The following is a 456,714-nucleotide window of genomic DNA, read 5'->3' on the forward strand; positions in this document are numbered from 1 at the left end:
GCCGTAAAAGGCGAAACCAGCCACCGGTGCCACTGCAGGGAATGGATATGTTCACGAAGCGAGTGCCAATAGCCACAAACATGCGTCACCCCCTGAGGTACTCGCCGGCGTATTGCCCTACCACTCGAGTTTGTGCACTCTATATGCCCACAGTGAGGACGACCTCACGACGCATCGCGTGATCAATCCGGGGACGGCCCCATCACCTGATGGAGACACTGCATGTCCTGGATCATTCTGTTTTGTGCCGGCCTGTTCGAAGTCGGCTGGGCTGTCGGCCTGAAGTACACCGACGGCTTTACCCGCCCATTGCCAACCCTGCTGACCATTGCAGCCATGCTGGTCAGCCTGGGTTTGCTTGGCCTGGCCATGAAGGAGCTGCCGCTCGGCACGGCCTATGCCATCTGGACCGGCGTCGGCGCAGTGGGCACGGTGATCGCCGGGGTTATCCTGTTCGGCGAATCCATGGCCCTGATGCGCCTGGCCAGCGTTGCCCTGATCGTCACCGGCCTGGTCGGGCTGAAGGTCAGCGCCAGCTGACCTGCCCTACCCGGGTCAGCGCACCGTGCCACGCAACGCGCTGACCCGCTCGCGCAATACGGCCGGCTCTGCCGCCTCAACCGGGACGGCGGTACCGGCCACCAGGGTCACCCGCGACCACAAGCGACGGAAGAAGCCCTTGGCCGGATCCCGGCTGAAGAAACTCCCCCACAAGCCCTGCAAGGCCATCGGGATCACCGGCACGGGTGTCTGCTCGATGATCAGGCGTACACCGCCTTTGAACTCATCGATTTCACCGTCCGAGGTCAGTTTGCCTTCCGGAAAGATGCACACCAACTCACCCTGCCGCAGGCACTCGGCTATTTTCTCGAAAGCCCGTTCATAAATGTGCGGGTCTTCCTTGCGCCCGGCAATCGGGATGGCCCCAGCGGTGCGGAAGATGAAGTTGAGCACCGGCAGGCGGTAGATCTTGTAATACATCACGAAACGGATCGGCCGCCGCACCGCACCACCGATCAACAATGCATCGACGAAGGACACGTGGTTGCACACCAGCAGGGCTGCACCATCATCGGGAATCAACTCAAGGTCGCGGTGTTCGACACGGTACATGGAGTGGCTGAGCAGCCAGATCATGAAACGCATGGTGAATTCGGGGACGATCTTGAAGATGTAGGTGTTGACCGCGATGTTCAGCAGCGAGACCACCAGGAACAGCTGTGGAATGCTCAGCTTGGCCACACTCAACAGCACAATGGTGACGATGGCCGAGACCACCATGAACAGTGCGTTGAGGATGTTGTTCGCAGCAATGACCCGGGCCCGCTCATTCTCGGCGGTACGCGACTGGATCAAGGCATACAGCGGCACGATGTAGAAGCCGCCGAATACGCCCAGCCCGAGGATCGACAGCATGATCCACCAGGCCTGACTCATACCCAGCAGGGTCAGCCAGTCGTGCGGCTGCGCCCCGGCCACGACATCGCCCGAATGCCACCACCAGAGCAGGCCAAACAGGGTCAGGCCAAAGGAGCCGAACGGCACCAGGCCGATCTCGACCTTGCGTCCGCTAAGGCGCTCACACAACAGCGAACCGAGCGCGATACCCACTGAGAACAGGGTCAATACCAAGGTGACCACGGTCTCGTCGCCGTGCAGCCAGTCTTTGGCGTAGGCAGGAATCTGGGTGAGGTAGATCGCCCCGACAAACCAGAACCAGGAGTTGCCGACGATCGAACGCGACACCGCCGGGGTCTGATTCAAGCCCAGGCGCAGGGTCGCCCAGGACTGGGTGAAGATGTTCCAGTCCAGTTTCATCTGCGGCGCAGCAGCAGCGGCACGCGGAATCCATTGACTGGACAGGTAACCGAGCGCAGCCACCGATACCACGGCGGTCGCAACCACAGGGGCATAGTGACCACTGGACATCATCACACCCGCGCCAATGGTGCCCGCCAGGATGGCGAGAAAGGTGCCCATCTCAACCAGGCCGTTACCCCCCACCAACTCTTCCTCATGCAGCGCCTGCGGCAAGATCGAGTACTTGACCGGGCCGAACAACGCCGAATGGGTGCCCATGGCAAACAACGCCAATAGCATCAGCGCCAGGTGATTGGTGAGAAAACCAATGGCACCGACCGCCATGATGCCGATCTCGGCCAGCTTGATCACACGGATCAATGCGTCCTTGGCGAACTTTTCGCCAAACTGCCCGGCCAGTGCAGAGAACAGAAAGAACGGCAGGATAAACAGCAGCGCACACAGGTTGACCCAGATCGACCGGTCACCCTCGATGCTGAGCTTGTAGAGAATGGCGAGAATCAACGACTGCTTGAAGATGTTGTCATTGAAGGCACCCAGCGACTGGGTAATGAAAAACGGCAGAAATCGGCGCTTGCCGAGCAATGTGAATTGCGAGGGGTGACTCATCGTCCGTGTACCTGCATGGGGCTTTGTTATTGGAGGTCAGCTGTGCCGTAAAAGCCACAGTTGTAGCACAAACGCCCTTGCAGGAGCCGGTCTTGCCAGCAACCGAGCCACCTGCAAGACCAGCACCTACAGAGCACTCAGGCCCGAAGATCCGCAATACACGGCGACACGAACAGCTCACCACGCCAGGCGCCACGCAGCGTCCGGCTGGCCACCAGCAGCCAGAGGCCGATCAGCGCCAGCACCAACACACTGCCGATGATCTGAAAGAAGCCCAATTCAAGCCAGGCGGCGAGCTTCAGCGTTGCCAGGGCATACACCCCCAACGGAAAGGTAAAGCCCCACCAACCAAGGTTGAACGGCATGCCGTGGCGCATGTATCGCAGGGTAATCAGCACCGCTGTCAGCAACCACCACAAGCCGCAGCCCCACAGCACGATGCCGGCGATCAGGCCAATACCCCGGGCAATCTCGCCGAGCCCGCCCAGGCCGTTGGCGGCAAACACGGCAGGTGCATCGCTGCCCAGCAACAACATGCCCAAGGCGCCGGTACCAATCGGCCCCAAGGCCAGCCAGCTTGAAGCCGCCATGCTGGCATGGGGCAACTTGTGCAGGGCCATGCGTAACAAGAGGATGGTCAGGATGCTGAACGCCACCGGCAGCGAGACCGCCCACAACACATAGCTGACGATCAACACCTGGAACTGCTGATGCGGATCCGCCAGATGCGGCGCCAACAGGCCACCGCTGGCCGCCGCCACCTCGGCAGCCACCACCGGCAATAACCAGACGGCGGTCATCTGATCGATGCTGTGCTCCTGACGGGTGAACATCAGGTACGGAATGGCCACGCCGCAGAGCACGGCCAGTGCCACGTCGAGCCACCACAGCGCCTCGACCCAGGGCAAGATTCCCTGCCCCCAGCGTTCAAGGCCAAACAGCAAGGCACCATTGAGAATCGTTGCCAGGCCCATCGGTATCGTCCCAAAGAACATGGATACCGTAGAGTGGGCAAAGATCCTGCGTGCCTCATGAAAGTACAACACCCAACGCGCCGCATAGACGCCGCTGAATAGAATGAACAAAGCGATCGTCAGCAGCCACAAGGCCTCGGCCACGCCACTCAGCGCTGGCATCGCCTGCTTGAGCACCAAGGCAAGAACACCGGTCCCCATGGTGACGGCGAACCAGTTAGGCGTGAACTGGCGAATCACTTCGCGTGGATGGGCCAGTTGATGGAACGGACGCAGCGATACGGCGCTGCTGGTCGGGCATGGCATGGTTTGCACTCCTGTCCTCTGGTGAGGTAGAGCCCATGGTAGAGGCACCGTTAATATCTATAAAACGGGTAATTTCTCTAACTGTTATCTATTTTGCCGATACAACCTGATAATTCGTGGTGTGCTTCAGACCCCGGCATTGCGATGGCCTTCAATCTGCTGCCGCTCTCGGTGCAATGGATGGCACGCTGTGATGCCCCTGCGACGCTGCGCCACTGCTACCATGGTCGGCACTGACTAAGCACGAACGGCATGCCAGACTGATAGATCGAGGTATACCGTTAGGCTGGAGGTGTACTCCCCCTTTTCTTCGGAGTTGTCATGTCGCTGTCCAGTGGGCTGATCGCCTTGGTCGCCCTGGCCTATATGGCCATCATGTTCGCCATCGCTTTCTACGGCGACCGCCGCAGCAAGCCGCTGCCCCCGCGCCTGCGTGCCTGGGTGTACAGCCTTTCGCTGGCCGTGTACTGCAGCAGTTGGACATTCTTCGGTTCGGTCGGCCAGGCCGCCGAACAACTCTGGGCATTCCTGCCTATCTACCTCGGCCCGGTGCTGCTGATGCTGTTTGCACCCTGGGTGCTGCAGAAGATGGTGCTGATCAGCAAGCAGGAAAACATCACCTCGATTGCCGACTTCATCGCCGCCCGTTACGGCAAGTCGCAGGCACTGGCCGTGGTGGTCGCACTGATCTGCCTGGTGGGTGTGCTGCCGTACATCGCCTTGCAACTCAAAGGCATCGTATTGGGGGTCAACCTGCTGATAGGCGCAGGCGCCGACGCCACTGGCAGCCGAGTGCAGGACACCGCCCTGGTGGTCTCGCTGGTGCTGGCACTGTTCACCATCGTCTTCGGTACTCGCAGCCTGGATGTCACCGAACACCACCGTGGCATGGTGCTGGCCATTGCCTTTGAGTCGCTGGTCAAACTGCTGGCGTTTCTCGCCGTCGGCGCCTTCGTCACCTTCAACCTGTATGACGGCTTCGACGACCTGTTCAGCCAGGCACGATTGGCGCCCCGCCTGGAAACCTACTGGCAGGAAACCATCAATTGGCCGTCGATGGTGGTCCAGACCGGTGTGGCAATGATGGCGATCATCTGCCTGCCGCGGCAGTTCCATGTCACCGTGGTGGAAAACATCGACCCTCAGGACCTGCGCCTGGCGCGCTGGGTGTTTCCGGCCTACCTGATCCTCGCCGCACTGTTCGTAGTCCCGATAGCCCTGGCCGGGCAGATGATGCTGCCCGACTCGGTCATCCCCGACTCGTTCGTGATCAGCCTGCCGCTGGCCGAAGCCCACCCGGCCCTGGCGTTGCTGGCATTTATCGGTGGCGCATCGGCGGCTACCGGCATGGTGATCGTCGCCAGCGTGGCGCTGTCGACCATGGTCTCCAACGACATGCTGCTGCCGTGGCTGCTACGACGTAACAACGCCGAGCGCCCCTTTGAAGTATTCCGCCACTGGATGCTCTCGGTTCGCCGGGTATCGATCGTTGCGATCCTGCTGCTGGCCTATGTCAGCTACCGCCTGCTCGGTTCCACGGCAAGCCTGGCAACCATCGGCCAGATTGCTTTTGCCGCCATCACCCAACTGACCCCAGCCATGTTTGGTGCGCTGTACTGGAAACAGGCCAACCGCCGTGGTGTTTTTGCCGGCCTTGCAGCCGGTATTTTCATCTGGTTCTACACCTTGGTTCTGCCCATCGCCGCTCACAGCCTCGGCTGGTCGCTCAACCTGCTCCCAGGCTTGGCGTGGCTGCACAGCAACCCACTGAACCTGCCGATAACCCCGCTGACGCAGGGTGTGGTGTTGTCGCTGGCCGGTAACTTCACCCTGTTCGCCTGGGTGTCGATCCTCTCCCGCACACGGGTATCGGAGCACTGGCAGGCAGGCCGCTTCATCGGCCAGGAAACCAACGCCCGCCCGAGCAACCGCTCGCTGCTGGCAGTACAGATCAACGACCTGCTGAACCTGGCAGCCCGGTTTGTCGGCGAAGAGCGTGCGCGCCAAAGTTTCATCCGCTTCGCCTACCGCCAGGGCAAGGGCTTCAACCCTAATCAGAACGCCGACGGTGACTGGATCGAGCATACCGAACGACTGCTCGCAGGCGTGCTCGGAACCTCTTCGACCCGGGCCGTGGTCAAGGCGGCCATCGAAGGCCGCGACATGCAACTCGAAGATGTCGTGCGTATCGCCGACGAGGCTTCCGAGGTGCTGCAGTTCAACCGGGCACTCTTGCAGGGCGCCATCGAAAACATCAGCCAGGGCATCAGTGTGGTCGACCAGTCACTGCGCCTGGTGGCCTGGAACCGCCGTTATCTGGAACTGTTCAATTACCCGGACGGCTTGATCAGTGTCGGCCGGCCAATTGCCGACATCATTCGCTACAACGCCGAACGCGGCCTGTGCGGCCCCGGCGAGGCTCAGGTCCATGTTGCCCGACGCCTGCACTGGATGCGCCAGGGCCGTGCCCACACGTCCGAGCGCTTGTTCCCCAATGGCCGGGTCATCGAACTGATCGGCAACCCGATGCCGGGTGGCGGGTTCGTCATGAGTTTTACCGACATCACGCCGTTCCGCGAAGCCGAACAAGCCCTGAAGGATGCCAACGAGGGCCTCGAGCAGCGGGTTGCTGCGCGAACCCACGAACTGTCGCAACTGAACCTGGCCCTGACCGAAGCGAAAAGCCACGCCGAAGCCGCCAACCAGTCCAAGACCCGTTTCCTCGCGGCGGTCAGCCACGACCTGATGCAGCCACTGAACGCCGCCCGGCTGTTCTCCGCCGCGCTCTCCCACCAAGGCGACGGGCTGTCCACCGAGGCACAGCAACTGGTTCAGCATCTGGACAGTTCGCTGCGCTCCGCCGAAGAATTGATCAGCGACTTGCTGGACATCTCCCGCCTGGAAAACGGCAAGATCACCCCCGACGCCAAGCCGTTCGCCCTGAACGAGTTGTTCGATACCCTGGGCGCCGAGTTCAAGGTACTGGCCCGGGAACAGGGCCTGGACTTCCGCGTGCGCAGTAGTCGTTTACGGGTGCAAAGCGACATGAAACTGCTGCGGCGGATTCTGCAGAATTTCCTGACCAACGCCTTCCGCTACGGCAAGAGCCCGATCCTGCTTGGCGTAAGGCGTAGCCAGGACAACCTGTGGCTGGAAGTCTGGGACCGCGGCCCGGGCATCGCCAACGACAAGCTGCAGGTGATTTTCGAGGAATTCAAACGCCTGGACAGCCACCAGACCCGCGCAGAAAAAGGCCTCGGCCTGGGCTTGGCGATCGCTGACGGTCTCTGCCGCGTATTAGGCCATCCGCTGCAAGTGCACTCATGGCCCGGCAAAGGCAGCGTATTTCGGGTCTGCGTACCACTGGCCACGACGCCAGTCGCACCACCCGCGCCTGTTGCCGAACAAGCCGGACAACCCCTGGCGGGGATGCAGGTGCTGTGTGTCGACAACGAGGACAGCATCCTCATCGGCATGAACAGCCTGCTCAGCCGCTGGGGTTGCCAGGTCTGGACTGCGCGCAACCGCGACGAATGCGAGGCACTGCTGACCAAAGGGCTGCGCCCGCACTTGGCACTGGTGGACTACCACCTGGATGATGGCGAAACCGGTACCGAACTGATGGCCTGGTTACGTACACGCCTCGGCGAACCGGTACCGGGCGTGGTGATCAGTGCCGACGGTCGGAGCGAAATGGTTGCCCAAGTGCATGCCGCCGGCCTCGACTACCTGGCCAAGCCGGTCAAGCCGGCAGCGTTGCGCGCCTTGCTCAATCGACATCTGAGCCTGGTCCAGTAAGCACCTCGGCAGCCAGGCCATCGTTGTCGCTCAGTGCCCGTTCAAGCAGGTCGGCGGGCAGGCTCTTGCTGGCCCGGGCACCGAGCAGCTTGAGCTGCTCGCTGCGACTGATCAGGTTGCCGCGCCCCTCGCACAGCTTGTTGCGCGCCGCCGCATACGCCTTGTCGACCTGCTGCAGACGACTACCGAGCTCGTCCAGGTCCTGGATGAACAGCACAAACTTGTCGTAGAGCCAGCCTGCACGCTCGGCAATTTCCCGTGCGTTCTGGCTTTGCCGCTCCTGCTTCCAGAGGCTGTCGATTACGCGCAGGGTCGCCAGCAAGGTGGTCGGGCTGACGATCACGATCTGCCGATCAAAGGCTTCCTGGAACAAATTGGGTTCAGCCTGCAGCGCCGCCGAAAACGCCGCTTCAATGGGGACGAACAACAGCACAAAGTCGAGACTGTGCAACCCCTCAAGGCGGTTGTAGTCCTTACCGGATAACCCTTTGACGTGGTTGCGCAAGGACAGCACATGCTGCTTGAGCGCCGCTTGAGCGATCTCGTTGTCAGCCGCTGCCACATATTGCTGGTAGGCCGTGAGGCTGACCTTGGAGTCGACGACCACTTGTTTGTCGCCCGGCAACATGATCAACACATCGGGCTGGAAACGCTCGCCGTCAGCACTCTTGAGGCTGACCTGGGTCTGGTACTCACGCCCTTTTTCCAACCCTGCGTGCTCAAGTACCCGTTCAAGAATCAACTCGCCCCAGTTACCCTGGGTTTTCTGCCCCTTGAGCGCCTGCGTCAGGTTGGTAGCTTCGTCACTCAGGCGCAGGTTCAACTGCTGCAAACGCTCCAGCTCTTTTGCCAGGGAAAAGCGCTCGCGGGCCTCCTGTTGGTAGCTGTCTTCAACACGCTTCTCAAAGGCCTGGATTCGCTCCTTGAGCGGGTCGAGCAGTTGCCCCAGGTGCTGCTGGCTGGTCTGTGCGAAACGCTGCTCACGCTCGTCGAAGATCTTCGTGGCCATCTCGGCAAACTGGGCGCGCAGTTCATCACGCGAGCCCTGCAAGTCCTGCAGGCGCTGCTGATGGCTGTCCTGCTGCTCACGCAGCTCGGCAGCCAGCGCGGCACAGTGGGCATCCAGCCGGCGTAGCTCAGCCTCCTTGGCGGCGCGCTCAAGTTGCCAGGCATGAGCGGCATCGCTGGCGTTGTCACGTTCGATCTGCAGCAGTTCGAGCTCGCGTGCCTGTGCGGCCAGAGTCGCCTGCTTGGCGGCATTGGCCTGCCCCAGGTCACTGACCTCATCACGGCAGGCATCCAACTGCGCAACCAAGCCCTCTTGAGCCAGCTGAGCATTGCCCAGCCGCTCCTCAAGCAGCGCACTTTCAGCCTGACGAGCAGCCAAACGACGCTGCAACTGCAGGACCAGGCCCAAACAGGGCAACGCAGCCGCCAATACGCCCAGCAAAATACTGGTCAGATCCACCGCCATAGCTATCTCCCAAGGAAAAACTGCCCCAGCTTAACAGCCCCGGACAGCGCGCTGTATCTAGCGCTCGAGCAATTGCTTGAGCAGGCGTGCGGCCTCCTGCGAGCCCTGGCCTGCGGCCTGCTCCAGCCAGTGACGGGCCTGCTCAGGCGCGTTGAACTGAGGCTGGGCACAGAGTCGGCCATATTCCAACTGAGCACGGCGATCACCGGCACGGGCGGCCTGGCGCAAAAGTTCATGACCGATTCGTCGGTCGCGGGCATTACCACAATCGCGGCAGAGCATTTGCCCCAAGCGACTTTGAGCAACCACTACGCCTTGGCGAGCGGGCTGTTTGAGCAGACGACCCGCAATGTGCTTGATGTTGCGGTTATCACCCAGACGCGGGCTGTCGAGCAACCACAGGGCAACCTTCAGCGACAGGCGCCGTGGTTCGGGAAGCGGCATTTGGACAAGGCTGGACGCGGGGACTTTACTGCGAAACTTCATAAAAACGATGGAGGTAACTCGAGAGGCGCGCCACTCTACTCCTTTTCTTCAGTAATGGCTCAACCGGACTCGACAGTTTTTTTCGTCCGTTCGGCACATTTTTTCTTGACGCTTTCACAGGGACATTTCACACAAACCACCACCACCCCGGATTGTCAGACAGCAAGCAAAAAGCTGGAACGCCCGTCCTAGAGCAAGCGCTCGGGACAATCCACAGAAGCTGTGGATAACTCGGTGGACAACCCCCCTTCACACCCCGCAAAGCCCCATAGAATGTGGGCTTCAGTCAAACTGTCGATTTTTTCACCAGCTAAAAAAAGTGTTTTTTTTCATTGACTTGTCCCTGAGAGCGAGTCATTGGCCGGCCACCGAACACCTGTTGCATCGCTGCGACAGTGCGTGCTCCATGTGTGTACAACCGCCCTAAAGAAAGGCGACCCCCTGCACGGATTTGGCACAACGCCTGGCACAGAGGCTTCACAGGAGGCCCAAAAGCAGAGATACTGGCCGGCTCGCCAGAAACAAACCAATAGCGCTTGCCAAACCGAAGCCGGCACGGTAGTCTTGCCACCGTTAGTACCAAGCTGAAATTCAATTCTGGCCAAAGCGGTCCTTGCAGGCGATGCTCATCTCAAACGATAGCGCGCGCTGCTGAAACCAGGACCGGCCACCTGATGGTTTGCACACAAGTCTCTTTGTTCGCATGAACCAACCTGCAGATTGAGCAGTATTTCTCTCACCCAGCGTCCAAGAACCTTGACTCTGGCGTGTTGCCTGCCCTCTGAGTACCTACCAGTCAGCCCAAGCGCCACATGATAATGCGCTCCAAACTGGCTGCCCTGTTCCAGTCAGGTTCTTCGCACCGGCCTAAAGCCAGGCGTTACTGGAACGTTTAAAGCGTACACGGCTCCGTTGCCGTGTCTTTTGCAGGAACTTCCAATAATGATGAAACATAGCACCCATACTCAGGCTGCGATTCGCACCCTAAGCCAGGCATTTGCCCCCCTGAACTGCTTGATCCTTGCTTCACGCAAGGGCAGCTTCAGCTTCACCCTGGTCAATGAACACGGTATCGCTCAACACACCGAGCGACTGTACCCAGACCAGTACACCGGCGCCAAACCGCTGCAAGCGGTCATCGACCGCGCACGCCAGTCGCTGGTTGCGTAACCCGACGTTACGCAATACCCCCAAGCCCCGCCCTTGCAGCGGGGCTTTTTTTTGCTCGCTGCGCATACACCAACGATCACCCGCTAAGCACCCAAGTGCATATGCGCTATAACCAGGCACCAGAAACGATTTAAAAACAGCCCTTTACACCACGAATATGACACTACACTTCAACTCAAGCGGTACAGACCGCTTCCGGCGGGCCTGACCGATTCACCAGCTGCCAAGCACCAGCGCTCCGCCGGCCACTTTCAAGTGCGAGGGCATTATGGGTATCGCCGCGAGCGAGTTAAGCCAGCACGTGATCCGCCCCACGCTGCTCTATCTGAATCGCCATTGCGCCAGCGCAGAGGCACTGTTACTGGGCATAGCGGCCAGCCAATCCAGGCTTGGCGACGCCCTTCACGATCGTCGCGGCCACGGCCTGTATCGAATTTCCGAGCCGCGCCACCAATCGCTCTGGGACCGCTTCCTCGCCCGCGACCCCGAACTGGCCAGCCTGATCCGCGGCCTTGCCAGCCAGCATGCATTCCTCGCCGGACCTCACCTGGAACTGACAGTCAACTTACGCTATGCCACCGCTATCGCCTGGATGTTGATCGAAGAACAACGCCCACAATTGCCAGACGCCGATGACCTACTGGGCCTGGCACGTATCTGGCGCCAGATCTTCCAGCCCCAGGGCCGCCTGCGCGACTTCACCCAGGCATGGCACCTGTGCATCGACCCGGTACACCTTCAAGCCTGCTGAGAACCCCTTGCCATCGAAACGCAAAAAAAAGGAATTTTGGTCAGATTGTCCTACAAAAGCGCGCTATCTCCCGGGATATGCCCTATAGCGCGACGGACAAAATGTTGGTAGTTTGCGAGCCGGTGATCCCAAGGAGTTCTAATAATGAAAAAAGCAATACTCAAAACGTCGCTAGGTCTCGCTGTCACGCTCGCGTCCACTCAACTGTTCGCCAGCGGCTTTGCTCTTAACGAACAAAGCATCAGCAGCATGGGAACCGGCTTTGCGGGTCGCTCTTCTTCTGCCGATGATGCCAGCACCGTATTCGGTAACCCTGCCGGCATGTCGCGCCTCAAGCGCGAACAAGTGACCGTTGGCGGCGCCGCTGTCATCGCCAAGTCCGATATCGACGGCCGTAGCAACCTGGGCGGCACCAGCGACGGCGATATGGTGCCGGTGGTTGGCGTACCCATGGGGTACTACGTCAAGCCAATCGACGAGCACTGGAGTGTCGGCTTCGGCGTCTACGTACCGTTCGGCCTGGTGACTGACTACGAAAGCACCGCTGCCAGCCGCTACTACGGCAAGAAAAGCTACGTGGAAGTCATCACCTTCCAGCCAACCGTCAGCTATGCGTTCAACGACAAGGTTTCTATCGGTTTCGGCCCGACGATCAACAAGATCAAAGGCGAGCTGAGCTCCAACACGGTCAACCCGTTCACGCCGGGCAGCAACGATGGTGAAGTCAAGGTCAAGGGCGACGACACCGCCGTCGGCTACAACATCGGTGTCCTGGTTCAGGCTACCGACAACACGCGCCTCGGCCTGACCTACCACTCGATGGTCGATTACAAGCTTGAAGGCGACACCAAGATCAACAATGCCTTGATTGGCCCTTTCAGCGGCAACAAATACGACGCCGAACTGAAGATCAAGACACCAGAATCACTCGACTTCTCGCTCACCCATGAGCTGAACGATCAGTGGACCCTCTACGCCGGTAGCACCTGGACTCGCTGGAGCCGCCTTGAATCCATCATCATTAACAGCGATGTTCCTGCGCCGCTGACCGCTCGCTTCGGAACCATCACCGAAGAGCAGAACTGGCACGACACCTGGGCATACGCCATTGGTGCTGCGTACAAGCTGAACAAGGAGTGGACACTGCGAACCGGCTTTACCGTCGACCAGTCGCCAACCAACAACACCGACCGCTCGCCGCGCATCCCGACCGGCGACCGCAAAGTGTTCAGCCTGGGCGCTGGCTGGAGCCCGAACGACGACATGACCATCGACGTGGCTTATTCCTACCTGTGGGAAGAAGACGTCAATATCAACTTGAACAACCCAACCAAAGGCACCTACAACGCCAAGTACGAGAACAGCGCACACGGTGTGGGTGCATCGCTCACCTACCGCTTCTGATGTCATGCGCGCGGCGGGCTTCTGCCGCCCGTGCAAAACAAACGCCCCGACGAGTTCGGGGCGTTTGTGTTTCTAGGCCTGCCCTGCCGGCACCCGGTAGTCTTCCAGGGCCTGCTGCACATAGTCCATGAAGGCACGGACCTTGGGCGTCAAGGCAAAGCGGTCGGCTACGCACAGGTAGACGTCCATCGGCTCGGTCTGCGCGTAGGCCCGGCTCGCTTGAGAATATTTGAACAACGGCACCAACTCGCCACGCGCCAGGTAGGGACGCGCCACAAACTCGGCTAAACGTGTGATGCCGCCTCCTTGCGCCGCCATCTGCGCCAGCACATCAATATCGTCACTGATCAACACGTTGCCGAACTCGGCATCAAAGCGCAGCCCCTCACGCACAAAACCCCAAGGCAGGAAGCGCCCCTCGACCGGATAGCGGAATACCAGGCAACGGTGCTGCTTGAGCTCTTCCGGTGCACTTGGCCACCCGACCTCCGCCAGGTACGCCGGTGACGCACAACAGATGAAGGGCACCCGAGCGATATGCCGCGCGAGCAGGCCGTCTTCCAGTTGTGGGGTGATGCGAACACTGACATCCACCCCTTCCTGGGCATGGTTGACGCGCCTGTCGCTGGTGACAATCTCTATCGAAAGCCTGGGATAACGGGCACTGAACGCGGGAATCAGGCGGGCTAGCACATGGCGGGCAAAGGCTGAGGATGAGGCGATACACAAACGCCCGTGCGGCTCGGCATCCGGCGCAGTAATCGCCACCTGAGCATGCTCAAGGTCACGCTCGATGTGTTTGACCTTCTCGTAATAAACACTTCCGGCTGCGGTCAACGCCATACTGCGTGTGGTGCGCGACAACAGGCGCACCTGCAAGTGCTTCTCCAGCCGCGCAATGTTCTGGCTGACCGCTGCAGCACTGAGCCCCAAGGCACGAGCCCCTGCTGCGATGCTGCCGGCCTCGACCACTTTGATAAAGCTCTTGATGGAGCCCAACAGGTTCATGCTTGCGTCCGCTATTCGTAATTTTTTCTTTATAAAGACCTAAGCAGAAGGCGTCTACCTCACGCTGTTCAGGCTTGTTAGGCTGCCATCCATCCCCCACAAGGAGCCACCATGAACCCAGTCAACACCACCCGCCGCCTGAAGCTCGGCGTGCGCGCCACCCCTTATGTATTTGCGTTCTACATGTCAGGCATCATGGCCCTGCTGATGTGCTTCGTCATTACCGCCGCCAACAGCGGTATTCATGACGACTACCTCGGCCATGTGCTCAAGGCCTACCAACTGGCAATGCCGGTCGCATTCGCCTGCGTACTGGTGGTACGCCCGATCGTGATCAAGTTGGTAGCCCTGACGGTTCATGCTCCGCACTGAGACCCTCAGGGCTGTGAAGCGATGGCCTTGTCGATGGCCGCCTTGAATTGCGGGTCATCCGGCTTGGTCAGGCTGGAGAAACTGGCGACGACCTTACCCTGACGGTCCACAACATATTTATAGAAGTTCCACTTCGGCGCACTGCTCTGGCGTGCCAGCTCCTGGAACAGGTGCGTAGCATCGTCGCCACGTACGGCCTGCGGTTCGGTCATGGTGAAGGTGACGCCGTAGTTGGCATAACAGACCTTGGCCGTCTCGACACTGCTGGCAGCTTCCTGCTTGAAGTCATTGGACGGCACCCCGAGCATTTCCAGGCCTTGCTCGTGATAGGCCTGGTAAATCGCCTCAAGGCCTTCAAACTGTGGCGCAAAGCCGCAGTAGCTGGCGGTATTGACCACCACCAGCGGCTTGCCGGCAAACTGTTCACACAGGTTGATCTGCTCCTTGGCGCGCAACTTGGGCAGCTCACCTCGCAACAGTTCAGGGCATTGGCCGGCAACAGCCGATGCCCCGGAAACAAGCGTTAACAACGGAATCCACAACCAGCGTGTACGCATCATGCCTCTCCTGTGAATGCAGTCCGAGGGTTCAGAATACGCCTAGCAAGCGCCCATGCCCAATTGCATCAACGCCAACCCGCCCTGATGCCAGCCCCACCAGGCAAGCCCAAGCACCAACAGGCCGCCTGCCAGCGCAAGCCAGCGCAACGCCTGGGGGCTCACGCCGCCCCCACTTGCGCTTGCAGCCGCGCAACCGGACGTTCGCGCACAGGCCAGTTGAGCGCCGCAGCCAATAGGCTGAGCAGGATCGAGATCTGCCAGACCAGGTCATAGTTACCCGTACGGTCATACACCACACCGCCCAGCCAGCCCCCCAGAAACGCACCCAACTGGTGGAACAGGAAGACAATCCCACCCAGCATCGACAGGTTACGCACACCGAACAAGGTGGCGACGGTGCCATTGGTCAAGGGCACCGTGGACAGCCAGAGCAAGCCCATGGCGATACCAAACAAATAGGCACTGACGGCCGATACGGGCACCCAGATGAACAGCACAATCACGACGGCACGCAACAGGTAGAGTGCCGTCAGCAGGCGCGGCTTGGACATCCGGCCACCAAGCCAGCCGGCCGTGTAGGTACCGAAAATATTGAACAGGCCAACCAGCGCCAGCACCGTAGTGCCGATGGTGGCAGGCAGGTGCTGGTCAACCAGGTACGCCGGCAAGTGCACCCCGATAAACACCACCTGAAAACCGCAGACAAAAAAGCCCAGCGCCAACAGCCAGAACCCTGAGTGCGAACAGGCCTCGCGCAAGGCTTCGCTCAAGGTCTGCTCATCTGCGTGGCTCGGCAATGGACGGTCGCGCAGCATGCCCACCAGCGGCACGATCAATGCGACCAGCAGCCCCAGTACCAGCAATGCCGCTGACCAACCGAGCCAGCCAATCAGGCTCAGCGTTCCTGGCAGCATCGCAAACTGGCCAAACGAGCCAGCAGCACTGGCAATACCCATGGCCACACTGCGCTTCTCTGCGGGTACCGCACGGCCCACGACCCCAAGGATCACTGAGAACGAGGTGCCTGACAGGCCAATGCCAATCAACAGACCAGCGCTGAGTGATAACGACAGGGGCGAATCGGCCATCCCCATCATGAGCAGGCCGACGGCATACAGAACCCCGCCGATAATCACTACTCGAGCGGCGCCCAGGCGGTCAGCCAGGGCGCCGGCAAAGGGCTGCGCCAGGCCCCAGATGAGGTTCTGCAGGGCGATGGCAAAGGCAAACACCTCGCGCCCCCAGCCGAACTCGGCGCTCATTGGCGCCAGAAACAGGCCAAAACCGTGTCGCACACCGAGCGATAACGCCAAAATCAGGGCTGCGCCCAAGAGTATCCAGCCGCTCGTTCGCCATACCGTGGTCATTATTATTGTCTCCTGACTGCCGCAAGGTTACGCGGGTATATACCCGCGTTTAGGGTCATGTTTCACGCCAATTGCTTCAGCAAGCGCACCAGTTCGTCACGCTGCGCTTCGCCCAACGCCGCCAGCATCTTCAACTGCGCCTGCTCCCAGGCAGGCTCAGCAGCCGACAGCCGCGCCTTGCCCTGCTCGGTGAGCAGTACCAGGCGATTACGCAAGTCATCACCCTCAGCCAGCGCCACCAGGCCATCGGCCTCCAGCACCCGCAGGTTGCGCCCCAAGGTGCTGCGGTCCAGGCCCATGGCTTCGGCCAGGCTGGAGATGCTCGGACGGTCGAGGCGCTGCAAGTGCCGCAACAAGGAAAATTGGGCAACATTGATGCCGAAGCCTTCAAGGGCTTCGTCATAACGGCGGCTCACCCCTCGGGCAGCGCGACGCAAGTGGGTACAGAGGCATTGGCTGGTCAACATGGTACGTGTATATACCCGCATCGGCTTCAACACAAGCATTAACGCAGAACATCGCGCGATCACAGGCCAACGGCAGGCGGCAATCGCTACAACGCCAAGCCGACCAGTACCGCCAACTCAAGCAGCTCCAGCAAGGCGCCAGCCGTGTCACCCGTGGTGCCGCCCAATCGGCGCACCATCAGGCTGCGCAGCCAAAAGAACACAACACAGGCCAGCAACAGTGCCTGCACACCCTGCCAGCCAGCGAGCAGCACACAGGCCACGCCACTGAGCACCAAGACGATGTACCCGCTGCGCCGCGGCAGATGCTCGGCCAAGGCCTGGCCCAGCCCGCCAGCGCGTACATAAGGCGTACAGAGGAACAACCCAAGCATGGCCGCACGCCCGATTAGAGGCGCCAGCAGCAACGCCATGCTCTGCCCGGCCTGAACCAGCGCCAGCAACGCCGTGAACTTCAACAACAACACCAGAACCAGGGTAACCACGGCAATTGGCCCGCTGCGCGGGTCTTTCATGATCGTCAGGGTTCGTTCACGATCACCAAAGCCACCCAGCCAGGCGTCAGCACTGTCAGCCAACCCGTCCAGGTGCAACGCGCCACTGAGCAACACCCAGAGCGTCAGCAGCAGCGCAGCATGCAGCAGCAACGGGCTTGCGGCCAGCAGGCTGTCAAAGGCCCACAGCAGCACGCCGAACAATAGCCCCACCACGGGGTAGAACAGCAATGAACGCCCCATTTGCTCGGCAGCCGGCATGCCCGGCAGACGCACCGGCAGGCTGCTGAGGAACTGCAAGGCAATCCAGAAGGGCAACATCAGCGGGCCTCTTGCCATTGTCCATCGGCATCCAGCACCAGTCGCACCAGCGCCCCGTGCCCGACCTCGACCTGCAACAACTGCTCACGTGGTAACCCTCTGGCACGCGCCAGCAACAGCCGCATCACCCCACCGTGGGTGACCAGCAACAGGTGCTCGCCCAGATATCGCTGCTGCAAGCGCGCCAAGGCACGCAGCACTCGGGCCTCAAACCCTGCAACCGGCTCGCCACCGGGTGGGGTAAACGCATAGGGATCAGCCCAGAACTGACCCAGTTCCTGCGCATGGGTTTCCATCAACGCAGCCGCGCTGCGCCCCTCCCACTCACCAAAGTGCAGCTCCTGCAACTCTGGCTCCAGCTCACATGGCACGCCCAGTTGCCCGGACAGGGCCTCGGCAAAGCGTGCACAACGCTGCAGTGGCGAACTGATCAGCCGTTGCCACGGTGCGCGGCTGGCGGTCGCCGCGCGCATCTGCGCCCATCCCTGATCTGTCAGGGCGTCATCAAGGCTGCCACGCAAGCCGCCCCCCTGTTCGGTTTCGCCATGACGCAGCAGGTCAATGATCATGCCGGACGATCCGCAACGGCGGCCTCGGCAAAGGTCGCCATCTGCCCATGCAGCTCACAGGCAAGACGCAGCAGCGGCACCGCCAACGCAGCACCACTGCCCTCTCCCAACCGCAAACCGAGTTCCAGCACCGGTTCGGCATCCAGCTGCGCCAATACCAGGCGATGACCTGGCTCGGCACCACGGTGCCCGAACAGCAGCCAGCAGTGGGCCTGCGGGTTCAGACGAACCGCCAGCAATGCGGCGACTGTGCAGATGAATCCATCGACCAGCACGGCGATACCTTCCTGAGCGCAGGCCAGGTAAGCACCCACCAACGCGGCGATCTCAAAACCGCCGAAGCAGAGCAGAACCTGCAGAGGGTCATTACCGGAAACGGCATGCTGTTTCAGGGCCCGCTCAATCACTTCGGCCTTGTGCCGCACACCTGCCGCATCCAGACCGGTTCCTGGGCCGCTGAGGTCGCTGGCCGCACACCCGAGCAACGCACATGCCAGGGCACTCGCGGCGGTGGTGTTGCCAATGCCCATTTCACCGCCAATAAACAACTGCGCGCCGTTCGCAGCAGCCCGCAAAACGCTTTCACGCCCAGCCTGCAAGGCCTGCAAGCCCTGCTCAAGCGTCATCGCCGGCGCCTTGGCGAAGTTGGCAGTCCCCGCGCCAATACGCACATGTCGCACGCCCGGCAAGTCGTCTTGCAGGGTGGCTGTACCGAGGTCGACCACCTCCAGACGCGCGTCCAGCTGGCGCGCCAGAACGCTGATCGCCGCACCACCGCTGACGAAGTTCTGCAACATTTGGGCAGTGACGGCCTGCGGATACGCAGAGATGCCTTCCGCGACAACGCCATGATCCCCCGCGAAGATCGTGATCCAGACCTGTGCCAAGTCAGGCTTGAGCCGCCCTTGCAGGCTGGCCAACTGCACCGCAAATCCCTCCAGACGGCCCAGCGAGCCCGCCGGTTTGGTCAATTGTTGCTGTCGCTCCAGTGCTTGCTGGTGGATCGCTTCATCCGGTGCCTGGCAGGGGTTCTGCCACCAGTTCTGACTCATAGTGCAGGTCCTTTCAAAACAAGGGGCAAGCCGGCAACAGTCAGCACCACACGCTGACAGCGCTCGGCAATGGCTTGATGCAGCCAGCCGGCTTCATCGACATAACGGCGGGTCAGTTCGCCCATGGGCACAATCCCCAGGCCAGTCTCATTGCTCACCAGAATGATCTCGCCCGGCAGGTTGGGCAGACAGTCAAGCAACGCGTTGCGCTCATCGTTCAAGCGCTGCGCGTCTTCAAGCATGAGCAGGTTGGTCAGCCAGAGGGTCAGGCAGTCCACCAACAGGCAACGCCCGGGCGCTGCGTTGTCGATCAAGGTTCGGGCCAGCGCCAGAGGCTCTTCAATCAGCCCCCATTCAGCAGGCCGACGCTCGCGGTGCAGTTGCACCCGAGCATTCATTTCGCCATCCAGCGGCTCGCTGGTGGCAATGTAGGTCACCGGCAAGGAGCTGTGCTGCGCCCGTTGTTCAGCCAGGCGGCTCTTGCCAGAGCGGGCACCACCGAGGATCAGGTTGAGCATGTCAGTCAAGCCCACACAATTGTCGTAACCGAGAGGTATCCAGATGCCTGTCGACCAGGTCGGCCAGGCGCTCGATGTCCAGTTCACGCAGGGCGTGATAGTCGACCTGTTCAACGTCGTCCAAGCCTGCCCAGCGCAACAGTGCGCTGCAGGAAGCGGGCGACTCGAACAAGCCGTGCAGGTAGGTACAGAGGATCTGCCCGTCGGCACTGATCGCACCATCATGGCGACCATCGCTCAAGTACACGGCGGGCTGCTCCAGTGCCGGGCCACGGCTGACCCCGGCATGGATTTCGTAGCCGCTGATCGCCGCGGCTTCCAGGGACAACTGACCGGCGACATTGCGCAACTGCTTCTCAGCTTCCAGTTCGGTGACAAAGTCCAGCAAGCCCAGGCCCAGGCTGGAACCGGCGGTACCTTCCAGGCCCAGCGGGTCGTCCACCCGCTGACCGAGCATCTGCAAGCCGCCACAGATGCCCAATACTTTCCCGCCGTAGCGCAAATGACGCGCGATAGCCGCTTCCCAGCCACGCTCACGCAATTGCGCCAGGTCGCCGCGCACGCTCTTGGAGCCCGGCAGGATAATCAGGTCGGCAGGCGGAATCGCCTGGCCGGGGCCGATGAACTGCAGGTCTACCTGCGGGTGCAGGCGCAACGGGTCGAAATCGGTGTGGTTACTGATACGCGGCAACACCGGGACAATCACCTTGAGTACCTGCGCGACCTTGTCGCCCTGACGCTGATCGAGACCGTCCTCGGCCTCCAGGTGCAGGTCCATCACATAGGGCAACACACCCAACACCGGCTTGCCGGTGCGCGCTTCCAGCCAATCGAGGCCAGGCTGAAGCAGGGCGATGTCACCACGAAAACGGTTGATCACAAAGCCTTTGACTCGCGCCTGCTCCGTTGGCGACAGCAGTTCCAGGGTGCCGACCAGGTGCGCAAATACCCCACCCCGGTTGATGTCGGCGATCAGGATCACCGGGCAATCCACCGCCTCGGCAAAGCCCATATTGGCAATATCGCCGGCACGCAGGTTGATTTCCGCCGGCGAGCCCGCCCCCTCGACCATCACCACGGGATACGTCTCGCTGAGCCGCCGATGCGATGCCAACACCGCCTGCATGGCGATGGCCTTGTAGTCGTGATACGCCACGGCGTTCATGTTGGTGACAGCACGCCCATGGACGATGACCTGGGCACCGGTATCACTGTTCGGTTTGAGCAGCACCGGGTTCATGTCGGTGTGCGGCGCCAGGCCTGCAGCCTGGGCCTGTACAGCCTGGGCTCGACCAATCTCGCCACCGTCGGCGGTTACCGCGCTGTTGAGCGCCATGTTCTGCGGCTTGAACGGTACGACGCCAACCCCCTGGCGTACCAGCCAGCGGCATAACGCGGTCACCAGGGTGCTCTTGCCAGCATCCGAGGTGGTGCCTTGCACCATCAGGGTCGTCATGGCTGCTCCTTGCAGTAGTCATTCAACGCGAGGCTCAAGCGCTGCCAATCGTCTTCCGTATCGGGCAAACCAAACCGCAAGCTGGCCGGTTGCTCGAACAAGCGCAGCAAAATACCGCGTCGTGCCATGAACTCATGGATGTGGGCCGCCCGCTCAGTCACCAGGTACTGGAACAGGTCACAACCACCACTGGGCGGCAAGCCGACCGCCTCCAGCAAAAGGGCCAGGCGCCGGCTCGCATCGGCACAACGCTTGATCTGCACTTGATGAGCAGCCCGGTCCTGCAGGCAGGCCTGCCCCAGCACACGGGTTGGCCCACTGACCGCCCACGGCCCGAGCTGCTCAGCCAGCAGTTGCAGCATTTGCCGCTCGGCCACGACAAACCCCAAACGCACCCCGGCAAGCCCGAAGAACTTGCCGAACGAACGCAACACAATCAGGCCGGGGCGATCCGCGTAAGCCGCAATGCTCTGCGCGGGGGTGTTGTCCATAAACGCCTCGTCAACCAGCAACCAGCCACCATGCTGGGCCAGGCGCGCATGCCAGTTCAGCAGCTGCTCTGGCGACACGACGCGCCCGGTCGGGTTGTTGGGGTTGACCACCACCAGTACATCAAGGCTGTCGAGGTAGTGTTCGATCTGCGTCTCGTCCAGCTCACGCACCCGGTGCCCGGCACGCCGCCAGCCCTCGGCATGTTCGGCGTAACACGGCGACAGCACGCCGACCTTGCCAGTACGCCGCAGGCGCGGCAGCGCCTGAATAGCCGCCTGGGAACCCGCGACCGGCAGCAGGCGCTTGACGCCATAGTATTCGGCGGCAGCCTGCTCCAGGCCATCGTCGGTCTCCGGCAGCCGTGCCCAGGCCCGCAACGGAATCGGCGGGACACTGAATGGCCAGGGCGCGATGCCACTGGACAGGTCAAGCCAGCACTCCTGAGCAATACCGTACTGCTGGATCGCCCGCTGCAGGCGCCCTCCGTGTTCAAGCATAGAATTCTGCTCCCAGGCACAACACCAGCAACCACAACCAGACACCACGGCACACCAGTTGCCAGCCACGCTCGATAGCGTCGGCATCGGCTGCAGGGCCCTCGCCCAACTGAGCTCGCTCATGCAGTTCGCCATGGTAGACCGCCGCGCCACCCAACTCGACACCCAGCGCGCCGGCCCCGGATGCCATCACCGGCCCGGCGTTCGGGCTGTCCCATTGCGGCGCCTGGCGACGCCAGCAGCGCAAGGCCAGGCGAGTCTTGCCCAGCACGGCATAGGTCAGGGCCACCAACCGAGCAGGAATATAATTGAGTACATCGTCAATGCGCGCCGCCGCCCAACCGAAGCGCTCAAAACGCTCGTTGCGATAGCCCCACATGGCATCCAGGGTGTTGCTCAGCCGATAGAGCACCACTCCCGGCGCACCGGCGACGACAAACCAGAACAAGGCGGCAAACACGGCATCGCTGCCATTTTCCAACACCGACTCGGTAGCCGCCCGGGCGACGGCCGTCTCGTCCAGTTCACGGGTCTCGCGACTGACCAGAAAACCGACCCGACGCCGTGCCTCGTCAAGGTTGCCTTGGCGCAAGGCATCGGCCACGGGCATGACATGCTCGCCGAGACTGCGCAGCCCCAAGGCACAATAGAGGGCGAGGATCTCCACCCCCCATCCGATGTAGGGCAACCAGGACAACAGCGTAGCCGCCAGGGTCAGTGGTACCACAGCAAGAAACCAGGCCGTGACACCATGGCTGCGCCAGCCACGCCCACCCGCATTGAAACGCTGTTCCAGGCGCGAGGCGAAGCGCCCGAAAGCGACCAGCGGATGGCGGCGCTTTGGCTCACCCAGCAGCGCATCCAGCGCCACACCGGCCACGCTCAGCAAAGCCACACTCATCAACGCTCTCCCCAATGGTTTTCATACAGCATGTCATCGAGCGGACGCGCCTTGGTCCAGCCTTCCAGTTCAAGCATTGGCGCAGGATAAAATGCCGCCACCGGCCCCAGGCAGAGCACGGCCAACGGCTTGGCCCCTTCGGGCATGCCCAGCAAATCCGCCAGTGCCTGTGGCTCGAACAACGATACCCAGCCCATCCCCAGCCCTTCGGCCCGCGCCGCCAACCAGAGGTTCTGGATAGCGCAGGAGAGTGACGCCAGGTCCATTTCCGGCAGCGTACGGCGACCGAAAATATGCCCCTCGCGCTTATCCATCAATGCCGCCACCAACACCTCGGCACAGTCGCTGATGCCTTCGACCTTGAGTTTCATGAAGTCGTCGGCACGCTCGCCAAGCGCTTCGGCCGTGCGCACCCGCTCCTGCTCCACGACCACCTGGATACGCTGACGCAAGCTGCGGTCAGTAATACGGATAAAGCGCCAGGGTTGCATCAAGCCAACGCTGGGGGCCTGGTGCGCAGCCTGAAGCAGGCGCGCCAGAAGCTCAGGTGCCACCTTGCCGCCGATGAAGTGACGCATGTCACGGCGCTCGGCAATCACGCGGTACACCGCTGCCCGTTCGTCCGCGCTGAAATCGTGTTCGCTCATGGTGCCAGTAGCGCCGCCGACGCGTGGGGGTTGGAAGGAAAATAGAAATGCACATAGGAGGCGGTCAGCCGCCCACAGCGATAGACCGCTTCGGCTCCACGCCCACCATTGGGGCTCTGCCCGCGAGCAATCGGGGTCAACTCGGTCTGGGTCAACGAATGGTGGTAGGTGTGCCCGCGCAAGGTGCCTTCCGGCAATGCCACCGCTTGCAACGCCAGCGCCGCCAAGCGCTTTTGCATCACGGCCTCACCGGGCAACAGGCCGAGCAACTCGGCACGCTCACCCGCCACATCAGTGAGGGCATCCAGCAGGTAGAGCATGCCACCGCACTCGGCCAACAGCGGCTTGCCCAATTGATGATGGGTACGAATGGCCGTCAGCATGGGTCTGTTGGCCGCCAGGGCCTGATGGTGCAGTTCAGGGTAGCCGCCCGGCAAATAGAGGCTGTCGGCCTCCGGTAACTGTTCGTCATGCAGCGGCGAGAAAAAGCTCAGTTGCGCGCCCATGTCGCGGAGCACATCGAGGTTGGCGCCATAGGTAAAGGCAAACGCCTCATCACGGGCCACTGCGATGCGGACACCGGCCAACAAAGGCTCAACCGTGTGCGGTTGGGGGGCTGAAAATGCCACGCTTGGTGGCAACGCCGATTCGCAACTTCCCCCCAGCGCCGCGGCGGCCGCATCAAGGCGAAGGTCGAGGTCGTTCAGTTCACTGGCCTGAACCAGCCCCAGGTGACGGCTTGGCAACTCGATGGCGGTTTCCCGTGACAGGCCGCCATACCAGCGCAGCCCCTCGGTGAGGCTACCCTCCAGCAGTTGTGCGTGGCGCAATGAACCGACGCGGTTGGCCAGTACGCCAGCAAATGGCAGGTCTGGCTGATAGCGTGCCAGGCCCAACGCCAGCGCACCGAAGGTTTGCGCCATGGCTGTACCGTCGATCACCGCCAGCACCGGCACACCAAAGTGCCGAGCCAGATCGGCACTGGATGGCGTACCGTCAAACAGGCCCATGACGCCCTCGATAAGAATCACATCGGCTTCAGCCGCTGCTTCCCACAGCAAGCGTCGGCTCTGCTCGGCGCCAATCATCCACAGGTCCAGCTGGTAGACCGGGGCGCCGCTTGCACGCTCAAGGATCATCGGATCGAGAAAGTCCGGGCCACATTTGAACACCCGCACCTTGCGACCCTGGTTGCGGTGCAGCCGCGCCAGCGCCGCAGTGACCGTGGTCTTGCCCTGACCGGACGCCGGCGCCGCAATCAATACTGCCGGGCAATGCCGGGTTTCACTCATAGTTCGACGCCTTTCTGGGCACGAATACCGGCCTGAAACGCATGCTTGATCATGCCCATCTCAGTGACGGTATCGGCCAGTTCGATCAGCTCCGGCTTGGCACCGCGACCGGTAACGATCACATGCTGCATCGGTGGCCGGGCCTGCAGGTCGGTGAGCACCTGTTCCAGGTCGAGGTAGCCATGTTTGAGTGCGATGTTCAGTTCATCGAGCACCACCAGGCTGATGGTCGGATCCTGTAGCAACTCGCGCGTCACCACCCAGGCGGCTTCAGCCGCGGCAATGTCACGCTGCCGGTCCTGGGTTTCCCAGGTAAACCCCTCGCCCATCACGTGATAACGCACCTGCTCGGGAAAACGCCGGAAGAACAGTTCTTCTCCGGTGCTATTGCGGCCCTTGATGAACTGCACCACGCCGCACTGCATGCCGTGGCCCATGGCGCGGGCAAGCATGCCGAACGCCGAACTGCTCTTGCCCTTGCCATTGCCGCTCAATACCAGCAGCAAGCCGCACTCGTTCGGGGAATTGGCAATACGCTCGTCGATCACCGCTTTTTTACGCAGCATGCGCGCCAAGTGGCGTTCGTCACGCTCGGTGGATTCAGTCATCGCTAGTCTCCGCAGGCAACTGTCGGCCGGGCACCACAGGCCATCGTCAGCAACGACGACCGGCACGGGCTGGGGTTTGGAAAGGCCACTGGGCGGCGCGACAGATGAATGGACAAAGCACACGAAAAACGCGCAGGGCTGCGGCCAGAGGCCGGCGTACCGCGCATCACCCTCCGTGATGCCGTTGGCTGTAACAGGCCGGTCTCCGGGCTTGTGAGCGGGGTCATGCACACCCTGGCGACGCGCCTTCCCGGGTCGTAGACCCCGTGGCCCTGCGTAACCTTGACTCACCTACCGTTGCGGGGGCAGCGCCGGAATCGCGCTGCAAGCGCCCACCGGCTTCCCTGTTTCACCCTGCCAACTGCCACGGCTGCAGAGCACCTGAAACAAGTCGCGAAGGTTAGAGGGTTGGGCCGGGAGCGTCAATTAAAGCTGTCAGAACACCTGCTGACGCCGTGCCATGCGCGAGGCGCCACAGACACGTTCAGCGCTTGCGGCATAAGGTCAGCCCATCCCCCAGCGGCAGCAACGACAAATCCACCCGCAGGTCGTCCTTCAATGCCGCGTTCAGCGCCTGGATTGCACGGGTGTCTTCACTGTCCGGTACGACCTGAAGCACGCGCCCACTCCACAGGGTGTTGTCGAACACCACCAGGCCACCCGGACGCAGCACGCGCAAGGCTTCCTCCAGGTAACGCGGGTAATTGGCCTTATCGGCATCAATGAAGATCAAGTCGAAGGATTCTGCATCGAGTGTTGCCAGGGTTTGCAGCGCCGGCCCCAGGCGCAACTCGATACACTCGGCAACACCGGCCTCTTGCCAGTAGCGCTGTGCCGTGGCGTTGTAATCGCCTGGCAGGTCGCAACACAGCAGATGCCCCCCATCCATGGCTTGCGCCATGCACAGGGCGCTGTAGCCAGTGAAGGTACCCACCTCGATGACTCGACGGGCACCGATCAACCGTATCAGCAAGGCGAGTAACTGCCCCTGTTCGGGCGCAACCTGCCAGCGCGCCTCTGGCAACGCCTGGGTTTCAGCACGCAGACGCGCCAACAGCGGCGTCTCACGCAGTGAAACACCTTGCAGGTAGTGATAGAGGGCATCGTCGAGGTAGAGCGTCTGACCGGTCATCGCCCACCTCGATTCAGATCAGGGGTTGCGTGCCAGGTTCGGCTGCGGCGGCTGCAGCACACGCTTGGCGTTCAGGTAAGCCTTTTGCCAATAGCTGTTCGCGAGGTAGTCCAGTCGCACCGTACCACCGGTACGAGGCGCATGGACAAAACGCCCTTCGCCCACATAGATACCGGCATGGCTGACCTCGGAGCCACCATTGGTGGCAAAAAACACCAGATCGCCAGACTGCAGCGCATTACGCTCGATGTTCGGCGCACGAATGCCGATCATCTCGCGGGTAGAACGCGGCAGGGAAATACCTGCGGCATCACGATAAACATAGCCGATCAGGCCGCTGCAATCGAATCCGGAGTCCGGCGTGTTGCCACCCCAACGATACGGCGTACCCACCAGGCCCAAGGCGCGGAACAGTACATCTTCGGCAACCGGGGAGAAATAGACTTGCGGTGCCATGACCGCAGGCTCGACCACTCGCGGGGCCGGAGCCTGGGTTGAGCAGGCGCCCAGCAGGGCTGCCAGGGCAAGTACAGCGAAACGCGCCATCATCGACATAGTCAGAGCATCCTGTCTGAAGCCGGCTGGCACTTGGCCAGAAAATAGTGGTAGTGAAGATTAGACGCTTTCTAAAAACAAGTACGGCGACGCACCCGAGGGCTACGTCGCCGTGTCAAACCTGATCGAGGCTCAGTTACGCGAAATGGTGGTCGGACCCGCCATTGCCAGCGCGCGCTTGGCTTCGATGAAGGTTTTGCTCCAGTAGCGATCGCCAAGGCTGTCGATTCGCACACCACCGCTACGACGGCTGCTGGAGTGAATGAACTGATCGTCGCCCAGGTAGATACCGGCGTGGCTGACACGGCCGCGACCATTGGTGCTGAAGAACAGCAAATCGCCAGGCTTGAGGTTGTTACGCGCAACCTGTGGTGCCTTGACGTTGATCATCTCGCGGGTAGAGCGAGGCAGCTTCATGCCAGCTTCTTCACGAAACAGATAACCGATGAAACCGCTGCAATCGAAGCCCGAGGCCTCGGAAGTACCGCCGAAACGGTAACGGGTACCGATCAGGGACATACCGCGCTCAAGAATGTTATCGGCCAGCGCAGGCAGCTGGTAAGGCTTGCTGCTGCCGAACTCGCTCAGCTCTTCTTCAGTAGCCAGTTCTTCGTCAAACACCGAAGAGGTGCCAGAGGATTTGACCGAACCGTGATGAGCAGCGATGGCTTGCTGCTCCTGCTGCTGCGATACAGGGCTATGCGCCGCGCAGCCAAAAAGCAGGGTTACAAGTGCGAGGGGCACGAGGGGTGCGAAGCGATTTAGCATGGGCACGACCGTGTCTAGAGTTCAATGAGGGGGAAACTATGCCCTCTATCGAGTCGATTTGCAAATTCAATCGAAAAAAATGTGACTTTTATGTGCCGAGGCTCTAGATCGCCGCTACCAGCCCAGGGTTTCCTTTAAAAAGGGGATCGTAAGCTTGCGCTGCGCTTGCAGCGACGCCTGATCGAGGCGTTCGAGCAGATCGAACAGCGCACTCATGCTGCGGGTGCCACGGGTAAGAATGAAGTGCCCAACCTCATCGGTCAGGTGCAGGCCACGGCGCGAAGCACGCAGTTGCAGGGCGCGCAGCTTGTCTTCATCGGACAATGCACGCATCTGGAAGATCAGCGCCATGGTCAGGCGCGACTTGAGGTCAGCCAGCTTGATCGGCAGCTCGCGAGGCGAACTGGACGCAGCAATCAACAACCGTCGACCGCTGTCACGCAGGCGGTTGAACAGGTGAAACATCGCCTCTTCCCACTCTGGCTTGCCGGCAATGGCCTGCAAGTCGTCGAGGCAGACCAGCTCGTACTGTTCGAGGTTATCCAGCAGTTCTATGCCACGGTCGAGCAACTGCGCCAGCGGCAGATAGACCGCCGGCTCGCCCATCTGCTCAAAACGCAGGCAGGCCGCTTGCAACAGGTGAGTGCGACCCACGCCCTGTTTGCCCCACAGATAGATAAGGCTTTCGGTCCAGCCGGCGTCGGCTTCGCAGAGTCGCTCGACGTAGCCCAATGCTGCGGCGTTGGCACCCGGATAGTAGTTGATGAAGGTGGCGTCATCACGTAGACGCACACCCAGGGGCAACTGGATCGGTTTCATGCTGGCTGGGCGGCTTGGGAAGCCGCAAAGGGCCTTTCTTGAAAAGTCTGCAAAGTTTATACCCGTGAGGTCACTCGCACAATCGCAGAAGACCATAAGCAAAATCAAAGGCTTGCATTAGATGCCTGGCGCGAGTGCAAGCCTTCTGATATCAGCCTAAAGATCAGGATCGATCTGGCCCGCATAAATATCGGATTCTTTATAAAGGTCATGGACATGCCGCACCAAAACCATGATCACCGCCGCAACAGGCAAGGCCAGCAACACACCGGTAAAGCCGAACAACTCACCGCCGGCAAGTATGGCGAAAATCACCGCCACCGGGTGCAGGCCAATGCGATCGCCGACCAGCATGGGCGTCAACACCATCCCTTCGAGCATCTGGCCAATCATGAACACGGCGACAATGCCGAGCAGCGGATACAACTCGCCGCCAAACTGGAACAGCCCGGCGACTATTGCCGCGCCAATGCCGATGATAAACCCCATGTACGGCACGATGGCGGCCAGCCCGGCCAGCACACCGATCAACAAGCCGAGCTCAAGCCCGACCAGCATCAACCCGGCCGCATAGATCACGCCCAGCGCCAGCATTACCAGCAACTGGCCACGAACGAACGCCCCCAGCACTTCGTGACACTCGCCAGCCAGCACGACCACTTGGGCCTCACGCTGACGCGGCAACAGGCTGCGCAACCGGGCCATCATCAGGTCCCAATCGCGCAGCAGGTAGAAACCCACCACTGGAATCAAGACCAGGTTGGCCAACCAGCCGAGCAACGCCAGGCCCGATGCCGTCGCCTGAGACAACACCACACCGACGATGTCGCTGGTTTGCCCCATATGCGCACTGATCGCGGCCTTGACCTTGTCGAAACGCCAGAAACCGTCCGCCAGCCCCAGGCGCGCCTGCACCCAGGGCAATGCTACGTGTTGCAACCAATCCAGCATCTGCGGTGTCAGCTCATAGAGCCGCACCAGTTGCTTGGCCAGCATGGGAATCAACACCAGCAACAGGGCCAGCAACACCAGTCCGAACAGGCTGAAGACCACTACCACACCCCAGGTGCGTGACAGCCCTGCACGTTCCAGCCGATCGACCAGCGGGTCGGCCAGGTACGCCAGCATGATCCCGACCAGGAATGGCGAGAGAATCGCGTGCAACCAATACACCAGGGCTGCACAGAGCAACGCCATGCCCAACCACACCCAGCGGCGCGTACCCGTCATCAGTAACTCCCTTTACCAGCGAAAACGCAGGCCATTGAACGGCTGAACAGACGCAGCGCTTGTACCGGCAACCGCCGGATCAGCGCTGACCGGCGCAGTCGCGATCGGCGTGCTTGCAGGCACCTCCTGCAACCTGGCCAGGCCAAGCTGGGCACGCAGTTGCTCACTGCTACCGGTGACCGAGTAGGTCAGTACGTCCTTCTCGGCACTGACCAAGCGTGCACCAAATGGCTCCAGCACACGGCCCAACTCGGCATAACGCTCCAGATTCGCACCTTGCACCTGTAGCTGCATTTCACTGCTGGCTCCCGGGCGCGCAACGAATCGCGACGCCAAACGACTGCTCACTGCCAGCATGACCGCATCGGCCAGGGCTGCTGGGTCCGCGCCCTCAACCTTGCCCTGCTCACGCTGGTCACCCTGCCAGAGGCGCCAGGTACCCTGCCATTTACCGTCGGCCTCGGTGGCATGCACTGCCAACAACGCATCGGCACCATAACGCTCGGAGGCATCGCGCAACGGCGCCGGGTCGGTACCTTCCAGGTTTTTCGCGGTAGCGACCAACTGCTCGCCCAGATCCCCCAGCGGCAAGCGCAGAGGCAGACCACGGTGCTGGGCCGCACGACGCAACGCCACGGCACTGCTTTGCCCGTCGCCGACCAGGTTCGAACCTTCAGCGCTATCGTTCAACCACCAACCGAGAATCGCCGGACGATTATTCCCCCACAGGGCCAAGCCCGCCTGACGCAGCGCCCGATCAGTTGTGCCCGGGTCGAAGTCCACCAACAGGGTTTCGGGCGGGCCGGCTTCATAGCCAAACTGACTGATGATCTGTTGCGGGTCTTTGCGAAGGGCCACGACGGCGGGGTTCTGCAGGGCTTTACTGTCACCGGTCAGGCGCAACACCAGGGTATTGAGCGCCTGTTCGGTAGCCTGGGTGCGTGCCTCGGCGCCTTGGCCGCTGACCGGTTGACGCACCTGGTACAAACCGGAGAGGGTTTCGGCCTGAGCGGTCAGGCCAAACAGCGCGACACAGCCGAGGACCAGATATGAGCACAAACGCATGTGGGACTCCCGTCCATTCATAAATAGAGGCACCGCTTGACCGCGCCCGGGGTTGAGACCACAGGCCCCGGTAAAACATTCAATCGTCACGGCATTTTCATCAGTACACCATGGCTATACCTTATACAGCCCATGGCGCGGCAACCAGTCGCAGGTGGTTAATCATCATTTTTCTGTCGATTGAGGCTCTACCCGTCGGCCTGAGGATGGCCGCTACCCGGTAACCCTGATAAAATCGCGCGCCTTCGCAGACCGGCGACGGTCAGGCAGCAGGAAAACCTCCGCTTTGCCTGGCAGGTCACGGTCGATTCCCCCGAATCCCTCCCCCCTAAAGGCCTGGATCATGAGCAAGCAACCCTCCCTGAGCTACAAGGACGCCGGTGTAGACATCGACGCCGGTGAAGCATTGGTCGAACGCATCAAAGGCGTGGCCAAGCGCACGGCGCGCCCGGAAGTCATGGGCGGCCTGGGCGGTTTTGGCGCCCTCTGCGAAATCCCGGCCGGCTACAAACAGCCGGTTCTGGTCTCGGGTACCGACGGTGTCGGCACCAAGCTGCGTCTGGCGCTGAACCTGAACAAGCACGACAGCATCGGCATCGACCTGGTCGCCATGTGCGTGAACGACCTGGTGGTCTGTGGCGCCGAGCCACTGTTCTTCCTTGACTACTACGCCACTGGCAAGCTCAACGTCGACACCGCAGCCCAGGTGGTCACCGGTATTGGCGCGGGTTGCGAACTGGCTGGCTGCTCGCTGGTCGGTGGTGAAACCGCCGAAATGCCGGGCATGTACGAAGGCGAAGACTACGACCTGGCAGGCTTCTGCGTCGGCGTGGTCGAGAAAGCCGACATCATCGACGGCTCCCGTGTTGCCAACGGCGACGCGCTGATCGCCCTGCCATCGTCCGGCCCGCACTCCAACGGCTACTCGCTGATCCGCAAGATCATCGAAGTCGCCGGCGCGGACATCGAGAACATCCAGCTCGACGGCAAACCGCTGACCGACCTGCTGATGGCCCCGACCCGCATCTACGTCAAGCCACTGCTCAAGCTGATCAAGGAGACTGGCGCGGTCAAGGCCATGGCGCACATCACCGGCGGTGGCCTGCTCGACAACATCCCGCGTGTACTGCCAAAAGGCGCACAGGCGGTTGTCGATGTCGCCAGCTGGGAGCGTCCAGCCGTGTTCAACTGGCTGCAAGAGCAAGGCAACGTCAACGAGACCGAAATGCACCGCGTACTGAACTGCGGCGTCGGCATGGTCATCTGCGTGGCTCAGGACGATGTCCAGCGCGCGCTGGACGTGCTGCGTGAAGCCGGCGAGCAGCCATGGGTGATCGGCCAGATCGCCGCCGCTGCCGAGGGCGCTGCCCAGGTCGAGCTGAAAAACCTCAAGGCGCACTAATGCCGAGCACGCTCTGTGATGTAGTGGTACTGCTGTCGGGTTCCGGCAGCAACCTGCAAGCGCTGATCGACAGCACCCGCACCGAGGGCAACCCGGTGCGGATCCGCGCGGTGATTTCCAACCGCGCCGATGCCTACGGCCTGCAACGCGCCCGCGATGCAGGCATCGACACCGCCGTACTCGACCACAAGGCCTTCGATGGCCGCGAGGCGTTCGATGCGGCGTTGATCGAGCTGATCGACGGCTACTCACCGCAACTGGTCGTACTGGCCGGGTTCATGCGCATTCTCAGTGCCGGATTCGTCCGCCACTATCAGGGCCGGCTGTTGAACATCCACCCCTCCCTACTGCCCAAGTACAAGGGCCTGCACACCCATCAACGCGCGCTGGAAGCTGGCGATCGCGAACATGGCTGCAGTGTCCACTTCGTCACCGAGGAACTCGACGGCGGACCACTGGTCGTACAAGCAGTAATACCGGTAGAGTTGGACGACACGCCAGAAAGCCTGGCACAAAGGGTTCACCGCCAGGAACATCAGATTTACCCGCTGGCTGTTCGCTGGTTCGCTGAAGGTCGTTTACGCTTGGGCGAAACCGGTGCGTTAATGGATGGCCAGCCTCTGGCGGCCAGCGGCCACTTGATTCGACCCTAGGAGATTTTATGCGTCGCGCCCTGCTTTTCGCCCTCGCCGTGCTTGCGTTACCGCTTCAGGCAGCCGAGCTGAAGCCCTACTCGGCCAGCTACACCGCCGACTGGAAACAGCTGCCCATGAGCGGCACCGCCGAGCGCAGCCTGGTCAAGAATGCCAACGGTACCTGGAGCCTCAACTTCAAGGCCGCGATGATGATCGCCAGCCTGACCGAGCAAAGCACCTTGCGCATGGACAAGGACACCCTGCTGCCACAAACCTACCACTTCGAACGTGGCGGCTTGGGCAAGGCGAAAAAAGTTGATCTGGACTTCGACTGGTCAAGCAACATGATCACCGGCACCGACCGTGGAGATGCCGTAAAGCTGCCACTCAACCGTGGCGTGCTGGACAAGTCCTCGTATCAGCTTGCACTGCAACATGACGTTGCCGCTGGCAAGAAAAGCATCAGCTACCAAGTGGTCGATGGCGACGAGATCGACACCTACGACTTCCGCGTCCTGGGCACAGAGAAAGTCTCGACCAAGGCCGGCCAGGTTGACGCCATCAAGGTCGAGCGCGTACGCGACCCAAGCCAGAGCAAGCGCATCACTGAACTGTGGTTCGCCAAGGACTGGGACTACCTGCTGGTACAACTGCGCCAGGTTGAAACCGACGGCAAGGAATACGTGATCATACTGCAGGACGGTACGGTCGACGGAAAACCTGTCAAAGGCAACTGAAGCCCGACAGCACACCTGAAAACCCCGCGCTGTGCGGGGTTTTCAGTATCAGCGCCAATAACGACAAACCCCGCCGAAGCGGGGTTTGTCGCTTTACCACATCAGATCATCAGGGATCTGATAGGCCGCGTACGGATCATCGGCATCCGGCTCCTCAACCTGAGTGTTGAGCAGGACGATACGCTTGGGATCACGCTCCTGGATCTTCAGCGCAGCTTCACGTGGAATCACTTCGTAACCTCCACCGTGATGAACGATAGCCAACGAGCCACTGCTCAGCTTGCTACGCATCAGGGCGTTGACCGACAGGCGCTTGACCTTCTTGTCGTCCACGAAGTTGTAGTAGTCCTCAGTGTTCAGCTTGGGCAAGCGCGACACTTCAATCAGTTGCTTGACCTGAGCAGCACGGGCCTTCTGCTCGGCCTTCTCCTGCTGCTGACGGTTCAGCTCCTGGTCGCGCTTGGCCTTCTCGGCCATGGCTTCCTTGGCCAGACGCTGCTGGGTGTCATCAACTTCTACCTGGCCTTTATGCTCCAGGCGTTTTTGCTTCTTCTGCTCTTTGGTGACCTGCTTGACCTGCTTCTGGTTGACCAGACCGGCCTTGAGCAATTGGTCACGAAGGGAAAGACTCATGGATGCTTACTCACTTATGCAACAGTTCAGCCGCAGCTGGACAGGTTCTTTTCCTGACGTTTGGCCTCGCCCCAGAGCGCGTCCAAGTCTTCGAGGGTGCAATCTTCGATCGGACGGCCCATATCGCGCAATGCCTGTTCGATAAAACGGAAGCGTCTTTCGAACTTGCCATTGGCGCCACGCAGCGCGGTTTCCGGATCGACTTTCACATGCCGCGCCAGATTGACGGCGGCAAACAACAAGTCGCCCACCTCGTCGGCCAATGCCGCCGGGTCATTGTCGGCCATGGCCTGGAGCACTTCATCGAGCTCCTCACGGACCTTGTCCAACACAGGCAAGGCATCAGGCCAGTCAAAGCCGACCTGAGCCGCTCGCTTTTGCAGCTTGGCCGCTCGCGACAAGGCCGGCAAGGCTGCCGGCACGTCATCGAGCAGCGACAACTGCTCAGGCTCGGCCTTCTCGGCGCGCTCCTGAGCCTTGATTTCTTCCCAGCGCTGCTTGACCTGGCCTTCATCGAGGCGCGGCGTATCCAGCGGCGCATACAGCTCCCCCGTTGGAAACACATGGGGATGACGACGAATCAGTTTGCGAGTGATGCTATCGACTACAGCCTCAAACTCGAAGCGCCCCTCCTCCCGCGCCAATTGGCTGTAATACACCACCTGAAACAGCAGATCGCCCAACTCACCTTGCAGGTGCTCGAAATCACTGCGCTCGATGGCATCAGCCACCTCGTAAGCTTCTTCAAGCGTGTAGGGAACAATGCTCGCGTAGGTCTGCTTGAGGTCCCACGGGCAACCGTACTGCGGATCACGCAGGCGCGCCATGAGATGAAGCAAGTCGTCTAGGGTGTACATCTTGGGTTCTCTGTGTCGGAGGGCCTGGCATCATCACCCGCACTGCAGCTCCCGGGGAAACTGGCAGTGCGGGCGAAAGCACCTCAGGAAGTACGATTACGCCGCGTCTCGATGATGTTCGGCAACTGCGAAATACGCCCCAACAAGCGTCCTAGTGCATCAAGCCCCGGAATTTCGATGGTCAGCGACATCAGCGCAGTGTTGTCTTCCTTGTTCGAGCGGGTATTGACCGCCAGCACGTTGATCTTCTCGTTAAGCAGCACTTGAGAGACGTCACGCAGCAAGCCCGGACGGTCGTAGGCACGGATGACGATATCCACCGGATACGTCTGCACCGGTACCGGCCCCCAGCTTACCTGGATGATCCGCTCCGGCTCACGCCCGGCCAACTGCAACGCCGAAGCGCAATCCTGACGGTGGATGGTCACGCCGCGGCCCTGGGTGATATAGCCAACGATGGCATCCCCCGGCAGCGGCTGGCAGCAACCCGCCATCTGCGTCAGCAGGTTACCCACGCCCTGGATCTGGATATCACCGCGCTTGCCCGGTTTGATACCGGTCGCCTTGCGGGTGATGAACTCCAGTTGCTCAACACGCTCCGGTTCCACCAGTTGCTGTGCGGCGTTGACCAAATGGGCCAGGCGCAAGTCGCCGGCGCCCAACGAGGCAAACATATCCTCGGCGGTCTTGACGTTGGCTTTTTCCGCCAGGCGCTCAAAGTCCACCTGGGGCAGACCGAGCCGCGTGAGCTCACGCTCAAGCAAGGTCTTGCCTGCGGCAACGTTCTGATCACGAGCCTGCAGCTTGAACCAGTGTACGATCTTGGCCCGTGCCCGCGAGGTGGTGACATAGCCCAGGTTCGTGTTCAGCCAGTCACGGCTCGGATTACCGTGCTTGCTGGTGATGATTTCGACCTGCTCACCGGTCTGCAGGCTGTAGTTGAGGGGTACGATCCGCCCATTGATCTTGGCGCCGCGGCAGTTGTGGCCGATTTCGGTATGCACGCGGTAGGCGAAGTCGAGCGGGGTCGCGCCCTTGGGCAGGTCAATGGCATGCCCGTCCGGGGTAAAGACATAGACCCGATCCGGCTCGATGTCGACCCGCAACTGTTCAGCCAGGCCACCAATATCGCCCAGCTCTTCATGCCACTCGAGGACCTGACGCAGCCAGGAAATTTTCTCTTCATAGTGGTTGGAGCTGGATTTGACATCCGTGCCCTTGTAGCGCCAATGCGCACAGACGCCGAGCTCGGCCTCTTCATGCATGGCGTGGGTACGGATCTGAACCTCCAGTACCTTGCCCTCCGGGCCGATAACCGCAGTATGCAGGGAGCGGTAACCATTCTCCTTGGGGTTGGCGATGTAGTCGTCGAACTCCTTGGGAATGTGCCGCCAAAGGGTATGCACGATACCCAGCGCGGTGTAACAGTCGCGCATTTCCGGAACCAGCACGCGCACCGCCCGCACGTCGTAGATCTGGCTGAACTCCAGGCCCTTGCGCTGCATTTTGCGCCAGATCGAATAGATATGCTTGGCACGGCCACTGATGTCAGCCTTGACCCCGGTGGCCAGCAGTTCGTTCTGCAACTGGTTCATGACATCAGAAATGAAGCGCTCACGATCCAGCCGGCGCTCATGCAGCAACTTGGCGATCTGCTTGTACTGTTCAGGCTCCAGGTAGCGGAAGGACAGGTCTTCCAGCTCCCACTTGATATGCCCGATACCCAGGCGATGCGCCAACGGCGCGTAGATATCGAACACTTCGCGGGCGACCCGGTGGCGCTTCTCGTCGTCGGCACTCTTCACCGCACGGATCGCACACGTGCGCTCAGCCAGCTTGATCAGGGCCACGCGCACATCGTCAACCATGGCCACGAGCATCCTGCGCAGGTTTTCAACCTGCGCCTGAGAGCCAAGTACCAAGGAATGACGCGGATTGAGGCTATCGGTGATGGCCGCCATACGCAGCACACCATCGATCAGCTTGGACACGACCTGACCAAAGCGCTGGCCCACCTCGGCCAGGGTTACCTTGCCTTCGCGCACAGAGCGATAGATGACCGCGGCCACCAGAGAATCCTGATCAAGCTTCAGATCAGCGAGAATTTCCGCGATCTCAAGCCCGGCCTGAAAACTCGACGTACCGTCGGCCCAGGAATGCTTGGCCGGGTTGCCCTTTTTCTCGACATCCTGGGTGAACTCACAGGCGGCCTTGAGGGCTTCCCGGTCCAGCGCCGTATCGACGCTGACCACATGATCCAGCCATGCCTCGAGATTGATACTACCGTCGGTGTTGACCGGCTGGTGCACTCTCACCTGTACCATCTTTGTTTACCTTTCCCTACCGCGCATACGTAATGCGCTTGAAATCACAGGCGTTGCCCCTGCCGGATCCAAGGGGCAACCGCCGAACGGGCTTGCTACGCTAGCCCGCCTCGAATAACGCCATGGCCTCGACATGGGCCGTCTGAGGAAACATGTCGAGTATCCCGGCACACTTTAACCGGTAACCCTGCCCGAGCAACGCTTGGGTATCGCGCGCCAGAGTGGCCGGGTTACACGAAACATAGACCAGACGCTTGGCACCCAGGTTCGCAATATTTCTGACCACCTCAAGCGCACCGTCCCGTGGTGGATCCAAGAGTACCGCAGAAAAGCCCTCACTGGCCCACTCCATGCCTGCCAGAGGTTGGGACAAATCGGCCTGAAAAAAGCGCACGTTATGCAAATTATTACTGCGGGCGTTTTCCGCGGCACGCTCGACCATGGTCTGCACCCCTTCCACCGCCACGACTTCGCGGGCTTGTCGGGCGAGTGGCAAAGCGAAGTTACCCAGGCCGCAGAACAGGTCAAGCACACGCTCGTCATTCTGCGGTGCCAACCAGGCCAGTGCCTGTTCGATCATCGCGGTATTGACCTGGGCATTGACCTGAACGAAGTCACCTGGGCGGTAGGCCAGCTCCAGGCCCCACGGCTCAAGAACAAAACCCAACGCCTGGCTCGGATCAACCGCGGTCGGCTCACCCTCTCCATGCAACCAGAGTTGCACGCCAGCGTCGTTACAGAACGCCTGCAGTTGCTGTAGATCGCCCTCCGTCAGCGGAGCGGTATGGCGCAGCAACAGCGCCAGCGCCGTACCGCTGAACAATTCGACATGGCCGATCACTTGAGGTTTGCGCAAGCCGCGCAACACGGCAGGCAACTGCTGCATGATCGGCTGCAGGGCGTCGACCAGCACCGGACATTCATCGATCGCAACGATATCCTGACTGGCCTCGGCACGGAAACCAACCTCCAGGTGTTTGGCGCGGGCATCCCAACGCACTGCAACGCGCGCACGCCGCCGGTAGCCGAACTCAGGCCCACTCAGCGGCGGCGCCCAGTGCTCAGGCTCAACGCCCGCTACACGCTGCAACTGTTCCGCGAGCAGGCGCTGCTTGAGCGCCAACTGCTCGGCATGGGGCAGGTGCTGCAGGTTGCAGCCACCGCAACGGGCCGCATGCGCGCAAGGGGCCGTACGCCGCAGCGGGCTGGCGCTGAATACACGCTCCAGACGTGCCTCGACCACCTTGCCATGGGCGCTGAGCACCCGCGCTTCGACCTCTTCACCCGCCAGCGCACCGCTGACAAACCAGGTACGCCCCTCAACAAATGCGATGCCACGGCCGTCGCCGGACAAGCGTTCGAGTGTCAGGCGCTGCTTCTTGCCAACAGGAACCTGTGGGGTACGGCTGCCGCCGGCCGGCTGAAAGCGCAGGCCGCTATTACGTTTATTCTTGGACATCAGTTACCAGCGTCAAAAATGCCGGTCGACAGGTAACGGTCGCCACGGTCGCAAATGATCGCCACCATGACCGCGTTCTCTACCTCGCGAGACAGGCGCAACATGGCCGCCACGGCACCGCCAGAGGACACACCACAGAAAATACCTTCTTCACGGGCCAGACGGCGGGTGGTGTCTTCTGCCTCGGCCTGGGACATATCGACCACACGGTCAACGCGCTCGGCCTCGAAGATTTTCGGCAGGTACTCGTGCGGCCAACGGCGAATGCCAGGAATAGCAGAACCTTCCATCGGCTGCAGGCCGACGATCTGCACCGCCGGGTTCTGCTCCTTCAGGTAGCGCGAGCAGCCCATGATAGTACCGGTGGTACCCATGGAGCTGATGAAATGGGTAATGGTGCCCTGGGTCTGGCGCCAGATTTCCGGGCCAGTGCTGACGTAATGGGCTTCAGGGTTGTCACCATTGCCGAACTGGTCGAGCACCTGGCCACGGCCTTCGGCCTGCAGCCGCCCGGCCAGATCACGGGCACCTTCCATGCCCTCTTCCTTACTGACCAGGATCAGCTCGGCACCGTAGGCGGTCATGGCCGCCTTGCGCTCGGCGCTGGAGTTGTCCGGCATGATCAGAATCATCTTGTAGCCCTTGATCGCCGCTGCCATGGCCAGGGCAATCCCGGTATTACCCGAGGTCGCTTCGATCAGGGTGTCACCCGGCTTGATCTGCCCGCGCAGTTCGGCACGGGTAATCATCGACAACGCTGGCCGGTCCTTGACCGAACCTGCCGGGTTATTGCCTTCAAGCTTGAGCAGGAGGGTGTTGCTCGTATCGCCAGCAATGCGCTGCAGGCGAACCAAGGGCGTGTTGCCGACGCAATCGGCGATCGTAGGGTACTGCAAGGTCATGGCGTATTCGCAATCCAGACTGCGGGGGTATTCATCATACCGGCAAACGGCGTGCGCCCATATCACGCAATGTATGCTCCTTATAGCCTTGAGCTATAAGCTCGGTTGCAGCAGGCAATTGCATCAGCAGCCGCAGGCCTTCATCAGTATTCTGCGCCCATAGCTGCCCGCCTTGGCGCGTCAGCGCATTGCGGGCGATGCTTAATCCCAGGCCAAAGCCGCCATCACCGGGGCGTGAACCATCCAACCGGGCGAAAGGATCGAAAATACGTTCCAGTTCGCCCTTGGCAACGCCGCCCCCCTGATCGTCTATCCAGAGGACCCACAGGCTGCCGCTACGGCGCCCACCCAGACGAATCACACCTTCGGCAGGTGAATGCCGAATGGCATTGCGCAGAATGTTTTCCAATGCCTGGGCCAGACTGTTGAGGTTACCCAGCACCCAGCAGGAGCCGTCCAGCGAGCACTGCAGTTGATCCGCCGACCAGCCACTTTCAAAGCAGGCATCCTCGACCAGCATCTCCCACAGTGCCTGAACCTGGATCGGCTCTCTGGTCAGAGGGCTTTGCTCAGCATCAAGCCATGCCAGTTGCAGCGCATCTTCAACCAGCCGCTGCATGCCGTCGACCTCGCGGCTCAAGCGCTCACGCAAGCCCCGCTCATCAACCTCCGAGTCACAGGCAACACGCAACCGACTGAGGGGCGTACGCAACTCATGAGACAAGTCTCGCAGCAACTGCTGCTGCAGAGTAACGGTGCGTTGTAGCCGTTGGGCCATATCATCGAATGCACGCCCCAGCTCGCCAAGTTCATCACGCCGGCTGGTGGTCGTACTGGCTACCCGCGCTGAAAGCTGATTGGCCCGCCAGGCGTTGGCCTGGTGACGCAGTTGGTTCAACGGCATGATCAACATGCGGTAGAGCCCGACACAGAACAGTAACGTCAACAGACCAGGAATCAGCCCGTTGATAACCACGGCCCAGAGCAACGTGACATGGCGCTGGGGCATCAATCGCTGCGGCAACTCGATGACCAGACTGCCCTGAGTGGCGTCCAGGGGAAAAGGCAGCTTGATCCAGGGGGGCTGCGTGGCGCGGCGACTGATCGGCCAATCAACCCCGCGCAGGGCGGTCAGGCGCTGGCTTTCGGCATCACTCAAAGGCAGGCTGCCAAGGGATTGCAAATCACGGCCAATGACCCCGACCCAGACACCTTCACGGCGACGCACACCTTCCAGCCAAGCATCGACCGCCGCCTCTGAGCCGCGTCGCCAGGCCTGTTCGGCGTCTGCTGCATACGCCTCGAGCGTTGCTCGTGCGGTGCTTGAGAGAAAGGCTGTACGGGTCTCCATTTGACGGCCCCAGGTCCAGCTCAACGCGATCATCAGCAGGCAGAAGCCCACCAGCAGAACGGCCAGCTTCCAGAACAGTGAATAACGACCGGGCACTTAACCGGCCTCGACAGCGCTGAGCCGGTAGCCTTTGCCCCAAACAGTCAGCACTTGCCGCTCCAGGTAACCAATGCGCTTCAGTTTCCGGCGAATCTGGCTCACATGCATATCCAGGCTACGGTCGTGCCGGGAGTAACCGCGCTGCAGTACCTGCTGGTAGAGGAACGGCTTGCTCAGTACCTCTTCGACATTGCGCTGAAGGGTTTCCAGCAGGCGATATTCACTGGGGGTCAGCCCGGCCCAGCGCTGCTCGAAACACACATCAGTGATCCGCTCATCGAACAGCAGCCCGCCTGAAAGCATCGGCTCGGGTTGCTGGTGGCGTCGCTCCAGTGCAACCCGGCGCAGGATCGCTTCGACCCGCACCCGTAACTCAGCAATGCTGAAGGGCTTGGGCAAGTAATCGTCCGCGCCTCGCTGAAAGCCACTGATACGGTCGGCCTCCGCGCCCAGGGCGGACATCAGAATGACCGGTGTCGAACTGCACGCACGCAACTGCGACAAGGCATCCAGGCCATTCAATCCCGGCAGCAGGATATCCATCAACACGACATCGAAAGGCTCACGCGTTGCCAGCGCCAACCCCTCACCGCCATCCCGGCACCAGGTCACCCGAAAGCCACTGCGTTGCATCTGTTCATGCACGTAGCTACCCAGGATCGGATCGTCTTCGATTGCAAGAATGTTGGGGACAGGCGTAATTACGGGACTCATTAGTAGACGCTAGTAATTCTCAATAACATGATTATTCAGATTACATACGCATCAAGCAACCAATTACCGACAAACATCTAGGAAAATTCCCACAAAAAGATAAAAGTAGATACAAATGAGTGCATTGCTTCGATAGTCGCGGTAATTTTCCGACTTGGGCCGCCACTTGGATCTTATGGCGTCTTACAGCAATTGCCTGAGCACAGGAGAGTGGCGTGCTGAATAGATTGGGTATCAGAAGCCGTGTGCTGTTGCTCGCGCTCTTGCCGACCAGCCTGATGGCGCTGGTACTGGGTGGCTATTTCACCTGGCTGCAGCAAAACGAGTTGCAGTCCCAACTGCTGCAACGCGGCAAGATGATTGCGGAGCAACTGGCCCCTCTGGTGGCACCGGCACTGGTCAGCAACAACCCCGCACAACTGGAGCGCATCGCCGCTCAGGCACTGGAACAAGCCGATGTACGTGCGGTAGGTTTTCTTGCGCCCGACCGCAGCAGCCTTGCCCATGCCGGACCGAGCATGCTCAACCAGGCACCCAATGGCGACACAACCCAGTTGTTGCAGCGCAGCGGCAGCGACGCGACGCGCTATCTGCTACCGGTATTTGGCCGCCATCGCGATCTGGCGGGCGAATTGATTCCCGGCGAATCCCACCGCCTGCTCGGCTGGGTGGAAGTCGAACTGTCCCATGACGGCACACTCCTACGGGGCTACCGCAGCCTCTTTGCCAGCATGCTGCTGATTTTCATCGGCCTGGTTGTAACCGCCCTGGTTGCCTTGCGCATAAGCCGGACCATTAACGGCCCTCTAGGGCAGATCAAGCATGCGGTGAACCAGCTCAAGGACGGCAACCTGGAGCAACGCCTACCTACGCTGGGGAGTTACGAACTGGATGAGCTGGCCGACGGCATCAACCGCATGGCCCAAACCCTGCAAAACGCCCATGAAGAACTGCAGCACAGCATCGACCAGGCAACAGAGGATGTTCGCCAGAACCTGGAAACCATCGAGATCCAGAACATCGAACTGGACATGGCGCGCAAGGAAGCCCTGGAAGCCAGCCGGATCAAGTCAGAGTTTCTGGCCAACATGAGCCATGAGATCCGCACCCCGCTCAACGGCATCCTCGGTTTTACTCACCTGCTGCAGAAAAGCGAGCTGAGCCCGCGCCAGCTTGAGTACCTGGGCACCATTGAGAAGTCTGCCGACAACCTGCTGGGCATCATCAACGAGATTCTCGACTTCTCGAAAATCGAGGCTGGGAAACTGGTGCTCGACAGTATTCCGTTCAACCTGCGCGACGTCATTCAGGAAACCCTGACCATTCTCGCCCCTTCGGCCCACGCCAAGCAGCTTGAACTGGTCAGCGTGATTTACCGCGACACCCCATTGTCGCTGGTTGGTGACCCGCTGCGACTGAAGCAGATCATCACTAACCTGGTCAGCAACGCCATCAAGTTCACGCGTGAGGGCACCATCGTCGCACGAGTGATGCTAGAGGATGACGACGATGATCAGGAGGACAGTGTCCACCTGCGCATCAGCGTTCAGGACACAGGCATCGGGCTGTCGCCGCAAGACGTGCGCGCCCTGTTCCAGGCATTCAGCCAAGCCGATAACTCCCTCTCCCGCCAGCCAGGCGGAACGGGGCTGGGGCTGGTGATTTCCAAGCGACTGATTGAACAGATGGGCGGCGAAATTGGTGTCGACAGTACCCCGGGCGAAGGCTCTCAGTTCTGGGTCAGCCTACGCTTGCCTAAAGCCCTGGATGATGCTGAAGACCTGCCGCCATCGTCGCTGCAGGGACGCCGCACCGCCATAATCGACCCACACCCCCTGGCGTGCCAGGCCCTGCAGCACCAACTGCAGGACTGCGGGCTGAGCATTACGGTGTTCAACACGCTCGATCAGTTGCTCAATGGCATGGATGCGGCTCGCCTGGCCGGCCAGCCATTTGAGCTGGCGGTGCTCGGCGTAAGCCTTGCCAACCTGTCCCCTGAGAGACTTGGTCAGCACGTGCAAACCCTCGAAAAACAGGGTTGCCAGACCATGGTGCTGTGCCCGACCACCGAGCAACGCGCGTTTCAAGCCTGCCTGCCGAACCCGCACAGCCAATTGCAGGTCAAACCAACCTGCACCCGCAAACTGCGCCGCGCTCTGCTGGATTTGACCGAACCACGACGAAGTGAGGAAGAGCTGACGCGTCAAGTGCCGGGGCAGCGCCAACCCAAAGTGCTGTGTGTCGACGACAACCCTGCCAACCTGCTCCTGGTACAAACACTGTTGGAAGACCTTGGCGCCTCGGTAGAGGCCGTCGATAGCGGCAGCGCGGCGATCAAGGCGGTACAGGAGGACTGCTTCGACCTCGTTCTGATGGACGTACAGATGCCGGGCATGGACGGGCGCGAATGCACCGAACAAATACGTCTCTGGGAAACCGCAAACGATAGCGCAGCGCTACCGATCGTGGCACTGACCGCCCACGCGATGGCCAACGAAAAACTCGCCTTGCTGCACAGCGGTATGGACGACTACCTGACCAAGCCAGTCAGTGAGCGGCAATTGGCCCAGGTCCTGCTGAAATGGACGGGGCTCTCACTGGCCAAGCCGCCTGTAGAACGTTTCAGCGAGCGCCCGGTCGACAGTGCCGAACTCAAAGTACTCGACCCGGAAGAAGGCCTGCGTCTGGCGGCAGGTAAACCGGACCTGGCGGCTGACATGCTGGCAATGCTGCTGGCCTCACTGGACGCCGACCGCGATGCCATCCGTACCGCACGCCATGCGAGTGACCGCACCGCGCTGATCGAACGGGTTCACCGTCTCAATGGCGCCACCCGCTATTGTGGTGTGCCACAACTGCGCGCCGCCTGCCAGCGCTGCGAGACGTTACTTAAACAAAATGCGCCGCAAGCCCAACAGGCCCTCGACGAACTGGATCGCGCCCTTGCCCGGCTCAGCGCCCAGGCGCGGCTGAGCGTCTGACCTGAGGCAAAGCCAGCGGCGTGGCGGTTGTTTAAACTGGCGGCATTCGATGCCAAGGAGCTTTGCCATGCGCGCACTATTTTTCAGCAGCCAGACATACGACCAGGAGAGTTTCCGTGCCGCGCCCGCCATTGAAGGGCTGACCCTGAACTTCCAGGCTGCGCGCCTGACCGAGGCTACCGCCATGCTGGCGGCAGGCCACGAGATTGTCTGCGCCTTCATCAACGATGATTTATCAGCACCGGTGCTGGAGCATCTGGCGGCCGGTGGCACGCGGCTGATCGCCTTGCGCTCGGCCGGCTATAACCATATTGACCTGAAGGCCGCCAAACGCCTGGGGCTGAGCGTGGTGCGCGTACCGGCCTATTCACCGCACGCCGTCGCCGAACACGCCGTGGCCTTGATTCTGGCCCTCAATCGACGCCTGCACCGGGCCTATAACCGCACCCGCGAAGGCGACTTCAGCCTGCATGGGCTGACAGGCTTCGACCTCTACGGCAAAACCGTCGGGGTGATCGGTACCGGCCAGATAGGCTTGGCCTTTGCACGGATCATGGCCGGCTTCGGCTGCCAGCTACTGGCCTACGACCCCTTCCCCAACCCTCAAATGCAGGACCTTGGCGCACGCTACCTGCCGTTGCCGGAGTTGTTGGCTCAGGCACGCATCGTCAGCCTGCATTGCCCCTTGACCGAGCAAACCCGCCACCTGATCAATCAGCAGAGCCTGGCGTTGATGCAACGCGGGTCGATGTTGATCAACACCGGCCGTGGCGCGCTGGTGGACACCCCAGCTCTGAGTGATGCCCTGAAAAGCGGCCAACTCGGCTACCTGGGCCTGGACGTCTACGAGGAAGAAGCACAGCTGTTCTTTGAAGATCGCTCCGACCAACCTCTACAGGATGATGTGCTGGCGCGGCTGCTGACCTACCCCAACGTGATCATCACCGCCCACCAGGCGTTCCTTACTCATGAAGCCCTGGCCGCCATTGCCCAGACCACCTTGGAGAACATTGCCCGCTGGGCGGTCGGGAATCCGCAGAATCTGGTCGAAGGTTGATGCTAGGATACGCGGCAGATTTGGAGGACCCATGGTCGAACACGATTTCCGCTACAACCTGTTTAATCCGCAACACACCCTGATCGAATGCCGCTCTCTGGCACCAGGTCGCTACCAGGTCACTGGCAATGGTGGCTCAATCCACAATGACGATGTCTTGCTGGTGACCCTCAAGGGCAGCAAGACCCTGTCAATGCGCCTTACCGTGGAAAAAGTACGCCACCTGATCAACCCGCCCGGTCAATGGGTAGCCGTGGCCAGTGGCCCGGTCTTCGGCGAACTGGCGATCCATCAGTGGCAAGTCAACTGCGACAGCTGCCAGGCCAGCCTCGACTTCGAGTTCGCGGTAGACGCCAAGCTGGGCAACAAGGCCCAACAACCCGCCGCCGTGGCGCGTATTGCCGAACTGGGTTGGACCACCCAGGGCGACAAACATACGTGCCCGAAATGCCGGGGGCAGGCGCAGTGAAACAACTTCTGTTATCGGCCCTGGCAGCCGCAGGCCTGGTCGGCTGCGCTGCCGAGCCAATGAAGCTGGAGCAGGAGCAAAGCTACATACTGGAATGGATTGGCGAACGGCCACTGATGGACTACAGCCACCTGACGCTGACCTTGGCAGCCGATGGCCGGGCGTATGGCAATGCAGGCTGCAACCACTGGTTCGCGCCGTACCAGCTGGACGGAAACAAACTGAGCTTCGGTAAAATTGGCAGCACCCGCAAGCGCTGCGCACCGGCACTGATGGAACAGGAGCAACGTTTCCTGCAGGCATTGGGAGAGGTACAACGCTGGGACATCTCGCCAATCGAACAGGTACGGTTCTGGCCAGCACAAGGCAAGCCACTGCGTTTTTGGCCTGAAGAAGGCTAAGTACCCGTCATGTTCTGCAGGGGCCGGCATTGCTGGCCCCTGCAGGGACGCGCAAACCACTGCCTGGCTGCGCGTGATACCGACGGATCAGGCGCCCTTGAGTGCCGTCAGCTTCTCGGTAATGCCCGCTGCGGTCTGCTCACCCAGCAACTGCTCGCGCACCTTGCCCTTGTCATCAATGATGTAGGTGACCGGCAAACCCTCACTGCGCGGCAACTCAAAGCGCTCGGCCGGGTCGTCAGCAAGCACGGTGAACCCGATCCCCAGCGCATCACTGGCCTTTTTCAGCTCATCACCGCGCAGGCCGTCGAAATTCACCCCGAGCACCGTCACGCCCTTGGCCTGCAGGTCTTTGGCCACTGCATTGAGCTCCGGAATCTCCGTACGGCACGGGCCACACCATTCAGCCCAATAGTTGAGCACCAGCCAACGCCCATCCACGTGCTCGGCCGCCACTTTGCGGCCATTTTGATCCAGCCCATAGTCTGCGCCGCAACCGCCGAGCAACAGGCTCGTAGTGATCGCCAGTACTGCTGCCAATCGCCTTGTCATGGGTCAATCCTTATTGAATATTCAAGCAAAATGCGAAGTCGCTGCGGTTAGAATAGCCGCCACTTCATGCTGGATGCGACCCGAACATGACCGACTTGACGCTTTACCATAACCCACGCTGCTCCAAATCCCGTGGTGCGCTGGAACTGCTCGAGGCCCGTGGCCTGGCGCCAACCGTAGTACGCTACCTGGAAACACCACCCGACGCGGCGACGCTGCGCAGCCTGCTCGGCAAACTGGGAATCACAGCCCGTGAACTGCTGCGCAGTGGCGAAGACGAGTACAAGAGCCTCGACCTGGCAAACCCTGCCCTATCCGAAGATGAACTGATTGCCGCCATGGTCAGCCACCCGAAACTGATCGAGCGACCGATTCTGGTCGCGGGCGACAACGCCGTGATTGGCCGGCCACCCGAAAAGGTGCTGGAGATCCTTTCGTGAGCACGCCCTACATCCTCATTCTGTATTACAGCCGCCATGGCTCCACCAGTGAGATGGCCCGGCAGATTGCCCGTGGCGTTGAACTGGGCGGCCTGGAAGCCCGTATTCGCACCGTACCGGCCATTTCCAGCGAGTGCGAAGCCGTTGCCCCGAGCATCCCGGAAAACGGTGCGTTGTATGCCAGCCTTGACGACCTGCGTAATTGTGCCGGCCTGGCACTGGGCAGCCCGACTCGCTTCGGCAACATGGCCGCACCTCTCAAGTACTTCATCGACAGCACCAGCAGCCTCTGGCTGAGCGGCGGCCTGGTCGGCAAACCCGCCGCGGTGTTCACCTCCACTGCCAGCCTGCATGGCGGCCAGGAATCGACGCTGCTGTCCATGCTGCTGCCGCTGATGCACCATGGCATGTTGATCATGGGCCTGCCCTACAGCGAGTCGGCGCTGCTGGAAACCCGTGGAGGTGGCACCCCTTATGGCGCCAGCCACCACGCCGGAGCTGACGGCAAGCGCGCCCTGGACGCCGATGAAATCGCCCTGTGCCGGGCGCTCGGCCAACGCTTGGCGAGCACCGCTACGCTACTGGAGAACGGCCGTGGCTAAGAAGCCGAAAGTACTGCCCCCACTGGAGTGGTTGGCTCCACGTGTGCGTATCAGCCGGGCGCTGAGCCTGGCGACATTCGTCGGCTTGATCGCCCTGTTGAGCGTCAACACCCTGCTGTTCGCCGAGCTGCATGGCGCGCGCTCCTGGGTGATTCTCGGCGTCGAACTGGTACCGTTGCTGATACTGATGCCAGGCATACTGCTGGGCAGTGCCCGGGCTCATGCCTGGATCTGCTTCGTGGTAAACCTGTATTTCATCAGCGGTGTACAGGCCACCTTCGTCCCGGACCGGGCACTGTTCGGCTGGCTGGAAGTGCTGCTGAGCCTGGCGCTGTTCATCAGCGCCTTGCTGTATGTGCGCTGGCGGTTTCAGTATGACCGCAAACTGGCGGGTGAAGGCTCGGCGCAACACTGAGCCCAGCGATCCCCCACCCGCCTTGACCTCAATGGTTAACGGTATGCGCCAGCATCACTGAGAGCTGACACAGTGGCCGCCCGCTTTCGGCGTGCCACTGATTGAACGCCGCCTGCACCCGCGCCAGGTCCCGCAGGCTGGTCGGCGCCTTGTCGATGATGTCCTGAGCCACAAGGGCCGCAACCATGTCGTCGGTAGGGATAAACGTATCCTTGCCGACCATGCGCAGAAAACGAGGTGCCGACAAGCCACCAAGCTGGTTGCCATGCTTGGCCAGGTACTTCCACAAACCGACGATGTCAGTCACTGGCCAGTCGGCGATCAAGGCGCCAAAGCTACCCCTCTCCTTTGCCACATCCAGCACCATCTGCGCATTGCGAGGCACGCTCTTGAGCTTGCCCAGGTGACGGATGATGCGGGTGTCCTGCATCAACCGTTCCAGATGCTCAGCGCCCATCAGCACGACCTTTTCCGGGTCGAAGCCGAAGAATACCTGCTCAAACGCCGGCCACTTGGCATCCACCAGGCTGTGCTTGAGCCCGGCGCGAAACACGCGCAGGGCCAGGGTCGACAGATAACGGTCGTCACTGATCGCACGCAACTGCGCCGGGGTGCGCGGCACCGGCAGATACGCCTCCAGCGCAGCGGCAGAGCCGAATCGGTTCAGGCAGTACTCATGCAGCCATTGATAATCACGCATGGCGGTTCCTTGCCGAGTGGTTCGTCAGATGTTCAGCACGTCGAGGAAGCGCGGCGTCGCGGTGTCGTCGATGCGCAGATTGACGAAATCGAACAGGTTGCGGTCGGCCAGTTGTGACGGCACCACGTTCTGCAGGCCACGGAAGATACTCTCGGTACGCCCCGGCGACTTGCGTTCCCACTCCTGAAGCATGTCCTTGACGACCTGACGCTGCAGGTTTTCCTGTGAACCACAGAGGTTGCACGGGATGATCGGGAATTCTTTCATGTCCGAGTAGGCCTGAATGTCCTTCTCGCTGCAGTAGGCCAACGGCCGGATGACCACGTTGCGGCCATCGTCGGCCAGCAGTTTTGGCGGCATGGCCTTGAGCGTGCCATTGAAGAACATGTTGAGGAAGAATGTCTCGACAATGTCATCACGGTGATGACCCAGGGCCATCTTGGTCGCGCCGATTTCGTCAGCGAAGGTGTACAGGGTGCCACGACGCAGGCGCGAGCACAGCGAGCAGGTGGTCTTGCCTTCCGGGATCAATTCCTTGACCACCGAGTAAGTGTCCTTCTCGACAATGTGGTACTCGATACCCAAAGTCTTGAGGTAGGCCGGCAGTACGTCCTCGGGGAACCCCGGTTGTTTCTGATCCATGTTCACCGCAACGATCTCGAACTTGATCGGTGCCACCTTCTGCAGGTGCAGCAGAACATCGAGCATGGTGTAGCTGTCTTTGCCGCCCGACAGGCAGACCATGACCTTGTCACCGTCTTCGATCATGTTGAAGTCGGTGACAGCCTCACCCGCGAGGCGGCGAAGGCGTTTTTGCAGTTTGTTCTGATTGACCGAAAGGGTGCCCATAGCGCTTGGAATCCGCGAGGTATGACAAAAGCCGACTATTTTACGCATAAACCGACTGGCGGCGTAGGCCAATCCGATAAAGACTGCATCGTGATTAACCCGTCGTCTGACAGCGCAATTTGCTCTAAAAACCCGGTTTTATGCAGCGAACTCCTTCCTATACTGCGACATAGGGCCACCGTGTATGTGACCTGGTCGTATGGCCCGAACCTCGGGCCAGCAAGCGCTCCTCTGGGGGGCGATGGCAACAACGAAAGGAGTGACTGGCATGATCCATCACGTTCTGGGGCTGTTTACCCATCCCGATCAGGAATGGCGAGAGATTCGTGGCGAAGAGGAAAGCATCAGCCACATGTACTTGACCCACACGTTGATACTGGCGGCAATTCCCGCCGTATCGGCATTTATCGGCACTACCCAGGTAGGCTGGGTCATCGGCGAGCGTGCGCCCGTCATGCTGACCATGGAAAGCGCGCTCTGGATGAGCATCATGTCGTACCTGGCCATGCTTGGCGGTGTTGCCGTCATGGGCGCGTTCATCCACTGGATGGCCCGCACCTATGATGCCAACCCCAGCCTGGCGCAATGCATCGCGTTTGCAACCTACACTGCCACCCCACTGTTCGTCGGGGGTCTGGCGGCGCTTTACCCACACCTGTGGCTGGGGATGATTGTCGGTACGGCAGCCATCTGCTACACGGTCTACCTGCTCTATGTAGGCCTGCCGACCTTCATGAACATACCCTCGGACGAAGGCTTCCTGTTTTCGAGTTCAGTGTTGGCGGTGGGACTGGTGGTGCTGGTAGCCATCATGGCCTTCACGGTAATCGTCTGGGGACTGGGCGTGGGCCCCATCTATACCAACTAGAAACACAGCAACATAGGTGCAACAAACCTCAGGCCGCCGCAAGGCGGCCTGATGCCGTGCATGGACCGGCGGTCTCGGCAGTGATGCTCAGGTTGCGGCATAATCGCCGGTCAGGAGTGTTCCCCGATATGCCCGAGCAACTCAAATCCCGCGTCGAAATTTGTTTCCAGCAGGCTGAAGCCTTTTTCAAACGCCCCTTCCAGCGCCCCGAAGTCAGTTTCAAGCTGCGTGGGCAGAAGGCCGGCGTGGCACATCTGCATGAGAACCTGCTGCGCTTCAACCTGCAGCTGTACATGGAAAACCGTGAAGACTTCCTGAAACAGACTGTCGCCCATGAAGTGGCCCACCTGGTTGCCCACCAACTGTTCGGTGGCAGCATTCAGCCCCATGGCGAAGAGTGGCAGTTGATCATGCGCGGGGTTTACGAACTGCCGCCGAATCGCTGTCACAACTACGCGATAAAGCGCCGCAGCATGACCCGCTACATCTACCGCTGCCCCTGTGCAGGTAGCGACTTCCCCTTCTCTGCCCAGCGCCACGGCATGGTACGCCAAGGGCGGCGCTACCTGTGCAGACGCTGTCGGCAGACCTTGGTATTCAGTGGGGAAACACGGGTGGAATAAACGACATCGCCGGCAAGGCTGGCTCCTGCATGAGGAGCCGACCTTGCCGGCGATGAGCACACCCCAGAATGCTTAGCGGGCAGCGCCTTCAGCCACACCCAGGTCATCGACTGGACGAGTGTCGATGATCGACGTGCCACCAGAGGCCAACTCGGCCTGCAGCTTGTCTTCGTCCAGTTCGTTGACCCACTTGGCCACCACCACTGTCGCCACGGCGTTGCCAATCAGGTTGGTCAGGGCACGGGCTTCGGACATGAAGCGGTCAATACCCAGGATCAGCGCCAGACCGGCAACCGGCAGGTGGCCAACGGCCGACAGGGTAGCGGCCAGAACGATGAAGCCGCTACCGGTCACGCCAGCAGCACCTTTAGAGGCAACCAGCAGCACCAGCAACAGGGTGATCTGGTGCGTGATGTCCATGGTGGTGTCGGTGGCCTGAGCAATGAACACGGCAGCCATGGTCAGGTAGATCGAAGTACCGTCAAGGTTGAACGAGTAACCGGTTGGGATCACCAGGCCGACAACCGACTTCTTCGCACCCAGGCGCTCCATCTTGATCAGCATGCGTGGCAGGGCCGACTCGGAAGACGAAGTACCCAGCACGATCATCAGTTCCTCACGGATGTAGCGGATCAGTTTGACCACGCTGAAGCCGTGGGCACGGGCGATACCGCCAAGCACCACCAGAATGAACACCACACAGGTGATGTAGAAGCAGACCATCAACTGGCCCAGTTGAACCAGCGAGCCCACGCCGTACTGGCCGATCGTGAAGGCCATGGCACCGAACGCACCGACCGGTGCCAGCTTCATGATCATGTTGATGATGTTGAACATCACATGGGCGAAGCGGTCGATCAGTTCCAGCAGTGGCTTGCCATAAGCGCCCAGGCGATGCAGGGCGAAACCGAAGATCACCGAGAACATCAGCACTTGCAGGATGTCGCCGTTGGCGAAGGCACCGACGACCGTGTTCGGGATGATGTTGAGCAGGAAGCCAACGGTGGTCTGCTGTGCGCCCGCTGCGGCATAGGCCGCGATGCTGCTGGCGTTCAGGGTCGACACGTCAATGTGCATGCCAACGCCCGGCTTGACCACGTTGACCACAACCAGGCCAATGATCAGTGCGATGGTGGAGACAATCTCGAAGTACAACAGCGCGTAGCCGCCGGTCTTGCCAACCGACTTCATGTTCTGCATACCCGCAATGCCGCTGACCACGGTGCAGAAGATGATGGGGGCGATGACCATCTTGATCAGCTTCACGAACCCGTCACCCAGTGGCTTGAGCGCCACACCGGTCTCAGGATAGAAGTGACCCAGCAGGATACCGATGGTGATCGCTACGATCACCTGGACATACAACGATTTGTACAGCGGCTGACGCGTCGTCATGGCTAATTCCTCAAGCGTACCGACCATCATCCTTCCCAGGATGCGGTGGTACCAAAAGCGCGAACCCTCCTGCACTGGAGGGATTTGTTTTGTCGAGCTGCCTGGCAGGACTCTGAAGGCTATTTAGCAATCACGATGCCAACGTGCGCTTTCTGGGTGCGAACCGCCGTTTCTCGGGGCTTGCATGCACTAGGAGGTGGCATAAAAAACGCTGCGCATTGGCGGATTTCCGCACGCAACCGGCGAAAAAACCTAACCAATGGCGGTAATCCGCCCACGCAGCCAGGGTTCGCCCTCAACCCGTTGCAGGATGGAGTGCGGAAGCTAGAGTAAGCAGGACATCCTGAACCGTCGCTGAGCGCTGTCCAAACAGCGGCTGAACACGATGGATCGACTCAAACGAGGAGTACCCGCCATGCGTTACCTGCTCGCACTTGCCTTGATCGGCGCCACAAGCCTGGCCCAGGCCGCTGTACAGACCCGCGAAATTGCCTATCAGGATGCCGACGGCAAGCGCCTGGTTGGCTATTACGCCTATGACGACAGCGTCGAGGAAAAGCGCCCGGGGGTGGTGGTGGTGCACGAGTGGTGGGGCCTGAATGACTATGCCAAACGCCGTGCGCGCGAGTTGGCGGGGCTAGGCTACAGCGCACTGGCCATCGACATGTACGGCGATGGCAAGCACACCGAGCACCCGGCAGACGCCATGACCTTCATGCAGGCGGCCATGAAAGACCCTGACGCGGCAGCCAAACGCTTCGATGCCGGTGTAGAGCTGTTAAAAATCCAACCGCAAACCGACAACAATCGAATTGCCGCCATCGGCTACTGCTTCGGCGGAAAAGTGGTGCTCGATGCCGCCCGCCGAGGCGAGCCTCTGCTCGGGGTCGTCAGCTTCCATGGCCCGCTGGCAACCAGCAACCCGGCAACACCCGGTAGCGTAAAGAGCAGGATTCTGGTGGAGCACGGTGCAGCAGACAGCATGGTCCCCCAAGAACAGGTGGATAAATTCAAGGACGAGATGAATGCGGCCGGTGCATCCTATGAATTCGTGAGCATCCAGGGCGCCAAGCATGGCTTCACCAACCCGGATGCTGACCGCCTCAGCCACGGCGAGCACGGCGGACCAGACATTGCCTACAACAAAAGCGCCGACGAAAGCGCTTGGGCAGACCTGCAGGTTTTCTTGAAAAAGGTGTTTACGCTGAACTGAAGTGCTGAGGGACGGCGCTTTGGCAGAAACGATGGGCTGGAAGGGGCGCTGGCCTGACGCCATGGATCGCGGCACAATACGGCCATGAAACGACTCCCATCTTGCTGCGCACCACTCCAGTACCACTGGCCTCTGCCTCGCGCAGTACCCGGCGCAGCACTGGTCAGTTGCTCGTTCGACCCCGCTCAACTGGCTGCCGATGACTTCGTCCTGGCGGGTATAGAACACACCAGCAGCCTGCAACGCTCAGTGGCCAAGCGTCAGGCCGAGTACCTCGCTGGCCGGGTCTGCGCCCGTGCAGCACTGCAAGCGCTGGATGGTCGGGAGTACATCCCCGGTACCGGCGAAGACCGTGCGCCGATCTGGCCAAGCGATATCAGCGGATCCATCACCCATAGCCACGGCTGGGCCGCTGCGGTGGTTGCCCCTAGTCACCAGTGCGCGGGCATTGGCCTGGATCAGGAAACCCTGCTCAGCCACGAACGCGCTCAGCGCCTGGCCGCAGAGATCCTCACAGCCGATGAACTTCACCGAATGGACCCGGACCTGGCTGCCTTGGCGGTCACCCTGACCTTTTCCCTGAAGGAAAGCCTGTTCAAGGCCCTCTACCCTATCGTGCAGCAGCGCTTCTACTTTGAACACGCGGAGGTGCTGGAGTGGTCCACCGATGGCCATGCACGCCTGCGCCTGTTGAAAGACCTGTCCACTGACTGGCGCCAGGGCCACGAGCTGGAAGGCCAGTTCAGCATACAGAATGACCAGGTCCTGACCTTGATCAGCGTCTGAGTCAGGGGTTGAGCGGGCAGTGCGTACAGTGCCCCACCCACGCCACCTTGTAACTCAGGCAACAGGTTCGCCGACGCCGCAGGCCGTGCGCATCGTAGCTGACTGCCGCAAACAACGGGCCGCCAGGGCGATCCAGTAGATCACGCGCCTCAACGAGGTCGACCTCCAGGGCCTGCAGGCACTGCTCCAGGCAATCGCCAGCATTCCCCCAGAGCACGGCAACCGGCACCGAGCCCAAGGCTGCCAGTTGCTGGACCAATGGCGTCAGGTGGTGCTCCAACAGGGCCTGCAAGCTATCGCTGCCTGCGGCCAGCGGCTCAAACGCCAACGGCAGACCACGATCGTCCAGGCTCACGCCGACATTGTTCGGCAGCGCCAGCCCTCGCCCAGCACACCGGGCTGACACGGCCTCGCGCCAGAACAGCGCGAAATAGTACTTGGACCACTGCGACACCAGCACAGGCAACTGGGCTGGCATCAACTCAGGCCCATAGAGCGCCAGCAGCAGCCTGTGAAAGTACGCCGGACGTAGCAGCTCACTCAGCGTCACGGTCTGCTTCATGATGCACCAGAGGCCTGGCTACGCGGCCAACTCAGGCTGAAACACGCCCCACCCAGGCGCTCGCTACGGCTGACCGAGGCCCGCCCGGCATGCCAATAGATAATCCTGCGTACGATGGACAAGCCCAGACCGTGCCCACCGGAAGCCCGGGCGCGGCTGTCGTCGAGGCGAGTAAAGGGGGTAAAGATTCGGTCCCAGGCAGGCTCGGGGATGCCAGGACCATCATCTTCCACATCAATCCGGCAGCGCTGGGCACCTAATTGATAGCTCAGACAGACCTGTGACTCAGCATGGCGCATGGCGTTGCTCACCAGGTTCTGCAAAGCCCGGTGCAAGTAGCGTGGCTCCGCCTCCACCCATGCGCCGTCAGCCTCTTCGGCCCTCTGGCAGGGGCCGCGAACCACGCTCACCTCGCGACGCAATGGCGCCAGCTCTGCGATCACCTGGTCGAGCAGCGCATCCAGGTCGATCAACTGAAAATGCAACGCCGGTGAGCCCTGCTCCAGACGGGCATAGGTGAGCATCTCGTCGACCAGTTTATCGAGGTCCTGAATGTCACCATCCATGCCCTCCAGGTACTTTTCCCGAGCCTGATCGTTGCTGGCCCCGGCGATCATCTCCAGGCCGAAACGTAAACGGGCCACTGGCGTGCGCAGCTCATGGGACACGGCACGCACCAGCTCACGCTGAATACTCAACGACCGTTGCAAATGCTCCGCCATGCCATTGAAAGCCGCAGCCAAGCGTCCAACCGAGTCATCATCATCGGCCGTCACACGGGTTTCCAGGCTACCCTGGGCGATGCGTGTGGCAGCAAACTCCAGGGTCGACAGGCGACGCTCCAGCTGACGCACCAGCAAATAGACGATCAAACCAATCAGGCACAAGCCCAGCACGGCAATCACTGCCAGCAACTGGGGTGGGTAGGCATTCATCTGATACAGCGGGCCGAGCTCCAGCACCCAGGGCGTACCGGCAAGGCCGGAAAATACACGAATCGAGTCACCGTCCTTGCCAAGGGCCATCACCGTGTCGCCCTCCTCGACCCGTCGACGCTGGTCGTCATCCAGGTCAGCCTTGGTCATCGAAAGCAAGCGCAGGTCAAAGCCAAACCCCTTGGCTTCCTTCAATTGCGCAAGCCGTCCAGGCTGCTCCGCAACCGGATAACGCACCAACTCATCCGCCAGCAGGTAAATCGTGGCGCGGGCCAACTGCTCACTGATCTGCTTGACCTCACCCACGAGCAGAAACGGCTTGTCGCCAACCTGACGCATCACCTTGGCCGCATGAGGCCCGGTCTTCTCTACCAGTACCTGGCCACGCTGCAACAAGCTGCGCTGACGCCCATCGAGCCCGGTGTGGGCCAAGGACTCCAACGCCAAGGGAATGCCCAGCAAGCGCTCCCAGATCGCCAGCGCCCGCGTACGCTCCACCTCACTGAGCGGCACCAGGTTGTCAGCCATCAGCGTGAAGGTACCGTGGGCAAGCCGCTCACGGTATTGATCCGCGCGTACCTCATTGAGCAGGTGCAGGCTCAAGGCGCCGAGCATCGCCACCAGCACCAGAGCGCTCAGCATACCGCCGTAGATGCGCAGGAAAATCGAGTTCATGCCTCACGACCCATGGCCTGGGCCGCCTCGGCTACAAACAGGTAGCCTTTGCTGCGCAGGGTCTTGATCATCTTCGGATGGATTGGATCGTCACCGATTTTGGGGCGAATGCGTGAAATACGCACATCGATAGAACGGTCCTGGCCGTCATAGCCCACACCTCGCAACGAGGTGAAGATCTCCTCGCGGGACAACACACGCCCGGCATTGCTCACGAGTAGCCAGAGCAGGTCGAACTCGGCGCTGGTCAACTCGATGCTCGCGCCCCGCAGCCAAGCCTCGCGCAGGGTGTTATCGACCCGCAACGGGCCGAACACCAATGCCTGGTGCTCACTACTGGGGGCATCACTGCGACGCAACAGAGCGTTGATCCGGGCCAACAACAAGCGGGGACGCACGGGCTTGACCACATAGTCGTCGGCCCCCAGGTCCAGCCCCTGCACCTGATCAAGATCGTCGCTACGTGCGGTGAGCATCAGAATTACCCCCGCATAGCGCGGGCGTACCTTGCGACAGATGCTCAGGCCATCCTCGCCAGGCAACATCAGGTCAAGGATCACCAGATCAGGCTGCTCATCAATGATGCGCTGGGCCGCCTTTGCCCCGTCACCCTCCACCGCTACCTCAAAGCCGTTGGCCTGCAGGTATTCACCCGTGAGGTCGGCCAATCGCTGGTCATCCTCGACGATCAACACCTGACTGCGCTGCTGCTCCACGGACACCTCTGCTGGGCTTGTTGTTCTTGGAAGACCGCCCGTCAACAAAGGGCAATAATGGCATCGGATACTACGACGCGAACCCACACATTCCAACCGCCACCAACGGCACTGAAAAGCCGTGCCAGGAGCGCTGGACAATGGGGCTTTTTGTGATAGGGTTCGCGCCCGCAAAATTCCGTGTTCGGGGCGTCGCCAACGTAAAAAAAGAGTGACCAACGGCACAATGGCGGTGAGACGCGGCCTACAAGGCGTTGCCCGGAATCACTCACAAAATACGCACAAGTTATCCACAGAGCATCACCTTGCAATACCCCCGATACCGCATTATCTTGTATCCCTATCGAAACAAAACACTATATCTTGGGTTTTCACATAATTCCCAAGCACAAGTCGAGCATTAAACTCAAGCCTTGCAAAATGCTTTTTTTGCTTGAACTTTGAAAGAAATCAGCAGCCAAACCGCTCCTGCGGAGGCGACCGTTGCAAGTTCACCAGAGGGCTTGTTTCGGGTACGGGTGTTGCACACAAAGGCACATCCGACAGCAACAGTTTTGGGCCCCGGCCCGAGACCTTTGACTTCGGCCAGGGAGCGGCGAGCGATTGCCCCTTTTTCCTGATCTGTCCCGAAGTAGGTAAGCCCTGCCCCGCACGCTGCCCTTGCGCATGCCTGCGGGTCGGTTGTCGAGCTTTTGGACGGAACGGTTGGCACCTACCCGGTGCCTAAACAAACATAGAAAACGTGGAGACCCCCATGCAAACCGACACAACTCGCGAGAACCCGCAGGCCAAGGCGCCGCAGGCCGCTGATTCGAACCAGGATCTGGCTGCCACCGCTCCGGGCCAACTGCGTGTGATCAAGCGTAACGGTACTGTCGTCGCCTACACCGATGACAAGATCACCGTTGCCATCACCAAGGCGTTCCTTGCAGTTGAAGGCGGCACTGCTGCTGCCTCGTCGCGTATCCACGACACCGTTGCCCGCCTGACCGAACAAGTGACAGCGACCTTCAAGCGTCGCATGCCATCGGGCGGCACCATCCACATCGAAGAAATCCAGGATCAGGTCGAACTGGCCCTGATGCGTGCTGGCGAACAGAAAGTGGCCCGCGACTACGTGATCTATCGCGACCAACGCGCCAAGGAACGTGCCACCCGCAGCAACAACGACGTAGCGGTAGAGCCACACCCGAGCATCCGTATCACCCTGGCCGATGGCAGCCTGGCGCCTCTGGACATGAACCGCCTGAACACCATCATTTCGGAAGCCTGCGAAGGCCTGGCCGAAGTCGATGGCGAACTGATCCAGCGTGAAACCCTGAAGAACCTGTACGACGGCGTGGCCATCAAGGACGTCAACACCGCTCTGGTGATGACCGCCCGTACCCTGGTCGAGCGTGAGCCGAACTACTCCTTCGTGACCGCTCGCCTGCTGATGGACACCCTGCGCGCCGAAGGCCTGGGCTTCCTGCAGGTTGCCGAAAGCGCGACCCACCACGAAATGGCCGACCTGTACGCCAAGGCCTTGCCGGCCTATGTCGCCAAAGGTGTGGAGTTTGAACTGCTCAACCCAGCCATGGCCGACTACGACCTGGAAAAACTGGGCAAGGCGATCAACCACGAACGCGACCAGCAGTTCACCTACCTGGGCCTGCAGACCCTGTACGACCGTTACTTCATCCACAAGGATGGCGTACGCTTCGAACTGCCACAGGTGTTCTTCATGCGTGTGGCCATGGGCCTGGCGCTGGAAGAGAAAGACAAAGAAGCCCGCGCGATCGAGTTCTACAACCTGTTGTCGTCCTTCGACTACATGGCCTCGACCCCGACCCTGTTCAACGCCGGCACCCTGCGTCCACAGCTGTCGAGCTGCTACCTGACCACCGTCCCGGACGACCTCTCGGGCATTTACCACGCGATCCACGACAACGCCATGCTGTCGAAATTCGCCGGTGGCCTGGGCAACGACTGGACGCCAGTACGTGCGCTGGGTTCCTACATCAAGGGCACCAACGGCAAGTCCCAGGGCGTCGTACCGTTCCTGAAAGTGGTCAACGACACCGCCGTTGCCGTAAACCAGGGTGGCAAGCGCAAAGGCGCTGTCTGTGCCTACCTGGAAACCTGGCACCTGGACATCGAAGAATTCATCGAGCTGCGCAAGAACACCGGTGATGACCGTCGTCGTACCCACGACATGAACACCGCCAACTGGATCCCTGACCTGTTCATGAAGCGCGTCTTCGATGACGGCAAGTGGACCCTGTTCTCGCCTTCGGAAGTGCCAGATCTGCACGACCTGACCGGCAAGGCCTTCGAAGAGCGCTACGAGTACTACGAAGCGCTGACCGAGTACAACAAGATCAAGGTATTCAAGACCGTCCAGGCCAAAGACCTGTGGCGCAAGATGCTCTCGATGCTGTTCGAAACCGGTCACCCATGGTTGACCTTCAAAGACCCGTGCAACCTGCGCAGCCCTCAGCAGCACGTGGGCGTGGTCCACAGCTCGAACCTGTGCACCGAAATCACCTTGAACACCAACAAGGACGAGATCGCGGTATGTAACCTGGGCTCGATCAACCTGCCGAACCACATCGTCGACGGCAAGCTGGACACCGCCAAGCTGCAGCGCACCATCAACACCGCTGTGCGCATGCTCGACAACGTGATCGACATCAACTACTACTCGGTACCGCAGGCGCGCAACTCGAACATGAAGCACCGCCCGGTCGGTCTGGGCATCATGGGCTTCCAGGACGCGCTGTACCTGCAGCACATTCCTTATGGTTCGGACGCAGCAGTCGAGTTCGCCGACCGCTCCATGGAAGCGGTCAGCTACTTCGCCATCCAGGCCTCCTGTGACCTGGCCGACGAACGTGGCGCCTACGAGACCTTCCAGGGCTCGCTGTGGTCCAAAGGCATCCTGCCGCTGGATTCCCAACAGATCCTGATCGAAGCCCGTGGCCAGAAGTACATCGACGTCGACCTGAACGAGACCCTGGACTGGGCACCGGTTCGCGCACGCGTTCAGAAAGGTATTCGTAACTCGAACATCATGGCCATCGCGCCGACCGCGACCATCGCCAACATCACCGGCGTATCGCAGTCCATCGAGCCGACCTACCAGAACCTGTACGTGAAATCGAACCTGTCGGGCGAGTTCACCGTGATCAACCCGTACCTGGTTCACGACCTGAAGGCTCGCGGCCTGTGGGACGCGGTCATGATCAACGACCTGAAGTACTACGACGGTTCGGTTCAGCAGATCGAGCGCATCCCGCAAGAACTCAAGGAGCTCTACGCGACTGCCTTCGAAGTGGAAACCAAGTGGATCGTCGACGCTGCCAGCCGTCGCCAGAAGTGGATCGACCAGGCTCAGTCGCTGAACCTGTACATCGCCGGCGCCTCGGGCAAGAAACTGGACGTCACCTACCGCATGGCCTGGTACCGTGGTCTGAAAACCACCTACTACCTCCGTGCCCTGGCCGCGACCAGCACCGAGAAATCGACCATCAACACCGGCAAGCTCAACGCCGTGTCCAGCGGTGGCGACAGCGCCCCGGTGCAAACCGCCCCGGCGCCTGCACCCGTGCCTAAGGCCTGCGCGATCGACGAACCTGACTGCGAAGCCTGCCAATAAGGTGCGCACGGCCGGCTCCGACAGGAGTCGGCCTTATCGGCGAAAGGGCTGCCAGGCAGCCCCCTTCGCCACCAGATACAAAGGCCTGGAGCACCACCCGCTCCAGCCCACCAGAGGGGCCTCCCCCTCAAGCATTCAAAAGTTTTGCGTGCACTGCTGTACCCGACGCGAGCTACGCAACCCAAGATCCATCAGGCCATACTGAACATGGCCCTCACGCAGGAGACCCACCATGCTGAGCTGGGACGAATTCGACAAAGACGACGGCGAAGTCGCCGCTAAAAACGCTGGTGCTACCCAATCGATTGAAAACGGTATCGACAAACTCGACAGCGCTGGCGGTGCCGCCGCCCTTGAGGCCCGTGCCGTCACCGCAGCTGACTCTGCTGCCGTAATCCGTGCCAAAGCGGCACTGGATGAACTCGACATCGCCGAAGGCCTGGCCGAGCTGGAAGGCTCTGCAGCCCGTGTAGCCGTTGATGAGAAGCGCATGATCAACTGCCGCGCCGACCTCAACCAACTGGTTCCATTCAAATACGACTGGGCCTGGCAGAAGTACCTGGACGGCTGCGCCAACCACTGGATGCCGCAAGAGGTCAACATGACCGCGGACATCGCCCTCTGGAAAAACCCGGAAGGCCTGACCGACGACGAGCGCCGCATCGTCATGCGCAACCTGGGCTTCTTCTCTACCGCCGACTCCCTGGTTGCCAACAACCTGGCACTGGCCGTGTATCGCCTGATCACCAACCCGGAGTGCCGCCAGTACATCCTGCGCCAGGCCTTCGAAGAAGCGATCCACACACACGCCTACCAGTACTGCATCGAATCGCTGGGCATGGATGAAGGTGAAATCTTCAACATGTACCACGAGATCCCATCGGTCGCGAAAAAGGCCGCCTGGGGCCTGCGCTACACCCGCTCGATCTCCGACCCGGAATTCGATACCGGCACCGTCGAGACCGACAAGGAACTGCTGCGCAACCTGATCGCCTACTACTGCGTACTCGAAGGCATCTTCTTCTACTGCGGCTTCACCCAGATCCTGTCCATGGGCCGCCGCAACAAGATGACCGGTGTTGCCGAGCAGTTCCAGTACATCCTGCGTGACGAATCCATGCACCTGAACTTCGGTATCGACGTGATCAACCAGATCAAGATCGAAAACCCGCACCTGTGGGATGCCGAAATGAAGGAAGAAGCCACGCAGATGATTCTGCAGGGCACCCAGCTGGAAATCGAATACGCCCGTGACACCATGCCACGCGGTGTACTGGGCATGAACGCAGCGATGATGGAAGACTATCTGAAGTTCATCGCCAACCGCCGCCTGTCGCAGATCGGCCTGAAGGAAGAGTACCCAGGTACCACCAACCCGTTCCCATGGATGAGTGAAATCATGGACTTGAAGAAAGAGAAGAACTTCTTTGAGACCCGGGTTATTGAGTATCAGACCGGTGGGGCTTTGAGCTGGGATTGATGCTGGCTTGAGTTCACAAGAAGGCTGCCGAAAGGCGGCCTTTTTTGTGCCTGGAAATACTGTTGTATTGCAGGAGATAGAGACACACGCTTTGCAGCAGGCTTACCTGCAGCGGTCAATCCGATTCCGGGCCGTGATCTTGAATCTCATACCAGGCGGCCTTGGTTCCGACATGCAGGTGCTTTTGATGGCCAGGCGTGAAAGAGGTGTCCAGGCAGCCCAGGGCTATTGAGACCCACCCGGAAAATTCACCTTCACTTGTCGACCAAAACAACGACGAGCCACAGTGGCGACAGAACTGCCGCACAACGGTTGCAGAGGACTGGTAGCCCTTGAGGCTCTCGCTACCCTTGGTGATGTGCAGGTCGGCTCGAGGCACACTGCCATAGCTGGCAAATGCCGCGCCATGCCCTTTTCGACACTGGCTGCAATGGCAGTGAGATACCGCTTTGGGGCGAGACGACACTCGATACGCCACCGCGCCGCACAGGCAGCTTCCCGAGAAAATACGCGTCAATGCAATAGCCCTTCTTGAAGAAACAGTACTTTAGCCAGCAAGGCTGCACGCCTACGCTTACTACCAGTTCATCACCAGCGGCAAGCCGGGCCGCAAGTCGCGTGTCTGCCCTTGAACACCGTGGTCGATCTCCAGCTCCATCAGGTGCTCGTTACCCTGGATGATCTCAAATTCGCTCAGCTGATTTGCACAAGAGGCCGTTGCGGAGAACGCTTCGCCGCTGGCTGTTGTGACCCGTACTGCGGTGATTTGGCGAAAGCCATTGGCATGCTCAATAGGCTGAGCTCGCTCGGGCGGCATCTGGTCTGGGCGTTTGGCAAAAGACAGAAAGAACCACATGGGCTCAGAGACAGGGGCTCGACCTACGTCTACTTTAAGGCTGGCTGGCAAGTAAGCAGGGCGATACTCCCAGGCGGGAAAAGGCAGCGCCTCGTTTGCGGTAGTAGGCCTGAAGCACACGCCAAAGGGTGATACCTGGCTATCTGTTGCGCTGAGGCGCTCGAAGAGCTGTGTGGGGGCCGTTAATGGGCTTTGCGCTTCCTGGGCATCCGTGAGGTACAACAACTCAATGAATGTGTTTTGGAAGAAGAACCTGCGGTTCGCGGTCCCTTGCCCAGGGTGAACGTTCGGTGTGCCTTCGATAAGACCCAGGGCGCTTAAGGCGGCAGCGCTTTGGATAGGATTGGTTACGCAGATAAAAAGGTGATCAACTTCCATGTCTCATTCCTTTAAAAGCAACTTGGCTACGGCCAGGCATCCAAAACGCCACAAAGACAAAACCCCTACCTGCGTGTGCAGATAGGGGTTTCGGAATTTAATCTTGACGATGACCTACTCTCACATGGGGAAACCCCACACTACCATCGGCGATGCATCGTTTCACTGCTGAGTTCGGGATGGGATCAGGTGGTTCCAATGCTCTATGGTCGTCAAGAAATTCTGTGTACCAGACCGTCTTTCGACGCTCCAGCAAATCGGGTATGTGATAGTTGTGAGTCGCAAACTTTCGGTTCGTTTCGTCTTCACAACACCGCAATCTGGCCTTTCGACGCAAATTGCTTGGGTGTTATATGGTCAAGCCTCACGGGCAATTAGTATTGGTTAGCTCAATGCCTCACAGCACTTACACACCCAACCTATCAACGTCGTAGTCTTCGACGACCCTTCAGGGAGCTCAAGGCTCCAGTGAGATCTCATCTTGAGGCAAGTTTCCCGCTTAGATGCTTTCAGCGGTTATCTCTTCCGAACATAGCTACCCGGCAATGCCACTGGCGTGACAACCGGAACACCAGAGGTTCGTCCACTCCGGTCCTCTCGTACTAGGAGCAGCCCCTCTCAAATCTCAAACGTCCACGGCAGATAGGGACCGAACTGTCTCACGACGTTCTAAACCCAGCTCGCGTACCACTTTAAATGGCGAACAGCCATACCCTTGGGACCGGCTTCAGCCCCAGGATGTGATGAGCCGACATCGAGGTGCCAAACACCGCCGTCGATATGAACTCTTGGGCGGTATCAGCCTGTTATCCCCGGAGTACCTTTTATCCGTTGAGCGATGGCCCTTCCATACAGAACCACCGGATCACTAAGACCTACTTTCGTACCTGCTCGACGTGTCTGTCTCGCAGTCAAGCGCGCTTTTGCCTTTATACTCTACGACCGATTTCCGACCGGTCTGAGCGCACCTTCGTACTCCTCCGTTACTCTTTAGGAGGAGACCGCCCCAGTCAAACTACCCACCATACACTGTCCTCGATCCGGATGACGGACCTGAGTTAGAACCTCAAAGTTGCCAGGGTGGTATTTCAAGGATGGCTCCACGCGAACTGGCGTCCACGCTTCAAAGCCTCCCACCTATCCTACACAAGCAAATTCAAAGTCCAGTGCAAAGCTATAGTAAAGGTTCACGGGGTCTTTCCGTCTAGCCGCGGATACACTGCATCTTCACAGCGATTTCAATTTCACTGAGTCTCGGGTGGAGACAGCGCCGCCATCGTTACGCCATTCGTGCAGGTCGGAACTTACCCGACAAGGAATTTCGCTACCTTAGGACCGTTATAGTTACGGCCGCCGTTTACCGGGGCTTCGATCAAGAGCTTCGCGTTAGCTAACCCCATCAATTAACCTTCCGGCACCGGGCAGGCGTCACACCCTATACGTCCACTTTCGTGTTTGCAGAGTGCTGTGTTTTTAATAAACAGTCGCAGCGGCCTGGTATCTTCGACCGGCATGGGCTTACGGAGCAAGTCCTTCACCCTCACCGGCGCACCTTCTCCCGAAGTTACGGTGCCATTTTGCCTAGTTCCTTCACCCGAGTTCTCTCAAGCGCCTTGGTATTCTCTACCCAACCACCTGTGTCGGTTTGGGGTACGGTTCCTGGTTATCTGAAGCTTAGAAGCTTTTCTTGGAAGCATGGCATCAACCACTTCGCGCTCTAAAGAGCACTCGTCATCAGCTCTCGGCCTTAAGATCCCGGATTTACCTAAGATCTCAGCCTACCACCTTAAACTTGGACAACCAACGCCAAGCTGGCCTAGCCTTCTCCGTCCCTCCATCGCAATAACCAGAAGTACAGGAATATTAACCTGTTTTCCATCGACTACGCTTTTCAGCCTCGCCTTAGGGACCGACTAACCCTGCGTCGATTAACGTTGCGCAGGAAACCTTGGTCTTTCGGCGTGGGAGTTTTTCACTCCCATTGTCGTTACTCATGTCAGCATTCGCACTTCTGATACCTCCAGCAAGCTTCTCAACTCACCTTCACAGGCTTACAGAACGCTCCTCTACCGCATCACCTAAGTGATACCCGTAGCTTCGGTGCATGGTTTGAGCCCCGTTACATCTTCCGCGCAGGCCGACTCGACTAGTGAGCTATTACGCTTTCTTTAAAGGGTGGCTGCTTCTAAGCCAACCTCCTAGCTGTCTAAGCCTTCCCACATCGTTTCCCACTTAACCATGACTTTGGGACCTTAGCTGACGGTCTGGGTTGTTTCCCTTTTCACGACGGACGTTAGCACCCGCCGTGTGTCTCCCATGCTCGGCACTTGTAGGTATTCGGAGTTTGCATCGGTTTGGTAAGTCGGGATGACCCCCTAGCCGAAACAGTGCTCTACCCCCTACAGTGATACATGAGGCGCTACCTAAATAGCTTTCGAGGAGAACCAGCTATCTCCGAGCTTGATTAGCCTTTCACTCCGATCCACAGGTCATCCGCTAACTTTTCAACGGTAGTCGGTTCGGTCCTCCAGTCAGTGTTACCTAACCTTCAACCTGCCCATGGATAGATCGCCCGGTTTCGGGTCTATACCCAGCGACTAAACGCCCTATTAAGACTCGCTTTCGCTACGCCTCCCCTATTCGGTTAAGCTCGCCACTGAATATAAGTCGCTGACCCATTATACAAAAGGTACGCAGTCACCTAACAAAGTAGGCTCCCACTGCTTGTACGCATACGGTTTCAGGATCTATTTCACTCCCCTCTCCGGGGTTCTTTTCGCCTTTCCCTCACGGTACTAGTTCACTATCGGTCAGTCAGTAGTATTTAGCCTTGGAGGATGGTCCCCCCATATTCAGACAAAGTTTCTCGTGCTCCGTCCTACTCGATTTCATTGATAAGAGATTTTCGCGTACAGGGCTATCACCCACTATGGCCGCACTTTCCAGAGCGTTCCGCTAATCTCAAATCAACTTAAGGGCTAGTCCCCGTTCGCTCGCCACTACTAAGGGAATCTCGGTTGATTTCTTTTCCTCAGGGTACTTAGATGTTTCAGTTCCCCTGGTTCGCCTCTTGCACCTATGTATTCAGTACAAGATACCTAGGTTATCCTAGGTGGGTTCCCCCATTCAGAGATCTCCGGATCAAAGTCTGTTTGCCGACTCCCCGAAGCTTATCGCAGGCTACCACGTCTTTCATCGCCTCTGACTGCCAAGGCATCCACCGTATGCGCTTCTTCACTTGACCATATAACCCCAAGCAATCTGGTTATACTGTGAAGACGACATTCGCCGAAAATTCGCAATACTCTTAAAACTTAAGAGACACTCACAAATTTTACCTTAGCCTGAATAAACACCAGTGAAAGTGCTATTCAGTCTATTTCTATCACATACCCAAATTTTTAAAGAACGATTCTGAAAAAGTTCAGAAATCAACATTCACCATCATCACAATGGAATGCTCATTTCTAAGCTTTGACACGGTTGAGCAAGAGGGGTGGTGGAGCCAAGCGGGATCGAACCGCTGACCTCCTGCGTGCAAGGCAGGCGCTCTCCCAGCTGAGCTATGGCCCCAGCAATTGGTGGGTCTGGGCAGATTCGAACTGCCGACCTCACCCTTATCAGGGGTGCGCTCTAACCAACTGAGCTACAGACCCAATCGAAGGTTGCTAACCTAATCGTCTTCTTCAATGAATCAAGCAATTCGTGTGGGAGCTTATGAAGCAGCTGATGTCGTCGATTAAGGAGGTGATCCAGCCGCAGGTTCCCCTACGGCTACCTTGTTACGACTTCACCCCAGTCATGAATCACACCGTGGTAACCGTCCTCCCGAAGGTTAGACTAGCTACTTCTGGTGCAACCCACTCCCATGGTGTGACGGGCGGTGTGTACAAGGCCCGGGAACGTATTCACCGCGACATTCTGATTCGCGATTACTAGCGATTCCGACTTCACGCAGTCGAGTTGCAGACTGCGATCCGGACTACGATCGGTTTTGTGAGATTAGCTCGACCTCGCGGCTTGGCAACCCTCTGTACCGACCATTGTAGCACGTGTGTAGCCCAGGCCGTAAGGGCCATGATGACTTGACGTCATCCCCACCTTCCTCCGGTTTGTCACCGGCAGTCTCCTTAGAGTGCCCACCATAACGTGCTGGTAACTAAGGACAAGGGTTGCGCTCGTTACGGGACTTAACCCAACATCTCACGACACGAGCTGACGACAGCCATGCAGCACCTGTCTCAATGTTCCCGAAGGCACCAATCCATCTCTGGAAAGTTCATTGGATGTCAAGGCCTGGTAAGGTTCTTCGCGTTGCTTCGAATTAAACCACATGCTCCACCGCTTGTGCGGGCCCCCGTCAATTCATTTGAGTTTTAACCTTGCGGCCGTACTCCCCAGGCGGTCAACTTAATGCGTTAGCTGCGCCACTAAAATCTCAAGGATTCCAACGGCTAGTTGACATCGTTTACGGCGTGGACTACCAGGGTATCTAATCCTGTTTGCTCCCCACGCTTTCGCACCTCAGTGTCAGTATGAGCCCAGGTGGTCGCCTTCGCCACTGGTGTTCCTTCCTATATCTACGCATTTCACCGCTACACAGGAAATTCCACCACCCTCTGCCCTACTCTAGCTCGCCAGTTTTGGATGCAGTTCCCAGGTTGAGCCCGGGGATTTCACATCCAACTTAACGAACCACCTACGCGCGCTTTACGCCCAGTAATTCCGATTAACGCTTGCACCCTCTGTATTACCGCGGCTGCTGGCACAGAGTTAGCCGGTGCTTATTCTGTCGGTAACGTCAAAACAGCAAGGTATTAGCTTACTGCCCTTCCTCCCAACTTAAAGTGCTTTACAATCCGAAGACCTTCTTCACACACGCGGCATGGCTGGATCAGGCTTTCGCCCATTGTCCAATATTCCCCACTGCTGCCTCCCGTAGGAGTCTGGACCGTGTCTCAGTTCCAGTGTGACTGATCATCCTCTCAGACCAGTTACGGATCGTCGCCTTGGTGAGCCATTACCTCACCAACTAGCTAATCCGACCTAGGCTCATCTGATAGCGCAAGGCCCGAAGGTCCCCTGCTTTCTCCCGTAGGACGTATGCGGTATTAGCGTTCCTTTCGAAACGTTGCCCCCCACTACCAGGCAGATTCCTAGGTATTACTCACCCGTCCGCCGCTGAATCAAGGAGCAAGCTCCCGTCATCCGCTCGACTTGCATGTGTTAGGCCTGCCGCCAGCGTTCAATCTGAGCCATGATCAAACTCTTCAGTTCAATACTGCTTGGGTTTTGAGAAAACCCTAAACTTGGCTCAGCAATCTCAAATGACTATTTCGATTTCTCGTGTAGTCACTTGTGATGCTGATAATCTTTTTGACTATCAGTCTGATCTCACAAGCACCCACACGAATTGCTTGATTCGATTGTTAAAGAGCGGTTGGTTAAGAGCTTTTCGTCTCAACCGAGGCGCGCATTCTACGCTTTCCTCTGTCTCTGTCAAGCGTTTATTTTGAAGTTTTTCAGAATTTTCCGTTCAACTTCAACCACTTGACTCGCTTCGATCTCTCGTTAGCGGGAGGCGAATTCTACAGCGTTTCAACTCGCTGTCAACCACCTTTTTTCACCGCTGCCGATCTATTCGACCGAAGCACTTCCAGCACCCTCGTTAAACATCTAACTCATTGATTACCAAGGAGTTTTCCGTTTCGACTGCGCCGGAAGAGGTGCGCATTATAGAGAGATGAAACGGGGCGTCAAGCACTAATACTGGAAACGCCGCAAAAAGAAGAATCGCTACTTATATAGCTATCTGGAAAGCCCGACCTTTCCTATCCGGCAACAGCCGTGACAACAAAGCCGCCCCGCCGTTGAAGGGGTTAATCAGATCGGCTACGAGGCGCCGTCTTCTGGAGCGCGCTGCGCCAGAAAATAGCAATTCAAGGCGCGAGCGGCGACAACAATGGGTTCGATCGACGCGCTATGCTCTTCTTTAGTCAGCGCTTCTACTTTGGAGAGGTTTTCTTCCAGGCCGTGCAGTTCAATAGCGGCCAGGTGGACTGCCTGCTCTATCGGTAGCTCTGGCCATTGCGCAAGCTGAACCCCGCGCATGTAACCGAAACACCAGTCTTCAATCATGTCTGCGACACCTATTCCCTCGCTGCAGCCCAGGAAAGGCGGTTCAAACCGGTCGGTAGCATCCTGCAGGCTTTGCTCGATACTGTTCATATGTCGCAGCAACAGCGCGTAGTAAGCCTCTCCCTCGGCCTCCTTTTTGAACTTCACCTTTCGCCCACCACTGATTTCAGGCAGCCATTGGCTTGGCATCAATGCACTTGGCGAGCTAGCCAACGCAACGAACAGGCCATCCAGTTCGGACAGGGTCTGTATTGCATCGTCGTTGCCGTACTTGAGCAGGAGGTCATCCAGCCTACCCAGTTCACGGTCATTCAAAGGCTGCAGATAGGCGGCATACATAGCGTCATCCCGGAACGTCGAGGTTTGAAACACACTATAGCAATGCAACACGTGCGTCGGTGCCATCAGTGTCGACGCTGATTACAGTCAATCAACTTCGTGCCGATAAGCATTGCGATTTACTTCTGTTTTTCATGCTCAAAAGGATTTGTCATGCGCTACCCGCACGTCGCTCTCGCCGCCTTGCTGCTTTCCAGCAGTGTTCTGGCTCAAGACTTTCAACCCGGCCAAATCTGGTCTTATAAAACCCGGCCCAACGAACAGGCTTCAACCCTGACCATTCTCAAGGTCGAACACTACCCCGACATGGGCGACGTGCTGCATGTTCGCGTCGATGGGTTCCAAATGCCGAACGCCCGCGCTCAGGGTAGCTACAGTGCAATGCCACACATGCCCTTCGCCAGGTCGGCCATTGAGGCGAGCGTTACGTCACTAAAAGGTAAAGGGCCCGTACCGGACTTCACCCAAGGCTACGCGTTCTGGAAAGCCGGCTACATTGCAGGTAACGCGGGCGTGTTCACCACTCCCGTCGACCAGGCATTGAACCAGTTGTGGCGTGCCAATTGGGCTCAGGCCGATGCCAGTGAGAGCAGCGAGTAGCGCGCCCTCCGCATCAAAAGGCCATTACTTTGTGTTGCTACCCGTAGCAACCGTGAAATGGCCTGTAAAGCCACTCCGCAATCGCAACCGAATACTCAACAATATTCATGCAAATTATGCGATAAACGGCGCCCCAAAAAAGATCGACGACTATGACGGAACACCAACACGGGAAAGGGACATCATTTGTCAGGCGAATCTATCTGCCACGCATCATCGGCCTGGGGATCGGCCTGTTCAGTGTCTGGGCAGCACTGGGCAGTGTTTCCGTTGCGCCATGGGTCTGGGTGCTGCTGTTTATCAACGGCCTGGCTTGGCCGCACATTGCTTATCGAATCGCATTGAGATCCAGAACACCCTACGACGCTGAACGCCGAAACCTGTTGGTCGACTCGTTGATGGGTGGATTCTGGGCCGCAACCATGCAATTCAACCCGCTGCCCAGCGTAACCATCCTTTCGATGATGACGATGAACAATGTGGCCGCTGGCGGCAAGCGTCTGTGCCTGTCAGGGCTGCTGGCTCAAGGTACGGGCATGGCCGTGTCTATTGCCCTGTTCGGCCCCGGCCTTCAGTTGCACAGCACCTCACTGCAGATCTATGCCTGCCTGCCGATGCTCACCCTTTACCCGCTGGCAGTGGGAGGCGTCTGCTACCAGTTGGCAATCAAGCTAGCCGAACACAAGCGTGCCTTGAGTACCTTGAGCCGCACCGACAGCCTGACCGGCCTGCTCAACCATGGTTCGTGGAAAGACGCCCTACAGCTCAAGTTTCAGAGATGCCAGCAGGACTGTCGGCAAGCAGTTATTGCCATTATCGACATTGATCACTTCAAGCGTATCAATGACACGTACGGTCATGTCGTCGGTGACTGTGTATTGCGCCAGTTGGGCACCGAGATAAAGAAAAACCTGCGTGAAGACGACCTGGCCGGGCGCTATGGGGGCGATGAGTTCTGCGTGATCCTGCCAAACATCGACATAGAGCAAGCCGTTCAGATCATGGAACGCCTGCGCGAAAAAATCAGTGCCTACCGCAACGAGCAGCTACCCGATCTGCGCATCACCCTGAGCATTGGCCTGGCCCTTTGCCACGAAACATTCGACGACCCAGTGAGCTGGCTCGATGAAGCCGACAAAGCGCTTTACAGCGCCAAGAACAACGGCCGCAATCAAGTCAGCTTCGCCGCTGCACGACATACGCCAGCGTTAGCCTAGCCTGAGGCCCGCGGCATCTCCCCGTGCGTATTGACCTGATCGCTGGCGGTTATAGACGCGTTCATTGTCCTTGGCAGAACACTCAAGCCACTATGCGGCGCCGCGCCGAGATCTCTGGAAGATCGTTACGCCGCAGATAGACCCGTAGAGGCTCACTGATGTTTAGCCGCTCGTCGATGTTCTGCGCCAACAACACCTCGATGAGATCACGACCCAGTGTCATGACCTCATCGCTGCTGCGCCTCCAGACGAACTCACTGCTGGGCGTGATGCTGTCTTCAGCCACGTCCATGCCAAATGAGTCCTCGCTGAATCGCACGATGTGCTTATCGAGCTTACGATTGAAACCGACGAAGCCCTTGAGCTGATCGGCTGCGGCGCAAATGTCCTGGGACGTGATGTGCATGTCCAACCTCACTGATACAGAAAAGGAATGGCACGCCTGGCAACGGAAAAAACACCGAGGTTCCCTCTGCTGGGGAATTGAAGCGACTTAGCCTAATGGAAATAAGCCTGCGTCGGAAAAGGTTTTTGATGCTCTGTATTCCGGGTAAGGGCGTGTCACCCTCCACTCCCCCATAGCACTGAAACTTCAGTTCTCCTGAACCTGAACGCTGGCAGTCATGCCGGCACTCAGGATGACGTCCTTGGGAGCCTGATCGAGCTTGATCCGCACCGGAATGCGCTGGGCCAGACGCACCCAGTTGAAGGTAGGCTCGACTTCGGCCAGTAACTGGCTGTCGGGGGTAGCGTTGCGGTCAGTAATGCCGCGAGTGATGCTCTCGACATGGCCTTGCATTGGCTCACCAGCGCTCATCAGCCAGACTTTCACCGGCGCTCCGACCTTGATGCGCGGCAGTTTGGTTTCTTCGAAGTAGGCCTGGACATAGAAGGTCGAATCATCCACCAGTGCCATTACCGGTTGGCCGGCGTTGACGTAGTTACCTTCAGCCAGCCGCAGGTTGGTGATGTGCCCGCTGCGGGGCGCCCGAACGTCGCTACGCGCCAGGTTCAACGCGGCAGCCTTTACCTCCGCCCGGGCTTCACGCAGTTCACCACGAGCAACAGCAGCAATGATCTGGGCATTTTCGCGCAACTCGGCACTGATCGCTTGCGGCCCCAGTGCCGCACGACGTGAAGCTTCCTGCTCGCGCAAGCGCAGTTGATGCTGGCGGGTTTCGGCGACCGCATTGGCCTTTTCAAGTGCCGCCTCGAAGCGGTCCCGATCAATCGACATCAGCAGATCACCCGCCTTGACCGCCTGGTTGTCATGGGCCTTGAGTTCTCGCACCCACCCGGAAACGTCCGGGGCGATGATGACTACATCGGCACGAATCTTTGCGTCACGGGTCCAGGGTGTCAGCATGTAGTAACGCCACAATTCAAGCCCGGCAAACACCGCGACAACGACCAGACACAAGGTCACGGCAACACGGACATAAGCACGCATGATCAAACTCCTTACAGAGGCCCGAGCACACGCGTGATCAGGGTCAGGATACAAACAAACAACGCACAATCGAACAGCGCCTCATGCCATGCCCAACTGCCCAAAGGGGTCAGCCTTAGCAGCAGACGCAGCACACCCGTCAGCAGCAAGGCCAACAGCACGTACACCAAAAACGGGCTGAGCAGCACGCCGCCCACTGCCCACTCACGCAAACCCATGCAGTTCCTCCTGCCGAAGGCACCATTTGCCCCAGCTCTTTTGCAGTTGCAGTACAGCACCTATCGCCAGGCGCAGAGGGTCACTTGACGGTTGTCGCTGCAACACCGCGATAAAAGTCGCACTGGCTTCATCCAATAGTCCCTCACGACCAGCCCCTGGCCCCAGCGCCAGCACCTGCTCAAGCTGCTGTAGATACGCACGCTGAGCCTGAAGCGAAGGCATTTGGGCAACCTCGAGACACATGCGCAAGTGCAGCAACTCATCACCGATATCCAGCCCATGCAGGCCATCGTCCCAGCGCTCACGTGCTTGCACCGGCAACGCGGCGTAGTGTCGCGCCATCTGTAGCAGACGATCTGCCATACGCCCGCCAAACCAGGTTTCCGCATCCCGTAGATCACGCCGGGTCAAGCGCACCAGGTCGCTCTGCGTCGCAGCCCGCAGACGGCGGCCATGCCAGGCGGGATCACGTAACACCAGCAGTTTGAACGCCAACACTGCAGCGCCGACACCGACCATCATCGCCTGGGCACTGTTGAGGAACACCGCCACATCAAAATGCATGGCGTTGAGTGGCGCGACCAGGACGATGAAATGCAGGCTGTACGAGGTGGCCGTAGCGCCGATTTTCGGATTGGCCATACCTAGCGCGCCGAAAAACAACGGCACCCCCATCGCCATGCACAACATGGGGAAACCACTCCACTGTGGCAGCAGGATTTGCCCCACGAAAAACGCTGTCGGAATAGCGAGCAGCATTCCCCGCAAGAAGCTCAGACCGATCTGCGCACCATTTTCGCGGCTGGCGAACAGGCTGCAGACCACGCAGGTCAGCACCAAGCCACCCGGCGCTGATAGCCAGCCAGTGGCCAGCCAAAAACTGGCCATCGCCAGGAACGCCAGCGCACTGCGCGAACCGAACAACAATGCCAACGGTAGATCGCGGTGCACTGCCAGGCTGTCAGGCAGGTCGGCCGGCGCCTTACCCTCCTCAACCGCATGTAGCGCGACGGTGGCGTTCATGATCTTATCCAGCAACAGCGTCAACCGGGCCAGACAGTAGTGTTCTGCAGAGCTGCGCGCCTGATCACTGGCAGCCTCCCAAACACGTTGGCGCAGCAGCAACAGGCTAGCCAGATCCGGCGCTGCCAGGGCCTCGTAAACCTTGCTGAACCAAGGTGCCACCTGTGCTGCCTCGCGCTCATCCAGCTGTCGCCACTGGCGTCGCACCGAACGCGCTATACGCAGCAGAACTAGCAACGTCTGGCTCAAGCCGCGAATGGCCCGCCCCCGCTCACGCCCCAGATGCCCCTCGAACCAGGCATGTTCACGCTGCGAATCGACCGCAACAATGCGCCCAAGAATATCCAGCAGTTCTCTACGGTCCTGCTCTTCGCCGATCAGGGAAGCTCTCGCGGCCTGCATGCCATTCACCCATGCCTGACGCGCTTGCCCGGCCAGTTGCTGTTCAACCCGCAATGGCCAGAGCAGCGCACTGGTCAGGGTGGCACATACGATGCCCAGGCAAATCTCGGTGCAACGTGCCACGGCCTGATCGAACACCAACAACGGATGATCAACCGCCGGCAGTGCAATAATGGCCACGGTGTAACCGGCCAGCACGAAGGCGTAAGCCCAAGCACTGCGCAACAGAGTCGAGCAGGCCGTACACAGTGCCAACCATAAGGCCAAGGCCAACAGGAACAACCACGGCGTCTGCGCAAAAAGGCCGATGAACAACACCGACATGACCGTGCCAACCAGGGTCCCCAGCAAACGGGCCAACCCCTTCTGCACCAGCATTCCTGATAGCGGCTGGGCAACGATAAAGGCTGTCATCAATGCCCAGGCAGGCTGCTCAAGCCCCCAACGCAACGCTAGCCAAAGCGCCAGCCCACCGCCCAGAAGCGTCTTCAGGGCAAATTGCACAGCGCGCATGTTCGGCGCCAACAGGGCCTGCAGAGTGATCGGCACGAGGCGAACCTTGATGAACAGTAATCTAACGATAGACAGTTAAGCGGCAATGAATCAGAGTCAGATTATTAGCTAGCTAACTATTATTCGTCCAGCAGTTTGTTTCCGCGCCATCATCACCCACTTGCCCGCCGACCTTGCAAGCGAGACCCATGCCTGCAGAAGCGTGCTAGCGCGAGCGCCTGGTTTTTTTCAGGCAAAAAAAATGGGCGACCGAAGTCGCCCTAAATGCCTTGCGTGCTCGTTGTATCGGAAGAATCAACGCGATTTGCGTTTGCTCGAATCCTTCCAGATGAAAATGCCCAGGCCCGCGAAGAAGAGCAGCATCAGCCCGACTGTCACAACGCCAGCGATAACCACATTATCGAAGAACATATCGGCCTCCATTCGCCTGCACCTGTTTGATGGGGCCTAAGTTAGCGAATAAGGCGGGAGGGAAAATTGACCGAGGTCAATAGCGCCCACCAGAGCTGGGGGCGAGGCAGGTGCAGGGTTGACCTGCATCAAGTTTTCAACGCTTCTTGGGTTTGCCCTTGGGCTTTTTCTTGCCCTTGCCCAACGGCATGGCCTGTTCAAATGCCTGACGGACTTCATTCAGGCGCTTCTCGTTGAGGTCGTGAACGCGCTTGGCACGCTCGGCACCGAAGTCGATCAGATTGTCTTGGCTCATGGTTAGCTCGAAACGCTGACGGCAGAAGTGGCAATAATGAAGGCTAAGGCTCGCGCTGACCAGTACGGCGGTGTTTCTTCAGACTTCGATGTCGACCAGCAGCCCCTGACGTGGCTGCTCACCCATCAGCGGCGCCACCGACACCGTATTGTCGGCATTGACTTCGTCGCCCGGTACGGCATCGTACTGCTCGTCGTGATCTCTGCGGCGACGCTGTTGGCGGCGCTGTTGCTCACGCATTAAGTAGGTGTCCTGTTCCGGGTCACGCTGCTTCAGGTTAATGCTGCCATCACCGGAGCTCGGTTGGGCTGGCACCACGGGTGGGATGTCCGGCGTCGGCTTGACCGGATCCAGTTGCGAGGTTATGGGCGCAGCACTGAGCGGGATGATAGGCGGCAGCATGGGTGGGTCTCCTGTCGCCAGTGTGTCGGCCGCAACCCCATTACCTTGAGCCGAGACGAGCACATTCGCGCCTGATGAGATGGGCGTCCTGAACGATCAGTATAGCCTGGGCGACTGGCACCGCTATTGAGCCGCGTTGTCGCCACCACCGTCGATATGGCTCCAGGGGCGCTTGTAGACTTTGCTCCAGACAGCCTCCAGATGATCACGCAGTACTTTGGGGGCATTCGTCAACGACGGGCTGTCTTTGCGCTCACCCCCGTATGAACCGTCACCAGGCACATTTACCAGCGACTGCCCTTCGATGGCGTAATACGCCTGCCCCTCACGCAACTCGACCATGATAGCGTGAGGGTCGATACCTCCGCCGCAGAAGGCGTGGCTAGCGATCGTCAACTCCGCCACCCCATCATTGTTCAGGTCACTGACCTCCGTGACATCCGGGTAGAACCCGACATCAAGGTCCAGGCCAGCGCAGGTGGTTTCGTTGTCGATCTGCCAGCGCGACTTGAACGGTTCATCGGCCGTCGTTCGACCATAGAGTGTCGCGATCAACACCACTTTATCGACATCCTCAGCCGTTTCTTCGTCAGTTGCCTGGCCGTCGGTACGGCTCAATACCAGCAAGCCCTCACCGTCTTTGTCGCGAAAATGCACCGTCTTCAACGGGGCGTCGACACCCAGCGCATCAATCTGCGCTGCGGGCAATGGTGCAAGCACTTCAAAGCCGCCCTGTCCACAGGCTGAAAGCAGTACCAGGCCGCTCACGATGAAAGGACGAAGTAACCACAAGCGCTTTACAGACATGGCAAGACAGTCCTTCTGTTGCGGGTCATGCAGCATCGGCAGATTTCGTCGACGAAGTTGCTAGACTCTTTGGTCTACAGAGACCTATCCGTTAAGATAGTCGGCTTTTCATGGCGGGAGTCAGGCAGTATGGCGCAGCAGTATCAACCGGGGCAACGCTGGATCAGCGACAGCGAAGCCGAGCTAGGTCTGGGGACCGTTCTGGCACAGGACGGCCGCTTGTTGACCGTGCTCTACCCGGCCACTGGCGACACTCGCCAGTACTCCCTGCGCAATGCGCCACTGACACGGGTGCGCTTCTCGCCTGGTGACCAGATCACCCATTTCGAAGGCTGGAAGATGACCGTGCGTGAGGTCGATGATGTCGACGGTCTGCTGGTTTACCACGGACTGGATGGCCAGAATCAGGCCTGCACCCTGCCGGAAACCCAGCTGTCGAACTTCATCCAGTTCCGCTTGGCCAGTGACCGTCTGTTCGCAGGGCAAATCGACCCACTGCCGTGGTTCTCGCTACGTTACAGCACGCTGGAACATACCAGCCGTCAGTTGCAGTCGTCACTGTGGGGGCTGGGTGGTGCGCGCGCCCAACCCATCGCCCACCAGTTGCACATTGCCCGCGAAGTTGCTGACCGCATTGCGCCACGGGTTCTGCTGGCCGACGAAGTGGGCCTGGGCAAAACCATCGAAGCCGGCCTGGTTATCCATCGCCAACTGCTCTCGGGCCGTGCCAGCCGCGTGCTGATACTGGTACCGGAAAACCTCCAGCATCAGTGGCTGGTGGAAATGCGTCGTCGCTTCAACCTGCAGGTTGCCCTGTTCGATGCCGAGCGCTTCATCGAAAGCGATGCCAGCAACCCGTTTGAAGACACCCAACTGGCCCTGGTGGCTCTGGAGTGGCTGAGCGAAGACGAAAAAGCCCAGGATGCGCTGTTTGCCGCGGGCTGGGACCTGCTGGTAGTCGACGAAGCCCACCATCTGGTCTGGCACGAAGATCAGGTGAGCCCTGAGTATGCGCTGGTTGAACAACTGTCCCAGATTATTCCAGGCGTTCTGCTGCTGACAGCAACCCCTGAGCAACTCGGTCAGGACAGCCACTTCGCCCGTCTGCGCCTGCTTGACCCGAACCGCTTCCATGACCTGGCCGCCTTCCGCGCCGAGAGCGAGCACTATCGCCCGGTAGCCGAAGCCGTCCAGGAGTTGCTCGATGAAGGCCGCCTGTCACCCAAGGCCCACGCGACCATCCAGAACTTCCTGGGCGCCGAGGGCGAAGCCCTGTTGGCGGCGGTCAACGACGGCGATACACAGGCCAGCGCCCGCTTGATTCGCGAGCTGCTCGACCGTCACGGTACCGGCCGAGTTCTGTTCCGTAACACCCGTGCCGCAGTCCAGGGCTTCCCTGAGCGCCAACTGCACCCGTATCCGCTGCCCTGCCCCGATCAATATATGGAGCTGTCGCCGGGCGAACATGCCGAGTTGTACCCGGAAGTCTCATTCCAGGCCCAAGGCGACACCGGCGAAGACGAACGCTGGTGGCACTTCGACCCACGGGTTGACTGGCTGATTGATACCCTGAAGATGCTCAAGCGGGTCAAGGTTCTGGTGATTTGTGCTCACGCCGAAACCGCCATGGACCTGGAGGACGCCCTGCGTGTGCGCTCAGGCATTCCAGCTACGGTCTTCCACGAAGGCCTGAGCATCCTGGAGCGCGACCGTGCCGCCGCCTACTTCGCCGACGAAGAATTCGGTGCTCAGGTACTGATCTGCTCAGAGATCGGCAGCGAAGGCCGCAACTTCCAGTTCTCTCACCACCTGGTACTGTTCGACCTGCCCGCTCACCCGGACCTGCTCGAGCAACGTATTGGCCGCCTGGACCGTATCGGCCAGAAGCACACCATTGAACTGCATGTGCCGTACCTGCAAGACAGCCCGCAAGAGCGCCTGTTCCAGTGGTACCACCAGGCCCTGAATGCCTTCCTGGCCACCTGCCCTACCGGCAACGCCCTGCAGCATCAGTTCGGCCCGCGCCTGCTGCCGCTGCTGGAAGACACTGATGTCGAGCAATGGGAAGCGCTGGTCACTGAGGCGCGCGCCGAACGCGAGCGCCTTGAGGCCGAGCTGCACAGCGGTCGCGACCGCCTGCTGGAGCTCAACTCCGGTGGTGCCGGCGAAGGCCAGGCACTGGTCGAGGCGATCCTGGAACAAGATGACCAGTTCGCCCTGCCGATCTACATGGAAACCCTGTTCGACGCCTTTGGCATCGATAGCGAAGACCATTCGGAAAACGCCCTGATCCTCAAGCCAAGCGAGAAGATGCTCGACGCCAGCTTCCCGCTCGGCGACGACGAAGGTGTGACCATCACCTACGACCGCAATCAGGCGCTGTCGCGGGAAGACATGCAGTTCCTCACCTGGGAACACCCTATGGTGCAGGGTGGCATGGACCTCGTCCTGTCCGGTTCGATGGGTAACACCGCTGTAGCGTTGATCAAGAACAAGGCGCTCAAGCCTGGCACCGTGCTGCTGGAACTGCTGTACGTCAGCGAAGTGGTAGCGCCACGCGCCTTGCAGTTGGGCCGCTACCTGCCACCAGCCGCCTTGCGCTGCCTGCTCGACACCAACGGCAACGACTTGGCCGCGCGGGTCTCGTTTGAAACCCTGAACGACCAACTGGAGAGTGTGCCCAAGGCCAGCGCAAACAAGTTCATCCAGGCTCAGCGCGATGTGCTGGCGCCACGGATCAACGCAGGCGAAGCCAAGATCATGCCGCGTCATGCCGAACGTGTAGCCGAAGCGCAGCGTCGTCTGGCTGCCGAGACCGAAGAAGAACTGGCACGCCTGACCGCCCTGCAGGCCGTCAACCCGAGCGTACGCGACAGCGAAATCGAAGCCCTGCGCAAGCAAGGTAGAGATGGCCTGGCCATGCTCGAAAAAGCTGCACTGCGCCTGGAAGCCATCCGGGTACTGGTTGCCGGCTGATCGGTATCGGAACGTCTTGCTGACAAACCCGGCGTCTACAGCACAATGAACAGTGTGCTGTAGACGCCGGCCCTGGTATCAGTCCTTGCGCCGATACAGCTGCACCAGGGTTGCCGGATCTTTTTGCAAGTACCCCTGACTACCATGCAAACGCATCAATTGGGCAGCAAGCCCGCTGATGGGTGTAGCTGAACCCTGCTCACGCGAAAACTTGACGGCAGTATCAAGGTCCTTGAGCAAGGTGCGCACATGCCACTTGACCGGTTCAAAACGGCTTTCGGCCATTTGCGGCGCGAGAATCTGCAAGGGCTTGGAGTCGGCAAAACCGCCAGCAAGGGCTTCGGCAATGAGGCGTGCATCAACCCCAGACTGCTCGGCCAGCGCTACCACTTCAGCGATTACCAAGGCATTACAGGCAACAATCATCTGATTGCACGCCTTGGTCACCTGCCCTGCTCCAACCGGCCCCATATGGGTAACACGCTGGCCCAGGGTCAGTAAAACCTGCTGCACCCGCGCCAGATCCTGCGCAGCACCGCCGACCATGATCGCCAGGGTACCGGCCTCAGCGCCCGGTGTGCCTCCTGACACAGGTGTATCCAGCCAACTCATGCCGTTGAGCGCCGCCAGCTCGGCAGCCATCTCACGTGTGGCACCAGGCTCAATACTGGAAAAATCCACCAACAACTGCCCGGCCCTGGCACCACTGGCCACGCCGTTTTCACCAAACACAACCTCACGGACCACCGCAGTGTCGGCCAAACACAGCATCACGACATCGGCGTACTGGCACAATTCGGCAGGTGTAGTGGCCAGGCGAGCCCCCGCGGCAACCAAGTCTGCACACTTTTCCGGTGAACGATTCCACACCGTCAACGGGTAGCCGGCCGCCAAAAGCCGCTTGCACATGGGTAGCCCCATAAGACCAATACCAGCAAACCCCAACGAAGGTCGTGCAACACTCATGAAACACTCCAGAAAGTTTGATTAAAGAAGTTGCGCAATTGGACGATCAAGATTGCAGGCGTAAACAGAAAATTTACCTACAGAGTTTTAGGGAAAATCCCAGGACTCACACAGACGGCTCGTGACTAAACCCGCACAACCGGTTCCGTGAGTACTCTATGATGTTCCCTTTGAACAGCCATCCCCCCAAGGCACACGGCACACAATGACTTCCAAGAACACTCCTGCCAATGTGGTTTCCGAACTGATGTCGTCTACTGCCACGTACACTGCTACAGGGTCTAGGGAATACTACGGCACTCGCACGCTGAACCCACAGCAGTACCTGTACTACACAGAAACCGACATCCAGCGCATCCTCGACAACCTCGACGGCCTGCGCGACCTGGTCTTTCCGCCAAGCCCACATCAGGAAGATGAAAGCCAACTGCGCCTTGATCAACAGTTCCCATCGGTCTGTCTGATCGGTTTGGGCCGTTGCGGCTCGAACATTGCCTTGGACGTCGCAGAACTGGTCTACAACGCACGCACCTTCTACCTCAATGAGTTCAACAACGAGGAAAGGGTCAGCAACGACATCAGCTACAGCCCGGCGCGATGGATCCGCAACAACCTGCGTCTGGTGCAGAACAAGAGCAGCAAACCGGTCTTTCTGGTTGAACCACTGGTGATGCTGGGCGACCTGGACAAAGACATCGCCGGGCGCATCCGTTTCTCGCGCAAAGGCGAGACCAGCGGTTTTATCCGCGATTACAGCAAAATGAAAATCATGGACCTGTCTGAGGTTCATGCCGGGGGCGCCGGTAACGCACCGATCCTGGGTCAGTACCTGGCGAAGATCATCCTGAACAAGGAAACCCAGCGCTTCTCCAGTACTGACTGGAAGCTGATCCATTCGTACCTGATCGACTCCTGTGGCATCAAAGCCAACCAGTCGCGCCTGTACTTCTACATTTTCAGCGCCGGTGGTGGTACCGGCTCGGGCATGGCCTCGGAGTTCGGCCTGGCCCAGCAGTACTCCTACATGAACAAGACATTCGACACCAAACCGGCTGACGAGAATGACGGCAAGAGCGGACACTCGTTCGTCTTTGAGCCGATCTTCACCAGCGGTATCTGCGTACTGCCGAACATCTCCGACCACCGTAGCGAGATGTCCGAGGCCCTGCACATCAACGCCGGACGCCTGCTATGCAAGTATCTCTCGGAAGAATGGGACTTTTCCTACAACTTCGACAATGAAGACAGCAGCGAAGCCAGTGTCATGGGCCGTATTCGCCCCTGGAACGCGATGATGCTGATCTCCAACGACATCATGCGTTATGCCGAAGAAAGCGATGACGGCACTATCCAGAACATTGATGTCAATGCGATGGAAAAGCACGCTAACCAGTACATCTCGCAGCAGATCTTCAACATCCTTACCGCCCAGGCGGTAACCACCGACTACGATCAGGCCTACTTCCGTCGCGCCGGTATCGATATTGGCGAAACCATCCGCCTGGATGCCAATGACCTGTTCATGAGCCTGGCAGGCCCGGTGGCCATTGCCTACGCCGAATCAGTGGTACCGGAACAGCAGACCCCGAGCTCGGACAAGTTCAAGGTGTTCGAGAAAGAGCAGCCTCGCCTGGATATCGACGACCTGTTTTTCCGCTCCATCGACTTGCCGCACTTCAACAAGCAGACACAGGCCATTGAAGGCATCAGCCTCTTGCCGATTGAGTCCAAGCGCTACCGCGCAGCCCTGGAGCAGTACAAGACCTCCGGTTATGACGCAGCGGCACTGCATGATCTGCATTTCTTCAAGAACTGCTCATCGGTGGTCTCGATCGTCTCGCTGCCCAAGGACTACAAACTCTCCTACATGGACCTGAACCGGCTCAAGACCCACCTCAACAGCCTGTTCCCCAATACGACGCTCAAGCGCTATGCGCTGGTCATCGGCGCCTCTGCCAACCTGTCGCTGACCACCCTGATCGCCAAGAGCCCGTGCCTGTCGGACGACTTCCTGACGCTGATCGTGGCCTTCATCAAGCGTTGCTTTGCGCGTAACCCGTACCGTTTCGACGATACGCTGGACAACGCCATGCTCGACTTCATCACCAGCGATCACTTCGACGAAAACCACATCGATGAGCTGCTCAACGAGTTCGAGAATCCGGCCAAGATCCTCGATACCAACTGGTACGCGATCAAACCGATGTATGAGAAGAAGTACCGTGAGCTGATCAATGACAAGAGCAAGTTTGTCTCGATCAACGACATCCGGCTTTCACGCGAATGCGTGAAGAAAGCGGTGAAATACCTGCGAGAAATTTACCGTCACCGGATTGGCAAGACACGGGTTATCTCCCTCAACACCCATACAGGCAAGGTTGATTACTGAGATACCCGTGATCAGGGCCCGGTTTCGCCGGCGCCAAGATCTGCGCAGCCTCGATGGCTGCGCAGACCTTCCTCACCCGCAAAGCGGCTCTTATCAATCGGTACGGACTGTTACCGACCCCCCTTGAAGTCGCTGGACTGTTACCAAGTGTCACCCCTGCTGAACAGTACCGCGCACCAACCATGAGCCACTGTGCATTTTTGCGCACCAAATCAGGGCGCCGGTTTTTCCTGAATCACGATCCAGGGGGAAACCACCACCGCCCATATCTGCGGATCTCGCGCCTGAAGGTCTAGCGCCTGCTCATCAGAGAGTTTGCCGACAGCACCCTCAGCGTGCCATGCAGCAAAGGCTTCGCCCCGGTTTTCGGCCATCGCCTCGGCGACCTCGATCAGGTCCAGTGTCGGCTTGACCCAAATCAGGTCACCCTTGGCCCAAAAACGCTCCAGTGCTTTCCACTCAATGACCGCGGTCTCGCCGAGCAGTTTGGCATAGAGGGTGCTTACTTCATCAGTCATGGGTTCCTACCAGAAATAATTCGGCTGCTAAAAGCCGGTATTTTTGCAGAAAACCCAGTTTCAAATAAGCAATTGATCGGTGAGTGCAGGAAAAGCCAAGGATTGCCGACATATAGGGCAAAACTGAAGACGCTTTTTTATAACTTTCAGTCAATTAAGCGACGCGCCCAGGTTTTGCCTCTGCGAGCCCGCTTTTCAAGCGATGAAGCGGCGCTCTACACTGTACCGGTACAGTTGCCGGGGGTAAGGCCGGGGAAATTCGGGTCTGCGGTATGAGGCGAGGCCTCGACGGAGAACCTGATCCGGTCCTGTAGCTTTGGCCGCCAGGACTATAAAAAATACAACAGAATGAGTGGAGCACTATGAGTAAGGCTACTAAGCAGATTTCCAAGCTGTTTGCCGCAATGGTTCTGGCCGGGGTTGCCAGCCATTCGTTTGCCGCCGATACCATCAAGATCGGCATCGCAGGTCCCAAGACCGGTCCGGTCACTCAGTACGGCGACATGCAGTTCATCGGTGCCAAAATGGCCATTGAGCAGATCAACGCCAAGGGCGGCGTCGACGGCAAGATGCTCGAAGCCAAGGAATACGACGACGCTTGCGACCCTAAACAAGCCGTGGCCGTAGCGAACAAAGTGGTCAACGATGGCGTCAAGTTTGTCGTCGGCCACCTGTGCTCCAGCTCCACCCAGCCTGCCTCCGACATCTATGAAGATGAAGGCGTGATCATGATCACCCCGGCAGCCACCAGCCCGGATATCACTTCCCGTGGCTACAAGATGATCTTCCGCACCATCGGTCTGGACAGCGCCCAGGGCCCAGCGGCTGGCAACTACATTGCCAACCACGTGAAGCCGAAAGTCGTTGCCGTTCTGCATGACAAGCAGCAGTACGGTGAAGGTATCGCCACCGCCGTGAAGAAAACCCTCGAAGAGAAAGGCACCAAGGTTGCCGTCTTTGAAGGCCTGAACGCTGGCGACAAGGACTTCTCCTCGATCATCCAGAAGCTCAAGCAAGCCAACGTCGACTTCGTCTACTACGGCGGCTACCACCCAGAGCTGGGCCTGATCCTGCGTCAGTCCAAGGAAAAAGGCCTGAACGCCAAGTTCATGGGCCCAGAAGGCGTCGGCAACGACTCCATCTCGCAGATCGCCCAGGACGCCTCCGAGGGCCTGCTGGTTACCCTGCCGAAATCCTTCGATCAGGACCCTGCCAACAAGGCACTGGTACAAGCCTTCGCCGACAAGAAGCAGGACCCGACCGGCCCGTTCGTGTTCCCGGCCTACTCGGCTGTAGAAGTGATTGCTGAAGGCATCAAGGCCGCCAAGAGCGAAGACACTGCCAAGGTAGCTGCTGCTATCCACGCGGGCACCTTCAAGACCCCGACGGGCGACCTGTCCTTCGACGACAAAGGCGACCTGAAAGACTTCAAATTCGTGGTCTACCAATGGCATTTCGGCAAACCTAAAACCGAAGTTTCGCCTCAATAACCCAGTCTGACCATTGACTAAGAAGCCCACTGTGCGAGCAGTGGGCTTTGTTTTACGAGGTTCATGGACCTGATTCCCGCGATCCGGGAGCTGGTTCACCTGAAAATCTTAAAACCGTCACCAGCGGTTCGCTGGCAGGTGCTGGTACCGAAGTGGCCAAAGACCACAAGGCACCACACGGGGCTCCCCCACCAGTGAAATGCGTATCAGGTTTTTAGGAGCGCTGTAATGCCTGAGATCTATCACTTTTTCCAACAGCTGGTTAATGGTCTGACCATTGGCAGCACCTATGCCTTGATAGCCATTGGCTACACAATGGTTTACGGCATCATTGGAATGATCAACTTCGCCCATGGCGAGGTCTACATGATCGGTTCTTACGTGGCCTTCATCGTCCTTGCCGGGCTGGCCATGATGGGGCTTGATTCTCTGCCGCTACTGATGACCGCCGCGTTTCTTGCGACGATCGTCGTGACCAGTGCCTATGGCTACAGTATTGAACGGGTCGCTTACCGTCCCTTGCGTAACAGCAACCGGTTGATCCCGCTGATTTCTGCCATTGGTATGTCGATTTTCCTGCAAAACACGGTACTGCTCTCGCAGGACTCCAAGGACAAGTCCATTCCCAACCTGATTCCGGGGAGTTTCTCCTTCGGCCCAGGTGGTGCTGAGGAAGTCCTGATTTCCTACATGCAGATTCTAGTGTTCGTGGTCACTCTGGTGGCCATGACCGGCCTCACCCTGTTCATCTCCCGTTCGCGCTTGGGCCGTGCCTGCCGTGCCTGTGCCGAAGACATCAAGATGGCCAACCTGCTGGGGATCAACACTAACAACATCATCGCCCTGACCTTCGTCATCGGTGCCGCACTGGCAGCCGTGGCGGCCGTGCTGCTGAGCATGCAGTACGGTGTGATCAACCCTAACGCCGGTTTCCTGGTGGGCCTGAAGGCCTTCACCGCGGCAGTCTTGGGCGGCATTGGCAGTATTCCGGGCGCCATGCTCGGTGGGCTGGTGCTCGGGGTGGCTGAAGCCTTTGGCGCCGATATCTTCGGTGACCAGTACAAGGACGTTGTGGCATTCGGCCTTTTGGTTCTGGTGCTGTTGTTCCGGCCGACCGGCATTCTGGGCCGTCCGGAGGTTGAAAAAGTATGAACAGACATCTCAAATCGGCGTTTTTCAGCGCCTTGCTGGTATGGGCCGTGGCCTTCCCGGTACTGGGGCTCAAACTGAGCATCGTCGGTATCAACCTGGAAGTTCAGGGCACTGGTCCTCTCACCCTCACCGTGATCGCCGTGTGTTCGGTGCTGATGTTCCTGCGTGTGCTGTTCGACAAGCAGTGGAGCGCACTGATGCGGTCCGCGCCGAAAGGCTCGCTGGTATCGCCCAAGGTCAGCAACTTCCTGACCCTGCCGCGTACCCAGCGCTGGATCATCCTCGGCTTGGTCGTCGCGGCGCTGATCTGGCCGTTCTTCGGCTCCCGTGGTGCGGTCGATATCGCCACCCTGATCCTGATCTATGTGTTGCTCGGGCTGGGCCTGAACATCGTGGTCGGTCTGGCCGGTCTGCTCGACCTGGGTTATGTCGGCTTCTACGCCGTCGGCGCCTACAGCTACGCGCTGCTGTCGCACTACTACGGCCTGAGCTTCTGGATCTGCTTGCCGATTGCCGGCCTGATGGCAGCCACCTTTGGCTTCCTGCTCGGTTTCCCGGTACTGCGCCTGCGCGGTGACTACCTGGCAATCGTGACCCTGGGCTTCGGTGAAATCATCCGCCTGTTCCTGCGTAACCTGACCGGGCTGACGGGTGGCCCCAACGGTATCAGCAACATCGAGAAGCCAACCTTCTTCGGCCTGACCTTTGAACGCAAGGCCGCCGAGGGCATGCAGACCTTCCACGATTACTTCGGCCTGCAGTACAACTCGATCAACAAGGTGATTTTCCTGTACCTGGTGGCATTGCTGTTGGCGCTGTTTGCACTGTTCGTGATCAACCGTCTGCTGCGCATGCCGATCGGTCGTGCCTGGGAAGCCCTGCGCGAAGACGAAATCGCCTGCCGTGCCTTGGGCCTGAACCCTACCGTGATCAAGCTTTCGGCCTTCACGCTGGGTGCTTGCTTCGCCGGCTTCGCGGGCAGCTTCTTTGCCGCGCGCCAAGGCCTGGTGACACCGGAGTCGTTCACTTTCATCGAGTCGGCGATCATCCTCGCCATCGTCGTGCTGGGCGGCATGGGCTCGCAATTGGGCGTGATTCTCGCGGCCATTGTGATGATCCTGCTACCCGAACTGATGCGTGACTTCAGCGAGTACCGCATGTTGATGTTCGGTGCCCTGATGGTGTTGATGATGATCTGGCGTCCGCAAGGTCTGCTGCCTATGCAACGTCCTCACATGGAGCTGCGTCGATGAGCCGCGAAATTCTTCAAGTCAGCGGCCTGAGCATGCGCTTCGGCGGCTTGTTGGCGGTCAACGGCGTGGCCCTGACCGTCAAGGAAAAACAAGTGGTTGCCCTGATCGGCCCGAACGGTGCCGGCAAGACCACGGTGTTCAACTGCCTGACCGGTTTCTACAAGCCCAGCGCGGGTACGATTCTGCTCGACGGCCAGCCGATCCAGGGCCTGGCCGGTCACCAGATCGCCCGCAAGGGCGTAGTACGAACCTTCCAGAACGTGCGTCTGTTCAAAGAGATGACCGCACTGGAAAACCTGCTGATTGCTCAGCACCGGCACCTGAACACCAACTTCCTCGCCGGCCTGCTCAAAACCCCAGGCTTTCGCCGCAGTGAGCGCGAAGCGATGGAGTACGCGCACTTCTGGCTGGACAAGGTCAACCTCACCGAGTTCGCCAACCGTACGGCCGGTACCCTGGCCTACGGTCAGCAGCGTCGCCTGGAAATCGCTCGCTGCATGATGACCCGTCCACGGATCCTCATGCTCGACGAACCCGCTGCCGGCCTGAACCCAAGGGAAACCGAAGACCTCAAGGCACTGATCGGTGTGCTGCGCGAAGAGCACAACGTCACGGTCCTGCTGATCGAGCATGACATGAAGCTGGTCATGAGCATCTCCGACCACATCGTTGTGATCAACCAGGGCACCCCGCTGGCCGACGGTACACCGGAACAGATCCGCGATAACCCTGAAGTGATCAAAGCCTACCTGGGGGAAGCGTAAATGCTGCAGTTTGAAAACGTTTCCACTTTCTACGGCAAGATCCAGGCGCTACACAGCGTCAACGTTGAGATCCGCCAGGGCGAAATCGTCACCCTGATCGGCGCCAACGGCGCTGGCAAGTCAACCTTGCTGATGACGCTCTGCGGTTCGCCACAAGCCCACAGCGGCAGCATCCGCTACCTGGGCGAAGAGCTGGTTGGCCAGGACTCTGCCCGCATCATGCGCAAGAGCATTGCGGTGGTTCCGGAAGGTCGCCGCGTGTTCTCTCGTCTGACCGTCGAGGAAAACCTGGCCATGGGCGGTTTCTTTACCGCCAAGGGCGACTACGAAGAGCAGATGGACAAGGTGCTGCACCTGTTCCCACGGCTCAAGGAACGCTTCAGCCAGCGCGGCGGCACCATGTCCGGTGGCGAGCAGCAGATGCTTGCCATCGGCCGTGCGCTGATGAGCAAACCGAAGCTGTTGCTGCTCGACGAGCCATCACTGGGCCTGGCGCCGATCATTATTCAACAGATCTTCGACATCATCGAACAACTTCGCCGTGATGGCGTGACGGTGTTCCTGGTGGAGCAGAACGCCAACCAGGCGTTGAAGATCGCCGACCGTGCCTACGTGCTGGAGAACGGTCGGGTGGTGATGGAAGGGACAGGGGAAACCTTGTTGACCGATCCGAAAGTGCGTGATGCCTACCTGGGCGGTTGATAACCGTTTTTAGCGGTCAATGAAAAAACGATCCTTCGGGATCGTTTTTTTTTGCCCTATTTGTAACGCGACGCGATGGACTTTCTCTAGTGATACGAGCGGGCCATAACAACCGGCATCGCCTTGATCCCTGTCCGTTGGAGAACCATCATGAGCAACAAACTCAACACCCTGTCACTGTCCGCAACTGCCCTCACCCTGGCCCTGACCTCGGCCCTTAGCCTGGTAACCCTGCCCGCCCACGCCGCTGATGACATGGAAAAATGCTTTGGCGTCGCCATGAAAGGCAAGAACGACTGCGCAGCCGGTGCCGGCACTACTTGTGCAGGCACCTCCAAGGTCAACGACCAAGCCAATGCGTTCAAACTGGTCCCCAAAGGCACCTGCGAGAAAACTGCCAGCAGTACTTCGCCAACCGGATACGGTCAACTGATGGCCTTCAAACCAAAAATGTAACACCTCGGCCCGAGCAGCAATCATGTCCCAATACGACAGCAACACCGCACGCATTACTCGGGCCGCAACACAAGGGCTCCCGGCCCGTGCAGGGCTGGGGCTCAAGCCTGACTATTTTCAGCCATTGGCAAACGGCTGCGAGGATCTTGGCTTCATTGAAATCCATGCCGAAAACTACATGGTTGCGGGTGGCCCTTTTCATTATTACCTGGAGCGTCTGTGTGAACACTACGCGCTCTCGATTCACGGCGTCGGTATGTCAATCGGTGCCGAAGGCGAGCTAGACACTGAGCACCTGCAGCGTTTGAACGTGCTATTGGCTCGCTACCAACCCGCGTCCTTCTCCGAACACTTGGCCTGGTCCACCCATGGGCCCTGCTTTCTAAATGACCTGCTGCCGTTGCAATACGACCAACAAACCCTAAACCGCGTGTGCGAGCACATTGATCAGGTTCAAAACACATTGGGCCGACGCATGCTGCTGGAAAACCCAGCCACCTACCTGCAATTCAACGCCTCGACTTTCGATGAACCTACGTTTATCCGCGAAGTGGTACGCCGCACGGGATGTGGAATGTTGCTGGACGTCTGCAACGTATATGTCTCTTGTATCAATCATCAATGGTCAACCCAGGACTACCTGCAAGCACTGCCGTTGCATGAAACGGCAGAGATACACCTGGCAGGTTTCAGCGAAGCATTGGACAGCAACGGCCAACGCCTGCTGATCGATAGCCACAGCGCACCAGTGGCCGCAGCCGTATGGTCACTCTATCAACAGATACTGGAGTACACCGGCCCGGTTGCCACACTGATCGAACGCGACAATGAACTGCCCGGTTTAGCGGTATTACTGGCCGAAGCGCGACGCGCCCAGGCGTGCCTGGACAATGATGGAGCGCAATCATGAGCACTCAGCAGCGTTTTACCCAGGCATTACTCAGCGCAGAACAGACCGTCCCAGCAGGGCTATTCAGCCATCCGGATGCCGAAAGTCGCTTTGCGGTTTACCGCAACAATGTGTTCAGTTCACTGACCAGCGCCTTGGCCGACAGCTACCCCGTGGTGGCGCAACTGGTCGGCGCAGAGTTCTTTGCTTTCATGGCCAGGTTTTTTATCCAGACGTATCCACCTTGTTCACCCGTGCTTGTGAACTACGGCAACACCTTTGCCGACTTCATAGACACCTTTAGCCCAGCAGCATCACTGCCCTACCTGGCGGATATGGCGCGTCTGGAGCGCCTGCGAGTAGAGGCCTATCACGCTGCGGACTTCCCCGGAGTTGGCCTCGAAGCCCTTTCGCGGTTTCTTGAATACCCCGAACAACTCCACCAGCTACACCTGAAACTCCATCCCGGCACAGGTGTTTTGTGTTCATCCAGTGCTGTGTTCTCTCTTTGGGCTGCCCATCAGGGTCAAGGGGAACTGGCAGAGGTCGATCCAGACCACGCAGAACAACTGCTAGTGCTAAGAGATGCGCTAAATGTTGAAGTCCTGCCACTAAGCAAAGCGTGCGCCCTCTTCATCCGCGCGCTGCAAGGCGGTGCTGGTTTCGGTGGCGCTGTTTGTACAGCACTGGAGGAAGACAGCGCCTTCGATGCAGGCCCAGCCTTGGCGCTGTTGATTCAAAAAAACCTGATTATCCACGCAGGTCTATCGGAGGCCTCATGAGCACGCCATCGCACTGCGCCACGGTATCGTGGGCCAGCCGCCTTCTCGCCCATATGGACACAATAATTCCTCATAGCCTGATTGCCTTGCTCGGTCGCTTCGCTATTGCGACAGTGTTCTGGCGGTCCGGCCAGACCAAAGTAGAGGGATTTGCCGTGGACCTTTTTTCAGGCACCTTCCAACTGGGCGTTCCACACCTGGCCGACTCGACACTCTATCTGTTTCGCAGTGAGTACAAGGTACCGCTGCTGCCCACTGAGTGGGCGGCCTACCTGGCAACTACAGCCGAACATCTGTTTCCCCTGTTGCTTTTACTGGGATTGGCGACGCGTCTATCGGCTATGGCCTTGCTCGGTATGACGCTGGTGATTCAGCTCTTCGTCTACCCCGACGCCTACCCCGTGCATGCAACCTGGGCCACGATCCTGTTGTACCTGATGGCCAAAGGGCCCGGACGCTTGTCACTCGACCACAGGATCGCCCGTTACATTCACAACTGCCCCAATACGGTACTGCCACGCTGAAACCAGCGCCTCAGGTAGTCGGCCAGCACCTGAACCTTTTTCGGCATTGCGCTCTGGTAGGGATGTACAAGAAACAGCGGCGTGCTACGGGTCTGAAAGTCCCGGAGCAACCAATGCAGTTGGCCGTTACTCAACTCTGCCGCCAGCATGTAAGACGGCAGGCGAGCAATCCCGACGCCGAGCAAAGCCGCCTTTTTCAGCAAGCTGTAATGGTTACTCGCAAAGGAACCGCTGACCGGCACACGCAGCAATTCGTGTTGTTGGTGATACAACCACTCCTCGCGACCACGGTAGTGACTGTTCAGCAGGCAGCGGTGCTCGCTCAACGCCATTGGGGTCTTCGGCTCACCAAAGCGCTCCAGGTACGCGGGGCTGGCGCACGTCAGTTCCTGCATGGCCAACAATGGCCGGGCAACTAACCGGGCATCGCTCTGGACTTCGGTACGAATCGCCAGATCGAAACCTTCACCCAACAGATCCCGATAGCTATTGCTCAACTCAAGCTCTACCTGCAACTGAGGGTGCGTCTCGGTGAACTCGAGCAACAAGCCTTCAAAGAAGGTCTCACCCAGCGACACGGGCACCGTCAATCGCACGGGGCCAGACAGGTCATCCTTAAGCATGGCCAAGGCCTGCCTTGCCCCATTCATCTGCCGGACTAATGCCTGGGCCTGCGGCAACAGCATGGCGCCGGCGGCCGTGAGGCTCAGGCGACGGGTCGTGCGATGCAGCAACTTCACCCCATGGCTGCTTTCCAACTGACTGATCCGCTTCGACAATTGCCCTTTGCTCCACCCCAACTGCCCTGCGGCCAGGGTGAAACTACCGGCATCCATCAAGACAGCGAAGGCCGCCAAATCGTCCAGCTCACTCATGGATTGTTTCCATAGAAAAACAAAAGGTTGCCTATTAGCACGCTTATCGACGCAAAAATCCACCGTAGACTTGGGCCATTCCCCCAAAGGAGCGTGCGATGAAAATTCTGTTGATCGGTGCCAGCGGCACCATTGGCTCGGCAGTGGCAAACGAGCTGGAGCAGCGCCACGACGTGCTGCGCATTGGCCGCACCCGCGGCGACTACCAGGTGGATATCAGTAGCAGCGCGTCTATTCGGTCACTGTTCGAACAGACCGGCCGTTTCGATGCCCTGGTCTGTGCAGCGGGCAACGTGACCTTCGCCGCACTGGAGGATATGACCGAGGAGCACTTCGCCCTGGGCCTGAACGATAAGCTCATGGGCCAGGTCAACCTGCTGTTGATCGGCCGCGAGTTCATCAATGATGGCGGCTCCTTCACCTTCACCACCGGCATCACCAGCCACGACCCGATCCGCACCGGCAGCTCGGCAAGCCTGGTCAACGGCGCCATCGACGCCTTCGTCAAGGCAGCCGCTATCGAGCTGCCGCGCGGCCTGCGAGTCAACTCGGTCAGCCCGAACGTGCTGGTCGAAGCCATGCCTGCATACGCCCCTTACTTCCGCGGGTTCAAGCCTGTGCCCGCTGCCGATGTAGCACTGGCTTATGCCAAGAGCGTAGAAGGCCTGCAGACCGGCCAAACCTATCACGTTGGCTAAACCCTTGAGATTGAGCGCCAGCCTGAGTAACGTGACGACACTTTTCCGGTAGAGACCTGGAGCTCTTTCGATGCGTGTCGCCCCTTCCCTGTTGTTAGCCGCCCTGCTGCCGTTGTTTGCCGGTTGCCAGATGTTTGCCGAGAAGACCTCGGTCTCTACGGCGGGAATGACCCGTCTGCAGGGTGAGCTCAAGGCCGAGGGAGGCAAGCTGCTGTTCCAACCCTGTGGAGAAAGCCGCCGCTTTGTGGTTCAGGACAGCGGCAACACCAGCCTCTTGCAGGAAGCCGCTACCCTGGCCAGCGAGCCCGGCGCACTGTTTGCCGACGTACGCGGTACGCTCAGTAGCAACAGCGGCAACGATGGCCAGTTCAACGTACACCAGTTGTACCGGGTCGAGCGCTCCAACAGCGCCTGCAGCGACCCCAACTTCAAGCGCCTGACCTTGCGCGCCAGCGGCCATGAACCCGACTGGAGCATGAAGGTCAGTGGCAAGGGCATGGTGCTTGACCGCCCTCAGGAAGCCTCCCTGGCGCTGCCCTATCTGGAAGAGCAACTGCCCGATGGCCGCTTCAACCTGAGTAGCGAAGCCAATGGCCAGCGCGTAGAACTGTGGGTCGCGCCACAACGCTGCGTCGATAGCATGACAGGCGCTGTACAGCACCTGAGTGCAGAGCTGCGTATCAACGGCAAGACCTTGCGTGGCTGCGGTTACTACGGTGGTTCACGCAACGACTGACCGTCGGCGCGTTTATCCTGCCTGAAGCGCTGATGAAAGGCTTATACTTGGCGGTTTGTGCAAAGCTGCCGGCCCTTCCATGGCCGGGATACTGGACCCTGTCATGCTACGAATCACTGAACTGAAGTTGCCGCTGGACCATACTGACGAAGCCCTGCGCGAAGCCATTGTGCAACGCCTGGGCATCAGCGATGACCAGTTGCTGGACTTCACCCTGTTCAAGCGCAGCTACGATGCGCGCAAGAAGAACACCGAACTGCTGTTCATCTACACCATCGATGTGAACGTGCGTGACGAAGCCGCGCTGCTGCAAACGTTCGCCGATGACCGCAACATCGGCCCCGCTCCGGATGTCAGCTACAAGCCGGTGGGCCAAGCCCCTGAAGGCCTGACCGAGCGCCCGATCGTGGTTGGCTTCGGCCCCTGCGGGATCTTTGCAGGCCTGTTGCTGGCCCAGATGGGCTTCAAGCCGATCATCCTTGAACGCGGCAAGGAAGTACGCCAGCGCACCAAGGACACCTGGGGCCTGTGGCGTAAAAGCGTACTGAACCCAGAATCCAACGTGCAGTTTGGCGAAGGCGGTGCCGGGACCTTCTCCGACGGCAAGCTCTACAGCCAGATCAAGGACCCGCATCACCACGGCCGCAAAGTGCTGAACGAGTTCATCAAGGCCGGCGCGCCAGAAGAGATCCTCTACGTCAGCAAACCGCATATTGGTACCTTCCGCCTGACCGGCATGGTCGAAAACATGCGTCATGAGATTCAGGCGCTCGGAGGCGAGGTTCGTTTCGAGCAGAAGGTTACCGACCTGCTGATCGACAACGATCAGTTGCAGGGTGTGGTGTTGGAAAACGGCGAACAGTTGCATTCCCGGCATGTGGTTCTGGCCCTGGGCCACAGTGCCCGTGACACCTTCCGTATGCTGCACGCCCGTGGTGTGTTCATGGAGGCCAAACCGTTCTCGATCGGCTTCCGTATCGAGCACCCGCAATCGCTGATCGACAAGGCGCGCCTGGGCAAATACGCCGGCCACCCCAAGCTCGGCGCAGCCGATTACAAACTGGTTCACCACGCCAAGAACGGTCGCGCGGTCTACAGCTTCTGCATGTGCCCAGGCGGTACCGTGGTCGCTGCGACCAGCGAGCCTGGCCGCGTGGTCACCAATGGCATGAGCCAGTACTCGCGCAATGAACGCAACGCCAACTCCGGTATTGTCGTGGGTATCACCCCCGAACAAGACTACCCGGGTGGCCCGCTGGCAGGCATTGAGCTGCAGGAGCGCCTGGAAGCGCATGCCTATGTACTGGGTGGCAGCAACTATCAGGCCCCGGCACAGCTGGTCGGTGATTTTGTCGCAGGTCGCCCCTCTACCGCACTGGGTAGCGTCGAGCCTTCCTACAAGCCAGGTGTAAGCCTGGGCGACCTGGCGCCAAGCCTGCCGGACTTCGCCATTGAAGCGATCCGCGAAGCCCTTCCGGCCTTCGACCGCCAGATCAAAGGCTACAACCTGCACGATGCCGTGCTCACAGGGATCGAGACGCGCACCTCCTCGCCGCTACGAATCACCCGTGGTGCGGACATGCAAAGCCTGAACATCAAAGGCCTGTACCCGGCCGGTGAAGGTGCCGGTTATGCCGGCGGCATTCTCTCTGCCGGCGTCGATGGCATTCGTATCGCCGAAGCCGTCGCGCGGCAGATGCTGGGCCTCAACGACTGATCCGATCTGTCGGTGCCTGCAAGCGGATTGCAGGTGCCGACAGCTGTACGGGGGCTCTACAGACCAGCGTGCAACACGCTTTCCGGTAGGGGCTCTGCGCGCTCTGCGCAGGCGGCGACGGCTGCAATCAGGCCGTCAAGCTGATACCCCTGCCCATTCAACCAGGCCTGATCGTAATAAGTGGTGGCATAGCGCTCGCCACTGTCACACAGAATGGCAACAATCGACCCCGCCTCCCCCGCAGCCTTCATATGCTGCGCCGCCGCCAACGCGCCGATCAGGTTGGTCCCGCTGGAACCGCCGACATGCCGGCCAAGACGCTGTGCCAGGTAATGCATGGCCGCCAGCGACAAGGCATCGGGCACCTTGACCATCGCATCGATCACCTGCGGTAGAAACGAGGCTTCAACCCTTGGCCGACCTATGCCTTCGATGCGCGAACCACACTCCAGCCGCAACGAGCGGTCACCGCTGCAATAGCTCTCAAAGAACACTGAACGTTCGGCATCGGCACACAACACCCGGGTGGCATGCTGGCGGTAGCGCACATAACGCCCCAACGTCGCGGTAGTGCCGCCGGTTCCTGGGCTGGATATCAGCCAGGCAGGCTCTGCATGGCGCTCAAAGCGCATCTGGGTAAAGATCGACTCGGCAATGTTGTTGTTCGCCCGCCAGTCGGTGGCGCGTTCAGCATAGGTGAACTGGTCCATGAAATGCCCGCCGCTCTCGCGGGCCAAGCGTTCAGACTCTGCATAGATCTGCGTGGGGTCCTGTACCAGATGGCTCTGACCACCGTAAAAAGCGATCTGTGCGATCTTTTCCTGGGACGTGCTGGCCGGCATGACCGCAATGAACGGCAGCCCCAGAAGCCGGGCAAAGTAGGCTTCAGAAATCGCCGTGGAACCGCTGGATGCCTCGATAACCGGCGCACCAGGGCGCAACCAGCCGTTGCACAGCGCATACAGGAACAGCGAGCGGGCCAAACGGTGCTTGAGGCTGCCCGTTGGATGGCTGGATTCGTCCTTGAAGTACAGCTCAACGCTTGGAAATCCAGGCAGTGGCAAAGGAATCAGATGAGTATCAGCACTACGCTGAAAGTCTGCTTCAATGACTCGAATGGCTTCACGCGCCCACTGACGTTGGTTGCTCATACTGGACTCTCATGGATTGTGGTCAATGACCCCAGCGGGTCATAAGGAAAATTCCTACAAGACAGACAGATACGGCTGCACTCAAATTTCCGACTCGACTGCTAGGCTGGCCGTCCTAATGCTGAGCAACAGCTTATAACAAAAAAGAATATAATTTTTGTTTTAATGCCTAAGCTCACAGGTTAGGGTGTATCCCTTTTTTGAATTTCAGGATGGAGAGCGACCTTGCCTCTGCGTAGCACTTTCACTCGTTTCTTTCAGTTGGAAGCTGCCAGCGGTCTGTTGCTGATTGCTGCAGCCGCCCTGGCACTTATCGTCAACAATTCACCCCTGTCCTTTCTCTACAATGGCCTGCTCGAGGTGCCTGTCGTTGCCCAGGTCGGCGCGCTTAAAATCGCCAAGCCTCTGCTATTGTGGATCAACGATGGCCTGATGGCGCTGTTCTTCCTGCTCATTGGCCTTGAGGTCAAGCGCGAGTTGGTTGATGGGCACCTGTCCAAACCCTCGCAAGTGGTTCTGCCCGGCGCAGCTGCGATTGGCGGCATGGTTGTACCGGCGTTGATCTACTGGTTCCTGAACAAGGACAACCCGGCTGCGGTGGCGGGCTGGGCTATCCCTACCGCGACCGACATTGCCTTCGCCCTGGGCGTGCTCGCACTGCTCGGCAAGCGGGTCCCGGTATCGCTCAAGCTGTTCTTGATGACCCTCGCGATCATTGATGACCTGGGCGCGATCGTTGTCATCGCCCTGTTCTACTCCGGTGAGCTGTCGAGCCTGTCGCTGATGTTGGCGGGCGCCTGCCTGCTGACACTGATCGCGATGAACCGACTGGGCGTCATCAAGCTTGGGCCCTACATGATCGTCGGCCTGATCCTCTGGGTCTGTGTACTCAAGAGCGGTGTACATGCCACGCTGGCAGGCGTCACGCTGGCACTGTGTATCCCGCTGCGCACGAAAAACGCCGAGCCGTCTCCGCTGATGAGCCTGGAGCACGCCCTGCACCCGTGGGTCGCCTTCGGTATCCTGCCGCTGTTTGCCTTCGCCAATGCTGGCGTTTCGCTGGCCGGTGTCACGGTAGAAAGCTTCACCCACCACGTGCCCATGGGCATCGCCATTGGCTTGCTGCTGGGCAAGACCGTTGGTGTATTCGGCCTGACCTGGATCGCCGTAAAGACTGGCCTCGCGGCCTTGCCGACCGGCGCCAACTGGGGGCAGATTCTCGGTGTGGCGATTCTGTGCGGCATTGGCTTCACCATGAGCCTGTTCGTCGGCTCACTGGCGTTTGAGCCGGGTAGCAGCGAATTTGCCGGCATGGACCGAATGGGTATCCTGACTGGCTCGATCCTTGCCGCACTGATCGGATATGCAATCACGGCAATGGCCAGCCGCAAGACCGCCAAGGCCTGAAGCACGCAGGCAACAAAAAACCCCGACCGGCCAAGCCGCGTCGGGGTTTTGTTTTTTATGCGCCGGGGTATCAGCGAGTGACGCGACTGGTGCCGTCGACGGTCATGATGCGTACACGGTCACCCACGCGGAAAATCTCGTTTTCCTGGACCTGTTGCACATAGGCGCGCATGCTCCCATCATCTTCGCGCACGGTGATTTCAACACCCTGAGTACGCGTAATGCCCTCTTCTGCCGCAGAGCCGAGCAGGCCGCCGGCAACCGCGCCAATCACAGCGGCCACCACGCTGCCACGGCCACCACCAACGCCACTGCCGGCTACACCACCAACGATGGCACCCGCACCACCACCGATAGGCGTCTTGGTACCTTCGATTTTCACCGGTCGCAGAGACTCAATGGTCCCCATGCGTACGGTCTGCACGCGCCGAGCCTCATCACGGGAGTAGGAGTCACCGGTCAGGCTGGACGCACAACCACCAAGAAGCAGTGACAGGGTGGTCACGGACGCTACCAGCAGAACAGATTTACGCATAGGATCATCTCCAAAAGACAAGTTGCCATTAGACTCCGCGCGTTGACGGCTGTCACGACAGCGGCAGTATAAAATTGCTTCCATACAGCGTCCGTACAGGCGGCCCATCGACCGGTCTGTAAAAACTGTTTTTACTGCGCAAGGATAAACATGGATTACTTCATCATCGCGGCCACTACCGTCGCGGGTTTGTACTTCCACTGGTCGCTCTACGTCCGCATCAAGCGCTGGTCGGACCGTGACCTGGCGCTCTCGTTGGCAGGTAGCGATCCCCTGAAGCGTGAGTACATGCTAAAGCGGTTGGACAGCGCCAAGACCCAGAAGGTCAAACGCCGTGACCTGGCAGCCTGGCTGGAACGCGAAGCTGCCGGGTATCAGGCGAGTTAAGGCGCCAGGCGCTCACGCACCCAGTGCCCATCCACCAAGCGGTAGTTGAGGCGGTCATGCAAACGGCTTGGACGCCCCTGCCAGAATTCGATGCGATCGGGCAGCAAACGGTAACCGCCCCAATGCTCAGGGCAATGCGGCTGGCTGTCGCTGAAGCGCTGCTCAGTGTCCTTGAGCAACGCTTCGAGCTCTGCACGGTCTGCAATCACCTGGCTCTGCGGTGAAGCCCAGGCCCCCAGGCGACTGCCCAAAGGGCGAACCTGGTAGTACGCATCGGACTCCTGTGGCGACACCTTGACCACCTTGCCTTCAATGCGCACCTGCCGCTCCAGGGCTGGCCAGAAGAAGGTCATGGCGCCATAGGGGTTGTACAGCAGTTGCATGCCCTTGGCGCTGTCATAGTTGGTAAAGAACGTGAAACCCTGCTCATCCAGCCCCTTGAGCAACAACACGCGACAATGTGGACGGCCATCTGCATCGACCGTCGCCAGGGTCATGGCGTTGGCCTCTACAGGCGGCTGTTCGGTTTTAACAGCTTCAGCGAACCATTGGTGGAACAGAACGAAAGGCTCGCTCGGTGCCTGGGCTTCAGCCAGTCCATCACGGGTGTAGTCACGGCGCATATCGGCCAGGGTCTGGGTCATAGCAGCGTTCCTTGACGATCAGTTGGTCTTCGCGGTACTGACGGCAGCAACATCCTTCGCCGCTGGCGCTTTCTTGGCCGTTGGCTTGGCAGCTGGCTTGCTGGCTGCTGCCTTCTTCACCGCGGTGTTCTTCTTCGCTACGGTTTTCTTGGCCGCCGCGGCTTTCTTGGTCGGTGCCTTTGCCGATGGTTTGGCTGCGGCCTTGGCCGGTGCTTTGGCATCCTGTACAGCAACCAGTTCAGCCGGGCTTGGCGTTGGTTGACTGTACTTGCTGAGCAACGCCAGCATGGTGTCTTGTGGGGTCAGTACCATCTCCACCCGGCGGTTCAACGCACGGCCTTTCTGGCTGTCATTGGCCGCACGCGGCATCAACGAGCCCATGCCACGCAGCATCAAGCGGTCACGTTGCAGGCCGCTGAGACGGAAAATCGCTGCCACCGACTGTGCCCGCTCCTGGCTGGTCTTCTGGTTAGCCGCTGTCGCACCGTTGCTATCACCATGCCCCACGACCAAAACAGCTGTTTTGGGATCGCTCTCGATGACCTTGGCCACCTGAGTGATCGGCCCTAACGTGACCGGCAGCAACATTGCAGGGCGGTCAGGGTTGAACGAGCTGTCAACCGGCGCGGTGATGACCAGTACATTATCACGGCGCTCCAGTTCGAACTTGCTGCCCTTGATCGCTTCACGCAAGCGCGGTTCATAGTTGTCGAGCCAGGCCTGGGTCACCTTCGGATCAGGCATCTTCAAGGCTTTGGGTGCATCTACCTTCTTGCTCTCGCCAAATGGCCACCACCCGTGGCTCTCACTTTCAGACTTGGCGTCGGCCTTGGCCACTTTCTCATCGATCGCTTTTTTCACATCCTGATCAGCAACCTTTTCGCTACCACCAAATGGCCACCAGCCATGATCGTTTTTCGCCGAAGCGTTCTGCGGGTGCTGGGCGCATCCGGTTACGGCAAGGCACAAAGCAAGCGCGAGCGTTTTATGAGAGTACATCAACGATACACCGTAAAAAGGATTAAGAATCGGCCGATACAGCCGGGCCGTTGGAAAGCAAAATGGGCCATGGGTTCCAGCACCTGGTCGACATGACTGGTCACAGGCACGTCGCTAGCACCCGTACAAGTTTCTGGGCACGCGGGTCCATCAACACATAGGGGCCCAGGGTGTTGGTGACAAAGCCAAAGGCAACATCATATTCAGGGTCGGCAAAGCCAACCGAACCACCCGCTCCCGGGTGCCCGAACGCCCTGCGCCCGAGGCCAAAGGTGGCATTGGGAACGTTTGGTTGATCCAGCATCACGCCCAGGCCGAACCGGGTCTGCGTCAGCAAGGTCAGGTCCTGGCCGATACTGTGCTCGCGGGTCAACTCATCCAGAAGCTCCGCCTCAAGCAGGCTGCCCTCCAGCAAACCGGCATAGAAACCGGCCAGGCTTCTGGCATTGCCATGACCATTGGCCGCTGGCTGCTGCATACGGCGCCACTCTGGCTTGTTGGTGCTGGTGAGCACCGAAGGCGGGTTGGTAAACGCTCGTGTCGATAATGCCTGGGGCTCGCGCATGGTCACTTGCAGCAGGCGCTGGGCCGCTTCATCCCCCATCACACCTTTGCCACGGGCGACGTGAGCAACGCGGTGAAACGCTTCATCGGCCAAGCCGATGTGGAAATCCAGGCCCAATGGCCGTGCGGTACGTGCAACGATTGAGGTACCCGGTTCCCGACCATCAGCGCGGCGAATCAATTCGCCAACCAGCCAACCGAAGGTAATCGCGGCATAGCCATGGGCAGTACCGGGCGTCCACCAGGGGGCTTCGGCGGCAAGGGTATCGACCATTGTCTGCCAGTTGTACAACGCTTCGGCAGGCAGTAATTCACGGATGGCAGGCAGGCCGGCTTGATGGCAAAGCAACTGGCGCAGGGTGATGGCTTCTTTACCTGCCGCTGCGAACTCCGGCCAGTAGCGCGCCACTGGCGCGTCGAGCTGCAACTTGCCCTCACCGACCAGTTGCAGTGCAGTCACGGCAGTAAAGGCCTTGGTGCAGGAGAACACATTGGCGATGGTGTCGCTGTGCCAAGCCTGCTCGCCATCCTTGTCAGCGCTACCGGCCCAAAGATCGACCACCGTCTCTCCGCCAACCTGAATACACAGCGCTGCGCCGCGCTCCTGAGGATCGTCAAACAAGCCGGCAAAGGCTTCGCGTACCGCTTCGAACTGAAGTTCGTAATGACCCTGAATCTGCACCCGCCGACTCCCTGCACAACCCGTGTTCTAAATGGCGTGCATTGTTCCAGCCTGACGCCGATTTGGGAACAGATAGCTGGCGAATGGTTGCGCGGGACAATACCGCCCAGATCGGCTCCTGCAACAACCGCAGGAGCCGAGAGTTGCCCCCTACTTGGCGAGCTGTTCCTGGGCCTGCAGGTTGGCCTTGCGTATGGCACCAATAAAACCCTGGAACGGTACATCGGTAATGCCGACCAGACCAAAGTGACCGTTTTCGCCGTCGAGCAAACGTCCGCTGGCAGGCTGGTCCATGTATTGGAACCAGTGCGCGCCAACAATCATAGGCTCGGCCAAAGCGGCCTTGAGGAAGTTCGCATAGGCAGGCCCTCGGTCTTCTTCCCGGGCAACCTCCATTGGCCCGGGCCAAAACGGCCCACGGTCCCGTGAGCCGAACTGAAACTCAGACACCAGTACCGGCTTGTCCAGTGCCTTGAGCTGAGTGAAGTCATAGCCATCTTGAGGCGTGGGCGTGTAGAAATTGAAACTGATCACATCACAGTACTCGGCACAGGCTGCAACCGCCTCCGGACTGCTCACCGCATAGCGGCCGCCCAGTAACAGGTGGTTGGGCGCATGCCAGTTCAACGCGTCGTCGATGGTCTTGAAGTAGGTTTGCGCAAATACCTTCTGGAAATACTGGTAGTCCGCCTCTATCTCGGGGTGCTCAGGATTAGGCAGTGGCGCCTCGAATCCCGGGTCTTCCATGAGTTCCCAGGCCGTCAGCTGGATGCCCCAGGCCTTGGACAGCCCCTCCTGGTTGCGGTACTTGTCTCGCAGTTGCTTGAGAAATGCGCGCTTGGCGGCCACGTCCGTAGTCTGGCGCAATGTACCGAACGCCAAGGCATAGCGGGCCTTCGGGTCGTCGCCCGGTGCCGCCCAGGCCAATTCGTTATCCGCAAAGTATCCGATCAACCACGGATCATCCCGGTGATCACGCGCAGCGATGGCCACTGCGCGCTCGGTCGCCATCGCAAAACGCGGATCAAACGGGTCGGGCATGGCCCCCCACCAGTCCATCCCGGTACTGATACTGCTGTAGTCGCCCACGATGGCCAGCGGCAGGGTGTAAGGCACGCGACCAAGTTGCCCCAGGGCCGGGTCGCTCCAGTTCCCCAAGGTGTTGAAGCCCCAGGCCTGCAATCGGTCGAGGGCATGAGACTGCCAGCGCTTGGCATCAAGGCTCACCGCAGGACAGTGACTGGCATCGGCACAGGGCTGGCCGTAACTGCGTTCAAGGTTGGCAGCATAGAAATCGAACCAGCGGCCCTGATTGTACGCGCGACCACGGGAGGAACCATTGCCATCGTGATTGTTCCCTTCACCGTAAAGGGACGCCAGCCGCTCCTGGCCTTGCGGCAGGCTCGTAAACATCGCCTCACGGCCCTCGACATAGGTACGGCCACCGTCTGCAGCCACGGTGTTGACCCCTAGCGAGTAGAACGGATGCCCTTCAGGTGTGACCAGGTACCAGCGACCGTCGCGCTTCTCGGTACGAAAGAAGCCCTTGGCCTCAAAGGACAGCCCACCCTTCCAGCCACCGAAAGTGTCTAGCGGCAGCTTGGCACGCTCTGCCAGCCACCCCTTGAGCTGTTGCTGTTCCTTGGCTGCAGCGCTACGCAGTTGCTCATCACTGGTCACCTTCTCAGGCCAGCGACCACGACTGAACTGGCCATAGCCATCGATAATGCCGGTATAAGCGGCCTTTTGCAGTTGATCGTCGTCCTGTGTGCCGAAACGCTCGATGAGCACGCTTTGCGCGACATTGGGCTTGGTCATCGACAAGGTCACCGACACCACCTGCGAGAGGTCCAGTTCGCCCGCACTGCTGGTCAGCAGCACACGCTGGCCTTCATGTACCCAGGGCATCGGTGGCCCGGCACGCATGCCCTGGCTCAGCGGTGAACTGGCCTTGAGCGGCACCCATACGGTCTGCGCAGGCCCGGCGGGCAGGTCGATGCGACTGGTAAGGGTCTTGCCATCGCTGCTCTGGAGCGTGACATCCAGCGTCAGTGCCCAATCCATCGCACTTTGCAGGCGCAAGGTCATGGCGCTTGCATTTGACCAGTCCCAGGCCCCCGTCTGCGGGCTGAGCCGCAGGCTCGGACGCTGCACCGGGTTGAAAACCACACGCCGCAGCACCTCGCCTTCCGCCGTTTGCTCTGCATTGTACTGCGGCAAGCTGGCATCCTCGGTCGCGACCTGCACCACGGCGGTCGGACGAACGAAGCTGAACAGCGTCTGTTGCCCGGCCAGAAGCGGCTGAGCGAACAACAGGGCGAATACGGCAGGCAGGGTGCGGTGAAGCATAAGGCTGGAGCTCTCCTTGATGACCCGGGTGGGGCCTTGATCTCAGTGATAGACAACGCCCAGGTACATTAAGCTCCGGGCGTCAGGAAATTTCCCGGCGAAACGGTGGCAATGCGTTGAGAATAGCCTTGCCATAGCGTTGAGTGACCACGCGACGATCAAGCAGGGTAATGATGCCGCGGTCTTCCTCTGTACGCAGCAGGCGACCACAGGCCTGGATCAGGCGCAAGGACGCATCCGGGACAGCAATCTCCATGAACGGATTACCGCCTCGCGCTTCGATCCATTCGGCCAACGCGGCTTCAACCGGGTCATCGGGTACCGCGAAGGGGATCTTGGCGATGACCACGTGCTCGCAGTAGGCCCCCGGCAGGTCGACACCTTCAGCAAAACTGGCCAAACCAAACAGCACACTGGAATCGCCACCGTCCACCCGCGCTTTGTGCTTGTTCAAGGTTTCCTGCTTGGACAGGTTGCCCTGGATAAACACCTGCTTGCGCCAATCACGGTCCAGGCCATCGAAGACGTCCTGCATCTGTTTACGCGACGAGAACAGCACCAGCGAGCCCCGCGAGCCTTCGACCAACTCAGGCAGGTCGCGGATGATCGCGGCTGTATGTGCAGCCGCATCACGGGGGTCGGCGCGCAAATCAGGCACACGTAGCACGCCTGCGTCGACATGGTGAAACGGGCTCGGCACAACCGCAGTCACAGCGGCCTTGGGTAAACCCGCACGCATGCGGAAACGGTCGAATTTACCGAGGGCTGTCAGGGTAGCGGAAGTAACCAGTGCGCCATGAGCCACGCTCCAGAGGTTGCGCCGGAGCATTTCGGCGGCAAGGATCGGGCTGGCGTTAACCTCAATGTCAAACAATGCGCCGCTTTCAGCCAAGGTCAGCCAACGCGCCATGGGCGGGCTGTCCTCGGGATCTTCGGCGGTAAAGGCAGTCCACAGTTCCCAGTTGCCCTGGGCGCGCATCAACAAACTGCCGAACAGCGGGTACCACTCTTCAGCCTGATGGCTGGCGATGCCGATGTTCACCTCGCCATCCATACCCTCCTTGAGCAACTCGGTCAGGCGGGTGAACAGGTCGTTCAGGCGCGAAAAGCCTTTCTTCAGTTCAATACCCATTTCCCGCATGTGCTCAGGCACCACGCCAGCCACAAAACGGTGACGCGGGCGCTCACGGCCCTCCATGTCTTCACCGGCACGGAAATCCGCCAGTTGCTCGCAGGCCGTGAACATGAACTGTTGCTGCGTCTTGATCTCTCGCGCCAGCTCCGGCACCTGTTCGATCAGCTTGCCGAGGTCGCCCGGCAGTGGATGCTGGGCCAACAGCTTGGTCAGGTTCTTGGCCGTTTGCTCAAGCCAGTCGGCGGTGGAGCGCAAACGCGTGTAGTGCGCGAAATGGCCAATGGCCTTGTCCGGCAGGTGGTGCCCTTCGTCGAAGACATAAATAGTGTCGCGCGGATCGGGCAGCACTGCACCACCGCCCAGGGCCAGGTCGGCCAGGACCATGTCATGGTTGGTCACGATGACATCGACCTTGCCCATGCCTTCACGGGCCTTGTAGAAGGTACATTGCTGGAAATTCGGGCAATGTCGGCCGGTGCATTGGCTGTGATCAGTGGTCAACCGTGCCCAGTCCTGATCCTCCAGAGCCTGAGGCCAGCTGTCGCGGTCACCGTCCCATTTATTGCCGGCAAGTTTCTCGATCATGCTGGTGAAGAGCTTCTGGCTGGCTTCGTCCACCTCGATCTTGAAGCCTTCTTCCTCGAACAACTGGGCCGTCGCCGACTGTGCATGGCCTTCCTGCAACAGCAGGTCGAGCTTGGACAGGCACAGGTAGCGCCCACGCCCCTTGGCCAGGGCGAAGCTGAAGTTCAGGCCACTGTTGCGCATCAGGTCCGGCAGGTCCTTGAATACGATTTGCTCCTGCAGGGCAACCGTGGCGGTGGCAATCACCAGGCGCTTGCCAGCAGCCTTGGCCGCCGGAATCGAAGCGAGGCTGTAGGCCACGGTTTTACCCGTACCGGTACCGGCCTCGACCGCCACCACCGCAGGGTCGCCGCTGCGTCGTCCCTCGTCGTCGCACTCGATATCGCCCAATACTTTGGCGACTTCGGCAATCATCAGGCGCTGGCCATAGCGCGGCTTGAGGCTCTTGGCTTCGAGAAAACGCGAGTAGGCGCCCTGAATTTGGGATTTGAGTTCGTTGCTGATCATGGTGTCGGGGCGCCCGAAGGGCTGGATATATTTTCAGTGTTTCGATTGGGCCGCTATCATAACCCGCTATTGCCCTTTGCGCTGAACGGAGTTCCCGATGACCGCCTTTGCCATCCCTTATAGCCTGCATGTTCTGGCCACCCTGGTCTGGGTCGGCGGCATGTTCTTCGCCTGGCTGGTACTGCGCCCGGCCGCTGTTGCCGCCCTGGACGGCCCTGCTCGCCTGCGCCTCTGGGTAGAAGTGTTTCAGCGTTTTTTCGTATGGGTCTGGGTCGCCGTCGCAGTGCTGGTGATCAGCGGCATGGGCATGCTGCACCTGCGCTTTGCCGGTTTTGAAACGGCCCCACGCTATGTACAGGTGATGATTGGCGGCGCTATCGCCATGTTGGCGCTGTTTATTCGTATCCAGACGTTGCTGCTGCCTGCATTGCGCAAGGCCGTACAGGCTGAAGACTGGTCGGCAGGTGCCGGTGTGCTCGGGCGGATTCGTCGACTGGTCGGCGTAAACCTGCTGCTGGGCCTGGCCGTGGTAGCGGTGGCCTCTTCACGTCTGCTGGTGTGATATCACAAGGCTGATCAGCAGGAGGCGAGCGTGCCAGCGATACAGACGCTGCGTACGTGCCGCCCCCGCCGAGATTGTTACAAACGCTTCAGTGTGAAAGCGCCTGCGGCGCCTGCCAAACCGGGCTGCCCTGGTGCGCCAGGTTTACCGCTCGCGCCGCCTTGGGTACGGTACACAAAGCACCCTTTGCTCGCCCCGCCTTTCCCCGGCTTACCGGCAGCCCCAGCCAGGCCCGGCGCCCCACCATCCACTCGCACCTTGATCTGAGCCTCGGGGTAGCTGGCGGGCAGCGCCAACAGCACACGCCCACCTGCTGCGCCGTCATGGCCATCACCACCGTTCTGGCCGTTCGCCCCGGGTTCAGCCTGCCCCCAGGTACAGCCACCGGCCTTGCCATTGGCCCCATCAAGCCCGACATACCCAGGCGCACCTGCGCCTCCGCGAGCGTCAATCGACAGTTGCACGGCCTGCAAACGATGCAGGCGCAGCTCAAGGTCTCGTCCCGGCATGGCAGCTTTCTCGAATGTCCCGGGGGCACCGTGGGCAAGGATCTGACTGCCATCCGCCAACTCGGCAGCGCCAGCTTCAATACGTAGCGCCTGCGCAGCCGGTACAACCGCGATCCGCGCCTCTCGGCCCAGGCGCAACGAGCCGACATTCAGTTCGGTCAAACTGGCCGGCAACAGCAAGGTCCCGTAGTCCGCCACATCAAGGCGCTCCAGTTGAACCACGCTGCTTTTGTTGGGCAGACGCAGTACCGAATGCGCTCCGACACTCAGGCTCTCGGCCATTGCCAATGGGCTGACCAATGTCAGCAAAACCATGAATTTACGCATGACCTGCCTCCTGGCGCGGTGTCGGTATCGATTGGATGTGGAAAACACCGACAAGCAGGATCTGCAGACGGTCGAACCAACGATGGCTGCGCTCACGCAGAAGACGGTTGAACACCAGCACTTCCAGGACATGCAATGCCAACAATGTCGCCCCAGCGGCGTTGATCAGCAGGTGGAAGGGTTTTTCCGCAGGACTGAGCAGATTCATCAACACCACCCACCAAAACACCACTGTCAAGGCCTTGCCCAGGCCCCAGAACACCTTCATACGCGCCCGCCCCTCTCGACTTGTTCTTTTTATTGGCAATACCAAGACCTCAATCCCTTGGCATCGCCTGCAACAGTAACCCTGCCTCCTGACTTGCGCCAGAGGGTAGCGCCATCGGAAAGGCTTCTGCATCTGCGTTGACACACAGACAACGGCAGGCCCACGGCACGTCTGGGGCCGTGGACCTGATAGAGGCTCAGCGCTCGATCCGGATTTCCACCCGGCGGTTCATGCTGCGGCCATCGTCCGTTTTGTTATCAGCCACTGGCTGACTTTCGCCTGCGCCCCGTACCGATACGAAGCTACTGCGCGGTACGCCGCTTTCAACCAGATAATCGGTCACTGAATAAGCGCGGCGCTCAGACAGTTTCTGGTTGTAGGCATCGCTGCCGACACTGTCGGTATGCCCGGTCACGCTCAGCCTGGCGCCCGGCGCCTCGCTTTTCAGACGACTGGCAACCTTGTCCAGGCGCATTTTATCAGCGGCGGTCAGCTTGGCTGAGTTGAACATGAAGCGGACATCACGAATAACGATCACTTCTTCCTTGACCACTACCGGTTGCTCAACAACCGGTGCAGGTGGGCAACCGTTGGCATCGACCTGAACGCCACGCGGTGTGCCCGGGCACTTGTCGCGGCTGTCCGGCACGCCATCGTGATCTTCGTCACCGTCGCCATGGGCCCAGCAGTAGCCGGCTGCCAGGCCGCCACCGAGCAACGCGCCCCAGCCTGCCCAGCTGGAACTCTCGATCGCACCCAACGCCGCGCCACCGACGCCTCCGACGGCGGCACACTTAGGCCAGTCGGTTTTTTGCAAACCTGCACAACCAGTCAACACGCTGGTTAGCAGAACCAGAGGTAATGCTGTGCGTACTATGCTCATTTGATGCGTCTCCTCGGGGAATCGGTGCATAAGCGATGCTCCGTTGAGTAAAGACCGCACACCCCAACTCCGCCAGCAATAAGCCATGACTCAGTGTAGTCTTGGATTATCTGATTTGAGGACTGCTGATGACCGAGAGTTTTTCCCAACGCACCCCACAGCAGGCATTGGCTGCTCTGCTGGAGCGCCAGGCACCGCAACGCTTGTTGGTCGTAGGCAGCCGTTTCCCGGCTCTGGATGCGTTCGCGCAAGCCCACCCGCAGGCTGAGATTCACGTCACCAATCCCGGCCCCCTCCCCCTTGAACTGGCCTCGCAACGCTTTGATCTGGCACTGTTGGTCGACTGCCTGGAACATTTGCCCAGACGCCAAGGCCTGGAGCTGTTGGGCGGTATCCGAAACCTCAACGCCAGTCGGGTTGCGGTATTGGCCGATCTGCCTGCGTGCGGCTGGAAAGACACCGACTTCTTCGCCCTGGCCCTCCAGGCCAGTGAACGCTTCCAACGCGACGAACAGGTGCTAAGCCTGTTCACCTATGATCTACGAGAATACAAGCAGGTTCCGGACTGGCTGAATGCCAAGTTCTGGGCCAACCCGCAGAATTTTGGAAAGTACTGGTGGTAGAACAATGAGTGTCACGGTTTGTCCCTGTGGCAGCGGCAACCTGCTGGATGCCTGCTGCGGCCACTATCACGCAGGCTCGCCGGCCCCTGACGCACAGACGTTGATGCGTTCGCGCTATAGCGCCTACGTATTGGGGTTGGTCGATTACCTGGTGGCAACCACCCTGCCCATTCAGCAAGCAGGCCTGGACCGCAACGCCATTGCCGAGTGGAGTACGCAGAGCACCTGGCTGGGGCTGGACGTGGAATCTGCGGAAGTCTTTGGCGGACAACCGGAACATGCCTTCGTGACCTTCACCGCACGCTGGCATGACAGCACCGGTGAGCACGCCCATCGCGAGCGTTCGGCATTTGTGCAGAACAAGGGTACCTGGTACTTCATCGACCCAACGGTTGGATTGAAAGCCGGGCGCAATGACCCTTGCCCCTGCGCCAGCGGACAGAAGTTCAAGAAATGTTGCTACAATTGCCTACCATAGATTTCTAGCAGGTCGTGTCGTGGGGAAGGTTTTCAGCTACATCAGATTCAGTAGTGCAAAGCAGTCAGCGGGCGACAGCTACGCAAGACAAGTGAAAGCTGCCAAGGCGTTCTGCGATGAGAACGGCCTAGAGATGGCCGACCCAAGGGAATACCTGTTCTTCGATGCAGGGCGCTCAGCGTTCAAGGGAAAGCACCTCGATGATACTGGCGAGCTAGCCCGATTTCTGAGCTACGTTGAAGACGGCACGGTGCCAGCGGGCAGCTATCTTGTAGTGGAGTCACTGGACCGGCTGTCACGTGAGCGAGTGCGTGATGCCCTTCCAAGGTTCCTTGATCTGCTGGCCAAAGGCATCAACGTCTACACCAGTGTGGACAAGCGCCTATACACAAAGGATTACAACGAACTCGACCTGATTATCTCGATCATTTCGATGTCACGTGCCCATGAGGAATCGGCTACCAAGGGTGGCCGGGTATCTTCTGCATGGCGTGCGAAACAGAAGGAAGCTCGCACCACTGGCAAGCCCTTGGGCAAGCTCCGTCCGCTGTGGCTTGATGTGACACCCGATAGCTACGTGCTGAACCCTGACAAAGCTGCCATTGTTCGTCGCATATTCGACCTGTCCACGAAAGGTCACGGCTCACGCATCATTGCAGCGACGTTGAATCAGGAAGGGATACCCGCTTTCAGTGCAGGAAGAAAGAATTTCTCTGGCCTGTGGGGCTTCTCGACCGTGCGTCACATCCTCGATAGCCGAACAGTGCTGGGCGAGTATCAGCCTCACATCTTCATAGACGGTAAGAGAACTCCCGACGGAGAACCTATTAAGGGCTACTTCCCTGCCGTGGTGACTGAAGATGAATACTACCTAGCCCATGCTGCCAGATCGTCCCGCAAAACCCACACCGTCACCAAGACCACCACCAATTTCAACGTGCTGGCAGGCATCCTCAATTGCTACAAATGCGGTGCCGCAATGCACCTCCAAGGCCAACGTGGCCGTAAGTACTACAAGTGTTCCAAGACGACTAGAGGACTGTGTGCCGCTGGTATCATCAGCGCCCCACGTACTGAGGAAGTATTTAAAGAGATACTGACCAAGGTTGATAGCTTGTCACTGGTACAGGACAGCTCCGGCAGCTTGCACAAGTCTTTGCAGATCGTAGAAGGCCGTATCGCCTCGCTGAAGGCACGTCAGGACGATGCAGAGGCTTCACACGCTGAATTCCCGTCCCGCATCACTGCGAAGCTATTACACGAACTGGAAGCCGATATTGGCGCCCTTGAATCGGAACGTGCAGCCATCAACGAACAGTTGGCATCTGACAATGTGATGAACAAAGATGACTTCTTCGAGAAGCTCGACCTTGTATCGTTTGAAGGCCGTGTAGCTGCCAACAACCTTATCAAGAGACTTGGCCTGTTCATCTTCGCTAGCAAGAACGGCAGGACAGATGAGACATACTGGGTCAGCAAGAACAACGCCATTCCACTCCCATTCAGTGCAGAGTCGCCAAACCTGCTCTTCTATCTGATGCACCGAGGTAAGGAGATTCAATTTGAAGGAATGTATGACGAGTATGTTGACTTGCAAGTGGCCCAAGGCGAGCTAACCGAGGTAGGCGCCATTCTTGCTAAAACTGACTCGTGGGATGAACTCCCCCCGGCAATCCTTGCAGCATTGAAAGCGCGTCACGGTATAGCCAATTGACATGCCTGCATTCGGCATCAGAGTTCCAATAAATGCAATGACCGAGGCATTGACGCACATTCCATAACCTCGAATAACCTATCTGAAACCTTGGTTAAACTGCCCCTTCCCGGCGAAGACATGCTGCCACACTTCACGCCAAACCCAATGTTTACGGGGCGGACGGACGGTCTGGACTAAGCGAAGCGCGTTTTCCGCTCTGGAAAACAGTTTTTTAAAACTGGTCAATCGGAAATGTCAATACCTGACCTTGACCGATCATCGAAATCGTGTATAATTCATCGCCTACCCAGTAGGTAGACAGACAACTTGGAAGCCTCCACTGCAACCACCGAATTGGTGCTCTTGTAAGGAGGCTTCGTCGTGTCTGGGACTCACAAAATCAATCGGCACAACCCGAGAGGAATGCCTATCGAGAATGAACTAGAGGAGATTACGAATGCAGCACCCATCCGTTTTGAATTTGCCTATCAGCTCGGCCAATGACGAGCACGCTCAAGCGCCAGCCCCCACCCCACAAGCACCGACCACCACTGCGTCCACGCCAGAGGAGTTGGCGGTACAGCTGCGTCGAGAGGGAAAGTCTTACGCTGCAATCATGGCAGCCACTGGGCTTCCAGAGCGTAAGGTAAAACTGCTTGTGAAAGATGTACCAAAGGAAATCGCCACTCCACTGAACAAGTCGGTGAGTCGCGTATATGAGCTCGCAATTCGTGCACAAGGAGTCAAAGACTATGAGCTCCGGAGCATTCTGCACGAAGAATACGGCTGTAAGTGGAACACTGTGGAAGGACGCTATGAGAGCTCCTTTGATTCCAGCGTAATCAGGCGTGTCAAAGAGAAAGTGCGTGAACGCTCCACCTCCAATGGCACCCAACCTGTGTTCGTTATGGATTGGGTCGATGACCAAGCACCTACTGCAAGTCGTCTACTCCTTGAACAGTCAGCATTGAGCCTGATGACTCGTGTTGATGAAGCCGTCAACGAATTCATGGAGCTCCACGCCGTTTGTGCCTCAGAGGACAGTGAAGATGCTGACTTGGCTCAACGAAAGCAAGCGTATGCTGCTCGACAGCACATCCTGAAGCTTGTCAGCGGACTCGGTACAGAGCCGACTGCTACGCTCCTTGAACGAACAACCAAGGTCACGAATGCTCTTCAGGGCACTCCAGACTATGAAGCACCATCGGTTCGGGGCATAGAGGAGAAGCGCCAAATCCCAGAACCCACTCGCGCTGATCACTTCCTCGATTTCGTTGAGTCTCAGGGATGGCTGGCAGCAACCAACTGACTCTTGCCACACGCGTGTCCGACCAGCGCCCACCATATGTATAGAGTCGGACATCGGACGGTAAGCACTGTGACCGTGAGGTCAGTGGTTTACACCTCCAAGTGATAGGAGGGGATACGTATTGATGATAATCAATCCCCTCCAAATGAAATGGATCACCTTGTGTCAGCATGACACGGGGCTACCCCTTCAACTCCGTTGATCATCTGCACGGTACAGACAAGAGCGATAAGCTCATGTGGTTGGGTTTCTATTGGTTGTTGTTGATATGGGTATCCACCTGTACTGCCGTACAGCGTGCGTCACTTACACACATCGCCTTGATCTTGATGTGCAAACTATGCGGAGCATGACGAGTATCTGCGTAAGCGGTGCTTACAGGTTGCTTCAACCAGAAAGGAAGGGGATGAATGATATACAATATCATCCCCAGAACCTTAAGGCTGACCGCCTTGGTGTGCAACCAGCCAAGCGAAGCTTGTACAGATACCATCGTTAGCTGTCGCTAACCATCGTGCACCAGCAATCAAGATCAAAGGCAAGAGCTGGGTTTGTGATGATTTGTTATTGGTGCTCTGTTCGACCGTCAGGTCAGTGGAGATCAGTCAGTACGGTGCGATCTACTGAAAGATTGCCGCTTTCGGTGCGAATGGTCCCGCCTGACCGAATCGAAGACGACTCAGGACTTGCCACCTGAAATCACATCCAGCCAGCCCGGAGTCTTTTCCTCAGGTGTATGGCTTGGTGCTTTTTGAGCAGAAGAACCATAACCACTGGCGGCATCTGCAATGACCGTGAGCTTGTCGTGCATCGACACCAGTAGGAACCAGATGCCCGAACCAAAGCAGCTGACCAGAAAGCCCAGTATTGCACCAATCAGCCAATGGCCTATCTCTGAACCCAGAATGGCGCCAATGACGACGCCAGACAGAATACTTAACCATGCGAAAAAGCTGACTACCTTGATAACAAGATGCTTCATTTTGAGTCCCTTCAAGCTACGGTGATGTGAATATGGCACGAACGCCCAAACGCCTCAATGAAGCCAACCATCCGCAGTGAAAGCCGTCTTGCCGCTCGGTAGTTGAATCAGTGCAGAGTCACCAATGAATTTGGCCTCCTCGATGTAGCTGACCTTAGTGGCATTCGAAACCGTCCTGCACTTGCCAGAGCCGATCAAGCGTTCAGCCGCCTCCTCATCCTGATCAAGCGAAGCCTCCACCATATCCCTCCAGTCACCACCCTTGAAGCAAACCATCGAACCAGCAACCAAGGTCTTCTTAGGGTAGGTTTCTGCCATCGCGGCAGATGCAATCAACGGCAACAGGCAAAGCATACGGGCAACAGTCTTCATCGTGCGATCCTAAATGGCTCAGTAGCAAAGAAGCCATAATGCCATTACAAAATCAAAATGTAACGATTGGTGTGTCAACAGCCAGTGTGTTCACGATTGGACTGCATCTCCCCATCATTCATGGATGCAGACAAACCAGCCCCTCAGAACAGCTTTCGGCCAACGAATCCGCAACCTACGCAAAGAACAGGGCATCAGCCAAGAAGCCTTTGCCGACAAATGCGGCGTGATGCGCACATACATGTCTCGCATTGAGACGGGCGCCGCCAACCCCAGTCTTGAAGCGGCCAAAGTGATTGCCGATGGTCTGGGCATCTCCCTCTCCGATCTGCTGCAAGGTCTTTGAACCGTCAGATTAGCGCTACAGTTACGCTACTGATCTGAACGGACCCGCCTCCCATGGATGACCGCACCTCCATCACTGCTGACACCCTGGAACTACTCTTACTCAACCAGCAAGCCCTACGTGCTGGCCTTGAGGAACTGTCGCTTTGGATCAGTCAACGTGGATCAACCAACGTGCATGACAACATGCTGAGCATCCTCACCACCCTCGACACAAACTCCGACGCCATCGTGTCAGGAATCGAATCACTCCGATCCTGATCACCCGAACCGATTTGGCTATAGGTCAACGAGCACAGCCAGAGGGCAACATTAGGGTGTACCGAATAAACCCATAGACAACCCTAACGAGTACACTCATAATCGGCACATCCAAAACGGTACAAGGCATCAGCCATCATGTTCATCCGTGCTTACCTCCGAGCTTCGACCGACTCCCAAGACGCCAGCCGTGCCAAAGGCGCTCTGGTTCAGTTCGCTGCTGACAACGGTCACAAGATCGCCGCCTTCTACACAGAGAACGAATCAGGGACCAAGCTCAATCGCCCAGAACTGTTTCGTTTGCTCGACGACAGCCATGATGGCGACATACTGCTGATTGAACAGGTCGATCGGCTGTCCCGCTTGTCTCCAGATGATTGGGCAAGCCTGAAAACGATCATCGCTAAGAAGAAAGTTACGGTTGTGTCTCTCGACTTGGCCACCAGCCATGCCGCATTGAAGCCCGCCCAAGGTCAAGACGACTTCACTAAAGGTATGATCAACGCCGTTAACGGGATGCTGCTCGATATGCTTGCTGTGGTTGCACGTAAGGACTATGAAGACCGTCGCCGTCGTCAGGCTGAAGGTATCGAGAAAGCCAAGGCCAGAGAGGTGTACAAGGGCCGACAGGTCGATCTGGCACTTCATAACCGCATCAAGGAATGCCTCGATGCTGGCAAGAGTATTCGCAAGACTGCGGAGATTGTCGGCTGTGCAGTATCCACGGTACAGCGAGTAAAGGCCGCGTAACAGCTTTGGCGCCAGCCCTGCCATGCACCTGCCGCTCAACACCGGGGGAATTGTAGCCTTTTGCCCTTAACTTACTTTTGGTTCCGTTTGGAGCTTTCTATCCGACGCTGGAGTTTGTGATTAAGCAACACCAGCTTTCACCCCGAAATTTTAGGGGAAACGTCCCAGCTTATATTTGTGGATGGAGATCCAAGCACCATAAGCATGAGTCCATTTCCCACGGAGCGGGGCTGGAAACCTATACAGTTAAAAGGGTTTTGCTTTGGGGAGCGGTATTGATCATACCTTGCAGCGGTACGCTTGACTGAATGCAAACATCGCGAGAAGTGTTCGATCTTTATGAAGATCCTTTGGGTGTTCCTCAAGGTATTTCACCACAATCCTGATCCCTTGCCCGTTAGTGATATTGTCTGGCCAACAGACGCGTAAGTCTTTCTCAAGGGCTGTGTTGAGGTAGGCCATCGTTTTCATCACTCCCTCAACTAGTCCCACACAAGATCCGACTCCAATTCCATCATCACTCTGCTGAAAGTGGCTTCCGTTCATTAGTCTAATATTCGTCTTGCAATCCTTTAACAGCTGATTTCCGTCCCCGGTATCTTGATTGCTGATGGCCATAGCTTCACCGTTCAACATCAGTCCAATCAGTGCAACCGCTCCAATCCATGCCTTCATGATCATTCTCTTGGTGTGTGGTGGCTCTATGGTATCGTCCCCCTAAACTGCACGCACCATCTATGATTTGATCAAAGCAGCCCAAACGAGGTGGTAGGTAAATGTGGCAGAAATTCAAGAAGTGCTGTGCCAGCTATCTAGGAAGCTAGCCTGATGCCTATTCGAACCAGCCTCATGCTGATAAGCCTTCTACTATTGAGTGGCTGTGCGAGCTGGTTCGGAACTCCCTACCAAGACCCAGAGGTTCATCTGGTCAAGGTCGAAACCGTCAAGGCACGTCTGCTGCAACAAGAGTTCGTACTGCATTTTCGCATCGACAACCCCAACGATTCACGTCTGCTGGTCAGGGCACTGCGCTACAAGGTGCGGCTGAATGAGCTGACGCTGGCCGAGGGCGAGTCCGACCAGTGGGTCAATGTGGCCGCCCACAGTCACAAGACATTCAAGGTGCCAATAAGGACCAACCTCTGGGAACACCTCAAGGACGTCGTCAAGCTGCTCAAGCATCCTGAACGACCGATCCACTACCGACTGGATGGCGACCTGAGCAGCGGATTTTTCTGGCCACGCAGCCTGCACTTATCACGCAGTGGTGAGATAATTCCCGGCGATTTTATTCCGGAGTAACCGCAATGACCCAGCAACCTCATGTTCATGGCCCCGATTGCAACCACGATCATGACCATCACCACGATCACGACCATGGTCATGTCCATGGCCCGCACTGCAACCACGCGCCTCAAGAGCCGGTACGCAATGCCCTGAAGGACGTTGGCCGTAACGACCCATGCCCATGCGGCAGCAACAAGAAATTCAAGAAGTGCCACGGGGCCTGAGGGCAGCCGCGTAGATCAACGCTGCATCGAGGTCGCACCTTGTGATATCCATAAGGCGACCGCTGCGCCCAAGCGCAGCCTGGCGGCAGCGACATTGTCGCTGCCGAACCCTCGACGGAGCGTGCCATGATCGACCTGTATTACTGGACCACCCCCAATGGCCACAAAATTACCCTGTTTCTTGAGGAAACCGGGCTGCCCTACCGCATTCACCCGATCAACATCGGCAAAGGCGAACAGTTCGCTGCCGACTTCCTGAAGATCGCCCCGAACAACCGTATTCCAGCGATCGTCGACCATGATCCGGCCGACCATCAGGCGCCGCTGTCGCTGTTCGAATCGGGCGCCATCCTGCTGTACCTTGCGGAAAAAACCGGACACTTCCTGCCCAAGGATCTGCGTGGCCGCCAGGAAACCCTGCAATGGCTGTTCTGGCAAATGGGCGGTTTGGGCCCGATGGCCGGCCAGAACCACCACTTCAACCGGTTCGCGCCCGAAAAAATCCCTTATGCAATCAAACGCTACGTGGATGAAACCGCGCGCTTGTATGGCGTGCTGAACAAACGCCTGGCCGACCGACCGTTCGTCGCCGGAACCGAGTACAGCATCGCCGACATGGCCATCTACCCGTGGATTGTTTCCCATCAGTGGCAGAGCCAGAACCTCGATGATTTCCCGGCACTCAAGGCCTGGTTCGAGCGTATCAAGGCGCGTCCCGCCACACAGCGGGCCTATGCCCTGGTCGAAAAGATCAACCCGCCACAACCCTGAGTCACAGGCAAGGGGTGCAGCACGTTGAAAATAAAGGCTGTGCCCCCGCTTGCATGGTGTGGTCGCGCTCACTAACGTAGCGCCTTTCCGCCGCCATACCCTGCAGGAGCCTTACCATGGCCTCGCCAGCCTTACCCCCTTTTCTTCCCCGATTCGGCGTTGCCGCAGCGATGCTCGGGCTACTCAGCCTCGGCGGCTGCCAGATGGGCGGCTACCACGACAGCGTACCGCCGACCACGGGTGTACAACCTCTCAAGGGTCTGGCGCAGAACGTTTCGGTGCGGCGCAATGCCATGGGCATGCCGCTGATCGAGAGCAGCACCTTCCATGACGCACTCTTCACCCTGGGCTATGTGCAGGCCGGCGACCGTATTGGTCAGATGGTTGGCATGCGTCTGCTGGCCCAAGGACGCCTGGCAGAAATGGCCGGCCCAGATGCCTTGGAAGTCGACCGCCTGATGCGTGCGGTCAACCTGAAGCAGAGCGCCAACCAGCTCTACGCCGACGCATCACCACGCCTCAAACGCTTCTTTGAAGTCTATGCACGCGGGGTCAACGCCTATCTGTTCCGCTACCGCGACAAGTTGCCAGCCCCGTTGGCCCAGACCGGCTACCGTCCGGAGTACTGGAAGCCGGAAGACTCGGCGCTGATTTTCTGCCTCTACAACTTCAGCCAGTCAGTAAACCTGCAGGAAGAACTCGCGGCCTTGGTGCTGGCGCAGAAAGTCGGCAGCGACAAGCTGGCCTGGCTGCTGCCAAACTATCCGGATGAGCCACTTCCGCATGCTGAAGCCGATAAACTGGGCGGACTGAACCTGAGCAGCCAACTGCCCAACCTGTCTGCACTCAACGCCGTGAGCCAGCAGTTGGCTGCATTCAACCTGCTCGGCGCCCCCGGCTCCAGCAACTGGGCCATAGCCGCGCCGCATAGCCGCAGTGGCAAGAGCCTGCTGGCCAGTGACAGCCAAGGTGCATGGGCCTTGAGCCCGGTACAGATCCGTGCACCGAAATATCAGGCTGCCGGCTTCACCCTTGCAGGCCTTCCACTGGTGCTGTCTGGATTCAACGGCAAACTGGCCTGGAGCACCAGTGCGGTCATGGGCGATAACCAGGACCTGTTCCTGGAAAAAATCCGCCGTGAAGGGAACCGCCTGTTCTATCAGGTAGACGGCAAATGGCAACCGGCCATGGCCCGTAACGAAACATTCTTCATCAAGGGTCAGCGCCCAATCCGCGAAACCCTTTATGACACCCGTCACGGCGCCCTGCTCAACCCAGCGCAGAACGCAAGCCTTGCCCTTGCCCTGCAAACCCCGGCGCTCAAAGGCGACAAGAGCCTCGATGCGTTCTTCGACCTGTCGCGCAAGGCCAACGTCGAAGGCGCCTTTGAGACCAGCCGCGAGATTGGTGCTCCGGCACTGAACCTGGTGTTTGCCGATGCCAGCAATATCGGCTGGCAGGTCACCGGCCACTTCCCCAACCGCCGTGAAGGCCAGGGTCTGTTGCCTTCGCCCGGCTGGGAAGGACGTTACGACTGGGACGGCTATGCCGACCCGATGCTCCATCCCTATGACCAGGACCCGCCTCAGGGCTGGCTGGGCAACGCCAACCAGCGCAGCGTACCGCGCGGTTACGGCATGCAACTGTCCAACACCTGGTACTACCCCGAGCGTGCGGAGCGCCTGGCGCAGATGGCAGCCAACGGCAAACATGACAGCCGTAGCCTGATGACCATGCAGAACGACCAAACCACGCTGTACGCTGCCAAGCTCAAAAGCATGTTCCAGGCACCGGGCATGGCCCAGCCTTTGAAACAGGCTATCGACGCCCTGCCTCAGGATCAACGCGCCAAGGCCCGCGAAGCCTATGACCGCCTGATGGCCTTTGATGGCCGTCTCAGTGCCACCTCGGCTGACGCAGCGCTGTACCAGTTGTTCCTGCAGGAAAGTGCCAAACTGACCTTCCTCGATGAATTGGGCCCGGAGACCGGTGCTGCTTGGCAGGCCTTTATCAGTAACGCCCGGCTTTCCTACTCGGCACAGGCCGATCATTTGCTCGGACGTGACGACAGCCCATTCTGGGATGACCGCAACACCGCGCAGAAAGAGGACAAACCGACGATCCTCGCGCGTAGCCTGGCGGCTGCGATCAACGTCGGTGAGCGCGAAGTGGGTAGCGACCACCGTACCTGGCAATGGGGCAAGCTGCATCTGTACCATTGGCCGGTCGCCAGCTTCCATGGCCTGGGCGATACGCTCAACCGTGGGCCGCTGGCCGCAGGCGGAGACCACACCACGCTGAACAGTTCAGCCTATGCCTGGGGGCAGGACTTCAATGCGCGCCTGATGCCGTCCATGCGCATGGTGGTGGATTTCGGCCTGGCCGAACCCCTGCAAGGCATCAGTAGCAGCGGGCAGTCGGGCAACCCAGCCAGCAGCCACTTTGCCGACGGGCTGGATGCCTGGTTCAAAGGCCGCTACGTCAGCTTCCCGATGCAGACACAAAACTTCGAACGTGCCTATGGCAGCAAACGCCTGACCTTGGTGCCGGGTCGATAGCCTCATAACTGCCTTGCGCCCTTGCCCCGATCAAGGGCGCACCACGGTGCATCCCCCCCACAAAGCCGGGGCCAGCTTGGCCTCGGCTTTGCGCCTGATACTCACATCAAAAAACATCAAAGATTGCCCAAATCCTGGGAAAGCGGTCGACGCACGCTATTGAGGCCTGAAAGTAACAGTCAGGCGCTCTCGGTGCGCCTTGCCTCTTACCCTGTTCCATTCCTGGGCATTAAAGGCACTACAGTTTCCTTGCGACAGGCCTGGTTCAGCGCCTGCTAAGGCCATGCGCAGATATGGTGCGAAATTTGCTATCACATTGATGTCTCACTTCGGTCGGTAACGGCCGGGACACACTTAAAGCACCCCTCGGACGCAAGGACAACACAATGAAAAAAGCATGGCTGACGCTTTCCGCACTTGCATTGTGCCTGGCCGCTAACACTGCTATGGCCAAGGAGTACAAGGAGTTGCGCTTCGGCGTCGACCCTTCCTACGCACCGTTTGAATCCAAGGCCGCTGATGGCAGCCTGGTGGGCTTCGATATTGATCTGGGCAATGCGATCTGTGCGGAGTTGAAGGTCAAATGCAAGTGGGTTGAAAGTGACTTCGACGGCATGATTCCGGGCCTCAAGGCCAACAAGTTCGACGGTGTGATCTCGTCGATGACCGTCACGCCCGCTCGAGAAAAAGCGATCGACTTCTCAGATGAACTGTTCTCCGGCCCAACCTCGCTGGTTTTCAAGAAAGGCGCAGGCCTGAGCGCCGACCCAGCCTCACTGGCCGGCAAGACCGTAGGCTATGAACAAGGCACCATTCAGGAGGCCTACGCCAAGGCCGTTCTGGACAAGGTCGGGGTGAAGACCCAGGCCTATCAAAACCAGGATCAGGTTTACGCCGACCTGATCTCTGGACGCCTCGATGCCTCGATCCAGGACATGCTGCAGGCTGAACTGGGCTTCCTGAAAACCCCACAGGGCAGCGGCTATGAAGTCAGCAAGCCCGTCGACAGCGAACTGCTACCGTCCAAGACAGCCATCGGTATCCGCAAAGGTAACAGCGAGCTGCAAAAACTCCTCAACAAAGGTATCAAAGCGTTACACGATGATGGCACCTACGAAAAACTGCAGAAAAAACACTTTGGTGACCTGAACCTGTACAGCGGCAAGTAAGCCGCAGAAGCCGGCCTTGCCAAGGGAGGCTCCTGCGCACTGGCGGTTCAGTGCATACGCCTGAATCGCCAGTGCCGTCGGCTCCTGCACTGCCGAATACTGTTTTTTCACCACGGCCATAGGGTCATGTCATGTTCGAAGACCTGCTGCAGCATCTGGGGCTCTCGGCATTCAGCTTGAAGGGTTTCGGCCCACTGCTGTTAAAAGGCACCTGGATGACCATCAATCTGTCGCTGATGTCACTGCTGGTCAGCGTCGGCCTGGGCCTGCTCGGCGCCAGCGCCAAACTCTCTTCCGTACGCGTGCTACGGATTACCGCTCAGGTCTACACCACACTGATTCGTGGAATACCCGATCTTGTGCTGATGCTGCTGATTTTCTACAGCCTGCAAACCTGGCTGACCAGCCTGACCGAAGCACTGGAATGGGATTACATCGAGATCGACCCGTTCGCGGCCGGGGTCATCACCTTGGGCTTCATCTATGGCGCCTACTTCACCGAAACCTTTCGCGGTGCGATTCTCGCGGTTCCCCGTGGCCAGGTCGAAGCGGCGACAGCCTATGGCCTCAAACGCTTCCAGCGCTTTCGCTTTGTGGTCTTTCCGCAAATGATGCGTTATGCCTTGCCGGGTATCGGCAACAACTGGATGGTCATGCTCAAGGCCACCGCGCTGGTGTCGATCATCGGCCTGGCCGACCTGGTCAAGGCAGCCCAGGACGCCGGCAAGAGTACCTATCAGCTGTTTTACTTCCTGGTGCTGGCGGCGTTGATCTACCTGATGATCACCAGTGCCTCGAACGTTGCCCTGCGCTGGCTTGAGCGGCGCTACAACGCAGGTACCCGGGAGGCACTACGATGATCGAACTGCTGCAGGAATACTGGCGTGCTTTTCTCTACACAGACGGTACCCATATCACTGGGCTGGCGATGACGATGTGGCTGCTCTCGGCCTCACTGCTGATCGGCTTTCTCGTCTCCATTCCCTTGTCGATCGCACGGGTTTCGCGGTCTTTCTGGATCCGCATGCCGGTACAGTTCTACACCTACCTGTTTCGTGGCACCCCGCTGTATATCCAACTGCTCATCTGCTACACCGGCATCTACAGCATCGCGGCCGTGCGCGCGCAACCGTTGCTCGACAGTTTCTTTCGCGACGCGATGAACTGCACCATCCTGGCGTTTGCCCTGAATACCTGCGCCTACACCACGGAAATTTTCGCCGGAGCAATCCGCAGCATGGCCCATGGCGAGGTAGAGGCAGCCAAAGCCTATGGCCTGCGCGGCTGGAAACTCTATGCTTACATCATCATGCCGTCGGCCCTTAGGCGCTCGCTGCCGTTCTACAGCAATGAGGTGATCCTGATGCTGCACTCGACCACCGTGGCTTTTACCGCCACGATCCCGGACATCCTCAAGGTCGCCCGCGACGCCAACTCGGCTACATTTCTGACATTTCAGTCGTTCGGTATCGCTGCACTGATCTACCTGAGCGTGACCTTCGCCCTTGTGGGCCTGTTCCGCTTGGCCGAACGACGCTGGCTGGCCTTTCTAGGCCCTGCTCACTAGGACTGTTCATGCATCACAAAACCCACGAAATCCTGGCCCCGGTACCAGGTATCGCCCGGCAAATCCACAGCTTCCATTTCGGCCCCAAAGGCGCCGGTAAAATCTATATCCAGGCGTCACTGCATGCCGACGAACTGCCCGGCATGCTGGTGGCCTGGCACTTGAAGCAACGTTTGAGCACACTGGAAACCCAGGGGCGCCTGCGACAAGAAATCGTTCTGGTACCCATTGCCAACCCGGTGGGCCTCGAACAAGTGCTCATGGACGTTCCACTGGGCCGCTACGAGCTGCAAAGCGGGGAAAACTTCAATCGAAACTTCGTCGATCTCAGCGATGTGATCGGCGATCAGATCGAGGCCAGACTGACGCAGGATGCACAACACAACATCGATCTGATTCGTCAAAGCCTGCGCCGGGCCCTGGAAGAGCATTCAGCCCTGACACCCCTGCAGTCGCAGCGCCTGACCCTCCAGCGCCTTGCATGCGATGCCGATATGGTCCTCGATCTGCACTGCGACTTCGAGGCCGTCGAACACCTGTACACCACGCCAGAGGCCTGGCCGAAGGTCGAGCCGCTGTCGCGCTACCTTGGCGCGCAGGCCAGCCTGCTGGCAACCGACTCCGGTGGCCAATCCTTCGACGAGTGTTTCACCCTTGTCTGGTGGCAACTGCAACAGCGCTTCGGCAAGCATTACCCGATCCCCCAAGGCAGCTTCTCCGTCACGGTAGAGCTACGGGGTCAAGGCGACGTCAGCCACCCACTGGCCCAGACCGACTGTGAAGCGATCCTGCGCTACCTGGTACATGCCGGTGCCATCGAAGGCGAAACGGCCCCACTGCCCGCGCTGCGCTACCCCGCCACGCCGCTGGCAGGCGTAGAACCGGTGGCAACACCATTGGGGGGGCTATTGGTGTTCCACGCCAAACCGGGCCAATACCTGCAGGCAGGCGAGCTGATCGCCGAGGTCATCGACCCGCTCAACGATCGCGTAACCCCAGTATGTAACACGCAACCCGGCCTGCTCTATGCGCGCTCGTTACGGCGTATGGCGACTGCCGGCATGGTCATTGCCCACGTGGCAGGTCGTGAGGCCTACCGCAGCGGCTACCTGTTATCGCCTTGAGAGCCGCGCATGTACAAACTGACAATCGAAGACCTGCACAAAAGCTATGGCGAACATCATGTCTTGAAGGGTGTTTCGCTAAAAGCCAACGCGGGTGATGTCATCTGCCTGATCGGCGCCAGTGGCTCGGGCAAGAGCACCTTCCTGCGCTGCATCAACTTTCTGGAACAGCCTGATGATGGTCGTATGACCCTTGATGGCAAACCCGTTGAAATGCGTCATGACCGTCACGGCATGCACGTCGCCGATCCTGATGAGCTGCAACGAATCCGCACACGGCTGGCCATGGTATTCCAGCACTTCAACCTGTGGAGCCACATGACCGTGCTGGAGAACGTCAGCATGGCGCCACGCCGCGTGCTCGGGGTGAGCAAACACGAAGCAGAGGAACGCGCCCGGAAGTACCTGAACAAAGTAGGCCTCGCCCCGCAACTGGCGGAGCAATTCCCGGCCTTTCTCTCCGGCGGTCAACAACAGCGCGTGGCCATCGCCCGTGCGCTGGCCATGGAGCCGGAAGTGATGCTGTTCGACGAACCGACCTCCGCGCTCGACCCGGAACTGGTTGGCGAGGTGCTCAGGGTAATTCAGGGGCTCGCCGAGGAAGGTCGCACCATGATCATGGTCACCCACGAGATGGCCTTCGCACGGCAAGTCTCAAGCCAGGTTCTGTTCCTGCACAAAGGGCTGGTCGAGGAACAAGGGTCGCCGCAGGAGGTACTGGGAGCCCCGAAAAGTGAACGCCTGCGTCAGTTCCTCAGCGGCAACCTGAAGTAAGGTCACGTGAAGGGACGACGGCTCAAGCCACAGGCGCTGGCGGCGGCTCGTCAGGCAACGTCGGCTCGCCCGGCTCCATCGGCTGTGGCGTGCCCGGCTCAGGGGTATTCGGGGTGTCGGGGTCCGGCTGGCCGGGGATCCCGCCTGCACTGACAGGATGTGGGTGCGCAAGCAGCGACCATGCCAGCACACCAACCTGGTTGGGCTGCAGTATCGCCAGCTTGGCGCTGAGGGTCGGGTCGATTTTCATCAGTCACTCCCAATAAGGGCCGGTACACGTAGTGTGCACCGGCGACCTTCATTGGAGTACAGCATACACCCGGAATTCCCTCGCTTCGTCGCCTCAGGCGCGCGGCAAGGTCACGCCACGCTGGCCCTGGTACTTGCCACCACGGTCCTTGTACGACACCTCACACTCTTCATCTGACTCCAGGAACAGCATCTGTGCCACGCCCTCATTGGCGTAGATCTTGGCCGGCAACGTCGTGGTGTTGGAGAACTCCAGGGTGACGTGACCTTCCCACTCCGGCTCCAGCGGCGTTACGTTGACGATGATGCCGCAACGGGCATAGGTGCTCTTGCCCAGGCAAATGGTCAGCACGTTGCGAGGAATACGGAAGTACTCGACCGTACGTGCCAAGGCGAAGGAGTTCGGCGGAATGATGCAAACGTCACTTTTGATGTCGACAAAACTGCCGGCATCGAAGTTTTTCGGATCGACGGTCGCCGAGTTGATGTTGGTGAACACCTTGAACTCGTCGGCACAACGCACGTCGTAGCCGTAGCTGGAGACGCCAAAGGAGATCAGCCGGTCGGCACCCTCACCGCGCATCTGGCGCTCGACGAAAGGCTCGATCATGCCGTGCTCTTGCGCCATGCGGCGAATCCACTTGTCCGATTTGATGCTCATGGCGGTGTCCTGAAAATAGCGAGGTGAAAAAATCTGATGCGCATCTTACCGGGCCGGGCGCCGGGTTCAAAGTTCCGTGCAGCGGTGGCCGTCAGATAGCGGCCGGATGGCACTTGGACAGGCGCGACATGCACCGTCAGTCATGCATTTGTGCGAAAGCTCAACAAGACCATTGGCACGTTCTGGAAAAAGGGTTAAGGTGACGTCACTGTGCTGCACAATGTCACTGAGAATCTCTACCTGATGCAAGATTTCGATCAACACATCTTCATGAATTTTCCTGCTCTTTGCACTCAGTCTCGGCCAGGGCGTTTCCTGAACCGTAGTTAACTTTGTCCAAGGAGACATCCAATGTCCAATCGCCAAACCGGTACCGTTAAGTGGTTCAACGATGAAAAAGGCTTCGGCTTCATCACTCCACAATCCGGTGACGACCTGTTCGTACACTTCAAAGCCATCAAGGCTGACGGCTTCAAGAGCCTGAAAGAAGGCCAGCAGGTTTCTTTCGTCGCTACCCGCGGCCAGAAAGGCATGCAGGCTGAAGAAGTAGAAGTTATCTAACTTCCGCTTTTTAGCTTGAAAAAACCCCGCCCTCAACAGGCGGGGTTTTTTTATGCCCTCAGTTTACCCGGCACTGAAATAACCGGCACTGCCGGCGATAGTATCGCCGGCGCCTACAGGCATTAGTCTTCGCTGATGGTAATGCTCGGCATCGCCGGGGTGGCGGCTTCCTGCAGCACGATCCGTGCACCGACCTGACGTGCCAGCTCCTGGTACACCATGGCGATCTGGCTCTCGGGTTCGGCGATGGCTGTTGGTTTACCGCTATCAGCCTGTTCGCGAATCAGCATCGACAACGGCAATGACGCCAACAACTCGACCCCGTACTGTGCCGCCAGCTTCTCGCCACCGCCTTCACCGAACAGGTGCTCGGCATGGCCACAGTTCGAGCAGATATGTACGGCCATGTTCTCAACCACACCCAGCACCGGAATGTTCACCTTGCGGAACATTTCCACTCCTTTGCGGGCATCCAGCAGGGCCAGATCCTGGGGCGTAGTCACAATAACCGAACCCGCCACCGGCACCTTCTGCGCCAAGGTCAATTGGATATCGCCCGTGCCCGGCGGCATGTCGATCACCAGGTAGTCCAGATTGTCCCATGCGGTCTGTGTCACCAATTGCAGCAAGGCGCCAGAGACCATCGGGCCGCGCCACACCATCGGTGTGTTGTCGTCGGTCAGGAATGCCATGGACATGACCTCAACACCGTGAGCCTGAAGTGGCACGAACCACTTCTGATCCTTGACCTTCGGTCGGGTGCCTTCGGGGATGCCAAACATCACACCTTGGCTCGGACCATAGATGTCCGCATCCAGAATACCCACACGGGCACCCTCGCGGGCCAACGCCAGCGCCAGATTGGCAGCTGTTGTCGACTTGCCGACGCCGCCCTTGCCAGAGGCTACCGCAACGATGTTCTTGACGTTGGCCAACCCCGGAATCTGCGCCTGGGCCTTGTGTGCGGCGATCACGCAGTCGATCTCGACCGAGGCCGCAGCGACACCCTCCATCCCCTCGATGGCGGTCTGCAGCACCTGCGCCCACCCTTTCTTGAACAGCCCGGCGGCATAGCCCAGTTGCAGCTTCACGCTGACGCGCTCGCCCTGGATATCGATGGCCTGGACACAGCCAGCGCTGACCGGATCCTGGTTCAGGTAAGGGTCGGTGTATTGACGAAGGACGGATTCGACGGCTGCGCGAGTGACGGCACTCATGGAGACTCCCGATAAAAGACTGAGCAAAACAGGTCACTATGCTAACCCGTGAAACACGCCCAGATACGTGCACGGGGTGAAATATATTTCCCGGCGTTTTATAGTGACCGATCTCCGTTTCATCTCTTGTAGCCGAAAGTAGCCGAGCCCCCATGTCCGAGCCACGCCAGATTCTAGTCACCAGCGCCCTCCCCTATGCCAACGGTTCCATCCACCTTGGCCACATGCTCGAATACATCCAGACCGACATGTGGGTGCGTTTCCAGAAGCTTCGCGGTAACCAGTGCATCTATGTCTGCGCTGACGATGCCCACGGCTCGGCAATCATGCTGCGCGCCGAAAAAGAAGGCATCACTCCCGAGCAACTGATTGCCGGCGTGCAAGCTGAGCACAGCAGCGACTTTGCTGACTTCCTGGTGGACTTCGACAACTTCCACTCGACCCATGCCGAAGAGAACCGGGCGCTGTCGAGCCATATCTACCTGAAGTTGCGCGAAGCCGGGCACATCGCAACCCGCTCGATCACCCAGTATTTCGACCCGGACAAGAAAATGTTCCTGGCCGACCGCTTCATCAAGGGCACCTGCCCGAAATGCGCGGCAGAAGACCAGTACGGTGACAACTGCGAGAAATGCGGTGCCACCTACGCACCAACCGAACTGAAGAACCCCAAGTCGGCAATCTCCGGCGCCACACCGGTACTGAAAGACTCCCAGCACTTTTTCTTCAAGCTGCCAGACTTCCAGGCCATGCTGCAGAGCTGGACCCGCAGCGGCACCCTTCAGGACGCGGTAGCCAACAAGATCGCCGAATGGCTCGATGCCGGCCTGCAGGAGTGGGACATCTCCCGTGACGCACCGTACTTCGGCTTCGAAATCCCGGACGAGCCAGGCAAATACTTCTACGTCTGGCTGGACGCGCCGATCGGTTACATGGCCAGCTTCAAGAACCTCTGCGAACGCCGCCCGGAGCTCGACTTCGACGCGTTCTGGAACAAGGACTCGAAAGCCGAGCTGTACCACTTCATCGGCAAGGACATCGTCAACTTCCACGCCCTGTTCTGGCCTGCCATGCTCGAAGGTGCCGGCTATCGCAAGCCTACCGGCATCAACGTCCACGGCTACCTGACGGTCAACGGCCAGAAAATGTCCAAGTCGCGCGGCACCTTCATCAAGGCCCGCACCTACCTGGATCACCTGTCGCCGGAATACCTGCGCTACTACTACGCCGCCAAACTCAGCCGCGGCGTGGACGACCTCGACCTGAACCTCGAAGATTTCGTACAGAAGGTCAACTCCGACCTGGTTGGCAAGGTGGTGAACATTGCCAGCCGTTGCGCCGGTTTCATCCACAAGGGCAACGACGGTGTGATGGTCGATGGCGACGCAGCACCGGAACTGACCGAAGCCTTCCTGGCCGCCGCACCCGGCATTGCCGAAGCCTACGAGAACCGCGATTTCGCCCGCGCCATGCGCGAGATCATGGCCCTGGCCGACCGCGCAAACGCCTGGATTGCCGACAAGGCACCTTGGTCACTGGCCAAGCAGGAAGGCAAGCAGGAAGAAGTCCAGGCGATCTGCGCCCAAGGCGTTAACCTGTTCCGCCAACTGGTAATTTTCCTCAAGCCGGTGCTGCCAGTATTGGCCGCCGATGCCGAAGCGTTCCTGAACGTTGCCCCGCTGACCTGGGCCGACCATCAGACCCGCCTCGTCAACCATAAGTTGAACCCGTTCAAGGCCCTGATGAGCCGTATCGACCCGCTCAAGGTCGAGGCCATGACGGCTGCCAGCAAAGAAGACCTGGAAGCGACCCAGACCAGCGTAGCAACTGGCAACGGCGAGTTGGCCAAGGATCCACTGTCGCCGGAGATCGACTTCGACGCCTTTGCGGCGGTCGACCTGCGTGTTGCCTTGATCCTCAAGGCTGAAGCAGTGGAAGGTGCCGACAAACTGCTGCGCCTGACCTTGGACATCGGTGACGAACAGCGCAACGTGTTCTCCGGCATCAAGTCGGCCTACCCGGACCCGGCCAAGCTGGAAGGTCGGCTGACCATGATGATCGCCAACCTGAAACCACGCAAAATGCGCTTCGGCATCTCCGAAGGCATGGTAATGGCTGCCGGCCCTGGCGGTGAAGAGATCTACCTGTTGAGCCCGGACAGCGGTGCAAAACCGGGTCAACGCATCAAATAAGTGACATCCGCCCCGGTCATCTCAGGCCGGGGCGTTCTCTTCCCTTCGTCGTTGCCGGATAATGGCTGACAGCCCTGATTTTTCGGCCCTCCAATGACAGAACTGATCGTTACGCTCATCGGCGCTGCATTGATCAACAACATCGTCCTGCACCAGGGGTTGGCCCTTGATCCCGCCCTGCGTATTGATGGCGCTGCAGACCGACACAAGATCCATGCACTGGGATTGACCACCGGCCTGCTGATGCTGAGCAGCACCCTGATCGGTCAGCTCCTCTATCGCTACCTGCTCCTGCCCTTGCAGCTGGACTATCTGCGCCTGTTCGTGTTCCTGCCATTGTGCATCGTACTGATCACGCCACTGCTTACCCTTGTCAGTCGCTGGCAGCCCCAACTGCCGCAGACGGGTCTGAAGCCTCTGCTGCTTGGCAATGCCGGCGTGCTGGCGCTGAGCCTCACCGCCAGTAGCCCTGAACTCGACGTGCTGCAGGTCATAGCCTTGAGCATAGGCAGCGGCCTGGGCTTTTGGCTGGTACTGATACTGCTCGACGACCTTAGACAGCGTACCCTCGACAACGACGCCATACCCGAGTCCTTTCGCGGCCTGCCACTGGAGCTGATTGGCGCCGGTATCATGGCCATGGCCTTTCTCGGCCTCAACGGATTGTTTACATCATGAGTCTGATTCAACGCATCGACGCCCTGCTGCCACAGACCCAATGCGGCAAATGCGGCCACGGCGGATGCCGCCCATACGCAGAAGGCCTGGCCAAGGGTGAGGCCATCAACAAATGCCCGCCAGGCGGCGACGAAACGATCGCCGCCCTGGCCGAGCTGCTTGACGTACCGATTCTGGCGCTGGACCCCGAGCGCGGCAGTGCACCGGCTCAGGTCGCCTACATCAGGGAAGCGGAATGTATCGGCTGCACCAAATGCATCCAGGCCTGCCCGGTGGATGCGATTGTCGGCGCAGCCAAACTGATGCACACGGTCATCAGCACCGAATGCACCGGCTGCGACCTGTGTGTTGCGCCCTGTCCGGTCGACTGCATCGACTTGCTGCCCTTACCGGCGAACAGCGCAATCATCCCCATCGTTGGCGGGCTGGCAACCGATGCCGAGCAACGGGCTGCACGAACCGCCAAGCGTGACCACTCCAGGCAACGTTACGAACAGCGCAATGCACGCCTGCAGCGTGACGAGGCTCGTAAACAAGCCGAACGCCTTGCCCGCAGCCAACGCCCAGCGGCCAATGCCACGACCGAAACGGCAACCGATGACCCAATCAAGGCAGCTATCGAACGCGTCAAGGCTCAAAAGATCGCCGCAGCCGATGCGGCCCTGAAGCAGGCGAAGATCGCCGCAGCCATGAGTCGCGCCCAGCTGAACAAGGCCCGTACGGCGTTCGGTGAAACCCCGAGCGACGCCCAGCATGCCCAATTACTGGAACTGGAGCGCGAATCTCAGGCTGCGCAAGCGCACCTTGAATCGCTCCAGGCAGTGAGCGAGCATGGCCGCGGCTGATGTCAGCGAGCGTCTGCGCTCCACCATGGGGCTGGTGCTGCTGGCCTGCGCCCCAGGGCTTCTGGCGTTGCTCTGGTTGCACGGCTGGGGCTTGCTGCTCAACCTGCTGCTGACCAGCGTCGGAGCGCTGGCAACCGAGGCTGGCTTGCTCATGCTGATGCAGCGCCCTGTTCGGGTCGCGTTAAGCGACGGCAGCGCCCTGGTCACCGCGACATTGCTGGCCATTGCACTGCCCGCCTATGCGCCCTGGTGGTTGCCGCTGATCGCCGCCAGTAGCGCGATTGCGATAGGCAAACACCTGTACGGCGGTGTGGGCAAGAATCCATTCAATCCCGCCATGCTTGGCTATGCCCTGGTCTTGCTGTCGTTCCCGATTGCGATGACCCAGTGGCCTGCCCCCCAACCGCTGGACCTTGGCAGCAGCCTGCACCAGGTGTTTGGTATTGCCAGCAGCACTCAACCCGACGCCTGGGTACAGGCCACCGTACTGGATGGCTTGCGCAACAACAGAAGCCTGACCATGGATGAGTTGTTCGCCCAGCACCCCGGATTTGGCCATTTCGGCGGTAAAGGCACCGAGTGGGCCAGCCTTGGCTTCTTGCTGGGCGGCGTGTTCCTGCTCCAGCGCAAGGTATTCAGCTGGCATGCGCCCGTAGGGCTGCTGAGCAGTCTGTTTATCATCAGCTTGTTCTGCTGGAACGGTTCGGGCTCCGACTCCCACGGCTCGCCACTGCTGCACCTGTTATCCGGCTCAACCCTGTTCGCGGCGTTCTTCATTGTCACAGAACCGGTGTCCGGCCCCAGGAGCCCCAAGGCCCGCCTGCTGTTTGGCGCAGGAGTCGGGGCATTGATCTACCTGATCAGAACGTGGGGCAGCTACCCCGACGGCATAGCGTTCGCAGTGCTGCTGATGAACCTTGCGGTGCCAGCCCTGGAACGTTGGGCCGACCGCTGGGAACGGGAGGCAACATGAACCGTACAGGTCTGCGCAGCCGCATGCTGCTGGCCGCTCTTGCGTTACTGGCAGTCGCGGTCAGCATGGCCTGGCATCACTACGCTGCCGCGCCGATCAGGGTCGCACAGGAACAACTCAAGGCACAGACATGGCTAAGCGTGCTGCCCGCTGACGCCTATGACAATAGCCCCCTGCAACACCCCATCCGCCTGAGTGATACCCGCCTGGCGCATAGCACACTGCGCGCAGGCTACCGTGCGCTACTTGGCGGACAGCCGAGCGCCGTGGTACTGCATAGTCGTACGCAGGGCTACGGCGGCGCGCTGGACATACTGATTGCCATAGATCCCAGCGGCCGGCTAATGGGCCTGAAAGTCCTGCAACAACAGGAGACCCCGGGTCTTGGCGCACAGCTTGTAGAACCCGGCAACACCTGGCTGCAGCACTTCATCGGCCATGGGCTCACAACTACGCCCGATGCCGCCTGGGCACTGAAACGCGATAATGGCCAGTTCGACCAACTGGCCGGCGCAAGTGTGACCTCTCGCGCCGTGATCCAGGCGCTACATGACGCCCTGCGCTACTTCGACGAGCATGCCAAAGACCTACTCGGAGGGGCAGCCGATGAATAGACACTGGCTTGCCGGCCTAAGCCTGGCACCGCTGCTGGGCGCCACGCAAACACTCCTGCAGGGCGCTTCGATAGCAGCGCTCAGCCTACTGGCAATATTGTTGCATCGCCTCGGTATGACGCCCCTGAGGCGGCTACTGACGGGTATCGGTGCAGAAGTCGCCAGCATGCTTTTGGCTGCGACAATCGTCACCTGCCTGGAACTGAGCCTACGCGCCTACGCCTTGGTGCTTTACCAGAGCCTGGGCCTTTACACCGCACTGATCGCGCTGCAGTGCGTGCTGTTCGAGCATGCGCTGGTACACGCCAAAAGCTGGCGCCCCCCGCTGAGCCTGTTACTAGGGTTCGCTGCACTCTGTATCAGCCTGGGTGTGGCTCGTGAGCTGATAGGCAGCGGTATGCGCCTGGCCCATCTCACCCCTGGGGCCCTGTTCCTTCTTGGCCTGTTGCTCGCCCTGTACAATAGGACCTGGCGCCGACGTGCGCCCTCTAGCTGCCAAGGAATTCGCTGACCCATGAATGCTACAAAACGCCTGGAAATATTTCGCAGGCTGCATGAAGACAATCCGGAACCGAAGACCGAGCTTGCCTACACATCGCCCTTCGAGCTGCTGATTGCGGTCATCCTGTCCGCACAGGCTACCGACGTTGGGGTCAATAAGGCCACTGCACGCCTGTTCCCGGTGGCCAATACTCCAGAGGCAATATACGCACTAGGCGTCGAGGGGCTGTCGGAGTACATCAAGACCATTGGCCTGTACAACAGCAAAGCGAAAAACGTTATCGAAACCTGCCGATTACTGGTGGAAAAGCATGGCAGTCAGGTGCCGGATAACCGTGAAGCCCTTGAGGAACTGCCTGGGGTGGGTCGAAAAACCGCTAACGTGGTGCTCAACACCGCCTTCCGACAACCCGCAATGGCTGTCGACACCCATATTTTCCGTGTCAGCAACCGCACGGGTATAGCCCCCGGCAAGAACGTTCTAGAGGTTGAAAAGGGGCTGCTGAAGTTTGTACCCAAGGCTTACCTGCTGGACGCCCACCACTGGCTGATCCTGCATGGTCGCTATGTGTGCCAGGCGCGCAAGCCACGTTGCGGCAGTTGCCGGATCGAAGACCTGTGTGATTACAAGCACAAGACTTCAGACGATTGAGCAAATAGCGAAAAAGCTGATTAGCCGATTGAAAAAATCTTTTTTACCGGACCTGAGAATCTCGTTATAAGGTGCGCCAATGGCCCTCTTGCCGTGGAGTGACTTATGAGCACCGATAAAGAAGACCTGGATCTGGATGACGACTTTACTGCCAGCGAAGATTCGCCTGTCGCGGATGTTCCGGTAGAGACGGCAAAAACCAATCTGAGTAAACGCCGCACCATTGACAACCTGCTGGAAGAGCGCCGTTTGCAGAAACAGTTGGCGGACTACGACTTCGATCTTTAACGAACAGCCGCCCAATCAACAGGGCGGCGAGTAGTGGGTTATCAAAAAGCCTCCTGGTCGGGAAGCTATTTTGAACGTCATTTCATACCAGATCGTTACGTTGAGCGAGCTCAATCAGATCGACCAGGGAGCGGGCGTTGAGTTTCAGCAGCAAACGCGTCTTGTAGGTACTGACCGTCTTGTTGCTGAGGAACATGCTATCGGCGATTTCCTTGTTGCTTTTGCCGCGCGCCAATTGTTGCAGCACCATCATTTCCCGACCCGAGAGGCGTTCGACCATCTCCGCTTCACTGGCCCCTCCCAGATTGGAACGAACCGAATGCAACGCCTGATTGGGAAAGTAGCTGTAGCCCGACAGCACAGCCTTGATTGCGCTGAGGAGCTCGGTCAAATCCTGTTGCTTGCAAACATAACCGGCAGCCCCCGCCTGCATGCAACGCATTGAAAAATGCCCCGGCGCCTGGGATGTCAGCACCAGCACCTTCAACGCCTCCCCTGTAGAGGCCAAGCGGGTAATGACCTCAAGCCCGTCGAGTTTAGGGATTCCAATATCCAGAATAACAATGTCGGGAAGATATTCCCGGGCAAGTTGCAGTGCATCTACACCATTATCCGTCTCCGCAATGACTTCGTAACCATGCCGTTCCATCAGCATGCGTACAGCCAAACGAATGACTGGATGATCATCCACGATCAGCACTTTATTCATGGGCAAATCCAAATTTTTGCTGTTCGGCTTTTAAGCTCGCACAATATCCCATTCATTCGAAATATTGCATTCTGCTCCCGCCAAGCACTTACACTCAAAGACACGGCCTACAAAATCATAGGACAATTCCTACAAATTTTATTAATGCCAAACTCAGAAAACAGCAGCACCCGCCAAAGAAAACGCAAGTAAAATCCGCTGTAAAACAACACTATCATCATTCAAAGTCACAACCTATGAAGCGACGCCACAATCGTTGAAGGAAATTTCCCATAGTGCCATTAGATTAATAGAAGTTCGTAGTCCTCTTTAAAAATCACCCCATACAGCAGCCTTACGGATTGCTTGAAACAACACATAATTACCCACCTGTACGGACTATTCGAGCGATCCTTCTGAGCATGGCGGCCCGTCATGCATCTCCGCCAAAATGAGCAGAAGGTACTGAATTATGAGCAACGCCGAACCCAAAAGCCCGTTGACCATCATCGCCATCTTCGCCGGAATCATTGAGGCCTCTGCGCTGGCCTCCCTGCCATTTCTCGGTGAAGACAGCCAAGAAATTTACACGTGGTTTCTTGTAGGGTTTCCGCCCTTCCTGACACTGCTTTTCTTTCTTACATTAAATTTCAACACACGATCACTGTATGTCCCTGACAATACTGAATCACCCACAGAGCACGCACAGGAAACAGCGGCATCGAACTGCTTGACCCAAGAAAAAAACAGCAATGAAGAGCCCATAGCCGAGCACTCTTCAAGTGCAGTTGAATATTCAACGACGAGCACGGTAAAACGCGAACAGTGTCAAGATGATCCCAATGACACACTTCATGAGAAACTCAATGAGCTGTGCGAAAAACTCGCACAATTAGAACTCATGATAAACACGCCGAACAGCCCGGTTTTACCCGACAACACCCCCCCATCCAGCATCTTTCTATCCGGCAGCGGCGCGAATCAGTTTATTGAACATCATGTATTAAGCGCGCTGAAGCAATCACGACTTTCACCCAGTAACGGAAGTGGAGAGTCGTTGGTTTTTTACAATATGGATGCTGGTATTCAAACGACGATTACCAATAAACCCATGTCCTCCACACCCCATAAGGCATGGCCATGTACAGACCCACAGTAATAAAAACGATGAATAAAAAAACCCGGCCAAGGCCGGGTTTTTTTCAAACGAGGAGAGCGCTTAAATCAGCGAACGACCCTTGTTTGCGGCAATGCGCATGCGCAAGGCGTTCAGCTTGATGAAGCCCGCTGCATCGGCCTGGTTGTAAGCACCGCCATCTTCCTCGAAGGTAGCAATGTTGGCGTCGAACAGCGAGTCATCAGACTTGCGACCTGTCACGATCACGTTGCCCTTGTACAGCTTCAGACGTACAACACCGTTCACGTTCACCTGCGAAGCGTCGATCATTTGCTGCAGCATCAGACGCTCTGGGCTCCACCAGTAACCGGTGTAGATCAGGCTGGCGTACTTCGGCATCAGCTCATCTTTCAAGTGAGCGACTTCACGGTCGAGGGTGATCGACTCGATGGCGCGGTGTGCACGCAGCATGATGGTGCCGCCCGGGGTTTCGTAGCACCCACGAGACTTCATGCCGACATAGCGGTTTTCGACGATATCCAGACGCCCGATGCCGTTCTCGCCGCCGATGCGGTTGAGGGTTGCCAGCACGGTAGCGGGGGTCATTTCCACGCCGTCGATAGCAACGATGTCACCGTTGCGGTAGGTCAGTTCGATGTAGGTCGGTACGTCCGGCGCGTTTTCCGGCGACTTGGTCCAACGCCACATGTCTTCTTCGTGCTCGGTCCAGGTATCCTCAAGCACACCGCCCTCATAGGAGATATGCAGCAGGTTGGCGTCCATCGAGTACGGCGACTTCTTCTTGCCGTGACGCTCGATTGGAATCGCGTGCTTCTCGGCATAGTCCATCAGCTTTTCACGCGAGAGCAGATCCCACTCGCGCCATGGCGCAATAACCTTCACGCCTGGCTTGAGCGCGTAGGCACCCAGCTCGAAACGTACCTGGTCGTTGCCCTTGCCGGTCGCGCCATGAGAAATGGCATCGGCGCCGGTTTCGTTGGCGATTTCGATCAGACGCTTGGCAATCAGCGGACGAGCGATGGAGGTACCCAGCAGGTACTCACCTTCGTAAACGGTGTTGGCGCGGAACATCGGGAACACGAAGTCACGCACAAACTCTTCGCGCAGGTCGTCGATGTAGATTTCTTTGACACCCATGGCCTGAGCCTTGGCGCGGGCCGGTTCGACCTCCTCGCCCTGCCCCAGGTCGGCGGTGAAGGTCACCACTTCGCAGTTATAGGTATCTTGCAGCCACTTGAGAATTACCGAAGTATCAAGGCCGCCGGAATACGCCAGTACGACCTTTTTTACGTCCGCCATGCCATCACTCCACGGGGTTGTACGGAAAACCGATGATTCTACCGGTCTTACCGCAACATTTACAGTGGGGCGACAGCTTGTGACGACAAAGCGACAGGAACGGTCGAGGGCGCGACGGACGGTCGCCCCTCAACCTCAGGACTTAACGGCCGGCTTGGTAACAGATGTGTTGGCTGCAGGCACTTGGCCTGGTGCTGTCGACGCCGCATCTGGTGCCTTGCCAAGCGGTTTTTCGCTGGCGGCTTCTACCGGCTTTTCAACGGGCGCCACTCGGTCCAACTGAATGTTCACGCGGCGATTGCGCGAGCGGTTGGCCGGGCTGTTGTTCGGTGCAAGTGGATACCGCTCACCATGGAAACGCAGCGTGATCTGCTCTTCTGCAATACCGTGGCTTTTAAAGTAATCCATGACGGCCAGCGCACGCCGACGTGACAGGTCACGGTTGGTCAGGCGATTGCCACTGTTGTCCGAATGGCCATCAAGCTCAATATGATTGACCGTCGGATCAGCCTTGAGGAAGTCGAGGATGATGTCCAGTCGCGCTTGGGCATTGGCATCCAGGTCGATACCGCCACCCGGGAAGTCGACCCGGGTCTGACGCACCTGGTCGTAGTTCATCGGCAACAACTTGGCCGCACAGACCTGGTAGTCACCGTAGGCCTGGCCAAACTTGACTGGCAACACGCGCACTTCCATCGCCCGCCCCGCCTCACCCGCATAATTGCGGACCACGGTACTGCGGCCGTCCAGCAGGCCATTGATCAAACGGCTGGCCTGGCCTTGCGTGCTGTTGAACAGCACACCATTACGGGCCATGCGCACAGTGCCCAGGTTGATATCGCCACGCCCTGGCTGCCAGGGCGCGGCGGCGGCCAGCAAGGTTGCCGAACCTGTCCCCAGTACATTGCTGTTCGAACGCAACTGGAAGGTCGGCTGTTCGCCCGCGCGACGCACGAACTCACCGGAGCCAAAATTGGCAATCGGCTGAATCAATCGGCACTCGAACTGATCACCCTCGACCTTCCACTCGACGCTTTCCAGACGCGTCTGGAAAGTAAGTGCCATGGCAGGCAGGCTGGCAAACATGCTGAGCAGGGCTAGATAATGCTGGCGCACGGGCGGCTCCACAAATTTTTCACGGCATACCTGCAAGGTATCGGTAGGCCCTGGCAAAACTTGATAGCGAGTGCTCGGACCCGGCTTTTCCGGTAGCATTCACCTTGAGTTCGACCCGCCTGGAATCCCCAATGTCCGACCGCCTGACCCTCCTGCGTCCTGACGACTGGCATATCCATCTTCGTGATGGTGCCGTCCTGCCCCACACCGTTGGCGATGTGGCGCGCACCTTTGCCCGCGCGATCATCATGCCAAACCTGGTACCACCAGTGCGCAACGCCGCCGAAGCCGGCGCCTATCGCGAGCGTATCCTCGCGGCCCGTCCGGCTGGTAGCCGCTTCGAGCCGTTGATGGTCCTGTACCTCACCGACCGTACCCAACCCGAGGAAATCCGCGCGGCCAAAGCCAGCGGTTTCGTCCACGCCGCCAAGCTTTATCCAGCGGGTGCGACCACCAACTCGGACTCGGGTGTCACCAGCATCGACAACATCTTCCCGGTGCTCGAGGCCATGGCTGAAGTCGGCATGCCGCTACTGGTCCACGGTGAAGTAACGCGTAGCGAGGTCGACGTCTTCGACCGCGAGAAGCAGTTCATCGACGAACACATGCGCCGCGTAGTCGAGCGTTTCCCGACGCTTAAAGTGGTCTTCGAACACATTACAACGGCCGATGCCGTGCAGTTCGTGACAGAAGCACCGGCCAACGTCGGGGCAACCATTACTGCTCAGCACCTGCTGTACAACCGCAACCACATGCTGGTCGGTGGCATTCGCCCGCACTACTACTGCCTGCCGATCCTCAAGCGCAATACGCACCAGGTCGCCCTGCTCGATGCCGCTACCAGCGGCAACAGCAAGTTCTTCCTGGGCACCGACTCGGCGCCGCATGCCCGTCACGCCAAGGAAGCCGCCTGCGGTTGTGCCGGCTGCTACACCGCCTACGCCGCTATCGAGCTGTATGCCGAAGCATTCGAGCAGCGCAATGCGCTGGACAAACTCGAAGGTTTCGCCAGCCTGCATGGCCCTGCGTTCTACGGCCTGCCGACCAATACCGACACTATTACCCTGGTCCGCGAAAGCTGGACCGCCCCGGATAGCCTGCCATTCGGCGAGCACACCGTGGTACCGCTGCGCGCCGGTGAACAACTGCGCTGGCGCCTGCTGGAGACAAATGCGTGAGTGATGATCACTTCGACCTCGACCAGGAAGGTCATAGCGGCGGCCCGCGTCACCCCATGGCCGAACGCTTTCGTGGTTACCTGCCAGTAGTTGTGGATGTCGAGACGGGCGGTTTCAACTGCGCAACCGACGCCTTGCTGGAAATTGCCGCCGTGACCATCGGCATGGATGAGAAAGGTTTCCTGTTCCCCGAGCACACCTATTTCTTCCGTGTCGAACCGTTTGAAGGTGCCAATATTGAACAGGCCGCACTGGAGTTCACCGGCATCAAGCTGGACCATCCGCTACGCATGGCCGTTAGCGAGGAGGCCGCGCTAACCGACATTTTCCGTGGTGTGCGCAAGGCCTTGAAGGCCAATGGCTGCAAGCGGGCAATTCTGGTCGGCCACAACAGCAGTTTCGACCTGGGCTTCCTCAATGCCGCGGTAGCCCGGAACGATATGAAGCGCAACCCGTTTCATCCGTTCTCCAGTTTCGACACGGCTACCCTGGCGGGCCTGGCCTATGGCCAGACCGTACTGGCCAGGGCCTGTCAAAGTGCCGACATCGACTTTGACGGACGTGAAGCACATTCGGCTCGCTATGACACCGAAAAAACCGCCGAGCTGTTCTGCGGTATCGTCAACCGCTGGAAACAAATGGGCGGCTGGCAAGACTTCGACGACTGAAGTCGACAGCCACGCATAAAAAAACCGGCCACTGGGGCCGGTTTTTTTATGCGTGGTGCTTACAGCTTGCCAGCATTTTCGCTCAGGTAAGCAGCAACGCCTTCTGGCGAAGCGGTCATGCCCTTGTCGCCTTTTTTCCAGTTGGCAGGGCAGACTTCGCCGTGCTCTTCGTGGAATTGCAGGGCGTCGACCAGACGCAGCAGCTCGTCCATGTTACGGCCCAGCGGCAGGTCGTTGACGATTTGCGAACGGACCACACCGTTGGTGTCGATCAGGAACGCGCCACGGAAGGCTACGCCGCCTTCGGACTCAACGTCATAGGCCTTGCAGATCTCGTGGGAGATGTCAGCGGCCAGGGTGTATTTGACCGGGCCGATACCGCCGTTGTTGACGGGGGTATTACGCCAAGCATTGTGGGTGAAATGCGAGTCGATCGAAACACCGATGACTTCGACGTTACGCGCCTGGAAGTCAGGAATACGGTGGTCCAGGGCGATCAGCTCGGACGGGCAGACGAAAGTGAAGTCCAGTGGGTAGAAGAACACCAGGCCGTACTTGCCCTTGATGGCCGAAGCCAGGTTGAAGCTGTCGACGATCTCGCCATTGCCGAGTACGGCTGGAACCGTGAAATCCGGGGCTTTTTTGCCTACGAGCACGCTCATTCGATATCTCCTGATGTAGTGGAATGGTATACACAGCAGGGCACATGGCCCACCTGGCATCGCATGGACTGACCATCATACACCGCCCAACGTGTACCGCCGAATTTAAGGGCGGTCACTGACCAGGCTGCCGTCCGTCGCGGCGAACGGGACCGCTCAACAAAGTGATTTGACAAGCATTATCATTAACATTAAGATCCTCCGCATTGAGCCTTTAGCCACGATGGTCTCCTCTATGTATGTGTGTCTTTGTGTTGGTGTTACCGACGGACAGATCCGCGATGCAATCTACGACGGCTGCTGTAGCTACCGTGACGTACGCGAAGCCACCAATGTGGGCACTCAGTGCGGCAAATGCGCCTGCCTGGCTAAACAAGTCGTACGCGAAACCCTGACCGAGCTGCAAGTGAGCCAGGCTGCACTGCCTTATCCAGTAGAATTTACTGCAGCATAATTCAGACTTTCCAAGAACCGGACCCAGCGTCCGGTTTTTTTATGCCTGCAATTCAAGTGCTTAGGACTAAGACGCGGAACAAAAACATTCTTATTCCTATTAGTTTCTATTTATTATTCAAGAACTTAGGTTTGACAGCAAAAGTTGTCCGGCCCACACTCCAGACCATTGTGCACACCTACAGGGCAGGACCCCATCATGAAAGGCGACGTTAGCGTCATCCAGCATCTCAACAAGATCCTCGGAAACGAGCTGGTCGCAATCAACCAATACTTCCTGCATGCCCGTATGTATGAAGACTGGGGCCTGGATAAGCTCGGCAAGCACGAGTACAAAGAATCCATCGATGAAATGAAACACGCTGACAAACTGATCAAGCGGATTCTGTTCCTCGAAGGCATCCCGAACGTGCAGGACCTTGGCAAACTGTTCATTGGTGAGCACACCAAGGAAATGCTCCAGTGCGACCTGAAAATCGAGCAGACAGGTCTAGCCGATCTCAAGGCCGCGATTGCCCACTGTGAAACGGTTGGCGACTTCGGTAGCCGCGAGCTGCTGGAAGACATCCTCGAAGCCGAGGAAGAGCACATCGACTGGCTGGAAACCCAACTGAGCCTGATCGACAAGGTCGGCCTGGAAAACTACCTGCAGTCGCAGATGGGCGAGTAAGCCCGTCTTTCTTGCAGCCAACAAAAAGCCCCGCAATGCGGGGCTTTTTGTTGGCTGACAAGAATCAGGCTTCGGCAGCCTTGGCCTTGGCAGCCGCTTCCTTGATCAGCGTCTGCAGTTCGCCGTTGGCAAACATCTCGGTCATGATGTCACTGCCGCCGACCAGCTCACCGGCCACCCACAATTGTGGGAAGGTTGGCCAGTTGGCGTACTTCGGCAGGTTGGCGCGAATTTCCGGATTTTGCAGGATGTCCACGTAAGCGAACTTCTCGCCGCAACCCATTACAGCTTGCGCCGCTTTGGCGGAGAAGCCGCACTGCGGGGCATTGGGCGAGCCTTTCATGTAAAGCAGAATGGTGTTGTTGGCAATCTGCTCTTTGATTGTTTCGATGATATCCATGGAGCACCTCGGCTGAACTTTCCGACGCGGTTGTCGGCACGGTGACGCATTGTATCGGAAAGCCGAGCGTGGCGCTCGGCCTTGCCAACATCCCCCTTAGCCCACCGTCCTGGGGCAAATTTAGCGCAACTGGAGCCGTCCGGAGGGCCACGCTTGAGTGAGCAGATACCTTGCGCCGGATATGCGAATGAGCAGCTAGCCGGTGCGGTTATGCACTCAACAGCGTGAGCAGCGTTTGCCAAGCCGCTGGCAGGCAGTGTAAAACCTTGTGGCGTACACAAAAAAGCTGTTCCCCATTGGGTTATCGCAGATTCGGCAGTGCCGATGTTGCAGCCCCTCTTGGTAAGACGCGACATTTAATTATAGTATTGCGTCTCCCCCTAATTTCGTCGCCACGTGCGGCTTTCGCCGCAGGTCTCACCCGTTTTTCCAAAAACCGGCTTTAGATGATCTGCGGTCTGTTGCAAAAAGGTAGTCAATGATGAACGCAAGGCACTTTCTCTCCCTGATGGACTGCACCCCCGACGAACTGCTCGGTGTGCTCCGTCGTGGCATCGAGCTGAAGGACCTGCGTAACCGAGGCGTGTTGTTCGAACCCCTGAAGAACCGCGTACTGGGGATGATCTTCGAGAAGTCTTCGACCCGCACCCGCCTGTCATTCGAGGCTGGCATGATCCAGCTCGGCGGCCAGGCCATCTTCCTCTCGCCACGCGACACCCAGCTGGGTCGCGGTGAGCCGATCAGCGACTGCGCCATCGTCATGTCGCGCATGCTGGATGCGGTGATGATCCGTACCTTCGCCCACAGCACGCTGACCGAGTTCGCCGCCAATTCGCGGGTACCGGTGATCAACGGCCTGTCCGATGACCTGCACCCTTGCCAACTGCTGGCCGACATGCAGACATTCCTCGAACACCGCGGCTCGATCCAGGGCAAAACCGTGGCCTGGATCGGCGACGGCAACAACATGTGCAACAGCTATATAGAAGCCGCCATCCAGTTCGACTTCCAATTGCGCATCGCCTGCCCGGAAGACTACGAGCCGAACCCTCAATTCGTCGCCCAGGCCGGAGACCGCGTCACCATCGTCCGTGATCCGAAGGAGGCTGTGCGGGGCGCCCATCTGGTGAGCACCGATGTCTGGACTTCCATGGGGCAGGAGGAGGAAACTGCACGGCGTCTGAAGACGTTCGCACCTTACCAGGTAACGCGCGAGCTGCTCGACCTCGCTGCCCCCGATGTGTTGTTCATGCATTGCCTGCCCGCTCACCGCGGCGAGGAAATCAGCATGGACCTTCTCGACGACCCACGCTCGGTCGCCTGGGACCAGGCGGAAAACCGTCTGCACGCACAGAAGGCGCTTCTTGAATTCCTTGTTGAACCGGCTTACCACCACGCATGAGTCAACCTTTACTGCTCAACCTTCGCAACCTGGCCTGTGGGTACCAAGGCCAGCGCGTTGTCCAGAACCTCAACCTGCACCTGAACGCTGGCGATATCGGTTGTTTGCTCGGCTCTTCCGGGTGCGGGAAAACCACCACGCTACGCGCCATTGCCGGCTTTGAGCCCGTGCATGAGGGCGAGATACAGCTGGCCGGCGAAGTCATCTCCAAAGCAGGGTTCACCCTCGCGCCAGAAAAACGCCGAATCGGCATGGTGTTCCAGGACTATGCTCTGTTCCCTCACCTCACCGTGGCGCAGAACATCGCATTTGGCATTGGCAAACACCCACAACAGCAACACGTGGTCGAGGAAATGCTCGAACTGGTCAAGCTCGGCGGCCTTGGCCAACGCTACCCTCATGAGCTTTCTGGTGGCCAACAGCAACGGGTTGCCCTGGCCCGCGCCTTGGCGCCCGAGCCACAACTGCTGCTGCTTGACGAGCCGTTCTCGAACCTTGATGTCGAACTGCGCCGACGCCTCAGCCATGAAGTGCGTGACATTCTAAAGAGCCGTGGTACCAGCGCGATCCTGGTTACCCACGATCAGGAAGAAGCCTTTGCGGTCAGCGACCATGTCGGTGTGTTCAAGGAAGGTCGACTGGAACAGTGGGATACGCCCTACAACCTGTACCATGAGCCCCTGACCCCCTTCGTGGCCAGCTTCATTGGCCAGGGCTACTTCATTCGCGGTCAACTGACCAGCCCGGAGTCGGTACAGACTGAACTCGGCGAGCTCTGCGGAAATCGCGCCTACACCATGGCCATTGGCAGCGCAGTGGATGTACTGCTGCGGCCAGACGATATCGTCTATGCACCTGACAGCGAGCTCAAGGCACGCATTGTCGGCAAGAGCTTCCTCGGCGCGTCCACGCTGTATCGCCTGCAACTGGCAACCGGCAGCCAGCTCGAAGCGATATTCCCCAGCCACATCGACCATTTGCCTGGCAGCGAAGTCGGTATCGTGGTTGCGGCAGACCACCTGGTACTGTTTCCGGCACCCGGCAGCGTTGCCGCACAACTCCAGCCAGGCGACAACGGCGTGCGTCGTTACAGCCCGGCCGCTTGATAGCCAGGGGCGGGCTTGCCCGCCCCACACGCCTTATCGATCCACACAGCTGCTATCAGTCGCGGGCGATCTCGGCAAAGCTTGCCTGCGTGTGGGTCGCCAATACGTCAGCCGCCAACTCAACCTCAAGGCCACGCCGCCCGGCACTGACAAAAATCGTCGGCAGCGGCTGTGCAGATTGATCAATGAACGCGCGCAAGCGCTTCTTCTGCCCCAGCGGGCTGATGCCCCCCAACAGATAACCCGTGGCACGCTGAGCGGCCGCGGGGTCGGCCATCTCGCACTTCTTCACCCCGGCAGCATGGGCCAAGGCCTTGAGGTCCAGGGAACCTGCCACCGGCACCACCGCCACCAGCAACTCGCCCTTTTCACTGCAGGCCAATAGCGTCTTGAACACCCGCGCGGGCTCCAGCCCCAACTTCTCCGCAGCCTCCAGCCCATAAGAAGCCGCTTTGGGGTCATGTTCGTAACTGTGTACGCGATGTTCGGCACGAACCTTTTTCAATAGATCGAGAGCGGGGGTCATGCGGACTCCTGGCAGGCCGTAAAGACAAATTTCGTCGGCTACTTTAGGACAAAACCCACAGAGCAGCTACACAGGGGGCTACATCACGTCCAAGCACAGCCCTTGCAGCGTCCAGCACCATCCTGCAAACCAATAGTCAGATTGTGAATGGCCGTTCACTTTCGACCTTTGACATAAGCGTTTCTTGTCTATATTTTTTCGATTTTGAATATAAGCCAACACCCCCAAAGCCCCTTCCAGCAGAAATTGGGGAATTTCTGCCGGAGCATGTCGAGCGCCAAAGCGCCTCACAACAACAAGAACCGAGGTAACGAATGACCATTGCCCAGCAACAACCGACACTTTCCAGCCAGTGCATGGCCGAGTTCCTGGGAACAGCCTTGTTCATATTTTTTGGCACGGGATGCGTTGCAGCGCTCAAGGTCGCCGGCGCCAGCTTCGGATTGTGGGAGATCAGCATCATCTGGGGCGTTGGCGTGAGCATGGCGATCTACCTGACCGCCGGCATCTCCGGCGCTCACCTCAACCCTGCGGTCAGCATTGCCCTGTGCCTGTTCGCAGGTTTTGAAAAACACAAACTGGCGTTCTACATCGTCGCCCAGATCGCCGGTGCTTTCTGCGGCGCTGCGCTGGTGTACACGCTCTACAGCACGCTGTTCTTCGATTACGAACAAACCCATCAGATGCTGCGCGGCACCCAAGGCAGCCTTGAGCTGGCCGCCGTGTTCTCGACCTATCCGCACCCGGCGCTCTCTACCGGCCAGGCTTTCCTGGTTGAGGTGATCATTACCGCCATCCTGATGGCGGTGATCATGGCCCTTACCGACGACAACAACGGCTTGCCACGCGGCGCGCTGGCACCCGTGCTGATCGGCCTGCTGATCGCAGTGATCGGCAGCGCCATGGGCCCGCTGACCGGTTTTGCGATGAACCCCGCACGCGATTTCGGGCCTAAACTGATGACCTACCTTACGGGCTGGGGACCCATCGCCTTCACCGGTGGCCGTGAGGTGCCCTATTTTCTGATCCCGGTAATTGCGCCGATCATAGGGGCAAGCCTTGGTGCCGCCCTGTACCGCGGCGTGTTCGCCCGCAACCTGCCCTCTGCAGCGAACATGACCGTCCAGACCGACGACAACCCTCAGGGCAAGACCCAGGCATCCTGATGCCGGACCAGCGGGCCAACGCCCGCCCTGCCCTGACTCCACCTTATTTAGTGCAAGGCCAACGACATGACAGACACCCATAACAAGAACTACATCATTGCCCTGGACCAGGGCACGACCAGTTCGCGGGCCATCATTTTCGACCGGGACGCCAACGTGGTCGGCACCTCGCAGCGCGAGTTCGCACAGCACTACCCCCAGGCTGGCTGGGTCGAGCACGATCCCATGGAGATCTTCGCCACCCAGAGCGCAACCATGGTCGAAGCGCTGGCCCAGGCAGGCCTGAGCCATGATCAAGTGGCGGCCATCGGCATCACCAACCAGCGCGAAACCACCGTGGTCTGGGACAAGGAAACCGGTCGACCGATCTACAACGCCATCGTCTGGCAGTGCCGACGCAGCACCGAAATTTGCGAACAGCTCAAGCGCGATGGCCTGCAGGACTACATTCGCGAAACCACAGGCCTGGTGACCGACCCCTACTTTTCCGGCACCAAGCTCAAATGGATCCTCGACAATGTCGAGGGTGCCCGCGAGCGCGCCGAAAAAGGCGACCTATTGTTCGGCACAATCGATACCTGGCTGATCTGGAAGTTCTCCGGCGGCAAGGTTCACGTCACCGACTACACCAACGCCTCGCGCACCCTGCTCTTCAACATCCACACCCTGGCGTGGGACGAGAAGATGCTGCAAGTCCTGGGCATTCCTCGCCAAATGCTGCCTGAGGTTCGCGCCTCCTCCGAGGTATACGGGCACACCAAAAGCGGTATCGCCATTGCGGGCATCGCCGGCGACCAGCAAGCCGCACTGTTCGGCCAGATGTGCGTGGACGCCGGGCAGGCAAAAAACACCTATGGCACCGGCTGCTTCCTGCTGATGAACACCGGAACAAAGGCCGTCACGTCGTCTCACGGCCTGCTCACCACCATCGCCTGCGGCCCTCGCGGCGAAGTGGCTTACGCCCTGGAAGGCGCCGTATTCAACGGTGGCTCCACCGTACAGTGGCTGCGTGACGAACTGAAAATCATCAATGACGCCCACGACACCGAGTACTTCGCCAGCAAGGTCAAGGACAGCAACGGGGTCTACCTGGTACCAGCGTTCACCGGCCTTGGCGCACCTTACTGGGACCCCTATGCCCGCGGCGCGCTGTTCGGCCTGACCCGAGGGGTCAAGGTTGACCACATTATCCGAGCGGCCCTGGAGTCGATTGCCTACCAGACCCGGGACGTACTCGACGCCATGCAACAGGATTGCGGCGAACGCCTGAGCGCCCTTCGCGTCGATGGCGGTGCAGTCGCCAACAACTTCCTGATGCAATTCCAGGCCGATATTCTTGGCACCTGCGTTGAACGCCCACAGATGCGCGAAACCACCGCCCTCGGTGCTGCTTACCTCGCCGGCCTGGCATGCGGCTTCTGGAGTAGCCTGGACGAACTGCGCGGCAAAGCGATCATCGAACGCACGTTCACCCCGCAACTGGATGAAGTGCAGAAAGAAAAACTGTATGCCGGCTGGCTGAAAGCCGTAGACCGCACCCGTGACTGGGAACCGCACGACGAGAACTGAAACCACCGCAGTGCCCCTTGAAGGCAGCGCGAAAACGCTGGGCGTCGGCTTTGCCGGCGCCAAGGCCGCAGGTCAATGCAAGGCGTTGTGCAATCCTCCGGGCTGGTCGTAGGAGATTTCCTCCGGCATCATGGAGAAATTTGCCCGGCCGCCCAAAGGACAGCCCATGAACCTGCCTCCTCGTCAGCAGCAAATCCTCGAACTGGTCCGCGAACGCGGCTATGTCAGCATCGAGGAAATGGCCCAACTGTTCGTCGTGACGCCGCAAACCATTCGGCGGGACATCAATCAACTGGCCGAAGTCAACCTGCTGCGCCGTTACCATGGCGGCGCCGCCTACGACTCCAGCATCGAGAACACCGCCTACGCGATGCGCGCCGATCAGATGCGCGACGAAAAACAACGCATCGCCGAAGCTGTCGCAGCGCAAATTCCCGACCATGCGTCGCTGTTCATCAACATTGGTACCACCACCGAGTCCATTGCGCGCGCGCTGCTCAATCACAACCACCTGAAAATCATCACCAACAACCTTCACGTAGCCTCGATCCTGAGTGCAAAAGACGATTTCGAAGTACTGCTGGCCGGTGGCAACGTACGCCGCGACGGCGGTGTGGTCGGCCAAGCCAGTGTCGACTTCATCAACCAGTTCAAGGTCGACTTCGCCCTGGTTGGCATCAGCGGCATCGATGAAGATGGCAGCCTGTTGGACTTCGACTACCAGGAAGTGCGTGTATCCCAGGCCATCATTGCCAATGCACGGCAGGTCATCCTGGCCGCCGACTCCAGCAAGTTCGGGCGCAACGCGATGGTACGCCTGGGATCAATCAGCCTGGTGGACTGCCTGGTCACCGATCAGCAGCCCGTCGCCGCACTGACTCAGTTGCTCAACCAGCAGAAGATCCGCCTGGAAGTCGTCTAGCCCCTCCCCTCACGGCTGCCGCCAGCGACAGCCGCTCATCATGTTCGTTATTTTTCATTTAGACCTATAGATCAGCACTTTCTATCAAATCCGGCTAGCGGCTGCTATGCCATTGCGCTAATATTTTCGAAAATGAACATCAATGTTCACATTCAAATTCAGGAGCCGCCCGTGTCCCTCTCCCGCCAAGCGCCCACTACCCTCAATGAAACCTATGACATCGCCGTGATCGGCGGCGGTATCAATGGTGCAGGGATTGCCGCAGATGCAGCGGGGCGCGGGCTGTCCGTTTTGCTTTGCGAAAAAGACGACCTGGCCAGCCATACCTCGTCTGCCAGCAGCAAGTTGATCCATGGTGGCCTGCGCTATCTGGAGCACTATGAGTTTCGCTTGGTACGTGAAGCATTGGCAGAACGCGAAGTACTGCTGGCCAAGGCCCCGCACATCGTCAAGCCGATGCGTTTCGTACTGCCTCACCGCCCTCACCTGCGCCCGGCCTGGATGATTCGCGCGGGCCTGTTCCTCTACGACCACCTGGGTAAACGCAAACGACTCGGTGCATCGCGCAGCCTGCGCTTCGGCCCGAGTAGCCCGCTGAAGCCGGTGATCACCCGTGGTTTCGAGTATGCCGACTGTGCAGTAGACGACGCCCGCCTGGTGGTACTCAACGCCATGGCGGCCCGGGAAAACGGCGCGCACATCCTGACCCATACCCGCTGTCTCGGCGCTCATCGCGTCAACGGCCTGTGGCGTGTACAAATCGAGCGCGCCGACGGCACCCAACAGACGATCCAGGCCAAGGCACTGGTCAATGCCGCAGGCCCTTGGGTTGCAACGTTCATCAAGGATGACCTGAAGCTCGATACCTCCTACGGGATTCGCCTGATCCAGGGCAGCCACCTGATTGTGCCGAAGCTATACGAAGGCGAGCACGCCTACATCCTGCAGAATGAAGACCAGCGCATTGTGTTTGCCATTCCGTATCTGGAGCGCTTCACCCTGATTGGCACGACAGACCGCGAGTACAATGGCGATCCCGACAAGGTGGTCATCACCGAGGCGGAAACCGACTACATGCTCAAGGTGGTCAATGACCACTTCAAACACCCGTTAAGCCGTGCCGATATCGTCAACAGTTACTCTGGTGTTCGTCCGCTGTGCAATGACGAGTCGGACAATCCATCGGCCATCACACGCGATTACACCCTGTCCCTTTCAGCCGAGGCTGAACAAGCGCCTTTGTTGTCGGTGTTTGGCGGCAAACTGACCACTTACCGCAAGCTCGCCGAGTCGGCCATGCGTGAGCTGGCGCCATTCTTCACGCAAATGAAAGGCAGTTGGACTGCCACCGCCCCACTGCCAGGCGGCGAAGACATGAGCACACCCAAGGCGCTGAGCGAGAGCATCCAGGCCCGATACGACTGGCTGCCAGGTGCCATCGCTCAACGCTGGGCATTGACCTACGGCAGCCGCGTCTGGCGCCTGCTCGAAGGCGTCCAGGGCCCCGAAGACCTGGGCGAAGCCATGGGTGGGGGATTGTTCGCCCGCGAGGTGGATTACCTGTGCAGCGAAGAGTGGGCTACCAGCGCCGAGGATATTCTCTGGCGGCGAACCAAGCTTGGGCTGTTCACCAGCCCAGCCGAGCAAGAGAAACTAAAGCAGTACCTGCTCCGCGTCGCACTGAACCGCAGCAAGTCCGAAGCGGCCTGAGCCGTTTGACTCACAGGTGACAGCGCATAAAAAATCCGACACCAGAATCTGGTATCGGATTTCCGAGAGGCCCGCTCACGCTCATGTGCCGAACCAAACGGCACTAAGCCTGAGCGGAACTTTTCGCCCGGGTGAGACGAACCTAAACGGTTACGTTCGCCCGACTCAGGTCAAGCCTTTCGCCAGCCGTGTCCATGCTCGGCATCTTCGTCGTCATCATCACCGCCGTTGCTGGATTCAACGAAATACTGCTTCATTGCTGTGCTCATGATGCACTCCTTGTAAGTTCTCTGGCTCCGTTGCCAGCAAGGTCATACTGCTTTCTCGGCATTACCGGGAGCAGCAGGCAATGTTTCCGGGCGCCCGCCGTTTGCGGGATCAACCGCTCTCAACAACCCCGCCCTCTGGAAATCAACACCTGCACACGTACGTTTGCCACCCTAAAAGCGTTCGGCCTTCCGAACGCGCCACATGACGATGTTCGGCAAGCCGTACGAATAATCGTCATCAAAAACCGAAAAATCAAATTAATATCCAATAAAATCATAGCGTTACAATAGATTCCGGGGCTTGGCACGACTCATGCTCTACACTCAGTACCCGAATGCGCAAACCGCTTGATTGCAGTGTTCGCTGAACGAATGAGCCCAGCAAAGGCTCCATAAAAAAAACAACGTCGAGGAAATTTTGATGCGTATCGTTCCCCACCTGTTGGGCGCCGCTATCGCGGCCGCTTTGATCAGCACGCCAGTATTTGCCGCCGATCTGACCGGCACGCTGAAGAAAATCAAGGAATCGGGCACCATTACCCTGGGGCACCGCGACGCTTCCATTCCGTTCTCCTACATCGCTGACGCATCGGGCAAACCGGTCGGTTATGCACACGACATCCAGCTGGCAATCGTCGAGGCCCTCAAGAAGGACCTGGACGCACCAAACCTTCAGGTCAAATACAACCTGGTGACCTCGCAAACCCGTATTCCGCTGGTGCAGAACGGCACAGTGGACGTCGAGTGCGGTTCGACCACCAACAACGTCGAACGCCAGCAACAGGTCGACTTCTCGGTCGGCATCTTCGAGATCGGCACCCGCCTGCTGACGAAAAAGGATTCCAAGTACAAGGACTTCCCGGACCTGGCCGGCAAGAACGTGGTCACCACCGCCGGCACCACCTCTGAGCGCATTCTCAAGGCGATGAACGCCGATAAGCAGATGAAGATGAACGTCATCTCGGCCAAGGACCACGGTGAGTCCTTCCAGATGCTCGAGTCCGGTCGTGCCGTTGCCTTCATGATGGATGACGCCCTGCTCGCTGGCGAAATGGCCAAGGCCAAGAAGCCAACCGACTGGGAAGTGACCGGCACCCCGCAGTCCTATGAGATCTACGGTTGCATGGTGCGCAAAGGCGATGCGCCCTTCAAGAAAGCCGTCGATGACGCGATCGTTGCACTCTACAAATCAGGCGAGATCAACAAGATCTACGATAAATGGTTCCAGCAGCCAATTCCGCCAAAAGGCCTGAACCTGATGTTCCCGATGAGCGACGAGCTCAAGGCGCTGATCGCCAACCCCACTGACAAAGCTGCAGACGAAAAGAAGTCCTGATCCCAGGCAGTGACTAACCTTTCATCCGAGGGCGCCCTGTGCGCACTCGGATGCTCGAAGGTGCCCGTGAAACAACTGATCTGAGGGGAGACCCCGATGAATTACAACTGGGACTGGGGCGTTTTTTTCAAGTCCACCGGCGTGGGCAGCGAGATCTATCTCGACTGGTTCATCTCCGGGCTAGGCTGGACCGTCGGCATTGCCGCTGCCGCCTGGATCATCGCGCTGTTGCTGGGTTCGGTACTCGGCGTCATGCGCACCGTCCCGAACCGTCTGGTATCGGGTATTGCCACGGCCTACGTGGAACTTTTTCGTAACGTACCGCTGCTGGTGCAACTGTTCATCTGGTACTTCCTGATACCGGACATGCTGCCCGAAGGCCTGCAAGAGTGGTACAAGCAAGACCTCAATCCGACCACCTCGGCCTTCATCAGCGTGGTGATCTGCCTGGGTCTGTTTACGGCTGCACGGGTCTGCGAGCAAGTCCGTACCGGCATCCAGGCGCTGCCACGAGGCCAGGAGTCCGCCGCGCGCGCCATGGGCTTCAGCCTGCCGCAGATCTACTGGAACGTACTGCTGCCGCAAGCGTATCGGATCATCATTCCGCCGCTCACCTCGGAATTCCTGAACGTGTTCAAGAACTCCTCGGTAGCCTCGCTGATCGGCCTGATGGAATTGCTGGCACAAACCAAGCAGACCGCCGAGTTCTCCGCAAACCTGTTTGAAGCCTTCACCCTGGCCACCCTGATCTACTTCACCCTGAACATGAGCCTGATGCTGCTCATGCGTCTGATCGAGAAGAAAGTCGCCGTGCCTGGCCTGATCTCCGTGGGAGGTAAATGATGGACTTCAGTGGAATCATTCCCGCCCTGCCGGCCCTCTGGAACGGCATGCTGATGACCCTGCAACTCATGGTCCTGGGGGTCATTGGCGGCATTGCCCTGGGTACCGTGCTGGCGCTGATGCGCTTGTCCTCCAACAAGCTGCTGGCCAATCTCGCTGGCGCCTACGTCAACTACTTCCGCTCCATTCCGCTGCTGCTGGTCATCACCTGGTTCTACCTGGCGGTACCGTTCGTGCTGCGCTGGATTACCGGCGAAGACACCCCCGTCGGGGCGTTCACCTCGTGCCTGATCGCGTTCATGATGTTCGAGGCGGCGTACTTCTGTGAGATCGTCCGTGCCGGTGTGCAGTCGATCGCCAAAGGCCAGATGGGCGCGGCTCAGGCACTGGGCATGACCTACGGTCAAACCATGCGCCTGATCATCCTGCCCCAGGCCTTTCGCAAGATGACCCCGCTGCTGCTGCAGCAGAGCATTATCCTGTTTCAAGACACCTCGCTGGTCTACACCGTCGGCCTGGTAGATTTCCTCAACTCCGCACGCGCCAGCGGCGACATCATCGGGCAAGCCAACGAGTTTCTGGTGTTCGCCGGTGCCGTGTACTTCGTTATCAGCTTCTCCGCCTCCTTCCTGGTCAAGCGTCTGCAGAAAAGGTTAACCGTATGATCTCTATCAAGAACGTCAACAAGTGGTACGGCGACTTCCAGGTACTGACCGACTGCAGCACCGAAGTCAAAAAGGGCGAAGTGGTCGTGGTCTGCGGCCCGTCGGGCTCGGGTAAATCGACCCTGATCAAATGCGTCAACGCACTGGAGCCATTCCAGAAAGGCGACATCATTGTCGACGGCACCTCGATTGCCGATCCGAAGACCAACCTGCCGAAATTGCGCTCGCGGGTGGGCATGGTGTTCCAGCATTTCGAGCTGTTTCCCCACTTGACCATCACCGAGAACCTGACCATTGCCCAGCGCAAGGTGCTAGGCCGCAGTGAAGCCGAAGCGACCAAGAAAGGCCTGGCCTTGCTGGACCGCGTTGGCCTCAGTGCCCATGCGAAAAAGCACCCGGGGCAACTCTCCGGCGGTCAACAGCAGCGTGTGGCAATCGCCCGCGCGCTGTCGATGGACCCGATCGTCATGCTGTTCGACGAACCGACCTCGGCACTGGACCCTGAGATGGTCAACGAAGTACTGGACGTCATGGTTGAACTGGCAAACGAAGGCATGACCATGATGTGCGTGACCCACGAAATGGGGTTCGCTCGCAAGGTCGCCAACCGGGTGATTTTCATGGACCAGGGCCGGATCATCGAGGACTGCCAGAAAGAGGAGTTCTTCGGTAATACCGATGCGCGCCATGAGCGCACACAGCACTTCCTCAGCAAGATCCTGCAACACTAATGCACCACTGCCGCCTGTCCGGTGTTCACCGGGCAGGCGGCGCTGGTCGTACCAAGGCCACTGTGATGAAATGCGACACTACGCTCTTTCGCCCAGCCAAGCCTGCACTTGCCGTGAAACCCCGTCTGATCCGTCACCTGTTTCTGCCACCACTGATCCTCCTGCTGATGATCGGCCTGGGTGTGGCCGGCTTTCTGATCAGCGAACACAACGGCATACGCACCTTGAGCGAAACAGGCGAACGCCAGCTTGAGCTGCATGCGCGAGCGGTCGAGAGCGAAATCAGCAAGTACACCTACCTGCCAAGCTTGCTGGAGTTGGAGCAGAGTGTCTCAAGCCTGCTGAACGAAACGGATGGCGAACATCGCCAGGCCGTCAATGAATACCTCGAGGGCCTGAACCGACGTAGCCGCAGCCGGGCGATCTATGTCCTGGATACCAGCGGCCGGGTACAGGCCACGAGCAACTGGCGCGATGTCGACAGCTACCTGGGCGAAGACCTGTCCTTCCGTGCCTACTTCCAGGATGCCGTGCGCGGCCAGCCTGGACGTTTCTATGGCATTGGCAGCACCACGGGCGAACCCGGCTATTACCTGGCACACGGCCTGGAAGAGCATGGCAAGATCATTGGCGTTGCGGTCATCAAGGTGCGCCTTGAAGCCCTCGAAGAACGCTGGCAACGGGCACGTCTGGAAGCCTTCGTCAGCGATGAGAATGGCATCATCATCCTCTCCAGCGACCCTGCGCGGCGTCTGAAGTCAGTACGACCACTGACACCGGAAACCAAGGAGCGCCTGGCACGCAGCCTGCAATACTACTGGTGGCCACTCAACGAACTGCAGCCGCTGTCGCGCGAGAAACTGGGCGACGGCGTGGAGAAGCTGAGTTTCCCGGCCAATGCCGAGCTCGGTGACAGCCACCATGAAGTCGCCTACCTGGCCCAGACTCGCCGCCTGAGTGATACCCCCTGGCACTTTACCCTGCTGACACCACTGCAGGACCTGCGCCGCGAGTCGATCGTTCAGGGGGTACTGGCGGCCGTGGCCTTCGCACTGCTGGCCATCCTCCTGATTGCCTGGAACGAGCGGCGTAAAGTGATCGCCACGCGCTTGGCCGCCAGAGAAGCCCTGGAAGAAGCCAATAGCCAACTGGAGCGCAAGATCGCCGAAAGAACAGCCGATCTGCGCGCCAGTAATGAACGCCTCAAGGGCCAGATCCGTGAACGGCGCCATGCCGAGCAGACACTGCGCCATGCTCAGGACGAACTGGTTCAGGCTGGCAAGTTGGCGGCCATCGGCCAGATGTCTACCAGCATCGCTCATGAACTCAACCAGCCGCTGGCAGCATTACGCACACTGTCCGGCAACACCGTTCGCTTCCTCGAACGCGGCGCGCTGGAAACGGCCAGTACCAACCTGCTGACCATGAACGACCTGATCGATCGCATGGGCCGCATCACCGCCAGCCTGCGCTCATTTGCACGACGTGGTGATGACGGCGGCCAAGCCTCCTTGAGCAACGCGGTGGAGGCCAGCCTGCAGGTACTCGGCAACCGTATCGCGAGCAGCCAGTTGCAGGTGCACAACGCGTTCGACGGTCAGCAACTGGCCATCGACCAGACGCGGCTGGAGCAAATTCTGGTCAACCTGATCGGCAACGCCCTCGATGCCATGGCCGCGCAGCCCCAACCACAGCTATGGCTGGAAGGCGAACTGCTGAACGACAAGTACCGTCTGCGTGTACGCGATAATGGTCATGGCATTGACGATGAAACACGTAAGCACCTGTTTGAACCCTTTTTCACCACCAAACCCGGAGAGCACGGCCTGGGCCTGGGCCTGACCTTGTCCGCCAGCCTTGCCGCCGCTGCCGGCGGCAGCCTGAGTGTCGAACATCCCGCCAGTGGCGGTACCGCGTTCATCCTCAGCCTGCCCCTGGTGTCCGCCGCCTCAGAACCTGCCGAGTCCTTATGAACCAAGCGCCACTTACCGTCCTGATCGTCGAAGATGACCCGCATGTGTTGCTCGGCTGCCAGCAGGCATTGGCACTGGAGGACATCGCCAGTGAGGGTGTCGGCAGCGCTGAAGAAGCGCTGCAGCGGATCGGCGATGACTTCGCTGGAATCGTCGTCAGTGACATTCGCCTGCCTGGCATCGACGGCCTGGAGTTGCTCAGTCGACTCAAAGCCCGCGACCCTAGCCTGCCGGTGGTACTGATCACAGGTCACGGCGACATCAATATGGCGGTGGGCGCCATGCGCAATGGCGCCTATGACTTCATGGAAAAGCCCTTCTCGCCAGAACGTTTGGTCGACGTGGTGCGTCGCGCCCTCGAACAGCGTGGCCTGGCCCGCGAAGTGTTTGCCCTGCGTCGTCAGCTGGCCGAGCAAAGCACCCTGGAAGGCCGGATCATCGGCCGCTCGCCGGCCATGCAGGAGCTACGTGAGCTGATTGCCAACGTCGCCGACACCTCGGCCAACGTGCTGATCGAAGGTGAAACAGGTACCGGCAAGGAATTGGTGGCGCGCTGCCTGCACGACTTCAGCCGACGCCAGGGTCAACCGTTCGTTGCACTCAATTGCGGTGGCCTGCCAGAGAACCTGTTTGAAAGCGAAATCTTCGGCCATGAGGCCAATGCCTTCACCGGGGCCGGCAAACGCCGGATCGGCAAGATCGAACACGCCAATGGTGGAACGCTGTTCCTCGATGAAGTCGAAAGCATGCCGATCAACCTGCAGATCAAACTGCTGCGAGTCCTTCAGGAACGCACCCTGGAGCGCTTGGGCTCGAACCAGAGCATCGCGGTCGACTGCCGGGTAATTGCCGCCACCAAAGCCGACCTCGACGCCCTCGGCCAATCCGGCCAGTTCCGCAGCGACCTGTACTACCGCTTGAACGTGGTGACGCTGGAACTCCCACCGCTGCGCGAGCGCCGTGAAGACATCCTGCAGTTGTTCGAGCACTTCCTGCTGCTGGCATCATTGCGCTTTGATCGCGAAGTACCAGCGCTCGACAGCCAGACCCTGTCACGCCTGATGGCGCACGATTGGCCGGGCAATGTCCGCGAACTGCGCAACGTTGCAGAGCGCTATGCCTTGGGCCTGCCGGCATTCAAAAAAGCCGGTTCCAGCCCTGCGCAGGGCCTGGGTTTTTCCGAAGCCGTCGAAGCCTTTGAACGCAACCTGCTCAGCGACGCCCTGCAACGCACCGGTGGCAACCTCAGCCAGGCCAGCCAGGAATTGGGCATGGCCAAAACCACGCTGTTCGACAAGGTCAAGAAATACGGCCTGGGCTGATGCCCGGGCGTGATGCCACTGGATAGAGAATCAACGTGGACCTGCTACTCAAAGCCTGCCTCGGCGCTGCTGTCGTGGTGATACTCGCGGCCCTGGCCAAAACCCGCAACTACTACATCGCCGGGCTCGTCCCGCTGTTCCCCACCTTCGCCCTGATCGCCCACTACATTGTTGGCAAGGGCCGCTCCGTGGACGACCTGAAGACCACCATCCTGTTTGGCATGTGGTCGATCATCCCCTACTTCGTCTACCTCGCCGCACTCTACCTGCTGGTAGACCGCCTGCGCCTTGAAGCCTCACTGGCCCTGGCCGCTGTCGCCTGGCTGATCGCGGCAACGGTACTGGTAAGCGTCTGGGTACGCTTTCACTAAAGCTGAGCCCAGTGGCTGAGGTCTTCGCGATGCTGGCGCAGGTAAGGCAATACGGCCTCAAGCAAAGGCGCCTTGAACGGCTCCTGAAAGCGGTGCGCCAAGCCGGGAATCAAGCGTAACTGGCTGCCCTGAATATGCGCAGCCAAGTGCACACCATGCATCACCGGCAACAGCGGATCAGCCGTGCCATGCACCACCAGTGCCGGCAGCCGCAAACGGTTGAGCAGTTCGACACGGCTGGGTTCGGCTAGGATTGCCATGATCTGCCGCTTGACCCCATCAGGGTTGAACGCACGGTCGTAGGATGCCGCGGCCTGTTGCAACAACACCTGCCGGTCGTCCATCACCTGCGGGCTGCCCAAGGCGGCAAGCAGGTCAGCTTGCTGCTCAATGGCTGCATCCCGGTTCGGTGCTCCACGCCGAGCCAGTTGCTCCACCAGTGCCGGGTTCGGCGCAGGCAACCCGGAAGCGCCGGAACTGGACATGATCAGCGTCAGGCTTTCTACCCGCTGCGGCGCGAGGTCAGCCAGGTGTTGAGCGATCATCCCGCCCATGCTCACACCCAGAACATGAAAGCGCCTGACCTGCAACGCGTCCATCAACCCCAGGCCATCTTCGGCCATGTCCGTCAGGGTATAAGGCGCCGACACCGGCAGCCCGACTTTGTAGCGCAGTACTTCGTAGGTCAGGTTGGCGCTGACCGGTGGTTGATTCCAGGCCGACAACCCAACGTCGCGGTTGTCGTAGCGAATGACCCGAAAGCCTTGCTCGCACAGCGCAGCCACCACCTCATCCGGCCAATGGATAAGTTGCCCGCCCAGGCCCATGACCAACAACAGCGCAGGGTCGGAGCGACGCCCGATACTTTGATAAGCCAGGCTGACCTGCGCCAGTTCGACCCGCTCAGTTGGCACGTTGACGTCACAGCGTGACGCGGCGAACGCAGGTGCACCGCACAGCAGTGCGACAAAAAAGAAAAATGCCCGCATGACAGAAACACCAGAATGCAAATCCCCAGTAGAGCGCGAGTCTGATGACTTTCATTCGGGCGCGCTGCCACAAAACAGTGACCGTTTCATGACAATCGCCAAATGGTCAGACCTGCGGCGAACGCCGCAGGCCCATTGCCTTATGCAAGCTGGCTGCGCAACTGCCGTGCCGCCGCCACCATGTTCACCAAGGCTGCTTCGGTCTCCGGCCAGGCACGCGTCTTCAGGCCGCAATCCGGGTTCACCCAGAGGCGCTCGGCCGGAATAAGCGTGGCGGCCTTGCTGATGAGCTTGACCATCTCGGCGGTGTCCGGCACTCGTGGTGAGTGAATGTCATAGACACCAGGGCCAATGTCATTGGGGTAGTCGAACGCTTCAAAGGCCTCCAACAGCTCCATGTCCGAGCGCGATGTCTCAATGGTGATGACATCGGCGTCCATTGCCGCAATCGCCTCAATCACATCATTGAACTCGCTGTAGCACATGTGGGTATGAATCTGGGTATCGTCACGCACCCCGCTGGAACACAGCCGGAAGGCCTCCACCGCCCAGTCCAGATAGTCCTGCCATTGAGCCTGGCGCAACGGCAAACCCTCACGGAAAGCCGCCTCGTCGATCTGAACGATCTTGATGCCGGCCTTTTCCAGATCCTGCACTTCATCACGAATCGCCAACGCCAGTTGCTGCGCCTGAACCTTGCGCGAGACATCTTCACGCGGGAAGGACCACATCAACATCGTGACCGGGCCTGTCAGCATGCCTTTCATGACCTTGTCGGTCTGACGCTGAGCGTACGCGATCCAGGCCACCGTCATGGCTTGCGGCCGGCTCAGGTCGCCGTAAATGATCGCCGGTTTGACGCAACGCGAACCATAGCTCTGCACCCAGCCGAAACGGGTGAATACATAGCCATCCAGTTGCTCGGCAAAATACTCGACCATGTCGTTACGTTCGGCTTCACCATGCACCAGCACATCCAGCCCCAGGCGCTCTTGCACCTTTACCGCATGACGAATTTCGCTGTGCATGGCATCGGTGTAGTCGCTGGCCGACAGCTTGCCTTGCTTATAGGCCTGACGTGCCAGACGAATCGCCGACGTCTGCGGGAACGAGCCAATGGTGGTGGTCGGGAAGGCAGGCAACTTCAATCGCTGCCGCTGCGCTTCGATACGCTGGGCGAAAGGTGACTGACGCTGACTGTCGCGAGCACTCACCGCAGCAACCCGCGCCTGAACCTGCGGCTTGTGAATACGTGACGATTGCGCCCGGCTGTGTTTTACCGCGCGGCTGCTGCTCAAGGCGGCCTGCACGTCAGCGGCCTGCAGGTTGTTCAGCGCCTTGGCCAATACAGAAATCTCACTGCATTTCTGTACGGCAAACGCCAACCAGCCTTTCAATTCGGCATCGAGCTTGTCCTCACGCGCCAGGTCCACCGGGCTGTGCAACAGTGAGCAGGAGCCGGCGACCCAGAGGTTGCTGCCAAAGCGCTGACGCGCCTGCTGCAGTTGCTCCAGCGCCTGGTCCAGGTCGCAACGCCATACGTTACGGCCATTGACCACGCCCAACGACAGCACCTTGTAGCTCGGCAGACGATCGAGCACTGCCGGGAGTTGCTCCGGCGCACGTACCAGGTCGACATGCAGGCCATCCACCGGCAGGCTGACGGCCAACCCCAGATTGTCTTCCAGAGCACCGAAGTACGTCGCAACCAGCTTTTTCAGAGGGGAATACTGAAGAATGTGATAAGCCCGCTCAAAGGCACTCTTCCACGCCTGCGGCAGATCCAGGCACAGGATTGGCTCATCGATCTGCACCCACTCCACGCCTTGTCGAGCCAGGCGGCTGAGAATCTCACCGTACACGGGCAGCAGTCGCTCAAGCAGGTCGAGCTTGTCGAAGCCCTCACCCTTGGCCTTGCCCAACCACAAGTAGGTCAGCGGGCCGATCAGCACCGGCTTGACCGCATGGCCCAGCGCTTGCGCTTCAGCGACCTCATCGAACAATTGTTCCCAACTGAGCAGGAAACGCTGATCGGCACTGAACTCCGGCACCAGGTAGTGATAATTGGTATCGAACCACTTGGTCAGTTCCTGAGCGTATTGGGCCTGCCCCTGCGAACTAGTGCAGCAGGTCGCTGCACCACGCGCCATGGCAAACACGGTATCGAGGGTTGGCAGACCGTCATCGCCCCTGGTCGCGGCAAAGCGCTCAGGAATGGCGCCGAAGGCTACCGAGTGCGCCAGTACCTGGTCGTACCAGGCGAAGTCACCGACCGGCAGCAGTTCGATACCCGCCTCTTTCTGAACCTGCCAATGGCGTGCGCGCAACTCACGGCCAACCGCCAACAGCCCTGCCTGATCCAGGTCGCCCTTCCAATAGGCCTCCAGGGCTTTTTTCAATTCACGGTCAGCGCCGATGCGCGGAAAACCAAGGTTGTGGGCCAGTGCCATGACAAAACGTGCTCCCTGTAAAAGATGACGCTATTGTCGACAGCCGAGGCAACTTGAGACAAACTCAATAAATTCGTGTTCATCTCAAAGTTTACTCATGGAGCCTTCCGGTGCTTGAAATTCGTCACCTGAAAACCCTGCACGCCTTGCGCGAGGCCGACAGCCTGGTAGAGGCAGCAGAACGCCTGCACCTGACCCAATCGGCGCTGTCGCATCAATTCAAGGAGCTGGAAGAGCGTCTGGGTATGCAACTGTTCATGCGCAAGACCAAACCCCTGCGCTTCACCAGTGCCGGCCTGCGCCTGCTGCAGTTGGCCGACGCCACCCTGCCCTTGCTGCGCAGCGCCGAGCGCGATATTGCGCGTTTGGCCGGCGGTACTGCAGGGCGCCTGCATATGGCCATCGAATGCCATAGCTGCTTTCAGTGGCTGATGCCGACCATCGACCAGTTCCGCGATGCCTGGCCGGAGGTCGAACTTGACCTGGCCTCGGGTTTCGCCTTTGCACCGCTGCCCGCACTGGCACGTGGCGACCTGGACCTGGTGGTGACCTCCGACCCATTGGAGTTGGCCGGGATTACCTATGTTCCGCTGTTCACTTACGAGGCCATGCTGGCCGTCGCCAATCAGCACCCTCTTGCGGGCAAGAGCTATGTCGTACCCGAAGACCTGTCCAGCGAAACCCTGATTACCTACCCGGTGGAGCGCGACCGCCTGGATATCTTCACCCGCTTTCTGGAGCCGGCCGACATTGAGCCCGCACAGGTGCGTACCGCGGAGCTGACGGTGATGATGATGCAGTTGGTCGCGAGCGGCCGCGGCGTCTGCGGCATGCCACATTGGGCGCTGCACGAGTACAGCTCACGTGGTTATGTGAAGGGCAAGCGTCTGGGCGAGAAAGGCCTGTTCGCCACGCTGTACGCGGCGGTGCGTACCGATATGCTCGACGCCCCGTACATGCGCGACTTCCTGCTGACCGCCAAGGACACCTCCTTCTCCACGCTCGACGGCGTCAGCGCGGTGCGTTGAAGGATCAGGCTGGAGCGTGCGTCAACGTTCTGTAGAGCGGCAGAATCCAGTCTCGGGTCAAGGGGGCCAGTTCAAGGTTCAGGGTCGCGTTTGCATCGACCCAGACGGCCTCCTCGATCTCTGCTGCGGGCTCGACACTGGCGTCGGTATGAACCTGGAACAGTTCTGCCTGCACCTCAAACCCAGGCTCGTTGGCCGCTGGCGCGCTGAATACGCCAAGGTAGCCTGCTTTCAAGGGGTCGATCTGCAAGCCCAGTTCCTCGTGCAGCTCACGGACCAGGGCAGCGACAGGTTGCTCATGGGCTTCAATCTTGCCGCCGGGCTGCATGAAAGCCTGCGTGCCACGCTTGCGCACAAGAAGGGTTTGACCCTGCGGGTCGATCAACAGGGCAGCGGCAATGCGAATGATCTTGGTCATGGTCGGCTCTTCACGGAGAACGCGCAATGATACACGCAAGATCTCTGAACACAGACCTCACCGGGAGACCCTGGGCTGGCGTTTGAATCCTGAACCGGGCTATGGTCCAGGATTGCCCAGGCCCTGAGCCTGACCGAGCCATCGCAAGGACCCCGTATGAGCCTGTCACTTCTCAGTCGCTACGCCTTTTTTGTCTGTTGTGTACTGTTCACCCTCGCCAGCCTGCCGTTTCTTGAAAACGACTGGCTTTGGCCCTTCACCCTGACCACAGGCGTACTTAGCCTGATTGGCCTGGTTGATTTACTGCAGAATCGCCACGCCGTCAGGCGCAATTACCCGATTTTGGGCAACATCCGCTACCTGGTCGAAGGTATTCGACCGGAGATCCGCCAGTACCTGCTGGAAGCTGACAGTGATGCCCTGCCCTTCTCTCGCGCGCAGCGCTCACTGGTTTATGCCCGAGCCAAGAACGAGGCCTCGGACAAGCCCTTTGGCACGCTGATCGATGTCTACCAATCGGGCTTTGAGTTCATTGGCCACTCCATGCGCCCGGCGCCACTGAGCGACCCGAACAGCTTTCGAGTCATGGTCGGCGGCCCGCAATGTACACAGCCGTATTCAGCCTCGGTGTTCAACATCTCGGCCATGAGCTTTGGCGCACTCAGCGCCAATGCCATTCGTGCGCTGAATCAGGGCGCCAAACTCGGCAACTTCGCCCACGATACTGGCGAGGGCAGCATCAGCCCTTACCACCGCGAGCATGGCGGCGACCTGACCTGGGAACTGGGCAGCGGCTACTTCGGTTGCCGCACGGCGGAGGGTCGCTTCGACCCTGAGCGTTTTGCGGAACAGGCGCGCAACCCGCAAATACGGATGATCGAAATCAAGATGAGCCAAGGGGCCAAGCCCGGCCACGGTGGCATTCTGCCCAAGCACAAGGTCACCCGTGAAATCGCCGAAACCCGCGGCGTAGCCATGGGTGAAGACTGCATCTCACCGTCACGACACAGTGCCTTCTCGACCCCGATCGAGCTGATGCAGTTCATCGCTCAATTGCGCGAACTCTCCGGCGGCAAGCCAGTAGGCTTCAAATTCTGCCTGGGCCACCCGTGGGAGTTCATGGGTATTGCCAAGGCCATGCTGGAAACCGGCATTCTCCCGGACTTTATCGTCATCGACGGCAAAGAAGGCGGCACGGGCGCGGCGCCCGTGGAGTTCACCGACCATATCGGCGTGCCGATGCGTGAAGGCCTGCTGTTCGTACACAACACACTGGTCGGGCTGAACCTGCGCGACAAAATCAAACTGGGGGCCAGCGGCAAAATCGTCAGTGCCTTCGACATTGCCAGTGTCCTGGCCATTGGTGCCGACTGGGCCAACTCGGCGCGCGGCTTCATGTTCGCCATCGGCTGCATCCAGTCGCAAAGCTGCCACACCAACAAGTGTCCAACCGGTGTCGCAACCCAGGACCCACTGCGCCAGCGCGCCTTGGTGGTACCCGACAAAGCCCAGCGGGTGTTTCACTTCCACCGCAACACCCTCAAGGCCCTGGCCGAAATGCTCGCGGCAGCTGGCCTGGATCACCCTTCACAGCTGCAGGCCAAACACCTGGTACGGCGCATGTCCGCGACCGAAATCAAACTGTTCTCGCAACTGCACGTGTTCCTCAAGCCTGGTGAACTGCTGACAGGCGCAGTCAGCGGCGAGTTCTACCAGCGTATGTGGCGCATGGCCCGGGCTGACAGTTTTGAGGCGCACACAGACGTAGCCTGATTCAACGGAAAAAACCGGCCCAGCTTGCTGTGGGATGCCGGGGCTTCGGCGGGGTGTCAGAGCCTTCGCGGCGTCTGCATCGCGGGCAAGACCCGCTCCCACAGCTGGCGCGGGCTCTGTTGGAGCAGGCTCGCCTGCGATGGCGTCGGTAGGGTGCCTGCGAGTTCGCGGTGGCTGCATCGCGGGCAAGACCAGTTCCCACAGCTGGCGCGGGCTCTGTTGGAGCAGGCTCGCCTGCGATGGCGTCGGTGGGGTGCCTGCGAGTTCGCGGCGCCTGCATCGCGGGCAAGCCCGGCTCCTACAGGCTGCGCGGGCTCTGTTGGAGCAGGCTCGCCTGCGATGGCGTCGGTAGGGTACCTGCGAGTTCGCGGTGGCTGCATCGCGGGCAAGACCCGTTCCCACAGCTGGCGCGGGCTCTGTTGGAGCTGGCTTGCCTGCGATGGCGTCGGGTGGGGTGCCTGCGAGTCCGCGGTGGCTGCATCGCGGGCAAGACCCGCTCCCACAGCTGGCGCGGGCTCTGTTGGAGCTGGCTTGCCTGCGATGGCGTCGGTGGGGTGCCTGCGAGTCCGCGGTGGCTGCATCGCGGGCAAGACCCGCTCCCACAGCTGGCGCGGGCTCTGTTGGAGCTGGCTTGCCTGCGATGGCATCGTTGGCTTGGAAAAACAAACCCCCGCTAAAAAGCGGGGGTTCGTCAGCAGCCTGATCCGGTCACTGGACCGGGTTTTCGATCAGGACACAGAGCGCGCCACGGCCACACTGTCCTCTTTCGGGGACAGCTTGAACACGTAGTACAGCACCGTCAGCAGCACCAGGAAGGCTGGGCCGACGTACAGTGCGATACGGGTTTCCTCAAAGTACGCCATCAGGCCTACCACCAGGATCAGGAACGCCAGCGCCAGGTAGGAGCTCAACGGCCACAGCCACATGCGGAACTGCAGACGGTCACGTTCGGCCTTGGACAGGCCAGCACGGAACTTCAGTTGCGCCAGCAGGATCATGACCCAGGTCCAGATCGCACCGAAGGTAGCGATAGCGGTGACCCAGACGAACACTTTTTCCGGTACTAGGTAGTTGAGCAGTACACCCAGCAGCAATGCCGCGATCGACAGCAGCAGCGCGTTGCGCGGCACGCCGTTGCTTGAGGTGCGGGCAAAGGAGGCAGGCGCCTGGCCATTCTGCGCAAGGCTGTAGAGCATACGACCGGTACTGAAGATACCGCCGTTGCAGGACGACAGTGCCGCAGTGATCACCACGAAGTTGATGATGCCGGCAGCGGTCTTGATGCCCAGACGTTCAAAGGTCATCACGAACGGGCTGCCCTGGCTGCCAATTTCGTTCCATGGGTAGATGGACAGGATCACAAACAGTGCGCCGACATAGAACAGCAGGATGCGCCAGAATACCGAGCCAATGGCATGCGGAATGGTCTTTTGCGGGTTACGCGCTTCGCCGGCAGTCAGGCCGATCATTTCTACGCCAAGGTAGGCGAACATCACCATTTGCAGCGACATCAGCACGCCGGTCACGCCGTTAGGCATGAAGCCGCCATTGCTCCAGAGGTTGGAGATGCCCAGCGCGACGCCATCGTTACCGAAGCCAAACGCGATCACGCCGATACCGCCCAGTACCATCGCGATGATGGTGACGATCTTGATCAGGGCGAACCAGAACTCGAACTCACCAAACGCCTTGACTGCGATCAGGTTGACCCCACCCATGCTTGCCAGGGCCGCCAGGGCCCAGATCCAGCGAGGTACATCAGGGAACCAGATGCCCATGTAGATGGCCACCGCCGTGATTTCAGCAACACAGGTCACCAACCACAGGAACCAGTAGTTCCAGCCGGTCAGGAAGCCTGCCAATGGGCCGAGGTAGTCTTGCGCGTAACGGCTGAAGGAGCCGGCGACCGGGTTGTGAACGGCCATTTCACCAAGGGCACGCATGATCACCAGGATCGCCAGACCGCCAATGATGTACGACAGCATGATCGCAGGCCCGGCCATTTCAATGGCCTTGGCCGACCCCAGGAACAGGCCGACACCGATACAGGCACCCAGTGCCATCAGGCGGATGTGACGCTCTCCGAGTTCTCGCTTGAGCGGACCGCCTTGGGCGGTCTCGCCGTGAGAAGGGTGGTTGCCGACTGACATAGAAATACAACCTCATTTTGTTATTGGATATAAACCGATCGTGCAGACCTGGCACCGCCGATAGGCAGGTACGAAGCCTTGCCGGGCCAACCTTTTGGGTGAGCCCGTCAACCCGCAAAACACCACGCAGGCTGAGCAAAAGGGGCGAGCAGTATAAAAAGGCCATCGCAGGTCTTTTCACTATAAAAACCAGGATCTTTGGCGAGAAGTCTCGGCAAAATCCGCTTATACGGAGTGGCATTCCCCGCGCTTACCCCTCCCTCAAAAACAGGGCGGGTAAAATAGCACCAAACCAGGGCATTACAACCACAACCAAAGGCGCATGCTCCGATTACGCTCCGAGAAATGCCTTACAAGCTTCTACAAATTTTTCACCTAAGCTGCTCAGCGTCTAAGCTTCAGGCAAGCAAGACGAATACACGTAGCCGGGCTAAAGACTATGGGCGCACTGTGGCAATCGGAACCAACAACGGCTGAAGCCCCTTCTGAACGTCTGGAAGACGTGCCTCCACCCAAAAGCCCTCGCAAGCGTCGCGTCTGGTGGCGGCTGCTGTGGCCCTTGTGGTTATTGCTACTGATCGCCCTCATCGCTGTGGGCTTCGCCATCGCCGAAGAAATGCAGACGTCACGTTTGCAGTCACGTGAATTCAGCCACTTTGCAGCAACCCTCAGTTACTCGATGCAAAAAGGCCCGAGCGACGCGATCATGTATCCGGGCGATGGCCCGTTCGATAAGCGCTTGGGCTACAGCGCACTCGGTGACTTCCTGCCTCGCCTGCTCAAGCGCGACTATCTGGTCAGCGAGCAAACACGCTTTTCCCCCGAGCTGATGAACTATGCCAAGCATGGTTTCTTCGTGCCTTACACCGAAAAAATCCAGGCGGGCTTGTCGATTACTGACTGTAAAGGCGAGGCCCTGTATCAGTATCACTATCCGCAGCACCTCTACTCCGACTTTGCTTCGATCCCGCCGGTGATCGTTCACAGTTTGCTGTTCATCGAAAACCGCGACCTGCTTGACCCCAATGATCCCAATGCAAACCCGGCAGTCGACTGGCCACGCTTCGCCAAGGCGGCCTATACCCAGGTCGCCAAGTACCTGGCCCTTCCGGGCCAATCGGCAGGTGGCAGTACCCTGGCCACTCAACTGGAAAAATACCGGCACTCCCCTGACGGGCTGACCGTGTCTGGCAGCGAAAAAATACGGCAGATGATTTCGGCCAGTGTCCGTGCCTATCAGAACGGCCCACAAACCCTGGAAGCCCGGCAACGTATCGTGCGCGACTACCTCAACAGTGTGCCGCTGTCGGCCGTCCCCGGGCATGGCGAGGTGCATGGTATGGCCGAAGGCTTGAGGGTCTGGTACGGCGCGGACTTCGCCCAGGTCAATCAGTCGTTGTTGTCCACCGACAACGACCCGGCCAGCCTTGCCGCACGAGGGTTGGCACTGCGTCAGGTGCTCTCGCTGATGATCGCGCAGCGTCGGCCATCGTATTTCCTGTCCAAAGGCCGCAATGATCTGGCCGAACTGGCCGACAGTCACGTGCGCCTGCTCGCGGCCAACAACATCATCGATCGATCACTGGCTGACGCCGCGCTGGCCAGCAAAGCGACCTACCGTGACTGGGTTGCCCAGCCGACCATTGTCCCCATCGTTACCAACAAGGGCATCAGCCTGGCCCGTGCGCGGCTCTCGGCGATGCTCAACCGCCCCCTGTACGACCTGGACCGCCTTGATCTTTCAGTCACCAGTACGCTGCAGTCCAGCCTGCAAGACCAGATCAGCGAATACCTCAAAAATCTAGCGGACCCGGCCTTTGCAGAAAAAACCGGGCTGTTCGGTGAACGCCTGCTGACCCCGACCACCACAACCCAGGTACGCTACAGCTTCACCCTCTTTGAGCGCACCCCGGACGGTGCACGGGTACGGGTGCAAACCGACAGCACCGATCAACCCTTCGACATCAACGAAGGCAGCAAGTTGGAACTGGGTTCAACCGCCAAACTGCGGGTACTGACCACCTACCTGGAGATCATCGCCGAACTGCATGATCGCTATGCCGACAAAAGCCCGGCCGAGCTGAAAAAAGTCGAGGTGCCCGAGCTGGACCGCATTACCGGCTGGGCGGTGGATTACCTGATTCAGAACAAGGACCGCAACCTCAGCGCGATGCTTGATGCGGCACTGGAGCGCAAGTACTCGGCCAACCCTGGCGAAGCCTTCTTCACGGGTGGAGGCTTGCACGTCTTCAACAACTTCCGCCGCGAAGACAATGGACGCCTGCCGACACTGAAGGATGCCCTGCGCGAATCGATCAACCTCCCCTTCATTCGCCTGATGCGTGATCTGGTGCGCTACAGCACGTACCAATCACCGAACAACAGCGGCCAACTGCTCAAAGACGATGCAGACCCACGTCGCCAGGAGTATCTGGCACGTTTCGCCGACCGCGAAGGCACCGACTATCTCAAGCGATTCTGGAAAAAGTACCAACGCAAGACATCCCAGGAGCGCCTCGACACCTTTCTCGACAGCCTGAATGTCACACCGATCCGCTTGGCTGCCGTACACCGGTACCTGTTTCCCGAAGCCGACCAGGCAACCTTCAACGCCTTTGTGCAGGCCCACTTGAAAAAGGACACTTCAGCCGATAAGCGCAAGAAAGACGCGTTGACCGAAAAACGGCTCGAGGAGATGTACATAAACTACGGCCCGGGCCGCTACGACCTGCCCGACCAAGGCTATATCGCCCGGGTTCACCCACTGGACTTGTGGCTGCTGGGCTACTTGCTGAAAAACCCCGGAGCACAATTCAAGGATGCGGTTACAGCCAGCCATTTCGAACGCCAGGAAGTCTATAGCTGGCTGTTCAAGAGCCGGCACAAAGGCGCCCGCGACAGCCGTATTCGGACACTGGTGGAAATTGAGGCGTTTCTCGACATCCATCAACGCTGGAAGCGTGTCGGTTATCCCTTCGACCACCTGGTGCCATCGCTGGCCACTGCTATCGGCAGTTCTGGTGACCGCCCCGCCGCCCTGGCCGAACTCATGGGTATCATCTTGAACGACGGCGTACGCATGCCCACCCTGCGCATCGACACCCTGCACTTCGCGGCCGACACCCCTTATGAAACGCGCCTGATCAGTGACCCAGACCGCGGCGAACGGGTATTGCCGGCGGAGGTCGCCAAGGCCCTGCGCGGTGCGCTGTCACAAGTGGTTGATGCCGGTACGGCACGTCGGGTGTCGGGTAGCTTCAAACTGCCTGACGGTACAGCACTGGTCATGGGCGGCAAGACCGGCACCGGCGACAACCGCATCGAAAGCTTCGGGGCAGGCGGACGCATCCTCGGATCACGTTCACTGAACCGTACTGCGACATTCGTGTTCTACATCGGCGACAGCCATTTCGGCACCCTGACCGCCTTCGTTCCAGGGCGAGCAGCCGAATCGTTCAAGTTCACCTCAGCATTGCCGGTACAAGTGCTCAAGGGCATGGCGCCACTTCTGATGCCCTACCTTGTGCCAGGCACCCATACGTTGTGCAACATACCCACGCTCACCGCTCAGCGAGGCGCAACGGTTCAATGACCGTGAAAGCGCTTGGCCGTGGTGAAGCTATTGCGCCAGTAACGATTGCTTAACGAATCGATACGAATCGCCTTGCCGCTACGGGGTGCATGAATGAATTGCCCCTCGCCGATGTACAACCCGACATGGCCAATACGACCTTGGCCGTTGCGGTTAAAGAACACCGCATCACCGCGCTTGAGTTGCGGCGGGCTTATGGTCTTTCCCTGCCCCTTGAGCATGGATGATGTGGTGCGCGGCAAGCTGATACCCACCTCACTACGGTACAGATAGACCAACAAGCCACTGCAATCAAAACCGCTCTTTTCCGACATTCCGCCCCAACGGTAAGGCACGCCGATGAGCTCATGGGCGCGTTCGACCAGCCGGTCGAGGTTTGCCTCGAGTTCCTGGCGGGCCACGTAGTCGTGCCCACCCTTAGGGGTAACCAAATGAACATTCGCCTGGGCAAAAAATGAAAGGCCCCAGAGCAAGCCTACACGCAAGAAAAAACCAACCACGTCATGTACCCCCTGAAGGGTGAAGGAAACGCGGCAGATCTTAGAGTTGACGGGGGCAAGCAGGAATAAAGGGAATCCGAGGGTTATGTAAGAAAAAACCTAGGGCAACGCCCACGACGCCTCTTGCCGTAAACCACACCCGCACACCGAGCGCTTGCTTTAAGATATATCTTGAGTAATATCTAAATAAGTATCTCAAGATATATCTCAGACCAAAAGGCAGCCCTAATGCGCGATCATCCTTCACACCACGAGCACAGCGACCGTCATGACGGCTTTGAACGTCGCGGTGGCCGCGAACGAGGCGAACGAGGCCCGCGAATCTTTGCCCCGGGCGACCTGAAGCTGCTGCTGCTGTCGATGCTCGCCGAACAGCCTTGTCACGGCTATGACCTGATTCGACGCATCGAAGCCCTGTTCGACGGGCGCTACAGCCCAAGCCCAGGCGTCATCTACCCCACCCTGACCTTTCTTGAAGAAAGCGAGTGGATCATCGGCCAGGCCGAAGGCAGCAAGAAGCGTTACAGCGCCACAGCAGCGGGCCTCCAGGCCTTGGCCGAACAGGCCATCGCCCTGGACGGCGTGCGCATGCGCCTTGAGGTCAGCAAGCGCTCTATCGGCGTGCATGACCGCCCGCAGGAAATCCACGAAGCCGTACACAACCTGCGCCATGCGCTGCAAATGCACAGCGGGCGCTGGAACCCCGAAGAAATCGTACGGGTGCGCAACCTGCTCAATGACACCGCCAGAGCCATTGTTGCCGGCCCGGCAACGACCCTTCAGGAGAAAACCGAATGACGGTTAACGACACCACCACGATTCACCGCGTCAACCATGAGATCAAACGCCGTTGCCTGCAGGTACTGCGCGTCACCGATCTGACCCCGCGTATGCGCCGGATCACCTTGGGCGGCCCTGAACTGCAGGGCTTTCTGAGCCTAGGCAGTGATGACCACATCAAACTGCTGTTTGCCTGCTCGCCGCAAGAACAGGCCGCACTGGACAACCCAGGACAGGATCAGGACGGCGTCAAACCGACCCTGCGCGAATACACGCCGCGCCGTATCGACGAAGTGGCAGGCGAGCTGGATATCGACTTCGTGCTGCATGGCGACGGCCCGGCCTCTACCTGGGCGGCTCAGGCAACAGTGGGCCAGACGCTGAACATCGCGGGGCCGCGCAGCTCAATGGTGGTGCCGGACATGTTCGACAGCTACCTGTTGATCGGTGACGAAACCGCCATTCCGGCGATTGCCCGACGCCTTGAAGAACTGCCGGCCACGCGTAACGCACTGGTGGTCATTGAAGTGGAAAATGCGCTGGAACAACAACCACTGGCAAGCCTGGCAAACGTACAGGTCATCTGGGTTCAGCGTCACCAGCAAGAACTGCTTGAGGTACTGAAACAGCTGCCCCTGCCCGCTGGTGAGCTGTACACCTGGGTTGCCCTGGAAAAGACACTGACCCGCCAGGCCAAACGCCTGCTGCTGGAAGACAAGGGCGTGCAGGAGGACCGGCTCAAAGCGGTCGCCTATTGGCGCCTGGGCGAAGACGACAACCACAACGCGTAAACCGTGGCATCAGGGCTGAGCTCTGGCGGCAGCCAGACGCCTGCCCTGCCATTGATCGAGGCTGATCAATAGCAGCCCTAGCGCAACAAAGCCCACCAGGATAGCCAGCGCATTGAGCATCACCTGCGCATACCCCAGTGTGGCAACATCAATGAACGGGTAGGGATAGACGCCAATTTCGTGCCCACGCAGCAGCACATAACCAAAGTAACCCAGCGGGTAAAGCAACCACGGCAAAATCTGTATGGCCCGCAAACTGCCCTTGGGTACACAGCACCACCAATACCCCAGGTACAACAGCGGCATGACATCATGCAGCAGCTCATCGACCAGCCATTGCCAGCCTTGCGGCTGCCACAAGTGGCGTAACAACAGGCTGTATGCCACCCCCACCAGCGAAATGCTGACTGCAACCGCAGAACTCACCGAGGGCCGCAGAAAAAACTGCCGCGCCGGGCCTTCTCGGCCAAACGCCGCCTGACTGAGTACTACAGCAACCAGGGTGTTACTGAGTACGGTGAAGTAGCTGAAGACATTCACCAGCCCGCCTATCAGGCTGGCCTGCGCCTGCCAACGCGCCCACAACACCAGGTACATCTGAATGGCCAGTGCAGCCCACCCCAGGCAGGCCAGCAGCCCTACCCAAGGCACCCGCTGCTCCAGACGCATCAGTTAGCGACCCCGTTGCATCTTGACGTACAACTGCTCGACCCTTTCCCGCGCCCACGGCGTACGTCGCAGGAATGTCAGGCTCGATTTGATACTCGGATCGCTCTTGAAACAGCGCAAATCAATACGCTGCGCCAGCCCTTCCCATTGGTAACGCGCAACAAGGGCATTGAGGATCTGTTCCAGGGTCACGCCATGCAGAGGATTTTGATTACCGGCAGTCATGCCTGTGCTCCAGCCAACGAAAGGTGCGCACCTTAGCCGAGCCTTGGCTCCACGTCTGCTTTTTCAGCAACGCCATGCACTCAGATCTCGACCTGTTTCCGACAGTCTAGTGTGCCCGAGCGTTCTGGCGCACGTCGCAACAGGCTCAGCCAGCGAGATGCAGCATCGAAGTCGGCCTGAACACCACCTTTGCCCCCTGCTGAAGGACTGTTACAGAAGCGGCAACAGTGCCTCACGTTGATTGGACTTTTTTTCTTACACATTCATCTATATCCTGCCCGCCGCACACTGAAACGCTTCACTCTCCCTAATTAGCAGTTTTGTCTCCGGTGATAGAGCACATTCGGAGGCGTTGCCGTTTTTCCAACAATCAAAAGATAGCGCTATCTCATGCCTCAGTTTTCACCCTCCCGTCGTTCTTCCTCCGTACTGCTGACAGGTTTGACACTTGCCGCAATTGCCCCGCACACCTGCGCCGCGATGCTGGACAGTGACTCCCCCTGGATGCTTGGCGACTGGGGCGGCACCCGCGCAGAACTGGCCGAGCGCGGCTACGACTTCACCCTGGGTTACGTCGGCGAGATGGGCAGTAACCTGCACGGCGGCTACGATCACGACAAGACCGCACGCTACAGCGACCAGTTCACGCTCGGTACGCACCTGGATCTGCAGAAGATCCTCGGCTGGCATGCCACCGAGTTTCAACTGACCGTCACCGAACGCCACGGTGACAACATCAGCAACGACCGCATCAATGATCCTCGCGTAGGTGGTTTCACCTCTGCGCAGGAGGTCTGGGGTCGCGGCGAAACCTGGCGACTGACCCAGCTATGGATCAAGCAGCAGTATTTCGATGGCGCACTGGATGTGAAGATCGGCCGTTTCGGTGAAGGCGAAGACTTCAACAGCTTCCCCTGCGACTTCCAGAACCTGGCCTTCTGTGGCTCACAGGTCGGCAACTGGGTGGGCGGCATCTGGTACAACTGGCCCGTCAGCCAGTGGGCGATGCGGGTCAAGTACCGTCTCAGCCCTGAGCTCTATGCGCAGGTCGGCGCTTACGAGCAGAACCCCTCCAACCTTGAAAGTGGCAATGGTTTCAAGCTCAGCGGCAGCGGCACCCAAGGTGCAGTACTGCCGATAGAACTGGTCTGGACCCCCACTTTCAGCGGCCTGAAAGGGGAATATCGCGCCGGTTACTACTACAGTAGTGCCAAGGCAACCGATGTTTATAAAGACAGCAACGATCAACCGGCAGCACTCAGCGGCCAGGCCTATCGCAGCAGTTCGAGCAAGCATGGCTTCTGGCTGGGTGCGCAGCAACAGGTGACGTCGCTGGCCAGCGACCACTCCCGCGGCCTGAGCGTTTTCGCCAACGCCACGCTGCATGACAAGAAGACCAATGCCATCGACAACTATGTTCAGGCAGGTGTGGTGTACAAGGGCCCGTTTGATGCCCGTGCCAAGGACGATATCGGTTTCGCCCTGGCACGCGTGCATGCCAACCCCGCCTACCGCAAGAACGCCCAGGCCAGCAACGCGGCCCAGGGCCTGGATGACTACGACAACCCCGCCTTCCTGCCGGTCCAGGACACCGAGTACAGCGCCGAACTGTACTACGGCATTCACTTGGCCAACTGGCTCACCGTGCGCCCGAACCTGCAGTACATCCGCCACCCAGGCGGTGTCGGGCAGGTCGACGACGCACTGATCGGCGGCCTGAAAATCCAGAGCAGCTTCTAAACATGAACCACCCCGAATTTTATCCGAGCTGCGGCTCGAACTGTTTCAACTGTACGGAGAACACACGATGAGCACTGACGGTGCCTTGAGTAGAACCCGCTGGCTGCCGAGACTGCTCGGCATTCTGCTGTTGCTGATGGGCCTGGCACTGCTGGCCGGTGGCATAAAGCTAAGCCAGCTTGGCGGCTCGCTGTATTACCTGATTGCCGGTATCGGTTTTGCCCTGTCCGGCATCCTGCTGCTGGCATTACGCCGCAATGCCCTCGGCCTGTACGGCCTGGTTCTGCTGGGCAGCACCCTCTGGGCACTGTGGGAAGTGGGCCTGGACTGGTGGCAACTGGTGCCCCGTCTGGCCCTGTGGTTCGCCCTTGGCGTTGTCCTGCTGCTGCCATGGGCACGCCGCCCACTGCGTGGCCAACCGAGCAAAGTGAACACCGGCCTGCTGAGCCTGGCCGTCGTGTTGTCGGGTGCTACAGCCATCGCCAGCCAGTTCACTCACCCAGGTGAAATCAATGGCAAGCTGGGCCGCGACAGCAGTGACATGGCCAGCACCGCGCCGCAAATGCCGGACGGTGAATGGCAGGCCTATGGCCGCACTGAGTATGGTGACCGTTACTCGCCCCTACGCCAGATCACGCCCTACAACATTCACAAGTTGCAGGAAGCCTGGCGTATCCGTACAGGCGATCTGCCAACTGACAACGATCCGGTGGAACTGACCAACCAGAACACCCCGCTGAAGGCCAACGGCATGCTCTATGCCTGCACCGCGCACAGCAAAGTACTGGCATTGGACCCGGACACCGGCGCGGAAATCTGGCGTTTCGATCCGCAGATCAAAAGCCCGGTCGGCTTCAAGGGCTTCGCCCACATGACCTGCCGGGGGGTGTCGTATTACGACGAGAACAACTACGTCAACATGGACGGCAGCCCGGCCCCCAAAATCTCCGAAGCCGGCATGGCGGTGGTCCGCGCTTGCCCTCGCCGCCTCTACCTGCCCACCGCTGATGCACGCCTGATCGCACTGAACGCTGATAACGGCAAAATCTGTGAAGGCTTCGGCAAGCAGGGTGTCATCGACCTGACCACCGGTATCGGCCCATTCACCGCTGGCGGCTACTACTCGACCTCGCCTGCGGCCATTACCCGCCAACTGGTGATCATTGGCGGCCACGTCACCGACAACGAGTCGACCAACGAACCGTCCGGTGTCATCCGCGCTTACGACGTACACGATGGGCACCTGGTCTGGAACTGGGACGCCGGCAACCCTGAGGCCACAGCACCGCTGGCAGCGGGCAAGTTCTACACCCGCAACTCACCCAACATGTGGTCGTTGGCCAGCGTCGATGAAAAGCTCAACATGGTCTACCTGCCACTGGGCAACCAGACCCCAGACCAATGGGGCGCCGACCGTACCCCAGGCGCAGAGAAATTCAGCGCCGGCATCGTGGCGCTGGACCTGACCACCGGCAAGGTGCGCTGGAATTATCAGTTCACCCACCATGACCTGTGGGACATGGACGTCGGCAGCCAGCCGACCCTACTCGACATGGCCACCGCCGATGGCGTGAAACCGGCCCTGATTGCACCGACCAAACAGGGCAGCCTGTATGTCCTCGATCGTCGTGACGGCACGCCGATCATTCCGATCCAGGAAGTCCCGGCACCTCAGGGCGCGGTCGAAGGCGATCACACTTCGCCGACCCAGGCACGCTCGGACCTCAACCTGCTGGGCCCAGACCTGACCGAACAAGCCATGTGGGGCGCCAGCCCGTTTGACCAGATGCTCTGCCGCATCCAGTTCCGCGAACTGCGCTACGAAGGCCAGTACACCCCGCCATCGCTGCAAGGCAGCCTGGTTTACCCAGGCAACGTCGGCGTATTCAACTGGGGCAGCGTCTCGGTTGATCCGGTTCGCCAACTGCTGTTCACCAGCCCGAACTACATGGCCTTCGTCTCCAAGCTGGTGCCGCGCGCCGATGTTGCCGCAGGCAGTAAGCGTGAAAGCGAAACCAGCGGCGTACAACCCAATAGCGGTGCGCCCTATGCCGTGACCATGCATCCGTTCATGTCGCCGCTCGGCATACCGTGCCAGGCCCCCGCCTGGGGTTACGTTGCTGGTATTGACCTGAACAAAGGCAAAGTGGTGTGGAAACACAAGAACGGTACCAGCCGCGACAGCTCACCGCTGCCGATTGGCCTGCCGATCGGTGTGCCGAGCATGGGCGGTTCAATTGTGACGGCCTCCGGCCTGGGCTTCCTCAGCGGCACACTCGACCAGTACCTGCGCGCCTACGACGTAAACACCGGCAAAGAGTTGTGGAAGTCGCGCCTGCCGGCAGGTGGCCAGGCAACCCCGATGACCTACACCGGCAAGGACGGCAAACAGTACGTGCTGGTGACGGCTGGCGGCCATGGCTCGCTGGGCACCAAAATGGGTGACTACGTAATTGCTTACAAATTGGCTGACTGATGCCAACTGAGAGCGCCCCGCGCAAACCGGGCGCTTTCATGTGATTGAACGGCTACCCTTTAGGTGGCCGTTTTTTTTGCATGGCGTGGGCACAACCTTTGCCATTGAAACAGCCTTTCACCCGCCCCATCTAAGCACCATAGTCATTTACGCAGGTGCCCCATGAGCGACCAGCAGGATCTCCCGGAAACGCCAAAGGAACAGGCCGAAGTCGAACATATCGAAGCCAGCCACAGTGGCCGTACCCACCTGGCATTGCCCGGCCAGCAACTGCCGGACAAGGTCTATATCATTCCGATTCACAACCGGCCGTTCTTCCCGGCGCAAGTGTTGCCGGTCATCGTCAATGAAGAACCCTGGGCAGAAACCCTCGATCTGGTGGCCAAGACACCACACCATGCCTTGGCGCTGTTCTTCATGGACACTCCGCCTGACGACCCTCGGCACTTTGATACATCGACGCTGCCAACCTACGGCACCCTGGTCAAGGTCCACCACGCCAGCCGCGAAAACGGCAAACTGCAATTCGTTGCCCAAGGCCTGAGCCGTGTGCGTATCCGCGGCTGGCTCAAGCACCATCGACCGCCCTATCTGGTCGAGGTTGATTATCCGCATCAGCCCAGCGAGCCCACCGACGAGGTGAAGGCCTACGGCATGGCGCTGATCAACGCGATCAAGGAGCTGCTGCCGCTCAACCCGCTGTACAGCGAAGAACTGAAAAACTACTTAAACCGGTTCAGCCCCAACGACCCGTCCCCCCTCACCGACTTCGCCGCCGCACTGACCTCGGCCACCGGTAGCCAACTGCAGGAAGTGCTCGACTGTGTGCCCATGCTCAAGCGCATGGAGAAGGTCCTGCCGATGTTGCGCAAGGAGGTCGAGGTCGCACGCCTGCAGAACGAGATTTCTGCCGAAGTGAACCGGCAGATCGGTGAGCATCAGCGTGAGTTTTTCCTCAAGGAACAACTCAAGGTCATCCAACAGGAACTGGGGCTGACCAAGGACGACCGCAGTGCCGATCTGGAACAGTTCAAGCAGCGCCTGGAAGGCAAAACTCTGCCAAGCGCCACGCAGAAACGTATCGATGAAGAGCTGGGCAAGCTGTCGATTCTTGAGACCGGCTCACCGGAGTATGCCGTCACCCGCAACTACCTGGACTGGGCAACTGCCCTGCCCTGGGGCGTTTACGGCAAAGACAAGCTTGACCTCAAGCATGCGCGCAAGGTGCTGGACCTTCACCATGCCGGCCTCGACGACATCAAGGAGCGAATCCTTGAGTTTCTTGCGGTGGGTGCCTACAAGGGCGAAATAAGCGGTTCGATTGTCCTGCTCGTAGGCCCGCCAGGCGTCGGCAAGACCAGCATCGGCAAATCCATTGCCGAATCCCTGGGACGGCCGTTCTACCGCTTCAGTGTTGGCGGCATGCGCGACGAAGCCGAGATCAAGGGGCACCGGCGCACCTACATCGGTGCCCAGCCAGGCAAACTGGTGCAGGCCTTGAAGGACGTCGGCGTAATGAACCCGGTTATCATGCTCGACGAGATCGACAAGATGGGCCAGAGCTACCAGGGCGACCCCGCCTCGGCGCTGCTGGAGACCCTCGACCCGGAACAGAACGTCGACTTCCTCGACCATTACCTGGACCTGCGCCTGGACTTGTCCAAAGTGTTGTTCGTCTGCACCGCCAACACCCTCGACTCGATTCCCGGGCCATTGCTCGACCGCATGGAAGTGATCCGCCTTTCCGGCTACATCACCGAAGAGAAACTGGCTATCGCCAAGCGCCATTTGTGGCCCAAGCAACTGCAGAAAGCCGGGGTGGCCAAAACCAGCCTGAGTATCACCGACAGCGCCCTGCGCGCGGTCATCGAAGGCTATGCGCGCGAAGCTGGCGTACGTCAGCTTGAGAAGCAGTTGGGCAAGCTGGTGCGCAAAGCCGTGGTGCAGTTACTGGAGCACCCCGACACAACCATCAAGATTGGCACGAAGGACCTTGAAGCCTCCCTGGGCATGCCGGTGTTTCGCAGTGAACAGGTGCTGGCAGGAAAAGGCGTCATCACCGGCCTGGCCTGGACCAGCATGGGCGGCGCGACCTTGCCAATCGAGGCAACCCTGATCCACACCCTGAACCGCGGCTTCAAACTGACCGGTCAGTTGGGCGATGTCATGAAGGAATCTGCCGAGATCGCCTACAGCTATGTCAGCTCGCACCTGAAGCAGTTCGGTGGCGACCCGAGCTTCTTCAACGAGGCCTTTATCCACCTGCATGTGCCGGAAGGCGCAACGCCCAAGGACGGCCCGAGTGCCGGCGTGACCATGGCCAGTGCCTTGCTATCGCTGGCCCGCGACCAGGCGCCGAAGAAAGGCGTGGCCATGACTGGCGAGCTGACACTGACCGGGCATGTGCTGCCGATTGGCGGCGTACGCGAGAAAGTGATTGCCGCACGCCGACAGAAAATCTTCGAGCTGATCCTGCCTGAGGCCAACCGCGGCGATTTTGAAGAGCTGCCGGACTACCTCAAACAGGGCTTGAACGTGCACTTTGCCAAGCGTTTCAGCGACGTTGCCAACGTGTTGTTCTGACTACCGCGGCGTCTGAGAGAGCCAGCCTTGCGGGCGATGCGCGTGATGCCATGGCGCATCGCACGCACTGCCTGCATCGCGGGTGAAGCCGACGCCTACATGTGCGGGCGCTTCGGTTATGCTGCGTCTTCGTTGTTCATTCGGAGCCATCATGACCCTTGCCCGCCTGCTCGTTCCCGTGAGCCTCGCCCTGCTCAGCGCCTGCGCCCAACAACCACGGCAGAACATCAATCTGGAAAAAACGGCAGACTGCCCCGTCCAGTTGCGAAATGATCAAACCCTCACCCTGACGCTGCCCAGCAACCCCACCACGGGCTACCGCTGGTTATTGCAAAACCCTGCCGCCAGTATCCTGCGCAGCCTTGGCCCGGAGGTCTACAGCAACCCCGAAGGTACAGGGCTGGTCGGTAGCGCCGGGCAATCAGTATGGCGCTTCCAGGCGAAGGCCGCTGGCGAGGGTCACTTGATACTGGTCTATCAACAACCCTGGGCACCGGAAATCCCCCCGACACAGACCTTTGATTGTGCAATTACGGTGAAGTAAGCCGCACTTGTCAGCCGGCCATGCATCCCGCTGCCAGTTTGGCTAAAATGCCGACCCTTTACCGCTGAACGCCTGGACTGCCCGTGAGCAAAGAACCCGACCGCCTATTCGCCCAGCCGCTTGGCCAGGTGCCCGACTTCGCCTTCAACGAAGACGTGGTCCGAGTGTTCCCGGACATGATCAAGCGTTCAGTACCCGGCTACCCGACCATTGTCGAGAACCTCGGCGTACTGGCTGCGCAGTTTGCTCAGCCGCACACCGCCCTGTACGACCTGGGCAGCTCGTTGGGTGCTGTCACCCAGGCACTGCGCCGGCATGTACGCCAGGACGGCTGCCGCGTTATCGCTGTGGACAACTCCGCAGCCATGGTCGAGCGTTGCCGCCAGTACCTCACGGCCCAAGACTCAATGTTCCAGGAGCTGCTGCCGGTCGAAGTGATCGAAGGCGACATCCTCGCCCTTGAGTTCCAGCCTGCCTCGGTGGTGGCGATGAACTTCACCCTGCAGTTCATTGCCCCAGAGCAGCGCCTGGCACTGCTGTCGCGTATTCGCCAGGCCCTGCTGCCCGGCGGCGCCCTGATCCTCTCGGAAAAACTGCGCTTCAACGACCCACAGGAACACGCCCTGCTCACCGACCTGCATGTCGCGTTCAAGCGCGCCAATGGCTACAGCGAACTGGAAATTGCCCAGAAACGCAGTGCCATCGAGAACGTGATGAAACCCGACAGCCTGGAAGAACACCGTGAGCGTCTACTCGCAGCGGGCTTCTCCAAGGTCGTGCCGTGGTTCCAGTGCCTTAATTTCGCCTCACTGATTGCCCTGCCATGATTGATCTTTCCCCTCTTGTTCGCCGCCTGGCGGGCACCCCTCTGGCTGAATGGTCCCAGGGCCTGCAGGCACAACTCGATGCCAAGCTGGAAAAAGGCCATGGCGACCTCGAACGTTGGCAAGCGGCGCTCGATGCCCTGCCCGCGCTCACCCCCGAGCACGTCGACCTGCTCAACGGTCTGCGCCTGGACTGCGACTGCGAGCCTGCCACGCGTGAACAGATGCGCACGGCACTGATGGGCTTGTCGCCCTGGCGCAAGGGGCCTTTCGACCTGTTCGGGGTTCACGTCGACACCGAATGGCGTTCGGACTGGAAATGGGAGCGGGTCGCGCCGCACCTGGACTTGCGCGGCAAGCGTGTACTGGACGTCGGCTGCGGCAATGGCTACTACCAGTGGCGCATGCTCGGTGCCGGTGCCGACAGCGTCATTGGCGTAGACCCCAACTGGCTGTTCTTCTGCCAGTTCCAGGCCGTGCAACGTTACCTGCCAGAACTGCCGGCCTGGCACTTGCCGTTCGCCCTGGAAGACCTACCAGCGAACCTCGAAGGCTTCGACACCGTATTCTCCATGGGCGTCTTCTACCATCGGCGCTCGCCAATCGAGCACCTGCTGGCGCTCAAGGACTGCCTGGTCAAGGGTGGCGAGTTGGTGTTGGAAACGTTGGTCATCGACGGTGATGAACAGCAGGTATTGGTACCTGAAGACCGCTACGCACAAATGCGCAACGTCTGGTTCCTGCCCTCGGTACCTGCGCTGGAGCGCTGGCTGCGTCGCGCCGGATTCAGTGACGTGCGCTGCGTCGATGTCAGCGTCACCAGCATCGAGGAACAACGCAGCACCGAGTGGATGCGTTATCAGTCGCTCAGCGACTTCCTCGACCCCAACGATCACAGCCGCACCATCGAAGGTTTGCCAGCACCACGCCGTGCGGTGCTGGTCGCGCGCAAGTAATGCTCAATGCTAAGCCGCCGACCAGGTATCACCTCGTCTGGCGGCATACATGAGTGACCTATTGCTCAGCCGCGGCTGGCCGCCAGAATCAGAGACTTCATCTCGGCCACTGCCGACTTGAAGCCGACGAACAGGGCATGGGCAACCAGTGCATGCCCGATGTTCAGCTCGTTGATGCCCTTGATTGCCGCGACTGCTTCCACGTTGTGATAGTGCAAGCCGTGCCCGGCGTTTACGATCAGGCCCTGAGCGACGCCAAAGGCCACGCCGTCGGCGACGCGCTTGAGCTCTTCAGCCACGTCAGCGGGTGTTTCGGCATCAGCGTAACGACCGGTATGCAGTTCGATAGCCGGAGCCCCAACACGGCGAGACGCCTCGATCTGGCGCTCGTCAGCATCGATGAACAAGGACACTTCCGAGCCGAGGCGCGACAGGCGCTCGACTGCCGCCTTGATCCGCGCTTCCTGGCCAGCCACATCCAGGCCGCCCTCGGTGGTCAGCTCCTGACGTGTTTCCGGTACCAGGCAGATATGTGCCGGGCGAATACGCTCGGCAAACGCCATCATTTCCTCGGTGACGCCCATCTCGAAGTTCATCCGCGTTTGCAGCACATCCTTGAGCAGCAGCACGTCGCGCTCCTGAATATGCCGGCGGTCTTCACGCAGGTGGACGGTGATGCCATCGGCACCGGCCTCCTCGGCATCCAGCGCGGCCTTGACCGGGTCCGGGTAACGCGTGCCACGGGCCTGGCGCAGGGTCGCCACGTGGTCGATGTTCACGCCGAGAAGAATGCGGTTGCTGTGGGTCACGAAGAAGCTCTCCTGAAAATTGAGCCTCACAGCATACGACGAGCTTACGGCTTGCGAAACAGTTCGCGACTGACCAATGGCCTTCCGCCCAAATGAACAGCCAGCGCCTGACGCATCAAACGCTTGGCCGCGCTCAAGGCACCGGGCACACTCCAGTCGGCTTCGGCCATGGCTGTCAGCTCAACGCCATTGAACACACCCGGCTGAAGCAGGTAAACCCGCTCCAGGCCTGCATCCACCTGCAACCGATACAGGCCATCGGCGGCCAGCGGTTCCCCCGCAAGATCCCGATCCAACTCGAAGGCATACCCCAGCTCATCCAGCAGGCGCCACTCGAACGAGCGCAGCAACGGCTCCAGCGCGCGCCCGGCGGCCAATGCCTGCAAGGTTGCGGTGTAATGTTCAAACAACCGGGGGTGCGGGTCCTCGAGGGGCAGCAGTCGGGTCATCAACTCGTTAAGGTAGAGGCCACTGAACAGTGCATCACCGTTCAGCCAGATACCGACACCATTGCTTTCCATGCGCCCGACGTTTTTCAGTTCACCACGGCCACGGAACTCGACTTCCAGCGCAACGAAGGGACGCGCCAGCGTTCCGGCCTTACCCCGTGCACGACGTAACACCGCACGCAGCCGGCCCTGAGGCGTGAGGAAGTCCACCAGTGCACTGGTTTCGCGGTAGGCCCGACTGTGCAAGACGTAAGCCGGTTGGCCGACGGGTAGTTCCATGAGTTGAACTTCAGAAAGGAGTCGGCCCGACACCGGACGGTATCGGGCCTGGAGGCTTACAGGTCGCCGTAACCCAAGGAGCGCAGGGCACGCTCATCATCAGACCAGCCACCTTTGACCTTGACCCAGAGGTTGAGCATGATCTTGGCGTCGAACAGCAACTCCATGTCCTTGCGTGCCTCGGAACCAATGCGTTTGATCCGCTCGCCCTTGTCGCCAATGATGATCTTCTTCTGACCATCACGCTCGACCAGGATCAAGGCATGGATATGCAGGATCTTGCCCTGCTGCTTGAACTCTTCGATCTCCACGGTGATCTGGTACGGCAGCTCGGCACCGAGTTGACGCATGATCTTCTCGCGCACCAGTTCAGCGGCCAGGAAACGGCTGCTGCGGTCGGTGATCTGGTCTTCCGGGAAAAAGTGTTCGTTTTCCGGCAGGTGCTTGGCGATCAGTGCTTCCAGTGCATCGAGGTTATGCCCCTGCTGCGCGGAAATCGGCACGATCTCGGCATTCGGCAGTTGCTCCTGCAACCATTGCAGGTGCGGGATCAACTCGGCCTTCTCTTCGATACGGTCGGTCTTGTTGATGGCCAGGATCACCGGGCCTTGCACGTACTGCACGCGCTCCAGCACCAGTTGGTCCTCATCGGTCCAGCGGGTGCGATCGACAACGAAGATAACCACGTCGACGTCTTTCAAGGCCGCCGAAGCGGTCTTGTTCATGTAGCGGTTGAGCGCCTTCTCGTTGCTCTTGTGCATACCGGGGGTATCGACGTAGATCGCCTGGATATCGCCCTCGGTCTTGATCCCAAGCATGTTGTGACGTGTGGTCTGCGGCTTGCGCGAGGTAATCGCCAGCTTCTGCCCGAGGATGTGGTTAAGCAACGTCGATTTGCCCACGTTGGGGCGGCCGACGATGGCGACATAGCCGCAACGGGTAGTATTCGTATCAGTCATTGCCATTCTCCACGCCCAGGGCGATCAGGGCTGCCGCCGCGGCGACCTGCTCGGCAATACGCCGGCTAACACCCTGCCCTCGGCTTTTTTCAGTCAACAGGGCCACTTCGCATTCGACGAAAAACGTCCGGCAATGCGGTTCACCCTGAATATCCACCACTTCATAGCGGGGCAGTTCGCAGGCCCGTGACTGCAGGAATTCCTGCAAACGGGTTTTCGGGTCCTTGTTGGTATCGACCAGCGTCAGGCTCTCGAACTCACCGGTCAGCCAGTCCAGCACGCGATCACGCGCGGTGTGCATGTCCGAGTCGAGGTAAATCGCACCGATAAGCGCTTCAAGGGCGTCGGCCAGAATCGACTCGCGACGGAAACCGCCGCTTTTCAATTCGCCAGAGCCCAGACGCAGGTACTCGCCGAGGTCGAACCCACGCGCCAGTACGGCCAGGGTCTCGCCCTTGACCAGCCGCGCACGCAGGCGTGACAACTGACCCTCACGGGCTTGCGGAAAACGCTCGAACAGCGCCTCACCGGCAACAAAGTTGAGAATCGCATCGCCCAGAAATTCCAGGCGCTCGTTGTTACGCCCGGCGTAACTGCGATGCGTGAGGGCCAGCAGCATCAGCTCCTGGTTCTTGAAGGTGTAGCCGAGCTTGCGCTCGAGGCGGCTCAAGGAAACGCTCACAGTGTACCCACGCTCGGTTTATGGCCGATTTTTTGCGCCTGGGACTCAGCCCGGCGCCCACACTTATCGGATTGGCTCGTGGCCGTCAGGTTTAACGCGTTGTTCAAATCCGGATCCTGAAAGACTATTTGGCTTCATGCCCTTCCGACCCAGTGATTCGGGGACATCCACAGACACCCTGAACACAGCCTATGCCAGAAAAGCATTCGGCGCTGTCCCAAGACAGCGCCGTTTAGGTGTTACTTGATCAGCCCAACCCGCGAAAGGCTCGGCAGGTGACTCAATTTCGGCTCTGGCCAACTCATCCAGACAGCGAAGGCCTTGCCGACGATGTTCTTGTCCGGAACCATGCCGTGCAGCTCTTTTGGAATGTTGGGGTCATCCCAGTATCGGCTGTCGTTGGAGTTGTCGCGGTTGTCGCCCATCATGAAATAGTGCCCAGCCGGGACTACCCACTGTTGGTCCGGCGGCATCCGGTAGCGGCCCATTTCCTTACGGATCAGGTGTTCCACCTCGCCCAGTTTTTCCTTGTACAGCTCGGCGCTGCCCAGGGTGCCTGGCTCGGTACCCACCAGTTGCTCGGCAATCAGCTGACCGTTGACGAACAACTTCTTGTCGCTGGTGTAACGGATCTGGTCACCTGGCAGGCCAACCACCCGCTTGATGTAGTTCACGTTCGGATCGCTCGGGTAGCGGAACACCATTACATCACCCCGCTTAGGGTCACCAACCTCAATGACCTTCTTGTCGATCACCGGCAAACGAATGCCATAGGAGAACTTGTTCACCAGAATGAAATCGCCCACTTCAAGGGTCGGCTTCATCGACCCCGAAGGGATCTGGAACGGCTCTACCAGGAACGAGCGCAGCACCAGCACGATGAACAGCACCGGAAAGAACGACTTGCCGTATTCAACCAGCAGCGGTTCCTTGTTGAGCTGCTCAAGTACCGACATATCAGGCTGGCTGACGCTGCCCTGATAGTTACTGATCGCTGCCCGCCGGCGTGGCGCCAGAAACAGCAGATCAAGCAAGGCCAGCAGACCGCAAACGGCAACGGCGATGACTAACAACAGCGGGAAATTTAGCGACATAGGACCTAGCTATCCAACCTGAGCACGGCCAGGAAGGCTTCTTGTGGAATTTCCACGTTGCCGACCTGCTTCATGCGTTTCTTACCGGCCTTCTGTTTTTCCAACAGCTTGCGCTTACGGCTCACGTCGCCACCGTAACATTTAGCCAGTACGTTCTTTCTGAGCGCCTTGACAGTGGTTCGCGCGACGATCTGCCCGCCAATGGCGGCCTGGATGGCCACATCGAACATCTGCCGAGGAATCAGTTCCTTCATCTTCTCGGTCAATGCGCGACCTTTATAGTGCGCATTGTCACGGTGCACGATCAGGGCCAGGGCATCGACCTTGTCGCCGTTGATCAGCACGTCGAGTTTTACCAGATTCGCCGACTGATAACGGTCGAAATGGTAGTCCAGCGACGCATAACCACGGCTGGTGGACTTCAAGCGGTCGAAGAAGTCCAGAACCACTTCGTTCATCGGCAGATCGTAGCGCACTTGTACTTGCGAACCGAGGAACTGCATGTCGCGCTGTACGCCGCGCTTCTCGATGCACAGGGTAATGACGTTACCCAGGTGCTCTTGAGGCACGAGGATGGTCGCCTGCACGATCGGCTCACGGAAATCCTCGACTGCAGAGATATCCGGCAGCTTCGATGGGTTATCGACGTAGATCGTTTCGCCCGTCTTGAGTTTGACCTCGAAGATTACGCTTGGCGCGGTGGTGATCAGGTCCAGGTCGTATTCGCGCTCCAGGCGCTCCTGGATGATCTCCATGTGCAGCATGCCGAGGAAGCCGCAACGGAAGCCGAAGCCCAGTGCGTCGGAGCTTTCCGGCGAGTACTGCAACGACGAGTCGTTCAGGGTCAGCTTCTGCAATGCATCACGAAAATCTTCGAAATCATCGGAGCTGACCGGGAAAAGACCGGCATAAACCTGTGGCTGAACCCGTTTGAAACCTGGCAGCACCTCAACCTCAGGGGTTGAGCTCAGAGTCAGGGTGTCGCCCACTGGCGCACCATGAATGTCCTTGATGCTGGCAATGATGAAGCCCACTTCACCGGCCTTGAGGTCGACGGTCTGGGTATGTTTCGGGGTAAATACACCGACGCTGTCCACCAGGTGGACCTTGCCGGTGGACTTGACCAGAATCTTGTCGCCTTTCTTCACGCGACCGTGGCGTACACGCACCAGGGACACAACGCCCAGGTAGTTGTCGAACCAGGAGTCGATGATCAGGGCTTGCAGCGGCGCTTCGATATCACCGGTCGGTGCAGGAATGGTGTGCACCAGGCGCTCAAGCACCTCTTCCACACCCAAGCCGCTCTTGGCGCTGCAGGCAACGGCATCGGTAGCGTCGATACCGATGATCTTCTCGATTTCTTCCTTGACCCGCTCCGGGTCGGCCTGGGGCAGGTCCATCTTGTTCAGGACCGGCATGACCTCAAGGCCTTGCTCGATGGCGGTGTAGCAGTTGGCAACCGACTGAGCCTCGACGCCCTGGCCAGCATCGACCACCAGCAAGGCACCTTCACAGGCGGCCAGCGAGCGGCTGACTTCATAGGTGAAGTCAACGTGACCTGGGGTATCAATGAAGTTCAACTGGTAGGTGACACCGTCCTTTGCCTTGTAGTGCAAGGTGACGCTGTGAGCCTTGATGGTGATCCCGCGCTCGCGCTCCAGGTCCATGGAATCGAGTACCTGGGCTTCCATCTCACGCGCGGACAGGCCGCCGCACATTTGAATGAAGCGGTCGGCCAGCGTCGACTTGCCATGGTCAATGTGGGCGATGATGGAGAAATTGCGGATATGACTCAAATCACTCACGGGTCAACACTCAAAAAGGCTGCGGAACGAGGCCCGCCGAAAAATAGCCGGGAATTGTACCTGATGCTCAGCGTGGGCGTCACGTGAACAACGATTTCGCGCCGTAGGAACATCCCCTGCCAACTGTACGATTCCCCCACAGCAGGCGCTTACAGAGTGCTCTGCGCTCATCAGAAGACACAAAAAAGGGCGGCCGTGGCCGCCCTCTTCAATCAACCCGGCTTATTCAGCCAGCTTGAAGGTGATGAAACTGGCACGGCCCTGACGCAGCACACGCATCGACACCGAACGGTTCTTCGGCAGGTCCTTGGCAATTTCAGTGAAGCTCTTGGCCGAAATGATCGCCTGGTTGTTCAGATGAGTAATCACATCACCTGGACGCAGGCCAATCATTGCAGCAGGGCCGTCCTGAACTTCCTTGATGACCACACCGCCCTTCAGCTCCAGCGCTTTCTTCTGCTCGGCATTCAAGTCCGCCACGGAAACGCCCAGGCGGTTGCTGCTACGCTCGATGCCACCGTTGGCACTGGCTACGATTTCCTGATCGTCATCCGGCAGTGCGCCGATGGTGACATCCAGCGTACGGCGTTTGCCTTCACGGACCACTTCCAGACTGGCTTTGGCGCCTTCTTTCAGGCCACCCACCAAATGAGGCAGATCAGCGGACATGATGATCGGCTGACCATTCATGCTCAGGATAACGTCTCCCACCTGCAGGCCACCCTTGGCCGCCGGGCCACCCTCAAGCACCTGGGCCACCAGCGCACCGGCTGGTTTATCCAGGCCAAACGACTCTGCGAGGTCCTTGTTGACCTCCTGAATGACCACACCCAGCCAGCCACGACTGACCTTGCCGTCTTTCTTCAGTTGGTTGGAGACATCCAGCGCCACATCGATCGGGATAGCGAACGACAGGCCCATGAAGCCACCGGAACGGGTGAAGATCTGCGAGTTGATCCCGACCACCTCACCGTTCATGTTGAACAGCGGGCCACCGGAGTTACCCGGGTTGATGGCCACGTCCGTCTGAATGAACGGCACATAGGTGTCGTTAGGCAGTGTACGGCCCTTGGCACTGACAATACCTTTGGTCACCGAATGATCGAAGCCGAACGGCGAGCCGATAGCCAGCACCCATTCACCGACCTTGAGTTTCTCCGAATCGCCCAGCTTGACGGTTGGCAGGTTCTTGCCATCGATTTTCAAGAGCGCAACATCGGTGCGCGGGTCAGTGCCCACCACTTTGGCCTGGAACTCACTGCGATCCGACAGACGGACCATGATCTCATCGGCATCGGCCACTACGTGATTGTTGGTCAGCACGTAGCCATCACTGGAGATGATAAACCCCGAGCCCAGCGACTGCGCCTCGCGCTGGCGATCGCCACGCGGCGAGCGGGGCGCTGGAGGCATGTTGCGCTCAAAAAATTCACGGAACATCGGCGGCAAGCCTTCCAGGTCTGGCATCTGCCCACCGGCAAGCTGACGATCCGGCATTTTTTGCCGGGTACTGATGTTCACCACTGCCGGCGAAGCTTGCTCGACCAGCGTAGTGAAGTCCGGCAAGGCTTCGGCCTGCGCGGTGACCACCTGACCGAGCATCAGCACGGCGGCGAACAACGTTAGATACGATTTCAAGCGTGGTATTGACATACGGCTCCCGTCACAACAAGCGTGGTTAAGCAGTAGGGACCTGCGAACGCAAGAAGCCCGGCGGCACCCGTGAAGGCGACAAACAGGCTGGATGCATAGGCATTCTTGATGCTGCAACAGCAGAAAAGGCCAGACCCCGAAAGGCCTGACCTATAGAAAATTCCATCAGATTTTGCAAACCGCAAAGCTTACCAATCATGTCTGTCCCTGGTCGGCGTGCCTGTCATCCGTGCACCTCTTAAACGACAATCACTGCTTGGCCTGAGCATCTTGCGCCCGCATCGACAGTGCAACGCGCTCAGCCGTGCCGATCGGAATTTCACCGACAACGGTCACCGCCATATCCCCTTTGGGCGTCGTCAAGCGTCGCGAAACTGCAACGGTCGGCCCAAGCTGGGTACGCGTATCGACAGCGCCACCCTCGCCAGAAGGCTCGACAAACACAGAGAAGCGCGCCAACCCGTCGTCATACATGAGGCTACTGACAGTTCTTTTTCCGTCCTGGCTTTGGCGTATCGAGCTGTTGACCAGCTCAAACCCTGGCGGCAACCAGTCTGAACGCCAGCCTGTCACGCGCTGTGCAGCCTCTTCAGAAGCCTGGGCAACCGCCTTGCAGTTATCGCCAGGCTGCAACTGAGCGTCGCTCGGAACATTGGTCGTGTCCAGGCGCGTGAACTGGAAACGCTCCAGTAACTGCCCCTTGTCATTGATCATCAATGACTTGAGCGGCAAGCCGGTTTCGCGATCCAGATGAAGTTCAAACGCATAACGATGCTGGTCACGCGGGCTGAGGGTAACGATAGTGACGTCGCGACCGGCGACACGCGAACGGCCGGCAATGCCCAGGTCATACCAGTTCATCAGTTTCAGCGGATCAAGTACACGACCAGGAACGGCCGGTACACTGCTCACCTCCGCCAACAAGGCTCCGCTCACGCAGCGGGTAATACCGTCAACACGCACGACCTCCTGAGCCGCCCCATCGAGCTGCACCAAACGCTCGCTGATCTTGCCATCCTGAACGCGATGCCAGACTTCGTGAGTGGAGAAACTGCCGTTACGCTCGTAAACGAAAGTACCCTGATAGCTTTGCTGTTGCTCGGCTTTTGCCAGACGACTGAGCCAGTCAGTAGCTTCAGTGGAGGAATTGGCGGCTAAGGCAGGGCCCGTCAACCATACACCGAGCAAAAGCGGTATGAGAGGTAGCGTGCGCATGATCCTCCTTACTTAGCGATTTTCCAGGCTGGCCGCACGGGCATAAGGCAAAGCGCTTTCAGTGCCTTTCAGGGCTGCTTCCTGAGCATGTTGACGCAAGTATCCTGGCAAACGTTGATCCTGCCAGCCTGCTTGCCCCTGGAGCACACCATTGGCCATCGGCCCTGGCTGATCGGTACTTTCACTATAGCCTGCCAAAACAGCAGGGCCCTGCACTTGTGGCACAGAAAGGCCTTGCTGAGGCTGCTGGGCTGCCAGTTGAGCGCCAGTGATCTCATTTTGGTTGTACAGCCGAACGCCTGCCAATACCGCAACCGTTACCGAGGCAGCAACCGCCAGACGCCCCAGGCTACGCCATGACCGAGGGGCAGCCTTCACCGGAGTCGCTTCATCGGCCAGCGCTGCCGACACGGCAGCAGCGATGTCCAGCTGCGGCACCAACAGCTCTTTGTGCATGGCTGCACGCGCAATCTGATAACGCGACCAGGTTGCACGGGCTTCAGAATCGTCGACGGCATTCAATACCCGACGCAATTCCAATTCGTCCGCTTCGTTATCCATTACCGCGGACAGCGATTCCTGCAAAGCTTCACGACTCATGGCGGTTCCTCTCTTGGCTGTCGCCGCTGTCTCAGGTTTCCTGCAACAAGGGCTGCAGGGCTTTATCTATGGCCTCCCGAGCGCGGAAGATTCGGGAGCGCACGGTACCCACCGGACACTGCATGACGCTTGCAATGTCCTCGTAACTCAGACCTTCGAATTCGCGCAAAGTTAACGCTGTACGCAAATCTTCTGGCAGTTGCTGAATGGTTCGATGAACAGTGTCTTCGATCTCATCACGCAACAACGAGCGTTCTGGGGACTCGAGATCCTTGAGGCCATGATCGCCGTCGTAAAATTCCGCATCCTCGGAACTTACATCGCTGTCTGGTGGCCGCCGACCGCGCGACACCAGATAATTCTTTGCCGTATTGATGGCAATGCGGTAAAGCCAGGTGTAAAACGCACTGTCACCACGAAAATTGCCCAGAGCCCGATAGGCCTTGATGAACGCTTCCTGAGCCACATCCTGGGCTTCATGGGTGTCGTGCACAAAACGCACGATCAACCCGAGAATCTTGTGCTGATACTTCAGCACCAACAGATCGAAGGCTCGCCTGTCGCCGCGCTGTACGCGCTCGACAAGTTGCTGATCCTCTTCCTGGGTTAGCATGAATACTCCTCGGTGAACCTGGAGGAGTGCTGCAACAGCCATCGCTCAGGCTTGCAAACATAGACTCGGGCTTTTCGCAAAAGTTCTCCCCCTCCAAGCAAGTTTCCTGCAGCCTGTCGTCAGCCCGCACGAAAAAACGCAGCACGGTCGTCGCCGGCTGCGTCGATAGTCTGGTCATCGAAGGCATGGGCAGAGCGGCTAACACAAGCCCCGGCTGCCATCGACGCGGCGTCCTGTGATGCAGGCAGCCTTCTATGGATATCCGAAATTCAAGGAAAGTTCCCGCTGCCGACAGGGATACCTCATACGCAAAATCGGCAGATAGCATGGAAATACCGGGTATTGGGCTGTTATAAAGACTACCCATTTCGATTCACGATAGTTTCACAATGCCATAAAAGCCTGACTATTGTGCCGATCCCCCCCTTTATATACTAGGGGGCACCTACGCCCTCTTGGTCGCCCCGCGCGGAAGTTCCAGACATGAGCCAACAGTTTCAACATGACGTCCTAGTGATTGGCAGCGGCGCTGCCGGCCTGAGCCTGGCCCTCACCTTGCCAGAGCACTTGCGCATTGCCGTTCTCAGTAAAGGCGAGCTCGCCAACGGTTCAACGTTCTGGGCTCAAGGTGGTGTAGCAGCCGTACTCGACGACACCGATACCGTGCAGTCTCATGTCGAGGACACGCTCAACGCAGGCGGCGGGCTTTGCCATGAAGATGCCGTGCGCTTCACGGTCGAACACAGCCGAGAAGCCATCCAGTGGTTGATCGACCAGGGCGTACCGTTTACGCGCGATGAACATGCCAGCGTCGACGACGGCAGTTTTGAGTTCCATTTGACCCGTGAGGGTGGCCACAGTCATCGACGCATCATTCATGCTGCCGACGCCACTGGCGCGGCGATCTTTACCACCCTGCTCGCCCAGGCTCGACAGCGTCCCAACATCGAACTGCTTGAGCAACGGGTTGCGGTCGACCTGATCACCGAGCGGCGCCTGGGCCAGGAGGGTGAGCGCTGCCTGGGTGCCTACGTTCTCAACCGCTCGACAGGCGAAGTCGACACCTACGGCGCACGCTTCACCGTACTGGCTACCGGAGGGGCCGCCAAGGTCTACCTCTACACCAGCAACCCCGACGGGGCCTGCGGCGACGGTATCGCCATGGCCTGGCGGGCAGGCTGCCGGGTCGCCAACCTGGAGTTCAACCAGTTTCACCCGACCTGCCTGTATCACCCGCAGGCCAAGAGCTTCCTGATTACCGAAGCACTGCGCGGCGAAGGCGCACTGCTCAAACTGCCGAACGGCGAGCGTTTCATGCCGCGCTTCGATCCGCGCGCAGAACTGGCACCACGGGACATCGTCGCCCGCGCCATCGACCACGAGATGAAGCGCCTCGGGGCAGACTGTGTCTACCTGGACATCAGCCACAAGCCCGCCGAATTCGTCAAAAGCCACTTCCCGACCGTTTACGAACGCTGCCTGACCTTTGGCATCGACATCACCACCCAGGCAATCCCGGTAGTGCCGGCCGCTCATTACACCTGCGGCGGCGTAGTGGTCGACGAACAGGGCCATACTGATGTGCCCGGCCTCTATGCCATTGGCGAGACCAGCTTCACCGGCCTGCACGGTGCCAACCGCATGGCCAGTAACTCGCTGCTTGAGTGCTTCGTGTATGGGCGCTCCGCTGCTGCCGACATCATCAGCAAGCTGGACCAGGTAAGCATGCCCGCAACATTGCCATGCTGGGATGCCAGCCAGGTCACCGACTCGGACGAAGACGTGATCATTGCGCACAACTGGGACGAACTGCGGCGATTCATGTGGGACTATGTCGGCATCGTGCGCACCAACAAGCGCTTGCAGCGTGCCGAACACCGGGTACGCCTGCTGCTCGACGAAATCGACGAGTTCTACAGCAACTACAAGGTCAGCCGCGACCTGATCGAGCTGCGCAACCTGGCCCAGGTCGCGGAACTGATGATACGTTCAGCCATGCAACGCAAGGAAAGTCGCGGGCTGCATTACACGCTGGACTACCCACAGATGCTGAAAGAGGCCCGCGACACTATTCTGCTGCCGCCCACCTACGCCGACTGAACTTCAACCGCACGCGCAGGCGCCGGTGCTGCACCGGCTCCAGCGCGTCGAAGGGAATGCACAGGCTTTCCGTCCAGCGTCGCCCAGCGCGCCTGAAGCGCAGCAGTACCAGGCCAGGCAACGCCAGGCTGTCACGACACAACTGCACCGACTGCCAGCCCTGCGCAGGGCTCCACAGATGCCAGCCCTGGGCGTCTCTACGCAACCGGGTGAACGCACGGGGATGAGTCAATACGATATGCCGCGGCAACACCCAGGCGCCATGCAACAGGCACAGGGCAGCCCCGAGTAAGCGCACGACAACGGGAAGGTCCAGCAGGGTCAGGGCAAGCAGCGCCGACAGCTGGCCGAACAGGTAGGCCGCCAGCAACCCCCGAGAGGCTTGCCAGCGACATTCGAAGCGGTCACTTGGGCTGGACACGGTCCAGGATCATGCGAACCATGCGCTGCAGCTCAGGGTCTTCGGACTCGGTACGTTCCATGAACCAACCGAACATGTCCTGATCTTCGCAAGCCAGCAGGTTGCGGTAGCACTCGCGGTCCGCTTCGCTCAGGGTCGCATAGACTTCCTGGGTAAAAGGTACCAGCAGCACATCCAGCTCGAGCATGCCACGGCGGCTGTGCCAAAAGAGCCGGTTGAGTTCAGATTGTTCGACCATGGAGCCCTCCTCAAATAGGCGGCCAGTATACAAGGGTAGGCAAGGCCAGGCACAAGGCATTGGTCTAGTTCACCTACCTATTTTTCCGACGGCGCTCTATGATGAGCCCCAGTCTTATCACCCTGCGATGACCCATGGCCGATTCCGCTTTTTTCTGCACCTTGTCTCATGAGGGCGTCCTCGCCGTCCGCGGCTCGGACGCCGGCAAGTTCCTGCAAGGTCAACTGACCTGCAACATCAATTACCTCAATGAACACACCTCCAGCCTGGGTGCCCGCTGCATGCAGAAGGGCCGCATGCAGTCGAGCTTCCGCATCCTGCCGCAGGCTGACGGCTATGTGTTGGCCATGGCCAGCGAGCTGATCGAGCCACAACTGGCGGACCTCAAGAAGTACGCCGTGTTCTCCAAAGCCAAGCTCACCGACGAAAGCGCCGCCTGGGTTCGCTTCGGCCTGAGCCATGCTGAACAGGCGCTGCAAGGGCTTGGCATCACGGCGCCAGCCAAGCCCGACGAATTCGTTGTGCATGATGGGCTGATGGCAATTGCCGTCTCGGAAGGCCGCATTGAACTCTGGTGCCCGGCGGCGAATGCCGACCAGGTACGCAGCCACCTGGCTGCCCACCTGGCAGCAGGCGAGCTGAACGACTGGCTGCTTGGCCAGGTGCGCGCCGGTATTGGCCAGGTCATGGCGCAGACCCGCGAGCTGTTCATCCCGCAGATGATCAACCTGCAAGCGGTAGGCGGTGTCAGCTTCAAGAAGGGCTGCTACACCGGCCAGGAAATCGTCGCGCGCATGCAGTACCTGGGCAAGCTCAAGCGCCGACTGTACCGTCTGGCCCTAATCGACGGCCCACTTCCAGAGCCGGGCAGCGCACTGTTTTCTCCGGTACACGCCTCGTCCGTTGGCGAGGTGGTGCTGGCGGCCCGCAGCGAACACGGCTGCGAACTGCTGGCTGTGCTCCAGGCCGACGCAGCAGAAGACGGCAACCTGCACCTGGGTAGCCTGGAAGGCCCGAGCCTGCAATTGCTGTCGTTACCTTATGAGCTGGATCGCGACCGCGAAATCCAGCGTTGAGCCAGCCCCGCCCTGCCGCACAGTACGTCAGGGCCCTCATTGAATGCGGTAGAGAATCACAATGAACACGCTGGCAAAGATGGTCGAAGCACAATTGCTGACCGCCATCGACAACGACGACCTGGTGCTGCCGACCCTGCCGGAGGTGGCCCTGAGTATTCGCGAAGCGGCCGAAGACAGCGAGATCAGCGTCAGCACCCTGAGCAAAGTGATCCGCCGCGACGCCGCCCTTTCGGCGCGCCTGATCAAGGTGGTCAACAGCCCACTACTGCGCGCAGCCTGCGAAGTCACCGACTTGCAAGCAGCCATCACGCGCCTGGGCATCAACTACAGCTGTAACCTTGCTATCGGCCTGGTGATCGAGCAGATCTTCCATGCGCGCTCAGAAGCCGTCGAGCAGAAAATGCGCGAAATCTGGGCAAAAAGCCTGGAGATTGCAGGTATCAGCTATGAAATCTGCCTACGTTTCACCAACCTCAAGCCTGATCAGGGCGCCCTCGCCGGCCTGGTTCACCAAATCGGCGTGCTGCCCATCCTAACCTACGCCGAAGAACACAACGAACTGCTGTCCGATCCGGTATGCCTGAACCACATCATCGAGCAGATTCATCCCTCGCTGGGCGACAAGATCCTCAGTGTCTGGGAGTTCCCTGAGCAACTGGCAAAACTGCCAAGCCTGACCCAGGACCTCGACCGCCGAACCCAGCAGATCGATTACGTCGATATCGTTCAGATTGCTCGCGCCATCAGCGATACCAGCGGACGCGAGCGTCCCCTCGCCTCGCTGCCGGCCTACGCGCACCTGAAGTTGCCGGCCAACACACCCCTGCTGAGCAGCGACCTGCTCAGCGCTCGGCACATGTTCCGCTAGCCCGGGGTGAAGCTGACGCGCACCCTCAAGCCACCACCTTCACCATCGTGCAGGCTGATCTGGGCAAGGTGTGCACGGCAAATTTCACCCACGATGGCCAGCCCCAGGCCGGTACCCTGTGCGCCACGCCGGTAGAACCGCTCGAAGACCCGCTCGCGCTCCGCCGCCGGGATTCCCGGCCCATCATCTTCCACCTCAAGAACACCCGGCGCCATGACCCTCAGGATCACGTTGCCACCGGGCGGGGTATGGGCCAAGGCGTTGTCCAACAGATTGCTCAGCAACTCGCTGAGCAAGGTTGGTTCGCCACGTAACTGCACCGGTTCCGGCGCCTCGAGCGCCAGCGCCACACCACGGGCATGAGCCAATGGCGCCATGGCCATCCCCAACTCACGCGCCAACTGACTGAGGTCGAGTAACTGCGCCCCGCCTTCGGCAATTGCCCGGGCACCATTCTCCACCCGCGCCAGCGACAGCAACTGATTGGCCAGATGGGTCAGTTTGTCAGTACTTTGGGCGGTTGCCTCGAGAGTGTCACGCCACACCTGCGGCTCCTGTGTGCGCAACCCCAACTCGACCCTCGCTTTCAACGCTGCCAGCGGTGTACGCAGTTCATGGGCCGCCTCGGCAATGAACTGTGCCTGACGCTCAAACTGCCCGCGCAGGCGCTCAGTGAAGTGGTTCAAGGCGCGCACCAGAGGCCCAAGCTCTCGTTGCACCTGCACCTGCGGCAGCGGTCGCAGGTCGTCCGGCTGACGCTCCTCTACCGCTCGGCGCAAACGCCCCAGCGGACGCAGCGCGGCACTCACCGCAAACCACACCAGAAACAACGCACCAATCGCCAGCATCCCTAGCCGCAGCAAGGTGTCGGCCATCAGGCTGCGGGCCATGCGTACCCGCGCCTCTTCGGTTTCGGCAACACGAATTTCGGCCATGCCGTTCATGTTCGGCTCGCTCACCGCCTTGAGCAGGCTGACCACGCGTACGTCCTGCCCCAGGTACTGGGCATCGTAGAAACGCGCCAGCGCCGGGTAGTCGTCAGTGCGCGGCGTACCCGGTGGTGGTGGCGGCAGGTTTTCGTAGCCGGAGATCAAACGCTGATTAATATCGTTGACCTGGTAGTAAATACGTCCGGCGCTGTCATAAGCAAAGGTGTCCAACGCTACATAAGGCACATCGGCGCTCAAGGTACCGTCGCGCTGGGACAGCCCAGCCGCAATGGTCCGCGCCGAGGCCAGCAGTGTACGGTCGTAAGCGGTGTCGGCAGCCTCTCGACCGTTCCAATAGGCGCTCAGGCCGCTGGCCACCATCAACACCACCAGCAGCAGCGCCAGGTTCCACAGCAGCCGCCCGCGAAGGCTTCCTGAGTCACGCATCGCGGTGCTCAAGCAGGTAGCCGAGCCCCCGGAAGGTAACGATCGCCACTGGCTGACCATCGAGTTTCTTGCGCAGGCGATGCACGTAGATTTCGATGGCATCAGCGCTGGCTTCCTCATCCAGACCGAACACCTGCGCCGCCAGCTGCTCCTTGCTCATCACCCGCCCAGGGCGAGCGATCAACGCTTCAAGCACTGCCTGCTCGCGGGAGGTCAGTGTCAGCAACTCATCACCCAAAGTGAAGCGCCGGGTATCAAGGTCATAGACCAGTGGCCCGCAGCGCTGCTGGCGCTCCCCTCCCAACACCGTACGGCGCAACAACGCCTTCACCCGCGCTTCAAGCTCACTCAGTTCAAACGGCTTGGCCAGGTAATCGTCGGCGCCCAGGTTCAGGCCGTGCACCCGATCCTTGACGTCACTTCGCGCAGTCAGCATCAGCACCGGCACGTTCTTGCCGCGTGCGCGCAGGCGCGCCAGTACTTCAAAGCCATCCATGCGCGGCAAGCCGACATCAAGCACGGCCACCGCATATTCCTCACTGGCCAGGGCCAGGTCGGCGGACACGCCATCGTGCAGCATATCGACGGTCAAGCCGATGCCCTTGAGTGCCTGAGCCACGCTTTCGGCCAGTTGCAGATGGTCTTCGACGAGCAGAACACGCATCGTTTTTCCCCGGTTACGTCGCGGTCAATGGCGCGGTCAATGGCGCGGAGTGTACAGCCGAGACAACCACTGTGAAGCCATCGTCGCAATGAAAGTGCATTGAAAGGTTAGTGAAAGCTTCACCTCATAGCATCCCTTCACGGCCCTCTCTGGAAGCCGATAAGCGAACCTCAAGGCTCGCGCTAATAAGAACAATAACGGAGTGATCCACCATGCTGTCGAAGCAGCTGCAGGCGTTCGCGCCTACCCGTCATTTGCGTACCCGCCCTACCGCTATTGCCAGCGCACTCGCCCTTGCTGGCGTTGCACCGCTGAGCCAGGCCGCTTTCATCGAAGACAGCAGTGCCAGCTTTGAAACCCGCAACATGTACTTCAACCGTGACTTTCGCGACGGCACCAGCGCCCAGCAATCCAAACGCGACGAATGGGCCCAGGGCTTCATGCTCAACCTGGAGTCAGGTTACACCGAAGGGACCGTTGGCTTCGGCATCGACGCCCTGGGCATGCTGGGCATCAAGCTCGACTCAAGCCCCGACCGTACCGGCACCGGCCTGCTGCCGACCCACGACAATGGCTATGCCGCCGACGAGTACTCCAAGCTGGGCCTGACCGGCAAGGTGAAGATCTCCGCCACCGAACTGAAGCTCGGTACGCTGATCCCCGAGCTGCCGACCCTGCAGCCCAATGACGGGCGCATCCTGCCGCAAACCTTCGAGGGCGGCCTGCTGACCTCCAAGGAAATCAAGAACCTGACCTTTACGGGCGGTCGCCTGGAAAAGGCCAAGGACCGCGACGACACCAACAAGGAAGATATCGCCCTCAACAACAAGAACGGTCGCTTTCTCGGCACCGTCGCCGGCAACCACTTCGACATGGCGGGCCTGGACTACCGGCTCACCGATCGGATCACCGGCAGCTACCACTACGCCCAACTCGACGATGTGTACCGCCAGCACTTCGTCGGCATGCTCGCCAGCCAGCCGATGGGCCCAGGCACCTTCGGCGCCGACCTGCGCATGGCCTTCAGCGATGACCAGGGCCAGGCCCGTGGCGGCAAGATCGACAACACCGCGCTCAATGGCCTGCTCAGCTACGCCCTCAACGGGCACAAGCTCAGCGCCGCCTACCAGCATATGTCCGGTGACAGCGCCTTCCCGTATGTCGACGGCTCCGACCCGTACCTGGTGAACTTCGTCCAGATCAACGACTTCGCCGGTGCCGATGAGCGCTCATGGCAGGTGCGCTACGACTACGACTTCGCCAAGCTGGGGATACCTGGCCTGACCTTCATGAGCCGCTACATAAACGGCGACAATGTCAGCCTGGCCAACGGCGGCGAGGGCAAGGAGTGGGAACGCAACAGCGAGTTCAAGTACGTCGTCCAGAGCGGCACGTTCAAGAACGTCGCCGTACGCCTGCGCAACGCGACCTACCGCTCGTCGTTCGCCCGTGACGCCGACGAAGTGCGGCTGCTGGTGAGCTACAACGTGGCGCTGTGGTAAGCCCAATAACAATAATATCCGAGGAGAATGACCATGACCTTTTCCCTGCGCCGTATTGCCCTTGCCACTAGCTGCCTGTTACTGGCCGGCCATGTCCTGGCTGGCGAACCGAAACGCCCCGAATGCATCGCCCCGGCTTCGCCCGGTGGAGGTTTCGACCTGACCTGCAAGCTGGTACAGAGCGCACTGGTCAACGAAAAAATCCTCACCAAACCGATGCGCGTGACCTACATGCCCGGCGGTGTCGGCGCCGTGGCGTACAACGCCGTGGTTGCCCAGCGCCCCGCCGATGCGGGCACCCTGGTTGCCTGGTCCAGCGGCTCACTGCTGAACCTGGCCCAAGGCAAGTTCGGTCGCTTCGATGAAAACGCCGTACGCTGGCTGGCGGCAGTCGGCACCAGCTATGGCGCCATTGCAGTGAAGAGCGACTCCCCCTACAAGACTCTCGACGATCTGGTCGCGGCACTGAAGAAAGACCCGAGCAAAGTGGTTATTGGCTCGGGCGGTACCGTCGGCAGCCAGGACTGGATGCAGACCGCACTGATCGCCAAGGCTGCCGGGATCAACCCGCGGGACCTGCGTTATGTGGCGCTGGAAGGCGGCGGTGAAATCGCCACGGCACTGCTGGGTGGGCACATTCAAGTGGGCAGTACCGACATTTCCGACTCCATGCCGCACATCCAGAGCGGCAACATGCGCCTGCTGGCGGTGTTTGCCGAGAAACGCCTGGATGAGCCGGAAATGAAAGACATCCCCACCGCCAGGGAACAGGGGTACGACATTGTCTGGCCAGTAGTGCGCGGCTTCTACCTCGGGCCGAAGGTCACAGACGAAGAATATGCCTGGTGGAAAGATGCCTTCGACAAACTGCTGGCCTCTGAAGACTTCGCCAAATTGCGTGATCAGCGCGAACTCTTCCCCTTCGCCCTGACGGGCAATGAACTGGACACCTACGTGAAGAAACAGGTGGCGGACTACAAGGCCCTGGCCAAGGAATTCGGCCTGGTTCAGTAACTCGCTTATCCAGAAGCCTATCGCTGGCAAGGCACCTACACCGCCCCGTAGGCGTCAGCCTCGCCGGCGATCCCCTGCCCCAAAGAGGATTCACCATGATCCTGCAACGACTCTTCGCCTTCGTTTTGTTGGCGGCATGCGCCGCCTTGGCCGTCATGGCCTGGCCCTACCAGGCCGCCTTTTCCTACGAGCCGGTCGGCCCCCGCGCCTATCCCCTGCTGATGCTCGGCCTGATGAGCGCAGCACTGCTGTACCTGCTGTTTCGCCCCACCCCCATCGTGCACAGCGACGATGAACCGGCGCTGGACCGCGCCACGCTGAACAAGATCGGCGTCTGTGTACTGCTGTTACTGGTCTTCGCAGCCACCTTTGAACCGCTGGGCTTCATCCTCAGCAGCATCCTGATCGGAGTACCGATGGCACGCCTGTACGGCGGTCGCTGGCTGCCCAGCGCCGCCATCATCGGCGTGATGAGCATTGCCCTGTACCTGTTGTTCGACCGGGTGATGGATGTGCCGCTGCCCCTTGGCCTGCTCGACATTCTGGAGAATTGACATGGATACCCTCAGCTATCTGGGCCAAGGCTTCGGCGTCGCCCTGAGCCCCTACAACCTGGTCACCGCCCTGGCCGGTACCCTGATCGGCACCGTGGTCGGCTTGCTGCCGGGCCTGGGCCCGATCAACGGCGTCGCCCTGTTGATCCCCATTGCCTTTGCCCTGGGCCTGCCGCCAGAGTCGGCGCTGATCCTGCTGGCAGCGGTGTACCTGGGCTGCGAGTACGGTGGGCGGATCAGTTCGATCCTGCTCAACATCCCGGGCGAAGCCTCCACGGTCATGACCACCCTCGACGGTTACCCGATGGCGCGTCAGGGCTTGGCCGGCGTGGCCTTGTCGCTGTCGGCCTGGAGCTCGTTCATCGGCGCCCTGATCGCCACCTGCGGCATGGTGCTGTTCGCGCCGTTACTGGCCAAATGGGCGATAGCCTTCGGCCCTGCCGAGTACTTCGTGCTCATGGTCTTTGCCATCGTCTGCCTCGGTGGTATGGCCGGGGACAGGCCGTTGAAAACCTTTATCGCCGCCTTGATCGGCCTGTTCCTGTCCAGTGTCGGGATTGATGCCAACAGTGGTGTGTACCGCTTCACCGGCGACAGCGTGCACATGGCCGACGGTATCCAGTTCGTCGTCCTGGTATTGGGCCTGTTCTCCATCAGCGAGATTCTCCTGCTGCTGGAAAAAACCCACCACGGCCACGAAGCCGTAAAAGCCACCGGACGCATGCTGTTCAACCTCAAGGAAGCGGCATCAGTGTTCGTGGTGAACATTCGCTGCGGCTTGCTCGGTTTCATCATGGGCGTGCTGCCGGGTGCAGGCGCAACGCTGGCCAGCGCCGTGGCCTACATGACCGAAAAACGTATCGCGGGCGCCAGCGGCACGTTCGGCAAAGGTGACAAACGCGGCCTGGCTGCGCCAGAAACGGCGATTGGTGCATCCTGCTGCGGCGCTCTGGTACCGATGCTGACCCTCGGCGTGCCGGGCTCGGGCACTACCGCCGTGATGATCGGCGCCCTGACCCTGTACAACATCACCCCGGGGCCACTGCTGTTCGAACAACAACCCGATATCGTCTGGGGCCTGATCGCATCGCTGTTCGTCGCCAACATCATGCTGGTGATTCTGAACATCCCGATGATTCGCCTGTTCACCCGTATTCTCGCCGTGCCGAACTGGGCGCTGGTGCCGGTGATCGCGATCATTACCGCCATTGGTGTCTATGCCGTCCACGCCACCACCTTCGACCTGTTCCTGATGATCGGCATCGGCATCTTCGGCTACATCCTGCGCAAGCTCGACTTCCCGCTGTCGCCAATCCTGCTCGGTTTCATCCTTGGTGGTTTGATGGAACAGAACCTGCGCCGGGCCCTGTCGATTTCCAACGGTGCGCTGGACATCCTCTGGGCCAGCCCGATCAGCCTGTCGGTATGGGTACTGACTGCGTTCATGCTGGTACTGCCACTGCTGCGTATCTGGCGTAAACGCAGCGTGCAGCGACGTGCCCTGGCCGATGCCTGATTCAGCACCACAAGGCTGGTGGGCAACCGCACTGGTCGGCCTGGCAGGCGGCTTTCTCGCCAGCCAGGTCGGCTGGCCATTGCCCTGGATGGTCGGCTCGCTGCTCGCCGTCATCCTGGTGCGCTGCCTGACACCCTGGCAACTGAAGGAAATCCCCGGCGGCCGTAAAGGCGGACAATGGATCATCGGTGTCGGCATCGGCCTGCACTTCACCCCAGCGGTGGTCGAGCAGGTGGCGAGCCACTTTGGCCTGATCTTCTTCGGTGCATTGCTTACCAGCTTGTCCAGCGTGGTCGGGGTCTGGCTGTTGCGTCGAACCGGTGAGGATCGAGCCACGGCATTCTTCTCAAGCATGCCGGGTGGCTCAGGGGAGATGGTCAACCTGGGGGCGCGTAATGGCGCGTTCCTAAGCCACGTCGCAGCGGCGCAAAGCCTGCGGGTGCTGGTGGTCGTGCTGTGCGTACCTGCCGCCTTCAAGTTCCTGCTCGGCGACGGTGCACCGCTGCTGCATGCCGGCAACGTCGATTGGCGCTGGCTGGTCGTGGTGATCCCGTTGGGCGGGCTAACGGCCTGGGCATGGCAACGGCTGCGCCAGCCCAACCCCTGGTTGTTCGGCCCATTGCTGGTCGCCGCCAGTGTCAGCATTGGCTGGAACCTGCAGATCGGCTTGCCAGACGGCGCCAGCCAGATCGGCCAATGGCTGATTGGCAGCGGCCTGGGCTGTCACTTCAACCGAGCGTTCTTCCGCCGCGCGCCGTCCTTTCTTGGGCGAACACTGATTGCCACCTCGTTGAGCATGCTGATCGCGGGGCTAGCCGCCTGGGCCTTGAGCCTCGCCACCCACCTCGATCTGCGCTCACTGACCCTGGGCATGATGCCGGGCGGCATCGCGGAAATGAGCCTGACCGCCGAAACCCTGCAACTGTCAGTGCCGCTGGTAACGGCGTTGCAGGTCATGCGCCTGCTGTTTGTATTGTTTCTGGCCGAGCCCTTGTTTCACCACTGGACCCGGCACAGCGAATAACCTGCCGCTTGCGCAAGCCGAAGAACCAAGCGGTTTGCGCAGCCCACAGAAGGTGCTTCATTTACGCAGGCGGCAGGCGCCAATCGATAGGCGCCAGGCCACGCTGCTCGAGGAAGCGATTGGTCTGGCTGAAATGGCCACATCCGAGAAAACCACGGTAAGCCGACAACGGCGATGGATGCACCGACGTCAGGACCAGATGCTTGGTGGCATCAATCAATTTGCGTTTGCTTTGCGCATGCGCGCCCCACAGCAGGAAAACCAGGTTTGGCTGCTGCTCACTCACCACTTCAATAATCCGGTCGGTGAAGTGCTGCCAGCCCTTGTTGGCATGGGACGCCGCATTGCCTCGCTCGACAGTCATGGTGGTATTGAGCAGCAACACGCCTTGTTCAGCCCAGTGCTGCAGGCAGCCATGGTTGGCAATGTCGATGTTCAGGTCGCGCTGCAGTTCTTTGTAAATGTTCAGCAACGACGGCGGTGTAGGCGTACCTGGTTGCACCGAAAAACACAGACCATGGGCCTGACCGGGGCCGTGGTACGGGTCTTGGCCGAGAATCACCACTTTGACTTTATCCAGCGGCGTGGAATTCAGCGCATTGAAAATCATCGGCCCTGGCGGGTAGATCTCTTTGCCTGCAGCATGTTCCTGGCGCAGAAAGTCTTTCAGCTCCTGCATGTAGGGCTGGTCGAACTCGCTGCGCAAGGCCTGCTTCCAGCTGGGTTCGAGTTTGATACGGTCGTCGTCGGTCATGGTGTCATCCAGAAAACAATGGGGCGGACACTAGGAAACCCGCTCGTGCTTGTCAATCGATCCGACCGACGACCGGCACGATCACCATCAGCGACCATACTTTCGGGATAAACCTGTCGAGGCCTCCCCATGAGCGTGGCGTTTGAAGTATTGACCGGTGTTGACGGTGCAGGCATTGGTATCGCCAGCCTGAACGCACCGCAGTCACTCAATGCGTTGTCACTTCCGATGGTCCAGGCGCTGTACACGCACCTGCAGGCCTGGGCTGAAGACTCGCGCATTGCCTGCGTACTGCTGCGTGGTAACGGCGACAAGGCGTTCTGTGCTGGCGGCGAGGTACGCAGCCTGGCCCAGGCCTGCCTTGATCGGCCCGGTGAAGTACCGCCGATGGCCGCTCATTTCTTTGCCGCCGAATATCGCCTGGACTACTGCCTGCACACCTACCCCAAACCGCTATTGTGCTGGGGCCACGGCCATGTGTTGGGTGGAGGCATGGGCCTGCTGCAAGCGGCCGGCGTGCGCATCGTCACCCCAAACAGCCGCCTGGCCATGCCGGAAATCAGTATTGGCTTGTACCCGGACGTCGGCGGCAGTTGGTTCCTCTCGCGCCTGCCCGGCAGGTTGGGCCTTTTTCTGGGCCTGACCGGCGCACCGATCAACGCCCACGATGCACTGGACCTGGGCTTGGCCGACCGCTTCATGACCCCGGATCAGCAGGAAAGCCTGATAGAAGGCCTGCTGCAACTGAACTGGCAGGAACAGACGGCCCTGCAACTGAATAGCCTGTTAAAAGCCCTGCAACAGGAAGCCCTGCCTGCTCTGCCAGCCGCGCAGTGGTTGCCCCGCCGCCAGCATCTGGACAACCTGCTTGATGTCGGTGATCCGGTCTGCGCCTGGCGCGCCATCGCCCAGCTACGGCATCAACCCGACACCCTGCTCGACCGTGCCGCACAGACGATGCTTGAGGGCTGCCCACTCACCGCGCTGCTGGTCTGGCAACAGATTGCTCGTGCACGGCACCTGTCATTGGCTCAAGTGTTCCAGATGGAATACACCATCAGCCTGAACTGCTGTCGCCACCCGGAATTCGCCGAAGGGGTGCGCGCGCGCCTGATCGACAAAGACCAGAAGCCACACTGGCATTGGCCAGACATCAGCCATGTACCCGCAGCAGTGGTAGAGGCGCATTTCAACAAGGCATGGGAAGGTCGCCATCCGCTGGCAGACCTCACACAGCCACTCACGTAGGTGCTGTAGCAGGCCAGCCCGCGCAAGGCGATGCCTTCCGGGGTGCTAGCAGGTGTCAGCGGTTCCAGTTGCGATCCGATCTGCCATCGCGGTCGTGTCCACGACCGTAATCCTGGCCACGACCGTGCTCCTGACCGCGACCATAAGCCCGACCACGGTCATGCTCATGACCACGGCCATAATTGCGGTCATAACCACGGCCGCCATCACGGTCCCGGCGAGGCGCATCCCGGTAGCCATGGTTGTCATGACGGTAACGGGCGTCATAACCACGCCCCTGATAACGGTTGTTGTAGTAAGACTCGGGGGCGGCTCGGTAGTAACGTGGCGCAGGCGCGTAATAACGCTGCTGAGGCACCACATAGTAGCCTCGCCCATACGAGTAGGAAGGCCGGTCGTAGTCCCGGTAGGAGTAACGATCTACGGTGTACACGTCATTGCGGTAGTAGCCATGGTCTCCATAAGGTACGCACGCAACCATTAATGAACCCAACACTACAATCAGCAAAAGTCGGCGATACATGGCGGCCTCCTGGACCGCTAAGCTGCCATCCAGCGACGCTGGTCGGCGCCGATCGATAGTCATCGGCCGGCACAACATCAGACACGCAAAAGCGCGCCCAGTGCCGTAGATGAAATAATTTGATACAAGGCTTATAACCTTAAAAATCATCCAGTTATTTTTCTTCAAGACCACTAGAATACAGGCCACTGGTACCAGCAACGGAAATGCCATGCCGTCTCGTTCTGCCTTGTTTTCACAACGTTCGCTGATCCTGGCGTTACTCCTCTTGCTGGGCTGTGGCTTTCTCGCGACGTCTCTGCTCAGCTACTTCGCCTCACGCAGTTCGATCCGTGACAACATCATCAACACCGAGCTGCCACTGACTTCCGACACCCTCTACTCGGAAATTCAGAAAGACCTGGTACGCCCCATCCTCATTTCATCGATGATGGCCAACGACACCTTCCTGCGCGACTGGGTGCTGGCCGGGGAACACGATCCTGAGCGCATGACCCGCTACCTCAACGAAGTGATGGCTCGCAATCGCGCGTATACCGCCTTCTTCGTCTCCGACCTTACCCACACCTACTTCCAGGCCCAGGGTGTACTCAAGCAGATCGACCTGCAGGAAGCCCGTGATGCCTGGTACTTCCGCCTGCGCAACCTCGATGCGCCTTACGAAATCAACGTCGACCTGGACATGGCCAACCAGGACAACATGGCCATCTTCATCAACTACAAGGTCCTTGATTACCAGAACAACTTCATCGGTGCCGCCGGTGTCGGGCTAAGCCTCGAATCGGTCATCAAGTGCATCGACGACTACCAAAAGCGCTACATGCGTAGTGTCTACTTCGCCGATCGCCAGGGCCGCATCGTACTGACTGGGTCTGATGGCGGCCCACAGGGCATGCAGGCCGGGCAACACTTGAGCGACGTCAAAGGGCTGGGTGACCTGGCTCAGCAGATGCCCATCCCCGTCAGCGGTAGCCGCGAATACCGCAGTGCCGACGGCCACAACCAGTTCCTCAACGTGCGCTTCATCCCGGAACTGAACTGGTACCTGTTCGTCGAAAAACATGAAGACGGCCGGTTGGACAGCATCCTCCAATCGCTGTACATCAACCTGGCGATCTGCGCGATGATCACCCTGGTCGTACTCTCGCTGCTCAATGCCATGATCAAACGCCACCACGAGCGCATCCAGGCCCTGGCCACCCTCGACAGCCTGACCGGCTTACCGAACCGCCGGGCCTTCGACCTGCTTGCCGCACAAGCCTTGCTCGAAGCCCAGCGCGAGCCCAAGCCACTGGTGGCGCTGCTACTCGACCTGGACCACTTCAAAGCCCTCAACGACACCTACGGCCACCTGGGTGGCGACGAAGTGTTACGCCAGTTTGCCCGCGTACTGGAGAGCTGCCTGCGCGTCTCCGACATCATCTGCCGCTGGGGCGGCGAAGAGTTCGTCGTGCTACTCCAGGGCAGCGAGCATCAGCAGGCGCTCGGCGTTGCAGAAAAGATCCGCCAGAAAACCGAGCAACTGGCATTCAGTTATGCTGACGCCGATATCAAGCTGACCGTCAGCATCGGCTTGAGCAGCCTGCGCCCGGACGATACGCTACACACCCTGATCGGTCGCGCCGACCACGCGCTTTACCGCGCCAAGCAAAGCGGGCGCAACCGCGTCTGCACGGATCACGCATGAACGAGCCCAACCTCTGCCCGGCCTGCGGTGCCAGCAACCACTGCAGCCTCGCCAACCCTCGCAGCGCTACGCACGATTGCTGGTGCTACGGCGTCAGCATCGACCCGCAGGTGCTTGAAGCACTGCCGGCCGAGCTGCGTGACAAAGCCTGCCTGTGCCCGCGCTGCGCCCAGGTAGAAGCCCAACTGCAGGCAGCCAAGGACGCCGCAAAGCGCTAAACTGCGCACCCGATACTGGCCCCTTCTCGCCCCATGCGCCTCGACCGTTTTCTCAGCAACCTGCCCTGCTACAACCGCCAGCAAGTTCGCCTGCTGCTGGCAGAACGCCGCGTACGCGTCGATGGCACACAGGTCGGCGACCCACGCCATGACGTGCGCGAGTTCAGTCGAATCGAAGTCGATGATCAGCTTGTGCAAGCCGGCAGAGCACTGCGCTATTTCATGCTGCACAAACCAACGGGGTGCGTCAGCGCCACGGTCGACCCACAGCACCGCACCGTCCTTGATCTGCTCGACGAGCCGGACAAACACGACCTGCACATCGCCGGTCGCCTGGACTACAACACCACCGGCCTGCTGCTGATCACCAACGACGGCCAATGGTCCAGGCGCCTGACCCAGCCACAGACCAAACTCCCCAAGGTCTACTACGTCGAAACCGAGCACGTCATCGACGAGCACTACATCGAAAAGTTTCGTGAAGGCTTCTACTTCGCCTTTGAAGACCTCACCACGCAACCGGCAGAGCTGACGATACTCAGCCCACACAGCGCTCGCCTGAGCATCGTCGAAGGCCGCTATCACCAGGTCAAACGGATGTTCGGCTTCTTTGACAACAAGGTAATACGCCTGCACCGCGAACACATGGGCCCCCTGCAACTGGACCCGTCGCTGCTGCCCGGCGAGTACCGCGCCTTGCGCCCAGACGAAATCAGCGCGTTCTGACGTCACGACCGCCTGGCAGAAAAATATCGCCAATTACACCAACGGCACTTGCGGGTTCAGCACATGGCTGCTTGAATCCAAACGTCGGTCTGCATGTGACTCGCCAGTCACAACCGCAGTCAAAGACACCTTTTTGCCGGCTACCAGCACCTCGAAGTGATGGGGTCCGGCAGATTGCCCGCCTAGAACAATACCCGTCGACCAGCCTGTAGCGGATCGACAAGGGCCCTCAGTTTCACTTCAAGGCGTATGCCTACCTGTCATAAAGAACGTGCAATCTTGCTTGCGCGATTACCCTTTCTTGCGCCAGGAGTCGACGACATGAGGCCAGAAATTGCTGTGCTGGATATACAAGGTCAGTACCGGGTTTACACGGAGTTCTATCGCGCAGATGCCGCCGAAAAGACGATCATCCTGATCAACGGATCGTTGGCAACCACCGCCTCGTTCGCCCAGACGGTGCGTAACCTGCACCCAAAATTCAATGTTGTGCTGTACGACCAACCCTATTCGGGCAAGTCCAAACCGCACAACCGCAACGACCATCTGCTGACCAAAGAGATCGAAGGCCAGATCCTTCTGGAACTGATCGACCATTTTGCTGCCGATCACATCATGTCCTTCTCCTGGGGCGGCGCCTGCACCCTGCTCGCCTTGGCCCACAAGCCACGGCGCATCGAAAAGGCGGTGATCAGCTCGTTCTCGCCGGTGATCAACGAACCGATGCGCGACTACCTCGAGCGCGGCTCACACTACCTGAGCAAGTGCGATCGCTACGAAGTCGGCGCCTTGGTCAACGACACCATCGGCAAGCACCTGCCGTCACTGTTCAAGCGCTTCAACTACCGGCATGTCAGCAGCCTGGACAACCACGAATACAAGCAGATGCACTTCCACATCAACCAAGTGCTCAAGCACGACCTGGACAACGCCCTGCGCTCGGCCCGTGTCATCGACATCCCGGTACTGTTCATGAACGGTGAATGGGACGAATACACCACCACCGAGGACGCCCAGCAGTTCAGCAAACACGTGCGCAACAGCCACTTCAGCCGCATCCAGAGCGCCGGCCACTTCCTCGACATGGAACACAAGGCCGCTTGCCGCGACTCGCGCGATGCACTGCTGAGTTTCCTCACCCCCTCGCCTCGGGAACACCGCGTACGCACGCCGTTTACCCTGGGAGAACATGCCTTTGCCCTCTGAGCATCGGGGTCGCCGGTAACGCAGCAACCTGCATCACACGCCTTCGGGCACCCGCAAGATGCAGACCTTGCGTTACCGGCCGACCGCACAACGCGCGTGAAGAAAGGCTTCAATTCCCGCCTCACTTCTGGTACAAAGTCGTCCTGCAGAGCGGGTGTCGTATAATGGCATTACTCCAGCTTCCCAAGCTGATAACGAGGGTTCTTATTGGACAGCCCGTTTTGGTGAGTAAAGACTGACGCAAAAAGCGGGTATAGTTTAGTGGTAAAACGAAAGCTTCCCAAGCTTTAGTTGAGGGTTCGATTCCCTCTACCCGCTCCATCTCCTTCCAGTCAAAACCCCGTATTCTTTGCCTTTCAGGGCACTTAAGCCGACGAAAGCGAATTCCTCCCCATGCTGGCTTCACAGCACCCCGTCAAACCGTTTCGGTTATAAATCTGCCTGCAGTCACCGACCAAAGTGGTGAGCAAAGGGCAGCGACACTGGCCCGCAACAAGATCACACCTTTGTACCCACGCCCCCACAAAATCCTTTCCCCATTTTCGATATTTAGCCACATATTGATCGCCTCCCAGCTAGTCTCTTCCCGTGAGGAATTCCAACCTCAAAGACCAGTAACCCACATGAGGCAGCCCCCGCCGCCGCCCTCAGGAATTCCAGTAATGCCCTGACAATCCGGTAGCGAGATCCGAAGAGCCAGAACAGTCGAGGGCAGATCCGCCCCATCCCAATGCGGCGATTCAAAATCTGGAGCTCCACAAGGAAGTGAAAGGATAGCGATGAACACCCGCGCGAGTAGAGAACCCAGACCGCACGCTGCCCCTATAGCGAATAACGACTGTTTTGAGCAGCTCATGCACCTCGTAAGCATGAACGGTTATGCATTCACCAGAACCTTGCTTCCTGAATCATCGACTCAAGAAATCGCAATTCGCCTCGGCTCCATTCTTGATCCACAGAAAATTGCACCAGGCCATGGGATCGCAACCGTTCAGACGTTGAAGCCACGAGAGTCAAGTGACCTCGACCTTCAAACCTACGGCGGAGTTTATGGCCGAAACGAGTTTCCTCTTCATTCCGACTACGCCCACTGGGGATCACCACCCCGTTTCCTGATGCTGCGCTGCCTTGAGGGCATCCCCTCGGTGAGCACCTATCTACTGCCAGCCTCTGACATTCTTGAGCATGCAGATGGACTCGCAGAAAGAGCCGTCGTAGTGCCGCGCAGAGCCCAGCCTTGTTGGCGCTGTTGCGACTTTGACCCAGGCTGCCGGAATTCATTGACCCACCCGAATACTCAGTAAACGATGGCCTTGCGCGAGATTTCAGAGACTGCATATGGGGCAGTCAAAATCAGCAGACTGGGTCAAAGTGGCATCAGCGCCAACAATCTGTAGGTACTAAGGCCGGGCGAGGAGCTCAGAAGGCATGTCGTCAAGCCAAACAAAAAGTTCGGAATAGCGAACTTTGTGACAAACTGCCCCCGCTTAGCGTCTTTGTCAAACGATTTGTTCGGAATCGTGGTACATTTTTCACCACTACTGGAGGAGATAGGACATGGCTACCCATCTCGGCGAGAAGCTCCGCGACCTGCGCAAGCAGCGCGGATTGACCTTGGAAAAGCTCGCGGACATGGCGGGGTTGAGCAAGAGCTACCTATGGGAGCTTGAAAATCGGGAATCTCAACGCCCTTCTGCTGAAAAGCTCACCGCGTTGGCAGATGTTTTGGGAGTAGGAACTGCTTACTTTTTCGAGGATGATCTGAGGGAGCCTGAAGAGAAACATCTCGACGAGGCTTTCTTTCGTGGATACAAGAATCTTGAACCAGATGCCAAGGCGCAGCTGAGAAAGATTCTGGATACATTCAAAAAGGATTTTTGAAAATGCCTGAGCCTGAGGTATGGACACCGCAGAAAGCTGCAATTCGACTGACCAAGATTTGTGATTTTTTCAGTCAGGTTCATGGGGTTCCGCGCTTTCCCGTAGATGTACCAAAACTGGCTCTGGATACAGCAGAGGTCTTTAACTGGCCTGATCCCATTGCCAAGGTGGATGCGGTCGATATCAAGGGATTTGATGGGGCGCTATTTGCCAACGAAGCAAGAAGCCGCTGGATGCTGCTTTACAACAGTGGGTTGGAGTCACCCGGTCGAATCCGCTTTACCCAGGCCCATGAGCTTGGTCATTACATTCTGCACCGCCTCAAGCGCGACGAGTTCAAATGCAGCAGTGATGACATGCTGTCATGGGAGGACAAGAATATTGAAGCCGAAGCTGATCTATTCGCTTCTTTCCTGCTGATGCCGCTTAATGACTTCCGTAACCAGCTCACCACGAGCGTCGACTTCGAGGTGCTGCGTCACTGTGCGATGCGCTATGGCGTTTCACTGACGGCTGCAGCATTGAAATGGATTCAGTGCACCGAAGAGAGCGCAATACTCATCCTTTCTTGCGATGGATTCATGAAGTGGGCATTCCCCAGTGCTACTGCACGCAAGAACGGGGCCTTTTTTCGGACACGCCAAGGAGCTGTGGAAATTCCTGCAGGTTCACTGGCCGCGTCCCCTAACGTTTCGCAGGAGCGCCAAGGAATTGAGCTTCCAGCATCGCTATGGTTTCCACACGCTGATCGAAGCGCCAGCGTGCGCGAGATGAAGATCCAGTCCGAAAAATACGAATATACGATGACTCTGCTGTGCCTGCCGCGTAATGCGTCCGTATGGCCGCCCTTTGCTCAAAGCGACGATGAAAATGGCCGTTGGCGCCGTGATTAATAGGCACGGCATGACAAGCATGAGTGGCATATGAACGCGAATATACATCGGTTAGTAGTATGAGGTGACGCTCTGGCACGCCACCAAAAATATCTTGCCAACCAGCAGTCCATGAACCGCTTTTACGAGCTCGTTGATGTGCATGGTGAGGCTGAATCGAGCGGCAGTCTGGTTTGATCTGCCCCCATGCTACAGCTGTTTTTTTTGGGGGGGGATTTGAATCGGGAGTCGGCGCCAGTACTCACCAGGTGAGTGAAGACCGATGGGGATGCACCATGCCGTAAACGGTTGCCGGGCAATTCGTGGGGGCCTCACATATTTACACACTTACACACTTCACCCGCCCTTTCGTCCAATAAAGGTTCGATTCCCTTCACCCGCTCCACTTTCGCCTCGCTGAAAATCCGTCTGAACCCATACACTGCTGAAAGTAAGGAATTTTTCCTTAGCATCAGTCCAGCCTGATCTGCCACTCCCACGCCACTACGACGTTTTCAAGCCTTTACTACATCACAAGATACGTTGATGAAAAAAGAAAAGGCCGTACTAAAAAGCATCAACCAAGGGTCGAAATGATGGACAAAAATCTCTTCGATCGTCTTGTTAACAGCATGACTGAGATGGATGAGATCGCCCGTGGTGAGCGCAAGCCATCCCGGGAATTCCGGGTCGACGCTATACACGTGAAAGCAATCCGCGAAGCTACAGGTCTTACTCAAGAAAAATTTGCAAAACGAATCGATGTACCTGTTGGGACCCTCAGGAACTGGGAGCAGGGACGTCGTGTTCCAGAAGGGCCAGCACGTGCATTGCTGCGTGCGATTCATAATGACCCTACTCATGTGCTGGCCGCGTTGGCAGAAGCATGAAAGCCCCAGCCACATGGCGGGATCAGGCTACAGACGCCCCCGCTTTTAGCGGGGGTTTGTTTTTCTAAGCCAAATTCAAGCCTGCATCCCATAGAAACCACATAAGCCCGTGACATTGGCATTGCTCTTAAACAAAGAACCAAGGCCTTTCGCTTAGGGACGCTGCCTAGGCCTGCGCATTCGTCTCTCGCCTGACTCAAAACAACGCCAGTCGCTTTACTGTCGAAATTTCTTGCAACGTTTCTGCAATCGGGTACAAACAATTCATCTCGCTGCACCCTGACCAGGCGCCCTGCCCGCCGCAGTGTTTCGGCGCTCGGGAATGAACGCGGCGTTGTTCTGAAACAGTCGAAAGGACCCGTTCATGTTTCTCTCCCGCTGGCTTCCGGGCCTGGCCAATTTGCTGCATTACCGCGCCGAGTGGTTTCGCCACGATCTTCAGGCCGGGCTATCTGTTGCCGCGATTCAGATCCCTATCGCCATTGCCTATGCGCAAATTGTCGGCCTGCCGCCACATGTGGGCTTGTATGCCTGCATCTTGCCAATGATTGTCTATGCCTTGGTCGGTAGTTCGCGGCAGTTGATGGTCGGGCCGGATGCCGCCACCTGTGCGATGGTTGCCGGGGCAATTGCGCCACTGGCAATGGGCGATCCGCAGCGGCTGGCGCAATTGTCGGTGATTGTCACGGTACTGGTGGGGCTGATGCTGATCGCCGCCGGGGCGGCACGGGCCGGGTTTATCGCCAGCTTTTTCTCGCGACCTATTCTGATCGGCTACCTGAACGGGATCGGCCTGAGCCTGCTGGCCGGGCAGTTAGGCAAAGTGCTCGGCTTTCAGATCGAGGGCGATGGCTTCATTCTCAGCCTGATCAACATGCTGCAGCGCCTGAACGAAATCCATTGGCCGACGTTGGCCATTGGGGTTGCCGGGCTGATTGCACTGATCTGGTTACCCCGGCACTTCCAACGCTTGCCGGCGGCACTGGTTACCGTGGCCATCGCCACGCTGGCGGTTGGCGTGCTGCGGCTAGACCGCTTCGGCGTTGCCATTCTGGGCGCGGTGCCCGCCGGGATGCCGGAACTGGCCTGGCCGCAAACCAACCTGGCAGAAATGAAAAGCCTGATGCGTGACGCCTTGGGTATCGCGACCGTGAGCTTCTGTAGTGCGATGCTCACCGCCCGCAGTTTCGCCGCGCGCCACGGTTACGCGATCAATGCCAACCACGAGTTTCTTGCACTGGGTGTGTCGAACCTCGCTGCCGGGGTTTCCCAGGGCTTTGCCATCAGCGGTGCCGACTCGCGTACGGCGGTCAACGATATGGTCGGCGGCAAGAGCCAACTGGTGGGCATTATTGCCGCGCTGGTGATCGCGGCGATCCTGATGTTCTTCACCGCACCACTGGCCTGGATTCCACAAGCCGCCTTGGGCGCGGTGTTGCTGATGGCCGGCTGGGGGCTGATTGATGTGCAGTCACTGCGCAAGATCCGTACACTCAGTCGCTTCGAGTTCTGGCTTTGCGTGTTCACCACCGTCGGCGTGCTCGGGGCGGGCGTGCTGCCGGGCATTATCATTGCCGTAACCCTGGCCATCCTGCGCCTGCTGTACAGCATCTACCAGCCAACCGATGCCGTACTCGGCTGGCTACCCGGCGTCGAAGGCCAGGTGGACATTCGTCACCACGAAGATGCCCGCACCGTACCGGGTTTAGTGGTGTACCGCTTCGATGATGCGATTCTGTTCTTCAACGCCGACTACTTCAAAATGCGCCTGCTCGATGCCGTACAACGTGAACACCAGCCCCGTGCGGTGCTGTTCGACGCTGAAGCGGTGAGCACCATCGACGTCAGCGGTATCGCGGCCTTGCGTGAAGTGCGGGACACCCTCAAAGCACAAGGCATCCTGTTCGGCATTGCCCGTGCCCGCGGCAAGTTCTTGCGCATGCTGGTGCGCTCGGGGATCGCGCGGGAACTGGAGGATCGCTTGCTGTTCGGCTCGGTACGGGCCGGCATTCGCGCCTACCGCGTATGGCGCAATCGGAACAAAGAGCTGTTTGCATCGGAGTAAGCGAAACTTCCTACATAACCTTGGGAAGTGCTGACCTTGTTGCACAACGGCATGCCCACTAGCCTTCGGGGGTCGCTGCATATTCAGCGACCAGATGTGGAAGTCTGGACCCTCTATAGGCGTGTATTCCCTGACAGGTGAATGCTGGCGTACTTTTATGCCTGTATGATTTGTTATGGCGGCTACGCGCAGGGCACCCTTTGGGGTGCGCCGGATTCCTATAGACCGGTCTTCCACCCTGCGTGTGGCTGCCACCCTCATGTGGAAGTGAGTCAGGGCAGCTCCTCTATGTCTATAGGAGCTTTACCATGATGAAAATTGTTCCCGACCCACCACGTTGTGCGCCGTATAAAACGGCCTCGCTGCCTTTTGGCTCCTGCGACGCAGGGCACCCGCCATTGTTTTCCGTTAACGAAGGCATTAGTGCCGAAGACGCGCTGGTGCATGCCTCCTTGCAACTGAAGGCAGGCATTGATGCCGTCAACCAGACCTGCTTCTGCCACGAGCGCACCCCGGAAGGCTTGCGCTGGGCCTCGCTGCACGCGATGGAGGCGGCCAAAGCGTTGATTGACGCCCTGCTCGACGGGTTCGAGGCACAGGCCATGAAGCGCTAATACCTTCACTGACGCCATCGCAGGCAAGCCTGCTCCCACACGGTGGACTGCCTCCAAGGGTTGGATTTTTGCCCAACTTCTTGGAGGCAGTCATTTGATCGGGGCCCGGTGGGAGCAGGTCTTGCCTGCGATACAAGCACCGCTTACTCGCGGATACCCCACCGAAGTCATCAATCAGCCACATGACGCGCGCCAAACTTCCGAAGGCTCCAGAACTTTATAACCTCAGACACAATAACCAAAACAACCATCAACAGCGGGCTATAATCTGGAAAAAACTGAACACCCACCAATAAAACTGAAACCGAAGGCACAATAAAAAACAGCCTCAAAGGCAACTGTGAGTACCCGACCCACCTCGCGGCATCTCGCCGGGCCAAAAATAAAAAACAGCTAACACATATCGACAACTGCAACACCCAGCTCAGCACAACCATTACCACCTGAGCGGGCCCTAGCTCACCCAGCAATGCCACTGTACTTTCCAGATCCGTTAGGTAGGGTATTTTCTCATGACGGAGGCTACCCATTACATACCAGGCAAGATAAAGCGCATCTAGCCCGCCCCATACAAACCACACCACCGACTTGTAGTCACTGCTTTCTACTTTCATTTTTCGTCGCTTCTCCGCTCATACACGGTGTCTGCGGTAGCAGGAACCCAGTGCCAGGACTTACCGGTTTCTCGCCACTCATCCTCGGATTCCTGAAAGCGCTGCTTTATGCGGCGCAAGGCCCCGTAGGCATGCATTGCCGAGCCCGTTTCATAGGAGAGCTCGTCATTGGCGAGCGGAACCCACTCTTGAACCAGAGTACGAGTGGTATTTGTAAAGTCCTTCCCATCAGAGAAAATTAATCGTCCCTCATCAGTTAACGAACCAGATCGATTGACCAGTACAGCGAGTGTGTTGCTGATACCATCGTAGTCAATTTCTTTTTTAACCCATTTTCCCGGCCCGAACTGAGCACTTGCTTTTGTATTAGCTCGCCTCATTATATTAGCCATCGTCAAGGGCTCACCCTGTTTTAACTCATCATTCGTGAGTTTGACTGGTGACCTGGCGGGTGTACCAAGCGAAAATGATTTACCGGTCAGGTGCGAATATATGCCGAAGGTATCCTGACTTAGAGGGCTGAATGGACTATTAGTAACCAGTAGCCAGTCACCTCGACTGACGGCCTCAAGAATGCGAGCTTTATCCTGTTCATACAAACACTGTTCAATGGAAGACCCGGACTCACTGATAAGATCAACCAGCCCGTCTATTTCCATAGGATATAAAAGTGAACGTTCTACATCAGATAAAGCGAAAAAAGGACTTTCAATTCGAGCAAGGCTAAACGCGCTCATGTCGCGCCGGCGAATCAGTCGTTTCATTTCATCACCAAGAGTGAGGAGGTCGTCTTGTTTTGCAGTCGCAACGAGCTTGATACCACTGAAACCCGCACTCCAAACGCCAACCCTTTCCCAATGACGTGTATGAAATTTCCGAAAATTCACTCGTTGAGCCAAAAAGGAGCTCTCGCTTCACTAATGACGCGATGCAGGCACCGCGTACTCGCGGATACCCCACCGAAGCCACCGCAGGCAAGCCTGCGTGGGGCCACGCGATTAACCCGCCAGCAACCCCGGCAAGGCATGCACCAGCGCATTGATCGCGAAACCAATGAACATCAACCCGCAGGCCCGGGTGATCCATAGTTCATAGCGCACATATAACGTACGAACCTGGCGCGCGCCCACCAGCGCCACCAGAATCGCATAGGCCAGCAAACCACCCACAAAGCTGAGCACGATCAACAAGGGCAGCATCGACCAGGTCAGTGCTTCGGCGCGGCTGGATAACAATGCCGTAAAGGTGGCAACGGCCACCGGGTAGGCCTTGGGATTGGTCAGGCCGAACACCACGCCATGCCAGAACGGCTGACGCACCGGCCCCTGCTGCCCGTCTTCAGCAGACGGGCGACTGCGCAAGGCGCGCAGGCCCAGCCAGAACAGGTACACGCCGCTGATTACGCCCAGGCCATCAAACAACAGGCTGCCAACCTGGCGCGCGCCGACGATAGCCACCAACGCAGTACCACACCAGAGCACATCACCCAGCAGGTGCCCACAAAGAAACCCCGCCCCCGCCTTACGCCCACGTGCCGCGCCAATACCGAGCACCGCCAGGACACCGGGGCCTGGGGTAATGCCATAGATAAAGCCGGAGGCGAGCACAGCAAATACAAGCGAAAACGTCATCGGAACACGGGGCCTGAACAGAGCAAGGCTCGGAAGTCTACGCGTGCTTCCAAACGCCAGCCAGCCGCACAGCCGATGGCGCACGCTGATGACAAGCGGGACGTGCGTGATACAGTCGCGCCCATTCCTTTGCATTACCTGTCTGTGAGCCCTGCATGCCCTCTGCCAACTTCGACGCCACCCTTGCCGCTTGGCCTGAACTGGTCTCCCGCCGCCCTTGCAGCGGCTTGCTGCTGGGCAACGGCGCCAGCCGTACGGTGTGGCGCCCGTTTGCCTATTTCTCATTGTTCGAGCTGGCCCAGCGGGTACGCCACAAACCCTTGGGGCTTACCGATCAGGCCTTGTTCAAGTCCATGGGTACGGAGGTGTTCGAGCCGGTGCTCACGGCACTGAACACCACGGTACGGGTCAATGCCGCCCTGGCTATCAGTTCGTCGGCACCGCTGAACCGCTATTACGCAATCAAGGAAGCGCTGATTCATGCCGTGCGCAGCGTGCATATCCCGTGGAAGCTGCTGCCTGCCTCGACCCTGCACACCCTCAACCAGGAGCTGCGCAATTACCGCAGCATCTATTCGAGCAACTACGACCTGCTCACCCATTGGGCGGTGAGCTACGCGCCTGAAGGGTTTCAGGTGCTGTTCGATGAGGAGGGCGTGTTTGACGTACGCCGCAGCCGCGGTGAAGGCCATCGCCTGCTTTACCTGCACGGTGGCTTGCACCTGCTCAAGCAACAGGACGGCAGCACCCGCCAACGCAGTGCCCGCGAAAGCGCACTGCTCGACGGCTTTGCGGTGAACACCCCCGGCGATGTGCCGCTGTTCATCAATGAAAGCAGCAGCGACGACAAACTGCGCGCTATCCGTACCTCGGACTACCTGAGCTGGTGCCACGGCGAACTGGCCAGCCATGAGGGTGGCCTGTGTATTTTCGGGCACCGCCTGGACAGCTCCGACCGACATCTGGTGGAGGCCATCAAACAGGCCAGCCCCGGCCACCTCGCGGTTGCGGTACACCCCTTGAGCGAAGCAGCGATCATCGGCCAGAAGCAGCATTATGCGGCGTTGTTTGCCGAACGCCCGGACATCGAACTGTGTTTCTTCGATGCCAGCAGCCACCCGTTGGGGCAGGCTGAATTGGCGGTGGCCGTTCCCCCTGCCAGCAAACGTCGCCGCTAAACGCTGTCCAGGGACTGTATCCGTCGTTTTGTATGCAACTGTTACAAGACCGCACCCAACGCCTGTGGCTCAATGGACGGACTTATCTGCCCAAGGCGCTCCCGCATGTCTACCCGCGAAAACACCGGCATGGCCCTCGGCCTGCTCGGCGTGGTCATTTTCAGCCTGACCCTGCCCATGACCCGTATCGTCGTGCAGGAACTGCACCCACTGCTCAATGGGCTGGGCCGGGCGCTGGTCGCAGCCATTCCCGCCGCCGCGCTGTTGCTCTGGCGTCGCGAAAAATGGCCGACCTGGCAGCAAATAAAAGGGCTGAGCCTGGTAGCGCTGGGGGTCATTCTGGGGTTCCCGGTGTTTTCCGCGTGGGCTATGCAAACCGTACCAGCGTCCCACGGGGCGCTGGTCAACGGCCTGCAACCGCTGTGCGTAGCGGTGTACGCGGCCTGGTTGTCCCACGAGCGCCCGTCAAAAGCCTTCTGGGCCTGCGCCGCGCTGGGCAGCGTTTTGGTGCTGACCTACGCCATGATCATGGGTGCCGGGCAGATCCAGGCCGGTGACCTGCTGATGCTCGCCGCTATTGCGGTGGGTGGCCTGGGGTATGCCGAAGGCGGGCGACTGGCGCGTGAAATGGGCGGCTGGCAGGTGATCTGCTGGGCGCTGGTATTGGCCAGCCCGTTGCTGCTCGGGCCGGTGGTGTACCTGGCGCTGCAGCACCAGGGCGAGGTCAGCAGCAAAACCTGGTGGGCCTTCGGTTATGTTTCGCTGTTTTCGCAGTTCATCGGTTTCTTTGCCTGGTACGCTGGCCTGGCGCTGGGCGGCATCGCCCGGGTGAGTCAGGTGCAGTTGCTGCAGATCTTTTTCACTATCGCCTTTTCCGCCCTGTTCTTTGGCGAGCAGGTCGAGCCGATTACCTGGGTGTTTGCCACCGGGGTGATTCTGACTGTGGTACTGGGCCGGCGCACACGGGTGCATCCGGCCCAGCGCCCAGCCAAGGTTTAGGCCGCGAGCAAACCGTCAGCCCGCAGCAGAGTTTCCAGGCAGTGCTCCTGAACCCCATAGAACGCTTTGAGCTCCTGGATTCTGGCCATCAACACGCTCGCATCGACCGGATCGCGACGCTTGATCGCCAGGATCATCTTGTTCTTGTTGGTGTGTTCAAGGGAAATGAACTCGAACACCTTGGTCTCATAGCCGCAGGCTTCCAGGTACAGCGCGCGCAAGCTGTCGGTCAGCATTTCAGCCTGCTGGCCCAAATGCAGGCCGTATTGCAGCATCGGCTTGAGCAGGCCCGGGGTGTGCATTTGCGGGCGAATCTGTTTGTGGCAGCACGGCGAGCACATGATGATGGCTGCACCACAGCGGATACCGGTGTGGATGGCATAGTCGGTGGCGATATCGCAGGCATGCAGGGCAATCATCACGTCGATGGCGCTGGGCACGACGGTACGCACGTCGCCATGTTCGAAATGCAGGCCCGGGTGCTCCAACTGAGCCGCAGCCTTGTTGCACAGCTCGACCATATCCTGGCGCAGCTCGACGCCGGTGACCTGGGCCTCACGCTGCAGGGTGTTGCGCAGGTAATCATGGATGGCGAAGGTCAGGTAACCCTTGCCCGAGCCGAAATCCGCGACACGCAGTGGCTGCTCTGCGCCCAGGGTCGAGCTGCCGAGGGCATGGGAAAACACCTCGATGAACTTGTTGATCTGTTTCCACTTGCGCGACATGGCCGGAATCAGCGCATGCTGCTTGTCGGTGACACCCAGGTCGACCAGGAACGGTCGGCTCAGTTCCAGGTAGCGTTTCTTCTCCCGGTCATGCTCGCCCGCCGGCGCCTGACGTGCCTGCTGTGCTGCGCTGTGGTGCAGCATCGGCTTGCCTTTCTTGCTGAACTCCAACTGGGCTTCATCGCTGAGGCTCTGCAGGTGGGCGTTGCGAAAACTGCCTGGCAGCAGTTCAGTCACCAGTGCCAGGGCTTCGTCGACCGGCAAATTGCGGGTGATGTCACGGGTTTGGTAGCGGTAGACAAACGACAGGCAAGCCTGGCCCTTGACGGTCAGCGGCTTGGCGATCACCCGTTGCAGGGCTTCTTCGGTGCCGACATGGCGCGCCAGCACCAGCTTGATCAGGGCATTCTGCTGCAGGCAGGTGGCGAGCAGGGCCAGAAACTGCGCACGCGCATCCGGCGCGGCCTGGGCGGTAGGGGTATCGGACATCAGGAGTGGGTGCCTCGGAGTGCGGGGACGCGCCAGTCGGCGCCAGTGCCGGGCATTTTACGTGGATGACCGGCGCAGGCACAGCTTTTGTCGATGATTGCCCTGCCCTTACGGCAACATCACCAGGCGATTGGGCAATTCATCACGGGCCTGCGTCAGTGGCACATGGGCACTCAACAGTTCGCCACACGCCTGAATACAGTCGAGAAAACCCTGCAAGGTCTGGCCTTGCCCGACCTGCCCGGTGAAGCGCTGCACAATGCGGTCCCAGACCTGATTGTCCAAATGCCGGGAAATGCCTTCGTCGACCAGAATCTCCACATAGCGCTCGGCTTCGCTGACAAAGATCAGCATGCCGGTGCTGCCCGCCGTACGGTGCAGGTTCTGTTCAAGGAACTGCCGCCGGGCCAGGTTCGAGGCCCGCCAATGGCGCACAGCGCGCGGAATCAAGCGGGTGGTCAGGCGCGGCACACGAAACACCAGACTGAACACAATGAAGGTCAGCCATTGCGCGATCAACAGCCCATGCCCACCCGGCCAGCCGCTGAGGTAATAGATGATGCCCGGCAGCACCAGTGCCAGCAGGCTGGCCCAGAGCAGCGGGATATAGGTGTAGTCGTCAGCCCGAGCGGCCAACACCGTGACCAGTTCCGCGTCGGTGTTGCGCTCGACCTGGGCAATCGCCTCGGCGACCTGCCGTTGTTCAAATTCACTGAGCAATGCCATGCACTGTGGCTCTTGTTGATGAGTTATCTACCAGCCGCCCGATGAGCCGCCACCGCCAAAACTGCCGCCACCGCCACTGAAGCCGCCCCCACCCGAACCGCCGCCGAAGCCACCAAGGCCGCCACCAAAACCGCCGCCGCGCCCGCCTCGCCCACCGCTCAAGCCCAAGCCTTGCAAGGTGAAGGCGAGTACCACCAGCAAGATGAACAAGCCGATGGTCCAGCCACGCGAGCCGCCTTCGGCCTCTGCGCCCGTCGCCTGGGCCGGTTCGGCCAAGGGGTTGCCCCCCAATACCTGAATAATCGCCGCCGTGCCCTGAACGATACCTTGGCTGAACTCGCCGCGCCGAAACGCCGGGGTAATGATGCTGTTGATGATGACGGAGGACTGGGCATCGGTCAGGCGCTCTTCCAGCCCGTAGCCGACCTCGATACGCAGCTTGCGCGCCTTCGGCGCGACGATCAGCAATGCGCCATTGTCCTTGCCGCGCTGGCCGATCCCCCAGTGCCGTCCTAGCTGGTAGCCATAGTCTTCAATGCTCATGCCTTGCAGGTCAGGCAAGGTGACCACCACCACCTGCTCACCACCGCTGGCCTGCTCATGGGCCGCCAACATCTGGCTGAGCTGGGCAATACTGGCCGCATCGAGCAAATGAGCCTCGTCCACCACGCGCCCGGTCAGGGCAGGGAAGCTGGGTTCAGCGCGCAGCGTCAAGGCTGCACAGAGCAGTGCCAGCAGCACAGCAGCCTTGAGCAGGCGCATCAGAATTTCACTTCAGGGGCTTTGTCGGCATCAGCACTGGTCGCCTCGAAGGTCTCACGCAGCGGCATGTCGCTGTACATCAAGCTGTGCCAGATACGCCCGGGAAAGGTGCGAATCTCGGTGTTGTAACGCTGTACGGCGGCGATGAAATCCTTGCGCGCCACGGCAATCCGGTTTTCCGTGCCTTCAAGTTGCGACTGCAGGGCCAGAAAGTTCTGGTTCGACTTCAGCTCCGGGTAACGCTCGGAAACCGCCATCAGCCGGCTCAAGGCCCCGCTGAGTTGAGCTTGTGCCGCCTGGAACTGGCGCAATTTTTCCGGGTCGTCCAAGGTACTGGCGTCGACCTGAATCGAGGTAGCCTTGGCCCTGGCCTCGACAACGGCGGTCAGGGTGGTCTGCTCTTGCTTGGCATAGCCTTTTACCGTCTCCACCAGGTTGGGAATCAGGTCGGCACGCCGCTGGTATTGGTTCTGCACTTGCGCCCAGGCCGCCTTGACCTGTTCGTCATACTGAGGAATGTTGTTGATCCCACAACCGGCCAGCAGGCTGGACAGCATCAACACGACCCAGAGCCGTATCGCTTTGGCATGAAGTACCTGCATCGTCATCGTGCTCCTTGATTAACCGTAAAAGTCCGGACTTCAGGCATAATCCCCGGCCATCGCTGGAATGCAATGGCACAATCGGCTAAAAGATCCCAGCCCATTACAACAATAGCTGCTCCCCCAATTTCGGCTGTGCAGTCTCCCTGATGAATACTGCTCTGAGCCTTGAGAACGAATAGTCATGAACAAACTCTGTTTGCTGGGCATGCTTGTCAGCCTGGCCAGCCATACCGCCTTTGCCGATACCACTACCGAGCCGCAGAAGAACAAGCAGGCGTTTATTGCCGACCTGATGCAGCAAATGACGCTCGAGGAAAAAATCGGCCAGTTGCGCCTGATCAGCATCGGCCCGGAAATGCCCCAGCCGCAGATCCTCAAGGAGATCGCCGCAGGCAACATCGGCGGTACGTTCAACTCCATCACCCGTAGCGAGAACCGTCCGCTGCAGGATGCGGCGGTAAAGAACAGCCGGCTGAAGATCCCGATGTTCTTCGCCTATGACGTGATCCACGGCCACCGCACCATTTTCCCGATCAGCCTGGCGCTGGCCTCCAGTTGGGACATGAACGCCATCCACACGGTCGCCCGTACCTCGGCAGTGGAGGCCAGTGCCGACGGTATCGACATGACCTTCGCGCCCATGGTCGATATCGCCCGTGACCCGCGCTGGGGCCGTAGCAGTGAAGGTTTCGGTGAAGACACCTACCTGGTTTCGCGGATCTCCAAGGTAATGGTCGAGGGCTTTCAGGACAACAACCCGGCATCAGCGACCAGCCTGATGGCGAGCGTGAAGCACTTCGCCTTATATGGTGCAGTGGAAGGCGGGCGCGACTACAACACCGTCGATATGAGCCCGACGAAGATGTACAACGACTACCTCCCGCCTTACCGCGCCGCTGTCGATGCGGGTGCAGGCGGGGTGATGGTGGCGCTCAACTCGATCAACGGTGTACCGGCCACGGCCAACACCTGGTTGATGAATGACCTGCTGCGCAAGGAGTGGGGTTTCAAGGGCGTCACGGTCAGCGACCACGGTGCGATCTTTGAACTGATCAAGCACGGCATCGCCCGTGATGGTCGCGAAGCAGCGAAGCTGTCGATCAAGGCCGGCATCGACCTGAGCATGAACGACTCGCTGTACGGCCAGGAACTGCCGGGCCTGCTCAAGTCCGGCGAGATCAATCAGGCGGATATCGACAATGCCGTGCGTGAAGTGCTGGGCGCCAAGTACGACATGGGCCTGTTCGACAACCCGTACCGACGCATCGGTATCGCCAGCGAAGACCCGGCCGACACCTACGCCGAAGGGCGCCTGCACCGAGATGCCGCCCGTGATGTGGCGCGCCGCAGCATGGTCTTGCTGGAAAACCGCAACCAGACTCTGCCCTTGAAGAAGCAGGGTACCATCGCTCTGGTCGGGCCGCTGGCCGATGCCCCTATCGACATGATGGGCAGTTGGGCCGCGGCAGGCCGCCCGCGTCACTCCGTGACCGTGCATGACGGTATGCGCCGTGTGCTGGGCGAACGCGCCCGTGTGATCTACGCCAAGGGTGCAAACATTACCCACGACAAGGCGATCCTCGATTACCTGAACTTCCTCAACTTCGATGCGCCGGAAATCGTCGACGACCCACGCCCTGCGGCGGTGATGATCGATGAAGCGGTCAAGGCTGCGCAGCAAGCAGATGTCGTGGTTGCCGTGGTAGGCGAATCGCGGGGCATGTCCCATGAGTCGTCCAGCCGCACCACGCTGGAAGTCCCCGCCAGCCAACGCGCCCTGATCACCGCCTTGAAAGCCACCGGCAAACCGCTGGTGCTGGTACTGATGAACGGCCGACCATTGTCGCTGACCTGGGAACGTGAACAGGCCGATGCCATGCTCGAAACCTGGTTCAGCGGCACCGAAGGCGGCAACGCCATCGCGGACGTACTGTTCGGCGACTACAACCCGTCCGGCAAACTGCCAATGACCTTCCCGCGTTCGGTCGGACAGGTGCCGATGTACTACAACCACCTGAGCATTGGTCGCCCATACACGCCGGGCAAACCGGGCAACTACACCTCGCAGTACTTTGAGGAACCCAACGGCCCGCTCTACCCGTTCGGCTATGGCCTGAGCTACAGCGAGTTCAGCCTGTCGGAGCTGACGCTGTCCCGCAAGACCCTGAAGCCTGGGCAAACCCTCGATGCCAGCATCCGGGTGAAAAACACCAGCAAGCGTGACGGTGAAACCGTGGTTCAGTTGTACGTTCGCGACGTCGCGGCGTCGATTAGCCGGCCCATCAAGGAGCTGAAGAACTTCCAGAAAATCAGCCTCAAGGCGGGCGAAGAACGCATCGTTCATTTCACCCTCAGCGAAGACGACCTGAAGTTCTACAACGCTCAATTGAAGTACGCTGCAGAGCCTGGCGAGTTCAACGTGCAGGTCGGGCTGGACTCAGAGGCCGTGAAACAGCAGAGTTTCGAGCTGCTGTAAGCGGTCGCCGCGATGTCCAAGGGGAAGTGCCGGAATGCCTTCCCCGTTGCCGGGATTCTGTTTGCCATGCCTATTTCCTTTCGCGCCATGCGCTTGGGCCTGATGCTGTTCCTGATGCTCACAGGCATGCTCTTGAGCACGGCGTGGGCCTGGCAGCATGCCCAGCGCCAGGCCTTGCTGGAGGATGCCTCCAGGGCGAGCCAGCAACTGGGCCTGTACGCCAACTCGCTACACACCCTGATCGAACGCTACCGTGCCTTGCCCGCGGTGCTGGCCCTCGACCCGGAACTGATCGCAGCCCTCAGTGGCCCGGTCACAGCCCAGGTTCAGGAGGCGCTCAACCACAAGCTGGAGCGTATCAACGGCGCGGCCAATTCCTCGACCCTGGAACTGCTGGACCACACGGGCCTGGCCGTCGCCGCCAGCAACTGGCGTTTGCCCAGCACTTACGTTGGGCAGAACTATGCGTTCCGGCCCTACTTCAAACAGACCATGAACCAGGGCAGTGGGCGTTTCTATGCCGTAGGGGTCACCAGCGGCATCCCTGGCTACTTCCTCTCCAGTGCGGTCAAGGACAGTAACGGGCGCTTTCTCGGAGCAATGGTGGTCAAACTGGAGTTTCCGGAGCTGGAGCGGGAATGGCGCCAGGGCAACGATATCCTGCTGGTCAGTGATGCCCGCGGCATTATCTTCATCGCTAACCAGGACGGCTGGCGCTACCGCGAACTGCAACCGCTTGGCGCCGAAGACCGCAAGGAGCTGGAGCAAACCCGGCAATACGACAAACAGCCGCTGGTACCCCTGAAACATCATCCACTGAACCGCTTTGATGACAACAGCCAACTGGTCAGTGTCCAGGGGCCAGCAGGCACCAGGGACTACCTGTGGGAAAGCCTGCCGCTGGGCACCGAAGGCTGGACACTGCACCTGTTGCGCTCGCCCCAGGTGACTGAAGACGGGCGCAACGCAGCCCTGGCGGCTGCCGCGTTATGGCTAAGCCTGTTCTTTGCGCTGCTGTTCATCAGCCAGCGCCTGCGCATGGCACGCCTGCGCCAACGTAGCCGCCAGGAGCTGGAGCGTTTGGTCGAAGCCCGCACACGCGACCTGCGTACCGCTCAGGAAGGCTTGGTGCAGTCCGCCAAACTGGCCGCCCTGGGGCAGATGTCGGCCGCCCTGGCCCACGAGATCAACCAGCCGCTGACCACCCAGCGCATGCAACTGGCCACCTTGCGCCTGCTCCTCGACAATGAACGCCTCGACGAAGCCCGTAAGGCACTGGAACCGCTGGAACAGATGCTGACCCGCATGGCAGCCCTGACCGGGCACTTGAAAACGTTCGCCCGCAACAGCCCCAGCGGCCTGCGCGAACGCCTGGACCTGGCCACGGTGGTGGATCAGGCCATGCAGTTGCTCGATCCGCGTATCCGCGCCGAGGGCGTCAGTACCGCGCTGTACCTGGCCCGACCAGCCTGGGTGCGTGGCGATGCGATCCGCCTTGAACAGGTGCTGATCAACCTGCTGCGCAATGCCCTCGACGCCATGCTCGACAAGCCCTACAAACGCCTGGAAGTGCGCATTGAGGTCGACCAGCACGATTGGAAACTGAGCGTACTGGACAGCGGTGGCGGTATTGCCGATGAACACTTGGCCAACGTTTTCGACCCGTTCTTCACCACCAAACCTGTAGGTGAAGGGCTTGGCCTGGGTCTTGCTATCTCCTACGGTATCGTCCATGAAATCGGTGGTCGCCTGCAGGTCGAAAACCTGCCGGGTGGCGCCCGCTTCACCCTGACCTTGCCCAGCGATACGGAGCCAGCATGTTGAATTCGGTGATCGTCGTTGATGACGAAGCCAGCATCCTTACTGCGGTGGAGCAGTGGCTGACGCTGTCGGGCTTCAGCGTTCAGTTACACAACCGTGCCGAGGCGTGCCTGGCGCAATTACCCGAGCACTTCCCCGGTGTGGTGGTGAGCGATGTGCGCATGCCCGGCATGGATGGCCTGCAACTGCTGGAACAGCTGCAAGCACGCGATGCCGACCTGCCGGTGATCCTGCTGACCGGCCATGGCGATGTGCCGATGGCCGTACAGGCCATGCGCAAGGGGGCCTACGACTTTCTGGAAAAGCCGTTCAGCCCCGAAGACCTGCTCAGCAGCCTGCGCCGCGCCCTGGAAAAACGCCAATTGGTGCTGGAAAACCGCTCGCTACATGAACAGGCCGACCTCAAGGCGCGGCTTGAGTCCACGTTGCTTGGCATGTCCCAAGGCATGCAGCAGTTACGCCGTCAGGTACTGGAGCTCGCCGCGCTACCGGTCAATGTCCTGATACGTGGCGAAACCGGTAGCGGCAAGGAGCAGGTTGCCCGTTGCCTGCACGATTTCGGCCCGCGTGCGAACAAACCTTTTGTCGCGCTTAACTGCGCGGCGATCCCCGAGCAGTTGTTTGAAGCTGAGCTGTTCGGCCACGAAAGCGGTGCCTTCACCGGTGCTCAGGGCAAACGTATTGGCAAGCTGGAATACGCCAACGGCGGCACGGTGTTCCTCGACGAAATCGAGAGCATGCCCTTGGCTCAACAGGCCAAACTGCTGCGCGTCTTGCAGGAACAGAAGCTCGAACGCCTGGGGGCCAACCAAAGCATCGCCATCGACCTGCGGATCATTGCCGCGACCAAACCCGATCTGCTTGAAGAGGCCCGCGCCGGGCGCTTTCGTGAAGACCTTGCCTACCGTTTGAACGTCGCCGAACTGCACTTGGCGCCGTTGCGCGAGCGCCGCGAAGACATCCCGTTGCTGTTCCAGCATTTCGCCCGTACCGCTGCCGAACGACTGGCCCGCACCCCACCCGTTTTAAGCGGCGCACAACTGGGCAACCTGCTCAGCCACGATTGGCCAGGCAACGTACGCGAACTGGCTAACGCTGCTGAGCGCCACGTTCTGGGCCTGACACCCCCTCAAACGCTGGCGGTAGAAAGCGGGCAGTCGCTGACCGCCCAGACAGAGGCCTTTGAGGCCCAATGCCTGCGTGCGGCACTCACCCGCAACAAGGGCGATATCAAGGCGGTGCTCGAAGAGCTGCAACTGCCCCGGCGCACCCTCAACGAAAAGATGCAGCGCCACGGCCTGCAGCGTGAAGACTTTCTCGACCGGCCCTGAGCCAATAAGCGGATTCTTGCCGATCACCCCCTGACCGATAAGCGAATTTCCGCTCACCAGAGAGGCTAAACCCTTCTAGAACGGGCCTCCGGCATCTGGCACAGCTCCTGCTATGGCACAGGCAAGCTGCGTTTCGACGCGCTCCACAAAAACAACGAGAAGGATCCATCATGGATAATTCAAGCACCCTGTCTGTCGGGGCGGCCATCGCGCCTGCCGCAGAAAAAAACACTGCCAGCCGGCTCAAGTCGATCTTCAGTGGCTCCATCGGCAACATGGTCGAATGGTACGACTGGTACGTCTACGCCGCATTCTCGCTGTATTTCGCCAAGGCCTTCTTCCCTGCAGGCGACTCCACCGCACAACTGCTCAACACCGCCGCGATCTTCGCCGTGGGCTTCCTGATGCGCCCTATCGGCGGCTGGCTGATGGGCCTGTACGCCGACCGCAAGGGACGCAAGGCTGCACTGATGGCCTCGGTGCTGTTGATGTGTGCCGGCTCGCTGCTCATCGCCCTGACTCCCGGCTATGAAACCATCGGGGTTGCAGCCCCTGTATTGCTGGTGATCGCCCGCTTGATGCAGGGCCTGTCCGTGGGCGGCGAATACGGTACTTCGGCTACCTACCTCAGCGAGATGGCCAGCAAGGAACGCCGTGGTTTCTTCTCCAGCTTCCAGTACGTGACGCTGATCTCCGGCCAGCTCATCGCCCTGGCTGTGTTGATCGTCCTGCAACAGACACTGACCACCGAAGAGCTCTACGCCTGGGGCTGGCGCGTACCGTTCGTGATCGGCGCGCTGTGTGCAGTGGTTGCGCTGTACCTGCGCCGAGGCATGGAAGAGACCAGCTCGTTCACCAAGAAGGAGAAGTCCAAGGAAAGCCTGATGCGCACACTGATACGTCATCCAAAGGAGCTGATGACGGTAGTTGGCCTGACCATGGGCGGTACCCTGGCCTTCTACACCTACACCACCTACATGCAGAAGTACCTGGTAAACACGGTGGGCATGACCATCAGCGACTCGACCACCATTTCAGCGGCCACAATGTTCCTGTTCATGTGCCTGCAGCCAGTGATCGGCGGCCTGTCCGACAAGATTGGCCGTCGTCCGATCCTGATTGCCTTTGGTGTTTTGGGAACACTGTTCACCGTACCGATCCTCAGCACCCTGCACACCATCCAGACCTGGTGGGGTGCGTTCTTCCTGATCATGGCTGCACTGATCATCGTCAGTGGCTACACCTCGATCAACGCCGTGGTCAAAGCCGAGCTGTTCCCTACCGAGATCCGCGCCCTGGGCGTTGGCCTGCCCTATGCACTGACCGTGTCGATTTTCGGCGGTACCGCCGAATACGTGGCGCTGTGGTTCAAGAGCAATGGCATGGAAGCCGGCTTCTACTGGTACGTCACCGCCTGCATCGCCTGTTCGCTGTTGGTGTATGTATTCATGAAGGACACCCGCCAGCATTCTCGAATCGTCACCGACTGATACAGCAGTCTTTTTGGGATGCAGGCTTGCCTGCGATGGCGTCGGCGCAGGGATCAGCGCCAGAACACAAAAAAGGGGGGCCAGTAATGGCCCCCTTTTTTGTGTTCAGTGCCTCACGAAAGTTCGGCGGAGACTTGGCGTTGCTCACGTCCTTGGTAGTACGAGGCTGCGACAATCAGCACCAACAGCACACCGCCCAGCACCAGCGATGAACCAACGGTGCCAAAATCCAGCCCGCCCTTTTCGTGCGGCTTGGTCAGGAAGTCGCCCAAGGTGGCGCCGAATGGCCGAGTCAGCACAAACGCTACCCAGAACAGCAACACACCCGACAACCGCGTCCAGTACCTCGCCAACACCACCACGCCAATGGCCGAACCGATCAGCAACGCACCACCGGCAAAGCCCAGGCCGGAGTCGTCGGCCAGGTAGTCGCCCAACGCGGTACCCAAGGTGTTGGAGAACAGAATCGCTGCCCAGTAGAACAGCTCGCCGCGCCGCGTTTGAACATGGCTCACATCGAGCGAGTCACCGCTGAAGCGCCAGGCAACAAAAATCGCCGCCAGAATGCCGATCAGGATCATCGAACCACTGGCATAGCCCAAGCCCAGTGTGCGGTCCATGAAGTCGGACATCGTCGTACCGGCGGTACTGGTCGACAGAATCACCAACCAGTACAGCACCGGGCTGTAGGTACGGGAAAACAGCTGGGTAACCAGGGTCGCCAGGAAAATACTGATCAGAATGACCGAACTGAGGGCATAGCCAACGTTCAGGGTCATCGAAAGCAAGTCACCGGCGGTTTCGCCCAAGGTGGTTGCACAGATCTTCATGACCCAGAACGCCAGGGTTATCTGAGGAAGTTTATTCACGCGTTCACCGCTCCAGGAAAAAGTGCGGCAAGGCTGCGTAAAGACGGATGAAAAACCAGTCGAGCAGAGATGAAAAATTCGTTGGTTTTTTTGTTTCGCCATATGTATCGAATTAACTGATTTATACGCGTTATTTTTTGCGCTTTTTTATCAATTTAACGAGCGTAACATTGAACCCATAGCAACACACAACCCCTCACTACCCCGGAGCAACCACCATGAAAAGCAAACTGATCCTGACCCTCGCCTTCTCGGTTCTGGCTGCAAACGCATTCGCTGAAGATGGCTTTGAACGTACCCATGCTCACAGCTTTACCAACGAGCACAGCCAATCAGCCGGCTATGTCGAAGACGGTTTTGATCGGACGGGGGCTGGCAAATTTGCCGAAGACGGTTTCGACCGCACCGGCGCTGCCAAGTTTGCCGAAGATGGTTTCGACCGCACTGGCGCTGCCAAGTTTGCCGCAGATGGTTTCGACCGCACCCAGGCCCACCGCTTCAGCTAATACAACGGCAACGACATGCTCAACGCCCGGCTTCGGCCGGGCTTGGTCGTTTTCAACGACGATGGACCTTGGCACACTAGCAGGCCGTAAAATTGCTAGCAGACCCTCGATGTACTACTACGAACCCGCAAAAGGCCATGGCCTGCCCCACGATCCTTTCAACGCCATCGTCGGCCCACGACCGATTGGCTGGATCTCTAGCCAGGACGCAGAAGGTCGCCTGAACCTCGCGCCGTACAGCTTTTTCAACGCGTTCAATTACATCCCACCGATCATCGGCTTCTGCAGCGTCGGGCGCAAAGACAGCCTGAACAACATCGAGCAGACCGGCGAGTTCGCCTGGAACCTGGCTACCCGTCCCTTGGCCGAAGCCATGAACCAGAGTTGCGCAGCAGTGGCGTCGCACGTCGATGAGTTCGCCTTGAGCGGGCTGACACCCGCCGCCTCGAAGGTGATCGCCGTACCGCGCGTGCAGGAAAGCCCGGTGTCGTTCGAATGCAAGGTGACGCAGATCGTCCAGCTGCAACGTGCCGACCAGGCACTGGTACCGAGCTGGCTGATTCTGGGTGAAGTGGTGGCCGTGCATATCGCCGAGCATCTGCTCAAAGAGGGTATCTACGACACGGCGGCCGCCGAGCCGATCCTTCGTGGTGGCGGCCCGGCGGACTACTTTGAACTGGGCAACCTGTTCAAGATGACCCGTCCGCAGGTGTGAGTTACCAGCGCAGTTCGGCGTCCTCGCTGACCCCGACCAAGCGCTCTAGTTCGCCACACGCGGCGACGTCAGCTTCGTGAGCGGTCTTGAAGGTCTGGCCTGGCAGCACTTTGTGGAAGCGTGGTGCACCACCGGCGCCCAGACCTTTTACCGCGATGGCGGCACTGTAACCGCCCTCTCCCGGAACCACGGCCGAAACGGCCTCGTACTGTGCAAACTCTCTGCGTGCCATGGAGTTGAAACCTGCCTCGGTGACTGTAAAGCCAGCATTCTAACCTGTGTGCGCCTCGCCGAATGTCTGTACGTCGAGGCTGTCGAGTAGCTGCGCCTGAAGCAAGTCACCGAACAGCATCAAGGTTGGTGAGGCGAAATAGTCCGCCATCGCAGCCGAATTGCGCCAGGAGCCGCTGAGCAGCCAAAGCTGCGTATCGCTGGTAGAGCGTTGCAGGCTGAAGCTCAGGCAACCGGGTGCCTGTCGAGAAGGCTCAAGCAACTGCTGCAGGCGTTCGCCCAGCTCTGCCGAACGCCCGGAACTGGCACGAACGAACGCAAGATGGCTGACCGGTTGCGGTGAAGTCATGGGCGGTTCTCCTGAAAGCGGCCAGAGGGGGAAATTGCCAGGTTGCACAGCGTAGAACCGCAGACACGCGTGGCGATAGGCAATTCCTGCCGATGACTTGCCTGATTCTGCACCGGCTCATCGCCAGCGAAAGCCCAACCTGACGCGAGGCCTCGCCCATGCCGATGGGTTTCAGGCAAGCACTCAGCACCATCGTGCCCTCAAGAGAGACTGCTCACGCAGGATCAGGCAAGAACCCGGCAGCATCGGACTAGCGTCACCACTTGCACAAACCTATGCTTTATCCGGTCACCTCTGGAAGCTGTCGCATGTCATCCGAAGCCCCCGCCGCCCTTCAACTGGAACCTGCTTTCGAGCAGCAACGACTGGAACTGGCCGACCTGATCAAGCGACACGCGGCCAGCCAGATTGGCGTTGCATCGGCCATCGACGACCTGTACCTGGTGCGCTATGAAGAGCGGGTGCGTTCGATGCCTACACTGGCGCAACCAGCGCTGTGCATCATGGCCCATGGCAGCAAGGAAGTCCGATTGGGCGATGAGTGCTACACCTACGATCCACTGCACTACATGGTCGTGTCGGTGGCCCTGCCGATCAGTGGTGTACTGCTGGATGCGAGCCCTGAAAACCCGACACTTGGCGTGCGCCTGGATATCGACCCGGCTGAAATACATAGCCTGATTGCCGAAGCCGGCCCAATGAGCGTGCCATCCCCACGCTCAGGGCGCGGTCTGTTTATCGAACGCATCGACAGCGAGCTGCTCGATGCCTTGCTGCGCCTGGTCCGCCTGCTCGACACCCCCAGAGACATTGCCGTACTGGCACCGCTGGTACGCCGCGAGATTCTGTACCGGCTACTGCGCGGGCAGCAGGGTTACCGGCTTTACGAGATCGCCATGGCCAACAGCCAGACACACCGTGTCTGTCAGGCCGTTCAATGGCTGAACGAGCATTTCCACCACCCGTTGCGCATTGACGAACTGGCCCGGGAGGTGAACCTCAGCACGTCGACGCTGCACCACCGCTTCAAGGCCGTGACCTCGATGAGCCCCCTGCAGTACCAAAAACAACTGCGTCTGCAGGAGGCCAGGCGGTTGATGCTCAACGATGGGCTGGAGGCTTCGGTGGCGGCCTATCGCGTCGGCTATGAGAGCCCGTCACAGTTCAGCCGCGAGTACAGCCGCCTGTACGGGGCACCGCCGCTACGAGACCTGGCCCGGCTACGCAGCGCCTTATAGGTCGCCCTTGCCGGCGCCCACGGTGAAACGCTGGCGAGAATGGGCTGGTTTCTCTACCTCGTCGAGCATGGCAATGGCGTAGTCGGCAAAGGTGATCCAGCTCCTGCCGTCAGCACCAATCAGCAAGTGATCCTTGCCCAGGGTGTACACCCCAGTGCGCGCGCCTTCAACAAACTCGGCCGAGGGTGAAAGGAAAGTCCAGTCCAGTTCGTGCTCCTGGCGCAAGGTGTCCAAGTAATGACCGCCTGCTGTAGCCTCAGCCTTATAGGCTTCCGGGAAGTCCGGGCTGTCGATCACTTTGTGCCCGGATGGTAGCAGCAGGCTACCAGCGCCTCCGACGACCAGCAGACGCTTGACCCCGGCCCGCTTCACCGGCTCGATAATCGCCTGCGGTTTGATCCCGGAGAAATGCGCCGCACTGAGCACCACGTCATGGCCGACCAGGGCCTGCTCTAGCGCGGCAGCATCAGTGACATCCAGCTGGCGCGTGGTCACGCCCGAACGCCCAGCCAGGGAGGCCGTATTACGGGCGATGGCCGTGACGCTGTGACCACGGCGCAAGGCTTCTTCCAACAACTGGCTACCAGCACGGCCAGTAGCACCGATAATTGCGATCTTGCTCATGGAAACCTCCGATCTGAGTTGCGCTGAAGTCATCAATGTGGAACAGCTTAGTTGCATGATCCGTCGCAAAAAATGCGATGCTTGGACATAGTTTGTTTCTGAAATCGGGCAAATCATGGACCGTCTGACTGCAATGCGGGTGTTTGTGACCGTGGTTGACCTCGGCAGCCAATCGGCTGCCGCCGACCACCTGGAGCTTTCACGCCCGGTCGTTTCGCGCTACCTGGCAGAACTCGAGGACTGGGTCGGTGCACGGCTGATGCAACGCACTACGCGCAAACTGAGCCTGACCGCAGCCGGCAACGAAACACTGCCGCGCTGCCGACAAATGCTGGAAATGGCCGGCGACCTGCAGGCGGCGGTCCGGCGGCCGGATGATGCGCCACACGGTGAGCTGCGCATCAGTGTCAGTACCTCGTTCGGTCATGCGCAGTTGGTCGAGGCTGTTGCCGACTATGTGAAACGCTACCCAGGCGTGAAGGTCGACCTGCAGATGCTCGACCGTACCGTCAACCTGGTGGATGAACGCATTGATCTGGCCATCCGGACCAGCAATGACCTTGATCCCAACCTGATTGCACGGCGCCTGACGGTCTGTCGCTCAGTGATCTGCGCGTCACCCGCGTACCTGCGCGAGCACCCGGCACCACAACGGGTCGAGGACCTGGCCCGGCACAACTGCCTGACCCACTCCTACTTCGGCCACAGCCTCTGGCATTTCGAGGTTCACGGCGAGGCCGTCTCGGTTCCGGTGCAAGGCTCTATCAGCGCCAATGAGGCACTGACGCTGCAACGGGCTACCTTGGCCGGGGCCGGTATCGCAATGCTGCCAACCTACCTGGCGGCCGAGTCGCTGCGCAGCAAAGCGCTGATCCGGTTGCTGCCGGATGCCAAGCCACGCGAGCTGAATCTGAATGCGGTGTACACCTCACGCAAGCATATGCCCGCGACCTTGCGCAGCATGCTCGACTTTCTCGCGGAGCGCTTCAACGCCGAACCGGCATGGGACATCGGCCTTTAGCTCGTTACGCCTCTGGCGGATTAGAAAAGTCGACGCACGCAGGTAAACTGGCCACTCACTTTTCTCCAAGGTTTGTCCGTGAACGCTCCTTTGCCCCCAACCGCCCTGCGTAGCGTATTGGTCGCCCTGATGCTGGCAATTTTCCTTGGCGCACTGGACCAGACCATCGTCGCCGTGTCGATGCCAGCCATTTCGACCCAGTTCAACAATGTCAGCCTGTTGGCCTGGGTGATATCCGGTTACATGGTGGCGATGACGGTGGCCGTGCCGATCTACGGCAAACTGGGCGATCTGTATGGGCGTCGGCGGATGATTCTGTTCGGAATCGGCCTGTTTACCCTGGCCTCGGTATTCTGTGCCCTGTCGCAGAGTATGGAGCAACTGGTAGTCGCCAGGGTACTGCAGGGCATCGGTGCTGGCGGGATGATCTCGGTCAGCCAGGCAATCATTGGCGACATCATTGCACCGCGCGACCGTGGTCGCTATCAGGGCTATTTCAGCAGTATGTATGCCTTGGCCAGCGTCACTGGGCCCGTGTTTGGTGGTTACCTCACCGAATACCTGTCCTGGCATTGGGTGTTCTGGTTGAACCTGCCTCTGGGTCTGCTCGCCTGGTGGATCGCTCGACGCACCTTGCGCGTGCTGGTCATCCCTCAGCGGGCGGCGGTGATCGATTACCTGGGTAGCGTGCTGCTGGTGGCCGGGCTCGGTACCCTGCTGATGGCCATTACCCTGATCGGCCAAGGTTACGCCTGGAACAGCCAGGAAATGCTCGGTTTACTGAGTACTGCCGTGGTCGGGCTGGTGCTGTTCGTGGCCCACCAGCGGCGAACACCCGAGCCCTTGTTGCCATTGAAGCTGTTCAGCAATCGCACAGCAGTACTGTGCTGGTGCACTATTTTCATGACCAGTTTCCAGGCCATTTCGCTGTCTATGCTGATGCCCCTGCGCTTTCAAAGCATCACGGGTGCGGGTGCCGATAGCGCAGCGCTTTACCTGATGCCGCTGGCCATCGGTCTGCCCATCGGGGCCTACACGGGCGGGCGGCTGACTGCCCGCAGCGGTCGCTTCAAGCCGCAGATCCTGACCGGTGCGCTGTGCATGCCGCTGGCAATCATCGGTATGGCGTTGACCCCGCCAGACGCATGGCTGACCAGTGCGACCTTCATGCTGCTGACCGGCATTGCCTCAGGCCTTCAGTTTCCAACCTCGCTGGTCGCCGCGCAGAGTTCTGTTGAACCACGTGATATTGGCGTCGCCACCAGCACCACCAACCTGTTCCGCGCACTCGGCGGCGCAATTGGTGTGGCCAGCATGTCAGCGCTACTGCTGGCAATGCTGGGGCATACAGGCCCGATTCAGCCTGGCATGAGTGAACACGGCCTTACCAGCAACATCCTGCTCGACAGCCTGAACACCGTGGATGGCCCAGCATTGCAAGCCTTGCGCAGTGCATTGAGCCTGACCTTCCGCGACGTTCTGCTGGGCAGCGCCTTGATCTCGCTGCTTGGCCTGGGTGCCGCTCTCAGGTTGCCCAATCAACAACTGCGTGGGCGCACTTAGGCGCCCCGGCGTTGAACCCAGGCTACCGCCAGCCCGCTGAGGCAGATGATGGTAATGCCAACCACACCGAACAGGTCCGGCGTGTGGTTGAAGACCAGGTAGCCAAACATCCCGGCAAACAGGATCTGCCCATAACTGAACGGCGCCAGCATCGCTGGAGCGGCATGCCGAAATGCCTGGGTCAGCAACATGTGGCCCAGCATGCCGCAGGTCCCAAGGCCAATCATGAACAGGCCGTGGGTCAGGGTAGGCACTGTCCAGAAAAACGGCACCAGTGCGGTCATGATCAGGCTGTTGAGAATACCGGTGAGAAAGTTACTGGTGGTTGGGCTATCAAAGCCGCTGAGCTTGCGCGTCAGCAACTGGTAGCCACCGAAACAGAGCGCCGAACACAACGGCAGGATAATCGCCGGGGTGAACAGCGCGCCCCCCGGGCGAACCACAATCAACACCCCGACAAAACCACCGAGCACCGCCAGCCACTGGCTGCGACTGACCTTCTCGCCCAGCAGCGGCACCGACAGTGCCGTCACCAGCAAGGGGGCCAGGAAGTTGACCGCCGTGGCTTCGGCCAGTGGGATGTAACGCAGGCCAGTGGTGAAGAACAGGCTGGTACCAATCAGACACAAGGCCCGTGCCAGTTGCAACCCCGGGCGCCGGGTACGCACCACCGCCGAAAACCCCGCACGCGGCACAAAAACCGCAAGCATCAGCAGTGTATGCACCACATAACGCGCCCAAACCACCATCACAATGGCATAGAAACCAGACAGGTATTTGGACAAGGCGTCATGGCTGGCAAACAACAGCACCGCCAGGCAGATCAAGGCAATACCTTTGAGCGGCCGTTCGGCACCACCAAGCTTCGGGTTCAGGGCTCTCATGGTAGGACTCGATGAAAAATAATTAATTAGCCTGCTAACTACCAGAGCGCAGACACTCCGTGAGAACGGAACCTGTCGACGTCACCTGAACGAGGCCTTGGGCACAACTGGACCTTGGAAACAAATAGACGCAGTTACTCACAATCCTTCACAAACTCTTATTTGCGCAAGGCTGGGCTCAAGCGCAGCATATCAAGGCCGGTGTCCACCCACAGTTCGGCATCCTTGAACAAGTCGAAGCTCTCGGGTAACAGCAGCCAGCGTTTGATGATGCCGTCTATGTAAGCATGTATTGCAATGGCGGCTCGCTCTGGGTCTACATTGGCGGGGAGTTGACCTCGCCTTATGGCATTGGCCAACGACAACGTGATGTGTGCATGGCAGTCAATGGTCGAGTTCTGGCGCTGCTGGCGAATGTCACACATGTCATCGGTGAACTCACACTTGTGATGCAGGATTTCATTGATGCGCCGCGTCTTAGGGTCGAGTACCAAGTGCTGCATGAGTTGAATGAGCAGTTTGCGCATGCACCCCAACGGGTCGGCTTCCTCCTCGCTCTCACTCGCCCTTGCCAGCTCATCAAGCGGTTCGCGCAAAGTATCGAGCATGGCCTGAACCAGCTCGGCCTTGTTGTTGAAATGCCAGTAAATGGCCCCCCGGGTCACCCCTGCCAGCTCTGCAATATCGGCCAGGGTGGTGCGCGCCACCCCGCGTTTGTAGAAGGCTTTCTCCGCAGCCTCGAGAATCTGGCTACGGGTTTCCTGGGCTTCCTCTTTGGTTCGACGGACCATGGCAGTACAACCTCATCAAGGGGCCGGGCGCGCCGTGGGCGCTCGGGTTCGGTGCCGGGCAAGTGTCTACTGAGCCAGTTCCCGGGGGTTAATTCAGGCCTCGCTGCAGTCGGGTAGACCGAACGAGAGGTGTTTACAAACAGCCGTGAATGTAAGTATATTCGTTAGTAAGCTACTTATCCACTCGACGCCATTTTTTCTCTCATTCAATTTCCACTACTCTTGAGCGTCTTCAGCTCTCAGCGACCCGAGGATCTCCATGCACTTCAAACCAGCTGTTACTGCTCTGGTTTCCGCCGTCGCCCTGGCAACACTGCTCAGCGGCTGTAAGAAGGAAGCGGCGGCGCCTGTCGCACAGGCCCCCCAGGTGGGTGTAGTCACCCTTCAACCTCAAGCCTATACCCTGACCACGGAACTGCCGGGACGTACCACCGCGTACCGGGTCGCAGAAGTTCGCCCCCAGGTTAACGGCATCATTCTCAAGCGTCTTTTCACTGAAGGCAGCGAGGTCAAGCTCGGCCAGCAGCTGTACCAGATTGACCCATCGGTGTATGAGTCGACCCTGGCCAGTGCCCAGGCCAACCTGCAATCAACCCGTGCGCTGGCTGAGCGCTACAAGCAGTTGGTTGCCGAACAGGCTGTGAGCCGTCAGGAATACGACGACGCGCAAGCCAAACGTTTGCAGGCTGAGGCCACCCTAAAAAGCGCCCAGATCGACCTGCGCTACACCAAGGTACTGGCACCGATCTCCGGCCGCATTGGCCGCTCGTCAGTCACCGAAGGTGCGCTGGTGAACAATGGCCAGGCCGATGCCATGGCCGTCATCCAGCAGCTCGATCCGATCTATGTTGACGTCACCCAGTCCTCGGTCGAGCTGCTCACGCTGCGCCGCGAACTGGAAAGCGGTCAGTTGGAAAAGGTCGGCAGCAATGCCGCCAAGGTCCAACTGACCCTTGAAGATGGCAGCAGCTATGCCCATGCCGGGCGCCTGGAGTTCTCCGAAGTCTCGGTCGACCCCACCACCGGCTCGGTGACACTGCGCGCGGTGTTCCCTAATCCTGACCACAACCTGCTGCCAGGCATGTTCGTGCATGCCCAGCTCAAGGCGGGCGTCAAGAACGCAGCGATCCTGGCTCCGCAACAGGGCGTGACCCGCGACCTGAAAGGTGCTCCAACCGCATTGGTCGTCAATCAGGACAACAAGGTCGAACTTCGCCAGCTCAAGGCAAACCGTACCGTCGGCAACCAATGGCTGATCGAGGAAGGCCTGAACCCGGGCGACCGCCTGATCACCGAAGGCCTGCAGTTCGTCAAACCGGGCATCGAGGTCAAGGCACGCGAAGCCACCAACGTCCAGTCGGCCCAGCCAGCCAAGCCAGCCCAGGCCAATGCAGCGACTGCAGAGGCCAAAGGGGAGTAAACCATGTCGAGATTCTTTATCGATCGCCCGATCTTCGCTTGGGTGATCGCCTTGGTGATCATGCTGGTAGGCGCACTGTCGATCCTCAAGTTGCCAATCAACCAGTATCCAAGCATCGCTCCACCGGCCATTGCCATCGCCGTGACCTACCCAGGTGCTTCGGCGCAGACGGTGCAGGACACCGTGGTCCAGGTGATCGAGCAGCAGCTCAACGGGATCGACAACCTGCGTTATGTGTCCTCGGAAAGTAACTCCGATGGCAGCATGACCATCACGGCGACCTTCGAGCAGGGTACCAACCCCGATACCGCGCAGGTCCAGGTGCAGAACAAACTGAACCTGGCCACCCCGCTGCTGCCGCAAGAAGTGCAGCAACAGGGTATCCGCGTTACCAAGGCAGTGAAAAACTTCCTCATGGTAATCGGCCTGGTGTCCGAAGACGGCAGCATGAGCAAGGACGACCTGGCCAACTACATCGTCTCGAACATGCAGGACCCGATCTCGCGTACCGCCGGTGTCGGTGACTTCCAGGTGTTCGGTGCCCAGTACGCGATGCGTATCTGGCTCGACCCGGCCAAGCTGAACAATTTCCAGCTGACCCCGGTGGATGTGAAGACGGCGGTTGCCGCGCAGAACGTCCAGATATCCTCCGGCCAGCTCGGCGGTCTGCCCGCCCTGCCCGGCCAGCAACTGAACGCAACCATCATCGGCAAGACCCGCCTGCAAACCGCCGAGCAGTTCGAGAAGATTCTGTTGAAGGTCAACCGCGACGGTTCGCAGGTACGCCTGGGTGATGTCGCCAAGATCGGTCTGGGCGGCGAAAACTACGCGGTCAGTGCCCAATTCAACGGCAAACCGGCTTCGGGCCTGGCGATCAAGCTGGCAACCGGCGCCAACGCGCTGGATACCGCCAGGGCGCTGCGCAAGACCATCAGCGAACTGGAGCCGTTCTTCCCGCAAGGCATGAAGGCGGTATTCCCGTATGACACCACGCCAGTGGTCACCGAATCGATCAGCGGGGTTATCCACACCCTGATCGAAGCCATCGTGCTGGTGTTCCTGGTGATGTACCTGTTCCTGCAAAACTTCCGCGCCACGGTCATCACCACCATGACCGTACCAGTGGTGTTGCTGGGTACCTTCGGCATCCTCGCGGCCGCCGGTTTCAGCATCAACACGCTGACCATGTTCGGCATGGTGCTGGCCATCGGCTTGCTGGTGGACGATGCCATCGTTGTGGTGGAAAACGTCGAGCGGGTGATGTCCGAAGAGGGCCTGTCACCCAAAGAAGCAACCAAGAAATCCATGGGCCAGATCCAGGGCGCCCTGGTTGGTATCGCCCTGGTGCTGTCGGCAGTACTGTTGCCCATGGCGTTCTTTGGCGGCTCCACCGGGGTGATCTACAAACAGTTCTCCATCACCATCGTCTCGGCCATGGCCTTGTCGGTACTGGTAGCGCTGATCTTCACCCCGGCACTGTGTGCCACCATGCTCAAGGCGGTGCCAAAAGGTGAGCATCACGTTGCCAAACGTGGCTTCTTTGGCTGGTTCAACCGCAACTTCGACCGCAGCGTACGCAGCTACGAGCGCGGCGTGGGCAGCATGCTGCGGCACAAGGCCCCCTACCTGTTGGCCTACCTGATCATCGTCGTCGGTATGGTCTGGCTGTTCACCCGCATTCCAACGGCGTTCCTGCCAGAGGAAGACCAGGGTGTACTCTTCGCCCAGGTGCAGACACCTGCAGGCTCCAGCGCCGAGCGCACACAGGTGGTCATCGACCAGATGCGCAGCTATTTGCTGGAGCAGGAGTCGGATACCGTCAGTTCGGTGTTTACCGTCAACGGCTTCAACTTTGCCGGTCGTGGTCAGAGCTCGGGCCTGGCCTTCATCATGCTCAAGCCATGGGACCAGCGCTCTGCTGAAAACAGCGTATTCAACCTGGCCAAACGTGCTCAACAGCATTTCTTCACCTTCCGAGATGCCATGGTGTTCGCGTTCGCCCCTCCGGCAGTACTGGAACTGGGCAACGCCACCGGCTTCGATGTGTTCCTCCAGGACCGCGCCGGTGTCGGCCACGCCAAGCTGATGGAAGCCCGTAACCAGTTCCTCGGTATGGCCGCGCAAAGCAAGGTACTGACTGCAGTACGACCGAACGGCCTGAACGATGAACCGCAGTACCAACTGACCATCGACGACGAACGCGCCAGTGCCCTGGGTGTGACCATCGCCGAGATCAACAGCACACTGTCGATTGCCTTGGGTGCCAGCTACGTCAACGACTTCATCGACCGCGGTCGGGTCAAGAAGGTCTATATCCAGGGTGAGCCCGGCTCACGGATGAACCCGGAAGACCTGCAGAAGTGGTATGTGCGCAACTCGATCGGTGAAATGGTGCCGTTCTCCTCCTTCGCCAAAGGCCAGTGGATCTATGGCGCACCGAAGCTGTCGCGCTACAACGGTGTTGAAGCCATGGAGATCCTGGGTGCGCCGGCCCCGGGCTACAGTACCGGTGAAGCAATGGCTGAAGTCGAGCGCCTGGCAGCGCAACTGCCCGCCGGTATCGGCTATTCATGGACCGGTCTATCCTACGAGGAGCGGTTGTCCGGCTCGCAAGCCCCAGCCCTGTACGCGCTGTCGCTGCTGATGGTGTTCCTCTGCCTGGCAGCACTGTATGAAAGCTGGTCGATCCCGATTGCCGTCATGCTGGTCGTGCCGCTGGGGATCATCGGTGCGCTGGCTGCCACCAGCCTGCGCGGTCTGTCCAACGACGTGTACTTCCAGGTCGGTCTGCTGACCACCATCGGGCTTGCTGCAAAGAACGCGATCCTGATTGTCGAGTTCGCCAAAGAGCTGCATGAGCAGGGTCGCAGCCTGATCGACGCCGCAGTGGAAGCCTGCCGGATGCGTCTGCGCCCGATCATCATGACGTCGCTGGCGTTCATTCTCGGCGTGGTACCTCTGGCTATCTCAAGCGGTGCGGGCTCGGGCAGCCAGCATGCTATCGGTACCGGCGTTATCGGCGGGATGCTGACCGCCACGGTACTGGCCATTTTCTGGGTACCACTGTTCTTCGTCAGTGTGTCGTCGCTGTTCGCCAGCAAGAAGCCTAAAGCCGACGCCACCCCCGAAACTCCACGCTATGAGGCTGGGCAATGAGTAAGTCCCTGTTGTCCCTGGCGGTCACCGCTTTCATTCTTGGCGGCTGCTCGCTGATTCCCGATTACCAGACGCCCGAGTCGCCAGCGGCGGCTCAGTGGCCGCAAGGCCCGGCCTACTCGCCAACCGAGTCGGCCGAGGTCGCGGCAGCCGAGCAAGGCTGGCGTCAGTTCTTCCATGACCCGGCACTGCAGCAGCTGATTCAGACGGCGCTGGTCAACAACCGCGACCTGCGGGTTGCGGCATTGAACATCGACGCCTACCGGGCGCAGTACCGCATTCAGCGCGCCGACCTGTTCCCGGCCGTTTCGGCCAATGGCAGTGGTAGCCGCCAGCGTGTACCCGGCGATGTCTCCAGTACCGGCGAAGCAACGATCAACAGCCAGTATTCGGCCACACTCGGCGTCAGCGCCTACGAGCTGGACCTGTTTGGCCGCGTCCGCAGCCTCAGCGAACAGGCACTGGAAACCTACCTGTCCAGTGAGCAAGCACGCCGTTCGACCCAGATCAGCCTGGTGGCCAGCGTGGCCAACGCCTACCTGACCTGGCAAGCAGACCAGGCCCTGCTCAAGTTGACCGAGGAAACCCTCAAGACCTACGAGGAAAGCTACCAGCTGACCAAACGTAGCAATGAAGTCGGCGTGTCGTCGGCACTCGACCTGAGCCAGGCGCGCACGTCGGTGGAGGGTGCCAGGGTGAAGTTGGCCCAGTACCAACGCCTGGTTGCACAAGACCTGAACAGCCTGACCGTGCTGCTCGGCACCAGCGTGCCGGCCAACCTCCCGGCCAGCCAGGAACTCAATGCCGACCTGCTTAGCGAAGTACCGGCAGGCCTGCCTTCCGAGCTGCTGCAACGCCGTCCGGACATCCAGGAAGCCGAGCACCTGCTCAAGGCCGCCAACGCCAACATCGGTGCGGCAAGGGCTGCATTCTTCCCAAGCATCAGCCTGACGGCCAACGCCGGCACCCTCAGCCCAGACATGGGCGGCCTGTTCAAGGGTGGCTCTGGCACCTGGCTGTTCCAGCCGCAGATCAACCTGCCGATCTTCAACGCGGGTAGCCTGCGTGCCAGCCTGGATTACTCGAAAATCCAGAAAGACATCAACGTCGCCAAGTACGAGAAAACAATCCAGACCGCGTTCCAGGAAGTCTCCGATGGCCTGGCAGCACGCCAGACCTTCAAAGAGCAGCTGCAAGCCCAGCGTGACCTGGTCGCTGCCAACCAGGACTACTACCGTCTGGCCGAGCGTCGCTACCGTATCGGGATCGACAGCAACCTGACCTTCCTCGATGCCCAGCGCTCGCTGTTCAGCAGCCAGCAGGCGCTGATCGCCGACCGCCTGTTGCAACTGGTCAGCGAGGTCAACCTGTACAAGGCACTCGGTGGCGGCTGGCATGAACAAACCGTTCAGGATCAGCAGGCGTCAGCGCAGGCTTCGAAGAACTGATTGCGTCGGCAGCAATCTGCTGCCTTGCCTGGGCTCATGACCCAGGCAAGCCACTCGTTGAAAACCACCCTCGCGGTGGTTTTTTTTGCCCCCACGAAAAAACGCTACCTGGCCTGCTTACCCTGGCAGCACCGATGCCTGCACGGCCATCGCAGCCACGTGAATGCCGCAAAAAATTATGTACCACCTAGTTAGTGTTCGTTTATCGCACAGTACCGTTTGCAACGAATTGATTCACCCCCACCGCTCGCAGCACCATCCTCTCGCCGCTTTGAAACACTGATCATTCAGCTCAGCACCTCGATCCGTGACGGCTGAACGTTACGGTTGAAGGCCTCGGCCCAATAAAAACAAGAGACACCACAATGAATACCTTCCAACCCGCACGACACGTGTTTTCCGGCTTGTTGATGACCACCTGCGCGCTGCCTGCACTGGCCAGCGAAGGCGGTTTTGTCGAAGATGCCAAAGCCACGCTCAACCTGCGCAACTTCTACATCAATCGCAACTTCGTCGACCCGGCAAACAAACAAGGCAAAGCTGAGGAATGGACCCAAAGTTTCATCCTTGATGCCAAGTCCGGCTTCACCCAGGGGACCGTCGGCTTCGGCGTCGATGTACTGGGCTTGTACTCGGTCAAACTGGACGGCGGTAAAGGCACCGCAGGCACTCAATTGCTACCGGTTCATGATGACGGCCGCCCAGCCGACAACTTCGGTCGCCTGGGCGTGGCATTGAAAGCGAAGGTGTCCAAGACCGAGCTGAAAGTCGGCGAATGGATGCCGGTGCTGCCGATTCTACGTTCGGACGATGGCCGCTCGTTGCCGCAAACCTTCCGCGGTGGCCAGATCACCTCTCAGGAGATTACCGGCCTTACGCTCTATGGTGGCCAGTTCCGTGGCAACAGCCCACGCAATGACGCCAGCATGGAAGACATGTACATGAACGGCAAGCCAGCCTTCACTTCCGACCGCTTCAACTTTGCCGGCGGCGAATACAGCTTCAACGAAAAGCGAACATTGATCGGCCTGTGGAATGCCGAACTCAAGGACATCTACAACCAGCAGTACATCAACCTTGTTCACAGCCAGCCACTGGGCAACTGGACCCTGGGTGCCAACCTTGGTTACTTCATCGGCAAGGAAGACGGCGCTGAACGGGCCGGCAAGCTGGATAACAAGACCGCGTCAGCCCTGTTGTCGGCACGCTACGGCAGCAACACCTTCTATGTCGGTCTGCAGGACGTCAGTGGCGACAGCGCCTGGATGCGGGTCAACGGCACCAGCGGCGGCACCCTGGCCAACGACAGCTACAACTCCAGCTTCGACAACGCCAAGGAACGCTCCTGGCAATTGCGCCATGATTTCAACTTCGCCAGCCTCGGTGTACCCGGGTTGACCTTGATGAACCGCTACATCAGCGGCGACAACGTGCAAACCAGCAGTGTCGACAATGGCAAGGAATGGGCACGAGAATCGGAGCTGGCCTATGTCATCCAATCCGGCGCCTTCAAAGACCTCTCGTTCAAATGGCGCAACTCGACCATGCGCCGGGACTTCAACACCAACTCCTTCGACGAGAACCGCCTGATCGTCAGCTACCCGATCGGTATTCTGTAAGCACCGCAACGTCTAGCCTGTCGAGATTCCGCCCCGGTTCGCCAGCTGTTTGAGGCGAACCGGGGCGAGAACCTTGATCCCGTTAAATCCCCGCACGCCGCTCCCCCTCCCCCTGTAGCACGCTATCCTGCACAGAAATGCGCAACCGCTCACATCTGTGGCCTTGAATCGGCTGCATACGCCAGGTATGACGGTTATTCATTTGACGCTCGACGGGAGGAACAACAATGAAAAACCTCGCCACATACCTCAGTCAATACGCTGCGTATCACCGTGATCCACGCAACATCGCCACGCATTTCATTGGTATCCCGCTGATTGTTGTTGCAGTGACGGTACTGCTGTCGCGCCCGGGCCTGTCGCTGATGGGGATGTGGCTGTCACCTGCACTGCTCGTGGCCTCTGCTTCGGCCTGGTTTTACCTGCGACTGGACACACACTTTGGCCTGGTGATGGGCGCACTGCTCGGTCTGTGCCTATGGGCTGGCGAGCGGCTGGCAGCACAAAGCACTGCCGTCTGGTTTAGCGCAGGATTGGGGCTGTTCGTGGCGGGCTGGGCCATCCAGTTCGTCGGACATTATTACGAAAGGCGCAAACCGGCGTTTGTCGATGACATCAGCGGGCTGATCATCGGACCGCTGTTCATCGTCGCAGAAGCGGCTTTCATGCTTGGGCTGCGGCCCGACCTGAAAGCGGCTGTGGAAGGCAGCGCCGGGCCGGTGACCAGGCGTTAGAAGGACATGGTGCTGTAAAGGCCAGCGCCTGCAACAGACGCGGGAACGTCTATGTGCAGGCGCCGTTTTTTCAGGTCGTCGAGGTCACTCGCGCGACTCAACCCCCAGCTCATCCCACACTGACTCTGCCAGGTGGAAGGTGGCATTGGCCGCTGGAATCCCGCAATAGATAGCGCTCTGCATCAGCACTTCCTTGATTTCGTCGCGGGTGACGCCATTATTGGCCGCCGCCCGCAAATGCAGCTTCAGCTCGTCATTACGGTTCATGCCGATCAACATCGCAATGGTGATCAGGCTACGGGTATGCCGCGGCAAACCCGGACGGGTCCAGATATCGCCCCAGGCATGACGGGTGATCATTTCCTGGAACTCGCTATTGAAGGCCGTCAGGTTGTTCAGGCTGCGATCGACGTGTGCGTCGCCCAGCACGGCACGACGGACCTTCATACCTTCTTCGTAACGCTGTTTCTCGTCCACACCTAACTCCTCAACGGGCCAACAGAAAGTCAATGACGCAACGACTGAACGGTTCGCCCACTTCAACGTTGGACAGGTGCGCAGCATGGAACTCAGCGTATTCGGCACCCTTCACCTTGTCCCGGATAAACAGGCCACCAGACGGTGGAGTCACCGCGTCGGCGCTGCCGGAAATCACCAGCATAGGGACCTTGATCTCGCCCAATTGGTCGCGGAAATCGGCATCGCGCACCGCAGCGCAGTTGGCCGCGTAGCCCTGCGGCGAGGTGGCCGCGAGCATGTCGGTGATGCGTTTGGCCTGATCAGGGTGGGACGCCGCGTAGGCCGGGGTGAACCAACGCTCAATGGACGCGTCACGCAGGCCAACCATGGCGGCCTGACCATCACGCAGCACGGTTTCGATCCGTGGGTTCCAAACCTCTGGCGTAGCAATCTTGGCCGCCGTGTTGCACACGATCAATCGGTTCAGACGATGGCCGGCATTTATACCCAGCCATTGGCCGATCAGGCCGCCCATGGACAGGCCACAGAAATGTGCACGCTCGATCTGCAGGGCATCGAGCAAGGCCAACACGTCCCTCCCCAGTTGTTCAATGCTGTAGGGGCCCTCGCTCACCAACGACTGGCCATGACCACGGGTGTCGTAACGCAATACGCGAAAGTGCGCGGTAAGCGCTGGCAGTTGGGTGTCCCACATGTGCAGGTTGGTGCCCAGCGAGTTGGACAACACCAGTACCGGCGCCCCTTCCGGGCCATCGAGTTGATAGTTCAGTACGCCATCGGCAAGTTGTACGCTAGCCACAAAAGTCTCCTTCAGGCACTCAGTCGGGTATGTTCAGCCACTGCACGCTCAACCCAGGCACGCGCCTGGCCGAGGTAGTGTGCAGGGTCCAGCAGACGATCGAGCTCGTCTGCCGACAGTTCGGCGCTCACCTGCGGATCGTCGCCGAGCACCGCGCGCAGGTGGCGTTGTTCAGCCACTGCACGCTTGCAGCAGCTCTCCAGCAGGTGGTGGGCATGGTCACGCCCCAAGCGTTGCGCCAGCACGATACTCACCGCCTCAGCCAAGACCAGGCCTTGGGTAAGCTCCAGATTGCGACGCATCCGTGCGGCATCGACCTCCAGGCCATCGGCCAGAATCTGCGCCTGACGCAAGGCACCGGACACCAGGCAGCAGATCTCCGGCAGTGTTTCCCATTCGGCATGCCACAGGCCCAGGCTGCGCTCATGCTCCTGAGGCATCGCGCTGAACAAGGTCGATAACAAGCCTGGCACGCGCGTCGCGGCACCGATCAAAACTGCGGCTCCCACCGGATTGCGCTTGTGCGGCATGGTCGAGGAGCCGCCCTTGCCCGGAGCAGAAGGCTCAAACACTTCGGCCGCTTCGGTTTGCATCAACAGGCTGACATCCCGGCCCAACTTGCCCAAGGTGCCGGCGATCAACGCAAGCACGGAAGCAAACTCCACCAGGCGATCCCGTTGAGTGTGCCAGGGCTGCTCGGGCAGGCTCAGGTGCAACTGCTCAGCCAGAGCGTCGGCAACCCGTAAACCCTGTTCCCCCAAGGCAGCCAAGGTGCCAGAAGCCCCACCGAACTGCAGGCAGAAGACTCGAGGCTTGAGTTCCTGCAAGCGTTGACGGTGCCGCGTCAGGGCACCCAAGGTGCCGGCGATTTTCATTCCCAGCGTCACCGGGGTGGCATGTTGCAGCCAGGTGCGTCCGGCCAGTGGCGTATCGGCATGGGCCAGGGCTTGGCGTGCTAGCGCCTCGCACAGCTGTGCGAGGTCTGCTTCGATCAGGCCCAGCGCATCACGCAGTTGCAGCACCAGGCCGGTGTCCATCGCGTCCTGGCTGGTAGCGCCGAGGTGAACGAAACGCTCGGCTTGCGGCACGTCACTGGCGATCACCTTGCCCAATGCCTTTACCAATGGAATTGCCGAGTTACCGGCCACGGCGATGGCTTCAGCCAACGCACCGAAATCGTAATGAGCGGCCTGGCAGGCCGCTTCTATGGGCGCTACCGCCTCCTGCGGGATAACCCCGACAGCGGCTTCGGCACGGGCCAGCGCGGCTTCAAAATCAAGCATGCCCTGCACTCGACCACGGTCGGAAAATACCTCACGCATGGCAGGTGCTGTGAAATAGGCATCGAACAATTGGTTGCCCGGTCGTTGAGTCATGGCAGGTCCTTCAACAAAACGCACCGCCAAGGGTACGCCAGTAGATCAATGATCGTTATGCAAACAGGCCGCCTGATTCGGCAGACGCGGGCTGAGTAGTGAGCAACTGCACAATGTAGCGAACAGAAGTCATGGCTACTTACTCTTGGAGGGTTATGAAAGTCTAGACAGGCTTGGCAACACCCTAGCTCCACATAACAATCACCCCATCACCCAGACCTTGCGTGGAGGCCGGGCGATGAGGTCATTGGTTTACACGCGCTCGATCGCCAGCGCCAAGCCTTGGCCAACCCCAACACACATGGTTGCCAGGCCTTTACGGCCACCGGTTTTTTCAAGTTGGTGCAGCGCGGTCAGAATCAAGCGCGCGCCACTCATGCCCAATGGATGCCCCAAGGCGATGGCGCCGCCGTTGGGGTTGACCTGCGGTGCATCGTCCGCTAGCCCCAACTCACGCAGTACAGCCAAGCCTTGGCTGGCGAAGGCCTCGTTGAGCTCGATGACGTCGAAGTCGGTCACGGCCAGGCCAAGACGCTCGACCAGCTTGCGCACAGCAGGCACCGGACCAATACCCATGACACGTGGTGCAACACCGGCACTGGCCATGCCCAGCACGCGCGCACGCGGCGTCAGGCCGTGTTTTTTCACTGCTTCGGCTGATGCCAGGATCATCGCTGCGGCACCATCGTTGACGCCCGAAGCGTTGCCTGCGGTAACCGTCTTGTCCGGACCATTGACCGGCTTGAGCCTGGTCAGTGCTTCCAGCGTGGTATCGGCACGTGGGTGTTCGTCCTGCTCGACAACCGTCTCGCCCTTCTTGTGCGCAATACGCACCGGCACGATTTCCTCGGCGAAGAAGCCGGCGGCCTGGGCCTGGGCGGTACGCTGCTGACTGCGCAGGGCAAAGGCGTCCTGATCGGCACGCGACACCTGATAGTCATCTGCTACGTTGTCGGCAGTCTGCGGCATGGCATCGACACCGTACTGGGCTTTCATCAACGGGTTGATGAAGCGCCAGCCAATGGTGGTGTCTTCCAGCTTCATGTTGCGCGAGTAGGCGCTATCGGCCTTGCCCATGACGAACGGGGCACGCGACATCGACTCGACGCCACCGGCAATTGCCAGTTCCATCTCGCCGCTGGCAATGGCGCGGAAGGCTGTACCGACCGCATCCATGCCCGAGGCACAGAGGCGGTTAAGGGTTACACCCGGCACACTGTCCGGCAGGCCAGCCAGCAACAGTGCCATACGGGCAACGTTGCGGTTGTCTTCGCCGGCCTGGTTGGCGCAGCCCAGGAACACTTCATCGATCTGGTCCCACTGTACCGACGGGTTGCGTTCGATCAGCGCCTTGAGCGGCACGGCTGCCAGGTCATCGGCACGCACACTGGCCAAACCGCCACCGAAACGACCGATGGGGGTACGAATTGCATCGCAAATAAAGACGTCACGCATTAGGCTTCTCCTGGGGCTTGGCCATGAGCGGCCGCCGTACGCGCTTCCAGATCACGCAGGGCAGTCAGTTCAACTTCGCTAGGCTCGGCAGTCTGCGCTACGTTTTCGGCAAAACGGATCGGCCAGCCAGTCGCGGCGATAATCTGTTCACGGGTAACACCCGGGTGGATCGAGGTCACCACAAACTCGTTGGTACCCGCTTCCGGTTCCATGATGCACAGGTCGGTGATGATGCCTACCGGCCCTTCACCTGGCAGCCCCAGGCGTTTGCGCGAGTCACCGCCTTCGCCATGACCGACTGAGGTGATGAAGTCCAGCTTGTCGACGAACGCACGCGACGACTGCTTGAGGATGATCAGCACTTGTTTGGCGGAGCCGGCAATTTCTGGTGCGCCACCTGCACCTGGCAGGCGAACCTTGGGTTGATGGTAATCACCCACCACCGTGGTGTTGATGTTGCCGAAGCGGTCGACCTGGGCAGCACCGAGGAAGCCCACGTCAATACGCCCGCCCTGCAGCCAGTAGCGGAAAATTTCGCCGGTCGGCACAACGGTATCAGCGGTCTCAGCGAGTTCACCGTCACCGATGGACAGCGGCAGGACAGTCGGCTTGGCACCAATCGGGCCCGACTCATAAATCAGTACCACGTCCGGGGACGAGGTCAGCCGCGCCAGGTTGGCGGCCTTGGATGGCAGGCCAATGCCAACGAAGCATACGGCACCATTGCGCAGACGACGGGCTGCGGCGACGGTCATCATTTCATTGGTGGAGTAGCTCATTATTCAGCCTCCGAAGCGCTGGCCAGTTTTGCCTTGAACGCGTTGAAATCAGCAGTGCCGCGGATGTATTCATCGATCCAGGCGGTGAAGGTCTCACGGCTGCGGGCGATAGGGTCCCAGGCCTGGTAGAAACGGTTGTCACGCTCGTAGTAGCCATGGGCATAGGACGGGTGCGCGCCCCCAGGAACCAGGCAGACAGCAGACAGAGCCCAGGTCGGCAGAACGCAAGCGTTCATCGGCGCATTCAGGTCGTCGACGATCTCTTCGACGGTGACGATGCAGCGCTTGGCAGCCAGGGCGGCCTCTTTCTGTACACCGAGGATGCCCCACAGCAGCACGTTGCCCTTGCGGTCGGCTTTCTGCGCGTGAATCACCGTGACATCGGGGCGTACCGACGGCACCGCAGCCAGCACTTCACCGGTGAACGGGCAGGTGACACTCTTGATCAGCGGGTTGACCTTCGGCAGGTCAGAGCCGGCGTAAGCACGCAACACTGCAAATGGCAGACCGGAAGCACCTGCAACATAGGCGTTGGCCAGGTCGGCGTGGCTGTGCTCTTCGATTTCCATGGCGTGCGGCCATTGTTTTTCCACTGCATCGCGCAGGCGGTGCAAGGAACCTACACCTGGGTTACCGCCCCAGGAGAAGATCAGTTTCTTGGCACAACCGGCACCGATCAATTGATCGTAGATCAAGTCAGGCGTCATACGAACCAGGCTCAGATTCTTCTTGCCCTGACGAATGATTTCATGACCGGCCGCGGTCGGGATCAAATGTGTGAAGCCTTCGAGAGCGACGCTGTCGCCATCGTTGACGAACTGCTTCACGGCGTCGTGGAGCGAGAGGATTTCAGCCATTACAGACTCCTGGTAGTCGCTGAAGTCGAGGGAGGATTGACCTCAGATTAAGGCCGTCCAGAACGCGGTTCAATCCGATAATCGACTAAGCGTTCGATAATCGAACCGATTGTTCCTACTCCGATCACTGCCTGCGCGCTCTCCTGCAGGCAACGCCTGCAGGGCCAGAAATGGAGGGGGTCAATCAGCGGCCGACCCTGTCGAGGATCGGCCGCAATGCGCTATCAGGTCGCGTCAGCGTGGCTAACCAGGCCCTTCATGATCACCGCCACCGTGGCCAGGCCAGCAGGGATCACCAATGCGGTCAGTACCTGCTCGAAGTTCCAGCCAAGCCCTAGCAGCGTTGCACCCATCCAGGCACCGAGGATCGCGCCGAACCGACCGATACCCAGCATCCACGACACGCCTGTGGCACGCCCCTGGGTTGGGTAGAAACGCGCTGCCAACGACGGCATGGCCGATTGCGCACCGTTGACGCACATGCCCGCAATCAATACCAGCGTCGCCAACAGGGTGATATCGCCAAGGCTCTGCCCTACTGCGTAGGCAAAGACGCCTGCCAGCAGGTAGAACACGCCGATGACCTTGTGCGGGTTGAAACGGTCCATCGCCCAACCCACCGCGACGGCGCTCAGCACACCACCAAACTGGAACAGCGCACCAATGAACGCTGCCTGCTCCATGCTGGCGCCACTTTCGCGCATCAGGGTCGGCAACCAACTGGTCAGCAGGTACACGATCACCAGGCCCATGAAGTAAGTGAGCCACAACAGCAGGGTGCCAATGCTGTAGGTTCCGGAGAAAATCACCGCGAACACATTGCGCGCCTTGACCGTTTTCTGCTCAGGAACACTGAAGCTTGCGGCCTGGGCGACCGTAACCGGGTCAATGGGGGAAAGGGTCTTGCGTACTTTGTCGTTACCACGGTTGCGAACTACCAGGTAACGCGCTGACTCCGGTAACCAGGCCAGCAGCACCAACGCCAACAGCAAGGGCAGAACACCCCCAATCAGCAGCAGGCTATGCCAGCCAAACACGGGAATCAGCTTGGCAGAAATAAAACCACCACCGGCCATGCCCAGGTTGAAACCACAGAACATGCTGGTGACCAGCAGCGACTTGTGCCGCTCAGGGGTGTACTCAGACAGCAGCGTTGTGGCATTAGGCATACCGGCACCAAGCCCCAGGCCAGTCAGGAAGCGCAGCACCAGCAACTGATCGACATTGCTGCTGTAAGCCGAAGCAAGGCTGAAGGCACCAAACAGAATCACTGCCCCCACCAGCACTACCTTGCGCCCAAAACGATCAGCCAGCGGGCCAGAACCCAAGGCACCGAAAACCATGCCGATCAACGCGGCACTCATGACCGGCCCCAGGCTGGCACGGTCGATACCCCAATCCTGGGATAACGCGGGCGCGATAAAGCCCATGGCGGCGGTATCCAAACCATCCAGGAAAACGATCAAGAAACACAGAACAACCACACGCCATTGGTAGCGTGAGAGGGGTTGTGCATTGATGAAGGACTGCACATCAAGGCAGTTTCCAACTGAAGCTTGAGGACTGTTCATTATTGTTATCCAGAAAAAATGCGTGAAAGTACGCATGCGCGCGTAAAACGCACAGACGGTTGGAGGACGCAGTCTTTTCGGGGGCTCAGCTTCCGCGCAGGACGCGGTCGGACAGGCGTGCGGGAACAGGAAGGATAGTATTCATGGGGCTTGGCCTCTCGCTAATTATTATGTTCGAGCAGTCGGGCTACTCGATGCGAGGGACATTAATCAGGCACCCGATACCGCGCAATTCGACAAACGCAACTCTGTGCGTTTATCGAACAACATTGAACAGCCCACTCAAGCGAACAGTTGCGCACTCAGATCACGACTGGCCGCCAACATGATGGGCAGGAACCGCTGTTCCAGTTCGCTGCGACTGACACGCCCGGCATGTGTACTGACATTCAAGGCTGCCAGCACCTGGCCCGACGAATCGTAGACCGGTACAGCGATCGAGCGCAGGCCCTGCTCCAACTCCTGATCGACAATACACCAGCCTTGCTGGCGAACCTGCTGCAAGCATTCAAGCAGCGCCTCTGGATCACGAATGGTTCGACTGGTCTTGGCCTGTAAATCCGCGTGTTCCAGGTACTCATGCAAGGTGGCATCGTCAAGTGCCGCCAGCAGGATCCTGCCCATCGAGGTGCAATAAGCCGGTAGCCGCCCGCCCACCGACAGGTCCACTGAAATCAGCCGCTGTACCGTGGCCGAACGCGCGATGTACAGGATATCGTCGCCTTCCAGCGTGGCCATGTTGCAGGCTTCATGCAACTGGTCACTCATACGGTCCAGATAGGGCTGGGCCGACACCGCCAACGGCGTGGACGACAGGTAGGCATGCCCCAGGGTCAGCACTTTGGGAAGCAGCGAATAGGTACGGCCGTCCGTGGTCGCATACCCCAGTTTGATCAAGGTATGCAGGCAGCGGCGCACCGCAGCACGGGGGATCTCGGTACGGTGACTGATCTGGGCAATGGTCAGATGGCGCTTGCGCTCCTGAAAAGCCTGCACGACCGCCAGCCCCCTGGCCAACGAAGTCATAAAGTCCGGGTCGCCAGTGAATGCCTGGATGCGCTTGGCCGGCGAAGCCACGATCGGGGGTGCCAACGAAGCAAAGGAGCTTCGCAGCTGGTCGTTGAGTCCTGGCCCTTTAGGCTGTAGTTCGTCGTTCATGGCTTACCTCGGCAAAACGCTCACGAGTGCGATTATCGAACCATCGACCGATAATCGCAATTGACCGCACCCCACAATTGCTTATACCTTTCTCCAGCCACCATGTGGCTTCTTGGAGAGACTGGTCAGGTACCCACCGTAGAAGTCCCAGGCACGGCCTTGCTCTCGAAGCGAGGCCGTTTTTTATTTTTTGCAGCGACTCAACAACCCGTTCAGCGCATGTATGGACGATCATCATTTACGTTCATGAATGCGCAACAGAACTTTGTTGTTGCAGCCGAGGCAGTACCGAACGATAGAGTTATTCAACTCACTTGCTATAATCCAACTTACGTTTTGATGACACGGTAGTGCACGCCGTCACTCGAGCCTCATGCAAATGTGCTCAACGGCTCGACGACAGCGCCTTGAAAGCTTCAAAATACCCGTGGTCATCCGTTTACCCGGAAATACCCCGGACTGCCCACGGTGTTTCATACACAATTGTCGCGTATGAAGCCTGCCTGCGGGACAGCATCCGCCTTAACACCAGAGTGTCATTTCAACTATCAGGTAACAACTGTGACGAAAGATGAACTGCGCGCGGAACTTGAGCGCCAGGAACAACGTTACAAGGAAGTTTACGGTGGTGAAGTAACCACCTACGCGGCCCAGCCCGACCCGGAACGCAAACCGTGGCGCAAACGCGCCAGCGTTCTTGACCAGGCATTTGCCCAGGAACTGCAGAAAATGGAAAAGGAGCTCAAGGCCGAGGAGCCTTAGCATCGTTTTCAAACCGCCTACCCGCCTTGCCCTGAGGGCTCTTATCGGGTATGCGTGCAGCGCCATAGCTGGAGGAGTCTTGCGCTGGATCAGTTAACGGTTACGTAATCTCACAAATTTCATACAAACGTATGATTTTTTTGAGCTCGTTTAAAATCCTTGATTTCGCGGAATTTAACCGCAATTTCACCGAAATTTATCCGCCTGAACCCGCAAACCCTCTTTTTTCACCGTCGCGATCCATCGCTGGACAGGTACTTACCGACCAGCAGCTAGTGCATCGATTACCGATGATTTCTGGCATAATCGCGCCCCCTTATGACCGGGTCAGAAAACCTTCATGATCGAATTATTCAGCGGACTTGATGCCTGGGTCCTGGTAAGCCTGCTGCTTGCCTTGACCTTCGTGCTCGCATTCGAGTTCATCAATGGCTTTCATGACACCGCCAACGCGGTTGCCACAGTCATCTATACCAAAGCCATGCCACCGCACCTGGCCGTGTTCTTTTCCGGCGTGTTCAACTTTCTCGGTGTTCTGCTCGGCGGCGTCGGGGTGGCCTACGCCATCGTCCACCTGCTGCCGGTAGAACTGCTGATCAATGTGAACACCGGCCACGGCCTGGCCATGGTCTTTTCGCTGCTGGCGGCGGCGATCACCTGGAACCTGGGCACCTGGTATTTCGGGATTCCGGCATCCAGCTCCCATACCCTGATCGGCTCGATCCTGGGCGTGGGCCTGGCCAACGCGATGCTCAACGACATTCCGCTGGGTGATGGCGTCAACTGGCAGAAAGCAATCGATATCGCCATGTCGCTGGTATTGTCGCCAATGGCCGGTTTCCTGGTCGCTGCACTGGTGCTGCTTGCCCTGAAATGGTGGCGCCCGCTGTCGAAGATGCACAAGACCCCGGAAACACGCCGTCAGGTCGACGACAAGAAACACCCTCCGTTCTGGAACCGCCTGGTACTGGTCATTTCAGCCATGGGCGTCAGCTTTGTACATGGCTCCAACGACGGCCAAAAAGGTATCGGCCTGATCATGCTGGTACTGATCGGCATCGTCCCGGCGCAGTTCGTCCTCGACCTGAACAGCACCACCTACCAGATCGAACGCACCCGTGACGCAACCCTGCACCTGAGCCAGTTCTATCAGCGCAACAACGCTACCCTTGGCGAGTTCCTCGCACTGGGCAAGGCAAAGAATGGCGACCTGCCGGAGCAGTTCAGTTGCAACCCGCAGCAGACCGAACCGACCATCAATGCCCTGACACAATCGCTCGCGGGCGTCTCCGACTACCACTCGCTGTCGCCTGAAAAGCGCGTCGAAGTGCGACGCTACCTGCTTTGCCTGGACGACACCGCGAAGAAGGTCGGCAAGCTGCCGAACCTGCAAGCGCGTGAAAAAGCCGACCTGGAGAAGCTGCGTAAAGACCTCACCGCCACCACCGAGTACGCGCCGTTCTGGGTAATCCTGGCTGTCGCCCTGGCACTGGGTGTCGGGACCATGGTTGGCTGGAAACGGGTTGTACTGACCATTGGCGAAAAAATCGGCAAGCAAGGCATGACCTACGCCCAGGGCATGTCGGCACAGATCACCGCAGCCTGCGCCATCGGCATGGCCAACGTGTTCAGCCTGCCCGTGTCGACCACCCATGTACTGTCCTCTGGCGTTGCCGGCACCATGGTCGCGAACAAGAGCGGCCTGCAAGGCGGCACTGTCCGCACCATCCTTCTGGCCTGGGTATTGACCTTGCCAGCATCGATGTCGCTGGCAGCCGGGCTGTTCTGGCTGGCATCCAAAGCCATCGCCTGACCCGTAGCCGCACAGTAAAGAAAGGCGCCTCACGGCGCCTTTCTTATGCTTGAAAGCTCCCCAGCACTAGCGGCGCTTACTCCCCAGCAACGACCCCATCAGCCCCCTTACCAACTGCCGCCCCAACTGACCGGCCGCCTGGCGCACTGCCGACTTGATCGCCTGCCCTGCAGCACTCTGTAAAAACTCACCGGCTTTATCGGCAAAACTGTCCTCACTGGCTGCAGACACCTGCTCCGGCACCGGCGCAGTACCTTTACGTGCCGACAACATTTCATAAGCCGATTCGCGGTCTATCGGCTTATCGTAACGACCAGCCAGCGGCGAAGTTGCAATCAGATGTGCTCGCTGTGCGTCACTCAATGGCCCGATACGTGACTGCGGTGGCGCAATCCGCACACGCTGAACCATCCCGGGCGTTCCCTTCTCCTGCAGGGTTCCCACCAATGCTTCCCCGATCTCAAGCTCCGTGAGCACTGAAAGCGTGTCAAACGCCGGATTAGGCCGAAAGCCATCCGCTACGGCCTTGAGCGATTTCTGCTCTTTGGTGGTAAATGCACGCAAGCCATGCTGGATACGCAACCCCAACTGAGCCAGAACATCGTCAGGCAGATCTCCCGGCGACTGGGTAACAAAGTAGACCCCAACGCCTTTGGAGCGGATCAACCGAACCACCTGCTCCAAGCGTTCTTGCAATGCCTTTGGCGTTCCGCTGAACAACAGGTGCGCCTCATCAAAGAACAACGCCAACAGGGGTTTGTCTGCGTCGCCACGCTCAGGTAACTGCTCAAACAGTTCGGCCAGGAGCCAGAGCAGGAAGGTTGCATACACCTTTGGCGCCTCATGCACCAGACGACTGGCATCCAGCAGGTGGATACGCCCGCGCCCATCGGCAGCCGGCTGAAAAAGGTCTTCCAGTTGCAGCGCAGGCTCACCAAACAGCGCCTCGGCGCCCTGCTGCTCAAGACTGGCCAGACGACGCAAGAGCGCCTGGCTGGAGCCGCTGGTCATCAATGCCGCATCGTCGCCCAATACCTGCGGATTGTCCTTCAAGTGCGCAAGCAGTGCCTTGAGGTCCTTGAGGTCAAGAAGCAGTAACCCTTCTCGATCCGCCACCTTGAACGCGGCATACAGCGCGGCTTGCTGGCTGTCTGTCAGCTCCAGCAAGTTACCCAACAGTAGCGGCCCCATCTCGCTGAGCGTCGTGCGCAAGGGGTGGCCCGACTGGCCGTGAACATCCCACAAGGTAACCGGGTAGGCCTGCGGGCGATGCTCAAGCCACGGCATCGAGGCGATGCGCTCGGCGACTTTCCCCTGCGGATCGCCCTCTGCGCCGAGGCCGCACAAGTCACCTTTGACATCGGCGGCAAACACCGCCACACCCGCGTCGCTAAAAGCCTCGGCCAAGTGCTGTAACGTCACGGTCTTTCCGGTACCCGTGGCACCCGCCACCAGCCCGTGACGGTTGGTCAGACGCAGCGCCTGAACGACGGGCTGACCATCAACATCTGCGCCCAGTACGACGTGTGCGGAGTCAGTCATTATTTTTTCTTCCTCTATTCAAGCTTTGCATGAAAGCGGTCGATAGCTAGGTGTGATGCACCGCACCAAAAGCCAGAAAAAGACCCGACAAGGACATCGGCCCCTGCACTGCTTTGAAGCTGTTCTTTGTGCGACAGACCCGGATTAGAAGACCTTAGCGGACATATACGTTATGAACAAAAGCCTCCGTTTCAGCCATAAGATCCTAATGGCCGCTTCATTGATCGTCATGATCGCCTTCGCCCTCTTTACCTTGTACAACGATTACCTGCAGCGTAATGCGATTCGCGATGATCTGAAAAACTATCTTGAGGAAATGGGCGAATCCACATCGACCAACATCAAGAACCTGTTTGACGGTCGTATTCTGCTGGTACAAAACGCGGCCCAGAACATCGCCGCCTTCCCCAATCAAGAAGCCATCGGCACGATACTCGGCCAACAATCGCTTGTTTCAAGCTTCCTGACGGTTTACCTGGGCGACATCAATGGTGGCTTCACCATTCGTCCGCTGACCAAGATGCCCGACGGTTACGACCCACGTGTTCGCCCTTGGTACAAGGATGGCCTGGCAGCCAATGGCCCGATCCTGACCGAACCTTACATCGACGCCAGCACCGGCAAGATGGTGATTTCCGTGGTGGTCACGGCAGCCCGTAATATCGGCGTGGTCGGCGGTGACCTGGCCCTCGACGGCCTGACAGAGATCATCAATTCGCTGAACTTTGGCGGCATGGGCTATGCCTTCCTGGTGAACGATCAGGGCAAAATCCTGGTGCACCCCGACAAAAACCTGGTGATGAAGTCACTGTCGGACCTGTTCCCGCAGAACACCCCAAGCCTCACCAAGGAAATGAGCGAAGTCGAGCTTAACGGCCGCACCCGCGTACTGAGCTTTGCGCCAGTCAAAGGCCTGCCGTCAGCCAACTGGTACATCGGCCTGTCCATCGACAAGGAGAAAGCCTATGCCATGCTCAGCAAATTCCGCACCTCGGCGATCATCGCCACCCTGGTCGCCATCGTTATCATCATCGCCCTGCTAGGCCTGCTGATTCGCATGCTGTTGCAACCCTTGAACATCATGACCAAGGCAATGGAAGACATTGCTGAAGGTGAAGGTGACCTGACAAAACGCCTGAACATTCACAACCACGATGAGTTCGGCACCCTGGGCAAGGCATTCAACCGTTTCGTCGAGCGCATCCACGGCTCTATTCGCGAAGTGTCTTCGGCGACCCAACAGGTCAATGAAGTGGCATTGCGTGTAATCAGCGCCTCAAACTCGTCGATGGTCAACTCTGACGAACAGTCCAACCGCACCAACAGCGTTGCCGCAGCAATCAATCAGTTGGGTGCCGCCGCCCAGGAAATCGCCCATAACGCTGCGCAGGCCTCACAACAGGCCAGTTCTGCACGGCACCTGGCCGAAGAAGGTCAGCAGGTGGTCGACCGCAATATCCAGGCCATGAATCGCCTGTCTGACCTGATCTGCACGTCCAGCGCCCACATCGAGACGCTCAACAACAAGACGGTCAACATTGGCCAAATCCTTGAAGTCATCACCAGCATCTCGCAGCAAACCAACCTGCTGGCACTCAACGCAGCGATCGAAGCTGCGCGAGCCGGCGAGGCCGGTCGTGGTTTTGCGGTGGTTGCTGATGAAGTCCGCAACCTGGCACACCGCACGCAAGAGTCGGCACAACAGGTGCAGAACATGATTGAGGAGTTGCAGGTTGGCGCCCGTGAGTCGGTTGACACCATGAGTCAGAGCCAGCGCCACAGCCAGGACAGCGTGTCGATCGCCAACCAGGCAGGCGAGCGCCTGAGCAGCGTGACACAGCGCATCGGCGAGATTGACGGCATGAACCAATCGGTCGCTACCGCCACTGAAGAGCAGACGGCGGTTGTCGACTCGATCAACATGGACATCAATGAAATCAACATGCTCAACCAGGAAGGTGTCGAGAACCTGCAATCGACCCTGCGCGCCTGCTCAGACCTGGAACAACAGGCTACCCGCTTGAAACACCTGGTCGGCAGCTTCCGCATTTAACGCCACCTGCAGGCAGCGACGCCCGTCGCTGCCTGCCCTCCCCCCGCACACCCAACCGACCACACCTGCAGTCTCTGGCGCGAAGCGCGGACGGATGGCTCATACCGAAATCGCGCGAAACCGCCGAATCAGTTGAACACCACGGTTTTGTTGCCGTGCACCAGTACGCGATCTTCCAGGTGATAACGCAGGCCACGGGCCAGCACCATCTTCTCGACATCCCGGCCGAAACGAACCATGTCTTCAATGGTGTCGCTATGGCTGACGCGCACCACATCCTGTTCAATGATCGGGCCGGCATCCAGCTCTTCAGTGACATAGTGGCAGGTTGCACCGATCAGCTTCACGCCGCGCACTGCCGCCTGGTGGTAGGGCTTGGCGCCAACGAACGACGGCAGGAAACTGTGGTGAATATTGATCACCTTCTGCGCATATTCCTGGCACAACTGTGGTGGCAGGATTTGCATGTAGCGCGCCAGCACGACCACATCGGCGGCATGCTCTTTGACCAGGCGCGAAACCTCGGCAAATGCAGGCTGCTTGTCTTGAGGGTCGACAGGGACATGGAAGAACGGGATGCCGTGCCACTCAACCATGCTGCGCAGGTCGTTGTGGTTGGAAATCACGCACGGAATCTCGCAATCCAGTTCATTGCTGTGAAAACGGTGAAGCAGGTCGGCCAGGCAATGGGACTCGCGACTGGCCATCAACACCACACGCTTCTTCTGGTCGGTATCGGTGATCCGCCAAACCATGGAGAACTCTTCTGCGATAGGCGCGAAGGCCTCGCGAAAAGCCTCGATACCAAACGGCAGGGTTTCAGCGCGAATTTCGTGACGCATGAAGAACCAGCCGCTCAATTCATCGGAATGGTGGCTCGCTTCGTTGATCCAGCCGTTGTAGGACGCCAGGAAATTACTGACTTTGGCGACGATGCCGACGCGGTCGGGGCACGCAATCACCAGCCGATAGGTGCGCATGAAAATTGACTCCAGAACTTCGCAAAGGTGCTCATTCTAACGATTGCCCAGCAAAACTGCAGTAATGATTGCAACTGCCGGGTCGGCAGATGGACGGTGGCCGCAAGGTCTTCGACCACTGGCGCTACGCCAGCTGCGACAAAAAGTTACTTGTTCCAAGACACTTTAAGTTTGTAAATTTCTACCTGACAGATTCCAGACATTAAAATGCGTTCATGTGATTTTCGAGTTTAATGTTTACTTGACGAAAACCTCTGACTATTATTGCGGCACTGTTTCCCTTTCCACCAAGGATTGCCCCATGTCCCTGATCAACGAATACCGCGCTACAGAAGAAGCCATCAAAGAACTGCAGGCCCGTCTGAAAAACCTGTCGGAAGACGACAAACTACAGAAAGAGCTGGAGTTCGAAGGCAAATTGCGCGAGCTGATGGGCGAGTATCAAAAGTCGCTGCGCGACATCATTGCCCTGCTGGACCCAGAAGCCAAACTGAACAAAGCACCACGTGGCGCGGTGAAAACCACCGGTACCAAGCGCGCGCGCAAGGTCAAACAATACAAGAACCCACATAACGGCGAAGTCATCGAAACCAAAGGTGGCAACCACAAGACACTGAAAGAGTGGAAAGCCAAGTGGGGCGGCGACGTGGTTGAAGGCTGGGCAACGCTGCTCGGTTAATCACGACCGGCATATACTGATGCCTGTAATAAAAACGCCAGCATGCTGGCGTTTTTTATGTTCGCAATATTTTACATCTGTAAACGCACCTTAAGCGCCTGAACATATTCACGCCACGTACCGAGCAATCCACGCTGCTGCTCCGTTGCCTGAGCCCAACAGCCCTCCAGCGCCTGTTCGAAGGCGGGCAGCGTGTTGGGCGCGCCCATGGCCTCGTCCGTCAAACGCTGTCGACAGAACTCGACCCAACGTTGATGCTCTTCAGCACTCAAGGTCTCAGGAAAGTTTCGGGCACGATAACGGAACAACAGCTCCGGTAAGCGTTCGTCATCAAACATCCACTGCCCGCTCACCAATTGTTGTGGATCAACACTGCGCACCTGCTCGCACAAGCGACGATCACGCTCGCCTAAAAAACCCTCGTACAGTTGCTGTTCGGGGTCTTCACAGGACGAAAATTCCTCGGAGGCATAAACCGTTTTCAACTTATCTTGAACAATCGCCTGATGACCTTGCAGCTCAGCAGCCCTGTCGTGATACAGCTGCATATCCAGCGCCAAGCGCTGCTGATCTTCATTGCGCAATACCGACAACGGTGCAATCACCGGGCAACGATTTATGTGAATCAACTTCAAGGGTACCGGTAGCTGCCCCTCGGCTAACGACTCACGGCGCGTGTATAAATGCTGGCGTATTACCTCGGCCTCTTCCTCCAGCAAAGGCTGGGGATCCAGGTGCAGGTCACAGACAATCAGTGCATTGCGATTACGTGGGTGCCACGCTAAAGGCAACACCACACCCAGATAATTACGCGCGGCGGAAAAGCGACCGGAGATATGTACAACGGGCTGCATCAATCGAATATGGTCGAGTACTTTCTGCTTGCTACGCAGTTGAAACAGCCAGTCGTATAGCTTCGGTTGTTTTTGTCTGATCAACCTTGCCATCGCAATAGTGGCACGCACGTCGGACAACGCCTCATGCGCCTGGCCGTGATCGATACCATTGGCGGCAGTCAGCAGTTCGAGCTTCAGGCTGATGCGTCCGTCCTGCTCAGGCCAATTGATGCCATCCGGGCGTAAAGCGCAGGCGGCCCGTACCGTGTCGATCAGGTCCCAACGGCTATTGCCACCTTGCCACTCTCGGGCATAGGGGTCGAAAAAGTTACGGTAAAGGCTGTAACGCGTGACCTCGTCGTCAAAACGCAAGGTGTTGTAACCCGCACCACAGGTACCCGGGCGCGCCAGCTCGGCATGAATGCGCGTCATGAATTCAGCTTCGCCAAGGCCATGATCGGCCAAGTGCTGCGGCGTAATGCCAGTGATCAGGCACGCCGCTGGGTGCGGCAAAATATCGTCACTGGGTCGACAGTAGAGGTTGACCGGCGCCTCGATCTCGTTGAGCTCAAGGTCAGTGCGCACACCGGCAACCTGCAACGGGCGATCGCTACGGGGGTTGATGCCGGTGGTTTCGTAGTCGTGCCAGAAGATGCTGGAGCTCACGGGAATTCCCTGATCAGAAAATCCCCCGAGTCTACCTCAAGCCGAAGCGCTCAATGGGTAGAAGCTGAAGTAGTTGCGCAGGGCAAGCACCAGGTGATCATACTCACGAGGAGGGTGCAGCAGCATGAAGCCAGAGTCGTAGTGGCCTGGCGTCTGGTCCTCATGGCACCAGAGGCAACTGGCCGTCAGATTGATCAGGTGCTGGGCACCGTCAATGCCGGGCAAACGGATCTGCAACTCGAAATCCGGTCCCACCAGCAGAGGCAGCTGGCTGATCAGCATCAGGCCGTCTTCCGACACATTACCCAAGTAACCAATAGGCTGATCGGTAAGGCGGTTGAAGACTTTGAGGAAATAAGGGAGCTGGTGTCGCTCGATATGGCGCTCGGTAAACATGGTTCGAACCACTGTCGGAAACCCTTGAGCAGGGTCGCGCTAGTACTGCCGATGGGGAGGCGCTTGCCTATGACAAGACTAGCGCAACATACCCCATACGTCACAATCGAACCCTAGTACTTTCGCACTAGCGCCAGGAGGTAACCGCTGCCGGGCGGGTAATCGCCTCCTCACCTGCGCGGTAGTGGCCAAGGCGTTCCAGCGTCTGCAAACGTGCCCGGGCACGGAACGCATATTCGTTCTGTGGGTAACGCTGAATGATGTACTGGTAAGTCTGTACCGCGTCCGGGTAGAGCTTCTGGCGCTCCAGGCATTGCCCCCGCAGCATCGCGACTTCCGGCTGTACGAACGGCCGGGCTCGGCTGGTACGGTCGACCTGGGACAGCTCGAGCATCACCCGCTCGCAGTTACCCCGATCATAGGCACGGTAGGCATTATTCAAATGGTGGTCCATCGACCAGCGGGTACAGCCGACGACACTGGTCGCCAAGGCTAAGACTATCAAGGCTCGCATGGGGGATTCTCCTGTGATGTGCAGTGTATCGGCTTTTGGCCGCAAATCTGAAGACGAGCCACCCGACACACGTCCTACGGTTCAAACGACCTGCACTCCGCCTGCAAGGTAGTACACAGGAACAATGACTACAGGCTTTTTCAGGAGTAGCCTTTCGCAGCGCTTCACTAAAGGAGTCTGTGCATGACCATCCGCCGTACCAAAATTGTCGCCACCCTCGGCCCCGCCAGTAATTCACCGGAAGTTATCGAGCAACTGATCCTCGCCGGTCTGGATGTCGCGCGCCTGAACTTCTCTCATGGCAGCCCCGCAGAGCACAAGGCTCGCGCCCAGCTGATCCGTGAAATCGCCGCCCGCCTCGGCCGCCATGTGGCCCTGCTCGGCGACCTGCAAGGCCCTAAAATTCGTATCGCCAAGTTCGCCAACAAGCGGATCGAACTCAAGGTCGGCGATCGTTTCACCTTCTCCACGGCTCACCCACTGACCGAGGGCAACCAGGACATCGTCGGTATCGACTACCCGGACCTGGTCAAGGACTGTGGCGTCGGCGATGAACTGCTGCTCGACGACGGCCGCGTGGTCATGCGTGTCGAAACCGCTACCGAGGATGCGCTGCACTGTTCCGTGCTGATCGGTGGCCCACTGTCTGACCACAAGGGCATCAACCGCAGAGGCGGTGGCCTGACCGCCCCGGCCCTGACCGAGAAAGACAAAGCCGACATCAAGTTGGCTGCCGAGATGGACCTGGACTACCTGGCCGTGTCCTTCCCGCGTGACGCCAGCGATATGCAGTATGCCCGTCGCCTGCGTGACGAAGCCGGCGGCAAGGCCTGGCTGGTGGCAAAAATCGAACGTGCCGAAGCCGTTGCCGACGATGAAACCCTCGACGGCCTGATCGCCGCCAGCGACGCGGTCATGGTGGCACGGGGTGACCTGGGCGTGGAAATCGGCGACGCCGAACTGATCGCGATCCAGAAGAAGATCATTCAGCACGCCCGCCGCAACAACAAGGCCGTGATCGTCGCCACCCAGATGATGGAGTCGATGATCCAGAACCCGATGCCGACCCGTGCCGAAGTGTCCGACGTCGCCAACGCCGTACTGGACAACACTGACGCGGTGATGCTCTCGGCAGAAAGTGCTGCCGGTGCCTATCCGGTCGAAGCCGTCCAGGCCATGGCGCGCATCTGCCTGGGCGCGGAAAAACACCCGACCAGCCAGAAGTCCAGCCACCGCCTGCACACCCGCTTTGAGCGCTGCGACGAAAGCATCGCCCTGGCGGCCATGTACACGGCCAACCACTTCCCGGGTGTCAAGGCGATCATCGCCCTCACCGAAAGTGGCTACACCCCACTGATCATGTCGCGCCTGCGCTCCTCGGTGCCGATCTTTGCCTTCTCGCCACACCGTGCCACCCAGGCTCGTGCCTCGATGTTCCGTGGCGTGTACCCGGTGGCGTTCGACCCAGCAGCCCTGCCAGCGGACAAAGTCAGCCAGGCCGCGGTTGACGAGTTGATCCAGCGTGGCGTGGTTGAGCAAGGCGACTGGGTCATCCTGACCAAGGGTGACAGCTACCACACCATCGGTGGCACCAATGGCATGAAGATCCTGCACGTCGGCGACCCGATCGTCTAAGGTCGAGCCAGCCCCTCAAAAGCCCTGCAGTGCACACTGCGGGGCTTTTTTGTTTTTGCTCTCCACACGCCCTTCTGCACCTGCGCCACGCCGCCCGCACCAAAACTTTCGGAATCGCCCTACATCAATCCCAAAGCATCTTTGCTAGCGTTCGGCGCTTTGCGGTCAGTGCCCCACTGACAAGCACTGCCCCCAACAACAAGGAGCGCATGGAATGAGCGCCGAAAAGAAAGCCTATGTCTGCCAGCTGGCCAATGCTGAGCGTGACGCCAGGGCTCATCCCCATGTCGACATCAACAGCCCGGTCGAGCTTTGCCAAGCCTCGCAGCCCGAGATCTTCGTCGTCCCGGTGCGCTACGCCTTGGCCGAGGAGTGGGCCAGCCACCCATGCTGTGATCCTGGGGTTGTGCCGCAAAGCCATGCCATGGCGGCGCGCCGCCTGCGTTGCGGTTACCTCTACCTGTGGCACCAAGAAGGCCCGCTCAAGCGCTATGCGGTGGCCGACAACGGCCTGTTGCTGGAGCAGGCACTCCACGACGCGCCTGGCCGTGTGGCCAATGGCACCCTAGTCGGCCTGGCGCTGGATAAACACCACGACGCCTGGATGAGCTTTACCGAACACCCCATCGGGCCTGAACAGTGTGCCCGGCTCAGTGAACGCAAGATACGCGACCGGCACATGCGCCACGTGGACTTGCGCCAGGTGGCCGACACCCTGCAGGCGCCGCATTGCCCGCCCTGGGAACACGCCGACCAGGTGCTCGCCGAGCTACTGCCTGAGAGCTACCTGCGGGCACTGGCCATTGAATATCAGCGCACGGAGTACGCGCAGCACGCCGAAATCCTCGGCGATCAGATGATCGCGGACCCCACACCGGCCAGTATCAAGGCCTACACCGATGCCATGTACCACAACCAGGAGCGGGCCAAGGCGGCGGAGCAGTACGCCGAAGTGAGCGCCGACACCCCGCCCACCGGTGAATGGAGCGCCGAGCGCTGGGACGCCCTGCAGGTCAAGGACTGGCTGGCGACCATCCACGCCCAGGCCCGGGCCCTGTACCGCGTGTTCGCCTGCCTGGACGATGAGCTGGGCGTGCTGCGCGACATCAACCATGAGCAGGAGCAGGTGCAAACCCGCCATGAGCAGTGGACCCAGGACAACACCCTGCGCCTGAGTGTGGGGGGCTTTGTTCGCAGCCTGATCACCGAGGATGCCGCGGAAGTGGCGGGCCGGCTGCGTTACGTTTACCACAAGAGCAACGACAGCGGCCCGGGCCGGGAAATCGAGTTCAGCACCGAGCAGGGCGACATCCTGCTCAAGGCTCACCGGCGCCTTGACGAGTTGTTCAAGGAAGAGGCGCGGATCAACCAGCAGCGCGGGATGACCTACAGCCATCGGCAAGCCGATGAAATGCTCTGGGCGGTGCGCGAGCAGATCGCCGAGGCCACCGCCCCGGTGCGCGCCTTCATCCCGATTGACCTGTACAACGAAGTCGAAACCCTGGTTCGCCAGTACCGTGCCGACAAAGTCACCAACCTGGCCAAAAGGGCGGGCGCCCGGGTCGAGGAATACATCGACCTGCCGGCCCTGAACACCTGGCTCGACCACACCGCACCGGCCCACTATGCGCAGGTCAACGAGCGCCATACGCTGCTGTATGCCGACCGCGAGCTGTATTTAAAGCGTCACCACCGTGCGACCTGGTGGGTCGATTATGACGACAGCGGCACCCGTGCCTGGCTCGACCGCCTGGCCACCGCCTGCCTCAGTGCCCAGTGCCTGCACGACAAAGGCGCCGAACAATATGCCGACTATGTGCGCAGCCCCGACCCCGGCGTGCTGCGCCAGCTGTTCTTCGCCTGGAGCCCAAGCCTGGAAGCGGCGCTGAACAGCGCCACGCGCCACAGCGAGATCCTCGGCGCCCTGGCCCAGGAAAACCGCGGCAACGCCTATGAAGCCCTGGCCAAGGCCCTGGCGCCGCTGAGCCGGGCGGTCCTGGATGATATCGGTGCGCGGGCCAGTACCCTCCATGGCGAATGGAACACCCTGGTCAAACGCCTCGGCGCGGCCTTGCTGCGGCTCAGGGGCGAGGAAGCCATGGCCCTGAGCCCGACCTGGAACAGCCTGCTGGTGGCGATCAAACTGGGCACGGGGGCCGGGGCGCGCTGGGGCATCGAAGCTGGCAAACCGGTACTGCGCCTGTTTGGCGACTCGGCCGAGGAACTGTGGCGCTGGGCCCAGTCGACCGGGCGGGCCATTGGCCTGGGGCAACCGGCGGGCATCTTCAACAGCAAGGTGGTGCAAAACAGCGGCGGCTTGATCGCCCTGATGGTGCTCCTGCTCAACAGCTGGAATGCCAATAGCTACCTGAGCCAAGCCAGTGCGCTGGAGGGGATGGACAATCAGCGGATCAACGACACGATTTCCGCGACGCTGTACGCCGGGGCGGCGTTGACGGCGGTGGTGGATATGCAGATTCGGAAGGGGTTGGGGGTTAAGGAGTTTGTCACGGGTAAAGGGCCTATGGCATTTACAACACCTGTTTTGACACTTTTCGGGGGGGTTATTGGTGGGCTGTCACTTCTTGCCGCTGGCGCAGAGTTCGCGTCGTTACAAAAACAACTGGAGAGCGCGCAAAACTCCATTGATCCATGGCTGGAAATGCGCCATGCGGTCGTTGGCGGACAGATTGCCGCTTTTGGCGCGCAGGCTCTACTGGGTATTACTTACACCGCACGGGCCATTTTCGGCATTACCACCGTCGATGCCGCCATTGCGGGCTATCTGCTGTGGATGGGGCCTATCACGATCCTGATCGCCGGGTTGGGCGTGCTGTACCTGATCGCCTGGTTTTTCCAGCAAAAGCCATTGCAGGCCTTCCTCGCCAACTGCTGCTGGTCCAAACAACGGGCGCGCGACCTGGGGCCCGTTTCGCCTGAGGCGCAGCAGCAGGAACTCGCCCAGTTGTACCGCATCCTGTATGCGCCGAAGGTCAGTGTTGAAGTGCTCAACACCACGGTGTATTCCGGCGATGCCAGCGGTATCCGCAATATTTCGGTGATCAAGCGCCTGACCCTCGACCTGCCGGGTGCGGAACCCCACAGCACCTACCTGGCGCTGGCCATGATCGGTGACCCAATCGATCGCGATACCTGGCATGAGCAACTGAAGAGAAACCCATACAGCACCGCCAAACCGCCGCGCTTATGGTCCGAGGTAGGCAAATACTGGCTGGAGAAAAGCCAATGCACTTGGATCCCCCATCGGGAGGGGCAAGGCCTGCGTTTGCAGGGAGACTTCGCCATGTCCAGCAGCCTCAGCTTTCCGCCCGCTAGCGTTTCATTGCGCGTGTACTACCGAACGCCACTGACCGCACTGCTCGGCGACGGCGCCTTTGTTGGCGGCGAGCGGGGTGTGGCCTTCACCATCACGCAAGACGATGGGATCATCACCCTGCGTGACGACCCCACTCCCGGTTTGGACCGCGCCCGGCATTACCTGTTGAGTGACCAGCAGCAATGCTCGAGCTACCTGCAGCCGATGTGGCGAGAATGAGTAGACCGGCAGCCGGTACAACCAAAAAACGCCTGTTCTCACAACGTGACTACCTGGCGCCCCTGCCGATCCCGACCGGTGAAAAACCAGCGGATGTGCTCAACACCATCTGGCGCAAGAATGAGGTGTTTCTCGATATTGGGAGCTACAGCATTGGATCAGGGGTAGGTGTACTGTGGCCTTTGGTCATGATGTTTTTGGGCTTCGCCTATGGCTTTCGAGACATTGCGCCGCAGGTCAGCTCGCTGGCGCTATGGGGCGGTGGCATCATTACGGGTATCCCCGCCCTGATCATGATTCATGGCCTGTTTCGTCCCGTTCCGTTGCCGTTGCGCTTCAACCGCCAACGCCGCGAAGTCTGCGTCCCACGCGAAGACGGCGAGTACTGGATTGTGCCGTGGGAGTCGGTGACTGCAGCAGCCGTCCAGCATTCGACCGTCAGCCAAGGGGGGCGAATGGAAATGGGGCTGTTATTCATCGGCTTTGACAACCCCGATCCTGATGCACAGGAAGGTAATCAGCATTTCAGCCTGGGTTTCAACTGCGGGGGCGGCACCACGGCGATGGCCTTGTGGGAGTGCATACGCAGTTACATGGAGGTCGGACCGCAGGCCGTTCCACGCTGTAACTTCGAGGGGGAAAGCTCAGGTCGCAGTCTGCTTGGCTGGCTGCTGTTCTTGCTGGCGGAGATTGCTCGTGCGTTGCTCAAAGGCGATGTGCTGACGGCACTGAAGGAAAGTGCGTTTCTGTTTCTCTTGGGTTCGCCACTGGCATTTTATCTTCAGGAAAAGAAGCTGATACCTCCCCCCGACCTGCCTTACCCCGAAATCAGCGAATGGTCAAAACCCTTGCCGCCCGAACAGTGGGCCAAGCGCTCTCCTGAACTGGAAACAGCCATTGCTGAGCGCGAGGCGGAGCTGGCGGCATTGGCACACGCGGGTCAGGCGCGCTAGCGGCCAGGTTCGGACGCACCCGAGGCTTCAGGCGTGGTCGGTAAAGGTATCCGCCAATACCTGATTGCGCGGCACGCCGGCCAGGAACAGTCGACGGGCGAACTGCTCCACGCTGGTCGGCGCGCCACAAACCAACGCCAGGGTTTGCCGTGACGGTGGGCGCAATGCCGCCAGCGCAGCGGGTAACTGCTCTGGGGTGATCAATTCCACCTGCAGTAATGGGTGTTCCCGCGCCAGCGCCTGCAACGGCGCCGCCAGGTAGTGCGCGCGCGGGTCGGGCGCCAGGTGCAAGAGCCGAATCGTCCCTCGGTGGCCCTGACGCAAGGCTTCGCGCAAGATGCCCCAGAGCGGCGCCAGGCCCGTGCCGGCGGCCAGCAGCCATAGCGGGCGCTCTTGCCAGTCGGCGTCATAGTGCAGCGCCCCGCCACGCAATTCCCCCAGACGCAGCATTTCACCCACGTGCAGTTGTCGAGCCGCATCGCAAAACAGCCCAGGCCGACGACAGTCGATATGAAACTCCAGAAAGCCCTCTTCGCCCGGCAGGCTCGCCAACGAGTAGGGCCGGGCAACACCTGCGGCCGTCCACAACACCAGGTGCTGGCCGGCTTGGTAACGCAACGGTTTAAGCGGCACAACACGCAGGCGCAACACCTCAGGGGCGAGCCAGTCGAGTGCCACGATTTCAGCGGGCACACCATCCTCAAGAGGATCAAAGCGCGCAATGCGCAGGTCCTGGTCCACCCGACACTGGCAGGCCAACCGCCAGCCGTCCTGACGCTTTTCCTCGGCCAGCGCAGTAGGATTGGTATCGGTCGGCACACCTTCCAGGCAGCGCACCAGGCAGGCATGGCAACTGCCGGCCCGGCAACTGTAGGGGATGGCCATACCGGCGTCATTCAAGGCATCAAGCAAGTTGCTACCGGCCGCCACAGTCCAGCAGTGCTCCCCTACATGCAGTTCAGGCATCGGCATACTCCCAAGCCGGCAGGCAACGATTGCGACCGCCATGCTTGGCACGATAGAGGGCTTGGTCGGCGCGGTGCAAGGCCGCGTCCAGATCATCATCTTTGGTGAGCAAGGTCATGCCCGCCGACAAGCTCAAATGCGAGCCTGGCAACACGACTGCTGCCAGCTCAGCCTCGGCAAAGGCTCGGCGCAGGCGCTCGCAACACACCGACAGTTGCTGGGCACTGCAGTGGGGCAGGAGCAACACAAACTCTTCGCCGCCGTAACGCGCCACAATGTCGGTTTCACGCAAACACGCCCGGGCAATATGGGCAAATGCCTGAAGGACCTGGTCGCCGACCGCATGCCCGTACACATCGTTGATACGCTTGAAATGATCAAGGTCGATCAGCGCCAGACCATGTTGGCCACCCGTCTCCATGCGACCCAGCTCCTGCTCGGCCAGACGCAGAAAATGTCGGCGATTGAACAGACCGGTCAGCTCGTCAGTGGCCACCAACTCCTCCAGTTGACGCATCATGCCGCGCAAGGTGTCCTGATGGGCTTGAAGGGCGAAGCGATGCTTGCGTATGCGTTGCCGCGAGGCTTGTACATAGCGGGCATACAGGCACAACCAGACCAGCACCACGAGCAACGCACTGCCTTGCAGCAACGCAAGCGATGGGTTGGCCATCCGGCCGGTGAAGCCCTCCCAGCCATTAAGGACAAGGAAGCAGCCAAACACCAGCGCGGCGCAGCGGACAAATGCACAACCACGCAAATGGAACAGGCCAAACATCAGGATCAATGGATAGACCACCATAAAGGTTCCGCGCGCCTGCCCCAGGTGGGCCAACAACCAGGTCAACCCGATCAACGCCAGGACGATTTGCAGCTCGGTGAGGCTCGGGTCCTTGAAGCGCAAGTTGATCCCGCTGAGAAAAACCAGGCCCAGTAGCACTTGGGTCAACAACATCAAGCCACTGCCTGCCACCAACAACCCCGGTGGCGCAAGGAAATGACCGCACAGAAATGCCACCCAGGCCAGCACCACAACCAGCGAGTAGGTGCTGACAGCCAGGAGGAAACGCTTGATGAGAAGCTTCTGCAGCGCTGTTTCGGTCACAAATGACTCACCGTGCTGCCATTGATGGCGACAAGTTGAAAGATGGCTAGGTGCCACTTTAGGCGCTGAACACAACAATTGCCATGTTTGCACTGACGTACCACGCAAAATCGATGCCTGTCTGCTGCCGACCTTTGTTGCACGACACAAACGTGTATCGACTGCCGATGCACGCTATACTGCGGCGCCTTTTTTGCGTCGCCAGCTCCAGTCGGCGCGCCTTGAAAGTCGTTTCGACAGCCCGTTTGCGTCGAAACTCCTTATTGAATGTTCCCGTCTTTAAGAGGAGCGCGCTGCATGACCGTGATCAAGCAAGACGACCTGATTCAGAGCGTTGCCGACGCCCTGCAGTTCATTTCCTATTACCACCCCGTGGACTTCATCCAGGCGATGCACGAGGCCTACCTGCGCGAAGAGTCGCCGGCAGCCCGTGACTCCATCGCCCAGATCCTGATCAACTCGCGCATGTGCGCCACAGGCCACCGGCCAATTTGCCAGGACACCGGCATCGTCACCGTATTTGTGCGCGTCGGTATGGACGTGCGCTGGGATGGCGCCACCATGAGCCTGGACGACATGATCAACGAAGGCGTCCGTCGCGCCTACAACCTGCCGGAGAACGTCCTGCGTGCTTCGATCCTGGCCGACCCGGCTGGTGCTCGCAAGAACACCAAGGACAACACCCCGGCAGTGATTCACTACTCCATCGTTCCCGGCAACACCGTGGAAGTGGATGTGGCAGCCAAGGGCGGCGGCTCCGAGAACAAATCGAAGATGGCGATGCTCAACCCGTCCGACTCGATCGTTGACTGGGTGCTGAAGACCGTTCCGACCATGGGTGCTGGCTGGTGCCCACCTGGCATGCTCGGCATTGGCATCGGCGGTACCGCCGAGAAAGCTGCGGTCATGGCCAAGGAAGTACTGATGGAGTCCATCGACATCCATGAGCTCAAAGCCCGCGGCCCGCAGAACCGTATCGAGGAACTGCGCCTGGAACTGTTCGAGAAGGTCAACCAACTGGGCATCGGTGCCCAGGGCCTTGGCGGCCTGACCACTGTACTCGACGTCAAGATCATGGATTACCCGACCCACGCCGCGTCGCTGCCGGTGTGCATGATCCCGAACTGCGCCGCAACCCGTCACGCGCACTTCGTGCTCGACGGCTCGGGCCCGGCAGAGCTGGAAGCGCCGTCGCTGGACGCCTACCCGGAAATCGTCTGGGAAGCCGGCCCATCGGCTCGCCGTGTCGACCTCGACACCCTGACCCCGGAAGACGTTCAAAGCTGGAAGCCGGGCGAAACCATCCTGCTCAACGGCAAGATGCTCACCGGTCGCGACGCTGCGCACAAGCGCATGGTCGAGATGCTGAACAAGGGTGAGGCGCTGCCAGTAGACCTCAAGGGCCGTTTCATCTACTACGTAGGCCCAGTCGACCCGGTTGGTGACGAAGTCGTTGGCCCAGCCGGCCCGACCACCGCGACGCGGATGGACAAGTTCACCCGTCAGATCCTTGAGCAAACCGGCCTGTTGGGCATGATCGGCAAGTCCGAGCGCGGCCCGACTGCAATCGAGGCGATCAAGGACAACAAGGCTGTCTACCTGATGGCGGTCGGTGGCGCGGCTTACCTGGTCGCCCAGGCGATCAAGAAGTCCAAGGTGCTGGCCTTCGCCGAACTGGGCATGGAAGCGATCTACGAGTTCGAGGTCAAAGACATGCCTGTTACCGTTGCGGTCGACAGCAAAGGTGAGTCGGTTCACATCACCGGTCCAGCGATCTGGCAACACAAGATCGCCGAGAGCCTGGCAGTAGAAGTGAAGTAGGCTGCAAGGCGATGAGGCCCAGCCGGGTCTCATCGCCGCAGCGTTTTATCCCACGACGCGCAACGACACCGGCTGCGCTACCTGACGCTGGCTCAGGTAACGAATGCAGCTCACCCGCAGGAACGAGGCGAAATTCACGACCTCGCCGCGGTAGGCCATCACTTCTTCATACAACTTCGTGATCAACTGGTTGACGGTCATTCCATCGACCTCGGCTATCTCCTGCAACACATCCCAACACTGGTTCTCAAGCCGCACCGTGGTCACGACCCCGCGAATGCGCAAAGAGCGGCTGCGCGACTCATACAGGATGGGATCGGCCTTCACGTAGAGCTCGCACATACCGCCTCCTTCAGAGTGTGATCCGGGTGCCGAGCAAGCCCAGGAAACCGGCCAGCCACGCCGGGTGTGCCGGCCACGCAGGCGCCGTGGCCAGGTTGCCCTGAACATGGGCCTGAGTCACTTCGATGTCGACATACTGACCACCCGCCAAGCGCACTTCCGGCGCACACGCCGGGTATGCGCTGCACTCGCGGCCTGCCAGTACGCCCGCAGCGGCGAGCAGTTGGGCGCCGTGGCAGACGGCCGCAATCGGCTTGCCCGCCTGATCGATGGCCTTGACCAGTTGCAACACCTGCTCATTCAGGCGCAGGTACTCCGGTGCCCGCCCACCCGGAATCACCAGTGCGTCGTAGTCTTCGGCACGTACCTTGGCGAAGTCGAAATTCAGGGCAAAATTGTGCCCCGGCTTCTCGCTGTAGGTCTGGTCACCCTCGAAATCATGGATTGCCGTGCGTACCGTCTGCCCCGCGGCCTTGCCCGGGCACACGGCGTGCACGGTATGGCCGACCATCGATAATGCCTGGAACGGCACCATCACTTCATAATCTTCGACGTAATCGCCGACCAGCATCAGGATTTTCTTCGCGGCCATTTCGCTGACTCCTTGGGCACAGGGGAAAAGTTCTCCATCACAATAGCCCTCCCCAGCCAACGGCGGGTAATAGTCTGGTACTACAGCGAGAGTCGTTCAGTCGCGCAGATTCAACAGGTTGACCACCAGACGATCCAGCCAGCTCCACATCCGCTGCTGAACCCGCTTCCACCAGGGCCGGGCGTGCCAACGCTCAAGGTCAATGACCGTGCTCTGGGCGAAGTCTCGCTCGAAGCTGGCGGCCACTGCTGCGGTCAGCGGCGGGTCAAGCGCCTCAAGGTTGGCTTCGAGGTTGAAATGCAGGTTCCAATGGTCAAAGTTGCACGAGCCGATGCTCACCCAATCGTCAATCAGCACCATTTTCAAATGCAGGAAGCAGGGCTGGTACTCAAAGATCTTCACCCCGGCACGCAACAGCCGGGGGTAATAGCGATGGCCGGCATAGCGCACCGACGGATGATCGGTACGCGGCCCCGTCAATAGCAGGCGCACATCGACGCCCCGTGAAGCCGCCCGACGCAATGAACGACGCACTTTCCAGGTCGGCAGAAAGTAAGGTGTCGCCAACCAGACCCGACGCTGCCCACTGTTCAGTGCGCGCACCAGCGATTGCAGAATATCGCGGTGCTGCCGGGCATCGGCATAGGCCACACGCCCCTGCCCTTTGCCCTCTGGCGGTACCCGAGGCACCCGTGGCAAACCAAAATGAGTCGGCGGGCGCCAGGCTGTGCGGCGCAAGTTGGCTCGCCACTGCCGGTCGAACAGCATCTGCCAGTCCGCCAGCAGCGGCCCGCGCATCTCGACCATGACCTCATGCCACTCGCTGACCTCTTCACCTGGGGTCCAGAATTGATCCGTGACACCCGTACCGCCGACGACCGCCCAAGACTGATCCACCAGCAGCAACTTGCGGTGATCGCGGTACAGGTTGCGCACACCACGGCGCCAGCTCAGCCGGTTGTAAAAGCGTAACTCGACACCGGCCGCCAGCAGTCGCTGGCGCAAGCTCAGCGTAAACGCCAACGATCCGTAAGCATCGAACAGGCAGCGTACGTGCACACCGCGCTCTGCTGCCTGAACCAGCGCCGACACCATCGCCTCGGCGCAGGCACCGGCTTCCACCAGGTAGAGCTCCAGGTCTACCTGATACTGGGCACGAACGATGGCGGTGAGCATCCGGGGGAAAAATTCGGGGCCGTCGATCAGTAACTCGAACTGGTTACCCCCGCGCCAGGGAAAGACCGCCCCGGCCATCTCAGCGCGCCGTGAAAATCAGCACCGCACCCACCGGAACCGACAGGCTGATGGACTGCAGCCCGGCGACCTTGCGCAAGGCATCCAGGCCCGGTGCCAGGTCGAACTCTTCAGCCCGCAGCATCAGCGGCTCAAGCGTTACCACCTGAAAGCGCCGCTCATCAAGCCGAGTCGCCAGCAGTTGAGCACTGTAACTATGCTCCTTGCCATGCAGGCTGACCGTCACCGGCAAACGCAACTCCAACTGAGCACCATTGGCCAGGTCATTGATCGGACGCAGGTCAAGCTGGGCACGAATCAGTGCATCGGGGAAACGGGCGACCTCGAACAGGTCTTTGCGCATGCGCTCATCACGCAGTGGTATACCGCTATTGACCGAGTCCATTTCGATCTGCAACTCAGCCGCGCCTTTGCTATCGACCTTGCCATGCAACACCAGAAAACGATGGACTTCGGTGACATCACCATTCTTGTTGGTAATAAACGACAGCCGCGACGACTCGTTGTCCAGGTACCAATTAGCCTGGGCCGGCAAGGCCAACGCTGCGAGCAGAGCGAAGAAAAGGCGGGACGATTTGAACATGTGAAATCCATAGGCACAGTAGCCGCCAACCTTACCTGCACACCCTCATGGCAGCAAGCGACAGCCCTGCCTCGGCCCTTCCCACGCGGCACGATTGCTACGCCCCAACCCTGTAGCGCTGACCAAGTGCAAAGACGGCTCATCGCGCAGCGTACTCAATGGCAGGTACTGCTGAACATATCCACGGCAATACTCGGCAGAAAATGCCATCACGTAACGGCAGGAGCAGTACTCCTTGGCAGAGTAGGCACTCAGCACACCAGGAAACGCCAGCAAGGCCTCCCGCTCCCACCCGGCCCAGGCGCACGCGCTAATCAGCAGCGCCAGCAACACACGTTTCACGGTTGTTCTCCCGCGAAAGCCGCGAGGGCCCGCTTGAGGAGTTCGTTATGTTGATAGCGCACATCGCGATCATCCGCGTAGCGCACGATCACCAGTTTCTGAGCGGGCAACACGTAGAGTGCCTGACCCCAATGCCCCAAGGCGGCAAACGTCTCGGCGGGCGCATCCGGCCAGGGCCTGGTGCTGCCTGCAACAGGCGTATTCAACCACCAGTGACCACCGGGTGTTGCTTCGCCCGGCGCTGCGCTCGCCGCTGTAAACGGCTGGCGGTTGAACGCCACCCATTCAGGCGGCAGCAACGGCTGCCCCTGCCAGCGCCCATCACGCAACATCAGCAAACCAATGCGGGCCAGGTCGCGGGCATTCAGGTACAGGTAAGAGGAGCCGACCAACGTACCGCTGGCATCCCGTTCCCAGGTTGCCTGAGTGATCCCCAACGGCTGGAACAGGGCTTGCCAGGCATAATCCTCACTATCGACCATGCCACGCAGCGCCGCCGCCAACAGGTTACTGTCGCCACTGGAGTAGAGAAAACGCTCACCGGGGCCGGCAGCACGGGCACGGCTGGCGGCGTAGGCGGCCATATCCGCGCGCCCTCGGGTATAGAGCATGGCCACGACCGAAGAGTTGAGCGGCGCGTACTCATAGTCCTCTTGCCACTCAAGACCGCTGGCCCAGTGCAGCAGGTCTTCAATGCGCACCTCCGGGTGAGCCTGCATCGGTGCGTAATAGCGCGCCACCGGATCTTGCAGACTGAAACGCCCCTGGCCGTAGGCAACGCCGAGCGCCGTCGCCAGCACGCTCTTGCTGATCGACCAGGTCAAATGGCGTGTCTGCGCCGACGTCGGCGCCACGTAGCGCTCATACACGATGCGCCCGTCCTGGACGACCAGCAAAGCATCCGTGCGTACGCCCTCACGGCCTTGACTGCTGCGCGGCGCAAACGCGTACGCCTCCAGTGCCTGCAACGCGGGGCCTGCCGGCGGGCTTGTCGAAGCCCAGTCCGAATCGGGCCAGATCTCTGCTGCACGGCCCTCCAGCGCAAACACGCTCAATGCAATGATCAGCAGCACAGCCTTGCCCATGGCCGGACCTCAAGACAGTCGATCCGCCCCAGACTACTCCGGTTCTATGACAATCCCGCAGCGGCGCAGGCCTTGGCCAGGCGCTTGGCCCGTGCAGCACTGGCGATATCAAGAACGCCCTGATCGCGCTGCCAGAGGCTGGCCCACTGCCCATTGCTGGCCAGCAACGCACGGTTGATCTCCTCTCGCAAGCCCGCGAACTGGGCAAACAGCCCGCCCAGCAGCAGGTGACAAGCCACCGTATCCGCACACAGCCGACTGCCCTCGGCACAGCCGGCAAGCAGACTGATCAGGCGTAGCTGCAGGCTCTGCGGCCATCCGCTGACCAGGCCAACGCCATACAGCCAGGCACACAGAGCGCTGAGCACATAGAGGTCTTCGAGGGTACGAAAGGGTTTGACATAGGCATCCCAGCCATCCCCGGCCAGACGTTCGCACAGCGCCTGCTCAAGGTGCAGCCGGGCATGCCCGACTTCCGGCATCAACGGTAACGCTGGCAAAGGCTCCAAACGGACGCCTGGCTCGCCGGGGTAAACCACGGCCAGGCTCAAGCGCGGTGATTGCCCCTCTGCCTCGCTGCGGGCGGCCACCAACAGCCAGTCGGCATCCAGCCCGGCGGTGACAAAATCCTTGCTGCCACTCAGGCGCAGCTCATCAAGCCGGGTTTGCATGTCGGCCGGGCGCACACTGCGTCGCTCGCTGGCACACAAGGCACCAAGGCTCTGCGGTGCACTGGGCCAGAGAACCCGCAACGCGGCCTGATAACCGAGCAAAAAGGCCAAGCCCGGGGTCGGCATCGACCGTCCACCCAGGATTGCCAACTCGAACGGGCTGCAGGTGCCAAGCCGCTCGAGCAACACACTGTAAGTCTCACCCAACGTCGCCAACAGCGGTTGAGACGGCATGTGGTTGAGTCGTTCCAGCCAGACCATTGAGGGACTCCTTAGAAGGCTGTCATAGAAGCATCACCAATCATTCACCGAGGTGACACCACGTCTACCTAGGCTGACTTTGCACAACAAAGTCGACCGGCCGCAACCCCATGGCTGGCTTATGGAGACTCGCAATGACTCAGATCGCTCGCTCTGGCGACAACAGCACTGAACGCCGTCTGCAAGCCGAACGTCTGGTCGGCCCAGAGGCCCTGCAAGAAGCACAGGCCCTGCGCTTCAACGTGTTCAGCAGTGAATTCAAGGCCAAGCTAAACGGTGCAGAACACGGCCTGGACATGGATGACTACGACCCTCACTGTCAGCATATCGGTGTACGCGACCTGACCAGCGGGCGCCTGGTGGCCACCACCCGACTGCTTGACCATCAGGCAGCCAGTACGCTGGGCCGCTTTTACAGTGAAGAAGAATTCAGCCTGCACGGCCTCGGCCATCTGCATGGCCCGATCCTGGAACTGGGTCGAACCTGCGTCGACCCGGCCTACCGCAATGGCGGCACCATCGCCGTACTGTGGAGCGAGTTGGCTGAAGTGCTCAACGAAGGCAACTATAGCTACCTGATGGGTTGCGCCAGTATTCCCATGCAGGATGGTGGCGTTCAGGCCCATGCCATCATGCAGCGCCTGCGCGAGCGCTACCTGTGTAACGAGCACCTGCGCGCAGAGCCGAAAACGCCACTGCCGAACCTGGCCCTGCCAGGCAATGTCATCGCCGAAATGCCGCCGCTACTCAAGGCCTATATGCGCCTGGGGGCTAAGATCTGTGGCGAACCCTGCTGGGACGAGGCGTTTCAGGTCGCCGACGTGTTCATCCTGCTCAAGCGCGACAACCTCTGCCCGCGCTACGCTCGCCACTTCAAGGCGGCCGTCTGATGCGGCGCCTGCGCGTCCAGGGACGCGTTCTGCGCCTGTTGCTGGTGGTTCTGCTCGGGCTGAGCATGGCAAGCCTGTTCAGCCTTTACGAACGCCTTCGCCTGAACCCCTCGCTACAGCGCCGGCAACGCTGGTCGCAGCTGTTCATGCGCCAGTTGAGCAATGCCCTGCCCTTCAAGGTCACGGTGGTGGGCAACCTGCCGCAACAACCCATGCTGTGGGTGAGTAATCATGTGTCTTGGACGGACATTCCGTTGCTCGGCATGATCACGCCACTGGCGTTCCTGTCCAAGGCCGAAGTACGCACCTGGCCTGTAGCCGGTTGGCTGGCGCACAAGGCGGGCACACTGTTCATCCGTCGCGGAGGCGGCGACAGCCAACTGCTGCGCAAGCAGATCAGCCAGCACCTGCAACAACAGTGCGACCTGCTGATATTCCCGGAAGGCACCACCACCGATGGGCGCAGCCTGCGCACGTTTCACGGCCGTTTGTTGGCCAGCGCCATCGATACCGGCGTGCCAGTGCAACCGGTCGCCTTGCGCTACCTGCGCAATGGCGAAGCAGACGCCATCGCCCCCTTTATCGGCGATGATGACCTGCTCTCGCACCTGCTGCGCCTGTTCAGCCATGAACGCGCCGAGGTCGAAATTCACCTGCTTGAGCCCATCGCCAGCCATGATCAGGAGCGCGCCGTACTGGCCCTGAACGCTCAGCAGGCCGTGCATCGCGCGCTGTACGGTCAGCCCCCAGAGGCCATGCCGCAACGGCGGGCCAAAGCGGCTTAACGCAGGGCTTTCTGTGCGAAGGCCTGTAACTGCGGGTAGAACAGCCGAAAGTCTTCCTGCAAAGGCTCGTACAACGCTTGCACTTCCTCCCAGGCACCGTCGAGCCCCTCGGGGCGCGACAGCCGTCGGGAAATGCCCTTGAGCACGCGCTCCAGCACCGCAAACTCACGGTATGAACCCAGCCAGTCGTCAGCCGCCATGTAAGGGGCTATCTGCGCCAGGCGACCCGGCAACACCGGCTGCTCGGCCAGCACCCGATAGACCCGGTGAGTAAACTGCGTCAACGGCTGATCGGCATAATCAAGCCAGTCCCGGGCCAGGCAATGGTCGAAGAACACATCAAGAATGATCCCCGCATAGCGCCGACGCTCGCGTGGAAACCGTCCCAGCGCCTCATGCACCACGGGGTGACTGTCAGTGAATACATCGATCTGTCGGTGGAGACGGATAGCCGCTTCCAGCGACAGCGAAAAGCGACCGTCCAGCGGCCCTTTGACGAAGTCGCCATACAGGCTGCCGAGCAATTGCTCGGGCTGCTGGCCACCAAGATGGAGATGTGCAAGGTAGTTCATGCCCGCAGTTTAGCACCTGGCCTGCACATATCGTTATAACCCGATATATCGATTTACGCAGTGCTAAGAACCTCTTCATATTTGTATATCGCGAAATACCGATTTATATTTCGCTGCATCGCGATATACCGTTACCCCTCATGAGCCACCACCATGCCCCTTGATCTCGACGAAATAATAAAAGCCCTGGCCCATCCAGTACGGCGAGAAATCCTCAACTGGCTGAAAGACCCACACGTACAGTTTCCCGATCAGCAGCACAGCACCGAATACGGTGTCTGCGCAGGGCAGATCGATCAACGCTGCGGGTTGTCGCAGTCAACCGTGTCGGCGCACCTGGCAACCCTGCAACGCGCCGGGCTGATCAGCAGCCAGAAGATCGGGCAGTGGCATTTCTTCAAACGCAACGAGGACACCATTCAGGCATTCCTCAAGCAAATGAGCCAAGAGCTCTGACAAGGACCTTCGCATGCCCCTTCCCTTACTGATACTGGCGCTGAGCGCGTTTGCTATCGGCACCACCGAATTCGTCATCATGGGCCTGCTGCCCGATGTCGCTGCCGACCTGGGCGTCTCGATTCCCGGCGCTGGCTGGCTGGTCACCGGCTACGCCCTGGGCGTGGCAATCGGCGCACCGTTCATGGCTCTGGCCACCGCCAGGTTGCCACGCAAGGCAGCCCTGGTTGCCCTGATGGGTATTTTCATCATCGGTAACCTGCTGTGCGCACTGGCCAGTGATTACAACGTGCTGATGTTCGCCCGTGTGGTCACCGCCCTTTGCCATGGCGCGTTCTTTGGTATCGGCTCGGTAGTGGCGGCGAACCTTGTACCGGCCAATCGTCGCGCGTCGGCTGTGGCCTTGATGTTTACCGGCCTGACACTGGCCAACGTCCTCGGCGTGCCCCTGGGCACAGCGTTGGGCCAGGTAGCGGGCTGGCGCTCGACCTTCTGGGCCGTGACCCTGATCGGTGTCGTCGCCTTGTTTGGTCTGATCCGCTTCTTGCCCAACAAGCATGATGAAGAAAAACTCGACATGCGCTCGGAAATGGCAGCGCTCAAAGGTGCGGGTATCTGGCTGTCGCTGTCGATGACCGTACTGTTCTCCGCGTCGATGTTTGCCCTCTTCACCTACGTCGCACCGCTGCTCGGTGATGTCACCGGCGTCAGCCCGCGAGGCGTGACCTGGACCCTGCTGCTGATCGGCCTGGGCCTGACCGTAGGCAATGTTCTGGGCGGCAAACTGGCTGATCGCCGTTTGGCGGCCACCCTTGTGGGCGTGTTTGCAGCCATGGCGCTGATCAGCACGGCGCTGTCCTGGACCAGCACCGCCTTGATCCCTGCCGAAATCACCCTGTTTCTCTGGGCCACCGCCGCTTTCGCCGCCGTACCGGCCTTGCAGGTCAACGTAGTGAGCTTCGGCAAGGCCGCGCCAAACCTGGTATCGACCCTGAATATCGGCGCCTTCAACCTGGGCAATGCGCTCGGCGCCTGGGTCGGTGGCACGGTCATCGACCAAGGCCTGGGGCTGACCCGTGTGCCTCTGGCTGCTGCCGCACTGGCGGTTATGGCCCTGATCGTCACCCTGATTACTTTCCGCCAGAACGGCGACAACGCCGAACTGGCACCTGCCACCCACTGATTGCAACGAGGTCTACGTAAATGACGACGCTTTTCGACCCCATTACCCTCGGCGATCTGCAATTGCCGAACCGTATCATCATGGCTCCGCTGACCCGCTGCCGGGCGGACGAAGGCCGCGTACCCAATGCGCTGATGGCCGAGTACTACGTGCAGCGGGCCAGCGCCGGGCTGATCCTCAGTGAAGCCACCTCAGTGACGCCCATGGGCGTCGGCTACCCGGACACACCCGGTATCTGGTCCAATGATCAGGTCCGTGGCTGGACCCAAATCACCAAGGCCGTACATGCGGCCGGCGGTCGGATCTTCCTGCAGCTGTGGCATGTAGGACGCATTTCCCACCCCAGCTACCTGAATGGTGAAGCACCGGTGGCACCGAGCGCCATTCAACCCAAAGGCCATGTCAGCCTGGTACGGCCAATCAGCGAGTTCCCGACCCCTCGAGCGCTGGAGACCGCAGAGATTGCCGACATCATCGAGGCCTATCGTACCGGTGCCGAGAATGCCAAGGCGGCGGGCTTCGACGGCGTCGAGATCCATGGTGCGAATGGCTACCTGCTCGACCAGTTCCTGCAGAGCAGCACCAACCAACGTACCGACCAGTACGGCGGCTCACTGGAAAACCGCGCACGGTTGATGCTGGAAGTCACCGATGCAGTGATCGAGGTCTGGGGGGCAGAACGTGTCGGCATGCACCTGGCGCCACGCGCCGATGCCCATGACATGGGCGACGCGAACCGTGCCGAAACCTTCACCTATGTCGCCCGCGAGCTGGGCAAACGGGGTATCGCCTTCATTTGCTCACGGGAAAAAGAGGCTGATGACAGCATCGGCCCGTTGATCAAAGCCGCGTTTGGTGGTCCTTACATCGTCAATGAGCGCTTTGACAAAGCCTCTGCCAGCGCAGCCTTGGCCAGCGGCAAGGCAGATGCAGTGGCCTTTGGCATTCCATTCATTGCCAACCCGGACCTGCCCGCGCGCCTGAAAGCCGATGCACCGTGGAATGAACCGCACCCGGAAACCTTCTATGGCAAGGGCCCGGTCGGGTACATCGACTACCCACGGATGTAGTTAACAATACGGAAGCTGCCTGCGATCAAGGCACCCCGCGCCCCAGCAGCGGCAACCGCCCACACAAGGGCAAGGGGCGCAGGCATATGATCCGTTCAACCGCGGCCTCAAGGCCGCGCGTTGATCTGCTGCTGCAGGTTCTGTATCTGGCTTTGCAGCGTATTGATGTTCCGTGTCACCTGGCCACGGAAAGCATCGAATTCAGCCGTAGACGCCCCCGCGCCTGCACTCGCTGCCGGGCGGTGTTCCTGCTCGCTCTTGAGCACAATCAAGTCTTGCTCCAGACGCTCAATCGCCGCGTTTGGATTACCTTGCTTCTTCAGCGCCGCGACTTCAGCCGACAAGCCCTTGAGCTGAGCATCGAGCTTGTCAGACTCGGCCTGAGCAGCCTTCAAGGCAGACAATTCGGCCGTAACTGCCTTGAGCTGGGCTTGCACCTGAGCATTGGCTGCCTGCTGCTCACTGGCCTGTGCCAGTGCCTGCTCCAGACGTTTGCCCAAATCACCCTGCTGACCGGCGACACCCTGCTGCTGCTTGTGTTGCTCAGCCAGACTGGCCTGCAGTTGCTTGATCTGCAACTTCAGCGCTTCGCTGCCAGTGGTCACGCTGGACTCACTGGCAGCGACCTTGCCACTGATCGCCTGCAGGCGCCCCGCTGCATCTTCGCTGATACGCGCAAAACTCTCCTGGGTGGCAACCAGCTGCTGCTCCATCAATGATATTTGCTGGAAACTCCACCAGCCGAGCCCGGCAAGCGTAATGAAGGACGCCCCCAGCAACGCCCAGAGCGGGCCTGTTGCACCGCCCTTGCGGGCAGGCTGACGCACACCGGCGTGCGGCTGAGCAGCCGGCGTGAAGTCGTCGTGATCACGCGCCTCGGCCCTCAGGCTTGGGACATCATCGAAATCGTCATGGGCATCGTTACGCATGGGTACCTTCAACCGCCGTGATAGCAAATGAGCATTAGTATAAACCGCCCGAGGGCCGCACTGATCGACCACCTGCGAACCGATCGGTTCAGTGGCCGATGTGCTGTGCTTTCCACCAACCACAAAATTCATCCAGCGCCGTCCAAAGGCTGACCGTCGGACGGTAGTCAAGCAAATGCCTGGCTCGGCTGATGTCCAGCGTGAAGTCCTTGTTCATGACCTGCATACCCAGGCGCGACAGGGTCGGCTGTGGGCGACCAGGCCATAGCAGGCAAGCCCCTTCATTCAACGCCGCCAGGCTGTATGCCAGGCCGAACGAGCGGTAGCGTGTCACCTGCGGCACCTGCATCTGCCGCATGACATAATTGATCACGTCCCAGATGGGCAGCGGCTGCCCGTTGCTGATGTTGTACGCCTTGCCCAGCGCCTCATCACCAACATGCAAGGCGCTGAACAACGCCTCGTTGAGGTTCTGCACACTGGTGAAATCGACCTTGTTCAGGCCATTGCCCACAATGGCCAGGCGCCCCTTGCGCTGCATCTGCAGCAGCCGCGGGAAAATGCTGACGTCCCCGGCACCGGTGACAAAGCGCGGACGCAGGGCCAGTACCTCGAGGCCAAACTCTTGCGCCCCGAAGACCTTTTGCTCAGCAAGAAACTTGGTACTCGCATAATGATCATGGAAGCGTCGAGGCACCTGATCTTCGGTGATCCCCATGTGCGACCGACCATCGAAGTAAATCGACGGGGATGACAGGTGCACCAGGCGTCGGACATGCTCCTTCAGACAGGCTTCAACGACGTTCTCGGTGACCACCACATTGCCCTGATGGAAGTCTTGATAGCGCCCCCAGTGCCCCACTGCACCCGCACAATGCACAACGGCATCGACACCTTGGCACAAGCGCCGGGCCAGTTCAGGATCACCCAGATCGCCAGCAATGAACTGCGCACCACGACGTACCAAGTGCTCAACACCCTCAGCGCGTCGGCCGTTGACCCTGACATCCAGGCCTTGCTCAAGCGCATGGCGCGCAAAGCGCCCGCCAATAAAGCCGCTTGCGCCGGTGACCAGAATTCGCATGAACCACTCCGCTTAGAAATATCTCAGATGCTGCAGACGCGAGTCGCGCCTACAACGGCACCAGCCACTGCCGGCTTGTCGTCGCAAGATGCTCAGTCAGTTGCCCAAGCAATTGCCCGCCGTTGCGCCAATGATGCCAGTACAACGGCACATCGATAGGGGTATCAGGAAGTATTTCTACCAGACGACCCGATGCAAGCTGTTCGCGCACCTGCAACTCGGGCACCAGCCCCCAGCCAAGACCGGCCTCGGTCATCCGTAGAAACCCCTCCGAGGACGGGCACAAGTGGTGCATAAACCCCTCCTGGACCCCCAGCGACGCCAGGTAGCGGTGCTGCAGGAAATCGTCCGGGCCGAACACCAATGCAGGTGTGCGTGATAACCGCGTGACCTCAAAGCCATTGGCAAAATGACGCGCCATGAACGCCGGGCTCGCCAACGCCCGGTAACGCATGGCACCCAACAACAAGCTGCGTGCACCGGCCACCGGCCGCTCGCTGCCACATAGGCAGGCGGCTACCTCACCGGCCCGCATGCGCTTGAGCCCGACGTCCTGATCTTCCACCACCATGTCCAGCAACAGGCGTTGCTCAGCACAGAACTCACCCACTGCTGCCGCCCACCAGGTCGCCAGGCTGTCGGCGTTCAAAGCAATACGCAGACGCTCGGGCATGCCCTCCTCGTCCAATGCTGGTACCTGCCGTTGCAGATCGCGCTCCAACAGCCGCACCTGCTGTACGTGGTTGAGTAGACGCCGACCGATCTCGGTCGGGCCCGGCGGTGTGGCCCTGATCAGCACCGGCTGGCCCACCCGGGCCTCAAGCAACTTGATCCGCTGCGAGATGGCCGACTGCGATAAACCCAGCACCTGCGCGGCACGCTCAAAGCCCGCCTGTTCGACCACCGCAGCAAGGGCCGAGAGCAATTTGTAATCGAACATTATTTTTCCTAATGCCAGATCAGCTTTATTTGTTTTTCTTATACAGCTGTTTTGCCCAGAATCACCAGCATCTTCTTTATATCTGCTGCGTGGCCTGACGAGGGGCAACGGCAGTCGTCTGTGGAGTTCTTCCTATGTGGCAAAGTTATCTAAACGGCTTGTTGGTCGCCTTTGGCCTGATCATGGCCATCGGCGCCCAGAACGCCTTCGTTCTCGCCCAAAGCCTGCGCCGTGAACATCATCTGCCGGTGGCCATGCTGTGCGTCGTGTGTGACGCAATCCTGGTGGCCGCAGGCGTCTTCGGCCTGGCGACGGTGCTGGCCCAGAACCCCACCCTGCTGGCAGTCGCCCGTTGGGGCGGCGCGGTCTTCCTGATCTGGTACGCCAGCAAAGCGCTGATACGTGCCTGTTCGCAGCAAAGCCTGCAACACGCCGAAGGCCAAGGACAACGCTCGCGCCAGGCGGTACTGCTCAGCGCCCTGGCAGTCACCCTGCTCAACCCGCATGTGTATCTGGACACCGTGCTGTTGATTGGCTCGCTCGGCGCTCAGCAAACCATGCCCGGCGCCTACGTAGCCGGCGCGGCCAGTGCCTCGGCACTGTGGTTTTTTACCCTCGCACTGGGCGCCGCCTGGCTGGCGCCCTGGTTGGCCCGGCCGAATACCTGGCGGATGCTCGACCTCATGGTGGCGGTCATGATGTTTGCGGTGGCCGCTCAACTGATCCTGGGCTGAGACAACATCGCTTAAAACAGGACGAAGGCTCTGGAACCTCTTTTCCCACACACTTGTTGCGTGGTTAAGCCTGGGGTCCGGTGCTATGATCCGGACCCTGCGTCGCAAAGAGTACAGACTCGCCGATGCACTTCCGGCCGCCCGTGATCGGCCTTGCGCTCACCGCAACAGACCTGATTAGGAGAATCACCATGGCTTTTGAACTGCCGCCGCTGCCTTACGCCCACGACGCCCTGCAGCCGCACATCTCCAAGGAAACCCTGGAGTTCCACCACGACAAGCACCACAACACCTACGTCGTGAACCTGAACAACCTGGTGCCTGGCACCGAGTTCGAAGGCAAGACCCTGGAAGAGATCGTCAAGACCTCTTCGGGCGGTATCTTCAACAACGCCGCTCAGGTCTGGAACCACACCTTCTACTGGAACTGCCTGGCACCAAACGCCGGCGGCCAGCCAACGGGCGCCCTGGCTGACGCCATCAACGCTGCGTTTGGCTCTTTCGACAAGTTCAAGGAAGAGTTCACCAAGACCTCCGTCGGCACCTTCGGTTCGGGCTGGGGCTGGCTGGTGAAGAAAGCTGACGGTTCCCTGGCTCTGGCCAGCACCATCGGCGCCGGCAACCCGCTGACCAACGGCGACACCCCGCTGCTGACCTGCGACGTCTGGGAGCACGCCTACTACATCGACTACCGTAACCTGCGTCCAAAGTACGTCGAGGCGTTCTGGAACCTGGTTAACTGGAAGTTCGTTGCCGAGCAGTTCGAAGGCAAAACCTTCACTGCCTGAATGCAACTGCTTTGAAAAAAACCCGGCCTGGCCGGGTTTTTTTTCGCACACTCTACCGCTCTGCGCGCTTGCCGACGACCGATACCGCGCTAACATCAAGGCGTGGGAAAGTTGTCACCCCACACTAAAGTCGCAAGGCCTTACAACCGATACAGTGACACAAGGATCGCAAACCTCTGACGAAGTAACTCAGAAGATCGAGTAATACGTGTTGAAGGCCGATAGTGGATTGCCAAGATTGATGGCAAAATGATGCCATGCGCATGGATTAAGGAAACCCCATTGAAGCTGGAACTCAAGAACAGCTTATCGGTCAAGTTGCTCAGGGTGGTATTGCTCTCGGCGCTGGTCGTCGGTGTAGTACTTAGCTGCGCGCAGATCGTGTTCGACGCCTACAAGACGCGCCAGGCTGTCGCAACCGATGCCCAGCGTATCCTAGACATGTTCCGAGACCCCTCTACGCAGGCGGTCTATAGCCTCGATCGGGAAATGGGCATGCAGGTCATCGAAGGCCTGTTCCAGGACCAATCGGTGCGGATGGCGTCCATTGGCCATCCCAACGAAACCATGCTTGCAGAAAAGAATCGGCCATTGCAGGAACTGCAAACGCGCTGGTTGACCGACCTGATTCTGGGCCAGCAAAAGACCTTCAAGACACAGCTGATCGGTCGAGGCCCGTACAGTGAGTATTACGGCGACCTGAGCATTACCCTCGATACCGCTACCTACGGCCAGGACTTCATCGTCAGCTCGGTGATCATCTTCATTTCTGGCGTGCTACGCGCTCTGGCAATGGGCCTGGTGCTGTATTTGGTCTACCACTGGTTACTGACCAAACCGCTCTCAAAGATCATCAACCATCTCACCCAGATCAATCCGGACCGCCCAAGCCAACACAAATTGCCGCTGCTCAAGGGGCACGAAAAGAACGAACTGGGTGTATGGGTCAATACTGCCAACCAGTTGCTGGCCTCCATCGAACGCAATACCCACCTGCGTCACGAAGCCGAAAACAGTCTGCAGCGCATGGCTCAGTATGATTTTCTGACCGGGCTGCCAAACCGCCAGCAGTTGCAGCAGCAACTGGACAAGATCCTGGTCGACGCTGGACGCCTGCAGCGTCGCGTAGCCGTACTGTGCGTTGGCCTGGATGACTTCAAGAGCATCAACGAACAGTTCAGCTACCAGGCCGGAGACCAACTGCTACTGGCCCTGGCCGACCGCCTGCGTGCGCACAGTGGCCGTCTGGGAGCCCTTGCCCGGCTCGGTGGTGACCAATTCGCACTGGTTCAGGCCGATATCGAGCAGCCGTACGAAGCCGCCGAGCTGGCGCAAAGCATCCTCGATGATCTGGAAGCCCCTTTTGCACTGGACCACCAGGAAATTCGCCTGCGTGCGACCATCGGCATCACCTTGTTCCCGGAAGATGGCGACAGCACCGAGAAACTGCTGCAAAAGGCCGAGCAGACCATGACCCTGGCCAAAACCCGCTCACGCAACCGCTACCAGTTCTACATTGCCAGTGTCGACAGCGAGATGCGTCGCCGCCGCGAACTGGAAAAAGACCTGCGCGAGGCCCTGCCACGCAACCAGTTGTTCCTGGTCTACCAACCACAGATCAGCTATCGCGACCACCGGGTCGTCGGGGTTGAAGCGCTACTCCGCTGGCAGCACCCCGAACTGGGCATGGTACCGCCCGACCAGTTCATCCCGCTGGCCGAACAGAACGGCAATATCATCAGCATCGGTGAATGGGTGCTCGACCAGGCCTGCCGTCAGTTGCGCGAGTGGCATGACCAGGGCTTCAGCGAACTGCGCATGGCGGTCAACCTGTCCACCGTGCAACTGCACCACAATGAACTGCCACGGGTGGTCAACAACCTGCTGCAGATCTACCGCCTGCCGCCACGCAGCCTGGAGCTGGAAGTTACCGAAACCGGCCTGATGGAAGACATCAGCACCGCAGCGCAGCACCTGCTGAGCTTGCGCCGTTCGGGCGCGATGATCGCCATTGACGACTTCGGCACTGGCTACTCGTCGCTCAGTTACTTGAAGTCGCTGCCACTGGACAAGATCAAGATCGACAAGAGCTTCGTGCAAGACCTGTTCGAGGATGATGATGACGCCACCATCGTTCGGGCCATCATCCAGCTTGGCAAGAGCCTGGGCATGCAGGTCATCGCCGAAGGCGTTGAGACGGCCGAGCAGGAGGCCTACATCGTTGCCCAAGGCTGCCACGAAGGCCAGGGCTACCACTACAGCAAGCCGCTACCCGCTCGAGAGCTGACCACGTTCCTCAAACAGGCAAGCCGAAGTCAGGTTTCAATCCTCTGACGCGCACGCAAAACGCCAGCGACAAGCATTTGAATATTTATGTATTGCCCCTTTACATCAAATGCAAATCTTTCGCATTATGTTGCAGTTTTGCGTGCACCCGCACACCTGTTCAACTTCTCGACGCAGGAAATCGCCATGATTCGTATGCCTCTGGCCACCGCCAGTCTGTTGGCCATTGCCATCTCTCTCGCCGGTTGCGGCGATAGCAAGGACAAAGCCAGCGCGCCGCAAGCACAGACACCCGCCGCCAGTGCTGCCGCCCCTGCCGCAGGTGCACTTGACGAAGCCGCCAGCAAGGCCGTGATCAAGCACTACACCGAGATGGTCTACGCCGTCTTCAGCGATTCCCTGAGCACCGCCAAAACCCTGCAAGGCGCCATCGACGCCTTCCTCGCCACCCCCAACGACGAAACCCTGAAAGCCGCCAAGGCCGCCTGGGTCGCTGCACGTGTTCCGTACCTGCAGAGCGAAACCTTCCGCTTCGGCAACACCATCATCGACGACTGGGAAGGGCAAGTGAACGCCTGGCCGCTGGACGAAGGCCTGATCGATTATGTCGATGCCAACTATGAGCACGCCCTGGGCAACCCGGGCGGCACCGCCAACATCATTGCCAACACTGAAATCCAGGTGGGTGAAGACAAGGTCGACGTCAAGGACATCACTGCCGAGAAACTGGCCAGCCTGAACGAGCTGGGCGGCTCCGAAGCCAACGTCGCCACCGGCTACCATGCCATCGAGTTCTTGCTCTGGGGCCAGGACCTGAACGGCACCGGCCCAGGTGCGGGTGCACGTCCTGCATCGGACTACCTGGAAGGTAAAGGCGCCACCGGTGGCCACAACGAGCGTCGCCGCGCTTACCTCAAGGCCGTCACCCAACTGCTGGTCGATGACCTGGAAACCATGGTCGGCAACTGGAAGCCAGGTGTTGCTGACAACTACCGTGCCACCCTCGAAGCCGAGCCGGTTACCGATGGTTTGCGCAAGATGCTGTTCGGCATGGGTAGCCTGTCGCTGGGCGAGCTGGCCGGCGAGCGCATGAAGGTATCCCTGGAGGCCAACTCCCCTGAAGACGAGCAGGACTGCTTCAGCGACAACACCCACTTCTCGCACTTCTACGATGCCAAAGGTATCCGTAACGTCTACCTGGGCGAGTACACCCGAGCCGACGGTACCAAGCTGACTGGCCCGAGCCTGTCATCGCTGGTAGCCAAGGCCGATCCAGCAGCCGATGCTACGCTCAAGGCCGACCTGGAAGCCACCGAGGCAAAACTGCAGGTCATCGTTGACCATGCCGCCAAAGGCGAACACTACGACCAGCTCATCGCCGCTGACAACGCTACCGGTAACCAGATCATCCGTGATGCCATTGCCGCCCTGGTCAAACAGACCGGCGCCATTGAGCAGGCAGCCACCAAGCTGGGGATCAATGACCTGAAACCAGACACCGCCGATCACGAATTCTGATCAGCCGTTCAGCACTCCGTTGTAAACCACATGCCCGATGCCTTGCATCGGGCATGTTGCGTTATATAACTTGAACTTCACACACCGCCACTAGACCCCGCACGTTTGCCTCGCCAATAACCCGCCTGTCAAACCGCCCTCCTCCTACACGTTACTGTCCAGCGTTCGCATTGTTATCACCGTTTCAGAGTGTTCAACTCTACACATCAACTGCGCACAGAAATGACAATTTATAAAACATGAACACCGGAAGTTCTTCCACCTCCATATATCAATATAGAGACACTCAAGGAGCGTGCCACGATGAAAATACTCGACGTCTGGGGAGAAGGCCGAATCGTTGACAAAATATCTGACACCGTCTTTATCACCGGCTTTACGGATGCAGACAACATCAATAAAGATGGCCAAAAGATATCCAACGGCCCGGATACAGGAAAGGAAATACCCCGTCTTATTCCCGTGAATGATTATGACTACCCCATTTTTCCACTCGCAGAAGACCTGTACCCCTGCGAAACACTGATGGGGGCTCCTATAACCGTGGGCGCCGCTCAGGAAATGTGCAGGGTACTGAGCGCGCCGGCTGGCAAAGTGTACCTCTATGACCCTGCCGAGCCCTTCAGAAAGGCCTTCGAAACAACGGCACGCGGTCACGGACTATTCCTAGAGGGACGCTATTCACCTGAAACACTTCCTTCCCCGCTAAACGAAATAACCATGCACGCCGTCTATGTGTATGGCCAAGCAACAGAGCCCCGCCCGAACCCCAACATTGAACTTTGAGCCTACCCGGAAACTGGAGCAATTTATGGCGAGCGTCAGCATTCTGCGATCCATCGCAAATAATACCCCGTACACCTTGTCCATTCGCAATGGCGAAAGCAAAAGCGATCTGTTTTCCATCGGCGCACAATCTGCATGGAACGGCTGCATGAACGTACCGTGGATCGGAAAGGTCTCAGAAAACTATAAAGCCATTGAACTGGTCATGGGAGCTAAAGCCGAGACAACGCTGTGGCTGTTTCAAGATTACTGGGAACCGGCCCATGAAGATGCGGTTAAATATTTATTCGGCACTGAAATGGATTATACGGGCGGCACCCTGGAAGTGCCGGGAAACAACCGGGGTGGCGGTAACCACAACCTGATCATCAGCCTGGAGGGCAATCGTTTTACCTTGAAAATGATGTAAAACTGCAGCGTATACCGCACTTCGGCATTACAGCCCGCCAAGCACCGCTACCGGCCTTCGGGTCGGCAGCGCCCTCCCCCGCATGAGCCGCCACGCGCAAAATTTCATCAAGCAAACGCAAATCCCTCTTATTCAACAAGCGGATAGCCTGCTAAGCTTGCGAGCCGGTTTTTGCTCGCGCCTCAGGATTTCAGATGTCCTCGTTGCTTCGCTGCCTTTTTCTCCTGCTCTTGGTACTGCCGCTGGCAGCCTGTGACGACGCCCCGCGCTTCACTCAGGCTGAGCCAGGGGAAGCCATGGGTGGCGGCACGTCGACGGTCAACAAGCACGACAAAAATGCCTTTTCGATGGCCTCCGCCAACCTGACAGCGAGCCGACAACTGGACTTCAGTGTCGGCAACAGCTTCTTCCGCAACCCTTGGGTAATTGCACCGTCCACAACCACCGCTCGTGACGGCCTGGGCCCCCTGTTCAACACCAATGCCTGCCAGAACTGTCACATCAGGGACGGTCGCGGCCACCCTCCTGGGCCAGATGCCAAAAGCGCAGCCTCGATGCTGGTGCGCCTGTCGATCCCGAATGCAACAGAATATCTGCCGGTCATCGAACGCCTGGGTGTCGTCCCCGAACCGGCCTATGGCGGACAGTTGCAGGATATGGCTGTGCCTGGGGTTGCACCCGAAGGCAAGGTCCGGGTGGAATACACACCACACAGCGTCACCTTCACAGACGGCACCACGGTCGAGCTGCGCAAGCCAAAGCTGCTTATCAGCCAACTTGGCTACGGGCCAATGCATCCCGACACACGTTTCTCCGCACGTGTCGCACCGCCGATGATTGGCCTCGGTCTGCTGGAAGCCATTCCGGAAGAGGCCATCCTGGCCAACGCCGATCCCTACGACAGCAACGGTGACGGCATCCGAGGCCATGTCAATCAGGTGTGGGACGACGCCCAGGGTAAAACCGTCATGGGCCGCTTTGGCTGGAAAGCCGGGCAACCGAATCTCAACCAGCAAAACGTGCACGCCTTCTCCGGCGACATGGGCCTGACCACCCGCCTACGCCCGATAGACGACTGCACACCGACACAAACCGGCTGCCTGAATGCCCGCCAAGACCGTGGTGAACCGGAGGTCAGCGATAACATTCTGCGTTTGATGTTGTTCTATACCCGCAATCTGGCAGTGCCCGCACGCAAGGATGTCGACTCACCACAGGTGTTGGCCGGCAAGAACCTGTTCTTCAAAGCCGGTTGCCAACGCTGCCATATCCCGACGTTCACCACCTCGGCAAACGCCGCGGAGCCGGAACAGGCCAACCAGGTGATCCGCCCGTATACCGACCTGCTGCTGCACGACATGGGGCCGGATCTGGCGGACGATCGCAGCGAGTTTGCCGCCGGTGGCCGCGACTGGCGTACCGCACCGCTGTGGGGCATCGGCATGACCGAAACAGTCAGTGGCCACACCCAATTCCTGCACGACGGCCGGGCGCGCAACCTGCTCGAAGCGGTGCTTTGGCACGGCGGCGAAGCAAAGGCCGCCCAACAACACGTCTTGACCTTCAATGCAGAGCAACGCGCCGCGCTGCTGGCATTCCTGAACTCACTCTAGCCATAGGAGCCGGGCATGTTCCGTCCCAAACTGTTATTTACCAGCCTCGCCGCCCTAGCGCTGGGCGCCTGCTCGCCGCAGGATCCGCAAGCGGTCACTTCCGCCGCGATTGCCAAGCAAGTGATCCTGCCCACCTACAGCCGCTGGGTCGAAGCCGACCGTCAGCTGGCCGTCAGCGCGCTGGCCTTCTGCGAAGGCAAGAACAGCCTGGAAACCGCACGGGCTGACTTCCTTCACGCCCAAAAGGCCTGGGCAGAGTTGCAACCACTGCTGATCGGGCCGCTGGCCGAGGGCAACCGCGCCTGGCAGGTGCAGTTCTGGCCAGACAAGAAAAACCTGGTAGGACGCCAGGTAGAACAACTGATCAACAGTGACAAGCCGATCGATGCCAGCACCCTCGCCAACTCCAGCGTCGTGGTCCAGGGGCTCTCGGCTTACGAGTACATCCTGTTTGACAGCAAGCCAGACACCGCCAATGCCGAGCAGAAAGCCCGCTACTGCCCGCTGCTGGTTGCCATCGGCGAGCGTCAGAAAGCCCTGGCCGAAGAAATCCTGAAGGGCTGGAACAAGAACGACGGCGTGCTCGCACAGATGACCAAGTTCCCGAACCAGCGCTATGCCGACTCTCACGAAGCGATTGCCGACGTGCTCCGCGCCCAGGTCACTGCGCTGGACACCCTGAAGAAAAAACTCGGCACGCCGATGGGTCGCATGAGCAAGGGCATCCCGCAGCCACTGCAGGCAGAAGCCTGGCGTAGCCAGTCGTCTCTGAAGAGCCTGCATGCCAGCCTCAGTGCTGCACAGACAGTATGGGCCGGGGTCGACAATCAAGGGCTGCGCAGCCTGCTCGGCAGCGACCAGAAGGCCCTTGCCGACAAGATCGACGCTGCCTATGCGGCATCGCTGAAGCTGTTGGCCGACACGCCGAAGCCCCTTGGCGAGCTGCTGGAAGATGAAGCCGGTCGTGAGCAGTTGAACGCGATCTATGACAGCCTGAACGCCGTCCACCGCCTGCACGAGACTGATCTGGCCAAGGCGCTGGGTATTCAATTGGGCTTCAACGCCAACGACGGTGACTGATCATGTTGCGACGTCAGGCTCTGAAAGTCGGTAGCGCGGTGCTTGCTGCCCTCACGCTAGGCGGATGGACCCTGTTCCAGAACAAGCGTCAGCAGCCCCTGCTGCTCTCGGCCCGCGACGATAGCGACGGCAACCACTACGCCGTCGGCTACCGCCTGGACGGTAGCCAGGTATTCGCAACCCAGGTCGGACAGCGTTGCCACGACATCATCAATCACCCTGAACTGCCCATCGCCCTGTTCGTGGCGCGTCGACCCGGTACCGAGAGCTATCTGGTCGACTTGCGCGACGGCCGCCTGCTGCAAACCGTCACCTCACAGCCGAACCGTCATTTCTATGGCCACGCGGTGATTCACAAGGGCGGTGAATGGCTGTATGCCACCGAGAACGACACCACTGATCCGGGGCGGGGTGTACTTGGGGTCTACCGATTCGAGGGCGAACGGCTGCAGCACAGTGGCGAGCTGCCCACCCACGGCCTTGGCCCGCATCAGGTGTCCTGGCTACCCGATGGTGAAACCCTGGTGGTCGCCAACGGCGGTATTCGCACCGAAGCCGAAAGCCGCGTCGAGATGAACCTCGATGCCATGGAACCCAGCCTGGTATTGATGCACCGCGACGGCACCTTGCTGAGCAAGGAAACCCTGAGCCAGCAAATGAACAGCGTTCGTCACCTGGCCGTTGCCAGCGACGGCACGCTGGTCGCTTGTCAGCAGTTCATGGGCGATGCTCACGAAACCGCTGAACTGCTGGCGATCAAACGCCCAGGGCAGCCCTTCCTGCCATTCCCCGTGGCGCAGGCACAGTTGCAGTCAATGGCGAACTACACCGCCAGTGTCGCGGTACACAGTGAGTTGCGACTGGTTGCACTGACCGCACCTCGGGCCAACCGCCTGTTCATCTGGGATCTGGACACGGGTGCAACGCGCCTGGATGCCCCTATGCCCGACTGCGCCGGTGTTGGCGCAGTCGCAGACGGTTTCGTCGTCACCTCGGGCCAGGGCCGCTGCCGGCTCTATGATTGCCGCAAGGCAGAACCGGTCGGCCAACCGTTGCAGTTGCCGCCCGGGCTTTGGGACAACCATCTGCACCTGACGTGAGTAGCATCAAGGGGAAATGGACTTCCCTGCATTAGGCAAAGGCGTAATATTCGACAACACTGCACAACAGTGAGCAGGTGTTCGTCAGTGCTGTGCCTGCCTGTCTAGCCTCCAAGGAAATGGAATATGCTGCGCCGCCGCATGCTGATCATGTTGGGTGTCGTGTTGCTGATTGTGCTGATTCTGGGAGGCTACAAAGCCTTCAGTATCTATCAGCAAATTAAGCAATTCAGCGCGCCAAGACCTCCCGTGAGCGTAGCGGCGACTGCCGCGCGCGAACAGCTCTGGCAGAGTCGACTGCCCGCAGTTGGCAGCCTCAAGGCGTTTCAGGGTGTCAATCTGAGCCTGGAGACCGCCGGTACGGTCAAGACCCTGCTGTTCGAGTCAGGCCAGCGGATCAGAGTAGGCCAGCCCCTCTTGCAGCTCGACAGCGACGTGGAAAGCGCCTTGCTGGGCACCGCGATGGCGGACCTCGGGCTGGCGCAGGTCGAGTATGGACGCGGCAGCCAGCTGATCGACAGTCAGGCAATCTCCAAAGGCGAGTTTGATCGCCTCGCAGCACAACTGCTGCGCAGCAAAGCCGTGGTCGCCCAACTCAAAGGTTCCTTGGCGAAAAAGACGATCCTTGCGCCGTTCAGCGGTACCATTGGTATCCGCCAGGTCGATATCGGCGACTACCTGCCCAGTGGCACAGTGATCGCCACCCTTCAGGACCTGAGCAGCCTGTACGCTGACTTTTACGTGGCCGAACAGGCGTTTCCCAAACTGGGCATCGGCCAGCAGGTACTGGTCAGCGTTGCAGCCTACCCCAACCAGACGTTCCCTGGCGCCATCAGCGCTATCAACCCCAAGGTTGAAGACAGCACCCGTAATGTGCAGGTCCGCGCCACCCTGGCGAACCCCGATGGCAAGCTGTTACCCGGCATGTTCACCAGCCTGCAAATACTGCTGCCCAACCCGCGCACGGAAGTGGTCGTCCCTGAGACTGCGGTCACCTACACCCTGTATGGCACCTCGGTGTACGTCGCAGTGCCCAAGACCGCCGAGGACGGCCAGCCACAAAAGACCCCTGACGGCCAACCGGTGTGGGTGGCAGAGCGCCGTTTCATTGAAGCCGGCGAGCGCCGTGAAGGCCTGGTGGTCATCGCCAAAGGCGTTAAGGCAGGTGAACAGGTGGTGACGGCCGGTCAACTGAAACTCAGCCAAGGCGCCCTGATCACCGTCAGCCCGGACAAGACCCTGACGGGCGAGCCGGCCACCTCGCCACGCGTCGATTGATCAAGGAACCTTCATGGCCTTAACCGATCCGTTCATTCGCCGCCCTGTACTGGCCAGTGTGGTCAGCCTGCTGATCGTCCTGCTCGGCTTCCAGGCCTGGAGCTCGTTGCAGATCCGTCAGTATCCGCAGATGGAAAACGCCCTGATCACGGTGACCACCGCCTACCCCGGCGCCAACGCGGAAACCATTCAAGGCTACATCACCCAGCCCATGCAGCAGAGCCTGGCAAGCGCAGAGGGCATTGACTACATGACCTCGGTGAGCCGGCAGAATTTCTCGGTGATCTCGATCTACGCCCGAATCGGCTCGGACAGTGACCGGATGTTTACCGAACTGCTGGCCAAGGCCAATGAGGTAAAGAACAAACTGCCTCAAGATGCCGAAGACCCGGTCCTGAGCAAGGAGGCCGCTGGCGCCTCGGCGCTGATGTACATCAGCTTCTACAGCAGCGAACTGAGCAACCCGCAGATCACCGATTACCTGTCACGGGTGATCCAGCCCAAGCTGGCAACATTGCCGGGCATGGCTGAAGCAGAGATCCTCGGCAACCAGTTGTTCGCGATGCGCATCTGGATCGACCCGGTCAAACTCGCAGGCTATGGCCTGAGCGCCAGCGATGTGACTGACGCGGTACGGCGCTACAACTTCCTTTCTGCAGCGGGCGAAGTCAAAGGCGAATACGTGGTCACCAGTATCAACGCCAGCACTGAGCTCAAGTCGGCCGAAGCCTTCGCCGCCATCCCGCTGAAAACCATGGGCGATAGCCGGGTGCTGCTGCGCGATGTGGCCCGGGTGCAAATGGGCGCGGAGAACTACGATACGGTCAGTTCTTTCGATGGCACCCCGTCGGTCTACATCGGCATCAAGGCGACGCCAGCGGCCAACCCGCTGGATGTCATCAAGGAAGTGCGCAAACTGATGCCGGAACTGAACAGCCAGTTACCGCCCAACCTGAAAGCCTCCATCGCTTACGACGCCACACTGTTCATCCAGGCCTCGATCAACGAAGTGATCAAAACCCTGGCGGAGGCCGTGCTGATCGTGATCGTCGTGGTCTTTCTGTTCCTCGGGGCGCTGCGCTCGGTGCTGATTCCGGTCATCACCATTCCATTGTCGATGATCGGCGTCCTGTTTTTCATGCAACTGATGGGCTACTCAATCAACCTGCTGACCCTGCTGGCCATGGTGCTGGCGATTGGTCTGGTGGTGGACGATGCCATTGTCGTCGTGGAAAACATCCACCGGCACATCGAAGCTGGCGAGACGCCCTTGGAGGCCTCGTTGGCAGGGGCGCGAGAAATTGCGATACCCGTGGTCTCGATGACCATCACGCTGGCAGCGGTGTACGCGCCGATTGGCTTTTTACAAGGCCTTACCGGCGCACTGTTCAAGGAGTTCGCCTTGACCCTCGCTGGCGCCGTGATCATCTCCGGGATCGTCGCCCTGACCCTGTCGCCCATGATGTGCTCAATGCTCCTGCGCCATGAAGCCAACACCCACGGCCTGGCCTATCGCCTCGACCAGCTATTTGAACGCCTCAAGCAGCGTTACCAGAAAATCCTCCACGGCACACTCAACACGCGCGCCGTAGTGTTGGTGTTTGCCGTGATCGTCCTGTGCCTGATTCCGGTGCTGCTGATGTTCACCAAGAAAGAGCTGGCACCGGACGAAGACCAAGGCATCGTGTTCATGCTGGCCACCGCACCACAGCCAGCCAACCTGAACTACCTGAATGCCTACACCGACGAATTCATAAACATTTTCAAGGCATTCCCGGAGTACTACTCATCCTTCCAGATCAATGGCTTCAACGGGGTGCAGTCAGGCATCGGAGGTTTCCTGCTAAAGCCCTGGAATGAGCGGGAGCGAACCCAAATGGCACTATTGCCAGAGGTTCAGGCAAAGCTCAACCAGATCAGTGGCCTGCAGGTCTTCGGCTTCAATCTGCCATCACTGCCCGGTACGACCCAAGGTTTGCCCTTCGAGTTTGTCATCAACACCCCGAACGATTACGCATCGCTGCTGCAAGTGGCCGAGCAGGTAAAAACACGCGCCGAGGCCACCGGCAAATTTGCCTTTCTCGACATCGATCTGGCCTTCGACAAGCCCGAAGTCGTCATCGATATTGATCGGGCCAAGGCCGCACAAATGGGGGTGACCATGGCCACGCTAGGGAGCACACTCGCGACCTTGCTGGGTGAGGCTGAGATCAACCGGTTCACCCTTGAAGGACGCAGCTACAAGGTCATTGCCCAGGTCGAGCGCGCCTACCGTGACAACCCTGGCTGGCTGAACAACTACTACGTCAAGAATGAACAAGGGCAAATGCTGCCGCTGTCGACGCTGATCACCGTCAGCGACCGCGCACGACCGCGCCAACTGAATCAGTTCCAACAGCTGAACTCGGCCATTATCCAGGGCGTACCGCTGGTCAGTATGGGGGAGGCCATCGAAACCGTACGCAACATCGCCCGCGAAGAAGCCCCCGCCGGGTACGCCTTTGACTACAGTGGCGTTGCACGCCAATTCATCCAGGAGGGCTCGGCACTGTGGGTCACCTTTGGCCTGGCGTTGGCCATCATCTTCTTGGTACTGGCAGCGCAGTTCGAGAGTTTCCGCGACCCTCTGGTCATTCTGGTGACAGTCCCGCTATCAATCTGCGGCGCACTGATTCCGCTGTTCCTTGGCCTGTCGAGCATGAACATCTATACCCAGGTCGGGCTGGTCACCTTGATCGGACTGATCAGCAAACACGGCATTCTGATCGTCGAATTCGCCAATCAGTTACGTCGGCAAAATGGCTTGTCGGTACGAGAAGCCATCGAAGAAGCCGCTGCGATTCGCCTGCGCCCGGTACTGATGACCACTGCCGCGATGGTCTTTGGCATGGTGCCCTTGATTCTGGCCAGCGGCGCCGGGGCGGTCAGTCGCTTCGACATCGGCACCGTGATTGCCACCGGCATGTCGGTGGGAACCCTGTTCACGCTCTTTGTCCTGCCCTGCGTCTACACCCTGCTGGCCAAGGCGGACGCTCCGGCAGGGGTCGGGGACTCACAACCAACCTGAATAGCCCATAATCAAAAGCCCCGTCGTTGACGAGGCTTTTCAGGTTACCCAAAACAGGATCAGCTTTGGGGTCGAAGCCCTTGCCTCAAGCCGAACAACAACAGTAGCAAGTCGTGATCGGGCGTGGCCACGACCCGATCCTTGACAACATGTGGCGTAGGGCAGTGGGCCGTGTCGCTGAGGATACCAGGGCCGGGTTCATCCCACGCGGCTGCCGCAGCGGTGGCTATTGCCAGACCACCCAGGAAGAACAGACCTCGAGCAATTTCTAGTTTCATTACTCTAAACCTTTGACAGCGCTGCCAAACACCCTGAGGTAAAAATAGAGCAGCTTTTGCCAGTCTGCGTTGCGCCACGACGAATGGTGACGCAACTATGTGATCGTTGTAGGCGGCCAAACGGCTGCCGTGGCGGTGACAGGCAGGCGCCTCCTAGCCTTTACGCAGCACGTAAACGCGCCACATGGCGTAGAACGGCAAAAAATCCAACCGTTCCTGAATGCGGAATCCTGCTTCGACGAACTCCTGCTCCACCGTGGCAGCAGGCAGCACAAAGCGATTCTGGCGAGCCTCTTCTGAACCTGTTTTCGCCAAGCGACGTGCTTCCAGCTTTTTACGTCGCCAGGCTTTGAAGTTGCCATCGACCCAGAGCGAGAGGATCACGCTGTCACGGGAGACACGTTGAAACTCGGAGAGAATGACCTTGCGGTGCGCCGCTTCACCAACCTGCTGAAAGAGTCGCATACAGAAAATGCTGTCGACGGCATTGTCGGGCAAGTCGATGTTGAATGCCGAGGTCTGCAGGGTGCGCACACGCTCGACGACACCGGCCGGTTGCGACGTGCGAGCGGTTTCAAGCATCGCCTCCGAGTTGTCGGCGCCGAGGATCACACGATTGTTTTTTTCCGCCAGCAACGGCCAAAAATGCCCGGCACCACACGGCAGATCAAGCACAAGACCCGGCTCCCCCGACAGCGCCAGCGCACGACGCGCCAACTGTTCATCACGCTGGTGGGACAGACGGCGCGCCAACCCATCTTGATGCTTGAGAAAGCAATCCTGAGCCTGTTGCTGATCGTGCTTCTCGGAAAACTCGAGCTTGATGGGACTGCGCATTCTGCCTCTCCTGACTCCATTGGCGCCCACCTTATTCAGGTGGGCGTTGGCGTCAGGTCATGCGGATGTGAAAAAAACGTTAAACACGTTCACACCAACTTCATCCTGTTTCAGGACGGGGTTAGCCGATGATCTCATCCCGATCAGTCAATTGACTTCGACCATGGCTCAGATCGACATGGAAGCGACAGCCATTGGGTGTCATGGCCGTGAGGCTGACAATCCAGCACTGGTCATCACAGATCCGCTGTACCAATGACAACCCCAACCCCAGCCCCTCACCACGCTTTTCTCCACCGCGTACAAACGGCTGGAACATGGCTTCACGCTGCTCTTCAGGAATGCCCACGCCACTGTCTTCAACCATGAACCCGGAGGGCTCCAAGGTTAAGCGAATGAAACCGCGTTCAGTGTAATGCGCCGCATTACGCAGAAGATTGCCCATCACCGCCTGCAGAAAGGTTGCATTGTAGAGAACCGATCCCGCAGCGCCTGCGCTGTAGTACAACTGCAGACCTTTCTGTTCAATGGTGTCGCGCCACACCCCCAGCAGGTCATCAGCGACTTCTTTCAGGGTCGCCTGCGAGGCAACGGCCCCCTCATCACGCTGAGCCCGAGCCAACATCAGGAAGGTTTTGACCAACTCACGCATTTCCTCGCTGGCCCTGGCGATGCGTTCGACCTGCGCCCTTGCGCGGTCATCGAGCTTCGTGTTTTCCAGCAGCAATTCGCAGGACGTGGCCAGCACCATCAAGGGTGTACGCAACTCATGACTGACATCGCTGGTGAACAGCCGCTCACGGGTCAATGCATCGCGTAATCGGCCCAAGGTGGCATCGAATGCCACCGCCAGTTGCCCGACCTCATCCGCGGCATAATCCGGAGCCAGAGGCGGTGCGAGGCCCAACAATTGATCGCGGTGACGAACCTGACGAGCCAAACGGATCACCGGTGCCATTACCTTGCGCGCCAACACCCAGCCCAGGAACACCGCCAGCGCCAGGCTCAGCACAAAGCCGACCACCACGACGGCAAAAAGCACACGCTCGCGCTCTTCGAAATCACTTTGATCCTGCAACAGGACATAGCGACGACCATCTACGATCTCGACCATCGCGTGATACGACAGTTGATCACGAAAGACCTCATGAAACCCCGGGTCCAGGTGCCTGAGATCCTTGGGCAAGGCAAAGTCATCGCGCCCGCCGCTGAAGTAGAACAGTTGATCTGGCCGCGGCCTGTGGCTCCAGTCACTCACGCTGTCCATCAACAACAACCGCTGCAGATCGCCACCCAATACGGCAGAGATCAAACGCTCTTCGACCAGATGTACTGTCGCCACAATACCGAAAGCGAACGCTCCCGCGACAAAGGCGCTCATCAAGGCAAAGGCGATGATGATCCGCTGCGCCAGGCTTTGCTTAAACTCCATCGCGGCCCTCGGCCATGCGGTACCCCACACCATGTACCGTGTGCAGCAATGGCTTGTCGAACGGCTTGTCGATCACCTGGCGTAGTTGATGAACGTGGCTACGCAGGCTATCACTGTCAGGACAGTCATCCCCCCAGAGCGCCTCTTCAAGCACTTCGCGGCGCAACACATGGGGGCTTTTTTGCATGAGAACGGCAAGCAATTTCAGGCCGACCGGGTTCAACTTGAGCAAGCGCCCTTGGCGCGTGACCTCAAGCGTGTCCAGGTCATAACTCAAATCACCGACTTGCAGGCTGCGGCGTCCGCCACCCTGAGCACGACGCAGCACCGCCTCAATACGTGCGGCCAACTCCGACAGGGCAAATGGCTTGAGCAGGTAATCGTCGGCGCCCGAGCGAAAACCCTGCAGACGGTCGTCAAGTTGGTCACGGGCGGTGAGCATGATCACCGGCGTGTCGCGCCGGGCATCCTCGCGCAAGCGCTTGCATAGCGTGTAGCCGTCAATACCGGGTAACATAATGTCGAGCACAATCAGGTCATAGTGTTCGGTCGCCGCCAGGTGCAAACCCGAGAGGCCGTCCTGGGCACAATCGACCGTGTAGCCCTTGAGGCCAAGGTAATCTGCCAGATTGGCCAGAATATCGCGGTTGTCTTCAACCAATAGAATTCGCATGGGTATCCCCCGTTCACTGCATTTGCCTGCTTGGCAGGCGCAGCTTAAGGCCATCGCTCACGTACTGCCAGATCAGAACAGATTTATCACTGGTTAACGTTTTTTTCACCGAGTATTCACAGACTACGCACCCCCCTCCACAGAAAATCGCCGGTCGCTACGTCAAGCCTATACCCGGCTCGGGCTTGCCGACCGGGACTGTCCATTTTGTTTGCCAGGACCTGTCATGCCTGAAGCCCACATCCGCCCACCATCGCGCCCCATCAACGCCTGGCTGTACCTCGGCCTTCCCCTTTTAGTCGCCACCGCCCTGCTCCTTCTGGAACTGACCAGCCTGGACATGAACATTGCCAAGTGGGCCTATGACCCTGTGGCAGGCCAGTTCATCGGACGACACAGCTTCTTTCTTGAAGACATCCTGCATGATCGGGCCAAACAAGTTGTAATCGTCTTGGGATTGGCAGCGATTGTCGGGTTTATCGCCAGCCTGCTGCTGAAGAAACTCAACCCCTGGCGCCGCGAACTGGGTTGCCTGGTAATGGCAATGGCCGTGTCTACCAGCTTTGTAACCCCGCTCAAGGCAGTAACCGCTGTGCAGTGTCCTTGGAGCCTGCAGGAATTCGGCGGCAAAGAGACCTACAGCGAACTGCTCAGCCCACGCCCAGCAACGGACAAACCCGGACGCTGCTGGCCAGGCGGCCATGCGGCCACTGGTTTTACCCTGTTCGCACTGTTCTTCGTGCTCCGTGATCGACGCCCACGCATGGCACGGGCAGCACTGTGGTTTGCCTTTGGGCTGGGTACCGTGTTTTCAGTCGGGCGTATGCTGCAAGGCGCGCACTTCTTCTCGCACAACGTCTGGACTGCCGTGTTCTGCTGGTTGATCAGCCTGGGCTGCTACTACGCCGTGCTGTACCGCAGACCGGCCACCGCTGAAGTGCCTGCACCGGCAACAGTCCAAACCCGATAAGCGGATTACCCTACAGGGGATGTGTTCAAGCAGTGTGATCCAACTGCAGCGAACACACTGACCTACCGCTACCTTCGCAGGTAGGCCCTGTGGCAGCGATATCCCCGTAAAACAAAAAACCCCTGGCCTTTCGGCCAGGGGTTTTATTTTGAAGCGGGTAAGGCTGGCTTACATCATGCCGCCCATACCGCCCATGCCACCCATGCCGCCCATATCAGGCATGCCACCGGCTGGCTTGTCTTCTGGAGCGTCAGCAACCATCGCTTCGGTAGTGATCATCAGACCACCGATGGACGCTGCAGCTTGCAGAGCCGAACGGGTAACCTTGGCTGGGTCCAGGATGCCCATCTCGATCATGTCGCCGTACTCACCGGTAGCAGCGTTGTAACCGAAGTTGCCCGAACCTTGCTTGACCTTGTCAACCACAACGCTTGGCTCGTCGCCGGCGTTAGCAGTGATCTGGCGCAGCGGCGCTTCAACAGCGCGACGCAGCAGAGCAATACCCACATCCTGATCAGCGTTGTCGCCTTTCAGTTCGGAAATGGCTTGCAGAGCGCGGACCAGTGCTACACCACCGCCAGGCACCACGCCTTCTTCAACGGCTGCACGGGTAGCGTGCAGGGCGTCTTCAACGCGGGCTTTCTTCTCTTTCATTTCAACTTCGGTGCCAGCACCGACCTTGATCACGGCAACACCGCCAGCCAGTTTGGCCAGACGCTCTTGCAGTTTTTCACGATCGTAGTCCGAGGAAGTCTCTTCGATCTGGGCACGGATCTGCTTGACGCGTGCTTCGATGTCGGCTTCGGAACCTGCACCGTCGATGATGGTGGTGTTTTCTTTCGACAGGGTGACACGCTTGGCGTTACCCAGGTGCTCCAGGGTAGCGGACTCCAGGCTCAGGCCGATTTCTTCGGAGATCACAGTACCGCCGGTCAGGACAGCGATGTCCTGCAGCATGGCCTTGCGACGGTCGCCGAAACCAGGTGCCTTGACTGCAGCAACCTTGACGATACCGCGCATGTTGTTGACGACCAGGGTCGCCAGCGCTTCGCCTTCAACGTCTTCAGCCACGATCAGCAGCGGACGGCCGGACTTGGCAACGGCTTCCAGAACTGGCAGCAGTTCGCGGATGTTGGAGATCTTTTTGTCAACCAGCAGCAGCAGCGGGCCTTCCAGCTCGGCAACCATGGTGTCTGGCTTGTTGACGAAGTAAGGGGACAGGTAGCCACGGTCGAACTGCATGCCTTCAACAACCGACAGTTCGTTTTCCAGGCCCGAGCCTTCTTCGACAGTGATGACGCCTTCTTTACCGACTTTTTCCATGGCTTCGGCAATGATGTCACCGATGGAGTTGTCGGAGTTGGCCGAGATAGTACCAACCTGAGCAATGGCCTTGGAGTCGGCGCATGGCTTGGACAGGCCTTTCAGCTCTTTGACGATGGCGATGGTCGCCTTGTCGATACCGCGCTTCAGGTCCATCGGGTTCATGCCGGCAGCGACGGCTTTCAGACCTTCGTTGACGATGGCTTGAGCCAGAACGGTAGCGGTGGTGGTGCCGTCACCGGCATCATCGTTAGCCTTGGAAGCGACGTCCTTGAGCAGCTGAGCGCCCATGTTTTCGAACGCGTCTTTCAGCTCGATTTCTTTGGCGACAGAAACGCCGTCCTTGGTGATGGTCGGTGCGCCGAAGCTCTTGGCCAGAACTACGTTACGGCCTTTCGGGCCCAGGGTCGCTTTTACCGCGTCAGCCAGAACGTTGACACCAACCAGCATTTTCTTACGGGCGGAATCGCCGAATTTTACGTCTTTAGCAGCCATGATCGTTTAATCCTTGAATACTTTGAAGTAACGGGAAACCAGCGGTTGATTAACCTTCGATGACCGCGAGAATTTCGTTCTCGCTCATCACCAGCAGGTCTTCGCCGTCGACTTTCACAGTGTTGCTACCGGAGTAAGGGCCGAAAACAACCTTGTCACCCACTTTCACGGCCAGCGCACGTACTTCACCGTTATCCAGGATGCGGCCGGTACCTACAGCGACAATTTCGCCACGGTTAGGTTTTTCAGCAGCCGAACCTGGCAGAACGATACCGCCAGCGGTTTTCGATTCTTCTTCGCTGCGACGGATGACGACGCGGTCATGCAGAGGACGAAGCTTCATTGTCGATCTCTCCTAATTGTGGTTTTCATCGGCCGGTTTAAACCGGCTGGTTGAGGCTATCGGCGTGGCCCAAGTTGGCCCGACCGTTGGTGGCTCGCCAAGCGAACCACGCATGTCTTGTCTGGTGTTTGTAACCAGAAACCTTTCGGTGACCCATACATGAGGTCGCTCAAGGCGATTACAAGGCTGTACATGAAATTTTTTTTGTCGAGCGGGCGAATGAAAAACGGCCCCGTATGGGGCCGTCAGGTTATCGCCAGGGTTCAAGAGTCGCGATGCTCGTACTCGCCTTCGATCACATTCGGCTGCCGCGGCGTACCGCCCTGAGCACCAGGACGGCTTGCAAACGGGTCATCTGAAAACGCCCGCTGGCGCATGGCCTGCGCCTCGGCACGCTCACGCAAACGTCGACCGATCAGGCGTCGGGTGAACGGCAGCAGGCAGATCAGGCCCAGCACGTCAGTAATGAAACCAGGCACCAGGAGCAGACCGCCACCGACGGCCAGCAACAACCCCTGGAACATCTCCTCAGCAGGCAGTTCGCCACGCTGCAGGCTTTCACGGGCGCGCAGCGCGGTAGCCAGACCAGCCACCCGCATGACCAGCACACCCAGTGCAGAAGAGGCAATGATCAGCAGCAACGCCGGAAAAAAACCAATGGCTGTGCTGACCTTGAAAAACACATAGAGCTCGAGCACCGGAAAAAGCAGAAACAGCAGTAGAAAAGCACGCATCAAGGGTTCCTCGACGGAAGACGACCTTCCAATACCCGGTTAATGGTTGCAGTCCATTGCAATTTCAAGCCTCAACCGGCTCGTTACTCGGCCAATCGTCGGCGTGGGCCAGAAAAACCAAGGCTTCGCGTACTTGTGTCGGCGTGTTGCAAGGCTCACCAAACGCCAGCCAGTAGAGGCCATGGCCAATTCGCAAGTGCATGCCTTCGCTGTCGATACCGGCCATCTGCGCAGGCACGGTCTGCGGCAAGCCGCTCAAGGCCACATAGTGAGCAATCGCCTTGGCATGATCGCTATTCATGTGCTCGACCATACTGGCCTCAACCTTCCCGGCAAACGGGTTGGCAAGGGCAACGTGGTCCAGCCAGTGAATTGCGCCAAAGCCGCCGATATAGCGATAACGCACGGGTTTGAGCACCCAGAAATCGAAATCATGCGCGCGGTGGTAATTACGCGACTCCGGAAAATAACGGTAATAACGTTCGGCTGCCGCTTCAATGGCGTCGGCGTCCTCAAGCTGCCGGGCCTCGGCTAGCAGCGTCAGACGGCCCACCGCCTGGACGTCTTCAGCGCCCCGCTCGCCGACCAGCAACGAACATTTCGGATCACGCTGCAGGTTATGAGTGTGCTGAGCGATACGGCTGATGAGGATCAGCGGATGACCTTCGGCATCCAGGCAATAGGGCACCACCGAACCAAACGGAAAGCCCGGCATCGACTTGGAGTGGGTCGACAGGACGCCCCGGTATTCCTTGAGCAGCAGTTCTCGTGCATGCTTCGTCGCTTTAGCGCTCACGTTGTGACCCCCAGACTAGAATTCGTCATAAATAAAATGTGTTCGCCCGCCCCAAACCTGCCCGTGGAGCATCCTTATGCAGTTGACTGACAAAGTAATCATTATCACCGGCGGCTGCCAGGGTTTGGGCCGTTCAATGGCCGAGTACCTGGCGGGTAAAGGGGCACGCCTGGCGCTCGTCGACCTCAACGAAGAAAAACTCCAGCACACCGTCGCGGCGTGCAAGGCGCTGGGTGTCGAAGCACGCCACTACCTGTGCAATGTCGCTGACGAAGACCAGGTCGTCCAGATGGTTGAGCAGGTGGCGGCGGATTTCGGAGCCATTCACGGCCTGATCAACAACGCGGGCATCCTGCGTGACGGTCTGCTGGTGAAGGTCAAGGATGGCCAACTGAGCAAAATGAGCCTGGCCCAATGGCAGTCCGTGATCGACGTCAACCTCACGGGGGTGTTCCTCTGCACCCGTGAAGTGGCAGCAAAAATGATCGAACTGAAGAACCAGGGCGCAATCATCAACATTTCCTCGATTTCCCGCGCGGGGAACCTGGGCCAGACCAACTACTCGGCCGCCAAGGCAGGCGTCGCGGCCGCCACGGTTACCTGGGCAAAAGAGCTGGCCCGCTATGGTATCCGCGTGGCCGGCATTGCCCCCGGGTTCATCGAAACCGAGATGACCGCGAGCATGAAGCCCGAGGCGCTGGAGAAAATGACGGCTGGCATTCCGCTCAAGCGCATGGGCACGCCAGCAGAAATTGCCCATTCGGCCGCCTACATTCTTGAAAACGATTACTTCAGCGGGCGCATTCTGGAACTGGACGGTGGTTTGCGCCTGTAAAAGCGTTATCCAGATACGCCCCGGGCGAGGACGGAGCCAAACCATGCCAATGTGTTCAATTGCTGTTTCCCGGCTCACTGCGACCCGACAGGCTGTCGCGCAGAGTGCACAACAGTGAACGCCGTGCCCGGTGATCCAAGGCAAACGCCTGAAGCCAGACGAACGGCACTCTATGTGGTACTGAACCAGGTACCTGCAGGCAAAGTCGTCAGCTATGGTCAATTGGCCGAAATGGCCGGGCTGGGGCGTGCTGCGCGCTGGGTCGGGCGTACCCTCGGGCAACTGCCTGATTCGACACAGCTTCCCTGGCACCGTGTGATTGCTGCCGGTGGCCGCCTGAGCCTTGCGCAGGGCACACCTTCAGGTGATGAACAACGTGCCAGGCTGCGTGCAGAAGGGGTCACCGTCCAGAATAATCGTGTGGATATGTCGTGCCATGGCTGGCGTCCAATGGAGCACAGCGGTTAGAGTGCGCGCTTTGTTTTCGTAAACTTGAGGCAGATGTTGGCCCATGCCCCGTAAAACCTGGCGCGATGCGCTCGCTGCCTATGCCAGCCCGTCAACGCTGGTGCTGTTGCTGCTCGGCTTTGCCGCCGGCCTGCCGTACATGTTGGTGTTCTCAACCCTGTCCGTGTGGCTGCGCGAGGCCGGTGTGGCCCGCGAGACGATTGGCTATGCCAGCCTGATAGGCTTGGCGTACGCCTTTAAATGGGTGTGGTCGCCACTGCTCGACCAGTGGCGCCTGCCACTGCTGGGCAAGCTCGGTCGACGCCGCTCCTGGCTCGTGTTATCGCAGGTGCTGGTCGTGGTGGGCCTCATCGGGATGGGGTTCTGCGACCCCCAAAAACACTTGTCCTGGCTGATTGCACTGGCCGTACTTGTCGCGTTTGCCTCGGCAACACAGGATATTGCCGTTGATGCCTATCGCCTGGAGATCGCCGACGATCAGCGCCAGGCAGCCCTGGCAGCCAGCTATATGGCTGGCTACCGCGTCGCGGCCCTGCTGGCTACCGCGGGCGCCCTGTTTTTCGCTGAAGGTTTCGGCTCCACCGGTTTCAACTACCTCCACAAAGCCTGGACCGGTACCTATGTGCTGTTCGGTGTAATGATGGTGCCGGCACTGGTTACCAGCCTGTTGATGCGCGAACCGCCTGTACCACTGCGCACTCAGTTGTCGGCGGCGCGCTATGGCTTTGCCCACCAACTGGTATCCGTGTTCGTGCTGATCGTACTGCTCGTGTCGGTACCGGCAACGTTTACCCAGTTGTACTACACCGACTTTGCAAGTGTGCTGTTCGAGGGCGTGAGCCTGCTTGACCTGCTGCTGGAAGACCGCGCGTTCCTTCGCGCGATTCTGTACATCACGCTCACAGCGTTGTGCCTGTCCTCAATGGGCCGGCGTGGCCTGGCCCCGGTGCTGACCCCGGTCAACGACTTCATTACGCGCTACCGCTGGCAGGCCTTGTTGCTGCTTGGGCTGATCGCAACCTACCGGATGTCCGATACAGTGATGGGCGTGATGGCCAACGTGTTCTACATCGATCAAGGCTTCACCAAGGATCAGATCGCCAGCATCAGCAAAATCTTCGGGTTGATCATGACCTTGGTGGGCGCCGGCCTAGGCGGGCTGCTGATCGTCCGTTTCGGCATCCTGCCGATCCTGTTCATCGGTGGCGCAGCCTCGGCCAGCACCAACATCCTGTTCCTGATGCTGGCAGACATGGGCCCCAACCTGAACATGCTGATCGTCACCATCTCGCTGGATAACTTCAGCTCTGGCATGGCGACTTCGGCGTTTGTCGCCTACCTGTCGAGCCTGACCAACCTCAAGTTCTCGGCCACCCAGTATGCCCTGCTCAGTTCCATCATGCTGTTGCTGCCAAGGCTGATCGGTGGATACTCAGGCGTCATGGTGGAAAAGTTCGGCTACCACGACTTCTTCCTGATTACGGCACTGCTGGGTGTACCCACGCTTATCCTGATTGCCCTGCACTGGCATCAAGAAGCCCGCCGTGGAAAGCCTGAACCTCAGGATCAGCCACAGAACTCGGTGGGCGAACGCCCTTAATCCGAGACAACCGGCTCGCCAGCGCTCAGCACCGTACGCAACGGCCAGAGCGCCAGCAGGCCGGCGACACCCGCGACCCAAGCGAACGTCAGCAAGCCCTCACCCGCGCCCAGTATTGCCAGCAAGGAGCCTCCCAGGCCGAGCAAAGCAATGGTGATCATGCCCAGCATCGCCGACACCAGGCCTTTGCTTTGCTCGCTGGCAAACAGCGTGATGCGGTACAACACGGCATTACAGACTCCAAGGCCAAGCGCGTATACCGATAGCCCTGCAACCACACCGATCACCGACGGGTACAACCAGGCAACAACCATCATTGCCAGCAAACCACCCACCAGCGGCCACAGCCCACGGCGCACGAGGGCCAGCAGTGTATAGCGCTCGGCAATCCGGTTAATGATCAGGTTTCCGGCAATCAGGCCGCCAAACACCGGCAGTTGCCACAGTGCGTAGTCCAGCGTACTCAAGCCCTGGCCGTGAATGAGCAGTACCGGTGACAGCCCGATCCAGGCGATCAACGGCAACCCGATCAAACCAAGCGCCATGCTGCCCGCGACGAAGTAACGGTTGAGCAACAACTGCCGATAACCGGCCAACAAGGGCAGCAGATGAATCGGCTGAAACGCCAGCCTGCTGCCGTCACGCCGCTCAACACCGAGTGTTTCAGGCATGAAGCGATACAGCGCCAACCAGGCAAGCATGCCACCGGCGCCGATCAGTACAAAAATCCAACGCCAGGACATCCACTCCAGCAACAGCGTGCCGAGCAAAGGCCCCAGCAAGGGGGATAGCAAGGCGATATTCGCGAGCAGGGCCATCATCCGTACCGCATCCGCCTCGCTGAAGGCTTCGTTCAGAGCGGGATAACTCACCGTCACCACAAAGCCCAGACCAATCCCCTGCAACAATCGCAGCAGGTTGAACAGCTCAATCCCATCCACCCAATGGGTGAGCAGGCACATCAAGCTGAAAAACACGCAGCCACCGAGCAGCAGCGGGCGCCGACCATAACGGTCCGCCAACGGCCCGATCAGCCATTGCAGCAGTACGCCGCCAAGCAGATAGAGGTTCAGGGCATGGGGGATGAAATCTGCGCTCGCCTGCAGGTCATTCACCACCGTAGGCATGGCAGGCATTACCACATCACTGGCGACATAGGTCAGCAGCTCGAAGAACGCCAAGGTCAGTGCGAAGCAGAATGCACGCAGCGGGGTGATTTGCAGCAGCGGGGTCAACATGGGAACGCCAGGCCAAACGACATTTGGCCAGCCTGTATGCCAGAAAAGTCACGCTCGCGATAGGACATTCCAGGCACCCGCCTTGCCGACGATGCTATCGGCAAGGCGGGTGCCTAGGGAGGCAACGTTTTAGGCAGTCGCTTCCTGGACCACGCGAATCACGCGCTGCGGAAAGGGAATGTCGATCCCCTCGGCACGCAGGCGATCACGGGCATGCTCGTTGAGCATGAACAACACATCCCAGTAGTCACCGGTATTGACCCAGGCACGCAGGGAAATGGTGATCGAACTGTCGCCCAGGGTCGACACGACGGCTTGTGGCGCCGGATCCTTGTGAACCCGTGGATCATTGGCCAGCTCAAGCAACACGCGACGCGCAGCCTGCAAGTCGGCATCGTAGTCGACACCAACATCAAACACGACCTTACGGGTCGGCTGACGGTTGTGGTTGGTGATAATGCCGTTGGACAGGCTGCCGTTGGGCATGATCACGGTCTTGTTGTCACCCGTACGCAGCACCGTGTGGAAGATCTGGATGCTATCCACCGTTCCGCTGACCCCTTGCGCTTCGATCACATCACCAATGCGAAACGGACGGAACAGCAAAATCAGCACGCCACCGGCAAAGTTCGCCAGGCTGCCCTGTAATGCCAAGCCAATGGCAAGGCCTGCGGCACCAATGGCGGCAACGAAGGACGTGGTTTCTACGCCGATCATCGAAGCGACGCTGACCATCAACAGCACTTTGAGGGCGATGTTGGCCAGGCTACTGATGAACCCCTGCAGTGCAAGGTCGGCATTACGCAAAGCCAGCAACTTGCCCAGACGGAATGTCACCTTGTTGATCAGCCACCAACCAATGGACAACGTCAGCAGCGCCAACAGAAAACGGCTGCCGTACTCCATGATCAATGGAATCCAGCTTTGTGAGGTCTTGACCAGTTGATCGACTTCAGCGTTCAAATCCATAGTGCTCTCCTGATGCCAAATGGCAAAAGCGTAAATATCCCACCGCAATCGTATCAACGGCCTAGAGAAGCTCGGACGCCAGAACGGCGCCGAGGTTCCTGACGCAGGGTGCTCAGTCGCGGAAATTGTTGAACTGCAATGGCATGCCGAATTCCTTGGCACGCAAGGCGGCGATGGCCTCTTGCAAATCGTCGCGCTTCTTGCCGGTTACCCGTACCTGCTCACCCTGGATGGCGGCCTGAACCTTGAGTTTGGCCTCCTTGATGTGGGCAACGATCTTCTTCGCCAGCTCTTTGTCGATACCTTCCTTGAGGACGGCTTCCTGTTTCATGACCTTACCGGACGGGTAAGCATCCTTGATCTCCAGGCATTGGGCGTCGATCTTGCGTTTGATCAGCGACAACCTGAGGATTTCAATCATCTGCTCAAGCTGGAATTCGGCTTCGGCTGTCAGGTTGACAGTCAGCTCCTTTTCCTTGAACTCGAAGCTGCCTTTGCCTTTCAGGTCGTAGCGCCGGTCCAGTTCCTTGATCGCGTTGTCTACCGCGTTGGTGACTTCGTGTTTGTCCAGTTCCGATACCACGTCGAACGACGGCATATCCTTTCTCCAAAAATAAAAGACACGCTACCTGCCCTGATGAAAGAGCACGATGGAGCGCGCCGGGTTTGACGGTTAAAATGCTCGCTCATTATAACGGTTGCGAAACGCGGATGAGCAGCACCTGGCATATTCTCGGCGCCGGCAGTCTGGGCAGCCTTTGGGCCTGTCGTCTGGCTCGTGCAGGCAAAGCAGTACGCCTGATCTTGCGGGACGATGAGCGTGTGGCTGCCTATGAGGCCGCGGGCGGCCTGACGCTGATCGAACAGGATCAGGCGCACACTCATGCCATTCCCGCACAGACAGCGACGGGCGCAGGGCCTATCCACCGTCTGCTGGTGGCCTGCAAAGCCTACGACGCACACAAGGCGGTTGCCCCCCTGCTGCCCCGCTTGGCCCCCAATGCCGAGCTGATCCTGCTGCAGAACGGCCTGGGCAGCCAGGACGAGGTTGCCGCCCTGGTGCCCCACGCACGTTGTATCTTCGCCTCCAGCACGGAAGGCGCCTTTCGTCAGGCGGACTGGCAGGTGGTGTTTGCCGGCCACGGCTTCAACTGGCTGGGCGATCCCGCCAGGCCCAGCACGCCCGACTGGCTCGATGAACTGGAAGACGCCGGGATACCACACCAGTGGACACCCGACATCCTTACCCGCCTCTGGCGCAAACTGGCCTTGAACTGCGCCATCAACCCACTGACGGTGTTGCATGAGTGCCGCAATGGCGGCCTGAGCGAACACCACTGCGAAGTGGCGACCCTGTGCTTGGAGCTCGCCGAGCTGTTGCGCCGCTGTGGTCAACCACAGGCCGCCGATGGCCTCGCCGAGGAGGTGGAGCGAGTGATTCAGGCCACCGCCGCCAACTACTCATCGATGTACCAGGACGTCCGTCAGGGCCGCCGCACAGAGATCCACTACCTGCTCGGCCATGCCTGCCGCATTGCCGCCCGTCATGGCTGCGAATTGCCGCATCTGGAACGGCTCCACCGGCGCCTGGTCGAGTACCTGAATGCGCATGGATTGCCCAGCGACTGACTCGGGCGGTACTCTGGCCGCCTAAACCCCCACCAGGATCACGCCTCAACCATGCCATTGCGCGAACGCCTGGAAAACCTGCCCGTTGGGCAAAAGCTACTAGCTGCCCTGCTGGTGCTGCTGATTACCGTGATGTTGGTCGCCAACCTGACCTTCATCAGTGCTGCCTATTGGATCTCTCAAGAGAGCATGGCGCCCCAGGCGTTGCAGACCATCGGTCGACTGGTATCCAACCCTCAACTGGCGCAACAGGCTAGCGACTCACCGGAAGCCGCCGACCGGCTGCTCAGGGAGCTGGACAGCTATTCGCCACTGCGCGCTGCCGCCCTGTATGGCAGCGATGGCAAGCGTCTCGCGCAATTGCAGCACGGCGAATTACTCGACCTGCCCAAACGCTATCGCAACATCGAAACCTGGCGGCTCACCGAATTTCGCAACACCCAACTGATCCCGCTGCCACGCCCTGGTTCACCGCCCAGCCACTTGCTGCTGGTGGCCAGTAGCGAACTGCCGATGGCCTTCTACACCGGCACGCTGACCGCCAGCCTGGGGATTCTGGTGTTCAGTGTGCTGCTATGGATGATCATCGCCCGGCAGATCAAGCGCCTGATTACCGAGCCGATCGACCGGCTTGAACAGCTCACGCGCCAGGTGACCCGTGAAGAGAACTATGCCCTGCGCGCCCAGCCGGGTAACCGCGACGAAATCGGCAGCCTCGCAGAAGCCTTCAACACGATGCTTTCGCGCATCGAAGCACGCGAACAGCAGCTCAAGCGCGCTCGCGACGAATTCCAGGATGCCTTCGACCAGGCTCAGGGCCTGGCCGAGGAGACACGCCATACCAACCGCAAGCTTGAACTGGAAGTCCAGGTACGCAGCAAGATCGAGAAAAAACTCACCGGTTTTCAGAACTACCTCAACAGCATTATCGACTCGATGCCCTCGGCCCTGATCGCACTCGACGAGCAGCTCTACGTCACCCAGTGGAACCAGGAAGCCACCGCCCTCTCCGGCACACCGCTGGACGAGGCGCTGAACCAGCCGATTTTCCTCGCCTTCGAGCCATTACGCCCCTTCCTGCCGCAACTCAAGGAAAGCGTCGAGAAGCACCGAGTAGCGAAAATCGAACGCGTCACCTGGACCAAGGACGACGAACCTCGCCACTATGCCCTGACTTTTTACCCACTCATGGGCGGTGGCGGACGTGGCGTGGTGATCCGTATCGACGACATCACCCAGCGCCTGTCGCTGGAGGAAATGATGGTGCAATCGGAAAAAATGCTCTCGGTCGGCGGCCTGGCAGCGGGCATGGCGCATGAAATCAACAACCCACTCGGGGCGATTCTGCACAACGTCCAGAACATCCGGCGGCGGCTGTCGCCTGACTTGCCGAAGAACATCGAGCAAGCCAGTGAAGCAGGCATCGACCTGAGCGTCGTCAACCATTACCTGCAACTGCGCGAAGTGCCGCAACTGCTCGATGGCATCCAGCAGGCCGGCACCCGAGCGGCCAAGATCGTCACCCATATGCTCAGCTTCAGCCGCCGCAGCAATCGCCAGCTGGTGCCTTGCGACCTGCCAGCCTTGATCGACCAGGCGGTAGAAATCGCCAGCAACGACTTCGACCTGACCATCGGTTTCGACTTCAAAGGCCAAGCCATTGTCCGCCAGTTCGACCCTGAACTGGGGCCGGTACCCTGTACGGCGAACGAGCTTGAACAGGTGCTGCTGAACCTGCTTAAAAACGCGGCTCAGGCCATTCACCAGCGCCAGGATGATAGCGAGCCCGGTCGCATCATCCTGCGCACGCGACTGAATCCGCCATGGGCCGAGATCCAGGTCGAAGACAACGGTGTCGGCATGACGGAAGCCGTCCGCAAGCGGACCTTCGAGCCGTTCTTCACCACCAAGGAGATTGGCCAGGGCACCGGGCTGGGGCTGTCCGTCTCCTACTTCATCATCACCAATAACCACAAAGGCCAGATGGAGGTGCAGTCAGCACCCGGTCAAGGCACCTGCTTCACCTTGCGCCTGCCCCTGGCAACCCCCACACCGAACCAAAAGACGGAGTCTTGAACATGGGTTTTCGTTTGTCGAAGATCTACACCCGCACGGGCGACAAGGGTGAAACGGGCTTGGGCGATGGCCGCCGAGTACCGAAGGATCACCCACGCATTGAAGCCATTGGCGAAGTAGATACGCTCAACAGCCAGCTTGGCGTGCTGCTGGCAGGCCTTGCGACGGACCCTGCCCTGACAGAACTGATCGAAGTGCTTTCACCTTGTCAGCATCGACTGTTCGATCTGGGAGGCGAGCTGGCGATGCCCAGTTATCAAGCCTTGAATGACGCGCAAGTGGAATCACTGGAGCAGGTGATCGATCGCTGGAACGATGAACTGGGACCGCTGGAGAATTTCATTCTGCCCGGAGGCTCAGCCCTGGTCGCCCAGGCCCATGTCTGCCGCAGCCTGGCCCGCAGTGCCGAACGACGCTGCCAAGCGCTGAACGCCATTGAGCCATTGACTGGTGTTGGTTTGGCCTACATCAACCGGTTGTCCGACCTACTGTTCGTGGCGGCACGACTGATTGGGCGGCGCCAGGGCGTGGCCGAGGTGCTGTGGCAGCCTGCAGCCAAACCCTGAGGCGCCAGTCAGCGCCCATCAAGCACGATTCGCAGTGGTTACATCTCGGGCCAGAAGGCCCGAATCCCGGCAACACCCTGCGCACCGCTCTGCCAGGCCCGCTCACGCTCTGCATCGCCAACGCCACCGAGCAGGAACACCGGACGATTGAAGCCCTCGATCAACTGCGAGGCCTGCTCCCAGCCTAATGGCGCGGTATCCGGATGGCTCTGCGTCGCCTGCACCGGCGAGAGGGTGACAAAATCAACCCCCATCTGCTCAGCCAACGCCAACTCTTCGGCGTTATGGCAGGACGCTGCCAGCCAACGGTTCTGCGGGAACGGACGCCCCTTGCTGGCGTACTTGCGCAATTGTGTCGCAGTCAGGTGCCAACCGGCCGCCGGGAAGTCGCCCAACCACTCCAACGGCCCCTTGAGCATCAACTGTGCCTTGCCAGCACAGAGGCCGACAGCATCCACGGCGAGGTCGCGGTACTGCGGGTCATACATGTTCGGCGCACGCAATTGCAGCAGCTTCACGCCGCCAGCAATGGCCTTCTGCATACCGCGCAGCAACTGGGACGTTTCCAGGCCGTCCGGGGTAATCAGGTACTCACCGGGCAAACGCGCAGCCGCCACAATCGGCCGGTTGGCTTCAGGGAAGTCGTACTGCGCCAACTCGCGTGGCGCCACCCAGGCCAACGGCTGGCCCTCGGCACCGTGGGGCTCACCGGTAAACGCGGACACCTCCCACACATCCAGCAGCACCTGTTTGTCCGGGTAGTCATGCTTGACCTTGATCAATGGCCGCGCCGCACTGACGGCAATACCCAGCTCTTCCTGAAGCTCACGGGCCAACGCAGCCTGTACGGCTTCGCCCTCCTCGACCTTGCCGCCCGGAAACTCCCAAAGGCCGCCCTGATGCTGACTGTCGGCACGCCGAGCAATCAGCACCCGGCCATCGGTACCGCGAATCACGGCGGCAGCTACATGAATACGTTTCACCGTCCACACTCCGCCAATCCCGCTTTCTGCCAGGCCTGGAAAGCGGGCCACTGGTAAATCGCTTCGATGTAGTTGAGCGCTTCAACCGGCAGTTCAACCCGGTAAGTGCGCAGGCGAACCGCCACTGGCGCAAAAAACGCGTCGGCCAGGCTAGGCGTGCCAAACAGGAACGAGCCGCTGGCGGTTGCGGCAGTACGGCACTCGGCCCACAAGGCAACGATACGGTCGATATCCGCCTGGACGTCCGCCGGGGTTACGTCCAACGCCTGGTCACGGCTCAGGTCGAATGGCATGGTGCCACGCAGGGCAAAGAAACCGCTGTGCATCTGCGCACAGGCAGAGCGGGCCTGAGCACGGGCAGCGACGTCGGTCGGCCACAGATGGGCGTCCGGATGACGCTCGGCCAGGTACTCGGCAATCGCCAGGGAATCGGCGATGGTGCCATGCTCGGACTTGAGCAACGGCACCTTGCCGGTCGGCGAATGCTCGAGCAAGCGGGCGCGGGTATCAGGTTGATTGAGTTTGACGAGTTGCTCGGTGTAGGACGCTCCGGTCAGTTCCAGCGCCAGGGCGGCGCGCAGTGACCAGGAGGAGTAAAGCTTGTCGCCGATGATCAGGTGGTAGCTCATGGTTCGGCTCCAGAAGGTTTGGAGAATGTACCGCCGCTGTCGCCGACCAGGCTGGCTCGCGCTGGAGCCGGCCTGGTCAACGAGTCGATCAGCTCCGGTATTCGGCGTTGATCTTCACATACTCATGGGACAGGTCAGTGGTCCAGATGACCTCGCTGCACTGGCCACGGCCCAACTCGATGCGAATGGTGATTTCTTCCTGCGCCATGACAGCGGCGCCCTGCTCTTCGGTATAGCTGGCACTGCGACCGCCTTTGCTGGCGATGCAGACGCTACCCAGGTAGACGTCGATCAGGCTCACATCCAGGTTCGGCACACCCGCACGGCCTACTGCCGCCAGAATACGGCCCCAGTTCGGGTCGGAGGCGAACAGCGCGGTCTTGATCAGCGGCGAGTGGGCCACTGCGTAAGCAACGTCCAGGCATTCCTGATGATTGCCACCGCCGTTGACTTCAACGGTCACGAACTTGGTCGCACCTTCACCATCGCGAACGATAGCCTGTGCCACCTCCATGCATACCTCGAACACTGCCTGCTTCAACGCCGCGAACAGCGGGCCGCTGGCTTCGGTGACTTCAGGTACTGCGGCCTTGCCGGTCGCAATGAGCATGCAGCAATCGTTGGTCGAGGTATCGCCATCGATAGTAATGCGGTTGAACGACTTGTTCGCGCCGTCCAGCAGCAGGTCCTTGAGCACGTGCGGTGCAACCTTGGCATCGGTGGCGATGTAGCCCAGCATGGTCGCCATGTTCGGGCGAATCATGCCCGCGCCCTTGCTGATGCCGGTCACGGTGACCGTGACGCCATCGTGCTGGAATTGACGGCTCGCGCCCTTGGGCAGGGTGTCGGTGGTCATGATGCCGGTCGCGGCGTTTGCCCAGTTGTTTTCCGACAGGTCGTCCAGCGCGGCTTGCAGAGCGCCTTCAATCTTTTCGACCGGCAGCGGCTCGCCGATGACGCCGGTGGAGAACGGCAACACCGCACTGGCATCAACGCCAGCCAGCTCGGCCAGCTTGGCGCAAGCGCGCTCAGCAGCCGCCAGGCCCTGTGCACCGGTACCAGCGTTGGCATTGCCAGTGTTCGTCAGCAGGTAACGTACGGTGCCCTGTACACGCTGCTTGGCGAGGATTACAGGTGCCGCACAGAAGGCGTTCAGGGTGAACACACCTGCCACGCTGGAGCCTTCGGCACAGCGCATGACCACGACATCCTTGCGCCCTGGGCGCTTGATGCCCGCCGAGGCGATGCCGAGTTCAAAACCTGGGACCGGGTGCAACGTTGGCAAAGGACCAAGACCAACAGCCATGAAAGCGCTCCTAAAAAAAATACGCCGAGCTCGTTGCCGCGGCGCTTGAGATGGAACAACGCCGCGAAGGCAGGAAGCCTGTCGCGGCGCGGTGTTCAAATGTCAGCGTGTTACCTGGGCGGGATCGTCAGTTGATCTGGCCGTGGCAATGCTTGAACTTCTTGCCCGAACCACACCAGCACAGTTCGTTACGCCCCAGCTTCTGTTCGTTGCGCACCGGCGCAGCGGCAACAGCAACTTCAGCGCCTTCTTCCTGCTCGTCATTCTGCTCCAGACCGGGCGCAGCATCATGCTGGAATTGCATGCGCTGGGCCAATTCCTCGGCTTCGCGGCGCAGACGCGCCTCTTCTTCGATCGGGTCTTCGCGGCGAACCTGAACGTGCGAGAGCACGCGGATGGTATCGCGCTTGATCGAGTCAAGCAGCTCCTGGAACAGGTTGAACGACTCGCGCTTGTACTCCTGCTTCGGGTTCTTCTGTGCATAACCACGCAGGTGGATGCCATGACGCAAGTGGTCCATGGTCGACAGGTGGTCTTTCCACAGGTCATCCAGAACGCGCAGCAGAATCTGCTTCTCGAAGGTGCGCAGGGCATCGGCGCTGGCCTGCTCTTCCTTCTCGTTATACGCCGCCAGCAGCTCGTTCAGCAGGCGCTCGCGCAGGGTTTCTTCGTACAGGTGATCGTCTTCGTCGAGCCACTTCTGAATCGGCAGCTTGACCCCGAAATCGCTGGCCAGAGCTGCTTCCAGACCAGCCACGTCCCACTGCTCGGGCAGCGACTGCGGCGGAATGTGCTGGCTGACGGTGGCATCCAGTACTTCCTGACGGAAGTCAGCGATGGTGTCACCAATGTTGTCAGCAGCCAGCAGGCTGTTGCGCATGTGGTAGATCACCTTACGCTGCTCGTTGGCCACGTCGTCGAATTCGAGCAATTGCTTACGAATATCGAAGTTGCGCCCTTCAACCTTGCGTTGTGCTTTTTCGATGGCGTTGGTCACCATGCGGTGCTCGATCGCCTCACCGGACTGCATACCCAGCGCTTTCATGAAATTCTTCACCCGGTCAGAGGCGAAGATGCGCATCAGGCTGTCTTCCAGCGACAGGTAGAAACGGCTGGAACCCGGGTCACCCTGACGACCGGAACGGCCGCGCAACTGGTTGTCGATACGACGCGATTCGTGGCGCTCGGACGCAATCACGTGCAGACCACCAGACTCGATCACCTGCTGGTGACGCTTCTGCCAGTCGGCCTTGATCTGTGCGACCTGCTCAGGGCTCGGGTTCTCCATGGCCGCCACTTCAACTTCCCAGTTACCGCCCAGGAGAATGTCGGTACCACGACCCGCCATGTTGGTAGCGATGGTCAGCGCGCCCGGACGACCGGCCTGCGCAATGATCTCGGCTTCCTTCTCGTGGTACTTGGCGTTGAGGACCTTGTGGTCGATGCCTTCCTTCTTGAGCAGGTTGGACATGTGCTCAGAGGTTTCAATCGTCGCGGTACCTACCAGTACAGGACGGCCCTGGGCCAGGCTTTCCTTGATGTCCGCGATGATGGCAGCGTACTTCTCTTCTGCCGTCAGGTAGACCAGGTCGTTGAAGTCCTTACGGGCCAGCGGCTTGTTCGGCGGAATGACCATAACGTTCAGGTTATAGATCTGCGCGAACTCGAACGCCTCGGTATCAGCAGTACCGGTCATGCCGGACAGCTTGGTGTACAGACGGAAGTAGTTCTGGAAGGTGGTCGACGCCAGGGTCTGGCTCTCGGCCTGAATATTCAGGTTTTCCTTCGCTTCGATCGCCTGGTGCAGGCCTTCGGACAGGCGTCGGCCCGGCATGGTACGACCGGTGTGCTCGTCAATCAGCAGGACCTGGCCGTCTTGGACGATGTACTCGACGTTGCGATGGAACAGCTTGTGCGCGCGCAGGCCGGCATAAACGTGGGTCAGCAGGCCCAGGTTGTGGGCCGAGTAAAGGCTTTCGCCCTCGGCCAGCAGGCCGACCTGGGAGAGCATCTCTTCGATGTACTGGTGACCGGCTTCGTTGAGCTCGACCTGACGGCTCTTCTCGTCGATGCTGAAGTGACCGGCCTGGGTGACCTGGCCTTCGACTTCCTCGATGTGCTGCTTGAGGCGCGGGATCAGCTTGTTGATCTCGATGTACAGCTTGGAGCTGTCTTCCGCCTGACCGGAGATGATCAGTGGGGTACGCGCTTCGTCGATCAGGATGGAGTCGACTTCGTCGATCACGGCGAAATTCAGCTCACGCTGGAATTTCTCTTCCATGCTGAACGCCATGTTGTCGCGCAGGTAGTCGAAACCGAATTCGTTGTTGGTGCCGTAGGTGATATCGGCAGCATAGGCCGCACGCTTCTCTTCCGGCGGCTGAAACGGTGTAACCACACCGACGGTCAGACCGAGGAACTCATACAGCGGGCGCATCCAGTTGGCATCGCGACGGGCCAGGTAGTCGTTGACCGTGACCACGTGCACGCCCTTGCCAGACAATGCGTTGAGGTAGACGCCCAGGGTTGCGACCAAGGTCTTGCCTTCACCGGTACGCATTTCTGCGATCATGCCTTCGTGCAAGGTCATGCCACCGATCAACTGCACGTCGAAGTGACGCATCCCCATGACCCGCTTACCGGCCTCGCGAGCGACCGCGAAGGCTTCAGGCAGCAGATTGTCCAGGGTCTCGCCTTTGGCCAGGCGCTCTTTGAACTCGGCGGTCTTGCCGCGTAGTTGCTCATCCGAAAGGGCCACCATCTGCTCTTCGAAGGCATTGACGATCTGTACCGTCTTGAGCATGCGTTTGACTTCACGCTCATTCTTGCTTCCAAAAAGTTTCTTTAACAAAGGCGCAAACATATCGGCAGGATCTTCCACACGTAGGGATGGAGGGCGGCCCCGTGAGTCGCCCGTGCAGCCCTTATGGCCGCATGCGAACGAGCATTCTACCCGGAAACGATGGAGAGGAAAGTGGCGTTGTTTTCCACAGTGCTGGCACAGCGCTTTGACGGGGCTTTCCTAAAATAAGGGCTTTTTCGTCAGTTTCAACCCATAACTGCGACAAGACTGCATTTACAGCACCTCTGACGCGGTCAGCGCAGGGCGATCTGGTAAGCTATGGGCTCTGTAACCTCAGGTAACCAACCATGGCTTTTCGCCCCCTGACTGCACGCGCGCCAGCCATTTTGCTGCGCGAGGCGCGGCCTCTGAAGGCTCTGCTCAACCAGGCACAACGCCTGGCACACTTGCAGCGCCTGGTGGAAAGCCAGTTGCAACCCGCAGCACGCGAGCATTGCCACGTCGCCTCCTGGCGCGAAGGGACACTGCTGCTGATCGTCACTGACGGTCATTGGGCGACCCGCCTGCGGTATCAACAAAAACGCTTGCAACGCCAGCTACAGAGCCTGGAAGCGTTCTACAACCTGAACCGAATCCTGTTCAAGGTGCAGCCCCCCACCACCGCACCCAAAGCCCACGGGCACCCGCTCGATATCTCCAACCGGGCCGCCGAAAACATTCAGGCGACAGCCGAGGGCATCAGTGATCCAAAACTGCGCGCTGCGCTGGAGCGCCTGGCCAGTCACGCCAAGGACAAAAATCCCGCGCACGACTGAACGACACGCATAAAAAAGGCCACCCGAAGGTGGCCCCAAAAACTAAAGAAGAGAGTGTTCGTACTTACACTGCCGCAACCGGACGCATGTAAGAGATCGGCGCCGTACTGGCATCTTCGAAAGTCACCACTTCCCAAGCATCTTTTTCCTCAATCAGCTTGCGCAGCAGCTGGTTGTTCAGCGCGTGCCCGGACTTAAAGCCACGGAACTCGCCAATCAGGCTGTTGCCCAGCAGGTAGAGATCACCGATGGCGTCGAGGATCTTGTGTTTGACGAACTCGTCTTCGTAGCGAAGACCGTCTTCGTTCAACACGCCTTCCTTGTCGACAACGATGGCGTTTTCCACGCTGCCGCCGAGTGCGAGGTTATGCTTGCGCAGGTACTCGATGTCGCTCATGAACCCGAAGGTACGGGCGCGGCTGACTTCCTTCACGAACGAGGTGCTGGAAAAGTCCACGCTGGCGCTTTGGGTACGGTTGCGGAACACCGGGTGATCGAAATCGATCTCGAAACTCACCTTGAACCCGTCGAATGGCAGGAAAGTAGCGCGCTTGTCGCCGTCTTCCACTGTCACTTCGCGCAGGATGCGGATGAACTTCTTGGCTGCGTCCTGTTCTTCCAGGCCGGCAGATTGAATCAGGAATACAAAGGGCCCAGCGCTACCGTCCATGATCGGCACTTCGGACGCGGAGAGCTCGACGTAGGCGTTATCGATGCCCAGGCCAGCCATGGCCGAGAGCAGATGCTCTACCGTATCTACCTTGGTATCGCCGTTGACCAGCGTCGTCGACATAGTGGTCTCGCCAACATTTTCCGCGCGGGCAGGAATCTGCACCACGGGGTCGAGGTCGGCGCGGCAAAATACGATGCCGGTATCCACAGGGGCGGGTTTGAGGGTCAGGTAAACCTTTTCCCCGGAGTGCAGGCCGACACCTGTGGCACGGATAATATTCTTCAGGGTGCGTTGTCTAATCATGGCATTGGCCGCTTCAGCGCAAATTGCGAACTGGTATCAACAAAGGCTGGGGATAATAGCAGACCCGGCCTTTGCTGAACACCAATCACCCTTATACCCCTGATAAATTTCATTAATCAGCCTGACGACGCAGGAATGCCGGGATGTCCAGGTAATCCAGATCGTCTTGTGGGTTGAGTTTAGCAGCCGCTGCAGCACCGGCATGAGCCTGGTTGCGCATTACAGTCGGGCGCTCCAGATCACGGTAGTTCACCGATGGTTGCTCGGCGCGTACTGGCGCAGGTGCAGGGGTCTGCACGGACGCGGTCTGCATGGTGTTGTCGATAACCTTGACCGGCTTCTCGATTTTCGCACCCAGGCCGGTAGCCACTACGGTAACGTGCAGCTCGTCACGCATGTCCGGATCGATAACGGTACCGACCTTGACCATGGCGTGATCGGACGCGAACGCCTCGATGATGCTACCCACATCGGAGTATTCACCCAGCGACAGGTCAGGACCTGCGGTGATGTTCACCAGGATGCCACGGGCGCCCTGCAGGTTGACGTCTTCGAGCAGCGGGTTGCGGATGGCCGCTTCCGTGGCTTCGCGAGCACGGTTCGGGCCGCTGGCGCAGCCAGTACCCATCATCGCCATACCCATTTCGCTCATCACGGTGCGCACGTCGGCGAAGTCGACGTTGATCATGCCTGGGCGCTTGATGATGTCGGAGATACCGCGAACGGCCCCCGCCAGCACGTCATCGGCCTTGGCGAACGCCGACAGCAGGCTGGCGTCTTTACCCAGGATGGTCAGCAGTTTCTCGTTGGGGATGGTGATCAACGAGTCGACGCTGTCAGCCAACGCGCGAATGCCTTCGTCGGCAATCTGCATGCGCTTGCGGCCTTCGAACGGGAACGGCCGGGTGACCACGGCAACGGTGAGGATGCCCAGTTCCTTGGCCACTTCAGCGATGATCGGCGCCGCACCGGTACCGGTACCACCACCCATGCCCGTGGTAATGAACACCATGTTGGTGCCCTGCAGTACTTCAGCGATGCGCTCACGGTCTTCCAGTGCCGCCTGACGACCGACTTCAGGATTGGCACCAGCACCCAGGCCCTTGGTCACGCCAGTACCCAGTTGCAGGATGGTGCGCGCGCCGATGTTTTTCAGCGCCTGAGCATCGGTGTTGGCGCAGATGAACTCGACGCCTTCGATGTTGCTCTTGACCATATGATTGACGGCGTTGCCACCGCCGCCACCGACGCCGATCACTTTAATGACCGGACTTTGCGGGACGTTGTCTACGAGCTCGAACATTTTCCCTCTCCTTACAGTTCTCTAGTTTTTTGCGCCTACTACTACTGCTTTGAAACTTTAAAAGTTGCCCTGCACCCAACGCTTCAAGCGTTCCAGCACGGGTGCCTTCGGTTCATCGCCATAGCTGTTGCTGTTAATACCGGTCAGGGTCACGCCGTCGGACTGCTTTTGCAGCCCGTAGGTCAGCAGGCCCACACCGGTGGAATAAATCGGGTTGCGGACCACATCACTGAGGCCGCGAACGCTGTGCGGTACACCCAGGCGTACCGGCATGTGGAAAATCTCTTCCGCCAGCTCTACAGCGCCTTCCATCTTCGAGGTACCGCCGGTCAGGACGATGCCCGCGGGCACCAGGTCTTCGTAACCGCTACGACGCAGCTCGGCCTGAATCAGGGTGAACAGTTCGTCGTAACGTGGCTCGACCACTTCAGCCAGCGCCTGACGCGACAGTTCACGCGGAGGACGATCACCCACGCTCGGCACCTTGATGGTTTCCCCAGCACCGGCGAGCTTGGCCAGGGCGCAGGCATAGCGAATCTTGATTTCTTCGGCGTACTGGGTCGGGGTACGCAGGGCCATCGCGATGTCGTTGGTCACCTGGTCGCCCGCAATCGGGATCACTGCGGTATGACGGATAGCACCTTCAGTGAAGATGGCGATATCGGTAGTGCCACCACCGATGTCCACCAGGCACACGCCCAGCTCTTTCTCGTCATCGGTCAGTACCGAATAGGCCGAGGCCAGTTGTTCGAGAATGATGTCGTCGATTTCCAGGCCGCAGCGACGTACACACTTCTCGATGTTCTGGGCGGCATTGACCGCGCAGGTCACCACGTGAACCTTGGCTTCCAGACGCACGCCGGACATACCCAGTGGCTCGCGCACACCTTCCTGGTTATCGATCACGTAGTCTTGCGGCAGGGTGTGCAGGACGCGCTGATCGGCAGGGATGGCCACGGCCTGGGCAGCGTCCAGGACGCGCTCAAGGTCGGCGGCGCTGACTTCACGGTCGCGAATGGCAACGATACCGTGGGAGTTCAGGCTACGGATGTGATTGCCGGCAACGCCAACGAATGCCGAGTGAATGCGGCAACCGGCCATCAGTTGGGCCTCTTCAACCGCGCGCTGAATCGACTGTACGGTCGACTCGATGTTCACGACTACGCCCTTCTTGAGGCCGCGCGATGGATGCGTACCGATCCCGACGATCTCCAGGGTACCGTCAGCCGCGACCTCGCCCACCAGCGCCACCACCTTGGAGGTGCCAATGTCCAGCCCGACGATCATTTTGCCGCTATGCGCATTTGCCATGGTCCTGCCTCTCTCTAATTCTTCGCAACGGCGGGTTGGGCCGTCGTCGGTGCATTCGGTTCCCGCCAGCCGACGGCCAGGCCGTTGGCATATCGCAGATCAATGCGGGCGATGTTGGTGATCTGCTCTTTGAGTGTCTTGTCGTAAATGGCAATGAAACGGCGCATTTTTTCCACCAAGTGGTCGCGCCCCAGCAGCAGCTCGATACCCGGACCGGCACTGCCAGCGCCCGTGGTCAGGAACCAGCTGCCACGTTCACGCAATTCCAGGCGAGCGATCGAGAAACCCATGGGCCGCAACATCTGGTTCAAAATCTGATACTGCTGCATCACTTGTAACTGCGCCCGCTGCGGCCCGATCAGCTGCGGCAGGTGCTCATAGTTGGCCAGCTCGCGCGGGGCAAAGGCCTGGCCCTTGTTGTTGAGCAGGGCATCATCCCCCCAACGCGCAATCGGCAACTGCTCTTCCAGGTGGATCACGACCTCATCCGGCCAGACGCGACGGACTTCGGCGCGAGCGATCCAGGGCATTTGCTCCAGCTCGGCGCGCATGCTCGCCAGGTCTACGGTAAAGAAGCTCGCCGCGACATAAGGCGCGATTCGCTGCTGCACCGCCTGCTGGCTGATATAACTCAGGTCACCCTGTACGGCGATCTTGGTAATCGGCCGATCGGCGTACGGCATCAGGCGTTGCGCGCCCTCGTAGGCACCGAAACCGGCGACCACCAGCAATACCGGCCACAGCAGACGCTTGAAAACACTGAACCTTGCCTTGGGCAGGCGCGCCGACAGTGGCTCCTTGGCCACCATCCGGCTGGCACCACGCGGCACCGGCTTGCGGCCGGTGGCGGGTTGCTGATGACGTAACATCGCGCCTTGCATGGGCTTAACCTCGCGCCTCAACGCTAGCGGCCAGGATTGCCAGCACCAACTGCTGGAAGTCCAGGCCGGCTGCGCGAGCCGCCATCGGGACCAGGCTGTGATCAGTCATGCCTGGTGCGGTATTGACTTCGAGCAGCCAGAACCGGCCCTGCTCGTCCTGCATCACATCAACCCGCCCCCACCCTGCGATGCCGATGGCTTCGCAAGCACGTGCGGTAAGGTCGATCAGTTCCTGTTCCTTGGCGCTGTCCAGGCCGCAGGGAATGCGGTACTGGGTATCGTTGGCCAGGTACTTGGCGTCGTAGTCGTAGAACGAGTGCGGCGTACCCAGGGCAATCGGTGGCAGCACCTTGTCGCGCAACACGGCCACGGTGAATTCCGGCCCCTGAATCCACTGCTCGACCAGCACTTGAGCGTCATAACGGGCAGCGTCCTTCCACGCCACGATGAGCTCGTCACGGCTGTGCACCTTGGCCATGCCGATGCTCGAACCCTCATGGGCAGGCTTGACGATCAGCGGGAAGCCCAGGGCCGACGCCGCGGCAACACAGTCGGCTTCGCTGGCCAGCACGGCATGGCGCGGGGTTGGAATACCCAGGCTCTGCCAGACCTGCTTGGTCCGCAATTTGTCCATGGCCAGGGCCGACGCGAGAATGCCGCTGCCGGTGTAAGGAATGCCCAGGCACTCCAACAGGCCTTGCATGCTGCCATCTTCACCGCCGCGGCCATGGAGAATGATGAACGCGCGGTCGATCTTTTCGTTCTGCAGACGGCTGAGCAGATCGTCACCAACGTCAATGGCAACCACGTCGACGCCAGCAGACTGCAGCGCGTCAATGACCGCGGCACCCGACTTGAGCGAGACCTCACGCTCAGCGCTCTTGCCGCCATAGAGCACGGCAACCCGACCGAAATCCTTCGGTGCGATGTGTGAATGCAGTTTCGAATAGTCGTTAACAGTCATTTCGATTTCCCTTCGCTGGCTGCAGCACTCGCGAACAACGGGCTCTTCAGCAATTGTGGGGCCAGGCCACCGATATCACCTGCCCCTTGGCACAGCAGGATGTCGCCGGCACGCAGCAGAGGTTTGACCAGCGGCGCCAGTTCGATGCCGCGCTCGATGTAGATCGGGTCGAGTTGGCCGCGCTGGCGAATGCTGTGGCAAAGCTGACGGCTGTCGGCGCCGGGGATCGGCTCCTCTCCAGCGGGATAAACCTCCATCAACAGCAGCACGTTGGCATCGGCCAGTACCTGCACGAAGTCGTCGTAGAGGTCGCGGGTGCGGCTATAACGGTGCGGCTGGTACACCATCACCAGACGGCGCTCCGGCCAACCACCGCGCACGGCCTTGATCACGGCAGCCACTTCGGTCGGGTGATGGCCGTAGTCGTCCACCAGCATCACGCTGCCGCCGTCCACTGGCAGCTCGCCATAGACCTGGAAGCGTCGACCAACACCCTGGAAGCCCGAAAGCCCCTGGACGATGGCCTCGTCGGTGATGCCTTCATCGGTCGCGATGGCGATGGTTGCCAAGGCGTTGAGCACGTTATGGTTACCCGGCATGTTCACCGAGACATCCAGCGGCTCGCGGTCACGACGCAGCACGGTGAAGTGCGTCTGCATGCCCGACTGGCGAATATTGATTGCCCGTACGTCAGCTTCTTCGCTGACGCCGTAAGTGAGGGTCGGGCGTTTGATCAGCGGCAGAATCTCACGTACCACCGGGTCGTCCAGGCATACCACTGCCAAGCCATAAAACGGCAGGTTGTGCAGGAACTCGACAAAGGTTTTCTTCAGTTTGTTGAAGTCACCCTCATAGGTCGCCATATGGTCGGCATCAATGTTGGTGACCACAGCCACCAGCGGCTGCAAGTGCAGGAAGCTGGCGTCGCTCTCATCGGCTTCGGCGATCAGGTAGCGGCTGGTGCCCAACTGGGCATTGGTACCGGCTGCATTCAGACGACCACCGATGACAAACGTCGGGTCCAGGCCACCTGCGGCGAACACCGAGGCCAACAGGCTGGTCGTGGTGGTCTTGCCGTGGGTGCCGGCAACGGCAATACCGTGACGGTAGCGCATCAACTCGGCGAGCATCTCGGCACGCGGCACCACGGGAATACGACGTTCCAGGGCCGTAGCGACTTCAGGGTTGGCTGTATTGACCGCGCTGGAGACCACCAGCACATCGGCGCTGGCAGCGTTCTCGGCGCGGTGGCCGATGAAGATCTCGGCGCCGAACGACAGCAGGCGCTCGGTGACCGGCGAAGCCTTGAGATCAGAACCCGAGACCTGATAACCCAGGTTCAACAGCACTTCGGCAATGCCGCACATCCCCACACCGCCAATACCGACGAAATGGATACGACGGATACGGCGCATTTCAGGTTGAGGCATGGCTTTGCGATTCTCAACCATGGGCCACCTCCAGGCAGATATCGACCACGGTGCGGGTGGCAGCGGGCTTGGCCAAGCGCCGTGCGGTGCTGGCCATCGTGTTGAGTTTTTCCGGTTGCATCAGCACCTCGTTCAGGCGTTCAGCGAGCTGCGCTGCGCCAGTTGTCGCTTGTGGCATCAGGAAGGCGGCGCCTTCACGAGCCAGATAATGGGCGTTATGGGTCTGGTGGTCGTCGATTGCGTGGGGCAATGGCACCAGCAACGACGGCAGTCCTGCTGCCGCCAGCTCACTGACCGTCAACGCACCTGCACGGCACACCACCAGATCAGCCCAGCCATAGGCCTGGGCCATGTCCTTGATAAAGGGCTCTACCTGAGCCTCGACCCCCGCTTCGCGATAGCGCTCGGCAGTGATCTGATCATGCTGTTTCCCGGCCTGATGGAACACTTTCGGGCGGATTGGTTCCGCAACCAGCGCCAATGCCTGGGGCAACAATTTGTTCAACGGCTCGGCACCCAGGCTGCCGCCGAGGATCAAGAGGTGCGGACGGCGACCGGCCAGCGGTTCGCGCACAGGCTCCAGGAACAACTCGCTGCGTACCGGATTGCCGGTGGTACGACGTTTTTCCGAAGCGGCGAAGGTGTCCGGGAACGCTTCGCAGACACGCGCAGAAAGCGGTACCAGCAAACGATTGGCCGTCCCCGCACGGGCGTTCTGTTCGTGAATCACCAGTGGCACGCCACAGAGCTTCGCCGCAACGCCGCCCGGGCCGGTGACATAGCCGCCGAAACCCAATACGCATACGGGCTTGAGCCGACGAATCACCTGGCGCGCCTGCAACACAGCCTTGAGCACCGTGAACGGCGCCTTGAGCAGCGACAGCTTGCTCTTGCCACGCAGGCCACTGACATTGATCAGGTGCAGCTGCAGCCCAGCCTGAGGAACCAGTTCGTTTTCAATGCCTCGCGGCGTTCCCAGCCAATGTACGGTGTAACCGCGTGCCTGGAACTCACGGGCACAGGCCAGCGCCGGGAACACGTGGCCCCCGGTGCCGCCTGCCATGATCAAGACGTTCTTGCCATTAGCGGCCATGATTCGGCTCCTCGGCAAAATCGCTTTCATCGAATTCGTGCTCTTCACTGCCCAGGTGGGTTCGACTCTCCCACTCGATTCGCAGCAGCAACCCCACACAGGCACAGCAGATCACCAGGGAACTGCCACCGTAACTGAGGAACGGCAACGTCAGGCCCTTGGTCGGCAGCAGGCCGACGTTCACCCCGATATTGATCAAGAATTGACCGATCCACAGGAAGGCCAGGCCGAACGCCATGTACGCGGCAAAGAACTGCTTGGCCTTCTCGGCCCACAGACCGATGTACAGCGACCGCACCGTAACAAACAGGAACAAGGCAACGGTCGCCAGCGAGCCAACGACGCCCAGTTCTTCAGCCAGCACCGAAAACACGAAGTCGGTGTGCGCTTCAGGCAGGTAGAACTGCTTCTGTACGCTGTTGCCCAAGCCGACACCAAACCACTCGCCACGACCGAACGCAATCAGTGCCTGCGTCAGTTGGTATCCCGAACCGAACTGATCGGACCACGGGTCGGTAAAAGTAATCAAACGCGCCATCCGGTAGGGCTGGGCCTGTACCAGAACAAACACGGCTCCGACCGCCAGCACCACCATCAGACTGAAGCGGAACAACCCAACACCGCCGAGGAACAGCATCGCTGCAGCCGCCCCCATCATCACGACGGTGGCACCGAAGTCAGGCTCCATCAGCAACAGGCCGGCCATCGGCAGCAAAACGATGAATGGCTTGAAAAAGCCCATCCAGCTTTCGCGTACCTCTGTCTGCCGTCGTACCAGATAGCCGGCGAGGTAGATCACCACGAAAACCTTGGCAATTTCCGACGGCTGCACGTTGAAGAAGCTGAAGCCGATCCAGCGCATCGAACCGTTCACTTCCCGGCCAATGCCTGGCACCAGCACCAACACCAACAGGCCAAAGGCACCCACCAGCATCAGGAAGCCCATGCGTTGCCAGGTGGCAATCGGCACCATTATGGTCACTACGCCAGCGCCCAAGCCCAGCAGTACGTAAACCAGGTGACGGAACATGTGGTACAGCGGTGTACCCGATTGCGCCGCCGCCACTTCAGAGGAAGCCGAGGTGATCATCACCAGCCCCAGGCCCAGCAAGGCCAGGCAACCGGCAAGCAACGGGAAGTCGAGGTCGATACCTCGCCCGGTAATCAACGGCGATGGGTAGGGCTTGATGACGCCAAAGATCATGAAAGCCCCTCCACCGCGTGAGCGAACAGACGCCCACGCTCTTCAAAGTTCTTGAACATGTCGAGGCTGGCGCAGGCGGGTGACAGCAACACGGCATCACCCGGACGGGCCAGCGCTGCGCATTGCTGGACGGCTTCGTCCAGGGTCTTCACACGAATCAGCGGCACGCTGTCGCCCAAGGCCTGGGCCAGCAATTCGGCATCGCGACCCAGCAGCACCACAGCGCGACAATGGGCTGCCACCGGAGCACGCAGGGCGCTGAAATCTGCACCCTTGCCATCACCGCCAGCCACCAGCACCAGCTTGCCGTCGATATCGGCGCCCAGGCCTTCGATAGCGGCCAAGGCTGCACCGACGTTGGTCGCCTTGGAGTCGTCGTACCAGTTCACCCCGTCACGCTCACGCAGCCACTGGCAACGGTGTGCAAGGCCGGTAAAACTGCGCAGGCTGCTCAGCATGGCATCGAACGGCAGGCCAACAGCATGGCCCAGCGCCAGCGCGGCAAGGGCATTGGACTGATTGTGAGCGCCGCGAACCTTCAGCTCACGCACCGGCATCAGGTTCTGGAATTCGAAGGCCAGGTACTTCTCGCCATTCTCCTCACGCAAACCGAACGCCTTGAAATCCGGGGCATTCAAACCGAAGGTCCAGCAGGTCTGGCCATCGGTCAGCAGGGGACGGCTCAGGGCATCCTGGCGGTTGACCACAACCTGACGCGCGCCGCGGAAGATCCGGTGCTTGGCCAGGTGATACGCCGGCAGGCCGCTGTAACGGTCCATGTGGTCTTCACTGATGTTCAGCACGGTCGCCACTTCGGCGTTGAGCTGATCCGTGGTTTCCAGCTGAAAGCTGGAAAGCTCCAGGACATACAGTTCAACGTCATCGCTCAACAGGTCCAGGGCGGGGGTACCCAGGTTGCCACCCACCGCAACACGCTTGCCGGCTGACGCAGCCATCTCCCCGACCAGGGTGGTCACCGTGCTTTTGGCATTGGAGCCGCTGATCGCGACAATGGGTGCCTTGGCATTGCGGGCAAACAGTTCGATATCACCCGACAGTTTCACGCCACGGGCAGCCGCCTGTTGCAATGCAGGTGTCGCCAGCGCCAGGCCCGGGCTGACATACAGTTCGTCAGCGCGGCACAGAAAGTCCACATCCAGTTCGCCGCAACGTACTTCCACCTGTGGGTAGTCGCGCCGCAGCGTTGCCAGCTCCGGCGGGTTCTCGCGCGTATCGGCGACCGCAAACGCAACGCCCCGGCTCGCCAGGAAGCGAACCAGGGACATGCCGCTCTTGCCGAGGCCGACAACAATGCGGAAGTGGTCAGAAGCGATCAGGGACACGCGTGTCTACCTCAGTTTCAGGGTGGCAAGGCCAATCAGCACCAGAATCACGGTGATAATCCAGAAACGGACGATCACACGCGGCTCGGGCCAACCCTTGAGTTCAAAGTGGTGGTGGATAGGCGCCATGCGGAACACACGACGACCGGTCAATTTAAAGGACGCCACCTGGATGACCACCGACAGGGTCTCCATGACGAAAATGCCGCCCATGATGAACAACACGATCTCCTGGCGGACGATCACGGCAATGGTGCCCAGTGCAGCACCCAGTGCCAGCGCGCCGACATCACCCATGAAGACCTGAGCCGGATAGGTGTTGAACCAGAGGAAACCCAGGCCCGCACCGATCAAGGCGCCACAGAACACGATCAGCTCGCCAGAGCCCGGTACATAAGGAATCAGCAGGTATTCAGCAAACTTCACGTTACCCGACAGGTAGCAGAAGATACCCAAGGCGCCGCCAACCATCACCGTGGGCAGAATGGCCAGGCCATCGAGGCCATCGGTCAGGTTGACCGCGTTACTCGAACCGACGATCACGAAATAGGTCAGCACCACGAAGCCAATGCCCAACGGAATGGTGACATCCTTGAGCATTGGTACGATCAGCGTGGTCTCGACGCTGGTCGGTGCCGTCATGTACAGGAAGATCGCAGCGCCCAGGCCGAACACCGATTGCCAGAAATACTTCCAGCGGCTCGGCAGGCCACGCGAATTCTTTTCAATCACCTTGCGGTAGTCGTCAACCCAACCAATGGCGCCAAACAGCAGCGTGACGATGAGCACGACCCACACATAACGGTTGCTCAGGTCGGCCCAAAGCAGCGTACTGATGGCAATGGCCGACAGGATCAAGGCACCACCCATGGTCGGGGTACCGGACTTGGACAAGTGCGATTGCGGGCCGTCATTACGCACCGCCTGACCGATCTGGCGAATCTGCAGCGTGCGGATCATCCAGGGCCCCAGGCACAGGGCCAGCGACAACGCCGTCAGCACACCCAGAATCCCGCGCAGGGTCAGGTACTGAAAGACCGCGAAGCCTTTGTAGAACTGTTGCAGATACTCGGCCAACAGCAGCAGCATTAATGTTTCTCCCCGCTGGAACCGCACAAGGCCGCCACGACGTTTTCCATCGCAGCGCTGCGCGAACCCTTGATCAAAATGGTGGTATTGCCAGCCTGCTCGCCACGAACGGCTTCGATCAGGTCGGCTTGAGTAGCGAAGTGGCGGGCATTGATGCCAAACGCCTTAACAGCGTGAGCCATCATTGGCCCTACGGCATAGAGTGCCGAAACCTTGTCTTTGGCGTAGTCGCCCACCTGCCGATGCCCTTCCTCGGCCCACTGGCCCAGTTCGCCAATATCCCCGAGCACCAGAACAGTGCGCCCGGAAAAGCCGGCGAGTATATCAACGGCAGCACACATGGAGGTGGGGTTTGCGTTGTAAGTGTCATCGATCACCCGAACGCCATTTGCAGCCATCTGTACCACGGTGCGGCCCTTGACGGGCTGCACGGCATTCAGACCGGCAACAATACCTTCAAGTGTCAGACCAAAGGCATAGGCGGCAGCGGCGGCAGCCAAGGCATTGCTGACGTTGTGCGTGCCGAGCAGGTTCAACTGCACCCGCGCCGAACCCAGAGGGCTACGCAAGTCGAATGCGGGGCAACCGCGCACATCGCGATCAAGCGCAGTGGCATGGAAATCAGCGGCAGCATTGTTCAGCGCAAAACTGATCACACGGCGATCGCCTGCACGTTGCTTCCAGGTAGCGAACGCCTTGTCATCAAGGTTGAGGATAGCCACGCCATCCTGATCCAGGCCCTCAAGGATTTCACCTTTGGCTTCAACAATCTTTTCCGGACCGCCAAATTCGCCGACATGAGCCGTACCGGCATTGTTGATCAAGGCGACATGCGGTCGGGTCAGGCCAACGGTGTAGGCGATTTCGCCGATGCGCGAAGCACCCAGCTCAATAACCGCCGCAGTGTGCTCCGATGCCAACTCCAGCAGCGTCAATGGCGCGCCAAGGTCGTTGTTCAGATTGCCACGGGTGGCCAACACCGGCCCACGGGTGCGCAGGATACTGGCGAGCATCTCTTTAACCGTGGTTTTACCGCTAGAGCCGGTAATCGCCGCGACAGGCTTGTCGAACCGGGCACGGTTCAGCGCACCCAGTTGGCCCAGTGCCAGACGACTGTCGGCCACGATCAGCTGTGGCAAACCAGTACCTGGCACTTCACGCTCGACCAACGCCGCCACAGCACCCTTGGCTGCAACATCGTTCAGGTAGTCGTGCCCATCGAAACGCGGCCCGGTCAGCGCCACGAACAACTGCCCCGGGGTAATTGCACGGCTGTCGATACTGACGCCATTGAACGTGGCATCACTGCCATGCACACGTGCCTGCAATGCTACGGTCAACTCGCTGAGCGACAGTGGCTTAAGCATGAGTAACCTCCCAGGCGCTCAACGCGCGCTCGGCTTCAACCAGATCGGAGAACGCATGCCGCTGGCCATTGATCTCTTGATAATCTTCGTGCCCTTTGCCGGCCAGGACGACGACATCATCGGCCGCCACACTGGCGATCAGTTGGGCGATGGCTTCACCGCGCCCGGCAACGAATTCGACGGCTGTCACGTCATCGAAGCCTGCACGAATGTCCGCAAAAATCTGCTGCGGATCTTCACTGCGCGGGTTGTCGTCAGTGACCAGCACACGATCAGCCAGACGCTCGGCAACCTGCGCCATCAGCGGTCGTTTGCCGCGATCACGGTCACCACCGCACCCGAACAGGCACAACAACTGCCCCTTGGCGTGCGGGCGCAGAGCTTCAAGTACCTTTTCCAAGGCGTCCGGGGTATGTGCGTAATCGACCACCACCAAAGGCCGCTTGCCGCCACCCAGGCGCTGCATGCGCCCAACCGGCCCATCCAGCTCGGGGGTGACCTTGAGAATTTCATCCAGCGGGTAATCCAGCGCCAGCAATGTGCCGACCGCAGCCAGCATATTGCTCAGATTGAAGCGCCCAAGCAGGCGGCTACGCAGGGTACGTTCGCCCTGAGCCGTCACGATCACGGCGCGCACGCCATCATCATCGAAGTGAGCTTCGCGGCAATAAAGCGAGGCCTCGGCATCGATCAAGCTGTAGCTGATAAGACGCGCATCACTGGATTCGGCAGCGAGGCGGCGACCAAAGTCGTCGTCCAGGTTGACCACCCGGCACCGCAGGTTCGGCCAGGCAAACAGGCGTGCCTTGGCAGCCTCGTAGTCCTGCATGCTGCCGTGGTAATCCAGATGATCACGCGACAAATTGGTCATCACAGCAATATCGAACGCAAGGGCTGCGACCCGGCCTTGATCCAACGCGTGAGAGGACACTTCCATGGCCACCGCACGGGCGCCCTGGTTTTTCAGATCGTTGAGCGTGGCCTGTACCGCAATAGGGTCAGGCGTCGTCAGGCGGCCACTTTGCAAAGCACCATAAAACCCGGTGCCCAAGGTACCGATCAGACCGCAGTGCTGGCCAAGACGGTCCAACGCCTGAGCCACCAACTGAGTCACACTGGTCTTGCCATTGGTTCCAGTGACACCCACCAGGTCCAGCAGACGGCTGGGCTCGCCATAGAAACGCCCGGCGATGTCCGACAACTGGGCAGCCAGGCCCTTGACCGGAATCAACGGCACATCCGTGAGCGGCAACACGCTGGCGCCGTCAGCCTCATAGGCAACAGCCGCGGCACCGCGCGCCAGCGCATCGGCAATGTGCTCGCGCCCGTCCACACGCGTCCCCGGCACCGCCAGGAACAGATCGCCAGGACGCACGTTACGACTGTCGAGCGTCAGCTCGCGAATCAATGGATCGCGCGAGGCTTGGGCGAACAGCTTACTCAATGGCATTGTCATTATCCGCGCCCTCCTTTGGCGGGCGCAGCATTGACCTGCTGCGGTGGAATAGGTGCCGGCAGGTTGTCCGGCGGAACGTTCATCAAACGCAGGGTGCCCGACATGACCTTGCTGAACACCGGCGCAGAAACCAGGCCACCGAAGTAACCACCTTTGCTCGGCTCGTCGATGACCACCACGATGGCGTAACGCGGATCACTCATGGGCCCGAAGCCGGCGAACAGGGATCGGTAGGCGTTCTCGGTATAACCTTTGGAACCAATGGTGGCCTTACGGGCCGTACCGCTCTTGCCGCCGACGTGATAGAACGGCACCTGCGCACGGAACACCCCACGCGGCGCTTCGATCACTTGCTGCAGCATGCCTTGAATGGTTTCTGCGGTTTCCTTCGGCACTACCTGGGTTTCTTCAGGTGCCTTGTCGGTCTTGAGAATGCTCAACGGCACCATCTTGCCGTCGTTGGCCAATGCCGCATACGCGTGCACCAACTGCAACGCGGTAACCGACAAACCATAGCCATAAGACAGCGTGGCGGTCTCGGCCTTGCGCCACTCACGGTGGTTCGGCAAGTTACCGACGCGCTCGCCCGGGAACCCCAGGCCGGTGTACTGGCCCAGGCCCAATTGAGCCATGACGCGATAGATCGCCTCGCCGCCAATATCGAAGGCGATCTTGCTCATGCCGACGTTACTGGAGTTGATCAGGATGCCCGTCAGATCGAGGATCGGGCCTTCGGTCTTGGAAACGTCACGAATGGTGTAACGGCCCAGCTGCAAGGTACCGGGATACACCTCGACCTTGTCGGTCGGCTTCCAGCGTCCGCTTTGCAGCGCCGCACTCATCGACAATGGCTTGACGGTGGAGCCTGGCTCGAACACATCGATGATGGCCCGGTTACGCATCGCAGCGGGGAACATGCTGCGACGGTTGTTCGGGTTGTAGGTTGGCTGGTTGACCATTGCCAGGACTTCGCCAGTCTTCACGTCCATGATCACCAGGCTACCGGCCTTGGCTTCCTGCTCGGCAATCGCATTGCGCAGCTCGCGGGTAGCCAGGTACTGCAGACGCAGGTCAATGGACAACGCCAAGGTCTTCCCTGCCTTGGCGTTCTTGGTTACCTGGATGTCCTTGATAAGTCGGCCACGCCGATCCTTGATCACCTGACGTTTTCCCGGGACCCCGGCCAGCCAGTCATCGTAGGCCAGTTCCACACCTTCCCGACCGTGATCATCAAGGTCGGTGAAACCAACCATGTGCGCAGTTACGTCACCGGCCGGATAGAACCGCCTGAACTCCTCGATGCCGTAGACGCCCGGTATTTTCAGGTCGAGCACAACCTGTCCTTGCTCTGGGGTCAGGCCGCGCACCAGATAAATGAACTCTTTGTTGGCCTGCGCCTCAAGACGCTGGCTCAACTGATTGGGGTCCTGCTTGAGGGCAGCCGCCAACACCGGCCAACGGTCCTTGCCCGCTTGCATCTCCTTCGGGTTGGCCCACAGCGTGGTAACCGGCGTACTGACCGCCAGCGGTTCGCCGTTGCGGTCGGTAATCAACCCACGGTGTGCAGGAATGGGAATATGGCGCAGGCTGCGCGCATCGCCCTGCCCCTTGAGGAAGTCACGGTCGACCACCTGCAAATCGACAATTCGCCAGGCAATGGCACCGACCATCACGGCCAGCAGCGCAAGCACCACGCGAAACCGCCACGGATAAAGCGCGCCCTCAAGCTTCATCATGGCACCACCATCCTTACTTCATCGGCGCCAGGAATACGCATTTTCAACTGCTCGCTAGCCAGGCTCTCGATCCGGCTGTGGGCGGTCCAGGTACTTTGTTCAAGGATCAAACGCCCCCACTCGGCCTGCGCCTTGTCGCGCTCGTTCAATTCGCCATAGAGGGTGTTAAGCAGTTGACGATTCCAGTGCGCGCTGTAGGACACGGCGATCGCCGAAATGAGCACGCCAATGAACAGCAGCAGCATCAGGAAGCTTCCGCCTGGTAGAGGCTTGGCAAAAAGCTTGCTCACCGCAGCTTCTCCGCAACCCGCATGACCGCGCTACGCGAACGCGGGTTAGCCTTGAGCTCAGCGTCGGAGGCGAACTGCGCCTTGCCGTGCACCTTGATCTTCGGCTCGAAAGGCTTGTGCTGTACAGGCAGGTTGCGCGGCAGGTTATCGGCCTCACCCTTGACCAGTTTGCGCATGAACAGTTTGACGATCCGGTCTTCCAGGGAGTGGAAGCTGATCACCACCAGACGACCGCCGATCTCCAGCATCTCGAGCGCAGCCTCCAGGCCAGCCTCAAGATCACCCAGCTCGTTATTGACGTGAATGCGCAGCCCCTGGAATGCACGGGTTGCCGGGTTCTTGCCCTTCTCCCATGCCGGATTGGCTACCTTGAGCACTTCGGCGAGGTCTGCCGTACGGGTAAACGGCTGCACCTGACGACGCTCGACCACGGCACGAGCCATCCGCTTGGCGAAACGCTCCTCGCCGTACTCCTTGAATACCCGGGCAATTTCCTCTTCGGGCGCCGTAGCAATGAATTCTGCCGCACTGATACCCCGCGAAGGGTCCATGCGCATATCCAGAGGGCCATCGTTCAAAAAGCTGAAACCGCGCTCGGGATCATCCAGCTGAGGCGAGGAAACGCCCAGATCAAGCAGCACGCCACTGACCTTGCCGGCCAGGCCGCGCGCGGAAACCTCTGCACCCAGCTCGGCAAAACTGCGCTGCACAATAACAAAGCGGCCGTCTTCGGCCGCCAGCGCTTGCCCGGTTGCAATCGCTTGAGGATCTTTATCGAAGCCGAGCAGTCGCCCTTGCGGCCCCAAATGCCGAAGGATCAAACGGCTGTGACCGCCACGACCGAACGTGCCGTCCAGGTAGCAGCCATCGGCGCGTATGGCGAGAGCCTCGACGGCTTCGTCAAGCAGCACGGTGATGTGGTTAAAGCCGCTATCTATAGTCACAGGATCAAATCACGTAGTTCATCAGGCATGGCGCCCGGTTGTTGAATGGCCGCCAGGTCTGCTGCAGCAACAGCATTCCAGGCATCCTCGTCCCACAATTGGAATTTGTTCAGTTGCCCCACAAGCATTGCGCGCTTGTCGAGCTTGGCGTACTCACGCAAACGCGGAGGCACCAGGAAGCGCCCACTGCCATCAAGCTCCAGATCAACCGCATTGCCGATCAGCAAACGCTGCAGGCGACGGTTCTCTTCACGCAATGACGGCAAGGCACGCAACTTGGCTTCAATAATTTCCCATTCATCAAGCGGGTAGACACACAAACAGGGGTCAACGGCATCAATTGTCACGATCAATTGCCCGGAACTGCGCGAATCAAGCTCGTCACGGTACCGGCTCGGCATTGCGAGACGGCCCTTGGCGTCGAGGTTGATAGCGTTTGCTCCGCGGAACACGGCTGCGCTTCCCTAATTGTTTGTTTTTTGTGCCTGAAAACCCACTTCATGCCACTTTCTGCCACTTGCGCACACTATAGGAATCCGCCCACCACACCGTCAAGGCACCCTTATAGGGAAAACCCTTACAGATCGGAGATTTAGCGCAACATTGGATAATGAAGAGACTTATCGGAGGGATTTTTGACGATAAATTGCGAGCTCACTCAAACGGATGGAGTGCGAACTTAAAGTAGTTTCTCAAGAGTAAGATTTTTTCGGTATTACCAAAGCGAATCTGCTATCGATTCAAGCAGGGGAGGGAAAAAGGTGGAGAGTCGATCTGTAAGCCGGGTTCTGTCGAGGACAGTCATTCCTCTACGACGGCCATCACTGGACGCCTTTAGCAACCTACCCGGTTCCAACGCGGGCCGCGCCATATGGAACCCTATTTGGTCTTGCTCCGAGTGGGGTTTACCTAGCCACGAACTGTTACCAGACGTGCGGTGCGCTCTTACCGCACCTTTTCACCCTTACCGGTACCGAAGTACTTAGGCGGTTATTTTCTGTGGCACTTTCCGTAGGCTCGCGCCCCCCAGGCATTACCTGGCACTCTGCCCTATGGAGCCCGGACTTTCCTCCCCCCTCTTTTGCAGAACAAAAGAAGGCAGCGACTGTCCAATCGACTCTCCGCCGCGAAGGTTAACGGTTGAAAGGCTCAAGAACAAGCTTAAATAGAAAGAATGGCCAGGTGATATCACTCGCCTTTCTGTTTTTCCAAGGCAACTTGATACAAAACATTCTTGCGTACACCGGTAATTTCCGCAGCCAATGCAGCTGCACGCTTGAGCGGCATTTCTGCAAGCAGCAGATCGAGCACACGCATCGCCTCGGCACTGACGGCTTGCTCATCCTCCGGTGCCACCCAACCGGCAACCAGCACCACGCACTCTCCGCGCTGCTGATTACTGTCGGACTCAACGAAGGCGCGCAACTCAGCCAGCGGCAACCCCTTGAGCGTCTCGAACGTTTTGGTCAACTCACGCGCCAGAAGTGCCGGGCGCTCAGCACCAAACACCGACTCCATATCCTGCAGACACTCGAGGATTCGATGCGGCGCTTCGTAGAAGATCAATGTACGCGGCTCCTCCTTGAGCTGGCCCAGGCGCGCCTTGCGCCCGACAGCCTTGGCCGGCAGAAACCCTTCGAAAATGAAACGATCGGACGGCAAGCCCGCGGCGGACAGCGCCGCAATCAAGGCACACGCGCCAGGGACAGGCACCACCGCAATACCCGCTGCGCGCGCCTGCCGGACCAGGTGATAGCCCGGGTCGGAAATCAACGGCGTACCCGCATCGGAAATCAGCGCAACACTGTCGCCGGCCTGCAAACGGGTAATGAAGCGATTACCCTCGTCACGCTCATTGTGCTCATGACACGCCGCCAAGGGTGTGTTGATCCCGAAGTGCTGCAGCAACCGCACCGAGTGCCGCGTGTCCTCGGCCGCGATCAGCGCCACACTGCTCAGAATCTTCAGGGCGCGCGCACTGATGTCATCCAGATTGCCAATCGGCGTGGCCACTACGTACAACGTACCGGCAGTGGAATTGGAAGCACCTGAAACATCGGTCACAGCACACACCCATCATCGAGATCAAAGGCGCCATTGTAGCCCGATCGCCAGCAACAATGCGTAACCAAGACCTGCCTGGCACGAAGCCGAGCGACCTATAGTGAAGGTTTAGCGCCAGCGAGATCGCACCCAAGCAAGCGCTTGGGTACAATTGCAGGTTAATTTGATCGAGTAACAGGACATTTACATGATCGCTAGCCTGCGGCTGCTCTCAGCCCTCTGTCTCGCTGCCCTGCTGGCAGCCTGCGCCAGTTCGCCCTCATCAAGCCTGGGCGAGTTGCCACGCACTCCAGATGCCAGCATCGAGCAACTGCTCGACCAGGCCGCCACCAGCAAGACACCGGAAAAAGCCGCACTGTTGCGCCTGAGCGCGGCAGACTTGGCTCACACGCAAAAAGACAACGCACGTGCCTCGCAGATTCTTGAGCAGGTGCCGCTGGAATCACTCAAGCCTGCACAACAGGTCTTTGCCAGCACCTTGAGCGCCGAATTGGCGATGGGCCGTAATCAGCCCAAAGCTGCACTAAGCGCCTTGAGCCACCCTAGCCTGGCCCGCCTGAGCGAACTGCCGAAGGAGCAACAGGCTCGTACCTACAGCGTGCGCGCCGCTGCCCTTGAGGCCGACGGCCAAACCCTGGCGGCTGCCCAGGAGCGTGTTCAGTTGGCACCATTGCTCGCGGGCAACGCAGCCAACGCCAACCACGAAGCCATCTGGGGCCTGGTTTCCGCCCTGCCGAGCGAGCAACTGCAGAGCGTCAGCATGGGTAGCGACCCCTTGGCCGGCTGGGCCAGCCTGGCGCTGGCCGTGAAAAACGCAGGCACGCTGGAACAGCAACAGGTCGCCATCGAAACCTGGCGCGGCCAACACAGCGAACACCCTGCTGCCCTGCAACTGCCGCTGCCATTGGTAAAACTCAAGCAACTGGCCAGTCAGCCATTGACCAAAATTGCCCTGCTGCTGCCGCAGGAAGGTCAGCTGGCATCGGTAGCCCGCGCCCTGCGTGACGGCTTCATGGCTGCACACCTGCAAGCCCAGCAAGCCGGCCAGCAACCACCTGCAATCCAGGTGTTCGACAGCTCGCGCCTGACATCCCTGGATGATTTCTATCGCCAGGCACAGGCTGCCGGCGTACAACTGGTGATCGGCCCGCTGGAAAAGCCACTGGTCAAACAACTGAGCACCCGCACCCAACTGCCTATCACAACCCTCGCCCTGAACTACAGCGACGTCGGCCAAGGCAACCCACCACAACTGTTCCAGTTCGGCCTGGCCGCCGAAGACGAAGCACGTGAAGTGTCCCGCCGCGCCCATGCCGATGGCATGCGCCGCGCTGCAGCCCTGGTGCCACGTGGCGAATGGGGCGACCGCGTACTCAAGGCCTTCCGTCAGGACTGGGAAGCCAAAGGCGGCACCCTGATCGCAGCCGAGCATATCGACCAGCCTGTGGCCCTCGCCCAGCAAATCGCTGAGCTGTTCCAACTGCGCCAAAGCGAAGGCCGTGCGAAGAGCCTGCAGAGCACGGTAGGCGGTAACGTTTCGGCACAACCGTCACGCCGCCAGGACATCGACTTCATCTTCCTCGCTGCCACCCCGCAGCAGGCCCAGCAAATCAAGCCGACCCTGAACTTCCAGTACGCCGGCGACGTACCCGTGTACGCAACCTCGCACCTGTACAGCGCCTCAGGCGACGTCAACCAGTACAACGACATGAACGGCATTCGCTTCTGCGAAACCCCATGGCTGCTCGATACCGGCAATTCGCTGCGTCAACAGGTCGTTCGCCAATGGCCACAAGCCGGCGGCAGCCTGGGTCGTCTTTATGCCATGGGTATTGATGCGTACAGCCTCGCGCCGCGCCTGAGCCAGCTCAAGGCGCTGCCAGACACCCGTATCGAAGGCTTCTCCGGCAGCCTGAGCATGGGCCAGAGCCAGCGCATCGAACGCCAACTGCCCTGGGCGGAGTTCTCCGCCGGCCAGGTCAAACGCTTGCCCGATACACCACGCTAATGCCCGACAGTTCGCGCCAGAAGGCCGGCCAAGCCGCCGAACAGCAGGCCTTGCAGTACCTTCAGGGACAAGGTCTGCACCTGCTGGCGCAGAACTGGCGATGCAAACGCGGCGAGCTTGATCTGGTCATGCTCGACAGCGATACAGTAGTATTCGTCGAAGTTCGTTACCGGCTGCACGCAAGCTTCGGCGGCGCACTCGGCAGTATCGATGCCCGCAAGCAGGAAAAACTGGCGCTGGCCGCCGAACATTTTCTGCAACAGGAAGCACGATGGGCCAGGCACCCTTGCCGATTCGATGTCATTGCCCTGCAAGGTCGCGGCCATGCAGGGCAAGCACTCGAATGGCTGAAAAATGCCTTCGAATGCTAAGCCAGCGCCTGGCAATGCATCGTTTACCCACCGAACTCAATTTGCTCTTTGCTTCACGGGCTGCACAGTCATGTGCCGGGGTATCCGGCTTCCCGACGCGCCCGGCCAGCCGCCCCACTTAAGGTCACACTGATGGACATGCAATCCCGAATTCGCCAGCTTTTCCAGGCCAGCATCAACACCAAGCAACAGGCGATGGACGTCCTTGCACCTCACATCGAGCAAGCCAGCCAGGTGATGGTCAATGCCCTGCTCAATGAGGGCAAGATGCTCGCATGCGGCAACGGTGGGTCGGCCGGCGACGCCCAGCACTTTTCCTCGGAACTGCTGAACCGCTTCGAACGTGAACGCCCAAGCCTGCCAGCGATCGCCCTGACGACCGACAGCTCGACCATCACCTCGATCGCAAACGATTACAGCTACAACGAGGTGTTCTCCAAGCAGATCCGTGCCCTTGGCCAACCCGGCGATGTGCTGCTGGCAATTTCGACCAGCGGCAACTCGGCAAACATTATTCAAGCGATCCAGGCCGCACATGATCGCGAAATGATTGTCGTAGCTCTGACTGGGCGCGACGGGGGCGGCATGGCTTCGTTGTTGCTGCCAGAGGACGTCGAGATTCGTGTCCCGGCAGACGTCACCGCACGCATCCAGGAAGTCCACCTGCTGGCGATCCACTGTCTCTGCGATCTGATCGACAGCCAATTGTTTGGGAGTGAAGAATGACCGCAAAACGCCTGGGCCTGATGGCCCTGACCTTGTGCCTCGGCCTGAATGCCGGTTGCAGCTCGGTAATTAGCGCAAGCCGCGAAGCCCCGATCGAGGATGATCGCGGCACGCGCACACTCGGCAGCAAGATTGACGACTCACTAATCGAAACCAAGGTGGCGGTGAACGTCGCCAAGGCCAGTCCCGACCTGGACAAGAATTCGCACATTGTCGTAAGCAGCTACAACGGTATCGTGCTGCTCGCGGGCCAGACCCCGCGCGCCGACCTCAAGAGCCTCGCCGAACAGGCCGCAAGCCAGGTTCAACGCGTCAAGAAGGTGCATAACGAACTGCAGGTCATCCAGCCCTCTTCGCTGCTCGCCCGCAACAATGACACCTGGCTGACCACCAAGATCAAAACCCAGATGCTGGCCGATGCCAACATACCCGGTTCGCGTATCAAGGTGATCACCGAGAACGGTATCGTCTACCTCCTCGGCCTCATGACCCAGCAAGAAGCCGCACGCGCAACCAGCCTGGTTCAGGGTGTGTCCGGGGTACAGAAGATCGTCAAGCTGTTCGAGTACATCGACTGATCCACAGCCTGACGCACCATCGACTGCCCGGACTCCGGGCATCGCGCACAAAAAAGGCGATCCACCTGGATCGCCTTTTTTGTTACTTGACCACTTTCAAGCTAGGCCGGCCACTTGGGCGCGGCGGTGGATTGTCGGTGTCATCGCCCGATTCATCCTCCCCCTCAAGCTCGTCGTCGTCCACCAGAGGCGGCTCAAGCTCGAACACCATACCCTGACCATTCTCTCGAGCGTAAATGCCCAGAATCGCACCTGTGGGCACGTAGAGGGTATGCGCAACGCCACCAAAGCGACCCTCGAAGCTCACGGCCTCGTTATCCATGTGCAAATGACGCACGGCACTGGGCGAAATGTTCAAGACGATCTGACCATCACTGGCAAAGCCTTGCGGCACCTGTACCGCCGGGTACTCGGCATTGACCAGCATATGCGGCGTGCAATCGTTGTCCACGATCCACTCATACAACGCACGCACCAAATAAGGGCGACTGGAGTTCATAAACGGCTCCTTAAAACCTAACGCATTTCACGTTCAGCAGCGGACAGGCTCGCCTGGAAAGCTTCACGAGCGAACTGGCGCTCCATGTAGTCCAGCAACGGTTTTGCCGGCCGCGGCAATTCAATACCCAACACCGGCAAACGCCAGAGTATGGGCAGTAGACAACAGTCGACCAGACTTTGCTCCTCGCTCAAGAAACAAGGTTTTTCAGCAAACAGCGGAGAAACGCCGGTAAGGCTCTCTCGCAGCTCTTTGCGCGCCTGAGCGCGCGCGCTGTCCTTGCTGCGCGGATCAAGAATCAGATCAACCAACCCACACCAGTCGCGCTGGATGCGGTGTATCAGCAACCGGCTGTTGGCTCGGGCTACCGGATACACCGGCAGCAAGGGCGGGTGCGGATAACGCTCGTCGAGGTACTCCATCACCACGGTCGACTCAAACAACGCCAGATCGCGATCAACCAGTGTCGGCAGACTGCCGTAAGGGTTCACTTCAATCAGCTTTGCCGGCTGCTGACCAGCAGGCACATCAATGATCTGGACACTGACCCCCTTCTCGGCGAGAACAAGGCGTACCCGATGAGAATAGTGGTCAGCGGGGTCGGAGTAGCAGGCTAACCGGTTGGTCACGCCCATGGTGATCCTCCTCGCGAATGTAATTATGAATGGTACAAATGCAAACGCGCCCTGCGGACACCCCTGCGTTGCAGAGGCGCCCCAGGGCGCGTTCAACTACCAGAAACTACTGCGTGATCAGTGCACGTCCTTCCAGTATTCGCGCTTGAGCAGGTAAGCGAATACGAAGAAGAAGGCCAGGTACAGCAGCACGTAAGTACCGATGCGCTGGCTTTCCAGTTTGACCGGGTTGGCCGAGTACGCCAGGAAGGTCACCAGGTTCTTGACCTTCTCGTCGAACTGCTCTTCGTTCAGGGTACCGGATTTCGGCACGATGGTCAGCTGGTCACACGCCTCATGGGTCAACGGCGTACCGGTCAGCGGGTCGAATTGCTTCTTGCCGTCAGTGACGATCTGGACCTGCTTGCAACCGATGACCTGCCGACCCTGCAACCCTACCAGCACGTTAGGCATGCCCACGTTAGGGAACACGGTGTTGTTCACACCCCAAGGACGCGCCTTGTCCTCATAGAAGCCATGCAGGTAGCTGTAGAGCCAGTCAGTACCACGCACCCGGGCAACCAGGGTCAGGTCAGGCGGCGCGGCGCCAAACCAGGCCTTGGCATCGTTGGGCTGCATGCCGACTTTCATGTGATCGCCGATCTTGGCACCGGTGAACACCAGCTTCTCGAGCATCAGCTCATGCGGGATACCGAGGTCATCGGCAACGCGCTCGTAACGCTGGAACTTGGCGCCGTGGCAACCCATGCAATAGTTTGCAAAGGTGCGCGCACCGTCCTGCAGAGCGGCCTTGTCAGTCAGATCGATATCAACCTTCTGCAGCTCGACGGTTTCACCACCGGCAGCAAAGGTCAACGAAGGCATCACTGCCAGAATCAATACTGCAAATAGCTTTTTCATCAGCCAGTCACCCTTTCCGGAACCGGTTTGGTCTTCTCGAGCCTGGTATAGAACGGCATCAGAATGAAGTAGGCGAAGTACAGGAAGGTACATACCTGCGACAGTAAGGTACGACCCGGAGTCGGCGCCAGAACACCCAGCACGCCCAGGATCACGAACGAAATGCAGAACACCACCAGCCAGATCTTGCTCAGCCAGCCTTTGTAGCGCATCGATTTGACCGGGCTACGGTCAAGCCAAGGCAGCACGAACAGCACGGCAATGGCGGCACCCATGGCTACGACACCAAGCAGCTTGTCAGGGACGGCACGCAGAATCGCGTAGAACGGCGTGAAGTACCATACAGGCGCAATGTGCGCAGGTGTCTTGAAGGCGTTCGCCTGCTCGAAGTTCGGCTTCTCGAGGAAGTAACCGCCCATTTCCGGGAAGAAGAACACGATCAGACAGAAGACGAACAGGAAGACCACGACACCGACGATATCCTTGACGGTGTAGTACGGATGGAAAGGAATGCCGTCGAGCGGAACACCGTTCTCATCTTTCAGCTTCTTGATGTCGACACCATCCGGGTTGTTCGAACCTACTTCGTGCAGCGCCAGAATGTGCAGCACTACCAGACCCAGAATCACGATTGGCAGGGCAATCACGTGCAAGGCGAAGAAGCGGTTCAGGGTAATACCGGAGATCAGGTAGTCACCACGAATCCATTGGGTGAGGTCATCACCGATGACCGGGATCGCACCGAACAGCGAGATGATCACCTGGGCACCCCAGTAGGACATCTGGCCCCACGGCAGCAGGTAACCCATGAAGGCCTCGGCCATCAGCGCCAGGTAGATCAGCATACCGAAGATCCACACCAGCTCACGCGGCTTCTGGTAAGAGCCGTAGAGCAAACCGCGGAACATGTGCAGATAGACAACGACGAAAAACGCCGATGCACCGGTAGAGTGCAGGTAACGCAGCACCCAGCCGTATTCAACGTCACGCATGATGTATTCGACGGAGGCGAAGGCCTCTTCCGCCGACGGCGTGAAGCTCATGGTCAGCCAGACGCCCGTGACGATCTGGTTAACCAGCACCAGCAGCGCCAGGGAGCCAAAGAAATAGAAGAAGTTGAAATTCTTCGGTGCGTAGTACTTGCTGAGATGGTCTTCCCACATCTTGGTCGCGGGGAAGCGCGCATCAACCCAATCCATGAACTTACTCATCACGCTTTCTCCTGATCGACACCGACGACAATGATGTCGTCCGACTCATAAGAGTACGGCGGCACCGGCAGATTGAGCGGCGCTGGCTGAGACTTGTAGACCCGACCCGCCAAATCGTAGTGGGAGCCGTGGCAAGGGCAGAAATAGCCACCCACCCACTTCGGCCCCAGATCGACCGGCGCCACTTCTGGGCGGAACGTCGGGGAGCAACCCAAATGCGTGCAAAGGCCAACCAGCACAAGAATTTCAGGCTTGATCGAACGATTCGACGGATCGACGTAAGCCGGCTGAACCGATGCCTTGGATTCAGGGTCAGAGAGGTCGCCGGCAATCTTTTTCAGGTTGCCCAGAATTTCTTCTGTACGGCGAACGACGAACACGGGCTGGCCGCGCCACTCAGCGATTAGCTGCTGACCTGGCTCGATCTTGGCGATATTGACTTTCACCGGTGCACCTGCGGCTTTCGCCTTGGCACTGGGGAACCATGACCCCACGAACGGGACCGCAGCCCCCACCGCTCCAGCAGCACCTACCACAGACGTGGCTGCTACTAGGAAGCGACGCCGGCCTGCATTGACGCCGTCATTGCTCATTCAGTCCTCTCCCATCAGCTTTGTGGCCTGTTGCAACAGGCATCTACTAAATAATTTCTGAACTGCGTAAAAATTTGCCGAATGGTAATTAAAAGACCCTGCTCTGACAAGGTGATTAGCCCGGCCAAAACCTTGGACCCCTTGCAGTGCTTGACTTGCATCTATGCGGCAAGTTGTCACACCAAAGTCCGACTCATGTATTCAAGACATAAAAAAAGCCCAGTTCCACCTGGAACTGGGCTTTTTTTGAATACTGTAGCGAATTAACGCTTCGAGTATTGCGGACGCTTACGTGCTTTACGCAGACCCACTTTCTTACGCTCGACTTCACGAGCATCGCGGGTGACGTAGCCAGCGCGACGCAGAGCGCTACGCAGGGTTTCGTCGTAGTCCATCAGAGCGCGAGTGATACCGTGACGGATAGCACCGGCTTGACCGCTGACACCACCACCGATAACGGTGACGTAGATGTCGAACTTCTCGGTGGTTTCAGTCAGTTCCAGCGGCTGGCGAACGACCATGCGCGCGGTTTCACGACCGAAGAACGTCTCGAGAGAACGGTTGTTGATGGAGATGTTGCCAGTGCCCGGACGCAGGAAAACGCGAGCGGTTGCGGTCTTGCGACGGCCAGTGCCGTAATTTTGAGTCGCCGACATAATGAACTATTCCGTTAAATCTTCAGTTCTTGGGGCTGCTGAGCAGTATGAGGGTGAGTAGCGCCCGCATAGACTTTCAGCTTACGGTACATGTCGCGACCCAGTGGGTTCTTAGGCAGCATGCCTTTAACCGCGGTCTCGATCACGCGCTCTGGGGCCTTGGCGATCAACTTCTCGAAGTTGATTTCCTTGATACCGCCCGGGAAGCCGGAGTGGGAGTAGTACATTTTGTCCGAAGTTTTGGCGCCAGTCACACGCACCTGCTCGGCATTGATAACGACGATGTAGTCGCCGGTGTCAACGTGAGGGGTGTATTCTGGTTTGTGCTTGCCACGCAGACGGCTAGCGATTTCGGTAGCCAGACGACCCAGGGTCTGACCAGCGGCGTCAACTACGAACCAGTCGCGCTTTACTGTTTCCGGTTTAGCAGTAAAAGTTTTCATTCTTTATAGCCTCAGAGGCCGCCCAGCGAAAATAAGACGGCAGATCTTACTGGATAGTGCGCACCTTGACAAGTCAAGGACACAGCCGCACACGGACGCTATCGGGGGCTCGGGTCAGCGCGTCCAATATTCGGCAGGGTTCTTCGGTACGCGGGGCATCACTTCCGCAGCACAGAGAGGGGCTGAATTATCCAGATTGCGAAAAAAAATTCAACCTGCTTTTATGCTTCTTTTGCCTTGGGAGATGCAAATGGACTACCGCCAACTGGGCCGCAGCGACCTGAACGTAAGCGCCCTGTGCCTGGGCACCATGACCTGGGGCGAGCAGAACAGCCAGGCCGAAGCCTTCGCCCAGATCGAGCGAGCCAAGGCAGCCGGCATCAACTTCATCGACACGGCAGAAATGTACCCCGTGCCCCCACGCCCGGAAACCTATGCCGCCACCGAGCAAATCATCGGCAATTGGTTCAAGCAGCACGGTGACCGCGCCGACTGGGTTCTCGCCAGCAAGGTGGCCGGCCCAGGCAATGGAATCAGCCACATTCGCGACGGCCAGCTGAAACACAATCGCCAACACATCGTTGCCGCACTCGACGACAGCCTCAAGCGCCTGCAGACCGACTGGATCGACCTTTACCAACTGCACTGGCCAGAGCGCAGCACCAACTTTTTCGGCAAGCTGGGCTACCAGCACCTGCCTCATGACCACTTCACGCCGCTGGAAGAAACCCTGGAAGTCCTCGACGAGCAGGTCAAGGCCGGCAAGATCCGCCACATCGGCCTGTCCAACGAAACCCCGTGGGGCACCATGAAGTTCCTGCAACTGGCAGAAAGCCGCGGCTGGTCGAGGGCTGTATCGATACAGAACCCCTACAACCTGCTCAACCGCAGCTTTGAAGTCGGCCTGGCGGAAATTGCCATCCGCGAACAGTGCGGCCTGCTGGCCTATTCGCCACTGGCCTTTGGCATGCTCTCGGGCAAATACGAGAACGGTGCGCGCCCTGCCAAGGGCCGCCTGACGCTGTTCAGCCGCTTCTCTCGCTACTCCAACCCACAGACCGTAGCGGCCTGCAGCCGTTATGTGACGCTGGCCCGCGAGCATGGCCTGGACCCGGCACAGATGGCCTTGGCGTTCGTCACCCAGCAGCCCTTTGTCACCAGCAACATCATTGGCGCCACGTCACTGGAACAACTGGAGAGCAACCTGGGCAGCCTTGAACTCAAGCTGAGTGATGAGCTGCTGGCCAGCATCGAAGCCATCCATCAGGACCAACCCAACCCTGCACCTTGAAGGGCAGTAGCGTACCCGCGGCAAACGCGGGTACGCAGGGTAGACATCACCGGCAAAAAATAAGACGATCCAGCCGGTGATTGACCACTTTCCCCTATAAGAATAACGAAATGATCTTTACCCAACCCTCCGCGTCGCTGCGGCGCGTCAGCATTCTGGCCATCGATAAGGTGTTCGCTTCAACCCTGATGCAGGCCAAGGACTTCTTCCATCTGGCCAGCCTGCGTTATAGCAAGCAACTGGGACTGGGCCTCAAGCCCATGTTTGAAACACGCCTGGTCAGCCCCGACGGCAACCCTGTGAACAGCTTTAGCGATGTGCTGATACCGGTAGACGGCGGCCTGGAACAGGCCGATATCATCATCCTGCCGGCGTTCTGGGATGACTTCGATGCCCTGTGTCAGCGCTACCCGCAGATCCTGCCCTGGCTACGTGAGCAACATGCTGCTGGCGCCGTCCTCTGCGGTGAAGCCAGCGGGGTGTTCTGGCTGGCCGAGGCCGGGCTGCTCGACGGCAAGGAGGCCACCACCTACTGGCGCTTCTTTAATACCTTCGCCGAACGCTTCCCCAAGGTCAGCCTCAACCAGGACAAGCACCTGACGGATGCCGACAACCTGTACTGCGCAGGCGGCCCCACCTCAGCCTGTGATCTCTACATCTACCTGATCGAACGCTTCTGCGGCGCCAACGTGGCCCAGGCAGTGTCCCGCGACATCCTTTACGAGGTACAGCGCAGCTACACGCCTGGACGCATGGGTTTTGGCGGGCAGAAACTGCATCAGGACCTGATCATCCTGCAAATCCAGCAATGGCTCGAAGAACACTTCGCCGACAAGTTTCGCTTTGAGGACGTGGCCCGCAACCACGGCATGAGCATTCGCAATTTCATGCGTCGCTTCCAGGGCGCCACGGGTGACAAGCCCCTGCACTATCTGCAGCGTTTGCGGATCGAAACAGCCAAGGGCTTGCTGTCCGGTACGCGCAAGAGCATCAAGACGATCAGCTATGAGGTGGGGTATGACGATGCGAGCTTCTTCGCACGACTGTTCCGCCAGCACACGGCACTGTCACCAAACCAGTACCGCCAGCAGTTCATGCAAGAAGCTTGAGCGACCGCATCACAGGCAGGCCTGCCTCGCGAAGCACAGGGTGCTCAGCGCGAGGGCAGGCTTTGCCAGACGGGCATAACGCGGCTTAAGGACGATGCGCCCGCGCCAGGAACTCGTGGGACTGCATCTCAAGCAAGCGGCTCAGGGTACGCTGGAACTCGAAACTCAAGCGTCCGCCGGTATACAGGTCCTTCAGTTCGACCTCGGCAGAGATGATCAGCTTCACGTTCCGGTCATAGAACTCATCGACCATGTTGATGAAGCGGCGAGCGATGTCGTCGGTCGCCACGCCCATCTGCTCGACACCACTGAGCAGCACGGCATGGAAGATCTTGCCCAACTCGATGTAATCGTTCTGGCTACGCGGCCCATCACACAGCTCGCGGAAGTCGAACCAGGCCACGTCGTCACAGGTACGCAACGCACGAATTTCCCGGTTCTCGATGACCAGCACGTCATTCTCAACAGCCTGGGTGCATTCCGGCGTCAGGGCGCGGAAACTCTTGCGCAGGCTCTCGTGAGCGGCCTCATCGAGTGGGTAATGGAACAGCTCGGCCTGCTCCAGGTGACGCAGACGGTAGTCGACGCCACTGTCGACGTTGACGATCTCGGTGTTCTGCTTGATCAGGGCAATGGCCGGGAGGAAACGCGCACGCTGCAGACCGTCCTTGTACAGGCCATCGGGGACGATGTTGGACGTTGCCACCAGCGTAACGCCGTTCTTGAACAGTTCTTCCATCAGGGTACCGAGGATCATCGCGTCGGTAATGTCGGAAACGAAGAACTCGTCGAAGCAGATCACCCGCGCCTCTTCAGAGAAACGCTTGGCAATGATCGTCAGCGGGTTTTTCTCGCCCTTGAGGGTTTTCATTTCCTCGTGGACCCGCTTCATGAAGCGGTGGAAGTGCGTACGCACCTTCTGCTTGAACGGTAGCGCCTCGAAGAAGGTATCGACCAGGTAGGTCTTGCCCCGCCCTACCCCACCCCAGAAATACAGGCCTTTGACAGGTACCTGCTCTTTCTTGCCAAACAGTTTGCCAAACACGCCTGGCTTGCTGTTCTGCGCCGCGATCAAATCGTCGTACAGGCGCTGGAGGTGACGCACCGCTGTTTCCTGCGCCGCGTCATGGAAGAATTCGGGACGTTTCAGATCTGCTTGATATCGTTCTAGGGGCGTCATAATTCGTTAGCAAGGCAACAAAAGCGGGCCGTCACTGTAGCGACGGCCCCGGTTATTGGCAATCAGACTTCCGATAGCCTGTTTAGTCCTGTTGTGGCTGCAAGGCCACGCGCAAGCTCTCAATGGCCGCGTCGCGCGCCGCCGCGTCGCTGAACTGCGGGCCATCGGCGACACATTCGCCTTCCAGCCAGAGGCTGAAGCCCAGGCCTTCACTGCGTACATCCAGTGCTTGCCCCTGCTGCAGTTGCTTGGTCACGGCACCGGCAGTCTTGCCGTCGGCAAAGTGACGCGACAGCAGCAGTTGCTCACCATCAGCGGCCAGCAGACGGAAACGGAAGCTGCCGTCATCTTCACGGAAACTGACGAAGCGCGCGGCCTTGGCAGCCTTTTTCTTGACCTCGACAGGCCCCTGCACAATGTTGCGGAACGAGCGCAAGCCAACCGCTTCACGCAGTTGTTCAAGAAACGGCGTAGCAACCTTGCGCGCCTTCTGTGCGCCGGCCAGGAGGATATCTTCCAGGTCAGCAGGTCGCGCGATCAACTGATGGTAGCGCTCACGCGCCTCGCTCAACTGGCCATCGAGCAACTGGAACAGGCGCTGCTTGGCCTCGCCCCAGCCCAAGCCCTGCAGCAGTTCAGTGCGGAACTCTGCCGCCTGGTCCGGCGTAGCGAATGCCTGGAACAGGGTGAACAGGTGGGCGTTGTCCGGATCCTTCGCTTCCCCTGGTGCACGCGAGTCGGTGACGATGCGCGAGATCGCGTCTTTCATCTCCTTGGCACTGCTGAAAAGCGGAATGGTGTTGTCGTAGCTCTTGGACATCTTGCGCCCGTCGAGGCCTGGCAGGGTCGCCACGCTCTCCTCGATCAGGGCTTCGGGCATGACAAAGAACTCCTTGCCCTGACCGAACAGGTGGTTGAAACGCTGACCGATATCACGCGCCATTTCCACGTGTTGAATCTGGTCACGACCCACCGGCACCTTGTGCGCGTTGAACATCAGGATGTCGGCAGCCATCAGCACCGGGTAGCTGTACAGGCCCATGCTGATGCCCGCATCCGGGTCTTCACCGTTTTCCAGGTTCTTGTCCACAGACGCTTTGTAGGCATGGGCGCGGTTGAGCAGGCCCTTGGCAGCGACACAGGTCAGCAGCCAGGTCAGCTCTGGAATTTCAGGGATATCGGACTGACGGTAGAACGTGACCCGCTCAGGATCCAGACCACCGGCCAGCCAGGTCGCCGCGATTTCGAGGCGCGAGCGCTGGATACGCTGCGGGTCATCGCACTTGATCAGGGCGTGGTAGTCGGCCAGAAAGTAGAACGAGTCGACATTGTCCTGGCGGCTGGCCAGGATCGCCGGGCGGATGGCACCGGCGTAGTTGCCCAGGTGGGGCGTGCCCGTGGTGGTGATACCGGTAAGGATACGAGTGGTCATGGGTAATCGCTTATCAGGCTTGTATCAGTTCGAAAGGCGCGGCAGCACCAGATCCTTGAGGTCGGTCAGCTTGCCATGAAAAAAGTGTCCGCATTCTGCCACTTTCAGCAGCTCATGGGGGCGCGACAGTGCAGCAGACCAGTCATAGACCAACTGCGGTGCAACCACTTCGTCGGTATCCGGCTGAATCACGATCAGCGGGCAGCCCTGCGGCAGCACGTCATTGGCGCTCAGGCGCATGACCGCCGGGGCCACCATGAACAGCCGGGCCAGCGGCACGCCAGTAGCCTCCAGACGACCGCCAAGGCTGGCGGCGACAAAGCCACCGAACGAGAAGCCAAACAGCGTCAATGGCAATTCAGGATGTTTTTCACGCACCCAGGCGGCCACCGCCTGAGCGTCATCGACTTCACCGCTGCCCATGTCATGGCTGCCAGCGCTGGCACCGACGCCGCGATAATTGAAGCGTAAAGTGATGTAGCCCGCATCACGTGCCGTACGCTGCAAGGTGGAAACCACCTTGTTGAGCATGGTACCGCCCTGAACGGGGTTAGGGTGGCAGAGCAAGGCCACGCCACGGGCGTCGGCCACATCGAGGTACAAGGCTTCGAGCTGGCCAACCGGGCCATCGATGAATACGGGGGTTTCGCGGATAAGCAAGGAAGAACTCCGTGACCTCGGAAAGGGTCGACTCGTCTAGCTGAATGATTCTGTCTGAGATATTTGCGATAGTTCGCGGTATACAGCGCAGGTCCGAGCCGTTAACGTAAAGCAAAGCCGTTTATAGAGGAAGGACTCGTGGAACTCTCGCTCTTAGTTTGGTTGTTGCCGACCCTGGCCCTGGCAGTAGGTGTCGTTGTTGGTTTCCTGGTCGCCCGCCTGTTGCCCAATGCCGCGCCGAGCAGCACCCAGCGGCAACTGGACGACATCCAGGAACGCTTCGACAGTTATCAGAACGAAGTGGTCACCCACTTCAACAGCACTGCGGCGCTGGTTAAAAAGCTCACGCAAAGCTATCAGGATGTTCAGGACCACCTGGCCGAAGGCGCCAACCGCCTGGCCCTGGACGAACTCACCCGTCAACGCCTGCTGGCCTCGCTGCACGCCGAGACACCACAGTCACCTCGCGAGCGTCTGACGCCTCCTCGCGATCAGGAAGCACCGAAAGACTACGCACCGAAGACGCCAAACGCCCCAGGCATGCTCGACGAGCATTACGGGCTCAAGCGCAACTGACCGACGCCATCGCAGGCAAGCCTGCTCCAACACAGACCCAGCAACCTGTAGGAGCCGGGCTTGCCCGCGATACAAACGCCGCGAACTCAGGGGCACTCCACCAGCGCGATCGCAGGCAAGCCTGCATCCCACATCAGCTATACCACGGCGCCGTCTCGCTACAGACGGAATACCGCGCTACAGCCTGCTCCAGCACACTCGGCGCCAACGCCCCGTTCTGCACCAGGCTATGCAGGCTGGCCAGGACAATGCTGAAGCGGTCGACCTCAAAGAACCGACGTAACTGCTGCCGCGTATCACTGCGACCGAAACCGTCAGTGCCCAAGGTGACATAAGGCGCCGACAGGTACTCGGCAATCAACTGCGGCCAGGCCCGCACATAATCACTGGCAGCGACGATCGGCGCGCTCCCCCCCAAACACTGCTGGACGTAACTGGCCGCTACCCCTGCCTTCGCGCAACGGCCAGCACGTTGTGCATCGCGCGCATCGCGAGCCAGCTCACTGAAGCTGGTGACACTGAACACTTCACTTTCAACCTGCCACTCGTTCGCCAGCAGCTCACTGGCGGCAATCACCTCTCGCAGAATCGCCCCGGAGCCCAGCAGACGTACGCGCCCCACGGCGCGCTCCAGCGAGTGCTCAGTGAACCGGTACATACCTCGCAGCACCCCTGCATGAGCGGCCTCGGGCAGCGAGGGCTGTGGATAGTTTTCGTTCATCACGGCGATGTAGTGGAATTCGTCGCACTGTTCGCCGAGCATCCGCCGCGCAGCATGCTCCAGAATGACCGCCAACTCACCCGCGAAGCATGGCTCCCAGGCCCGGCAATTGGGCACCATGGACGCCATCACCACGCTGGAACCATCCTGATGCTGCAGGCCTTCACCGCCGAGCGTGGTACGCCCGGCGGTAGCCCCCAGCAGGATGCCCCGGGCACGCTGGTCGGCGGCGGCCCAGATCAGGTCGCCCACCCGCTGGAAACCGAACATCGAGTAATAGATATACACAGGCAACATCGGTTCGCCGTGCACCGCATACGACGTGGCAGCCGCGACCCAGGAGGACAGCGCCCCAGCTTCGGTAATGCCCTCTTCCAACAACTGACCGTCTTGCGCTTCCTTGTAGAACAACAGTGAACCGGCATCTTCCGGCTCGTAGCGCTGCCCCTGCGGCGAGTAGATACCGATCTGCCGGAACAGGCTGGCCATGCCGAATGTGCGCGCCTCATCCGCCACGATCGGCACAATGCGCGGCCCCAGCTCCGGCGCTTTCAACCAGGCGCTGAGTACGCGAACCGCCGCCATGGTGGTAGACATTTCCTTGCCATCCGCCTGCAGCGCAAACCCTGCACTGGCATCCAGCGATGGCACCGGTATCGACCGAACCTCACTGCGACGCGCTGGCAAAAAGCCCCCCAGTGCCGCACGACGCGCTTGCAGATAGCGCATTTCCGGGCTGTCCTCCGGTGGACGGTAGAAGCGCAGCTGTTCGACATCGGCATCCGAGAGCGGCAGATGGAAGCGGTCGCGATAGGCCAAGAGGGCCTGCACATCGAGTTTTTTCGCCTGGTGCGCGGTCATCCGCGACTCACCGGCAGCACTCATGCCATAACCCTTCTTGGTCTTGGCCAGGATCACGGTTGGCCGCCCCTTACAGGCCTTGGCCGCAGCGAAGGCGGCATACAGCTTGCGAAAATCGTGGCCACCGCGCTTCAGGGCGTTGATCTCGGCCGAGTTCATGTGCGCCACCAACTGCTGCAACGCCGGGCTCTGATTGAAGAAATGCTCAAGATTATAGGCGCCGTCATTGGCCCCCAAGGTCTGGAACTGCCCGTCGGGGGTCGCCGCAAGCTGACGCAACAACACATGCTCGCTGTCGCGGGCAAACAGCGCGTCCCACTCCGAACCCCACAGCACCTTGATCACCTGCCAGCCAGCACCGCTGAACAGGGCTTCCAGCTCCTGGACAATCTGTCCATTGCCCCGTACGGGCCCGTCCAGGCGCTGCAAGTTGCAGTTGACCACGAACGTCAGGTTATCCAGTTGCTCACGGGCCGCCAGGGTCAGCCCGGCAATGGACTCCGGCTCGTCCATCTCACCGTCCCCGAACACGCCCCAGACATGCCGAGCGGCAGTATCCGCCAGCCCACGGTGCTGCAGGTAACGCATGAAACGCGCCTGGTAAATCGCACTGATCGGGCCGATTCCCATCGAACCGGTGGGGAACTGCCAGAAGTCAGGCATCAACCAGGGATGCGGATAAGAACACAGGCCGCCACCCTCGACCTCCTGCCGATAGCGCGACAGTTGCGCCTCACTCAGTCGCCCTTCAAGGAACGCCCGGGCGTAAACACCAGGGGCTGAATGCGGCTGAAAAAACACCAGATCGGCGTGCTGAGGCTCACCGCCCTTGAAGAAATGCTGAAAACCCACCTCGAAAATTTCGGCGGCCGAAGCGTAGCTGGCGATATGCCCACCCAGATCACCGTAGGCATGGTTGGCTCGAACCACCATTGCCAACGCGTTCCAGCGCAGCAAACGGGTAATCCGCTCTTCAATTTCCAGGTCACCGGGATAGGCGCCCTGCTGCTCTACCGACAACGTATTGCGGTACGCCGAATACGCCTGAGCACCGCGCTCAAGGCCCAACTCACGGGCGTGCGCCTCCAGTTGCTCCAGCAAAAAACGCGCACGCGCCGGGCCACAATGCCGCAAGGTCGAGTCCAGCGCATCAAGCCACTCGGCCGTTTCGCCCGGATCGGGATCGACCTGCGGGTCATGTCCAGGCTGCCCTGCCATACCGTCGCCAGGCACACGGTTCATCATTGCCACCATCGCATTGACCTCATCCATGTCAGCTCAGGCACAGGCCTTCAATGCCTGCGCGATGTCTGCCAGCAGGTCATCGATGTCTTCCAGCCCCACCGACAACCGCACCAACCCCTCGGAGATGCCGTACTGGGCCCTCTCCTGCGGGGTATAGCTGGAATGGGTCATGCTCGCCGGGTGTTGGGCCAGCGATTCAGCATCGCCCAGACTGACGGCACGGCTGAACAACTGCAGGGCATTCATGAAACGCCGACCGGCGGCAATGCCACCCTTGAGTTCAAAGGCAATCATCCCGCCCGGCAAGCGCATTTGCCGCTGTGCCAGTTCGTATTGGGAAAAACCTGGCAAGCCGGGGTAGTTGATCAACTCCACCTGCGCTTGTTCGGCGAGGAGTTCAGCAATGGCCTGCGCATTACTGCAGTGGCGCTCCATACGCAGCGTGAGCGTCTTCAGGCCGCGCATCAGCAGCGAGGCGTCATGCGGCGAGAGGACAGCGCCGGTCATGTCCTTGAGGCCTTCCAGGCGAATACGGTCAACCAGCGCCTTGCTGCCGATGACCAGGCCAGCGGTGATATCACCGTGACCACTGAGGTATTTGGTTGCCGAATGCACCACCAGATCCGCGCCCAGCTCCAGTGGACGCTGCAGATACGGCGTGCAGTAGGTGTTGTCGACCACGACGATGATGCCGTGCTGATGGGCGATTTTCGCCACGGCGGCGATGTCAGTCAGTTGCATGTTCGGGTTGGCCGGTGACTCGAAGTAGATCACCCGCGTGGCCGGAGTGATCGCGTTTTCGAGCGCTTGCAGGTCACTCATATCGACATGCCGCGAGGTGACACCGAACTCGCCAATGCCGTGGTGCAAGAACGCGAAGGTGCAGCCGTAGAGGGTACGCCCCAACAGAATTTCGTCGCCAGGACGCAGCAAGGTCCATAACGTGGAGGTAATCGCGCCCATACCCGACGCCAGCGCCAGCCCGGCCTCGCCGCCTTCCAGCGAAGCCATGCGCGCCTCCAGCAAGGCCAGGGTAGGGTTGGAAATACGGCTGTAGAAGTACCCCGCCTCCTCCCCCGCAAAGCACGCTGCACCGTACTCAACCGTCGGAAATGCGAACGTGGCAGTCTGGTAGATCGGCGGCACCAGTGCGCCGTTGTGCGCCAACGGATCGTAACCATGGTGAATGGCACGCGTAGAAAAACCGGATTTATTGTTGGAGTCGCGCATGGCAACAGCCTCTTATGGTTTGCTATAAGCTTATGCCACTCAAGTGCTGATATTTTTCCAAATAAACCCAGCTTTCTCGGCAATTATTGGCATAAAAACAACAATAAAAGACCGTGGAGGGCAAATCATGCCTAACGCCATCGACCGTACCGACCGTGCCCTGCTGGGGGCCTTGCAAGACAATGCCCGGCTCACCGTCGCCGAGCTGGCCGACAGCGTCTCACTGACCACCTCCCCCTGTTGGCGGCGGGTCAAACTGCTGGAAGAGAGCGGCTACATCACCGGCTACCAGGCCATCCTCTCGCCCAAGGCCCTGGGGTTTGGCGTGACCGCGTTCGTGAGCATCATGATGGACTCGCACACCAAGGAAATGGCGCGCGCCTTTGAGCAACGGCTCATGGAAATTCCAGAGATCGTCGCCTGCCACAACATCTCCGGGCGCTATGACTTTCTGCTGGAAATCCTCGCACGCGATCTGGAATCGTTCGGCGAATTCACCCGCGAGGTGTTGCAGTCACTACCGGGTGTAAAGGAGATCTACTCGAGTTTTTCCTTCAAGGCGGTGAAGGAGCGACGGGTGATACCGGTGTCGGAAAAACATATTTAGTCTATCGCCGGGCTCAATCACTTAACCGAAATTTCCCACAAGACAATCAGAAACCTTGGCAGCAGGCTAATGAATACTCACTCATTAGCCTGCGATGCAAGCCACAAAAAGCACCCCTCAACGAGGTATCGAGGCATGACGACTTTGCTAGTCTTCATATGACGCACATCAGATGAGAGGACGCCATGAAGTATCTATTCGCTATTTTGATAGCTGCACTCACTGCCGCATGCACCAATGGACATTTTATTTTACAAAAATATGACCCAGAGCTAGCGCATCGCTGCAAAATAGACGCTAACAGGCCGGAGTGCTCCATAAACTGATATTTAAAAATTCCATTCATAAATAGGAAAATTGAAAAGTTCCTTGTATGGCTTCAGCTTAGGCAGTCGCCCCGGTACGAAGCCGAAACGAGCCCAACAAGGATGGCCATTACGCCGATCGTAAATAACCAGATTTCCATCGTCACGCAGCACCATACAACTGTTGTACCACTTTGATTTATCTAAGGTGTGCGAACTCTCTGCAATCCAAAGCCTTTTTCGAGAAGGATCATATAAAAACCCACTATTGCTGACGACGAAGTGCGTTGACTCCCTCATTTTCTTTCGAATTAAGGTACGACTGTAGGGCTGAGACGAACCAGCAATCCATACAGTTTTTCCCTCTTCAACAAGCACAAGATTCCCATCCGACCGCAGAACCAAATGAAATCTTCCATTTTCTGAAACAAGCCTCTGACCAGGCCTCATCATATGATTAGGTGGAAGAAGCATGGATCCCGACGCATTAAAAGGTACATATTGAATTGCCATTTCACACCTCACACTTCTGATTGGGTTACTTAGATTCAATCAGCAACATGCAAGAAAAAAACATAATTATTTATCAGCACTAAAAACAAAACGCATACGTAGAGCAAAACTGCCACACTGATATTATCTCGGTTATTCAAATGCAGACCTTATAACCGTGCAAAGGGGCATGGCTAAAATAAAAAACCCCGCGACAAGCGCGGGGTTTTCGGTCAAGCCAGACGCTTAGATCGCGCCGCGCTTACGCAGCACATCCAGCACCTGCTTCACGCCGTCTTCCAGGCTGACACTCTGGGTGTCGATCACCAGATCGGCATCCAGTGGTACATCGTACGGGAAGGACTCACCCGGGATGTTGTCGCCACCGGCAGCGTAGAGCCCTTGCGGGTCACGCTCGCGGCAAACCATTGGCGACGCCTGGACGTAGACCGTGACCAGACGCTCCTTGCCGATCAGCGCCTTGGCCTGTTCACGGCCTTCGGCATCCGGCGCGACGAAGGCCGCCAGGGTCAGCAGGCCGGCTTCGTTGAACTGACGCGCAACGTGCGCGGCACGGCGCCAGTTCTCGGTACGCCCGGCGCGGTCCTGTGGCAGGCCCTTGTTCAGGTCATGACGCAGGTTCTGGCCATCGAGCACGTAGACCGCACGGCCCATGTCGAACAGCTTGCGCTCAACGGCATACGCCAAGGTGCTCTTGCCCGCGCCCGACAGGCCGCTGAACAGCACGGTGGCCGGTTGCTGACCGAAACGCAGTGCACGCTCTTCCGTGGCCACGTGAGCCATCTTGCCGTGATGCCCCACCGAACCATGCGGTACAACCGGTGGCGCGATGATCATGCCGGCACCCACGGTGCCATTGGTCAGACGGTCGATGACAATGAAAGCACCGGTAGTGCGGTTGCTGTCATAGCCGTCGAGGGCAATCGGCGCGTCCAGGCTGACCTTGACCCGACCGATTTCGTTGAGCTGCAACGCACTGGCGGCGCCCTGCTCCAAGGTGTTCACATCAACCTTGTGGGTGATGCTGGCAATCGAGCCCGGCACGTAGCTGGTAGCACGCTTGATGTCGTACTTCTTGCCCGGCAGCATGGGCTCTTCAGCCATCCACACGAGCATGGCATCAAACTGGTCGGTCACCGGTGGAACGTTGTCGGCATGCACCAGCAAGTCACCACGGGAGATGTCGATCTCGTCTTCCATGGTCAGGGTTACGGCCTGGCCTGGGCCTGCCTGTTCCAGCTCACCTTCAAAGGTGACGATGGATTTGACCCGGCTGCTCTTGCCCGACGGCAGAACGACGATCTCGTCGCCCTTGTGTACGACACCGCTGGCCAACGTACCGGCAAAGCCGCGGAAGTTCAGGTTCGGCCGGTTCACGTACTGCACCGGGAAGCGCAGGTCGGTGAAGTTGCGGTCGGCGGAAACTTCCACGGTTTCCAGAATTTCCATCAGCGCAGGGCCGGTGTACCACGGCGAACGCTCGCTGCGGTTGACCACGTTGTCGCCCTTGAGGGCCGACATCGGTACAAAGTGCAGGCTGCTCGGGTTCAGCTTGATGGCATCGGCAAACTTCAGGTAGTCGGCCTTGATCGACTCGAAGACCTGCTCGTCGAAGCCCTTGAGGTCCATCTTGTTGATGGCGACAACGATGTGCTTGATACCCAGCAGCGACGCAATGTAGCTGTGACGGCGGGTCTGGGTCTGCACGCCATAGCGGGCATCGACCAGAATGATCGCCAGGTCGCAGGTAGAAGCACCGGTCGCCATGTTGCGGGTGTACTGCTCGTGGCCCGGGGTGTCGGCAATGATGAACTTGCGCTTGGCGGTGGAGAAATAGCGGTAGGCCACATCAATGGTGATGCCTTGCTCACGCTCGGCCTGCAGGCCGTCGACCAGCAGCGCCAGATCGATGTCTTCACCAGTGGTGCCGACTTTCTTCGAGTCGCGGGTGATCGCTTCCAGATGGTCTTCGTAGATCATCTTGGAGTCGTGCAGCAGGCGCCCGATCAGGGTGCTCTTGCCGTCATCGACGTTACCGCAGGTCAAAAAGCGCAGCAGTTCTTTACGTTCGTGCTGGGCCAGGTAAGCGAGGATGTCCTCGCTGATCAATTCGGATTGGTGCGACATGCTCTGACCCTAACTTAGAAGTAGCCTTGACGTTTCTTGTCTTCCATCGAACCGGCGCCATCGTGGTCGATGACACGGCCCTGGCGTTCGGACGTTCGCGTCAGGAGCATTTCCTGAATGATGTCCGTAAGGGTTTCAGCTTCGGACTCCACCGCGCCCGTCAACGGGTAGCAGCCAAGGGTACGGAAACGCACTTTCTTCTTGACGATGCGAGCCTTCTCCTCGTCGGAGAGGTGCTCGAGGATGCGTTCGTCGTCGATCATGATCAGCGTACCGTTCTTCTCGATCACTTCGCGCTCGGCAGCGAAGTACAGCGGCACGATCGGGATACCTTCCAGGTAGATGTACTGCCAGATGTCCAGCTCGGTCCAGTTCGACAGCGGGAACACACGAATCGACTCGCCCTTGTTCACCTTGCCGTTGTAGACGTTCCACAGCTCAGGACGCTGGTTCTTCGGGTCCCAGCGGTGCTTGCTGTCGCGGAACGAGTACACACGCTCCTTGGCGCGGGATTTCTCTTCATCGCGACGAGCACCACCGAACGCGGCATCGAAACCATACTTGTCCAGCGCCTGCTTCAGGCCCTCGGTCTTCATGATGTCGGTGTGCTTGGCACTACCGTGGGTGAACGGGTTGATACCCTGGGCGACGCCTTCAGGGTTGACGTGGGTGATGAGCTCCAGACCCATTTCCTCGACCATCTTGTCGCGGAAGCTGTACATCTCCTGGAATTTCCACTGTGTGTCGACATGCATCACTGGAAACGGCAGCTTGCCCGGGAAGAAAGCCTTGCGCGCCAGATGCAGCATCACTGCCGAATCCTTGCCAATCGAGTACAGCATCACCGGGTTATCGAACTCGGCGGCCACCTCACGAATGATGTGGATGCTCTCCGCCTCCAACTGTTTCAAATGCGTCAGTTTGTCGACCATGGCTACTCACGGAAAATCGATCTTATGGACGGCCAGCGGGCCGTGTTCGCGTTCGGCACTCTAGCACAGCGTCCAATTCTATTGAGGAAGCAAACTAGAACGAAACGGTATAAGAATATGCCTAGGGGTTTTGAGTTTCAGATGGGGTTCGGGCAATCGATGAACAGATGCTCCAGTGCGAATCGCCGCGCCAGGTAATCGCCCAGTGCCTGCACACCATAACGCTCGGTCGCGTGATGGCCTGCGGCGATAAAGCTGATGCCGTTTTCCCGTGCGCTGTGGAAGGTCTGCTCGGACGCTTCGCCACTGAGGTACAGGTCAACACCGGCTGCAATCGCCTGATCGATATAGCCCTGGCCACCGCCCGTACACCAGCCGACCCTGCGTATAACCCCGTCACCTTCGATCAGCAGGGGTTCACGCCCCATCACATCCTGCACCTTGCGGGCAAAATCACGCGCAGAAAGCGGTTCGGCCAGCGAGCCGACCAATCCCACTACCCGTGGGTTTTCAGGATCCAGAGGGCCTTCAACGGTGATCTCCAGTTGCCGCGCCAGTTGCACGTTGTTGCCGACTTCCGGGTGCAGGTCCAGCGGCAGGTGATAGGCCAGCAGGCTCAGGTCGTGCTTGAGCAAGGTCTTCAGGCGGCGCTGTTTCATGCCGGTGATACAAGGGTTCTCACCCTTCCAGAAATAACCATGATGAACCAGCACCAGGTCAGCGCCGGCCTCGACAGCAGCATCGAGCAACGCCTGGCTGGCAGTGACACCACTGACAATGCGCGTTACCTGTGGGTTGCCCTCGACTTGCAGGCCATTGGGGCAGTAATCCTGAATTTTTGCACTGCCAAGGTAACGGTCGGCTTCCTCGACCAGGGTGCTCAGGGCGACAGCCATGAAAAGACTCCTTAATTCAGCAGTTCAGCGCGGCACAAGGCCTCGTATAATGAACGTCATTATGGGCCGTCGACCGGTTTGGGGAAACCGACGGCATACGCCTGGGGCGCCAGATCAGTTACCGCTATCCGTCATCACGTTGTGCTGTTCCGGCGCAACGCCTGACACAGTATGATCGCGCGCCTTACTACTTCGCGGCCCTCTGCCAACTCCCGAGACTCGTTCAATGCTCAAGGCTTTGCGTTACTTTGGCTGGCCACTGCTGACCGGTGTACTGGTCGCCCTGCTGGTCATCCTGCGCTTCCCACAGTGGGTTGGCTTGCCCAGCCAGGATGTCAATTTGCAGCAGGCGCCGCAAACCACACGCATCATGCAGGGGCCGGTGTCCTACGCCGATGCGGTGAACATTGCCGCTCCTGCCGTGGTCAACCTGTACACCACCAAAATGGTGAACAAGAGCGCTCACCCGCTGTTCGAGGACCCGCAGTTCCGCCGCTTCTTCGGCGATAACCTGCCCAAGCAAAAACGCTGGGAGTCCAGCCTGGGTTCAGCCGTGATCATGAGCCCGGAAGGCTACCTGCTGACCAACAACCACGTGACCGCCGGGGCGGACCAGATTGTGGTGGCGCTCAAGGACGGCCGCGAAACCCTCGCCCGCGTCATTGGCAGCGACCCTGAGACCGACCTCGCGGTCTTGAAGATCGACCTGAAAAACCTGCCCTCAATCACCATTGGTCGCTCCGACGGTATTCATATCGGCGATGTCGCCCTGGCGATTGGCAACCCGTTCGGCGTCGGCCAAACCGTCACCATGGGTATCATCAGTGCCACCGGGCGCAACCAACTCGGCTTGAACACCTATGAAGATTTCATCCAGACGGACGCCGCGATCAACCCGGGCAACTCGGGCGGCGCGCTGGTCGATGCCAACGGCAACCTGACCGGTATCAACACGGCGATTTTCTCCAAGTCCGGCGGCTCGCAAGGCATTGGCTTCGCCATCCCGACCAAGCTGGCCCTGGAAGTCATGAAGTCGATCATCGAGCATGGCCAGGTAATCCGGGGCTGGCTGGGCATCGAAGTACAACCCCTGACTCAGGAACTCGCGGATTCGTTCGGCCTGCAGGGCCGACCAGGCATCGTCGTCGCCGGGATCTTCCGCGATGGCCCAGCGCAAAAGGCCGGCCTGCAATTGGGCGATGTGATCTTGAGCATCAATGGTGAGGAAGCGGGTGATGGCCGTCGTTCGATGAATCAGGTGGCGCGGACCAAGCCCAACGATAAAGTGACGATCGAGGTGATCCGCAACGGCAAGGCGCTCAAGCTGGTCGCTGAAGTCGGCCTGCGTCCGCCACCCGCGCCGGTGCAGACAGAAAACAACTGATCCCTTAATGCAATCGCCGGCAAAGCCGGCGATTGCATTTCAGCCCTTAGTGCAGGATCTGACTCAAGAACAGCTTGGTTCGCTCGTTCTGAGGCCGGTCGAAGAAGTCGTTCGGCGGCGCCTGCTCAACGATCTCACCTTTGTCCATGAAGATCACCCGGTTCGCCACGGTCCGGGCAAAGCCCATTTCATGGGTCACACAGAGCATGGTCATGCCGTCTTCGGCCAGGCCGATCATGGTGTCGAGCACTTCCTTGACCATCTCCGGGTCGAGCGCAGAGGTTGGCTCATCGAACAACATGATCTTTGGCTTCATGCACAACGCCCGGGCAATCGCTACCCGCTGCTGCTGACCACCGGACAACTGCCCCGGATACTTGTTGGCTTGCTCGGGAATCCGCACCCGCTCCAGATAGTGCATGGCGATTTCCTCGGCCTTGCGCTTGGGCATCTTGCGTACCCACATCGGTGCCAGGGTGCAGTTCTGCAAAATGGTCAGGTGCGGAAACAGGTTGAAGTGCTGGAACACCATGCCCACTTCACGGCGAATCGCCTCGATCTGCTTGAGGTCGTTGGTCAACTCGACGCCATCGACCACGATGCGGCCTTGCTGGTGCTCTTCAAGGCGGTTGAGGCAGCGGATGGTCGTCGACTTGCCCGACCCCGAAGGCCCGCACAGGACGATACGCTCCCCCTGGCGCACATTGAGGTTGATGTCCTTGAGCACGTGGAACTGGCCGTACCACTTGTTCACGCCCTGCATCTGAATAATGCCTTCAGGGCTCACAGGCTGTTTGATCGCTTCACTCATGGGAACACTCCTAACGCTTGTGGCCTGTGTCCAGCTTACGCTCCAGATGCATGGAGTAGCGGGACATACCGAAACAGAAAATCCAGAACACCAGGGCGGCGAAGACGTAGCCTTCAGTCGCCATACCCAGCCATTTGGGGTCGGCTGCTGCCTGCTTGACACTGTTGAGCAGGTCGAACAGGCCAATGATGATGACCAGGCTGGTGTCCTTGAACAGGGCAATGAAGGTGTTGACGATGCCGGGAATCACCAGCTTCAGGGCTTGCGGCAGAATCACCAGGCCCATCGCCCGCCAGTAACCCAGGCCCATCGCGGCAGCCGCCTCGTATTGGCCTTTGGGAATGGCCTGCAAGCCACCGCGCACCACCTCGGCGATGTAGGCCGACTGGAACAGGATCACCCCGATCATCGCTCGCAGCAGCTTGTCGAAGCTCATGCCTTCAGGCAGGAACAGCGGCAGCATTACCGACGACATGAACAGCACCGTGATCAACGGCACACCACGCCAGAACTCGATGAACGTGACGCACACCACGCGCACTGCAGGCATTTTCGAGCGCCGCCCCAGTGCCAGCAGAATGCCCAGCGGCAACGCGCCGACGATACCGACCGTGGCAATCACCAGGGTCAGCATCAAGCCACCCCATTGGCTGGTGGCCACCGCAACCAGCCCCAGGTACCCACCGTGCAGCAGGGTGTAGGCCAGGATGGGGTACAGCACCAGGAACGCCAGGCCGTAAACAACCTTGTGCGGGACGCGGGCGATGAACAGGGGCGCTGCGCCGATCACGGCCAGCCACACCGTCAGGTCGACCCGCCAGCGCAGTTCACTGGGGTAGTAGCCGTACATGAACTGCCCGAAGCGCTGCTGGATAAACACCCAACAAGCGCCCTCCTTGGTGCAGTCGGCCTGAGTGGTTCCCACCCAGTTGGCATCGATGAATGCCCACTGCAACAGGGGCGGTACGATCAGCCAGACCAAATACACCGCAAACAACGTCAACAGGGTGTTGAGCCAGTTGGAGAACAGGTTGTTGCGCATCCATGCGAGGGCACCGACGGCTTTCACCGGCGGCGGCATATCAGGTTTGAAAACATGGGTACTCATGCGCGTATCCTCACCGCTCGATCAGCGCAATGCGCTTGTTGTACCAGTTCATCAGCAGGGAAATGCTGATGCTGATGGCCAGGTAGACACTCATGGTGATGGCGATCACTTCGATAGCCTGGCCGGTCTGGTTGAGCACGGTTCCAGCGAACAGCGAAACCATTTCCGGATAGCCGATACCCGCTGCCAGCGAGGAGTTCTTCGCCAGGTTCAGGTATTGGCTGGTCAAGGGTGGAATGATCACTCGCAGCGCCTGGGGAATGATGACCTTGCGCAGGGTTGGCCCTTCACGCAGGCCCAACGAACGCGCCGCCTCGGTCTGGCCATGGCTGACCGAACGAATCCCGGAACGAACGATCTCGGCAATGAACGCTGCCGTATAGATCGTCAATGCCAGGGTCAGCGCCAGCAGTTCGGGAATCAGTACCCAGCCGCCCACAAAGTTGAAGCCCTTGAGCTGCGGCACTTCCCAGTGCAGTGGGGTGCCTATGAGCAACGCACACAGCCCCGGAATGGCCAAAAGCAGCGCCAGGCCGACCCAGAACTTATGGAACGGCTCACCGGTTTCCTCAAAGCGCTTGTTGGCCACACGGACCATGAGCACGATGGCAATCACGGCCACCACGAGACTGCCGACGAACGGCCAGAAGCCCTCCGCCAGCGAAGCACCCGGCATGTTCAAGCCACGGTTGCTGATAAAGAACGTATCGCCAAAATTGATGCTGCCGCGCGGCCCCGGCAGGGTCAAAAATACTGCGAAGTACCAGAAGAGAATCTGCAGCAGCGGCGGAATGTTACGAAAAGTCTCGACATACACCGTGGCCAGCTTGCTGATCATCCAGTTCGGCGATAACCGGGCCACACCGACGATGAAACCCAGCACGGTCGCCAGGATAATGCCGATGAAGGTCACCAGCAGCGTGTTGAGCAAGCCGATGACAAATACCCGGGCATAACTGTCGGACTCGGTGTAAGGAATCAAATGCTGAGCGATCCCGAAACCGGCACTGCGCTCAAGAAAATCGAAACCCGAGGTAATGCCTCGGTGCTGCAGGTTGGTTTGGGTATTGTGAAACAGGTACCAGCCCAGCCCTACCACCGCGACCACGGTGATGATCTGGAACAGCCACGCACGCACACGTGGATCGCTAAGGGAAACCCCTTTGGGTGCGCCGATTTTATTTTGCATGAAATGCCCCGAAGAGAAGGAACGAAACGGCCTGCAGCAGCTCGCTGCCGCAGGCCGTACCCATCAGCGCACTGGTGGCGCGTACTGGATGCCGCCGTTGTTCCAGAGGGCATTCAGACCACGGTCGATCTTCAGATCGGTGCTTGCGCCAAGGTTCTTCTCGAACACTTCGCCGTAGTTACCGACTTGCTTGACGATCTGTACGACCCAGTCCTTGGGCAGCTTGAGGTCTTTGCCATATTCGCCATCAGCACCGAGCAGGCGGGCGACGTCCGGGTTCTTGGTCGATTTCGCTTCAGCCTCGACATTCTTCGAGGTGATACCTGCCTCTTCGGCATTGATCATCGCGAACAGGGTCCACTTGACGATGCTGAACCACTCTTCATCGCCCTTACGCACGACAGGGCCCAGTGGCTCCTTGGAGATGGTTTCCGGCAACACGACATAATCGTTTGGCGACCCCAGTTTGGAGCGTTGTGCGTAGAGCTGCGACTTGTCGGAGGTCAGTACATCGCAACGACCGGACTCCAGCGATTTGGCGCTTTCATCGGAGGTGTCGAAGGTGATCGGGGTGTACTTCAGGCCATTGGCGCGGAAGTAGTCGGAGACGTTGAGTTCAGTGGTGGTACCGGCCTGGATGCAGATGGTTGCGCCATCCAGTTCCTTGGCACTGGAAACGCCAAGCTTCTTGTTCACCAGGAAACCTACGCCGTCGTAGTACGTGACGCCCGCGAACACCAGGCCCATGCCGGCATCGCGCGAACTGGTCCAGGTAGTGTTACGCGATAGCACATCCACTTCACCGGACTGCAACGCCGTGAAACGCTCCTTGGCGTTCAGTTGGCTGAACTTGACCTTGTTTGCATCACCGAAGACGGCGGCAGCCACGGCGCGGCAGACGTCAGCATCGATACCCACGATCTTGCCCTTGGCATCCGGCACCGAGAAGCCCGGCAAGCCGTCACTCACGCCACACTGGACGAAACCCTTTTTCTGAACCGCTTCGAGGGTTGCACCGGCCTGCGCGAAAGCACTGATACCCAGTGCGGCGGCAGCGGTAACGACTGCCAGAGTGGATTTCAACATCTTCATTAAAACCTCCAGATTGCTCTTGTTGTGTTCGAGCCGATTGCACCGCACCCTTATGAGGCGCATCCGACCCGCGCTGGCTTGCTTTTGGGTCAATGGCGCAATAACGCTGTTCTGTGGCAGCCTTTAATAGCGAAATGGTGTTACCGTCGAAACGCCACGCGTCACGTCGCAAGGTTCGTAGCAAAGCGCGTACCACACTGAGCCGCTTAAGCGATTCAGTGTGCGCCAACAGGTAAACTTGTCGCCTTTCGACAAGTTTTTCCCGGACCGAACCGACACGCCTTCTTTTCATGCACTTAATAAGAGCGTGCGCACATTTTCGGAGCAGTCATGACCACCCCGTTGATACTTGAGCCGCAAAAGACCCCCGATGCCTGTGTGATCTGGTTGCACGGTTTGGGGGCAGATCGTTACGACTTCCTGCCGGTCGCCGAAGCCTTGCAGGAACAGTTGTTGAGTACCCGCTTCGTAATGCCCCAGGCACCCACCCGCCCGGTGACCATCAACGGCGGCTATGAAATGCCCAGTTGGTACGACATCACGGCCATGAGCCCGGCCCGTTCGATTGATCGCACGCAGTTGGAAGACTCAGCAGACCAGGTCATTGCATTGATCGAGGCCGAGCGCGCCAAAGGGATCGATCCAACGCGGATTTTTCTTGCCGGCTTTTCACAAGGTGGTGCGGTCGTGCTGCACACGGCGTATGTAAAGTGGCAAGGCACCCTGGGCGGTGTCCTGGCCCTGTCAACCTACGCACCGACCTTCAGCGCCGAACGCGAGCTAAGCGCTAGCCAGCAACGCACCCCGGCCTTGTGCCTGCATGGCCAGTACGACACTGTGGTACAGAACGCCATGGGCCGTACCGCCTACGAACACCTCAAACATTGGGGGGTTAATGCCGGCTGGCAGGAATACCCGATGGAGCACGAAGTACTGCCCGAGGAAATCCGCGATATCGGTACCTGGCTGACCCAGCGTTTGAGCGGAAGCACGACTTCCGTGTAGCCGTCAGCTCAATCCACTACGCCGCGCCCGAATCTTGCATTACACTGGCCGGCGTACATTCCTTAACCAATTGACGAGATGACCGTGCTCAAAGCACTCAAGAAGATGTTCGGCAAAGGCGAGGCTGAGCAACTCGCTGCCGAAACCGCTGCCCCCGTGGTGCAGCCACCTGCACAACCCAAGCCCTCTGCACCAGCAGCCCAGCCACAGGCTCAAGCGCCCGTCGCGGCAAAGGCTGAGAAACCGGCAGAACCCAAGCCGCGCCGTGAGCGCAAGCCAAAACCCGCGGCATCCAGTTGGAAACTGGAAGACTTCATGGTTGAGCCACAGGAAGGCAAGACCCGTTTCCACGACTTCAAGCTTTCGCCAGAGCTGATGCACGCCATCCATGACCTGGGCTTCCCCTACTGCACGCCGATTCAGGCTCAGGTACTGGGCTATACCCTGCGTGGCCAGGACGCTATCGGCCGCGCTCAGACCGGCACAGGCAAGACCGCCGCGTTCCTGATTTCGATCATTACCCAACTGCAGCAGACTCCGGCACCCAAAGAGCGCTACATGGGTGAGCCACGGGCACTGATCATCGCCCCGACCCGCGAACTGGTCGTCCAGATCGCCAAGGACGCCGCAGCACTCACCAAGTACACCGGCCTGAACGTAATGACCTTCGTTGGCGGTATGGACTTCGACAAGCAGCTCAAACAGCTTGAAGCCCGCCACTGCGACATCCTGGTTGCCACACCGGGCCGCTTGCTGGACTTCAACCAGCGCGGCGAAGTGCACCTGGACATGGTCGAGGTGATGGTGCTGGACGAAGCCGACCGCATGCTCGACATGGGCTTTATCCCCCAGGTACGGCAGATCATTCGCCAGACACCACCGAAAAGCGAACGCCAGACCCTGCTGTTCTCGGCCACCTTCACCGAAGACGTGATGAACCTGGCCAAGCAGTGGACCACGACCCCGGCCATCGTCGAGATCGAGCCGGAAAACGTCGCCAGCGAGACCGTCGAGCAGCACGTTTATGCCGTGGCCGGCAGCGACAAATACAAGTTGCTGTACAACCTGATCACCCGCAACAAATGGGAACGGGTCATCGTCTTCGCCAACCGCAAGGACGAAGTGCGCCGTATCGAAGAGCGCCTGGTACGCGACGGTGTCAACGCCGCCCAGCTGTCCGGCGATGTGCCGCAGCACAAGCGTATCCGCACGCTGGAAAACTTCCGTGAAGGCCGTATCACCGTACTGGTGGCCACCGACGTGGCCGGTCGCGGAATTCACATCGACGGCATCAGCCATGTGATCAACTTCACCCTGCCAGAAGACCCGGACGATTACGTTCACCGTATCGGTCGTACCGGTCGTGCTGGCACCAGCGGCGTATCGATCAGCTTCGCCGGTGAAGATGACTCTTACCAGCTACCCGCCATCGAAACACTGCTGGGTCGCAAGATCAGCTGCGAGATGCCGCCGGCCGAGTTGCTCGAGGCCGTGCCCCGCAAGCCTCACTGATCGGCTGTACTGCAACACCGAAAACGCTGCCTGCTGCCAGGCGGCGTTTTTTTATGCCCGCGATATTGCCCACAAGAACAAAAAGTCCATAATAGACAAAATAGTTTATTTGGAGCACTGCATGTCCGCGCCCCTCGTCATTGATCAACAGCACGCACGCCAACTGCTCAGCCAGCTGGATGTCCCGCAGATCCTGCGCAAACTGTTTCGCGATCTGGCCGCCGGGCAAGCTGTGCAGCCGCCGCAGCAGCTCGTCGAGTTCCCAGGTGGTGCCGGCGATTTCATCAACTACGGCGGCGTACTGGCTGAAGACGGTGTCTACGGGGTCAAGACATCGCCCTACATCGTCCGTGACACGGGCCCGCTGGTTACCGCCTGGACACTGCTGATGTCCATGGAAAGCGGCCAGCCACTGCTGCTTTGCGACGCTGGCGAACTGACCACCGCGCGCACCGCCGCGACCACCGCCGTGGCCGTCGATGCACTGGCCGCAAGCGGTGCCCGCCGCCTGACCCTGATCGGCAGCGGCCCCATCGCCCGGGCGCACCTGCGCTACACCCGCGACCTGCGCGACTGGCAGGACATCCGCCTCTACTCGCCGCGCCTGCATCAGCAGAGCGCCGAACAACGTCGTGCACTGAGTGACCTCGATCCACGCCTGACCTTTGCCGATACCCTTGAACAAGCGGTACAAGACGCCGACGTCATCATGCTCTGTACGTCTTCGGCCAGCCCGGTCATCGACCCGCGTCAATTGAGCAAGCCTGCCCTGATCACCTCGATCAGCACCAACGCCGTGCGCGCTCATGAAGTGCCGCCAGAAACCCTCGCGAACATGGACGTCTACTGCGACTACCGCCTGACCACGCCAGGGTCGGCCGGGGAAATGCGCATCGCCAGCGAACAGCATGGCTGGCACGCCGACGCGATCATCGGCGACCTGGCACAACTGCTGAGCGATCAGGCGCCGCGCCCTGACTACCAGCGCCATGCGTTCTTCCGCTCCATCGGCCTGGGCCTTGAAGACATTGCCTTGGCCAATGCGCTCTATCGACTGCAGCGCGCCGACTGACGGCGACCGGAGACGTCCATGCAACCAGCAGATTTCATCATTATTGGCGCCGGCATTGCCGGCGCCTCCACCGGCTACTGGCTCGCCGGCCATGGCAAGGTCGTGCTGCTCGAACGCGAGTCGCAGCCGGGCTATCACTCCACCGGCCGCTCGGCGGCGCTCTACACGGCCGCCTATGGCACGCCACAAGTACGCGCCCTGACGCTTGCCAGCCGGGCATTTTTCGATGCCCCGCCAGCGGGGTTTGCCGAGCATCCGCTATTGACCCCGCGCGGGGAAATGACCGTCGACTTCACCGGTGATGCCGAAGAGCTGCAACGCCAGTACGACAGCGCCAAAGCCTGCGTGCCCGAGGTGCAGTTGCTCAGTGCCGAGCAGGCCTGCGAGCGGCTCCCGGTACTGCGCCGCGACAAGGTGCACGGCGCGCTCTACGACCCAAGCGCCAGCGATATCGACACTGACGCCCTGCACCAGGGCTACCTGCGTGGCATTCGCCGCCAACAGGGCGAAGTGCATAGCGACTGCGAAGTTCAGCGCATAGAACGCAGCGCCGACGGCCTGTGGCAGGTCCACACCGGCCGTGGCAGCTTCAGCGCCCCGGTGTTGATCAACGCGGCAGGCGCCTGGGCGGACCAGATCGGCGAACTGGCGGGCGCACGGCCGCTGGGCCTGCAACCCAAACGCCGCGCCGCCTTCATCTTCGCCGCTCCAGAAGGCGTGGACAGCCATGACTGGCCAATGCTGGTCAGCCTCGACGAATCCTTCTACATGAAGCCCGACGCCGGCATGCTGCTGGGCTCGCCCGCCAATGCCGACCCGGTGGCACCACACGATGTGCAGCCGGAAGAGCTGGACATCGCCATGGGCATTTACCAGATCGAAGAAGCCACCACCCTGAGCATTCGCCGCCCCACCCGCACCTGGGCCGGGCTGCGCAGCTTCGTGGCCGACGGCGACCTGATCGCCGGCTTCGACCCTCAAGTACCCGGCCTGTTCTGGGTCGCGGCACAAGGCGGCTATGGCATACAGACCTCGCCCGCCATGGGCCAAGCCAGTGCCGCACTGGTGCGCGGCGAAGCATTGCCCGAGCCACTCAAGAGCTTTGGCCTGACGGCCGCCATGCTCTCGCCTGAGCGCTTGGTTGCAGCCCAAGGGTGACGCGCCACTGCGTTTGCGGCACACTCCCAGCGCCCTTTAGCCAAGGGCGCTGACAACCGCTGGAGCCCGCCTCAATGTCGACACCTCGCCCCGACCCGGCCCTGGACAACTTCCGGGCGATCGCCGATGCCATCGCCACGCTGTTCTTCCCGCATGCCGAAGTGGTCCTGCACGACCTGCGCAGCCAGAAGATCGACTACATCGCCAACAACCTCTCCAAGCGCGAGATCGGTGACGATGCGGCGCTGGAAGACATGTTCGAAGAAGGCACCGACGAAACCAATATCGGCCCTTACGAGAAACTCAACTGGGACGGGCAGAAGATTCGCTCGCTGAGCACGGTGCTGCGCGACGCCAACGGCAGCCCCTTGGCCGTGCTGTGCATCAACTTGAACATTTCCCTGTTCGAGAGCGTCAAGGCCGCCCTGGACCTGTTTCTCTCGCCCAGCAAGTTGATCCCGCAACCCGACGCATTGTTCCGCGATGACTGGCAGGAGCGCATCAATACCTTCCTGAACGGCTGGCTGCGCCAGCGCCAGCTCAGCCTGAACCTGCTGACCCGTGAGCATAAGCGCGAACTGGTGTTTGCCCTGCACGCCGAAGGCGCGTTTCGTGGCAAGAGTGCGGCCAACTATGTGGCCAATGTACTGAACATGGGGCGGGCGACGGTGTACAAACACCTGAAGGAACTCAAGGCCTGAACAGCATCAGGCCCTGAGTCAGGCGCAGATCAGTCGCCGTAGATATCCGACTTGAAGTACTTGGCCTGGATCTTCTGGTACTCGCCATTGCTGCGGATTTCGTCGATGGCTTTGTTGAGCTCGCTGACCAGCTGCGTATTGCCCTTGCGCACGGCAATACCGGCACCTTCGCCAACGTACTTCGGATCTTTCAGCTCAGGCCCGACAAAGGCATAGCCCTCGCCCTTGGGCGTCAACAGAAAGCCTTGCTCCAGCGGGATGGTGTCCGCGAACACACCGTCCAGACGCCCGGAAACCAGGTCCATGAAAATCTCTTCGTTACTGGTGTAGCGAACAATTTCTACACCTTTTGGCGCCAGCACTTCAGAGACGTAACGGTCGGTGGTGGTCGCACGCTGTACGCCGATACGTTTGCCCTTGAGGCTCTGGTACTGGTCATCGACCTGAGTACCGGCCTTCATCGCCAGGCGCGCCGAGGTGAAGTAGTACTTGTGGGTGAAGTCAACGGAGCGCTTGCGCTCTTCGGTGATGGTGATAGACGACAGCGCGGCGTCGATCTTGTTGACCTTCAGCGAGGGAATCAGCCCGTCGTACTCTTGCTCGGTCCATTGGCATTTGACCTGCATCTGCGCGCACAGGGCATTACCGATGTCGTAGTCGAAACCGCTGATCTTGCCGTCCGGGGTCTTGAAGGCAAACGGCGGGTAGGCGGCTTCGATACCGATACGCAAGGTTTTCTCGGCGGCGAACAGGTTGCTGCTGGCCAACAGGCTCAGGGCCAGACCGGCAATCAGTGTAGTGGTCTTCATGAGGGCTCTCTCGCTCATTATTGGAGGTGTGTTGCAAGACAGAGGAAAGTGACAAGCCTGAAATTATTTTGTACTTATAAATCCATACTGGACTTTTACGTACACAATTTCAACACCTGGATGCGCGCGAGAGACCGAGGCGCAACATCGCCAGCCACACTGGCGACCACAGCGTTTGTGTCGTTTAGCGACCGTCCTCCCAGCGCTGCGCCGCCGACTGGTCACTGACCCGCCCTTCGACCCAACGCGCCCCTTCGGCAGTGTTTTCCTTTTTCCAGAACGGTGCCCGGGTCTTGAGGTAGTCCATCACGAAGTTGCAGGCATCGAATGCCGCCTGACGATGAGCGCTGGCCACCCCGACGAAGACAATCGGCTCACCGGGCTCCAACGCCCCGATGCGATGCAGTACTTCAAGGCGCAACAAGGGCCAGCGTGACTCCGCCTCGGCGATGATCTTGCCGAGCGCCTTTTCGGTCATGCCTGGATAGTGCTCCAGGAACATGCCCGCGACTTCACGCCCCTCATTGAAGTCGCGCACGTACCCGACGAAACCGACCACGGCGCCGATCCCCACATTGGCCGCATGCAGGGCATTGAGCTCGGCCCCCGGGTCAAAAGCGCCCGCCTGCACCCGAATCGCCATGCTCAACCTCCGGTCACGGTTGGAAAAAACGCTACCTCATCGCCATCAGCCAAGGGCTCGCTGAGTGAACAGAGGTCCTGATTACGTGCGCACATGATGTTCTGCTCGGCCAGTACCTCCCAGGCTCCGCCGCGCTGCAGCAGGTGCTGGCGCAGGGCATCGACCGTGGCAAACACGCCCTCGAGCGTTTCGCTCTCCAGCCCCAAGGCTTCCCGGTAACGGGCGAAATACTGCACGTTCAAGCTCATGCGTCACCTGCCTGGTAATCACCACTCTTGCCGCCGCGCTTCTCTAACAGGCGCACACTGTCGATGGTCATGCCACGGTCGACGGCCTTGCACATGTCATAGATCGTCAACGCGGCCACACTGGCCGCCGTCAGAGCTTCCATCTCGACGCCGGTTTGCCCGGCCAACTTGCAGCGGGCCAGGATGTGCACCGTGTCGAGGCCTTCAGCACTGAGTTCGACCTTGACGCTGGTGAGCATCAACGGGTGGCACAGCGGGATCAGGTCACTGGTTTTTTTCGCCGCCTGGATCCCGGCAATGCGGGCCACGGCAAACACATCCCCTTTGGGATGATCACCGTCGACAATCATCTGCAGGGTTTGCGGGAGCATGCGTACGCGCGCCTCAGCAACAGCTTCACGCGAGGTCACGGCCTTTTCGGTAACGTCGACCATATTGGCCCGACCTTGAGAATCGAGATGTGTCAGCACAGCCATACTCCTGATCAGCGGACCTTGATTGTAAACCTGCAGGTCAACTTTTCGCACGGGCCATGCGACAAAGTTCGGGCGGCACATGGCCGCCCGAACGAGACGTCACAGATGCGATTCGGCGTATTCGGCCAGAATCGAACGAGGCACCCCTTGCAGGGTGATATGCACACCGTTGGGGAAGTCCTTGAAGCGCTCGGTCAGGTAGGTCAGGCCCGAGCTGGTCGCGGACAGGTAAGGGGTATCGATCTGCGCCAGGTTGCCCAGGCAGATCACCTTGGAACCGGAACCGGCACGGGTGATGATGGTTTTCATCTGGTGCGGGGTCAGGTTCTGGCATTCGTCGATCAGGATCAGGCTTTGCTGGAAGCTGCGACCGCGAATGTAGTTAAGCGACTTGAACTGCAGCGGAACCCGCTCAAGGATGTATTCGACACTGCCATGGGTGCTCTCATCGTCCATGTGCAGCGCTTCGAGGTTGTCAGTGATGGCGCCCAGCCAAGGCTCCATTTTTTCCGCTTCGGTGCCTGGCAGGAAGCCGATCTCCTGGTCGAGCCCCTGCACACTGCGGGTAGCGATGATGCGACGGTAACGCTTGCTGACCATGGTCTGCTCAATGGCTGCCGCCAAGGCCAGAATGGTCTTGCCGGAACCGGCAGCGCCCGTCAGGTTGACCAGGTGGATGTCCGGGTCAAGCAAGGCGAACAGCGCCAGGCCCTGATGAATGTCACGCGGCTTCAAACCCCAGGCTTCCTGATGCAGCAGCGGCTCCTGGTGCAAGTCGAGCAGCAGCAGTTCGCTGTCCTTGATACCTTTGATCCAGCCGACAAAGCCCTGTTCGTCAATGATGAACTCGTTGATGTGAACAGCCGGCAGGTTGTCGATCAATTGCACACGGTGCCAGGTGCGCCCGCGCTCCTGACGGGTCTCGACCTTGCTGACCCGGTCCCAGAACGACCCCGTCACCGAGTGATAGCCCTTGGACAACAGGGAAACGTCGTCGACCAACTGATCGGTACTGTAGTCCTCGGCGGCGATGCCACAGGCACGGGCCTTGAGGCGCATGTTGATGTCTTTGGTCACCAGCACCACACTCAGTTCCTTGCGCCGGCTCCGCAGCTCAAGCAATTGGTTGATGATGATGTTGTCGTTCAAATGCTCAGGCAGTAGACGGTGCGGCTCAGTGCGCGGCGTCATCAAGATGGACAGGAAGCCTTTCGGGCCACTCTTGCCCCGCTGGATGGGTACGCCCTGCTCAACATCGGCAGGCGAGGCGTCGCCCAGGGTCTGATCGATCAAGCGGATGGCCTGACGACATTCTGCAGCGACGGAGTGCTTGCCGTCCTTGAGCTTGTCGAGCTCCTCAAGCACGGTCATCGGGATGGTGACGTGGTGCTCCTCGAAGTTCAGTAACGCGTTCGGATCGTGAATCAGAACATTGGTATCGAGCACGTAAAGGATTGGCAGGTTGGAAGAAGTGGTACGTCCTTGATCATCCATACTCGGTCACCTTTGTGGGAGCCTGACGACGCAATACCCAGACGGTGCTGCGCCGCGATGTGACCGCTGATGCTCCCCGGGGCCCGCGTCGTTACGGGTGGGCAGCTACAAACAAAGGATGGCGAGTAAGACGCCACCTGTGTTGCAGGGTTCGGCGGTCTGTCTTTGTAATACCGCAAAACCCATGACGGTAAAAAGCGTTTTTACGCATTCTTGAAGTTTATTTTTCAAGAGGGCAAAAACCGCTTGGCGTAGCCCCCATGCACCGTTAAAGTCAAAAATCCAGTCGGCTCAACGGCTGCCTGCAATGTGCGCCCACGCACGCCCCTCAACGGCCTGCCGCGAAGTCCTTGCACCCCTCCCAACCGATCCCGCTCTGCGCCGTGTGTTGCAGCAGCCAGGTCAGTGACGCCTGCGCCTTGGGCTGGGTGTCATGGAACCGTATCAAGCCCTTGCGCCACAACAACATCAGGCTCAGCACCCGCTGTGCTGACTGTTCGGCATCCAGTGCGCTCTGGTCCTGAGCATCGATATCCCACAACACCACCTGCATGTGCTGGCTGCTGAAAAACGCCTGCGCGTCGGCACGACGCTGGCCATAGGGGGGGCGAAACTGCGCAACATACTGCTCGGGCAGATCGCTACTGACCCGTGCCTGACTGCGCAGAATAGAGTCCTGCCAGTCCAGCCAATGGCTGTGAGAACGGTACTGCCAGCCTTGAATGCCCACGCACTGCCCGCGGTAAAGCGCCTGCAACGCGGCGACGGAGGTCTTGTCACGGCGTTTCTGCACACTGTCGCCGAGCACAAAGAACGTCGCTGACAGCTTCTGCCGACGCAAATAATCTGTCAGCGCATCACTGGCACCACCGGCCAGCGTAGGGCCACCCTCGAAGGTCAGCAGGAACATCCGGTCGTTCAGCTCGTCACCGTTACGCTCCAGGCTGGAGAAACGCTCGATCTCGCTGCTGGTCTGCGGAAACAACGCAGCCTTGCGCAGCAGTTCATCCAGGTAGCGCTCATGGAACATCCGGCTTGGCTCAACCCACGGGGCATAGAACGAGTCGGCGGCGACCTTGATCTGCCCGGCCTGAGCACGCAAATCCGCCAGGCTTTCAAGGGCATAACAGAACGAGGCGTCCTGCTCGCAGCTCTGTTGGGCCAGGTCATAGTTGCGCCACAACCGCTGCCACAGCCGCTCACGCAGGGCATTGACTGACAACAGGTTGATCTGCCGCAGGCCAAGACGCGCCGTCAGCTCGGCCTGATCCAGCGCCTCACTGTCATGCAGGGCTTTGGCGAACCCCAGAATCTCGGCACGCGAGGCGACATCGAACAGTGCCGGAGAATTGAGCTGTTCAGGCCAACTGCTGCGATCGTAGGTAGCAACCTCGGCAGCACCGGCCATGGCCGTCGACAGGCTCAACCATCCCGCCAGCAATAAAAGGGCAATGCGCAAGACAACACTCTCCGTTTTGATCGCCGGCACTATAACGCAGGGACTATCGTGCCCATAGCTGGAGATCGACCGCCCTGCCCCGTAGAATCCGCAGCACGATTGAAGGAGCCTATGACATGCTGACGGTGATTTCCCCCGCCAAGACCCTCGACTACGAAACCCCGCCGGTGACCCAGCGTTTCACCCTGCCGCAGTACCTGGACGACTCACAGGTGCTGATTGCTCAGTTGCGGGACTTCACCCCGGCTCAAATCGCAGCGTTGATGCACCTGTCTGACAAACTGGCCGGGCTCAACGCCGCACGCTTCGGCAGCTGGACGCCCGATTTCACGCCGGCCAATGCCAAGCAGGCACTGCTGGCCTTCAAGGGCGATGTCTACACAGGCCTCGACGCCGAAAGCCTTGGCGAAGACGACTTCAGCTACGCCCAGGACCACCTGCGCATGCTCTCGGGCCTGTATGGCCTGCTGCGCCCGCTCGACCTGATGCAGCCGTACCGGCTGGAGATGGGCACCAAGCTGGCCAACGCCCGCGGCAAGGACTTGTATGCCTTCTGGGGTACGCGCATCAGCGAATGGCTGAACCAGGCGCTGGCCGATCAAGGCGATGACCTGCTGCTCAACCTGGCCAGCAACGAGTACTTCAGCGCGGTCAAGCGCAGCGCGCTGAATGCCCGTGTGATCAACACCGAATTTCGCGACCAGAAAAACGGCCAGTACAAGATCATCAGTTTCTATGCCAAAAAAGCCCGAGGCCTGATGAGCCGCTTCGTCATCCAGGAACGCATCGACAATCCTGACCGGCTGAAGCAGTTCGATGTGCAGGGCTACTACTACAGTGCCGAGCAGTCCAAGCCGGACAACCTGGTGTTCCTGCGCGATCATCCGGTCGACTGAAGGCAATCGCCGGTAAGCCGCCCGCCGCTTGGTCGAGTGCCGTTTTATCGCTACGATGGTGATATCACGCACTCAAGGCAGCCCCCTATGCTTATCGGCGTCGTCCTGATCCTGTCCTGGCTGATCCTGCTGCTACGCTACCCAGCCAAGGCCCTGCCCATCTCCATGGCCGCGGTGTTCGGCCTCGGCCTGGTCGGCCTGTGGGTGCTCTGGCAGGACAACCGTGAGGCGGCTCAACTGGCACACCTGGACATGCGCCTGAGCTACGCGCCCGAGCATTGCCCGGCCGACCGGCCGTTGCAGGTCAAACTGACCAACACCAACCCGCAACCCCTGGTGGAGCTGCGCTGGCGGATTGCCGCGTATGCCCCGGGCGATCAGGTCAATCTGGCGGAAAACACCTACTCGGCACCGCGTTATCGCGGCCCGGGTGACCTGCAGGCCGGCGCCAGTTGGGAAGCCTGCTTGCCATTACCGCCGCTGCGCTCTGGCTATCGCCCGCAAACGCTGGAGTTTCGCGCCGAACACCTGCAGGGCCGCTTCGCGGATTGAGCCCTGGGGTACGCCTGCGCCCTGCTTGATGACGTATGATCCGAGGCTCATCTACCGCCAAGGATCGTCCTATGCCCACCGTTCTGATCACCGGATGCTCCAGCGGCATTGGTCTCGCCTTGGCCGAAGCGTTCCAGTCAGCAGGCTTCGATGTCTGGGCCAGTGCGCGCAAACCCGAGGATGTCGCCCGCCTGCAGGCCATCGGGCTTACCGCACGGCAACTGGATGTCAATGATGAAGCCGGCCTTGCAACACTGGCGGCAGAGCTGGAGCAGCGCGGCAACGGCCTCGACGTGTTGATCAACAACGCCGGATACGGTGCCATGGGGCCGCTGCTCGACGGCGGCGTCGAGGCGATACGTCGCCAGTTTGAAACCAACGTATTCGCCGTGGTCGGCGTAACCCGCGCCTTGTTTCCGGCACTGCGACGAGCACGTGGCCTGGTGGTGAACATTGGCAGCGTCTCGGGTGTGCTGGTTACGCCGTTCGCCGGCGCCTACTGCGCCTCCAAAGCGGCCGTGCATGCCTTGAGCGACGCCCTGCGCCTGGAGCTGGCGCCCTTCGGTATACGGGTGATGGAAGTGCAGCCTGGTGCAATTGCTTCCAGCTTTGCCAGCAATGCCGGGCGCGAAGCCGAACAGTTGTTGCACGAAGAATCGCCGTGGTGGCCGCTGCGCGAAGGCATTCGCGCCCGCGCCCGTGCCTCGCAGGACAAACCGACCCCCACCAGTGAGTTTGCCCAAGGCCTGCTGAAGGCAGTGCAGCAAGCAAAGCCCGCACCCCTGGTGCGCCTGGGCAATGGCAGCCGCGCACTCCCCCTGCTACAGGCATTGCTACCCCATGGGCTGCAGCAGTGGGTGCTGAAAAAACGCTTTGGTCTCAACCGCAGCCTCTGAACCCGTCAGGGCATTCGGCGCGCGGCCAACGCAGGTCATTGCGCCTCGGATTTACCCTGTTTGACCACCACCGTGCAGGTGGTACCCGCCGCCAGCAGGAAGCCTTCCGGTACTTCGTCGATGTGGATACGTACCGGTACCCGTTGAGCCAGGCGAACCCAGTTGAACGTCGGGTTGACGTCGGCGATCAACTCGCGGCTTTCCGGGTTGTCACGGTCGTAGATACCCCGCGAAATACTCTCCACATGCCCCTTGAGCACTTCACCACTCATCATCTGCAAGTCGGCCTGGTCACCGACACGCACATGCGGCAACTTGGTTTCCTCGAAGAAGCCGTAGACCCAGAAGGAGTTCTTGTCGACCACGGCCATTTTCGCCTCACCGGTACGCGCATAGTCGCCGCGATGAACGTTGAGGTTGGTGACGTAACCGTCGACAGTGGCCAGGATCCGCGTGCGCTTGAGGTTCAGCTCGGCGGCCGCCAGTTGCGCCTGGGCATGCTGGTAATCAGCCATGGCCGAGTTGGCGATGTTGCTGGCGTCGTCACGGTTTTCCTTGGAGATCACCAGGTTGTCCATGTCAGCCCGGCGGCTGGCATTGACCTTGCGCATCTCCCAGGTGGCCTTGCGCGAAGCGACGAGCGCTTGGGCCTGCTTGACCTCCAACTCGTAGTGCTCAGGGTCGATCTGCATCAACAGATCGCCCTTCTTTACCAGTTGGTTGTCACGCACCGGCACATCGACCACATAACCAGGCACGTCGGCGGCAACGTTGATGATGTCGGCACGCACCCGGCCATCGCGGGTCCAGGGCGTGTTCATGTACTGGACCCAGAGCTGCCGGCCGATCACCACGGCGGCGGCCAGTACAAGCAGGGTGGCGATCAGGCTGAAAAACTTTTTCATCAACAAGGTCTCAACGGTAGACAGTCAGCGCCATGGCGCCAAAAAGGCAGATGAACAGGCACAAGCGCAGCAACGCCGGGTGCCAGAAAAAGCGGTAGCCGTCATAGCCGGCGATAAAGCGATCCAGGCCCCACGCCAGCAGGGCAGCGATCAGGAACATCAAGGTCATGGTGGGCATGTAAATGCCATGGAAGGCAATTTCACGGGGCATCGGGCAGTCCTTTCACCGGAGCCAGTTCGGCCAGCGGCGATTGCGGGTCAAGCAGGGAAGTACGGATGAAGTGCAGGTAACTCTGCACCCGGCGCAAGGCCGACGTGTCGAAGTGCCGGGCAAACGGCTCATCGGTTGCCTGGACGCGGCTGATGGCATGGTCCACCGCCACCAGTGCACGCTCATGGTTGCTCGCCGAAGGCTGCAGGAACAATCGCGCCAGCGCCCGGCCCATCACCCTGATCGCCTGGCGCCAGGGTTGCGACTCGGCATAACACGGATGCACCGGCAGAACGGCCTGCTCCTTGCGCAACTCGATGATCGAATGACCCACCTCCAGCACCACGAACATCCAGCGCAGCAGCGAGCTCTGCACCAGTGGCTTGCCGGCCGCCAGACCGTAGGCCTGGTGCAGCAGGTCACGGGTACGGCTCTCGAACGCCGAGCCCAGGCCGCGCAGGCGCCCGGTAATCGCAAACAGCACCTGGCCACGCAGGTCCTGCTCCAGTCGGCTCCACAACCAGCGGCTGTTCGGCGGCAGGATGATCGCCCCGGCCGCAGCGCAGACCAACATGCCGATCACCATGGCGATGTAGTCGTTGATGAAGTTGTAGGGGTTGTAGACCGTCATGTTGTCCGGTACTGAACCGGTGGAAAAGAAGATCAACAGGCCCACCCCAACCCCGAAATAGGCCGGGCGAGACGAGAGGAACGCACCGAGGATGTACACCGGTGCCAGTACCATGCAGAGCAACGGGAAACCATCAATCCAGGGGTACACGAAGAACATTTCGAAGAAGCCGATCAAGGCTCCCAGCAAGGTGCCGCATGCCATCTGGAACGACATCCGCTTGGGGTTCGGCGTGGCCGCCGACAGGCCCACGGTAGCTGCCGCGATCAGGGTCATCATCGCCCCGCTGGGCCAGGCCGTGATGATCCAGTAGCTGCCCAGCACCAGCAGGATGAACGAAGCACGTACGCCTGCAGCAAGCGAGACCAGCCAGTTGGTCTGGGCCACATACGGCTCATCCCACTGCTCACGTGCATGGCTGTGATCAGCCAAGGACGCGTGGGTCAGGGCATAGCTGTGCATATCGTCGACAAAACGGTAGAGCAGTTCGTAGGCGGTATGGAAGTCGAGCAGGTCGGCGTCGCTTGGCGAGCTCTCGACAAAGGCCGCGCGCAAACTGCGCACCCGCTCCGGCAAACCCTCCTTGTAGATCGCCAGTTGCTGGGCCAGGCGCGCCGCGTCGGCGTCGGTCAGACCGCGCCCGGCGTAACTGTCGAGCAGTTCGGCGAGCGCATTCAGGCCGGGCTCGATGGCCGTGACGATCTGCAATGGCCCGCGCAGACGCAAGCGCTCAAGCAACTGGTGCAGGGCGTTGAAACGCGTGGTGATGGCCATGAACTCACTGTTCAAGCGGCCCAGGCGACCACTGCGCCGGCGCATGTGCGGGTCTTCAAAGGCGGTGACGCTACGCAGGCTTTCCAGGCCCACCGCTTCGGCGATGAAACGCACGTTGCTGCTCTCGAAACGCTCGCGCTGGCTTTCGCCACGCAAACCTTCGGCAACGAACCCGGCAAACACCCCAAAACGCTGGTACAGGGCGTTGCGCATCGAGGCACTGGCCGATTGCGGCAGGATCGCCGCACTGACCAGAGTCGACACCAGAATACCCAAGGAAATTTCCAGCACCCGCCACACCGCCGCCATGAAAGCGCCGTCGGGGTTGGCCAGTGCCGGCAGGCCAACCATCGCAGCGGTGTAACCGGCCAGCACAAAACCATAAGAACGGAAGGTCCGATAACGCATGGCACCCGCCGAGCAGATACCCACCCACACGGCCAGGCTCGGCAGAAACAGCTCGGTGTTCTGCGGGAAGATGGCAATCAACGCCACCATCATCGACGATCCGGCCAACGTGCCCAGGAAGCGATAAAAACTCTTGGCAAACACATGGCCGCTCTGCGGCTGCATGACGATGAACACCGTGATCATCGCCGTACGCGGCTGCGGCAGCTCCAGGCGCATGGCCAGCCACAGGGTGAGGAACGCAGCGCACAGGACCTTGAAGATGTAGACCCAGGTTACCCCGTCGCTACGCGCCCATTCAAAGAACCCACGGCGCCACTCCAGCGACGCCAGCCAGCGAAACGGAAAGGTCACGGCATTCATTCGGCGTGGCTCGGTTTGTCGAAGATCGCCAAGGTTTTAGGGGTCTTCGGTGCGGCCTGGCGGTCTTCGTCCGGTACGTCGTTACCCGCTCCCAGACCACCACCCAGTGCCGTCACCAGCTCGGCATGGGCCATCAGGCGCGCCGCCTGGACCTGCTGCTGGATCTGCTGCTGGCGGAACAGCAGGGTTTGCGCGTTCAGCACATTGAGGTAGTCGGTCAGGCCACGCTGGAACGCCACCATGGCGATGTCATAGGTCTTCTGCGCCGAGGCCACCGACTCTGCGGCAAAATGCTGCTGCTCGTTCATCGACTCGCGGCGAATCAACTGATCAGAGATCCCCTTGAGCGCTTCGACCACGGTCTGGTTGTAACGGGCCACCGCGATGTCGTAACCCGCCGAAGCCACACCCAGTTGCGAACGCAGACGGCCACCATCAAACACCGGCAGGCTGATGGCCGGCCCGATGTTGTAGTTGAATTTCTTCCCGGTGAGGAACTCCATGGCCCCGCCACCGGTAGCCATGTAACCCAGGCTGCCGACCAGGTCGACGTTAGGGAAGAAACCGGCATGGGCGACATCAATGCCACGGGCCTGTGCGGCGACCTGCCAGCGGCTGGCAACCACGTCCGGACGCTGACCAACCAGCTCCGCCGGCAAGGCCGATGGCAGCTTGAGTGCAGCATTGAGCGACAAGGTAGGACGCTGCAGTTGTGCGCCCTCGCCCGGCCCTTTGCCTGCCAGCGCGGCCAACTGGTTACGCGCCAGGGCAATTTCTTCATGCAGCGCGTCCAACTGACGGTGGGTTTCCGGCAGTGGCGTCTGCGCCTGGCTGACTTCGAAGTGAGTGCCGATGCCACCGGCCAAACGTCGTTCGGCCAGGGCCAGGATCTGCTCCTGCTGTTCCAGGGTGGCCTTGACGATGTCGTACTGGGCGAAGTACAGCGACAACTGGATGTACACCCGCACAATGTTGTTCTGCAGCTCAAGCTGGGCCTGGCGGGCCTGCGCAGCACTCATGTGGGCCATGTCCACGGCCTGCTCGCTGGCATTGCGCTCGCGGCCCCAGAGGTCCAGCGCGTAGCTGAAGCCCAACGCCGCGTTGTTGTCCCAGGTGTTGCTGCCCGACAAGGCGCCAGGGCCATAGAACTGGTCTTCCGGCCAGTTATGACGCTTGATCGTCGAGACCCCGTTGACCTGCAGTTTCTCGGCCGACTCGATGATACCCGCCATGGACTTGGCTTCACGGACACGTGCAGCCGCCATGGCCATGGTAGGGCTGTCCTTGACGGCCAGGGCGATCCAGCGGTCGAGCTGCGGGTCACCATAGGCATGCCACCATTGCTGGTCGGGCCAATGGGCATCGCGAGCGGCCTCGCGGATCGCCTCGTCGGTGGTCAGGGTATTGGCTTGCAGCGTCTTGCTTTCCGGGGCAATGCCCCAGGTCCCGATACAGCCGCTCAAGGTCAAGCTAAAGGCACAGACACTGAGCGCATTCAACGCTCTGATGATGCGACGCGGCACAGCTGCGAATTCCCGACATAGAAGGTGGATGACGCTTGGAGAACGCAATTCTAGGGGGCGACAGCACTGGCGATAAGCGTGTATTACTGCGAATCTTTGTTACGAAAACGGTGATAATCCGGCTTTAGTCTGAAGACCAACACTGTAACTTCGTGTCACAATTTGTCGTCTACTTTGAGAGCGACCCATGGACACCCTGCAAAATATGCGTGCATTCAGTTGTGTGGCCCAGGTTGGCAGTTTTACTGCCGCTGCCGTTCAACTGGATACGACCACCGCGAACGTCTCGCGGGCGGTTTCCAACCTAGAAGCGCACCTGCAAACACGTCTTCTCAACCGCACCACCCGGCGAATCGCCCTGACCGAAGCCGGCAAGCGCTACCTGATGCGCTGCGAGCAGATCCTCACGTATGTCGAGGAAGCCGAAGCCGAGGCCAGCGATGCCCACTCTCGACCGGCTGGCCAGTTGAAAGTGCACTCGATGACAGGCGTAGGGCAGCACTTCGTCATTGATGCCATCTCCCGCTACCGCGAGACCCACCCGGACGTCACCTTTGACCTGACGATGGCCAACCGCGTGCCGGACCTGCTGGATGAAGGCTATGACGTGTCCATCGTACTGGCCAGCGAGCTGCCGGACTCAGGCTTTGTCTCGCAGCGTCTGGGGATTACCTACAGCATTTGCTGTGCCTCGCCGGACTACGTGAAACGCAAAGGTGGCGCGCAAAAGCCCTCCGACCTGCTCGGTCACTCTTGCCTGCGCATGGTCAGCCCGGTGATTCCACTGGAAAAGTGGCTGTTCGACGGCCCTGAAGGCCAGGAAGTGGTCAACATCACCCAGGCGCCATTCCAGGTAAACTCGGCCGACGCCATGAAGACCGCCATCCGCAGCGGCATGGGCATTGGTGTACTGCCGATTTACTCGGCAATCGACGGCCTGCGTGATGGCTCGCTGGTACGGGTGATGCCGGACTACCGTCTGCAGGAGCTGAACCTGTACGCGATCTACCCGTCGCGCCAGTACCTGGATGCCAAGATCAAGACCTGGGTCGAGTACCTGCGCAGCTCGCTGCCGGAAATCCTCGCGGCCCACGAAGCCGACCTGAAGACCCACCAGCTGCGCATCGCGACGTAAAACCTGCTGCACGATCGGGGTCGAGAATGATAGCGTGCTACCCAATAGCCGCTTCATTCTTGACCGCCAGCAGAGATTTCACCGATGAAAAAGACTGTCCTTGCCTTCAGCCGCATCACCCCGCCGATGGTCGAGCGCCTGCAGCAGACGTTCAACGTGATTGTGCCGAACCCCAAGCTCGGCGATATCAGCGCACAGTTCAACGAAGCACTGCCCGAGGCCCACGGTCTGATCGGCGCCGGGCGCAAGCTGGGCGAGGCACAACTGGCAACCGCAGCCAAGCTTGAGGTGGTCTCCAGTGTTTCGGTAGGTTATGACAACTATGACCTGGCCTACTTCAACCAACGCGGCATCGCCCTGACCAACACCCCCGATGTGCTGACCGAGAGCACCGCTGACCTGGGCTTTGCCCTGATCATGGGGGCTGCCCGCCGGGTGGCCGAACTGGACGCCTGGACCAAGGCCGGGCAATGGCAGGCCACCGTGGGCCCGGCGCACTTTGGCAGCGATGTCTTCGGCAAAACCCTCGGTATCGTCGGCATGGGCAACATTGGTGCCGCCATCGCCCGCCGTGGCCGCCTGGGCTTCAACATGCCCGTGCTGTACAGCGGCAACAGCCGCAAACCGGCACTGGAGCAGGAGCTCGGCGCACAATACTGCAGCCTGGAACACCTGCTGGCCGACGCCGACTTCGTCTGCCTGGTCGTACCGCTCACAACCCAGACACAGCACCTGATCGGCCAGCGTGAGCTGCAACTGATGAAGCCCAGTGCCTTCCTGATCAACGTCTCCCGTGGCCCCGTGGTAGACGAAGCGGCACTGGTTCAAGCCCTGCAGAACGGCACCATTCGCGGCGCCGGCCTGGACGTTTATGAGAAGGAACCGCTGAGCGAGTCGCCGCTGTTCCAGCTCAAGAATGCCGTTACCCTGCCCCATGTCGGCTCGGCTACTGCCGAAACCCGCGAAGCCATGGCCAACCGCGCCATCGACAACCTGTGCAGCGCCTTGAACGGCGAACGCCCACGTGACCTGGTCAATCCGCAGGTCTGGAAGTAAGCAACTACAGGCGCTGAGCCAGGGTGCCGAAGGGCACCCGAGGCTTGGGCTTGCGGAACACCAGCACGTTACCGAGCATCACCAGCAACAGGCCGAACAACGCAGGCGGCGTCCATTGATAGCCTTCGACGAACGCCGAAACGTTCAGCGCCACCAGCGGGAACAGTACCGTGCAGTACGCAGCACGCTCCGGTCCCATGCGCCCGACCAGGGTCAGGTAAGCGGTAAAGCCAATCACCGAGCCCGGAATCACCAGGTACAGCAGCGAGCCGATGTAACGCGTGTTCCACTCCATGGCGAAGGGAATGCCGCTGATCAGGCAATACACTGCCAGCATCGTGGCCCCGTAGAACATGCCCCACGCGTTGGTCGTCATCGGTTTCAGGCCGGCTTTCTGCTGCAGGCTGGAGAGCATGTTGCCCGCCGAGAAGCACAAGGTGCCGAGCAAGGCGAGCGCCAGGCCGATCAGGGTTTCACGGCTGGCGGCATGCCCCGACAGTTCTGGCCAGAACAACAGCGCCAACCCTAACAACCCCAGCGCACCACCGCCCATGACGTTGGCCGCGATCCGCTGCCCGAAGAACACCCGGGCGTTGAGCGCGTTCCACAGGGTCGCCGTGGAGAACACCACGGCAATCAGGCCGCTGGGAATCCACTGACTGGCCGTCAGGAAGCACATGAAGTTCACGCAGAACAGGCACAGCCCCTGCGCCAGACAAAGGCCATGAGCCCGCCGGTTCATCGGTTGCAAACGGCGGCTGACCAGCAGAATGGCGAACAGCAGCAAGGCGGCCAAGGCAAAGCGGTAGACAATCGATACCGGGATCGCAACCACGCCCAGTTGCAGTTTCAGGGCAATCCAGGTGGTGCCCCAGATCACAACGGTCAACAGGTACAAGAACAGGTTCATGACAAAGCTCCTCTGAACTGAGGTGCAGTGTCTGCCCAGAGCACTGGGCCGGGCTTGCACAAACTTGCGCTTTTCCATCGCCACCTGCTGTGTGCTGTGGTGGACAGCGGTAGGATGGCCACAGAGGTAACCACCATGACACCGCTGGACACACTGCAAGTCTTCAACGCCCTGCATGATTCACCCAACACCCGCCTGGAACACAGCGCGCAACTGGGTGACGGCATGGTAGCGGCCTTGTGGAACAATCAAGACGACGCCCGCGATTATCAGGCGCCCAGCCATCACACCCTGTCGTGCTACATCGACGGCGGCACGGGCACGTTTCGCCGCGAACGGCCCTCTGCCAAGGGAGGCCCGGACAAGCTGTGCATTCTTCCAGCCGGGCATGACTCGAACTGGGTGATCAACGGCAAGATCCGCCTGGTACACCTGTACATCACCCAGGAACAATTCGCCCTGGAGTGCGTGCGCCTGTTGGACCGTGAGCCGCGAGAGCTGCAACTGCAAGAGAACACCTTTCTGGATGATCCCGAGCAGGCCCGACGCTTTCGCCAACTGATCGCCCTGGACTGGGACGAACCTGCCGAGCGCCTGCTGACCAGCAGCCTGGCCCATGAACTGGTCAGCCATGCCCTGCTCAACCAGGTCGGCTTGCGCCAGGGGGTAAGGCTCAAAGGTGGCCTGGCGCCGCACCAACGCCGGCAGTTGGCCGACTTTATCGAGCAGCACCTCGACCAGCCGATCAGCCTGGGTGAACTGGCCACCCTGTGCAACCTGTCCGAGTACCATTTCGCACGCATGTTCCGCACCAGCTTTGGGCTGCCACCGCACCAGTACCTGCTGGCCCGGCGCCTGGCCAAGGCACGCCAACTGCTACGTTTCAGTGACCTGCCCATGCTCCAGGTGGCCCTGCTCTGCGGCTTTGCCAGCGCCAGCCACTTCAGTAACCGCTTCCGTCAGGCCCTCGGCGCAACACCGGGCGAGTACCGTCAGGCACTGCGCAGCTAACCCCGTTTCGTCGCCCTTCGGTCAGAACGACAGGTCCATACCGACGGTGTAGCGACGCCCGTCCAGAACCGTTTGATACTCGGCGTAATCCACTTCCTTGTTGAAAACGTTGTACACACCCGCCAGCAGCTTGAGGTTCTTGGTCACCTTGTAGGTGCCGCCAACATCGACAAAGGTGTAGGACGGCGTGCCGTCAGACATCGTGGTACGCCCCAGATAGTCGGAGGTCTTGCCTCGGTAGTTCAGGCGCGTCCAAGTGCCCAACTGATCGGTGTTCTGCCAGTCCAGAGTGGCGTTGAACATGTGCCGGGGCATCTGGTTCAACGCCTTGCCCTTGAGCGCCCCGCTCTTCTGCTCGGAATCGGTGAAGGTGTAGTTGGTCGCCAATGTCAGGCGCTGGGTAATGGCCCAGTCCAGAGTGGCCTCGACGCCACGCATCTGCGCCTCATCGACGTTCACCCGATCACTGATGAACTTGTACGAAGTACCAGCGATCTGGCACTGCCCAGACGCATTGCCCGTGCTGTCGGTGCAACGACGCTGCTCGGTGATCTTGTCCTTGAAGTCGGTGTTGAACACCGTCAGGCCGGTCGAGAAGCCCTCCAGGTTGTCCCAAATGAAACCGATCTCCTGGCTGACGCTTTCCTCCGGCTTCAGTGCCGAATTGCCGACGATAATCGCCGGATCGCCACCACCGCCGGTAATCTGGCCCCAATCGTCAACAGCTGCACGGATGTCCGGCGAACGGTAGCCGGTGGACACACCACCCTTGATCGTCCACTGCTCGGTCGGGTGATACACCCCATACAGGCGTGGCGACCAATGTGTGCCGTAGTTCTCGTCACGGTCCATGCGCAGGCCGCCGGTCAGGGCGAACTGATCGGTCAGACGCCACTCGTCTTCGGCGAACAACGCCCAGGACCAGCGGGTAAGCTGGTTGAGGGTAGCCGCCGAGGCAAGCTGGTTGCCTTGATCACTCAGGTCTTCGTACTTGTACTGACCGCCGAAGGTCGTGGTGTGCGAGTCGCTGTAGAACGACGCCTGGGAGTTGAGCACCGTGTTCTCCAGCTCCATCTTGCGGCCGGGGTTCTCGATTTTCTCCCGCTGCAGGTAGCTGTCGGTGGTGACGCTCTCCCAGCGGCCCGAGTGGCTCACAGAGAAATGCGTACGGTCGTAATCGTTCTGTGAGGAAGAAGAACGCGCCGAGCGGCCCAGGGTGGCATTGCGTTCCTGTTCGGATTTTCCGGCTTCAACGGTGATGTCGTTGTTCGTGTCCGGGGTGAACGACAGTTTGGCCGTGGCACTGTCGGTACTCTGCTCATTGAAGCCGTTGACGATGTGGTCCTCGTCACGGCGTGAGCGCTGCCCGTACAACTGCAGGCCCACCAGGTTCTCCACCAAAGGCCCGGAAATGAACGCGCTGGTGCTGGAGTAGTCCCCGGAATCGGAGCGGTCCTGGAACGTCGTCTCGGTGCGAACGCCACCGTACCACTGTGGCGTGACCTTGCGCGTGATGATGTTGATCACACCGCCCATGGCGTCGGAACCATACAACGACGACATCGGCCCACGCACCACCTCGATTCGCTCGATAGCTTCCAGCGGTGGCATCCAGCCCTGCTCGATCCCGGCACCATCACTGTTGGGACGCGTAGCGCGCGAGTCCTGGCGTTTGCCATCTACCAGCATCAAGGTGTACTTCGAGGCCATGCCACGAATACTGATGTCACTGGAACTGCCACCACCAGTTACCACCACACCCGGCACATCACGCAGCGCATCGGTGACATCACGGTAGGACTTGTTCTCGATCTGCTCACGGGAAATGACCGAAATCGACGCCGGGGCATCCTTGATCTGCTGGGAAAAACCGGAGGCGGTCACCACCATGTTGTCCAACTCCAGAGGCTGGCTCTGGGCCGAAGCCTGGGCGGTATAAAGCGAACACAAGGCGAGTGCAAGGCAGGACTTGGTGAAGCTGGGGGACATGGTGAACCTCTCCCTGGAAATGTAAATTCTACGTAAATAGAAACTGGGGGCGAATGATATTTATTCTCACCACCTAGTAAAGCGCCTTTACGCTTTTTTACACTTTCAGTAACAATCCACCCAGCACGCCAGCGATGAGGCCTCTTGATCCAGAGCAAGCCCGCAGCCCTTCCAACGGCTGCTTTTTGCGACAAGATATTTTTCTTTCAAAAGGGCTTGAATTGTTTCGCCAACTGCCTGACCTTGTAGTCAAGAGGCGATGACTGCCACGGTCCATACCGGCACCATCGATTCTCTTGCGAGCTAGCTGAATAAGGATTGATCTATGCAAGTCCATGTCAATAGCGACAACCATATTCAAAGCAGCATCCGGCTGGAACAGTGGGTCCGCAGCACCGTCGAACAACAGCTCGACCGCTTCGAAGAGGACCTCACACGCATCGAAGTTCATCTGGGGGACGAAAACGGTACCAAGCCCGGCCCACACGACAAACGTTGCCAGATGGAGGCTCGCCCCAAAGGCCACCAACCGATCTCCGTAACCCACAAGGCCGCTTCGCTTGAGCAGGCGGTGGACGGTGCAGCCGAGAAGCTCAACCACGCGCTAGAACACTTCTACGGCAAACTGCGCAGTAAACGTGCAGTGTCTCAGCAAAGCGCCGAAAGCGAACACACCGATCAGTTGCTACAGGAAGACTTCGAGGAAAATCAGCAAGCCCTCAATAGCTGAAGACGGCTAACCCCAGGTTGCTGACGAACCCCCGCTCTTTAGCGGGGGTTCTTTTTTTAGCCAACGAAATTCTGGCGCTGATCCCTGTGGGAGCGGGTCTTGCCCGCGATGCAAACGCCGCGCACTCACGGTCACCGCGCCGAGGCCATCGCAGGCAAGCCAGCTCCAACAGAAAATGCAACCTGTAGGCGCCGGGCTTGCCCGCGATGCAGTCGCCGCGCACTCACGGTCACCGCGCCGAGGCCATCGCAGGCAAGCCAGCTCCAACAGCGAATGCAACCTGTAGGAGCCGGGCTTGCCCGCGATGCAAACGCCGCATACTCACGAACACCCCGCCGACGCCATCGCAGGCAAGCCAGCTCCAACAGAAAATGCAACCTGTAGGCGCCGGGCTTGCCCGCGATGCAGTCGCCGCGCACTCACAGGCACCACGCCGACCCCATCGCAGGCAAGCCTGCTCCAACAGCGAATGCAACCTGTAGGAGCCGGGCTTGCCCGCGATGCAGTCGCCGCGCACTCACTGGCACAACGCCGACGCCATCGCAGGCAAGACCTGCACCAACACAAACCGAGCAGCCCTATTTGGCCTCTTCGATTTCCTTGCCACTGGCGTCAATCGCCTTGGTCGAGGGGTAGCGGGACGAGGCGAAGCGCACCACCAGAATCGAGAACGACAGCAGCAGGATACCGCCGCACACATACAACAGGCCTGCGTCGGGTGCCTTGTGGTGTGATACATCGCCGATCAGCAGACGGGTCAAGGCGGTGATCGCCACATACAACAGGAAGCGGATTGGCATGTGGTTGGTCTTGAAATAGATACCGACCATCGCCCCCAACTCCAGGTAGATGAACAACAGCAGGATGTCATCGACACTGACACCGCCCTTGCCCAGCATCTCCAGGAAGGTCACTACAGCGGCGTACGCAGTGATCGCACCGATACCGAACAACGCCAGGTAATGGAAGGCCTCAACGCACAAGTTACCCAGTGAGTCGGCAGAGCCATGCAGGCTTTTTCGCAGTTTGTCAGCCCAATTGTTATTCACGGTACAGATTCCTTGATACGGCTTGAAGGAGAATGCGGCAAGTACATGACGCTTTATCTGCATGCAGTAAAAAGGCCAGGCACTGGGTTTGAGAAGGCGGCAGATTGCCGCAAGGCACGTGCGTGTGCACCCGTTCAATGCGACCGGGGGCTAAAGACCGAGGCAGGGGCTGCAAAAATGCCACTATTCAAAGCCGAGGGATTGCCTTATCCTCTCTACTGTACAAAAATACAGTATTCGTATTGTTCAATTATCGAAAGGCATGTGAGGTGATGAATGGCCGTCGAAGTGGTGTACCGCAGCAGCCGAGACCTGGAGCGCTTGTTCATGGATAAAGCCGAAGCAGACCGTCACGACAAGATGCTCGAGCTGGCTGAACTGCTGGCCGAAGTGCTGAAGAAAGCCGTGCCGTCACTGAGTGAACAGCAGGTTGAGGACGCCGGTATCTACATGGCGAAAAACCGCGACGTCTTCGCCAAGGCCTTCAAGAGCCAGCCCGACGCGCTCAGCGAACTGCTGGGTGACGAAAGCCCTGCCGAGTAACCCAACTCAAGGGTATAGCAGCCGCTCGGCCAGGGTTTGCGCAACGCGCGCTGGCGAGCGCTTCTCTGCCTGGGCATGGGCAAAGACCTCTGTCAGCCGCGACGGAATGCGCGCCAGGTGCTCGGTAATGGTCGGCAGCTCTTCACCTTGGTGCTTGAGCGCCACATAAATCAGGCCGCCTGAGTTGATGATGTAATCCGGTGCGTACAGGATGCCGCGGTTTTCCAGCTGATCGGCCACCTGCAGGGTGGTCAGTTGATTGTTCGCCGACCCTGCAACGGCAGCACAACGAAGCTGCATTACACTCTGTCCTGTAAGAATCGAACCCAAACCGCAGGGCGCAAAGATATCGCATGGGGTACTGATCAGCGCCTCAGACGCAATCGGATGGGCATTGAACTGCTCCATCGCCAATTGCACCCGCCCAGGATCATGATCGCTGACCAGCAGTTCGGCGCCCGCCGCATGCAACTGCTCCGCCAAGGCGAAGCCCACATTACCCAACCCTTGCACCGCCACACGCAAACCTTCCAGGTTGTCGCTGCCCAAGCGCGCCATTGAAGTCGCACGGATACCGGCAAACACGCCCATGGCCGAATACGGCGAGGGATCACCTGACGCCGTGGTGCTCGTGACATGCTGTGTTGTTTGCGCAATGCAGTCCATGTCCAGCGTCGACGTACCGCTGTCGATGGCCGTGATGTACCGCCCCTCGAGTGAATCGACAAAACGCCCGAAAGCCTCAAACAGCGCGGCTCGGTTTTCTACATGTGGGTTTCGAATGATCACCGCCTTGCCCCCACCCAGCGGCAAGCCGGCCAACGCAGCCTTGTAACTCATACCCTGAGCCAGACGAATAGCGTCGATCATCGCACTGTCATCGTCGGGGTAGGCCAGGTAGCGACACCCGCCCATGGCCGGGCCACGCTGCTCACTGTGGATAGCAATCACGGCCTTGAGCCCGGTCGGAGGATCGATACACAGGTGCAGCGAGTGGGTGCGCGTGCTTTGCATCAGCGAAAACATCGACAAGCTCCCGAATTGCTGGGTGCTGATGCAAGTATAGGCACGCTCCGGGCAACTGATAGCGCTACTGGACGAAAGCCACGCAGGGGGCTAAAAAATAAGCGTAAGCGGAGACTTTCATGAACCCACGCAAAGCCTGTCTGGCCTGCCTCGAACGTGACCCTGTCGCGCTGTTTGAAGCGGGGTTGTGGATCGCCGCCGAGCATGACCCCGGCGTGCAACCTGCCGACTGCCTGGCGCAGGTGCAAACGCTGCAACGCGAGGTCAGTGTTGGCCTGCCCATGTTGTCGGTGAACGAACTGGCCCAGCCTCTGCTGCGGCAGCTCTGCGCGCTGGGGTTTCAGCAGGATGAGTATTACCCCTTGCGCCCTCAGGCAGCCTTGCTGGACAAGGTGCTGCTGCGCCGTCGCGGCCAGCCGCTGGCCTTGGCACTGTTGAGCCTCGAACTGGCCCGCAGCTTGTCCATTCCACTGGAGGGGGTGAACTTTCCGGGATACTTCCTGCTGCGAGTACCGGGCGCCGACCACCTGCTCGACCCGTGTGGTGGACGTCGCCTGTACCCTGCCGACTGTCGCGAACTGCTCGGCCGGCAGTTCGGCCCGCAAATGACCTTGAGCGCAGAACACCTGCTGACCGCTAGCCCACGCCAGATGCTGCAACGCCTTTCACGCAACCTGCGGCAATTGCACACCACCCATGACGACGACCTGGCAGCACTGAAAGATGCTGAACGGGTCGTCGAACTAGGGTCAGCCAATGCCAGTGACTATCTGGCAAGGGCCACGCTCTACCAGCGACTGGATTGCCCACAGGCCGAACGTTTCGACCTGGAGCATGCCTTGTTGCTCAGCGAAGACCCGATCCAGCGTTTACGCCTGACCGAGCGCCTGAGCCACCTGCCCCCCAAAGCGACATCGATTCATTGAACCTAATCACCTGCCGCGTCATGGGGTATCCGGTTGGTTAGACGGGTGTGCCTGAATGAACGCCGGGTGTTGCGCGGCCAGCGCCGCTACCCGATTGATGCGAGGATAAGCGCCGAGATCGATGCTGAACCGCTGCGCGGCATACAACTGGGGAATCAGGTAGACATCCGCCAAGCCCGGTTGTGCGCCGAAGCAGTAGCCACTGTCACCGATCAACTGCTCAACCGCCGCCAGCCCTTGGCTGATCCAGTGGGCGATCCACTGGTTGACCTGCGTTTCGTCATGCCCTAGCTGACGCAGTTGGTTGAGCACACTGACATTGTGCAACGGGTGGATGTCACAACCAATCAGCGCCGCCACCCCACGCACTTGAGCGCGTTGCTCAAGTGCAGCAGGCAGCAGTGCCGGCTGTGGATAACGTTCTTCCAGATACTCGATGATCGCCGGCGACTGTACCAGCAACGCCCCCGAGTCGACCCTCAGGGCCGGTACACGGCCCTGAGGATTGAGCGCCAGAAACGCAGGCTCACGCTGCTCGCCTTTGAGCAGGTTGACCGGCAGGGACTGGAAATCCAGCCCCTTGAGCGCCAGGGCAATCCGTACCCGGTACGACGACGTCGAACGAAAGTAGGTATAGAGTTCCATGCCCTGCCCTCTTTTTTAGTGTGCTGGCAGGATCTTGCCGCGGCACTCACCAAAACCGATGCTGGCAACACCGTCGCGGATGCAACGGGCGCGCAGGATGATCTCGTCACCGTCTTCAAGGAAGCGGCGCACTTCGCCGGATGCCAGCTCGATCGGCTCCTTGCCACCCTGGGTGATCTCCAGCAGGCTGCCAAACTGGCCGGGTTTAGCGCCCGACAGGGTGCCAGAACCGAACAGGTCGCCCGATTGCAGCTGGCAACCGTTGACACTGTGGTGCGCGACCATCTGCGCCACGGTCCAGTACATGCTCAAGGTGTTGCTCAGGGTCAGGCGATGGGCCGGCAGGTTCTGCTCACGCATGCGCTCGGTCACCAGCAGCACTTCCAACTCGATGTCGAAGGCGCCCAGCGCCTGATCGCGCTTGTCGAGCAGGTAAGGCAGTGGCTGCGGGTCGCCTTCCGGGCGTGCCGGTTGGGCGCAACGGAACGGCTCCAGCGCTTCGGCCGTCACCACCCACGGCGAAACCGTAGAGATGAAGCTCTTGGACAGGAACGGGCCCAGTGGCTGGTATTCCCACGCCTGGATGTCACGCGCCGACCAGTCGTTGAGCAGGCAGAAGCCGGCGATATGCTCAGCCGCTTCGGCCACCGGAATGGCCTCGCCCAACGCGTTGCCCTGGCCGATCCAGATGCCCAGCTCCAGCTCGTAATCAAGCCGTGCGCAAGGGCCGAAGGTCGGCTCGCTCTGCCCGGCAGGCAGGGTTTGGCCCTTCGGCCGACGGACATCCGTACCCGACGGACGAATGGTCGAAGCACGGCCGTGATAACCAATCGGCACATACTTGTAGTTCGGCAGCAAAGGGTTGTCTGGACGGAACAGTTTGCCAACGTTCTTGGCGTGTTCGATGCCTACGTAGAAGTCGGTGTAATCGCCAATCCGGGCAGGCAGGTGCAACTGGCACTCAGCAGCCGGATACAGCAGTGGTCGCAGTGCGGCCTGGTGCTCGCTGTGTTCACCCAACAGCGCCAGCAGACGCTCGCGCAGGGCAACCCGGACACCACGGCCCAATGCGAAGAACGCATTCAGCGCACCGCCACGGGTAGCCTCGACAGCAGCACGGGCTTGGCCCTCGAACAGGCCCGCGGCCAAAGCGCCTTCCAGGTCGAGGATGGCATCGCCAATGGCAACACCACAGCGTGGCGCCTGGTCGTTACGGCTGAAGATACCCAGGGGCAGGTTCTGCAGCGGGAAATCGCTATGCCCGTTGGCGTGATCGACCCAACTACGGGCAATGGCGGACTGATTCATGGGTTATCTCCGATTCGGGGTGAAGGTGCTCGGCAACGATGCCCAGCAACTATCGTAGTCGGCCTGCAATTGCGGGCATTCCAGTGCATGGCGCGTCGGTCTCAGCATCTGGCTGGTCTCGAACATGAAGGCCATGGTGTTATCGATCTTGTTCGGTGCCAGGTCAGCGGCAATCGCCTTGGCACAGGTTTCAGCATCCGGGCCATGGGCGCTCATGCAGCTGTGCAGCGACGCACCGCCAGGCAGGAAACCTTCGGCCTTGGCGTCATAAGCCCCCTGGATCAGGCCCATGAACTCGTTCATCAGGTTGCGGTGGAACCATGGCGGACGGAAGGTGTTCTCGGCCACCATCCAGCGTGGCGGGAAAATCACGAAGTCGATGTTGGCCATGCCCGGCACGCTGGTCGGCGAGGTCAGTACGGTGAAAATCGATGGGTCCGGGTGGTCGAAGCTGACGGTGCCAATGGTGTTGAAACGGCGCAGGTCGTACTTGTACGGCACGTTGTTGCCATGCCACGCCACCACATCCAGCGGCGAATGCTGCAACACACAGCCCCACAGCTCACCCAGGAACTTCTGCACCAACGGCACAGGGCCCTGGTGCTCTTCGTAATGGGCCACCGGCGCCAGGAAATCACGCGGGTTGGCCAGGCCGTTACTGCCAATCGGGCCAAGGTCCGGGATACGCAGCGGCGCACCGTGGTTCTCGGCGATGTAGCCGCGCGCGGTACCGTCGAGCAGTTCGACACGGAACTTCAAGCCACGCGGCAGCACGGCGATTTCCAGTGGTTCGACCTCCAGCACACCCAGCTCGGTGGCGATACGCAGGCGGCCCTGCTCCGGCACCAGCAACAGTTCGCCGTCGGCGTTGAAGAACACGCGCTCCATCGAGCGATTGGCGCAATAGCTGTAGACGCTCACACCCGCTGGCTTGTCAGCAGCCGAGTTGGCCGCCATGGCGACCCAGCCGTCGATGAAATCGGTCGGCTCGGCGGGGATATCCAGCGGGTTCCAGCGCAGCCGGTTTGGCGTCACCGCGCCCAATGGGCCACCGGCCAGCTGACGCTCCAGGCGCTCGAACGCCGGATGCAGGGCCGACGGCCGGATACGGTACATCCAGGTGCGGCGCAGTTCACTGCGGGTCATGGTGAACGCGGTGCCGGAGAACAGTTCGGCGTACAGACCGTACGGGGCCTTTTGCGGAGAGTTTTGCCCGACAGGCAGGGCGCCCGGCAATGCTTCGCTGGCGAATTCGTTACCGAAACCGCTCTGGTAGCTGAGTGAGGACGTGGAATCGAGGTTCATCGAGACTCCTGGCCATGAGGCCGGTTACGGGCAGTTGGCTGCGAACCGACCAGGCGGTGACAGCACGTCTGCATTATTTTTATCGTAATCACATTACGCATAACGTAATTTGATTGCCAAAGTCCGTCAAGCTATAAAGACGCCCTCCTGTCTCTCCCGGATCGAATGCCCCATGGCCAAAGCCAGCTCCACCGCCGATAGCACCGGCAAACAGAAGGTTCGCTCGGCAGAGGTCGGCACCGACATCCTCAAGGCCCTGGCTGAACTGTCGCCCGCCACGTCACTGTCACGCCTGGCCGAACACGTTCAAATGCCCGCAAGCAAGGTTCACCGCTACCTGCAGGCGTTGATCGCCAGCGGTTTTGCCGAACAGAACCCGGCGACCAACCACTACGGGCTGGGCCGTGAAGCGCTGCGCATCGGCCTGGCCGCACTGGCTGGCATCGATGTATTGAAGGTCGGCGCAATGCCGCTGTCGCAATTACGTGATGAGCTTAATGAAAGCTGCTTTTTGGCCGTATGGGGCAATAAGGGCCCAACCGTGGTCAGCATTGAGCCGGCCGTGCGTGCTGTAACCGTGGTCACGCAGATCGGCTCGGTACTGCCGCTGCTCAGCTCATCCACCGGGCTGGTGTTCGGGGCCTACCTGCCGGAGCGCGAAACCCTCGAGCTACGTGATCAGGAACTGGCGGCCCTGAAGCAGACCGCCAGTGAGTACGACGCCTTGTTTGCACAAATCCGTGAACGTGGCCTGCACCATATCCACGGCCTGCTGATGCCGGGCGTCGATGCGCTGTCAGCCCCCGTGTTCAATGCGGTCGGCAAGATCGCGGCGGTTATCACCGTGGTCGGCCCGACCTCGATCTTTCATGCCGATGAACAGGGGCCAGCCGCTCAACGGCTGCTGGCCACTGCAAAAACCATTAGCTGGCGAATGGGGCATGACCTTTAGGGAGCGCCTGCGCGCTGGCTTCCAGGTCACCAAGGAACAGCGTCAGCTCTTCCTTGAACACCTTGTAGGTCGGGGTCGCGGCCTTGGGGGCGACGGGTGCTACGAGCTCCTTGCACAAGTTTTTGAGCAACTCCACCTGGGCAGAGCTCGGCCCACTCGACAACTTGGAAAGGGCAGCAAGCAAGCGCCCCCATCCCCCTACCATCGAGAACACCCCCAACCCTGACAACGCAAAGGAAACCAGCGCTGAAGCCCGGTCACCATCACGGTAGGCCAGCGCCCCCTTCGTGAATGCTCGCAACGTAGTAAAGGCCGATATCGCCATTGACGCCGGTGGAAACGGCATCGAAAGAATGGACGCGGTACTGAGCACCACCTCAAACAACAACCGCGATATCCGCTCGGCAACGCTGGTCGTGTCATGATCGACATCGTCGATGATGCGCAGCGTCATGGCATCGAACTCATCACCAAGATCACTGATCCGGGTGTACTCACCGTAGGCACTGACGATCAGATCGGTGGGGTCACCCGCGCGCGCGATATCGTTAATCAAGGTACCGATGATCCGCTGATCCTTGATCGCCACTCGGCGATAGAAGTAATCACCGAGGCCATACGCCTTCCATTGACTGATCAGGTCTTCCCGACTGCGCAACCAGCGGCCATCAGGGGCATCCGGGGTGTACAGCAGGTCGTCCGCGGCATTGCCCTGCATGTGCCGGAGAATATAGACACCTTCGATACGCTGGCCGCGCAAGGCAAGCTGGTACACACCGTCCTTTTGGTAGGTTCTGTCGCCACCCACCACGGGCGGTTCGAGTTCCAGCAGCGATTCGACCGTCGCCTTCATCCAGCGGCGCTGCGCTGACGAAAGGTTCCCCTGCAACACTTCGCAGAGCGCGGTCCGCGTGATCTGCAGGCGCAGCAAGTGGCCATGCAATGCGCGATACAGGCCGTATTTCGCATCGGTCTTCACCAGTGTCTGCTTGGCCTGCGCGATATAGCGCTCCCCCAACTTTGCCGAACGTATGTAGCTCGCCACACGTCGACGATCAAGCCTCGACAGATCCTGCCCGCGGGTTGAGGCGAACCTGGCGAACTCCTCGAAATTGAAACTGCTGCCGTATCCGCTTATCACCACTTGAGTCAGCGTCATCTCGGCGCCCGCCTCAAGTGTTACCAACACCGTGTCAGGGTCTACCCAGCCACCCGTTGAGTTCGAACCGAGCAACGTGTTGAGCCATTGCCCGACTTCATGGTGGGCAAAGCTTCGGAAATGGGGAAGGCTGTAGTGTTTTTCATATTCCTGGCCAAGTGCCTGCAACATGAAGTCCAGGTTGCTCAGCGCCTGACGGTCGTTGGGGGTAGCATCGCGGTACCATTGCGGCGTGACGGCCTGCAGCTCATCCAGCAGCCCCTCCACTTTCATTGAGGCAATCTTGGACAACGCGTCGCTCCATGTGCTTGCCTCCCAAGGCTTCAGCACCATGCTGTTACGTATCCAATGCGTGGTGGAGCGATGTTGTTGCTCAAGATGGCGCCTGAAGCCGGACCGCTCTGCAAAGGCAACCTGGCCGACCAGATAATCACAGCCTGGCGCTGTAGCTGACCACCCTGCCATGGCGTCGCTCAGATGATGCACAGCGTCAAACACCCTGACATCACCCCCTGGCGCACCCGGCGCGTAAACGATATAGCGCCAGTCATCACCCTGGGGATAACGCACATAGAAAAGATCCTTCAGTACCACCCCTTGCTCATTGAGCAACACACATCCCACCTCGACACCCAGCGACGCCAACGAGCCGTTGTGCTGACCAAGACGTTCAAACACCTCAAATGCCGTTGGGTCCATGCCCTGATAACGCGCACTCAGAAACGACAACGACAAGCGCGCCTGCAGGGCGTCGGCCATCGCAGCTGTTCCCTCCTCTGTCAGGTAAAGGGCTCGCACGGCATCGATGTAACCCATGCGCAGATTCAGCTCGGCAATCATCGCAGCAATGAACTGCGCCGAGAGGTCTGGCCCCTGGACAACCTGCACAACGACCTGAGCCTCTTGCCCTTGATAGCCTCCCGAGAGCACCCATTGGCCAAGGCTCAATTGCCGGCTGCCGGTTTGTACATGCCCATCGAGGTCTATTGAGTACGCGACATTGAGCACAACCTGCTCAGCGTCAATGGTCAGCCCCAGATGCTTTTGCACATATGCCTGGATTTGCAGGCGGGCATAATCCTCATGGCTGGCATGCCCCTCAAGCAACGTATCTACACGCAGTTGGGCATCTTCGAGCGTTTTTTCACGCTGCTCATAAGCGACTTTTTCGTCACCGACCAGAAACCGCAACCAGTCTGGTTGACGGGAAACACGGTACTGCCTGAGGCGATCGGCATGACGCGCCTGAAGCGTTGAAACCAGTACGCGCTGCTGCTCCATCGCAGCCAGCGCTTCCCACACCTGAGGTGCAGGCTGCGAGTGAGCACGTGCGTTCTGCAGGATGTCGAGAAACCACTGTCGCTGAGTACGCTGCAGATCTGCAACGTGTTGTTTGAACACGTCTTCAGCAAAAGGCTGCTCGACAACCGTGAGCGTCTGCCCCTGAAGCAGGGTCTGTTGCGCAGGCGCCAAGTGCTGTAACAGTGGTTGACGCGTTTCAGTTTTTTGCAGGCGCCACGTCACGTCACCCAGCAGCGACTGAAGATCACCATACAGCCCTAGCCCATCCCAGGTGCTGTACAAACACACCACCGTGTCGGCGGGATGCTCGGCAAAATCACCTGATACGAAGGCCTGCGAAAGTGGAATGGCCTGCCCGCTATCGTCAAGCAGCGAAAGTGTCCTGAGCGTCGCATCAGCATTAAAGATGCTCTCCTCCAACTGCTTGCAACGGGCGGCCCTTTCAGGTCGCCCCTTGGCCCATAAATGAATATCGAGAAAGAACAGATAGGCCAGCAGTTGGTGAAGCCTGTTTGGGCCAAACGCTTCATCGGGGCTTAACGCACCCGCCCAAAAATCTTGAAGTTGCTCCAACCATGTATCAGCCCACTGGGGAAGCAGTTCGCCAAGCACCTGATGAATAAGGTTTACATCGGCATCGATGGGCTGAGTTACACCCGCCGCGAAAAGCTGCGGGCCCATTTGCTCAAGCGACAGTGCCTGCTGATCAATCATGGCCTGCAGCGCAAGGTCGATCAGCGGTACGCCCTGTTGAACCCGCAAGGCCTGAAGATCAACATCGCAACCCAACGCAGCCATTCGCACCTGAAACTGTTGACGTATGACCTGCGCTAAAGAAGGGGCCGTGCTTAAAACCGACTGTATCTTCAATACGGTATTGGTCATTTCAAGTAGAAGCTCTTGCACACTGAAGTTCTCCAGTCGTTCAGTGGACAATGTAAACGGTGTAGAGGTATTCATTCGCCATCCTTGTGAATGTGGTTATTAGCGGCCAAGAAACTACCCACAAGAACGTGCAAACCCAAGAGGAGAAAGTGCCTGAAAAGTATCAAAATTAATCAGAACTAATGGATCCAATTAATGCGCCCAGTACTTAAAAGTGTTTTCCTTCAGCGCGCTTTTTTACAACCCACTTACTGCCTGTTTTCTGACATAAAAAACACCCGCAAACAAAACACCAACACGCCGTCTTGCCTGCGGTGAAAGTGCTGCATAACCTAAAACTATTACAGCCTGCGTAAAAGAGAATGTCAGAAACCACTATTTTTCCTGAAAGATCAGCGCCTTATTCTAAGCCCACCTGCCCAGTAGAGCCGCTCAACAAGCAACTCCTGGCAGGCTTGTAGGCTTACTCAATAGCGGAGTACCTACCCAGTTCACCGACGTTGATTTTGAAGCTCCTTGATCTACGTCTTACTTGGCCGCTGCTTTGCAGCGGCCTTTTTTATTCTGTACCGCTGCGGGCTTCAGTCGGCCGCGTCATCGCAGTGAAGCGATGAGCGATCGGTGCCAGAATCAAATCATTTGTGGCAGCGTCACCGGGCCCACACCAACAGGAACATCCTCAACATTCAGGATCAGGCCTGTTTCAGTGGCCGCCCCAGCCGGGAGTAAGCGCGGAACGCCAGGTAGTGATACAGCACCTGGACCGGTGATTCAGTGTGTGGGTAATGGCCAATTCCCGGCAGCAGCACCGTATCGGGCTCCGGCACCAACTGCCGGTAACGCTCAACCACATGGCCTCCGCAAACCGGGTCTACCAGGCCATTGATAAACCGTAGCGGCACACCGCCCACCAGCAACGCCCCGACCCAGCGCTCGCGATAGGTCATGCACTCCAACGGGTAGGTACTGAGCTTGTGCAATACCCGCATGCCACGGTTGGCAACCATCAGGCTCCAGCAGTCATCCAGCGCACTTTCACTGGGACGGGTGCGAGGCCCATAGATCTTGCTGACGCAATTGACCAGATCATCACGCCGGAAAGAGCGTGCCACCAACCAGCCAAGCCGACTGAGCAGCAGCTTATGAATCAGCAGAGGCCGATGGCACTCGGGGAACAGCGCTGCATTGAGGAACACGCAACTGGCGATCTGCGCCCGCCCTTCATGGTGACGCGCCAGCAGCTCCTGAGCGACCGTAGCCCCATAATCATGCCCCAACAGATGCACGGGCTCAGTGACCTGCAGGTGCTCGAGCAACGCCTGCTGGATATCCGCCTGCTCCATCAGGCTGTAGCTGTAGTGCAGGGGCTTTGAGGAATCGCCAAAACCGAGCATGTCACAGGCAATCACCTGATAGCGCTGTGCTAGAGGCTGCCAGAGATAGTGCCAATCCCAACTGGCGGTTGGAAAGCCATGGAGCAACAGCAGTGGTTCGCCATGGCCGGCGGTCCAGTAACGGAGGGTTTGGCCCCGGAACGAAAAATGATGCCCCCGGGTGCGCCAGACACTTAACGGTATCTCGGCAAGAGGCATCTGCGCAGTCCCCGTGGCGTGGTCGAAGTCCTGTTGAGCAAGGTATTGGCGGTATTCATTGCAATCACCTCGGCACGTTCATGTGCGCTGCTGGCAAACAGTCTAGCCAGCTTTGATCAACCCGAGAGTTGCATTGCCAGCCAGCCTATTGACCGTGTGAGTCATTGCGCAAAAATGTCAGGACAAGGCGACCAACAGCACTGCTCAGCCGCGCAGGGCAGCAGCAAACCCGGCCAACCAGGGTTCGGCATCGGTCTCCGGGGTAACGGTCTCACTGGCATCCAGGCGCAGCATCGGCTGCACTTCCTTCAGGCCCATCTCGGCAAACAATTCGCGCAATTGTTCACCGCCAGCACAGAAGGTATCGCCGTAGCTCGAATCGCCCAGACCGATCACGGCACCTGGCAATCCACGCCAAATTGCCGGCAAGGCATCGCGGATTTCACAGAACAGCGGCATCAGGTTGTCTGGCAATTCGCCCATGCCGGTGGTCGACGTCACGGCCAGAAAAGCCTCTGGGGCAAAACCTTGCAGGTCTTGAAGGGTCGCCCGGCCAGCATGCCAAGCCTCAAAACCAGCGGCTTTGAGCAACGACTCGGCGTGGCGAGCAACTTCGTCGGCAGTACCATAGACCGAACCGGAAAGGATGGCGACTTTCATAGTAGATTCCGAAACTGAGTAAAAACGTAGGATACTAACACCGCAGGCTGGCAAATGGCCCCACGCCAAAGGTGTAGGGCTACGCGCAATCTTCTAGAATCAGCCATCCTGTCAGGTCGTTCTTCCCATTTTGCAGGCCCTTGTCCATGATCAACGCCAAACTGCTGCAACGCATGATTGACGCCTCCACAGACGGCATTGTGGTCGCGGAACAGGAAGGCGACGACACCATCCTGATCTACGTAAACGCCGCCTTCGAGCGTATCACCGGCTATAGCGCCAACGACGTGCTCTACCGCGACTGCCGTTTCCTGCAACAGAACGAGCGCGACCAACCGGCACGCGCACGTATCCGCCAAGCCATCAAGGAAGGCCGCCCCTGCCGAGAAATCCTGCACAACTTCCGCAAGGATGGCACCGCCTTCTGGAACGAACTGTCGATCACGCCCGTCTACAATGAAGCCGATCAGCTGAAGTACTTCATTGGCATTCAGAACGATGTCAGCCGCCAGGTGGAAGCCGAACAGCGTGCGGCACAGCTGGAGCAGCAACTGGCCGAGGCCTTGGCCCGCATCAAGGTACTGGAAAGCGACCAACGGTCGTAAACAAAGCGGGCAGATTGTTGTCCATCAATTTACCGCCTCGTAGACCGATCAAGATTTCCGGGTTTGACCATGCAAACAGACGCCCTACTCACCCAGGATGAGCTGGACTTCATTCAGAACATGCAACATTCGCCGCAGTTCGATGTGGCGGATGCGACCGCCAGCCTGCTGCTCAACAGCGACAGCCAACTCAAGAACCTGCTGACCCGCCTGATCGCCCACGAACAGGTCACCCTGCAAGCGCAGTTCGAAAACCACCAGATGAGTTTTCCCCTGCAACTGGTCGAAGACGAGTTCCACGCCACGCACCTGCAAGTGGGCGCGCCGAGCATCTACGAAGACGGGCCGATGGTACGCCCCTGGCGCCTGACCCTGGACACGCCGGTTGCGCTGGAAGACGACATGGGCCTGAGCACGGATCTATGGGTACGGGAGATATCGTTCAAAGGGGTACTGCTTGAAGTGCGCCAGCCAGAGCCACCTGCGCGATTCTCGCTGTGGTTCAACCCCGGGAACGCAGAGGCACCCATTGCACTTGAGGGCACCCTGCAACGGCGTGCGGCTGACGGCCTTGCAGCCTATCGCCTGAGCCAGCGCCATTCTGCCGAGACCGAGCGCCTGCGCGAGTACATTCTGCAACAACACCGCCGCGCGCATCCGGATGTGCACGCGGCCTGAAGGCCGCACCTTCAGGTATCGAGGTGCCCCGCCAGGTACTGCTGCAGCCGCCTGCGCATCAACCGCCCTTCACTGCCCAGACACGCCACCTGCGAGCCGATCAACAGGTCTTGGGCGAGGTCTGCGGCTTCGCCGGCGAACAACAGCGGGCACTCCAGGCCCAATGCCAGGCGCGCCAGACGCTTGGGCAGATCAGCCGCCGGTGGATGATTGGAAAACAACACCAGGGCATGAGGCTTGATGCGCTCGCACACCAGGCTCAACTCCTCCAGCGGTTGCCCCAGCGACAGCACGCTCACGGCGACCTCGCTGCTGCCTAGCAACAACGCGGCCACCAACAGCTCCAGCTCACGGCATTGCCCGGGGATTGCCGCCAGCACGACATGGAGCTCTTGCTGCTCACGCGCCAACTGCAAACGTTGCAAGGCGCGGGCCCGCAGGAAACCGTCGAGGAACAGCCACTCGCTAAGCTGGCCAAACACCTCCTGGGCCGTACGCAGTTCCTGCCACACGGGCATCAGAATGTCCTGGAACACCACCACCAGCGGATAACTGGCAAACACCTGCCCATACACTTGCTCAAGCTGGCGCTCATCGAACGAGCGGACCGCTTGGCGCAACTGAACCTGCCACTGCGCCCAATCGCTCTGCACGCCTTGTGGTGGTACCTGCAGCGTCTGTGCCTTGATGACCTGGCTCTTGGCAAGCAGGCTACCAACCTTGCTCACCGCCACACCGCGTTCGATCCAGCCGAGGATATTACGGACCTCGTCAATATCGGCCTGGGAATACAGCCGATGCCCACTTTCGGTGCGTGTTGGCTGGATCAACCCATAACGGCGCTCCCAGGCACGCAACGTCACCGGGTTGATACCGGTTAATCGGGACACCTCACGGATAGGAAACAGCTCCTCGTGATCGAGGGCAGTGGAGCTCAGGGAGGGATGAGCGGATTCAGTCATCGCCGGGACAGCCGCATTTTCAGAAGGTGGAGGCCATTCTACTCCGCTATTGCCGCCAAGGCACAAGACCGATCTGAACCCACCCGGCGTAGATCAGCACTGACGCGCCAGCCCATTTACGGAATAATCCTTGCTTGTGTTCAAACGCTGCCCACCACCCCGGGCAGCGTTCCATGGGCGCGGCTACCCGCCGCCTCCATAAAGCCAGGAGATACACGATGTCTACCCCACCCGTTACCTTGATGGTGGCGCGCCGCGTTGCCAATGGCCGCTACCAGGACCTGATCGCCTGGTTACGTGAAGGCGAACAACTGGCCACCGACTTTCCCGGTTATCTGGGTTCGGGCGTGCTGGCCCCGCCGCCACAAGACGATGAATTCCAGATCATCTTTCGCTTTGCCGACGAAAAAACCCTGCATGCCTGGGAGCACTCGGCCTCACGCACGGCATGGCTCGCCCGTGGCAACGGCCTGTTTCAACAACCGTCGGAACACCGTGTCAGTGGTATCGACGGCTGGTTTGGCAGCAATGCCGCACAGCGCCCACCCCGCTGGAAACAAGCCGTGGCGATCTGGCTGGCGTTCTTCCCGGTATCGCTGGCCTTCAACCTGCTGTTCGGCCACTGGCTCGCCGAGCTGAGCCTGCTGCCGCGCGTGCTGCTCAGCACCCTGGCCCTGACGCCGATGATGGTCTACGTCTTCATCCCACTGTCGACCCGTTGCCTGGCCGGTTGGCTCAACGCCAGCAGCACACACCCCGCCGCGCCCACGGCACCCACACTGGAAAGCCGCTAGCCGGCTCAGGGCGCGTGCAACACTGCGCAGTTCGGGTATGCTGGGCACTAACCCTGCGAACACGTAAGAAAAGTTGACCGCCCTTACATGAACAGCCCAATTCTAGTCACCGGAGCCAGCCAACGTGTTGGCCTGGCACTGGCTCTGAGGCTTGCGCAAGCCGGCCATACCGTCGTCAGCGCCAGCCGTAGCAAGAGCCCAGAGGCCGCGCACCCGAACATCATCCAGTTCCAGGCCGACCTGTGCGACGAGCAAGATCGCCTGGCGCTGATCCAGTTCCTGCAAGACAACTTCGACGGCTTGCGCGCTATCATCCACAACGCCTCGCTGTGGCTGGACGACAGCCTGGCCAACCTCAATACCATGTTCAAGTTGCATGTAGAGGCGCCCTACCACCTCAACCTGGCCCTGGGCGAACACCTGCTGAAGCTGGACAAGTCAGACATCATCCATATCTGCGATGAAACCTCCTCGCGCGGCAGCAAAAGCCATATTGGCTATGCCGCAACCAAGGCGGCGCTGCAGAACATGGTGCTGTCCTTTGCAGAAAAGTACGCACCGCGCGTACGCGTCAACGCGATCCTTCCGGGCTTGCTGATCCTCAAGGAAAACAGCGACGAAGAGTACCGCCAGCAAACCCTGAAAAAGGCCCTGCTGGAGTTCGAGCCCGGGGCTCAACCGTTGATCGACGCGGTGCTCTTCCTGCTGGAGAGCCAGTACAGCACGGGCAGCAGCGTGGTGATCAACGGTGGTCGCCACCTGAAAAAAGCCGTATCGCGGTAAACTGACCCACTGCGCCACACCTTCACGAGACTAGCCATGACGCCTCAAGAGCAACTCGAACTCGAAGCGGCGGCCTTTCGCCGCTTGGTCGAACACCTGCGCAAGCGTACCGACGTGCAGAACATCGACCTGATGAACCTCTCCGGCTTCTGCCGTAACTGCCTGTCCAAGTGGTACAAGGCTGCTGCCGACGAGCGCCAGATCGACCTCAGCCTGGATGACGCCCGCGAAGTGGTGTACGGCATGCCTTATGCCGAGTGGAAAAGCCAATACCAGAAAGAAGCCAGCCCAGAACAACAGGCGGCGTTTGCCAAAGGAAAACCCCATGACTGACCTGACCACCCTGCGCGCCAGCCTCAACAGCGGCGAACACGTCTTTGCCGACACCCTGGCGTTCATCGCGGCGGGCTACGACTACCAGCCACAGGCGTTCAACAATGGCGGCGTCGAAAACGCAGCCGGGCAGAACGAAGGCTCGTGCAAAACCCTGGGCCTGGCCCTGCTGGAAGGCCTGAGCGACCAGGAAGCGCTGCTGGCGTTCGGCGAACACTACCGCAGCGTAGTGGCTACACCACAAGGCACCGACCACGCCAACACTCGTGCCCTGATCGAGCATGGCCTGGCGGGCGTGAAATTCAGCGCACAGCCGCTGAAGCGCAAAGCCTGACCCAAACGGCATAGCCCACAGGGATATGCGCAGAACACTGCATTTCCTGTAGGAGCAGGCTTGCCTGCGATGGCCCCGGCGCGGTGCCAGTGGATACGCGGCGCCCGCATCGCGGGCAAGCCCGGCTCCTACAATCCCTGTTGGAGCTGGCTTGCCTGCGATGGCCCCGGCGCGGTGCCAGTGGCTGCGCGGCGCCTGCATCGCGGGCAAGCCCGGCTCCTACAATCCCTGTTGGAGCTGGCTTGCCTACGATGGCGTCAGCGGGGTGCCAGTGGCTGAGCGGCGCCCGCATCGCGGGCAAGCCCGGCTCCTACAATCCCTGTTGGAGCAGGCTTGCCTGCGATGGCCCCGGCGCGGTGCCAGTGGATACGAGGCGCCTGCATCGCGGGCAAGCCCGGCTCCTACAATCCCTGTTGGAGCTGGCTTGCCTGCGATGGCGTCAGCGCGGTGCCAGTGGCTGCGCGGCGCCTGCATCGCGGGCAAGCCCGGCTCCTACAATCCCTGTTGGAGCTGGCTTGCCTGCGATGGCGTCAGCGCGGTGCCAGTGGCTGAGCGGCGTCTGCATCGCGGGCAAGCCCGGCTCCTACAATCCCTGTTGGAGCTGGCTTGCCTACGATGGCGTCAGCGGGGTACCAGTGGCTGCGCGGCGTCTGCATCGCGGGCAAGCCCGGCTCCTACAATCCCTGTTGGAGCAGGCTTGCCTGCGATGGCGTCGGCGCGGTGCCAGTGGATACGCGGCGTCTGCATCGCGGGCAAGCCCAGCTCCTACAATCCCTGTTGGAGCTGGCTTGCCTGCGATGGCGTCAGCGGGGTGCCAGTGGCTGAGCGGCGTCTGTATCGCGGGCAAGCCCGGCTCCTACAGGCTGCATGTTCTGTTGGAGCTGGCTTGCCTGCGATGGCGTCGGCGGGGGGCCAGTGGCTGCGCGGGGTCTGCATCGCGGGCAAGCCCGGCTCCTACAATCCCTGTTGGAGCTGGCTTGCCTGCGATGGCGTCAGCGGGGGGCCAGTGGCTGAGCGGCGTCTGTATCGCGGGCAAGCCCGGCTCCTACAGGCTGCATGTCAGGCGTAGGGCGGGACCACCCGCCCCGGTGCGCACGCGGTCAGTTCGCCACGCTTCAACCACCCCAACGCAATCGGCCATAAACGCCCTTCGTAGCGGCTACGAAAAAACGCAAAATGCCCTACCTGCGCCTCGTCGATATCTTCAGGGGCAATACGCAGGTGCACCCGTGGGCTGGCCTTGAAATACGCCAGCAAACGCTCAATCGCCGGTACGGTACCAAACGGATCATCGCTCAGGCTGATGGCCAGGGTTTTCGCCGTTACCCGGGCAAAGTGCAACTCGGCCAACGCCTGACCACTGGGCCGCGTTTCATAGCGCGCACTGGATCGGCTCCAGTCACGCACCACGCCAGCCGGCGTGTCTTCCAGCCAGCCCAGCCGCTTGCCCGGAAAATAGCCACACAACCGTGTCAGCAACGGCATCAACACATGCCATTTGCACACCAGTTGCCAACGGCTGGCCGCCGCGTAATCACGCCAGTAGGCAAATTGCGCCCCCACCGTGACCAAATGCCGAATCACCGCCGACGAAGGCGCCAGCCCCGCGGCACACCCACCAAAACTGTGGCCGATGACATCAATGGGCTGACCGGGAAACACACGCATCGCCCGCTGCAGCATCGCCTCGAAATCCAGTACGCCCCAGTCGGACCAGGACGCCTGAAACCCGCGCATCGACGCCGGCCGCGACTCACCGATGCCCCGGTAGTCGTAGACGATCACATCGAAGCCATTGGCAAACAGGTACTCGGCGAAACGGAAGTAGAACCGGCAGCGTACCGAGGTAGCCGCGTTGATGATGACCACCGCCCGCGCGGTATCGGCCTTGCCATGACGCCAAGTAAAACCGCCGAGGCTGAAACCATCGGCGGCCTGCTCACGAAACGCCTCGCCTGAGGCACCGGCAACCGGCGCCGGGTGCTGCTGAAGGATGATCGACATGCGCCCCCCTTTTTATAGTGGGGTCAACGCTAGCACCTTTACGGCGGGTTGAGCGTGCCGATCAGGGCATCCACCACGGCTTTGGCGCTGTCGAGGCTATGGTGCACCAGCCAGGCGCTGTCTCCGGCCAGCACCTGCTCACCCATGGCAGCGGCATACACCGCCGCTCGCGCGGGGGCCAGCAAATCGGAAATGCTGCTCAGCGCATCGCCTATCGGTACACCGTCAACCACGCAGAACAGCGCGCGCTGCTGGTGTGCATCGCCCGTGCAATGGAACACCACACCTTGTGCGGTCGTAATCGGAGGGGAATCGGAGGTGTGCATAGGAACTCCTTGATTAGAGGTGAACCTAACGTTCTCGACCGGCCAAGGTCGGTCACGGGATTGACCGTGACCGCGCAACCATACCGGCGGCCCCCGGTGCACGCAACAGCAAAGCGTGGCTCTGTGCGTGAAAGCGCTTCACCTGCGCGCGGGCACTAGTTGTGGTAGGTCATCCACCAGGTTTCGCGGCACGTCGAATTGAAGGTCATGTGTGCGGGCGCAACCGTAAACTGGTCGACCGGGCACTCCAGCACTTCATAGATGATCCAGCACTCGGGGCAGGTGTCCGCACTGACCGGCAAGCGGTCTTGTTCAAGGGTGCGCCGAATGACCACACCGTTGGTAAACGTCGCAGTCAGGGTGTCTTCCCTGACCTCAAGCCCTTCGTCCACGGTGCTGTTTGAGCTGACGGTATAGTCGCGAACACACACCGTACTTTCTGCGCCGTGCAGCGCGCGAACATACAGTGCCAAGTGCTGCGTTGCCTCTTTCATGCGATATGCCACCTGGGTAATGCAGGGAATATTGACCCGCACCGCACCTGTTAACAGGCGCGGGCGCTGCCCAGAATGAGCGCGCACAGTGCATGGGTACAAGCACAGATTGCAAAAATGCTCAGCCAACTTAGACAAAAAGCCACGGCCAAGCGAGGGTGAAATGCCGTATGATAATGCCGCCCAAATGCAAATATCGGTTCGTTTTAGATGAGTGGCAAGTCGCTTTTCAAGATTGACCTTCGTGGTTTAATACTGCTTCTCGCGATTGCGACTGCACTTATTACGCTAGGCAACGCGCTCTATTCAAGTTATCGCGTTCAGCGCCAGCAGTTGATCGACAACACACTCGAATCAAACCGTATTTATGCGGCGAAACTGGCTGCCAGTACCGATCAATTCCTGCATTCGGCCCAACAACAACTCGCCTACAGCGCGCGCATGATGAGCAAGCCGGACGGGCTTGGCCAAGCACTAGACGAAGTTGAACGCCTGAAATCCCAGACCGACAGTTTCAACTCGGTAACCGTTGCCGATGCCACGGGGAAAGTTGTAGCCATATCACCTGAAACGATTCAGATCGTGGGAAGTACACTTACTTCGGTGAATGCTCAGCGCGCACTGACTGAACAGAAGCCCTTTATCAGCCAACCCTTCGTCTCGTTCGCCGGCAACTTGGTGGTGTTCATTTCCCATCCGATTTTTTCCGACCAAGGCGTCTACCTCGGGTTTATCGGCGGCACTATTTACCTCAAGCAAAAGAGCATGCTGCACAGCCTGCTGGGCAGCCACTTCTACACCGACAGGGCGGCCTCAAGGAGCAAGTGCAACACCTGATGTAAGGTGTTGCCATGTCTACCCAATACAGTCACCTGAGTACCGAGGAGCGCGTCACCATCATGGTGATGCTATTTCAACGGCAGACGCTACGAACTATTGCTGCGTTGCTAGGGCGTCACCCCAGCACCATTAGTCGAGAGATCAAGCGCAACCCCCAGCAGCCCCACTATGACGCCATCAAAGCCACAAGTAGGGCACAACAGCTTCGACATATGCCTCGTCGTCAACGGCGTTTATCTCCAGACTCTGAGCTGTTTCAAGTGGTCGTCGAAATGCTCCGCATTGGCTGGTCACCACAACAAATTGCCCGCAGACTACACGCTATCTGGCCTGACCAACCCGAGCGACATGTGAGCCACGAAACTATCTACCTCGCCATCTATGCCTACCCACGCGGAGAGCTGAAACGTCAGCTGATCAGTTATCTACGTCAAGCAGACGGCAAGCGTCCTAAGCGAACACAGAGCAATGTGCGTCGAGAGCGCTATCCTGCACAACTGAGTATTCACCTACGCCCTCCCGAAGTTGCAGATCGTCTGGTACCTGGGCATTGGGAGAGTGATCTGATTATGGGGGCCAATAATCGCTCAGCCGTCGCCACAATGGTCGAACGCACAAGCCGATATGTAATCCTCGCCAAACTTGAAGCCCCCACCGCTGAAGCGGCGGCGGAAGCCATTGTGAGGGAGATGTCGCGGATGGCCCCATCACTACTAAAAACCATGACACATGATCAAGGTAGCGAAATGGCCCGCCATGCCGAAATCACGGCGCGAACGGGGATGAAAATTTATTTCGCCGATCCACATTCGCCTTGGCAACGCGGTAGTAATGAAAATACGAACGGATTGTTGCGTCAGTATCTCCCGAAAGGCACAGATCTCTCTCTAGTGACGCAGGCGCGACTGGATGAAATAGCTGATTTGCTCAATACCCGCCCTCGGCAGACACTGGGCTGGAAGTTTCCAGTTGAGGTGCTAGTAGATTATCTTCAGCTCTCAGCGACCAATAAGCTTACAACGATAAATTGACCGCTAAGAACAAACCCTCCCCCAGCTTGGCTAGCCTGCTGGATGCCCCATAAGGAGGGCGGCTATCGTGCCATTTCAGGCCGCTACATCGTCGATGCTGGGGGGGTTCTGTATAGCCATTGTTTAAGCGATGCCGGGGGGGTTGTGTATAGCCGCAGTTTCAGCGACCGAGGAGGAGATTTTGGGCAGGGGCTTGGCGAAGAAAATCGTGCTTAGTCGGGATGGCTCAGTTCGCTCAGACGCCAAACGATCGCGATGCTTCGGAGGCGGCATCTCGTTCAATTTCGGAATTAGCGCGCTCCGATTTTTTAACTAGCTGTTGCACTTGCTCCTTGAGGCCGCCCAGCTCCTACATTTACGTCGTCGATGAAAACCGCAAGCTGCTCTACCACCCCGACCCCAATCGGATCGGCGAGGCCGTCGGCCCCAACACGGTGATTGATGCCGTGATTCGTGGCGAAAGCGGAAAAAGCCAGGTCATCAACACCGCCGATGTCGAGATGCTGGCCGGCTACGCGCCCATTACCTCGGCGCATTGGGGCATCGTTTCTCAGCAGCCGATCGAGACATCGCTGCTGGCGTTGAACACGCTGATGATCAACATGCTCAAGGGCATTCTGCCGGTTGGCCTGCTGGGAATGCTTGCCATCTGGTGGCTGGCACGGCTGATCTCGACGCCGCTGGGGCAACTGGCCGACTGCGCCAAGAACATGGACAGCCCGGAAGCGCAGGGCAAGATCCGCGCGGTAAAATCCTGGTACTTCGAGTCAACCCAGATCAAGCGCGCCTTGCTGTTAGGCATCTCCTTGCTGCAAAGCAAGATCGGCAAGTTGAACAAGGACGCGCAAACCGACCCGCTGACGGGCCTGCTCAACCGGCGGGCCATGGCCCAAGTACTGGAAACCTACCGCAGCGAGCAGACCGCCTTCTCCGTCGTGGTGCTCGACATCGATCACTTCAAGCGGGTCAACGACACCCATGGCCATGACACCGGCGACAAGGTCCTGGTGCAGCTCTCGAAAATCATGCAGAAGTATTCGCGCGAAGCGGACAGCGTATGCCGCGTGGGTGGCGAAGAGTTTTTGATCCTGCTGCCTGGCACCTCACTTGAAGCCGCCGGCAACTTTGCCGAGCGCCTGCGCGTGGCCGTTGAACAAGCGCCCATGGCGCTTGTTGGGCACATCACGATTTCCCTGGGGGTCGCCCACTGGCCGGACGACGCCAAAGAACTCTCCGAAACCCTGAAGCTGGCGGACGACCGGATGTACCAGGCCAAGCAGTTGGGCCGCAACCGCGTGGTCGCGAGTGCCGTTGAGGGCACCGTTCAGTCATGCGTGCCGCAGTAACTGCACGACCACCCCGGCCAGCCCACACGCCATCAGTACCGGTATCACGCCGCGCTTGAAGCGGAACAGTGCAATTGCGGCCGACACGGCGATCAACGCCGATACCCCATCGAACGCACCGCTGAAGCCTTTGGGCCAGAGCACGTGATAACCGAAGAACAGCGCCAGGTTGAGGATCACCCCGACGACAGCCGCGGTGATGGCGGTTAACGGTGCGGTGAACTTCAGCACGTTGTGCGTCGACTCCACCAGCGGGCCACCCGCCAGAATGAACAGAAACGACGGCAGGAAGGTGAACCAGGTGACCAGGCACGCGGCAACCGCGCCGGCCAGGAACAGGTGCTCGCCCCCCAGCGCCTGCTGCAGGTAAGCGCCCACAAAGGCGACAAAAGCCACCACCATGATCAACGGCCCGGGGGTGGTCTCACCCAGCGCCAGGCCATCGATCATCTGCGTTGGGCTCAACCAGCCATAGTGGCCGACCGCGCCTTGATAAACGTAGGGCAGCACCGCGTAGGCACCACCAAAGGTCAGCAGTGCAGCCTTGGTGAAAAACCAGCCCATCTGGGTCAAGGTACCGCCCCAGCCAAACAGCGCCGTCAACACCCCCATTGGCACTACCCACAGCACCGCGCCAACAACCAACAGTTGCGCCAGACGCGACCAGCGGAAACGTGCATGTGCGGGTGTAGGGGTTTCATCGTCGATCAGCGCGGGGCCATAGGCGGCCCGGCTTGCAGCATGCCCACCGGCGTTACTGAACCTGGCCGGCGCAAAACGACCGCCCAGGTAACCCAACACAGCGGCGCCCAGCACAATCAACGGGAACGGCACATTGAGGGCGAATATCGCGACAAAGGACGCCGCAGCAATCGCCCACAGCCAGCTGTTTTTCAGTGCCCGTGAGCCAATACGGTGAGCCGCCTGGATCACGATGGCGGTCACGGCAGGCTTGATGCCATAGAACAACCCGGCCACCACCGGCACGTCACCAAAGGCGATGTAGACCCAGGACAGGCCAATCAAGATAAACAGCGACGGCAGCACGAACAGTACGCCGGCAATCACCCCGCCCCAGGTTCGGTGCATCAGCCAGCCGATGTAGGTGGCCAGTTGCTGAGCTTCGGGGCCGGGCAGCAACATGCAGTAGTTCAGGGCATGCAGGAACCGACGCTCGGAAATCCAGCGTCGCTGCTCGACCAACTCCTGGTGCATGATCGCGATCTGCCCGGCCGGGCCGCCGAAGCTGATAAAGCCCATCTTGAGCCAAAACACGAAGGCGTGCCAAAAACTCACCGGCGGCGGTACGGCTAGGGTGTCGGCAGCCTTCGGGGCGATGTGCGTCATACTGAGGATCCCTGATTGCCCGTATTAAGGCCCGGTAAAGGTATTCATTCGGGTGAGGCCGTATGATGAACGCTTGAACCGCTCAAGTGGAAGGCTCCCCCCGAATGAACGTGAGTGTTTTGTACGCGCTGGCCGCAGCGGCCCTGTTTGGCGCCAGCACACCACTGGCCAAGTTTCTGGGCGTGGGCCTTTCTCCTGTGCTGTTGGCCGGGCTGTTGTACCTGGGTAGCGGCCTGGGCCTGACCCTCGTGCGGTGCATTCGAGACCGAGGCTGGCGCAGCAGCGGCCTGACAGCCCCTGAATGGCCGTGGCTGCTCGCCGCCATCGCATTCGGCGGCGTACTTGGGCCGATTGCGCTGATGTACGGCCTGACACGTACCTCAGGGGCGACCGCCTCCCTGATGCTCAATCTGGAGTCTGTACTGACCGCCCTGCTGGCCTGGGTCGTGTTCAAGGAGAACGCTGATCGTCGAATCGTGCTCGGCATGATCGTCATCGTTCTGGGGGGTTGTGTACTCTCCTGGCCTCAGGAAAGCACATCGGCCCATGACTGGACCGGCCCGCTGGCCGTGGCGTTCGCCTGCCTATGCTGGGCCATTGATAACAACCTGACGCGCAAAGTCTCAGCGTCCGACGCCGTGTTCATCGCAGGCCTCAAAGGCTTGAGCGCAGGTGTGGTGAACTGCGCGCTGGCATTGGCTATCGGCGCCCAACTGCCGGCAATCAGCACACTGCTGCCTACCTTGCTGGTGGGGTTCCTTGGCTATGGCGTCAGCCTGGTATTGTTCGTACTGGCCCTGCGTGGGCTCGGCAGCGCACGTACCGGCGCCTATTTCTCAACCGCGCCCTTTCTGGGCGCGGCCCTCTCGATCCTGATGCTTGGGGAGTCGGTGTCATGGCTGTTCTGGATCGCCGCCGCGCTGATGGCGCTGGGTGTCTGGATACACCTGACCGAGAACCACGCACACGAGCATCAACATGAACCGCTGGTGCACAGCCATCGACATACCCATGACGAGCATCACCAACATGAACACGACTTCGAATGGGATGGCACTGAACCCCACAACCACCTGCACCACCACGCACCGATCCGACACAGCCACCCGCACTTTCCCGATATCCATCACCGGCACAAACATTGAGGGTGTGCCTGGTTGTTGATGGGGTCGTCTGGGGTGCGAGGATCGGCGTACCCCCGACACTCGATACCTGAGAGACTAAAGCGCCGGGCAAGCTCGCCCAAGATCACACCATGGACCGGATGCTACATGCGCAAGTCAGATCGACTGTTTCAGGTGGTCAACCTGATACGAGTGCATCAACCCATTACCGCAGACGCGTTGGCCGAGCGCATTGGCGTCTCAGCCCGCACGATTTATCGGTACATCGATGACCTGTCTGTCAGTGGCATTCCCCTCTATGGGGTTGCTGGCGTGGGGTACTCACTGCGTGAAGGCTTTGAACTGCCGCCTCTGACCCTCACCCGCACTGAACTCGATGCGCTGATGCTTGGCGTTGAGATGCTCTCCACTGCCGCGGGTACTGAACTCGCCACCTCTGCCAGGACGCTTCTGAGCAAAATCACCGCGGCGTTGCCATCGGCCGATGTACCGCCCTCGCTCTCCAGCATTCGGGCGCTGCGCGTCAGGCCCGCCACAGCGCACCAGCGCCACCTGGATGAACTGAACCGGGCTATTCAACAAGCGAGCGCGGTACGTTTTTCCTATGTCAGCCTGAACGAGGCAACTTCGGACCGGACGGTGTTTCCCTTGGGGCTGTTCTATTGGGGAGGCAAGTGGACGGTGGGCACCTGGTGCGTGTCCAGGCAGGCCTACCGAGACTTCCGGATCGACCGGATGCACAACCTGCAGATCATGACGGACGGTCAAAAGCTTGGGGCAGAATGGAACCTGCGCGCCTACATGCAGTTCCAGTCCGCGCAATGGGCGGCACATCCTGCGATGAAGCACTGACAGTACGCTGTCAGTAGGCCTGCGTGACACTGGTCGCTCTTCTTACTGCACCTGGAGAGCACCCTATGACACAGAACAGCCATGTACTTGAACTCGCGATCTTTACCGTCAAGGAAGGTTTTGAACAGCAGATGCCCGAGCTTCGAGTAGTGCTTCGCGAAGCCCTGAAGCACTTTGATGGCTTGATTGAATACACCGGCTACTGCCCTGCCCCTCAAGGCCGAGTTTTCGTCGACCTTGCCAAGTGGGACAGCCTTGAGAGCGCACACGCCGTTGCACAGGCCTTCGAACGCGGAGACGCCAGATTCGCACCGTATGCCCACGCCATTGAAGCGATTACCTTCATGGGGCACTTTTATCCGGAGTGATCGCCTCTTCTCACATTGGCATCTAAGGCGCACCATTACGCAGCAATAGGCGGATTTCCGCCATCATAGTTCTGGAAAGTGGCGTGTTTCCTCCATTCAAGTGCCGGGAACACCGCCCCAACAACCGTAACATCTGCATTACAACCTTCGGGTACAGGTCTTGCAAAATGTGAACAGTAAAAGACCAGACAACGACTCACGGGATCAGACCATGCAAAAAACCTGTCACCATGAGCTGCGCAATGCCTTTCGTGCCCTGCTTGCCAGCCATGCCTGTTACCACACTGCCTCAGTGTTCGACCCGTTGTCGGCGCGTATCGCCGCCGACCTCGGTTTTGAAGTCGGCATCCTCGGCGGCTCGGTCGCGTCCCTGCAAGTGCTCGCCGCCCCGGACATCGCCCTGATCACCCTCAGCGAGTTTGCCGAACAAGCCACACGCATCGGCCGTGTGGCCCGCCTGCCCGTGATCGCCGACGCCGACCACGGCTACGGCAATGCCCTCAATGCCATGCGTACCGTCATCGAACTGGAGCGCTCCGGCGTCGCCGCACTGACCCTTGAAGACACCCTGCTGCCAGCCCAATTCGGCCGCAAGTCCTACGACCTGATCAGCGTCGAGGAAGGCGTCGGCAAGCTGCGCGCCGCCCTGGAAGTACGCGACGACAGCGCCCTGGCAATCATCGCCCGCACCCATGCCGGCGTGCAGCCGCTGACCGACGTCATCCACCGCACCCGCGCCTATCAGGACGCAGGCGCCGATGGCATCTGCCTGGTCGGTGTGAAGGACTTTGAACACCTGGAGGCCATCGCAGAAGGCCTGAGCGTGCCACTGATGCTGGTCACCTACGGCAACCCGGAACTGCGTGACGACAGCCGCCTGGCCAAACTGGGCGTGCGCATCGTGGTAGACGGCCATGCCGCCTACTTCGCGGCAATCAAAGCCACCTACGACAGCCTTCGCGAGCAGCGCGGCATCCCTGTCGAAAACGCGCTCAATGCCTCGGAACTGGTAACCAAGTACACCGCCCCGAACGACTACATCGCGTGGGCGCGGGAATACATGAATGTGAAGGAGTAACGCGCCAGCTTGGGGGGCGAGATTCGATCCAAGCCCGCCACGAAAAAATCGTCGCCGCGCTTATGGCAGCGCTTTAAACAAGCGCAGCCTGGGCCAGGCACTGAAACACTAAGCGGTATGAGGTCGTGGGAGCGATGCGATCATTTGATCAAAAGCCTCTAGCGCATACCTTCCATCAAGGCTTTTCAAGGCCGGCATTTCTGAAGGAAAACCGAATTGCACCCGGCCTGGAAGTACCTTTTCGATGGCTGAGTACCAGTTCAAAAGAGCGGTTTGGAGACGCACGTGTAGCTCGAATTTACGCCGTCGGCGGGTAGTGTCTGCGTTGGCTCGTTCGCGCGCGAGCTGCGGATCGATGCTGCCAACAATGTAATAGTCAGCGAAGCCAATCCGCCTTTGGGCTACCGTTTCTCGTGTAGCCGCCAACTCCAATCGCCAGTCGTGTTCGCTGGCCTCGCCGATCTGCCAGAGGCTCCAAATGTAGTGGAGCTTGAGGGGGTCGCTGTCACACAAAGCCCACGAAGACATTTCTTCCGTAGCGAGCGCTGCCTGCCAGCGATCTACGTTTCGCTCTGCCCAGAACGCTGCGGCTCCGACGGGGTCTTGCAGTCGATTTGGCTCGTCCTTGAAACGTCCATTTTCAGGAACGACATGTTGCCCTCCATGCTTTGCGCACCAGGTGGTTTTCCCGCTAGCGCTGATACCGTCGACAACTACGATCATCGTTCTGACTACTCCGCAAAATTCATCCTGCTCCTGCAAGCCTACAGGCATCCGAGTGGCTTGTGCCGGCATCCCTTCATGCAGTGTTTCGCACTTGCGGGCGCGCAAGGCTGGGCACACACCATGTATTGGCTTTGCAGGGCTGGGTAGATGACTTAGCCGTATGGACACCGATCCGGAGACCAGCAGAAACAACAAAGCCCGCACTGGGCGGGCTTTGTTGGGTGTTTCGTGCCCTGTGGGGCTGATCGAAACGGCTGAATGGTGCGGAGACAGACGGACGGTTGTTGGCCGTGAGGGCCCGGTTTGCGCGGAGCTGGAATTTGGTGGATTTTTTGATGTACCCCATAGGGTATCTAGAAAAAAATCAGCTGGTTATGGCGTTCAGTGGAATCGAATCGGGACTTGCAGAGGATCCAGTGAGAGCTTCACACACCCGCTTCAAATGTTAGGCTCTGTACGAAAGCCATTGAACCTTCCTGAAAGCCGCCGGAACCCCGACGTTCCGTAGCGTTCTCGCCTTCAGGCTAAGGGCTCTACTATGCTAAGGCCAAGCGTTACGAACTTTCTGACGAGCACTGGGACATGGCCGCTGACCTCTTTACAACACATCAGCGTACTGGGCGTCCAAGGGTTGACGATAGGTAACGGCATCGAGGGAGTCAGTCGCATGCGAGCGCGCAATATGACTTCATAAATGCGAAGACAAAATCGTATCAATATAAAAATTTTAAATTTATTTATAATTATTTCTTGCGCAATATTCTTTATCTCTAAAGTGAAGCTCAGTCTATCTCTCGGTTGCGGACCGTTTTGAGAAAGTCACTAGCACGATAACGATAGACCGCTTAAGAGATCCCGCACGTGCCTCAAAGCCGTCCTTATGATGCCGGACCTGTGGAGGTATAAACTCCACAGGTACTTACTGAGAGGTGCTGACTGGTATCTTGTAACTATCAATAGCTCGGCTTTAAAAGCTCATCAGTCCAATTATCGCAAAACTTAGTAACCTGCCATGATTCGAGACTCACGACAGACTGATTAGATGTGGTTACTGCTCTTACTGAGATTATAGAGTCTATTTTATTTGCTTCAATTGGCATATCATTTTTCCACAAATTCCTAGCATTTATGTAAAAATAAAGCGAATCTTGGGGGCGATGAAGAATATCCAGCGCCTCAGCAATCCACTTGGACGCAAATCCTAAGTTGTGACGATTAAAGAAAGAATTTTTATCAGCATTGAGCGCCCTATAAGATTTGGCAATGAACATTAGCCCCTCATTCTGGCGATTCAGATGCAATAGGCACCTTCCGATGTTTCCGTATGTTGAAGACATACCGGACGTGCATTCTGTGGCCAACAAAGTCTCTATATTTTTTCCATCACAAAAATAATCCATAGCCTCCTGGACGTTTTTAGGATCTTTCGAGTCTCGTAGAGCCAAATTGAATCTATTTTTCCCTTGCCTAGTATCAGTAACTTCAAGATAGTCGATTAGATCAGAAGCACTCCTTCCTTGTTTGATGGCCTCATCATAATTCCCTTCGACCCAATATCGATGCGAAAGAGCTGACTTAGCTAAAATCATGCTTGCATCAGGCTCTGTAAATACAGTTAAAAATTTGTCAATGTAAATATCGAACATTTCAAAGCTACCAAAGTCTACCATCCTGGTAAACGCTTCATCAATGAAATCGAGAAAACCGTGCATACTTGATATTTTATATATTGTCCAAATTTCCTTGCCGAGAATTTGATTTGCAAGTCGCAAATACTCCTCACAATAACCGGATATATGGAATGAGTCGCCAGTGGTCCTCAATTCATTGACAGCTTCTTGAAGCTTGTTGCTGTCGATTAGCACCTCAATTTTTTTGATAATTTTCTCAAGATCATCATGACTCAGAACCATTCCAAATTTATTTTTTAGTAAGATGATAAATCCGTCTAAATAACCAACGTACAGCGAAATATAGCTCTCCTGGTCTTCTTTTCCATAATTTGAATTTATGAACTCTCGCACGAGCGGGTGCAACTCTAGCTGACCAGAGCTTTTGGTTATAATCAAATTTAAGGACTTTAACGATTTGAGTGCTCTTGTGTACTGATTGTAATTTATCTTCTTCGCCATTATCTTGGCTAAGTCATCTTCTGTTTCTGAGATATTTGAGATAGATAATGTGCGAAGTACAACCTTTTCTCGTTCCTTCAAACTGGTCCAAACGTTTTCAAGAATTGTCTCGGAGACAAGAGTTGAAATATTTACTCCTTCATTTATTTGGCGCTGACTTATTTTAGCAACAAGAATTTTGATCTGCCGAATATCAGTTCTAGACTGCGCGAGGATGAGCCCCATCCACAAAGGATGTCCATTAGTAGCTTGGTGCAACTTACTAGAAACGTCGTCAAGCTCGTTCTGGTCAATACTGAAATGATATTTTTTTATGAGATCCCTTGCATCATTGAGCTCTAGCCCCTCAAGTTTTACTTGGTAAAATCCCATTGTGGCATGATGAATGAACGGACGACAGGTGAAAATAAACTTTGAATTATGGGTATTTTTCAGGGCTTTATTAAAAAAGACACCCATGTCGCCTGAGGGTATAAACTTATGCAGATCAATATATTTATCTATATTATCAAAAACAAAAACTCCTTTTTGAGCGCCAAGCTCCCTGAAGAATAGGTCGATCAGGTGTTCTGTTTCCAGACCAGCAACCTGCTTGACCCTGACTTTCCCTCCTGAGACCAGTTCAATCATCTGATAAAGCTTGCTTTGCAAGTTTAGTTCTTCTTCCTTGAAATCCCGCCAATCAATAAATTGGTATTCAGGCGATGAACAGGCACTGAGAAACTTTGAAGCCAGTGCGGACTTGCCCTGACCTCCGATTCCTGTGATAAAACATACTTTATAAGGCGGCTCCAATGATCTGAGCTCTTCTATTCGCCCAGTCCAATGTTCAACTTGTGGCGGAGTATCCTGCCCTAAGTGAATAGGTATGCCCGCCTCAGGCAAGATATTAAGTGCTGCGCGAGTTTCAGCCGAATCCAATGTACTATACGTAGCATCCTGACCTTTAAGGCTGGATAGTTGATCCAGAATAACGGGAAGGTCGTCGTGATTCTTTATTTTTATTAACTCGACAAAATCGTGATCAATCTGTGAAGTACTGACTACGTAATGCTCTCTACCCAGCCCCTTGTAAACTGTGCTTAGATTCTCAAACAGTTCTAAAACGTAATTATCGCTGAGACTGAAGCCCAAAAACAGACAAGAATTTGAAGACACTATTTTCTCAAACTGGAATTTTGCCAGTTCGTTATCTTCACCATATAGACGCTCATAATCCGATGTAAATATCACAGCATTGTCAATTGACGTACACGAGCCGTGAATTTTTAATATATACTCATGTGCGCCATCTGTTTTCTGTAGATTATAAGGACTTGAAGTATCAATGGCAGGGATTTTCGTATTGAACTCTAAAAGAGTATCGTAATTCGTGGTTATAATTTTCTTGCTTATTCTTGCAATTTTGTCATAGATGTCGCAATGAAAATTCTGTGAGGTTTCTTCCTCGAAATGCTTGTACACCTCTCGCCTATGATCTTTCTTAATTTTGTCTAGTGCTTCTAAAGGGGTAATAATTTCATCTTCTAGCGCTGATATAAAACCATTACCTTTGCGTATAGCTGGATTGGAAAGAGTTTTTTTGACAATTTCATACCAAGATGGCATCCCTGATATTTTAGATATCCCTGCCCCAACGAAAATAACAAGCTGGTTGTCTTTAATGGCTTGTTTTAGATTATGTGGGATTTCGTAAACTTCGATTTTAGACATAGAAAATCGCTTTCTGCAGAGGGTTCGTTTCGAATCCTACAACGAATGGTGGCCCATTGCTACTCCCTGTCGTGATGATGATCCAATGTGTAGTAGTGGCCTAAGTTTTCATCCTAGCCTTAAAAAATGTTGTCATAGACATCGCTGCAAACAGGCCAATATCGCCATGTTGGCAATTGACATAACTTTTTCACAGCTTGCTCTTTCAGATAGTCGAACAGTTGCAAGATTACGTCATATCTTCGGTACCTAAGCTTGTCGAATGGCCGCGGAAACAGGTTTAGGCTTACGCTTCATAATCCGGTAGGAAATCACAGGATGCATTCGACATCAGTCGCAGTACAGGCACAGAGATTCCGGGTTTCAACCTTTGTCAGCTACCCAGCTACGGTATCGCTTTCAGGCGATCGGAATGCAAACACCGTCCAACAAGGGGTGACCATGGCAAGTATCGCTAGCTTGCCGGCCGGAATGGATAAAAAGCAGTGGCACACCTTAAGTGACGCAGACCATTTTGATTCCCAGTTTTGTTCTAGAGCAGTCCGTTGCAACTGTCAAATTTAGATCTAAATCAAATAGTTGTCTCTGGCAAATCCCGGTGGGCTGCATGCCCAGCGCGTTGCTCGGGCTGAGTAACTTAACGCAATGATCACCGCGAAGCGCCGGCATGGCCCAGCTAACGCTGGATAGCCGATTTTGTGCGGTGGCTGACGGAGAGATCACCGCGCCTAACCCGCTTGCGGAGATACGCCGCATAGTCCGCCAATACCTTCCGATCAATCTGCCGCGCATCATTGATACCAGGCCCGTGTTCAGAACGGCACCATTTGACGAATGCTTGCCATCGATCATAGTGCGCCTTGACTGTGCCGTAGTGGCCACCGCCAAACATGTCTTTCAGCGCCTGTGGCCCTGCGTAGCTCAATTGCCTGCCGTAACCGAAATTGCGGCCATCGCGTCTACCCACCAATGCCATGTCAGTCACCTCATCTTTCGATTTCCGATCCTCGCCCCACGTCATCCCGCCAAGAATGCTGAGTGTTATCAGGGATCAAGGCCCCTGCGACCTATGGGAAATGTCCTCTTCGCGGGACTGGCGGCTCCTTACGACCGGGAGCAAGGGCATCTCATGATCTGGCCTCCTGAGCACCGTTACCGGTGGGCGGGTGGAGGCTGCATTGGCTGACGAGACCAGTGCCGCGAGATCCTGAGCCGGGTGAACGCAGCAATGCGATGACCGGGGCATGCCTGACTGTCAGTCAGGTGCAGTCCATTCCTTGATCTGCGGCACCATCATCTACAGCGCTGTTGCTGGTGACATCGGTGTTTGTCACGCCGATTGTCACGAGGGGAATTGCCGCAAAGCCATGTGCGATCGGGGCTGCAGCAGTGGTAGACGTGCCCGTCTCTTTCCACAGAAAGAGACGGGCACAGGTTGGCGCAATATTCGGCCAAGCGGATAGATTGCTGCAGGGCAGCGAAGTAGGAGGTGTTGTGTGGCGCACGAGGGCCATGTTCTGAAGTAGGCATCCATCACCGGGGAGGTGACCGGGCGAACTGCCGGACGCGAATCGCCATTTGGGGGGAGAACCACCGCGGGAGCGGCGTGACCTTAAAGGTTCGGGCCACCTGGGGTGCTGTCATCGACAGCGCTTGCACGGCCAGTTCTACGCCTGTGGATAAACCCGGTCAAGGGTCGAAATTCACCGCTACTTGGGACGTGAAAAGCGGTTATCCACCGATGGATGTCCGTGGTAAAACCCGGACAACGTCGTGGCTTTTAGCTCTTCAAAGTAAGGTCCATCCAAACAGGGCGGCTTTGCAGCCCTGTTTGGATGGACCCGCGTGAAAGAGCAGCCAGCGCCGATCTTACAGGCTCACCCGCGATTGAATGCGCCATGACCATTTGGCAAGGCGGTGACGTTGTCGCCTACCGGGTGGGCAAACTCATGCGGAGTGACATGGCCCGATCTGTTGGCATCGATGTAATTACTCCACCACGCCATGATCAACCGACGCTGCTCCAGAAACTGGGCCTTATGGATGTATGCAGCGCGCACGCGGTTACGCTCCTGATGGCTCATCTGCCGCTCAATCGCCGCGTCCGTCCACAGCCCTGATTCGAGCAATGCACTACAAGCCATGGTCCTGAAACCATGCCCACACACATCCTTGGTGGTGTCGTATCCCATATTGCGCAGTACCTGATTAACCGTGTTCTCTGATAAGGGCTTCCAGTACCTGTGATCACCGGGCAACACGAGTTCAGAGAAGCGATTCAAGCTGCGCAGCCGTTCAAGGATCTCGATGACTTGAGGCGACAGCGGCACTATCTGAATGTCCCCACTCATCTTGGTCCCGCGCGTGGAATAGCGGACGCCTTCAATCGGCTTGCGGGTATCGGGGATTTCCCACATCGCTCGTTACAGGTCGAATTCATCCCACCGAGCGAAGCGCAGTTCGCTGGAGCGCACGAACACATGCAGCGTCAGTAGCACTGCGAGCCGGGTCAGTTCGCGACCGGTGTAGTTGTCGATTCGATCCAACAGTTCAGGAAGGCGATTCAGCGAGAGTGCTGGACGGTGCACCGTACGCGGAGCTTGAATCGAGCCGGCCAAGTCGAGAGCAGGATTTTGAGTGATCTGCCGCGCCCGCTTCGCACCCCGCATGATCGTGGATAGGTAGTTCTGCACACGCAGCGCTACATCCATGGTGCCGCGATCCTTGATCCGCTGGGTGACCTCAAGGAGATCGTGGGTGTCGAGTTCAGCAATAGGCCGCTGACCAATCAGTGGAAACACATGGGTGCGCAACCTGCTCAGCACCGTCTTGGCATGGCCCTCGGTCCAGCGCCGGGACATTTCGACGTGCCACTCCAGGGCAACAGTTTCAAAGAGAAGGCTCGCCCGCTGGGCAGCAAGCTTGGCCTTCTGCTTTTCTTCCATCGGATCAAGATTGTCGAGCAACAGAGCCTTGGCCTCATCGCGCTTGGTCCTCGCGACGGCCAACGAAACGATGGGGTACGTGCCGATGATCAGCGTGCCTTCCTTGACACTGGGTTTGAAATACCGCGGCCGCCAAGTCTTCGAGCCGTTGGGCGTGACGTACAGGTACATGCCCCCGCCGTCGAACAGTTTGTAGGCACGATCACGCGGTTTGGCTGTGCGGCATTTGAGGTCGCTGAGCGGAGTGGCTAGGCGTGGCATAGGGGTACGTTCTCCATGCAGGAAAGACGCTGTACCCCAAAAATACCCCCGGTTATTGGGGATTTTATTGGTTCCCGACGGAGGGTCGTGGAAACGAAAAACCGGCCAAAAGGCCGGTTTAGAGGGCTTCCAAAGCATTCAGCGGAATGCAGTGGAGCTGGATGTGGTGCCGGAGACAGGAATCGAACCTGCGACCTTCGCGTTACGAGTGCGCTGCTCTACCGACTGAGCTACACCGGCGTGACAGCAACGCTACCACTGCCGCGACGGTTACGCAAATCACTGTTTAATAACAGCTATTGCCACCTGTTCTGCCAGCCGCTCAAGGCGTGCTGCAACCGGCGGGGGCGTAGTCCTTGGCGACGGTGGTGGTGCAGTTCCAACCGGTGGCCGAGCGGGTCAGGCTGATGGTTTTGTCCAGCACTGGCGCTGGCGCATCGAGCAGGCTGCAGACGATGCTGCCGGTGCCCGCCACTGCGCTGCCCACGGCGGTAATGGCGCAGTTGGCGGTACGCTCCTGGCCACCAATGGCGGCGACGTTGGCAACGTCTGCGCCTTGGTTCAAGCGCACTTCGAGGGCGGTCTTGAGGGCGGAGATTTCCGCCAGCCCGGCGGTGGCCTTGGTTCGCGCCTGGTGGTTGGTGTACATGGGTAAGGCGATGGTCGCCAAGATGCCGATGATCGCCACGACGATCATCAGCTCAATTAATGTGATGCCACGCTGCCCGTTCATGGACATTCTCCCTGTTTGGACCGAATCGGTTGCCGGGGTGCTCTGCCGGCAGCCGCGCAGTAGGCCCGAATAGACACCTTTTGTCACCCTGCCAGACGCTATCCCTGATCCGGCCTCGACTACTCTAGAGGCTGGGATGTGAACGCACACCCCCTGCAGCACCTCAAGCTGTAACCAATTTTGAACCTGTTCAGCGCTACAAGGATGTCGCGATGACCAACAAAATCACACGCCCCAGGGCACAGCGCCTGCGACGAAACGCGCACAGGCGTTCAGTCGATACACAGGCCCGATACACATCGGGGCGGGTAGCCGAGTTGCTCACCTTGCACCTCGGCAACCCCATCAGTTCAGCGGAGCTGGCCCGTTTTACCCGGCAACTGGCGACCTTGCTCAAGGCCGGCGTCGCACTGCTGCAAGCCTTCGACATGCTGGCCGAAAGCTGCAGTAACGTGCACCTGCGCCGCCTGCTGCTGGCGCTTAAACAGGCGATTGCTGCCGGCAGCAGCCTGGCCGACGCGCTGCGTAAGCATCCGCGTTGTTTCGATGCGTTGTACTGCAACCTGATTGCGGTCGGTGAGCACTCGGGCAGCCTGGATACGCTGCTGGACCAGGTAGCGAACCTTCAGGAAAAGCGCCAGGCGCTGCAAGCGCGGGTGAAAAAGGCCATGACCCATCCCGTACTGGTGCTGCTGGTCGGCTTTGGGGTGTCGGCGGTATTGCTGCTTGAAGTCGTGCCGCAGTTCCAGTCACTGTTCGCCGGCTTTGGCGCAGAGCTTCCGCTGTTTACGCGCCAGGTCATTGGTGTGTCCCAATGGTTGAGCGATCACATAGGCGAGTTGCTGCTGATGGCTGGGGCTGGGCTGTTGGCCGGGCACTGGGCCTGGCGCCGCAAGCCAGCGTTCAAGCTGTGGGCATTGCGCCATGCGTTGAAGCTGCCACTGGCTGGCCCTCTGCTGCAACAGGTCGCCTTGGCACGCTTCGCGCGCACGCTGGCGACTTCCTTTTCTGCTGGCGTGCCACTCGTCGAAGCGCTGAACTCGGTGGCAGCAGCCTGCGGCAATCCGCTGTTCGAACAGGCTGTGCATCGGCTTCGCCAAGAGGTCGCGAATGGCCTGCCACTGAGCACAGCCATGAACGCCAGCCATCTGTTTCCCAGCCTTGCGGTGCAGTTGTGCGTGGTAGGGGAGACATCCGGCAGGTTGGACGATATGCTCGATAAAACTGCCAGCCATTATGAAACGACCATCGACCAGATGCTCGATACCCTGGCCAGCCTGCTGGAGCCCTTGATTGTATTGATCCTGGGGGTACTGGTGGGGGGCTTGGTAATCGCAATGTATCTGCCAATCTTTCAGTTGGGCGACGTGATCTGAACATGAACCTCATGGATACGCTGGCCAGCCAGCCCCTGGTCTACCTCAGCACCACCCTGTTGCTGGGGCTGGTCGTAGGTAGTTTCCTCAACGTAGTGGTCCACCGCTTGCCGATCATGCTGGAACGGCAATGGCACGAGGAGGCGCGTGAAGTCCTTGAGCTGCCAACACAGCCAGCTGAGCGCTACGACCTGTTCCTGCCCGCTTCACATTGCCCCCATTGCCAGCACCGCATCCGCGCCTGGGAAAACGTGCCACTGCTGAGCTACCTGTTTTTGCGGGGGCGCTGCTCAAGCTGTCGAACCCCTATCAGTTGTCGTTACCCGTTGGTTGAACTGGGGTGCGCGACCCTGACCGGGTTTGTCGCCTGGCACTTTGGTTTCACCCTGCAGGCGGCAGCCTTCATGGTGCTGAGCTGGGGGTTGCTGGCCTTGAGCCTGATCGATATCGAGCATCAACTGTTGCCCGACGCGCTGGTACTGCCATTGCTCTGGCTGGGGTTGGTGTGCAACGCCTTTGGGTTGTTCGTACCGCTGGAAAACGCGTTCTGGGGCGCCATCGCTGGTTACCTTAGCCTGTGGACGGTGTATTGGTTGTTCCGCGTGGTGACCGGCAAGGAGGGCATGGGTTACGGCGACTTCAAGCTACTGGCCATGCTGGGCGCCTGGGGCGGCTGGCAGATCCTGCCACTGACGCTGGTGCTGTCATCGTTGATCGGTGCCGTGCTGGGCCTGATCATGTTGCGCCTGAGCGGCAAGCTCAGTAGCACGCCGATCCCCTTCGGGCCCTATCTGGCAATTGCAGGCTGGATCGCACTGCTCTGGGGTGGTCAAATAACCACTTCCTATTTGCAGCTTGCTGGATTCCGATGACAACACCTGCCTTCACCCCCTGGATTCTCGGCCTGACCGGCGGTATTGGCAGTGGCAAAAGCGCCGCTGCACAGCGCTTCGTCGAACTGGGTGTGCACCTGGTAGACGCCGATCAAGCAGCACGCTGGGTGGTCGAGCCCGGGCGCCCTGCCCTGGCCAGCATTGTCGAGCGCTTCGGCCCTGGCGTGCTGCAAGCCGATGGCCAACTGGACCGTGCAGCACTGCGCCAATTGATCTTCGCCGACCCGGAGCAACGCCGCTGGCTGGAGGCCTTGCTGCACCCGCTGATCGGCCAGGAAATCTTCAGCTACCTGGCCAAGGCCGAATCACCTTATGCCGTGTTCGTCTCGCCCTTGATGATCGAGTCCGGCCAGTTCAAGCGCACCCAGCGCTTGCTGGTGATTGACGCGCCGCAAGCCCTGCAGGTCGAGCGCACGCTGTTGCGCGACCAGACCAACCCCGAGCAAGTCCAGGCCATTCTCAAGGCCCAGACCAGCCGTGAAGAACGCCTGCGCCACGCCCACGACGTAGTGGTCAACGACCGCGATCTGAGCTGGCTGCATTCGGAGGTCGACCGCCTGCATCACTTTTACCTGACTTTGCGTGGAGGCCAACCATGAGCCAACCCCTGACCGTAGAATGCCCAACCTGTGGCGCGCCCGTCGAATGGAGCGCTGCCAGCCCTTTCCGCCCCTTCTGCAGCGACCGCTGCAAGTTGATCGACCTGGGCGCCTGGGCCGCCGAAGAGCACAAGATTCCGGTAGCACCGGACGCTGAAGATGAGCTGTTTTCAGGTGAACTCAACCACCGCGAACACTAAGGCTTGGGCTCATCATCCTTCCACGGGGCCTGCAGGTAGCGGGTCCTGTTGAAGGTTTCCAGCCACTCTGGGCAAAACACGACCAATGCGCTGACCACCATGCCGTTGATGAAGGCCTCGGGGAAAATGATCAGCCACAGGTAACCGATAAAATCCTCAAGCCATTCCGGCATTACAAAGCGACCATCCAGCCATAGCAGGCCCAAACCCGCCAACAGGCAGAGCAATGCCGCCAGTGCCGCTGCGAAAAAGCCGGAACAGAAGATATACACGAACAGGTTTTTTGGCTGGGCGCGCTCGACGGCTATCGCGCACACCTCGGTGACCAGCACTGGCAGGCCAATGAACAACAGGCCGTTGACGCCCATGGCCGCCAGGTCCTGACGCCCCAGCATCACCAAGCCCACCTGTGCGATAAAGCCGCCCACAAGCGCCAGTGGCCAGTCCAGTAGCAGGGTTACCGCGGTCATACCGATAAAGTGATAGGACACGCCGGTGTCGAAGTCCCGTCGTACCAGCCACAGCGCGAACAGCGCAAAGACGGTACCGAACAACAGGTGTTGGCGACGACTGTCGGCAAACAGTTCAACCCAGCGCGTACGCGCCACCGCCCATATCAGCAGCGGGACGTAGGCTAGCCAGCCAACGCTCAGGCTTGTATCGGAAAGAACTTCAGCACTTATCACTCGTTCATTGCCCTTTTGATGTTGAGAGCACCTGTGGGGTAGTGTCACGCTGCTGCAAAGTCTACAACCGATGCTCAGAGGCTGCGATTGAGGGTCGAGCGATGACACTTTAGTAGCGCCAACGCCCCGAACCCTCTGTTTCGACAGATTTTTTCTTTAAGCATCACAATTGAGCGCTAAGCTTGTCCCATGGACGACTCAGACTATCTACGCCTGCTCACGATCCAGGCCGAGCAGGCCAATGCGTTCCTCTCCAATGCTCGTAAATGGGAACGCGAGCGTTGGGTCTGCCAGCGCCTGCTACAAGGCCTGAACATACCCTACCGCAACGACGACTTTACACCTGCTGGCCAGGAGCCGCCGGATGTACTGTTTCGTGATGCGGCCTTCGAAGTGTTCTTCGTGCTCGACGAAGGCCGCCGCCTGAACGATGAGTGGCGCGAAGAGTTGCAACGTCGCCGCAGTGCTTTCTCACTGAGCCAGTTGGTACGCCGCGAGGCCCGCCCAAGGCGCATCAGCGCCCACGAACTGCTGGCCCGCCTGGCGCCAACGCTGAGGAAAAAAGCGCACAACTACAAGGAGCGCGGCCTCGATTTAGGTGAGCTGGACATCATTGCCTTTGCCAGCCTGAAACGGGAGGTGCTTGATCTGAACAGCCATTTCCCGCCGCCCACCGAGTACCTGCGTCAGGGCTGGCGGTCGCTGTCGCTGGTCGGCCCGACCTTTGCCCGTGTGCTGTTCGCGCACCCTGATGCCCCAGACTTTTTGCGCAGTAATCTGGGCCGCAGCATTCTCTTTGATGTCGGTATCAGCCTCTGACCCACCCTTGTGCAAAAGCGTTATGGCAAAAAATCAACGCCGGTGATAAAAAGCCTAACCATTCGTTGTGAACACCCTTTCATTACCGCCGGACGGACCTTTGGCAAGCGACTAGAGTGAACGCTATAGCGTTCCCATAGTCACAAACGTCTATCTGGCGAGGCCCCCATGACAAGCCGTCTGACCCCCGAAGATCAACAACGTGTCGATCACTACCTGCGAGCCCCGCAACATCAAGTCGAGCGCAAGCCTTTCCGGCCTTGGCTGCTCCTTGTGCTGGTGCTGGTCGTGACGATCGGTTTGGGCCTGGTCAGTCGCCTCCTGAGTCAACTGGTGCTATGAGCTGCCTTGCGCTCGCCCACGCCGCACGCCGCCTGCGGCTGATCACTCAGGCCCCGAATTCCGTAAACCTTATGAGATATCTCCATGACTCACCGTATCGTGATTGTCGGCGGCGGCGCTGGCGGCCTGGAACTGGCGACCCGCCTGGGTAAAACCCTGGGCAAGCGTGGCATAGCCCAAATCACCCTGGTAGACGCCAACCTGACGCACATCTGGAAACCGCTGTTGCACGAGGTGGCGGCCGGGTCGCTCAACACGTCCGAGGACGAACTGAACTACGTGGCGCAAGCCAAGTGGAATCATTTCCAGTTTCAGCTCGGGCGCATGAGTGGGCTGGACCGTACCGACAAGCAGATTCAACTGGCCGCCACCCTGGACGAGGACGGTCGTGAGCTGCTGCCGGCGCGCACCCTGGGTTACGACACCCTGGTGATTGCCGTCGGCAGCAATACCAACGACTTCGGCACCTTGGGCGCGGCGCAAAACTGCCTGTTCCTCGACACCCGCAAACAAGCCGAGCGCTTCCACCAGCAGTTGCTCAACCACTACCTGCGCGCCCACGCAGGCGACAACGCCAACCAGAAGATCAGCGTGGCGATTGTTGGAGCGGGGGCTACCGGGGTGGAATTGGCAGCCGAGTTGCACCACGCGGCGCACGAGCTGGCGGCCTATGGCCTGGACCGGATCAAGCCGCAGGACATGCACATTACCCTGATCGAGGCAGGCCCACGTGTGCTGCCGGCCCTGCCGGAGCGTATCAGCGTGCCAGTGCACAAGACGCTGGAGAAGCTTGGGGTGACGGTCATGACCAACGCGGCAGTCAGTGAAGTGACAGCCGAGTCGCTCAAGACCAGCACTGGCGAGGTCATCGAAGCCAGCCTCAAGGTCTGGGCAGCGGGTATTCGGGCACCGGCGTTCCTCAAGGATATCGACGGCCTGGAAACCAACCGCATCAACCAATTGCTGGTACGCCCTACCCTGCAGACCACCCTGGATGACGACATCTTTGCCTTTGGTGATTGCGCCGCCTGCCCACAACCTGACAGCGACCGCAATGTACCGCCACGGGCACAGGCCGCTCACCAACAGGCCTCGCTGCTGGCCAAGGGGCTCAAGGCTCGCCTGGAAGGCAAGCCCTTGCCGACCTATGCCTACCGTGATTACGGCTCGCTGGTGTCGCTGTCCAGCTTCTCGGCAGTGGGTAACCTGATGGGCAACCTGACAGGCAGCGTCATGCTTGAAGGCTGGTTGGCGCGGATGTTCTACGTCTCGTTGTACCGCATGCACCAGATGGCGCTCTACGGCACCTTCCGCACCTTGATGCTGATGCTCGGCAGCCGCATCGGGCGCGGTACTGAACCACGCTTGAAGCTGCACTGATGCCACACCTGTCGGGTGGTCGCTCAGGTGATCACCCGACGGTGCTCTGCGCTGCATGGCACATAGCGCCCGTAGATTGAGGCAATTTTTCAGGCTCAACGCTTTTGATAGCGGAACAAACGGCAGGAGCTGTAGAAAGCTCACACGGGGAAGGGACACAGAAACGAAAAAAGGCGCCTTTTTAGGGGCGCCTTCTTTACATGTATGGTCGGGGTGAGGGGATTCGAACTCCTGACATCCTGCTCCCAAAGCAGGCGCGCTACCGGACTGCGCTACACCCCGGTAAAAAGATGATGCCTCTCAGCACCTTCTTTTCGTTACATGACACATACGGTGTCATGCCTTTTAAGATTCGAGCCTGACGGGTCAGACTCGAAAATGGTGGGTCGTGTAGGATTCGAACCTACGACCAATTGGTTAAAAGCCAACTGCTCTACCAACTGAGCTAACGACCCTGAAAATGGTCGGGGTGAGGGGATTCGAACTCCTGACATCCTGCTCCCAAAGCAGGCGCGCTACCGGACTGCGCTACACCCCGAAATTGGCTCCGCGACCTGGACTCGAACCAGGGACCCAATGATTAACAGTCATTTGCTCTACCGACTGAGCTATCGCGGAACTACATTTCAGCTACTGCAATTTCGAAAACTGTATCTCTACCGCTTCGAACTCTTTGACGTTTCCGTATCGCTACGTTCATGTCTCTGAGGCGCGCTATTTTACAATTTCCAAAACCTCTGTCAACCCCCAAATTACTGATTTGCAACTTTTTTTCAGTTTTCTCAGATTCTTCAAACCAACCAAGAATCTGCGGGGTGACTTACAGCGGGGCGCACTTTACAAGCACTGGAGAAAAATTGCAAAGAAAAAAAAGGCCTCGAAAATCGAGGCCTTAGCGTAACCCTCAGAAAACTCAGGCGAAGGTAATTTCCTCGCCCTCCACTTTCGCGGTAATCGCGCTGCCAGGCAGGAAGTGCCCCGACAGAATCAGCTGCGCCAACGGGTTTTCGATCCAGCGCTGAATGGCGCGTTTCAGTGGCCGTGCGCCATACACCGGGTCGTAACCAACGGCAATCAGCTTGTCCAGCGCTTCCGGGCTGAGCTCCAGGCTCAGTTCGCGTTCGGCCAGGCGGCTGCGCAGGCGTCCAAGCTGGATCTGCGTGATGCCGGCGATCTGCTCGCGCCCCAATGGCTCAAACACCACCACTTCGTCGATACGGTTGACGAACTCTGGCCGGAAGTGTGAACCGACCGCATCCATCACCGCCGCACGTTGGGCCTCACGATCACCCACCAGCTCCTGGATCTGTGCCGAGCCCAGGTTGGAGGTCATCACGATCACGGTATTGCGAAAGTCCACGGTACGCCCATGGCTGTCAGTCAGGCGACCATCTTCCAGCACCTGCAGCAATACGTTGAACACGTCCGGATGCGCCTTCTCGACCTCGTCGAGCAACACGACCGAGTAAGGCTTGCGACGTACCGCTTCGGTGAGGTAACCGCCCTCTTCATAACCGACATAGCCCGGTGGCGCACCAATCAGACGAGCGACGGAGTGCTTCTCCATGAACTCGGACATATCAATGCGCACCATCGCCTCTTCAGTATCGAAGAGGAACTCGGCCAATGCCTTGCACAGCTCGGTCTTACCGACACCGGTTGGGCCCAGGAACAGGAACGAACCACTTGGCCGGTTCGGGTCGGACAGGCCGGCACGGGAGCGACGTACGGCGTTGGACACTGCCACCACGGCCTCTTCCTGGCCGATCACGCGTTCGTGCAGCAGGCTTTCCATCTTCAGCAGTTTCTCACGCTCGCCTTCGAGCATTTTCGAAACCGGGATGCCAGTCCATTTCGAGACGACTTCGGCAATTTCCTCCTCGGTGACCTTGTTGCGCAGCAACTGGTTCTCAGCCTTGCCGTGCTGGTCGACCATCTGCAGGCTGCGCTCCAGATCCGGGATCACGCCGTACTGCAACTCAGCCATGCGGCTCAGGTCACCTTTACGTCGCGCAGCTTCCAGTTCCTGACGGGACTGCTCGATCTTCTGCTGGATCTGGGCTGAACCTTGTACCTCGGCCTTTTCCGAGGTCCAGACTTCTTCCAGGTCGGAATACTCACGCTCAAGGCGCTCAATTTCCTCTTGCAGTTTCTCCAGGCGCTTGAGGGCGGCTTCGTCCTTTTCCTTGCTCAACGCCTGGGACTCGACCTTCAGCTGGATCAAGCGACGCTCAAGGCGGTCAAGCACCTCGGGCTTGGAGTCGATCTCCATACGGATGCGGCTGGCGGCTTCATCGATCAGGTCGATGGCCTTGTCCGGCAACTGCCGGTCAGTGATATAGCGGTGGCTGAGCTTGGCCGCAGCGATAATGGCGCCGTCAGTGATCGCCACCTTGTGGTGAACCTCATAACGTTCTTTGAGGCCCCGCAGAATGGCAATGGTGTCTTCTTCGCTCGGCTCATCCACCAGTACTTTCTGGAACCGCCGCTCCAGGGCCGCGTCCTTCTCAATGTACTGACGGTACTCGTTGAGGGTGGTTGCACCTACGCAGTGCAGTTCACCACGCGCCAGCGCAGGCTTGAGCATGTTGCCGGCGTCCATGGAGCCCTCGCCCTTGCCGGCGCCAACCATGGTGTGCAGTTCGTCGATGAACAGGATGATCTGGCCTTCCTGCTTGGACAGCTCGTTGAGCAGCGACTTGAGGCGCTCTTCGAACTCGCCGCGGAACTTGGCGCCCGCAATCAAGGCACCCATGTCCAACGACAGCAGGCGCTTGCCCTTGAGGCCATCCGGCACTTCGCCATTGATGATGCGCTGCGCCAGGCCTTCGGCAATGGCCGTTTTACCCACACCGGGCTCACCAATGAGCACCGGGTTGTTCTTGGTACGCCGTTGGAGTACCTGGATGGTGCGACGGATCTCGTCATCCCGGCCGATCACCGGGTCAAGCTTGCCCTCTTCGGCACGCTTGGTCAGGTCAATGGTGTACTTGTCCAAGGCCTGGCGGGACTCTTCGGCATTCGGGTCATTCACGGCTTCGCCGCCACGCAGGTTGCTGATGGCGTTTTCCAGAGCCTTCTTGGTGACGCCCTGGCCGAGCAGGAGCTTGCCCAGTTTGCTGTTCTCGTCCATGGCCGCGAGCAATACCAGCTCACTGGAGATGAACTGGTCACCCTTCTGCTGAGCCAGGCGGTCGGCCTGGTTGAGCAGACGCGCCAAGTCCTGGGACATGTTCACGTCGCCCGTAGGGTTCTGGATCTTCGGCAGTTGGTCGAGCTCTTTGGCAATGGCCTTGCGCAGGCTGTTGACGTCAAAGCCGACCTGCATCAGCAGCGGCTTGATAGAGCCACCCTGCTGGTCGATCAGCGCCTGAAGCAGGTGCGCAGGCTCAATGGCCGGGTGGTCCATGCCCACCGCCAGAGATTGGGAGTCGGATAACGCCAGCTGTAGCTTGCTGGTCAAACGGTCAATACGCATAAGTTACCTTCCTAGTTAGGGCAGGTCGGAGCGATGGACACACCTGATGAAGAAAAACCTGCCAGAGATACCACTGTAGTTTGGGATTATTCTGGAAGATTCAAGCGTAGCGGGCTTGATGCAGATCAGCGTGGCGTGAGCCAGACCAATGAAGCGAAGCGGCCAGTACCGGGATTTCGCCGGTATGAGAAGAAACGAGGGTCGCTGACGGTACAAAAACCGCCACCATATACCGCGGTGACACCCCGAGCGGCCAGGCGCAGCCGCGCCAGCGCATAGATGTCGGCCATGTATTTGCCAGGTTTGTCGCCAGGCACAAAGGCCTGAGCCGTTTCTGGATGCGTGGCCATGAACGCCTCACGCACCTCGGCCCCGACCTCGAAGGCAGCTGGGCCGATGGCCGGCCCCAGCCAGACCAGCACGTCGTGCGGATCAACCTGCAGGCTGTCCAGTGTGGCTTCGAGCACGCCGTTGGCCAAACCGCGCCAGCCCGCATGGGCGGCCGCGACCCGGGTACCGGCACGGTCGCAGAACAACGCCGGCAAACAGTCGGCCGTCATCACGGTGCAGGCCACGCCCGGGGTATCGGTCCAGCTGGCATCGGCTTCAGCGATGACATGCGGGTCGGCGTGCGCCACTACAACGCCATGTACCTGCTTGAGCCAGGCCGGCTGGATAGCGTACTCAGCGGTAAGGCGCCGACGGTTTTCGGCGACCGCTGCGGGCTCATCACCCACATGATCGCCCAGATTGAGGCTGTCGTAAGGCGCCAGGCTGACGCCCCCGGCACGTGTGGTGACGCACGCCTTGACCGAGGCTGGCGCAGGCCAGTCCGGGGTCAGCAGGTCGCACGCCAGCCGACTCATCCGACGAACGCCTCGCGGTCTTGCTTGAGCAGCGACAGCAGCCAGACGAAATCATCCGGCAACGGCGACTCCCAGCTCATGCGCTCACCAGTCACCGGGTGGTCCAGCTCCAGGAAGCGTGCATGCAGGGCTTGACGAGGGAAGTTCTTGATCGCCTCGACCATCGTCGGGCTGGCCGCCGGCGGAATACGGAAACGTCCGCCATAGACCGGATCACCGACCAGCGGGAAGTTAACGTGCGCCATGTGAACCCGAATCTGGTGGGTACGGCCGGTTTCCAGCTTGACCCGCACATGGGTATGCGAGCGGAAACGCTCGAGCACGCGGTAGTGGCTGATAGCAGGCTTGCCACCTTCCATCACGCCCATACGCTGACGCTGGGTGCCATGACGGCCAATCGGTGCGTTGATCTTGCCACCGGCAGTCACCACGCCCACCACGATGCATTCGTAGATACGGCTGACGGTACGGCTTTGCAGCTGGCTAACCAGTTGGGTCTGCGCCTGAATGGTCTTGGCCACCACCATCAAACCGGTGGTGTCCTTGTCCAGACGGTGGACGATACCGGCACGCGGTACGTTGACGATGTCAGGTACGTGGTGCAGCAAGGCATTGAGCAGGGTGCCATCGGCATGCCCTGCAGCCGGGTGCACAACCAGCCCGGCAGGCTTGTTGATGACCATAAGCTGGTCGTCTTCATAGACGATGTCCAGCTCGATATCCTGGGCCACCCACTCACCTTGGGCTTCCTGCTCGGCGTCCAGCGCCAGCAACGAACCGCCATGAACGATATCGCGCGGGCGCAGGACATTGCCATCGACAGTCAGGCGGCCCTCTTTGATCCAGGCGGACAGGCGCGAGCGCGAATGCTCGGCAAACAATTGGGCGGCGACTTGGTCGAGGCGTTGACCGCCCAATTCGGACGGCACCTCTGCGCGAAGTGAAATAATCTCAGACATGCTCGGATCGGCGGCGGTACAGCCTTTGGTTTCGGCTGCAGGCTTGTGGTTAAATACGGCTTCTTTTTGCCCCGGGTATTGCAACGGGGTGTTCATCATAACAGGACGGCCTCGCCCAAGACAGCAGCCGTCAAAGGGACGCAAGCCGCCATGCAAGTGAAACACCTGCTGCTGATCGCCATCCTAGGACTCACTGCTGCTTGTTCTTCGAAGGAAGTCGTAGACGAAAACCTCAGCGAAGCCGAGCTTTATCAGCAGGCGCAGAGCGACCTGGACAACCATAGCTACACCAGCGCCACCGCCAAGCTCAAGGCGCTGGAGTCGCGCTACCCGTTCGGCCGCTACGCCGACCAGGCGCAGCTCGAACTGATCTACGCGAACTACAAGAACGCCGAGCCAGAGGCTGCCAAGTCCGCTGCCGAGCGTTTCATTCGTTTGCATCCACAGCACCCGAACGTCGATTACGCCTACTACCTCAAGGGCCTGACCTCGTTCGACCAGGACCGCGGCCTGCTGGCGCGGTTCCTGCCGCTGGACATGACCAAGCGTGACCCGGGCGCTGCCCGCGACTCGTACAACGAGTTCGCCCAGCTGACCAACCGCTTCCCGAACAGCCGTTATTCGCCAGACGCCAAGCAGCGCATGATCTACCTGCGCAACCTGCTGGCGGCCTACGAAATCCACGTGGCCGACTACTACCTGACCCGTCAGGCCTACGTCGCAGCGGCCAACCGCGGCCGTTACGTCGTGGAAAACTTCCAGGAAACCCCATCGGTCGGCGATGGCCTGGCCGTCATGGTTGAGGCCTACCAGCGCCTGCACCTGGACGAACTGGCAGCCAGCAGCCTGGACACCCTCAAGCTCAACTACCCCGATCACCCAAGCCTAGTTGATGGCCAGTTCGTGCCACAGCAGGAAGAAGCCGATAACCGCTCCTGGCTGTCCAAGGCAACCCTGGGCCTGATCGAAACCGATACGCCGCTGCCGCCGGGTGAAACCCGTGCCAACCAGGACGTGATCCGCCAGTACGAAGACGCCAAGGAAGCCATCCCGGAAGAATTGCTGCCCAAAGAAGGCGCGGCTGCCGAGGAAGAGAACCACGAGGCAGAAGACAGCAGCACCGATCGCTCGTGGTTCAGCCGCATGACCTTCGGTGTTTTCGACTGATCGTCACGAAAAAGATAAAGGGAGGCCAAGGCCTCCCTTTTTTTATGCCCGCCGTTAAACTGGTGACTTAATCACTGACACGCTGGACATCATGGTTCGCTTACTTTTCTGGATTGCCCTGATTGCTGCAGCTTTTTGGCTATGG

At 59.4% G+C, this 456,714-nt stretch carries 427 protein-coding genes, 8 tRNA genes, 3 rRNA genes, 1 other RNA gene, 7 pseudogenes and 1 riboswitch (1 of these 447 running past the window's edge); of the genes and pseudogenes, 211 read left to right on the top strand and 235 right to left on the bottom strand.

Annotated features, from left to right (window positions below):
• Positions 1-222 precede the first annotated feature (222 nt).
• Complete coding sequence (sugE, locus tag CS390_RS18410; RefSeq protein ID WP_065760536.1) at positions 223-540, top strand: quaternary ammonium compound efflux SMR transporter SugE; 318 nt, start codon at positions 223-225, stop codon at positions 538-540.
• 15 nt (positions 541-555) lie between these two features.
• Here the strand turns inward: sugE and CS390_RS18415 are convergent, their stop codons facing one another.
• Both CS390_RS18415 and CS390_RS18420 read right to left on the bottom strand, forming a co-directional pair.
• Positions 556-2,430: an MFS transporter gene (locus CS390_RS18415; protein ID WP_099775544.1), complete on the bottom strand. Its 1,875-nt coding sequence runs from the start codon at positions 2,428-2,430 to the stop codon at positions 556-558.
• Positions 2,431-2,567: 137 nt separating this feature from the next.
• Positions 2,568-3,710, bottom strand: coding sequence for a TDT family transporter (locus tag CS390_RS18420; protein ID WP_099775545.1), 1,143 nt, complete (start codon positions 3,708-3,710; stop codon positions 2,568-2,570).
• Positions 3,711-4,031: 321 nt separating this feature from the next.
• On the opposite strand from CS390_RS18420, the gene CS390_RS18425 reads away from it, so the two are divergent.
• Positions 4,032-7,508 carry a PAS domain-containing hybrid sensor histidine kinase/response regulator gene (locus tag CS390_RS18425; RefSeq protein ID WP_099775546.1) on the top strand — a complete coding sequence of 1,159 codons (3,477 nt, stop codon included), beginning with the start codon at positions 4,032-4,034 and terminating at the stop codon, positions 7,506-7,508.
• Here CS390_RS18425 and rmuC read toward each other — a convergent pair.
• On the bottom strand, positions 7,480-8,868 hold the full coding sequence (gene rmuC, locus CS390_RS18430; RefSeq protein ID WP_177442445.1) for a DNA recombination protein RmuC: 1,389 nt from the start codon (positions 8,866-8,868) through the stop codon (positions 7,480-7,482). The two genes, CS390_RS18425 and rmuC, sit on opposite strands and share 29 nt — an antisense overlap.
• Positions 8,869-9,039: 171 nt before the next feature.
• Complete coding sequence (locus CS390_RS18435; RefSeq protein WP_065760531.1) at positions 9,040-9,468, bottom strand: tetratricopeptide repeat protein; 429 nt, start codon at positions 9,466-9,468, stop codon at positions 9,040-9,042.
• A gap of 945 nt (positions 9,469-10,413) precedes the next feature.
• Here CS390_RS18435 and CS390_RS18440 point away from each other — a divergent pair.
• The 3 genes from CS390_RS18440 to CS390_RS18450 all read left to right on the top strand — a co-directional run bounded on the left by CS390_RS18440 (position 10,414) and on the right by CS390_RS18450 (position 12,793).
• Positions 10,414-10,638: a hypothetical protein gene (locus tag CS390_RS18440; RefSeq protein WP_099776760.1), complete on the top strand. Its 225-nt coding sequence runs from the start codon at positions 10,414-10,416 to the stop codon at positions 10,636-10,638.
• Positions 10,639-10,906: 268 nt separating this feature from the next.
• On the top strand, positions 10,907-11,389 hold the full coding sequence (locus CS390_RS18445) for a hypothetical protein (RefSeq protein WP_065760530.1): 483 nt from the start codon (positions 10,907-10,909) through the stop codon (positions 11,387-11,389).
• Between the two features lie 144 nt (positions 11,390-11,533).
• The gene (locus CS390_RS18450; RefSeq protein WP_065760529.1) at positions 11,534-12,793 is read left to right on the top strand and encodes an OmpP1/FadL family transporter; all 1,260 of its coding nucleotides are present in this window, start codon (positions 11,534-11,536) and stop codon (positions 12,791-12,793) included.
• Positions 12,794-12,865: 72 nt separating this feature from the next.
• Here the strand turns inward: CS390_RS18450 and CS390_RS18455 are convergent, their stop codons facing one another.
• Positions 12,866-13,801 (bottom strand): LysR family transcriptional regulator, encoded by a 936-nt coding sequence (locus CS390_RS18455; RefSeq protein ID WP_099775548.1) that lies wholly within the window; start codon positions 13,799-13,801, stop codon positions 12,866-12,868.
• 111 nt (positions 13,802-13,912) lie between these two features.
• Between CS390_RS18455 and CS390_RS18460 the strand changes: the two genes are divergently transcribed.
• Positions 13,913-14,173 (top strand): DUF2798 domain-containing protein, encoded by a 261-nt coding sequence (locus CS390_RS18460; protein WP_099775549.1) that lies wholly within the window; start codon positions 13,913-13,915, stop codon positions 14,171-14,173.
• A 5-nt stretch (positions 14,174-14,178) separates the two neighbouring features.
• Here the strand turns inward: CS390_RS18460 and CS390_RS18465 are convergent, their stop codons facing one another.
• The 20 genes from CS390_RS18465 to CS390_RS18555 form a co-directional block, all read right to left on the bottom strand.
• Positions 14,179-14,730, bottom strand: coding sequence for a glutathione peroxidase (locus tag CS390_RS18465; protein ID WP_177442446.1), 552 nt, complete (start codon positions 14,728-14,730; stop codon positions 14,179-14,181).
• A 42-nt stretch (positions 14,731-14,772) separates the two neighbouring features.
• The gene (locus CS390_RS25420; RefSeq protein WP_256587517.1) at positions 14,773-14,895 is read right to left on the bottom strand and encodes a hypothetical protein; all 123 of its coding nucleotides are present in this window, start codon (positions 14,893-14,895) and stop codon (positions 14,773-14,775) included.
• On the bottom strand, positions 14,892-16,100 hold the full coding sequence (locus CS390_RS18470; protein WP_099775551.1) for an MFS transporter: 1,209 nt from the start codon (positions 16,098-16,100) through the stop codon (positions 14,892-14,894). The genes CS390_RS25420 and CS390_RS18470 overlap by 4 nt, the downstream gene beginning before the upstream one ends.
• A gap of 62 nt (positions 16,101-16,162) precedes the next feature.
• Positions 16,163-16,567 carry a MarR family winged helix-turn-helix transcriptional regulator gene (locus tag CS390_RS18475; protein WP_065760537.1) on the bottom strand — a complete coding sequence of 135 codons (405 nt, stop codon included), beginning with the start codon at positions 16,565-16,567 and terminating at the stop codon, positions 16,163-16,165.
• 86 nt (positions 16,568-16,653) lie between these two features.
• A complete protein-coding gene (locus CS390_RS18480) occupies positions 16,654-17,382 on the bottom strand; it encodes an adenosylcobinamide-GDP ribazoletransferase (RefSeq protein ID WP_099775552.1) in 729 nt (242 codons plus the stop codon).
• Positions 17,382-17,951: an alpha-ribazole phosphatase gene (gene cobC / locus CS390_RS18485; RefSeq protein ID WP_099775553.1), complete on the bottom strand. Its 570-nt coding sequence runs from the start codon at positions 17,949-17,951 to the stop codon at positions 17,382-17,384. Before cobC ends, CS390_RS18480 begins: the two co-directional genes overlap by 1 nt.
• Positions 17,948-19,003: a nicotinate-nucleotide--dimethylbenzimidazole phosphoribosyltransferase gene (gene cobT, locus CS390_RS18490; RefSeq protein ID WP_099775554.1), complete on the bottom strand. Its 1,056-nt coding sequence runs from the start codon at positions 19,001-19,003 to the stop codon at positions 17,948-17,950. Before cobT ends, cobC begins: the two co-directional genes overlap by 4 nt.
• Positions 19,000-19,521 (bottom strand): bifunctional adenosylcobinamide kinase/adenosylcobinamide-phosphate guanylyltransferase, encoded by a 522-nt coding sequence (gene cobU, locus CS390_RS18495; protein ID WP_099775555.1) that lies wholly within the window; start codon positions 19,519-19,521, stop codon positions 19,000-19,002. The genes cobT and cobU overlap by 4 nt, the downstream gene beginning before the upstream one ends.
• A 1-nt stretch (position 19,522) precedes the next feature.
• A complete protein-coding gene (locus CS390_RS18500) occupies positions 19,523-20,977 on the bottom strand; it encodes a cobyric acid synthase (protein WP_099775556.1) in 1,455 nt (484 codons plus the stop codon).
• Positions 20,974-21,966 carry a threonine-phosphate decarboxylase CobD gene (gene cobD / locus CS390_RS18505; protein ID WP_099775557.1) on the bottom strand — a complete coding sequence of 331 codons (993 nt, stop codon included), beginning with the start codon at positions 21,964-21,966 and terminating at the stop codon, positions 20,974-20,976. The genes CS390_RS18500 and cobD overlap by 4 nt, the downstream gene beginning before the upstream one ends.
• Positions 21,959-22,867: an adenosylcobinamide-phosphate synthase CbiB gene (cbiB, locus tag CS390_RS18510; protein WP_065760520.1), complete on the bottom strand. Its 909-nt coding sequence runs from the start codon at positions 22,865-22,867 to the stop codon at positions 21,959-21,961. Before cbiB ends, cobD begins: the two co-directional genes overlap by 8 nt.
• Positions 22,867-23,514, bottom strand: a complete 648-nt coding sequence (gene bluB, locus CS390_RS18515) for a 5,6-dimethylbenzimidazole synthase (protein WP_065760519.1) — start codon at positions 23,512-23,514, stop codon at positions 22,867-22,869. The genes cbiB and bluB overlap by 1 nt, the downstream gene beginning before the upstream one ends.
• Positions 23,511-24,806, bottom strand: coding sequence for a cobyrinate a,c-diamide synthase (locus tag CS390_RS18520; protein WP_099775558.1), 1,296 nt, complete (start codon positions 24,804-24,806; stop codon positions 23,511-23,513). The genes bluB and CS390_RS18520 overlap by 4 nt, the downstream gene beginning before the upstream one ends.
• On the bottom strand, positions 24,803-25,414 hold the full coding sequence (cobO, locus tag CS390_RS18525; protein ID WP_099775559.1) for a cob(I)yrinic acid a,c-diamide adenosyltransferase: 612 nt from the start codon (positions 25,412-25,414) through the stop codon (positions 24,803-24,805). The genes CS390_RS18520 and cobO overlap by 4 nt, the downstream gene beginning before the upstream one ends.
• A 178-nt stretch (positions 25,415-25,592) precedes the next feature.
• Positions 25,593-25,814: riboswitch (cobalamin riboswitch) on the bottom strand.
• 84 nt (positions 25,815-25,898) lie between these two features.
• Positions 25,899-26,546: an O-methyltransferase gene (locus CS390_RS18530; protein ID WP_099775560.1), complete on the bottom strand. Its 648-nt coding sequence runs from the start codon at positions 26,544-26,546 to the stop codon at positions 25,899-25,901.
• 18 nt (positions 26,547-26,564) lie between these two features.
• On the bottom strand, positions 26,565-27,101 hold the full coding sequence (locus CS390_RS18535; protein WP_099775561.1) for a C40 family peptidase: 537 nt from the start codon (positions 27,099-27,101) through the stop codon (positions 26,565-26,567).
• A 132-nt stretch (positions 27,102-27,233) separates the two neighbouring features.
• The gene (locus tag CS390_RS18540) at positions 27,234-27,869 is read right to left on the bottom strand and encodes a C40 family peptidase (protein ID WP_099775562.1); all 636 of its coding nucleotides are present in this window, start codon (positions 27,867-27,869) and stop codon (positions 27,234-27,236) included.
• Positions 27,870-27,983: 114 nt separating this feature from the next.
• Positions 27,984-28,688 carry a DnaA regulatory inactivator Hda gene (gene hda / locus CS390_RS18545; protein WP_065760513.1) on the bottom strand — a complete coding sequence of 235 codons (705 nt, stop codon included), beginning with the start codon at positions 28,686-28,688 and terminating at the stop codon, positions 27,984-27,986.
• A 156-nt stretch (positions 28,689-28,844) separates the two neighbouring features.
• Entirely contained in the window at positions 28,845-29,918 is a 1,074-nt protein-coding gene (locus CS390_RS18550) for an AI-2E family transporter (RefSeq protein ID WP_099775563.1), read from the bottom strand.
• A 12-nt stretch (positions 29,919-29,930) separates the two neighbouring features.
• Entirely contained in the window at positions 29,931-30,983 is a 1,053-nt protein-coding gene (locus CS390_RS18555) for a DUF2066 domain-containing protein (protein WP_065760511.1), read from the bottom strand.
• Positions 30,984-31,326: 343 nt separating this feature from the next.
• On the opposite strand from CS390_RS18555, the gene purM reads away from it, so the two are divergent.
• From purM to CS390_RS18570, 3 genes are read left to right on the top strand one after another with little or no spacing between them, the layout of a single operon-like run.
• Positions 31,327-32,385 carry a phosphoribosylformylglycinamidine cyclo-ligase gene (gene purM / locus CS390_RS18560; RefSeq protein WP_099775564.1) on the top strand — a complete coding sequence of 353 codons (1,059 nt, stop codon included), beginning with the start codon at positions 31,327-31,329 and terminating at the stop codon, positions 32,383-32,385.
• The gene (gene purN, locus CS390_RS18565; RefSeq protein WP_099775565.1) at positions 32,385-33,038 is read left to right on the top strand and encodes a phosphoribosylglycinamide formyltransferase; all 654 of its coding nucleotides are present in this window, start codon (positions 32,385-32,387) and stop codon (positions 33,036-33,038) included. The genes purM and purN overlap by 1 nt, the downstream gene beginning before the upstream one ends.
• A gap of 8 nt (positions 33,039-33,046) precedes the next feature.
• Positions 33,047-33,757 carry a DUF3108 domain-containing protein gene (locus CS390_RS18570; RefSeq protein ID WP_065761445.1) on the top strand — a complete coding sequence of 237 codons (711 nt, stop codon included), beginning with the start codon at positions 33,047-33,049 and terminating at the stop codon, positions 33,755-33,757.
• Between the two features lie 93 nt (positions 33,758-33,850).
• On the opposite strand, the gene CS390_RS18575 is transcribed toward CS390_RS18570, so the two are convergent.
• The 7 genes from CS390_RS18575 to CS390_RS25105 form a co-directional block, all read right to left on the bottom strand.
• Complete coding sequence (locus tag CS390_RS18575) at positions 33,851-34,390, bottom strand: DUF2058 domain-containing protein (protein WP_065761444.1); 540 nt, start codon at positions 34,388-34,390, stop codon at positions 33,851-33,853.
• Positions 34,391-34,416: 26 nt separating this feature from the next.
• Entirely contained in the window at positions 34,417-35,247 is an 831-nt protein-coding gene (gene mazG, locus CS390_RS18580) for a nucleoside triphosphate pyrophosphohydrolase (RefSeq protein WP_065761443.1), read from the bottom strand.
• Positions 35,248-35,330: 83 nt separating this feature from the next.
• Positions 35,331-37,571 carry a GTP diphosphokinase gene (gene relA, locus CS390_RS18585; protein ID WP_065761442.1) on the bottom strand — a complete coding sequence of 747 codons (2,241 nt, stop codon included), beginning with the start codon at positions 37,569-37,571 and terminating at the stop codon, positions 35,331-35,333.
• Positions 37,572-37,671: 100 nt separating this feature from the next.
• Positions 37,672-39,030 carry a 23S rRNA (uracil(1939)-C(5))-methyltransferase RlmD gene (gene rlmD, locus CS390_RS18590; RefSeq protein ID WP_099775566.1) on the bottom strand — a complete coding sequence of 453 codons (1,359 nt, stop codon included), beginning with the start codon at positions 39,028-39,030 and terminating at the stop codon, positions 37,672-37,674.
• A complete protein-coding gene (gene cysM / locus CS390_RS18595; protein ID WP_065761440.1) occupies positions 39,030-39,932 on the bottom strand; it encodes a cysteine synthase CysM in 903 nt (300 codons plus the stop codon). Before cysM ends, rlmD begins: the two co-directional genes overlap by 1 nt.
• Positions 39,933-39,966: 34 nt before the next feature.
• Positions 39,967-41,379, bottom strand: coding sequence for a cell wall metabolism sensor histidine kinase WalK (locus tag CS390_RS25100; RefSeq protein ID WP_305885272.1), 1,413 nt, complete (start codon positions 41,377-41,379; stop codon positions 39,967-39,969).
• Positions 41,380-42,096, bottom strand: coding sequence for a response regulator transcription factor (locus CS390_RS25105; protein ID WP_102053267.1), 717 nt, complete (start codon positions 42,094-42,096; stop codon positions 41,380-41,382). It lies immediately after the preceding gene.
• A gap of 215 nt (positions 42,097-42,311) precedes the next feature.
• On the opposite strand from CS390_RS25105, the gene CS390_RS18605 reads away from it, so the two are divergent.
• The 4 genes from CS390_RS18605 (at position 42,312) to CS390_RS18620 (ending at position 47,004) form a co-directional block, all read left to right on the top strand.
• Positions 42,312-45,077, top strand: coding sequence for a response regulator (locus CS390_RS18605; protein WP_099775567.1), 2,766 nt, complete (start codon positions 42,312-42,314; stop codon positions 45,075-45,077).
• Between the two features lie 67 nt (positions 45,078-45,144).
• Positions 45,145-46,134 carry a 2-hydroxyacid dehydrogenase gene (locus tag CS390_RS18610; protein ID WP_099775568.1) on the top strand — a complete coding sequence of 330 codons (990 nt, stop codon included), beginning with the start codon at positions 45,145-45,147 and terminating at the stop codon, positions 46,132-46,134.
• Between the two features lie 31 nt (positions 46,135-46,165).
• Positions 46,166-46,603 carry a hypothetical protein gene (locus tag CS390_RS18615; RefSeq protein WP_099775569.1) on the top strand — a complete coding sequence of 146 codons (438 nt, stop codon included), beginning with the start codon at positions 46,166-46,168 and terminating at the stop codon, positions 46,601-46,603.
• Positions 46,600-47,004: an META domain-containing protein gene (locus tag CS390_RS18620; protein WP_099776761.1), complete on the top strand. Its 405-nt coding sequence runs from the start codon at positions 46,600-46,602 to the stop codon at positions 47,002-47,004. Before CS390_RS18615 ends, CS390_RS18620 begins: the two co-directional genes overlap by 4 nt.
• An 87-nt stretch (positions 47,005-47,091) precedes the next feature.
• Here the strand turns inward: CS390_RS18620 and CS390_RS18625 are convergent, their stop codons facing one another.
• Positions 47,092-47,556, bottom strand: a complete 465-nt coding sequence (locus tag CS390_RS18625) for a TlpA disulfide reductase family protein (protein WP_099775570.1) — start codon at positions 47,554-47,556, stop codon at positions 47,092-47,094.
• Between the two features lie 86 nt (positions 47,557-47,642).
• Between CS390_RS18625 and arsC the strand changes: the two genes are divergently transcribed.
• From arsC to CS390_RS18640, 3 genes are read left to right on the top strand one after another with little or no spacing between them, the layout of a single operon-like run.
• Positions 47,643-47,996, top strand: a complete 354-nt coding sequence (arsC, locus tag CS390_RS18630) for an arsenate reductase (glutaredoxin) (RefSeq protein WP_065761846.1) — start codon at positions 47,643-47,645, stop codon at positions 47,994-47,996.
• The gene (gene wrbA / locus CS390_RS18635; RefSeq protein ID WP_065761847.1) at positions 47,993-48,598 is read left to right on the top strand and encodes an NAD(P)H:quinone oxidoreductase; all 606 of its coding nucleotides are present in this window, start codon (positions 47,993-47,995) and stop codon (positions 48,596-48,598) included. Before arsC ends, wrbA begins: the two co-directional genes overlap by 4 nt.
• Entirely contained in the window at positions 48,591-49,013 is a 423-nt protein-coding gene (locus CS390_RS18640; protein WP_065761848.1) for a DUF2069 domain-containing protein, read from the top strand. The genes wrbA and CS390_RS18640 overlap by 8 nt, the downstream gene beginning before the upstream one ends.
• 28 nt (positions 49,014-49,041) lie before the next feature.
• Here CS390_RS18640 and CS390_RS18645 read toward each other — a convergent pair whose 3' ends face one another.
• Together CS390_RS18645 and ttcA are read right to left on the bottom strand one after the other, a co-directional pair.
• A complete protein-coding gene (locus CS390_RS18645) occupies positions 49,042-49,713 on the bottom strand; it encodes a DNA-3-methyladenine glycosylase I (RefSeq protein WP_099775571.1) in 672 nt (223 codons plus the stop codon).
• A 24-nt stretch (positions 49,714-49,737) separates the two neighbouring features.
• Positions 49,738-50,562 (bottom strand): tRNA 2-thiocytidine(32) synthetase TtcA, encoded by an 825-nt coding sequence (gene ttcA, locus CS390_RS18650; RefSeq protein ID WP_065761337.1) that lies wholly within the window; start codon positions 50,560-50,562, stop codon positions 49,738-49,740.
• A gap of 268 nt (positions 50,563-50,830) precedes the next feature.
• Here ttcA and CS390_RS18655 point away from each other — a divergent pair, with 268 nt between their 5' ends.
• Together CS390_RS18655 and CS390_RS18660 are read left to right on the top strand one after the other, a co-directional pair.
• Positions 50,831-51,430 carry a Yip1 family protein gene (locus CS390_RS18655; RefSeq protein ID WP_099775572.1) on the top strand — a complete coding sequence of 200 codons (600 nt, stop codon included), beginning with the start codon at positions 50,831-50,833 and terminating at the stop codon, positions 51,428-51,430.
• 128 nt (positions 51,431-51,558) lie between these two features.
• Positions 51,559-52,053, top strand: a complete 495-nt coding sequence (locus CS390_RS18660; protein ID WP_099775573.1) for a SprT family zinc-dependent metalloprotease — start codon at positions 51,559-51,561, stop codon at positions 52,051-52,053.
• 72 nt (positions 52,054-52,125) lie between these two features.
• Here CS390_RS18660 and CS390_RS18665 read toward each other — a convergent pair whose 3' ends face one another.
• Positions 52,126-53,448 carry a dicarboxylate/amino acid:cation symporter gene (locus tag CS390_RS18665; protein WP_099775574.1) on the bottom strand — a complete coding sequence of 441 codons (1,323 nt, stop codon included), beginning with the start codon at positions 53,446-53,448 and terminating at the stop codon, positions 52,126-52,128.
• Positions 53,449-53,863: 415 nt separating this feature from the next.
• Here CS390_RS18665 and CS390_RS18670 point away from each other — a divergent pair, with 415 nt between their 5' ends.
• Together CS390_RS18670 and CS390_RS18675 are read left to right on the top strand one after the other, a co-directional pair.
• The gene (locus tag CS390_RS18670) at positions 53,864-54,661 is read left to right on the top strand and encodes a dienelactone hydrolase family protein (protein ID WP_099775575.1); all 798 of its coding nucleotides are present in this window, start codon (positions 53,864-53,866) and stop codon (positions 54,659-54,661) included.
• Positions 54,662-54,745: 84 nt separating this feature from the next.
• The gene (locus tag CS390_RS18675; protein WP_099775576.1) at positions 54,746-55,447 is read left to right on the top strand and encodes a 4'-phosphopantetheinyl transferase; all 702 of its coding nucleotides are present in this window, start codon (positions 54,746-54,748) and stop codon (positions 55,445-55,447) included.
• Between the two features lies 1 nt (position 55,448).
• Here the strand turns inward: CS390_RS18675 and fhuF are convergent, their stop codons facing one another.
• From fhuF to CS390_RS18690, 3 genes are read right to left on the bottom strand one after another with little or no spacing between them, the layout of a single operon-like run.
• On the bottom strand, positions 55,449-56,009 hold the full coding sequence (gene fhuF, locus CS390_RS18680) for a siderophore-iron reductase FhuF (protein WP_099775577.1): 561 nt from the start codon (positions 56,007-56,009) through the stop codon (positions 55,449-55,451).
• The gene (locus CS390_RS18685; RefSeq protein ID WP_099775578.1) at positions 56,006-57,619 is read right to left on the bottom strand and encodes an ATP-binding protein; all 1,614 of its coding nucleotides are present in this window, start codon (positions 57,617-57,619) and stop codon (positions 56,006-56,008) included. The genes fhuF and CS390_RS18685 overlap by 4 nt, the downstream gene beginning before the upstream one ends.
• Positions 57,616-58,335, bottom strand: coding sequence for a response regulator transcription factor (locus CS390_RS18690; protein WP_065761345.1), 720 nt, complete (start codon positions 58,333-58,335; stop codon positions 57,616-57,618). The genes CS390_RS18685 and CS390_RS18690 overlap by 4 nt, the downstream gene beginning before the upstream one ends.
• 754 nt (positions 58,336-59,089) lie before the next feature.
• Here CS390_RS18690 and CS390_RS18700 point away from each other — a divergent pair.
• Both CS390_RS18700 and CS390_RS18705 read left to right on the top strand, forming a co-directional pair.
• On the top strand, positions 59,090-61,972 hold the full coding sequence (locus CS390_RS18700) for a ribonucleoside-diphosphate reductase subunit alpha (protein ID WP_099775579.1): 2,883 nt from the start codon (positions 59,090-59,092) through the stop codon (positions 61,970-61,972).
• Between the two features lie 232 nt (positions 61,973-62,204).
• Complete coding sequence (locus tag CS390_RS18705; RefSeq protein WP_099775580.1) at positions 62,205-63,452, top strand: ribonucleotide-diphosphate reductase subunit beta; 1,248 nt, start codon at positions 62,205-62,207, stop codon at positions 63,450-63,452.
• Between the two features lie 115 nt (positions 63,453-63,567).
• Here CS390_RS18705 and CS390_RS18710 read toward each other — a convergent pair whose 3' ends face one another.
• The 8 genes from CS390_RS18710 to CS390_RS18750 form a co-directional block, all read right to left on the bottom strand.
• Entirely contained in the window at positions 63,568-63,969 is a 402-nt protein-coding gene (locus CS390_RS18710) for a GFA family protein (protein WP_083199928.1), read from the bottom strand.
• Between the two features lie 60 nt (positions 63,970-64,029).
• Complete coding sequence (locus tag CS390_RS18715; protein WP_099775581.1) at positions 64,030-64,686, bottom strand: VOC family protein; 657 nt, start codon at positions 64,684-64,686, stop codon at positions 64,030-64,032.
• Between the two features lie 101 nt (positions 64,687-64,787).
• Positions 64,788-64,903 (bottom strand): 5S ribosomal RNA (gene rrf / locus CS390_RS18720).
• 136 nt (positions 64,904-65,039) lie between these two features.
• Positions 65,040-67,930: ribosomal RNA gene (locus tag CS390_RS18725) — 23S ribosomal RNA — on the bottom strand.
• Positions 67,931-68,183: 253 nt separating this feature from the next.
• Positions 68,184-68,259 (bottom strand) — tRNA-Ala (locus CS390_RS18730).
• A gap of 6 nt (positions 68,260-68,265) precedes the next feature.
• Positions 68,266-68,342: transfer RNA gene (locus CS390_RS18735), tRNA-Ile, on the bottom strand.
• 84 nt (positions 68,343-68,426) lie between these two features.
• Positions 68,427-69,963 (bottom strand): 16S ribosomal RNA (locus CS390_RS18740).
• The 16S, 23S and 5S rRNA genes sit together here with 2 tRNA genes alongside, the layout of an rRNA operon.
• Before the next feature lie 615 nt (positions 69,964-70,578).
• Entirely contained in the window at positions 70,579-71,229 is a 651-nt protein-coding gene (locus tag CS390_RS18750; protein WP_256587518.1) for a UPF0149 family protein, read from the bottom strand.
• Between the two features lie 87 nt (positions 71,230-71,316).
• Between CS390_RS18750 and CS390_RS18755 the strand changes: the two genes are divergently transcribed.
• Positions 71,317-71,763 carry a hypothetical protein gene (locus CS390_RS18755; protein ID WP_065760563.1) on the top strand — a complete coding sequence of 149 codons (447 nt, stop codon included), beginning with the start codon at positions 71,317-71,319 and terminating at the stop codon, positions 71,761-71,763.
• A 152-nt stretch (positions 71,764-71,915) separates the two neighbouring features.
• On the top strand, positions 71,916-72,980 hold the full coding sequence (locus CS390_RS18760) for a diguanylate cyclase (protein WP_099775583.1): 1,065 nt from the start codon (positions 71,916-71,918) through the stop codon (positions 72,978-72,980).
• An 82-nt stretch (positions 72,981-73,062) separates the two neighbouring features.
• Here CS390_RS18760 and CS390_RS18765 read toward each other — a convergent pair whose 3' ends face one another.
• The 8 genes from CS390_RS18765 to CS390_RS18795 all read right to left on the bottom strand — a co-directional run bounded on the left by CS390_RS18765 (position 73,063) and on the right by CS390_RS18795 (position 78,502).
• Positions 73,063-73,386: a DUF2025 family protein gene (locus tag CS390_RS18765; RefSeq protein ID WP_065760565.1), complete on the bottom strand. Its 324-nt coding sequence runs from the start codon at positions 73,384-73,386 to the stop codon at positions 73,063-73,065.
• Between the two features lie 186 nt (positions 73,387-73,572).
• Positions 73,573-74,430 (bottom strand): efflux RND transporter periplasmic adaptor subunit, encoded by an 858-nt coding sequence (locus tag CS390_RS18770; RefSeq protein ID WP_099775584.1) that lies wholly within the window; start codon positions 74,428-74,430, stop codon positions 73,573-73,575.
• 11 nt (positions 74,431-74,441) lie between these two features.
• On the bottom strand, positions 74,442-74,648 hold the full coding sequence (locus tag CS390_RS18775; protein WP_065760567.1) for a DUF1656 domain-containing protein: 207 nt from the start codon (positions 74,646-74,648) through the stop codon (positions 74,442-74,444).
• On the bottom strand, positions 74,635-76,623 hold the full coding sequence (locus CS390_RS18780) for an FUSC family protein (protein ID WP_099775585.1): 1,989 nt from the start codon (positions 76,621-76,623) through the stop codon (positions 74,635-74,637). The genes CS390_RS18775 and CS390_RS18780 overlap by 14 nt, the downstream gene beginning before the upstream one ends.
• A gap of 258 nt (positions 76,624-76,881) precedes the next feature.
• Positions 76,882-76,998 carry a cytochrome c oxidase subunit CcoM gene (gene ccoM / locus CS390_RS25535; protein ID WP_281182074.1) on the bottom strand — a complete coding sequence of 39 codons (117 nt, stop codon included), beginning with the start codon at positions 76,996-76,998 and terminating at the stop codon, positions 76,882-76,884.
• A 136-nt stretch (positions 76,999-77,134) separates the two neighbouring features.
• The gene (locus CS390_RS25110) at positions 77,135-77,293 is read right to left on the bottom strand and encodes a hypothetical protein (RefSeq protein ID WP_099775586.1); all 159 of its coding nucleotides are present in this window, start codon (positions 77,291-77,293) and stop codon (positions 77,135-77,137) included.
• A 78-nt stretch (positions 77,294-77,371) separates the two neighbouring features.
• Entirely contained in the window at positions 77,372-77,695 is a 324-nt protein-coding gene (locus CS390_RS18790) for an aspartate-semialdehyde dehydrogenase (protein WP_099775587.1), read from the bottom strand.
• Between the two features lie 123 nt (positions 77,696-77,818).
• Positions 77,819-78,502: a M949_RS01915 family surface polysaccharide biosynthesis protein gene (locus CS390_RS18795; protein ID WP_099776762.1), complete on the bottom strand. Its 684-nt coding sequence runs from the start codon at positions 78,500-78,502 to the stop codon at positions 77,819-77,821.
• Between the two features lie 129 nt (positions 78,503-78,631).
• Between CS390_RS18795 and rapA the strand changes: the two genes are divergently transcribed.
• Entirely contained in the window at positions 78,632-81,478 is a 2,847-nt protein-coding gene (rapA, locus tag CS390_RS18800; RefSeq protein ID WP_099775588.1) for an RNA polymerase-associated protein RapA, read from the top strand.
• A 78-nt stretch (positions 81,479-81,556) separates the two neighbouring features.
• Here rapA and CS390_RS18805 read toward each other — a convergent pair whose 3' ends face one another.
• Positions 81,557-82,444, bottom strand: coding sequence for an NAD(P)-dependent oxidoreductase (locus CS390_RS18805; RefSeq protein WP_065760570.1), 888 nt, complete (start codon positions 82,442-82,444; stop codon positions 81,557-81,559).
• A gap of 205 nt (positions 82,445-82,649) precedes the next feature.
• Between CS390_RS18805 and CS390_RS18810 the strand changes: the two genes are divergently transcribed.
• Positions 82,650-84,833 (top strand): hypothetical protein, encoded by a 2,184-nt coding sequence (locus CS390_RS18810; RefSeq protein WP_065760571.1) that lies wholly within the window; start codon positions 82,650-82,652, stop codon positions 84,831-84,833.
• A gap of 212 nt (positions 84,834-85,045) precedes the next feature.
• Here CS390_RS18810 and CS390_RS18815 read toward each other — a convergent pair whose 3' ends face one another.
• Complete coding sequence (locus CS390_RS18815) at positions 85,046-85,351, bottom strand: DUF2288 domain-containing protein (RefSeq protein ID WP_065760572.1); 306 nt, start codon at positions 85,349-85,351, stop codon at positions 85,046-85,048.
• A 362-nt stretch (positions 85,352-85,713) separates the two neighbouring features.
• Between CS390_RS18815 and CS390_RS18820 the strand changes: the two genes are divergently transcribed.
• The 9 genes from CS390_RS18820 to CS390_RS18865 all read left to right on the top strand — a co-directional run bounded on the left by CS390_RS18820 (position 85,714) and on the right by CS390_RS18865 (position 93,363).
• Positions 85,714-86,841, top strand: a complete 1,128-nt coding sequence (locus CS390_RS18820) for a branched-chain amino acid ABC transporter substrate-binding protein (RefSeq protein WP_065760573.1) — start codon at positions 85,714-85,716, stop codon at positions 86,839-86,841.
• 228 nt (positions 86,842-87,069) lie between these two features.
• Positions 87,070-87,993 carry a high-affinity branched-chain amino acid ABC transporter permease LivH gene (gene livH, locus CS390_RS18830; protein WP_065760574.1) on the top strand — a complete coding sequence of 308 codons (924 nt, stop codon included), beginning with the start codon at positions 87,070-87,072 and terminating at the stop codon, positions 87,991-87,993.
• Complete coding sequence (locus CS390_RS18835; RefSeq protein WP_065760575.1) at positions 87,990-89,246, top strand: high-affinity branched-chain amino acid ABC transporter permease LivM; 1,257 nt, start codon at positions 87,990-87,992, stop codon at positions 89,244-89,246. Before livH ends, CS390_RS18835 begins: the two co-directional genes overlap by 4 nt.
• A complete protein-coding gene (gene livG, locus CS390_RS18840; RefSeq protein WP_065760576.1) occupies positions 89,243-90,010 on the top strand; it encodes a high-affinity branched-chain amino acid ABC transporter ATP-binding protein LivG in 768 nt (255 codons plus the stop codon). The genes CS390_RS18835 and livG overlap by 4 nt, the downstream gene beginning before the upstream one ends.
• A complete protein-coding gene (locus tag CS390_RS18845; protein ID WP_065760577.1) occupies positions 90,011-90,712 on the top strand; it encodes an ABC transporter ATP-binding protein in 702 nt (233 codons plus the stop codon).
• A gap of 150 nt (positions 90,713-90,862) precedes the next feature.
• Positions 90,863-91,168: a DUF2282 domain-containing protein gene (locus tag CS390_RS18850; protein ID WP_099775589.1), complete on the top strand. Its 306-nt coding sequence runs from the start codon at positions 90,863-90,865 to the stop codon at positions 91,166-91,168.
• A 22-nt stretch (positions 91,169-91,190) separates the two neighbouring features.
• Positions 91,191-92,078, top strand: a complete 888-nt coding sequence (locus tag CS390_RS18855; RefSeq protein WP_099775590.1) for a DUF692 family multinuclear iron-containing protein — start codon at positions 91,191-91,193, stop codon at positions 92,076-92,078.
• Positions 92,075-92,839 carry a DNA-binding domain-containing protein gene (locus CS390_RS18860; RefSeq protein ID WP_099775591.1) on the top strand — a complete coding sequence of 255 codons (765 nt, stop codon included), beginning with the start codon at positions 92,075-92,077 and terminating at the stop codon, positions 92,837-92,839. Before CS390_RS18855 ends, CS390_RS18860 begins: the two co-directional genes overlap by 4 nt.
• Positions 92,840-92,892: 53 nt before the next feature.
• Positions 92,893-93,363, top strand: coding sequence for a DoxX family protein (locus CS390_RS18865; RefSeq protein ID WP_065760588.1), 471 nt, complete (start codon positions 92,893-92,895; stop codon positions 93,361-93,363).
• Here CS390_RS18865 and CS390_RS18870 read toward each other — a convergent pair.
• Positions 93,330-94,238: a LysR family transcriptional regulator gene (locus tag CS390_RS18870; RefSeq protein ID WP_065760581.1), complete on the bottom strand. Its 909-nt coding sequence runs from the start codon at positions 94,236-94,238 to the stop codon at positions 93,330-93,332. The two genes, CS390_RS18865 and CS390_RS18870, sit on opposite strands and share 34 nt — an antisense overlap.
• A gap of 98 nt (positions 94,239-94,336) precedes the next feature.
• Here CS390_RS18870 and CS390_RS18875 point away from each other — a divergent pair, with 98 nt between their 5' ends.
• The 3 genes from CS390_RS18875 (at position 94,337) to CS390_RS18885 (ending at position 97,389) form a co-directional block, all read left to right on the top strand.
• Positions 94,337-94,936: a short chain dehydrogenase gene (locus CS390_RS18875; RefSeq protein WP_065760582.1), complete on the top strand. Its 600-nt coding sequence runs from the start codon at positions 94,337-94,339 to the stop codon at positions 94,934-94,936.
• Positions 94,937-95,006: 70 nt separating this feature from the next.
• The gene (locus tag CS390_RS18880; protein ID WP_065760583.1) at positions 95,007-95,672 is read left to right on the top strand and encodes a COG3650 family protein; all 666 of its coding nucleotides are present in this window, start codon (positions 95,007-95,009) and stop codon (positions 95,670-95,672) included.
• Positions 95,673-95,775: 103 nt separating this feature from the next.
• The gene (locus CS390_RS18885; protein WP_099775592.1) at positions 95,776-97,389 is read left to right on the top strand and encodes an NAD(P)/FAD-dependent oxidoreductase; all 1,614 of its coding nucleotides are present in this window, start codon (positions 95,776-95,778) and stop codon (positions 97,387-97,389) included.
• A 56-nt stretch (positions 97,390-97,445) separates the two neighbouring features.
• Here the strand turns inward: CS390_RS18885 and CS390_RS18890 are convergent, their stop codons facing one another.
• Positions 97,446-98,540 carry a PLP-dependent cysteine synthase family protein gene (locus CS390_RS18890; RefSeq protein ID WP_065760585.1) on the bottom strand — a complete coding sequence of 365 codons (1,095 nt, stop codon included), beginning with the start codon at positions 98,538-98,540 and terminating at the stop codon, positions 97,446-97,448.
• Between the two features lie 225 nt (positions 98,541-98,765).
• On the opposite strand from CS390_RS18890, the gene nhaA reads away from it, so the two are divergent.
• Positions 98,766-99,947: a Na+/H+ antiporter NhaA gene (gene nhaA / locus CS390_RS18895; RefSeq protein WP_099775593.1), complete on the top strand. Its 1,182-nt coding sequence runs from the start codon at positions 98,766-98,768 to the stop codon at positions 99,945-99,947.
• Positions 99,948-100,017: 70 nt separating this feature from the next.
• Here the strand turns inward: nhaA and CS390_RS18900 are convergent, their stop codons facing one another.
• Complete coding sequence (locus tag CS390_RS18900) at positions 100,018-100,482, bottom strand: glycine zipper 2TM domain-containing protein (RefSeq protein WP_065760426.1); 465 nt, start codon at positions 100,480-100,482, stop codon at positions 100,018-100,020.
• A 150-nt stretch (positions 100,483-100,632) separates the two neighbouring features.
• On the opposite strand from CS390_RS18900, the gene CS390_RS18905 reads away from it, so the two are divergent.
• On the top strand, positions 100,633-100,869 hold the full coding sequence (locus CS390_RS18905) for a hypothetical protein (protein WP_099775594.1): 237 nt from the start codon (positions 100,633-100,635) through the stop codon (positions 100,867-100,869).
• Here CS390_RS18905 and pdxH read toward each other — a convergent pair.
• From pdxH to dinG, 5 genes are all read right to left on the bottom strand, one after another.
• Positions 100,866-101,513 (bottom strand): pyridoxamine 5'-phosphate oxidase, encoded by a 648-nt coding sequence (gene pdxH / locus CS390_RS18910; protein ID WP_065760428.1) that lies wholly within the window; start codon positions 101,511-101,513, stop codon positions 100,866-100,868. The two genes, CS390_RS18905 and pdxH, sit on opposite strands and share 4 nt — an antisense overlap.
• Before the next feature lie 18 nt (positions 101,514-101,531).
• Positions 101,532-102,512, bottom strand: a complete 981-nt coding sequence (locus CS390_RS18915; protein ID WP_099775595.1) for an OmpA family protein — start codon at positions 102,510-102,512, stop codon at positions 101,532-101,534.
• Between the two features lie 100 nt (positions 102,513-102,612).
• Positions 102,613-103,758 carry a serine hydrolase domain-containing protein gene (locus CS390_RS18920; RefSeq protein ID WP_065760430.1) on the bottom strand — a complete coding sequence of 382 codons (1,146 nt, stop codon included), beginning with the start codon at positions 103,756-103,758 and terminating at the stop codon, positions 102,613-102,615.
• A gap of 150 nt (positions 103,759-103,908) precedes the next feature.
• Complete coding sequence (locus CS390_RS18925; RefSeq protein ID WP_099775596.1) at positions 103,909-106,107, bottom strand: beta-galactosidase; 2,199 nt, start codon at positions 106,105-106,107, stop codon at positions 103,909-103,911.
• Between the two features lie 82 nt (positions 106,108-106,189).
• Positions 106,190-108,334, bottom strand: a complete 2,145-nt coding sequence (gene dinG, locus CS390_RS18930) for an ATP-dependent DNA helicase DinG (protein WP_065760432.1) — start codon at positions 108,332-108,334, stop codon at positions 106,190-106,192.
• Between the two features lie 97 nt (positions 108,335-108,431).
• On the opposite strand from dinG, the gene CS390_RS18935 reads away from it, so the two are divergent.
• Positions 108,432-108,896: a CopD family protein gene (locus tag CS390_RS18935; RefSeq protein ID WP_065760433.1), complete on the top strand. Its 465-nt coding sequence runs from the start codon at positions 108,432-108,434 to the stop codon at positions 108,894-108,896.
• Positions 108,897-108,973: 77 nt separating this feature from the next.
• Here the strand turns inward: CS390_RS18935 and CS390_RS18940 are convergent, their stop codons facing one another.
• The 3 genes from CS390_RS18940 to CS390_RS18950 all read right to left on the bottom strand — a co-directional run bounded on the left by CS390_RS18940 (position 108,974) and on the right by CS390_RS18950 (position 110,883).
• Positions 108,974-109,732, bottom strand: a complete 759-nt coding sequence (locus CS390_RS18940) for a collagen-like triple helix repeat-containing protein (RefSeq protein WP_065760434.1) — start codon at positions 109,730-109,732, stop codon at positions 108,974-108,976.
• A complete protein-coding gene (locus CS390_RS18945) occupies positions 109,725-110,000 on the bottom strand; it encodes a DUF1145 domain-containing protein (protein WP_065760435.1) in 276 nt (91 codons plus the stop codon). Before CS390_RS18945 ends, CS390_RS18940 begins: the two co-directional genes overlap by 8 nt.
• A 196-nt stretch (positions 110,001-110,196) precedes the next feature.
• Positions 110,197-110,883 (bottom strand): OmpA family protein, encoded by a 687-nt coding sequence (locus tag CS390_RS18950; RefSeq protein ID WP_065760436.1) that lies wholly within the window; start codon positions 110,881-110,883, stop codon positions 110,197-110,199.
• 128 nt (positions 110,884-111,011) lie between these two features.
• On the opposite strand from CS390_RS18950, the gene CS390_RS18955 reads away from it, so the two are divergent.
• From CS390_RS18955 to CS390_RS18970, 4 genes are all read left to right on the top strand, one after another.
• Positions 111,012-111,506 carry a DUF6231 family protein gene (locus tag CS390_RS18955; protein WP_065760437.1) on the top strand — a complete coding sequence of 165 codons (495 nt, stop codon included), beginning with the start codon at positions 111,012-111,014 and terminating at the stop codon, positions 111,504-111,506.
• A gap of 4 nt (positions 111,507-111,510) precedes the next feature.
• Positions 111,511-111,984: a YchJ family protein gene (locus CS390_RS18960; protein WP_099775597.1), complete on the top strand. Its 474-nt coding sequence runs from the start codon at positions 111,511-111,513 to the stop codon at positions 111,982-111,984.
• Between the two features lie 19 nt (positions 111,985-112,003).
• On the top strand, positions 112,004-113,698 hold the full coding sequence (locus CS390_RS18965) for a recombinase family protein (protein WP_099775598.1): 1,695 nt from the start codon (positions 112,004-112,006) through the stop codon (positions 113,696-113,698).
• A 439-nt stretch (positions 113,699-114,137) separates the two neighbouring features.
• Positions 114,138-114,989, top strand: a complete 852-nt coding sequence (locus tag CS390_RS18970; protein WP_099775599.1) for a hypothetical protein — start codon at positions 114,138-114,140, stop codon at positions 114,987-114,989.
• A 679-nt stretch (positions 114,990-115,668) separates the two neighbouring features.
• Here CS390_RS18970 and CS390_RS18975 read toward each other — a convergent pair.
• Both CS390_RS18975 and CS390_RS18980 read right to left on the bottom strand, forming a co-directional pair.
• Positions 115,669-115,971: a hypothetical protein gene (locus tag CS390_RS18975; RefSeq protein ID WP_099775600.1), complete on the bottom strand. Its 303-nt coding sequence runs from the start codon at positions 115,969-115,971 to the stop codon at positions 115,669-115,671.
• Between the two features lie 54 nt (positions 115,972-116,025).
• Positions 116,026-116,343: a hypothetical protein gene (locus CS390_RS18980; protein ID WP_099775601.1), complete on the bottom strand. Its 318-nt coding sequence runs from the start codon at positions 116,341-116,343 to the stop codon at positions 116,026-116,028.
• A 124-nt stretch (positions 116,344-116,467) separates the two neighbouring features.
• Between CS390_RS18980 and CS390_RS18985 the strand changes: the two genes are divergently transcribed.
• The 3 genes from CS390_RS18985 (at position 116,468) to CS390_RS18995 (ending at position 117,699) form a co-directional block, all read left to right on the top strand.
• The gene (locus CS390_RS18985) at positions 116,468-116,689 is read left to right on the top strand and encodes a helix-turn-helix domain-containing protein (RefSeq protein WP_099775602.1); all 222 of its coding nucleotides are present in this window, start codon (positions 116,468-116,470) and stop codon (positions 116,687-116,689) included.
• 53 nt (positions 116,690-116,742) lie between these two features.
• Positions 116,743-116,949 carry a hypothetical protein gene (locus CS390_RS18990; RefSeq protein WP_099775603.1) on the top strand — a complete coding sequence of 69 codons (207 nt, stop codon included), beginning with the start codon at positions 116,743-116,745 and terminating at the stop codon, positions 116,947-116,949.
• Between the two features lie 138 nt (positions 116,950-117,087).
• Entirely contained in the window at positions 117,088-117,699 is a 612-nt protein-coding gene (locus tag CS390_RS18995; protein ID WP_099775604.1) for a recombinase family protein, read from the top strand.
• A 279-nt stretch (positions 117,700-117,978) separates the two neighbouring features.
• Here CS390_RS18995 and CS390_RS19000 read toward each other — a convergent pair whose 3' ends face one another.
• Positions 117,979-118,374, bottom strand: coding sequence for a Rap1a/Tai family immunity protein (locus CS390_RS19000; RefSeq protein WP_099775605.1), 396 nt, complete (start codon positions 118,372-118,374; stop codon positions 117,979-117,981).
• A 153-nt stretch (positions 118,375-118,527) separates the two neighbouring features.
• Between CS390_RS19000 and CS390_RS19005 the strand changes: the two genes are divergently transcribed.
• The 9 genes from CS390_RS19005 (at position 118,528) to CS390_RS19045 (ending at position 127,173) form a co-directional block, all read left to right on the top strand.
• Positions 118,528-119,001 (top strand): LEA type 2 family protein, encoded by a 474-nt coding sequence (locus tag CS390_RS19005; RefSeq protein ID WP_065760439.1) that lies wholly within the window; start codon positions 118,528-118,530, stop codon positions 118,999-119,001.
• A 5-nt stretch (positions 119,002-119,006) separates the two neighbouring features.
• Entirely contained in the window at positions 119,007-119,210 is a 204-nt protein-coding gene (locus CS390_RS19010) for an SEC-C metal-binding domain-containing protein (protein ID WP_083199829.1), read from the top strand.
• Between the two features lie 126 nt (positions 119,211-119,336).
• The gene (locus tag CS390_RS19015) at positions 119,337-119,981 is read left to right on the top strand and encodes a glutathione binding-like protein (protein WP_099775606.1); all 645 of its coding nucleotides are present in this window, start codon (positions 119,337-119,339) and stop codon (positions 119,979-119,981) included.
• 116 nt (positions 119,982-120,097) lie between these two features.
• Positions 120,098-122,539, top strand: a complete 2,442-nt coding sequence (locus CS390_RS19020; protein ID WP_099775607.1) for a penicillin acylase family protein — start codon at positions 120,098-120,100, stop codon at positions 122,537-122,539.
• A 386-nt stretch (positions 122,540-122,925) separates the two neighbouring features.
• Entirely contained in the window at positions 122,926-123,708 is a 783-nt protein-coding gene (locus CS390_RS19025; protein ID WP_065760442.1) for a transporter substrate-binding domain-containing protein, read from the top strand.
• 131 nt (positions 123,709-123,839) lie between these two features.
• Positions 123,840-124,568 carry an ABC transporter permease gene (locus CS390_RS19030; protein WP_065760443.1) on the top strand — a complete coding sequence of 243 codons (729 nt, stop codon included), beginning with the start codon at positions 123,840-123,842 and terminating at the stop codon, positions 124,566-124,568.
• Positions 124,565-125,275, top strand: a complete 711-nt coding sequence (locus tag CS390_RS19035; RefSeq protein WP_065760444.1) for an ABC transporter permease — start codon at positions 124,565-124,567, stop codon at positions 125,273-125,275. Before CS390_RS19030 ends, CS390_RS19035 begins: the two co-directional genes overlap by 4 nt.
• 8 nt (positions 125,276-125,283) lie before the next feature.
• Complete coding sequence (locus tag CS390_RS19040) at positions 125,284-126,399, top strand: succinylglutamate desuccinylase/aspartoacylase family protein (protein WP_099775608.1); 1,116 nt, start codon at positions 125,284-125,286, stop codon at positions 126,397-126,399.
• A 9-nt stretch (positions 126,400-126,408) separates the two neighbouring features.
• Positions 126,409-127,173 (top strand): ABC transporter ATP-binding protein, encoded by a 765-nt coding sequence (locus CS390_RS19045; protein ID WP_065760446.1) that lies wholly within the window; start codon positions 126,409-126,411, stop codon positions 127,171-127,173.
• Between the two features lie 22 nt (positions 127,174-127,195).
• Here the strand turns inward: CS390_RS19045 and CS390_RS19050 are convergent, their stop codons facing one another.
• Both CS390_RS19050 and dcd read right to left on the bottom strand, forming a co-directional pair.
• Positions 127,196-127,423 carry a hypothetical protein gene (locus tag CS390_RS19050; RefSeq protein WP_065760447.1) on the bottom strand — a complete coding sequence of 76 codons (228 nt, stop codon included), beginning with the start codon at positions 127,421-127,423 and terminating at the stop codon, positions 127,196-127,198.
• A gap of 93 nt (positions 127,424-127,516) precedes the next feature.
• A complete protein-coding gene (dcd, locus tag CS390_RS19055) occupies positions 127,517-128,083 on the bottom strand; it encodes a dCTP deaminase (RefSeq protein ID WP_065760448.1) in 567 nt (188 codons plus the stop codon).
• A 351-nt stretch (positions 128,084-128,434) separates the two neighbouring features.
• On the opposite strand from dcd, the gene CS390_RS19060 reads away from it, so the two are divergent.
• On the top strand, positions 128,435-128,644 hold the full coding sequence (locus CS390_RS19060) for a cold-shock protein (protein WP_009396490.1): 210 nt from the start codon (positions 128,435-128,437) through the stop codon (positions 128,642-128,644).
• Between the two features lie 122 nt (positions 128,645-128,766).
• On the opposite strand, the gene apbC is transcribed toward CS390_RS19060, so the two are convergent.
• Positions 128,767-129,861 (bottom strand): iron-sulfur cluster carrier protein ApbC, encoded by a 1,095-nt coding sequence (gene apbC, locus CS390_RS19065; RefSeq protein WP_065760449.1) that lies wholly within the window; start codon positions 129,859-129,861, stop codon positions 128,767-128,769.
• Positions 129,862-130,013: 152 nt separating this feature from the next.
• On the opposite strand from apbC, the gene metG reads away from it, so the two are divergent.
• From metG to CS390_RS19105, 8 genes and pseudogenes are all read left to right on the top strand, one after another.
• A complete protein-coding gene (metG, locus tag CS390_RS19070) occupies positions 130,014-132,053 on the top strand; it encodes a methionine--tRNA ligase (protein ID WP_099775609.1) in 2,040 nt (679 codons plus the stop codon).
• Between the two features lie 93 nt (positions 132,054-132,146).
• Positions 132,147-132,731, top strand: a complete 585-nt coding sequence (locus CS390_RS19075; RefSeq protein WP_099775610.1) for an Rnf-Nqr domain containing protein — start codon at positions 132,147-132,149, stop codon at positions 132,729-132,731.
• Positions 132,728-133,552 (top strand): annotated as a pseudogene (gene rsxB, locus CS390_RS19080) (electron transport complex subunit RsxB); the annotation flags it as partial. The gene CS390_RS19075 and the pseudogene rsxB, both read left to right, overlap by 4 nt.
• 10 nt (positions 133,553-133,562) lie before the next feature.
• Positions 133,563-134,549 carry an RnfABCDGE type electron transport complex subunit D gene (locus CS390_RS19085; protein WP_099775612.1) on the top strand — a complete coding sequence of 329 codons (987 nt, stop codon included), beginning with the start codon at positions 133,563-133,565 and terminating at the stop codon, positions 134,547-134,549.
• Positions 134,546-135,163 (top strand): RnfABCDGE type electron transport complex subunit G, encoded by a 618-nt coding sequence (locus CS390_RS19090; protein ID WP_099775613.1) that lies wholly within the window; start codon positions 134,546-134,548, stop codon positions 135,161-135,163. The genes CS390_RS19085 and CS390_RS19090 overlap by 4 nt, the downstream gene beginning before the upstream one ends.
• Positions 135,156-135,674, top strand: a complete 519-nt coding sequence (locus CS390_RS19095) for an Rnf-Nqr domain containing protein (protein WP_099775614.1) — start codon at positions 135,156-135,158, stop codon at positions 135,672-135,674. The genes CS390_RS19090 and CS390_RS19095 overlap by 8 nt, the downstream gene beginning before the upstream one ends.
• A 3-nt stretch (positions 135,675-135,677) precedes the next feature.
• Positions 135,678-136,316, top strand: a complete 639-nt coding sequence (gene nth / locus CS390_RS19100; RefSeq protein WP_099775615.1) for an endonuclease III — start codon at positions 135,678-135,680, stop codon at positions 136,314-136,316.
• Between the two features lie 105 nt (positions 136,317-136,421).
• On the top strand, positions 136,422-136,604 hold the full coding sequence (locus CS390_RS19105) for a PA3496 family putative envelope integrity protein (RefSeq protein ID WP_065760457.1): 183 nt from the start codon (positions 136,422-136,424) through the stop codon (positions 136,602-136,604).
• 82 nt (positions 136,605-136,686) lie between these two features.
• On the opposite strand, the gene CS390_RS19110 is transcribed toward CS390_RS19105, so the two are convergent.
• Entirely contained in the window at positions 136,687-137,313 is a 627-nt protein-coding gene (locus tag CS390_RS19110; RefSeq protein WP_065760458.1) for a response regulator transcription factor, read from the bottom strand.
• Positions 137,314-137,764: 451 nt separating this feature from the next.
• Here CS390_RS19110 and CS390_RS19115 point away from each other — a divergent pair.
• A pseudogene (locus CS390_RS19115) lies at positions 137,765-138,019 on the top strand (hypothetical protein); the annotation flags it as partial.
• A 492-nt stretch (positions 138,020-138,511) separates the two neighbouring features.
• Here the strand turns inward: CS390_RS19115 and CS390_RS19120 are convergent.
• Positions 138,512-139,729 carry an argininosuccinate synthase gene (locus CS390_RS19120; RefSeq protein ID WP_065761933.1) on the bottom strand — a complete coding sequence of 406 codons (1,218 nt, stop codon included), beginning with the start codon at positions 139,727-139,729 and terminating at the stop codon, positions 138,512-138,514.
• Positions 139,730-139,864: 135 nt separating this feature from the next.
• Positions 139,865-140,845 (bottom strand): OmpA family protein, encoded by a 981-nt coding sequence (locus CS390_RS19125; protein ID WP_099776764.1) that lies wholly within the window; start codon positions 140,843-140,845, stop codon positions 139,865-139,867.
• Between the two features lie 131 nt (positions 140,846-140,976).
• Here CS390_RS19125 and pyrC point away from each other — a divergent pair, with 131 nt between their 5' ends.
• A complete protein-coding gene (gene pyrC, locus CS390_RS19130; RefSeq protein ID WP_099775616.1) occupies positions 140,977-142,023 on the top strand; it encodes a dihydroorotase in 1,047 nt (348 codons plus the stop codon).
• On the top strand, positions 142,020-142,691 hold the full coding sequence (gene rnt / locus CS390_RS19135) for a ribonuclease T (RefSeq protein WP_099775617.1): 672 nt from the start codon (positions 142,020-142,022) through the stop codon (positions 142,689-142,691). The genes pyrC and rnt overlap by 4 nt, the downstream gene beginning before the upstream one ends.
• 59 nt (positions 142,692-142,750) lie before the next feature.
• Here the strand turns inward: rnt and CS390_RS19140 are convergent, their stop codons facing one another.
• The gene (locus tag CS390_RS19140; RefSeq protein WP_065759316.1) at positions 142,751-143,353 is read right to left on the bottom strand and encodes a peroxiredoxin; all 603 of its coding nucleotides are present in this window, start codon (positions 143,351-143,353) and stop codon (positions 142,751-142,753) included.
• A gap of 235 nt (positions 143,354-143,588) precedes the next feature.
• On the opposite strand from CS390_RS19140, the gene CS390_RS19145 reads away from it, so the two are divergent.
• A complete protein-coding gene (locus tag CS390_RS19145) occupies positions 143,589-143,807 on the top strand; it encodes a bacterioferritin-associated ferredoxin (protein ID WP_065759317.1) in 219 nt (72 codons plus the stop codon).
• 198 nt (positions 143,808-144,005) lie between these two features.
• Positions 144,006-144,476 (top strand): bacterioferritin, encoded by a 471-nt coding sequence (bfr, locus tag CS390_RS19150; protein ID WP_065759318.1) that lies wholly within the window; start codon positions 144,006-144,008, stop codon positions 144,474-144,476.
• Between the two features lie 64 nt (positions 144,477-144,540).
• On the opposite strand, the gene grxD is transcribed toward bfr, so the two are convergent.
• Positions 144,541-144,876 (bottom strand): Grx4 family monothiol glutaredoxin, encoded by a 336-nt coding sequence (gene grxD, locus CS390_RS19155; protein WP_065759319.1) that lies wholly within the window; start codon positions 144,874-144,876, stop codon positions 144,541-144,543.
• A gap of 481 nt (positions 144,877-145,357) precedes the next feature.
• On the opposite strand from grxD, the gene argF reads away from it, so the two are divergent.
• Both argF and CS390_RS19165 read left to right on the top strand, forming a co-directional pair.
• Positions 145,358-146,278, top strand: a complete 921-nt coding sequence (argF, locus tag CS390_RS19160; protein WP_065759320.1) for an ornithine carbamoyltransferase — start codon at positions 145,358-145,360, stop codon at positions 146,276-146,278.
• The gene (locus CS390_RS19165; protein ID WP_099775618.1) at positions 146,275-147,384 is read left to right on the top strand and encodes an ABC transporter ATP-binding protein; all 1,110 of its coding nucleotides are present in this window, start codon (positions 146,275-146,277) and stop codon (positions 147,382-147,384) included. Before argF ends, CS390_RS19165 begins: the two co-directional genes overlap by 4 nt.
• Before the next feature lie 55 nt (positions 147,385-147,439).
• Here CS390_RS19165 and ybaK read toward each other — a convergent pair whose 3' ends face one another.
• Positions 147,440-147,910: a Cys-tRNA(Pro) deacylase gene (gene ybaK, locus CS390_RS19170; RefSeq protein WP_099775619.1), complete on the bottom strand. Its 471-nt coding sequence runs from the start codon at positions 147,908-147,910 to the stop codon at positions 147,440-147,442.
• A 314-nt stretch (positions 147,911-148,224) separates the two neighbouring features.
• Between ybaK and CS390_RS19175 the strand changes: the two genes are divergently transcribed.
• The 11 genes from CS390_RS19175 (at position 148,225) to CS390_RS19225 (ending at position 160,787) form a co-directional block, all read left to right on the top strand.
• Positions 148,225-149,076 (top strand): MIP/aquaporin family protein, encoded by an 852-nt coding sequence (locus CS390_RS19175; protein WP_065759323.1) that lies wholly within the window; start codon positions 148,225-148,227, stop codon positions 149,074-149,076.
• Between the two features lie 66 nt (positions 149,077-149,142).
• On the top strand, positions 149,143-150,645 hold the full coding sequence (gene glpK / locus CS390_RS19180; RefSeq protein ID WP_065759324.1) for a glycerol kinase GlpK: 1,503 nt from the start codon (positions 149,143-149,145) through the stop codon (positions 150,643-150,645).
• Between the two features lie 166 nt (positions 150,646-150,811).
• Positions 150,812-151,567, top strand: a complete 756-nt coding sequence (gene glpR / locus CS390_RS19185) for a DNA-binding transcriptional repressor GlpR (protein WP_099775620.1) — start codon at positions 150,812-150,814, stop codon at positions 151,565-151,567.
• A gap of 132 nt (positions 151,568-151,699) precedes the next feature.
• Positions 151,700-153,277, top strand: a complete 1,578-nt coding sequence (gene glpD / locus CS390_RS19190) for a glycerol-3-phosphate dehydrogenase (RefSeq protein WP_099775621.1) — start codon at positions 151,700-151,702, stop codon at positions 153,275-153,277.
• 690 nt (positions 153,278-153,967) lie between these two features.
• Positions 153,968-154,882, top strand: coding sequence for a glutamate/aspartate ABC transporter substrate-binding protein (locus tag CS390_RS19195; RefSeq protein WP_065759327.1), 915 nt, complete (start codon positions 153,968-153,970; stop codon positions 154,880-154,882).
• Positions 154,883-154,978: 96 nt separating this feature from the next.
• On the top strand, positions 154,979-155,725 hold the full coding sequence (locus CS390_RS19200) for an amino acid ABC transporter permease (protein WP_065759328.1): 747 nt from the start codon (positions 154,979-154,981) through the stop codon (positions 155,723-155,725).
• Positions 155,722-156,390, top strand: a complete 669-nt coding sequence (locus tag CS390_RS19205) for an amino acid ABC transporter permease (protein WP_065759329.1) — start codon at positions 155,722-155,724, stop codon at positions 156,388-156,390. The genes CS390_RS19200 and CS390_RS19205 overlap by 4 nt, the downstream gene beginning before the upstream one ends.
• Complete coding sequence (locus CS390_RS19210) at positions 156,387-157,121, top strand: amino acid ABC transporter ATP-binding protein (RefSeq protein WP_065759330.1); 735 nt, start codon at positions 156,387-156,389, stop codon at positions 157,119-157,121. Before CS390_RS19205 ends, CS390_RS19210 begins: the two co-directional genes overlap by 4 nt.
• Positions 157,122-157,186: 65 nt before the next feature.
• Positions 157,187-159,094, top strand: coding sequence for an ATP-binding protein (locus tag CS390_RS19215; protein ID WP_065759362.1), 1,908 nt, complete (start codon positions 157,187-157,189; stop codon positions 159,092-159,094).
• Entirely contained in the window at positions 159,091-160,416 is a 1,326-nt protein-coding gene (locus CS390_RS19220) for a sigma-54 dependent transcriptional regulator (RefSeq protein WP_065759331.1), read from the top strand. Before CS390_RS19215 ends, CS390_RS19220 begins: the two co-directional genes overlap by 4 nt.
• Positions 160,417-160,451: 35 nt before the next feature.
• Positions 160,452-160,787: a GlpM family protein gene (locus CS390_RS19225; protein WP_065759332.1), complete on the top strand. Its 336-nt coding sequence runs from the start codon at positions 160,452-160,454 to the stop codon at positions 160,785-160,787.
• On the opposite strand, the gene CS390_RS19230 is transcribed toward CS390_RS19225, so the two are convergent.
• A complete protein-coding gene (locus CS390_RS19230) occupies positions 160,784-161,776 on the bottom strand; it encodes an alpha/beta fold hydrolase (protein WP_065759333.1) in 993 nt (330 codons plus the stop codon). The genes CS390_RS19225 and CS390_RS19230 overlap by 4 nt on opposite strands.
• 140 nt (positions 161,777-161,916) lie before the next feature.
• On the bottom strand, positions 161,917-164,226 hold the full coding sequence (gene metE / locus CS390_RS19235) for a 5-methyltetrahydropteroyltriglutamate--homocysteine S-methyltransferase (protein ID WP_065759334.1): 2,310 nt from the start codon (positions 164,224-164,226) through the stop codon (positions 161,917-161,919).
• Between the two features lie 110 nt (positions 164,227-164,336).
• Here metE and metR point away from each other — a divergent pair, with 110 nt between their 5' ends.
• The gene (metR, locus tag CS390_RS19240) at positions 164,337-165,254 is read left to right on the top strand and encodes a transcriptional regulator MetR (RefSeq protein ID WP_065759335.1); all 918 of its coding nucleotides are present in this window, start codon (positions 164,337-164,339) and stop codon (positions 165,252-165,254) included.
• Between the two features lie 4 nt (positions 165,255-165,258).
• Here metR and CS390_RS19245 read toward each other — a convergent pair whose 3' ends face one another.
• Entirely contained in the window at positions 165,259-165,672 is a 414-nt protein-coding gene (locus tag CS390_RS19245; RefSeq protein WP_099775622.1) for an NUDIX domain-containing protein, read from the bottom strand.
• 156 nt (positions 165,673-165,828) lie between these two features.
• On the opposite strand from CS390_RS19245, the gene CS390_RS19250 reads away from it, so the two are divergent.
• Positions 165,829-167,445 carry an FMN-binding glutamate synthase family protein gene (locus tag CS390_RS19250; protein ID WP_099775623.1) on the top strand — a complete coding sequence of 539 codons (1,617 nt, stop codon included), beginning with the start codon at positions 165,829-165,831 and terminating at the stop codon, positions 167,443-167,445.
• Positions 167,446-168,173: 728 nt separating this feature from the next.
• Here CS390_RS19250 and CS390_RS19255 read toward each other — a convergent pair.
• Positions 168,174-169,595, bottom strand: a complete 1,422-nt coding sequence (locus CS390_RS19255; RefSeq protein ID WP_099775624.1) for an amino acid permease — start codon at positions 169,593-169,595, stop codon at positions 168,174-168,176.
• 439 nt (positions 169,596-170,034) lie between these two features.
• Here CS390_RS19255 and CS390_RS19260 point away from each other — a divergent pair, with 439 nt between their 5' ends.
• On the top strand, positions 170,035-173,187 hold the full coding sequence (locus CS390_RS19260; protein ID WP_099775625.1) for a transglycosylase domain-containing protein: 3,153 nt from the start codon (positions 170,035-170,037) through the stop codon (positions 173,185-173,187).
• On the opposite strand, the gene CS390_RS19265 is transcribed toward CS390_RS19260, so the two are convergent.
• A complete protein-coding gene (locus CS390_RS19265; RefSeq protein WP_245704320.1) occupies positions 173,181-173,618 on the bottom strand; it encodes a C40 family peptidase in 438 nt (145 codons plus the stop codon). The genes CS390_RS19260 and CS390_RS19265 overlap by 7 nt on opposite strands.
• Positions 173,619-173,915: 297 nt before the next feature.
• Here CS390_RS19265 and CS390_RS19270 point away from each other — a divergent pair, with 297 nt between their 5' ends.
• Together CS390_RS19270 and CS390_RS19275 are read left to right on the top strand one after the other, a co-directional pair.
• Entirely contained in the window at positions 173,916-174,485 is a 570-nt protein-coding gene (locus tag CS390_RS19270) for a PadR family transcriptional regulator (protein ID WP_099775626.1), read from the top strand.
• A complete protein-coding gene (locus CS390_RS19275) occupies positions 174,482-175,258 on the top strand; it encodes a siderophore-interacting protein (RefSeq protein WP_099775627.1) in 777 nt (258 codons plus the stop codon). The genes CS390_RS19270 and CS390_RS19275 overlap by 4 nt, the downstream gene beginning before the upstream one ends.
• Positions 175,259-175,267: 9 nt before the next feature.
• On the opposite strand, the gene CS390_RS19280 is transcribed toward CS390_RS19275, so the two are convergent.
• Positions 175,268-175,927: a Pr6Pr family membrane protein gene (locus tag CS390_RS19280; RefSeq protein ID WP_099775628.1), complete on the bottom strand. Its 660-nt coding sequence runs from the start codon at positions 175,925-175,927 to the stop codon at positions 175,268-175,270.
• Between the two features lie 3 nt (positions 175,928-175,930).
• Positions 175,931-176,152: a VF530 family DNA-binding protein gene (locus tag CS390_RS19285; protein WP_065759344.1), complete on the bottom strand. Its 222-nt coding sequence runs from the start codon at positions 176,150-176,152 to the stop codon at positions 175,931-175,933.
• 390 nt (positions 176,153-176,542) lie between these two features.
• Here CS390_RS19285 and CS390_RS19290 point away from each other — a divergent pair, with 390 nt between their 5' ends.
• The 6 genes from CS390_RS19290 to cmoB all read left to right on the top strand — a co-directional run bounded on the left by CS390_RS19290 (position 176,543) and on the right by cmoB (position 185,275).
• A complete protein-coding gene (locus CS390_RS19290) occupies positions 176,543-177,892 on the top strand; it encodes a carbohydrate porin (RefSeq protein WP_099775629.1) in 1,350 nt (449 codons plus the stop codon).
• A gap of 67 nt (positions 177,893-177,959) precedes the next feature.
• Positions 177,960-180,368 (top strand): glucose/quinate/shikimate family membrane-bound PQQ-dependent dehydrogenase, encoded by a 2,409-nt coding sequence (locus tag CS390_RS19295; RefSeq protein ID WP_099775630.1) that lies wholly within the window; start codon positions 177,960-177,962, stop codon positions 180,366-180,368.
• Between the two features lie 162 nt (positions 180,369-180,530).
• Positions 180,531-182,951, top strand: a complete 2,421-nt coding sequence (lon, locus tag CS390_RS19300; protein WP_065759347.1) for an endopeptidase La — start codon at positions 180,531-180,533, stop codon at positions 182,949-182,951.
• A 151-nt stretch (positions 182,952-183,102) separates the two neighbouring features.
• On the top strand, positions 183,103-183,495 hold the full coding sequence (locus CS390_RS19305) for a protease inhibitor I42 family protein (RefSeq protein WP_099775631.1): 393 nt from the start codon (positions 183,103-183,105) through the stop codon (positions 183,493-183,495).
• Positions 183,496-183,578: 83 nt separating this feature from the next.
• Entirely contained in the window at positions 183,579-184,322 is a 744-nt protein-coding gene (gene cmoA / locus CS390_RS19310; RefSeq protein WP_065759349.1) for a carboxy-S-adenosyl-L-methionine synthase CmoA, read from the top strand.
• Complete coding sequence (gene cmoB / locus CS390_RS19315) at positions 184,319-185,275, top strand: tRNA 5-methoxyuridine(34)/uridine 5-oxyacetic acid(34) synthase CmoB (RefSeq protein ID WP_065759350.1); 957 nt, start codon at positions 184,319-184,321, stop codon at positions 185,273-185,275. Before cmoA ends, cmoB begins: the two co-directional genes overlap by 4 nt.
• 65 nt (positions 185,276-185,340) lie before the next feature.
• On the opposite strand, the gene pdxJ is transcribed toward cmoB, so the two are convergent.
• From pdxJ to rpoE, 10 genes are all read right to left on the bottom strand, one after another.
• Entirely contained in the window at positions 185,341-186,084 is a 744-nt protein-coding gene (gene pdxJ, locus CS390_RS19320) for a pyridoxine 5'-phosphate synthase (RefSeq protein ID WP_065759351.1), read from the bottom strand.
• 44 nt (positions 186,085-186,128) lie between these two features.
• Positions 186,129-186,812, bottom strand: coding sequence for a DNA repair protein RecO (recO, locus tag CS390_RS19325; protein WP_065759352.1), 684 nt, complete (start codon positions 186,810-186,812; stop codon positions 186,129-186,131).
• Positions 186,813-186,868: 56 nt separating this feature from the next.
• On the bottom strand, positions 186,869-187,771 hold the full coding sequence (gene era, locus CS390_RS19330) for a GTPase Era (RefSeq protein ID WP_065759353.1): 903 nt from the start codon (positions 187,769-187,771) through the stop codon (positions 186,869-186,871).
• Entirely contained in the window at positions 187,764-188,453 is a 690-nt protein-coding gene (gene rnc, locus CS390_RS19335; RefSeq protein WP_065759354.1) for a ribonuclease III, read from the bottom strand. The genes era and rnc overlap by 8 nt, the downstream gene beginning before the upstream one ends.
• A gap of 239 nt (positions 188,454-188,692) precedes the next feature.
• Positions 188,693-189,547 carry a signal peptidase I gene (gene lepB, locus CS390_RS19340; RefSeq protein WP_065759355.1) on the bottom strand — a complete coding sequence of 285 codons (855 nt, stop codon included), beginning with the start codon at positions 189,545-189,547 and terminating at the stop codon, positions 188,693-188,695.
• 5 nt (positions 189,548-189,552) lie between these two features.
• On the bottom strand, positions 189,553-191,352 hold the full coding sequence (gene lepA, locus CS390_RS19345; protein ID WP_065759356.1) for a translation elongation factor 4: 1,800 nt from the start codon (positions 191,350-191,352) through the stop codon (positions 189,553-189,555).
• Between the two features lie 222 nt (positions 191,353-191,574).
• Complete coding sequence (locus tag CS390_RS19350) at positions 191,575-192,954, bottom strand: DegQ family serine endoprotease (protein ID WP_371918272.1); 1,380 nt, start codon at positions 192,952-192,954, stop codon at positions 191,575-191,577.
• A gap of 300 nt (positions 192,955-193,254) precedes the next feature.
• Complete coding sequence (locus CS390_RS19355) at positions 193,255-194,220, bottom strand: MucB/RseB C-terminal domain-containing protein (RefSeq protein WP_099775633.1); 966 nt, start codon at positions 194,218-194,220, stop codon at positions 193,255-193,257.
• Between the two features lie 12 nt (positions 194,221-194,232).
• The gene (locus CS390_RS19360) at positions 194,233-194,820 is read right to left on the bottom strand and encodes an RseA family anti-sigma factor (RefSeq protein WP_099775634.1); all 588 of its coding nucleotides are present in this window, start codon (positions 194,818-194,820) and stop codon (positions 194,233-194,235) included.
• 31 nt (positions 194,821-194,851) lie between these two features.
• A complete protein-coding gene (rpoE, locus tag CS390_RS19365; RefSeq protein ID WP_099775635.1) occupies positions 194,852-195,433 on the bottom strand; it encodes an RNA polymerase sigma factor RpoE in 582 nt (193 codons plus the stop codon).
• A 483-nt stretch (positions 195,434-195,916) separates the two neighbouring features.
• Between rpoE and nadB the strand changes: the two genes are divergently transcribed.
• Complete coding sequence (nadB, locus tag CS390_RS19370; protein ID WP_099775636.1) at positions 195,917-197,533, top strand: L-aspartate oxidase; 1,617 nt, start codon at positions 195,917-195,919, stop codon at positions 197,531-197,533.
• Here the strand turns inward: nadB and CS390_RS19375 are convergent.
• Complete coding sequence (locus CS390_RS19375) at positions 197,502-197,954, bottom strand: protein YgfX (protein ID WP_099775637.1); 453 nt, start codon at positions 197,952-197,954, stop codon at positions 197,502-197,504. The genes nadB and CS390_RS19375 overlap by 32 nt on opposite strands.
• Positions 197,938-198,192 carry a succinate dehydrogenase assembly factor 2 gene (locus CS390_RS19380; RefSeq protein ID WP_065761106.1) on the bottom strand — a complete coding sequence of 85 codons (255 nt, stop codon included), beginning with the start codon at positions 198,190-198,192 and terminating at the stop codon, positions 197,938-197,940. Before CS390_RS19380 ends, CS390_RS19375 begins: the two co-directional genes overlap by 17 nt.
• Before the next feature lie 134 nt (positions 198,193-198,326).
• Here CS390_RS19380 and CS390_RS19385 point away from each other — a divergent pair, with 134 nt between their 5' ends.
• Positions 198,327-199,268: a folate-binding protein YgfZ gene (locus tag CS390_RS19385; protein ID WP_099775638.1), complete on the top strand. Its 942-nt coding sequence runs from the start codon at positions 198,327-198,329 to the stop codon at positions 199,266-199,268.
• A 61-nt stretch (positions 199,269-199,329) separates the two neighbouring features.
• On the top strand, positions 199,330-200,139 hold the full coding sequence (locus CS390_RS19390) for an HDOD domain-containing protein (RefSeq protein ID WP_065761108.1): 810 nt from the start codon (positions 199,330-199,332) through the stop codon (positions 200,137-200,139).
• Here the strand turns inward: CS390_RS19390 and CS390_RS19395 are convergent.
• Together CS390_RS19395 and CS390_RS19400 are read right to left on the bottom strand one after the other, a co-directional pair.
• The gene (locus CS390_RS19395) at positions 200,136-201,515 is read right to left on the bottom strand and encodes a sensor histidine kinase (protein ID WP_099775639.1); all 1,380 of its coding nucleotides are present in this window, start codon (positions 201,513-201,515) and stop codon (positions 200,136-200,138) included. The two genes, CS390_RS19390 and CS390_RS19395, sit on opposite strands and share 4 nt — an antisense overlap.
• Entirely contained in the window at positions 201,508-202,179 is a 672-nt protein-coding gene (locus CS390_RS19400; RefSeq protein ID WP_065761110.1) for a response regulator, read from the bottom strand. The genes CS390_RS19395 and CS390_RS19400 overlap by 8 nt, the downstream gene beginning before the upstream one ends.
• Positions 202,180-202,391: 212 nt before the next feature.
• On the opposite strand from CS390_RS19400, the gene CS390_RS19405 reads away from it, so the two are divergent.
• The 5 genes from CS390_RS19405 (at position 202,392) to CS390_RS19425 (ending at position 207,789) form a co-directional block, all read left to right on the top strand.
• Positions 202,392-203,681 (top strand): OprD family porin, encoded by a 1,290-nt coding sequence (locus tag CS390_RS19405; RefSeq protein WP_099775640.1) that lies wholly within the window; start codon positions 202,392-202,394, stop codon positions 203,679-203,681.
• A gap of 33 nt (positions 203,682-203,714) precedes the next feature.
• Entirely contained in the window at positions 203,715-204,695 is a 981-nt protein-coding gene (locus CS390_RS19410; RefSeq protein ID WP_099775641.1) for a tripartite tricarboxylate transporter substrate binding protein, read from the top strand.
• Positions 204,696-204,790: 95 nt separating this feature from the next.
• A complete protein-coding gene (locus CS390_RS19415; RefSeq protein WP_099775642.1) occupies positions 204,791-205,249 on the top strand; it encodes a tripartite tricarboxylate transporter TctB family protein in 459 nt (152 codons plus the stop codon).
• A gap of 1 nt (position 205,250) precedes the next feature.
• Entirely contained in the window at positions 205,251-206,765 is a 1,515-nt protein-coding gene (locus tag CS390_RS19420) for a tripartite tricarboxylate transporter permease (RefSeq protein ID WP_065761114.1), read from the top strand.
• Positions 206,758-207,789, top strand: coding sequence for an AbrB family transcriptional regulator (locus tag CS390_RS19425; protein WP_099775643.1), 1,032 nt, complete (start codon positions 206,758-206,760; stop codon positions 207,787-207,789). The genes CS390_RS19420 and CS390_RS19425 overlap by 8 nt, the downstream gene beginning before the upstream one ends.
• Positions 207,790-207,850: 61 nt before the next feature.
• Here the strand turns inward: CS390_RS19425 and ung are convergent, their stop codons facing one another.
• Positions 207,851-208,543, bottom strand: a complete 693-nt coding sequence (ung, locus tag CS390_RS19430; protein ID WP_065761116.1) for a uracil-DNA glycosylase — start codon at positions 208,541-208,543, stop codon at positions 207,851-207,853.
• A 129-nt stretch (positions 208,544-208,672) separates the two neighbouring features.
• On the opposite strand from ung, the gene CS390_RS19435 reads away from it, so the two are divergent.
• On the top strand, positions 208,673-209,791 hold the full coding sequence (locus CS390_RS19435) for an enoyl-CoA hydratase/isomerase family protein (RefSeq protein WP_099775644.1): 1,119 nt from the start codon (positions 208,673-208,675) through the stop codon (positions 209,789-209,791).
• 55 nt (positions 209,792-209,846) lie between these two features.
• Here the strand turns inward: CS390_RS19435 and CS390_RS19440 are convergent, their stop codons facing one another.
• Entirely contained in the window at positions 209,847-210,314 is a 468-nt protein-coding gene (locus CS390_RS19440) for a hypothetical protein (protein ID WP_099775645.1), read from the bottom strand.
• A gap of 211 nt (positions 210,315-210,525) precedes the next feature.
• On the opposite strand from CS390_RS19440, the gene CS390_RS19445 reads away from it, so the two are divergent.
• From CS390_RS19445 to CS390_RS19490, 10 genes are all read left to right on the top strand, one after another.
• Positions 210,526-212,001 (top strand): sensor domain-containing diguanylate cyclase, encoded by a 1,476-nt coding sequence (locus CS390_RS19445; protein ID WP_099775646.1) that lies wholly within the window; start codon positions 210,526-210,528, stop codon positions 211,999-212,001.
• Entirely contained in the window at positions 211,998-212,219 is a 222-nt protein-coding gene (locus tag CS390_RS19450) for a cysteine-rich CWC family protein (protein WP_065761120.1), read from the top strand. The genes CS390_RS19445 and CS390_RS19450 overlap by 4 nt, the downstream gene beginning before the upstream one ends.
• 33 nt (positions 212,220-212,252) lie before the next feature.
• Positions 212,253-212,945 (top strand): pseudouridine synthase, encoded by a 693-nt coding sequence (locus tag CS390_RS19455; RefSeq protein WP_099775647.1) that lies wholly within the window; start codon positions 212,253-212,255, stop codon positions 212,943-212,945.
• A gap of 321 nt (positions 212,946-213,266) precedes the next feature.
• A complete protein-coding gene (locus CS390_RS19460) occupies positions 213,267-214,151 on the top strand; it encodes an alpha/beta fold hydrolase (protein WP_099775648.1) in 885 nt (294 codons plus the stop codon).
• Positions 214,152-214,398: 247 nt separating this feature from the next.
• Positions 214,399-214,472: transfer RNA gene (locus CS390_RS19465), tRNA-Gly, on the top strand.
• 1,236 nt (positions 214,473-215,708) lie between these two features.
• On the top strand, positions 215,709-216,032 hold the full coding sequence (locus tag CS390_RS19470; RefSeq protein ID WP_099775649.1) for a helix-turn-helix domain-containing protein: 324 nt from the start codon (positions 215,709-215,711) through the stop codon (positions 216,030-216,032).
• A gap of 2 nt (positions 216,033-216,034) precedes the next feature.
• Complete coding sequence (locus CS390_RS19475; protein WP_099775650.1) at positions 216,035-216,925, top strand: ImmA/IrrE family metallo-endopeptidase; 891 nt, start codon at positions 216,035-216,037, stop codon at positions 216,923-216,925.
• A gap of 575 nt (positions 216,926-217,500) precedes the next feature.
• Entirely contained in the window at positions 217,501-217,794 is a 294-nt protein-coding gene (nadS, locus tag CS390_RS19480) for a NadS family protein (RefSeq protein WP_099776766.1), read from the top strand.
• A 364-nt stretch (positions 217,795-218,158) separates the two neighbouring features.
• Positions 218,159-219,859 carry a SulP family inorganic anion transporter gene (locus CS390_RS19485; protein WP_099775651.1) on the top strand — a complete coding sequence of 567 codons (1,701 nt, stop codon included), beginning with the start codon at positions 218,159-218,161 and terminating at the stop codon, positions 219,857-219,859.
• A gap of 308 nt (positions 219,860-220,167) precedes the next feature.
• Entirely contained in the window at positions 220,168-220,473 is a 306-nt protein-coding gene (locus CS390_RS19490; protein WP_065758674.1) for a DUF3077 domain-containing protein, read from the top strand.
• A gap of 170 nt (positions 220,474-220,643) precedes the next feature.
• Here CS390_RS19490 and CS390_RS19495 read toward each other — a convergent pair whose 3' ends face one another.
• The 3 genes from CS390_RS19495 to CS390_RS19505 form a co-directional block, all read right to left on the bottom strand.
• A complete protein-coding gene (locus tag CS390_RS19495) occupies positions 220,644-221,087 on the bottom strand; it encodes a hypothetical protein (protein WP_099775652.1) in 444 nt (147 codons plus the stop codon).
• On the bottom strand, positions 221,084-221,851 hold the full coding sequence (locus CS390_RS19500) for a hypothetical protein (protein ID WP_157767159.1): 768 nt from the start codon (positions 221,849-221,851) through the stop codon (positions 221,084-221,086). Before CS390_RS19500 ends, CS390_RS19495 begins: the two co-directional genes overlap by 4 nt.
• A gap of 234 nt (positions 221,852-222,085) precedes the next feature.
• A complete protein-coding gene (locus CS390_RS19505) occupies positions 222,086-222,718 on the bottom strand; it encodes a LysE family translocator (RefSeq protein ID WP_099775654.1) in 633 nt (210 codons plus the stop codon).
• A 155-nt stretch (positions 222,719-222,873) separates the two neighbouring features.
• On the opposite strand from CS390_RS19505, the gene CS390_RS19510 reads away from it, so the two are divergent.
• Both CS390_RS19510 and CS390_RS19515 read left to right on the top strand, forming a co-directional pair.
• A complete protein-coding gene (locus CS390_RS19510; protein ID WP_099775655.1) occupies positions 222,874-223,896 on the top strand; it encodes a DUF4917 family protein in 1,023 nt (340 codons plus the stop codon).
• Between the two features lie 105 nt (positions 223,897-224,001).
• A complete protein-coding gene (locus CS390_RS19515; protein WP_099775656.1) occupies positions 224,002-224,895 on the top strand; it encodes a DMT family transporter in 894 nt (297 codons plus the stop codon).
• Here CS390_RS19515 and CS390_RS19520 read toward each other — a convergent pair.
• The 4 genes from CS390_RS19520 to CS390_RS19535 form a co-directional block, all read right to left on the bottom strand.
• A complete protein-coding gene (locus CS390_RS19520; RefSeq protein WP_099775657.1) occupies positions 224,892-226,109 on the bottom strand; it encodes an SAM-dependent methyltransferase in 1,218 nt (405 codons plus the stop codon). The genes CS390_RS19515 and CS390_RS19520 overlap by 4 nt on opposite strands.
• A 108-nt stretch (positions 226,110-226,217) precedes the next feature.
• Complete coding sequence (locus CS390_RS19525) at positions 226,218-226,835, bottom strand: TPM domain-containing protein (protein ID WP_099775658.1); 618 nt, start codon at positions 226,833-226,835, stop codon at positions 226,218-226,220.
• 27 nt (positions 226,836-226,862) lie between these two features.
• Entirely contained in the window at positions 226,863-227,597 is a 735-nt protein-coding gene (locus tag CS390_RS25540; RefSeq protein WP_099775659.1) for a YgcG family protein, read from the bottom strand.
• The gene (locus CS390_RS19535; RefSeq protein WP_099775660.1) at positions 227,597-228,199 is read right to left on the bottom strand and encodes a LemA family protein; all 603 of its coding nucleotides are present in this window, start codon (positions 228,197-228,199) and stop codon (positions 227,597-227,599) included. The genes CS390_RS25540 and CS390_RS19535 overlap by 1 nt, the downstream gene beginning before the upstream one ends.
• A 184-nt stretch (positions 228,200-228,383) precedes the next feature.
• On the opposite strand from CS390_RS19535, the gene bglX reads away from it, so the two are divergent.
• The 4 genes from bglX to CS390_RS19555 all read left to right on the top strand — a co-directional run bounded on the left by bglX (position 228,384) and on the right by CS390_RS19555 (position 235,320).
• A complete protein-coding gene (bglX, locus tag CS390_RS19540) occupies positions 228,384-230,678 on the top strand; it encodes a beta-glucosidase BglX (protein WP_099775661.1) in 2,295 nt (764 codons plus the stop codon).
• Positions 230,679-230,744: 66 nt separating this feature from the next.
• Positions 230,745-232,502: an ATP-binding protein gene (locus CS390_RS19545; protein WP_099775662.1), complete on the top strand. Its 1,758-nt coding sequence runs from the start codon at positions 230,745-230,747 to the stop codon at positions 232,500-232,502.
• Positions 232,496-233,830 carry a sigma-54 dependent transcriptional regulator gene (locus CS390_RS19550; RefSeq protein WP_099775663.1) on the top strand — a complete coding sequence of 445 codons (1,335 nt, stop codon included), beginning with the start codon at positions 232,496-232,498 and terminating at the stop codon, positions 233,828-233,830. Before CS390_RS19545 ends, CS390_RS19550 begins: the two co-directional genes overlap by 7 nt.
• 170 nt (positions 233,831-234,000) lie before the next feature.
• A complete protein-coding gene (locus CS390_RS19555) occupies positions 234,001-235,320 on the top strand; it encodes an MFS transporter (RefSeq protein ID WP_065758685.1) in 1,320 nt (439 codons plus the stop codon).
• Positions 235,321-235,433: 113 nt separating this feature from the next.
• Here CS390_RS19555 and CS390_RS19560 read toward each other — a convergent pair whose 3' ends face one another.
• On the bottom strand, positions 235,434-236,189 hold the full coding sequence (locus tag CS390_RS19560; RefSeq protein ID WP_099775664.1) for a hypothetical protein: 756 nt from the start codon (positions 236,187-236,189) through the stop codon (positions 235,434-235,436).
• 218 nt (positions 236,190-236,407) lie between these two features.
• Here CS390_RS19560 and CS390_RS19565 point away from each other — a divergent pair, with 218 nt between their 5' ends.
• On the top strand, positions 236,408-236,695 hold the full coding sequence (locus tag CS390_RS19565; RefSeq protein ID WP_099775665.1) for a hypothetical protein: 288 nt from the start codon (positions 236,408-236,410) through the stop codon (positions 236,693-236,695).
• 109 nt (positions 236,696-236,804) lie between these two features.
• On the top strand, positions 236,805-237,410 hold the full coding sequence (locus CS390_RS19570; RefSeq protein WP_099775666.1) for a flavin reductase family protein: 606 nt from the start codon (positions 236,805-236,807) through the stop codon (positions 237,408-237,410).
• Between the two features lies 1 nt (position 237,411).
• Here CS390_RS19570 and CS390_RS19575 read toward each other — a convergent pair whose 3' ends face one another.
• Positions 237,412-237,642 (bottom strand): hypothetical protein, encoded by a 231-nt coding sequence (locus CS390_RS19575; RefSeq protein ID WP_099775667.1) that lies wholly within the window; start codon positions 237,640-237,642, stop codon positions 237,412-237,414.
• 39 nt (positions 237,643-237,681) lie between these two features.
• The gene (locus tag CS390_RS19580; protein WP_099775668.1) at positions 237,682-237,990 is read right to left on the bottom strand and encodes an antibiotic biosynthesis monooxygenase family protein; all 309 of its coding nucleotides are present in this window, start codon (positions 237,988-237,990) and stop codon (positions 237,682-237,684) included.
• 308 nt (positions 237,991-238,298) lie between these two features.
• On the opposite strand from CS390_RS19580, the gene CS390_RS19585 reads away from it, so the two are divergent.
• Positions 238,299-239,228 (top strand): AraC family transcriptional regulator, encoded by a 930-nt coding sequence (locus CS390_RS19585; protein WP_099775669.1) that lies wholly within the window; start codon positions 238,299-238,301, stop codon positions 239,226-239,228.
• Here the strand turns inward: CS390_RS19585 and CS390_RS19590 are convergent.
• Positions 239,223-239,852 (bottom strand): NAD(P)-dependent oxidoreductase, encoded by a 630-nt coding sequence (locus tag CS390_RS19590; RefSeq protein ID WP_065758691.1) that lies wholly within the window; start codon positions 239,850-239,852, stop codon positions 239,223-239,225. The two genes, CS390_RS19585 and CS390_RS19590, sit on opposite strands and share 6 nt — an antisense overlap.
• A gap of 115 nt (positions 239,853-239,967) precedes the next feature.
• Here CS390_RS19590 and CS390_RS19595 point away from each other — a divergent pair, with 115 nt between their 5' ends.
• Together CS390_RS19595 and CS390_RS19600 are read left to right on the top strand one after the other, a co-directional pair.
• Complete coding sequence (locus CS390_RS19595; protein ID WP_099775670.1) at positions 239,968-240,873, top strand: LysR family transcriptional regulator; 906 nt, start codon at positions 239,968-239,970, stop codon at positions 240,871-240,873.
• A gap of 78 nt (positions 240,874-240,951) precedes the next feature.
• Positions 240,952-242,436 (top strand): MDR family MFS transporter, encoded by a 1,485-nt coding sequence (locus CS390_RS19600; RefSeq protein ID WP_256587520.1) that lies wholly within the window; start codon positions 240,952-240,954, stop codon positions 242,434-242,436.
• Here CS390_RS19600 and CS390_RS19605 read toward each other — a convergent pair.
• Both CS390_RS19605 and CS390_RS19610 read right to left on the bottom strand, forming a co-directional pair.
• Positions 242,433-243,320 carry a DMT family transporter gene (locus tag CS390_RS19605; protein ID WP_099775671.1) on the bottom strand — a complete coding sequence of 296 codons (888 nt, stop codon included), beginning with the start codon at positions 243,318-243,320 and terminating at the stop codon, positions 242,433-242,435. The genes CS390_RS19600 and CS390_RS19605 overlap by 4 nt on opposite strands.
• A gap of 158 nt (positions 243,321-243,478) precedes the next feature.
• Complete coding sequence (locus CS390_RS19610; RefSeq protein WP_065758695.1) at positions 243,479-244,111, bottom strand: TetR family transcriptional regulator; 633 nt, start codon at positions 244,109-244,111, stop codon at positions 243,479-243,481.
• Positions 244,112-244,370: 259 nt separating this feature from the next.
• Here CS390_RS19610 and CS390_RS19615 point away from each other — a divergent pair, with 259 nt between their 5' ends.
• The 5 genes from CS390_RS19615 (at position 244,371) to CS390_RS19635 (ending at position 252,488) form a co-directional block, all read left to right on the top strand.
• Complete coding sequence (locus CS390_RS19615) at positions 244,371-245,531, top strand: efflux RND transporter periplasmic adaptor subunit (RefSeq protein ID WP_065758696.1); 1,161 nt, start codon at positions 244,371-244,373, stop codon at positions 245,529-245,531.
• Between the two features lie 3 nt (positions 245,532-245,534).
• Complete coding sequence (locus CS390_RS19620) at positions 245,535-248,687, top strand: efflux RND transporter permease subunit (RefSeq protein WP_099775672.1); 3,153 nt, start codon at positions 245,535-245,537, stop codon at positions 248,685-248,687.
• Positions 248,684-250,135 carry an AdeC/AdeK/OprM family multidrug efflux complex outer membrane factor gene (locus tag CS390_RS19625; RefSeq protein ID WP_099775673.1) on the top strand — a complete coding sequence of 484 codons (1,452 nt, stop codon included), beginning with the start codon at positions 248,684-248,686 and terminating at the stop codon, positions 250,133-250,135. Before CS390_RS19620 ends, CS390_RS19625 begins: the two co-directional genes overlap by 4 nt.
• 365 nt (positions 250,136-250,500) lie before the next feature.
• Positions 250,501-251,754 (top strand): OprD family porin, encoded by a 1,254-nt coding sequence (locus CS390_RS19630; RefSeq protein WP_065758699.1) that lies wholly within the window; start codon positions 250,501-250,503, stop codon positions 251,752-251,754.
• A 227-nt stretch (positions 251,755-251,981) separates the two neighbouring features.
• Positions 251,982-252,488 (top strand): DUF962 domain-containing protein, encoded by a 507-nt coding sequence (locus CS390_RS19635; protein WP_099775674.1) that lies wholly within the window; start codon positions 251,982-251,984, stop codon positions 252,486-252,488.
• An 84-nt stretch (positions 252,489-252,572) separates the two neighbouring features.
• Here the strand turns inward: CS390_RS19635 and pcaC are convergent, their stop codons facing one another.
• From pcaC to pcaR, 8 genes are all read right to left on the bottom strand, one after another.
• Positions 252,573-252,965, bottom strand: a complete 393-nt coding sequence (gene pcaC, locus CS390_RS19640) for a 4-carboxymuconolactone decarboxylase (RefSeq protein WP_065758701.1) — start codon at positions 252,963-252,965, stop codon at positions 252,573-252,575.
• A gap of 10 nt (positions 252,966-252,975) precedes the next feature.
• Positions 252,976-253,767: a 3-oxoadipate enol-lactonase gene (pcaD, locus tag CS390_RS19645; RefSeq protein WP_099775675.1), complete on the bottom strand. Its 792-nt coding sequence runs from the start codon at positions 253,765-253,767 to the stop codon at positions 252,976-252,978.
• 11 nt (positions 253,768-253,778) lie between these two features.
• Positions 253,779-255,143 carry a 3-carboxy-cis,cis-muconate cycloisomerase gene (locus CS390_RS19650; protein ID WP_099775676.1) on the bottom strand — a complete coding sequence of 455 codons (1,365 nt, stop codon included), beginning with the start codon at positions 255,141-255,143 and terminating at the stop codon, positions 253,779-253,781.
• A gap of 252 nt (positions 255,144-255,395) precedes the next feature.
• A complete protein-coding gene (gene pcaF, locus CS390_RS19655) occupies positions 255,396-256,598 on the bottom strand; it encodes a 3-oxoadipyl-CoA thiolase (RefSeq protein WP_065758704.1) in 1,203 nt (400 codons plus the stop codon).
• Positions 256,598-257,380, bottom strand: coding sequence for a CoA-transferase subunit beta (locus tag CS390_RS19660; protein ID WP_176717404.1), 783 nt, complete (start codon positions 257,378-257,380; stop codon positions 256,598-256,600). The genes pcaF and CS390_RS19660 overlap by 1 nt, the downstream gene beginning before the upstream one ends.
• A complete protein-coding gene (locus tag CS390_RS19665) occupies positions 257,377-258,234 on the bottom strand; it encodes a CoA transferase subunit A (protein WP_065758706.1) in 858 nt (285 codons plus the stop codon). Before CS390_RS19665 ends, CS390_RS19660 begins: the two co-directional genes overlap by 4 nt.
• Before the next feature lie 224 nt (positions 258,235-258,458).
• On the bottom strand, positions 258,459-259,805 hold the full coding sequence (locus CS390_RS19670; RefSeq protein WP_099775677.1) for an MFS transporter: 1,347 nt from the start codon (positions 259,803-259,805) through the stop codon (positions 258,459-258,461).
• 282 nt (positions 259,806-260,087) lie between these two features.
• Positions 260,088-260,963 (bottom strand): pca regulon transcriptional regulator PcaR, encoded by an 876-nt coding sequence (pcaR, locus tag CS390_RS19675; RefSeq protein WP_065758708.1) that lies wholly within the window; start codon positions 260,961-260,963, stop codon positions 260,088-260,090.
• Between the two features lie 561 nt (positions 260,964-261,524).
• Between pcaR and CS390_RS19680 the strand changes: the two genes are divergently transcribed.
• The gene (locus CS390_RS19680; protein WP_065758709.1) at positions 261,525-261,725 is read left to right on the top strand and encodes a hypothetical protein; all 201 of its coding nucleotides are present in this window, start codon (positions 261,525-261,527) and stop codon (positions 261,723-261,725) included.
• Between the two features lie 340 nt (positions 261,726-262,065).
• Entirely contained in the window at positions 262,066-263,538 is a 1,473-nt protein-coding gene (locus CS390_RS19685) for an inorganic phosphate transporter (protein WP_099775678.1), read from the top strand.
• A gap of 66 nt (positions 263,539-263,604) precedes the next feature.
• Here the strand turns inward: CS390_RS19685 and CS390_RS19690 are convergent, their stop codons facing one another.
• Positions 263,605-265,080, bottom strand: coding sequence for a helicase HerA-like domain-containing protein (locus tag CS390_RS19690; protein ID WP_099775679.1), 1,476 nt, complete (start codon positions 265,078-265,080; stop codon positions 263,605-263,607).
• A gap of 229 nt (positions 265,081-265,309) precedes the next feature.
• Between CS390_RS19690 and CS390_RS25760 the strand changes: the two are divergent.
• Positions 265,310-266,275 (top strand): annotated as a pseudogene (locus CS390_RS25760) (cache domain-containing protein); the annotation flags it as partial.
• Positions 266,276-266,368: 93 nt separating this feature from the next.
• Positions 266,369-267,133 (top strand): methyl-accepting chemotaxis protein, encoded by a 765-nt coding sequence (locus CS390_RS25765; protein WP_371917216.1) that lies wholly within the window; start codon positions 266,369-266,371, stop codon positions 267,131-267,133.
• 128 nt (positions 267,134-267,261) lie between these two features.
• On the opposite strand, the gene purU is transcribed toward CS390_RS25765, so the two are convergent.
• Positions 267,262-268,113: a formyltetrahydrofolate deformylase gene (purU, locus tag CS390_RS19700; protein ID WP_065761852.1), complete on the bottom strand. Its 852-nt coding sequence runs from the start codon at positions 268,111-268,113 to the stop codon at positions 267,262-267,264.
• 301 nt (positions 268,114-268,414) lie between these two features.
• Between purU and mvaT the strand changes: the two genes are divergently transcribed.
• The gene (gene mvaT, locus CS390_RS19705; protein WP_065761853.1) at positions 268,415-268,792 is read left to right on the top strand and encodes a histone-like nucleoid-structuring protein MvaT; all 378 of its coding nucleotides are present in this window, start codon (positions 268,415-268,417) and stop codon (positions 268,790-268,792) included.
• A gap of 71 nt (positions 268,793-268,863) precedes the next feature.
• On the opposite strand, the gene sbcB is transcribed toward mvaT, so the two are convergent.
• From sbcB to CS390_RS19720, 3 genes are all read right to left on the bottom strand, one after another.
• The gene (gene sbcB, locus CS390_RS19710) at positions 268,864-270,294 is read right to left on the bottom strand and encodes an exodeoxyribonuclease I (RefSeq protein WP_099775680.1); all 1,431 of its coding nucleotides are present in this window, start codon (positions 270,292-270,294) and stop codon (positions 268,864-268,866) included.
• Positions 270,295-270,330: 36 nt separating this feature from the next.
• Positions 270,331-270,690 (bottom strand): PilZ domain-containing protein, encoded by a 360-nt coding sequence (locus CS390_RS19715; protein WP_065761855.1) that lies wholly within the window; start codon positions 270,688-270,690, stop codon positions 270,331-270,333.
• 127 nt (positions 270,691-270,817) lie between these two features.
• Positions 270,818-271,204, bottom strand: a complete 387-nt coding sequence (locus CS390_RS19720; protein WP_065761856.1) for a tol-pal system YbgF family protein — start codon at positions 271,202-271,204, stop codon at positions 270,818-270,820.
• Between the two features lie 183 nt (positions 271,205-271,387).
• Between CS390_RS19720 and pyk the strand changes: the two genes are divergently transcribed.
• The 3 genes from pyk to CS390_RS19740 all read left to right on the top strand — a co-directional run bounded on the left by pyk (position 271,388) and on the right by CS390_RS19740 (position 277,348).
• A complete protein-coding gene (gene pyk, locus CS390_RS19725) occupies positions 271,388-272,839 on the top strand; it encodes a pyruvate kinase (RefSeq protein WP_065761857.1) in 1,452 nt (483 codons plus the stop codon).
• Between the two features lie 214 nt (positions 272,840-273,053).
• The gene (locus tag CS390_RS19730; RefSeq protein ID WP_256587521.1) at positions 273,054-276,395 is read left to right on the top strand and encodes a toxin VasX; all 3,342 of its coding nucleotides are present in this window, start codon (positions 273,054-273,056) and stop codon (positions 276,393-276,395) included.
• Positions 276,392-277,348 (top strand): DUF6708 domain-containing protein, encoded by a 957-nt coding sequence (locus CS390_RS19740; protein ID WP_099775681.1) that lies wholly within the window; start codon positions 276,392-276,394, stop codon positions 277,346-277,348. Before CS390_RS19730 ends, CS390_RS19740 begins: the two co-directional genes overlap by 4 nt.
• A 27-nt stretch (positions 277,349-277,375) precedes the next feature.
• Here CS390_RS19740 and CS390_RS19745 read toward each other — a convergent pair whose 3' ends face one another.
• Together CS390_RS19745 and CS390_RS19750 are read right to left on the bottom strand one after the other, a co-directional pair.
• Positions 277,376-278,314: an iron-sulfur-binding ferredoxin reductase gene (locus CS390_RS19745; RefSeq protein ID WP_065761049.1), complete on the bottom strand. Its 939-nt coding sequence runs from the start codon at positions 278,312-278,314 to the stop codon at positions 277,376-277,378.
• The gene (locus CS390_RS19750; RefSeq protein WP_099775682.1) at positions 278,307-279,419 is read right to left on the bottom strand and encodes a diguanylate cyclase; all 1,113 of its coding nucleotides are present in this window, start codon (positions 279,417-279,419) and stop codon (positions 278,307-278,309) included. Before CS390_RS19750 ends, CS390_RS19745 begins: the two co-directional genes overlap by 8 nt.
• A gap of 297 nt (positions 279,420-279,716) precedes the next feature.
• Between CS390_RS19750 and CS390_RS19755 the strand changes: the two genes are divergently transcribed.
• On the top strand, positions 279,717-281,240 hold the full coding sequence (locus CS390_RS19755; RefSeq protein ID WP_099775683.1) for a fumarate hydratase: 1,524 nt from the start codon (positions 279,717-279,719) through the stop codon (positions 281,238-281,240).
• A 45-nt stretch (positions 281,241-281,285) separates the two neighbouring features.
• On the opposite strand, the gene CS390_RS19760 is transcribed toward CS390_RS19755, so the two are convergent.
• The 7 genes from CS390_RS19760 to CS390_RS19790 all read right to left on the bottom strand — a co-directional run bounded on the left by CS390_RS19760 (position 281,286) and on the right by CS390_RS19790 (position 286,370).
• Entirely contained in the window at positions 281,286-281,582 is a 297-nt protein-coding gene (locus CS390_RS19760; RefSeq protein ID WP_099775684.1) for a ribbon-helix-helix domain-containing protein, read from the bottom strand.
• 10 nt (positions 281,583-281,592) lie between these two features.
• Positions 281,593-282,174, bottom strand: a complete 582-nt coding sequence (locus CS390_RS19765) for a DJ-1/PfpI family protein (RefSeq protein ID WP_099775685.1) — start codon at positions 282,172-282,174, stop codon at positions 281,593-281,595.
• Between the two features lie 96 nt (positions 282,175-282,270).
• Complete coding sequence (locus CS390_RS19770; protein ID WP_099775686.1) at positions 282,271-283,428, bottom strand: phosphatidylserine/phosphatidylglycerophosphate/cardiolipin synthase family protein; 1,158 nt, start codon at positions 283,426-283,428, stop codon at positions 282,271-282,273.
• Between the two features lies 1 nt (position 283,429).
• The gene (locus tag CS390_RS19775) at positions 283,430-284,011 is read right to left on the bottom strand and encodes a YceI family protein (RefSeq protein ID WP_099775687.1); all 582 of its coding nucleotides are present in this window, start codon (positions 284,009-284,011) and stop codon (positions 283,430-283,432) included.
• A 45-nt stretch (positions 284,012-284,056) separates the two neighbouring features.
• A complete protein-coding gene (locus CS390_RS19780; RefSeq protein ID WP_099775688.1) occupies positions 284,057-284,353 on the bottom strand; it encodes an amidase in 297 nt (98 codons plus the stop codon).
• A complete protein-coding gene (locus CS390_RS19785) occupies positions 284,350-285,438 on the bottom strand; it encodes a serine hydrolase (RefSeq protein WP_099775689.1) in 1,089 nt (362 codons plus the stop codon). The genes CS390_RS19780 and CS390_RS19785 overlap by 4 nt, the downstream gene beginning before the upstream one ends.
• A gap of 44 nt (positions 285,439-285,482) precedes the next feature.
• Positions 285,483-286,370, bottom strand: coding sequence for an acyl-CoA dehydrogenase (locus tag CS390_RS19790; protein ID WP_099775690.1), 888 nt, complete (start codon positions 286,368-286,370; stop codon positions 285,483-285,485).
• A 134-nt stretch (positions 286,371-286,504) separates the two neighbouring features.
• On the opposite strand from CS390_RS19790, the gene olsB reads away from it, so the two are divergent.
• Together olsB and CS390_RS19800 are read left to right on the top strand one after the other, a co-directional pair.
• Positions 286,505-287,260, top strand: coding sequence for an L-ornithine N(alpha)-acyltransferase (gene olsB, locus CS390_RS19795; protein WP_065761059.1), 756 nt, complete (start codon positions 286,505-286,507; stop codon positions 287,258-287,260).
• The gene (locus CS390_RS19800; RefSeq protein ID WP_099775691.1) at positions 287,260-288,045 is read left to right on the top strand and encodes a 1-acyl-sn-glycerol-3-phosphate acyltransferase; all 786 of its coding nucleotides are present in this window, start codon (positions 287,260-287,262) and stop codon (positions 288,043-288,045) included. Before olsB ends, CS390_RS19800 begins: the two co-directional genes overlap by 1 nt.
• On the opposite strand, the gene CS390_RS19805 is transcribed toward CS390_RS19800, so the two are convergent.
• Positions 288,042-288,617 carry an ACP phosphodiesterase gene (locus CS390_RS19805; protein ID WP_065761061.1) on the bottom strand — a complete coding sequence of 192 codons (576 nt, stop codon included), beginning with the start codon at positions 288,615-288,617 and terminating at the stop codon, positions 288,042-288,044. The genes CS390_RS19800 and CS390_RS19805 overlap by 4 nt on opposite strands.
• A 153-nt stretch (positions 288,618-288,770) precedes the next feature.
• Between CS390_RS19805 and CS390_RS19810 the strand changes: the two genes are divergently transcribed.
• The 3 genes from CS390_RS19810 to CS390_RS19820 are packed head-to-tail and all read left to right on the top strand — an operon-like array spanning position 288,771 to position 291,326.
• On the top strand, positions 288,771-289,073 hold the full coding sequence (locus tag CS390_RS19810) for a helix-turn-helix transcriptional regulator (RefSeq protein ID WP_099775692.1): 303 nt from the start codon (positions 288,771-288,773) through the stop codon (positions 289,071-289,073).
• A 13-nt stretch (positions 289,074-289,086) separates the two neighbouring features.
• The gene (locus CS390_RS19815) at positions 289,087-290,256 is read left to right on the top strand and encodes an MFS transporter (protein ID WP_099775693.1); all 1,170 of its coding nucleotides are present in this window, start codon (positions 289,087-289,089) and stop codon (positions 290,254-290,256) included.
• Between the two features lie 20 nt (positions 290,257-290,276).
• A complete protein-coding gene (locus CS390_RS19820) occupies positions 290,277-291,326 on the top strand; it encodes an alkene reductase (RefSeq protein WP_099775694.1) in 1,050 nt (349 codons plus the stop codon).
• Between the two features lie 107 nt (positions 291,327-291,433).
• Here CS390_RS19820 and CS390_RS19825 read toward each other — a convergent pair whose 3' ends face one another.
• The 3 genes from CS390_RS19825 to CS390_RS19835 all read right to left on the bottom strand — a co-directional run bounded on the left by CS390_RS19825 (position 291,434) and on the right by CS390_RS19835 (position 294,279).
• Entirely contained in the window at positions 291,434-292,255 is an 822-nt protein-coding gene (locus CS390_RS19825) for an ATPase (protein ID WP_099775695.1), read from the bottom strand.
• 88 nt (positions 292,256-292,343) lie between these two features.
• Positions 292,344-293,339, bottom strand: coding sequence for an NAD(P)-dependent oxidoreductase (locus CS390_RS19830; protein ID WP_065761066.1), 996 nt, complete (start codon positions 293,337-293,339; stop codon positions 292,344-292,346).
• Between the two features lie 49 nt (positions 293,340-293,388).
• Entirely contained in the window at positions 293,389-294,279 is an 891-nt protein-coding gene (locus CS390_RS19835) for a LysR family transcriptional regulator ArgP (protein ID WP_099775696.1), read from the bottom strand.
• Positions 294,280-294,413: 134 nt separating this feature from the next.
• Between CS390_RS19835 and CS390_RS19840 the strand changes: the two genes are divergently transcribed.
• The 11 genes from CS390_RS19840 to CS390_RS19890 all read left to right on the top strand — a co-directional run bounded on the left by CS390_RS19840 (position 294,414) and on the right by CS390_RS19890 (position 308,938).
• Positions 294,414-295,013, top strand: coding sequence for a LysE/ArgO family amino acid transporter (locus CS390_RS19840; RefSeq protein WP_099775697.1), 600 nt, complete (start codon positions 294,414-294,416; stop codon positions 295,011-295,013).
• 191 nt (positions 295,014-295,204) lie between these two features.
• The gene (locus CS390_RS19845; protein WP_065761069.1) at positions 295,205-295,801 is read left to right on the top strand and encodes a superoxide dismutase; all 597 of its coding nucleotides are present in this window, start codon (positions 295,205-295,207) and stop codon (positions 295,799-295,801) included.
• A gap of 252 nt (positions 295,802-296,053) precedes the next feature.
• Positions 296,054-298,135, top strand: coding sequence for a putative bifunctional diguanylate cyclase/phosphodiesterase (locus tag CS390_RS19850; protein ID WP_371918273.1), 2,082 nt, complete (start codon positions 296,054-296,056; stop codon positions 298,133-298,135).
• Positions 298,136-298,273: 138 nt separating this feature from the next.
• Positions 298,274-299,605 carry an imelysin family protein gene (locus CS390_RS19855; protein WP_099775699.1) on the top strand — a complete coding sequence of 444 codons (1,332 nt, stop codon included), beginning with the start codon at positions 298,274-298,276 and terminating at the stop codon, positions 299,603-299,605.
• A gap of 303 nt (positions 299,606-299,908) precedes the next feature.
• Positions 299,909-300,391 (top strand): hypothetical protein, encoded by a 483-nt coding sequence (locus tag CS390_RS19860; RefSeq protein ID WP_099775700.1) that lies wholly within the window; start codon positions 299,909-299,911, stop codon positions 300,389-300,391.
• Positions 300,392-300,416: 25 nt separating this feature from the next.
• A complete protein-coding gene (locus CS390_RS19865) occupies positions 300,417-300,800 on the top strand; it encodes a hypothetical protein (protein ID WP_099775701.1) in 384 nt (127 codons plus the stop codon).
• 194 nt (positions 300,801-300,994) lie between these two features.
• Positions 300,995-302,413, top strand: a complete 1,419-nt coding sequence (locus tag CS390_RS19870) for a di-heme oxidoredictase family protein (protein WP_099775702.1) — start codon at positions 300,995-300,997, stop codon at positions 302,411-302,413.
• A 15-nt stretch (positions 302,414-302,428) separates the two neighbouring features.
• Positions 302,429-303,493 (top strand): imelysin family protein, encoded by a 1,065-nt coding sequence (locus CS390_RS19875; RefSeq protein ID WP_065758946.1) that lies wholly within the window; start codon positions 302,429-302,431, stop codon positions 303,491-303,493.
• Positions 303,494-303,495: 2 nt separating this feature from the next.
• Positions 303,496-304,593, top strand: a complete 1,098-nt coding sequence (locus CS390_RS19880) for a DUF1513 domain-containing protein (RefSeq protein WP_065758945.1) — start codon at positions 303,496-303,498, stop codon at positions 304,591-304,593.
• Between the two features lie 126 nt (positions 304,594-304,719).
• The gene (locus tag CS390_RS19885) at positions 304,720-305,871 is read left to right on the top strand and encodes an efflux RND transporter periplasmic adaptor subunit (protein ID WP_099775703.1); all 1,152 of its coding nucleotides are present in this window, start codon (positions 304,720-304,722) and stop codon (positions 305,869-305,871) included.
• Between the two features lie 13 nt (positions 305,872-305,884).
• Positions 305,885-308,938: a multidrug efflux RND transporter permease subunit gene (locus tag CS390_RS19890; RefSeq protein ID WP_099775704.1), complete on the top strand. Its 3,054-nt coding sequence runs from the start codon at positions 305,885-305,887 to the stop codon at positions 308,936-308,938.
• Between the two features lie 59 nt (positions 308,939-308,997).
• Here CS390_RS19890 and CS390_RS25435 read toward each other — a convergent pair whose 3' ends face one another.
• The 5 genes and pseudogenes from CS390_RS25435 to colR form a co-directional block, all read right to left on the bottom strand.
• The gene (locus CS390_RS25435; RefSeq protein WP_065758942.1) at positions 308,998-309,216 is read right to left on the bottom strand and encodes a hypothetical protein; all 219 of its coding nucleotides are present in this window, start codon (positions 309,214-309,216) and stop codon (positions 308,998-309,000) included.
• Positions 309,216-309,311, bottom strand: a pseudogene (locus CS390_RS25440) (InaA protein); the annotation flags it as partial. The gene CS390_RS25435 and the pseudogene CS390_RS25440, both read right to left, overlap by 1 nt.
• A gap of 58 nt (positions 309,312-309,369) precedes the next feature.
• Complete coding sequence (locus CS390_RS19905; protein WP_065758941.1) at positions 309,370-310,053, bottom strand: class I SAM-dependent methyltransferase; 684 nt, start codon at positions 310,051-310,053, stop codon at positions 309,370-309,372.
• Between the two features lie 121 nt (positions 310,054-310,174).
• On the bottom strand, positions 310,175-311,485 hold the full coding sequence (locus tag CS390_RS19910) for a HAMP domain-containing sensor histidine kinase (RefSeq protein WP_099775705.1): 1,311 nt from the start codon (positions 311,483-311,485) through the stop codon (positions 310,175-310,177).
• Positions 311,475-312,158, bottom strand: coding sequence for a two-component system response regulator ColR (gene colR / locus CS390_RS19915; protein ID WP_065758939.1), 684 nt, complete (start codon positions 312,156-312,158; stop codon positions 311,475-311,477). The genes CS390_RS19910 and colR overlap by 11 nt, the downstream gene beginning before the upstream one ends.
• A gap of 226 nt (positions 312,159-312,384) precedes the next feature.
• Here colR and CS390_RS19920 point away from each other — a divergent pair, with 226 nt between their 5' ends.
• Positions 312,385-313,128 carry a phosphatase PAP2 family protein gene (locus CS390_RS19920; protein WP_099775706.1) on the top strand — a complete coding sequence of 248 codons (744 nt, stop codon included), beginning with the start codon at positions 312,385-312,387 and terminating at the stop codon, positions 313,126-313,128.
• A 168-nt stretch (positions 313,129-313,296) separates the two neighbouring features.
• On the opposite strand, the gene groL is transcribed toward CS390_RS19920, so the two are convergent.
• The 4 genes from groL to CS390_RS19940 form a co-directional block, all read right to left on the bottom strand.
• The gene (groL, locus tag CS390_RS19925; RefSeq protein WP_065758937.1) at positions 313,297-314,946 is read right to left on the bottom strand and encodes a chaperonin GroEL; all 1,650 of its coding nucleotides are present in this window, start codon (positions 314,944-314,946) and stop codon (positions 313,297-313,299) included.
• Between the two features lie 49 nt (positions 314,947-314,995).
• Positions 314,996-315,289, bottom strand: a complete 294-nt coding sequence (locus CS390_RS19930; RefSeq protein WP_065758936.1) for a co-chaperone GroES — start codon at positions 315,287-315,289, stop codon at positions 314,996-314,998.
• A gap of 263 nt (positions 315,290-315,552) precedes the next feature.
• Complete coding sequence (locus tag CS390_RS19935) at positions 315,553-316,023, bottom strand: FxsA family protein (protein ID WP_099775707.1); 471 nt, start codon at positions 316,021-316,023, stop codon at positions 315,553-315,555.
• 64 nt (positions 316,024-316,087) lie between these two features.
• A complete protein-coding gene (locus CS390_RS19940; protein WP_065758934.1) occupies positions 316,088-316,819 on the bottom strand; it encodes a HugZ family protein in 732 nt (243 codons plus the stop codon).
• A 76-nt stretch (positions 316,820-316,895) separates the two neighbouring features.
• Between CS390_RS19940 and CS390_RS19945 the strand changes: the two genes are divergently transcribed.
• The 3 genes from CS390_RS19945 to CS390_RS19955 all read left to right on the top strand — a co-directional run bounded on the left by CS390_RS19945 (position 316,896) and on the right by CS390_RS19955 (position 319,722).
• The gene (locus tag CS390_RS19945) at positions 316,896-317,654 is read left to right on the top strand and encodes an SDR family oxidoreductase (RefSeq protein WP_099775708.1); all 759 of its coding nucleotides are present in this window, start codon (positions 316,896-316,898) and stop codon (positions 317,652-317,654) included.
• A gap of 114 nt (positions 317,655-317,768) precedes the next feature.
• On the top strand, positions 317,769-318,122 hold the full coding sequence (locus CS390_RS19950) for an MGMT family protein (protein ID WP_099775709.1): 354 nt from the start codon (positions 317,769-317,771) through the stop codon (positions 318,120-318,122).
• A gap of 43 nt (positions 318,123-318,165) precedes the next feature.
• Positions 318,166-319,722 (top strand): AmpG family muropeptide MFS transporter, encoded by a 1,557-nt coding sequence (locus tag CS390_RS19955; protein WP_065758931.1) that lies wholly within the window; start codon positions 318,166-318,168, stop codon positions 319,720-319,722.
• Here CS390_RS19955 and CS390_RS19960 read toward each other — a convergent pair.
• The 3 genes from CS390_RS19960 to CS390_RS19970 form a co-directional block, all read right to left on the bottom strand.
• Positions 319,719-320,957, bottom strand: coding sequence for an MdfA family multidrug efflux MFS transporter (locus CS390_RS19960; protein WP_099776772.1), 1,239 nt, complete (start codon positions 320,955-320,957; stop codon positions 319,719-319,721). The two genes, CS390_RS19955 and CS390_RS19960, sit on opposite strands and share 4 nt — an antisense overlap.
• 132 nt (positions 320,958-321,089) lie before the next feature.
• Positions 321,090-321,929, bottom strand: a complete 840-nt coding sequence (locus tag CS390_RS19965) for a mechanosensitive ion channel family protein (RefSeq protein WP_099775710.1) — start codon at positions 321,927-321,929, stop codon at positions 321,090-321,092.
• A 112-nt stretch (positions 321,930-322,041) separates the two neighbouring features.
• A complete protein-coding gene (locus CS390_RS19970) occupies positions 322,042-322,527 on the bottom strand; it encodes a YajQ family cyclic di-GMP-binding protein (RefSeq protein ID WP_065758929.1) in 486 nt (161 codons plus the stop codon).
• Between the two features lie 113 nt (positions 322,528-322,640).
• Between CS390_RS19970 and CS390_RS19975 the strand changes: the two genes are divergently transcribed.
• From CS390_RS19975 to CS390_RS19985, 3 genes are read left to right on the top strand one after another with little or no spacing between them, the layout of a single operon-like run.
• Positions 322,641-323,558, top strand: coding sequence for a putative 2-dehydropantoate 2-reductase (locus CS390_RS19975; protein ID WP_099776773.1), 918 nt, complete (start codon positions 322,641-322,643; stop codon positions 323,556-323,558).
• A 51-nt stretch (positions 323,559-323,609) separates the two neighbouring features.
• Positions 323,610-325,634: an ATP-binding protein gene (locus tag CS390_RS19980; RefSeq protein ID WP_099775711.1), complete on the top strand. Its 2,025-nt coding sequence runs from the start codon at positions 323,610-323,612 to the stop codon at positions 325,632-325,634.
• Between the two features lie 2 nt (positions 325,635-325,636).
• Complete coding sequence (locus CS390_RS19985) at positions 325,637-326,200, top strand: cob(I)yrinic acid a,c-diamide adenosyltransferase (RefSeq protein WP_099775712.1); 564 nt, start codon at positions 325,637-325,639, stop codon at positions 326,198-326,200.
• Positions 326,201-326,238: 38 nt separating this feature from the next.
• Here the strand turns inward: CS390_RS19985 and CS390_RS19990 are convergent, their stop codons facing one another.
• From CS390_RS19990 to secA, 4 genes are all read right to left on the bottom strand, one after another.
• Positions 326,239-327,183: a Nudix family hydrolase gene (locus tag CS390_RS19990; RefSeq protein ID WP_099775713.1), complete on the bottom strand. Its 945-nt coding sequence runs from the start codon at positions 327,181-327,183 to the stop codon at positions 326,239-326,241.
• Entirely contained in the window at positions 327,180-327,812 is a 633-nt protein-coding gene (locus CS390_RS19995; protein WP_099775714.1) for a glutathione S-transferase family protein, read from the bottom strand. The genes CS390_RS19990 and CS390_RS19995 overlap by 4 nt, the downstream gene beginning before the upstream one ends.
• Positions 327,813-327,900: 88 nt before the next feature.
• Positions 327,901-329,118: a bifunctional glutamate N-acetyltransferase/amino-acid acetyltransferase ArgJ gene (gene argJ, locus CS390_RS20000; RefSeq protein ID WP_099775715.1), complete on the bottom strand. Its 1,218-nt coding sequence runs from the start codon at positions 329,116-329,118 to the stop codon at positions 327,901-327,903.
• A 127-nt stretch (positions 329,119-329,245) separates the two neighbouring features.
• The gene (gene secA, locus CS390_RS20005) at positions 329,246-331,981 is read right to left on the bottom strand and encodes a preprotein translocase subunit SecA (RefSeq protein ID WP_099775716.1); all 2,736 of its coding nucleotides are present in this window, start codon (positions 331,979-331,981) and stop codon (positions 329,246-329,248) included.
• A 287-nt stretch (positions 331,982-332,268) separates the two neighbouring features.
• Here secA and CS390_RS20010 point away from each other — a divergent pair, with 287 nt between their 5' ends.
• Entirely contained in the window at positions 332,269-332,736 is a 468-nt protein-coding gene (locus tag CS390_RS20010) for a DUF721 domain-containing protein (protein ID WP_099775717.1), read from the top strand.
• Positions 332,737-332,800: 64 nt separating this feature from the next.
• On the opposite strand, the gene lpxC is transcribed toward CS390_RS20010, so the two are convergent.
• From lpxC to rsmI, 18 genes are all read right to left on the bottom strand, one after another.
• Entirely contained in the window at positions 332,801-333,712 is a 912-nt protein-coding gene (gene lpxC, locus CS390_RS20015; RefSeq protein ID WP_065758921.1) for a UDP-3-O-acyl-N-acetylglucosamine deacetylase, read from the bottom strand.
• A gap of 112 nt (positions 333,713-333,824) precedes the next feature.
• Positions 333,825-335,015, bottom strand: a complete 1,191-nt coding sequence (ftsZ, locus tag CS390_RS20020) for a cell division protein FtsZ (RefSeq protein ID WP_065758920.1) — start codon at positions 335,013-335,015, stop codon at positions 333,825-333,827.
• A 57-nt stretch (positions 335,016-335,072) separates the two neighbouring features.
• Positions 335,073-336,326, bottom strand: a complete 1,254-nt coding sequence (gene ftsA, locus CS390_RS20025; protein ID WP_065758919.1) for a cell division protein FtsA — start codon at positions 336,324-336,326, stop codon at positions 335,073-335,075.
• A 14-nt stretch (positions 336,327-336,340) separates the two neighbouring features.
• Positions 336,341-337,207 carry a cell division protein FtsQ/DivIB gene (locus CS390_RS20030; protein ID WP_065758918.1) on the bottom strand — a complete coding sequence of 289 codons (867 nt, stop codon included), beginning with the start codon at positions 337,205-337,207 and terminating at the stop codon, positions 336,341-336,343.
• Between the two features lie 4 nt (positions 337,208-337,211).
• Positions 337,212-338,171, bottom strand: coding sequence for a D-alanine--D-alanine ligase (locus CS390_RS20035; RefSeq protein WP_099775718.1), 960 nt, complete (start codon positions 338,169-338,171; stop codon positions 337,212-337,214).
• Complete coding sequence (gene murC, locus CS390_RS20040; RefSeq protein WP_099775719.1) at positions 338,168-339,622, bottom strand: UDP-N-acetylmuramate--L-alanine ligase; 1,455 nt, start codon at positions 339,620-339,622, stop codon at positions 338,168-338,170. The genes CS390_RS20035 and murC overlap by 4 nt, the downstream gene beginning before the upstream one ends.
• Entirely contained in the window at positions 339,615-340,694 is a 1,080-nt protein-coding gene (gene murG, locus CS390_RS20045) for an undecaprenyldiphospho-muramoylpentapeptide beta-N-acetylglucosaminyltransferase (RefSeq protein ID WP_099775720.1), read from the bottom strand. The genes murC and murG overlap by 8 nt, the downstream gene beginning before the upstream one ends.
• Positions 340,684-341,898: a putative lipid II flippase FtsW gene (gene ftsW / locus CS390_RS20050; protein ID WP_099775721.1), complete on the bottom strand. Its 1,215-nt coding sequence runs from the start codon at positions 341,896-341,898 to the stop codon at positions 340,684-340,686. Before ftsW ends, murG begins: the two co-directional genes overlap by 11 nt.
• Positions 341,895-343,241: a UDP-N-acetylmuramoyl-L-alanine--D-glutamate ligase gene (gene murD, locus CS390_RS20055; protein ID WP_099775722.1), complete on the bottom strand. Its 1,347-nt coding sequence runs from the start codon at positions 343,239-343,241 to the stop codon at positions 341,895-341,897. The genes ftsW and murD overlap by 4 nt, the downstream gene beginning before the upstream one ends.
• 6 nt (positions 343,242-343,247) lie before the next feature.
• Entirely contained in the window at positions 343,248-344,330 is a 1,083-nt protein-coding gene (gene mraY / locus CS390_RS20060) for a phospho-N-acetylmuramoyl-pentapeptide-transferase (protein WP_065758912.1), read from the bottom strand.
• Positions 344,330-345,697: a UDP-N-acetylmuramoyl-tripeptide--D-alanyl-D-alanine ligase gene (gene murF / locus CS390_RS20065; protein ID WP_099775723.1), complete on the bottom strand. Its 1,368-nt coding sequence runs from the start codon at positions 345,695-345,697 to the stop codon at positions 344,330-344,332. The genes mraY and murF overlap by 1 nt, the downstream gene beginning before the upstream one ends.
• Positions 345,690-347,153: a UDP-N-acetylmuramoyl-L-alanyl-D-glutamate--2,6-diaminopimelate ligase gene (locus CS390_RS20070; RefSeq protein ID WP_065758910.1), complete on the bottom strand. Its 1,464-nt coding sequence runs from the start codon at positions 347,151-347,153 to the stop codon at positions 345,690-345,692. Before CS390_RS20070 ends, murF begins: the two co-directional genes overlap by 8 nt.
• Positions 347,153-348,886 (bottom strand): penicillin-binding protein 2, encoded by a 1,734-nt coding sequence (locus CS390_RS20075; protein ID WP_177442449.1) that lies wholly within the window; start codon positions 348,884-348,886, stop codon positions 347,153-347,155. Before CS390_RS20075 ends, CS390_RS20070 begins: the two co-directional genes overlap by 1 nt.
• Complete coding sequence (ftsL, locus tag CS390_RS20080) at positions 348,886-349,179, bottom strand: cell division protein FtsL (RefSeq protein WP_099775725.1); 294 nt, start codon at positions 349,177-349,179, stop codon at positions 348,886-348,888. The genes CS390_RS20075 and ftsL overlap by 1 nt, the downstream gene beginning before the upstream one ends.
• On the bottom strand, positions 349,176-350,123 hold the full coding sequence (gene rsmH, locus CS390_RS20085; RefSeq protein ID WP_065758907.1) for a 16S rRNA (cytosine(1402)-N(4))-methyltransferase RsmH: 948 nt from the start codon (positions 350,121-350,123) through the stop codon (positions 349,176-349,178). The genes ftsL and rsmH overlap by 4 nt, the downstream gene beginning before the upstream one ends.
• Positions 350,120-350,575: a division/cell wall cluster transcriptional repressor MraZ gene (gene mraZ / locus CS390_RS20090; RefSeq protein WP_065758906.1), complete on the bottom strand. Its 456-nt coding sequence runs from the start codon at positions 350,573-350,575 to the stop codon at positions 350,120-350,122. Before mraZ ends, rsmH begins: the two co-directional genes overlap by 4 nt.
• A gap of 309 nt (positions 350,576-350,884) precedes the next feature.
• Positions 350,885-351,244, bottom strand: an RNA gene (rnpB, locus tag CS390_RS20095) — RNase P RNA component class A.
• 67 nt (positions 351,245-351,311) lie between these two features.
• Complete coding sequence (gene rsmI / locus CS390_RS20100; RefSeq protein WP_177442421.1) at positions 351,312-352,187, bottom strand: 16S rRNA (cytidine(1402)-2'-O)-methyltransferase; 876 nt, start codon at positions 352,185-352,187, stop codon at positions 351,312-351,314.
• Positions 352,188-352,374: 187 nt separating this feature from the next.
• On the opposite strand from rsmI, the gene CS390_RS20105 reads away from it, so the two are divergent.
• From CS390_RS20105 to CS390_RS20120, 4 genes are all read left to right on the top strand, one after another.
• A complete protein-coding gene (locus CS390_RS20105) occupies positions 352,375-354,195 on the top strand; it encodes a penicillin-binding protein activator (protein ID WP_099775727.1) in 1,821 nt (606 codons plus the stop codon).
• Positions 354,195-354,566 (top strand): YraN family protein, encoded by a 372-nt coding sequence (locus CS390_RS20110; RefSeq protein WP_065758903.1) that lies wholly within the window; start codon positions 354,195-354,197, stop codon positions 354,564-354,566. The genes CS390_RS20105 and CS390_RS20110 overlap by 1 nt, the downstream gene beginning before the upstream one ends.
• Positions 354,567-354,698: 132 nt before the next feature.
• Entirely contained in the window at positions 354,699-355,292 is a 594-nt protein-coding gene (locus CS390_RS20115) for a phosphoheptose isomerase (RefSeq protein ID WP_065758902.1), read from the top strand.
• Positions 355,289-355,870, top strand: a complete 582-nt coding sequence (locus tag CS390_RS20120) for a BON domain-containing protein (protein WP_065758901.1) — start codon at positions 355,289-355,291, stop codon at positions 355,868-355,870. Before CS390_RS20115 ends, CS390_RS20120 begins: the two co-directional genes overlap by 4 nt.
• A gap of 82 nt (positions 355,871-355,952) precedes the next feature.
• Here the strand turns inward: CS390_RS20120 and CS390_RS20125 are convergent, their stop codons facing one another.
• From CS390_RS20125 to rplM, 7 genes are all read right to left on the bottom strand, one after another.
• The gene (locus tag CS390_RS20125; protein WP_065761947.1) at positions 355,953-356,369 is read right to left on the bottom strand and encodes a ClpXP protease specificity-enhancing factor; all 417 of its coding nucleotides are present in this window, start codon (positions 356,367-356,369) and stop codon (positions 355,953-355,955) included.
• Between the two features lie 17 nt (positions 356,370-356,386).
• A complete protein-coding gene (locus CS390_RS20130) occupies positions 356,387-357,004 on the bottom strand; it encodes a glutathione S-transferase N-terminal domain-containing protein (protein WP_065761948.1) in 618 nt (205 codons plus the stop codon).
• Positions 357,005-357,121: 117 nt separating this feature from the next.
• Positions 357,122-357,904 carry a cytochrome c1 gene (locus CS390_RS20135; RefSeq protein ID WP_065761949.1) on the bottom strand — a complete coding sequence of 261 codons (783 nt, stop codon included), beginning with the start codon at positions 357,902-357,904 and terminating at the stop codon, positions 357,122-357,124.
• Entirely contained in the window at positions 357,904-359,115 is a 1,212-nt protein-coding gene (locus CS390_RS20140; protein ID WP_065761950.1) for a cytochrome bc complex cytochrome b subunit, read from the bottom strand. The genes CS390_RS20135 and CS390_RS20140 overlap by 1 nt, the downstream gene beginning before the upstream one ends.
• Complete coding sequence (petA, locus tag CS390_RS20145; protein WP_065761951.1) at positions 359,115-359,708, bottom strand: ubiquinol-cytochrome c reductase iron-sulfur subunit; 594 nt, start codon at positions 359,706-359,708, stop codon at positions 359,115-359,117. Before petA ends, CS390_RS20140 begins: the two co-directional genes overlap by 1 nt.
• Before the next feature lie 263 nt (positions 359,709-359,971).
• Positions 359,972-360,364, bottom strand: coding sequence for a 30S ribosomal protein S9 (rpsI, locus tag CS390_RS20150; protein WP_065761287.1), 393 nt, complete (start codon positions 360,362-360,364; stop codon positions 359,972-359,974).
• 14 nt (positions 360,365-360,378) lie between these two features.
• The gene (gene rplM, locus CS390_RS20155; protein ID WP_009404632.1) at positions 360,379-360,807 is read right to left on the bottom strand and encodes a 50S ribosomal protein L13; all 429 of its coding nucleotides are present in this window, start codon (positions 360,805-360,807) and stop codon (positions 360,379-360,381) included.
• 250 nt (positions 360,808-361,057) lie between these two features.
• Between rplM and CS390_RS20160 the strand changes: the two genes are divergently transcribed.
• Together CS390_RS20160 and CS390_RS20165 are read left to right on the top strand one after the other, a co-directional pair.
• Positions 361,058-362,098: an NADP(H)-dependent aldo-keto reductase gene (locus tag CS390_RS20160; protein WP_099775728.1), complete on the top strand. Its 1,041-nt coding sequence runs from the start codon at positions 361,058-361,060 to the stop codon at positions 362,096-362,098.
• 212 nt (positions 362,099-362,310) lie between these two features.
• Positions 362,311-363,207, top strand: coding sequence for a GlxA family transcriptional regulator (locus tag CS390_RS20165; protein WP_176717467.1), 897 nt, complete (start codon positions 362,311-362,313; stop codon positions 363,205-363,207).
• Between the two features lie 85 nt (positions 363,208-363,292).
• On the opposite strand, the gene zapE is transcribed toward CS390_RS20165, so the two are convergent.
• The 3 genes from zapE to CS390_RS20180 all read right to left on the bottom strand — a co-directional run bounded on the left by zapE (position 363,293) and on the right by CS390_RS20180 (position 366,479).
• A complete protein-coding gene (gene zapE, locus CS390_RS20170; protein ID WP_099775729.1) occupies positions 363,293-364,387 on the bottom strand; it encodes a cell division protein ZapE in 1,095 nt (364 codons plus the stop codon).
• An 82-nt stretch (positions 364,388-364,469) separates the two neighbouring features.
• Positions 364,470-365,819 carry a tryptophan--tRNA ligase gene (locus tag CS390_RS20175; RefSeq protein ID WP_065761283.1) on the bottom strand — a complete coding sequence of 450 codons (1,350 nt, stop codon included), beginning with the start codon at positions 365,817-365,819 and terminating at the stop codon, positions 364,470-364,472.
• 24 nt (positions 365,820-365,843) lie between these two features.
• On the bottom strand, positions 365,844-366,479 hold the full coding sequence (locus CS390_RS20180; protein WP_099775730.1) for an alpha/beta hydrolase: 636 nt from the start codon (positions 366,477-366,479) through the stop codon (positions 365,844-365,846).
• A 138-nt stretch (positions 366,480-366,617) separates the two neighbouring features.
• Here CS390_RS20180 and CS390_RS20185 point away from each other — a divergent pair, with 138 nt between their 5' ends.
• Entirely contained in the window at positions 366,618-367,055 is a 438-nt protein-coding gene (locus CS390_RS20185) for a YhcB family protein (protein WP_099775731.1), read from the top strand.
• Between the two features lie 133 nt (positions 367,056-367,188).
• On the opposite strand, the gene mdeB is transcribed toward CS390_RS20185, so the two are convergent.
• Together mdeB and CS390_RS20195 are read right to left on the bottom strand one after the other, a co-directional pair.
• The gene (gene mdeB, locus CS390_RS20190) at positions 367,189-369,855 is read right to left on the bottom strand and encodes an alpha-ketoglutarate dehydrogenase (protein ID WP_256587643.1); all 2,667 of its coding nucleotides are present in this window, start codon (positions 369,853-369,855) and stop codon (positions 367,189-367,191) included.
• 60 nt (positions 369,856-369,915) lie between these two features.
• A complete protein-coding gene (locus CS390_RS20195; RefSeq protein WP_099775732.1) occupies positions 369,916-371,112 on the bottom strand; it encodes a methionine gamma-lyase in 1,197 nt (398 codons plus the stop codon).
• Between the two features lie 127 nt (positions 371,113-371,239).
• On the opposite strand from CS390_RS20195, the gene CS390_RS20200 reads away from it, so the two are divergent.
• Complete coding sequence (locus CS390_RS20200; protein WP_099775733.1) at positions 371,240-371,719, top strand: Lrp/AsnC family transcriptional regulator; 480 nt, start codon at positions 371,240-371,242, stop codon at positions 371,717-371,719.
• A gap of 329 nt (positions 371,720-372,048) precedes the next feature.
• On the opposite strand, the gene CS390_RS20205 is transcribed toward CS390_RS20200, so the two are convergent.
• From CS390_RS20205 to CS390_RS20220, 4 genes are all read right to left on the bottom strand, one after another.
• On the bottom strand, positions 372,049-372,537 hold the full coding sequence (locus CS390_RS20205; protein ID WP_099775734.1) for a hypothetical protein: 489 nt from the start codon (positions 372,535-372,537) through the stop codon (positions 372,049-372,051).
• Between the two features lie 225 nt (positions 372,538-372,762).
• On the bottom strand, positions 372,763-374,664 hold the full coding sequence (gene cysN, locus CS390_RS20210) for a sulfate adenylyltransferase subunit CysN (RefSeq protein WP_099775735.1): 1,902 nt from the start codon (positions 374,662-374,664) through the stop codon (positions 372,763-372,765).
• A 14-nt stretch (positions 374,665-374,678) separates the two neighbouring features.
• Entirely contained in the window at positions 374,679-375,596 is a 918-nt protein-coding gene (gene cysD / locus CS390_RS20215; RefSeq protein WP_099775736.1) for a sulfate adenylyltransferase subunit CysD, read from the bottom strand.
• Positions 375,597-375,733: 137 nt separating this feature from the next.
• Positions 375,734-376,492: a Nif3-like dinuclear metal center hexameric protein gene (locus CS390_RS20220; protein WP_065761276.1), complete on the bottom strand. Its 759-nt coding sequence runs from the start codon at positions 376,490-376,492 to the stop codon at positions 375,734-375,736.
• 226 nt (positions 376,493-376,718) lie between these two features.
• Between CS390_RS20220 and algW the strand changes: the two genes are divergently transcribed.
• Positions 376,719-377,876 carry a Do family serine endopeptidase AlgW gene (gene algW, locus CS390_RS20225; protein WP_099775737.1) on the top strand — a complete coding sequence of 386 codons (1,158 nt, stop codon included), beginning with the start codon at positions 376,719-376,721 and terminating at the stop codon, positions 377,874-377,876.
• A 46-nt stretch (positions 377,877-377,922) separates the two neighbouring features.
• Here algW and CS390_RS20230 read toward each other — a convergent pair whose 3' ends face one another.
• The 4 genes from CS390_RS20230 to CS390_RS20245 all read right to left on the bottom strand — a co-directional run bounded on the left by CS390_RS20230 (position 377,923) and on the right by CS390_RS20245 (position 382,076).
• The gene (locus CS390_RS20230) at positions 377,923-378,687 is read right to left on the bottom strand and encodes an amino acid ABC transporter ATP-binding protein (protein WP_065761990.1); all 765 of its coding nucleotides are present in this window, start codon (positions 378,685-378,687) and stop codon (positions 377,923-377,925) included.
• A gap of 10 nt (positions 378,688-378,697) precedes the next feature.
• Entirely contained in the window at positions 378,698-379,795 is a 1,098-nt protein-coding gene (locus tag CS390_RS20235; RefSeq protein WP_099775738.1) for an amino acid ABC transporter permease, read from the bottom strand.
• 10 nt (positions 379,796-379,805) lie between these two features.
• The gene (locus tag CS390_RS20240; RefSeq protein ID WP_099775739.1) at positions 379,806-380,984 is read right to left on the bottom strand and encodes an amino acid ABC transporter permease; all 1,179 of its coding nucleotides are present in this window, start codon (positions 380,982-380,984) and stop codon (positions 379,806-379,808) included.
• A gap of 63 nt (positions 380,985-381,047) precedes the next feature.
• The gene (locus tag CS390_RS20245) at positions 381,048-382,076 is read right to left on the bottom strand and encodes an amino acid ABC transporter substrate-binding protein (RefSeq protein WP_099775740.1); all 1,029 of its coding nucleotides are present in this window, start codon (positions 382,074-382,076) and stop codon (positions 381,048-381,050) included.
• 330 nt (positions 382,077-382,406) lie between these two features.
• On the opposite strand from CS390_RS20245, the gene CS390_RS20250 reads away from it, so the two are divergent.
• From CS390_RS20250 to CS390_RS20270, 5 genes are all read left to right on the top strand, one after another.
• Entirely contained in the window at positions 382,407-383,081 is a 675-nt protein-coding gene (locus CS390_RS20250) for an alpha/beta hydrolase (protein WP_065761922.1), read from the top strand.
• Positions 383,082-383,165: 84 nt separating this feature from the next.
• Positions 383,166-384,593 carry an ATP-dependent RNA helicase RhlB gene (gene rhlB / locus CS390_RS20255; RefSeq protein WP_099776778.1) on the top strand — a complete coding sequence of 476 codons (1,428 nt, stop codon included), beginning with the start codon at positions 383,166-383,168 and terminating at the stop codon, positions 384,591-384,593.
• Between the two features lie 121 nt (positions 384,594-384,714).
• Entirely contained in the window at positions 384,715-385,665 is a 951-nt protein-coding gene (locus CS390_RS20260) for an ornithine cyclodeaminase family protein (protein WP_099775741.1), read from the top strand.
• 18 nt (positions 385,666-385,683) lie between these two features.
• A complete protein-coding gene (locus tag CS390_RS20265; protein WP_099775742.1) occupies positions 385,684-386,823 on the top strand; it encodes an FAD-binding oxidoreductase in 1,140 nt (379 codons plus the stop codon).
• Between the two features lie 74 nt (positions 386,824-386,897).
• A complete protein-coding gene (locus CS390_RS20270) occupies positions 386,898-387,524 on the top strand; it encodes a transcriptional regulator (protein ID WP_065758769.1) in 627 nt (208 codons plus the stop codon).
• 29 nt (positions 387,525-387,553) lie between these two features.
• Here CS390_RS20270 and CS390_RS20275 read toward each other — a convergent pair whose 3' ends face one another.
• The 6 genes from CS390_RS20275 to CS390_RS20300 all read right to left on the bottom strand — a co-directional run bounded on the left by CS390_RS20275 (position 387,554) and on the right by CS390_RS20300 (position 392,653).
• Positions 387,554-388,333 (bottom strand): ABC transporter substrate-binding protein, encoded by a 780-nt coding sequence (locus CS390_RS20275; RefSeq protein ID WP_099775743.1) that lies wholly within the window; start codon positions 388,331-388,333, stop codon positions 387,554-387,556.
• A 184-nt stretch (positions 388,334-388,517) separates the two neighbouring features.
• Positions 388,518-388,976, bottom strand: coding sequence for a molybdopterin synthase catalytic subunit MoaE (gene moaE, locus CS390_RS20280; protein ID WP_099775744.1), 459 nt, complete (start codon positions 388,974-388,976; stop codon positions 388,518-388,520).
• Between the two features lie 2 nt (positions 388,977-388,978).
• Positions 388,979-389,224, bottom strand: coding sequence for a MoaD/ThiS family protein (locus CS390_RS20285; RefSeq protein ID WP_065758772.1), 246 nt, complete (start codon positions 389,222-389,224; stop codon positions 388,979-388,981).
• A complete protein-coding gene (gene moaC / locus CS390_RS20290) occupies positions 389,221-389,694 on the bottom strand; it encodes a cyclic pyranopterin monophosphate synthase MoaC (RefSeq protein ID WP_099776780.1) in 474 nt (157 codons plus the stop codon). The genes CS390_RS20285 and moaC overlap by 4 nt, the downstream gene beginning before the upstream one ends.
• Positions 389,695-389,799: 105 nt before the next feature.
• Positions 389,800-391,194, bottom strand: coding sequence for a PhoH family protein (locus CS390_RS20295; protein ID WP_065758773.1), 1,395 nt, complete (start codon positions 391,192-391,194; stop codon positions 389,800-389,802).
• Positions 391,195-391,522: 328 nt separating this feature from the next.
• Positions 391,523-392,653: a polysaccharide deacetylase family protein gene (locus CS390_RS20300; protein WP_099775745.1), complete on the bottom strand. Its 1,131-nt coding sequence runs from the start codon at positions 392,651-392,653 to the stop codon at positions 391,523-391,525.
• A 116-nt stretch (positions 392,654-392,769) separates the two neighbouring features.
• Between CS390_RS20300 and yaaA the strand changes: the two genes are divergently transcribed.
• The 3 genes from yaaA (at position 392,770) to CS390_RS20315 (ending at position 394,997) form a co-directional block, all read left to right on the top strand.
• Positions 392,770-393,549 carry a peroxide stress protein YaaA gene (gene yaaA, locus CS390_RS20305; protein ID WP_065758775.1) on the top strand — a complete coding sequence of 260 codons (780 nt, stop codon included), beginning with the start codon at positions 392,770-392,772 and terminating at the stop codon, positions 393,547-393,549.
• Positions 393,550-393,636: 87 nt separating this feature from the next.
• The gene (locus tag CS390_RS20310; RefSeq protein WP_065758776.1) at positions 393,637-394,101 is read left to right on the top strand and encodes a multidrug transporter; all 465 of its coding nucleotides are present in this window, start codon (positions 393,637-393,639) and stop codon (positions 394,099-394,101) included.
• Positions 394,102-394,172: 71 nt separating this feature from the next.
• Positions 394,173-394,997: an SDR family oxidoreductase gene (locus CS390_RS20315; protein WP_099775746.1), complete on the top strand. Its 825-nt coding sequence runs from the start codon at positions 394,173-394,175 to the stop codon at positions 394,995-394,997.
• A 35-nt stretch (positions 394,998-395,032) separates the two neighbouring features.
• Here the strand turns inward: CS390_RS20315 and CS390_RS20320 are convergent, their stop codons facing one another.
• Genes CS390_RS20320 through CS390_RS20335 form a run of 4 tightly spaced genes read right to left on the bottom strand, consistent with a single transcriptional unit; the run spans position 395,033 to position 399,812 of the window.
• Positions 395,033-395,902, bottom strand: coding sequence for an HlyD family secretion protein (locus CS390_RS20320; RefSeq protein WP_099775747.1), 870 nt, complete (start codon positions 395,900-395,902; stop codon positions 395,033-395,035).
• Between the two features lie 10 nt (positions 395,903-395,912).
• Complete coding sequence (locus tag CS390_RS20325) at positions 395,913-396,113, bottom strand: DUF1656 domain-containing protein (protein ID WP_065758779.1); 201 nt, start codon at positions 396,111-396,113, stop codon at positions 395,913-395,915.
• On the bottom strand, positions 396,103-398,289 hold the full coding sequence (locus CS390_RS20330) for an FUSC family protein (RefSeq protein ID WP_065758780.1): 2,187 nt from the start codon (positions 398,287-398,289) through the stop codon (positions 396,103-396,105). The genes CS390_RS20325 and CS390_RS20330 overlap by 11 nt, the downstream gene beginning before the upstream one ends.
• Entirely contained in the window at positions 398,286-399,812 is a 1,527-nt protein-coding gene (locus CS390_RS20335; RefSeq protein ID WP_099775748.1) for an efflux transporter outer membrane subunit, read from the bottom strand. The genes CS390_RS20330 and CS390_RS20335 overlap by 4 nt, the downstream gene beginning before the upstream one ends.
• A gap of 187 nt (positions 399,813-399,999) precedes the next feature.
• Between CS390_RS20335 and CS390_RS20340 the strand changes: the two genes are divergently transcribed.
• Positions 400,000-400,947, top strand: coding sequence for a LysR family transcriptional regulator (locus tag CS390_RS20340; RefSeq protein WP_099775749.1), 948 nt, complete (start codon positions 400,000-400,002; stop codon positions 400,945-400,947).
• Between the two features lie 84 nt (positions 400,948-401,031).
• The gene (locus CS390_RS20345; RefSeq protein ID WP_099775750.1) at positions 401,032-402,003 is read left to right on the top strand and encodes a D-glycerate dehydrogenase; all 972 of its coding nucleotides are present in this window, start codon (positions 401,032-401,034) and stop codon (positions 402,001-402,003) included.
• 4 nt (positions 402,004-402,007) lie between these two features.
• Here CS390_RS20345 and CS390_RS20350 read toward each other — a convergent pair whose 3' ends face one another.
• Positions 402,008-402,913 (bottom strand): DMT family transporter, encoded by a 906-nt coding sequence (locus CS390_RS20350; protein ID WP_099775751.1) that lies wholly within the window; start codon positions 402,911-402,913, stop codon positions 402,008-402,010.
• A 135-nt stretch (positions 402,914-403,048) separates the two neighbouring features.
• Here CS390_RS20350 and CS390_RS20355 point away from each other — a divergent pair, with 135 nt between their 5' ends.
• Positions 403,049-403,924 (top strand): helix-turn-helix domain-containing protein, encoded by an 876-nt coding sequence (locus tag CS390_RS20355; RefSeq protein ID WP_065758834.1) that lies wholly within the window; start codon positions 403,049-403,051, stop codon positions 403,922-403,924.
• Positions 403,925-403,945: 21 nt separating this feature from the next.
• Here the strand turns inward: CS390_RS20355 and CS390_RS20360 are convergent, their stop codons facing one another.
• Positions 403,946-405,913 carry a ligand-gated channel protein gene (locus CS390_RS20360; protein ID WP_099775752.1) on the bottom strand — a complete coding sequence of 656 codons (1,968 nt, stop codon included), beginning with the start codon at positions 405,911-405,913 and terminating at the stop codon, positions 403,946-403,948.
• A 325-nt stretch (positions 405,914-406,238) separates the two neighbouring features.
• Between CS390_RS20360 and CS390_RS20365 the strand changes: the two genes are divergently transcribed.
• The gene (locus CS390_RS20365) at positions 406,239-406,643 is read left to right on the top strand and encodes an HPF/RaiA family ribosome-associated protein (RefSeq protein WP_099775753.1); all 405 of its coding nucleotides are present in this window, start codon (positions 406,239-406,241) and stop codon (positions 406,641-406,643) included.
• Between the two features lie 578 nt (positions 406,644-407,221).
• Here CS390_RS20365 and CS390_RS20370 read toward each other — a convergent pair.
• Positions 407,222-407,692, bottom strand: coding sequence for a phosphate-starvation-inducible protein PsiE (locus CS390_RS20370; RefSeq protein WP_065758787.1), 471 nt, complete (start codon positions 407,690-407,692; stop codon positions 407,222-407,224).
• A 276-nt stretch (positions 407,693-407,968) separates the two neighbouring features.
• On the opposite strand from CS390_RS20370, the gene CS390_RS20375 reads away from it, so the two are divergent.
• A complete protein-coding gene (locus CS390_RS20375) occupies positions 407,969-408,235 on the top strand; it encodes a YebG family protein (protein ID WP_065758788.1) in 267 nt (88 codons plus the stop codon).
• Positions 408,236-408,241: 6 nt separating this feature from the next.
• On the opposite strand, the gene CS390_RS20380 is transcribed toward CS390_RS20375, so the two are convergent.
• A complete protein-coding gene (locus CS390_RS20380) occupies positions 408,242-409,261 on the bottom strand; it encodes a Glu/Leu/Phe/Val dehydrogenase dimerization domain-containing protein (RefSeq protein ID WP_099775754.1) in 1,020 nt (339 codons plus the stop codon).
• A 119-nt stretch (positions 409,262-409,380) separates the two neighbouring features.
• Here CS390_RS20380 and CS390_RS20385 point away from each other — a divergent pair, with 119 nt between their 5' ends.
• Complete coding sequence (locus CS390_RS20385) at positions 409,381-410,187, top strand: SirB1 family protein (protein ID WP_099775755.1); 807 nt, start codon at positions 409,381-409,383, stop codon at positions 410,185-410,187.
• Between the two features lie 18 nt (positions 410,188-410,205).
• On the opposite strand, the gene maiA is transcribed toward CS390_RS20385, so the two are convergent.
• From maiA to hmgA, 3 genes are read right to left on the bottom strand one after another with little or no spacing between them, the layout of a single operon-like run.
• Positions 410,206-410,832, bottom strand: coding sequence for a maleylacetoacetate isomerase (gene maiA / locus CS390_RS20390; RefSeq protein ID WP_065758791.1), 627 nt, complete (start codon positions 410,830-410,832; stop codon positions 410,206-410,208).
• Positions 410,833-410,847: 15 nt separating this feature from the next.
• Complete coding sequence (gene fahA, locus CS390_RS20395) at positions 410,848-412,140, bottom strand: fumarylacetoacetase (protein ID WP_099775756.1); 1,293 nt, start codon at positions 412,138-412,140, stop codon at positions 410,848-410,850.
• A 3-nt stretch (positions 412,141-412,143) separates the two neighbouring features.
• Complete coding sequence (hmgA, locus tag CS390_RS20400) at positions 412,144-413,445, bottom strand: homogentisate 1,2-dioxygenase (RefSeq protein ID WP_065758793.1); 1,302 nt, start codon at positions 413,443-413,445, stop codon at positions 412,144-412,146.
• A 172-nt stretch (positions 413,446-413,617) separates the two neighbouring features.
• Between hmgA and CS390_RS20405 the strand changes: the two genes are divergently transcribed.
• Entirely contained in the window at positions 413,618-414,397 is a 780-nt protein-coding gene (locus tag CS390_RS20405) for an IclR family transcriptional regulator (protein ID WP_099775757.1), read from the top strand.
• On the opposite strand, the gene CS390_RS20410 is transcribed toward CS390_RS20405, so the two are convergent.
• Positions 414,369-417,140, bottom strand: a complete 2,772-nt coding sequence (locus CS390_RS20410) for a hypothetical protein (protein WP_157767160.1) — start codon at positions 417,138-417,140, stop codon at positions 414,369-414,371. The two genes, CS390_RS20405 and CS390_RS20410, sit on opposite strands and share 29 nt — an antisense overlap.
• Before the next feature lie 333 nt (positions 417,141-417,473).
• On the opposite strand from CS390_RS20410, the gene CS390_RS20415 reads away from it, so the two are divergent.
• Positions 417,474-417,692, top strand: coding sequence for a hypothetical protein (locus CS390_RS20415; RefSeq protein WP_099775759.1), 219 nt, complete (start codon positions 417,474-417,476; stop codon positions 417,690-417,692).
• Between the two features lie 743 nt (positions 417,693-418,435).
• Here the strand turns inward: CS390_RS20415 and CS390_RS20420 are convergent.
• Together CS390_RS20420 and CS390_RS20425 are read right to left on the bottom strand one after the other, a co-directional pair.
• The gene (locus tag CS390_RS20420; RefSeq protein ID WP_099775760.1) at positions 418,436-419,335 is read right to left on the bottom strand and encodes an alpha/beta fold hydrolase; all 900 of its coding nucleotides are present in this window, start codon (positions 419,333-419,335) and stop codon (positions 418,436-418,438) included.
• Between the two features lie 204 nt (positions 419,336-419,539).
• A complete protein-coding gene (locus tag CS390_RS20425) occupies positions 419,540-419,995 on the bottom strand; it encodes a flavodoxin (RefSeq protein WP_099775761.1) in 456 nt (151 codons plus the stop codon).
• Between the two features lie 146 nt (positions 419,996-420,141).
• Between CS390_RS20425 and CS390_RS20430 the strand changes: the two genes are divergently transcribed.
• Both CS390_RS20430 and CS390_RS20435 read left to right on the top strand, forming a co-directional pair.
• Positions 420,142-420,600 carry a PAS domain S-box protein gene (locus CS390_RS20430; protein WP_099775762.1) on the top strand — a complete coding sequence of 153 codons (459 nt, stop codon included), beginning with the start codon at positions 420,142-420,144 and terminating at the stop codon, positions 420,598-420,600.
• A gap of 69 nt (positions 420,601-420,669) precedes the next feature.
• On the top strand, positions 420,670-421,278 hold the full coding sequence (locus tag CS390_RS20435) for a hypothetical protein (RefSeq protein ID WP_099776782.1): 609 nt from the start codon (positions 420,670-420,672) through the stop codon (positions 421,276-421,278).
• 11 nt (positions 421,279-421,289) lie between these two features.
• Here the strand turns inward: CS390_RS20435 and CS390_RS20440 are convergent, their stop codons facing one another.
• The gene (locus CS390_RS20440; RefSeq protein WP_099775763.1) at positions 421,290-422,240 is read right to left on the bottom strand and encodes a MerR family transcriptional regulator; all 951 of its coding nucleotides are present in this window, start codon (positions 422,238-422,240) and stop codon (positions 421,290-421,292) included.
• Between the two features lie 218 nt (positions 422,241-422,458).
• On the opposite strand from CS390_RS20440, the gene CS390_RS20445 reads away from it, so the two are divergent.
• The 4 genes from CS390_RS20445 to CS390_RS20460 all read left to right on the top strand — a co-directional run bounded on the left by CS390_RS20445 (position 422,459) and on the right by CS390_RS20460 (position 424,484).
• Positions 422,459-423,034, top strand: coding sequence for an antibiotic biosynthesis monooxygenase (locus tag CS390_RS20445; protein WP_099775764.1), 576 nt, complete (start codon positions 422,459-422,461; stop codon positions 423,032-423,034).
• An 87-nt stretch (positions 423,035-423,121) separates the two neighbouring features.
• Positions 423,122-423,817, top strand: a complete 696-nt coding sequence (gene folM / locus CS390_RS20450; protein WP_099775765.1) for a dihydromonapterin reductase — start codon at positions 423,122-423,124, stop codon at positions 423,815-423,817.
• Between the two features lie 36 nt (positions 423,818-423,853).
• Complete coding sequence (locus tag CS390_RS20455; RefSeq protein ID WP_099775766.1) at positions 423,854-424,150, top strand: DUF1244 domain-containing protein; 297 nt, start codon at positions 423,854-423,856, stop codon at positions 424,148-424,150.
• The gene (locus CS390_RS20460; RefSeq protein WP_099775767.1) at positions 424,143-424,484 is read left to right on the top strand and encodes a HopJ type III effector protein; all 342 of its coding nucleotides are present in this window, start codon (positions 424,143-424,145) and stop codon (positions 424,482-424,484) included. The genes CS390_RS20455 and CS390_RS20460 overlap by 8 nt, the downstream gene beginning before the upstream one ends.
• A gap of 1,059 nt (positions 424,485-425,543) precedes the next feature.
• Here CS390_RS20460 and CS390_RS20465 read toward each other — a convergent pair.
• The 3 genes from CS390_RS20465 to CS390_RS20475 all read right to left on the bottom strand — a co-directional run bounded on the left by CS390_RS20465 (position 425,544) and on the right by CS390_RS20475 (position 427,308).
• On the bottom strand, positions 425,544-426,488 hold the full coding sequence (locus CS390_RS20465) for an alpha/beta fold hydrolase (protein ID WP_099775768.1): 945 nt from the start codon (positions 426,486-426,488) through the stop codon (positions 425,544-425,546).
• Between the two features lie 38 nt (positions 426,489-426,526).
• The gene (locus CS390_RS20470) at positions 426,527-426,814 is read right to left on the bottom strand and encodes a DUF3077 domain-containing protein (RefSeq protein ID WP_099775769.1); all 288 of its coding nucleotides are present in this window, start codon (positions 426,812-426,814) and stop codon (positions 426,527-426,529) included.
• A gap of 155 nt (positions 426,815-426,969) precedes the next feature.
• A complete protein-coding gene (locus CS390_RS20475) occupies positions 426,970-427,308 on the bottom strand; it encodes a hypothetical protein (RefSeq protein ID WP_065758808.1) in 339 nt (112 codons plus the stop codon).
• 210 nt (positions 427,309-427,518) lie between these two features.
• On the opposite strand from CS390_RS20475, the gene CS390_RS20480 reads away from it, so the two are divergent.
• The 3 genes from CS390_RS20480 to CS390_RS20490 all read left to right on the top strand — a co-directional run bounded on the left by CS390_RS20480 (position 427,519) and on the right by CS390_RS20490 (position 430,525).
• Positions 427,519-428,145, top strand: coding sequence for a PDC sensor domain-containing protein (locus CS390_RS20480; protein ID WP_099775770.1), 627 nt, complete (start codon positions 427,519-427,521; stop codon positions 428,143-428,145).
• Positions 428,146-428,159: 14 nt separating this feature from the next.
• Entirely contained in the window at positions 428,160-429,179 is a 1,020-nt protein-coding gene (locus tag CS390_RS20485) for an IS30 family transposase (protein ID WP_099775771.1), read from the top strand.
• A gap of 332 nt (positions 429,180-429,511) precedes the next feature.
• Positions 429,512-430,525: a diguanylate cyclase gene (locus CS390_RS20490; RefSeq protein ID WP_157767161.1), complete on the top strand. Its 1,014-nt coding sequence runs from the start codon at positions 429,512-429,514 to the stop codon at positions 430,523-430,525.
• Here the strand turns inward: CS390_RS20490 and chrA are convergent.
• Complete coding sequence (gene chrA / locus CS390_RS20495) at positions 430,508-431,872, bottom strand: chromate efflux transporter (protein ID WP_099775773.1); 1,365 nt, start codon at positions 431,870-431,872, stop codon at positions 430,508-430,510. The two genes, CS390_RS20490 and chrA, sit on opposite strands and share 18 nt — an antisense overlap.
• 104 nt (positions 431,873-431,976) lie before the next feature.
• Here chrA and CS390_RS20500 point away from each other — a divergent pair, with 104 nt between their 5' ends.
• The 4 genes from CS390_RS20500 (at position 431,977) to CS390_RS20515 (ending at position 435,294) form a co-directional block, all read left to right on the top strand.
• Complete coding sequence (locus CS390_RS20500; protein WP_099775774.1) at positions 431,977-433,017, top strand: DMT family transporter; 1,041 nt, start codon at positions 431,977-431,979, stop codon at positions 433,015-433,017.
• Between the two features lie 126 nt (positions 433,018-433,143).
• On the top strand, positions 433,144-433,848 hold the full coding sequence (locus CS390_RS20505; RefSeq protein WP_256587522.1) for a YafY family protein: 705 nt from the start codon (positions 433,144-433,146) through the stop codon (positions 433,846-433,848).
• A 65-nt stretch (positions 433,849-433,913) separates the two neighbouring features.
• Complete coding sequence (locus tag CS390_RS20510) at positions 433,914-434,216, top strand: hypothetical protein (protein WP_099775775.1); 303 nt, start codon at positions 433,914-433,916, stop codon at positions 434,214-434,216.
• Between the two features lie 211 nt (positions 434,217-434,427).
• On the top strand, positions 434,428-435,294 hold the full coding sequence (locus tag CS390_RS20515; protein WP_065758814.1) for an oxaloacetate decarboxylase: 867 nt from the start codon (positions 434,428-434,430) through the stop codon (positions 435,292-435,294).
• Between the two features lie 108 nt (positions 435,295-435,402).
• On the opposite strand, the gene CS390_RS20520 is transcribed toward CS390_RS20515, so the two are convergent.
• On the bottom strand, positions 435,403-436,017 hold the full coding sequence (locus CS390_RS20520) for a hypothetical protein (RefSeq protein WP_099775776.1): 615 nt from the start codon (positions 436,015-436,017) through the stop codon (positions 435,403-435,405).
• A 549-nt stretch (positions 436,018-436,566) separates the two neighbouring features.
• On the opposite strand from CS390_RS20520, the pseudogene CS390_RS25010 reads away from it, so the two are divergent.
• Positions 436,567-436,662 (top strand): annotated as a pseudogene (locus tag CS390_RS25010) (IS5/IS1182 family transposase); the annotation flags it as partial.
• A gap of 311 nt (positions 436,663-436,973) precedes the next feature.
• On the opposite strand, the gene CS390_RS20525 reads toward CS390_RS25010, so the two are convergent.
• The 5 genes and pseudogenes from CS390_RS20525 to CS390_RS20550 all read right to left on the bottom strand — a co-directional run bounded on the left by CS390_RS20525 (position 436,974) and on the right by CS390_RS20550 (position 443,804).
• The gene (locus CS390_RS20525; protein ID WP_099775777.1) at positions 436,974-439,865 is read right to left on the bottom strand and encodes an SIR2 family protein; all 2,892 of its coding nucleotides are present in this window, start codon (positions 439,863-439,865) and stop codon (positions 436,974-436,976) included.
• A 591-nt stretch (positions 439,866-440,456) separates the two neighbouring features.
• A pseudogene (locus CS390_RS20530) lies at positions 440,457-440,841 on the bottom strand (integrase); the annotation flags it as partial.
• 901 nt (positions 440,842-441,742) lie between these two features.
• A pseudogene (locus CS390_RS20540) lies at positions 441,743-443,071 on the bottom strand (tyrosine-type recombinase/integrase).
• 164 nt (positions 443,072-443,235) lie between these two features.
• Positions 443,236-443,311 (bottom strand) — tRNA-Thr (locus CS390_RS20545).
• A gap of 82 nt (positions 443,312-443,393) precedes the next feature.
• Positions 443,394-443,804 carry a pilin gene (locus CS390_RS20550; protein ID WP_065758820.1) on the bottom strand — a complete coding sequence of 137 codons (411 nt, stop codon included), beginning with the start codon at positions 443,802-443,804 and terminating at the stop codon, positions 443,394-443,396.
• A gap of 212 nt (positions 443,805-444,016) precedes the next feature.
• Here CS390_RS20550 and CS390_RS20555 point away from each other — a divergent pair, with 212 nt between their 5' ends.
• From CS390_RS20555 to yacG, 4 genes are read left to right on the top strand one after another with little or no spacing between them, the layout of a single operon-like run.
• Positions 444,017-445,180, top strand: coding sequence for a type II secretion system F family protein (locus CS390_RS20555; protein WP_099775778.1), 1,164 nt, complete (start codon positions 444,017-444,019; stop codon positions 445,178-445,180).
• A 2-nt stretch (positions 445,181-445,182) separates the two neighbouring features.
• Positions 445,183-446,052 (top strand): A24 family peptidase, encoded by an 870-nt coding sequence (locus tag CS390_RS20560; RefSeq protein ID WP_065758822.1) that lies wholly within the window; start codon positions 445,183-445,185, stop codon positions 446,050-446,052.
• Positions 446,049-446,672 (top strand): dephospho-CoA kinase, encoded by a 624-nt coding sequence (gene coaE / locus CS390_RS20565; RefSeq protein ID WP_065758823.1) that lies wholly within the window; start codon positions 446,049-446,051, stop codon positions 446,670-446,672. Before CS390_RS20560 ends, coaE begins: the two co-directional genes overlap by 4 nt.
• Positions 446,669-446,872: a DNA gyrase inhibitor YacG gene (gene yacG, locus CS390_RS20570; protein ID WP_065758824.1), complete on the top strand. Its 204-nt coding sequence runs from the start codon at positions 446,669-446,671 to the stop codon at positions 446,870-446,872. Before coaE ends, yacG begins: the two co-directional genes overlap by 4 nt.
• Here the strand turns inward: yacG and CS390_RS20575 are convergent.
• Positions 446,869-447,558 (bottom strand): energy-coupling factor ABC transporter permease, encoded by a 690-nt coding sequence (locus CS390_RS20575; protein WP_065758825.1) that lies wholly within the window; start codon positions 447,556-447,558, stop codon positions 446,869-446,871. The genes yacG and CS390_RS20575 overlap by 4 nt on opposite strands.
• A gap of 189 nt (positions 447,559-447,747) precedes the next feature.
• Between CS390_RS20575 and CS390_RS20580 the strand changes: the two genes are divergently transcribed.
• The 3 genes from CS390_RS20580 (at position 447,748) to CS390_RS20590 (ending at position 450,099) form a co-directional block, all read left to right on the top strand.
• A complete protein-coding gene (locus CS390_RS20580) occupies positions 447,748-448,377 on the top strand; it encodes a DUF1780 domain-containing protein (protein ID WP_065758826.1) in 630 nt (209 codons plus the stop codon).
• A 168-nt stretch (positions 448,378-448,545) separates the two neighbouring features.
• Complete coding sequence (locus tag CS390_RS20585) at positions 448,546-448,719, top strand: DUF3094 family protein (protein ID WP_099775779.1); 174 nt, start codon at positions 448,546-448,548, stop codon at positions 448,717-448,719.
• An 84-nt stretch (positions 448,720-448,803) separates the two neighbouring features.
• Entirely contained in the window at positions 448,804-450,099 is a 1,296-nt protein-coding gene (locus tag CS390_RS20590) for an NAD(P)/FAD-dependent oxidoreductase (RefSeq protein ID WP_099775780.1), read from the top strand.
• Between the two features lie 205 nt (positions 450,100-450,304).
• Here CS390_RS20590 and CS390_RS20595 read toward each other — a convergent pair.
• The 7 genes from CS390_RS20595 to rluD form a co-directional block, all read right to left on the bottom strand.
• Positions 450,305-450,381, bottom strand: a tRNA-Pro gene (locus CS390_RS20595).
• 97 nt (positions 450,382-450,478) lie between these two features.
• Positions 450,479-450,554: transfer RNA gene (locus tag CS390_RS20600), tRNA-Lys, on the bottom strand.
• 6 nt (positions 450,555-450,560) lie between these two features.
• Positions 450,561-450,637: transfer RNA gene (locus tag CS390_RS20605), tRNA-Pro, on the bottom strand.
• A 4-nt stretch (positions 450,638-450,641) separates the two neighbouring features.
• Positions 450,642-450,717, bottom strand: a tRNA-Asn gene (locus CS390_RS20610).
• Between the two features lie 295 nt (positions 450,718-451,012).
• Entirely contained in the window at positions 451,013-453,577 is a 2,565-nt protein-coding gene (clpB, locus tag CS390_RS20615; protein ID WP_065758829.1) for an ATP-dependent chaperone ClpB, read from the bottom strand.
• A 125-nt stretch (positions 453,578-453,702) separates the two neighbouring features.
• Complete coding sequence (gene pgeF / locus CS390_RS20620; protein WP_099775781.1) at positions 453,703-454,443, bottom strand: peptidoglycan editing factor PgeF; 741 nt, start codon at positions 454,441-454,443, stop codon at positions 453,703-453,705.
• On the bottom strand, positions 454,440-455,402 hold the full coding sequence (gene rluD / locus CS390_RS20625; protein WP_099776783.1) for a 23S rRNA pseudouridine(1911/1915/1917) synthase RluD: 963 nt from the start codon (positions 455,400-455,402) through the stop codon (positions 454,440-454,442). The genes pgeF and rluD overlap by 4 nt, the downstream gene beginning before the upstream one ends.
• A gap of 150 nt (positions 455,403-455,552) precedes the next feature.
• On the opposite strand from rluD, the gene CS390_RS20630 reads away from it, so the two are divergent.
• On the top strand, positions 455,553-456,569 hold the full coding sequence (locus CS390_RS20630) for an outer membrane protein assembly factor BamD (protein ID WP_065758831.1): 1,017 nt from the start codon (positions 455,553-455,555) through the stop codon (positions 456,567-456,569).
• A gap of 91 nt (positions 456,570-456,660) precedes the next feature.
• On the top strand, positions 456,661-456,714 hold the 5' end (the start) of the coding sequence (locus CS390_RS20635) for a PP0621 family protein (RefSeq protein ID WP_065758832.1). It continues 177 nt past the right edge of the window; 54 of the gene's 231 nt are visible here — the first part of the coding sequence; it begins with the start codon at positions 456,661-456,663; its stop codon lies beyond the right edge, outside the window.

It is taken from the genome of Pseudomonas sp. HLS-6, assembly GCF_002753995.1.
Taxonomy (GTDB): Bacteria; Pseudomonadota; Gammaproteobacteria; order Pseudomonadales; family Pseudomonadaceae; genus Aquipseudomonas; species Aquipseudomonas defluvii.

What these genes read in the sequence shown, in the direction of transcription:
- CS390_RS19025 (WP_065760442.1), top strand. Translation starts at nt 122,926, where the DNA reads ATGAAAAAAGCATGGCTGACGCTTTCCGCACTTGCATTGTGCCTGGCC.
- colR (WP_065758939.1), bottom strand. Translation starts at nt 312,158, where the DNA reads ATGCGAATTCTATTGGTTGAAGACAACCGCGATATTCTGGCCAATCTG.
- CS390_RS19580 (WP_099775668.1), bottom strand. Translation starts at nt 237,990, where the DNA reads ATGACTTCACCGCAACCGGTCAGCCATCTTGCGTTCGTTCGTGCCAGT.
- CS390_RS20240 (WP_099775739.1), bottom strand. Translation starts at nt 380,984, where the DNA reads ATGCAAAATAAAATCGGCGCACCCAAAGGGGTTTCCCTTAGCGATCCA.
- CS390_RS20320 (WP_099775747.1), bottom strand. Translation starts at nt 395,902, where the DNA reads ATGAAAAAGTTTTTCAGCCTGATCGCCACCCTGCTTGTACTGGCCGCC.
- CS390_RS19720 (WP_065761856.1), bottom strand. Translation starts at nt 271,204, where the DNA reads ATGCGAGCCTTGATAGTCTTAGCCTTGGCGACCAGTGTCGTCGGCTGT.
- secA (WP_099775716.1), bottom strand. Translation starts at nt 331,981, where the DNA reads ATGTTTGCGCCTTTGTTAAAGAAACTTTTTGGAAGCAAGAATGAGCGT.
- CS390_RS19495 (WP_099775652.1), bottom strand. Translation starts at nt 221,087, where the DNA reads ATGAAAGTAGAAAGCAGTGACTACAAGTCGGTGGTGTGGTTTGTATGG.
- CS390_RS19535 (WP_099775660.1), bottom strand. Translation starts at nt 228,199, where the DNA reads ATGCAGGTACTTCATGCCAAAGCGATACGGCTCTGGGTCGTGTTGATG.
- CS390_RS19805 (WP_065761061.1), bottom strand. Translation starts at nt 288,617, where the DNA reads ATGAACTACCTTGCACATCTCCATCTTGGTGGCCAGCAGCCCGAGCAA.
- ung (WP_065761116.1), bottom strand. Translation starts at nt 208,543, where the DNA reads ATGACCGACGACGACCGTATCAAACTCGAACCCAGCTGGAAGCAGGCC.
- CS390_RS20475 (WP_065758808.1), bottom strand. Translation starts at nt 427,308, where the DNA reads ATGAAAGAGGCAACGCAGCACTTGGCACTGTATGTTCGCGCGCTGCAC.
- CS390_RS20585 (WP_099775779.1), top strand. Translation starts at nt 448,546, where the DNA reads ATGACAAGCCGTCTGACCCCCGAAGATCAACAACGTGTCGATCACTAC.
- CS390_RS18555 (WP_065760511.1), bottom strand. Translation starts at nt 30,983, where the DNA reads ATGCGTTTGTGCTCATATCTGGTCCTCGGCTGTGTCGCGCTGTTTGGC.
- murC (WP_099775719.1), bottom strand. Translation starts at nt 339,622, where the DNA reads ATGGTTGAGAATCGCAAAGCCATGCCTCAACCTGAAATGCGCCGTATC.
- CS390_RS18675 (WP_099775576.1), top strand. Translation starts at nt 54,746, where the DNA reads ATGAAACGACTCCCATCTTGCTGCGCACCACTCCAGTACCACTGGCCT.
- CS390_RS19490 (WP_065758674.1), top strand. Translation starts at nt 220,168, where the DNA reads ATGATGAAAATTGTTCCCGACCCACCACGTTGTGCGCCGTATAAAACG.
- cmoB (WP_065759350.1), top strand. Translation starts at nt 184,319, where the DNA reads ATGATTGATCTTTCCCCTCTTGTTCGCCGCCTGGCGGGCACCCCTCTG.
- CS390_RS20420 (WP_099775760.1), bottom strand. Translation starts at nt 419,335, where the DNA reads ATGCCTCTTGCCGAGATACCGTTAAGTGTCTGGCGCACCCGGGGGCAT.
- rapA (WP_099775588.1), top strand. Translation starts at nt 78,632, where the DNA reads ATGGCGCAGCAGTATCAACCGGGGCAACGCTGGATCAGCGACAGCGAA.
- CS390_RS18820 (WP_065760573.1), top strand. Translation starts at nt 85,714, where the DNA reads ATGAGTAAGGCTACTAAGCAGATTTCCAAGCTGTTTGCCGCAATGGTT.
- cobT (WP_099775554.1), bottom strand. Translation starts at nt 19,003, where the DNA reads ATGAGTCAGAACTGGTGGCAGAACCCCTGCCAGGCACCGGATGAAGCG.
- CS390_RS20235 (WP_099775738.1), bottom strand. Translation starts at nt 379,795, where the DNA reads ATGAGTACCCATGTTTTCAAACCTGATATGCCGCCGCCGGTGAAAGCC.
- CS390_RS20360 (WP_099775752.1), bottom strand. Translation starts at nt 405,913, where the DNA reads ATGTCCCCCAGCTTCACCAAGTCCTGCCTTGCACTCGCCTTGTGTTCG.
- CS390_RS20470 (WP_099775769.1), bottom strand. Translation starts at nt 426,814, where the DNA reads ATGCACACCTCCGATTCCCCTCCGATTACGACCGCACAAGGTGTGGTG.
- metG (WP_099775609.1), top strand. Translation starts at nt 130,014, where the DNA reads ATGTCCGAGCCACGCCAGATTCTAGTCACCAGCGCCCTCCCCTATGCC.
- CS390_RS20480 (WP_099775770.1), top strand. Translation starts at nt 427,519, where the DNA reads ATGAGTGGCAAGTCGCTTTTCAAGATTGACCTTCGTGGTTTAATACTG.
- CS390_RS19030 (WP_065760443.1), top strand. Translation starts at nt 123,840, where the DNA reads ATGTTCGAAGACCTGCTGCAGCATCTGGGGCTCTCGGCATTCAGCTTG.
- yaaA (WP_065758775.1), top strand. Translation starts at nt 392,770, where the DNA reads ATGCTGACGGTGATTTCCCCCGCCAAGACCCTCGACTACGAAACCCCG.
- pcaR (WP_065758708.1), bottom strand. Translation starts at nt 260,963, where the DNA reads ATGAACGACGAACTACAGCCTAAAGGGCCAGGACTCAACGACCAGCTG.
- CS390_RS19095 (WP_099775614.1), top strand. Translation starts at nt 135,156, where the DNA reads ATGAATAGACACTGGCTTGCCGGCCTAAGCCTGGCACCGCTGCTGGGC.
- CS390_RS19740 (WP_099775681.1), top strand. Translation starts at nt 276,392, where the DNA reads ATGAGTAGACCGGCAGCCGGTACAACCAAAAAACGCCTGTTCTCACAA.
- dcd (WP_065760448.1), bottom strand. Translation starts at nt 128,083, where the DNA reads ATGAGCATCAAATCGGACAAGTGGATTCGCCGCATGGCGCAAGAGCAC.
- CS390_RS19520 (WP_099775657.1), bottom strand. Translation starts at nt 226,109, where the DNA reads ATGTCCGATACCCCTACCGCCCAGGCCGCGCCGGATGCGCGTGCGCAG.
- CS390_RS18810 (WP_065760571.1), top strand. Translation starts at nt 82,650, where the DNA reads ATGACTTCCAAGAACACTCCTGCCAATGTGGTTTCCGAACTGATGTCG.
- CS390_RS18685 (WP_099775578.1), bottom strand. Translation starts at nt 57,619, where the DNA reads ATGAACTCGATTTTCCTGCGCATCTACGGCGGTATGCTGAGCGCTCTG.
- cysD (WP_099775736.1), bottom strand. Translation starts at nt 375,596, where the DNA reads ATGGTCGACAAACTGACGCATTTGAAACAGTTGGAGGCGGAGAGCATC.
- CS390_RS18870 (WP_065760581.1), bottom strand. Translation starts at nt 94,238, where the DNA reads ATGAGTGAGCTGGACGATTTGGCGGCCTTCGCTGTCTTGATGGATGCC.
- CS390_RS18790 (WP_099775587.1), bottom strand. Translation starts at nt 77,695, where the DNA reads ATGCTGCCGCCTATCATCCCGCTCAGTGCTGCGCCCATAACCTCGCAA.
- CS390_RS20220 (WP_065761276.1), bottom strand. Translation starts at nt 376,492, where the DNA reads ATGGCTGTCGCCCTGAGCACCCTGGTCGAGGAAGCCGACCGTTACCTT.
- CS390_RS19835 (WP_099775696.1), bottom strand. Translation starts at nt 294,279, where the DNA reads ATGTTCGATTACAAATTGCTCTCGGCCCTTGCTGCGGTGGTCGAACAG.
- livH (WP_065760574.1), top strand. Translation starts at nt 87,070, where the DNA reads ATGCCTGAGATCTATCACTTTTTCCAACAGCTGGTTAATGGTCTGACC.
- CS390_RS19020 (WP_099775607.1), top strand. Translation starts at nt 120,098, where the DNA reads ATGGCCTCGCCAGCCTTACCCCCTTTTCTTCCCCGATTCGGCGTTGCC.
- CS390_RS25110 (WP_099775586.1), bottom strand. Translation starts at nt 77,293, where the DNA reads ATGAGCCAAGACAATCTGATCGACTTCGGTGCCGAGCGTGCCAAGCGC.
- CS390_RS20275 (WP_099775743.1), bottom strand. Translation starts at nt 388,333, where the DNA reads ATGAAGACCACTACACTGATTGCCGGTCTGGCCCTGAGCCTGTTGGCC.
- algW (WP_099775737.1), top strand. Translation starts at nt 376,719, where the DNA reads ATGCTCAAGGCTTTGCGTTACTTTGGCTGGCCACTGCTGACCGGTGTA.
- CS390_RS19860 (WP_099775700.1), top strand. Translation starts at nt 299,909, where the DNA reads ATGAAAATACTCGACGTCTGGGGAGAAGGCCGAATCGTTGACAAAATA.
- CS390_RS20375 (WP_065758788.1), top strand. Translation starts at nt 407,969, where the DNA reads ATGGCCGTCGAAGTGGTGTACCGCAGCAGCCGAGACCTGGAGCGCTTG.
- glpK (WP_065759324.1), top strand. Translation starts at nt 149,143, where the DNA reads ATGACAGACACCCATAACAAGAACTACATCATTGCCCTGGACCAGGGC.
- CS390_RS19295 (WP_099775630.1), top strand. Translation starts at nt 177,960, where the DNA reads ATGAGCACTGACGGTGCCTTGAGTAGAACCCGCTGGCTGCCGAGACTG.
- rlmD (WP_099775566.1), bottom strand. Translation starts at nt 39,030, where the DNA reads ATGTCCAAGAATAAACGTAATAGCGGCCTGCGCTTTCAGCCGGCCGGC.
- CS390_RS20365 (WP_099775753.1), top strand. Translation starts at nt 406,239, where the DNA reads ATGCAAGTCCATGTCAATAGCGACAACCATATTCAAAGCAGCATCCGG.
- CS390_RS20295 (WP_065758773.1), bottom strand. Translation starts at nt 391,194, where the DNA reads ATGGATGATCAAGGACGTACCACTTCTTCCAACCTGCCAATCCTTTAC.
- CS390_RS25435 (WP_065758942.1), bottom strand. Translation starts at nt 309,216, where the DNA reads ATGAAACTAGAAATTGCTCGAGGTCTGTTCTTCCTGGGTGGTCTGGCA.
- CS390_RS18935 (WP_065760433.1), top strand. Translation starts at nt 108,432, where the DNA reads ATGACCGCCTTTGCCATCCCTTATAGCCTGCATGTTCTGGCCACCCTG.
- CS390_RS19975 (WP_099776773.1), top strand. Translation starts at nt 322,641, where the DNA reads ATGAGCAGCACCTGGCATATTCTCGGCGCCGGCAGTCTGGGCAGCCTT.
- CS390_RS20430 (WP_099775762.1), top strand. Translation starts at nt 420,142, where the DNA reads ATGATCAACGCCAAACTGCTGCAACGCATGATTGACGCCTCCACAGAC.
- CS390_RS18995 (WP_099775604.1), top strand. Translation starts at nt 117,088, where the DNA reads ATGTTCATCCGTGCTTACCTCCGAGCTTCGACCGACTCCCAAGACGCC.
- CS390_RS20590 (WP_099775780.1), top strand. Translation starts at nt 448,804, where the DNA reads ATGACTCACCGTATCGTGATTGTCGGCGGCGGCGCTGGCGGCCTGGAA.
- CS390_RS19955 (WP_065758931.1), top strand. Translation starts at nt 318,166, where the DNA reads ATGCCCCGTAAAACCTGGCGCGATGCGCTCGCTGCCTATGCCAGCCCG.
- CS390_RS19090 (WP_099775613.1), top strand. Translation starts at nt 134,546, where the DNA reads ATGAACCGTACAGGTCTGCGCAGCCGCATGCTGCTGGCCGCTCTTGCG.
- CS390_RS18985 (WP_099775602.1), top strand. Translation starts at nt 116,468, where the DNA reads ATGCAGACAAACCAGCCCCTCAGAACAGCTTTCGGCCAACGAATCCGC.
- CS390_RS19605 (WP_099775671.1), bottom strand. Translation starts at nt 243,320, where the DNA reads ATGAGAGCCCTGAACCCGAAGCTTGGTGGTGCCGAACGGCCGCTCAAA.
- CS390_RS25105 (WP_102053267.1), bottom strand. Translation starts at nt 42,096, where the DNA reads ATGAGTCCCGTAATTACGCCTGTCCCCAACATTCTTGCAATCGAAGAC.
- CS390_RS19845 (WP_065761069.1), top strand. Translation starts at nt 295,205, where the DNA reads ATGGCTTTTGAACTGCCGCCGCTGCCTTACGCCCACGACGCCCTGCAG.
- murG (WP_099775720.1), bottom strand. Translation starts at nt 340,694, where the DNA reads ATGGCCGCTAATGGCAAGAACGTCTTGATCATGGCAGGCGGCACCGGG.
- CS390_RS19630 (WP_065758699.1), top strand. Translation starts at nt 250,501, where the DNA reads ATGAATACCTTCCAACCCGCACGACACGTGTTTTCCGGCTTGTTGATG.
- chrA (WP_099775773.1), bottom strand. Translation starts at nt 431,872, where the DNA reads ATGACGCACATCGCCCCGAAGGCTGCCGACACCCTAGCCGTACCGCCG.
- CS390_RS20510 (WP_099775775.1), top strand. Translation starts at nt 433,914, where the DNA reads ATGACACAGAACAGCCATGTACTTGAACTCGCGATCTTTACCGTCAAG.
- CS390_RS20115 (WP_065758902.1), top strand. Translation starts at nt 354,699, where the DNA reads ATGGACATGCAATCCCGAATTCGCCAGCTTTTCCAGGCCAGCATCAAC.
- CS390_RS20120 (WP_065758901.1), top strand. Translation starts at nt 355,289, where the DNA reads ATGACCGCAAAACGCCTGGGCCTGATGGCCCTGACCTTGTGCCTCGGC.
- CS390_RS19650 (WP_099775676.1), bottom strand. Translation starts at nt 255,143, where the DNA reads ATGACTCAACGACCGGGCAACCAATTGTTCGATGCCTATTTCACAGCA.
- CS390_RS20325 (WP_065758779.1), bottom strand. Translation starts at nt 396,113, where the DNA reads ATGCCCCGTGAAATTGCCTTCCATGGCATTTACATGCCCACCATGACC.
- CS390_RS18805 (WP_065760570.1), bottom strand. Translation starts at nt 82,444, where the DNA reads ATGAGTGTTGCACGACCTTCGTTGGGGTTTGCTGGTATTGGTCTTATG.
- CS390_RS25765 (WP_371917216.1), top strand. Translation starts at nt 266,369, where the DNA reads ATGGTCAACTCTGACGAACAGTCCAACCGCACCAACAGCGTTGCCGCA.
- era (WP_065759353.1), bottom strand. Translation starts at nt 187,771, where the DNA reads ATGACTGATACGAATACTACCCGTTGCGGCTATGTCGCCATCGTCGGC.
- CS390_RS19875 (WP_065758946.1), top strand. Translation starts at nt 302,429, where the DNA reads ATGTTCCGTCCCAAACTGTTATTTACCAGCCTCGCCGCCCTAGCGCTG.
- CS390_RS20160 (WP_099775728.1), top strand. Translation starts at nt 361,058, where the DNA reads ATGGACTACCGCCAACTGGGCCGCAGCGACCTGAACGTAAGCGCCCTG.
- CS390_RS18530 (WP_099775560.1), bottom strand. Translation starts at nt 26,546, where the DNA reads ATGACCGGTCAGACGCTCTACCTCGACGATGCCCTCTATCACTACCTG.
- CS390_RS18550 (WP_099775563.1), bottom strand. Translation starts at nt 29,918, where the DNA reads ATGACGGGTACGCGCCGCTGGGTGTGGTTGGGCATGGCGTTGCTCTGT.
- CS390_RS18980 (WP_099775601.1), bottom strand. Translation starts at nt 116,343, where the DNA reads ATGAAGACTGTTGCCCGTATGCTTTGCCTGTTGCCGTTGATTGCATCT.
- CS390_RS20435 (WP_099776782.1), top strand. Translation starts at nt 420,670, where the DNA reads ATGCAAACAGACGCCCTACTCACCCAGGATGAGCTGGACTTCATTCAG.
- CS390_RS18750 (WP_256587518.1), bottom strand. Translation starts at nt 71,229, where the DNA reads ATGGCACCGACGCACGTGTTGCATTGCTATAGTGTGTTTCAAACCTCG.
- CS390_RS19590 (WP_065758691.1), bottom strand. Translation starts at nt 239,852, where the DNA reads ATGAGCAAGATCGCAATTATCGGTGCTACTGGCCGTGCTGGTAGCCAG.
- bluB (WP_065760519.1), bottom strand. Translation starts at nt 23,514, where the DNA reads ATGAGCGAACACGATTTCAGCGCGGACGAACGGGCAGCGGTGTACCGC.
- CS390_RS19775 (WP_099775687.1), bottom strand. Translation starts at nt 284,011, where the DNA reads ATGTTCAAATCGTCCCGCCTTTTCTTCGCTCTGCTCGCAGCGTTGGCC.
- CS390_RS18445 (WP_065760530.1), top strand. Translation starts at nt 10,907, where the DNA reads ATGGGTATCGCCGCGAGCGAGTTAAGCCAGCACGTGATCCGCCCCACG.
- CS390_RS18615 (WP_099775569.1), top strand. Translation starts at nt 46,166, where the DNA reads ATGGTCGAACACGATTTCCGCTACAACCTGTTTAATCCGCAACACACC.
- lepB (WP_065759355.1), bottom strand. Translation starts at nt 189,547, where the DNA reads ATGTCGCTAAATTTCCCGCTGTTGTTAGTCATCGCCGTTGCCGTTTGC.
- CS390_RS19755 (WP_099775683.1), top strand. Translation starts at nt 279,717, where the DNA reads ATGACCGTGATCAAGCAAGACGACCTGATTCAGAGCGTTGCCGACGCC.
- CS390_RS19075 (WP_099775610.1), top strand. Translation starts at nt 132,147, where the DNA reads ATGACAGAACTGATCGTTACGCTCATCGGCGCTGCATTGATCAACAAC.
- CS390_RS19200 (WP_065759328.1), top strand. Translation starts at nt 154,979, where the DNA reads ATGAATTACAACTGGGACTGGGGCGTTTTTTTCAAGTCCACCGGCGTG.
- CS390_RS20630 (WP_065758831.1), top strand. Translation starts at nt 455,553, where the DNA reads ATGCAAGTGAAACACCTGCTGCTGATCGCCATCCTAGGACTCACTGCT.
- CS390_RS19085 (WP_099775612.1), top strand. Translation starts at nt 133,563, where the DNA reads ATGGCCGCGGCTGATGTCAGCGAGCGTCTGCGCTCCACCATGGGGCTG.
- CS390_RS19510 (WP_099775655.1), top strand. Translation starts at nt 222,874, where the DNA reads ATGCCCTCTGCCAACTTCGACGCCACCCTTGCCGCTTGGCCTGAACTG.
- CS390_RS19145 (WP_065759317.1), top strand. Translation starts at nt 143,589, where the DNA reads ATGTATGTGTGTCTTTGTGTTGGTGTTACCGACGGACAGATCCGCGAT.
- CS390_RS19885 (WP_099775703.1), top strand. Translation starts at nt 304,720, where the DNA reads ATGCTGCGCCGCCGCATGCTGATCATGTTGGGTGTCGTGTTGCTGATT.
- cobC (WP_099775553.1), bottom strand. Translation starts at nt 17,951, where the DNA reads ATGATCATTGACCTGCTGCGTCATGGCGAAACCGAACAGGGGGGCGGC.
- CS390_RS19945 (WP_099775708.1), top strand. Translation starts at nt 316,896, where the DNA reads ATGCAGTTGACTGACAAAGTAATCATTATCACCGGCGGCTGCCAGGGT.
- CS390_RS20355 (WP_065758834.1), top strand. Translation starts at nt 403,049, where the DNA reads ATGACACCGCTGGACACACTGCAAGTCTTCAACGCCCTGCATGATTCA.
- pyk (WP_065761857.1), top strand. Translation starts at nt 271,388, where the DNA reads ATGACCATCCGCCGTACCAAAATTGTCGCCACCCTCGGCCCCGCCAGT.
- CS390_RS19730 (WP_256587521.1), top strand. Translation starts at nt 273,054, where the DNA reads ATGAGCGCCGAAAAGAAAGCCTATGTCTGCCAGCTGGCCAATGCTGAG.
- CS390_RS18875 (WP_065760582.1), top strand. Translation starts at nt 94,337, where the DNA reads ATGAAAATTCTGTTGATCGGTGCCAGCGGCACCATTGGCTCGGCAGTG.
- CS390_RS20555 (WP_099775778.1), top strand. Translation starts at nt 444,017, where the DNA reads ATGACCAACAAAATCACACGCCCCAGGGCACAGCGCCTGCGACGAAAC.
- CS390_RS20415 (WP_099775759.1), top strand. Translation starts at nt 417,474, where the DNA reads ATGAATAAGGTTTACATCGGCATCGATGGGCTGAGTTACACCCGCCGC.
- CS390_RS19410 (WP_099775641.1), top strand. Translation starts at nt 203,715, where the DNA reads ATGACCTTTTCCCTGCGCCGTATTGCCCTTGCCACTAGCTGCCTGTTA.
- CS390_RS19770 (WP_099775686.1), bottom strand. Translation starts at nt 283,428, where the DNA reads ATGGCCGGGGCGGTCTTTCCCTGGCGCGGGGGTAACCAGTTCGAGTTA.
- glpD (WP_099775621.1), top strand. Translation starts at nt 151,700, where the DNA reads ATGAACATCAATGTTCACATTCAAATTCAGGAGCCGCCCGTGTCCCTC.
- CS390_RS18715 (WP_099775581.1), bottom strand. Translation starts at nt 64,686, where the DNA reads ATGGAAGTTGATCACCTTTTTATCTGCGTAACCAATCCTATCCAAAGC.
- CS390_RS18860 (WP_099775591.1), top strand. Translation starts at nt 92,075, where the DNA reads ATGAGCACTCAGCAGCGTTTTACCCAGGCATTACTCAGCGCAGAACAG.
- CS390_RS19255 (WP_099775624.1), bottom strand. Translation starts at nt 169,595, where the DNA reads ATGTCAGTCGGCAACCACCCTTCTCACGGCGAGACCGCCCAAGGCGGT.
- CS390_RS20405 (WP_099775757.1), top strand. Translation starts at nt 413,618, where the DNA reads ATGGCCAAAGCCAGCTCCACCGCCGATAGCACCGGCAAACAGAAGGTT.
- CS390_RS18775 (WP_065760567.1), bottom strand. Translation starts at nt 74,648, where the DNA reads ATGGGTTTGCGTGAGTGGGCAGTGGGCGGCGTGCTGCTCAGCCCGTTT.
- CS390_RS18815 (WP_065760572.1), bottom strand. Translation starts at nt 85,351, where the DNA reads ATGACTGATGAAGTAAGCACCCTCTATGCCAAACTGCTCGGCGAGACC.
- CS390_RS19380 (WP_065761106.1), bottom strand. Translation starts at nt 198,192, where the DNA reads ATGGTCGAACAATCTGAACTCAACCGGCTCTTTTGGCACAGCCGCCGT.
- groL (WP_065758937.1), bottom strand. Translation starts at nt 314,946, where the DNA reads ATGGCTGCTAAAGACGTAAAATTCGGCGATTCCGCCCGTAAGAAAATG.
- CS390_RS19290 (WP_099775629.1), top strand. Translation starts at nt 176,543, where the DNA reads ATGCCTCAGTTTTCACCCTCCCGTCGTTCTTCCTCCGTACTGCTGACA.
- CS390_RS18460 (WP_099775549.1), top strand. Translation starts at nt 13,913, where the DNA reads ATGAACCCAGTCAACACCACCCGCCGCCTGAAGCTCGGCGTGCGCGCC.
- petA (WP_065761951.1), bottom strand. Translation starts at nt 359,708, where the DNA reads ATGAGCAATGACGGCGTCAATGCAGGCCGGCGTCGCTTCCTAGTAGCA.
- CS390_RS19420 (WP_065761114.1), top strand. Translation starts at nt 205,251, where the DNA reads ATGGATACCCTCAGCTATCTGGGCCAAGGCTTCGGCGTCGCCCTGAGC.
- CS390_RS20345 (WP_099775750.1), top strand. Translation starts at nt 401,032, where the DNA reads ATGAAAAAGACTGTCCTTGCCTTCAGCCGCATCACCCCGCCGATGGTC.
- CS390_RS19830 (WP_065761066.1), bottom strand. Translation starts at nt 293,339, where the DNA reads ATGCGAATTCTGGTCACCGGCGCAAGCGGCTTTATTGGCGGGCGCTTT.
- CS390_RS19400 (WP_065761110.1), bottom strand. Translation starts at nt 202,179, where the DNA reads ATGCGTGTTCTGCTCGTCGAAGACCATCTGCAACTGGCCGAAAGCGTG.
- argF (WP_065759320.1), top strand. Translation starts at nt 145,358, where the DNA reads ATGAACGCAAGGCACTTTCTCTCCCTGATGGACTGCACCCCCGACGAA.
- CS390_RS19425 (WP_099775643.1), top strand. Translation starts at nt 206,758, where the DNA reads ATGCCTGATTCAGCACCACAAGGCTGGTGGGCAACCGCACTGGTCGGC.
- CS390_RS20340 (WP_099775749.1), top strand. Translation starts at nt 400,000, where the DNA reads ATGGACACCCTGCAAAATATGCGTGCATTCAGTTGTGTGGCCCAGGTT.
- CS390_RS18890 (WP_065760585.1), bottom strand. Translation starts at nt 98,540, where the DNA reads ATGAGCAACCAACGTCAGTGGGCGCGTGAAGCCATTCGAGTCATTGAA.
- CS390_RS19690 (WP_099775679.1), bottom strand. Translation starts at nt 265,080, where the DNA reads ATGACTGACTCCGCACACGTCGTACTGGGCGCAGATGTTGATGGTCAG.
- purN (WP_099775565.1), top strand. Translation starts at nt 32,385, where the DNA reads ATGCCGAGCACGCTCTGTGATGTAGTGGTACTGCTGTCGGGTTCCGGC.
- pgeF (WP_099775781.1), bottom strand. Translation starts at nt 454,443, where the DNA reads ATGAGTCGGCTGGCGTGCGACCTGCTGACCCCGGACTGGCCTGCGCCA.
- CS390_RS20200 (WP_099775733.1), top strand. Translation starts at nt 371,240, where the DNA reads ATGCCTAACGCCATCGACCGTACCGACCGTGCCCTGCTGGGGGCCTTG.
- nadB (WP_099775636.1), top strand. Translation starts at nt 195,917, where the DNA reads ATGAGCCAACAGTTTCAACATGACGTCCTAGTGATTGGCAGCGGCGCT.
- CS390_RS19450 (WP_065761120.1), top strand. Translation starts at nt 211,998, where the DNA reads ATGAACGAGCCCAACCTCTGCCCGGCCTGCGGTGCCAGCAACCACTGC.
- CS390_RS18705 (WP_099775580.1), top strand. Translation starts at nt 62,205, where the DNA reads ATGCTGAGCTGGGACGAATTCGACAAAGACGACGGCGAAGTCGCCGCT.
- lon (WP_065759347.1), top strand. Translation starts at nt 180,531, where the DNA reads ATGAGCGACCAGCAGGATCTCCCGGAAACGCCAAAGGAACAGGCCGAA.
- CS390_RS20485 (WP_099775771.1), top strand. Translation starts at nt 428,160, where the DNA reads ATGTCTACCCAATACAGTCACCTGAGTACCGAGGAGCGCGTCACCATC.
- CS390_RS20455 (WP_099775766.1), top strand. Translation starts at nt 423,854, where the DNA reads ATGACGCCTCAAGAGCAACTCGAACTCGAAGCGGCGGCCTTTCGCCGC.
- CS390_RS19905 (WP_065758941.1), bottom strand. Translation starts at nt 310,053, where the DNA reads ATGCGCAGTCCCATCAAGCTCGAGTTTTCCGAGAAGCACGATCAGCAA.
- CS390_RS20465 (WP_099775768.1), bottom strand. Translation starts at nt 426,488, where the DNA reads ATGTCGATCATCCTTCAGCAGCACCCGGCGCCGGTTGCCGGTGCCTCA.
- CS390_RS18760 (WP_099775583.1), top strand. Translation starts at nt 71,916, where the DNA reads ATGACGGAACACCAACACGGGAAAGGGACATCATTTGTCAGGCGAATC.
- CS390_RS18915 (WP_099775595.1), bottom strand. Translation starts at nt 102,512, where the DNA reads ATGTACTCTCATAAAACGCTCGCGCTTGCTTTGTGCCTTGCCGTAACC.
- CS390_RS18960 (WP_099775597.1), top strand. Translation starts at nt 111,511, where the DNA reads ATGAGTGTCACGGTTTGTCCCTGTGGCAGCGGCAACCTGCTGGATGCC.
- CS390_RS19175 (WP_065759323.1), top strand. Translation starts at nt 148,225, where the DNA reads ATGACCATTGCCCAGCAACAACCGACACTTTCCAGCCAGTGCATGGCC.
- CS390_RS19105 (WP_065760457.1), top strand. Translation starts at nt 136,422, where the DNA reads ATGAGCACCGATAAAGAAGACCTGGATCTGGATGACGACTTTACTGCC.
- CS390_RS18475 (WP_065760537.1), bottom strand. Translation starts at nt 16,567, where the DNA reads ATGTTGACCAGCCAATGCCTCTGTACCCACTTGCGTCGCGCTGCCCGA.
- CS390_RS20230 (WP_065761990.1), bottom strand. Translation starts at nt 378,687, where the DNA reads ATGAGTGAAGCGATCAAACAGCCTGTGAGCCCTGAAGGCATTATTCAG.
- CS390_RS19470 (WP_099775649.1), top strand. Translation starts at nt 215,709, where the DNA reads ATGGCTACCCATCTCGGCGAGAAGCTCCGCGACCTGCGCAAGCAGCGC.
- CS390_RS18625 (WP_099775570.1), bottom strand. Translation starts at nt 47,556, where the DNA reads ATGACAAGGCGATTGGCAGCAGTACTGGCGATCACTACGAGCCTGTTG.
- cobD (WP_099775557.1), bottom strand. Translation starts at nt 21,966, where the DNA reads ATGCTTGAACACGGAGGGCGCCTGCAGCGGGCGATCCAGCAGTACGGT.
- argJ (WP_099775715.1), bottom strand. Translation starts at nt 329,118, where the DNA reads ATGGCTGTTGGTCTTGGTCCTTTGCCAACGTTGCACCCGGTCCCAGGT.
- CS390_RS19505 (WP_099775654.1), bottom strand. Translation starts at nt 222,718, where the DNA reads ATGACGTTTTCGCTTGTATTTGCTGTGCTCGCCTCCGGCTTTATCTAT.
- CS390_RS19245 (WP_099775622.1), bottom strand. Translation starts at nt 165,672, where the DNA reads ATGACCAAGATCATTCGCATTGCCGCTGCCCTGTTGATCGACCCGCAG.
- CS390_RS19060 (WP_009396490.1), top strand. Translation starts at nt 128,435, where the DNA reads ATGTCCAATCGCCAAACCGGTACCGTTAAGTGGTTCAACGATGAAAAA.
- CS390_RS18575 (WP_065761444.1), bottom strand. Translation starts at nt 34,390, where the DNA reads ATGAGTCTTTCCCTTCGTGACCAATTGCTCAAGGCCGGTCTGGTCAAC.
- CS390_RS18900 (WP_065760426.1), bottom strand. Translation starts at nt 100,482, where the DNA reads ATGCGTAAATCTGTTCTGCTGGTAGCGTCCGTGACCACCCTGTCACTG.
- CS390_RS18880 (WP_065760583.1), top strand. Translation starts at nt 95,007, where the DNA reads ATGCGTGTCGCCCCTTCCCTGTTGTTAGCCGCCCTGCTGCCGTTGTTT.
- CS390_RS19120 (WP_065761933.1), bottom strand. Translation starts at nt 139,729, where the DNA reads ATGGCGGACGTAAAAAAGGTCGTACTGGCGTATTCCGGCGGCCTTGAT.
- CS390_RS19285 (WP_065759344.1), bottom strand. Translation starts at nt 176,152, where the DNA reads ATGACTGCCGGTAATCAAAATCCTCTGCATGGCGTGACCCTGGAACAG.
- CS390_RS20560 (WP_065758822.1), top strand. Translation starts at nt 445,183, where the DNA reads ATGAACCTCATGGATACGCTGGCCAGCCAGCCCCTGGTCTACCTCAGC.
- CS390_RS19165 (WP_099775618.1), top strand. Translation starts at nt 146,275, where the DNA reads ATGAGTCAACCTTTACTGCTCAACCTTCGCAACCTGGCCTGTGGGTAC.
- CS390_RS18665 (WP_099775574.1), bottom strand. Translation starts at nt 53,448, where the DNA reads ATGACGACGCGTCAGCCGCTGTACAAATCGTTGTATGTCCAGGTGATC.
- CS390_RS18535 (WP_099775561.1), bottom strand. Translation starts at nt 27,101, where the DNA reads ATGTCGATGATGGCGCGTTTCGCTGTACTTGCCCTGGCAGCCCTGCTG.
- CS390_RS19515 (WP_099775656.1), top strand. Translation starts at nt 224,002, where the DNA reads ATGTCTACCCGCGAAAACACCGGCATGGCCCTCGGCCTGCTCGGCGTG.
- rluD (WP_099776783.1), bottom strand. Translation starts at nt 455,402, where the DNA reads ATGTCTGAGATTATTTCACTTCGCGCAGAGGTGCCGTCCGAATTGGGC.
- CS390_RS20130 (WP_065761948.1), bottom strand. Translation starts at nt 357,004, where the DNA reads ATGGGCGTGACCAACCGGTTAGCCTGCTACTCCGACCCCGCTGACCAC.
- CS390_RS19665 (WP_065758706.1), bottom strand. Translation starts at nt 258,234, where the DNA reads ATGGCTGAAATCCTCTCGCTCCACGACGCCGTGAAGCAGTTCGTCAAC.
- CS390_RS19965 (WP_099775710.1), bottom strand. Translation starts at nt 321,929, where the DNA reads ATGGATTTGAACGCTGAAGTCGATCAACTGGTCAAGACCTCACAAAGC.
- CS390_RS20525 (WP_099775777.1), bottom strand. Translation starts at nt 439,865, where the DNA reads ATGTCTAAAATCGAAGTTTACGAAATCCCACATAATCTAAAACAAGCC.
- CS390_RS19045 (WP_065760446.1), top strand. Translation starts at nt 126,409, where the DNA reads ATGTACAAACTGACAATCGAAGACCTGCACAAAAGCTATGGCGAACAT.
- CS390_RS19565 (WP_099775665.1), top strand. Translation starts at nt 236,408, where the DNA reads ATGAAAAGCAAACTGATCCTGACCCTCGCCTTCTCGGTTCTGGCTGCA.
- CS390_RS19615 (WP_065758696.1), top strand. Translation starts at nt 244,371, where the DNA reads ATGCACTTCAAACCAGCTGTTACTGCTCTGGTTTCCGCCGTCGCCCTG.
- mdeB (WP_256587643.1), bottom strand. Translation starts at nt 369,855, where the DNA reads ATGGCAGGGCAGCCTGGACATGACCCGCAGGTCGATCCCGATCCGGGC.
- apbC (WP_065760449.1), bottom strand. Translation starts at nt 129,861, where the DNA reads ATGAGTGCCGTCACTCGCGCAGCCGTCGAATCCGTCCTTCGTCAATAC.
- moaE (WP_099775744.1), bottom strand. Translation starts at nt 388,976, where the DNA reads ATGGCGATTCGGGTGCAGGCGGGCGCTTTTGACCCGGGGGCCGAGCTC.
- CS390_RS18955 (WP_065760437.1), top strand. Translation starts at nt 111,012, where the DNA reads ATGACCGAGAGTTTTTCCCAACGCACCCCACAGCAGGCATTGGCTGCT.
- CS390_RS19385 (WP_099775638.1), top strand. Translation starts at nt 198,327, where the DNA reads ATGGCCGATTCCGCTTTTTTCTGCACCTTGTCTCATGAGGGCGTCCTC.
- CS390_RS18450 (WP_065760529.1), top strand. Translation starts at nt 11,534, where the DNA reads ATGAAAAAAGCAATACTCAAAACGTCGCTAGGTCTCGCTGTCACGCTC.
- CS390_RS20550 (WP_065758820.1), bottom strand. Translation starts at nt 443,804, where the DNA reads ATGAACGGGCAGCGTGGCATCACATTAATTGAGCTGATGATCGTCGTG.
- mazG (WP_065761443.1), bottom strand. Translation starts at nt 35,247, where the DNA reads ATGTACACCCTAGACGACTTGCTTCATCTCATGGCGCGCCTGCGTGAT.
- CS390_RS19270 (WP_099775626.1), top strand. Translation starts at nt 173,916, where the DNA reads ATGCGCGATCATCCTTCACACCACGAGCACAGCGACCGTCATGACGGC.
- CS390_RS20500 (WP_099775774.1), top strand. Translation starts at nt 431,977, where the DNA reads ATGAACGTGAGTGTTTTGTACGCGCTGGCCGCAGCGGCCCTGTTTGGC.
- bfr (WP_065759318.1), top strand. Translation starts at nt 144,006, where the DNA reads ATGAAAGGCGACGTTAGCGTCATCCAGCATCTCAACAAGATCCTCGGA.
- CS390_RS20175 (WP_065761283.1), bottom strand. Translation starts at nt 365,819, where the DNA reads ATGACCACTCGTATCCTTACCGGTATCACCACCACGGGCACGCCCCAC.
- rpsI (WP_065761287.1), bottom strand. Translation starts at nt 360,364, where the DNA reads ATGTCGGCGACTCAAAATTACGGCACTGGCCGTCGCAAGACCGCAACC.
- CS390_RS19220 (WP_065759331.1), top strand. Translation starts at nt 159,091, where the DNA reads ATGAACCAAGCGCCACTTACCGTCCTGATCGTCGAAGATGACCCGCAT.
- grxD (WP_065759319.1), bottom strand. Translation starts at nt 144,876, where the DNA reads ATGGATATCATCGAAACAATCAAAGAGCAGATTGCCAACAACACCATT.
- CS390_RS20125 (WP_065761947.1), bottom strand. Translation starts at nt 356,369, where the DNA reads ATGAACTCCAGTCGCCCTTATTTGGTGCGTGCGTTGTATGAGTGGATC.
- CS390_RS19935 (WP_099775707.1), bottom strand. Translation starts at nt 316,023, where the DNA reads ATGCGTGCTTTTCTACTGCTGTTTCTGCTTTTTCCGGTGCTCGAGCTC.
- CS390_RS19140 (WP_065759316.1), bottom strand. Translation starts at nt 143,353, where the DNA reads ATGAGCGTGCTCGTAGGCAAAAAAGCCCCGGATTTCACGGTTCCAGCC.
- ftsA (WP_065758919.1), bottom strand. Translation starts at nt 336,326, where the DNA reads ATGGCAAATGCGCATAGCGGCAAAATGATCGTCGGGCTGGACATTGGC.
- CS390_RS18425 (WP_099775546.1), top strand. Translation starts at nt 4,032, where the DNA reads ATGTCGCTGTCCAGTGGGCTGATCGCCTTGGTCGCCCTGGCCTATATG.
- mvaT (WP_065761853.1), top strand. Translation starts at nt 268,415, where the DNA reads ATGTCCCTGATCAACGAATACCGCGCTACAGAAGAAGCCATCAAAGAA.
- nadS (WP_099776766.1), top strand. Translation starts at nt 217,501, where the DNA reads ATGGACAAAAATCTCTTCGATCGTCTTGTTAACAGCATGACTGAGATG.
- CS390_RS18670 (WP_099775575.1), top strand. Translation starts at nt 53,864, where the DNA reads ATGCGTTACCTGCTCGCACTTGCCTTGATCGGCGCCACAAGCCTGGCC.
- CS390_RS20385 (WP_099775755.1), top strand. Translation starts at nt 409,381, where the DNA reads ATGAACCCACGCAAAGCCTGTCTGGCCTGCCTCGAACGTGACCCTGTC.
- CS390_RS19610 (WP_065758695.1), bottom strand. Translation starts at nt 244,111, where the DNA reads ATGGTCCGTCGAACCAAAGAGGAAGCCCAGGAAACCCGTAGCCAGATT.
- CS390_RS19810 (WP_099775692.1), top strand. Translation starts at nt 288,771, where the DNA reads ATGCCCCTTGATCTCGACGAAATAATAAAAGCCCTGGCCCATCCAGTA.
- ftsW (WP_099775721.1), bottom strand. Translation starts at nt 341,898, where the DNA reads ATGATCTTTGGCGTCATCAAGCCCTACCCATCGCCGTTGATTACCGGG.
- CS390_RS19760 (WP_099775684.1), bottom strand. Translation starts at nt 281,582, where the DNA reads ATGTGCGAGCTCTACGTGAAGGCCGATCCCATCCTGTATGAGTCGCGC.
- CS390_RS19920 (WP_099775706.1), top strand. Translation starts at nt 312,385, where the DNA reads ATGCCTGAAGCCCACATCCGCCCACCATCGCGCCCCATCAACGCCTGG.
- ccoM (WP_281182074.1), bottom strand. Translation starts at nt 76,998, where the DNA reads ATGTTCTTCGATAATGTGGTTATCGCTGGCGTTGTGACAGTCGGGCTG.
- CS390_RS18795 (WP_099776762.1), bottom strand. Translation starts at nt 78,502, where the DNA reads ATGTCTGTAAAGCGCTTGTGGTTACTTCGTCCTTTCATCGTGAGCGGC.
- CS390_RS20425 (WP_099775761.1), bottom strand. Translation starts at nt 419,995, where the DNA reads ATGAAAGTCGCCATCCTTTCCGGTTCGGTCTATGGTACTGCCGACGAA.
- CS390_RS19250 (WP_099775623.1), top strand. Translation starts at nt 165,829, where the DNA reads ATGAGCCTGTCACTTCTCAGTCGCTACGCCTTTTTTGTCTGTTGTGTA.
- CS390_RS19395 (WP_099775639.1), bottom strand. Translation starts at nt 201,515, where the DNA reads ATGCGTGACTCAGGAAGCCTTCGCGGGCGGCTGCTGTGGAACCTGGCG.
- CS390_RS19485 (WP_099775651.1), top strand. Translation starts at nt 218,159, where the DNA reads ATGTTTCTCTCCCGCTGGCTTCCGGGCCTGGCCAATTTGCTGCATTAC.
- CS390_RS19455 (WP_099775647.1), top strand. Translation starts at nt 212,253, where the DNA reads ATGCGCCTCGACCGTTTTCTCAGCAACCTGCCCTGCTACAACCGCCAG.
- murF (WP_099775723.1), bottom strand. Translation starts at nt 345,697, where the DNA reads ATGCTTAAGCCACTGTCGCTCAGCGAGTTGACCGTAGCATTGCAGGCA.
- CS390_RS19440 (WP_099775645.1), bottom strand. Translation starts at nt 210,314, where the DNA reads ATGTATCGCCGACTTTTGCTGATTGTAGTGTTGGGTTCATTAATGGTT.
- glpR (WP_099775620.1), top strand. Translation starts at nt 150,812, where the DNA reads ATGAACCTGCCTCCTCGTCAGCAGCAAATCCTCGAACTGGTCCGCGAA.
- CS390_RS19670 (WP_099775677.1), bottom strand. Translation starts at nt 259,805, where the DNA reads ATGAACAGTCCTCAAGCTTCAGTTGGAAACTGCCTTGATGTGCAGTCC.
- CS390_RS20505 (WP_256587522.1), top strand. Translation starts at nt 433,144, where the DNA reads ATGCGCAAGTCAGATCGACTGTTTCAGGTGGTCAACCTGATACGAGTG.
- CS390_RS18770 (WP_099775584.1), bottom strand. Translation starts at nt 74,430, where the DNA reads ATGCGTGCTTATGTCCGTGTTGCCGTGACCTTGTGTCTGGTCGTTGTC.
- pcaF (WP_065758704.1), bottom strand. Translation starts at nt 256,598, where the DNA reads ATGCGTGACGTCTTTATTTGCGATGCAATTCGTACCCCCATCGGTCGT.
- cobU (WP_099775555.1), bottom strand. Translation starts at nt 19,521, where the DNA reads ATGCTCAACCTGATCCTCGGTGGTGCCCGCTCTGGCAAGAGCCGCCTG.
- CS390_RS19865 (WP_099775701.1), top strand. Translation starts at nt 300,417, where the DNA reads ATGGCGAGCGTCAGCATTCTGCGATCCATCGCAAATAATACCCCGTAC.
- CS390_RS19305 (WP_099775631.1), top strand. Translation starts at nt 183,103, where the DNA reads ATGACCCTTGCCCGCCTGCTCGTTCCCGTGAGCCTCGCCCTGCTCAGC.
- CS390_RS19110 (WP_065760458.1), bottom strand. Translation starts at nt 137,313, where the DNA reads ATGAATAAAGTGCTGATCGTGGATGATCATCCAGTCATTCGTTTGGCT.
- CS390_RS18700 (WP_099775579.1), top strand. Translation starts at nt 59,090, where the DNA reads ATGCAAACCGACACAACTCGCGAGAACCCGCAGGCCAAGGCGCCGCAG.
- nth (WP_099775615.1), top strand. Translation starts at nt 135,678, where the DNA reads ATGAATGCTACAAAACGCCTGGAAATATTTCGCAGGCTGCATGAAGAC.
- folM (WP_099775765.1), top strand. Translation starts at nt 423,122, where the DNA reads ATGAACAGCCCAATTCTAGTCACCGGAGCCAGCCAACGTGTTGGCCTG.
- lpxC (WP_065758921.1), bottom strand. Translation starts at nt 333,712, where the DNA reads ATGATTAGACAACGCACCCTGAAGAATATTATCCGTGCCACAGGTGTC.
- CS390_RS20195 (WP_099775732.1), bottom strand. Translation starts at nt 371,112, where the DNA reads ATGCGCGACTCCAACAATAAATCCGGTTTTTCTACGCGTGCCATTCAC.
- fahA (WP_099775756.1), bottom strand. Translation starts at nt 412,140, where the DNA reads ATGAATCAGTCCGCCATTGCCCGTAGTTGGGTCGATCACGCCAACGGG.
- CS390_RS18850 (WP_099775589.1), top strand. Translation starts at nt 90,863, where the DNA reads ATGAGCAACAAACTCAACACCCTGTCACTGTCCGCAACTGCCCTCACC.
- zapE (WP_099775729.1), bottom strand. Translation starts at nt 364,387, where the DNA reads ATGACGCCCCTAGAACGATATCAAGCAGATCTGAAACGTCCCGAATTC.
- CS390_RS18610 (WP_099775568.1), top strand. Translation starts at nt 45,145, where the DNA reads ATGCGCGCACTATTTTTCAGCAGCCAGACATACGACCAGGAGAGTTTC.
- CS390_RS19620 (WP_099775672.1), top strand. Translation starts at nt 245,535, where the DNA reads ATGTCGAGATTCTTTATCGATCGCCCGATCTTCGCTTGGGTGATCGCC.
- CS390_RS19390 (WP_065761108.1), top strand. Translation starts at nt 199,330, where the DNA reads ATGAACACGCTGGCAAAGATGGTCGAAGCACAATTGCTGACCGCCATC.
- CS390_RS20445 (WP_099775764.1), top strand. Translation starts at nt 422,459, where the DNA reads ATGTCTACCCCACCCGTTACCTTGATGGTGGCGCGCCGCGTTGCCAAT.
- CS390_RS19355 (WP_099775633.1), bottom strand. Translation starts at nt 194,220, where the DNA reads ATGCGCACGCTACCTCTCATACCGCTTTTGCTCGGTGTATGGTTGACG.
- CS390_RS19635 (WP_099775674.1), top strand. Translation starts at nt 251,982, where the DNA reads ATGAAAAACCTCGCCACATACCTCAGTCAATACGCTGCGTATCACCGT.
- CS390_RS19800 (WP_099775691.1), top strand. Translation starts at nt 287,260, where the DNA reads ATGCGGCGCCTGCGCGTCCAGGGACGCGTTCTGCGCCTGTTGCTGGTG.
- CS390_RS20270 (WP_065758769.1), top strand. Translation starts at nt 386,898, where the DNA reads ATGTCGACACCTCGCCCCGACCCGGCCCTGGACAACTTCCGGGCGATC.
- sugE (WP_065760536.1), top strand. Translation starts at nt 223, where the DNA reads ATGTCCTGGATCATTCTGTTTTGTGCCGGCCTGTTCGAAGTCGGCTGG.
- CS390_RS18570 (WP_065761445.1), top strand. Translation starts at nt 33,047, where the DNA reads ATGCGTCGCGCCCTGCTTTTCGCCCTCGCCGTGCTTGCGTTACCGCTT.
- CS390_RS20520 (WP_099775776.1), bottom strand. Translation starts at nt 436,017, where the DNA reads ATGATCGTAGTTGTCGACGGTATCAGCGCTAGCGGGAAAACCACCTGG.
- CS390_RS19445 (WP_099775646.1), top strand. Translation starts at nt 210,526, where the DNA reads ATGCCGTCTCGTTCTGCCTTGTTTTCACAACGTTCGCTGATCCTGGCG.
- CS390_RS18945 (WP_065760435.1), bottom strand. Translation starts at nt 110,000, where the DNA reads ATGAAGGTGTTCTGGGGCCTGGGCAAGGCCTTGACAGTGGTGTTTTGG.
- cobO (WP_099775559.1), bottom strand. Translation starts at nt 25,414, where the DNA reads ATGACTGAATCCACCGAGCGTGACGAACGCCACTTGGCGCGCATGCTG.
- CS390_RS19890 (WP_099775704.1), top strand. Translation starts at nt 305,885, where the DNA reads ATGGCCTTAACCGATCCGTTCATTCGCCGCCCTGTACTGGCCAGTGTG.
- CS390_RS19550 (WP_099775663.1), top strand. Translation starts at nt 232,496, where the DNA reads ATGTTGAATTCGGTGATCGTCGTTGATGACGAAGCCAGCATCCTTACT.
- CS390_RS19215 (WP_065759362.1), top strand. Translation starts at nt 157,187, where the DNA reads ATGAAATGCGACACTACGCTCTTTCGCCCAGCCAAGCCTGCACTTGCC.
- ybaK (WP_099775619.1), bottom strand. Translation starts at nt 147,910, where the DNA reads ATGACCCCCGCTCTCGATCTATTGAAAAAGGTTCGTGCCGAACATCGC.
- CS390_RS19995 (WP_099775714.1), bottom strand. Translation starts at nt 327,812, where the DNA reads ATGAGCTACCACCTGATCATCGGCGACAAGCTTTACTCCTCCTGGTCA.
- CS390_RS19525 (WP_099775658.1), bottom strand. Translation starts at nt 226,835, where the DNA reads ATGGCATTGCTCAGTGAATTTGAACAACGGCAGGTCGCCGAGGCGATT.
- CS390_RS18865 (WP_065760588.1), top strand. Translation starts at nt 92,893, where the DNA reads ATGGACACAATAATTCCTCATAGCCTGATTGCCTTGCTCGGTCGCTTC.
- CS390_RS19500 (WP_157767159.1), bottom strand. Translation starts at nt 221,851, where the DNA reads ATGAAACGACTGATTCGCCGGCGCGACATGAGCGCGTTTAGCCTTGCT.
- CS390_RS20250 (WP_065761922.1), top strand. Translation starts at nt 382,407, where the DNA reads ATGACCACCCCGTTGATACTTGAGCCGCAAAAGACCCCCGATGCCTGT.
- CS390_RS18975 (WP_099775600.1), bottom strand. Translation starts at nt 115,971, where the DNA reads ATGAAGCATCTTGTTATCAAGGTAGTCAGCTTTTTCGCATGGTTAAGT.
- CS390_RS19435 (WP_099775644.1), top strand. Translation starts at nt 208,673, where the DNA reads ATGAGCGTGGCGTTTGAAGTATTGACCGGTGTTGACGGTGCAGGCATT.
- CS390_RS20105 (WP_099775727.1), top strand. Translation starts at nt 352,375, where the DNA reads ATGATCGCTAGCCTGCGGCTGCTCTCAGCCCTCTGTCTCGCTGCCCTG.
- hmgA (WP_065758793.1), bottom strand. Translation starts at nt 413,445, where the DNA reads ATGAACCTCGATTCCACGTCCTCACTCAGCTACCAGAGCGGTTTCGGT.
- CS390_RS18420 (WP_099775545.1), bottom strand. Translation starts at nt 3,710, where the DNA reads ATGCCATGCCCGACCAGCAGCGCCGTATCGCTGCGTCCGTTCCATCAA.
- CS390_RS19850 (WP_371918273.1), top strand. Translation starts at nt 296,054, where the DNA reads ATGCCATGCGCATGGATTAAGGAAACCCCATTGAAGCTGGAACTCAAG.
- rpoE (WP_099775635.1), bottom strand. Translation starts at nt 195,433, where the DNA reads ATGCTAACCCAGGAAGAGGATCAGCAACTTGTCGAGCGCGTACAGCGC.
- mraY (WP_065758912.1), bottom strand. Translation starts at nt 344,330, where the DNA reads ATGCTGCTGCTGTTGGCCGAGTATCTGCAACAGTTCTACAAAGGCTTC.
- CS390_RS19625 (WP_099775673.1), top strand. Translation starts at nt 248,684, where the DNA reads ATGAGTAAGTCCCTGTTGTCCCTGGCGGTCACCGCTTTCATTCTTGGC.
- CS390_RS19260 (WP_099775625.1), top strand. Translation starts at nt 170,035, where the DNA reads ATGGGCGCACTGTGGCAATCGGAACCAACAACGGCTGAAGCCCCTTCT.
- CS390_RS19970 (WP_065758929.1), bottom strand. Translation starts at nt 322,527, where the DNA reads ATGCCGTCGTTCGACGTGGTATCGGAACTGGACAAACACGAAGTCACC.
- CS390_RS19785 (WP_099775689.1), bottom strand. Translation starts at nt 285,438, where the DNA reads ATGGGCAAGGCTGTGCTGCTGATCATTGCATTGAGCGTGTTTGCGCTG.
- CS390_RS18925 (WP_099775596.1), bottom strand. Translation starts at nt 106,107, where the DNA reads ATGCTTCACCGCACCCTGCCTGCCGTATTCGCCCTGTTGTTCGCTCAG.
- recO (WP_065759352.1), bottom strand. Translation starts at nt 186,812, where the DNA reads ATGGAACTACCCGTCGGCCAACCGGCTTACGTCTTGCACAGTCGGGCC.
- CS390_RS19275 (WP_099775627.1), top strand. Translation starts at nt 174,482, where the DNA reads ATGACGGTTAACGACACCACCACGATTCACCGCGTCAACCATGAGATC.
- pyrC (WP_099775616.1), top strand. Translation starts at nt 140,977, where the DNA reads ATGTCCGACCGCCTGACCCTCCTGCGTCCTGACGACTGGCATATCCAT.
- CS390_RS18905 (WP_099775594.1), top strand. Translation starts at nt 100,633, where the DNA reads ATGGATTACTTCATCATCGCGGCCACTACCGTCGCGGGTTTGTACTTC.
- CS390_RS20035 (WP_099775718.1), bottom strand. Translation starts at nt 338,171, where the DNA reads ATGACTGTTAACGACTATTCGAAACTGCATTCACACATCGCACCGAAG.
- CS390_RS19195 (WP_065759327.1), top strand. Translation starts at nt 153,968, where the DNA reads ATGCGTATCGTTCCCCACCTGTTGGGCGCCGCTATCGCGGCCGCTTTG.
- CS390_RS19585 (WP_099775669.1), top strand. Translation starts at nt 238,299, where the DNA reads ATGTCATCCGAAGCCCCCGCCGCCCTTCAACTGGAACCTGCTTTCGAG.
- CS390_RS19050 (WP_065760447.1), bottom strand. Translation starts at nt 127,423, where the DNA reads ATGAAAATCGACCCGACCCTCAGCGCCAAGCTGGCGATACTGCAGCCC.
- ttcA (WP_065761337.1), bottom strand. Translation starts at nt 50,562, where the DNA reads ATGGGCACCCTTTCGGTCAATCAGAACAAACTGCAAAAACGCCTTCGC.
- CS390_RS19980 (WP_099775711.1), top strand. Translation starts at nt 323,610, where the DNA reads ATGCCATTGCGCGAACGCCTGGAAAACCTGCCCGTTGGGCAAAAGCTA.
- CS390_RS19855 (WP_099775699.1), top strand. Translation starts at nt 298,274, where the DNA reads ATGATTCGTATGCCTCTGGCCACCGCCAGTCTGTTGGCCATTGCCATC.
- CS390_RS19815 (WP_099775693.1), top strand. Translation starts at nt 289,087, where the DNA reads ATGCCCCTTCCCTTACTGATACTGGCGCTGAGCGCGTTTGCTATCGGC.
- CS390_RS18440 (WP_099776760.1), top strand. Translation starts at nt 10,414, where the DNA reads ATGAAACATAGCACCCATACTCAGGCTGCGATTCGCACCCTAAGCCAG.
- metE (WP_065759334.1), bottom strand. Translation starts at nt 164,226, where the DNA reads ATGGCACTGGCCCACAACCTTGGTTTTCCGCGCATCGGCGCTGACCGT.
- CS390_RS18950 (WP_065760436.1), bottom strand. Translation starts at nt 110,883, where the DNA reads ATGAGCATAGTACGCACAGCATTACCTCTGGTTCTGCTAACCAGCGTG.
- CS390_RS20285 (WP_065758772.1), bottom strand. Translation starts at nt 389,224, where the DNA reads ATGAGCTTGAACGTGCAGTATTTCGCCCGTTACCGGGAAGCCTTGGGG.
- CS390_RS18835 (WP_065760575.1), top strand. Translation starts at nt 87,990, where the DNA reads ATGAACAGACATCTCAAATCGGCGTTTTTCAGCGCCTTGCTGGTATGG.
- CS390_RS18660 (WP_099775573.1), top strand. Translation starts at nt 51,559, where the DNA reads ATGCCCGAGCAACTCAAATCCCGCGTCGAAATTTGTTTCCAGCAGGCT.
- clpB (WP_065758829.1), bottom strand. Translation starts at nt 453,577, where the DNA reads ATGCGTATTGACCGTTTGACCAGCAAGCTACAGCTGGCGTTATCCGAC.
- CS390_RS19575 (WP_099775667.1), bottom strand. Translation starts at nt 237,642, where the DNA reads ATGGCACGCAGAGAGTTTGCACAGTACGAGGCCGTTTCGGCCGTGGTT.
- CS390_RS19015 (WP_099775606.1), top strand. Translation starts at nt 119,337, where the DNA reads ATGATCGACCTGTATTACTGGACCACCCCCAATGGCCACAAAATTACC.
- CS390_RS18845 (WP_065760577.1), top strand. Translation starts at nt 90,011, where the DNA reads ATGCTGCAGTTTGAAAACGTTTCCACTTTCTACGGCAAGATCCAGGCG.
- purM (WP_099775564.1), top strand. Translation starts at nt 31,327, where the DNA reads ATGAGCAAGCAACCCTCCCTGAGCTACAAGGACGCCGGTGTAGACATC.
- hda (WP_065760513.1), bottom strand. Translation starts at nt 28,688, where the DNA reads ATGAAACCGATCCAGTTGCCCCTGGGTGTGCGTCTACGTGATGACGCC.
- arsC (WP_065761846.1), top strand. Translation starts at nt 47,643, where the DNA reads ATGACCGACTTGACGCTTTACCATAACCCACGCTGCTCCAAATCCCGT.
- CS390_RS19765 (WP_099775685.1), bottom strand. Translation starts at nt 282,174, where the DNA reads ATGGCCGCGAAGAAAATCCTGATGCTGGTCGGCGATTACGTCGAAGAT.
- CS390_RS20380 (WP_099775754.1), bottom strand. Translation starts at nt 409,261, where the DNA reads ATGTTTTCGCTGATGCAAAGCACGCGCACCCACTCGCTGCACCTGTGT.
- CS390_RS18940 (WP_065760434.1), bottom strand. Translation starts at nt 109,732, where the DNA reads ATGCGTAAATTCATGGTTTTGCTGACATTGGTCAGCCCATTGGCAATG.
- CS390_RS19545 (WP_099775662.1), top strand. Translation starts at nt 230,745, where the DNA reads ATGCCTATTTCCTTTCGCGCCATGCGCTTGGGCCTGATGCTGTTCCTG.
- CS390_RS18885 (WP_099775592.1), top strand. Translation starts at nt 95,776, where the DNA reads ATGCTACGAATCACTGAACTGAAGTTGCCGCTGGACCATACTGACGAA.
- livG (WP_065760576.1), top strand. Translation starts at nt 89,243, where the DNA reads ATGAGCCGCGAAATTCTTCAAGTCAGCGGCCTGAGCATGCGCTTCGGC.
- CS390_RS20310 (WP_065758776.1), top strand. Translation starts at nt 393,637, where the DNA reads ATGCTTATCGGCGTCGTCCTGATCCTGTCCTGGCTGATCCTGCTGCTA.
- CS390_RS19415 (WP_099775642.1), top strand. Translation starts at nt 204,791, where the DNA reads ATGATCCTGCAACGACTCTTCGCCTTCGTTTTGTTGGCGGCATGCGCC.
- maiA (WP_065758791.1), bottom strand. Translation starts at nt 410,832, where the DNA reads ATGGAACTCTATACCTACTTTCGTTCGACGTCGTCGTACCGGGTACGG.
- fhuF (WP_099775577.1), bottom strand. Translation starts at nt 56,009, where the DNA reads ATGAAGCAGACCGTGACGCTGAGTGAGCTGCTACGTCCGGCGTACTTT.
- coaE (WP_065758823.1), top strand. Translation starts at nt 446,049, where the DNA reads ATGACAACACCTGCCTTCACCCCCTGGATTCTCGGCCTGACCGGCGGT.
- CS390_RS18520 (WP_099775558.1), bottom strand. Translation starts at nt 24,806, where the DNA reads ATGAGTGAAACCCGGCATTGCCCGGCAGTATTGATTGCGGCGCCGGCG.
- CS390_RS19685 (WP_099775678.1), top strand. Translation starts at nt 262,066, where the DNA reads ATGATCGAATTATTCAGCGGACTTGATGCCTGGGTCCTGGTAAGCCTG.
- CS390_RS19210 (WP_065759330.1), top strand. Translation starts at nt 156,387, where the DNA reads ATGATCTCTATCAAGAACGTCAACAAGTGGTACGGCGACTTCCAGGTA.
- CS390_RS19715 (WP_065761855.1), bottom strand. Translation starts at nt 270,690, where the DNA reads ATGTTTACCGAGCGCCATATCGAGCGACACCAGCTCCCTTATTTCCTC.
- CS390_RS18435 (WP_065760531.1), bottom strand. Translation starts at nt 9,468, where the DNA reads ATGAAGTTTCGCAGTAAAGTCCCCGCGTCCAGCCTTGTCCAAATGCCG.
- CS390_RS19595 (WP_099775670.1), top strand. Translation starts at nt 239,968, where the DNA reads ATGGACCGTCTGACTGCAATGCGGGTGTTTGTGACCGTGGTTGACCTC.
- CS390_RS19040 (WP_099775608.1), top strand. Translation starts at nt 125,284, where the DNA reads ATGCATCACAAAACCCACGAAATCCTGGCCCCGGTACCAGGTATCGCC.
- CS390_RS19840 (WP_099775697.1), top strand. Translation starts at nt 294,414, where the DNA reads ATGTGGCAAAGTTATCTAAACGGCTTGTTGGTCGCCTTTGGCCTGATC.
- CS390_RS19000 (WP_099775605.1), bottom strand. Translation starts at nt 118,374, where the DNA reads ATGAAGGCATGGATTGGAGCGGTTGCACTGATTGGACTGATGTTGAAC.
- CS390_RS18970 (WP_099775599.1), top strand. Translation starts at nt 114,138, where the DNA reads ATGCAGCACCCATCCGTTTTGAATTTGCCTATCAGCTCGGCCAATGAC.
- CS390_RS19280 (WP_099775628.1), bottom strand. Translation starts at nt 175,927, where the DNA reads ATGCGTCTGGAGCAGCGGGTGCCTTGGGTAGGGCTGCTGGCCTGCCTG.
- CS390_RS20265 (WP_099775742.1), top strand. Translation starts at nt 385,684, where the DNA reads ATGCAACCAGCAGATTTCATCATTATTGGCGCCGGCATTGCCGGCGCC.
- CS390_RS19010 (WP_083199829.1), top strand. Translation starts at nt 119,007, where the DNA reads ATGACCCAGCAACCTCATGTTCATGGCCCCGATTGCAACCACGATCAT.
- CS390_RS18855 (WP_099775590.1), top strand. Translation starts at nt 91,191, where the DNA reads ATGTCCCAATACGACAGCAACACCGCACGCATTACTCGGGCCGCAACA.
- CS390_RS20460 (WP_099775767.1), top strand. Translation starts at nt 424,143, where the DNA reads ATGACTGACCTGACCACCCTGCGCGCCAGCCTCAACAGCGGCGAACAC.
- CS390_RS20205 (WP_099775734.1), bottom strand. Translation starts at nt 372,537, where the DNA reads ATGGCAATTCAATATGTACCTTTTAATGCGTCGGGATCCATGCTTCTT.
- CS390_RS20140 (WP_065761950.1), bottom strand. Translation starts at nt 359,115, where the DNA reads ATGAGTAAGTTCATGGATTGGGTTGATGCGCGCTTCCCCGCGACCAAG.
- CS390_RS19360 (WP_099775634.1), bottom strand. Translation starts at nt 194,820, where the DNA reads ATGAGTCGTGAAGCTTTGCAGGAATCGCTGTCCGCGGTAATGGATAAC.
- CS390_RS18755 (WP_065760563.1), top strand. Translation starts at nt 71,317, where the DNA reads ATGCGCTACCCGCACGTCGCTCTCGCCGCCTTGCTGCTTTCCAGCAGT.
- ftsZ (WP_065758920.1), bottom strand. Translation starts at nt 335,015, where the DNA reads ATGTTCGAGCTCGTAGACAACGTCCCGCAAAGTCCGGTCATTAAAGTG.
- CS390_RS20245 (WP_099775740.1), bottom strand. Translation starts at nt 382,076, where the DNA reads ATGAAGATGTTGAAATCCACTCTGGCAGTCGTTACCGCTGCCGCCGCA.
- CS390_RS18455 (WP_099775548.1), bottom strand. Translation starts at nt 13,801, where the DNA reads ATGAACCTGTTGGGCTCCATCAAGAGCTTTATCAAAGTGGTCGAGGCC.
- purU (WP_065761852.1), bottom strand. Translation starts at nt 268,113, where the DNA reads ATGCGCACCTATCGGCTGGTGATTGCGTGCCCCGACCGCGTCGGCATC.
- CS390_RS19985 (WP_099775712.1), top strand. Translation starts at nt 325,637, where the DNA reads ATGGGTTTTCGTTTGTCGAAGATCTACACCCGCACGGGCGACAAGGGT.
- dinG (WP_065760432.1), bottom strand. Translation starts at nt 108,334, where the DNA reads ATGATCAGCAACGAACTCAAATCCCAAATTCAGGGCGCCTACTCGCGT.
- CS390_RS18470 (WP_099775551.1), bottom strand. Translation starts at nt 16,100, where the DNA reads ATGACCACGGTATGGCGAACGAGCGGCTGGATACTCTTGGGCGCAGCC.
- pdxH (WP_065760428.1), bottom strand. Translation starts at nt 101,513, where the DNA reads ATGACCCAGACCCTGGCCGATATGCGCCGTGACTACACCCGTGATGGA.
- CS390_RS18500 (WP_099775556.1), bottom strand. Translation starts at nt 20,977, where the DNA reads ATGACGACCCTGATGGTGCAAGGCACCACCTCGGATGCTGGCAAGAGC.
- CS390_RS18645 (WP_099775571.1), bottom strand. Translation starts at nt 49,713, where the DNA reads ATGCGTGATTATCAATGGCTGCATGAGTACTGCCTGAACCGATTCGGC.
- CS390_RS19460 (WP_099775648.1), top strand. Translation starts at nt 213,267, where the DNA reads ATGAGGCCAGAAATTGCTGTGCTGGATATACAAGGTCAGTACCGGGTT.
- CS390_RS19570 (WP_099775666.1), top strand. Translation starts at nt 236,805, where the DNA reads ATGTACTACTACGAACCCGCAAAAGGCCATGGCCTGCCCCACGATCCT.
- CS390_RS19035 (WP_065760444.1), top strand. Translation starts at nt 124,565, where the DNA reads ATGATCGAACTGCTGCAGGAATACTGGCGTGCTTTTCTCTACACAGAC.
- CS390_RS25540 (WP_099775659.1), bottom strand. Translation starts at nt 227,597, where the DNA reads ATGCGCCTGCTCAAGGCTGCTGTGCTGCTGGCACTGCTCTGTGCAGCC.
- CS390_RS19820 (WP_099775694.1), top strand. Translation starts at nt 290,277, where the DNA reads ATGACGACGCTTTTCGACCCCATTACCCTCGGCGATCTGCAATTGCCG.
- CS390_RS18655 (WP_099775572.1), top strand. Translation starts at nt 50,831, where the DNA reads ATGATCCATCACGTTCTGGGGCTGTTTACCCATCCCGATCAGGAATGG.
- CS390_RS19930 (WP_065758936.1), bottom strand. Translation starts at nt 315,289, where the DNA reads ATGAAGCTTCGTCCTCTGCATGACCGCGTCGTCATCCGTCGCAGCGAA.
- CS390_RS18465 (WP_177442446.1), bottom strand. Translation starts at nt 14,730, where the DNA reads ATGCGTACACGCTGGTTGTGGATTCCGTTGTTAACGCTTGTTTCCGGG.
- CS390_RS20135 (WP_065761949.1), bottom strand. Translation starts at nt 357,904, where the DNA reads ATGAAAAAGCTATTTGCAGTATTGATTCTGGCAGTGATGCCTTCGTTG.
- CS390_RS19825 (WP_099775695.1), bottom strand. Translation starts at nt 292,255, where the DNA reads ATGCGTAACGATGCCCATGACGATTTCGATGATGTCCCAAGCCTGAGG.
- CS390_RS19475 (WP_099775650.1), top strand. Translation starts at nt 216,035, where the DNA reads ATGCCTGAGCCTGAGGTATGGACACCGCAGAAAGCTGCAATTCGACTG.
- CS390_RS20010 (WP_099775717.1), top strand. Translation starts at nt 332,269, where the DNA reads ATGGCTTTTCGCCCCCTGACTGCACGCGCGCCAGCCATTTTGCTGCGC.
- rplM (WP_009404632.1), bottom strand. Translation starts at nt 360,807, where the DNA reads ATGAAAACTTTTACTGCTAAACCGGAAACAGTAAAGCGCGACTGGTTC.
- CS390_RS19405 (WP_099775640.1), top strand. Translation starts at nt 202,392, where the DNA reads ATGCTGTCGAAGCAGCTGCAGGCGTTCGCGCCTACCCGTCATTTGCGT.
- CS390_RS20330 (WP_065758780.1), bottom strand. Translation starts at nt 398,289, where the DNA reads ATGAATGCCGTGACCTTTCCGTTTCGCTGGCTGGCGTCGCTGGAGTGG.
- CS390_RS19910 (WP_099775705.1), bottom strand. Translation starts at nt 311,485, where the DNA reads ATGGAGTTTAAGCAAAGCCTGGCGCAGCGGATCATCATCGCCTTTGCC.
- CS390_RS20350 (WP_099775751.1), bottom strand. Translation starts at nt 402,913, where the DNA reads ATGAACCTGTTCTTGTACCTGTTGACCGTTGTGATCTGGGGCACCACC.
- olsB (WP_065761059.1), top strand. Translation starts at nt 286,505, where the DNA reads ATGACTCAGATCGCTCGCTCTGGCGACAACAGCACTGAACGCCGTCTG.
- CS390_RS19205 (WP_065759329.1), top strand. Translation starts at nt 155,722, where the DNA reads ATGATGGACTTCAGTGGAATCATTCCCGCCCTGCCGGCCCTCTGGAAC.
- CS390_RS19230 (WP_065759333.1), bottom strand. Translation starts at nt 161,776, where the DNA reads ATGCGGGCATTTTTCTTTTTTGTCGCACTGCTGTGCGGTGCACCTGCG.
- cysN (WP_099775735.1), bottom strand. Translation starts at nt 374,664, where the DNA reads ATGTCGCACCAATCCGAATTGATCAGCGAGGACATCCTCGCTTACCTG.
- cbiB (WP_065760520.1), bottom strand. Translation starts at nt 22,867, where the DNA reads ATGAGTGTGGCTTTGCTGAGCGTGGCCGGTGTGGCGCTGGATGCGCTG.
- CS390_RS19555 (WP_065758685.1), top strand. Translation starts at nt 234,001, where the DNA reads ATGGATAATTCAAGCACCCTGTCTGTCGGGGCGGCCATCGCGCCTGCC.
- CS390_RS20315 (WP_099775746.1), top strand. Translation starts at nt 394,173, where the DNA reads ATGCCCACCGTTCTGATCACCGGATGCTCCAGCGGCATTGGTCTCGCC.
- CS390_RS18415 (WP_099775544.1), bottom strand. Translation starts at nt 2,430, where the DNA reads ATGAGTCACCCCTCGCAATTCACATTGCTCGGCAAGCGCCGATTTCTG.
- CS390_RS20075 (WP_177442449.1), bottom strand. Translation starts at nt 348,886, where the DNA reads ATGAAGCTTGAGGGCGCGCTTTATCCGTGGCGGTTTCGCGTGGTGCTT.
- CS390_RS19745 (WP_065761049.1), bottom strand. Translation starts at nt 278,314, where the DNA reads ATGCCTGAACTGCATGTAGGGGAGCACTGCTGGACTGTGGCGGCCGGT.
- yacG (WP_065758824.1), top strand. Translation starts at nt 446,669, where the DNA reads ATGAGCCAACCCCTGACCGTAGAATGCCCAACCTGTGGCGCGCCCGTC.
- CS390_RS19880 (WP_065758945.1), top strand. Translation starts at nt 303,496, where the DNA reads ATGTTGCGACGTCAGGCTCTGAAAGTCGGTAGCGCGGTGCTTGCTGCC.
- relA (WP_065761442.1), bottom strand. Translation starts at nt 37,571, where the DNA reads ATGGTACAGGTGAGAGTGCACCAGCCGGTCAACACCGACGGTAGTATC.
- CS390_RS18765 (WP_065760565.1), bottom strand. Translation starts at nt 73,386, where the DNA reads ATGCACATCACGTCCCAGGACATTTGCGCCGCAGCCGATCAGCTCAAG.
- CS390_RS20110 (WP_065758903.1), top strand. Translation starts at nt 354,195, where the DNA reads ATGCCCGACAGTTCGCGCCAGAAGGCCGGCCAAGCCGCCGAACAGCAG.
- CS390_RS18480 (WP_099775552.1), bottom strand. Translation starts at nt 17,382, where the DNA reads ATGTTGCCCTTCTGGATTGCCTTGCAGTTCCTCAGCAGCCTGCCGGTG.
- CS390_RS19005 (WP_065760439.1), top strand. Translation starts at nt 118,528, where the DNA reads ATGCCTATTCGAACCAGCCTCATGCTGATAAGCCTTCTACTATTGAGT.
- CS390_RS20070 (WP_065758910.1), bottom strand. Translation starts at nt 347,153, where the DNA reads ATGACAATGCCATTGAGTAAGCTGTTCGCCCAAGCCTCGCGCGATCCA.
- CS390_RS20515 (WP_065758814.1), top strand. Translation starts at nt 434,428, where the DNA reads ATGCAAAAAACCTGTCACCATGAGCTGCGCAATGCCTTTCGTGCCCTG.
- CS390_RS20440 (WP_099775763.1), bottom strand. Translation starts at nt 422,240, where the DNA reads ATGACTGAATCCGCTCATCCCTCCCTGAGCTCCACTGCCCTCGATCAC.
- bglX (WP_099775661.1), top strand. Translation starts at nt 228,384, where the DNA reads ATGAACAAACTCTGTTTGCTGGGCATGCTTGTCAGCCTGGCCAGCCAT.
- CS390_RS18990 (WP_099775603.1), top strand. Translation starts at nt 116,743, where the DNA reads ATGGATGACCGCACCTCCATCACTGCTGACACCCTGGAACTACTCTTA.
- CS390_RS19350 (WP_371918272.1), bottom strand. Translation starts at nt 192,954, where the DNA reads ATGCTCGGTCAGGTGGTCACCGCGCAGGCCGAAGCCTTGCCGGACTTC.
- CS390_RS19870 (WP_099775702.1), top strand. Translation starts at nt 300,995, where the DNA reads ATGTCCTCGTTGCTTCGCTGCCTTTTTCTCCTGCTCTTGGTACTGCCG.
- CS390_RS20260 (WP_099775741.1), top strand. Translation starts at nt 384,715, where the DNA reads ATGTCCGCGCCCCTCGTCATTGATCAACAGCACGCACGCCAACTGCTC.
- CS390_RS18540 (WP_099775562.1), bottom strand. Translation starts at nt 27,869, where the DNA reads ATGCTAAATCGCTTCGCACCCCTCGTGCCCCTCGCACTTGTAACCCTG.
- cysM (WP_065761440.1), bottom strand. Translation starts at nt 39,932, where the DNA reads ATGACCTTGCAGTACCCTACGATCGCCGATTGCGTCGGCAACACGCCC.
- CS390_RS19790 (WP_099775690.1), bottom strand. Translation starts at nt 286,370, where the DNA reads ATGGTCTGGCTGGAACGACTCAACCACATGCCGTCTCAACCGCTGTTG.
- CS390_RS20580 (WP_065758826.1), top strand. Translation starts at nt 447,748, where the DNA reads ATGGACGACTCAGACTATCTACGCCTGCTCACGATCCAGGCCGAGCAG.
- CS390_RS20030 (WP_065758918.1), bottom strand. Translation starts at nt 337,207, where the DNA reads ATGCAAGGCGCGATGTTACGTCATCAGCAACCCGCCACCGGCCGCAAG.